The organism is Microbacterium murale (assembly GCF_030815955.1).
In the GTDB taxonomy this organism is placed as follows: Bacteria; Actinomycetota; Actinomycetes; order Actinomycetales; family Microbacteriaceae; genus Microbacterium; species Microbacterium murale_A.
Genome location: NZ_JAUSXK010000001.1, coordinates 506,161 through 964,544, shown reverse-complemented (window position 1 = coordinate 964,544; position 458,384 = coordinate 506,161). Strand labels below are relative to the sequence as shown.

Genomic DNA, 458,384 nt, shown 5'->3' with positions numbered 1-458,384 from the left:
TCGCGGTCTCCGTGAGCACCCGCTCTGCCGCTGGAGTGACGCTGAGCGGGGTGCGCGGGGCGGTGACCCGCGTCGGGATCCCGGCATCGTTCAGTAGCGCCCCGAGGGACGAGATCGCCTCCACGACGTTCCCGTCATATCGCGTCGGGTGGGACTCAGGCCCTTCGGTCGCAGTGTCCCGCATCAATGAGAGTAGAGATTGGATGCTCTGGAGAGCCTGCTCGGCGGAGTCCTCGATCGTGGTGAGGGAGAGTTGACGCGCCGCATCATCCGGCTGCTTCGGCAGCGCGCGGGCGTGGAAGAGGATGAGCGTGAGGTCATGAGCGATCCCATCGTGGAGCTCGTCTGCGATCCGCTCCTGCTCCTCGCGGGCGATCGCCTCGAGATCCTGCTCCACCCGCTCGCGTTCAGCGAGAAGGATCGTCTCTCGCGCAGCGACGAGACGGAACGCGAGGCCGGCCAGGAACGCGATCACCGCGATGCCCGCTATGGCGTAGATACCGCCCTGAGTCAGCGTCGAACTGCTGGTGGCGACGTAAGCGCTGAGCGCACCCAGCAGAACCACATGCGCGATGATGACCCACGCAACGCAGGTCGCGGTGACCAGGCTGAGCGCGATCGCGAGTTCAAGGAGGTCTCCGCCGCTGCCGGTGAACACGACCCCGATGCTGCTGATGAGCATGACGATGTATGCCGCAGTCGACGGACGCCAGGCGAAAGCGGCCAGACCCGCGTAGAAGGCGATCGCAAGAAGATCGAGTCGCGTGAATTCACCGCTGGCGACGATGAACCCGACGGCGACGCCGACGAGCACGACGACCGCCGCGATCAGCAACAGCCTGGCGACGGGATGGAGCGTGCGCTGCTCCCAGAACCTGCGACTGCGGATCATCCGTCCGACGGACAGTCGCGTGCTGTCCCCAGCGTTCAGCCGCCGACGGTGCTCGGGGGTCAACGACTCAGGCACAGATGCCGAAAACTTGGCACAGCCACTGCCCGAGATCGGCGTTCGCACCGGTGATCATCCCAAGGAGGGTCTGCGTGCCGAGCAGGTTCAGTCCCACGCTCTTCTCCTTCAGTCGGAATGCTGATCCGACCACCCTACGTCTCGTGGACTCCTAGTCGCGAGAACGTGGCCCCAGGGCCAGGGCTTCGCCGGCAACCTCGCGATACCGTAAAGAGGTGAGTGAAGTCGTCCGCGTTCTCGTCGTCGACGACGAAGCGCTGGTGAGGCACGCTCTGCGCGCGTTCATCGCGGACGACGACCGGGTCGTGCTCGTCGGCGAAGCGACCGACGGCTCCGAAGTCGTCGAAGCGTGCAAGGCGGCGAGTCCTGATGTCGTCCTGATGGACATCAAGATGCGCGAGGTCGGCGGAGTCGAGGCGACCAAGCGTGTGCTGGATTGGAACCCGCATTGCCGCGTCGTGGCGCTCACGACTTTCACCACGGAGTGGCGTGCGCTCGAGGTACTGCGGGCCGGGGCGTGCGGGTATCTCGTGAAGAACTCCACCCCGGAACAGATCATCGATGCCATCGTGGCTGCTCACGCCGGCGACCGTGTCGTCTCCCCCGAGGTGCAGGAGCGATTCGTGCGGGCGGCGATCGAGGCGGGCGAGAATCAGGTCGCTGAAGCGCCTGCGCTGAGCGATCGCGAACGGGAGATCATCGAGCTGATCGCCAGAGGTCTCTCCAACGCCGAGATCGCCGACGCGCTCCACTATGCCGAAGGCACTGTGAAGGCCGACATCCGTCATATCAACCACCTGTGGGACGTCGAGAACCGCCTGCAGATCGTCCTCCGGGCCACCGCGCTCGGCATCATCAGCCTCTGAATCAGCGCCCGCAGAATCTAGCCCCAGGGCCACGAAGCGGTCGGCCGTCTTGATGAGCCCGCGGGCAACGGTCACGATGGATGCGGGTAACGCCGTCGGTGAAGCCCGTCCGCGATCACTGCGGTCCGAGCAGAGAGACGACGATGACCCAGACAATCACCCAGCGCCTGACCATCGCGCTCCCACTCGTCGGCGTCGCGTTCCTGCTCGCATCGTTGTTCCTGCCGGTGCAGTTCGCAGCGATCGCTTGGGGCCTCGCGATGATCAGCTTTCTCGTCGCTCTGACATGCGCGCTTCTCGAACAGCGCCGTCGCAAAGCGGAACGATCCGCAGCTCGATAGGAAGTCAGTGCGCTGAGCGCGGCTCCCGCTCAGGCGAGCAATTGCTCCCGCACTTGGCGACGGAGCACCTTGCCGATGAGTGAGCGGGGGAGGTCGTCGACGACGGTGATGCGCCGGGGCACCTTGTACGGGGTGAGCCGGGTGCGGCAGAAGTCCCGCAGTGCATCCGCGTTGAGCTCGGCGCCCTCTCGGAGCACGACGGCAGCGGCGACTTCCTCGCTTCCGCTGGATCTCGGGAGGCCCACGACGGCGGCAGCGACGACGTCGGGATGCGCCTCCAATGCACTCTCCACCTCGCTGGGCGACACGTTGAAGCCGCCGGTGATGATGAGCTCCTTGAGTCGGTCGACGATCGTCACGAACCCGTCGGCGGAGACCTCGGCGATGTCCCCGGTGCGAAGCCAGCCGTCTGCAAGCAGGGCGTCGGCGGTGTCTCCCGGACGCCTCCAGTACCCCTGGAAGATCTGCGGACCGCGGACGAGGAGTTCGCCGCGCTCGCCGGCCGGCATGTCGACGGCAGGGTCCGCGGGGTCGACGACACGGATCTCGGTACTCGGAAACGGCACGCCGACAGTTCCGGGACGGCGGGTGGTTCCCATCGGGTTGCCGAGCGCGACGGGTGAACTCTCGGTCATGCCATAGCCTTCGACGAGAAGACCCCCGGTCGCCTCCTCCCAGCGCTGCACCGTTGCGACGGGAAGGCTCATCGCGCCGGATATCGCGAACCTGACCGTCGAGAGATCGATGGTCCCACGGGACGCCGCGCGGGCCAGCGCGTCATAGATCGGCGGTACGGCCGGAAGGAAGGTCGGCGGGCTGGAGCGCGCCGCCTCCGTGACCAGACCCAGATCGAATGCCGGGAAGAGGACGAGTCTCGCTCCGATGCTCATCGCGAAGGTCAGGCACAGCGTCATGCCGTAGGCATGGAACAACGGCAGTACGGCGTAGAACGTCTCCTCGCCATCGACGAGTCCCGGCACCCATGCGCGCCCCTGCATCGCATTGGCGCGGAGGTTCGAATGGGTGAGGATCGCTCCTTTCGGAGTGCCCGTGGTCCCGCTCGTGTACTGCAGCAGCGCGGTGTCACCCAGCCTCGGCCCTGCTACGCGCCGCGAGAGCCGCTTGTGACTGACCAACTGCTTCCAAGCGACGAGGTGTCGTGCTTTCGGAGTGCCGGTCAACTTCGCTCTGGCCGCACGCGCCTTCGGCACCGGCAGGCGGAGTGCCAGGCGCTTTGAGATGGGCATCGCCGCCGTGATGTCGACGCTCACGATGTGCTCGATCTTGAGGTCTGCGGGAAAGTCGGCCACATTGTCGACGGCCTTGTCCCAGACGATCGCGACGCGCGCACCGTGATCCTCGAACTGGTGCCTCAGCTCTCGCGGCGTGTAGAGCGGGTTGTGCTCGACCACGATCGCACCGAGACGGAGCGCTGCGTAGAAGGCGACGACGTGCTGCGGACAGTTGGGCAACACCAGGGCGACTCGGTCACCTTTACCGACTCCGATTCGCCGTAACCCCTCCGCCGCGCGTTCGATCTGCTCTCCGAGATCGCGGTACGTCGTGACGGCACCGAAGAATTCGAGCGCCGGACGTCTCCCGAACGCCTTCACGCTCGCCGACATCATCTCCGACAAGGTCTGCGTCGGCTCTGGGATCTCCGCCGGCACGTCTTCCGCATAGGAATCGAGCCATGGCCGTGATTCGAGTGGATGGGCGGTCATGATTCCATCCTGCCTCGAACCCTGCTGTCTGTCAGCCGTCTGCGATCCCGTCAGTCCTGTTCGCTGATCGTCCCCTGCCCCCAGAAGGCGTCCTCGCTCGCGGCATCCTCGGAGAACAGATGCACCTCGACGATCTTTCCGTCGCGGACCGTGAGCAGATCGATGCCGGCCATGTCCATCGCGGCATCCGCTCGGTGTCCGGAGAAACGAACGGGCACGGCGACGAGCTCGCCATTGACCATCGCCGGGCCGGTGACGAAGAGCGCGAAGGTTCCTTCGCTGGTCTCGGTCATACCGCCGAGAAGCGCGCCGACCCCCTCCAGCCCGGTGTGCGTGCCGGAGAACCGGTTCGATCCGGGCTGGTGCCATACGACGCTGTCGCTGAACTGCGCCATGACAGTGGGAAAGTCGCCGCGTCCGAGGGCGTCGAAATATGTGTTGGCAACGGTTTCGGGGGTCGCATCGGTCATCTTTGTCTCCTTCGTCGGGGGGATGCTGCAATGATTACATTTGGTAACCTGTTACCTCAACGTAACCATGGAGAGAAGTTCTGATGTCCGATCCGGTGTGGAACGTCATGTTGGCCAGTTGCCCCTCGCGCACCTCGCTGGCGAGGGTCGCGAACAAGTGGACGGCCATGATCGTGATCGCACTGAGCGACGGGCCGGCCCGGTTCGGCGCCATCCGTGACAGAGTGGGCGGCATCAGCGGCAAAGTGCTCGCAGATACCCTTCGGGACCTCGAGCGCGACGGCCTGCTGACGCGAACCGCGTATGACGAGATGCCTCCTCGGGTGGAGTACGAGCTCACGCTCCTCGGCCTGACTCTTCGCGAGCCGCTCACCGCGCTGGGTCGGTGGGCCGAGCACCATATCGAGGAAGTGCTCGTCGCCCGCGATGCCTACGATCAGCGCTCTGCGGACCCCGTCACGAGCTGAGCGCGCACGCAACGGGGTGGGCGTCAGGCATGAGCGGAGGCGCCCCGGGCAGCCGACTCGGGCAGGTTCCCCTTGCGAAGGGGCGTGCCCGTCTCGAGCGCCTCGACCCAGGTCGCGGCCGGAGCGACGGCGGCCCAGTTCGAGTTCAGCAGAGCCATCAGGGTCGTGTGCACGGTCTCGGCGTCGACCGATCCTGCGTCGTTGGCGATGTCGATGGCCCCGGTAGCATCGGCGATCACCTCTACCGTGATGCCGCGGGTTTCGGCGTCCGCCGCCGTGGCGAGCACGCAGTTGTTCGTCATGTAGCCGACCAGGGTGATCGTGTCGATATGAGCCTCGACGAGCCATTCGTGCAGGCCGGTGCCGGGAAAGACCGAGCTGTGATTCTTGACGATCTTCTTCCACGCATTCGAATCGCGATCCTCCAGCGACGCGTGCAGCCGGAATTGCGGCGTCGTCGGATTGAACACCGGCGCGTCGTCTCCCGCGGTGTGCTGCACCATGACCACCGGGATCCCGGCCTGTTCTGCGGCGTTGATGGCATAGGCGATCCGCTGGATCGATTCCTCCCGCGGCGGATACTGGATGCGCAGGAGGCCGGTGAAGTATTCCTGCTGAGGGTCGATGACGACGAGGGCGCGACGGGGAGCGGGCATGAGTTCTCCTGGTGGACGTGAGCGGATCTTGCCATCCAGCCTCCGCCACGCGAACCCGTGCCACAATTGGCACGTATGCACAATAACGATGAGTCCGTGCCAAAGCGCGGGATGAGGATCGCCGTCTACGCGTTCGAAGGCGCGACGATGTTCCATCTCTCCGTCCCGCCCATGGTCTTCGGCGAGGTGACTCGCCAGCATCTCGCGGAGTGGGAGACCATCCTGTTCAACGAACAGGGCGCGGACATCACCACTGCCGAGGGGTATCGGATCGGTGGGATCCACGACCTCGAAGATGCGTCCGGCGCAGATCTGATCGTGATCGCCTCTTGGTACAGCGACCTCCGGGCTCCGTCCGCGCCGCTGGTCGAGATGTTGCGGCACGCGCACAGGAGCGGCGCAGCGGTTGCCGGTCTCTGTCTCGGTGCATTCCCGGTCGCAGACAGTGGTCTGCTCGGATCCCGCCCGGCCGTCACCCATTGGCATTCCCTCGACGAGTTCAGCTCTCGTCACCCAGGAACAGAGATCGACCGTACTGTGCTGTACATCGATCACGGCGACGTGATGACGTCGGCTGGCACTGCCGCAGCCATCGATGCCTGTCTTCATTTCGTTCGTTCCCATCTCGGGTCGGATGCGGCGAATCAGGTGGCGCGCAGCCTCGTCGTCGCGCCGCATCGCAGCGGGGGGCAGGCGCAGTACATCCACCGACCCGTCCCGGAGCTGAACTCCCTGAGTCCGATCTCCGAGGCCCTCGACTGGGCGACCCGGCATCTTGAGGAGCGGATAGGTGTTGCTGACATGGCGCGCGCTGCGCGGATGAGCCTTCGCAGTTTCATCCGCGCGTTCAAAGAGAGCACCGGAAACACGCCGGCGGCCTGGTTGCGCGAACGTCGCCTGGATGAAGCTAGACGGCTGCTTGAACTCACGGATCTCGGCATCGACGGCATCGCGTCGAGGTGCGGTTTCGCCAGCCCCGTGACGTTGAGGCAGAACTTCGGGGTCGCGTACGCCACGACGCCCTCCGAGTACCGACGCCGCTTCAACGCCCAACGGAGAATCGGCTCCGCAGCCTGATCTTCCCGTTCACGCGGGGTTCACCGCGCATCCCTAACGTGAGCGAGTGAATCACGACCGCTGGCGCGCAATAGGCTTCGGCCTCGGTGTGCATTTCCTACGATTCGGCGTGATCATGGGAGCTCTCGCGCTGGCTCCCTTGCTGGGCATCTCGGGCTGGTACCTGGGCCTCGCGGCAAATGTCGCCTGTGTGGTCTTCGCCGTCGTGCTCGTGAGCGTACGAGGGCTCTGGCGTCGCGCCGGCTTGTTCGCACTGTGGCGTGGGCGCACCGCTCTGCTCCTTCTTCTGCCGTTCGTGATCGAGGTGCTGCTGTGGGCGGTGCCAGGTGGTCTCGTCGAACGCCCGCCCGGGTTCGGGCTGTGGGCACTCACCCTGCTCATGGTCGGCCTCAATGAAGAGCTCATCAGCCGCGTCGTGGTGCTGGAGAGGATGCGAGAGTCGTGCGGACCCGTCGGTGCTGTGGCACTCACCGGCGCTCTCTTCGGTCTGCAGCACCTCTCCGCGTTCGCCACCTCGAACCGCACGGTCGATGATGTACTCCTCAACGTCGTCGTCTCGGCGTGTTACGGGATCGGGCTGGCCGCGTTCCAGTATCGATTCCGCTGGGTGCTCCCGCTCGTGCTCGTGCACGGCGGTGCTGACTTCACGACGATCCTCTCGGCGAATCCGCTTCCGGATGCCGTCGTCGTGATCACCTGCGTCGCCTTCGTCGCGACCGCAGCGCTGACCCTGCGTCCGCTGCTGGGGTCGAGAAGAAATTCTTCGGACGATGTCGATCCGCGCGTCATCCATTCGACGTACTAGTGAGAGGGCCGACATCCCGTGGCCCAGAACCGAGAGGATCAATCATGACTCAGTACTTCTTGACCGTGCCGCACGACTCGGCGACCGAACCGACGATGGAGTCGATGCAGGAGTTCGACCCGGCGGAGCTCGCCGCTGTCATGGCGGCAGTCGATGAGTTCAACACCGTGCTGAAAGACTCCGGTGCTCTGGTCTTTGCCGGCGGCCTGTACCCGCCTTCGACCGCGAAGACCGTCGATGTCTCCTCTGGTCAGACGCAGGTGCTGGACGAGCCGTTCGTGGAAGCGGCGTCTTACGTGGGTGGCTTCTGGGTGATCGAAGCCGCTGATGCCGACGCCGCCGTCGAATGGGCGATCAAGGCATCGAACGCGCTGCAGTGCCGCATCGAGGTGCGTGCGTTGCAGGAGGAACCGGAGGCGTAGGCGACCGCGGGATCAGCTGGTCTGCTGACGTCGTGATTCGCGCAGCATCGACACGATCTCGCGGGGGCGATAGCGCAGATACCGCCCCTGCGGTCGTGATCCGCGCGTGAGCGCGTCTGTTCCGCCGTCGCAGTAGATGATCTGTCCCGTCATGAACCGGTTCTCGGGCGAGGCCAGGTGCACGAGCAGATCGGCGACGGGCCCGACCGGGCCCGGAATGCCGAGGGGTTGCGGCAGCGCGATTTCCAGCAGAGCGCGGTCGCGCTCCCAGGTGCGCATGACGATGTCGGTGGCGATGATGCCCGGTGCCACTGCATTGAGGACGACTCCTCGGCCGGCCCACTCAGGGGCCACGGATGCGGCTCGGACCCAGTGATTGAGAGCGATCTTGCTCGAGCGATAGATCTGACTGCCGCGTCCGGTGCGCACGAGACGGTGCGCCGTGGCGAGAGCTTTCGCCTCATCCCCGCGAATGCAGGCGCGCAGGAGAGCGCGGCTGCCGCGGTTGAGTGTCGAGGACGATGACACGACGACCGCGGAAGGGGCCTCCGAGGCGGCGAGTGACTCGCGAAGCCCTTCCAGAACTGCAATCGTCCCGAAGTAGTTGAGCGCGATCGTCTCCGCTCGGGCGGATCCCATTCCCGCAGCGGCGACCAGACCATCCAATCTGCCGTCGCCGCGCGCACGGACCTCATCGAGCAGATGAGCCCGCCCGGAGGGTGCGGTCAGGTCGGCCTGCACATCGACCGAGCCGCCCATCCCGCAGGTGATCACCTCGCCTCGAGCGGCGAGCCGCTCGGCCACCGCCTTGCCGAGACCGGAGTCTGCACCGGTGACGACGTAAATCCGCGCTCTGGATCCCATGCTCCAATCCTGAGCTAATAATTGCATATCTGCAATCTTCTGCCGAAGACCCGTAGATTTGACGCATGTCACCGAACATCGCGAACGGGCATGAGGCGCGTCGTCGGCGCACACGCCGGGCGCTTCTGGACAGCGCACTGCACCTGTTCGAATCCCAGGGCTACTCCGAGACGACGGTTGCCGAGATCGTGCATCGCGCGGGAGTATCGGAGCGCACCTTCTACGTGCATTTCCCCGCGAAGGAAGATCTGCTCTTCTCTCACGTGCAGGATTTTGCGGAGCTGGCATGGCGCGTAGCCCACGAGGCTGACTCACCGCGACCCGTCGACAGGGTCCACGCTGCTGTCCAGGCCATGATCGACGCAGCGTGCCGTGGTGACGTCGCGCGGCTCGCTCGCATTCGTGTGAATGCGGCGCTGGGTGGAGAGATTCCACGATCGCTCGCTGCGCAGCTGATGAACCTCGCGCGGGGACTCGCCACACGAATCGCTGCGGAGACTGATACTCCCGTTGAGACGGTCGCGCCGATGGTCGGCGCCGCGATCGGCGCCGTCGAAGGCGCAGGGTTGATGAGATTCAGCGATGTGGAGACTGGCGGGAGCAGGCACGAAGAGATGAGTCGAGCACTGAATGCTGCGCTGCACGGCTTCCGTCCGCAGAGCACCGTGGATCCTTGAGACGCCGCTAGCGGGCCAGCGCGAGCGCTGTCAGCTCGGCTCTCGTGCTGGCGCCGACTTTCCGCAGCAGGTTCGACACGTGGAACTTGACGGTGTTCGCGCTGATCCCGAGTTGGACGGCGATCGCCTGGTTGCGCTCCCCAGCGGTGACGAGGCGCAGCACATCGTGCTCGCGCGTCGTGAGGGATGCACCGTCGGCGAGCGGCTTGGTGTCAGAACGGGGATCCAGCGGGAGACGCACATCGACGGAGGACCCCCACCCCGGGGTGGCGTCGACGCGCAGAACGCCATCCAACGATGTGACTCGCTCGGCGATCGGCCGAAGCGTCTCATCGTGCACGGTCAGATCGCCAGGCCCGTCGTCCCGGATGCTGACCAGAAGGTTCAGCCCGTCGCAGTCCCACTGCACCCGAACACGGTGCACATCGCCCCCGTCGACCAGCCCGAGGATGGTGTTGCGGACGATCGCCCGCGCGGCGTGGGCGACCTCGCTGGGCAATGCGCGTCCTGTGGCCGGCGGCTCGACGAACTGGATCTCGAGTGAACCGAAACGCTCCAGGGGTCGCAGGTCGCTTCGCAATCGAGCGAACGCTCCGACGACCGGTTCGAGTATCGAGCTTCGCTGTTCGTCGGCCTCGGTCCGCAACCGCACCAGCGCTGACGCCGCGGTGTCTATCGCGGATGACCGCGCTGACTTGTCATCAAGCCGCGGCGAGCGCAGGATCGCCAGTAGCGACTCGAGCTCCAGCGCGTGGCGATCCGCCTGATCCGCGACGGTCCGATCGAGATCCACCAGCAGCCGACGTGAGCCGGGGGAAGCCTCTTCGCTGTCCATGGCACCAACCTACCCGGAAGGCCCCCACCCGTCTGGGCGGGAGCCGACCTCGATAGTCCAGCCGGAGCTCAGAGCGCCGCCGCTCCCGCTTCTGCGACCGAATGATCCTGCTCGCCGGAGCCGCCGCTGACGCCCACTGCGCCAACGACCGCGCCGTCACGCACCAGCGGGATGCCGCCGGCGAAGATCGCGACCTTGCCGCCGTTCGTGTTCTGGATGCCGAAGAACTGCTGGGTCGGCTGGGAGTTGTCGCCGAGGTCTTTCGTCGAGATGTCGAAGGCCTTCGAGGTCCAGGCCTTGTTGATGGAGATGTTGACGCTGCCGATCCATGCGCCGTCCTGTCGCACGTGCGCGACGAGGTTGCCGCCGGAATCGACGACGGCGATGTTCATGGGCTGGCCGAGCTCCGTGGCCTTCTTCTCGGCTGCGGCGATGACGCGACGTGCGTCTTCGAGGTTGACACTGGTCATGATCTACTCCTTGATGTATCCGTTGGGGTTCAGGACGTACTTCGTTGCGGCGCCCGCATCGAACTCTGCGTAGCCCTGAGGCGCCTCATCCAGCGTGATCGCCTTGGCATTGACCGCAGCGGCGATCGGCGCCTTGTCGTGCAGGATCGCCATCATGAGCTGCCGGTTGTACTTCATGACCGGGCACTGTCCGGTGGTGAACGACAGCGACTTCGCCCAGCCGGTGCCAAGACTGATCGAGAGCGATCCGACCTTGGCTGCATCGTCGACCGCGCCGGGATCTCCCGTCACGTAAAGACCGGGGATGCCGATGGCGCCACCCGCTCCGGTCACATCCATGAGCGAGTTGAGCACGGTTGCCGGGGCCTCCTTCGCCTTCGCGCCGTGGCCCTCGCTGCGCGCTTCGAAGCCGACGGCATCGACCGCAGCATCCACCTCCGGCACGCCCAGAAGCTGATCGAGTTGGTCGGGCACCGAACCCTCTCCGACATTGATGGTTTCGCAGCCGAAGCTGCGCGCCTGTGCGAGGCGATCCTCGTTCATGTCGCCGACGACGACGACGGCAGCCCCGAGCAGCTGCGCGCCGACCGCTGCCGCGAGGCCGACTGGCCCGGCGCCGGCGATATAGACCGTGGAACCCACGCCCACTCCGGCCGTGACGGCACCGTGGAATCCGGTCGGGAAGATGTCGGACAGCATCGTCAGGTCGAGGATCTTCTCGAGCGCCTGATCACGGTCGGGGAACCTCAGCAGGTTCCAATCGGCGTAAGGCACGAGCACGTACTCCGCCTGACCTCCGACCCACCCGCCCATGTCGACGTAGCCGTAGGCGCTGCCCGGCCGATCGGGATTCACGTTCAGGCAGATCCCGGTCTTGCCCTCCTTGCAGTTGCGGCAGCGGCCGCACGAGATGTTGAAGGGCACAGAGACGATGTCGCCGACTTTGATGAACTCGACATCCGGGCCCGCCTCGACGACTTCGCCGGTGATCTCATGGCCGAGCACGAGCCCTTCGGGGGCGGTCGTGCGTCCGCGCACCATGTGCTGATCAGACCCGCAGATGTTGGTCGCGACAGTACGGAGGATGACGCCGTGCGGGATCTTACGGCCGACGTTCGCGGGATTCACCCCCGGTCCGTCGTGAAGCTCGAAGTCGGGGTAATCGGTGTCGATCACCTTCACGACGCCGGGCCCCTCGTAGGCGACCGCTCTGTTTCCAGACATCTTCGTCCCTCCTGTCGTGCGGAGGATCTCCGCACATCCAGACTGTCCCAGACGTGCCGAGGGCGATACCTACTCTCGAACCGTTTGCACCTACCCGTTCAGGCAGGTTCCGGCTCGCTCAGGCAGGTTCCGACGGCTCGGTCTTCCACTCGGCGATCGTTGCGCGGGTGCGGGCGGCGGCATCCTCGACCGTCATGCCCTGCGCGACGGCGAGCCCCACGAGATACGTCGTCAGCGGGCCCGCCGGTCGCGTGACGCCGTGGGCCGCATCGCGCGTCAGGTCCAGCAGGAGGCCGATCGGATGCTCGTCGGCGCCGAGTCCGAGAGTATCGGCGAGAGTGACGACCCAGGCATCGAGGTCTTCGGGGGCATCAGACATGATTGTCCTTTCGCGTGCTTCGATACTCCTCGATGGCAGCCCAGGTATCAAGATCAAGGGCAGTGCCGCCGTCATCGACGGTGTGGAGGCGGACACCGGCGAGGAACTCGCGCATCGAGGATCCCGTCGCGTGCGGATGCTGCGCAACGGCGCGCTGCAGAGCGGATACCCGATAACGCCCGGCGAGCCACTGCACCCGACCCTCCGCGTCCGCGGAGACGACCGCATCGGCGTCGTCGGGAATCGGCACTTCGGACAGGCGCTCCACGAGCTCGCGCGCGCGGGGGAGATCGCATGCGAGCAGCCACGCCTCCATCGCTCCTGACCCCTCGAGCGCCACGATGGCGGCGGCGGTGGCTGCCGCCGGCCCTCCGAAAGGAGGCTGTTCGCGCACGACGCGAACACCAGGACGGCCGATATGGCCCGGGCCGACGGCGATGATCGGCGCGCACCCTCGAACTGCTGCGTAGACGTGATCGATCAGCGGGATGCCGTCGATCTCGACCGACGCCTTCTCGACCGACGCCTTCTCGACCCGGTTCAGTCGAGCAGACCGCCCGCCAGCCAGAACGAGCGCTGCCGCAGCGGGCTCGTTCATGCCAGGACCATCACCGTCACCGGCTCGCCTTCTTCCACCCGCACGGTCTCTGCGGGAATGACGGCGAACGCGGTGGCGGCGGCGAGGGACGTCACCAGATGCGAGCCGCTCCCGCCACTCGTGGCCGGCCGGACGATCTCGTCGTCGAACACCGCGGGCAGGATCTGCACTCTCCCCTTCGGGCTGGTCCACGCCGCGCCGGCTGTGCGGATCACCCGAGGGCGGTCGATCACGGCGAAGCCGGCCATCTGCCGGAGCGCCGGCCGTACGAAGACTTCGAAGGATGCGGCGACGCTCACGGGGTTTCCTGGAAGACAGAACGCGAGCATTCCCTCGTCGAGCACGCCGAAGCCCTGAGGCTTCCCCGGCTGCATCGCGACCTGACTGAAGCGCACCCCGCGCTCTTCGCCGAGTACCGCCTTGACCACATCGAATGCGCCGACGCTCGCCCCACCCGACAGGATCACGACATCGGCGTCCGTCGCATCCAGCGCACGCCGGAGGGCAGGCGGATCATCCGCGACGGTTGCGGCACTCGTGATGATCGCGCCGGCCTCGCGCACGGCTGCGCTCAGCAGAACGGAATTCGATTCCGGGATCTGCCCTCTTCGCGGCGTGCCGGAGGGGGCGATGAGCTCGCTCCCCGTCGAGATGATCGCGACCCGAGGCGCGCGATGCACCGTGACCTGCTCGATTCCGGCCGAGGCGATGGCGGACAGCTGCCACGGACCCAGGCGTGCTCCGGATGCGACGGACACCGCACCGGCAGAGGCGTCCTGGCCGCGGCGGCGAATATGCGCGCCGGGCGCTGGTGCGACGAGCACGGTGATCCGCTCGGGCGCCTCGGCACGGATTGCTGTGCCGAGATCCGTCTGCTCCAATGGCACGACGGCATCCGCATCCGAGGGAATGGCGGCACCCGTCATGATGCGCACCGCCTCTCCGGGGCCGATGGCGGGATCTTCGTCGGACCCCGCTGCCACGTCGGCGACGACCGTGAGGATGGCGCCGGCGGTGGCATCCTCACTGCGAACGGCGTAGCCGTCCATCGCGGAGTTGTCGAAGAGGGGGACGGGCCAGCGACTGGTCACATTCGCGGCGAGCACCAGGCCCTGCGCGTCAGCCAGGCCGCAGGGCACCGACGGCAGGCGATGGGTTGCCTGGAGGATGCCCGCGAGATGCTCTTCGATAGTGATCATCGGACCCACGCTAGTCGAGGCGATCGGCTGGTCACTCCCCGCCCTCGTTCTCGCCGCGGATGAGCTTCTGGATCTGTTCTTCGGGTAGCGGCTGAATCGAGCCCGACGACATGTCGATGTCCGGATCCGTCGGCGATCCGCCGATCGTGCACACGGATTCCCCGTCATAGCCGTTGGTCTGAGCGGGTACGAGCACGAGCCACTCCGGTGTCACTGTGCGCTTCTCGATCCGGGCCCCGGAGGCATCGAACACGACACCGGGGTCGTACACGGATGTCGTCACGTCGATGCAGATCTGCACCAGCTCGCTCTCGGTGAACGTCGGCGGAGTCTCGGGTGGCTCCGGCGAATCGGTCGTCGGGGCAGGCGACGGCGAGGGCGAGGAAGGGGTGGGTGACGTCGAGGTCTGCTCCGCGGTAGGGCTCGGCTCGGAGATGGACGCTTCCGGCGCGCAACCCACGAGAGCCGCGCCGGCGAAGAGCACGAGAGCGACGACGAGGGCCGGTGCCAACCGATGCGAGGTCATGGTCTCATCGTAGAGAGCGCGCGCAGATATCGATCTCCCATTCTCGCTTCGGGCGCGTCACTCGATCTGGAGATACCCGCCCCACCCCGAGCCGATGAGGATCCGGGTCTTGACCCGGCCCGTCCCATCACCCGGATACAGGTAGAGCTCACCCGACGAGGTGCGCGCGATCAGGTCTGGGATCTTGTCCCCGTTGTAGTCGACGCCCCCGGTGAAAGCCGTCATCGCGCCCCAACCACTGCTGACCGCGACTCTGGTGTCGAATCGACTGCCGAGCCCGGCGTAGAAGTAGAGAGTGCCATCGTTCGCGACGGCCATGATGTCACCGAGGCGATCGCCGTTGAAGTCGCCGCCGGCCATGAACTTGACGGTGTTCCACCCGTTCCCGACGACCGTGTACGGTCCGGGGAGTGCGCCGGCGCCGTTTCCGCGATAGATCGTGAGAGCGCCGGCCGCTGAGGTGCCGAGTACGTCCTGGTGGCCGTCGCCCGTGTAATCAGCACCTGAAGTCACATGCAGCATCCCGTACCATCCGGTGCCGGGCGTGCTGTATGCACCGAAACCACCTGTGGCGTTCCCCGCGTAGTACTCGAGCACTCCGTCGCTGCGGGCGACCAGCATGTCGGCTCTGCCGTCGCCGTTGAGGTCTGTGTGGGTCAGGTGCCGGTGGATTCCCCATGCACTCGTGATGACCGACCCCTTGGAGAACCCGCCGGCGCCGTTGCCCGCGAGGAACTGAAGATCGCTGTCCGCGGCGATCGCCAGGAGGTCGGCCTTCCCGTCGCCGTTGTAATCGCCAGTCAGCGCCGGCGCGGGCGGGGCCGTGCTGAGCCCGGGGAAGACCAGCGGAATCGTTCCGCCTCGTGTGACGGTCGACAGGCAGACGAAGCCCTGGTTGATCTCGGAGAACACGGATCCGTTCCGCCACACCTCGAAGTGCAGATGCGCGCCCGTCGAGTTGCCGGTGCTGCCGACGATGCCGATCTGCTGGCCGCGGACGACCTGCGTTCCCGGCGCGACGGTGCCGGGTGCGATCATGTGGGCGTACCGCGTCATATATCCGCCGGCGTGTTCCACATCTACGTAATTGCCGTATCCGTTGCTCCACGCGCGGGTCCTGACGACGCCGTCATATGCGGCGAGGATGGGGGTGCCGCCCTGGCCGGAGATATCGATGCCGTCATGCTTACGGTAGTCCGATCGGCATCCGTCGCCCACTTTGGACTGGATGGTGCCCGATGCCGGGTAGACCATCTGGCCGTCCGTCGCTGCCGATACCGGGGTCACGGGCGCGAGCGCGGGCACGATCGTTCCGACGAGCACTGCCACCGCGGCCAGCATGGCGACACGCGCCAGACGCCAACGTGACGTTCGCTTCATCTTGAGTTCTCCCCGGTTCGCCCGGCCCTAGGGACGCCGTGTCCACCGCCGTCACATTATCAGCGGGTGTGCCCTCGACCGTGCTTCCAACAAGCTCTCGCGCGTCGGCACTGCGCTGCGGCGTGAGCAGTATCGAGACGGCGTCGATATGGACGACGGATGATGGCTGACGACTCAGTGGGTGCGACTGCGGATGCGGTGCACCGGCTGCGCGTCCGACCGATACGTTAAGTCCATGCCTCAGCCCCTCCGCACGTTCGGGCGCATCCTCGCGCGGCACTGGCCCGCGCTGATCGCGTGGTACCTCGGGGGAGAGGCACTGCACCAGCTGCTCGTGCAGCTCGCCGGATTCGTGGGCGGATATACGACGCTCGGCGGCCTGCTCCTGCTTCCACTCGCCGTCGCGGCCAAGCTCATCGCGTATGTCGCGATGTATCTCACCGTCCGGCGATCGCTTCCGCACGTGGTGCGTCCTGAGGGCGAGGGATACCGGGAGTTCGCGGTGGCGATCCTGGTGTCGATCCTGCCCTTCTTCGCCTTCTACTCCGCATGGGGGATGCTGAACGCCGACCTGATCGAGTTCTTCAACATCGCGAGTTCCGTCGCCTTCTTCGACACCAAATTCGATGCCGAGCAGCTCGCGGATCGTGGCGGTCGCGTCTCGGTCGGGGCGCTCCCGATCGCCGTGCTGGTGATCGCGCTCGCGTTGCGGCTCGCGTTGTCGAAGTACAGCAGTCGTCTCCCTTCTTGGACGCTGGCGCTCGCCGCTTATGCGGAGGTGCTGTGGACCTTCATGCTCTTCACGCTCGTGGTCCAGTGGTGGGCGGGCGTCGAGGAATGGCTCGGAGGGACCGTCGGAATGGGGTGGCTGCAGGGCATCGGCGATTGGTTCGCGATCAACATCGCGCCGGTCGCCGCCCTCTGGGAGGGTGTGCAGTGGCTCATCGGCGTCCTCGCCGCCGTGCTGCTCGTTCCCGCCGCATGGCTCGCGGTCGCCGGGGTCATATATGGAACGACGTTCGATTCCGCACCTGCAGTCGTCCAGCGCGGTCTCGCCGCGCTGCGCGGGACAGCCGCAACGCTGTCGCGGACCCTGCTCCAGCGCTTCGAAAGCCTGTGGGCGGCGGTCGCCGTCGTCTGGCGAGGAGGGCCGGTGATCTTCGGCGGTGCTGTGCTCGCCTACGCGCTCTGGGCTCTCGCAGAGCGGCTCGGCACGCGTGGACTCCTGCAGCTCATCGGAGGGCACGAGACGTGGTTCTGGTCGGCCTTCCTCCCTCTCATCACGATCGCCGTCGCCGTGATCGCTGAGCCGTTGCGCGTCGCGATCGTGGCCACCGTCTACGACGCGGTCATCGCGCGCCCCGAAGCGGGCCTGGAAGCTCGCGAGATGGAGGCCGGCGCTGGGGTTCACACGCTCCCGTCACGGCTCGACGGTGAAGCGGGTCACCTCGCCGAGTTCGCCGGGAATGTCGAAGTGGAAAGGGCCGACGGCATCGTCCGGGATGAGGAAGACAGCAAGGATCGTGTAGGAGAATGATTCCTCGCGGCAGGAGGATTCGCCGGCGTCGTACGGCACATCGAGCTCGGATCGGGCATCCAGCCAGACTCGTTCTCCTTGCGTCTCGGAGAGTGTGAACGCCTGGCACCAGGTCGATTCCGCGCCTCCACCGGCGTTCAGGCGAACGCTGACGGTGTGCATTCCGCTGGGGGCCTTGAACTCGTCGAAGCGTGCCGATTGCAACGACATCGTCTGGCCGGCGATCTCGACGTTCTCGCCCTCCGCGACGTCCGTGACCGTCTTGGTCTGGGTCTGGATCGACGGCAGCACGTCCAGCCAGAGATGCACCCCGACCGTGGCGACTGCCGCGACAGCGAGCGCTGTCAACGCGATGCGCTGTCTTCGCCACCAGCTCACGATTCCCCCAACGTCGGCGCTTCGAGGTCGACGTCATTCGCCGTTGGCAGGTCCTCGAGCGAGATCGGCAGCACGACGACATCGTCGAGCACCGGGGTGGAATAGGACGTGGTCAGGCGTACCTCGGCCCTGCCGTTTCGCACGTCCGGCGGGAGCTCGAACGCCAACGTCCCCACGGTGTCGATGCCGACACGAAGATCGGCCTCGGTCATCGAGTTCCCTGGACGCTCGCTCGACTGGAAGACCCGATCGCCGATCACGAGGGTCGCGAGCTGGATGCGGGCATCGACCTCGGTCCGGGGTGCGGATGCCGCGACGGTGACCACGAGCCAGTTGCCGTCCGCATGCCACTCCGCGTCGGCGACCGTCACTCGCTCGCTGAACGACGCGTCGAGCACGGAGGCGATCAGAGTGCGCGAGGTCGCCGGATCCCCGTCGCCTGCGCTGCGGATCAAGAACGGCGCGCGATACACCTCGTCGCCAGGCGTATTGACGGTGATGACTCCGGCCGCGAGCGCAAGCGCTGCGCCGATGAGCCACGGAAGGGCGCGCTTCACCTTCCCTCCTCGGCATCCACTGTGATTCTGGCGGCGAGGTCGCCGCGCACCCAGTTGATGTGATCCGCTGACAGGATGACCCGCCCGCGCGTCTCGACGGCGTCGTACACATCGAGGTTGACGACGCCATCTGCGAAAGCATCCTTCGACGCGATCCAGGCGATCGTCACTTCGCTCGGCACTCCTGGCTGCAGGACGACAGAGCCGGCGGACCCGTCACCGCGCCACACCCCGACGGTCTTCGCCGATTCCACGCCGGGCAGGCTGAGAAGTGATTCGTCCACGCCTACGAGGCGCGATACGACCATGTCTGCACCCCTGCCGACGCCGATCGGCAGGTTCGTGAGATTCTCCAGCTGCAGGCTGATGACGACCAGCGTCTCGCCAGGGTCGGCGCTCAGCGATTGTTCTTCGACCTCGTCGGTGAGTTCTGCCCCGAGCACGGTGACGGCGTAGAGCGGCATCCGTACTTCGTCGCCCGCAGAGAGGGGAGTCGGAGTGGTGTCGCTCCGATCGAGGCCGCCGAATGCGATGACCGTCACGACAAGGACAGCGATGGCGCCTCCGGTGATCCACACCGGGATCAACCGCCTGCTGACCGCGGTGCGAGCGGCACGGGAGACGATGCTGCGCGCTCTGCCGGTCACATCCGCCACCCTGGTCACGGAGTCAGCCTATCCAGTGGGGCGGTCCGGGCGAGATCCGCCCTGTTTAGTTGACATCGCGCTACAGTTGACATTCTGCAACTAAGGTCGTATCGTTGATGCAGATCAACTTTCAGGAGCTTTCACTTTGACATCCCACACTCCACCCACCTCGGAGACCGCACGCTCCGCGCGCGAGGTCTTCACCGCGATCTCCGGCCTCATCGTCGGCATGTTCGTGGCCGTGCTCTCCGGCACCATCGTGTCGACGTCCTTGCCGGTCATCATCGCCGACCTCGGCGGAACACAGTCCCAGTACACCTGGGTCATCACTGCGAGCCTGCTGGCGACCGCGGTCTCCACTCCCATCTGGGGCAAGCTCGCCGACCTGATGGATCGCAAGATCCTCGTCCAGCTCTCGCTCATCCTCTTCACCGTCGGCACGGTGATCGCCGGGTTCTCGACCGACACCAACATGCTCATCGCGGTGCGTGTCATCCAGGGCATCGGCGTAGGCGGCCTGATGTCGCTCGTGATGATCGCCGTCGCCCTCATCATCTCGCCGCGTGAGCGAGGCAAGTACATGGGCGTCGTGGGCGGCATCATGGCGCTCGGCACGATCGGTGGTCCGCTCCTGGGCGGTCTCATCACCGACACGCTGGGTTGGCGAGCCAACTTCTTCGTCGGCGTCCCCTTCGCGATCGTGGCGCTGATCCTTCTGCAGTTCACGCTGCACCTGCCCAAACCTCAGCGCGGCGTCAAGGTGTCGATCGACTACTTCGGCATCGTCCTGCTCGCCGTCGGTGTCTCGACGCTACTCATCTGGGTGTCGATGGGTGGCAGCCAGTTCGAATGGGATTCGTCGACGAGCGTGATGCTCGCCGTCATCGCCGGCGTCACCATCCTCGGCTTCATCGCTGTCGAGTTCTTCGTGAAAGAACCGATCGTGCCGATGTCGCTGTTCCGCAACCGCACGTTCACGCTGTCGGTCATCGCTTCGATCGCCATCGGGGTCTCGATGTTCGCGACATCCGTCTTCCTGGCGCAGTACTTCCAGTTGGCACGTGGCGCGACGCCGACCGAGTCGGGCCTCATGACGATCCCGATGATCATCGGCCAGATGGGCGCTTCGATCATCATCGGTCAGCTCGTGAGCCGGTTCGGCAAGTGGAAGGGCTGGATGATCACGGGTTCCGTGCTCGCGACCATCGGCGTCACCTTCATGGCGACCCTGCGCTACGACACGCCGTTCCCGCTCGTCGCGATCTACATGTTCGTGCTCGGCGCAGGTCTCGGCATGGTCATGCAGAACCTCACGTTGATCGTGCAGAACGACACGCCTCCCACGCAGCTGGGTGCCGCCTCGTCGAACGTCAACTTCTTCCGCACGATCGCCGGCACCATCGGCGTCACGATCATGGGCTCCGTACTGTCGACCAGCGTCGGCACGTACATCTCCGGCGGTCTGAAGGGCTTCACCCCGACGACGCCTGACGAGATCGATGCTCTGAAGCACCTCGCGTCGGGCGACGTCCCGAACATGTCCGAGATGCCGGAGGCGATCCGCACCATCGTCGAGTCCGCATACGGTCACGGCATCGCAGAAGCCTTCATCCTCGCGATCCCGCTCGCCGTGCTGTCGATCATCGCGATCGCGTTCATCAAGAACAAGCCGCTGTCGACGAAGAACGCCGCCGAGCTGCTGCGCGATCAGGCTGAGGAATCGGCGATCGAGGTCGCCGAGGCCGAAGTGGGCGCGACGACGTCGACCGGCACCATCCGTATCAGCGGCGCGGAATCCGCCTCTCCATCGACGGGGTCCGTCACCGTGCTGGAGCGCGAAGATCGCGAGAACGGGCGCTGACATGGCTGCCGGCGACACTGCGGTGCTGACTGACGTCGACGACGCGCTCGCGGAGTTTCAGGGGCACCTGAACCTGATATTCGCTAGGGCTCGATCGCTCTGGAAGGAATCAGCAGCGCGGATAAACCCCGAGCTGCAACCATCCGGATACAAGTTGCTGGCGTTCATCGCACGTGCGGGCAGCGCCAACGCGCATCAACTGGCCGAGAGCTTCGAGATGGACAAGTCGGTCGTCAGCCGTCAGGTGCGGATGCTGGAGGACCTCGGCCTTCTGGAATCGCGTCCTGACGACACCGACGGGCGGCAGCGAGTGCTCACGGCCACCCCGACGGCGTGCGACATGCTCGCAGAGTTGAGGGGCGACCACGCGAACCGGCTGCGGGAGACGCTCGCCACGCTGACGCCGGAGGAGATCCAGGCGGCGTCGAAGGTGTTCCGCCTTCTCGCCGAGGTCTGAGCGGCGGCGTGCACAAGCCCCACCACGGATTCACGTGGTGGGGCTTCGCCGTACACTGGCGAGCATGAGTGCGTCGCCCCCTGAACCCGTGTCCTCCGGCGCCGCGGCATCTGTTCCTGAGGCTGCGGGGGGAGCGATCGAGGGCAGCGAACTCGACCAGGCCGTCTCGAGGGTCGAGCATGAGCTCGGCCGGCTGTTCGCACGTATCAGGGTGAGTTGGCGCGAGGCGGCCGTGACGGTGCATCCTGACCTGCAGCCGCTCGGTTACCAGGTGCTGACCTCGATCGCGACGGGGAAGGCGACGTCTGCCGGTGCGATCATCGAGAGGTTGCAGACCGACAAGTCCGCCGTGAGTCGCCAGGTGCGCCAACTGGAGGAGTTGGGACTCGTGGAGAGCGTCCCCGACCCTGACGACCGGCGTGCGCGCCTGCTGGTCGCGACGGAGCTCGCGCAGGAGCGCGTCTCCATCGCTCGTGCTCGCTACGAGGGGCGCATCGGGGAACGCCTGCGCACCTGGTCGGCTGCTGATCTCGAACACTTCGTGGAGCTGCTCGGCGCGCTGGGTCGGTGACTCGCGCTGCAGATCAGGTGTCGCGTCACGGCCAATAGTTTGTAATATGGTGGAATTAAGTAACACAGTTCCACTGTGAGACGAACGAGGCGAAGGAGCCGCATGACTGTCATCCAGCTGTCCGAATCGTGGGTCGTCACGGCGATCGGAGGACCCGCGCCGGCGGAGATCATCAACAGGCCGATACCTGCCGATGTGCCGGGCAGCGTGCACCTCGATCTCCTTCGCGCGGGGCTCATCGCGCCGCCATTCGATGGCGCGAACGAGAGCGACCAGCAGTGGATCGGCGACGTCGATTGGCGATTCGAGACCACCTTCCGATGGCACGACGACGGAACCGAACGACAGGAACTCGTCGCAGAGGGTCTCGACACTCTCGCCACGATCACGCTCAACGGCGTCGAGGTCGGGCGTACGGAGAACCAGCATCGGTCCTACCGTTTCGATATCGGCAGGGCCCTGATCGCAGGGGAGAATGCTCTGCGCATCGATTTCGCCGCCCCAGTGCCGGCAGCGCACGCACGCTCCGAAGAACACGGGGCGCGTCCGCACGTGAATCATCACCCTTACAACGCCTTGCGCAAGACGGCGAGCAGCTTCGGCTGGGACTGGGGGATCGATGTCGCGACGAGCGGCATCTGGAAGCCGATTCGCATCGAGACCTGGTCGGTCGCGCGGATCGCATCGGTGAGACCCCTCGTCGACGTCGACGGAACCACCGGAATCCTCAACGCTCATGTGGTGATCGATCGCGCCGATGCTCTGAGCGCCGGACCACTGCGCCTCGAGGTCGAGATCGCGGGGCGCATCGCGACCGCAGATGTCGCGGCGGGCGAGGCTTCAGCGCACGTGCGCGTGGAGGTGCCGGACGCCGAACTGTGGTGGCCGCGCAGCCATGGCGCGCAGCCGCTCTACGACGTGGCCGTGCGCCTGGTGGGGACAGGGCTGCGGGACGAAGCGTGGAACGGACGCGTCGGGTTCCGGACGGTTCGTGTCGACGTCGCACCGGATGAGCAGGGCAGTCCTTTCGCGGTGTACGTGAATGAGCGGATCGTCCAGATCCGCGGCGCGAACTGGATTCCGGACCACGCCTTCCTCACCGAGGTTGATCGAGACCGCTACGCGCGCCGCATCGGTGACGCGGTCGATGCGAACATGAACCTGCTGCGCGTCTGGGGCGGCGGCATCTACGAGAGCGACGACTTCTACGATCTCTGCGACGAGCAGGGAGTACTCGTCTGGCAGGACTTCCTCTTCGCGTGTGCCGGATACGCCGAGGAGTCGTGGCTCGCTGGCGAAGTGGAGGCAGAGGCCAGGGAAGCGGTCACCCGTCTGTCGCCGCATCCGTCGCTCGTCATCTGGAACGGCAACAACGAGAACATCGTCGCCTATGCCGAGTGGCCGGGATGGCGGCAGAAGGTCGAGGGCCTGACCTGGGGAGAGGGCTATTACCGACGCCTGCTGCCCGGAATCCTGGCTGAGCTCGATCCGACACGCTTCTATGCGCCGGGAAGTCCGTACTCGTTCTCGTCCTACGTCAGCCCGAACCTCGACACCCACGGCACCGTGCACATCTGGGATGTCTGGAACACGAAGGACTATGCCGCCTACCGTGACTGGACGCCGCGCTTCGTCGCCGAATTCGGCTTCCAGGGGCCGCCGGCGTGGACGACCCTCACCGACGCCGTCCATGACTCACCGCTCGACGCCTACGGCACTCAGATGCTCGTGCATCAGAAGGCGCACGACGGAAATCTCAAGCTTGAACGCGGCTACCTTCCGCATCTGCCGAAGCCGGCGACGATCGACGACTGGCACTGGGCCACGCAGCTGAACCAAGCGGCGGCGGTGCGGTTCGGCATCTCCCATTTCCGCTCGCTCGCGCCCTATAACACGGGGTCGATCGTCTGGCAGCTCAACGATGACTGGCCCGTCATCTCCTGGGCAGCCGTCGACTTCGAAGGGCGACGGAAGCCGCTCTGGTATGCACTGCGAGCCGTCTACGAACCGAGGCTGGTCACGATCCAACCCCGCGACGGCGAGCTCGCGGCGATCCTGCTGAACGATACGGACGAGGCGTGGTCGGGGGAGGTCATCGCCCGCCGCGTCGACTTCGACGGGACCGTACGCGCCGAAGTGCGTGTGCCGGCGACGGTCGAGGGGCGAGGGGCGGTCACCATCCCGATCGCGGCGCAGTTGCAGACCCCGGATGACGCGAAGCGCGAGGTCCTCGTCGTCGAAGCGGGTGGTATCGGCAGGGCGGTGCACGACTTCGTCGAAGTCGTCGAGCAAAGCCTCGATCCGGCGCCGTTCGGCATCGAGGCGGCGCGTGTGGCCGATTCCGTCCGTGTGCGCGTCACGGCACGGAGCTACGCACGCGACACGTTCGTGCTCGCCGATCGTGGACATGTCGATGCCATCGTCGACAGCGGTCTGATCACTCTTCTCCCCGGGGAGGCTCACGATTTTCTCGTGACGGGCGTCCCCGCGGATGTCGATCCCACCGTCTTCGCCGGTCCGCTGGTGCTTCGCCACGCGGGTGATCTGCGCACTGCAGGGGACTGATTTCCCGGTTCCCCGAGGCACTTTTGTTTCGTCATGAACAGAACCCGCTTGACGGAGTTCGTTTCAGTGCGTAACAATGGCGTCCTCGGGGACTCGTTCTCCCACCCCCTGCACCCGCACCGGGTTCGTCAATGCTGACGGTCTACGCCTCGGCGTAAGGAAAGGACCAAAGATGATTCTTCGCACAACTCGCAGACGACGCGCATCGCTCGCGCTCGTCGCGGGCGTCGCCGCTCTCGGCCTCGCCCTCACCGGCTGCAGCTCTTCCGGTGCGTCCGGCAGCGGTAGCTCGACGGAGGCGGACACCCTCATCGCGTACACGGGTCAATCCGGCGACTACCAGCTCAACTTCAACCCGTACTCGCCGACGAAGATCGGCGGCCTCGGCACGATCTACGAATCGCTCTTCTTCGTGACGAACGTCAACACGGAAGACTACGTTCCGCTGCTCGCGACCGAGTACACGTGGAACGAGGACGGCACGCAACTCGATGTCACGCTGCGGGACGGCGTCACCTGGAGCGATGGCGAGGCATTCGACGCCGACGATGTCGTCTTCACCTTCCAGCTGCTCCTCGACACTCCGGCGCTGAACACCAGTGGCTTCAATGGCGCCGTCACCAAGGTCGACGCGACGCACGTCACCCTGACATTCCCCGAGCCGGCCTTCGTCACGGGCCCCGAGCTCCTCGGCAAGACGTTCATCGTGCCGGAGCACATCTGGAAGGACATCGACCCGGCCGCCGATGTCAACGCGGAGCCGGTCGGAACCGGCCCGTACGTGCTGAGCAACTTCAAGCCGCAGGCCTTCACGCTCACGGCGAACGAGGACTACTGGGACGGCGCGCCCGCGGTCACCAACATCCGTTACCTGTCGCTGTCGGGCAACACTGCGGGTGCCGACGCGCTGGCAGCGGGCAACATCGACTGGCAGACCGGCCCGGTTCCCGATATCGCCAATGTGTCGAAGAACTATCCGGGCTACGAGGCCATCACCATCCCGCAGAATCAGATGGCGCTGCTCACCTGCTCCAACGCTGAGCTGGGTTGCGAAGGTCCGCAGACCGACCCGGCCGTGCGCGAGGCGATCTACTACGCGCTGAACCGCGATCAGCTGAATTCTCTCGCATTCCAGAACACGGCGAGTGAGATGTCACCGACGTTCGCGCTGCTGCCGGCACAGGAGCAGTTCATCTCGGATGCCATCGAAGAGAAGGTCGTGCCGACGGCGCCCGACCTCGACAAGGTCGATGAGATCCTGACCGGCGCCGGGTACGAGAAGGGGGCGGACGGGCTCTACGCGAAGGACGGCGTCGAGTTGAAGCTCACGGTCGAAGTGGTGACGGGATGGACCGATTACATCACCGCGATCGACACGATGGCGCAGCAGCTCAAGGCGGCGGGCATCGGCGTCACCGCAGCGCAGTCTTCCTGGAACGAGTGGACGGAGAAGAAGGGCAAGGGCACGTACCAGCTCGCGATCGACTCCCTCGGGCAAGGCGCGGCGAGCGACCCGTACTACCTGTACAACAACTTCTTCTCCTCGGCCAACACGGCCCCGGTGGGGGAGACGGCTCCCGTCAACGTCGCGCGCTTCAGCGATCCCGCCGTCGATGCTGCGCTGGCTGTGCTGAAGCAGACCAGTCCGGACGACATCGAGGCGCGTCAGGCTCAGTTCGACATCATCCAGGCCGCGATCGTCGCGAACCTGCCGTACATCCCGATCCTCACCGGCGGCACGACGAGCGAGTACAACGCGGAGAAGTTCACCGGCTGGCCGACCGCCGACGACCTGTACGCCTTCCCGGCGGTCTGGGCGTCACCGGATAATGCGCAGATCTTCAAGGCGCTGAAGCCGGCGGGCGAGTGAGCATGGCCGAGGAGGAGTTCACCGGGACGGAAGGCGCAGCCGAATGAACTACTACGTGCGCAAGCTGGGCTTCTACATCGTCGCCCTCTGGGCGGCCCTGACGCTCAACTTCCTCATCCCGAGGCTGCTGCCGGGAAATCCGGTCGACATCCTGCTCGCCAAGCTCCAGCAGCGCGGCGGCACGGTGACGGCCGAGACCAGGGCGGCCTACGAACTCCTCCTCGGCGGCAACACCACAGAGCCGCTCATCGTCCAGTACGGCAACTATCTGGTCAACGTCTTCCGTGGTGAGCTCGGTGTCTCGGTCACCTACTTCCCGGCACCGGTGACCGAGGTCATCGGGCAGTCCCTGCCCTGGACGATCGCCCTCATCGGCATCGCGACCGTGCTGTCGTTCATCCTCGGGGTCGGCCTCGGCGCACTCGTCGGATGGAAGCCGGGAACCTGGCTCGACTCACTGGTTCCGGCGACCACGCTGCTGGCGGCGGTGCCGTACTTCTGGCTCGCACTCATCCTGGTGTACTTCCTGTCGTCCGGTCTCGGCCTCTTCCCCTCCCAGGGCGGCTACGACGTCATACTCGACCCCGGCTGGAACGCGGAGTTCATCGGATCGGCGATCTTCTACGGCTTCCTCCCCGCGCTCACGATCGTGATCGCATCGCTCGGTGGATGGCTGCTCGGGATGCGGAACATGATGGTCTCGACGCTGTCAGAGGATTACATCCTCACCGCCCACGCCAAGGGACTCTCGAACGGTCGGATCCTGCGCGGATATGCCGCGCGCAACGCGGTGCTGCCATCGATCGCCGGATTCGCGATGTCGCTCGGGTTCGTCGTGTCGGGGTCGATCGTCACCGAGCAGGTGTTCTCCTACCCCGGCATCGGCTCGAAGCTGCTCTCCGCAGTGACGAACAACGACTACGCGCTCATGCAGGGGGTATTCCTCTTCATCACCGTCGCGGTCCTGGGGGCGAACCTCATCGTCGACCTCTTCTACGGAATCATCGACCCGCGTACGCGCGCTCGGAGCTGATCGTCATGACCAACATCGCACCTCCACAGGGGAACTCGCTCGCAGACGCGACCGAGACCATCGTCACACGCGCGGCGCGGGAGCGGAGCGGGCGTGCTCGCCGATCTCGTTCGGCGCTCCGGCAGATGCTCCCCACCTTGACACCGTGGCTCGCGTTCGGACTCTTCCTCGTCGTCGGGATCGCCCTCTTCGGTCTCGTCGCCCCGTTCTTCACCACGGATCCGACCGTCATCCGCGACATCGGGCTGACCGGGCCGTCCGCCGAACATCTCCTCGGCACCACGCAGACCGGGCAGGACGTCTTCGCCCAGCTGGCGATCGCGACGCGCGGCTCTCTCGAGATCGGACTCATCGTCGGGGTGCTCGCGACCGTGCTCTCGGCGTTCTTCGGAATCCTGGGCGCGTACATCGGCGGATTCGCAGATGAAGCATTCTCCCTCCTCTCGAACGTCTTCCTGGTCATTCCAGGACTCCCGCTCGTCATCGTCATCTCCGGTTTCGTCCCTGCAGAGGCTCGCGGGCTCTGGACCATCGCCGTCGTCCTGGCGATCACGAGCTGGGCGGGGTCCGCACGCGTACTTCGCGCGCAGACCCTGTCGATCCGGAGCCGCGATTACGTCGACGCATCGAAGGTCGCCGGTGAGCGTGCCTGGCGCGTCATCGTGGTCGAGATCCTTCCGAACCTGCTGCCAGTGCTGGCCTCGCAATTCGTGTTCGCCGTGATCGCCGCCATCCTCGGAGAGGCGGGTCTCTCGTTCCTCGGGCTCGGCGCCTCCAACTCGTCGACGCTCGGCACCATGCTCTTCTACGCGCAGAACGGGTTCGCGCTCTCGCTCGGAGCGTGGTGGTGGTTCGTCCCACCAGGGCTCGTGATCGCCCTGTTCGGCATGGGCCTGTCTCTCGTGAACTTCTCGATCGACGAGATCATCAACCCCAAGCTCAAGACTGTGCGACTGCACGCGCGCCGAGCCCGTCGTGCGCGGCGTTCGGCGCGCGGGATGGAGAAGAAATCCCGATGAACGCTTCGACCGCCCTCGCAGAAGAGGGACGACAGAACTCAGAGCGTCGCACTGTGCTCACCGTCGAGGACCTGTCGGTCGTCTACGAGGTCGATCCGCCGGTGACGGCGGTGTCCGGTGCGACGTTCCAGCTCGCGGCCGGGGAGATACTCGGCCTCGCAGGTGAATCAGGTTGCGGCAAGACGACGCTCGCCTACGCGATCAACCGGCTGCACCGGCCACCGGCGCGCATCGCCAGTGGCAGTGTCACCTTCCACGACCGCGACGGTCTCGATGTCGACCTGCTCGCGCTCGCCGACGACGAGCTGCGCGCCTTCCGCTGGTCGAAGCTGTCGATGGTGTTCCAGGGAGCGATGAACGCGCTCAACCCGGTCATCAGTGTTCGCGCGCAGCTCGAGGATGTGCTTCGAGCACATCGCCCTGGCATGACCAGGACGGAGCGGCGAGAGCGCGCGGCCGATGCACTGCGCCGCGTCGGCGTCGACCCGTCGCGGCTGACATCGTTCCCGCATGAACTGTCCGGCGGCATGCGGCAGCGTGTGATGATCGCCATGGCGATGATCCTCGAACCGCATGTCATGATCATGGACGAGCCGACGACCGCGCTCGATGTCGTCGTGCAGCGCGACATCCTGCGGGAGATCGTTCGGCTGCGCGACGAGCTCGGCTTCGCCGTCGTCTTCATCACTCACGACCTTCCGCTGCTGTTGGAGATCAGTGACCGGATCGCCGTGATGCTGCGTGGTGAGATCGTCGAGCTTCGCGACGCGGACGACATCTACCAGGATCCGCACCACGAGTACACCCGCAAGCTGTTGGGCTCGTTCCCGAGCCTCAGCGGATCACGCGGCTCGTTCATCCGCACCGGTATCGACAACGAGGAGGCGAGCGCATGACTCGTGTGGAAGTCAGAGATCTCGTCAAGGAGTTCAGCATTCGCGAGGGCCTGCGCCGCAAGCGCTTCCGTGCGGTCGACCGTGTCTCCTTCGATCTTCTCCCCGGACGAACAATCGCGCTGGTCGGGGAATCGGGGTCGGGGAAATCGACGATCGCGCGGATCCTGTCGAAGCTGGAGACTCCGACGTCAGGGGGCATCGACGCGAGACGGGAGGACGGTTCGCCCGTGCCCTCCCGTCACTACCGTCGGCACGTGCAGATGGTCTTCCAGGATCCGTTCGCCTCGCTCAACCCCTTCCACTCGATCGAGCACCACATATCCCGGCCTCTGCAGATCCACAGGGTCACGCGCGGTGCCGATGAGACGCACGAGCGAGTGCTCGAGATGCTCGCGCGAGTTGGCCTCGACGAGTCGTTCACCTCTCGTCGACCGCACGAGCTCTCGGGCGGGCAGCGGCAGCGCGTGGCGATCGCCAGAGCTCTCGCTCCCGGAGCGCAGGTGGTCCTCGCCGACGAACCCGTCTCCATGCTCGACGTCTCGATCCGGTTGGATGTGCTCAATCTGCTCGGCCGCCTGCAGCGCGAAGACGACCTCGCCGTGCTGTACATCACGCATGACCTGGCCACCGCCAGGCACTTCTCCGACGAGATCCTCGTGCTCTACAAGGGACGTGTCGTCGAGCGCGGCCCCGCGGATGCCGTCATCCTCGACCCGCACCACGAATACACGCGACTGCTGGCGACCGCGGCTCCGGATCCGGAGCGCATCGGCAAGATCGTGAGTGGTGAGGGTGCACCGGACCGGTCCCTGCTCGACAACTCGGTGTGCTTCAACCACTTCACCGGGGAATGGGAAGGAGCGCGCGAGCCGGCGAAGGCCTGACCTCGCGGCCGGCTCTTCTCCACCTACTCGACACGAACGCGCAGCACCCTGGCCGAGGGCTCGTCCGTCGTTGTCGTCACGTGCAGTGCACCGGCCGAGCGATCCCAGCTCCACGACCACGTGCCGACCTCGGTCGGGAAGAACGCTTCCACCGCGATGTCGCGCCCGAGCGCCCAGGGCAGCGACAGCGTCGCAGAATCGGCGCCCGAGCGACGCCACACGGACACGTACGCGTCGTCCTGTCGCTGCAATCCCAGTGCGAGCCATTCATCGGACCAGCCGGGCAGGCCGAGGGGCCATATCGGCTGCCGTTCGCGGATGTCGGTGAGCACGGTCCTGTGCGCAGTGACCGCTTCGCGGACGCTGGTGCGCTCGAGTGCGGACATCCGGTTGAGGTAGCCGGACAGGTACATGCGCCCCAGCACACCGTTCACGAGTGCGAATGTGCGCGCTTCGTCGCTCATCCCGGCCTGCGGGTACGCCCAGTTCCCGGCCTGCTCAGGGAGGATGGCGGCGGGGGCGGCGGCCGCGATCGACGCGTATGCGACCGGATCCTGCTGATCGGATGTCGATTGCAGGTGCAGTCGCGAGAGCATCGCGTAGTCCATGCGCATGGCCCCCGAGGCGCAGTTCTCGATGAGAAGTGCAGGATGTCTGGCCTGCACTCCGTCGAGCCAGTCGAGCAATGCTCGGGCATGCTCGAGCAGGCCTTGCCCCGGCGCGAGGCCGCCGAGGTCGGTGCCAGGACCCGTCATCGTGTTCTCGTCCATCTTGATGAAGCCGACGCCGTACTCCTCGACGAGCCTGTCGATGACGCCGTCGAGGTGTGCACGGGTGGCGGGATGGCGGAGATCGAGGAGGTGCCGCCCGTGTTCGCGGATGCGCACACCGCCGCGACTGAAGAACGCATCGTCGGGGAGCGTCGTGGCGAGCGGTGAGCGCACGCCGATGACCTCCGGTTCGAGCCAGAGCCCAGGGACCATGCCGCGGGTGCGGATGTACGCCGTCGCCTCGGCGATGCCACCGGGGAAGCGGCGCAGCGACGGCTCCCAGGCGCCGACGCCGTCCCACCAATGGCCGTCGGCATACCACCCGGCATCGATGCAGAAGTACTCGGCTCCGGCGTCGGCCGCTGCGTCGATGAGGGGGAGGAGCTTCTCCGTCGTGGGGTCGCCCATGAGCGTGTTCATGTAGTCGTTGAAGATGACGGGAAGGGCATTATCGGCTGGGCGCCGGTGGCGGATCGCGCGACGCTGCTGGGTGAGGGCTCGCAGGGCGTCCTCTGCCGAGCCGAGGGCGACGGCGACGGACGCGGGTGCCGAGACGAACGTCTCGCCGTCCCGCAGACGCACGCTCCACTGATGCTCCTGATCGGTGGGACCTGTGAGCAGCAGATACGCACCGTGGCCGTTCTCGCCGATCTCGGAGAGCCAGGGGCCGTTGTGCTCGATCTGCCAGGCGAGCGAGTAGCCGGAATCGTCTGCCGCGATGGCGGCAGTCGGCACCTTCTCGCCGCTCGACCACGATCCGCGATTGCCGAGCGAGATCCGTGTGCGCGGCGCTTGATGATGGTGCGCCGCGCGTCCGACATCGGCGAGTCCAGCCGTGCGCAGCGGCTCGACGCGCCACCGACTCTCGGCGATCCAGTCGTTGTCCGCATGAGCGAGCAGAAGACGGTCGACGGATGCCACTCCGGCGTCGGCGAGGAATGATCCCGTCGCGAAACTCGACACCGCATCGAGAGTGAGATCCGAGTCGACCGTGACCTCGGTCCAGGTGCGAACAGCGGTCGCCGATTCGTGCGCTTCGAACACACTGCTCGTTCGGACGCCCAGGGCGGGATCCTCCTGAAGTATGCGCAGTTCATGCCATCCCGCGCGCGCTGATTCCTGATGCGAGACGTACCGCAGAGTGCGGCCGATGATCGTATCGACGTGGCGGAAACTGCCGGGGAAGCGCCCATGCCCGAACGCCGTGAGCTCCACGAGCGGTTGCTCGCCGTGGCCCGGCGCCAGCACGGGTGCGGGAGCCGGCGAGTCGGCCGGTCGGAGGGACAGCACCGAGACAGGCCCGTCGGTCGGTGCGGCGAAGCTGAGGGTGATGCGCGGGGCGCGCCAGATGATCTCGGTTGGGCGTGTAGCGGGCACGGCGGATCCTCGGTGATCTCGGATGGAAGATGGCGGGCGGCGCCCGATGTGTAGTGTGATTCTTCCAGCGCGCTAGACCGAGCACAAGACAGTATGTTTAGCAGTGTGACAAAGGTGAGCCGGGAAGAGTGGCGAAGATGACTGACGATGGCGACGATCTCATCGACAGCGTGGACGAAATCGACAGCGTGGACGAAGACGTCGAGATCGACAACATGACGCCGGCCATGCGTGCCGCGCTCCTCGAAGTGCTCATTCATGGTGCCCTGCCTCGTGCGGAGCTGGCCAGGCGCTTGCATCTGTCCCGTGCGAGTCTGACGCGCATCACGCGCGTCCTCGTCGACGGCGGGCTGCTCGCCGAGGGTGAGACGAGGCTCATGGCGTCGACCGGGCGCCCGTCCGAGATGCTCACACTCAGAGCGAATGCGCGGCACTTCCTCGGCGTCAAGCTCACGGGGGATCGCCTCTACGCCGTGGTCACTGACCTCTCCGCCTCGATCGTCGCGTCGGCGGAGCGCCCTCTGTCATCGAAGGAAGTCGTGGACGTCGTCGCCGAGATCGCGGATGTCGCCCGCGGGTTCGCGGCGGAGTTCCCGCGGCTCACGTCGATCGGAATCGCGATCGCCGGTCGCGTGAGTCAGGGATCGGAGGGCGCTGTGGTGGAGCAGTCGGCGTTCCTGGAATGGTCGGAGGTGCCGTTGGGGGCGCTCGTCACCGAGGCGACCGGATTGGCCTGCGCCGTCGAGAATGACGTCCAGGCACTGACCGCGACCGAGCATTGGTTCGGAGCGGGAGCAGGGCTCGACGACATGGCGCTCCTCACGGTCGGGGTCGGAATCGGATGCGGGCTGGTGGTCAACGGGAAGCTGGTTGAAGGCGCCCACAGCCGTTCGGGCCAGATCAGTCACACCATCGTCGATGAGGCAGGCCCGCACTGCGGTCTCGGGCACCGTGGGTGCGCATCCAGTGTGCTCGTGAACGACGCCATCGTGGGCGCATATCGCCAGCCGGGCGTGGACTATCCCGGCGTCGTGGCGGCGGCACGCGGCGGTGACCCGATCGCCCTCGCGGTCTTCGCTGATGCGGGGCGCGCGTTGGGCGTTCTCGCCGCAGGCGTGGTGAATCTCGTCGATCCGCAGAAGGTCGTCGTCACCGGTGACGGCATAGCGGTGGTCGAGCTCGCCGGCGACGCCGTGCGAGCGGCGCTCGAGGAGCGGTTGGACAGGGAGGCCGCACCCGTCGACCTCGATGTGCGCACCTGGGACTTCTCGGAGTGGGCGCGCGCGGGTGGTGGGCTTGCCATTCGGGCGATGCTCACATGACCCAACTTTGTTTCAGCATTTGACAAACACTCGCTTTGGCGACAATCTGTCTCTGACGACGATGCCGTCGAGACGGAGGCCCTGTTCATGTTCCGATGCTGGAATTCGCCGAGCGCACACCAGGCGGATCTCCTGTGACTGTTTCGCGGTTCCACAGCGCGGGTTCTGCGCTCATCGTCGCCTTCCGAGAAGAGGGACTGCCGGAAGTACTGCACTGGGGTGCAGACCCGGGTGCGGTCTCCGCGGATGCGCTCGCCTCACTGGACGTGGCAATGGCGAGACAGGTCTCCGCAAGCGCGCTCGACGTGCCGTGGCCGCTCACGATCCTCCCGACCGAACGTGACGGCTGGTCGGGAAGGCCCGGACTCGCAGGAACATCCGATGGGGCGCCGTTGCTGCCCGGATGGCGCGTCGTCGCCAGCGAGATGGACGAGCACGGCTTCACGCTTCGCGCCGAGGCGGACGGGCTCGTGCTGAACAGCGGTTTTCGTCTCGATGGGGCCGGTGTGCTGCGCATCGATCATCGCATCGAGAACAGCGGCACATCCACCGTCGGTCTCGCCGCACTCGAGGCCACGCTGCCCCTCGCCGAGCGCGCGACGGAGCTGCTCGATTTCGGCGGCCGCTGGACCCGTGAACGCACGCCGCAGCGCCGTGGGATCGTGATGGGGAGCCATGCTCGCGAGTCGCGTCGTGGCCGCACGGGGCACGACGCTCCGTTGATCGCCATCGCGGGAACGCCCGGGTTCGGCGACCGCAACGGTGAAGTGTGGGGCGTGCATCTCGCGTGGAGCGGGGACGCCGTCTATCGCACGGACCGTCTTCCTGAGGGGCGCAGCGTTCTCGGGGCGGGTGAACTTCTACGGCCGGGCGAGATCGTGCTGGCGCCCGGTGCGTCCTTTGCCTCACCGACAGCCTGGTTCGCATGGAGCGATGCCGGTCTGGATGGTATCTCCTCGCGTTTCCACAGCTCGCTGCGCGCGCGTGCAGGCCACCCGCAGACGGATCGTCCGGTTGTGCTCAACACCTGGGAGGCGGTGTACTTCGCGCATGACCTCGGTCCGCTCGTCGCGCTGGCCGATGCGGCTGCAGACATCGGCGTTGAGCGGTTCGTTCTCGATGACGGGTGGTTCCTCGGGCGACGCAGCGACAGGGCCGGGCTGGGGGACTGGCTGGTGGATCCTGCCGTGTGGCCGGATGGGCTGGATGCGATCGTCGATCATGTGCGCGCACGGGGAATGGGTTTCGGACTGTGGGTCGAGCCGGAGATGGTGAACCTCGACTCCGACCTCGCCAGGGCGCATCCCGACTGGCTGCTCGCACCCAGCGGGCACCGTACCCGCTCCTGGCGCAACCAGTACGTGCTCGACGTCGCACGACCCGAAGTCGCCACGTGGCTGCTGGAACGGCTCGACGCGCTGCTGAGCGGCTATCCGATCGAGTATCTGAAATGGGATCACAATCGAGATCTTCTCGAAGCGGTCCACGTCGGATCGGCGGGCGTGGATGCTCAGACGAGGGCGGTCTATGCGCTTCTCGACGAGTTGCGTCGTCGGCACCCGTCGGTCGAGATCGAATCATGCTCCTCTGGTGGTGCACGCGTGGATCTGGGCATCCTCGAACGCACGGACAGAGTGTGGGCATCCGACACGAATGATCCGGTCGAGCGCTCGCGGATTCAACGGTGGACGGAACTGCTGCTTCCGCCCGAGCTCATCGGCAGCCATGTGGGCCCCGCCAGAGCGCACACGACAGACCGGGTGACCGACCTGCGATTCCGGATGGCGACGACGCTGTTCGCCTCGGCCGGCATCGAGACCGACATCACGCGCTTCTCCGCGGAGGAACGCGACCAGCTCAGCGCCTGGATCGTGGAGTACAAGCGGCTGCGTGAACTCATGCACACGGGGGAGCTCGTGCACGGTGAGACGTCGGACGAGGGAGCTGTGCTCACGGGTGTGGTCTCCGCAGACCGAGCGCGCGCACTCTACCGGCTCACCAGAGAGTCATCGGGGGAGTGGGCGGTGCCGCCGGCGCTGCGGCTGCCCGGTCTGGATCAGACCGCGACGTATCGCGTACGTGTGCTTCCCGCACTCACCGCCGCGCGCTTCCTCGACGTGGAACCAGTGCCGTGGACAGCGGCGGGCGAGGTCGTGCTCCCCGGTTCGCTCCTGTCTCAGGTCGGAGTGCGCACCCCGCTGCTCGCTCCGGCATCCGCACTGGTCATCGAGGTGGAGGCGGTCGACTGATCGTCGCCACCACGTTTCGGCCCTCGCGATACCCTTCGGACTGTCGGCCTCTGGAAGAATCGAGACGTGCCGACGCAATCTTCACAGCCTCCCGAAATTCGTATCGCAGTCTTGGACGGGCCGGATGGCGAAGTCGTCGGCGACCTGGTGCGCACGTATCTCTTGCACACGGAGCATGAGAAGGTCGAGCGCGGTCTTGCGCAGCCGACCGAGCACGGTGCGCTCCCGTCTGCCTACCGCGGTGAAGCCGACGACCCCGCCCTCGCGTACGCAGGATCACACGTGCTGGTCGCCGAGCTCGACAGTCGAGTCGTCGGCGTCGTCGTGGTGAAACCCGGCGACGAAGCAACCGAACTCAAGCGCTTGTGGACAGACCCCGGCGTTCGGGGGCGCGGCGTGGGTTCGGCGCTTCTCGAAGCCGCGATCGCGATCACCCCCGGCACGATCCGGCTCTCCGTCTGGGACTGGAGGCCGGATCCGATCCGGCTCTACGAATCACGTGGGTTCACTCGGGTGCCGTCATGGGAGGCGCGGGAGCGCTTGGTCTGCATGGAGCGCAGCTAGACGACTCAGCTCACCCGCCTGGGCGTCCACGGGCTACCCTGATCTGCGGCCGTTCATGGCCTGAGCGGGGCTTCGGCGTCCACGGGCTGCGCCGGCACGCGCCTGATCCCGATCCACGAGATGACTCCGCCGAGCGCCATCAGGGCCGCCGTCACCCATGCGGCGTTGTGGAAGCCGTCGAGGTCGAGGGCGCCGCCGACGATCGTCGACAGCATGGCGACGACGATGAGGCCCGCGACGCGGGAGATGGCGTTGTTGACGGCGGATGCGATGCCGGAGCGGTTCTCGTCGATCGCCCCGAGGACGGCGGAGGTGAGCGGTGCGACCGTGAGGGACAGGCCGAGCCCGAGGACGATCATCGAGGGGAGTACCTGCCACCAGTAACTGAAGTCGTCTGCGACCGTGAGCAGGAGCAGAGCGCCGGCCGCCATCAGCAATGGCCCGACGGTCATGAACAGACGCGGTCCGAGCCTGCCCGCCCAAGATCCGGCCTGCGAGCTGAGCAGGATCATCAGGATCGTGATCGGCAAGCTCGCGAGGCCTGCCGCAGTCGCCGAGAGCCCTGCGCCCTCCTGCAGATAGACGCCGATCACGAACCCGTTGAGGGAGAGGGCGGCGTAGATGAACAGCGTGGCGAGGTTGCCCCAGGCGAAGTTGCGGGCGCTGAAGAGGGAGAGCGGCATCAGCGGTGCGGGCGAGCGCGGCTGGCGCACCAGGAAGGCGATGAAAAGCGCGACGCCGATCGCACCGGGCAGCCAGATCGCGGGTGAGGACCAGCCGAGGTTGGGCTGCTCGATGAGGGCGAACACCACCGCGCCGAGACCGACCGCGCACAGCATCCCGCTCCACCAGTCCACGCGCGCACCGCGCGGCTGATCGGGCAGTTGCAGTCGTGCGAGCAGGAACAGCGTGATCCCGATCGGGATGACGTTGATGAGGAACACGAACCGCCAGGACAGCAGGTCGACGAACAGGCCGCCGAGGAGAGGCCCGGCGATCTGCGCGCCTGTCGTGAAAGCGGTCCACACGCCGATCGCCCGCGACTGCAGCTCGCCACGCATGGTCGCCATGATGAGCGCGAGCGAACTCGGCACGAGCAGCGCGCCGGCCGCCCCCTGGAGGGCGCGGGCGATGATGAGCGTGAGCGGCTCTGGTGCGGCGGCCACTGCGACCGACGCGAGGCCGAAGGCGATGAGTCCGATGCGCATGATGCGCACGCGACCATACGCATCGGACAGGGAGCCGGCCAGCAGGATGAGGGCACTGAGCGTGATGAGATATGCGTCGACGACCCACTGCTGGGTCGTGATGCCGCCGCCGAGTTCGTCCTTGATCGCAGGAAGAGCGACGGTGACGACGGTGCCGTCCAGGAAGGTGACGAAAGACGCGAGGACGGCGATGGTGATGACGAGCCGCTGGATCGACGAGAAGGCTGGCACGGTGACGAGACTACGCCCTGGCGGAGTGGCCGGGGCGGATCCGTGAGCGATCAGCGTTCAGCCATCGACGCCTGCGCCGAACAGGATTACGCTGGCCGCAGGCGGGCCCCCTGCCCGCTCTCGACGGCGAAAGCCCTGATGAAAGCGGTGCGCGATGGATTCGATGATGATGGGTGCCATGTCGGCGGACATGAAGGCGATGCCGGGAATGGCGGCCATGGACATGGCGGTCATGCAGGCGTGCATGGATGCCTGCGCAGCATGCGAGCAGGCCTGCACGGTCTGCTCCACGCAGATGATGGACTGCGCGCCGGCGTGCATGAACTGCGCCGATATGTGCAACACCATGATGCGGTCGATGATGCGGATGCAGGGGATGACGCCGGCGGTGACGATGGCGATGCTGGACGCCTGCATCGCGATGTGTCAGATGTGCATGGAGGAGTGCATGGAGCACGCGGCGCACAGCGAGGTCTGCAAGATGTGCGCGCAGTCCTGCAAGGCGTGCATGGATGCCTGCATGGACGTGAAGAACATGATGATGGCGACCGCCTGAGCTGACCGTCTGACGCGGCCGCTGGGCTGTTCAGCCGACGGCGACGTTGAACTGCGCGCGCCCGACGGAGAGCACGTTGTACCGCGAGTGCAGAGCCACTGGCGTGCCCTCCGGCGCCTCGAGCGCGGCACCCGATGCATTCCAGATCGACCGCGTATCGCCGTCGAGCGAGCGAACTCGCAGCTCGCCGGTGACGGCATCCGCATGGTCGACGATGCCGTCGATCCAATCGCTCGGCGTCGCCGACGCGAGGCGCGCCTGAATCAGATGCAGGGCATGCCCCGGCGCGAATGAGGAGCACACATCACCGTGGTCGCACATGCACGCCGCACGCTCCGTCACCTCGAGGGGTGAGCGGCGGTGCAGCGGGGTGGACACGATGATCTCCTGATTCTCTGGACTGTTCACGCAAGGTTAGGTCGACTGCGTGCTGCGGAGAAGTGAGAGCGACACCTGGGGAAACATTGCGGCGCGGAGATCGCAGGTCGTGAGGGCGCATCTGCGATGCATGGGCGCGGGACATATGTAGTACGGGTCAGATGTGTCACTACGAACATATCTGAGCGTGCAACGCCGATGCGAGTATCGACCGAGCAGTCGTCACCGTCGACGACGCGGAACGGATCGAGATGAGCACCTCAGCGGAACACGACATGGCGGCGGAGAAGCCGGCCCCTGGCATTCGCACGATCGTCGCGTCGAGCGTCATCGGCACCACAGTCGAGTGGTTCGACTTCTTCGCCTACTCGACGGCCGCCGCACTCATCCTCAACGCGCTCTTCTTCCCCGACTTCGATCCGCTCGTCGGCACGATCCTCGCCTTCGGCGGCATCGCCGTGGGGTACTTCGGCAGGCCCCTCGGGTCGATCGTGTTCGGCCATTTCGGTGACCGGATCGGACGCAAACGGATGCTGGTCGTCTCGCTCGTCACGATGGGAGCCGCGACGTTCGCCATCGGGCTCCTGCCGACGTATGCCGTGCTCGGCGTCGCGGCGCCGTTGCTGCTGATGCTGCTGCGCTTCATCCAGGGCTTCGCGCTCGGCGGCGAATGGGGCGGTGCGGTGCTCCTGGTCGTCGAGCACGCATCGCCGCGCAGGCGGGCCTTCCTCGGCAGCTTCCCGCAGGTCGGTCTTGCGCTCGGGCTGACGCTGTCGACGCTGATCTTCATACCGCTGGTGGCGCTGCCCGGCGACGCGTTCCAGAGCTGGGGCTGGCGAGTGCCGTTCCTGATCAGCGCGGTGCTCGTGCTGGTCGGCCTCTTCATCCGCCTGCGCATCACCGAGACTCCCGAGTTCGAGGCTGTGCGCCGTTCAGGGCGCGAGGTGCGGGTGCCGCTGTGGGAGACGCTGAAGACGCACCTGGCGCAGGTCGTACTCGCCGCCCTCAGCTTCGCCGTGATCGGTGCCGTGTTCTACATGCTGTTCACGTTCAGCCTCACTTACGGCACGCAGTTCATCGGACACGAGCAGTCCGAGATGCTCGCGATCGCCACGGTGTGCTCCGTCCTCGCTCTCATCGGCCTCCCCCTCGCGGGCTGGCTGGCGGATCGGCACGGCGTCTGGCGCGTCTTCGCGATCGGTACCGTGATCTCGATCGTGCTCGCCTTCCCCGCGTTCTGGCTGATCGACACCGGCAGCCTCGTCGCCGCGTACGTCGCGTACATCGCCACGACGGTCGGTTTCTGCGCCACCTACGGCACGATGGGCGTGCTCTACGCCCAGGCCTTCGATGTGCGCATCCGCTACACCGGAATGTCGCTGGCGCTGGGGATCGGCACGATCGTCGGCAGCGCATTCGTCCCGATGATCTACCTCGAGCTGCTCGATGTGTTCGACGGAGGCTCATGGGCGATCGCCCTCTACATGGTGGTCGCCGGTGTCGTGACCCTCATCGCCTCCACGCTCCTGCAGATGTTGAACCGGCGTCGCGGCGACACGGACGCGGGCTACCCCGCCGGGCAGAACACGGACGAGACCGAAGAAGTCGAAGAAACCGCAGGAACCGCAGGAGGAGACGCTCGATGATCGACGATGAGACACGCACATGGCTGAACAGCCTCGGCCGATTCGATGCGGCGCCAGGGTCGCTCGCCGGCATCGTCGTCGTCGACGTCACACGCGTCGTGGCAGGGCCGTACTGCTCGATGATCCTCGCCGACCTCGGCGCCACCGTCATAAAGGTCGAGCATCCAGACGACCCCGACTACACCCGCACCTTCCCGCCGATGCTGGAGCGCGAGGACGCCGATCCTTTCAGCGGCTTCTTCGCGCAGTACAACCGCAACAAGCTCGGTCTCACCGTCAACATGCGTCATCCTGAGGGCAAGAGCGTTCTGGAGCGTCTGGTCGCGAAGGCCGACGTGCTCGTGGAGAACTTCCGCCCTGGCACCATGGACCGGCTCGGTCTCGGCTACGAACGCCTGCGCGAGGTGAATCCCCGACTCGTGTACGCCGCGCTCAGCGGGTACGGACAGTACGGGCCGTACCGGACCAGGCCCGCGTACGACAACAGTGCGCAGGCGACAGGGGGGCTCTGGTCCATGAACGGTCCGGCCGGTGGCGCGCCGACCCGCATCGGGACGATCATCGGCGACCTGGGAGCGAGCCTGTACGGGGTGATCGGAGTGCTCGCGGCGCTCCGCCATGCCGAGCACACCGGGGAAGGTCAGCTGGTGGACATCTCGCAGCAGGATTCCGTGCTCACCCTGACCGAGAACGCCGTCGTCTCGTACACGACGGAGGGCATCATTCCGGAGCCGCTGGGCAATCAGCATCCGTTCGTCCGCCCCTATGAGCTGTTCGCGTGCAAGGACGGGTTCGTCTTCTTCGGCGGCTACACGGACAAGTTCTGGAAGATCTCGTGCGACATCTTCGGTGAGCCGGGGGAGTACGACGAGCATCCCGACCTGCAGAGCATGGGCGCGCGGTTCAGGGAGGACGTGTACCAGGAGCAGGTAAAACCCATGGTCCAGCGCTGGTTCGCGGGCCGGACGAAGGCGGAGCTGGAAGGCATCGCGGGAGACCTGGTGCCGTTGAGCGCAGTCAAGGACATCAGCGAGGTAGTGGGGGATCCGCAGATCGCGGCCCGCGACATGGTCGTGGATGTGGAGTACGACGGCTACGGGATGCTGCGCACGTTCGGCTCGCCGGTCAAACTCGATCGGACACCGCCACGCGCCCGCGGTCTCGCGCCGGACAAGGGCGAGCACAGCACCGACATCCTGCGTGACTTCGTGGGGCTGACGCAGACGGAGATCGACGCACTGCGCGAGGCGGGAACGATCTGATGGGCCGGATCGCACTGGAGCGGGACGGCGCTGTCGCGGTCATCACGATCGATCGCCCTGAGAAGCTCAACGCGTTGACTCTCGCGATGTACGAACAGCTCGGAGAGGCCTTCGCGGAGGTGCGTGACGATCCACGGATCGGCGTCGCGATCCTCACCGGCGCGGGGGAGCGCGCCTTCTGCGTCGGCGCGGACCTCGGCGAGTCGATCCCCGCGCTCACCGACGGGCGTTTCGATATCAGCGAATGGGATGCCGCGCATCAGAAGCACTCCCGCCTGGACAAGCCGGTGATCGCTGCGATCAACGGCCTCTGCCTGGGCGGGGGGTTCGAGATCATGCTCTCCACAGACATCCGCATCGCCTCGGTCGACGCATCCTTCGCTCTCCCGGAGACGGGGGTCGGCGTGGTGCCGGCCGGCGGCACGCTCGTACGGCTCACCCGGCAGATCCCGTACGCCTTCGCGATGGATCTGATGCTGCGCGGCGAGCCGATCGACGCGGCTACGGCGGAACGCTACGGTCTCATCAACCGCGTCGTCGCTCCCGCGTCGCTCACCAGCGCCGCCCACGCGGTCGCCGAGGATCTGCTCGGCAGGAGCCGTGCGGCGATGGCCACCGTGAAGCGCGCGGTGCGCGAACTCGCCGATCTGCCGTACCCCGACGCGTTCCGGCGCGAGGCGGTGCTCGGCCAGCAGGCGTTCGACAGCGATGATGCGCGTGAGGGTCTGGCCGCGTTCGCGCAGCGGCGGGCGCCCGCATTCCCCTCGGCCACGCTCTAGAATCCGAACAGCGCGCCCGTATCGCTGCGGTCGCCGAGTGCGGAGAGGATGAGTCCGTGGACGCGCAGATCACCGGCGACTCGATCGAGGTCGCCTCGGCGGTGCTGACCGCGGCAACGGCGGAGCCGGGACAGATCCCCGAAGATCTGCGACGGATGCTCGCGGATGCCGACGGCCGTGCGCTGCTCGGTCAGCTGCGCAACGCGCAGCTGACCCAGGCGCGGCTTCGGCGTCGCGCCGCAGAACTCGAGGCGCTGTTCTCCACCGCACGGGAGCTGGTGCGGCTGCAGGATGTCGACGAGGTTCTGCAGCGACTGGTCGAGCGCGCGCACGAACTCATGGGCACCGACGTCACGTACCTGTCCGAATTCGAGACCGGATCCGGGCAGCTTCGCGTGCGGCATTCCAAGGGCACGGCGACGCCGGAGTTCCGAGACCTGCTCGTTCCTGCCGGCTACGGACTCGCGAGCCTTGTCGCCCGAACCAGGGAGCCGGTCTGGGTCGCGCAGTACGAGCAGATGAGCGACGCTCCCCATGACGAGCGGATCGATGCGGCAGTGCGCGCCGAGGGCCTCGTGTCCTTCCTCGGTGTTCCGCTCGCGGTCGGCGATGAAGTGCTGGGTGCCCTGTTCGCGTGCAACCGTTTCCCGCACGATTTCTCGCCGGAGCAGGTGCTGCTGCTCTCGGCGTTCGCCGACCACGCCGCATCCGTCCTGCACAGCGCGCGGGTGCTCGCCGACGCCGAGAGCGCCAAGGAGCGCACCGAGCAGGCCAATCGCGAACTCGAGCGGAACCTCGCCGCAACGGAGCTCGCCGGCGTCGTCCATGAGGAGCTGACCGGTGCGGTGATCTCGGGTGGAACGGTCATCGACATCGTCGCCACGCTCGCGCGGCGTCTGGGCGGGAGAGTGCTCGCGCTGGATGCGCAGGGGCGACCGCTGGACACCGGCATGGCGTCGGGGCTCGACGATCTGCCACCGCTGTCCGCGTTGACGGCGGCGATCGGACGGAGCCACGAGAACGGCCATGCGTCCGAGGTGAGCACGGCGCGCAGCGAATGGCTGGTCACCGCGATCATCGGCGCCGACCGCGTGCTCGGAGCCATCATCGCCGAGGATCCGCACGGCCTGCCGGAGGACGTGGCGCGGCGCACGCTCGAACGCGCGGCCCACGTGGCGGCTCTGGTGTCGTTCAAACAGGATGCGGTCGCCGCGATACGTGCCGAGCACAGGGCTCGGTGGCTGCTGTCTGTGCTCAGCGGCGACGTGCGCGCATCCGCCGACGATGTGCTGATCGCGCCGCCGGCGCACCTGACCGGGTGCACGCTCATCGAGCTCGCAGGTCTCGGCGGGGGCTCAGCGGTCGCGGTCGCTGAGCGCGCGGTCGGCGACGATGGACTGGTCGCTCAACTCGACCGCAGGATCGTCGTGTCGTGGACCTCGCCGGATGTGATGGCGGCCACCGAGCGCGCGCGTCGTGTCGTGGCGGATGCAGTGCGGGAACCGAGCATCTTCGCGGTCGCCGTCGTCCGCGACCTCGTCCCGGGAGAGCTCCCGTCGATCGTGAGGCGATTGACTGCAGACGTCGACTTCCTCCCTGCACTCGGAGTGACGGGCACGACCGTGTCATCCGATGCGTTCGCCCCGTATCACGCGCTCGTCCCGCACGACCCGCAGACCGTCTCCCGATTCATCTCGGATGTCGTCGGCCCTGTGATCGCCTGGGACGAGCGTCGCGGCACCGTGCTGTTCGACACGCTCGCGTCGTACTTCGACAGCGGTGAGAACAGGGCTGTCGTGGCCGATCAGATGCACATCCACGCGAACACGGTGCAGCAGCGGCTGGAGCGCGTCCGCGCACTGCTGCACGGCGACATGGGCGATCCCGAGTTCCGATTCCGGCTGCAGTCCGCCGTGCGTCTCGAGCGGCTCAGGCGCAGCATCCGAGAAGCAGCCGGCAGCTGAACTGCGGGATGCCGATACGGCGTCCCGCAGGCATCGCAGAGTATGTGATCGCGGACATTGAAGCGATGGCGACTGTGGTCGGCCAGACATGTCTGCAGTCGATTCCTCGCGGCTAACCTCGCAGAGAACCAGGGGCCAGGCAGAGTCGCCGCCCCGCCAAGGAGATCGCGATGAAACGTCACCTGCGCCTGCCCATGCTCGGCATCGTCGCCGCCCTGACCCTCGTGCTGGCGGCCTGTGGCAGTTCCTCCGGCACCGCCGAGGACGGACCCGGCGAGGGCGGCGAGCCCATCGCCGGCGGCACGGCGACATATGCGATCGACATCCAGCCGCTCGGCGGTGGTGTCGATCCGATGGTCGCCACAGCTCTCGCGGCCCAGACCATCATGGACCAGGCCTACGAGACGCTCCTGACGCGCGACGCATCAGGTGAGATCCGACCCGGACTCGCGCTCGAGTACGACCAGCCGGATGAGCTGACGTACGTGTTCACGCTCAGGGATGATGTGAAGTTCGCCGACGGATCGGAGTTCACCGCCGATGACGTCGTCTACTCCTTCGAGACGTACCAGGCGGCGACGACCAGCAAGAAGACCTACCTGCTCGGCCTGTCGTCGGTGACCGCGAACGATGAGCACACCGTGACCTTCGCCTTCAGTCAGCCGAACGGCACCTTCCTCAACGCTGTGGCGCACCGCGAGACGTTCATGATCGTCGGACGCGAGGGCTACGGCGGCGCCACCGAGGAGGAGCGCCAGACCCGGACGTTCGGCACCGGCCCGTTCCAGCTGACCGCGTGGGAGGACGGCGTCTCGATGACGCTGTCCAAGAACGACCACTACTGGGAAGAGGGCAAGCCGTATCTCGACGCGATCGAGATGCCGATCATCGCCGACGAGGCGACCCGTCTGGCGGCGTTGCAGCAGGGCACTGCGGATGCCGCATGGTTCGGTGACGGCAGCATCGCCGACCAGGCCGTGAGCGCCGGCTTCACGCTGGGCGATCCCGCCTTCACGCAGACGCTGCCGATCTTCATCAACCCGGAATCGGGACCGCTCTCGGACGTGCGCGTCCGCCAGGCCGTATCGCTCGCGCTCGACCGGCAGGCCCTCGTGGATGTCGCCATGCTCGGCCACGGCGAGGTGTCGCTCGTCGTCCCGGCCGGTGACCCTGCGACTCCAGGCGTAGATGAGGACACGCCGAACCACACCAGGGATGTGGATGCGGCGAAGGAGCTGCTCGACGAGGCCGGCCAGCCGAACCCCACGATCGTGCTGTCGTACTTCTCGGATGCCGTGCAGTCGCAGCATCCGATCTACGAGCAGATGCAGCAGCAGCTCGCGGAGGCCGGCATCACGCTCGACCTGAAGGCCACGCCCGCCTCTGAGCTCTCACCGATCTTCACGGCGGGCGAGACCTTCACCGATCTCGTCTCGCTGCCGTGGAGCTACCGCGCCGACCCGACGTTCTACTTCGACCCGTTCCTCTCAGACGCAGGTGCGATGAACCACTGGGACGGCAACGCGGATGCCGACGCCGCGAAGGCTCTGCTCGCCGAGGCGAAGGCCACTTCCGACGCCGAGGAGAAGGCCGATCTGATCGAGCAACTGACGACCGAGGTCGCCGACCAGATGCTCATCCTCATCCCGATGGCCGTTCCGCAGAAGTTCGAGATCTGGAACCCCGACACGTTCCAGGGGTACACGACCGACCCGTACGGATCGCGCTACAACCTGAAGGACGCCTGGGTCATCCACTGAGGGACGGCTGAGGGAGGTCGGCTCGCTGGAAGAGGGCGATCGGAAACCTCGTCGAAACGGGGCGGATCCATGTGCGTCATCTTCGCGCTCCCACCGTGCGTCCTCCCTATCGAGACCGACTCAACATGGGTCTTCGATCCATATACGAGCGGCCGTGCGCTCCCACACACTGGCGTGAATCGAACAGCAGAAGGAGCAATGAAGCGTCATGGAATCATTCGAGGTCGCCGTCGTCGGGATGGGCGCGCTCGGCAGCGCCGCCGCGTATCAGCTCGCCCGTCGCGGGGCGAAGGTCGTCGCCTTCGAGCAGTACGACCTCGGACACGTCCGTGGCGCATCGCACGACACCTCGCGGATCGTCCGGACCTCGTACGGTGCACCGCAGTACGTGCGACTCGCGCAGTCCGCCTACCGTGACTGGGCCGACCTGGAAGCGGAGTCCGGTGAGCGGCTGCTGACCATCACCGGCGGAGTGATCTTCCTCCCGACCGCCGGCCCGTACTCGGCATCCGATTTCACGGCGGCACTCGAGGAATGCGAAGTGCCGCACGAACTGCTCAGTCCTGCCGAGGTTCAGGCGCGCTGGCCGCAGTTCCGGGTGCCGGAAGGCGTGGAGACGGTCTACACCGCCGACACCGGAATCGCGCACGCCGCTCGCACCGTCGCCACCCTGCAGATGCGCGCTCGTGTGCACGGTGCCGACATCCGGGACCGTACGCGCGTCGAAGGACTCGTCCCGGACGGCGGTGGCGTGATCGTGCGCACGGCGAACGGCGACTTCCGCGCGGGCAAGGTCGTCGTCGCGGCGGATGCCTGGACCAATGCGCTCCTCGAGCCGCTCGGCGCGGCCATCCCGCTGGATGTCATGCAGGAGCAGGTCACCTACTTCCAATCGTCGCGGCCCGAGGAGCATGGCGGTGACCGATTCCCCGTCTGGATCTGGGAGGACGAGGAATGCTACTACGGGTTCCCGACCTATGGCGAGCCGACGATCAAGGCGGCACGCGATGTCTCGTTCAACCGGATGACGCCGCAAGAGCGCACGTACGTGCCGTCTCCCGAACTCACCGCGCAGCTCGCTGATTTCGTGCACGGCCTGATTCCGGATGCCGGAGGGGAGATGCGCACCGTCACCTGCCAGTACGCGCTGACACCCGACAGGCGTTTCATCCTGAGTCCTCTGCAGGATCATCCAGACGTCATCGTCGCGCTCGCCGCGGGGCACGGGTTCAAATTCACCCCGGCCATCGGAAGAATCCTCGCCGAGCTCGCTCTCGACGGAGAGTCCACCGACGACATCTCGATGTTCGCCGCCCCGGCGACGGCGCGTTGACGCCGATGGAGGTTTCGCCCATGAAGGGCTCGGCTCCGTGGGCTGAAGCACCGTTATCCTCCCCTGGTTGCGGCAGTACGGTGACGGCTATGTCACCGGAGACAGAGAAGAGCTGCTGAATGGCGCGCTATATCCTCACGCGAATCCTCTCTTCGCTGTTCGTGCTGTTCGTGCTCTCGGTGCTCGTCTTCTCGATGGTGCGCATCATTCCCGGCGATCCGCTGGCGGCGTTCGCGGATCCGGCGAATCCCGATCCGGCTGCTCTGGATGCGCTCCGCACCAAGCTGGGCCTTGACCGCCCGTGGATCACGCAGTACTTCGTCTGGCTGTTCGGTGTGCTGCGCGGTGACTTCGGCGCCGCCATCACCGTCCCCGGATCCGTGTCGAGCCTGCTCGCCGCACGGTTGCCCATCAGCCTCATGCTCGCCGTCATGGCGACAGTGTTCGGGGTGATCATGGGCATCCCCGCTGGAATCCTCGCCGCGACCCGGTGGCGGAGGCCGAGCGACAACATCGTCCGCGGCACCTCATTCGTCCTCCTGGCCACGCCCCCCTTCGTCCTTGGCACCGTCCTGATCCTCGTCAACTCGTTGACGCTGAAGCTCCCACTGGTCGGGTTCTCAGGTGCGGCGAACGATCCGCTTCGCGCGATCGGTGTGCTGATCCTGCCGGCGCTGCTCATCGGGCTCGTGCTCGCCGCGATCATCGCCCGGTACACGCGAGGGACGCTGCTGGACACTCTGGGTCAGGACTTCGTGCGTACTGCTCGCGCGAAGGGCGCCTCCCCTGGTCGGCTGGTCGGCCGTCATGCCCTGCGCAACGCGCTGATCCCGGTGACGACAGTGGTCGGCATCGAGCTCGCGGCACTCGTCGGCGGCACGGTCGTGATCGAGGCGGTGTTCGCGATCCCCGGTGTCGGCTCGCTGCTGCTCACCGGCATCCGCTCATCCGATTACCCCATAATCCAGGCCACTGTCCTCCTGATCGGAGCCGTCTACGTGCTCATCAACTTCATCGTCGATCTGATCTATCCGCTGATCGACCCACGAGTGAGGGTGCACGCACGATGACTGTCACCCGTGAACTCGCCATGGTCAAAGCCGCAGGCACCCGCCGTCGCCGGGTCAAGCTCGGCCCCTCGTTCTGGAGCGGTGCCGGCATCCTCATGATGATCCTCGTCCTCGCAGGGTGGATGAGCTTCTGGCCGCCGCACGATCCGTTCGTCGCAGCAGGAACACCGCTGTCGGGACCGAGCGGATCGAACCTCCTCGGCACCGACAATCTCGCCAGGGACACCTTCACGCGTCTCGCACTCGCCGCGCGAACGAGCCTGTTCATCTCCGGCGCCGGTGCGCTCCTCGGCGCGGTGGTAGGCACGACCTTCGGCCTCATCGCCGGCTACGTCGGTGGATGGGTGGATGCCGTCATCATGCGCATCGTGGACGCCATGCTCGCATTGCCGGCGATCCTCGTGGCCCTCGTGGTCGGCGTCGTCATCGGCAACGGTCCGATCCCCCTGATCTTCGCGCTCGGTCTCGTGTTCGCGCCGGGCTTCGCCCGGGTGATGAGGGCGCCGGTCATCGCGATGCGCGAGCGCGACTTCGTGCTGGCCGCAAGGCTGAGCGGTGTCCGCGGCTCTCGCGTCATCGTGGAGCACCTGCTGCCGAACGTGCTCACCCCGCTGTTCGTGCAGTTCGCCTCCGTCGCCTCGCAGATCGTGCTCATCGAGGCGGCGCTGAGCTACCTCGGCCAGGGCGTTCAGGCGCCAGAGCCGTCGGCCGGCCGCATGATCAGCGAGTTCACCCGGTTCATGCAGTTGCAGCCGCTGCTGATCATCCTGCCGTCGCTGGTCATCATCCTGCTCTCCGCCGCCTGGAATCTGCTCGCCGACGGACTGCAGGACTGGCTCGCCCCGCGTCGCGAGCCGGCGTTCTCCCTCACCGGCGTGAAGAAGCGCCGCGCACCGCGCAAGACGTCTGTCCGCACCGATGAGACAGCACCAACCCGAAACACCGACACAGAAGAGAGTCAGCAATGAACAAGAGATTCCTGACGGGAGCGGCGGCCGCCGCCGTGGCCGTCCTGGTACTCACCGGCTGCACCTCCGGCGGTGGCGACGCTGCCGGCCCTGCAGAACCGGCCGGCGACCCCGTCGCCGGAGGCACCCTCACGTGGGGTGTGCCAGCTGAACCGTCAGCAGGCGGAATCGACCCGATGGTCGCCTCTGCCATCGCGGCCGAGGTCATCGACTCGATCGCCTACGACACCCTCCTCACCCGCGACGACGACGGCACCATCCAGCCGGCACTCGCGACGGAGTGGGAGCAGGTCGACGAGCTGACCTGGGTCTTCCAGCTCCGTGACGACGTGACGTTCGCCGACGGCACCCCGTTCGACGCGGGTGACGTGGTCTACTCCTTCGAGACTCTCAAGGCCGGCAGCCGCAACGCCACCTACCTCAGCAGCATGGAGAGCGTGGAGGCGACCGGCGACCACGAGGTCACTTTCCACTTCAGCCAACCGGACGGCACCTTCCTCGATGCGGTCTCTGCTCGACAGACGTTCCTCATCGTCGGTGAAGAGGCGTACGGCGGGGCCACGGAGGAGGAGCGCCAGACCCTCAGCTCAGGCACCGGCGCCTATCAGGTGACGGAGTGGAAGCAGGGCGTGTCCATCACGATGGAGAAGAACGAGGACTACTGGGGCGAGGAGTCGTATCTTGACACCATCGTCTTCGAGTTCTATCCCGACGAGAACACGCTGCTCGCCGCCGTACAGCAGGGCAGCGTGCAGGCCGCGTCGTTCATCGACGGAAGCCTCGCGCAGCAGGCGGAGTCGGCCGGATTCACGCTGGGGGATGCCGCGTTCCGGCAGAACCTCGCGATCTACATCAATCCGGAGGCCGGTCCGCTCGCTGACATCAATGTGCGTCGTGCCTTCGCGCTCGCCCTCGATCGTCAGGCGCTCGTCGACACGGCGATGCTCGGCAACGCCGGGGTCTCGTTCGTTCCGCCTGCGGGCGACCCCGGCGCTCCCGATGCCGCGGATCTGCCGTACTACACGCGGGATGTCGATGAGGCCAAGAAGCTGCTGAAGGAGGCCGGCCAGCCGAACCCCGAGATCACGCTGAGCTACATGGGCGATGTTGCCGCCGCGCACCACCCCGTCTACGAGATGATGCAGCAGCAGCTCGAAGAAGCAGGCATCACCTTGAACCTCGAGTCGACCCCGCTGTCGGAGATCGCACCGATCTTCACGTCGGGGGAGACCTGGACCGATCTCGTCGCGATTCCCGGCAGCCCCCGTGCATCCGCGGTGTTCTACCTCGAGCCCGTGCTGCTCCCAGGAGGCGTGTACAACCACTGGGATGGCAATCCGGATGCGGAGAAGGCGCGACAGCTGCTGATCGAGGCGAAGGCCGCGGCCACTCCCGAGGAGTACGCCGACCTCGTCGACCAGCTCGCGACGGAAGCCGCCGAGCAGGTGCTCGAGATCGTGCCGGCAGCGGTCCCGGTGTACTTCGAGGTCTGGGACAGCAGGAAGCTGCAGGGCTACGAGAACGACGCGTTCTATTCGCGCTCGGGGCTCGACACCGCCTGGTTGGTGCAATGAGCACCGAGACCGACGCTCTCCGGGTGGAGGGTCTGACCATCGCCTACGGTGGCGCACCGCCCTCGGTGACCGACGTCTCGCTGCGTGTGCGCAAGGGCGAGATCGTCGGCGTCATCGGCGAGTCCGGCAGCGGCAAATCCAGCGTCGCCCTGGCGATGATGGGTCTGCTGCCGGACTCCGCGACGGTCACCGCTGACACCATGTCGGTCGCAGGATCGGAGATGAACGACGTCACCGAACGCGATTGGGGACGGGTGCGCGGGGTGCGGGCCTCGATGGTGTTCCAGGAGCCGATGGCCGCGCTGAACCCTTGCATGCGGATCGGTGCGCAGATCGCCGAGGTTCTGCTCATCCACGGCGTAGCCGACAAGCAGACGGCACGCGCCAAAGCGCTCGACATCCTCAAGCTCGTGCAGATGCCGGATGCCGAGCACCGCATGAGCTACTACCCTCATCAGCTCTCCGGCGGGCAGCGTCAGCGGGTCGTCATCGCTATCGCCGTCGCGGCTGATCCCACCCTGCTCGTCGCGGACGAGCCGACCACGGCGCTGGATGTCACGGTGCAGGCGCAGATACTCGATCTCATCCGCAACCTCCGTGACGAGACCGGCATGGGCGTGCTGTTCATCAGCCACGACCTCGGCGTCATCGGTCAGCTCTGCGAACGCATCGCGGTGATGTATCGCGGACGCATCGTCGAGTACGGATCGACGGAGCGGATACTGGATGATCCGCAACATCCGTACACCAGGGCATTGCTGGAGAGCATCCCGCGCCCTTCGGTGCCGGTGCGCTCTTCGCTGGCGGTCATCCTGGCCGACAACGACTTCGATCAGGTTCCGGCCGTTCTGGAGGAGGTCCAGTGAGCGATGACGTCCTGCGGGTGAAGAACATCACCCAGCGCTTCGGTCACGGTGAGCACGCCATGACCGCGCTGGACGACGTGAGCCTCGACGTGCGCAGAGGAGAGACGCTGGGCCTGGTGGGTGAGTCGGGATCGGGTAAGAGCACGCTCGCCCGCGCGATCCTGCTCATGCGCCGGCCCACGGCGGGCAGCCTGGAGTTCGACGGCGAGGACGTCACCGGATTGCGGGGGCGCGCGCTGCGCCGCCATCGCCGCCGGATCCAGATGGTCTTCCAGGATCCCAACGACTCGCTCGACCCGCGCTTCACGATCGGCCGCTCGGTCGCCGAACCGCTCGTCGCGGCGGGCATGGCGACGTCGGAGCGACGGATGCGAGTGTACGAGGCGCTGGAACAGGTCGGCATCCCCATGGATGCAGTGACCCGCTATCCGCATGAGTTCTCCGGTGGACAGCGGCAGCGCATCGCCATCGCCAGGGCGATGGCGGCTGAGCCGGAATTCATCGTGCTGGATGAGCCCACGTCCGCGCTCGATGTCTCGGTGCAGGCCCAGGTGTTGAATCTGCTCGTGCGTCTGCAGGAGCAGACGGGCGTCACCTACCTCTTCATCACGCACAACCTCGCGGTCGTGCACCACATCGCACACCGGGTCGCCGTGATGCACAACGGCCGCGTGGTCGAAGAGGGCACGGGTGAACAGGTGATGAGCGATCCGCAGCATCCGTACACACAGGGGCTGCTGGAGTCGATGCCGGTGCTGTACAGGACCTGAGGAATCACATGTTCGTGCAAAGGCGAGGCGACAATGCCCACGAATGGGAGCTGTACCGCGGCGCAGGGCGCATCGGCATCGAGTGGTACTTCAAGGAGACCACGAGTCTGCCGATCTCCGTGATGCAGTATCACCTCGAGCCCGGCGCAGAGGAGGGACAGCACTTCCACCTCGAGGGCGCGGGGGACAGCTGCTCGCCGGGCAGCTCGGACGAGATGTACGTCGTCACCGCGGGGGAGGTCGTGATCAGCTCCGATGAGCAGCGGCGCGTCCTGCGTGCCGGCGACGCCTTCTATGCTCCCCAGGGCGCACGCCACGGAGTGCGCAACGAATCCGATGCTCCGGCGGAGCTCATCCTCGTCTTCGGTCCGCGCGGTCCGCACCCCTTCACACAGACCGGTCGGGAGGCGTTCGACGCCGAAGCGGACCGGTGAGCGCTGCTATCCGCGTCGGGACTGCAGCCGCTCGCGCAGCTCATCCAGACGCACGGCGATGCCGAGTCGGAACATCCGCTCGTCATCCCGCCACGATGAGCCGAGGATGTGATCGAGTCGGTCGAGGCGCTGCAGGATCGTGTTCGTGTGGAAGTTCAATGCTCTGGCGGTGCGCGTCGGGCTGGCGTTGTTGCGCATGAACGCACGCAGCGTGCCGAGCAGGTCTGCGCCTCGCTCCGCGTCATAGTCCCGCACGGCGCCGATGGTGTCGCGCAGGAACGCGCTGAGCGCCAGCGAGTCGGTGTCGAGGATCGCCGAGTAGGGAAGGAAGTCGTCCACATCGGCGGTGATGCCGGTGATCTCCAGCGCGGTCAGCAGGCGTGCAGTGCGCATCGCCGATTCGAACGCCGCTGTGAGGGCGTCGGGTGATCTGCGGGGTACGACCGCTGCGACGGGATGCTCGATAGCCGAGGCCACCTGCGCCCGGAGGCGCTCCGGGTCGAACGCGTCATCGCGCGCGGAGGAGTGCGCGGCCACGACGAAACCGCGGTACTCGCCGACCAGTGCCCGATCATCGAGCTGGCGGCCCAGAGCCCGCGCGGCGGCAGTCTGCTGATCTCCGGGGACGGAGAGCAGCAACAGCGAGTCCAGGTCGCGCAGATCGACGCCCAGTCTTCGGGCGCGGCGCTCGACGTCAGGACGCCGCTCCGGCACGTCGTCGAGGATGTCCGCGATGAGCTCGCTGCGCACCCGATGATCTGCACCCGATGCCGCCTCCTGCTGCAACTCGAGCAGAGCACCGACCTGAGCTGCGCGTTCGACGGTGCGGAAGTCGACGGCGCCGAGTTCGAAGTCTCCGTCGCCGAGCAGCAGCGCCCCGAAATGCCGGGTTCCCGCGGTGAGCGCGGCCACTGCCCTGACGCCGGGTCCGGCGACTGCGACGCAGTGCCCTGAACGCCGGCTCTCCGCGATCGCCTCACGTGTCGCGTCATCGGGAGCCAGCATCCTCGGGGCGAGCGGGAGTCCGGCAGCCGCGATCACGTGCTCCTGCGCGTCGAGGATCGCGACGGCTCGCCCGAGAGCAGACGCCAGGGTCTCGGCGACGGGCGCGAACCCGCCGCCCGCGAGCACCGCCTGGACGAGTTCCTGGTGCACGGTGTTGGCCCGGTCGCGTTCGACGAGGTGCGCAGTGAGGCTCTCCAGGGTGCGGCGGCTGGCGTCCTCAGACTCCTGCAGGCTGCGGAGGGTCTGGGTGGTCTGCAGGATGATCGAGGCGTGGTCCGCGACTGCGGACAGCAGAGCGACTTCCTCCTGGCTGAAGTGCGTGGCGGCGCGGTTCGCGACGAAGAGGACGCCGAGCACGTCGTCGCTCGTGAGCATGGGCACTCCGAGCAGCGCCACGAGCCCTTCGGAGGACACAGCGTCGTCGATGCCGGAATCGTGCCGTTCCGCGGCGTATGCCGAGTAGTCGGACACCCACTGCGCCGTGCGCGATTCGACCACGACGCTCGCGAGTCCCCGTCCGGGCGGGACCCGCAGGGACTGGAACGAGGCACTCACGGATCCGCTCGTCTCCCTGACCCGCAGTTCGCGCGTCTCGGGGTCGAACTCGGACAGGTACGCGAGATCGACGCCCATCATCTCGTGCGCCCGTTGCACGAGACGGGCGAGCACGGCGTCGCTGTCGCGCAGCTCGGCGAGCTCGCGGGCACTGGAGAAGAGCGCCGACAGTTCGTGCTCCCTGCGACGCAGGCGCGAAAGCTCGCGCTGCGACCGGCCGACGCGCTCCGCCAGGTCGGATGCATCGGCGCCGGTTGCCCCGATCACGTGCAGCGCGTCGCTGACGGCGGTGGGGCCGACCAGATCGGGGTCGAACGCGGCATCGAGCAGAGCGGCGATCGCGTTGGAATCCTCACTCATCCGGACTCCTTCCTCGCTGGGCGGCGCCGCTCGGCGCACCACTTCAGTGTCGAGCATCCCAGGTCTGCCGAGCAACGTGGGCATCCTGGCTCAGCGGCGTTCTTCGGCGCGGCGTTCTTCCGCTCGATGGGCCGTGCGCAGCAGGGCGTGCGCAAGATCCGGCCACAGCTCGTGGGGGATGAGGTGGCCCATGTCGGGCTGCACCTGCAACTCGGAGCCTGCGATCGCCTCGGCGATGTCGACCGCCGAGAGCCAGCTCAGCACATCGTCCTCCCGACCATGGAACACCAGAGTCGGCGCGGTCACTCCTCGCAGGTCCTCGAGTCGCTCCGGCGCGCGGCGCAGCGCAGCCCATTGCCTCGAGAAACCCTCCGGCGCATAGCCGCGGTCGTAGGCCTCGCCCGCCTTCGCGATGTGCCACGCCACCTGGGGGTCGTAGCGCGAGGGCGGCGCGGACGACACCGCTTGTTCGGCGAAGGCCACCGCCTGCTCTCTTGTCACGCGCACGGGCGGCTGCAGCAGCTCCGGACGTTCGCCGTGAAGGACGTATCGCGGGCTCCGGCCGGGGATCGTGGAGAGCAGGCCGAGGCTTCGGACGCGCTCCGGATGCTGGATCGCCACCATCTGCGCCATCATCCCGCCCATCGAGTGACCGGCGATGTGCGCCGAGTCCACGTCGAGGTGATCGAGGATGCGCACGATGTCGTCGCCCATGTCGGCCAGCTCGTAACCGCCGTCGACGTCGTCCTCGCCGCCGAAGCGCTCGGAGAATCCGATGTCGCGGTTGTCGAAGCGCACGACCCGCAGTCCTCCAGCCGTCAGATGCGCGATGAACTCCTCATCCCAGCTCAGCAGTTGCGCTCCGCCGCCCGAGACCAGCACGAGCAGTGGGTCCGTCTCGGCTCCGAACACCTCGTAGTACAGTCGGACTCCGGTGGCATCGGTGTAGGGCATCGGGTCTCCTCGGTGGGGTCACATCGTCGGGTCCTGTGACTCTAGGTCCGCATGCCTCGCGCGGAGAATGGGTCAGGCGCACACATAAGCGCCAGGTCGATGAACTATTCACCCATAGTCAGCCCGTGCGGTGCTCACGCCACGATCTCGGGATGCCGCCCATGGTGACCGGTCAGCTCCTCGAATCCCTGCGCGGCGAGCAGAAGATCGACGTCCTTGCCCGGCGCCGCGACGAGCTGGATGCCGACGGGCAGTCCTTCCGGCGTGAAGCCGCCCGGCACCGAGATGGCGGGGCAACCCGTCGCGGAGATGATCGTCGCGGCACGCATCCAGTCGAGGTAGTCACGCATAGGTGTGTCATCGATGTCTCGCGGGTACTCGATGCGCGCATCGAACGGCGCCACTTGGCTCGCCGTCAGCACGAGCAGATCGTGATGAGCGAAGAACGACTCGATCGCGCCTTGCAGGCGGACGCGCGCCGCTTCAGCGGATACGATCTCGTCCACAGTGAGGGCCAGGCCCAGCTCCGTGTTCCAGACGACGGTGTCCTTCACCTGCGCGCGGTGGCTGCGGACGATGGCGCGGTAGTCGCTCACGAAATCGAGAGCGCGGACGACGCGGAAGACCTCATCCGCGTCGCGCAGATCCGGGAGTGCGTCGTCGATCTCGGACCCGGCGGCGGCGAACACATCCGCGGCAGCGCCGACGACATCGGCGACCACGGACTCGACGGGGATCAGCCCGTTCAGGTCCGTGGAGAAGCCGATGCGCAGCGAGGCGAGCGCGGAACCGGGTTCATGGTCGTCCGGTGCGGAGAACTCCGAGCGGATGAAGACCGATCCGGGCTCACTGATGGACTGGGGTGCGCCGGAAGCCGGCCCGGAGGCCGCCGCCATGAGGAGCGCGACGTCGCTCGCCGTGCGTGCCATGAAGCCCGGTTGCGCAAGCCACTTCCACGGGTCGGCGGGCAGGGCATGCGGGATGCGGCCATTCGAAGGACGCATCCCGACGATGTTGTTGAACGAGCCGGGAGTACGCAGCGATCCGCCCATGTCGGATCCGTCTCCTGACGCCTGGATGCCTGCGGCGATCGCGGCCGCGGCGCCGCCCGACGAGCCGGCTGCGGACTTCGTCGTGTCGTAGGGATTCACCGTCGTGCCGAACAGGGGATTGAACGTGTGCGATCCGGCGGTGAACTCGGGGACATTCGACTTGCCGCTCATGATGACCCCCGCCGCGTGCAGGCGCGCGATGATCAGCGCATCCTGCGTCGGCACGTTGTCCGCGAGAAGCGGTGAACCGCGAGTCGTCCGCAGCCCTGCCGTGTCGGTCGACTCCTTGTGCGTCAGCGGTACACCGTGAAGCAGTCCCAGCGGCTCGCCGCGCGCGTATCCCTCGTCGGCGAGCTTCGCGCGGTCGTATGCGCGCTCGTCATCTCTCGTGACGATCGCATTCAGCGCCGGGTTGACGGAATCGATGCGCGCCAGCTGGTCTGTCAACGCCTCTCGCGCGGAAAGTTCACCGGTCGCGATGCGCGCGGCAAGCTCGCGGGTGCTCAGCCAAGTGAGCTCGGATTCGTGCACGGTCATCGGCTCCTCCTTCAGTGATCGATCCTGGCCGGACTTCGTTACGAACGCATTACAGTTTTTAGAATTTATTAAAAGTTAAGCAACCATAGCTCAACCGCACTCCCACCCACACGCTCGAGGAGGACTTCATGCGAGGTCTGTTGAAAGGCGCACTTGCTGCATCCGTGCTGGTCACGCTCGTCCTTACCGGATGCAGCAGCCCAGAACCTGAGGAAGGCGGGGGAGCGCCGGCCGAGCTCGTGGTCGGATCCACCGATCCGGTTCCGAACCTCACACCAGGGCGTCAGAGCAACGCGTTCGGTCTGACCCTGTCGATCTTCAGCCCGCTCACTTTCTTGGATGGCGACGGCGAACTCAGCTACTTGGCCGCCGAATCGGTCGAGAGCGACGATCAGATCGATTGGACGATCACGCTTCGTGATGGTTGGACCTTCCACGACGGCACGCCCGTGACGGCTCAGGACTACGTGGACACCTGGAACACGGTCGCGTACGGGCCGAATGCGTTCGAGAACTCCGGACAGCTCTCCGTGATCGAGGGATACGCCGATCTGAATCCCACCGAGGGCGAGCCGACGACAGACGAGCTCTCCGGTCTGGCAGTCGTCGACGATCTCACTTTCACGGTCACTCTCGAACGAGCCGACAGCCAGTTCCCGATCGAGCTCTCGCAGGCGCAGACCGCTTTCTACCCGATGCCGCAGAGCGCCTTCGACGACCTGGAGGCATATGGCGAACAGCCGATCGGCAACGGCCCGCTCATGCTGAGCGCGGCGTGGACGGAGGGCGAGCCCATCGTCGCCGAGCGCTACGCGGACTATGCGGGCGACGAGCCGACGGTCGACAAGATCACGTGGGTTCCCTACACGGATCGACTCACCGCGTACACGGATGCACTCGCCGGGAACGTCGACATCACGTGGCTGCCGGCCACGCGCATGAGACAGGTGACCGACGATTTCGACGAGGAGAACATCTACAGTTTCGCGGCGCCGGGCATCAGCTACCTGGGCATCCCGTACTGGGATGCGCGATTCGACGACATCCGCGTCCGTCAGGCGATCTCGATGGCCATAGATCGGGAGGCGATCAACGACGCTCTCTTCGGCGATCTGAACGCGCCGGCCACGGCGTGGACGCCGTCGATCATGCCAGGTAACCCCGATGGCATCTGCGGGGAGTTCTGCGAGTACGACCCCGAGGCCGCCGCGGCGCTGCTTGAAGAGGCAGGCGGATTCGAGGGCCAGCTCACGCTGCACTTCCCCGGCGGGGCAGGACACGACGACCTCTACAACGCCATGGCGAACTCACTGCGCCAGAACCTGGGCATCGACGCCATCGCCAAGCCGTCGGTCGGGTGGGCGGAGTTCGGTCAGGATCGCAACAACCAGGTGCTCGACGGCCCGTTCTTCTCCCGCTGGGGCGCTCTTTACCCCAGCCAGCAGTCGACGTTGAGAGCGATGTTCTCCGCGGCGCCGAACTGCAACAACTGCGGTGGCGAGCCGAATCCAGACGTCGATGCGGCGCTGAACGAGGCCGATGCCACCGGCACCGAGGACGGGACGGCGTATGCGAAGGCACAGGAGTTGATCGCGGAGCAGTTCCCGATCATCCCTCTGTTCGAGGAGTCGTACAGCTACGTCACATCCGACCGGATCGCAGGGCTGACGGCTTCCGCCGTGGGCGAGCCGATACTCACCCAAGTCGTCCTCGCCGAGGACTGAGCGGTACCGACTGCACACCATGATCAGATTCATCTCTCGCCGACTCCTCGAACTCGTCATCGTCTTCTTCGGTGTCACGTTCGTCATCTACTGCGCGGTGTTCGTGCTCCCCGGAGACCCGATCGCCGCGTTGGGCGGGGAGAGGCCGCTGCCCGAATCGGTGCAGCAGCAACTGCGATCGCAGTACGGATTGGATCTGCCGCTCTGGCAGCAGTACCTCAACTACCTCGGCGGGCTCGCTCGCGGCGACCTCGGAACGACGTTCACCGGTCAGTCCGTGAGCGAGCAGATGGCCAGCCGCTGGCCCACGACGATCACGCTGGCACTCACGGCGTGGTCGTTGACGGTGCTCATCAGCATCGTGCTGGGGCTGGCGGCAGGTCTTCGACAGGGGTCGGCGGTCGACAGGACGGTGCTGCTCGGGACGATCGTCGCGGAGTCGGTGCCCATCTTCGTGATGGGCATCACAGCGCAGTACATCTTCGGGATCAAACTCGGGTGGACACCGATCGCCGGCGTCGCGGACGGATGGCCTCGCGCCTACATCCTCCCCGCGCTGATCATCGCGATATACGGCCTGGCCGGGGTGTCCAGGCTCATGCGCGGAAGCGTGGTCGACACCATGCAGTCGGATTTCGTCCGCACGCTGAAGGCGAAGGGCATGTCCCGCCGCAACATCGTCGGAGTCCACGTGATGCGCAATGCTGCGGCGCCCGTCGTGAACGTCCTTGCCATTCAGCTCGGCGGACTGCTCGGCGGGACGGTGGTGATCGAGGCGATCTTCAACATCAACGGCGTGGGGCAGCTGCTGTACAAGGCCATCCAGGATCAGCAGGGGACGCTGGTCGTCGGCGTGGCCACCACGCTGGTGTTCATCTTCCTCGTCACCAACGTGCTCGTTGACGTGCTCTCCTCCGTTCTCGACCCGAGGATCCGAAATGACTGAGCCCGCCACGGTCGCCATCGACGGCAATCTCGATCGAGCGACCACGCAAGGCCTCTGGGCGACGCTGCGCGGCCGCATCCAGTTCTGGGTGAGCGTCGTCTTGCTGGCCATCCTGACGCTCATCGCCGCCGTTCCCGGTGTGATCTCCGGCTTCTTCGGCGAGAGCGACCCTCGCGCGTGCGATCTGCTGGATTCGAACCGCCCGCCGGGACCAGGCCATCCCTTCGGCACCGATGTGCAGGGATGCGATGTGCTGGCGAACGTCCTGTTCGGGACGCGCACTTCGCTGTTCATCGGGCTGGCGACGACCGCGATGTGCCTGGTCATCGCCATCGCACTGGGAACACTGGCCGGATACCTCGGGAGATGGGTCGATGCCGTGATCGCGCGCAGTGCGGACATCGTGCTCGGATTCCCCTTCCTGCTCGGGGCCATCATCGTGCTCAACACCGCCCCCGACCGGTCGCCGCTGCTGCTGTCCGCGGTGCTGGCGTTCTTCTCGTGGCCCACCTTCGCCCGGCTCATCCGGAGCTCCGTCAAGGAGGTGCGCGAGCGCGAGTTCGTGCAGGCCGCGCACGCCATGGGCTTCTCGCAGATCAGGGTGGTGCTCAGTCATGTACTGCCCAACTCGCTGGCGCCGACGCTGGCGATCGCCGCCACGATGGTGGGCGGCGTGATCGGAGCGGAGGCCACACTGACCTTCCTCGGTGTCGGCCTCGTCCCTCCCACGATCTCCTGGGGCGTCCAGCTCTCGACGGCGCAGTCGTACTTCCAACTCGCCCCGAACACGGTCGTGTTCCCCAGCATCTTCCTCACGATCACCGTGATCAGCCTCATCATGCTCGGCGACGCGCTTCGCGACGCACTCGATCCCCGGGGGCGCTCATGAGTGTCGACGTCCCCGCCGGGTACGAGCATCTAGCCTTTGAGGACGCGGACGGCGTCCGCATCCGACGACGATCCACGGTTCCCGTGGAAGAACGCATGAGGAGTGCAGCCCCATGGAGATGAATGAACTGAGCGACGAGATCCGCACCTTCATCGATCGGTTCACCGACGCATGGGAGCTGATGCGGGGCAAGCGGATGACAGGACGAGTCCTGGCACTGCTCATCATCACGGATGAGCCGTATCTGTCGTCGGTGGATCTCGGGCGCCTGCTGGACACGAGTCCGGGGACGATCTCGACAGCGACGCGCGCGCTCCTCGGCTCCGGCTACATCACCAAGGTCTCCAAACCCAACAGCCGGGTCATCCACTTCCGCGCAGAGGACGACGTCTGGGGTGCGTTCCTCAGTCGCGAGAAGCTCGGTCTGCAACGCATGGAGGAGGTTCTGCGCGCGGCCCGCTCGACTCCGGCGGGCTCCGAACCGGCGCCGGCTCGGCGTCTTCGCAACGGCAATCGCTACATGGCGTGGGTCGATCAGCATCACCGCAACGTGCTGAAGCAATGGCACATGTACCGCGATCAGGAGGAGGATGCGCCACCGCCGCAGGATCTCCCCGAGGAGATGCAGGCCGCGATCAGACGCGCCGACCCGGAGGAGAACCCATGAGCGCCGTGCCTCTGCTCGCCGTCGATGAACTGTCGGTCGACTTCCGCTCTCGGCGGGGAGAGACACGGTCCGCGCTGTCAACGGCATCTCGTTCGAGATCTTCGAGAGCGAGATCGTCGCCGTCGTCGGCGAGTCCGGTTCGGGCAAGTCCGTCACCGCGATGAGCGTTCTGGGCCTGCTGCCGGGCAACGCGCACGTCACCGGCAGCATCCGGCTCGCCGGCGACGAACTGCTGACGCCGGACGGGAAGGGGCTGGAAGGCATCAGGGGCAGACGCATCGCGATGATCTTCCAGGATCCGTTCGGTGCGCTCGACCCGGTGTTCACGATCGGATTCCAGATCAGAGAAGTCCTGCGCAGGCACTTCCCGGAGCTGAATGCCCAGGAGCGCAGGCGAAGGACGATCGAGCTGCTCACCGCTGTCGAGCTGCGTGAACCGCACAAGCGCGTCCGCTCGTATCCGCATCAGCTGTCCGGCGGCCAGGCGCAGCGCGTCGTGATCGCCATGGCGCTCGCCTGCGACCCGGAGATACTCATCGCCGACGAGCCGACGACCGCCCTCGACGTGACGGTGCAAAGGGAGATCCTCGATCTTCTGACGCGTGTGCGTCAGAAGGCGGGCACAGCCGTACTCGTCATCACGCACGATATGGGCGTCGTCGCCGACGTGGCCGATCGTGTCGTGGTGATGAGGAACGGTCAGATAGAGGAGACTCAGCGAGTCGAGCGCCTGTTCGCCGAACCGGAGGCCGCCTACACCAGGAAGCTGCTGCAGTCCGTGCCCAGACTCGACGTGGCCGACCGTGCATCAGCGGCCGGAACGGACGCCGTCCTCGCCCTCGATGACCTCACGGTCGAGTACAGGCAGCGGTTCCAGTCCGTGACGGCGGTGTCCGGTGCGAGCCTCACCGTCGCCCGAGGCGAGGTCGTGGCCCTCGTCGGTGAATCCGGTTCGGGCAAGTCGACCATCGGCAAGGCCATCACCGGGCTCGCACCGGTGAAGAGCGGGACGATCGTCGTCGACGGAGTCGACGCGGTGAACGCCGGCCGGAGGCAGCGGATCGACCTGAAGAAGAGGATCGGTGTCGTCTTCCAGAATCCGATGGGCGCCCTGGATCCGAGGTGGACGATGGGCGAGTCGATCGGCGAGCCCCTCCGCGTCCATCGCGGCATGAGGGGGAATGCGCTCAAGAAGCGGACCGATGATCTGCTGGATGCTGTCGGCCTCTCCCGTTCGTGGGCGACGCGGTACGCTCACGAGCTCTCCGGCGGGCAGCGGCAACGGGTGGCGATCGCTCGAGCTCTCGCCCTCGATCCCGTCCTGCTGATCGCGGACGAGCCGACGTCCGCGCTGGACGTCTCGGTTCAGGCCACAGTGCTCGACCTCTTCCGGACGCTGCAGAAGGAACTGCAGTTCGCGTGTCTGTTCATCAGCCACGACCTCGCGGTGGTCGACAGCCTCGCGGACCGGATCGTGGTCATGAGCAATGCGCGCATCGTCGAGCAGGGCACGCGCCATCAGATCCTTCTGCATCCGCAGGAGGACTACACCAGGCGCCTCCTGGACGCCGCTCCGGTGCCGGACCCCGATCAGCAGCGCAAGCGAAGGGAAGAACGAGTAAGGGTATGACCAGAATCAAGAGCCTGCAGCTCGTGACGGACGACGAGATCGTGGAAAGGGCGGCGGCACTTCCGGACTTCGCGGGCTACCCCGGCGTGGACGAGCTTCTCGAGCAGATCGAGGAGATCGCGCGAGAGTTCCCCGGGCTGGTATCGGCGGAGCGGATCGGGACGTCACGCCTTGGGGAACCGATCACGATGTACACGGTCGCTCTGCGCAGCGCCGACGAAGCCGGACCCCTGGATGCGCCTTCGAAGCGCTGCCTCGTGGTGGGCGGAGTGCATCCGAATGAGCCGATCGGCTCTCACACGATCATCCTGCTGCTGCGCGATCTGCTCGGCGACGCCTCGTTGCGAGAGCGACTGGACACCGTCTGGCACTTCATCCCGTGCGTGGATCCTGACGGCATGCGGCTCAACGAGGGGTGGTTCGACAACCCCTCCGACAGTGAGACGTACTTCCGGCACTTCTACCGTCCGCCCGGTGACGAGCAGGTGGAATGGACATTCCCGATCAACTACAAGTCGAAGTACTTCGACGCGATGCTCCCTGAGACCCAGGCGCTGCAGCGCGTGATCGACGAGATCCGCCCCGACTTCTACGTACCGCTCCACAACTCAGAGAGCGGCGGCGCATACTTCTATGTCTCGGAGCCGATCAGCGAACTCGTGCCCCTGCTGCATCGTCTGCCCGCTGAACTCGGCATCCCGCTGCACAGGGGCGAGCCGGAAGCCGCGCACTTCACTGAGCTGGCTCCGGCGATCTTCGAGTCGGGCACGTCTCAGGACGTGTACGAGTGGCGTGAGGCGAACGGACTGGATCCGGTCCCCACCGGCGCCGCAGGTCAGTCGTCCACGAGTTACGCCCGAAAGCACGGCACCGTCTCCCTGATCGCCGAACTGCCGATCTGGCGCACCTTCGGAGCCGACGACACGAGCCCGTCGACGTCGAGCTATGCCGCGCTGCTCCAGGAGGCGGGAGAGGCACTGAGGGAGACGGGAACACGGTTGAGCGCACTTCTGGCCGAAGTCGAGCCGCACCTGACGTTGAACTCGCCGTTCCTGCGCAGCGCCAGGGTCTTCGTCCCCGGCATGACGAGGGCGGGCGAGCTGATGATCGCGCGATCCGCCATGAAGGAGAATCAGCGCACCGCCTCGGTCGCGGAGCGTCCCATGTCGGTCGTCTGGATGTACCGGTTGCGGTTCGGGGGTGCTCTGCGCCGCGCATTGAAGGCGGAGGTCACGGCAGGATCCGCCGGACTGCTCGTGAGGCACGCCGCGCGGGAACTCGAGCGCGAATGGAGCGGGTGGCTGGAGCAGCGGCTGATAGACGAGCAGGCACAGGGGATTCCCGTCAAAGACGTCGTCGGCGTGCAGTACGGCGCGATTCTCGGACTGGTCGCTCACGCGCCGTACCTCGACGCATCCGACGCATCATGACCACGACGCTGCCTCGAATCCTTCTCGAACCCGGGGATCCCGCAGAACTCGTGGTCGATGTCCTCGTCGTCGCGCTCGAGAATCGTGCGGACTCGATCGAGGTGCGCGCGCCGTTGCTCGCGGAGGCCGCGCAACGCTCGCTGCGGGAGGCTGCGCTGGCGGTCGGGCACAGGGCGAAGCGGGAGGCCACCGCCCGCATCCCCGCTCCACCCGGAGTCTCGGCGACCTCAGTGCTCTTCGTCGGACTCGGCGACACCGGTGGGGCGAGTCAGGGTGCTGACTTCCGCAATCTTCTGCGCCGTGCAGCCGGATCGGCGCTTCGCTCCCTCAACGCTGTCGACTCCGTGGCTCTCGCCTTTCCGGTTGGTGACGCCGAGGACGCCGAGACGGTGGCGACCGGAGCCCTGCTCGGTGCCTATCGGTACACCGCCTATCAATCCGATGCGTCAGGCAGGACGATTCCGGCCACGCTCGCCATCTCCGCTGCCGAAGCCGTCCGACCGGCTCTCGAGAGGGCCGCAGTCATCGCCGCGGCGGTCGCCGCCACGCGCGACCTCGTCAATCGACCGCCGTCGGACCTCTTCCCGGAGTCCTTCGCAGATGCCGTCGTCAGTCAGGCGCTCGTCGATGACCTGAAGGACAGGGTCAACGTCGAGGTCATCGATGAAGCGGAACTGGAGGAGCGCGGCTTCGGCGGACTGCTCGGCGTCGGACGAGGATCGGCGCGCGGCCCGCGCCTCGTCAAGGTCTCGTACGGGCCGGCCGCGTCCGCGCCTCTCCTCTCCCTGGTCGGCAAGGGCATCACCTTCGATTCCGGCGGGATCTCGCTCAAGCCCGCCGCGAGGATGGAGAACATGAAGTCGGACATGGCCGGCGCAGCGGCCGCGGTCCAGTCCCTGTTCGCGATCGCTCGGCTCAGGCTTCCACTCCGCGTCACGGCGTGGCTCGCGCTCGCCGAGAACATGCCATCGGGATCGGCCGTCCGCCCCGCGGATGTACTGCGCATCCACGGTGGCAAGACCGTCGAAGTGACGAACACGGACGCCGAGGGCCGTCTCGTGCTCGCGGACGCGCTCGTCGCAGCCCAGGAAGAAGACCCTGACCTCCTCGTGGACATCGCCACGCTCACCGGTGCGCAGGTCGCGGCTCTCGGGCGCCGCACGTCCGGTGTCATGGGCACGCAGTCGGCAAGGGAGCGGGTCACGACAGCGGCCGAATCCGCCGGAGAACCGATGTGGGCGATGCCGATCCCCGAAGAGATGATCGGGTACTTCGATTCGCACACGGCTGATCTCAAGAACGCCGGTGCTCCGGCGGGAGGGATGCTGGCCGCCGCGGCATTCCTGCGCGAATTCGTGAGGGATGGCGTCGAATGGGCACACCTCGACATCGCCGGGCCCGCTTACAACTCCGATTCCCCGTACGGCCATACCGTCGTCGGCGGTACAGGGGTGCCGGTGCGGACGATCGTGGAACTCGCCCTCTCGATGACGAGATGATCTGGTCGACTCCGGAGCCGGACAGAAGCGAGTGGGCCGACCATACAGAGATCTCCGTCAGTGGTGGACGACGTGCACATACAACCCCGGTGGCGGCGTTCGTAGTCTGACATCGATGCGACCGGCGAATCTGCGGGCCCGCAGAGACTGACCGAGGAGAACCACGTGCCGATCAACAGCCGCATCGCAGGACTGCGAGATCACGCCCCCGCTGAGCGACTCGTCCTCGTCGCCGAGGGGGCGGGCATCGAACCGTCCGATCTCGATGCGCTCCGCCCCGAGGACGGACTGACTGTCGCCCAGGCCGACCACATGATCGAGAACGTCGTGGGACTGCTCTCGATCCCGGTCGGCGTCGCGACGAACTTCACCATCGACGGCCAGGACCGGCTCATCCCGATGGCCACGGAGGAACCCAGCGTTGTCGCGGCCGCCTCGAACGCGGCACGCATCGCGCGAGGGCACGGCGGCTTCACCACTTCGTACATGGGCGACGTCATGATCGCGCAGATCCAGGTGCTCGACTCCGTCGATCCGCACGGCGCACGCTTCGCCCTGCTCGAGGCGAAGGATGAGCTGCTCGCGCTCGCCAACGAGCAGGACCCGGTGCTCGTCTCCCTCGGCGGGGGAGCGTTCGACATCTCCGTCCGCGTGCTGCCCACCCGTGTCGGCATCCAGGTCATCCTGCACCTGCACGTCGATGTCCGCGACGCGATGGGGGCCAACGCCGTCAACACCATGGCCGAGGCGATCGCTCCTCGCATCGCGGAGATCGCCGGCAGCCGCACCCTGCTGCGCATCCTCACGAACAAGGCCGAGCTGCGCGTCACGCGCGCGCGTGCCGTGTTCGACGCCGAGCTTCTGGGTGGCCCGCAGGTCGTCGATGACATCGTCGCGGCGAGCGCGTTCGCCGAGGCAGACCCGTATCGTGCGGCGACCCACAACAAGGGCATCATGAACGGCATCACCGCCGTCGTACTGGCCACTGGCAACGACACCAGAGCCGTCGAATCCGGATGCCACTCGCATGCGGCGCGGTCCGGGCAGTACTCGGCGCTGTCGCAGTTCGAGAAGGACGCCGACGGCAACCTCGTCGGCACCCTCGAGGTGCCGCTCGCGGTCGGCCTCGTCGGTGGCGCCACGCGCGCGCACCCGACCGCGCAGGCCGCGGTGAAGATGCTCGGCGTGGGAACCGCCAGGGAGCTGGCGAGCGTGATCGCCGCGGTCGGCCTCGCCCAGAACCTCGCGGCGTGCCGTGCTCTCGCCGCGGAGGGCATCCAACGAGGGCACATGACGCTGCACGCGCGCACGATCGCCGCGAGCGCCGGCGCCGAGGTCGATGAGATCGGCGCCGTCGCCGCGCGCATCGTGGCCGATCGCCGCATCCGGGTCGAGTATGCACGCGAGGTGCTGACCGAACTGCGAGCCGCACGATGACCGTCACCGGGGCACCGCGTGTGCAATCGGAGCCCGGCTTGCCCCAGCGCGTCACCGTGTACGAGGTGGGGCCCCGCGACGGTCTGCAGGCCGAGGCCGACATCATCCCCGCAGCGGTCAAGGCTGAACTGTGCCGTCGCCTGTTCGCGGCGGGAACCCGCAACCTCGAGATCACGAGCTTCGTGCCGCCGGCCTGGATTCCGCAGCTCGCCGATGCGGCAGAGGTCGTGGCGTCCGTCGACATTCCGTCCGGAGCCCGCGCGGTCGCTCTCGTGCCGAATCTGAAGGGCCTGCAGCGGGCGATCGACTCCGGCATCCGCGAAGTGGCCGTCGTCGTCAGCGCCACCGAGTCGTTCGCCAAGGCCAATCTCAACAACACTCGCGCAGGTGCGATCGATCGGGCGATCGAAGTGATCGCGGCTGCGACCGCCGACGGCATCCCCGTGCGCGGGTATGTGTCGATGGCGTTCGGCGACCCGTGGGAGGGACAGGTCGACACGTCCGTCGTCGTCGAAACCGCATCGGCGCTGCATCAGGCCGGATCCCGCACGGTCGCTCTCGGCGACACGATCGGCGTCGCGACTCCAGGTCTCACGACCCGCGTCGTGGAGGAGACCCTGGCTGCCGGCGTGCCGGTCGGAAACGTCGCGCTGCACCTGCACGACACCTACGGGCAGTCGCTGGCGAACGTGCTCGCGGCTCTTCGCCTCGGCATCGCCGAGTTCGACTCATCGGTGGGGGGTCTCGGCCGATGCCCATATGCGAAGGGCGCGACCGGTAACCTCGCGACAGAGGATCTCGTGTGGATGCTGCATGGCCTCGGCATCGACACCGGCCTCGACCTCGCGGCTCTCGCCGCGACGACGCTCTGGCTGTCTCGCTTGCGCGGCGTCAAGGCGCCGTCGAACGTCGCCGCCGCACTCGTCGCCGCCGGAGCAGGCAACGACAATCGCACTCAGGAGGCGACGCACGCATGATCGACACCACACTCCCCGCTCCCGGTTCGCTCAACGGCGTCACGGTGCTGGATCTCTCGCGTGTGCTGGCAGGTCCCTATGCCGCACAGATGCTCGCAGACCTCGGTGCCACGGTCATCAAGATCGAGAATCCGCGCGATCCCGATGTGTCGCGCGGATTCCCGCCGTACCTGACCGACGGCGATGAGGAGTTCAGCGCGTACTACGCCCAGTACAACCGCGGCAAGCTCGGCGTCGGCCTCGACCTCGCGAGCGACGAGGGCAAGGAGGTCCTGAAGGACCTGGTGCGAAACGCCGACGTGCTCGTCGAGAACTTCCGCCCAGGCACCATGGCCAAGCTCGGTGTCGGCTACGACGTGCTGCACGAGATCAACCCGAAGCTCGTCTACACCGCGATCTCCGGCTACGGCCAGACGGGCTCGCGCAGTCGCCGTCCTGCCTTCGACAACACCGCGCAGGCGGCCGGCGGGCTCTGGTCGATGAGCGGGTATCCAGGGCAGCCGCCGGTGCGCGTCGGCGTGACGATAGGCGATCTCTCCGCAACACTGTTCGCCGTCATCGGCACGCTTGCCGCGCTTCGCCATGCCGAGGCGACGGGGGAGGGGCAGCTCGTCGACGTCGCCCAGGTCGACAGCATCATGGCGCTCACCGAGACCGCGGTGGTCGACTACACGGTCGACGGCAAGGTGGCGCAGCCTGCCGGCAACCAGCATTCCTGGGTCAAGCCGTACGAGCTGTTCGACTGCGCGGACGGACAGGTGTTCTTCGGTGCGTACACCGACAAACTCTGGAACGCGGCCTGCGATCTGTTCGGCACCCCGGAGGTCAAGTCCGACCCGGAGATCGACACGATGCGCAAACGTCTGGATCCCGAGGTCTACGAGCGCAAGGTCAAGCCGATCGTGGTCGACTGGCTCGCCGGGCACACGAAGTCCGAGCTGGAGGAGATGGCAGGCGATGTCGTGCCGCTGACGGCGATCAAGACGATCGGCGAGGTCGTCGACGATCCGGGCACCGCAGAGCGGGACATGATCGTCGAGGCCGACTACGGCGGCCTCGGGACGCTGCGGATGTTCGGCCAGCCCATCAAACTCTCCGCGACTCCGGCGACTCCGGCGCGAACCGCCAATCGCTTCGCCGAGCACGCCGATCAGGTGCTGTCGGATCTCGCCGGATACGACGCGGCGCGCATCGCCGAGCTTCGGGCGGCGGGAGTGCTGCCGTGAGTGTCGTCCGCGCCGAGTGCATCTCGGTCGAGAAGGCCGAGGCGTATCGCGGCACGTTCGCCGCGGACGAAGGACAGCGGGAAGCCGGTTCCGCACTTCCGCCCGCATGGGAGGGCGTGTACTTCCCGTTCGCCGCTGCACTCGCCGATCTGCGCCCGGACGGGACGCCGGCGCGTGACGGAGTGGTGCCCGAGATCGATCTGCCGCGTCGCATGTACGCGGGGGAGACGACCGAGTTCCTCCGGCCCATCGCCCTCGGCGACGACGTGACGCAGTTCACGAGCCTGGGCAGCGTGGTGGAGAAGACCGGATCGAGCGGACGACTCTCGTTCGTCGACATCGAACGCGAGTACCGGGTCGACGACGAGGTCGCGATCCGCAGCGTGTGGCACGACGTCTTCCTCGAGAACGCCGACCCTGATGCACCGGTGAGGCCGCCGAAGAACGATCCGGATGCCGCGGCATCCGCCGAGTGGATCGACGAGGTCGCGCTCGACGCGCGACAGCTCTTCCGCTTCTCCGCGTTGACGTTCAACACGCACCTCATCCACTACGACCGCGCATGGGCGCGTGATGTGGAGGGCCTGGAGGGCTTGCTCGTGCACGGTCCGCTCACGCGCATCCTGCTGATGGATGCCGCACGGCGGCATTCGCCCGGCCGTCTCGCCCGTGCGCTGGACGTGCGAGCGATAGCGCCCGTGCTGGTCGACCGTCCCCTTCGTTTCGCCGGGCGCACCGAGGGCGCTGTCACGAAGGTCACCGCGCTGGACGGCGAGGACATCGTCCTCGCCGTCGCCGAGGTCACTTGGGCGTGATGTCCTCGACGCGGCCGGCTTCAGCGGGGCCGATGCGCGGTGAGCGCATCGGCCAGGGCGTCCCGCACTGCGGCGACGGCCGCACTGTCGCGCGACGAGGATCGCGTCGCCGCGAAGATCTCGCGAACGGGCGAGCCGGGCAGTTCCACGAGGCGCACCGACCCGCGCTCGCCCGTCCACACCAGGTCGGGCAGTACGGCGACGGCGTGCCCGGCAGCCGCCAGACGCGCGTGGGCGATGAGGTCGGTCGCTTCGAAGCGGACGTCGGGTTCGAACCCCGCACTGCGACACTGCTGCACGGCCCATTGCCGCACAGCCGTCCCCTCGGGCTCCATGACCCAGGCGCTGTCGCGCAGCTCGGACAGCGCGGTCGCGGAGGACGACGGCGGCACGGCGAGGCGCACCGGATCGCTGCCGAGCAGCGTGCGGTCGATTCCGTCACGCAGTTCGCGTGTGTGGCCGGAGTACTGTTCGGCGACGACGAGGTCGAACGCCCTCGCCTGCAACTCGAAGAGGCCCTCCTCGGGGGCCATCTGCACCATCTCGACGCGAAGCCCCGGCATGCGATCCGCGAGCAGGGTGAGCGCGGGAGGAACCAGCGCTTCTGCAGCGGTCGGCATGACAGCGATACGCACGCTCTCCTCGCGATGCGAGCTGGACGACAGCTCCGCGCGGGCGGCCTCGTCGAGCTCCAGCGCTCGCGCCGCGTGCGCCGCGAGCAGACGCCCTTGCGTCGTGAGGCGCACGCGCCTGCCGTCTGGTTCGAGCAGCGGCACCCCCGCCTCGCGCTCGAGTTGGGCGAGCTGCTGGGACACGGTCGACGGGCTGTAGGCGAGCGCGGCGGCGACGCCGGAGATCGTGCCGCGCAGCGCCAGCTCGTGCAGCAGTCGCAGTCGTCGGAGCTCGAACACGGGTCGCCTCACATTCATCGGGATTATCGAACATTATCAATCGTAAACGCTCGCTTTTCACGAACGATACTGCGACTCCACACTGAGACGAGCAGGTGCGCCGCGATCGCTGAGACGGCCGCCGCACGCAGGAGTGAGGAGACCCGATGACCGACGTGACATCCGCCCCGACAGAGCAGGCCCCGACCGGGCAGACAGAGATCGCAGAACTCGCGGATGACGCGATCGCGCTCGTGCAGCGCTGGCTCATCGAGAGCCGGGACGTGCCGACCGACACGTCCGCTGCACGCCTCGCGGGCGTGCTCAGCGATCCGAACGGCCTCGACTTCACCGTCGGGTTCGTCGACGGCGTCGTGCGCCCCGAAGACCTGAAGGTCGCCGCGCACAATCTGCGTGATCTGGTGCCGCTCACCCCCAAGTTCCTCCCTGCCGCGCTGCGCGGGCTCATCGGTCTCGGTGGCGCTCTCGCTCCCGCGTTCCCGGGCATCGTGGTGCCGATCAGCCGCCGCGTGCTGCGCGGCATGGTGCGGCACCTGATCGTGGACGCGACCGACGCAAAGCTCGGCAAGGCGATCCGCCGGATCCGCTCGGACGACGGCGTGCATCTGAACATCAACCTCCTCGGCGAGGCCATCCTCGGCGAGGAGGAGGCGGCGCGTCGCCTGGCCGGAACCCGACGACTCCTCGAGCGCGACGACGTCGACTACGTATCGATCAAGGTGTCGTCGACCGTCGCCCCGCACAGCCCGTGGGCGTTCGACGAAGCGGTCCAGCACGCGGCCGAAGCGCTCATGCCCCTCTTCCGGATCGCGGTCAAGGGACGCAAGTTCATCAACCTCGACATGGAGGAGTTCAAGGATCTCGATCTGACGATCGCGGTCTTCACCTCGATCCTCGACCGTGACGAGTTCAGCGGTCTCGAGGCCGGCATCGTGCTGCAGGCGTACCTGCCGGATGCGCTCGGAGCCATGATCCGGCTGCAGGAGTGGTCTGCCGCGCGGGTGGCGGCCGGCGGAGCACCGATCAAGGTGCGCGTCGTGAAGGGCGCCAACCTGCCCATGGAACGGGTGGATGCCGAGACTCACGACTGGCCGCTCGCCACCTGGGAGAGCAAGCAGGCCTCTGACGCCTCGTACAAGGCCGTGCTCGACTACGCGCTGCGTCCGGAGCACGTGAAGAACGTGCGCATCGGCATCGCCGGTCACAACCTGTTCGACATCGCGCTCGCCTGGTTGCTCGCGAATCGGCGCGGGATCGTCTCGGCGGGCGCTGCGACGAAGAGCATCGAGTTCGAGATGCTGCTGGGCATGGCCACCGCACAGGCGAGCGTCGTGCGCCGCACCGTCGGCTCTCTGCTGCTGTACACGCCCGTCGTGCACCCTGCCGAGTTCGACGTCGCCATCGCCTACCTGATCCGCCGGCTGGAAGAAGGCGCGTCGACCGACAACTTCATGTCGGCTGTGTTCGAACTCGACGACGAACCAGCGCTGTTCGCTCGTGAGCGCGATCGGTTCCTGGCGTCTATCCGGTCGATGCCCACCGACGTCCCCGCGTCCAACCGCACCCAGGACCGCACCGCCGAGCAGCCCGCTGCTTCCCGCGATTCGTTCACGAACACTCCTGACACCGACCCGAGTCTCGCGGCAAACCGTGAGTGGGGCGACAGCATCCGCTCACGCATGCAGTCGTCGACGCTGGGTGACGAGACGGTCCGGGCGAACACGCTGTCGGATGCCGCAGCCCTCGACGAGGTCATCGCCACGGCCACCGCGGCCGGGGAGACCTGGCGGGCACTGGGCGCCACGGGGCGGGCAGAGATCCTGCACCGCGCCGGCGACATCCTCCAGGCGCGCCGCGCCGAACTGCTCGAGGTCATGGGCTCCGAGTGCGGCAAGGTGCTCGAGCAGGGCGACCCCGAGGTCTCCGAAGCGATCGATTTCGCGCACTACTACGCCGAGAGCGCGAAGCGCATCGAGACCATCGACGGTGCGATCCATAAGCCGGTCGGACTCACCGTCGTGACCCCGCCGTGGAACTTCCCGGTCGCCATCCCCGCGGGATCGACACTGTCCGCGCTCGCCGCCGGTTCGCCGGTGATCATCAAGCCCGCGCGTCAGGCCCGCCGCTCCGGCGCCGTCATGATCGAGGCCCTGTGGGAAGCCGGTGTGCCGCGCGAAGTGCTGCAGTACGTGCAGCTCGACGGCCGAGAGCTCGGCACGCAGCTCATCAGCAGCCCAGCGGTGGAGCGCGTGATCCTCACGGGCGGGTACGAGACGGCGGAGCTGTTCCGCAGTTTCCGTCCCGACCTCCCGCTGCTGGCCGAGACGAGCGGCAAGAACGCGATCATCGTCACCCCGAGCGCGGATCTCGACCTCGCCGCGAAGGACGTCGCCTACTCCGCGTTCGGCCACGCGGGTCAGAAGTGCTCCGCCGCTTCCCTCGTGATCCTCGTCGGATCCGTCGCGCACAGCGAACGGTTCCGCCGCCAGCTCATCGACGCGGTCGGCTCATACCGCGTCGGGCGGCCATGGGAGGGGGCCACGCGCATCGGGCCCCTGATCGGTCCGGCTGAAGGCAAGCTGCTGCACGCGCTCACCGCATTGGAGCCGGGCGAGAAGTGGGTCATCGAGCCCGAGAAGCTCGACGATGAGGGCAAGATGTGGCGCCCCGGCATCCGCGAAGGCGTCGCCGCAGGCAGCCCGTTCCACCTCACCGAGTACTTCGGCCCGGTGCTCGGCGTCATGACCGCGAACTCGCTGGACGAGGCGACCGCGATGGTCAACGCGATCGACTACGGGCTCACCAGTGGATTGCACTCCCTCGACGAGGACGAGATCGCCGCCTGGCTGGCCGCAGTGCAGGCCGGCAACCTCTATGTCAACCGCGGCACCACGGGTGCGATCGTGCAGCGTCAGCCGTTCGGCGGCTGGAAGAAGGCTGCCGTCGGCGCAGGTACCAAGGCAGGTGGCCCGAGCTACCTCATCGGCCTGTCCGACTGGGTGGACGCTCCGGTCACGGCGAACGCGCCGAACGATGCCGTCTCCCGCGCCGCGCTCAAGGCGCTCGGAGACCATGAGGACGCCGCCTGGCTGCAGGGCGCACTCTCGACCGATGTCGCCGCCTGGCGTGATGAGTTCGGCGCCGTGCGCGATGTCACCGCCCTCACGACCGAGCAGAACGCGCTGCGCTACGACGTCGTCCCCGTCACGATCCGTCTGGAGCGGGCGAGCGTCGCCGAGGCGGTCCGTGTGATCGCGGCGGGTGTTCGCGCGGGCGGTCGCATCAACGTCAGCGCGCCATCCGCACTTCCCACCGAGGTCACGCGTTGGGCCGAGAACGCCGGCATCGTCGTCGCCGTGGAGAACGCATCGCGGTGGGCCGCACGTGCGGCACGCCTCGCCGAGACCGGTGGCGGTCGCATCCGTCTCGTCGGCGGGGATCTCCGAGCCACAGCAGCTGCCACCGGCGGTTCGCCCGCCGTGGCCGTATACGCCGGGCCGGTGCTCTCCGCCGGTCGGATCGAGCTGCTTCCGTTCCTCCGCGAGCAGGCCGTGTCCATCTCGTCGCACCGCTTCGGCACCCCGCACCGTCACGACATCGCTGCGCTGGTCGCGCACCCCGCCTGAGGAGAACAACGATGAGATCCAACCCCGACTATCTGCTCGACGACGTCGACACGATTCGCGCGCTCGTGCGCGAGAACCCGTGGGCGAGCATTGTCAGCTTCGTCCCGGGCAAGGGTCTCATCGCCTCCCACTATCCGATCCTGCTGGACGACGAGGCCGAAGGCATCGTGCTGCTCAGCCACGTCGGCCGTCCGGACGAGCGGCTGCACGAGCTCGGCGGACATGAGGCGATGGTGATCATCTACGGGCCGCAGGGGTACGTCTCCCCGAGCTGGTACGGCGCCTCTCCCGCCGTGCCGACGTGGAACTTCGCGGTCGCGCACCTGTACGGCACGCCGGAGATCCTCTCCGATGAGGAGAACCTGCAGGTGCTGGAGCGGCTCGTGGAGCATTTCGAGAGCCCGCTGCCCGAGCCGTATCTGATGAATCGGACTCTGGAGAACGCCGACTACGCGGCGCGCATCGTGCACGGCACCGTCGGATTCCGCATGAGGATCACCCGTTTCGAAGCGAAGGACAAGATGAGCCAGGACAAACCCGCCGAGGTCGTCAGCCGCGTGATCGATGCGCTGGGCGAACCAGGTCCGTACCGCAACCCGGCGCTCGCAGCCCGGATGGCAGCGATGCACGAGAGCGAGGTGTCGGCATGACCGCGTTCGTCGGAGTCGCCGACATGGTGCGGTGGATCGCTCAGCACGGTGCAGCCGAGATCATGGCGGGCATGGCGGATGCCGTAGAGGAGGACTTCCGTCGGTGGGAGTCGTTCGACAAGTCGGCCAGGGTGGCCAGTCACACACCGTTCGGTGTGATCGAGCTGATGCCGGTCAGCGACCCCGATCTCTACGCGTTCAAGTACGTCAACGGGCATCCGTTCAACCCCGCTCGCGGGTACCAGACGGTCACCGCGTTCGGCGTGCTCGCCGACGTGCACAACGGCTACCCGGTGTTCCTCGCCGAGATGACGGTCCTCACGGCACTGCGCACCGCCGCGACGTCGGCGATGGTCGCCCGGCGCCTGGCGAGAGCGGACTCGCAGGTCATGGCGATGATCGGCGCCGGCAGCCAAGCAGAGTTCCAGGCACTGGCGTTCCGCGCGGTGCTGGGCATCGACCGGCTCCGCATCTTCGACGTCGATCCTGCTGCGACGGCGAAGTTCGTCCGCAACCTGGGCGCGCGTGGTTTCGACATCACCGTGTGCTCTTCTGCATCCGAGGCCGCAGCCGGTGCCGACATCGTCACCACCTGCACCGCCGACAAGGCGGTGGCGCAGGTGCTGACGGATGCCGACGTCGCGCCCGGCATGCACATCAACACGATCGGCGGCGACTGCCCCGGCAAGACAGAGCTCGACCCGCGCATCCTCGAGCGCGGCCCCGTGTTCGTCGAGTATCCGCCGCAGACGAGGGTCGAGGGCGAGATCCAGAATGTGGCGGCCGACTTCCCCGTGACCGAGTTCTGGAAGGTGCTCGCCGGGACCGCCCAGGGGCGCACCTCGGCCGACCAGGTCACCATCTTCGACTCCGTCGGTTTCGCGATCGAGGATTTCTCCGCGCTGCGGTATCTGCGCGAGAGTGTTGCCGGGACGTCGCTCGCTCACGAGATCGATCTCGTGGCCGCGCCTGAGGATCCGAAGGACCTGTTCGGGTTCACCACCGCGCCCGTCCCCGTCGCCTGACCGAACGCCGCCCGACCGAATCAGTATCGGAGAATCATGTCCCTCACGCTCCTCGGCGCGCGTCCTTTCGGTGAAGAGCCGGTCGACATCGTCATCCGCGACGGTCTGATCGCTGAGATCGTCCCTGCGGGCACGCTGTCCGCAGAGGACGGGGCCGCCGACGGTGAGATCGTCGACGTGTCCGGCCGCTGGATCGGGCCCGGGATGTGGGACTCGCACGTCCACTTCACGCAGCACGTGATCCGGCGCAGCCGCATCGACCTCACCCAGACCCGCAGTGCGCAGGACGTGCTCGACGTCACCGTGCGTGCACGAGCCGACGGGGCGGTGCTGACCGGCGGGATTCTGATGGGGTACGGGTTCCGCGACGGGCTATGGGCCGAGCCTGCGACGCTCGCGGCGATCGACGAGGCGATCGGTGACATCCCGGTCGTGCTCGTCAGCGGCGACCTGCATTGCGGGTGGATGAACTCTGCCGCAGCCTCGCGGCTGGGCGTGCAGCTCGACGCGTCAGGGCTGCTCAGAGAAGTTCCGTGGATCGAGGTGCTGCACTCGTTCGACCAGTCCGATGCCCTGCCGCTTTCGGCGTATCGCGCTGCGGCGGATGCAGCGGCATCGCGCGGAGTAGTCGGGATCGTGGAGTTCGAGAAGACTGACAACGTCGTCGAATGGCGCTCGCGCGTGCAGAACGGGATCACGAGTCTGCGGGTGGAGGCTGCGGTCTGGCCCGACCGGCTCGAACGGGTCATCGCTGACGGCTGGCGCACCGGCGACCCGATCGACGATCAGGGCCTGGTGAGCTTCGGCCGGCTCAAGGTCGTCGTGGACGGTTCGCTCAACACCCGCACCGCCTGGTGCTGGGATCCGTACCCGGGCATGGACCCGTCGCACCCCCTCGCCTGCGGTATGGAGAGCGTGCCGATCTCCGAGCTGAGCGCGCTGCTGGAACGCGCGCGAGACGCGGGGATCGACGCCGCCGTCCACGCGATCGGCGACCGCGCGAACAGCGAGGTGCTGGACACATTCGCCGCGCTCGGCATGCCGGGGGTGATCGAGCACGCTCAGCTGGTGCGCGAGGACGATTTCGCGCGCTTCGCCGAACTGGGCCTGGTCGCCAGCGTGCAGCCCGAGCACGCCATGGACGACCGCGACGTCGCCGATCACCATTGGGCGGGTCGCACCGACCGCGCGTTCGCATTCGGCTCGCTCCACCGTGCCGGTGCCGAACTGCGTCTGGGCTCTGATGCCCCCGTCGCGCCGCTCGATCAGTGGATCTCGATCAGCGCTGCCACCGCACGCAGCCGGGGGGAGCGCGAAGCCTGGCACCCGGAGCAACAGGTTCCGATGGACGTCGCGCTCGCGGCATCCACTCGTTCCACGCTCGCCGTCGGGCAGCCCGCTGATCTCGTGATCACAGGTCGCGACCCGTATGCGTGCGATCGGGACGAGCTGCGCGACATGCCGGTGGCCGCCACGCTGCTCGGCGGGCGTTTCACCTGGCGCACGATCTGAAGGACGGATGATGATGCAGCAGCTCTTCACGAACGCGAAGGTCTTCACCGGGACAGGTGAGGACGACTTCGTCTCGGCGTTCCGCATCCGTGACGGCGTCTTCGACTGGGTCGGCGACGCCGCCGACATCGACGGACAGGATGCCGTCGACCTGGGTGGCCGCACCGTGCTGCCCGGGCTGATCGACAGTCACACCCACCCGGCGCTGATGGCCGGCACCGCCGCTGCGGCGGAGTGCTTCCCGCCGGCTGTGACCTCCGTCGACGAACTCGTCGACGTCATGCGTGCACACGCGGCGACCGTCACGGCCGAGGACGCCTGGATACTGGGGCGCGGGTTCGATGACACGAAGTTCCCGGAGCGCCGGATGCCGACCGCCGCCGACCTCGACCGGGTGTCGACCGACCGGCCCGTGCTCGTCTGGCGCTGCGATGCGCACTCCGCCGTGTGCAACTCGAAAGCGCTCGAGGTCGCCGGCATCACCGCAGCTACTCCCGACCCGGTCGGGGCGCGCTTCGAGCGTCACTCGGATGGGTCTCCCAACGGGGTGCTCACCGAGATCGCAGCCGTCGGCGACGTGGCGGCCTTCATCCCCGCGCCGAGCCGCGACGAGCAGATCGATGCACTGATCGCGCTCGGCGACGAGCTCGCATCCCGCGGCATCGTGGCCGTGTGCGATCTGCTCTCCAGCCGCCTCGCCGATCCGCTCACCACGTTCCGCGCCGCGGCGGAGCGCGGCCTGCGCCTCAGGGTCGCGCTGTACCCGGGCTGGGATCCGGAGCAGCCCCTGGCCGATCTCGACGACGACGACCGCGAGGGACGGATCCGCATCGCCGGAGTGAAGGTCGTGCTCGACGGAGCGTACTCGAACCGCACGGCCTGGGTGCACGAGCCGTACCCGGACTCCTGCGATCACGGCCTGCGCCTGGTCGCAGACGAGGACGTCCGCGCAGCGGCGGACTGGGCGCGCCGCAACGGCGTGCAACTGGCCGTGCACGCGATGGGGGACCAGGCGCTCGACCGCGTCGTCGAACTGTTCGCCGACGAAGAGCCCTGGCTCACCGGCATCCCGTCGGTGCGCATCGAGCACGCGACGATCGTGAGCGACGAGTACGTGCGTCGGTTGCGAGATGCGCGCATGAGCTTCGGCATCGCGACGCACACCGTGTTCTTCTTCGCCGAGTACGACGGTTACGAGAAGGCGCTGCGCGCCGAGCAGGTGCCGGACGCATACCCCATCGCCCGGCTGTACGCGGGTGTCGAGGCGCTCGCGCTGTCGTCCGACCGCCCGGCGACGGCGTGGAGCGGAGCAGACGACGTCATGCTCTCCGTGGAGGCCGCAGTGCGCCGGCGCACCTACAACGGCATCGACTTCGGGCCGGCGGCGGCGATCACGGCCGCGCAGGCGTTGATGCTCTACACCGGCAGGGCACGGATGCTGTCGCCGCTGGAGAATGTCGGCGAGATCACGGCCGGCTTCGATGCCAGCTTCGCCGTGCTCGAGCGCGATGTCTTCACGGTGCCCGCCGAGGAGATCTCAGAGGTGCGCGTGGCGGAGACCTGGATCCGCGGGGAACGGGTGTTCGCGCGCTGAACGCGACCGTGTGCGGGCGCCGGGTCAGCCGAGCAGCTCCGCGTTGTGCTCGCCGAGCCGAGGTGCACGGCCCAGGGCCGCCGTGCCGTTCGTACCGAGGGCGGAGCGGGCGATGAGGACGCCGTCGTCCTCGAACACCATCCCCATCGCAGCTGCCTGAGCGCCGTGCGCCGCCTCATCGGCTCGGCGCACGCGGGCGATCAGTACGCGATGCCGCTGCAGTCGCTCGGCGATCTCGTCGACGCTGAGCTGTGCGAGGCGAGCCGCGAGCAGCGCCTCGAGCGTCTCCCGGTCCCGCACTCGTCCCTCGTTGCGTCGCCATTGTTCGCGGCCGAGTTCGTCCTCCATGTCGAGCGCAGTGGCGAGGCGGGCGAACATCGGGTCGTTGGTCGCACCGAGGACGGCGTGGCCATCGGCGGCGGCGAAGGCGCGGTAGGGCACGATCGACGGATGCCCGCTGCCCCACGGTCGCGGTGCAGGGCCGCCCGCGGAGGCGCTCGCGATCACGGTGCCGAGCGACGAGAGCGCGGTGGCGAACAGCGAGACCTCGATGCGGCGCCCTCGGCCGGTGCGGGTGCGCTCCAGGAGCGCGGCGAGCACGCCGTTGATCATCGACATGCCGGTGGCGATGTCGATCATCGCGACTCCGGAGCGCACCGGATCGCTGTCCTCGTAGCCGGTCAGCTGCATGAGCCCGGACTCCGCCTCCACCGTCACTGCTGTTCCGGGCTCTGCCGACATGGGGCCGACCGGGGAGAACCCGCTGATCGAGGCGTAGACGAGGTGGGGGAAGCGCTCTGTCAGCGTTTCGGGCCCGATGCCGAGCCGCTCGGCGACGCCTGGACGGAAGCTCTCGACGACGACATCGGACCCGGCTATCAACGACAGGGCCTGCTGCCTTTCGGCTTCGCGGGTGAGGTCGAGGGCAACGCTCCGCTTGCCGCGGTTGATCGCGTGGAAGTAGGCGCTGTCGCCGCCCACGAAGGGCGGACCCCAGGCGCGCGTGTCGTCCCCGGCATCCGGCTTCTCGATCTTGATGACGTCGGCGCCGAGCTCGGCGAGGGTCATGGTCGCATACGGTCCGGCGAGGAGTCGGGTGAAGTCGATGACGCGGATGCCGCGCAGCGGCTGGAACAGTGCGGGGTCGATCGGCTCATCGGACATGCGGTCACGCTACCGACTCCGAGGCGGCCGTCTCATGGGCGATCGGCACACGTCCGTCAGATCTGACTGGTTCGTGCGTCCATCGAGCGAGTCGGTCAGACAGCTCCGAGCAGGCGCACACGGCAGGCCAGCTCGACCGCGAAACGCACATCGGGATCGTCGAGATCGACATCGAGCCGCTCGCGGATCTGCCGCATCCGGTAGCCCACGCCGTTCGGATGCAGCATCAACTCGTGGCCGGCGTGCACGAGCGAGCTGCCGTGAGCGAGATACGACTGCAGCGTACGCACGGCGGTGAGAGCGCGCTCACTGCCGAGGGCATCCAGGGGATGGAGGATGTCGTGCAGCAGGTCCCTGCTGATCGGGGAGGCGTAGACGTCCAGCAGCACCCGGCGGAGCCCCGTCACGTCGGTGAGCTCCACCCCGCCCAGTCGTCCTGCCGCGATGGCCGATTCCGCCGCGATCCGAGCCTCGGCGGCGGACTGTCGGACGCCGATCGCCCCGAGCTGCGGTGTTCCCAACCCCAGGGTGTAGGCCCACCCGGGCCCGCCGAGCACGTGCGCCTGCTCCTGGATCCGCACCGCGACCTCGCGCACACGTCGCTGATGGTCGGCGGCGCCGTGCTCCTCGGTGCACACGAGCATGAGGTCGTCCTGAAGGAATGCGAGGTGCCACATCTCCTCGCGCTCCTCGACGAGCTGCAGGGCGAAGAGCTCGAGCGCCGGCTGCACGGTGCGCGGTGCACGGGCTTGTGGATCGGCAGCGCTCGTCGGCGCCAGCCATGCGGCGACATGCGACTGCTGCAGCGGCAGACCCAGCCGTGCGGCCTGCCCGACGAACCCCTCCACGCGCGAGGACTCCGCCAGGACCAACTCGATCAGGAGGTCGGCCCTCGACTGGGTGGAGGCGTAGCGGTCGCGGGTGCTGCGCTGCACCGCACGCGAGAGCAGCGAGGCGATCACCGGCAGCGCGACGCCGGTGGCGGCATCCGGCGCTGAGGCGACGACCCGTCCGATCGGCACCTCTCCGATGCACACGGCGTCGCTCTGGGACCATGTGGCGGACGCATCCTCGACGAGTTCCACGCGAATGCCGAGGGCCGCCGACGCCGCCGCGAGGATCGTCTCGATCGTGCCGTCATCGGATGCCGCGGCTGCGGTGGCGCGCTCCACGGCCAGCGCGCCACGCATCATGGCCTCGGAGGCGCCGCCGGCGATCGCCCTGTCGATCGCCTTGGCGAGGTCGGCGGCCTTCGTCCCACGAGCGGCGAACACCGGGACGCCGGCTCGACCGGCGAGCACCGCTGCCGTCTCCGGCAGGACGAGATCGGAGGCGAAGACGACTCCGGCGAGGCGCCTCGCGCTCGCCTGGCGCAGCGCGACATCGATGCGGAACGGAGGGGGCTGCTCGTCGCCCGCGACGATGACGAGCGTTCCGGCCGTGGCGGTGCCCAATGCGTCTACGGCGATGAGGTCGACGCGTTCGATCGCACGATCGTCGACGGGCCCAGCCTGGTGGCTGAGCCCCAGGCGCTCGGCGTCCGTCTGAAGATCCTCGATCGAGTACTGTGCCATGGGCATAGTCTGACAGGAATCACTGGATGCTCAAGACATTGTCGCTACGCGGCGCCCTCCGTACGGTGGGGACATGGCTCAGACATCTCCCGCTTCGCATGCCGCGGAACGCATCAGCGAGGTCACTGCAGACGACATCGCAGCACTCGGCATCGGCACCGCGATCTTCGGTACCGGCGGCGGAGGCGAGGTGTACGGCGCGCAGACCATGGTCGAACGCGAGCTGCGCACTCACGGGCCCGTCCGTCTGGTGAGCGTGGACGATCTCGGACCAGACGACGTCGTGATCCTCATGTCCGGCATCGGCGCGCCGACCGTCGGCATCGAGATGCTCTCTTCCAAGGGCCAGATCCATGCCCTCCTGGAAGAGGCAGAGCGTCTCCTCGGGCGTCCTGTCACGACACTCATGGCTGCCGAGATCGGCGGCAGCAACGGCGTGCGGCCGATCGGATGGGCCGCCCAGCTCGGACTGCAGGTGCTCGATGCCGATGGCATGGGACGCGCCTTTCCCGATGCCGCGATGGTGGCGATGAACGCCGCCGGCGTGCACTGCGACTGGGCGGTGCAGAGCGACGTCGTCGGCAACATCACGGTCATGAAGACCGTCGACCTGCACTGGCTCGAGCGGCACGCACGCGCGCTCACCGTCGCAAGCGGATCGATCTGCATCGGGGCTCACTATCCGATGACCGCGGAGACCGTGCGCGGTGCCGTGATCGAAGGCACGGTGAGTGCCGCGATCCGAGTGGGCCATGCACTCCTGGGTGCGTCGGATCCGGTGGCGGCGATCGCCGCCGAGCTCGACGCCAAGGTGCTGATGAGCGGAAAGATCACGGATCTCGACCGCCGTACCGTCGGAGGGTTCGTTCGCGGATCGGTGACGATCACCGGCATCGGAGACGACCGCGGCCGGCTGCAGCGCCTGGAGCTGCAGAACGAGAACCTGCTCGTCCTCGAGGACGGGGAAGTGCTCGTGAGCGTGCCGGATCTCATCACCATCATCGACACCGAGACCGGACATGCGATCACGACGGAGATGCTGCGCTTCGGGCAGCGGGTCTCGGTGCTCGCATGGCCGTGCGATCCGGTCTGGCGCACGCCCCGAGGTCTCGAGCTCGCCGGCCCTGCCGCCTTCGGCTACGACCTCCCCTACATTCCTTTCGAAGGAGCAGCCCGATGAGCGCCCGTGACCTCGCACTCGGCGTCGATGTCGGCGGAACGAACACGGATGCCGTCATCCTCGACGGTTTCGGCACCGTACTCGCTCACACGAAGCGACCGACGACGGACGACGTCACTGGCGGCATCCGCGCCAGCATCGCAGAGGTGCTGACCGCAGTCGGGCCCGAGCGCCACCGTGTCTCGCGTGTCATGCTCGGCACCACGCATGCGACGAACGCCATCGTGCAGCGCCGTGCGCTGGACCGAGTGGCGATGATCCGGCTCGGGGCGCCGGCGGCGACAGAGTTCCCGCCGCTCACCGGTTGGCCCCAGGATCTCGCCGAGATCGTGCTCTCAGGCTCCGCGATGGTCGGCGGCGGTCACATGGTCGATGGCACGCCGATCGCTCCGCTGGACCGGGACGGCATCCTCCGGTTCGTCGACGGGCTCGACAGTTTCGACGCGATCGCCGTGGCCGGCATATTCAGTCCCTCCTCGCCCGAGCAGGAACTCGAGGTCGCGGAGATGCTGCGAGATCACCTCGGCCAGGACACCCGCGTCTTCCTGAGTCAGGACATCGGCCCCACGGGTCTGCTCGAACGCGAGAACGCCACGGTGCTCAACGCCGCGCTCTACAGCGTCGCGCTCGCCGTCACGGACGCCCTGGTCACCGTGGTGGCGGAGCAAGGTCTGGACGCGCAGACCTTCTTCGCCCAGAACGACGGCACACTCATGTCGCTCGACTACGCCGCCCAGTACCCCGTGCTCACGATCGGCTCCGGTCCGGCGAACTCCATCCGTGGAGCCGCATACCTCTCCGGTCACGACAACGCCATCGTCGTGGACGTGGGCGGCACGACCAGCGATCTCGGAGTCGTCGTCGGCGGATTCCCCCGCGAATCGACGCTGCCCCGCGAGATCGGTGGTGTGCGGACGAACTTCCGGATGCCGGATGTGCTCTCGGTCGGAATCGGTGGCGGCACGATCGTCGACGTCGTCACCGGCAGGGTCGGGCCGGAGTCGGTGGGCTACCGGATCGACCGCGAAGGTCTGCTGTTCGGCGGTTCGACGCCGACGCTGACGGATGCCGCCGCGATCGCCGGCAGCCCCGTGGCGGGCCGTCGGCTTCCGGCTCTGTCGCCCGTGACCGCCGCGGCACTCGAACAGGCTCTCGCGTTCGTGACAGACCGACTGGATGCCGCGGTCGAGCGACTCTCGCTCGGAAAGGCCGACATCCCACTCGTCGTCGTCGGCGGCGGCGGGTTCCTCGTGCCGGATCGCCTGCCCAGCGCCGGTGAGATCCTGCGTCCGGATCACGGCGGCGTCGCGAACGCCGTCGGTGCGGCGATCTCGCTCGCCGGTGGGCGCGCCGACCAGATGGCGCCGATGGGCGACCGCGAATCCGCCATCGAGCAGGCATCCGAGGCCGCGATCGCCAAAGCCATCCAGGCCGGAGCCGATCCGCTCGAGGTCTCGATCGTCGAGATCCTCGAGACCCACGTGCCGTACACGGCGCAGCCGACCGTGAACGTGTCCGTGAAGGCTGCCGGACCGCTCGCTCGGCTCGGTGCCGCGACGCCGACCACCGCATAGGACCACCCCGACGCACCACCCGATGCACCACCCCCCGACGCACCACCCGAAAGAGGAGAATGTAATGAAACGCAGCATTGCGATCCCGGCAGCCGCCGGCGCCATCGTCCTCGCGATGACACTGACGTCATGCTCGGGTTCCGCCGAGAACGCAGCGCCAAGTGAGGGCGACTATGTCTCGGGAGGGACATTCGTCATGGCGACGAGAAACGACCCGGGAGATCTGAACCCGTTCAAGGCCGTGCAGCTCGACACCTGGGCCATGGTCAGCCTCTCGTACGAATCCCTCATCTACGTCACGCCAGAAGGAGACTTCGAGCCTTGGCTGGCGGAGGACTGGGAGGACACCGGAACGGAGGCGACCTTCACCATCAAGGAAGGCATCACCTGCGAGGACGGCACGGAGTTCACCGCGCAGACAGCCGCCGACAACGTCAACTTCAACGCGGATCCGGCCAACGCGACCTTCTCCTATCCTTCGGTCATCGACGAGAACGTGTCGGCGACGGCGGAGGGCAACACCCTGACGGTCACCAGTGCCGAGAACGACCCGTTCCTCGCGATCAGCGTCGGCACGCTGCGCATGGTGTGCGACGCGGGCATCGCCGATCCGACCATCCTCTCGGACGGAACGAACAGCACCGGTCTGTTCGCGCTCACCGACGCCACTCCCGGTGACACTTACACGCTCACCAAACGAGACGACTACGCCTGGGGTCCTGACGGCGTCACGAGCGACACGGAGGGGCTCCCCGACGAGATCGAGCTCCGAGTCGTCGCTGATGAGAGCACCGCGGCCAATCTGCTGCTGTCCGGCGAGCTGAACTCCGCATCAGTCTCCGGGGCCGATCGCTCGCGCCTCGACGGAGCGGGCCTGGAGTTCGTCGGTGTGCCCAACCCTGTCGGCGAGATGCTCTTCAACGAACGCGAGGGCCGGCCCTTCAGCGACCCGCTCGTGCGCGAGGCGCTGGCCACGGCGATCGACCGTGACGAGGTCGGTCCGGTCATCGCGGACGGCGACGGGATGCCGTCGAAGTCCCTGGTGGTTCGCAGCCCCTTCCTCTGCGTCGAGGACGAGCCCGAATGGTCGCTGCCCGAAACGGATCTGGACCGCGCGGGCGAGCTGCTCGATGAGGCCGGTTGGACGCTGAACGACGACGGCAAGCGCGAGAAGGACGGCGAGCCCCTGACGATCAAGTTCATCTACAACGCGTCGACGTCCACACATGCTCCCGCGGCGGAGCTCGTGCAGGAGATGTGGAATGAACTCGGTGTGACCACTGAACTCTTCGCCAACGATGCCGCTGCGTGGGCGGATCAGCTGTACACCACCTACGACTGGGACACCGGATGGGTGCAGATGGTGCCAGGCAGCCCCGGAGTCCTCTCCACCTTCTTCGGCCCGACGCCGGCAGAGGGCGGACTGAACTTCATGTTCGTCGACAACCCGGAGTACAACGCCCTCGCCGCGCAGGCGGCCAGCGCCAGCCCCGATGAGACGTGCGGACTCTGGCAGGACGCGGAGAAGGAACTCATCGAACGCTTCGATGTGTTCCCGGTGATCGACAACGTGCTCCCGACCTACCAGTCCGGCGCGGTCTTCGATCTGCCGAACTACGTGCAGCCGACGACGATCCGGATGCTGCCCTGATCATGGCCGACCCTTCGCTCATCACCGCCGAGGTCCAGGGCACCGCGACCGCCGCCCTGGCGGTGCGGGCGGAGGGCCGGCGACAAAGTCGGGGACTGTCGCTGCGGTCCGCGTTCCTGCTTCGACGGCTCGGGCGGCTGGCTGTCTCGCTCGCCGTCGTCGTGCTGGCCTCCTTCTTCCTCGTCCATCTCGTGCCGGGGGATCCGGTGCGTGCAGTGCTCGGACCAGAGGCCAGCGCAGAGCTCGTGGCAGCCACCCGAGCCAATCTCGGTCTGGACAAGCCGATCCTGCAGCAGTTCCTCGACTACGTCGCCGGGCTTCTGCGGGGAGACTTCGGAGTGTCGATCCGCACCCAGCGACCCGTCGCCGAGATCGTCGCCCAGCGATTTCCTGCCACGATCACGCTGGGGATCTGGGCATTCGTCGTCGCCGTCGTCGGCGCCCTGCCGATCGGCATCGCGGCGGCGGTGTCCTCGCGCACGGGTCGCCACCGCACCAGGGACATCGGTCTCTCCTCGTTCCTCGGAATCCTGATCGCCATCCCGAACTTCCTGCTCGCCGTCGGACTGATCGCGCTGTTCGCCGTACAGCTGGGGTGGCTTCCCGCTGCGGGGTGGGGCAGCTTCGACCAGGCGATCCTTCCGGTGCTGACGCTCTCGCTGGGTCCGATGGCGTACCTCGCACGCATCGTCCAGGTGGAGATGATCGCGGTGCTGGAGATGACGTACATGACGACTGCGCGCAGCAAGCGACTGCCTGCGCACCTGTTCTATCTGCGCCACGCACTCCCGAACATCGTCACGGCGTCACTCACCGTCGGCGGACTCGTGCTCAGCGGGTTGACAGCCGGCACAGTGCTCATCGAGACGGTGTTCGCGATTCCCGGGATGGGGACGACGATGGTCTCGGCAGTGAGCGCGAAGGACTTCCCCGTCGTGCAGGCGGCGGTGATCGTCTACGCCCTGATCGTGCTGGGCGTGAATCTCATCGTGGATCTGATCCTCGTCACCATCGATCCGCGCTCGTCGATCACGGAGGGCTGAGATGAAGACTCATCGCCGCCGCATCACCGTCCCTGCCGTCGTCGGCATCGCAGGCACAGTCCTGCTCGTCACGATCGCCGTGATCGGACCGATCGTCTGGGGGGATGCGGCGTCGACGACCTCAGTCCCCGACCGGTTGAGCCCGGCGAGCTTGGCTCATCCCTTCGGCACCGACGAGCTCGGGCGTGACATCTTCGCCCGTGTGATGACGGCTGCGCGGCTGTCGCTCGTGCTCGCGATGGGGGCGACAGTGATCGCCATCGTCGGCGGTATCGCCTTCGGGCTGATCGGGGCCATCCTGCCGCGATATCCGCGGCGCTGGCTGATGGGTCTGCTCGACATCCTGCTCGCCTTCCCGAGCCTGCTGCTCGTCCTCTTCATCACCGTGATCTGGAGCGCGAGCGCCACAGGCGCGATGCTCGCGATCGGTCTGGCCGGCATCCCCTCGCATGCCCGGCTCGTCTACAACCTGGCATCCTCGATCTCCGGCCGCGACTTCGTGCGCGCGGCGAAGGTCGTCGGAGTCGGGCCGTTCGGCATCCTCAGGCGGCATGTGCTGCCGAATATCGCCAACCCGTTGCTCGTGAACGCCGCGGCCACGGCGAGCGTGACTCTGTTGTCGTTCGCGGGACTATCGTTCCTCGGGCTCGGCGTGCAGGCGCCGGAGTACGACTGGGGACGGATGCTGCAGGAGGGCAACCTTCGCATCTACATCAATCCGCTCGCCGCGCTCGGACCAGGGCTCGCGATCGTGCTCGCCGGCATCGTGTTCACGATGCTCAGCGAGGCGGTGGCGAAGACGCCAGGCAGCGGCCTGCGCGCAGTGACCGCCCAGGCAGTAGGGGCAGTGGCCGGCGCGCACACACGGCGCCGCTTCACCCGCAGGCTTCCTTCGACGAGCGCCGCGCTGAGCCCGAAGCCGTCCGAGATCGCCGAGATCACCGATCTGCACATCGCGTTCCCCACACCGGACGGAGGAACCGTCGAGCGAGTGAGCGGCGTCGACCTGCGTATCGCACCGGGAGAGGTGGTCGGAATCGTCGGTGAGTCAGGGTCGGGCAAATCCCTCACCGCGATGGCGCTGGCCGGTCTGCTCGAGTCTCCGGCGATGATCACGTCGTCGACGCACCGCTTCGATGACCTGGATCTCACCGTGCCGGATGTCGACCGGGCCCGTCTGGGCGTCGAGCTGGGCATGGTCTTCCAGGACCCGCTCACGTCGTTGAATCCGGCTCTGACCATCGGCCGGCAGATGTCCGAGGTGCCAGAAGTGCATATGGGGATGGGCCGGGCTGAGGCCCGCACCCGTGCGGTATCGGCGCTGCAGGCCGTCCAGATCGACGACGCGGCCCGCAGGCTCAAGCAGTACCCGCACGAGTTCTCCGGAGGCATGCGGCAGAGGGCGATGATCGGCATGGCGCTCACCGGCACGCCGAAGCTCATCATCGCCGACGAGCCGACCACCGCGTTGGATGTCACCGTGCAGCACCAGGTCATGGGAGTGCTGCGCCGAGTGCAGGAGGAGACCGGGGCTGCGATCATCTTCATCTCTCACGACATCGCGCTCGTCTCGGCATTCTGCGACCGGGTGATCGTGATGAAGGACGGTCTCGCCGTCGAGATGCTCGATGCGGCCCGCATCCGCGAAGATGCGACCCACCCGTACACGAAGGCGCTCATCGCGTGCCTCCCCGACATGACGTCCGACCGCACCAAGCCGTTGCCGGTGATTCCGGCCGATCTCGCAGCGGGCGCGGTGGCGGAGGACGCCGTCGCGGCCGACTATCAGGCACGCGCCGTGAACTCAGAGGAGGTGACGGCATGAACGCGCTCGAGATCGAGAACCTCAGCGTCCGCTACGGCCGCACGACGGTGGTCGACCGGGTGAGCCTGACCGTGCCGAAGGGCCGAACGGTCGGCCTGGTCGGCGAGTCCGGCTCCGGCAAGAGCACGATCGCTGCTGCTGCCGTAGGCCTGGTGCGACCTGAAGCCGGAACGATCCGGGTCGATGGTGATCTCGCCGTCGGTGGCGGGGCACTCGCGCGGCGCGCCCGGCGGCGTATGCAGCTCGTTTTCCAGGACCCGTTCTCGGCCCTGGATCCGCTCATGCCGGTCGGTGACTCGATCGCCGAGGCGCTGCGGGCCACGGGGCGCCGTTGGAGTCGGGCTGAGCGTGTCGCCCGCGTGCGCGAACTCCTCACGCAGGTCCACCTCGACCCCGACCGGGCCGCAGATCGGCCGGGCGCCTTCTCGGGAGGCCAGCGTCAACGGATCACGATCGCCCGTGCGCTCGCCGGAGAGCCATCTGTGCTGCTCGCCGACGAGGTGACGAGTGCATTGGACGTCTCGGTGCAGGGGGCGATCCTGAATCTGCTGCGAGAGCTCCAGGAGGAACTCGGAATCTCGATGCTGTTCATCTCGCACAACCTCGCGGTGGTCCGATACATCAGCGACGAGGTCTACGTCATGAGGCACGGCCGACTCGTGGAATCGGGGCCGACAGAGGCGCTCTTGGCAGAACCGGACGACCCGTACACGCGGGACCTCCTGGACGCGGTCCCCGTGCTGGGCGAGCGGATGCAGTTCGCCGCCGGTCCTGGGGGATTCGCACAGCGGGATCAGTCATCCATATGATCGGTGCACATTCTCAGGTTCGTTCCCGCTGAATACGCTCGGACCACCTGGACGCCGTGCCAGTGCTCGGCGAGAGGATGCTGTTCCGATGACGCGATTCGAGGCGGATGCCGCAGCACTACAGGACAACCTGGTCGCGGTCAGACGCGAGCTGCATCAGGTGGTCGAGCTTGGACTCGACCTGCCGCGCACGCAAGAGGTGCTCCTGCGTGAACTCGCCGGGCTCGGGCTGGAGATCACGACCGGCACTGCTCTCACCTCGGTGACCGCGGTGCTCCGCGGCGGCAGGGCCGGACCGGTCGTGCTGCTGCGCGCCGACATGGACGGCCTTCCCGTCCACGAAGCCACCGGGCTGGAGTTCGCCTCGACCTCCGGGCGCATGCACGCGTGCGGACACGATCTGCACATGGCCGGCCTCCTCGGCGCGGTCCGCCTGCTCGTCGCGCGCCGCGAAGAGCTCCCCGGTACCGTCGTCTTCATGTTCCAACCAGGGGAGGAGGGGCAGGCCGGCGGCCGGATCATGCTCGAGGAGCGTGTGCTGGATGCCGCGGGTGAGCGCCCGGTCGCGGCCTACGCGATCCACGTCGAATGCACACTCGAGCGCGGGCAGCTCGTCACCCGACAAGGCTCGATGATGGCCAGCGCGTCCGCGCTGCGCATGACGCTGCGCGGAACCGGCGGGCACGCCGCGTTCCCGCAGAACGGCATCGATCCCGTCCCTGTCGCCGCCCAGCTCATCCTCGCCGTCCAGACCTTCGCTGCTCGTCGCCTTCCCGCCACCGATCAGGCGGTGATCTCGATCACCCGATTGAGCAGCGACTCGGCCGCGAGCAATGTGCTGGCGGCCGAGGTGCAGTTGGAGGCGAACATCAGAACCCTCTCGAAGCCGACGCTGGAAACGGTCCGCGAGCAGCTCCCGCTCATGCTCGAGGGCATCGCCGTCGCGAACGGCTGCACCCTGGAGAGCGAGTTCATCGCCTCGTACCCGGTGACGTACAACGATCCAGCCGAGACGGCCTTCGTGCTCGACGTGCTCGATGAACTGGTCGGCTCAGAGCGCGTCACCCGCCTCGAGACGCCGTCGATGGCCTCGGAGGATTTCGCGTACGTGCTCGACGAGGTGCCGGGAACTCTGGTGTTCCTCGGCGCTGCACCCGACGCCGGCTCCGGGCCCCTGCACTCCGAACGCGCGGTGTTCGACGACTCGGTGCTCGGAGAGCAGGCATCCGTGCTCGCCGAACTCGCATGGCGACGACTGGAGCGCGCCTGATGCGGCCCTGGTCGGATGCGCCGCCGATCGCGGTGCGCGCCCGGATCGCCGCACGGTCCGCGTACCAGCAGGGTGCCCAGGCGGGACGGGATGCGTTCAAGCTCTCCAGCAACGAGAATCCGTTCGGCCCGTTGCCCGGCGTCGTGGATGCCGCGCACCGGACCGTCTCCTTCAACCGCTACCCGGACGCATCGGCGCCGCGGTTGCGCGCGCGGATCGCCGAGCGCTTCGGCGTCGCCGGAGATGCCGTGCATGTCGCCGCAGGCTCCACTTCGCTGCTGCTGCAGTTCGCGCTGGCGCTGTGCGAACCGGGCGACGAGATACTCTTCGCCTGGCGCTCATTCGACGGATATCCCTGGATGGCTGACATCTCCGGGGCTGTGCCGGTCGCGGTGCCCTTGGACGCGGATGAGCGTCACGACCTCCACGCCATGGCAGACGCCGTCACGGAGCGCACGCGGATCATCGTCGTCTGCAGCCCCAACAACCCGTCGGGGACGGCTGTGACGCAGACTGCGTTCGATGCGTTCCTCGCGAGGGTGCCGCCGGGCGTGCTCGTGCTGCTCGACGAGGCCTATATCGAGTTCGTGACGGATGCCGGCGTCGTCGATGGACGGCGCGTCATTGCCTCCGGTCACGAGAACGTGGTCGTGCTGCGCACGTTCTCCAAGGCGTACGGACTGGCGGGGCTGCGCGTGGGCTACGCGGTGGGGCATCCTCGCGTGCTCGAGGCTGCGCGCATCGCGGGCATCCCGCTCTCCGTAACCGCGCAGGGCGAGGAGGCGGCGCTGGCCAGTCTCGACGCCGAGCAGTCCCTGCTCGAGCGGGTGAAGGTGATCGCCGAGCGGCGCGATCGGCTCGCGCAGATGCTCCGTGAGTCGGGCTGGACGATTCCCCGATCGCAGGCGAACTTCGTGTGGCTGCCCACCGGCCCCGGCACGGCACGAGCGCGTGCGGAATTCGCGGACGCGGGCCTCATCGTCCGCGCGTACGGTGAGGATGGCATCCGCATCACGGTCGGCGAGGAGGAGTCCCTCGAGCCCGTCGTCCGGGTCGCGGCTTCCCTCGCCGCCATCGTCGAGCGGGTGTAAACTCGCCGGGTGCTGTTCTCGATGTGCGCCCTGAGGGCGCGGAAGGCGGTTGCAGGCGCGTCGAGCGCCGGCGGCAGAGGCTGAGTGCGAGCCGGAGGCGGAACCCCCGTCGCCGGTGACTCGTCATACCGGGCATCCCTCTGACGGATGCCGTGACCTTCTCACCTCACATCAGAAAGCAGTTCTTCCCATGCGTCCCATCGACGAGCGCGCCATCCGCGCCTCCTTCATCAACGCCTCTCGCAAAGAGGTCTCCTCCGTGTCTCTCCCGCAGGGCTTCACCGAGATCGACTTCGACCGGATCGACTACCTCGGCTGGTCCGACGCCAAGTTCCCCCGGCGCGCGTACGTCGTCACCGAGGTCGACGACACACTCGTCGGGGTGCTCCTGCAGCGTGCCGAGCAGCGCGTGCTCATGCGCGCGCAGTGCTCGTGGTGCGAGGATGTCACCCTGCGCAACGACGTGCAGCTGTATTCGGCACGCAAAGCAGGCGCCGCCGGACGCAAGGGCGACACGATCGGCACACTGGTCTGCGCGGAGTTCGGCTGCTCGCACAATGTGCGCCGGCTGCCGCCGCTCGCCTACGAGGGGTTCGATCGGGAGACGGCGCGCGAACTGCGCATCCTGAGGCTGCAGGAGAACGTGGCCGGTTTCCTCAGGGCGGTCGCCGGCTGAGTCTCGCGCTTCAGCCGCCAGGGCTGGCTGGGACTACTTCTTCCAGCCGGCCCGCAGTCCTTCGAGGAACTCCAGCGAACGGGGGTCGTTGATGCGGTGCACTTCGCGGCCGAGCTCCTCGAGCCAGGCGGCACCACCGGTTCCGGTGCCGGCGCCGATCACGACGCGAGAGATGCCGAACTGTCGGATGAGGCCCGAGCAGTACCAGCACGGCTCCGCGGTGGTGACCATCGTCGTTCCCTCGTAGGACTCTTGATACGGTGCATCGGAGAAAGCCTCGGTCTCTGCATGTGCCGAAACATCGCCGCGCTGCGCGAAGCGGTTGCGGCCGAGACCAAGGACTTCGCCGTCGGCTCCGATAAGCACCGATCCGATCGGCTGCCCGCCCTCCGCGGCACCAGCGTCTGCCTCGGCCAGGGCGATATTCATCCACTTTCGAGCGAGTTCCGGCGTGATCGTGACAGCGGAGGTTGTGATTTCGGTCATGGTGTTGCGTCCTTTCTTCGGGGTTGATGACCGACGGCGCTGTCGGGGATGACTCAGGGGTTCAGGTCGCCCAGGTAGTTCGGATCGTTGATCTCTCGCACGCGATGCAGATGCTCGAGAGTGAGACGCGCAGCCTCTTCAGCATCGCGACGCCTGACCGCATCGAGGATGCGGGCATGATCGTCGTTCGCAGCATCCCAGGTACCGGGTTTCGGTTGCAGCATGTTCGGGCGAGAGATCGACAAGACCGGAGCCAGCATCAACTCGAGGACGGTGTTGCCTGTCGCGCGGAGCAGGCGCAGGTGGAACTCATGGCTGTGCTCGCCTCGGCTCCAGCCGGTGCGGTCGTCCCGCTCGGCGTCGACGAGCGTCTGCAACTCGTCGAGGTCTTCTTCGGAGCGCCGGAGAGCGGCTTGTCTCGCACACGGCACTTCGAGCATGATGCGTGCTTCGGTGAGTTCCGCGGGGGAGATGCTGTCGCTTCCGACAAGAAGCCCGAGCCGGGATTCGAGAAACTCACTGACGTCGTCCAGTTCGATCTGCGCGACGAACGTTCCTCCGGTGACCCCGCGCTCGGTCCGAACGAGACCTGCCGAGCTCAGCATCCGCAGTGCTTCACGAACGGTGTTTCGCGAAACTCCGAATGCCGCTGCAAGCGACGATTCCGCGGGCAAGCGCTCGCCGGGAGCGAGCGATCCGTTCAGGATCAGTAGCTTCAGCTGGCTGGCGACCTGATCATAGGCAGGCCGGATGCGGGCTACCTCCAGGTCTGTCTCGGCTGGCATCCGTGCTCCTTGTGATCGTTTTCCTGAACGATAACCGTTGCAATCCGAATATGTCCAATGTTTTCTGCGAGGACTTGCTGGAGGCCCATCGACGACCTCAAGAAACATATTTGAGCGCCGAAGTTTACATTTCGGAAACCCATTCACCTTGTGATGTGCCCCAAGATCGGCATTACCCGAATATGTCCGATGTTTATCAATCCGCTCGATGAAGAGCTTCATCACAGAGAGGAGAGACATGCCGAGATATGTCGTTCGGAAGCTGGCTCAAGCGCTGATCACCGTGTTCGTCGTGCTGACCATCGGCTTCTTCCTTGGCCGGCTCAGCGGAAAGCCGGGCGCGCTCATCCTTCCCGAAGGTGCAACCGAAGCCGAGATCAACGCGTTCAACGCGAACCTGGGATTCGATCGTCCGCTCCTCATGCAGTACGGAGACTTCCTCGCCGGAGTCTTCCGCGGTACGGTCGGCGACTCATACCGACAGAACGTTCCCGCACTGGACCTGCTGATCGACCGCGTCCCCGCGACTTTTCAGCTTGCGATCACATCGTTCGTGATCGGGCTCGGGGCTGCGCTCTTGGTTGCTCTCCTGATCTTCATCACCCGCTGGAACTGGTTGAGGCTGAGCCTTCTGTGGATCGGGTCGCTGCGGCAAGCGGTCCCGGACTTCCTCTTCGGGGTCCTCCTCGCCTTCGTGTTCTCGGTGCTGTTGAGGATGCTCCCGTCTCTCGGCAACCAGGGTCCGCAGAGCCTGATCCTGCCCGTCGCGTGCCTTGCGACAGCGCAGTTCGCGCTCTACCTCCGGCTCATCGGTTCGGCGCTGGGAGAACAGCAGGGACTCGACTACGTCCGCGCCAGTTACGCCAGAGGCCAGGCCCATTCGGCAGTCGTCATCCGCCAGATGACTCCGAACGCGCTCGTGCCCGTCCTGACCATCGCCGGTCTCAACCTCGGCGGGTTGCTCGGCGGAACCGTCATCGTCGAATCCGTGTTCGCCTGGCCTGGCATGGGGCAGGTCCTCCTGCAAGCCGTGAACGGTCGTGACTTCCCAGTCGTTCTCGGCGGTCTCGCCGTCGTCGCCGTGTTCTTCGTCGCTGTGAACCTCGTCGTCGATCTCATCACCGCATCCATCGACCCGAGAGTGAGGCTGTCATGACCGTCGCTGCCCCTCGCGTGCTGCTGCCGGGCCGCCTGCGTCGTCGCCCGAAGGCGCGCACGCGCCGCCCACAGGGGACCGTGCCGATGCGCGTCGGCATCTCCCTTCTCGCTGTGATCGTCCTGCTCGTCACCGTCGTGCCGTTCTTGCCGAACTATGATCCATTCGCGCAGAGTCTCTCTGACGCGATGCTGCCGCCGTTCGCCTCTGCCGCGCATCCGCTGGGCACGGACTCGCTCGGCCGAGATGTGCTCTCCCGGCTGGCTCTCGCGGGACTCGTCTCGGTCGGCATCGCTGCGATCGTCGTTGCGCTCAACTTCGTCATCGGCATCACCGTCGGACTCATAGCCGGATACCGCGGTGGCTGGCTCGACACCGTCCTGGGTTCCATCTCCGACGTGCAGCTGGCGATGCCGGTGGTGATCCTCCTGATCGCGCTCTCCGCGGTATTCGGGCCCAGCACGCAGCTCATGGTGATCACGCTCGGGCTCACATACTGGGTCGGCTACGCTCGGGTGGCCAGGGCGCTGGCCATGGGCCTGCGTGATCGGGACTTCGTCGTCGCCCCTCTCACCCAGGGCGGCTCGCACGGCCGCACCGTGTTCACGCATGTTCTCCCTCAGGTGATCTCGCAGATGGTGGTCATCGCGTCCTTCGACATTGCCGTCATCGTCTGCATCGAGTCGTCTCTCGACTACCTCGGACTCGGGGTGCAGCCGCCGGTTCCGAGCTGGGGAGCGATGATCACCGAGGGGCAGAAGTACCTGCAGATCAACCCGATGCTGGTGATTCTTCCCGGCATCGCCCTGTTCCTCCTTGTCGCCGGCATGCAGTTCCTCAGCCAACGTTTCACCACCGAATCCGTCGCCTCTGTGAGAAAGGCGGGCCGTCGATGAGCACCGAACCGGTTCTGCGCATCACCGACCTGGTCGTCAAGGCCGAAACCCCCACCGGCGAACTCACCCTCGTCGACGGCGTCAGCCTCGAGATCGCACCGGGCGAAGTCCTCAGCCTTGTGGGCGAGTCCGGATCGGGAAAGTCGATCACGATGCTCGCCGTGATGGGACTGCTCCCGCCGGGCACCTGGGTGGACTCCGGCTCCATCCGCTTCCGCGGTACAGAGCTCACCGAACTATCCGAGCGGCAGCTCAACGGCATCCGCGGCGGGGAACTGGCCATGGTGTTCCAGGACCCGATGACGACGCTCAATCCGGTCAGGCGGGTCGGCACTCAGCTGGCCGAGGGCATCCGTCTGCACGATCGGGGTCTCTCACGTGCGCAGGCACGTGAGAGGGTTCTGGAACTGCTGGACAGCGTCGGGATCCCCGATCCTGCCGGAAAGTCCCGCGACTACCCACACCAATGGTCGGGCGGAATGCGTCAGCGAGCCCTGATCGCCGGTGCCATGGCGCACGACCCTGCACTGCTCATCGCAGACGAGCCGACGACCGCCCTCGATGTCACGATCCAGGCCCAGGTGATGAAGGTTCTGGCACGGTCCAGGGCCGAGTCGGACTCAGCGATGATCCTCATCACGCACGACCTCGGCCTGGTCGCGCAGGTCGCTGATCGGGTCGCCGTGATGTACAGCGGCCGGATCGTCGAGATGCAGGACGTGTTCGGGATCTTCGAATCGCCGCGCCATCCGTACACCGCCGGCCTCCTCGCGAGCGTTCTCAGTCTCGAGGGCGACGACGGGGGGCTTGCCTATGCGATTCCCGGTCAGCCGCCGACGCCGGCTACGCGCGGAGAAGGATGCCCGTTCCAGCCGCGCTGCATCGTCGGCAGAGATCGCACCGAATGCGGTACCGCTCCGCGCCTCGCGCAGGACGCTCGCGGTTCTGTCTCGTGCTTCCTGCCGCTCGAGGACGGACGGCTTCCCGTCGCTCGGGACTTCGCAGCAGCGGCACCTATCCAGGAGGCGAAGGCATCATGACCACCCTCAGCGAACGACGCAGACTTCGCAGGCTCCCGGATGAACCTCAGCGCAATGACGATGGTGCGCTTGCCCTGGAAGTCATGGACGTGCGAAAGCACTTCGCCAAGCGGGTCGGCTTGCGCACCGAGAGCTTCCGCGCGGTCGACGGTGTCTCACTTCACGTCGCGGCGGGTGAGACCGTCGGACTGGTCGGCGAGTCCGGTTGCGGGAAGTCGACCCTCGTACGCACGATCCTCGGCCTGCACCAGCCGACGTCCGGTTCGGTCCGTGTCATGGGCGCAGATGTCAACGCCTGGGCGAGCAAAGAACGTGCTCGGGCCAGGGCCAACGCGCAGGTCGTGTTCCAGGATCCGTACTCTTCGTTGGATCCTCGGATGACTGCGAAGCGCATCGTCGGCGAGCCGCTCTGGCTGAACCGCCAGTATTCCGAGAGTCGCGTACGCGAGCTCTTCGACTGGGTGGGGCTTCCCTGGGAGTACGCATCGCGAAGGGCCTCGGCATTCTCCGGGGGCCAACGCCAGCGCATCGGCATCGCCAGGGCGCTCGCTCTGCATCCGCGCCTGGTGATCCTCGACGAGCCGGTTTCCGCTCTCGACGTCTCCATCCAGGCGCAGATCATCAACCTGCTCGCGCAACTGCAGCGCGAACTGGGCGTCGCCTACCTGTTCGTCGCGCACGACCTCTCCGTCGTCCGCCATGTTTCCCACCGCGTCGCCGTGATGCGCCGCGGCGTCATCGTCGAGCAGGGCCCGACGCGGGCGATCTTCAACGACCCGCAGGAGGAATACACCCGCACGCTTCTCGACGCGATTCCGGTTCCCGACCCCAGACGTCGGTCCGGCTGAGCATTCTCTCGCATCCTCGCACTGCAACTTCCCCCGATTGGAGCCTCATGTCCCGCACCCGCAACAGATGGGCGTTGGCCGCACTTGCCTCGGCCGTCGCCATCGCCACCCTCACCTCCTGTGCCTCGAACGGCGGCGCACCCTCGAGCAGCGGAGGGGACAAGACCGTCACAGTGGCGATCGCTCAAGATCCGGAGAACCTCAACCCCGTCATCGGAGGCTCTTTCGGAGCACTGAGCCTGGAGTACAACCTCTTCGACCAGCTGGCCGAGATCGACGTCGACGGCAGTGTCATCGAGCGCGCCGCGACTGAATGGTCATCCAACGCGGACTTCACCGTCTGGGACTTCACTCTGCGCGACGACATCCTGTTCCACGATGGCTCTTCGATGACGGCTGCCGACGTCGTGTTCTCCTTCGAGGAGGTCCTCGCCGAACCCGACAGCAATCGCCAGCTGTGGTTGACCGACATGGTGTCGGTGGAAGCGGTTGACGACACGCACGTCCGCTTCACCCTCTCCACTCCCTTCTCTGAATGGCCGCGGCAGACGACGCTCATCTCGATCGTCCCGCAGGCGGTCTATGAGGAGGTCGGCGCCGCCGCATTCAACGAGGCGCCAGTGGGTTCAGGGCCGTTCCGGTTCGAGAGCTGGAAGCGCGGGCAGTCTGTCGTCGTCACGAAGTTCGATGACTACTTCGGCGGAGCCCCGCTGCTCGATTCCGTCGATTTCGTCCCCGTTCCGGCCGACGATGCGCGAGTCACCGGTGTGCAATCCGGCACCGTCGACATCGCAGCCATCCCGACTGCGCAGATCGACGCGGTGAAGAACACGGGCAGCGCGGACGTGGTCAGCGTCCCCAGCCACCAGGTCGTCTATCTCGGCTTCAATACCGAGACCGGCCCTCTTGCCGATGCTGCACTGCGGCGCGCCGTCTCCTACGCCATCGACCGGGACGCGATCGTCGAGACGATCCTCAGCGGCAATGCGCAGGCCAACAGCCAGCTCGTCGCCCCTACCGTCATCGGGTTCTCCGACTCGCTGGAACCACTGGAGTTCGACCAGGAAGCGGCGAAGGCCGCACTCGTCGAGTCCGGCTATGCCGGCGAGGAGATCCCCTTCCAGTACGCCCTGGACGGCGTCATCCCGATGGGCGCCGAGATCGCGCAGGCGATCGCGGGCCAGCTCGACGAAGTGGGCATCAACGTCACATTGGAGGGGACGGACAACGCCAGCTACGACATCGTCAACCGTGAGCACGGGCTTTCCGGGCTCTTCCTCGGTCAGTTCTCCCCATCGATCCTCGATGCCGGACTCCCGCTGAGGTTCCTCTTCTCGGCGGAGGCGACGAACTACTTCGACGACGCGACGATCGAGCAACTCGTCGTGGACCAGAAGGCAGTCGCGGACGATGCGCGGCTCGACGTCATTTCCCAGATCTGGGCGGTGAACCAGGACAACGCGTACGTTGCTCCGCTTTACTCGCCGGATGCCGCATATGGGCTGAACCCCGAGGTGTCATGGGAGCCGCGTCCTGACGGCCTCTTCATCATGAAGGACGCCGACGTCGATCAATGATCTTCGATGGCGACCTCGGTCGCCATCGAACTCCGGAACAACGAACAGAAAGGAGCCAGCATGGCTCGCAAGACCTTCGAAGGATGGCTGGGCGGGGAGTATTCGTCGCCCGTCGACGTCCCGGCATCCGATGTCGCCTTGAGCGTCATCGATATGCAGAACGCGTTCCTCCGTGAGGAGTACTCGCTCGGCATCGCAGAGACCCAAGAACCGTTCGCGGCGGCGCTTCCCGGATCCGTGAAGCTCGTCGAGGCCGCTCGCGCCGCCGGCGTTCCGGTGATCTACACGCGGTACGCCTATCTGCCCGGCAACGAGGATCAGCTTGACCCTGCAGGCCGAGCGGAGGGCACCGCGCTGTCTCCGCGTCTGGTGGCCGGCACCGTGGATATCGAGATCGTCGACGAACTCGCACCGATCGACGGCGAGATCGTGCTCGACAAGTCGCGACCCAGTGCGTTCTACGGCACGAGATTGGAGCCGTATCTGACAGCGCGCGGCATCCGGTCCGTCGTGATCTGCGGGGTGACGACGAACATCTGTGTGGAGACGACGGCACGCGACGCAAGCCAGCGCGGGTACAAGACGTACGTGATCGAGGATGCGGTCGGAGAGGCCGAGCTCAGCAGGCACTGGCATGCGCTCTACACGATCGAGTTCATCTTCGGAACGGTCGCCACCGTCGAAGACGTGCAGCGCTCCTGGGATGTCCCGGTCACCGGAGTGCCCGGATACCCGCTGAAGCGCGGTGCGAACGTCGAGATGCTCGCCTGGCTCGAGGCAGCGGCCTCATGATCAGCATCACCCCCGAAGACAGCACGCCCCTGAGTGAGAGGAAGAGACCTTTGAAGACCTTCGACAGCTGGATGAACGGTGCAGACGGCGAACCGGTGGACGTCGCAGCGAGTGACGTCGCCCTCATCGTGATCGACATGCAGAACGGGTTCATCCGCGAGGAGTACTCGCTCGGTATCGCTCCGACACAGGATCCGTTCGCGATGGCGGTCCCCGGATGCGTCGCGCTGGTCGAGTCGGCACGTGCGGCTGGAGTGCCGGTGATCTATACGCGCGCCACGAACCTCTATGACCACGCCGATGCGCTGCCTCGCCGCGGTCGCGCATTGAAGAAGCCGGCGCCGGCCCGTCGAATGCACGAGAACAGCATGGATGTCCAGATCATCGATGAGCTCGCGCCGCTCGACACCGAGTACATCGTCGACAAGTCCAGGCCCGGCGCGATCTACGGCACGCGGCTTGAGCCGCTGCTGGTGGGCCTCGGTACCCGCAGCGTCGTGATCTGCGGGGTGACGACGAACATCTGCGTCGAGACCACCGCCCGAGAGGCGCACGCCCGCGGTTACGACACGTACGTGGTTGCCGATGCGACAGGCGAGGCAGAGCCCAGCCGCTACTGGCATGCGCTGTACTCGATCGAGTTCCTCTTCGGCACGGTGGCGATGGTCGAAGATGTGCAGCGCTCGTGGGGCACCGAAGTCACCGGAGTACCTGAGTTCCCGCTCCAGCGCGCGAATGTGGGGGCGGCGGCGCTCGCTGCGGCCGTCTGACGTGAGTCTCTTCTCCAAGGGGCCGGGCCGGATATCGGCTCGGCCCCCGACTTCGCCCGCGCTCACGGCGTTGCACAGCCGTCGATTGTGGACCCAGCTCGGCGTGCTGATGCTGGTCCAATTCGTCGGCATGATGAGCGGCACCATCATCGCTACCGCGCTGCCGGCGATCACGAAGGAGATCGACGGCACGACGCTGCACTACACCTGGATGTTCGTCACCACCGCGCTCGCCGCGGCCGTCACGACTCCATTGTGGGGGAGACTCGGCGACATCTTCGATGCCAAGACCGTGCTGCAGTGGTCCCTCGGCTTCTATACGGTGGGCGCACTGCTGTGCGGACTGGCACCGTCCGCCGACCTGCTCATCGCTGCGCGTGTGATCCAGGGGATTGGAATCGGTGGCCACATCGCTCTCACTCAGGCGCTTGCCGCCCGCCTCGTCGTGCCGAGGCTGCGCGCTCAGGTCAACGGGGTGATGGCCGTATCTCAGATCGGCGCAACGGTTTCCGGCCCTCTGGTCGGAGCGCTTCTCGTCGGTGTGCCAGGGATCGGCTGGAGACTGTGCTTCCTCCTTGGTGTCCCGGTGGCAATCATCGCTGCGATCATCGTTCACGCTGTGCTGCCCAATGCGGTGGCGCCGTCCGAAGGCCGAGTAGATCTTCTCGGTGCTGTACTCCTGGTTCTGGGACTGACTGGTCTGCTCGGCTGGATATCGTTCGTCGGCAAGGGCCTGCCGTTTCTGTCTTCGGCGTCGCTTCTCTGGCTCGGCGTCAGCGTCATCGTCCTCGCAGTGGCCGGATGGTGGGAATGGCGGGCGAAGGATGCGATCGTGCCGCTGCGCGCTCTTGCCGGACGAGTGCCGGCCCTCGCCGCTGTCGCAAGCTTGTCGGTCGGCGCATCGATGTTCGGTGGCACGATCTTCGTGACGCAGTATCTTCAACTCGGTCGAGGTCTGGACGCGCTGATCGCTGGAGTTCTTCTCATGCCCATGGCTCTCGCGACCTTCGTCGCGGCTCTCCTCGTCGGTCGACTCAGCACTCGTTCCGGATTGATCCGTCGCTATCTTCTGGCGGGCGTGATCCTCGTGCTCCTTGGCAACGCCGCCCTCGTCCCGCTGACTCCGTCCACGCCATTGTGGTGGGTGGTCGTCGCATCTTCTCTTGTCGGTGCCGGCCTCGGAATGACGGTGACCAACCTCATCCTGATTGCGCAGAATGCCACGAGCGTCCGGGACGTCGGCGCCGTCAGCGGCACGATCATCTTCTGCCGAACGCTCGGGTCCACCGTGGGGCTTGCGCTTTTCGGGGCCATCGTGGCCGGGTATGTTCCGGCCGTCGACAGTGTCGCGACCTCGGCACTGTCCGAGCTCTATTCGCAGGGTGCTTCTCTGGTCTTCCTCGTCGCCACTGGAATCTCGAGCATCGGGTTGGTGGCGGTGGCGCTGCTGCCACCGATCGCTCTGCGCTCAACTGTCGATCTCGCGGAGGCGTCGACCGTCGCGGCATGAACCCTCAGCCCGGCCGGCTGAGTCTCGCGCTTCAGCCGCGCAGCGCGTCGCGCACTGCCAGCACGCCGCTGAGCACTTCCTCGTGCGAGGTGCTCAGCGGCGACAGGCCGAGGCGGATGCCGTCGGGGAAACGGAAGTCCGGGATCACGCCGTCAGCCCAGAGAGCCTTGGTCACCTCGGCGAAGTCGGGATGCCCGATCGTCACGTGCCCGCCGCGCTTCTCGGCGTCCCGCGGACTCAGCAGCCGCACGTCGAGTGGCGCGAGCACCTCATCGAGCGCCTGCACTGCGAAGTCCGTGAGGGTCTTCGACTTCGCACGCACACCGTCGATCGTCGCAGTCTCGATCAGATCGAGCATGCCCTGCATCGCCAGCATTCCGAGCACCGGTGGCGTGCCGCTGATGAACTGCCGGATGCCGTCGGCCGGTGCATACGCGGACGACATGGCGAATACGTCACCCGCCCCCATCCATCCCTGGATCGGCTGGCGCAGCACGCCGTGATGACGTTCATTCACATACGCGAAAGCGGGGGAGCCCGGCCCGCCATTCAGGTACTTGTACGTGCATCCGACCGCGAGGTCGACGCCGCAGGCATCGAGTTCGATCGGGATCACGCCGGCCGAGTGGCACAGGTCCCAGAGCATTAGCGCGCCTGCCTCGTGCACGGCATCCGTGATCGACTTCATGTCCGCAAGCGCTCCCGAGCGGTAGTCGACATGACTGAGCACGACGAGGGCTGTCTGATCCGATACTGCCGCTGCCACATCCTCGACCTGCGCACCGTGGACAGGATCGACGGCGAGCCAGCGCACCGTCAGCCCGCGTTCGGCGGCGATGCCCTCGGCCACGAACCGATCGGTGGGGAAGTTCCCCTCCTCGATGAGGATCTCCGATCGGCTCGGAACGGCTGCGACGGCCGCCCGCATGAGCTTGTACAGCAGCACGGTCGTCGAATCGGCGACGACCGTCTGGCCCGCTGCAGCGCCGATCGCGACCCGTCCGATGCGGTCGCCCAGCTGGGTCGGCAGATCCATCCACTGCTCGTCCCACGACCGGATGAGGCGGGTGCCCCAGTCGTCGCGCACGAACTGCGCAAGCCGGTCGGGGAGCGAGCGCAACGGGCGGCCGAGGGAGTTGCCGTCGAGATATGCGCTGACTCCGGGGGCGTCGACGAACGCCGAGAGGTGCCCAGCGAGCGGGTCAGCGGCGTCGAGGCCCTGGGCTTCGGCGATGAGATCGGTCATGTCAGGCCTCCAGATCGGCGGGAGTGATGCGGCGGGCGCCGGCCGGATCTCCTCGGGGGAGAAGGAGCAGGTCGGCACCGGCGCGCAGCGGGTCGAGCGGCGCGAGCGCTCGTAGAAGCGAGAGCCCCTCGACGCCTGCCTCACGCAGCGCTTCGAGCTCGCTGTCTCGCAGATCGACCGGCGTGGGGCCGTTGCCCATGTCGCTGCCGTAGACCAGGTCGCCGCCGAACGCGACGAACCGCCGCACGTTGTCGACGACGTTCTCGTAGGCCTCGTCCTCGTGGACGGCCATGGTCGAGACCCACGAGACGGATGCCGCCTGCTCCTCGACCTCGTCATCGCTCAGCCGTTCCGTGAAGGGCGAGTGCGCCAGACGCGCGACGCCCAATCGTGCCACTCGCTGCGCCTGCCCGGCGCCCTCGGCGTGCGCGACGACCGGCAGGCCGTGTTCAGCGGCTTCGAGCACGATCGTACGAAGCAGCGCATCGTCGAGCACCGGACCGGCGTCGCTGTTCCCGACGACTTTGATCCAACTGACCCCGGCATCGGCCAGTGACCCGATCACGGCAGCGGCGTCGACGGCATCCCGCACCTCTCGCACCGCGCCCTCCGGTGCCCATTCTCGGTCGGACGGATACCCGCCGACGGCGGTGAGGAACGGGCCGGCGTACTCGACCTCGACTGCTCCTGAGAGCGCGATCTTCCTGATGGCGTCGACGTTCGCGCCGAGGTCGATGACCCGCCCCAGCCGGCTTGCGACGAGGCCGCGCGCATCGACCAGTTGCAGGTGCACGTGATGGTCGGTGAACGCACCCGTGACGATGCCGTCCAGGCGCGCAGCGTCATCGGAAGCCGATCCACGCACGAGCCGGACTCCCGCGGCATCCGCGGTCAGCGTGCCCTCCCGCAGGCGGCCTTCGGCGAAGAACGTGACCGCCCGCATCACGCCCCGATCTCGGTGCGCACCGTATAGAGCTCGGGGAAGAAGGTCAGCTCCAGCGCCCGCTGCAGGAATCCGACGCCGCTGGATCCGCCAGTGCCCGGCTTCATCCCGATCGTGCGCGTGACGGTCTTCAGGTGCCGGAAACGCCAGAACTGGAAGTTGTCCTCGAGATCGACGAGGTCCTCGCACGCCTCGTAGAGATCCCAGTGCGTCTGCGGATTCTCGTAGATCTCGCGGATCGCCGGCACGAGCGAAGGATGCGGACGGTACGGTTCGCGCACATCGCGCTCGAGGATCTCGGTCGGGATCGGCAGTCCGCGCCGGGAGGCGAAACGCAGGAACTCGTCGTACAGCGTCGGTCGCTCGAACTCGGTCTTCAGCAGTGCGAGGTTCGTCGGGTGATCGCGGAAGACCTGCAGCATCCGCTCGTTCTTGTTGCCGAGCGCGAACTCCACCGCTCGGTACTGCACCGACTGGAACCCGGACGAGTTGCCCAGAGCGCCACGGAACTGCGCGTACTCGGTCGGGGTGAGGGTCGCCAGCACCGACCACTGTTGCGTCATGACGTCCTGGATGCGCTTGACGCGCGCCACCCGCTTCAGTGCCTCGCGCAAGTCGTCGCTGGCCAGCAGGGTACGGGCAGAGCTGAGCTCGTGCAGCAGCTGCTTCAGCCAGAGCTCTGTGGTCTGGTGCTGGATGATGAACAGCATCTCGTCGTGGTGCTCAGGGCTGCTGACGGGATGCTGCGCGTTCAGCAGCTCGTCCAGTCCGAGGTACGACCCGTACGTCATCCGCCCGGTCAGGTCGGTGACGATCGTGTCCTCCAGGGGACGCTCGTTCCCGGTGGGATCGGTGGTGCCGGCCGTGTCCGTCGAGTCTGTGCCCATGATCCCTGAGGATATCCCGAACGATCGTTCAGGCGTCAGGGCTGGGTAGTGTGCGCGTCGAGGAAGTCGATCGTCTTCTGCAGGGCCGTCTGCGCATCCGGCATGTCGAGGTGGAACTGATACTCATGCGGAAGCTGCGGTTCGTGCGGTGCCGGCCAGAACTGCGTCGTCACGTCGACCCCGAGTTCGGTCAGCCGGTCGGCCATCGGGATCGACTGCAGCCAGGTGAGTCCGTCGCCGTTGCCGCCGGAGATGTACGTGGTCGGGAAGTCCTCGGTCACCCAGTTCACGGTCGACATCGTCGCGCCCGACGAGTCCTCCGCCCAGGTCTTGGTGCCGGCATACGCCCACATCGACGACTTCAGACCCCAGCCGACGATGCCGTCGAGCGCGGCGAGTGCCGCGAGGTCGTAGACGCCGCAGTTCAACACGGTGGCGACGACCTGATCTGCATCGAGCGCCGGTTTGATGTCCATGATCTCGGCGTAGTCGGTGCTGGTGATGAGTGTCGCCATCTGGCTGGCCAGCTGTCCACCCGCCGAGTCACCCGCGAGCACGATCTGCGTGGGGTCGACGCCCAGATCGGCTGCGTGCTCGTCGATGTAGCCGAGTGCGTCGTTGATCTGGTGCACGGCCTTCGGGTAGAAGCCCTCCGGCCCCAGCGTGTAGTTCAGGGCGATGGTCGTGTATCCCTCGGCGGCGAGGATCCGCATGTAGGGGTCGACGTTCTCCTTCGACCCTGAGACCCAGGCTCCGCCGTGGATCCACACGATCGTGGGCAGGGGGCCGGTGGCGGATGCCGGTGTGAAGACGTCCATCGTCGTGTCGACGCCCTCATCGGCGTATGCGACGTCGAGCGTCTCGGTGAGCTTCGTGTCGGGGACGTGCTTGTCCATCTCGGCGGCGGTCGCGTCCCCGCCCTGCGTGAAGACGGCGCGGATCACCATGGCCGAGGGCCACGGCGTGATCGCTCCCACTATCGCCACCACGATCGCTATCGCGATGATGATGAGGAGCGTGACTCGAGTCTTGAACCAGCGACGATGCGCCTTCTTCGGGCGGTCGTCGCTGTCGTCCTCGTGCGTGATCGTGGTCATGGATTCCCCTCCACGGATCAGTGTGGCAGAACGTCGGACGCCAGGCTTCGCACGATGCGGTTCAATCCGTAGTCGAATGCCCGGTCGACGTCCCCGCCGAGGCGGAACGCTCCGGCCAACTCCATCTGCAGGAAGCCGGTCATCCATGCTGTGACGAGGCGCGCGGCATCCAGTGCGTCGTCGTCACCGACCATCGCACCGCTCGCGCGGATGACGGGACCGGCCGCGCGGTCGAGAGACGCCAGAGGAGCGGATGCCGTGAACATGAGGCGGAACCCTTCGGGATGAGCATGAGCGAAGGTTCGGTATGTCGTGGCCAGGCCGGTCAGCGGATCGCCGATCCGTTCGCCTTCAGCCGTCTCGCGCTCCACTTCTTCCAGCTCGACCGCCAGGTCGTGGACGATCGACTCGGTGACGGCGGCGAGCAGCGCATCCCTGTCCCGCACCCGCTTGTACAGCGAGGGCGCGCGCACTCCGACGCGATCGGCGACGGCCTGCATCGTCAGGCCGGATGCTCCAGTCGACTCGAGGATCTCGCGCCCCGCGTCGATGATGGCGGCAGTCGACGTACGGTCTGGTGTGGGCATGGCGCTCTCTCCGGTTGTGAATCGCTGAGTCGCGAGTTTGAGGCTATTGACATTAGCCATGATAGCTACGTAACATAGCCATCGCAACATCAGCCCACACCGATCGGTAGGACATCATGAAGCTCGCACCGCACCTGCACCGCCTCGGCAACGACATCGTCGCCTCATATCTCGTCGATGCGCCGGAGGGCGTCACGCTGATCGACGCGGGGATGCCTGGGCACTGGCGTGACCTGCAGGAGGAGATGACGAGCCTTGGCCGACCGCTCTCCGACATCAAGGGGCTGATCCTCACGCACGGTGACAGCGACCACATCGGCTTCGCCGAGCGTCTGCGCAGTGAGTACGGCGTCCCCGTCTACGTGCATGCCGCTGACGCCGAGCGTGCCCGCACGGGGTGAAGCCGAAGACGCCGATGGGGCCGTCGAGATTCGGACCGATGCTGGGCTTCTTCGCCTACGGCATCCGCAAGAAGGCGCTGCGCCCGATCTACGTCAAGGAGGTGCAGGAGATTACCGACGGCGACGTGCTCGATCTGCCGGGCGCCCCGGTGATCATCGGAATGCCGGGGCACTCGCCCGGCAGCATCGCGGTGCACATTCCTCTCGTGGATGCCGTGTTCGTGGGTGACGCACTCACGACCCGGCATGTGCTGACCGGACGCGACGGTGCCCAGCCGGCTCCGTTCACGGACGATCCCGAGGGCGCAGACGGCTCCCTCGACCGGCTCGCCGGCGTATCGGCATCCTGGGTTCTGCCCGGTCACGGCGCCCCGTGGCACGGCTCGCCGTCCGACATCGCCGCCGCCGTCCGTGCCACATGACGTGAGGCTCGACCGCGACAGCTCGGGGCCCGATTCACGGATGTCGGCCGGATCGGGCGGATCTGTCCGACATCCGTGCAGACGGCCCCCGAAGTGTCGTGCCGCCGGACGCGAACTCGCGCCCCGGCGAGCACCCTCACAACCCGGCGAGCACCTCGGCCGTCGTCGACAGCGTGATCTGCGGGGGATACAGGCCCATCACCTGGAAGGCCGCGGCGTGATTCTCGGCTGTCGACCCCGCGCAGGCGTCGGCGGCGACGGTGAGGCGGGCGCCGGCATCAGCTGCGGCCAAGGCCGTCGAGATGACGCAGCAGTCGGTCGAGACGCCGGCGAGCACGATGGATGCACCGCGGCCGATGATCTGCTCGATCTCAGGTCCCCACTTCCCGAAAGTGGGCAGGTCGAGCGTGGGCAGCGACGAGAGGGAGGCCGCCTCGGGAACCAGGTCGAAGAGCGGATCGGTCGGCGATCGATCGGCGAACGGCCATGCGGCGAAGTAGTCGCCCCATGATGTGGAGCGGTCGGCCGTCGGCATCCATCTCGTGACGAGCACTCGGTCGCCGAAAGCAGCCGCCAGTGCGCGGATGCGCGGCATCGCCTCTGCGAAGAACGGCGAGCCCCAGGCGGAATCGGGTGACGCGAAGATGTTCTGCGGATCGATGACGACGAGCCAGGGGTTTGTCCCCGAGCCGGCGGAGGGGCTCACACCTGCTCCTGCCGACGGATCTTCTCCGCCCGCGCGAAGTACGTGACCAGGAACGACAGCACCAGGGCGAAGAACACGCCGAGGTTCGCATACGCCCAGTCGCCTTCGCGACCGCCGATGAGGAACAGCAGGTAGCCCTGCCAGTTGTTCCATGGAGCGTCGGCCGCGAAGTTGTTGACGACCAGACCCCATCCGATCACGCTGGTGACGACCATGGTGATGATCGACGTCCAGTCCCAGGCGCCGTAGCGGCCCTTCGAATCGAACAGTGCCTCTTCGTCGTAGTCCTTCTTGCGCCGCAGGATGTCGGCGATGAGGATGCCGGCCCACGAGGCGAGGGGCACGCCGAGCGTGATGAGGAAGCTCTGGAACGGCCCGAGGAAGTCGGTCGCGAAGAAGACGACGTAGATCGTGCCGATCGTGAGGATGACACCGTCGATCGCCGCCGCTGATGGGCGGGGGATGCGGATGCCGAGGCTCAGCAGCGTGAGTCCGGACGAGTAGATGCCGAGCACGGCGCCCGAGACCAGTGCGAGCACCGCGGTGAGCAGGAACGGAACGAGCACCCAGATCGGCAGGATCGTCGCGAGGGCCCCCACCGGGTCGGCGGCGATCGCGTTCAGCAGATCCTCGTTCGAGGCGCCGAGCAGCAGACCGAAGATCACGAGGATCACCGGTGCGACCGAGCCGCCGATCGTGTTCCAGAAGACGATCGCGCCGTCGGACGCGGTGCGCTTCTGATAGCGCGACCAGTCGGCGGCGATGTTGATCCACCCGAGGCCGAACCCTGTCATGACCATGACCAGCGCACCGATGAGCTGGCCGAGGCTGCCGTCGGGGCGGGCGAGCACAGCGCCGAAGTCGATGTGCGAGAACGCGAGGATCACGTAGAGCACTGTCACGACGCCGGTGATCCAGGTGAGCACGGACTGCATCTTCATGATCGTGTGATAGCCGAGAACGGATGCCGCGACGATGAGCGCGGCGACGATCACCGTCGCGATGACCCGCAGGGCGACGCTCTCGCCGTCACCTCCCAGCTGCGTGATCACAGTGGCTGTCGCGAGCACCGCCAAGATCGCCAGGAAGGTCTCCCACCCGATCGAGGTCAGCCACGAGATGATGCCCGGTACCTTCTGGCCCTGCACGCCGAAGGCTGCGCGCGAGAGCACCATCGTCGGTGCGGAGCCGCGTTTACCGGCGATCGCGATCAGGCCGCACAGCAGGAACGACACCACGATGCCGATGACCGACACGATCGTCGCCTGCCAGAACGAGATTCCGAAGCCGAGCACGAACGACCCGTACGACATCCCGAACACCGACACGTTCGCCGCGAACCACGGCCAGAACAGGTCGCGCGGCTTCGCGGTGCGCTCGGATTCGGGGATGATCTCGATGCCGGCGCGCTCGATCAGTCCCGGCGACGCTGCGATCTTCTCTGACATGCCCCCATATTGGCACCGCGCCGGTGCCAGTGGGGTCAGGCGGCGAAGAACGTCTCGGCCACGCGCGCGAGCGAGTGGAGGTCGGCGACGCCGGCGAGCTCTCGGGCCGAGTGCATCGACAGGATCGGGATGCCGACATCGACCGTGCGGATGCCGAGGCGAGTGGCCGTGATCGGTCCGATCGTCGAGCCGCACGGCACCGCGTTGTTGGAGACGAACTCCTGCGAAGCGATCCCTGCGCTCTCGCACCAGCCTGCCCAGGCGGCCGCGCCGATGGCATCCGTCGCATAGCGCTGGTTGGCGTTGATCTTCAGGATCGGTCCCGACCCGAGCAGCGGCTGCACGACGGGATCGTGCTTGTGCGCGTAGTTCGGGTGCACAGAGTGCCCGACATCGCTGGAGAGGTGCCAGGATGCCGCGAACGCACGACGCTGGTCGGTGTCGTCGGCGCCGAGCCCGGTGTACACCCGCGCCAGGACGTCTTCCAGGAAGGGACCGGCGGCGCCCGAGCGCGAGGCTGAGCCGAGCTCCTCATGATCGAAAGCGGCGAGAACGGCGATGCCGCGTTGCCCGGATGCGCCCTCAGCAGCGAGTGCCGAGAGTGCCACGACACCGGCGTGCACCGACGCCAGGTCATCCAGCCGTCCGCTCGCGAAGAACGCGTCGTCCTTGCCGAAGACCGCGCCGCGCGCCGAGTCGGCGACGACCGCGTCGAATCCGCGGATGTCGGCGGCGTTCACACCTGCCGATGCGGCGAGCTCGCCCAGCAGATCCTCCTCGGTCGGGTCGCCGAGGCCCCACACCGGCTGCGTCTCGCTCTGTTTGTCCAGTGCCAGGCCGTTGTTGACGCCGCGGTCGAGGTGCACGGCGAGCTGCGGCAGCCGGAGCAGAGGTCCGGTGTCGGCCAGCACGACGCGGCCGTCGGCGAGGGCGAGGCGTCCGGCGAGTCGGAGCTCGCGGTCGAGCCAGGAGTTCAGCAGCGGTCCGCCGTACACCTCGACGCCGGCCTGCAGCCATCCGCGGGATCCGGTGGTCGGCCGCGGCTTGAGCTTGAAGCCGGGGGAGTCGGTGTGCGCACCGAAGATCTGCGCCGGCGTCGTGGGCGCGGCATCCGCCGGCACGATCCAGCCGATCGCCGCGCCGTCACGCACCACGACGAAGCGGCCGCCGGCCTGCGTCGGCCACGCCTCGGTCTCGTCCAGTCGCTCGAACCCGACCGCTTCCAGGCGCCGTGCGACCTCTTCGGCGGCGTGGTAGCTCGAGGGAGAGGCGGCGACGAAGTCGGCGAGATCCTCGGCATGGTTCAGAGCGTGCGAGGTGACGGGCATGGGGGCCTTTCTGCTTGCGTGGCCATTCGATCGTAGACGGGCGAGATCGATCATGGACGCGGGAGAACGTTCCCCGAGGCATGCCTGGAGAGCTTCAGCGGAAGTCGACCAGCCCGGCGCGCGCGGCCGCGACGATGATCTGCACGCGGTCGCGGATCTGCCATTTGGACATGATGCTGCCCAGATGCGCCTTCACCGTGCCCTCGGAGACGATGAGCGCACGCGCGATCTCGGCGTTCGACATGCCCTCGGCGAGACGGTGCATAACCTCCGTCTCACGCTCGGTGAGAGCCGCGAGCGGGCCTGTCCTCCCGGCTCCCGTGGATTCGGTTGCGCGAACGTGCGCGATGAGCATCGATGCGATCCTCGGTGAGAGTGAGCTGGCGCCCTTGTGAACTTCTCGCACGCCGGCGACGATGCTCTCGGCGCTGGAGTCCTTGAGCATGTACCCAGAGGCGCCGGCGCTCAGCATCGGAAGCACCGTGTCGCTGCCTTCGAGCGTCGTCACAGCGAGGACACGGACATCCGGCCAGCGCTCGGCGATGGCCGCGGTCGCTTCGATCCCGTTCATCTCCGGCATCTGCACGTCCATCATGATGACGTCCGGAATGTCCCGCTCCACGAAGGCAATCGCCTCGAGCCCGGATTCGGCTTCACCGATGACCTGGATCTCTGCGTCACGCGACACGAAGTGCGACAGCGCTGAGCGGACCAGGGGATCGTCATCGACGATGAGAACGCGGATTTCCGGCATGGGAGAAGCTTAACGGGCGAGTGGTCCGCCGTGACGAGCCTAGACCTTTGGCCAAAAAAGGCTGTCCGCGAGTCAGATGCGGAGCGGCGCGTTCATCGAGAAGCTGAAGTCATACACCCGACATAAGACGCTGATTAGGTGGTGAACACTATGACTTTCTGGCAAATGATGGCAAAGGCGTTCGGTCTCTAAGGCTAACGCATCTGGCAAATAGGAGATACTGACACTATGGCTTTCGGTCGGTGGCTCCCGAGCGGCCGAAGCTTTGCTCGGCTGACACGAGGCGGGGCGCTGAGCACTCTCGAGCGTGTCGTCATGCTCGTGGTAATCGGCGGCGTCATTGCGGTCGACGTCGCCGGCATTGTCTTCTCCTATGGTCCGGGCCTCTTCCAGTCTCTCCTCAGCATCGCGACCACGATCGTGTTCGCGCTGTACCTCTGGTCACCCTGGGTGGCCACAGCCTCGCTCGGAATCGTGTTCGCGCTGTCGTTCATCGCGGGAACGGAATCCGAGTCGATCTTCGCCGCTGCTGTGGCGGTCGGACTCGTCATGCGGTTGGGCCGAACCGCGCTCATCTTCTCCTACATCGGCGCCTTCCTGGTGGCCACAGCGATCGTCGCATACGGCGATAGCGACGTCCCGGTCAACGTCGGCGCTTACCTGATCATCGCGGCAGCGGCGGGAGCAGTCGGCTTCGCTCTCCGTATCGCCCTGGACAAGGGCCGCCGGCTGGAGCAGGAACTCGCGGAGCAAGCCGAACACGAGCGTGAAGCCGTGCTCGCCGAACGGCGGTGGATCGCCGGTGAACTGCATGACAGCATCGCGCATCACCTCACGATCGTCGCGCTGCATGTGCAGATGCTGGATGACGCCGAGCGTAGCCGTGGCGCGCAGGAGGCGATCCGGATCGCTGCGAAAAGAGCGATGACCGATCTGCGGTTCGTCATCGATCTCGCCGACGACGGGCCGCGCTCGTCCGCTGTGCACTCGGGCGACCTTGCGGCCGCCATCGATGAGGCGCGAGGCGAGATCGAGGCGGCAGGTCATCGGGTGCGCTCTGAAGGCGATCCGTACGACGAGCGCATTCACCGCGCGGGTGAGATCATTCTTGCCCGCATCATGCGCGAGTCGGCGACGAACATCTTGAAGCATGCGGGTCCAGGAGAGGTGAGCATTCGTCTGGATGTCGATGATGAATCGCTGACGCTGGGCATCCACAGCCCGCTCCCCGAGACAGCCCGCAGGGATCTCCCATCCAGCCGCACCGGCGTGAACAGGATGGCTGAGCGCGTCCTCGGTGCGAGCGGTCAGTTCAGCGCCGGCGCCGTGGACGGCCAATGGCGAGTATCGGCGTCGTTGCCGATCAATTGACTACCGACAACGGGCGTTATCGTTCCTGACTCTGGACGAACGTCCAATACACACTCGACGTATGGCTGTTCTGGTCAGCGGAGGGTGGAGGTAAATTGTTGGTCACAACCCATTATTGGCGTCCCCAGCGCCAGGGTTGAAGAGCGTCCCCAGCGCTCGACCGCGAGCGCGACCTGGTGTTAGAACGTGTCGCGCTCGCGGTCGGAGGACTCACTGGTGCTCCCGGGAAGCGGCGAGATCAGTTCTTGATCTCCAGCACCCTGTACTTGCCCCTGCCGTCCGGTGCGGGGGGAACGACGACCGCGAACTCGCTCGAGCCCCGCACCGTGGCGACCGTGATCGCCGCCGGAAGCTCAGGAGACAGCGTCGCCGCACTGAGGCCGGTCAGTGCGCCGGCTCTCGTCACAGCCGCGATCGCCTTCTTCAGGGACTTCTTGTCGAGCGAGGCCACCCACGCCGAATACTGCTGGACCGTCGCGTCGAACGTCTCATCCGGCATGCTCGGGTGCGAGATGAACACGACCTCGACCTGCGCCCGGCCGTTCTGCGCCTTCATTCCGGTGAAGCGCTGGCGGCCCACCCATCCGCGGGACTGGAAGTCGGCGAACAACGACGCGCCGTTCTTGCTGCGGGTGCTGAAGTGCACGATGAGCAGGATGATGCCGAGCGGGATCAGGATGATCGGCGCGTACACGTAGAGGAAACGCCAGATCTCGGCACGTCCGGAGCTGCTGCCGGTGAACTCGATCACGTCGGCAGTGAGGAAGTAGCGCTCGATCAGCCGCCAGTTCCAGTCGCTGGCCGAGCCCAACTGGAACGTGTTCATTACGAGGCAGAACGCGCTGGCCACCAGGCTGATGATGCCGAGCACGAGCGTCGAACTGGTGGATTTCACGGCCTTGGCGAATCCGGGCGGTGTGGACAGCTGCTGCTGGATGGTCGCGATACTCATAGCGGGATCATAGCGAGCGCCGAGCGCGGTCCCTGACCTGTCTGCAGTGCTCTGCCGCAGAGCGGGCGCCGAGGAGCGCGTTCCGCTCGCGTTCATGCGGGCGAAGAGCCGGTAAACGAGAGGCAAACACTTCCGGGTACGGCGGGGGACGCGCCCTGCCGGATGACACAGTTGAGTACGCTCCCCACATTTTGAAAGGCCATCATGACGCGTCATTCCGTGGCCTCGAAGGCCGTCGACCTCGTCGTCGTCGGCTCGGGCATCATCGGTCTCGGTGCCGCGTACGCCGGAATCCGCCGGGGTCTGAGTGTGATCGTCGTGGATCGCACGGACGCGCCGGTCGGCGCGACGATCCGCAACTTCGGACACCTCTGCATCGGAGCGCAGGCTGGACCTGCTCGCGAGTTCGCGGACGCCTCGCGCGACATCTGGCTGCGCCTCGCCAGGGATGCCGGGTTCTGGCTGCGAGAATCCGGCACGCTGATCGCCGCAGGCCAGGCGGACGAACTCGCGGTGCTGGAACGGGCGGTGCTGGAGCAGGACTCCGGGAGTGCCGACACCGACATCCGGATGCTGGATGCCGATGAGCTGTTGAGCCGAGCGCCACTTCGTCGCGACGCAGTGCTCGGTGGCGCGCTCATCACGCCCGACCTGCAGACGAACCCTCGTGAGGCCGCCGGGGCGATCGTCCGTCACCTCGTGTCCCTCGGCGTCGAGTTCCGGTTCCGCACGGCGGTGACCGCCGTGGCACCCGGTCGTGTGCAGACCACACGCGGCGTGCTGGATGCGGGTCTCGTCGTCGTCGCGACCGGACACGACATCGACCAGCTGCTGCCAGACCTCGCCGAGAGAGTCGGTGTCGTCCGCTGTGCGCTGGACATGATGCGCGTGACGGCTCCTCTGCCGCGCACACTCGACGCCCCACTGCTCACCAGCTGGTCACTGCTGCGGTACGGCCGGTTCGACACCTTCGCCGAGACCACGGCATTGCGCGAACGGATGCACGCCGAGCGGCCGGATCTCGCCGCGCTCGACCTGAACCAGATGTACACGCAGCTGCCCGACGGCTCGCTGATCATGGGCGATTCGCACGTCAAGGCGATTCAGCCAGGACCGTTCCAACCGGAGGCGGCCTTCGACGCTTTCCTCGATGAGGCATCGAGGCTGTTCGAGGCCGATCGATTCCGAGTTCTGGAGCGCTGGCAGGGCGTCTACGCGTCCGGGCCATCCGAGTTCCTCATCGAGGAGCCGGAACCCGGACTGCACGTGCTCGCCGCGACGACGGGGATCGGCATGACGACGGGGCTGGGGCTCGCAGAGCGCACTCTTCACAACGCATTCGATCGGGCATCGCTGCCCGTACAGGGAGGAACCCCATGACCGCCATCGAACTCGTCGTCCTCGACATGGCAGGAACGACAGTCCTAGACGACGGCGTCGTCGAACAGGCCTTCCAGCGCGCCGCTGAGCGGACCGGTGTCGCCGAGCGGATGCCGTGGGACGAGGCGCTGCAGTACGTCCGCGACACCATGGGAATGTCGAAGATCGATGTCTTCACCCACCTGTCCGGCGGCGACGTCGTCGCGGCTGCGGCCGCGACCGCCGCATTCGAAGGCGCCTGCTCGGAGATCGTCTCCGAGCAGGGCGTGGCGGAGATCCCCGGTGCGGCCGAGGCGATCGCGCATATGCGCGACGCCGGTCTGAAGGTCGCCCTGACGACGGGTTTCGCGCCGGTCACGCGCGATGCGCTGCTCGACGGACTCGGCTGGCGCGGTCTCGTCGACGTCGCCCTGTCGCCGGTGGATGCCGGCCGCGGGCGTCCGGCGCCGGACCTGGTGCTCACTGCACTGCTGCGCACCGGAACCACCGCTGTCTCAGCCGTGGCCGTCGTCGGTGACACCAGCAGCGATGTGCAGTCCGGACGACGTGCCGGCGCGGGTTTCGTGGCCGGTGTGCTCAGCGGGGCGCACGACCGAGCGACCCTGGTGGATGCCGGCGCGGATGCGGTGCTCGATGACGTCACCGGGCTGATGCCGACTCTCCACGAGCGAGCCCTTCTCGGCACCGCTCTCGCACGGAGCTCCTGACATGCGCACCCTTCTGCCGCACGACGAACGGCAGGACGTGACGTTGAGACCCGCCGCGACCGCGAAGGTCTGGCTCGGCGTCGGGCAGGAGCATGAAACGGTCGCTGTGCCGGGAGTGGGGCTCGGCCACGGCGACGTGCTGATCGCGATCGAACTGTCGACCATATGCGGCTCCGACGTGCACACGGTGCAGGGACACCGGCAGGTGCCGACGCCCCTCGTGCTCGGTCACGAGAGCGTCGGTCGGGTGATCGCGATCGGGGAGGGCGGCACGACTGCGGCTGATGGCGCTCCGCTGCGCATCGGTGACCGGGTCGTGTGGTCGGTGACGGTGTCGTGCGGCACGTGCGATCGCTGTACAGCGGGACTGACCCAGAAATGCCGCACGCTCGCGAAGTACGGTCACGAGCGGATCGGCCCTCGGTGGGAGCTGACCGGTGGCTTCGCGAGCCACGTGCACCTGCGCGCGGGAACCACGATCGTTCGGGTGCCGGAGGCTCTTCCGGCAGCGGTGCTGGCGCCGGCATCGTGCGCCACCGCCACAGCGTGGGCGGCAGTGGTCCGTGGGGTGGGCGGACGCAGCCTCGAGGGCAAGCGAGTGCTCGTGTACGGTGCGGGACTCGTCGGGATCTCGGCGGTGGCGATCGCCGCGGACGAAGGAGCAGAGGTCACCGTCGTCGACCCCTCGCCGTCTCGACGGGCGTTCGCCGAGAGGTTCGGGGGAACCGCGGCGGCTGCGGCGTCCGGTCCGTCGGATCTGGTGATCGAAGCGTCAGGTCATGCTGTCGCCGACGCGATCGCAGCGGCAGACATCGGAGGCACCGTCGTGCTGGTGGGCAGTGTCTTTCCGGCGGAGCCGGTGCCGTTCGACGCGGAGAGCGCGGTGCGGCGGATGCTCACTGTGACCGGCGTGCACAACTACACCGGCGCCGATCTCGCGGCCGCGGTCGGCTTCCTCGCGGGGCGCGGGCGCGCCTATCCGTTCGCTGACGTGGTCGGCGCCGTGCATCCGTTGGATGAGGTGGATGCGGCGCTCGCTGCGGCGGAGGCACCGGGTGCACCGCTGCGCGTCGCCCTCAGCCCGCGGTGACAGGCAGCGGATATCGTCGGCGCAGGATCACGCGCTGCGCGAGCGTCCACGCCACCGTGACTGTGAGGTAGAGGCCGGCCGCCAGCGGTACGAACACTGCGAAGACCGCGGTCAGATAGTGCAGCGCGTTCATCATGCGCAGCATCCCAGGCGAAGAGAGCGGGGAGTCGTCGACGGCAACGGGCCGGAACACTCGGCGGGTGATCTCGGCGACGACGATCATGATGACGATCAGTCCGACGTACACGGCGAGCGTGGGCAGCGAGAACGGCCCCGTGGTGAGCATGCTCACCAGGCTCGTACCGAGTGAGGCACCGAACAGGTCGTGCGTCAGCAGGTCGTTCTCGTGTCCCGCGATGTCGGTGCGCAGGAACAGTGTGTAGAGGATGCCGATCACAGGTGCCTGGATCAGCACGGGAAGACAACCGGCGAAGGGCGAGGTGTTCTCGTCCTTGTAGAGCTGCATGGTCTCGCGCTGCAGGCGCTCCGGGTTCTTCTTGTGCCGCTTCTGGAGCGCGCGCAGTTTCGGCGCGAGCCGGGCGCGGGTCTGCTCTGCCTTCGCCTGGGAGACGCCGACGGGGATGAGCAATGCGCGGATGACGAGTGTGACGAGGATGATGGCCGCCGCGGCGGCCGCGCTGCCGGTGAGTGGCGCGAGAAGATCGGCGAGGCCGGTGAGGACGCCGTAGGCGGCGTCGAGGATCGCCGCGATGGGCGGAAAGGCATAGATGTCCAAAAGAGGTCCGTTCAGAGTGTGCGGGAAGGTCGGCGATGTGCCGCGCTCCCGTCACGAACTGACGGTCACACGGCGCGCACGACTCCAGGTGCCCTGGAACGGGTGTGGCCTGCGGCATCCGGATCGCTCTGCGAGAGCAGAACGGATCGGCCGATGGCGCGCAGCGGGTGCGGAGATGACCCTTGACCTGCGTGGAGCACGCCGAGAGTGATCGCGACGACGAGCGTCGCGACGGCGAGCAGGGCGACGGCGAGGCTCAGTGCCGCGAGATCCAGCGACGCGAGGTCGGGCATGGCTGAGAGCCCGAGCACGGACAGCACGAGCTGCACGAGCTGCTCGATCCGGTCCGCCATGTCATCGAGGGTATCAGCGGGCCGTTGAGGCGTAGCCTCGAAAGCATGAGCGACCTGCGTGAACTCCTCGGCATCCGGCAGCCGATCCTTCTCGGGCCTTTCGGCGGGCTGTCATCGATTGCACTGACCGCCGCGGTGAGTGACGCGGGCGGTCTCGGCGGCTACGGACTCTACGGATACGGCGGCGAGCGGATCCGGTCCACCGCGGCGGCGCTTCGCGCGACGACGGATCAGCCGTTCGCGCTCAATATCTGGCTGCCCACCGGTGACGAGGTCGAACCCGGTCCGCAGCACACCGTGTTCGCGCAGGCTCTGGAGCCGTTCTACGAGGCTGTCGGCGTCGACGTTCCTGCACGGCCGGAGCAGTATCTGCCGTCGCTCGATGATCAGCTCGACGCGATCTGGGATGCTGCGCCCGCAGTGCTCAGCGTCGTCTTCGGGGTGCCATCGTCCGAAGTCGTCGAGGAGGCGCATCGCCGTGGCATCCACGTCGTCGGCACTGCGACGACCGTCGAGGAAGCCGTCGCGCTGGAAGCCGGCGGAGTCGATGCGATCATCGCGTCCGGTTCGGAAGCCGCCGGCCACCGCGTCTCGTTCCTCCGGTCGGCCGAGCAGTCGCTGGTCGGCACATTCGCACTCGTGCCGCAGGTGGTGGATACGGTCTCGGTGCCGGTGATCGCTGCCGGCGGCATCGCCGATCGACGGGGGGTCGCGGCGGCCTTCGCCCTTGGTGCATCAGGGGTGCAGGTCGGCACGGCGTTCCTCGCGACGAGGCAGTCAGCGGCGACCGATGCGCATCGGACGGCGATCCACGAAACAGCGGCCGATGAGAGCGTGCTGACGCGAGCGATGAGCGGGCGGCTCGCCCGCGGTGCTCGCAACCGCGCTGTGCGGGCGATCGAGGCGAGCGGCACGATCGCGCCGTTCCCGATGCAGAACTGGCTCACCGGAAAGTTCCGAGCCGCGGCGGGGGAGCAGAACCTCGGCGAGTTGCAGTCCCTGTGGCTGGGCCAGGCGGCCCCTCTCGCACGGTTCGATGATGCAGTCGAGGTGTTCGAAGAGTTGAGTGCAGGGCTGCCTGACACGCTCGTCTAGGCTGGATGACCGCGGCTGTCCGGTCGTACCATCCGATCCGAGGAGCATCCGTCGTGATCCGAAATCCATTCCCAGCGACCGCGCGACTGCGCACGTTCGCGCGCACGGCGGGGGCGATGGCGCTGACCGCGTTCGTCGCGGCCGGAGTGCTGCTCGCCGGTGCACCAGCCGCCGTCGCCGCTGACGAGGCCGACTCGTACGTCATCGGCACCGACACGACGTTCGCGCCGTTCGAGTTCACCGATGCCAAGGGCGATCTCGTCGGCATCGACATGGATCTGCTCCGTGCGATCGCCGAGGACCAGGGCTTCGAAGTCGAGATCCGTCAGCTCGGGTTCGACGCCGCCGTGCAGGCGCTGCAGTCGAACCAGGTCGACGCCGTCATGGCAGGCATGTCGATCACCGACGAGCGCAAGGCGACATTCGACTTCAGTGATCCCTACTTCACCAGCGGCATCCAGCTCGGCGTGCTCGAGGCCAGCGACATCCAGTCCCTGGACGACCTCGACGGCAAGACCGTCGCGGTCAAGACCGGCACGCAGGGACAGACGTTCGCAGATGACAACAAGGACGAGTACGGCTTCCGCGTCGCGCCGTATCAGGACACGACCGACATGGTGGACGCAGTCAAGGCGGGCCAGGCCGTCGGCTATTTCGAGGACTTCCCGGTGCTCGCGTACGGCATCCAGCAGGGTTCCGGCTTCCGCCTGATCGGCGAACCGGAGCTCGGCGGCGAGTACGGCGTCGCGGTCAACAAGGGCCAGAACCCCGAACTTCTCGAGAAGATCAACGCGGGGCTCGCCAACCTCAAGGAATCGGGCGAGTACGACAAGATCGTCGACACCTACCTCGGCGGCGGCGAGAAGTCGACGCAGCCCACGGACATCATCTCGGTTGCCGTGCAGTACTGGCCCGCGCTGATGGAGGGCCTATGGCTCACGATCCTCGCGACGATCATCGCGATCGTGGCCGCGTTCATCCTCGGTCTCGTGTTCGGGTTCGGGCGGCTCTCCGGCTTCTTCCTGTATCGCTGGCTCGCGACCGCCTACGTCTACGTGTTCCGCGGCACGCCTATCCTCGTGCAGGCGTTCTTCGTGTTCTTCGCCATCCCGCAGCTGTTCCCCGGGCTGACGTTCAATCCGTTCGTGGCGGGCGCGATCACACTGTCGCTCAACACCGGCGCGTACATGACCGAGATCATCCGCAGCGGCATCCAGGCCGTCGACCCCGGCCAGACCGAAGCGTCGCGCTCGCTCGGGCTCGGGCAGTGGAAGACGATGCAGAAGGTGGTGCTGCCGCAGGCGTTCCGCATCATGATCCCGTCGTTCGTGAACCAGGGCATCATCACCCTGAAGGACACGTCGCTTCTCAGCGTGATCGGTCTCGCGGAGCTGACGTTCCAGTCGCGCCAGATCATCGCGTCCACCTATCTGTCGGCGCAGGTGCTGACCATCGTCGCCGTCATCTACTTCGTCGTGATCACTCTGCTGACACTGCTCGCTGATCGCATGGAGAGGAAGTTCAACGCATGAGCAAGATCGAAGTCCGGGATCTGCACAAGTCATTCGGTGACAACGAGGTGCTCAAGGGCATCGATCTGGCTGTCGAGGACGGCGAGGTCGTCGCGGTCATCGGCCCCTCGGGGTCTGGCAAGTCGACGCTGCTGCGGTGCCTGAACAAGCTCGAGGAGCCGACATCGGGACACGTCATCATCGACGGTGTCGACCTCACCCACAAGAGCGTCAAGCTCGATGAGGTGCGCCAGCGCATCGGCATGGTGTTCCAGCACTTCAACCTCTTCCCGCACATGACCGTGCTGGAGAACATCACGCTCGCACCCACCGAGCTCGGCCGTCTTTCGAAGACCGAGGCGCGTGATCGTGCGCTCACTCTGTTGGAGCGCGTGGGGCTGTCGGAGAAGGCGGATGCGAAGCCGGCCTCGCTCTCGGGTGGGCAGAAGCAGCGTGTGGCGATCGCCCGCGCGTTGGCGATGGACCCGGAGATCATGCTGTTCGACGAGGCCACCAGCGCCCTCGACCCGGAGATGGTCGGCGAGGTGCTGCAGGTCATCCGGGACCTGGCAGAGGGCGGCATGACCATGGTGCTCGTCACGCACGAGATGGGCTTCGCGCGCGAGGTGTCCGGTCGGACCGTATTCATGGATGCCGGCGTGGTCGTCGAAGAGGCCACTCCAGCAGAACTCTTCGGCTCTCCCAAGAGCGATCGCCTGAAGGACTTCCTCTCGAAGGTGCTCTGAGCCCTCTGCCCCTGCGGGGCGGTCGACCTACAGGATGACGGTCGAGCGCCCGTGCACGATCACGCGATCCTCGGCGTGCCACTGCACGGCGCGCGAGAGAACCTGACGCTCGACGTCGGCGCCGCGGCTCTGCAGATCTGCGGCGGAATCCGAGTGCGTGGCACGCGTGACATCCTGCTCGATGATCGGTCCCTCGTCGAGGTCGGCCGTCGCATAGTGCGCTGTCGCACCGATGAGCTTCACGCCGCGCTCCTTGGCCCGCGCGTACGGGTTGGCGCCGATGAATGCGGGCAGGAACGAGTGGTGGATGTTGATGACGGGAGCGCCGACCTTCACGATGAAGTCGTCGGTGAGGATCTGCATGTAACGTGCGAGCACGACCAGATCGACGTTGCCCTGCAGCAGCTCGAGCTGACGCTGCTCCATCGCGACCTTGTCCGTGGACGGTATGTGCATGAACGGCACGCCGAACGTGCGCACCGACTCGGCGAGGTCGGGATGGTTCGAGATGACCATGCTGATGTCGATGTCGAGCTGGCCGCGCTGGGTGCGCCACAGCAGCTCCATCAGGCAGTGGTCGTACTTCGAGACGAAGATCGCCACGCGCTTGCGCTTGGCGACATCGTGCAGCGACCACTCCATCCCGAACTTCTCGGCGACCTTGCTGATCGATGCCTCGAGTGCAGGACGGGCGGCCGCGAGGCCGGCGAGCTGGATCACGGTGCGCTGGAAGAAACGTCCGTCCGAGGCATCCGTCGAGTGCTGATCGAGCGAGATGATGTTCGCGCCGTGCTCGGCGAGGACGCCGGCGACTGCGGCGACGATCCCGGGCTGGTCGTCACAGGCGATGAGCAGGCGTGCGGTGTCGGGCTGGGACATGGATGCTCCTTGCAAGATGTTCGTCGATTCTCTCGCGACAGCGCCCGCAGTGACGAATCGACACCGCGGCGGCCCGTGGTGTCGGTACTCTGAGCGGGTGACCGCGAGCGACATCGGACTTGTGCTGATACCGCTCCTCGCTGTGGCCGCGCCGTTGTTGGCTCGCGGCATCCGACCGGTGCTGCGTGTGCCGATCATCGTGTTCGAGCTTGTACTCGGCATCATCGTCGGGCCGGCCGTGCTCGGCTGGGTGGCACCGGGGGAAGTACTCGACAAGCTCAGCGATCTCGGGCTGGCGATGCTGTTCTTCATGGCAGGCAACGAGATCGATTTCCGGGCGATCGCCGGTCGGCCGCTCGTCCGGGCTTCAGTCGGGTGGCTGTTCAGCCTGTTGCTGGGACTCGGCGTCGGATTCCTGATCGCACCGGACGCGGGCATGATCGTGATCGCGATCGCCCTGAGCTCGACCGCGCTCGGGACCCTCATGCCGATCCTGCGCGATGCCCGCGAACTGGACACCCCGTTCGGGAAGATCGTCACCGCGATCGGCGCGGTGGGGGAGTTCCTGCCGCTGATCGCGATCTCGATCTTCCTCAGTACGCGCCGCGCACCGGTGGCGGCGCTCATCCTCCTCACGTTCGTCGTACTCGCCGCGCTCGTGATCCTGATCGCGCGTCGCACACCGCATGGTCGCCTGCACGCGTTCGTCAGAGCCACGCTGCACACCTCCGATCAATTCGCGGTGCGGTTCGTATTGATGCTCATCGCAGCGCTGGTCGGGCTCAGCGTGCTGCTCGACCTCGACATGTTGCTGGGCGCCTTCGTCGCCGGTGCCGTGTGGCACATCATCATGGCGCGTGCACCGGAGGCCGGATGCCGCCGCCGTGGAGAGCAAGCTCGAGGCGATCGCGTTCGGATTCCTGGTGCCGATCTTCTTCTTGTACACCGGCGTCACGTTCGACCTCGACGTGCTCGCAGCCTCGCCGCTCGCCCTTTCACTGGTGCCGCTGTTCCTGATCGCGCTGCTCGTGATCCGCGGTGCCGCGGCCCAACTGTCGGCTTCACGAGGCGCGAGTCTGCGCGAACGCACGGCGCTCGGGATGCTCGCGGCGACCGGCCTGCCGATCATCGTCGCCGTCACGGCGATCGGCGTGGATGAGGGCGTCCTCGACTCCGCGATCGCGGCGGCGCTGGTCGGAGCGGGCATGCTGTCGGTGCTGATCTATCCGCTCGTCGCGATGATCCTGCGCGGTGATCGTGAGCGATTGGATACCGTGGAGCGGACTCGGCCGCAGGGGGAGCTGTGACCACGACGTCCGAGATCCTGGACGCCGCGCGGACGTCGCTGCTCGGCGTGCCCAAAGAGGGCCTCGGCGAGGAGCGTTCATCACGCTGGCGCGGCGAGCGGATCGTGCGGGTGGGCGATGCCTGGCACGTCGGAGTGCTGCTGCTCACCGATGATCGAGTGCTCGCGACCGCCGAGATCCTGCGTGCGGCCGATCCGGGGCGCCGCGGGTACACCGCTGATTCCGCGCGAGCGAGGGCAGCGCGCAGACAGCTGGCGTTGCGGGGCGGCTTCGGCGAGGGCGACGTCGTCCATGTCGGTTGGTCGGTACTCGATGCGGATGCTGTGGATGCCGGTGGATCGTCCGGCCCGCTCGCGCTGATCGACCGGGTGCCGTCGGTGCGATGGTCTCCCACCGGCGGATACGTGCCATTGAGCGACTATCTGCGCGAGCGGATCGCACTCATCGCCGATATCTGAGTGGATTCCTGGGCGTTCTGAGCGCGCTTCTGACATTTCCGAGTCGCTGGGGAATATCAGGGCATTGCAGGCGTTTAAGTTGAGCGAAGCACACTCAACTTTCAGGAGGACATAGTGCCCAACGACTTCAGCGACAGCGGCGCGAGCTCGTTCGATGAGTTCCTCGCCCGCTATCTTGCAGGCGAGCAGTCTCGTCAGACGCGGTCGATCGACCTCAGCCGGTTCCTCACCGCGCGTACGCAGCGGATTCTGCAGCGCGCCGGTCGGTTCGCGCTGGAGCGTGGACAGACCGAACTCGATGCTCTGCACGTTCTTCGAGAGATCGTCGAGGACGACTCCGTCACGCAGGCGATCGAGCGGATCGGTGTGACCCCGCAGCAGATCATCGACGCCGCGGAGGCCAGGCTGCCGTTGCCGGATGTGCGCGCCGAGGCGGATGCCGCCACGATCACCCCTGGCGCAAGCCGCGCGCTGTTCCACGCCTACCAGGTGGCGCGCTCGTCCGGTGCCACGTACATCGAACCCGCGCACCTCTTCTTCGCACTGGTGCTGGGGCAGGACATGCCGGCAGGTCAGATTCTCGCAAGCGTCGGGGTCACGGCTGAGGCTCTCACCGAAGGCAGTCGCGGGCACGTGGCCGCGCCCTCCGGCAGCGACGCGAACGGGGAGTCGGACGCATCGGACTCCCCGATGCTCGACAAGTACGGCATCGATCTGACAGCGCGTGCACGCGCCGGCGAGCTCGACCCGGTGATCGGTCGCAGCGATGAGATCGAGCAGACCATCGAGATCCTCAGCCGCCGCACCAAGAACAACCCCGTGCTGATCGGTGAGGCGGGTGTCGGAAAGACGGCGATCGTCGACGGCATCGCCCAGGCGATCGTCGATGGCACGGTCCCGGTGCAGCTCGAGGGCCGCCGAGTGATCGCGCTCGATCTGCCCGGCATGCTCGCAGGCACACGCTACCGCGGCGACTTCGAAGAGCGCCTGACCAAGACGATGGACGAGATCGCCGCGCACAAGGATGCGGTGATCGTGTTCATCGACGAGGTGCACACGGTCGTCGGCGCCGGCGGATCCGGCGACGGCGGGATGGACGCGGGCAACATCCTGAAGCCGCGTCTCGCGCGCGGAGACCTGCACATGGTCGGCGCGACGACGCTCAAGGAGTACCGCCAGATCGAGAAGGACCCCGCACTGGAGCGCCGCTTCCAGCCGGTGAAGGTGGATGAGCCGAGCATCGAGGACGCCGTGCGCATTCTCGAGGGGCTGACCGATGCGTACCAGGATCACCACCGTGTGACGTACACGGATGCCGCGCTGCGCGCCGCCGTGACCATGAGCGCCCGCTACCTGCCGGACCGCGTGCTGCCCGACAAGGCGATCGACCTGATCGATCAGGCCGGTGCGCGACTGCGTCTGAAGCTGGGCCTGCCCGCAGACACGTCTGCGCTGATGGCGGAGCTCGCAGACCTCGAGGCACGCAAGAACGCGGCCGTCAGCGCCGAGCACTACGAGGAGGCGTCGGGTCTGCGCGATGAGATGGTGCAGACCCAGGCGCGCATCGACGCGGTGGTCTCCGGCGAATCGGCTGCGATGGCGGCGATCGTCGACGAGCGAGAGATCGCAGAGGTGATCGCGCGGGCCACCGGCATCCCGGCGAGCCGCCTCACCGAAGATGAGCGCGAGCGACTCGGCGACCTGGAAGCCGACCTGCACGCGCGGGTGATCGGTCAGGAAGACGCCGTGACCGCAGTGGCGCGCGCCGTCCGGCGCAGCCGCACCGGAATGGGCGACGCGCGCCGTCCGGTCGGTTCGTTCCTGTTCCTCGGCCCCACGGGCGTCGGCAAGACCGAGCTGGCGAAGGCCCTCGCCGACCGCCTGTTCGACGATGAGAACGCCGTGATCCGTTTCGACATGAGCGAGTTCGGTGAACGGCACACGGTGTCGCGGCTCGTCGGTGCCCCTCCCGGATACGTCGGCTACGACGAGGCCGGACAGCTCACCGAGCGCGTGCGGCGCAACCCGTACTCGATCGTGCTGTTCGACGAGATCGAGAAGGCGCACCCCGACGTGTTCAACCTGCTGCTGCAGGTGCTCGACGACGGACGCCTCACCGACGGCCAGGGCCGCACGGTCGACTTCCGCAACACGGTGATCGTGATGACCTCGAATGTCGGCAGCGAGTTCCTCGCCTCGCGCTCGGGTGCGCTCGGGTTCGTGTCGTCGCAGGATGCTTCGGCGAACGGCTTCTCGTCGATGAAGGATCTGCGTGACCGGGTGATGGGCAAGCTGCGTGAGGCGATGCGGCCGGAGTTCCTCAACCGCATCGACGAGATCGTGCTGTTCCAGAAGCTCTCTCGGGACGAGCTGGCACGTATCGTGCGTCTCATGCTCACGGCGAGCTCGGCACGTCTCGCGGAGCGCGACATGCGCCTCGACGTGTCGGATGCCGCGGTGGCGTGGCTCGGCGAGCACGGCTACGAGCCCGAGTTCGGCGCCCGCCCGCTGCGACGCCTGATCCAGCGCGAGGTCGATGATCGCATCGCCGACCTGCTGGTAGCGGGAACGCTCGAAGACGGCGGCGTCGTGCGAGTGGACGCCGACGATGACGGCCTCGTCGTCGAGGCAGTGGTGCACGCGCTCGCTTAGGCGAGAGTCCCCGCGAATCGACGCAGCAGATCCTCGCCGCCCAGGCCCTGGGCGGCGAGGATCTCTGCTTCCACGATGTCGAACGCCTCGGGGTCGAAGTATCCGTTCCCCCGGTAGAACGTCATCCGATCGGCGAAGTCCCGTGGGCTCGGCTCAGGATGGAACTGCGTCGCATACAGGTGGGTGCCCACACGGTAGGCCTGTACTGGGCAGTCGTCGTTCGTCGCGAGCAGCACGGCGTCCGGGGGCACCGCAGTCGCGCTCTCCTTGTGGGCGGTGAACACGTTCAGCGCAGGCGCGCTGGGGCCGAAGATACGGTCGGTCGCCGCAGCATCCGTCGTTCTGATCTCGGTCGCCCGGGTCGCTTCGGGATGCGCGAGAGTCAGCGTGCCACCGAGCATGCGCGTCACGACCCCGATTCCGAAGCACGTGAAGAGCGCGGCGGCATCGCACGCGAGCGCTCGTGCGGCGACGCGTTCGAGGTCGGCCTCGACTCGTTGCTGCAACGGCGACTTCACGGCATCCGTCACATTGAACGGCGAGCCGCCGATGACGAATCCCTCGTGACGGGAGAGCACTTCTTCGGTGAGCGGAGCTGCGAGGAGGTCGAACTGGTCGAGGTCGTCGACGGCGAGGCCTCGCAGGAACGAGACATGCTCCGCCTCTGCCGCACCGCGCTCCGGGCGCACGCAGATGTAGAGAAGCGAAGCCATGCAGATAACCTATCGTCGCTCAGCGCGAGGAATTATCGGTGCGTCCGCGCACGATGCCGACGAAGGTCTCGACGTCCGGCGTCGTGCGCTCCCGCGGCCATGCGAGTGCGACCGTGGAGATCGGACCACCGCGCAGTGGCCTGTGGCCGGCGTCCTTGCGCTGGTGCAGTCGCGCCAGCGACATCGGTACGATCACGATCCCCACGCCGCTGGCTGCCGTGGCGATGGCCTCTTCGGTCGTGTCGAGCGGTGCGAAGTCGGGATGGAGGATGCCGGGGATGTCGAGTGGCCCGAGCACGTCGTCGCGCGGCGTGATCAGCACCTCACCCGCGAGGTCTGACCGGTCGAGCTCGTCGACGACGAGCAGGTGCGAATCTGCAGACGCCACGATCACGCTCGCCTCGTCGTAGAGCGGGATCAGATGGAGGGTGTCATCGATCAGTGGAAGTCGAATGAGCGCCGCATCCAGCTCATCGATCGAGGCTCGCTGCGTCTCCGCATCGATCGGGACGAGGTCGAGAGTCACGTGCGGCATGCGTCGTTTCCACGTGTCGATCCACTTGCCTGGGGTGGCGCCGGGCACAGCGCCGAGGCGGAAGGTTCGCGGCTCCACCGCGGCGAGGGCCGCGTCGAACACGACTTTCCGGTCGGGTGCGCTTGCCTGCTTCCTCGACTTTTGAGGTGTGCGGGAGGACGCGTTCACTCTCGCAGGACGCTTCGCCGATCCTCGGCGTTCGCTCCCGTGCCCGCGCTGTTTCGCCATGGGTTCAGGCTACCCGTGCATCTCTTGACCTCATGCCGCCGGGAATTCATGTCTCGTTTACGCGAACGTTGGGTTCTCGATCCGCAGGCGTCTCCTCCCGCCCCTTGACTGTCGCAGTCGGCCGTCCCGCCGATCCTCACCCTGCACTGTCACCGAAAGGTCTTCCCCATGCAGTCCACCCTCAAGCGCGGCCTCGCCGTCGCCGCTGGTCTCACGCTCGCCTTCGGCCTCGCCGCCTGTGCCTCCTCGCCGGCCTCGTCCGACACCGAGGGCGACGCTTCCGCCGCGGAGGGCACGTTCGCCTCCGGCAACTCGGACACCCTCGTCTTCGCCGTGCTGCCCGACCATGAGGGCGCCGACCAGGACGCCCAGCCGATCGCCGACTGGATCGCGGAGATCACCGGCAAGAAGGTCGAGCTCTTCCAGGCCACCGACTACACCGCGGTCGTGCAGGGTCTCGCCGCCGACCAGATCGACATCGCTCAGATCTCGGCCTTCACCTACTTCCAGTCGCAGAACGCCGGCGCGGACATCATCCCGATCGGTGCGCAGATCACCCAGGAAGGCGCCGAGCCCGGCTACTTCTCGGTCGCTGTCAAGAACCCGGCCGCCACGGACGTGACCTCGCTCGAGGACTTCGCAGACCAGCCCGTCTGCTTCGTCAACCCCACCTCGACGTCCGGCTTCGCCGTGCCCATGGGCGGATTGCTCGAGGCCGGTGTGACGGTCTCCGATGAGAACCGCCTCTTCGGCGAGGAGCACGACCTGAACGCCAAGAAGGTCGCCGAGGGCACCGACTGCCAGGTCGGCTTCGCGCAGGACATCGACGCCGACCCGCTGATCGAATCGGGTGAGCTCGAGGAGGTCACTCGCGTGCTGGTTCCCGCTGCACCGATCGTGATGCAGGCCGCCCTGCCGCAGGACGTCCAGGACCAGCTCGTCGAGGCGCTCGCCGACAGCACGCAGTCAGACCTGACCGACGCAGGTGTCGAGCTCAACGAGTTCCTCACCGAGGGCTGGTTCGGCTTCGGTGCCGTGGACGACGCATACTACGACCTCATCCGCACCCTGTGCACCGAGATCGCCGACGAGGTCGAGGCCTGCCAGGCCTGATCCGGTCAGCCCGCTCGCACGCACCATAGGAGAGATGACATGACGAACAGCGACACCCCCGCAGTCCGGATCACCGATCTGGGGAAGACGTATCCCGGGGCCGCGCAACCGGCTCTGGAGGGGGTGTCGCTGTCCGTCGTACCGGGCGAGATCGTCGTCCTGCTCGGCCTCTCCGGCTCTGGCAAGTCGACGCTGCTCCGCCACGTCAACGGACTGGAGACGCCGTCGACCGGCTCCGTGATCTCGCTCGGCCAGGTGGTTCCCGAGCTGCGGGGGCAGGCGCTGCGTGCCCTCCGAGGGCGGATCGGGTTCATCTTCCAGCAGTTCGAGCTCGTCGGCGCTCTGACGGTCATCGAGAACGTGTTGACGGGCGGCCTCGCCACTCTCCGAGGCCCGCGCGTCGGCAGCCTGAGCTACCCGCGACGGATGCGCGAGAAGGCGTTGGGTCACCTCGACCGCGTGGGACTGCTCGATTTCGCCTACCAGCGCGCCGACAATCTCTCCGGTGGTCAGCAGCAGCGTGTCGCGATCGCCCGCGCCCTCATGCAGGACCCGGAGATCCTTCTCGCCGACGAGCCCGTCGCGTCACTCGACCCCGAGTCGAGCGGCCAGGTCATGTCGCTCATCCGGGAGATCGCCGCTGAGCGCTCGCTCACGGTCATCTGCTCGCTTCATCAGGTCGATCTCGCACTGAGCTGGGGCGACCGCATCATCGGGCTCCGCGCCGGCAGCATCGTGCTCGACACGCGCACCGATGATCTGACCCGCGAAGAGGTCATGGAGATCTACGGCCGTGTGGCCACCAGCACGAGCGAGATCGCCGCGCTGGAGACCGAGCTCGCCGAGGCGCGCGAGCAGGTGCTCACTCAGGAGATGCAGCGCTCCGCGGCGCGCGAGCGGCTGTCAGAGGAATTCGCGAACGAGGAGCCGGCGTGACCACCCTCGCCGAGCGCCCGGCGGCCCTCGCCGACCGCATATCACGGCTTCCGCGACCCGCCCCCCGGCTGTCTTCCGTCGTCTCGTACGGCGTCATCATCGCCATTCTCGGCCTCGGTGTCTGGTCATTCATCGGGCTCGACTACAGCCTGAAGAGTCTCGAGACGACAGGCGCCAATCTCACCCGGTTCCTCAGCATGGCGACGCCGATGCAATGGCCGGGGTGGGACGTCACGGCCGAGGTCCAGGCCGGCGGCGAGAAGGTCTTCGTGACGACCTGGGTCGGCTTCGAGCCGATCTGGGAGATGTTCCTCACGATCGTCATCACTCTCGCGCTGGTCATCGCCGGTACGGCGCTCGCAGCGGTGCTGTCGATACCCGTGGCCTACGGCGCAGCGCGCAACACGACGCCGAACACGGCTGTCATGGCGGTGTGCCGTGGGATCGGAGTCGTCGCCAGGGCGATTCCCGACGTCGTTTTCGTCGTCGTGCTCGCCTTCCTCTGGTTCAACTCCGGAACGCTCCCCGCGATCGTCGCGATCGGAATCCACTCGGTCGGGATGATCTCGAAGATGTTCGCCGATGCGATCGAGCAGATCGATGAGGGCCCGCGGCTCGCCATCCGTTCCGCTGGCGGCACGAAGGCGCAGCAGTTCTGGTCAGGCGTCGTTCCGCAGGTCCTCCCGGCATGGGTCGCCGTGACACTGCACCGTGCCGACATCAACCTCCGAGGCACGGTGATCCTTGGTGTCGTTGGCGTCGTCGGCATCGGCTACGAGCTGGACGACGCGCTGCACGGCGGGCCGGCAGGCATGCGCCGCGTCATCCCGCTCGTCGTGATCATCATCGTGCTCTGCGTGCTGTTCGAGATCGTCTCCTCACTGCTGCGCACCCGTCTGCTGAATGTCAGGCCGACCGGACGAAGCGTGGGCGACACAGTGGCTCGTGCAATCGCGCGCCGGAGCACGCGCGCAGCGGAAGCCGCCGCCGCATCGCCGGTGGCGACGCAGGAGCGTCATGCGCGGATCGAAGCGGCCCTGCATCGTCCATGGGATCGGGCCCGGATCGGCAACACTCTGTGGATCTGGCTCGGCGTGGCCGCGGTGGTGGGAGCCTTCCTCTACACGGCTCCCGACGTCACCAAGATGTTCGCCCCCGCATGGAACGAGATCGTGGATCCCACCCGCGACCGTGCGATCTGGCCGCCGCACTTCGGCAGCAGGGACTGGTCGGATGTGCTCGCGGCGGTCGTGACGACCATCCAGATCGCATTCGCGGCGACGCTCATGGCGACGATCATCTCCGCGGTCGTCGGACCGTTGTCGGCGCGGAACGTGGCACCCAACAGCGGGGTGCGCAATCTCTTCCGCGGCATCGCACTCGTCATCCGCGCGATCCCCGACCTCGTCGTCGCGATCCTGTTCATCATCGCCGCGGGCATCGGACCTCAGGCCGGTGCCTTGGCGCTCGGGATCGGCGGTGTCGGCCTGCTCGCGAAACTCATCGGCGACTCCATGGAAGAGGTGCCGAACGGACCGGAGCGGGCGCTCGCCGCAGCCGGCGGCACCCGCGCGCAGGTCTTCTTCTCCTCGACCGTGCCGATGTCGGTGCCGGCGCTCGTCAGCCACCTGATGTATCTGCTGGAGCAGAACATCCGATCGGCCACCCTGCTCGGCATCGTCGGTGCAGGCGGTATCGGCTTCCTGCTGCTGAACGCGTTGCAGGGGCGTCACTTCGACGAGGTTCTCGCCTACGTGCTCGTCATCATCGGCATGGTGGTGATCGTCGAAGCGGCGTCGATCCTCATCCGTCGCGCGCTGAAGTAGCGCTCACGCCGTCAGGCCGCCAGCCAGAGGCCTTTCGGGTCGGTGGCGATCCGCAGACCTGCGGCGACGATCTCATCAGCGCCGATACGAGCACCGCGAGCGATGCGTGCTCCGGCACCGATCTCGGTGCGGACGCCGATGTGCGCCCCGTCACCGACCGCTGCACCCTGACCGATGTGCGCGTGCGCGTCGATGTAGGCGTTGTCGCCGATCACGGCGTCCGGTTCCACCCACGCACCGCGGGCGACCTTGGTTCCCGCGCCCACGCGCGCTCCCGGTTCGACATAGGCGCCGGCTTCGACAACAGCCTTCGGGTGCACCTTCGCGCCATGCGCGACGAGACCGCGGCCATTGACGTGCTTGCGATAACGCAGCGTCGAGCCCTGGTCGTCTTCGATATCGATGTAGTTCTTACCCAAGATTCCTCCCGTGTCCGGACATCTCCGGATATATGAACAACCATGGAAGTCGCGGATTCATTCCCGAAACGGGATGTCGGGTCCCTGAGGTCGTCGAAGCTCAGCGCTGGCAGGTCGGGCACCAGAAGGTGATGCGCTCGCGGGTGGGGTCGGCGCCCTGTTCGCCGCGGCGGATGAGGGTTCCGCAGCGCCGGCACGGGCGGTTCGCACGGCCGTACACCCACGTGCTCCGGCCTGGTCGATCGACGCCGGTGAAGGTGCGGTTCGGGCGCAATCGGTTCGCACGAATCGTGCGCGCCCCGAGGTCGAGGAGGGCTCGGGCATCGACCTGGCGCGCCGGCGTGGTCGGCAGGATGCCGCGGAGGAACAGCAGTTCTGCCGCATACTCGTTGCCGAAGCCCGCGACGTTGCGCTGGTCTAGGAGGGCGACATGGATGCTGCGCGTATCTGCGCCGAGTCGGCGCGCGGCCTCGGCGGGATCCCAGTCGTCCGCGAGCGGGTCAGGGCCGAGATGCGCGAGCAGCTGTCCTTCCTCGCTGGTGGGGATGAGCTTCACTTCGGCGATGTCGACCCCGACGGCTTCGTGCTCCGTCGTGCCGACGATCGCGCGGACTTTGAAGTCGGGATGCCGCCACTTCTCACCCGGTGCGTAGAGGAACCATGCGCCATCCATGCGCAGATGGGAATGCAATGTCCGGTCGCCGATGCGGATCAGCAGATGCTTGCCGCGCGGAGCGCACCCGTGGATGGTGGCGCCGGTCAGATCAGCGGTGGCGAAGGCAGGAACGCGCAGGTCGAAGCGCGTCACCTCCTCGCCCGCGAGTGCTGCATCGAGTCGCAGGGCCGTGCGGAAGATCGTGTCGCCCTCAGGCACGGGGAGGGGGCGGCGGATCGGCCGTCTGCAGGGAGGCGGGAGCGCGTTCGGTGAGCGAGCGCGCGAGGATGGTGGACCCGGCCACAGCGGCCGGCATCGTGACGATGGCGCCGAGCGGGACGAGGAAGCACAGCTGCGTCGCGACGCCGAACCCGATGACTCGGGCCCGGCCGGAGCCCAGCAGCTCGGAACGCGAGTACGTCGTCAGCCCGCGAGCATCGAAAGCGCGGCCGGTGAGCTCACGCGCGACCAGGCGCCCGGAAAGGACCACGCCGACGACGGAGGCGAGGACTCCGCCGACGAGGGGGAGGAAGCCGATGACGAGGGTGAGCAGCGCCACCAGGACGCCGAGGACGATCAGGCGGATGCCCTCGCCGATCGTGGTCATCAGCCCCGTGTCTCCGGTGGGCTCAGGGCCGCCGAGTGAGCGTTCGATGCCGCGCCAGATGCGCTGGTAGAACGGGTCGCCGATCGTCAGGGTGAGGGCCGTGAAGACAGCGCCGGCGAGAGCCAGCGCAGCGATCAGGAGCACGGCGCCGAGTCCGGCCCGCAGCAGCTCTCGCCAGGGGGTGACCCAGCCATCGGCGAAGGGCGTGATCCAGTCGGTGATCGATCCGAGAGCAAGCCCGAACGGAGTCAGGGCCGCGGCGAGAAGCACGAAGGCGATGAGTGCGGGGACGAGTCCGAGCGCCAGCAGTTTCGGATGCGTACGCCACATGCCGAACCCCCGACCGAGGATCCGAACGCCGGCGAAGAACTCTCGGATCACCGGGCGCGCCGCTCTTGCATCATGGTGCCAGTCAACCAGAAGCCTCAGACGCGGCGAGTGATGCCCACCTGTTGACACGGTCGAATCCTTGTGAATATGCTCACCTGAAAGGTTTCAATATCAATGATGATGGAGATTGCGAATGAAGATCAGCGAGTTCAAGACGACGCGGCGCCGATTTCTCCAAGGCACGGGTGGCGGGCTGATGCTCGCCGCGGCGAGCTCATTCGCAGGCTCGCAGGCCGCCCTCGCGGCGGAAGAGGACACCTACCGACTCGAGAACGGATTCTTCAGTCTGACCGGGTCATACGGCAAGCTCACGGACGTGGCGTGCGATCCGACGGGCGCGGGAGCCTACGAGCCCGCCGCCTTCCGCGGAGTGTTCCTCGGGGCCACTGACTTCTTCGACAGGGGCTTCAACAGCGACGTGGCGTTCCAGAGCGCGGACGGCACCCTGAGCCTGACGGGCATCCAGCTCCCTTCGACAGCATCGCTCAAGCAGAGCCAGCTGAATTCACCCGTCCCGCTTCCGGTCGGCAGCACTCTCGGCCAGACGTTCACCACGGCGATGTACCGCTTCACGCGGGTCGGTGGGCAGTTCCCCACATGGAGCAGCTCGAGTTCGAACGTGACGATGACGCTCTATTCGGGGAGCCCGGAGACCGGCCTCACCGAGATCGCCGCGCGGGACATCTCGCCGGTGCAGGACAACGGCTGGGCATACCTGGACGTCCCGGCGCAGCCCGCCGGCGTGTACTACCTGGAGATCTCCGCGGCCGTCGGCACGCCTGGCTGGTGGAGCCGTCTTGACGGCACCACGGTCGATCTCGGCGGAGCGGCGTACAACAACAGGCAGCGACAGCAGAATCGAACGATGACGCTCGATGTGAGCGGCTTTAACGTCGACGGCGTCGCTTCCTGGGACCTGCGGCTCGACGGACCCAAGATGGCGATGGCGTACGAGGTCCAGTGGAAGGGCGCAGCCCGCAAGGACCCAGGGATGACGCTGATCACGTCCTGGGTGAAGGACGGCTACTCGGTCGACTATGCGGATGGGATCCTGTTCAGTCGCTTCCACGGAGACGAGGGAGCGTACCTGCCGGCTCAGCAGATGAAGAGGCGCGATGCGTGGACGAACCCGGTGACGGGAACGGCGACGGTGACCGCGACCGGCACCGGACCGTACGACCTCCAGTTCAGCGGCGCTCAGCCGGGTCTTGACGGAAAGATGGCCGACGACGCATTGACGTTGACGCTCTCGTCGGGAAGTGCTGATGCGGAAGCGACGATCTCGCGTGTGCTCGACGTCGGTCTCATTGCACACACCGAGGACCTTCCGGAGATCTTCCCCGTGTTCGTCGCATCCGATCAGGGGAGAGCCGCGCAGATCTCCACGTTCTACTGGGAACGGGCGTTCAGCTACCGATTCGACGGGCATGCGATGGATTGGGCGGACTGGAACGGCCGCATCCTCGACTGGACAGGAACTGCCGGCTCGCGGGCGCAAGCGGATTCCATCCTGAACACGAAGCAGGACGACGACGGCTACGTCTGGTCGTGGGGAGACTCACGGGGATGGCCGTTCCCCGACCCGAAGCTTTTCGACGCCAGACACTTCACGTCGAACGCGATGTACATCCTCGGCACCTGGCGCTACTACTCGTGGACGGGCGACGAGGAGTTCCTCGCCACGATGATGCCCCGCGTGAGGCGGGCGATGGACTTCTACCTCGACTCTCTCGACGGCAAGAGCGGAATCGTCACGATCACGTCGCCGGACCACGACGGCACCGACGGATCCCTCCCTTCCAACTACTGGGACGTCACCTCCTTCGGATACAAGGATGCGTTCCTGAACGCCTACTTCTACGGGGCGCTCGAGGCACTCGCGCAGCTCGAGAAGCACAGCGGCGACTCCGCGAGGGCGGCGCAGTTGAGGAAGGTGCGAAAACTCACGAAGAAGCGGTACGGCGACGAGTTCTGGAACAAGGACGCGGGCAGGTACGTGCAGACGGTCGACGTGGACGGGATCGCTCACGACTACGGTTCGACGTACGTCAACCTCGAGGCCGCGTCATTCGGACTGCCCTCCACCGAACAAGCTGCGCAGATCTTCGACTGGCTCGACAACGGCCATACCGAGGTGCAGGATTCCGTGGTCCTCATCGAGAGCGGTGGGCTCGCGCCGAAGATCGAGGCCGGTCACACCATGGCGCAGAGCTTCACCGCCAACGCCGGGTTCGTGAGCGTGGCCGCGCGCTTCCCGACGTATGGCGCGCGAGGAGCAGCATTCACGATGACCCTGTTCGCAGGGACGCCGTACAGCGCGAGCGCCGTCAAGATCGCCGAGAAGCAGTTCAGCGACTGGTCCGACGGGCGGGTCGCGCACATCGATGTTCCCAAGCAGTCGCCCGGCGTGTACTACCTGGAGGTGTCGAACGTCAGCGGCGACCTGGCCTGGTGGTCATCGGGGACGGCCGCTCCCGGCGGTGCGGCATACTTCGACGGCGCGATCGACCCGAAGGCCTCATCTCGGTTCCTCGTAGCCCTGGGCGAGTACTTCGAGGGCCCGGCCGACATCTATTCGAAGTGGGTGTTCGCGCCCCGTTCGACGACCCGTCGCAACAGCTACTGGTTCTTCCTGACCCACCTGACGACGCCGTGGGGTGACGAGGTGCAGGATGGCGGGGCCATCCTCTACACGTCCGGGTTCGATGTCATGGCTCGTGCGCGCTACCGGGGTGCGGACGACGCCTGGGCGCGGATGACGGCGATGCTCGACCGCTGGAGCGAACCCGACCACATCAGCGGCGGGTCCCCGTTGTTCCGGGGTGAAGGCACGGTCAACAGCCCGGGCGCCACCTCCGTCGGAACCGACATCCCGTTCCCCGAGAGCGGGCTCGCCCCCGCGAGCTTCCTGTACGCGTTCATCGGGGCGGAGGCGGAGCCGGACGCCCTGGTGATCACCCCGAACCTGCCTTCGGCTCTGACGGATGCCGGTGTGCGTCACCTCGTCTGGCGAGGAAAGCAGCTCGAGATCCTGGTCACTGCCGACACGGTGTCGCTCGCGGGCGAGGGCGTGGCGATCTCCGAGCCGTACGTGCGCGGAGAGTCGGTGCGGATCACGTCCTCGCGGCTGTAGCCGGCGATGAGGCGATGCTCAGGTTCGCCGCGAGCTCGATCGCACGATGAGCTCGGGTTGGATCACGATGCTGCGTACCGGCAATGCCTCTGAAGACTCCGCCTGGTCCTTCACGAGGTCCACCGCGCTGCGGCCGAACACCTCCCGTGGTCTTCGAACGGTCGACAGCGGCACTGCCGCCGTCGAAGCGAAGTCGATATCGTCGTAGCCGACGAGGGCGATGTCTTCGGGGATGCGCATGTCCGAGCCGGAGGAGATGGCCTGCATGGCTCCCATCGCCAGGGAGTCGTTCGCCGCGAAGATGCCGTCCGGCCAGAGCTTTCTCGGCCTGCTCAGCAGCTGTTCGCCGACGGCCAGCCCGGCCTGGACCGAGCGTTCGGAGGTGGGGAGGACTTCGAGTGCGACACCGGAGTGCGCAGCGACGGCCGAGCGAGCGCCACGCAGCCGCTCAGCGATCTGGTGGATCTGGATCTCGCCGCCGACGAAGGCGATCGACCTGCAGCCCTGTTCGATCAGGTGGGTGACCGCTCGCTCCGCGCCGAGGAAGTCGTTCACCGATGTCGATGAGAAACGATCCGATGGACCATATGCATCGACCAGCACGGTCGGGATGCGGCGTGAGGAGAGTGTGTCGAGTTCGCGCTCGCGAGTCATTCCGGATGCGAGGATCACGCCGTAGACGCGCTGCTGCACGAACATCTCGATGTAGCGGCCTTCGCGCTCGGGATCGCCGTTGCTGCTCACGATGAAGAGGTACAGCCCGTTCTCGGCTGCTCGTCGCTCCATCGCTTCGGCGACGTCGCCGAAGAACGGATTGTTCAGCTCGAGTGCCACGAAGGCCAGGGTCTTGCTCGCTCCCGCACGCAATTGGCGGGCGGCCTCATTGCGCACATACCCCAGGTCGCGGATCGCCTTGGCGATGCGCTTCTTCGTGTCGGGTGCGACGCGAAGCGGCGTGTTCAGGTACTTGGAGACCGTGCCGATCGACACATCCGCGCGATGTGCCACATCTCGAATACTGACCAAATCAATCGCTCCCGCTGTTGCGGATCGTCCCGGATCCGAAGATTGTCGCTGACTGACGATCATAGCGATTGCCGATTTTAAACAAAATGAATCGATTTCCTGTGGGAGGACTTGACGTACCTGTCAATTTACCGCGATCATAGTGAAACGTTTTATTCTGATCCGGACGTTGCTTCAGTCGCTTCCGGTTCGAACTCGATGATGAGGGGCTGAACTTGGTCGTGACACTTGATGCCGCTGCGCTCAGTCCGTCCGTGCCGTCGGATTCGCGGAAGACGGTGCGTGCCCCTCGCAGGCGAGCAGTCCGCTGGTGGATCTATATCGCGCTCCTGCCGCTCGCATTGCTCATCGGGTACTTCGCGTACTACCCCCGCCATCTCCGCCATCTTCTGGTCGTTCTTCCACTGGCAGCCGGCTGCGGATTCGACGTTCCTGGGCATCGACAACTACGTCACGATGTTCAGCGACCAGATCTGGTGGTCGTCGTTCCGGAATCTCGGCATCATCTTCCTGTTCTCCGTGGTCGCATGGGTGTTCCCGCTGCTCGCGGCCGAGCTCCTGATCTCCCTGAGAAGCCCGCGTTGGCAGTTCACGATGCGTACGATCCTCATCGTTCCGATGGCCTTCCCCGGCGTGGTGACGGCGCTCGTCTGGGGCTTCTTCTACAGCCCGAACGATGGCGTGATCAATCAGGCGCTCAAGGCACTCGGGCTTGAAGCACTGGCGCAGAACTGGACCGGGCAGGCGAGTACTGCCCTCCTCTCCCTGCTCTTCGTCGGCTTCCCCTTCATCGCCGGACTGCCGTTCCTGATCTTCTACTCGAGCCTGCAGAACATCCCCACCGAAGTCCTCGAAGCAGCGCAGCTCGACGGCGTCGGGCGATTCGCACGTTTCTGGCAGATCGACCTGCCGCTGATGGCGAGCCAGGTGCGCATTCTCGTGTTCCTCGCCATCGTCGGCACCCTGCAATACGGATTCGTCGCCTACGTGCTCACCTCCGGGGGACCGGACAACGCGACCATGGTGCCCATCCTGCGGATGATCAACGTCGCCTTCCAGGGTGGCGACTGGGGCTACTCCGCGGCGCTGTCCACGACCTTGTTCGTCATCACGATGATCATCAGTGCGGTTGTCATCGTGGCGCGCAGACGTGATTCCTCAACAGCCGACGGAGGTGCAATGTGACTGTCGTCCAGTCCAGCAGTGTCAACACGGATGCGACGAGAAGGCGTGCTCAGCCGGGGTCGCGACAGATCGGCATCAAGACCGTGCTGATCCTCATCGCGACAGTCGCCCTTGCGCCCTACCTGTTCATGGTGGTGACGTCGTTCAAGACGAATCAGCAGTTCGCGGACAGCTTCTGGGCAGTCTCCTTCCCCCTGCACTTCGAGAACTACACGGTCGCCTGGGAGCAGATCCAGCCGTACCTGTTCAACACGGCCGTCGTCGCGGTGATCTCGATCGTGCTGATCCTGCTGATCGCGTCGATCTCCGGGTTCGTGCTCGCTCGCTATCGATTCGCCGGCCGGGGGCTCATCTTCGGAGCCGTGCTGGTACTCATGATGGTCCCGGGGCTGGCGAACCTGATCCCGCTCTTCATCATCATGAAAGACCTGGGGCTGCTGAACACCTACATCGTGCTCGTGGTCCCGTACACCGTCGGCGGAAGTGTGCTCGGCACCATCCTCATCCGCAATTTCGTCGAGGGGATACCTCAAGCGCTGTTCGATGCGGCTCGCCTCGACGGCGCCAGCGGCGCGCGGATGTACTGGTCCGTGATGCTTCCGCTCTCGCTCCCGGTGCTCGGGACGATCTCACTGCTCACCGTCAGCGAGGTGTGGAACGACTTCTTCTGGCCACTGCTCGTGATCTCCGACGACAGTCTGCGCACGGTGTCGGTCGGGCTGCAGTTCTTCCAGGGGCAGAATGCGACGGACTACGGGCCTCTGATGGCCGGCTACCTGATCGCCAGCCTGCCCCTCGTGCTGCTCTTCACCTTCCTGTCGAAGTACTTCCTCGCCGGAGTGCAGGGCGGTGTGCCCGGCGCTCACTGAGCCGCCCCGCTCGCTCCTCCGGCGTGAACGGGTGGGCCGCACGCGGCCTCCGGCGGTCAGCAAATGAAACGATTTACTCTCCCGACACGGCAGTTCCCGAACATCGATTAGCGAGAAAGAGGAAGCATGCTCAATACAACGAAGACGTTGTCTCCGCGGCGGAGCGGCCTGGCCGTGATCGCGTCGTTGGCGACGCTGGGCACCATCGCAGCGCTCGCCGGATGCGCGCCCGCCGGTGGCGATTCGGACACGGTGACCATCACCCTTTCCGGGCCCAACCAGTTCACGAGCGACACGAAGACCTTCGGTCCGGCGTGGGACGACCTCATCAGCAACTTCGAGAAGGACAACCCCGACATCGAAGTGAAGACCAACGTGCTGCCGCTCAGCTCGTGGTCGCAGACGTCCGCTGCCCAATTGACTGCCGGCACCGCACCGGAGTTGATCTTCAACCAGACGACGCATTCGCCTGACCAAGTCGTCTCCCTCGACGAGGCACTGGCGGAGCCGAACGAGTTCTCCGACACCGGCAAGCCTTGGATCGAGGACTTCAATTCGAAGTACTTCGGCGGTGATGACCGTCTGGGCCAGAACACGGCCGGACACTACGAGTCGATCCCCTTCAATCTCGTGTCTGTCGGCATCTATTTCAACAAGGACATCCTCGACGACGCCGGCGTCGATGTCGAAGATCTCGCGACCTTCGACGGGTTCCTCGATGCGTGCCGTGAGATCAAGGACGCCGGCCATATCCCGCTCGCGACGGACAACGGCAACCTCCCTGTCGGTTGGGCGTCGACGGCGCTGTCCTCGATGCTGCTCGTGCCGGAGACCGAGGCAGTGAACCAGTTCGGTGCGGATGGCGAAGCGGGCACAAGCTCGCCCGTGACCGTCAAGAGCGTCGCACACGGCTATCTCACCGACGAGATCAACATGTCGAAGGACCCCGGTTTCGCCGCCGTCCTCGAGTCGCTCAAGAAGCTCTACGACGAGTGTGCGACGCCGAACTGGTCCGGCATCAACTCGGAGGGGGCGTTCACCGGAGGGACGGACTTCCCCGGCAACAAGGCCGCGATGGCGTGGGGTACCAACTTCGCCTCCACGCAACTCGACACGGTGGACTTCGAATACGGCACGATCCCGTTCCCGACGCTCGCGAAGAGCGATTCGGACCAGGCGACCGGTGAGCCGGCGCAGTTCGGCGTGAACAACGGAGGAACGGCTTACATGATCCCGGCGTACATCAAGGGCAAGCAGTTGGATGCGGCGATCACGTTCCTGCAGTACGTCTCGAGCCCCAAGGTGCAGACCTGGCTCGACGAGACGGGAGGCATTCCCGCGGTCTCGGCTCTGACCGCCCCTCCTGGCCTCGAGGCCATGAACGCCGGCGCCTGGGCGACGCTCTCCCTCGGCGGCCAGAACGGCGGACTGTGGCGGGGGCCGAAGGCCGTCGCGGCCGAGAACACGCGCACCGGCTACCTCCTCGGCACGACGTCGCTCGAGGATGAGCTGATCAAGCTCAATGACAACGCCGTGGCCTGGGCCAAGGAACAGGCCGTGGAAGCGAAGTGGACGGAGGAGTGGGCGCAGTAGTCCACACCACACCACCTGCGCGCGGGCGGGCCCCGACGGGGCCCGCCCTTCTCATCACGCTGTCCGCACCTGCAACACCGACTTCAATGAGGAAGAGGATCTTGACATGAGGCGAAGAATGATCGCGGCCATGACTGCCATCACGCTTGCCACGCTGGCCCTGACCGGGATCAGCCAGCCGGCGTGGGCCGTCGGTACTGCTTACTACGTCAACAATCAGACTGGCTCCAATTGCAGTGACTCAGGAGCTGCAACCCAGGCGCAGCCCTGGTGCACGTTCGATCCGATCAATTCGCACGGCGCGTTCGGCCCCGGTGACTCGATCCTCCTCGCCAAGGGCGCCACCTGGAATCAGCAGATGAACCTCACGGGTTCTGGGACCGCGACCAACGGGATATCCGTCAGCGCATACGGCAGTGGCGCCAATCCCGTGATCACCCGTAACGGATCGGTGAACGACCGAGTGATCAAGCTCGTCAACGGCGACTACTGGAGCTTCAGCCATCTCGAAGTCTCCAACGCGGCGTCCGGCATACTCGCTTACTACGACACCCTCGGACACAAGGGCTTGAGCTTCACCGATATCTACGCGCACGACATCAAAGGCCTGATCTTCTACACCGACGGCGTCGTCGACACCCCGGTACCCAGCGCGCTTGTCGACAACGTACGCAACTCTTCCGGCATCCAGATCACGGGCAAATACACCACGTTCTCGTCGACCGACTACTTCCTCAAAGGCGTGCGTATGGTCGACATCACAGGCCAGCACAACTTGAACACCATCGGTATCGACATGCTCGGACAGATGCAGCAGGTGGAGTCCAACGTCGGCGGCAGCGGCGGCGCGGGAGCCAACATGGTGCAGGACGTCGTGATCAATCGCCTTGCCAGTCACGACAACGACTGGGGGTGCGACGAAGCGCTCCGTCTCTTCACCGTCACGCACGCGGTGATCATGAACTCCACTCTGAACAATGAAGCGCCGTGCCACCACGTCGGTGGCACGACGGCCGTGATCCTCGGCCATCTGGAAGACGTCACATTCGTCAACTCAATGGTCACCAATGTCACGAACACCGGTTCGAATGATGAGAACGCGCTCGACTTCGAGATTCTCAACAACAACGTGCGGGCCCGCAACTCCCTGTTCGCGAACACGCCTGGATCTGCCATGTCATTCCTGAAGCTCGGAGGTCGTCCCGGCGACTATTCGACGAACAACGAGTCGTCGTCCAATGTGATGGTCAACAACGGCGTCGCGAAGGGGTACGGTCCGATCCTGGTCCTCAACCAGGTCGGCGCAGCGTCACCGATCACTGGCACGATCAAAGACAACATCAACGTCAACTCGAACTTCCTGTATGACCAGGGCAACGGTTTCGCCGGCTTCACGACGACGAACAACCAGACCCTTTCCAACGGCTCGGGAAATGTGTTCTTCTCCGCGGCCGATTTCAGCGGCACTCAGGGCCTGAACGGATGGTCTTATCAGGCATTCGACGGGGCGGCATATTCCGACCTGATCTATAACGCGGGAGCGGAGAAGTGGACCCCGGCAGGGCAGAATGTGCCGGAGATCACTCAATTCGACCAGCATCCTGGCACGACGACCACGGGCTGGGTCGCCAGAGCGTGGACGGCTCCCTCCACCGGGACGGTCAGTCTTCGCGGGCGCATTCTCAAGTCGGACAACACCGGGCTCGGCAATGGGATCCTGGCCCGGATCACGATGAACGGTACGCCGATCTGGCCGGCCAGCGGCGCACAGATGGTCGCTGCCGGAGACGAGTACACGGGCGTCGGATATGTGCTCGACAACTTGGAGGTGGATGCAGGCGACGTTCTCCGTTTCGAGACGAACGAGAACGGGGCGTCGGCGAATGACAAGGCGAGCTGGACCCCGAGCGTCGCGTACACGTCGACTCCCGACGAGGCATACGACTGGGGCTTCAACAGCGGCCAGGAGAGCCGGTGGAAGGTGTGGGGTGCGACGTCGACGACCGCAGAGGGTGCGGACCTGAGCTCGCTGAACCTCACCTCGACCGGGACCGATCCGCGAATCGAATCTCCTGACCAGCTACATCTTGACGCCGCCTCTGCCACGACAGTGACGGTCAGGATGAGCAATGACACTGCCAGCACGACAGGGAGAATCTATTTCACGACCCCGTCTTCGCCGGGGGCGAGCGAATCGAAGTCCGTGGCCTTCGCCGTGGCGCCGAACAGCGGCTACACGACGTACGCCGTCGACATGGCGTCCAATCCGCAGTGGACCGGCGAGATCAGGCAGTTGCGTGTCGATCCGATCGACGTGGCAGGGGATGTGAAGGTCGACAGCGTCGTGGTCTCGGGAAGCGGCCCGCTGTACGTGAACCGGCTGTTGAACGGGAGCTTTGAAAGCCCTTCGACGACCTTCTACACGTACGAGCCCGGTGGAGTGTGGCACTTCGCCGGCTCGGCAGGGGTGCAGCGCAACACCAGTCCGTTCAGCGGCACTCAGGGTGCGAAAGACGGTCAGCAGACCGCATTCATCCAGGGAACGAGCTCGGCATCGCAAACGCTGAATCTCTCTGCCGGCTCCCACTCGGTGACGTTCTCGTTGGCCCAACGCAAGAACAACGGTGGCGCGCAGGCGCTCGACCTCTACGTGGACGGCGTGAGAGTGAACAGCCCTGCATTCGTTCCGCCGTCGAGCGGCGCGTTCCAGACGTTCACGTCAGCGGCGTTCACGACCACGTCGGGAACTCACACCATCGAGTTCAGGGGAACGAACACCGGAGACAACACAGCATTCGTGGATCAGGTCACTGTTCAGTAGCAGACCTGACGAAGCCGAAGCAGGGTGCGGCGAGTGCGCCGCACCCTGCTTCTGTCTCAGGACCTGTGAGACGCGTGATGAGCCGCGATCACATCGCGGTACCAGTGCGCCGAGTCCTTCGGGGTGCGCACCAGCGTCTCGGGATCCACCCGGATGATGCCGTACTTCTTGGAGAAGCCCATACCCCATTCGTAGTTGTCCATCAGGCTCCACAGGTAGTAGCCGCGCACATCCGATCCCTCCGCGACAGCACGATCGATCCATTCCAGGAAGCCGCCGACGTAGCGGATCCGCTCCTGATCATGAAGCGGATCCGCACCGGGATCAGCCGGCCCGTCGGGAAGGCCGTTCTCGGTGATGTAGATCGGCCCGTTCCAGCCGTAGTCGTCGCGGACCATCTGCAGCGCCTCGTACACGGCGCGCGGGTAGAACTCCGATCCGTCGTCGAGGAAGTTGCCGCCCCGGGGAGGATCGCTCTCCGCCCAGCCGTTCGAGTCCTGGTTCTCGGAGTTGACCACCACCCGGGAGTAGACGTTCAGGCCGAGGTAGTCCACGGGCGACGCGATGATCTCCTGGTCGCTGTCGTGGACATCCGGAAACGTCCCCTCCGCCTGGAGCCGCTCTCGAAGCCGATCGCTGTAGCCGCCACCGCGAAGCGTGTCGAGGAAGAACCGGAAGCCGTCGTCCTCGCCCTGAGCCGCCAATGCCCGATCGTCAGCAGAGTCGGTGGCGGGCTGGCGTTTCCAGATGTCGAGCACGACACCGATGTCTCCAGGGGACCCCGCCGCGCGGAACGCCTGCACGGCCTTGCCGTGGGCGAGCATCTGATTGTGCATGGCCTGGCGACCGGCGCGCTCGTCGCGCAGACCGGGTGCGAAAGCCCCCAGGGCGTAGCCCACCCACGTCGAGATGGGCTCGTTGACGGTCGCCCAGCGGCCGATGCGATCGCCGAGGGCATCGAAGGCGACCGCGGCGTACTCCGCGAACCAATCGGCGACGTCACGATCGGGCCATCCGCCGCGATCTTGCAGCGCCTGCGGCAGATCCCAGTGATACAGCGTGGCGTTCGGCGTGATGCCGGCATCCAACAGCGAGTCGGTGAGCCTGCGGTAGAAGTCCAGGCCCTTCTGATTTATCCGGCCGACGCCATCGGGCATGATCCTCGACCAGCTCAGTGAGAATCGGTAGCTGTCGAGCCCGAGCCATTTCATGATCTCGATGTCTTCGGGGTAGCGATGGTAATGATCGCAGGCGACGTCACCGGGAATGTCGTCGAGCACCTTGCCAGGGGTATGACCGAAGGTGTCCCAGATCGACGGACCCTTGCCGTCTGCGTCCCACGCCCCCTCGATCTGGAAGGCGCTGGTGGCGACCCCGAACTCGAAGGAGCGGGGAAGGTTCAGGAGGCTCATGGAGCATGCCCTTCTTGAGGTGCGGAGGATGGCGGATGCTCGAACACGATCCTCACCGGACCGAGAAGACCATGCGCGCGGAGGGGTTCTTCATCGAAGATGTCGATCCCGTTCTCGACCACGGCATTGCGCAGCGACGTCCTGACTTCGATCTCGATCTCCGTCCCGTTCACGACGGAACCGCCGAGGCCGATGACGGTGTCGTCGAGATAGGTGACTCCGACGGCATGGCCGCCCACTCGGATCACCGCCGATCCCGCCAGGGCGCCGAGGTGGATCCTCGCCTGCGTGCCGACGAGCGGCTCGTCCGGCAGCACGACTCGCGCCGCGTAGCGTCCGATGCCGGAAACGCCCTTGAGGGCATCGATCGTCCGCCAGTCGCCAGGCCCGACGCCATCCAGCACGATGGTGCGCGAGCCGCCGGGCTCTTCGCTGATCACTTCCAGGCGCCACCATTCGAGAGTCGCCGACACCTCGTGGGTGACGGCCTGCGGAACATCAGCGGTGCGGCTCGGCTCCATTCCGGTGTCGAGCTCGAACACTCGCACTCCGAGCGCGGGGATGCGTGCTGCGATCGTGGTGCGGTCGCCTTGGGCGGCGTGGGGAACCGGGATGATGCGCCCGCTCCAGAGGTCGAGCTCCCGTACCCGGCCCACTCCCTCGAGCGACAGTCGAGTCTCGGTCGGCTCTGACAACGTGTTGTACACGAGCAGATAGCGGCTGCCTCCCGCTTCGCGCCACTGGGTGAGCACCGCGCCGCCGTCGATACTCGCCCTAGGCACCAGTCCGAGCCGGGTGAAGGCAGCGGATGCATCGGCCATCGTTCGTGCACGCACGGTCGTCGGCATCGACAGAGTGCGGGCGATCGCGGCACGCACGCGCTCGTCACCGTCGGGGCCGTTCGCGAACCCGGAGTCGGTGGTCGGCGGCTCGCCGACCACGACGAGCCGTACACCCCGCTCCGCGGCGTCGGCGATCGCCTCGGCGGCCTCCGGCGGCAGCATCCGCTCGTCGATGACGAGTCCGCGGTAGCTCGGTCCTTCCGCGAAGAGGACGGGCCCCTCGCCCACGCCTTCAATGACACCGAGCGGATCGACGAACTGCACGCTGAAACCGGCCAGCTCGAGGGCCTCGGTGTCTGCGAGTCGGGCGGGTGCGGTCGCATCTGCCGTGGGGTCGCGTACGCCGCGCGCAGCGATCGTCAGGAACCCGTCCCGGTAGATGGCGACGTCTGTGCGGGGTACCCCGGTCTCGAGCACGACGGTTCCGCGTGCCCAGTAGTCGGTGAGCGGTCGCCAGTTCGGCCATTCAGGGAAGTGGATGCTGTTCCAACTGTCCGACACGATCTGCTGGAAGCGGGTCTGGGCCGGCCACTCCGCATCGCGCGCCTGGGAGGCCACGCCATGCAGGAAGGGCTTCGTGATGCCCGCCGCCCACTCCTTCGCCAGCATCCGTTGCAGGTCGCCGAGAGTGACCGCATAGGCCGCACGGAACTGCGCGCCCAGTTCGGTGCTGATGCGCACGGCTCCGCCCTGGTGCGCTCCGCCCACGACGCAGCGCTGCCAGTCCAGGGCGAACTTCCAGGTGGGATCCGCACGGGTTATGGGGAACCTGTCGCCGGAGTTCAGCGATTCTCCCTCGGCGCGGCCGCCGGCGCGCACGAACTCCCGATTGCTGCGAATCGCTTCGAGATTCTGTCCATAGGCCGCCTGTGCCTTGTGCTGGAGCCCGTGAGTGGTCGACCATTCCTGCAGCGGCAGCAGCCGACGGGAGATGTAGAGGTCGGTCAGCAGGCGGTAGTAGTCCCGCCGTACGCGACGCCCGATCCCGGGGCCGTTGTCATCGTCGAGTTCGAAGTCCGCGACGGTCTCCTCGTTCGGCAGCCAGAAGTGCGACATCCCGTGTGCGAACAGCAGCGGAAGGTACGGCGTCGGATCATAGCCATGCCGCTCGGCGAAGCGCTCGAGCAGGTCGGACGTCCAGAACAGCGAGTCGGCGTTGAGTTCCAACGAGTCCTCGAAGAAGTCTGTCCCGACCCGGCGCAGCAGCTCCATGTTCTCGGCGCCCAGTTGATGCTCGTCGATGTACGCGGTGGCGGCAGCCGTCGCATCCTGATCCAGGAAGTTCGTCACCCCCTGCTCGCACTCGCGCATCCAGAAGGCGAAGAGAACCCAGTCGCCGTCACGGGGCTGCTGCCAACGGATCGTCGAGTCGACGACCTCGGACGTCAGATCGATCAACGACGTCGCGTCGAGGATGGTCGAGGAGGCCGGTGGGCGAATCGGCCCACGCGGTGACGACTTCTCGTCCTCGACGCCGACGACAGACGGGGGATTATTGCGTTCGAGCACGCGAGCTGCGGTGACGCGCACCAGCGTCGCGGTGCGCTTCGCCTCGGGGTCGTCGAACGCTGCCGGGAGGGGTACGAGCGATGGGGCTTCGCCGCAGAGCTGCGTCGACCCGTACTGCAGTTCGCGGGAGGAGAAGGGCGTCCCCGTCGTGGTGTTCGGCGTCTGGATCGGCCACGCCGCTCCCAACGTCATCGCCACGCCGACGCCCAGTCGCTCCGACTCGCGCAGAACGGCGGTGAGCGCGGTGCGCTGCACCTCGTCTCCCCAGAACTCCCGGCTGAACGCGATCTCCACCTCACGGAAGCCGGCATCGGCGATGACTCGAAGCTGGCCGAGGAGATCGTCGACCGGCACAGCGCTCTGCCACCACCAGCGAACCCCGGGGCGGTCATCGGCGCGCGGCTCGGCGAATCGATCGGAGTCAAGCGGTGCCGTCATGGTGTCGACGATGTGGAACCGAACTCGTGGTGTCCGTGGTCGACGGTCGTCGGGGCAGAAGCCCCCGGCATCCAGACCTCGGCCGTCACCCCGTAGGGGACGGAGAGCGACAGCTTCGTGCTGCCGTTCTCGAGGCGCCAGGAGACTGCGATCTCGCCGTACGGTGAGAGATGCCTTGCGGAGGCGGAGGACAGATCGCCGGTCACCAGAGGACGTACCTCGATCGTGCGATAGCCGGGGGATGTGGGTGCGAGCCCTGCCACGCAGCGGTGCATCCAATCCGCCACGGCGCCGTACGCATAGTGATTGAACGACGTCATCGTGCCCGGATTGATCGACCCGTCAGGCAACATCGAATCCCAGCGCTCCCAGACCGTCGTGGCACCCATCGACACCGCATACAGCCACGATGGACAGGCTTCGGTGAGCAGCATCCGATGGGCGAGATCTTCGCGACCCGCTTTCGACAGTGCATCGAGGATGAGCGGAGTGCCCACGAAGCCTGTGCTGACCCGGTACTCCGCGTCCGAGACCAGCTCTGCCAGGCGTCGGCCGGCACCGTCGCGCTGATGGTCTGTCTCGAACAGGTCGCCGGTGATCGCGAGCGCGTACACGGTTTGGCAGTCGCTGTGCACCACGCCGGTGTCGCTGACATACGCAGACACGAACGCCGCACGCACGCGCAGCGCAAGATCGGCGTAGTCCTCCGCGTCCGCGTGTCGTCCGAGAAGCGCGGCCGCCCTCGCGAGGATTCCGCTCGAACGCGCGAAGTAGGCCGTGGCGACGACATCCGGGTCGGCCTGCGCCTGCGCCGCGTCCTCCGGAGGCGCCGTCGGGTCGAGCCAGTCGCCGAACGGTCCGCCGCTCGTCCACAGCAGATCGTCGCCGACCATGCTGCGCACCTTCTCGACCCACGCACGCATGGATGCGTATTGACGCTCGAGCACACCGACATCCCCGTAGGCGAGATGCAGCGCCTCGGGGACGATGGTCGCCGCATCGCTCCAGGCTGCCGCGGCCGGATCAGGGTCGCGCAGGACGTCAGGGACCACGAAGGGCACGCCGCCGTCGCTCTTCTGCTCCGCCGCCAGATCCTCCAGCCATTCCGACAGGAATCCCGCCGTGTCGAAGAGGGTCGTCGCGGTGGGGGCGAACACCTGGATGTCGCCCGTCCAGCCGAGCCGCTCATCGCGTTGCGGGCAGTCGGTCGGCACGGCGAGGAAGTTCCCTCTGGTGCTCCACAGCACGTTCTCGTGGAGCCGGTTGAGCCGAGCATCGGAAGACTCGAACCAGCCGGTCCGCTCCAGATCGGTTCCGAGCACAAGGGCTTCGACGTCTGCGAGAGACAGCTCAGGCACGCCCACGATCTCGGCATAGCGGAAGCCGTTGAAGGTCAATGTGGGTTGAAGGACCTCGTCCGGCCGACCGGAGAGGATGTATGCGCTCGTCGCCAACGCGCTGCGCAGCGGTCTGACGCCGAGCTCACCGTGTTCCAGCACTTCGGCGTGCCTCACCGTGACTTCGTCGCCGGCGGCACCGCTGACGCGCAGGCGCACCCAGCCGACGAGGTTCTGTCCGAAGTCGACGATCGTCCTGCCGGAGGGAGAGGTGATCAGCTCGACAGCGGGGAGCGTCTCGGTGACGCGCACCGGCGGGCCCGATGGTGCGACGAGTCGGTGGAAAGCGCCGCGCTGCACATCGACCGTGTCGATCGCCTTTCCCTCGGGGGAGTCGGCGATCCGCATGTCGCGGCGTTGGCCGTCGTAGAAGTCGTCGAACAGGATGCTGCTGCTGACGGCACCCCAACTGGCATCCGTGCCGAAGGTCTCGAGTGAGCCGTCGGCGTACGTCACCTCGATCTGCGCGAGCAATGCCAGACGATCGCCGTAACTCGAGCGGTTCTCCGGCCACACGAGCTGTCCGCGGTACCAGCCGTTGCCCAGGAGCGCCTGCAGTCGGTTCGGGCCCGCCTGCAGGTGCTCTGTGATGTCGTACGTGCGGTAGCGCAGCCGCTTCTCGTAGGCGGTCCAACCGGGCGCGAAGATATCGTCTCCGACTCTTCGCCCGTTGATGGTGAACTCCACGATGCCGTGGGCGGTGAGATAGAGGCGCGCGGTTACGGGCGTGGCGGCGAGATCGGCCTCGCCGAAGAGCAGCGGGGCGCCGTCAGTCAGGCCGCCGATGGTCGACGGACTGATGAGATCTCGCACCCAGTCGTTCTGCTCGAGCAGGCCTGCCTCGATGATCAGCGGCGCACTCGGTGCCGACCAGTCGAACCCGCTTCCCGACCGCACGCGCAGTCGAACCCGCTCGCGCGATTCCAGCGGGGCGAACGGCCAAGGCACGAAGAGCTGCTCGGGGGAGTGGACGATCACCGAATCGACACCGCTGGAGCGTTCGAGCGTCAGCTCATATCGATCCGAATGCCATTCGGTGCCGGCACCCTCGATGCGCCACGACAGGCGAGGGGTCGCGGTTGCGATGCCGAACGCGTCATCCTGGTACTCGGCACGGAGCCTCGTGACGGCGACGCTCTGCCCCACAGGGGACTCCCGGGCCTGCGGAGAAGCGTCGGCCGATTCTTCAAGCCACTGGCTCACTCGAGTCCCGTCCCTGCGATTCCCTTGAGGTACCACTTCTGGAACACGATGAACACGATGAGCACGGGCAGCATGGAGATCACAGCGCCGGCGAGGCCGACCGCAGGCGAGATCAGAGAGTTCTCACCACCCGCGAGCGGAGCGAGGGCGACGTTGATGACCCGGTTGGCGGGATTCGGTGCGATGACCTGCGGCCAGATGTACATGTTCCATGCGGTCAGGAAGCTGATCGAGCAGAACGTGGCGAGTGCGGGCTTCGCCAGAGGGAGGGCGATGGAGGTGAGCACGCGCCCCCAACTCGCCCCGTCGATGCGCGCCGCCTCGATGAGGCCCGCCGGCATCGTCGCGAAGAACTGCCGGAAGAGCAGGATCGCGAAGGCGCACTGGGCCGCCATCGGGATGATCAGTCCCGCGTAGGTGTTCAGCCACCCCAACTGGAACGTGACGATGAACAGTGGGATCAGCGTGAGGTTGCCGGGGATGAACATCGGCACGATCAGCGTCGCCATCACGGCCGCAGACCACTTGAACGGGATCTTGGCGAGCGCGAATGCGGCGGGCAGCGACAGCAGCAGCTGAAGGCCGACGATTCCGAGGCTGAAGATGAAGGTGTTGGCGATGACCTGGGGCGTCAGGAAGTTCCAGGCATCGACGAAGTTCTGCCAGATCGGGGTCTCCGGGAGGAGCGGCTTCGGAAATGCCGAGACCTCCGCCGCGGACTGGAGCGATCCGGAGACCATGTAGAGCAACGGTGCGGCCATGATGAGTCCGCAGAGCACGATCGCCGTGTAGCGGAGCGTGGCGTGCAGGGGAGAGGTACGCATCAGCTGCGCTCCTTTCGGATTCGCACGATCACGCGTACGACCAGGACGATGGCGATCATGAGGACCAGCTGGAAGAGCGAGAGTGCGCTCGCGTAGCCGATGTCGCGCTCGGAGAATGCGACTTTGTAGGAATACAGGGCGATCGACTGCGTCGTGCCGAGCGGGCCGCCGTCAGTCATGATCAGCGCGATCTCGAACGAGCCGCTCACGAAGCTGACGGCCTGAAGGACGGCGATGAGGATCGTGGTGCCCCACACGTTCGGCCAGGTCATCGACCAGATCTGCCGCCACTTGCTCGCCCCGTCGAGTGAGGCTGCCGCGTAGATGTCGTCTGATACTCGTTGGAGTCCGGCCATGTACAGGATGATGACGATCGGAAGGCCACCCCAGATCATCATGATGACGAGGGCCGGCCGCGCCCAGACGAGATCGGAGAGCCAGATCGGCCCGTCGATCCCGACCGACGAGAGCACCTGATTGATGAGGCCCTGCTGGCCGTAGAGGTTGACCCAGATCAGCGATGCGACAGCGGCCGAGGCGATCATCGGCGCGAAGTAGAAGACGCGGATCGCACCGATCCCAGGGAGCTTCGTGTTGACGAGAACGGCCAGGACGAAGCCGATGAGGATCGTCGGAACGACCCCCATCACGACGAACAGGGCGGTGACTCCGAGCGCCTGCCACATGTCCGCGTCTCCGAAGAGACGGATGATGTTGTCGAGCCCGACCCATTGCGGTGTGCCGAAGAGATCCCACTCGAAGAAGGTCAGAACCAGTCCGCCGATCGCCGGGAGGATCACGAACGCCACGAATGCGAGCATGCCGGGCGTCAGGAAGGCGGCAGCCGTCAGCGCGTCGAGGCGCTTGGCTCGCCGGCTTCCTGGTCTTTCAGCCGGGATGGGCCGCTTCTCCTCGTCCTGTCTGGGCAATGGCAAATCAACGATGGGGGTGGACACTGCGATCTCCGATGATCGGTACTCGGGTGGGGCGCCAGGCGCCCCACCCGGATTTCGGACTACTTGCTCTGCTTCTCGATGGCGTCGTTGACGGTCTGCTCGGCCTCAGCGAACGCTTCTTCGATGGACTTGCCGTTCAGCAGCACTTCCTGCGTCGCCTTCTTCGTCGCCTCGGTCAGCGTCGTCGAGGAGGAGCCGGGCATCTGCGTGAGCAGTACAGCGGTGCGCGCCGACTCGCCGAAGATCTCGATGTTGGCGGGCGGCGGGGTGCCGTCCTTCCAGATGCCGTTGTCGATGCCGTCGTCGGTCGGAGGGATGACGCCGCCGACTTCCTGAGCGACCTTCATGCCGGCGTCGGTGTCATAGAACCAGCTCAGGAATGCCCAGGCGGCATCCTGGTTCTCGCTGGTCTGCGCGATGGAGAGTCCGTACGATCCGCCGCCCGCCGTCGAGTTGCCGTCGATCGTGGGAAGGACCTGGACGTCCCAGTTGTCGTCGGGCATCGTCTCCTTGAGACCGGGTGCGGCGCCGCGTGACGCGATCGCCATGGCGACGTTGCCGGAGTCGAACTTGAGCGAAGGATCATCGGTGGTCGTCGTATACTCGCCGGATGCCGTCCCATAGGCGCTCAGGAGCAGCTCCCATGCCTCGAGGGCTTCGGGCTGCCCGATGCTGGACTTGTTGGTCTCCGGGTCGTACACGCTTCCACCGAACGCCTGGATGACGGGGCCGAAGACGATCTGCGCTGTACCGTCCCCGAGCGGAGCAGCGAGGCCGGTGACAGTTCCGCCGCTGTTCGTCTGGATCTCCTCGGCGACCCGATACATGTCGTCCCAGGTCCAATCGGCCTCAGGGTACTCGGTGACGCCGGCCTTCTCGAAGGCGGTCTTGTTGTAGTAGAGCCCCACGGAGTCGGCGCTCACGGGAAGCCCGGTGATCTGCTCGGGGTTGTCGATCGGGCGGTACTGACCGACGAACTGCGGGAGGAACGAATCCGCATCCAGGTCTCCGAGCTTGCCGTCCTTCAGCCCCTGAGTCAGGTCGAGAGTGACGTTGTTCGTCGCCAGCGTGTCCGCGAGGAAGTCCACGTTGAAGAAGACGTCGGGCACTTCCCCGCTGAGCCGGGCCGTGGCCAACCCCTGCGCGTACTCTGCGGCGTCGTCGGTCGTGCTGCGAACCTCGACTTCGCGATCGGGGAAGGCCTCCATATAGGCGTCGGCGTACTCCTGGAACTGCGGCTCGAGCCCGGTGATGGTGTTGAGGATGATCGAGCTTCCCTCGACTTCACCCGCGGCTCCTTCGCCGCCGCTGGCGCCGGCTCCGCCGCCGCAGGCGGCGAACAGCGGAAGCGTCGCGACCAGCGCGAGCGCGAAGAGGGTTTTGCGGGGCTTCCCCGCCTGGTGAGACATCATTGTCATCGTTCCTTTCATGGATGTGATCGCCGTGCACGTTGGTGTTGCAAGTGATTGAAACCTTTCAGATCATGATGTGCGACAGGATTCCGCTTGTCAAGCGAGAGCCGCCGATCCTTGATCACGGTTATGATACGTTTCAAGTCCTTGCGGCGGCCGAGTATGGGCGTAGGCCGTTCGGTTCTTCTCATCCTCGGCGAAGGAGCCCACGTGACCAGTCCTGTGCCCACCGCACTGCGTGTCGATGGGCACGCATCGACCGTGGATGATCCGCGTTCTGATGATCATCGCTTCGTCCGAACCGCTTCGCAGCGCCGCCCGAGGCTGTCCTGGACCGTGCCGCTGGTGCGGTCGGGCCAGGAGCAGACCGCATTCGAGGCGCGGGTCGCACGCAGTGACGCCGATCCCCGCCGCGATGATGTCGACTCGGTTGGTGTCACCGTTGCGGCCGACGACGCTTCAGGTGGTGATCCGTTCGTCGAGCTGGAAGTCCCGCTCGACCCCGACTCGGCATACCTCTGGGCCGTCCGCGTGCGCGATGAGGCAGGGGACTGGTCGGATTGGTCGGACCCGACCCGCATGGAGTCGGGGCCGTGGGACTACTCCGACTGGACGGCGCAGTGGGTGTCGCATCCGCCTCTGTCGATCCTTCGACGTGCGTTTCATCTCAGTGCGCCGATCCGCTACGCGCGTCTCCATCTCACCGCGCAGGGGCTGGTTCGGGCATCCGTCAACGGCGTCGCCGTGAACCCTGCTTCCTCTGACCCGTCCAGGACCGATTTCGTACGCGCGCTGTATCGCACGTACGACGTCACCGATCTTCTTCGCTTCGCTGACGGCGGCGACGGGGAGAACACCCTCGACCTCGCTCTGGCATCGGGGGAGTGGGCGCGAACCGGGCTGGATCCGCGCGTGCTCGCCGAAGTGGTGGTGCATCTGGAGGACGGCACGGTGGTGCGCGCGGGCACGGGCGAGGGCTTGCTCAGTGCTGCCGGCGAGGTGACGGTCGAAGAACCGTTCTATCTCGAACGACACGAGTCCATAGGCGCTCTGCTGGACTTTCGCGCGGCGTCCGCTGCTCGTGTCCTCGTGGCGGAGGACTCGCCGGCGTCGCCGCAGCATCCTCCGCGCGACATCGACCCTGACCCGTCACCGGCAGTCCATCGGGTGGCCGCGCACGGCGTGACGCTCCTCACGCGCGCGAACGATTACCGCGTCTATGACGTCGGGACCAACATCGCGGGGCGAAGCGCACTCACGGTGACGACCGCGCTGCCGGAAGGCAGCGTCATCCGCGTCGTCCACGGCGAGCACCTCGGTGCGGACGGGCGCATCGACACCACCAACCTGACGATGCCGTACGACCGAGGGCGCGTTCGCCAGGCTGTGGAGTACGTCGTCGATGGGCGGAGCGACTCGATCCTGACGCCGTGGTTCTGCTATCACGGGTTCCGCTACATCGAGGTGCTGGGCCTGCCCGCCGACGCCGAAATCGCTCTCGAGGCCTGGAGCCTCCACTCGGATCTCGAGTCGATCAGCGACCTGGAGACGGACGACGCGCAGGTCAACGCGCTGGGTCGCGTCGCCAGGCGCACGCTGCTCAACAACGTGCACGGCATTCCGGAGGATTGCCCGACCCGCGAGCAGTCGGGTTGGACGGGGGACACGGGATCCGCCGCCGATTTCGACTTCTCGGCGTTCGACATGCAGGGCTTCTTCACGAAATGGCTCGGCGACCTGCGCACCAGTCAGCAGGCGGACGGGAGCATTCCGGCGATCTCGCCCGATCTCCGCTCGCCCAGGATCACGCCGGACCCGGTGTGGGGCGCTGCTCTCCAGCGGGTGCTGCTCGGCCACTGGCTGCACTACGGTGATGCGCGCGTCGTGCGCGAGACCCTCCCCGCGCTGCGGCGCTGGGCGGACTATCAACTGACGCTGCGCGCCGATGACGGCGTGATCGGCCGCGCCCCGATCAGCTACGGGTCGGACTGGCTCGCTCTCGTGCAGACGCCCCCGCCGCTGCATCACACCCTGGCGACAATCGACTGCCTCGAATCCCTGGCGACGCTCGAGGAAGCGATCGGTGAGGCGGATGCCGCGGGCGAGCGGCGCGCGACGGCGGACGCGCTTCGCGCGGCTGCGCGGGTCGCGTTCTTCGACGATGAGCATGATGTGTTCGGCAACGGCACTCAGGCCGCGGACGCCATCGGCATCGAAGGGGAGATACTCTTCCCCGCCGAACGCGAGCGCGCGGCCGAACGCATCGCCGCTGGTGTGCGGGCCGGCGGGAACCGGGTGACATCCGGCTTCGCGACCACTCGGACCGTCGTGAACTCGCTGGCACGCAGCGGGCATTCGCAAGTGCTCTTCGACGCGCTTCATCAGCCGGACGAGCCCGGCATCGGCGCGATGCTCGATCACGGGCCGGGCACGTTCTGGGAATGCTGGTGGATCGACCCGCTGAACACGGGCACCGGGTCGCTCGATCACATCGGGCTCGGCGGCCCGTTCGCCGGCTGGGCATGGCAATGGCTCGCCGGCATCCGTCCGACCGGCGCCGGCTGGTCGACCTTCATCGTCGAACCCCAGTTCATCGACGGCGTGGACTCTCTGACCTTGTCGTCGCGCACGGTGCGTGGCGTTGTCGGACTCGGCTACCGCGCTGATGGAGACGCTATGACTGTCACGCTCACCGTGCCCGTCGGCGCTCGTGCGGAGCTGCGTCTTCCGGGGCAAGACGTCGAGACGCTCGGGTCGGGGGTGCATGAACGCACGCTCACGGTCTCGTCGGTTCGCGCTCCGACAGGTCCGTCGGCACCTCAGGGTGGATCCGAGGCGGCGTGGACGCCGCCGTTCCGACCGGCCCCATCGCCCGACATCGATGGTGAGCGCGATTGGCTGTCGCGCAGCATCGCGGCCGGTGCGGACACCGGCATCGGCGCCGAGTCGATTGAGGTGCTGAGCGACGGCATCCGCTGCATGCCGGTGCCGCATGAACAACCCCGAGGGCCTGTCGCCCTGGTGCGATCGAGTCGAGGTGCGCCTTCCGGATCCGACGGGGAGGGAAGCACGCTGACGCTGCGGGTGTCCCCTGGCAGCGACGTCGCATCGGGGTCGGGTCGCGAGCTGCCGCGTGCGCGCTTCGTCTATGGGCTGCTCGACCTGTGCCTTCCGAATCCTCCGCGCGCGCTCGAGAGCATCATCGTCGTGCACGGTGCGGACGGCACGAGTGTGCAGCAGACCGGGATCCTCTGGCCGGCCGGGTGGAGCCGCGTGGCCGTGGACGTCTCCGACCTGGCCGCACGCACGGCGATCACAGCCGTCGACGTCGGCATCCGCATCCGCTCGGCCGGTGCGGACGCATCCAATGCCGGGCCGTACGACTCTGCCGATCGCACCCCTCTCGCGTTCCATCTCGGCGAGGTCGGCTACAGCACGCGGCGTCCGACGTGGTGATCAGAGAGCTGTGATCAGCGGGCTGTGCTCTCCCGCACCACGAGTTGAGGGGGCAGCAGCAGGTGCTCGTGCTCGTGCGCGCCGCCGGTCGCCGCGTGGTCGAGCACGAGCCGCACTGCTTCGGTCGCGAGCTCTTGCCTCGGCTGATGGATCGTGGTGAGCGGCACGATCGCCGACGCCGCGTAGTCGATGTCGTCGTAGCCGACGATGGCGATGTCGCGAGGAACATGCACGTCGTCGGCGAGCACGAGGGACTGCATCGCGCCGAGCGCCAGCAGATCGTTGGCGCCGAAGATCGAGTCCGGGCGCGAGTGCTCCGGAAGCTCGGCGATCAACTCACCCATCGCGCGACCGTCCGCGATCGTCTGATCGGTGGTGTCGAAGTGGGTGAGCGTCGCATCCGCCACCTCTGAGATCGCGCGCTGAGCCCCCTCCCACCTGTCCTCGACCTGATGCAGCGGCCCACCCAGGAAAGCGACCCTGCGGCGGCCGGTGTCGAGAAGGTGCTTCACGGCGAGGTAGCCACCGGCGTTGCCATCGAGGGCGACGGAGCACACATCGCCGCCTGCGGCGTGGATGTCGAAGAGGACGAGCGGCATGCCCCGCCGTGTGAGCCTGTTCATCCGCTCGGTCGCGCCGTCGAGTGGTGCGATCAGCATTCCGCGCACCCGCTGCTCCTCGAAGAGGTCGATGTAGCGGTCCTCGCGTCCATCGAGCTGATCACTGCTGCCGAAGATCACCGTGTGGCCCTGCGTCTCGGCGGCGGCCTCGCAGGCATGGGCGAGTTCCGCCCAGAACGGGTTCGCGACGTTGAGCACGATCATGCCGAGCGTGGTGCCGCCCCCCATCCGCAGCTGCCGCGCGAGGTCGTTCCGCACGAACCCGAGTTCATCCATGGTGGATTGCACGAGCGCCAGGGTGCGGGCCGAGACGAGCTCCGGTTTGTTGAGCACGTTGGAGACGGTGCCGACGGACACGTTCGCACGCTCAGCAACCTCACGAATTCCTACTGGCCCGGTCACATGCACCTCATCTAGCTGGCCGCGCGGCGCGCGGTGAATCCATCATATGGATCACCACCGGCGCCTTGTGCGTCTTGAAACGATTCATGTAGCGTAGCGCGCAGACTGTGGACGCACACGACGACAGGCCAAGGAGGCCAAGAGCATGACAGAGCCATTCGACGCGGCAGACGGATTGGTCCGCGTGTATCCGGCTTCCCCGGGGAAGCCGGGCGTCACTCCGGCGCTGGTGTGGGCGCACGGCGGCGGCTTTCGCGGTGGCGACCTGGACATGCCGGAGGCGCACTGGACATCCGGCGCGCTCGCCATGCGTGGTGTGACGGTGATCTCCGTGGACTATCGCCACCTCGGCGGAGGTTTTCACTATCCGGCGCCCTCCGACGACATCCTCACCGCGTGGGCGTGGACGGTGCAGCACGCCGACGAGCTCGGCATCGATGTCGGACGATCGGCGATCGGAGGTGCGAGTGCCGGTGGCAACCTCGTGACCGGGGCCGTGCTGCGCCTGCTCGCTGATGACGCGAGTCGTCTGCCGCTTCCGGCGGGCGTCTTCCTCGCCTACCCGACGCTCCTCGCCGATCAACCGGCGCCGGATGCCGCGATGCGGGCGCTGCTCGACGCGAACCCGTCGGCGATCCACCCGTACGGCTATGTTCCCGAGATGTACCGGAACTTCTTCGGCGGCCCCGTTGAGGATGCTCCACTGGCCGTCGTCCCTGGTCGCGCCGTGGCGAGCGACCTGGCCGGTTTCCCTCCGGTGCTGATGATCAATTCCGAGATCGATCTCCTGCGCCTGTCGGGCGAAGTGTTCGCCGAGACCCTTGTCTCAGCGGGGATCCCGCTCGAACTCGCGACTGAGCCCGGAGTTCTGCATGGTCATCTGAACAGACCGGAGGAGCGCGCGGCATCCGATTCGATCGATCGTGTCGCACGCTGGATCGAACGAGGCTTCGTGCCGGAGTGATCGCGCGAGACCGAGCTTTCGGCGCGAGACCGAGCGTGCGTCGCTCGGTCTCATGCCGGAGCATCGGTCTCGCCGCTACAGCGCCTTGCGCAGGGCGAAGCCGCGCGGGGTCGCGACGAATCCGGCTTCCTGCAGAGCCATCGCGAAGTCAGTTCCGTAGATCGCCTCGCCGTTGATCTTCTCCACGGTGAGCGTCTCGAGCCGACGCGCGCGGGATATCTTCACCAGATCGGATGCCGCGGCGCGCAGCAGCTCCGGATCATCGTCGAACGCCAGCACCGTGCGGCCGCCTCGCTCGAGGTAGAGCACGAGCGACCCGTCGACGAGGACGACGAGTCCGCCCGCCTTGCGCCCCGGGCGATGCGACACGCCCTCCCGCCGCGGCCACGCGAGTGCCGCGCCGTACGGGTTCGCCGGGTCGGTCGCGGCGAGCGTGACCGCCTTGCGCGGGGGCGGGTCGGCGAGTGCGGCGAAGGTGCGCAGGCGGTCGACCGTCGCGGATGCCGCGAACTGCGCGGCGCCGAGCTTCTCGATGACGTATCCGCGTCGGCAGTGCCCTGCTTCCTCGAATCCGGCCAGCACTCGATAGGCCTGGGCGAAGCCGCCTGGCACGCCCTCGGCCTGCACCGCCCCGCGGGTCACGACGCCGTAGCGGTCCAGCAGCAGTCCGGCGCTCACGGTGGCGCGGCGCGCAGCATCCGTCTCAGCCGGTGGCAGCAACGACCATCGTCCGCCCACCGCTGTCGGGCGAGCAGGTGTACGGGCAAGGGACATGCCCCGGTAGGTGCGCGTTCGAGGGGCCCGGCGGGTCACGCGATGCGCCTGAGAACCGCCGGCGAGCAGCGACCTGATGGGTGCGAAGGTGTCATTGGTGACCCTGCTCGACCAGGTGAGGTTCCAGAGCGCCTCGAGCACAGACTGCTCGTTCTCGGCGCCGGTCATCTCGCGCAGCTGCATGGCGAAATACGCGCCACCGGCGCTCAGCGCACTCAACAACTGCGCTTCGAGGGAGTCCGGCGCGAGTTCGTCCTCGGGCTCCGGCAGCGTGAACGGTGCGAGGTCGGCAGGATGCAGTGACACCCATCCGTCGCGTCCCGGCAGTGTGCCGTGGCCCGACCAGATGACTTCGCCGCTGGCGGTCAGTTCGTCCAGCAGTGCGGGCGTGTAGTCGCGCACACGGGAGGGCAGGATCAGCGACTCCCAGGCGCTCGCGGGAATCGGCACGCCCGCGAACTGCTCGATCACCGACACCACGCCGTCGAGCCCCTCCAGCGGGCGCCCGAGGTGCTGCCACTCGGGCAGGAACCGTGCGTACGCCTCGGGGGAGACCGGCTCGACACTGCCGCGGATGGCTGCGAGTGAGCGCATCCTCAGTCGGCGCAGCACCTCGGTGTCGCACCATTCGATCTCGGACCCGCTTCCTGCCGCCTCCGGCAGGAAGTACCCACTGGTGAGGCGGCCCGCGTTCTCCAGGCGTTGCAGCGTGTGGCGGGCGACGGCAGAGCCGATGCCGAAGCGGAGAGAGATGGCATCCGTCGTGAACGGGCCGTGCGTTCGGGCGAAACGGGCGGCCAGGTCGCCGAGCGGATCGGCGAACGGTTCGAGGAAGGCGACCGGGATGCCGGTGGGCAGGGCGGCACCGAGCGCATCGCGCAGTCGACCCGCGTCCTCTATAGCGGCGACGCGAGGAATGCCGGCGATCGTGACAGGGATCGCACGACGGGCGGCGATCAGGTCGTCGAGGTGCGTCTGAGCCGCGGCGAGGTGCCCCGGTGCCGTGCCGCCGACCTCGCTCTCGAGGCGCTCCGCGACTTCCGCCGCATCCATCGGCCCCAGCATCCGCAGCAGGTCGGCGACGCCCTCCAACCCTCGTACGCGGCGCTCGGGGTCGAGTCGCTGCGCCTCGCGCTCCCACTGGGCGAGCACGTCCGGGTCGAGAAGCTCGCGCAGCTCGACGGTTCCGAGCAACTCGCCGAGCAGCGCCGGATCGACCGAGAGGGCAGCAGCGCGGCGCTCGGCGAGGGGCGAGTCGCCCTCGTACATGAATGCGCCGACGTAGCCGAACAGCAGATCGCGCGCGTACGGCGACGGCTGTGCCGGCTCTGTCTCGACCAGCCGCACCTTGCGTTCGGCGATGGCATTGGTGAGGCGTCTGAGCGACGGCAGGTCGTAGACATCCTGCAGCACTTCGCGCAGCGTCTCGAGGATCACCGGGAACGTGGGGTGGCGCCGCGCGACTTCAAGCAACTGCGCCGAGCGCTGGCGCTGCTGCCACAGCGGGGTGCGCTTGTTCGGGTTCATGCGGGGCATGAGCAGGGCTCGCGCGGCGCACTCGCGGAACCGGGAGGCGAACAGCGCAGAGCCGCCGACCTCTTCCGTGACGACATGCTCGAGTTCGTCCGGGTCGAACACGAACAGTTCGGCGCCTGGGGGTTCGGCGTCGGCATCCGGAATCCGGACGATGATGCCATCGTCGCTCGCGACAGCCGATCCGTCGACGCCGAGACGCTCCCTGACGCGCGCGTTGATGGCGAGCGCCCACGGCGCATGCACCTTCATGCCGTATGGGGAATGCAGGATGACGCGCCAGTCGCCGACCTCGTCCCGGCCGCGCTCGACCGTGAGCGTGCGGTCGGTCGGCAACGTACCGGTGGCCTCCCTCTGCTCACTGAGATGTGCCATCAGGTTGATGCGCGCCTGCTCGTCGAGGCCGGCCTCGATCAGTCGTTGCGCAGCTTTCTCCGGGGCGGCGGCTGACACCTCGCGAGAGAACTTGCCCAGCGCTTCGCCGAGTTCGTATGGCCGCCCGATGCCGTCTCCATGCCAGAACGGCACCTTGCCCGGCTGGCCGTAGGCGGGCAGCACGTTGACGCGGTCGTGCGTGATCTCGGCGATCCGCCAGCTCGTCGTGCCGAGCGTGAAGACATCGCCGACGCGGGACTCGTAGACCATCTCCTCGTCGAGCTCGCCGACGCGGCGGCCCGCGCCTTCGCCGGCGACGAAGACACCGAAGAGGCCGCGGTCGGGGATCGTGCCGCCACTCGTGACAGCGATCCGCTGGGCGCCTGGTCGACCGGTGAGCGTGCCGGCGTCTCGATCCCAGATCAGTCGGGGTCGCAGCTCGGCGAACTCGTCCGAGGGGAATCGGCCGGCCAGCAGATCGAGGGTCGCCTCGTACGCCGACCGGGGGAGCGACTGGAACGGCGCGCTCCGCCTGACGGTCTCGAACCATTCCTCGACGCTGATCGGTGCCAGTGCGCAGGCGGCTACGGTCTGCTGGGCGAGGATGTCGAGCGGGTTGCGCGGCACGGCGATCGCCTCGATCCTGCCGGCCAGCATCCGCTCGGTGACGATCGCGGTGTGCAGCACATCGCCGCGGTGTTTGGGGAAGAGTGCCGCGCGGCTGATCTCGCCGACCTGGTGGCCCGCGCGACCGACGCGCTGCAGCCCGGATGCTGCGGACGGCGGCGCCTCGACCTGGATGACGAGGTCGACCGCGCCCATGTCGATGCCGAGTTCGAGACTGCTCGTCGCGACGACGCAGCGCAGGATGCCCGATTTCAGCTCTTCCTCCACAAGGGCGCGCTGCTCTTTGGATACCGATCCGTGATGTGCCTTGGCGAGCACGGCCTCCGCACCGGCGGTGGAGCCCGCTTGCGCCATCATCGCGGCGGGTGGGCCCGCAGGCTCAGGCAACGGGACGCCGATGCGCTCCGCATAGATCTCGTTGAGCCGGCCGGTGAGGCGCTCGGCGAGCCGCCGCGAGTTGGAGAAGACGATCGTGGAGTTGTTCTCGAGGATGCGGTCGACGATCGCCTCTTCGACGTGGGGCCAGACTGATCCGGTGACCTCGGTGTACTCGGCGGGGTCGTCGCTCGTAGCGGGGGCTCCGGGCGGGGGAGGCGGATTGGTCATGTCGTCCATCGGGACGACGACCGAGAGGTCGAAGGTCTTGGATGCCTTCGGGGCGACGATCTCGACCGGTTCGGAACCGCCGAGGAAGCGGGCGACCTCGTCGATGGGGCGGACGGTGGCGGAGAGGCCGATGCGCTGTGCGGGTGCTGTGTCTTCGCGGCCGGCTCGCCGCAGGGCATCGAGCCGTTCCAGGCTCACCGCGAGATGCGCTCCGCGTTTGGTCGCGGCGACCGCGTGCACCTCGTCGATGATCACGGTGTGCACGTCGCGCAGGGTCTCACCGGCGCGGCTCGTGAGCATGAGGTAGAGCGACTCGGGGGTGGTGATGAGGATGTCGGGTGGGTCAGAGACCAGTTTTCGACGGTCGCTCGAGGTGGTGTCGCCGGAGCGCACTCCGACGCTCACGGTCGGCGCTGCGAGCCCGAGCCTGCGGGCGGACTGTCCGATGCCGACCAGCGGCGAGCGGAGGTTGCGTTCGACGTCGACGCCCAGAGCCTTCAGGGGTGAGATGTAGAGGATGCGGGTGCGCGCGGTGCCCTTCGCAGGGGCGGCGTCTGCACCTGTTGAGGGGGTCGCGGCTTCCGCCCGCTCGCGGAAGACGCGATCGATCGCCCAGAGGAACGCCGAGAGCGTCTTGCCCGACCCTGTCGGCGCGACCACGAGCGCGTGTCTGCCGGCGGAGATCGCATCCCACGCGCCGGCCTGGGCCGGTGTGGGCGCGCTGAACGCGCCCCGGAACCAGTCCTGTGTGGCAGGGGTGAAGCGGTCGAGCACGTCGCTCATCCCTCCATCATCGTCTGTGGGTGGGACATCGGGGTCGTCTCCTCGCCTCGGACCCGGCAGATCCACAATGGTTCTCCAACCGATGAGATCGATAGGTTGGGGTCGTGGAAGCTGAAGGGTCACGCTCATCTGTCCTGATGAAGCTGCTGGAGGAGATTGAGCGCGTTAGACCAGAGAGCCGAATCCTCGTCGCCCTCGACGGTTTCGACGGTGCCGGGAAGACACATCTCTCGGCGGAACTCGCGGACCTCGCTCGCACACGCGACGGCAGGCCAGTCGTGCGCGTCAGCATCGACGGCTTCCATCGGCCGAAAGCAGAGCGCGTAGCCGCGGGCTCGGGCCCAGAGGGGTTCTACTCCGGTTCCTACAGATACGAAGCTTTCCGCAGCCATGTCGTGGACTCTCTGCGCGCGCACGGTTCAATCACGCCAGCTATCTGGGATGTCGCACGGAACGAGCCCGTTGACGCCGCACGGATCGCCGTACCTCCGAGGGGAATCGTCCTCGTGGACGGGATCTTTCTCCAGCGCCCTGAACTCAGCGCGGTCTGGGACGCCGCCGTTTGGGTCCATGCTCCCTTTGAGGTCAGCGTTCCGCGAGGCAATACTCGGTTCCCAGGCACTCATGACCCTGATCCTGCGGCTCTATCCAACCGGAGGTACGTCGGTGGGCAGCGTCTTTATCTAGCCGAAGCTCGACCCGAGGAACGGGCGACATGGGTCTTGGACAATACGCTTCTCGACCAGCCAACCCTGCACCGAACAGCGAGCCCCGGGCTGCCCGTTAGGTAGCGACCTCCGTTGGGACGGGGAGCTTCGGCGCACGCGGTCATGGTGTGGGGCTCATCAGCATGTTCCGGTGGTCCCGTGGAGTTGCACGTGCGTGCGCATGAGAGTTGCAGCACCGACAGGACATCAAAGTCCGACGCGATCGCCGCGAGGCGCAGAAGACCCGTGCTCTTCATCCCATCCGAAGCGCTGGGCGCCCTGGGCGCCCGAGGCGGTTCACGGCGGACCGATTCTAGGCTCGCGGTGCTACGGAGTTCATCGAGGAATTTGAACTGCACGCCTACTCATCTACACGGGCGCAAAGGGGGCTGCAGCGGTGGCTTACCGTGACTTCTCCCAGCTGGTGTCGGATCCGGGCGAGGTCGTTCGTTGAGTAGGTGAGAGGTGTCCAATGGGTGGGCGCCGACAGCATGGAGAACACAAGATGAAGCTCAAGACGATCACGCAGCTCACTCTCGACGGAGTGACCCAGGGGAATGGTGGCTCGACGGAGGAGGACCGCACGGGCGGATTCGAACGAGGCGGATGGGCGAGGGGAGCGGGCGATGACACGACCCGCGATCACATCGCTGCGACGTTCGAACGCGCCGACGCGTTTCTTTTCGGTCGCCGAACATACGACATCCTTTTTGAATTCTGGGGCGCGATGGAGGACCTGAAACGGCACCCGATCGGCGTAGCGCTGAATTCGAAGCCGAAGTACGTGGCATCCAGAACGCTGACCGGACCGGAATGGGAGAACACGCGGGTCCTTGGTGACGACCTCTTCGCCGCCGTCACGGAACTGAAGGCCAGCGGGGACGGCGAGTTGCAGGTACACGGGAGCAGTCGCCTCGTTCAGTGGCTGCTAGATAAGGACCTCGTCGACGAGATGGAACTCATCGTCATCCCCGTGGTCCTCGGGCAGGGGGCCCGGCTTTTCGCAGACTCGGGTCGAGATATTGCGATGAACCTGGTCGACTCGCGTTCCGACTCGAAGGGAGTGATGATTCAGACCTATCGGCCCGCCGGCCGCCCTGACTACGCATCATTCTGATCGACATCGAGATTGTTCCACACGAAGGGCCTGATATGAGTCTTTACACCGCTGTTGCCACTTCGACCGGTCGCGACGGCCGCGCCTTCAGCTCTGACGGCAAGTTGGATGTGGACTTGGCGTTGCAGCAGGAGCTGGGTGGTACGGGCGATGGCACCAACCCCGAGCAGCTGTTCGCGGCAGGCTATGCTGCCTGTTTCGCCACCTCGTTGCAGCTGGTGGCGAGCCAGAGGAGAATCGACGTTTCAAGTGTGTCGGTGAGAGCTGAGGTCAGCCTGCTTCCCAATGGCGGAGGCGGCTTCACGCTCGAAGTCGCGTTGCGGACGACGCTGCCGGAGGGCCTACCGTCGGAGGTCGGTCGCGAACTCATCCGGACCACACACGACGTCTGCCCGTACTCGAATGCTACGCGCGGAAATATTCCTGTCGAGCTTCTGATCGAATGATCTAGGGAAACGGAATCCGGATATGGCCGTCATCGATGACGTTCGAGTGCTGGGCGCGGAGTTGGAGCGTTCCTCCCCTGCTTCGGTGCGCGGGCGGTTAAAGTGCCGGGTCGGGCAGCTGGTCTGCATCGCGTTCTCGCTGAGCGGGAGGGTGATGGGGTTCGCCATTCCGAGGGAGGAGCGGGCGGCGCTGACGATGACGAACGCCCGGCGTTGCCTGGGTCGGAGCCCCTGGCTGGCGGCAGTACACAATGTCCTAAACACAACGTCGTGAAAGCAAAGGAGAAGATCATCCATGCAATACCTCGTTTCCGTGATCGATGACAAGAGCAATTCCGGCAGCACGGACAGACGGCCTGCGATCAGCGTCTTCAACGAACGACTGATCGCCGAGGGTTACTGGGTCTTCGCTGGAGGACTTGCGGACACAACGGCGGCCACTGTCATCGACAACCGGGGTGAGAACCCGATGATCAGCGACGGGCCGTTCCTGGAGTCGAAGGAGTATCTCGCCGGAGTCTGGGTGTGGGAGGCGCCTGATCTGGATGTCGCTCTCGCCCTCGCCGCCGAAGCCTCGAAGGTCTGCGACCGCAAGATCGAGGTGCGACCGTTTACGTGAGCGACGTCAACGGCGCAATCGTCCAGGCGCACCGTGACGAATGGACCCGAATGGTCGCCAGCCTGACCAGACGCTTCGGCAATCTCGACCTCGCAGAGGAGGCTGCGGCCGAGGCGTTCGCAGCTGCGGTCGCGCGGTGGCCGGCTGACGGCGTGCCACCCAATCCTGGCGCCTGGCTCACCACCACCGCCAACCGGAAGGCCATCGACTGGATCCGGCGCGAGAACAAGCGCGACGACAGGCACCAGGAGGCTCAGATGATGTATGACAGCGCTCCACACGAGTCGATCGGTGTCATCGAAGACGACGAGCTCCGGTTGATCTTCGTCTGCTGTCATCCGGCGTTGGCGATGGAGGCCCGGGTGGCGCTGACACTGCGAATGATCGGCGGCCTGACCATGCCGGAGATCGCCCGCGCCTTCCTTGTCCCCGAGAGCACCATGGGGCAGCGGATCACCCGGGCGAAAGCCAAGATCAAGGCGGCTCGCATCCCCTATCGGGTGCCGTCTGCCGCGGATCTCCCGCGCCGCGTCGGTGGTGTCCTCGCCGTGCTATTCCTGATCTTCAACGAGGGCTACCTGGCGACCGGCCCCGACACCGGGCCGGTGCGCGCCGACCTGACGGCCGAGGCGATCCGGCTCACTCGCCTGGTCCGTGCCCTCCTGCCGGAGGATGGTGAGGTCGCAGGGTTACTGGCTTTGATGCTCCTCACTGAAGCGCGCCGCACCGCCAGGATCTCGGTAGACGGCGAACTGGTTCCCCTCGACCAGCAGGACCGCGGGGCCTGGGACGCAGGGCTGATCGCCGAGGGGCATCGGCTGATACGCGAGCGACTGGCCGCTGCGGCTGCCGGGGTGGCACCGGGTCGCTACCAGATCCTCGCAGCGATCAGCGCCGTGCACACCTCCGCCGGCGACATCCGCGACACCGACTGGTCACAGGTTCTCGCTCTCTACGACCAGCTCGCCGACATCGACCCGTCACCGATCATCAGCCTCAACAGGACTATCGCGGTGGCTGAGATCGAGGGGCCGGAAGTGGCACTTGCGACCGTCGACCGGCTCGAACCGGGATTGAACGGCTATCACGCATTCCACGCGACCCGCGCCGACCTTCTGCGCAGGCTGGGTCGCAGCCACGATGCCGTCGCCGCGTATGACAGAGCCATCGAACTGGCGGGCAACACCGCAGAGACCGCCAACCTCACACGCCGCCGCGACCAGCTGCAGTAGTGCAGACGGATCCAATCGAACCGGCACAAGGCAGTGCCCGGTCAGGACGTCGCCAGACTGCAATGGCCGCCATATTCACCGGTGTGTCAAGTACTTCGCCGAAGTCATAGCATCGACAACCGAAAACGATCGTTTCTGGCAGCTCAAAGATCTCCGTTCGAGGCACGTCCGACACGCCGGCGATCTGATTGCCGAAACGGGGTGCGCCGAAATGGCTCGCTCGACGTTTTTGGCGGACGAGATCCTGGGCGACGCGAGTCGCATTCGCTGTCGGCGCAAAAGACATATGAACGAATGTCTGAGGGTAGTAGTTCAATGGAGATATGAACATTTCGACGATGGCTTCAACGGCGCTGAATGCGCTGCTGGAAGACGTCGTCACGACGCTTTCGTCGGTGGACCAGACGATCAACCAGCTGATGGCGACGAAGTCGGCGCTGCTGGCGACCGCTTCGCGCATCGCAGATGATGAGCCGTTCGATTCGGTCGACTCGCGTGAGATGTCGCAGCGGGCGATCGCGACCGAGATCGGCGCCGCACTGCGGCTGAGCGATCGCACGATCGAGTCCCACATGGGCACGGCTGCCCGACTCGCCGAGCGCTTCCCCTCGACGGCCGCGTCGTTCGGCGCCGGCCGTATCTCTCAGGCGCATGTGCGGGTCATCATGGATGCCGGTGAGCAGATCGAGGATGCTGAGAGCAGAGCCCGTTATGAAGCGATCGTGGTCGCACGGGCCGAGGCCGAATCCCCGAATCGTCTGCGCCCTTTCGCGGCGCAGACGGCAGAGCGCTTTCGGGAACGCTCCTTCACCGAGCGGCACCGAGAGGCGCGCGAGAAGCGCTCAGTCTCGCTGCGGGAACGTGAAGACGGCATGGCGGGGCTGCTGGTGTTCGGGCCGAGCGTGCTCGTTCACGCTGAGCGCGACAGGCTCTCGCAGATGGCATTCGCAGTGAAAGCCGACAATGCGAAGGCAGCGAAGCAGGCTCCGGATGCCGCGGCGGATGACTTCGCCGACGAGCGGACGATGAATCAACTGCGGTTCGACCTGCTCGCCGATCTCGTGCTGACCGGAGTCCCCACTGGTCATGAGACTGAAGACGGGCTGCTGGGCGAGATCCGCGCGCATGTCGACATCACGGTCCCTGCGTTGACTCTGACTGATCCCGATGAGATCGCATCTCCCGCGCATCTGGAGGGCGTCGGGCCCGTCGATCCCGCGACGGCCCGGATTCTGACCGGCAACGCACCCGGATTCGACCGGGTCTTCACTCACCCGGCATCAGGAATGGTGCTGGGAGTGGACAGATATCGTCCGTCGGCCGAGATGCGGCGGTATCTGCGGGCCAGAGACCGCCGCTGCAGGTTTCCAGGGTGCAGGCTCCTCGCGAGAATGTGCGACGACGACCACACGATCGATCATGCACTCGGCGGCGCGACCACTCTCGCCAATCTGGCGGACTTCTGCCGTCGACATCATGTGACCAAGCACCAGACGCCATGGAAGGTGCGACAACTCGGCGGTGGCCTGCTGGAATGGACCAGCCCCACCGGCAGGAACTACGTCGATCGCCCTCCGGGCGTCGCCACCTATGTCACCTTCGAAGACGTCGTCGAACGGATGCCGTCCGAGGCTCCGTTCTGACCGCCGCGGCCGCCAGCCCGTTCGAGCATCGCGCCCGATAGCCTTTCACCCATGGGCGATGAGGATGCCGAGTTCGAGAGACTCTACGGGGCGTGGAAGCCCCGCATCCCAGCCGATGCGGAGCATCTGTTCCGCGGCTATCCGGGCACGTGGTGGATCGCCGGCGGCTGGGCGCTGGAGGCTTTCACCGGAGTGCAGCGGCACCACGAAGACATCGACCCGGCCGTGCTCCGCGAAGAGCTTCCGGTGTTGCGTCGCCACCTCGCGGCGCGCCTCGATGCGTGGGCGGCATTCTCCGGAGCACTTCTTCCCCTGAAGCCGGATGACCGCCCCGATGCCCTGGCCGACGACATCCTGCCGGACGGATGCGGGCAGCTCTGGACACGCCCCGGAGCCGCGCACCCCTGGGAGTACGACATCCTGCTGAGCCCGGGAACACCCGATGAATGGGTGTACAAGCGCGACGCGACGGTGCGGATGCCGATGGCCGATGCGCTCTGGGAGTGTGACGGCATCAGGTATCTGCAACCCGAGATCCAACTGCTGTACAAGGCGAAAGGGCAACGGCTCAAGGACGACGCCGACTTCGCCGCGACGCTGCCGTTCCTCGACGCCGCGCGACGGGCATGGCTGCGCGATGCGCTCACACGGACGCTTCCCGGTCACGAGTGGCTCGCCGATCTGACGCGTTGATCTCATGCCGGATGCCGCGGCGGTCACGCTCGGCTGCGGCCGTGGTGCGCATCGGTTGAGCGAGAACCGGATGCAGTGCCCGCCGCACCTCGCTCAGCATCCGCCGCATCCGCGGGGAGGTGAGAGACGTGGGCCGCGTCGTCATCAGGAACAGCTCCGACTCGACGACCTCGACGCCCCAGCGGTGCGGCAGCATCGGCCGGATCGCCGCCGCCGTCGTGTCGGCACTGCCGCCCGCCTGGCGCAGGGTGAACACCGCCCACGTCCAGCGGCGCCTCATCTCCTCATTCTCCGAGCCGCCGACGTCGATCCGTTCGATGTGCTGCGCGACCTCGAAACCGTCCGGGCCGGGCGCGCCGAACCACGCGACGGCATCCTGATACTCCGATCGACCGAAGAAGCTCGCTGCGCGCCGCTCTCCAGAAGGCCCGACAGCGAACTGCATGCCGCGCGCGATCGCGAACCGCTCCAGCCGTCGTATCCGCCATCCGCTCGCCATCACACCCTCCTCCTGGCTCAACCTAGAGTTTCCGTGCGCCCTCCCGATCACGGAATGCGTGCACGAACGACGACATGTGACCGTGAGACGCGATCCACTCACCTGGTTCAGAACGACACAGGCGCAGGCGCCCACGCCGTCGCCAGTGTTCCCCAGATGATCGGGGAGTGCCGCGGATCCCCGGTCCGCGTCCAGAGCCGGCGCTTCTCCCGCTGCCAGCGACCCATCGCAGCGACAGGATCGGGTGTCTCGTGCGCGGCGTTCACGGCGATGATCGTCTCGGCCAGCATCCCCTCGGCTCGATCACCGAGCGCGGGAGCGAAACGGCGCAGCCCCGCCTCGGTGGGCAGCGTCCAGCGGGTCGCCGTCACGTACTCGGCACCGCGCGACGTGAAAGCCGCGACCAGCCCGGTCGGCTCGGCGAAACGCATGTCACTGCCGGAGTCGCACGCGATCAGCGCGACCCGGTTCGGGGCTCGCAGCGGTTCGAGCCCCGGTGCACCCAGCGCGATGTCCGCTGCCGAGTACGGCCGGTGCGGACCGATCGGAGCAGTCAGACCCGGTGCATCCGCCCGATCTGAGAGATGCATTCTGGCATCCAGAGCGTGCGTCGACGAGGTGACATGACCGAGGTACAGGAGCCGCCCCGCATCCTCGACCGCCGCAGCCAACTCACGGCGCCCGATGTCACGCCGCCGGAACACGTCCACAGGCGTGCTCACGGCAGGTCGCACGCGGTCGCCGAGCTCGCGCACCATCCCTGCCAGGCGCGAATCCTCACCGACAGCGCCGAGAACGCTGCCCAGCTCGCTCGCCGCGGCGAAACCGGGGACAGCGGGGTCCAGCACGGTGGCGACGGGCGCGGTGGGGTTCCACGGCGAGACGACCCGCGCCGGATCATTTCGCAGCGAAGCCGGCAGCAGCACCGAAGCGTCGACCATGTCGATGCCGCGTTCGCCCTCCGACGTGCTCATCAGCTCCCATGGAAGCTGGGCCGTCGACGGCGACAGCTGAATACGGAGGTGCGGGCGCCTTCCCGCGATCTCGAGGGCGTTCAGCTCGGCCCCGAGCCACCCGGGGATCAGCGCCGAGGTGAGCAGCTCGGCCAGGCGCTGCTCGCGGGCAAGATCGAGCATGACCCCACCCGTCAGCGCCCGCTTCAGCGCCTGCTCCCCGGTCTCCCCTGGCAACGGCGTCGGCAACGCTCGTGACAGCTCCTCGAGCGCCGGAGCGACCAGGTGCCGTTCGATCGCCGTCATCCGTGGGGAGTCGAGCTGGTGATCCCAGATCCAGTTGACGAACAGATCCTCACCGTCGACGTACCGCAGTCGAGCGACCGGCTGCACGTCGTCGGGCAGATCGATGAGCACCGCGGAGCCGTCGATCTGCACCTTCCTGGCCATGGGGCCGAGGTGCCTCGCTTCACGCCAGTTCTTCGGCGTCAGTCCTCTCACCACGACGCGACGACCGTCTCCGAGCGCACGGTCACGCCGTACTCGGCTTCGGCGATGCGGATCCACTTCTCCAGTGCAGGCTCGGCGCCGGGCATCGCCACGACGCGTGGCGGCGGCGCGAATCGCACCGGTGATGAGGCGGACATGGCGCCGACGAACCCGGATGCCGCGGCAGGAAGCTCGACATCTGCCGCGACATCGTCCTCCGGGGACAGCGTGGTGACAGGCGTCACAGCGGCAGCCTCCGAATCCTCGCTCGGCAGCTGAGCCTCGATCGCCTCGGCCTGCAGAGTCGCCGAAGCCGCGGCGTTCTCGATCAGCTCGAACAACACCTGCCCGTCACCGAGCGTGACAGCGAGCCGGAACGCGAGCTCGCGCGCGGGGGCTGCGACCTGCAGGCTCCAGCGCTCGCGGATCGGACCCGGCCTGAAGCCACCCCGCAGCGCCTCAGTCGCCAGCAGCACGGGGATCGCCATCTCGAGCCCCGTGCGCAGTCGAGCCATGCGCTTGCGCGGCAACGGCGTGAAGCTCGCCCACTCCGCCTGCATCTCGGCGCGCCGCAGATCGACGCGGCAGCGCTCGTGAGCCGAGCGGCTGAGGTCGCGGGCAGTGCGATAGGCCTCGTCCGCAAGCGCGAACTTCCCCCGTTTCGACTCCGCGTCGCCGAGGAAACCGTACGCTTCGCGCCGTTCAGCCGCCGCCCCATCGGTGCCGAGCTCCGCGATCAGCTCCCGCATCACCTTCGCGGAGAGCGCGGGGTTGCCGGACTCCAGATGCACCGCTGCGACGCCCATCCGGCAGGCCGCGAGACGAGTCACCAGGCCCGCCTGTTTCGCGAGCGCCGCGGCCTCGCGGAACAGATCTGCGGCTTCGTCGAGACGCTTCAGCTGCATGGCGTTGCGTGCACGGTTCTCGATCGCCGACTGGCGGGTGATGAGATCGCCGTCGTTCTGCTGAGCTGCCGCGGCGAGCCCGATGAACTCGTGTGCGGCATGCAGGTCGCCGGTGCGCTGCGCGATCGCGCCGAGATTCATGTACGGCCCTGCCGTGAGCGTCGCATCGATGCGCAGAGCCAAATCGAGGGAACGTCGTGCGTCGGCCTCAGCGTCTTCCAGCCGGCCGAGCATGATCAGGATGCCGGCGCGGGCGTCATGCATCGTGAAGTGGAGCAGCTCCGGCTGATGGATGTCATCGTGCGCGGCGAGCTCGGCCGCAGCTTCATCCGCTTGAGCGAGCGCGCCCTCGAGCCGATCGCTCTGCGCGAGCACCTGCGCGCGGCACAGCATCGCGTTCACGAGCACGGTGCGCGACGCGCGCACATCACCGATCTCGTCGAGCACACCGGATGCCGTGCGAATCGACTCCTCGGCGAGCCGGAGAGCCTCGGCGAGGTCGGCCTCGTACGAGCGCGCGGCAGCGAGATTCAGCAGGGCGCGGCTGCGAAGGTCCCGAGCCTCCGGATCGTCGCTGTCGTCAGTGAGCTCGATGGCCTCCTGCAGCAGTCGAGCGGCCTCGGCGTTGTCTCCCGAGTTCAGCAGATCCGCCGCGGTGTTGTTGCGATCCCGCACCGGGATCCACGCCTCACTGGTCGGCACCCGACCGCGCACGGATCGTGGACCATCGCGAAGGTCGTCGTCGGTCATACGCGGGCACCGGCGATGCGCTCGGCGAGACTCGCCGACGGATCATCCAATCTCGCGACCGCGAACTCCCGCACCAGGTCACGATCCGTTTCGGATTCCGCGGGTCCCGGCACTGCGGCGACGAGCGGATCTCGCACCCACAGGGTGCGGTCATCGAGGGGGAGCAGAGCCACGGATGCCGCGACCTCTGCGCTACCGGTGAACGCCGCGCCGGTGAGAGCGAGCGGCACGTCGATATCGAGATCCTCCGGCCCGAACCGCGCACGCAGTGTCGAGTCGCGGCTCGCACCACTCGCGGCGGCAACAGTGAGATGCAGATGCGCAGCGCCGCCGACGCTCCGCAGCGACCATTGCGCGTCGCTGTCGGCTGCCACCGTCTGGGCGGGAACGTCGGCCCAGCGCACCGGACTCGAGCCGTGGCCGACCTCGGTGCCCTCGTGAGACGGCATGTTCGGTCCGCTGGCCGCGAGCGCCCAATCCTCGGGGCGGGCGTCGAGCGTCGCGGGCTGCAGCTCGACCCCGTGGTCGTCGGCGAGGTCGGCGATGGCGTCCGCGAGGGCGCCTGCCTCGACACGCAGCGACGCCGGTGCCGAAGCCAGCGCAGAGGGAGCGTCGATGGCGCCCGTGAGCGCGCGCTCCACGGCATCCGGGTCGTCGAGAACGTGTTCCAGCGCATGCGCGGCGACGGCGATCTCGGCGGCGATGATGGCGGGATCGACAGCAGGAGTGTAGACGCCGGCCGGCCACCAGGCATGTGCCCAGGTGAGGAGCGCGAGCGCACGTGCGGCGTCGACGAGCTCGGCGTCGGCAGGCAGCGCCAGCTCTGCCTGCTTCCCGGCGCGCACCGCCTCCGCGACGCCGTCACCATAAACGTCAGCGAGCCAGCCTTCTGCCTCGATCGGGCTGTGGATCTCAGCATCCGGGAAACGCATCCCGGCGGTGACGTCCCAGGTGAGCAGCGCGCCGTGCGCCTCGACGATCGCCGTCGCGAACGTCGCTCCGCGACGCGGCTCGGCGACGTCGGAGACGGTCGCGGCGTCGCCGTCGATCCGGATCCACACGGTCATGCGGCTCCCTCCACGTCGCGGCCGATCGCGAGCTTCAGGCGGTGCCGCTGGTCCATCACGACCGAGCGGAGGGCGCCATCGAGCGTGTCCCACAGCTCGGCGCCCGTCGTGGACTGGCCGCGCAGTTCACGACCGTGCAGCCGCACCCATAGCCTGCGCAGATAGCCCTGTCGGACGGTGCGGATGTCGTCTCGAACCGGCTCTGGAACGCCGCTCAGCTCTCCTGGCAGACGCAGAACGCGTCGAACGTATGCCTCGCGTTCCCATCTGCTGCTGAGCAGGCGATGCGCATTCGTCGGACGCAGAATCTCGGTGGGCTCCAACGCGTGGCTCGCCTCGGCACCCAGCAGCATGATGATGCGGCTCTGTTCGTCCGCGAGCTCCCAAGCGCTCGCCGTCCGTTCGATCTCGTCCTCCACGACGTCGTCCGCTTCACGTGCGCTGTCGAGAGCGGCGCCACCGGAGAGCGCGGCGAACAGTCGTTCGAAGACGGACCGGTCGAACGGCCGGGGGAGTGTGCGCTTGGATGCCGTGGCACCGAGTCCGGGGGTCGTCGGCTGATCGAGAGCCGTGAGGCCGAGCGTGCGCGCAGCTCCAGCGGATTCCAGCTGCGATGCCGCAGCGGTGCCTGCGCGCGCGTCGATGAGTTCGTCGAGTTCTGGGGTGCGCGCGCTTCCGCAGTCGTCGAGTACCGCGGTGACCTGAGGCGCCGTGTCTGCTCCGGCATGGACCGACGCACGGGTCTTCCACGCCAGGCTTAGCGCCGATTGCAAGCGCTCTGTCTCGACGGGGTCCTGCAGCAGCGCACGGATGCGGGTCATGATCGCGTCGCCGCCGGCATGAGCGATCTCCGACACGACCTCGGATGCCGTCGCCTCCGCCGTTGCGGGTTCGGGGACCCCGAGGGTGCGGGCGAGCTCGAAACAGCGCTGGAAGTACTTCTCCTGAGGGTTGCCCTCGGTGATGCGCAGCGCGCGCCTGGTTCTCTTGAGGATCTGGAACCACGCGGCGGTCGCCACGAGATCGTCACGGGCGGATGCGATGCGGAGGGTCAGTTCTGCCGCAGCATCCGATGCGAGAGAGAACCCGGCGAGCTGCGGGTTCTGCACCGGGCGGATGATGAGCGGGTCGAGGATGAGCTTCACCGTGCTGGGCGAGCGGCCGGCCGGTGCCGTTGCTGAGCGGCGCGACCCCCTCGCCCAAGGTGCGCCAGGCCTCCTCGATCACCAGTGCGCGCGCTCGGCGCGCACCCGGTTCAGAGGGCGCTGCAGTCGCTGGAGTGAGCTTCGTCGACGGGCTCATATCCGTCCACTTTAGCCAGGGGCGGAGACGGGTGGCGCAACCCGTGATCGGGAGGGATGAGGGTGTGCGATCCTGACCGAGAAAGAAGGAGCAGCCCATGAAGATCACGACGAGCGGGAGCGGTGCCTCCCCTTCATCCGGGTACATCCTCAACGGGTCGAGCGTGTCGTTCGGCTCCGAGCCGGAGCGACCGCGGCCGGATCGCCGGTCTGTGAAGAAGGATCGCCGGATCTTCGCACTGATCTTCCTCGCCCCGTTCGTCATCGGAGCGGTGATTCTGTTCGTCGGCCTCTTCGGGTCCCCATCCGTGCGGGACATCGAGGTCTCTGCGACCTCGGCGATCGTTTCCATGGGCGCCGAGGAGGTCGCTGTCGTCACCTACAGCGACAACTCCCGTCCAGGACTCTTCGAATCGGCGTTGCAGATGCGGATCGCCGCAATCCGGATGAACGACGGGGAACAGCTGTGGGACAGAAAGCTCAATGATGATCTCATCGGCGACGCGGTCGTGCTCGCCGGAGACGCCCAGTGGGTGTACGTCGGCACGGATCATGGGCTGGTGATCCTCGACGCAGCGTCTGGCGAGGTGCACGCGGAGGGGACCGGTATCGACGGTCTCGGGCAGGATGTGGTGCTCGCGGCGAGCGCCTACGGGTATGACCCCGACGCGAACACCGTGATGGTGCTGAGCAGCACCGGCGACATCCTGCAGATTCCCGTCGGTCAGACCCGAGCGACGCCTGCAGACAACGCTCTCGCGTCGGTATGGCAGGGCGTATTGAGCGCGTCCCCCTGGGTCGACGACAGCCACCTCACCGAGACGGTCGGCGTCGCGGCAGAACAGGACGGAACGGTCTACTCGATCGTCTCCGTGGCCGAGTCCGTGCAGCGCGACGCCCTGGAGGTCACTCGTCCGGAAGAAACCTCGCGACGGTTGGCGGAGTTCGTGGATGCCACCATCCTCCCCGTGAGCGGCGCAGCGCCGAGACTCGGCGCACTTCTCGACACCGGGAAGTTCTTCGATGAGGAGCAGTTCTTCGAAGAGGAGAGCATCCCGGAACCTGCCGGCATCGGGTACGGGTTCCTGCTCGTGCAGCACCGGGAATCGATCAACGCCGAGCGGGTGCTGCTGAGTGTGGTGGATGCCGCGACCGGCGAGATCATGGCGTCGAGTGAGATGCAGGACGACGCGGTGCGCGCTCTCACCGGCGCCGAGGGCGGGACGGCTGTCATCTCCTCCGCCCCTGAGGCCTGGTCCGCGAACCAGCTCCTCATCCTCGGCGCCGACGGCACGCTCACTGTTGTGCCGATCGGTGCGCTTCCCTGGTGGTTGACGCTCCTCGACTAGAGCGCACGGCGTCAATCGGTGGACTCCTGCATCCGACCCTCCGCATCGATCTCAAGGGTCAGATCCAGATCGAGTCGCTCCAGGAACGCATCATCGTGACTGACGATGAGCACCGCGCCGCGGTAGGCGCGCAGCGCCTCGACGACCTGATCGACCGTGTCGAGGTCGAGGTTGTTCGTCGGCTCGTCCAGTACCACGAGGTGCGGGGCGGGGTCGGCGAGCAGCAGCTTCGCCAGTGCGACGCGGAAGCGCTCGCCGCCGGACAACGTGCCCACCGGACGATCTGTCGTGTCACCGCGGATGAGGAACCGTGCAAGGCGGTTGCGCAGCTCTTTCTCCGGGATCGTGGGCGCGGCCTCCGCGATGTTCTCCAGCACTGAGCGCGATTCATCGAGCCCGTCGATGCGCTGCGGCAGGTAGCCGATGCGATCGGTGTGCGCGGTCGCCGTGATCGTGCCGTCCGTGTCGCCGTCCACCAGCCGCTGCAGCAGTGTCGTCTTGCCGACGCCGTTGCGGCCGATCAGCGCGACGCGCTCCGGCCCCTGGATGACCCAGGACCGCTCCTGGTCGCCGATCGTGGCGATGCGGCGCGAGCTGGAGACCTCCGGATCCGGCAGCTCGATCTTCACCGAGGCGTCGCCGCGTACCCGCCGTCCGGCCTCATCGAGCGCGGCTCGCGCCTCGCGCTCCTTCTCGGCGACCTCGGTGCGCAGCCTGCCGGCAGACACCTGCGCCTCCATCTTCCGGCCGTTGGCGATGATCTTCGGCACGCGCTTCTCGACGTAGGCCTTGTTCGCCATGCGTGCGCGGCCCGCCAGCTTGGTCTCGGCCTCGATGCGCTGTCGCTTCTCCTTCTTGAATGACTGCCTGGCGTCGCGTTCTGCCTGGCGCGCCGCATCCTGCTCGGTATCCAGCCACGCTCGCCACTCCGAGTACGGTCCGCCGAACACGCTCAGCGTGTGGGCGTACAACTCGGCAGTGTCGTCCATCAACTCGAGCAGCGACACGTCGTGGCTCACCACGACGAGCGTGCCCTTCCAGGAGCGCACCATGTCGGCGAGGCGCCCCCTGGCTTCGCGGTCGAGATTGTTGGTCGGCTCGTCGAGGAGCGTGATCGGTGCGCGTCGGAGGCGGATGCCGGCGATCGCGACGAGCACCGCCTCCCCTCCGGACAGTTCGCCGACGCTGCGCTCGAGGAACGACGGATCGAGACCCGCCTCCGCCAGCGACACCTCGGCGCGCGCCTCGATGTCCCAGTCGTCGCCGACGGCGTCGAAATGTGCAGGATCGACGTCGCCCGCTGCGATGGCGCGGACCGCATCCAGCGCCTCTGCGGCCCCGAGCAGCTCGACGACGCGGCGTTCGACGTCGAGCGTCAGTCGCTGGGGAAGGTAGGCGACGTCTCCGGTGGTGTGGATCGTGCCGGACGTCGGCGCGAGTTCTCCGGCGATGAGGCGCAGCAGCGTGGATTTGCCTGAGCCGTTGCGGCCGACCAGGCCGGTGCGGCCGGTGCCGAACGAGCCGGTGACGCCGTCGAGAGCGGTCTGACCGTCCGGCCAGGTGAAGGTGAGGCGGTCGAGGGTGACCGATGCGTGGGTGGTCTGCAATGACATGGGGTGTCTCCCGAGGGTGTGCGGATGCACTGACACGGGTCGCTGCTCGACGCCGAAAGGCGGAGGCGAAACCGGTAGGAAGGATCGTCGTGTCAGCGCGCGGAAAGTAGAGCGCGGAGGCGACAGATCAGATCAATGAACTTCCAAACACGGCGGACAAGACGTCACGACGATACCCGGGCGACTCGTCCGGCGCAACCCCCGGGCGTGTCGCGACAGTCATCCGTTCATCGATCGGTCTTCTGGACGTCATGGTCACGAGCTAGCGTGGCTCGCATGACCACGTATCGTCGCGCCCGCGCAGCCGCTCTCGCAGCCCTCCTGGTCGTCGGCGCCGCCGTCGCGACCGCAGCCCCGGCTGCCGCCGCACCGCCGCGCGAATCGCCCGACGACTCCGACGTGCGCTTCGCCACATTCAACGCCTCACTCAACCGCGGCACCGATGGTGCGCTCGTCGCCGATCTCGCCGCCCCTGGCAACGCGCAGGCAGACGCCGTGGCCGAGATCATCCAGCGCTCGAACCCCGACGTGCTGCTGATCAACGAGTTCGACTACGACACAGGGGGCGAGGCGCTGCGGCTGTTCCAGGAGAACTACCTGTCGGTACCGCACGGCGACGCAGAGCCCGTCGAGTACGCCTATCGATACTCCGCCCCGGTCAACACGGGCGTGCCCAGCGGTTTCGACCTGAACAATGACGGAGTGGTCTCGGGCGGCGACGATGCCTGGGGCTTCGGCTTGTTCTCCGGTCAGTACGGCATGGCCGTCTACTCGAAGTATCCGATCGAGCAGGATGCCATCCGCACGTTCCAGAACCTCCGCTGGTCGGACATGCCAGGCGCGCTTCTTCCGGACGACCCCTCGACGGCGGAGCCCGCCGACTTCTACTCGCCGGAGGAGCTCGCCCAGTTCCCGCTCTCGAGCAAGTCGCATTGGGATGTGCCGATCGAGGTCTCGAAGAACAAGACCGTGCACTTCCTCGTGTCGCATCCGACCCCGCCGACCTTCGACGGGGCAGAAGACCGCAACGGCCGACGCAACCACGACGAGATCCGCCTCTGGGCCGATTACATCGCAGCGGGCAAGACCGGGGCGTACATCGTCGACGACCAGGGCAACGACGGTGGCCTCGGGCGCAACGAGCTCTTCGTGATCGCCGGCGATCAGAACGCCGACCCGAATGACGGTGACTCCACAGAGGGCGCGATCCAGCAGCTTCTCGAGCATCCGCGCATCAACACGGCGTCCGTGCCGACCAGCGAAGGCGCCGTAGAGGCGACCGATCTGCAGGCCGGCATCAACCTCGAGCACGTGGGTGCCCCGGCGCAGGACACCGCCGACTTCTCGGAGCCGCCAGGAAACATCCGTGTCGACTACGTGCTGCCGAGCCGCCAGATCCGAATCCTCGACTCGGGGGTCTTCTGGCCGACCTCCGACGATCCGCTCTCGCACCTGACGGGCGTTTACCCGTTCCCCTCGAGCGATCACCGCCTCGTCTGGGCGGACGTCGACGTTCCGGGTGGCGGCAAGAAGCACTGAGGCGCCCGGCATCCGTCGCGCGGGGGATGCCGCGCGCGTCCGCGCTGATTAGCGTGGAGTCATGGCTGACGACCAGATGAGCGGGCACGAGGCGCGACAGCGGTTGAGCTGGGGCGCAGGCATCGCCCTCGGCATGGGCGTCGGCGTCGCGATGGGGTCCGCGCTCGACAACATGGGGCTCGGCATCACTCTCGGGATCGCCATCGGCGTGGCATTCGCGATCGCACTCGGGGCAGTCGGACGAGGCGCATCAGTCGAGGAGAGCGATGACGACGTCGAGAGCCGTGACGACGTTGAGAACGATGACGACGTCGAGGGCGGAGGCGGCTCAGCCCGCTGAGGCGTCTCGCCACTTCTCGAGGAACACCCGCACGTCTGCGAGTTCGTCCTCGGAGATGCTGTGCGTCAGCCCTGGGTAGACCCGGCCGGTGAGCTCGGAGTGGTCCGGCAGCCACCCCGCCGTGTGGGCGATCAACGGTGCGGGGATCACGTCATCGTTCGTGCCGCGGCCCCAGAACACGCGCGGGCGCATCTCGCGCAGCGCCTCGTCCTCGGGCAGGTCATCGGGTGACGCGTAACCACTGAGTGCGACCACGGCGTCGAAGCGCGCGGGGTCCAGCCGCAGCGACTGCAACGCCACGGCTGCGCCCTGCGAGAACCCGAGCAGCGCCACTGTCGACGCGTCGCCCGCGGCGTCGTCGAGCCAACGCAGAAAGGCGCGCGCGGCCGTTGTCACCGCATCGGGATCTCTTCCGTCGAGACCGTCGATCGCGTACCACGACCTGCCGGGCATCGGCCACGGGGGTGCGAGGGGAGCGGCGACGGAGGCCACCGCGATGCCGTCTGGGAGGAACGGCGCGAGTCCGAACAGGTCGTGTTCATCGGCGCCGTAGCCGTGCAGCAGCACGAGCAGTGGCAGTCCGGTGCGATCTCCGGGCGACCAGCGTGTGGCAGCAGCATCGATCCTGATTTCCTCGCTCACACATCCATCCTGCCAGCCGGCACCGACACCGTGCAGACGCAGGCACCGCGCTCACGAACAAGTGCGCGGACACAGACACTGGTAGAAATGAGACATGTCGGTGCGCACACCTGATCCTGACCCCGAGGGGGGCGACGACGACCTCTCCCGGTTCAATGAGCTGCCCGCAGACTCGAACAATCCTGCGTGGTTGAGTGAGTTCGAGCTCGCAGAGGCACGGCGCAGGCTGCCCATGCTCTACGTCGAGGCGATCCCGGTGCGCGCAGACGGTTCAGGCCAGGTCGCCGAGCTCGGCATCCTGTTGCGATCCACGCCGCTCGGTGAGATGACGCGCACGATCGTGTCGGGTCGGGTGCGGTACGGCGAGACCGTGCGGGATGCGCTGTTCCGCCACATCGAGAACGATCTGGGCCCGATGGCCTTCCCCCTGCTGCCGCTGCAGCCCTTGCCGTTCACGGTGGCCGAGTACTTCCCGCTCCCCGGCGTCAGCGCCTACCACGATGATCGGCAGCATGCCGTCTCTCTCGCGTTCGTCGTGCCGGTCACCGGCACATGCGAACCGCGCCAGGACGCGCTGGAGATCACCTGGTTCTCCCCGGAGGAGGCGGCATCCGACGCGGTGTCGGCCGAGATGGAGGGCGGCCGAGGCACCCTCATCAGGATGGCACTGGCGAGCCTCGGCCTGCTTCGCTGACGGCCGCCGCTCGCACGTTGCGCAAGCCGCCCGGAGGCGGCGATCCAGATTCACTCCACTCTTTGATCCAATTTCCTATAGGATCGAGTGGTGGGTCGCAGGTGTGCCCCCGTTCGTTCAGAGGAGACCGCAATGACGCGCTTGTTCAACGACCCGGATGACTTCGCGACCGAGTCCGCTGCCGGCTTCGCTGCGGCGTCCGCTCGTTGGGTGCGTCCGGTGACCGGCGGGGTCGTCCGTTCCACGCGTGGCGCGGAGCCGACCGTGGCGGTCGTGATCGGCGGCGGGAGCGGCCACTATCCCGCATTCGCGGGCCTGGTGGGTCCGGGGCTGGCGCACGGAGCCGCGATGGGCAACCTCTTCGCCTCTCCTTCGGCGCACCAGGTGCACAGCGTCGCCGCGGCAGCCGATGAAGGGCGCGGTGTGCTGCTCAGCTACGGCAACTACGCGGGCGACGTTCTGCACTTCACCCAGGCGCAGGATCGCATGCGTGCAGCGGGGATCGACTGCCGCACCGTCGTGGTGACCGACGACATCTCCAGCGCGCCGGCCGCCGAACATGAAAAGCGCCGCGGCATCGCCGGTGACCTCGTCGTGTTCAAGGTCGCGGGCGCCGCTGCCGAAGCCGGCCTCGATCTCGGCGAGGTCGAACGGCTGGCCGCACTCGCCAATGCACGAACCCGCACGCTCGGTGTGGCTTTCGGCGGATGCACTCTGCCCGGAGCCGATGAACCGCTGTTCACGGTGCCCGAAGGGCGGATGGCCGTCGGTCTCGGCATCCACGGTGAACCCGGCATCGACGAGGTCGACGTACCGACGGCGGCTGGTCTGGCTGAACTGTTCGTGTCGTCCCTCCTCGCTGAGATCCCGGACGGGATCGAGCGGGAAGGCGCGCGCGTCGTGCCGATCCTGAACGGGCTCGGCAGCGTCAAGTACGAAGAGCTGTACGTCGTGTACGCCGAGATCGATCGACTGCTCGCTGAGGCCGGTCTCGTCGTCGTCTCGCCCGAGGTGGGGGAGTTCTGCACGAGCTTCGACATGGCGGGCGTCTCTCTCACGCTGCTGTGGCTCGACGATGAGCTCGAGCCTCTCTGGCATGCCTCGTGCGACACGGCGGCGTTCCGACGCGGCGCGGTCGAGGGGCGGATCGTCGTCGACGCGGTCGAGATCGCTGAGGAGGAACTCGTCATCGGGCCCGCGAGCGACGGTTCCAGGCGGGCGGCGGCGACGATCGATCGCGCGCTGGCGGCGATGGCCGCGATGCTGGATTCCGAGGCCGACGAGCTCGGTCGGATGGACCGCGTCGCCGGAGACGGCGACCACGGGATCGGGATGCAGCGGGGAAGCCGGGCGGCGTCTGCTGCGGCGTCGGCAGTCGTGGCCGCAGGAGCCGGCGCGCGGACGACTCTCCAGCAGGCCGGTGACGCCTGGGCCGACAAGGGCGGCGGCACCTCCGGTGCGATCTGGGGCGAGATGCTCGTGGCCCTCGGCGCGACCCTGGGTGATGATGGCGACCCGGATGCGCCGCGCATCGCCGCCGGCATCACCGCCATGAAGGACGCGGTGATGTCCTTCGGCAAGGCCAAAGTGGGCGACAAGACCATGATCGACGCCATCGTCCCCTTCGCCGATCGGCTCGCGGAGCTCGTCGGCTCCGGTGCCGGATTGGTCGATGCGTGGACGGACGCCGCCGGCACCGCGGACGACGCGGCGAAAGCCACGGCCGACCTCGCGGCAAAGCTCGGTCGTGCCCGCGCGCACGGCGACAAGAGCCTCGGCACTCCCGACCCCGGCGCGGTCTCGTTCGCACTCATCGCACATACGGTTCTCGACATCCTGAAGGGGAATGATTGACATGGCACTTCGACTGGTCATCGGCTCGGACGACGCGGGTTACGACTACAAGGAACGCATCAAGGCGGATCTGCTCGTGAGTCCGCTCGTCGAATCCGTCGTTGATGTCGGCGTCGATGCCGACGGTCACACCAACTATCCGAGGGTCGCGACGAATGCGGCCGAGAAGGTGGCTGCCGGCGATGCTGATCGCGCGATCCTGATCTGCGGTACCGGCCTCGGCGTCGCGATCGCCGCGAACAAGGTCAGCGGCATCCGTGCCGTCACGGCACACGACTCCTACAGCGTCGAGCGCGCGGTGCTCTCCAACGATGCGCAGGTGCTCTGCATGGGTCAGAGGGTCGTCGGGATCGAGCTGGCCAGGCGTCTTGCAGCCGAATGGCTGACCTACACCTTCGACCCGGCCAGCGCCTCTGCCGAGAAGGTGCAGGAGATCTGCGCCTACGAAGGCTCCTGAAATACGCTGGCGGTTCGTGACATTCTCGACGAAGTCGCGCTGGTGGGCGCCTGAACGGTCGACGGCGAGGGAGAATCAAGCATGACGATGGAATTCGAGAGCGGTCTGTCCGGCCTGGACGCGACGATCGAGCGACGCGGCCTGCGAGATCACGTGTACGACCGGATCCTGCAGCTGCTGCTGAGTGGCGATGCCTCGCCAGGAGCGCGGCTCTCCATCGACACGATCGCCCGTCAGCTGGATGTCTCGCCGACGCCGGTGCGCGAGGCCATGGTGCTGCTCGAGCGCACCGGCCTCGTCACCCGTGAAGCCCTCAAGGGCTACCGCGTTGCCCCGCCGCTCGGTGCCGCTCAACTCGCCGAGCTGTTCGAGGCACGCGTCGTACTCGAATCCAATGCGGCGAGATTGGCGACGCCGGCGGCGCCGCTGATGCTCGAAGAACTGCGCGCGGCGGAGGAGGCCCATCGGGCTGCGGGCGAGCGCGTCATCACCGGGATGCGCGCCGGTTCGCCTGCGGTCGAGCTCACCACCGCCTATTTCGCGACGGATGCCGCTTTCCACCGCGTCGTCTTCCGTCACTGCGGCAACCGCTACCTGGACGAGATGTCCGAATCACTCGGCGCGCAACTGCACCGCATGCGCCAGTCGGTGCTGCACGGCGTCACTGATGTGCGTGAGGCGATCGCTGAGCATGAGGCGATCGTCGATGCCTTCGCGAGCGGCGATCAGGATGCTCCGGAGCGCCAGATGCGCCGCCACATCGAGCAGGTGCGCTCTCGTTCCCTGGATCTCGAACGCAGCTGAATCCGATCCCATGACCCGGCCGTCGGCCGGATCACTGCCTCACGCTTGACGCGTCTCCTATTTCCTATAGGATCTATGAAGATTCGATCAACTCGGATACGAACACGTCAACGGAGTCGTCATGACCGCAACGCCGCACCCCCTCACCAATGAGAACTGGCCCATCGCCGTCTGCATGCACGGGTTCTCTCCCGTGACCGCAGAAGGCACCCGCCTGCACGATGCATCGGCGGAGACCTGGGACGGGGTGTTCCGTCGGGTGTCGCGGCTCGGCTTCACCGCCATAGAGATCGCGGACAGCCACATCCGCCCCTCCGAGCTCGCCCCCGAGCGGCGCGAGGAGCTCAAGTCGATCGCAGCAGCTCACGACGTGCAGCTCGTCTCGGTGCACGTGCAGCGTCAGAGCGTCATCGAGCCGGGCAAGGGCGAGCAGAACCTCGCCTACGCGCACCGGGCCATCGACGCCGCCGCCGAGCTCGGCATGCAAGTGTTCTCCACTGGCCTGCACCAGCCGTTCACTCAGGCGCAGCGCGAGGCGCTGTGGTTCTGGACCGCACAGGGGACGGTCGACCCTGACGATGCGGAGACCCGTGCGCTCGCGGTGAAGCGTCTGCGCGAGCTCGGAGAGCATGCAGCATCCGTCGGTCTGCCCATGGCTCTGGAGATGTACGAGGACACTTACCTCGGCACCGCGGACAGCGCCGTTCGGCTGATCGAGGAGATCGGGCTGGACAACGTGGGCCTCAACCCCGATATCGGCAACCTGGTGCGCCTGCACCGCCCGATCGAGGACTGGCGCGAGATGCACGAGAAGACGCTCCCGTACGCGAACTACTGGCATGTGAAGAACTACATCAGGGACGAGGCGGGCGACGGCAGCTGGCAGACCGCCGTGCCCACCAGCATGGAGCTCGGCCTGATCAACTACCGCGACATGGTGGCTCGGGCCATCGAGCTCGGCTTCAACGGCCCGTTCCTCATGGAGCAGTACGGCGGGGACAGCCTCGGCGTCTGCGCCACCAACCGCGACTACCTGCGCACGCTGCTCCCAGATCCCGCACGCGCCTGATTCGCGCCCTCGACTCGACGCATCCGAAATTCGACCCAGGAGACCACAATGACCGATCAGGAACGCCCCATCTATGCCGTCATCGGCAGCGGCTACATGGGCGGCGGCATCGCACAGTGCCTCGCGATGTCCGGCGCTGACGTGCGCATCGCCGATGTCGACATCGAGATCGCGAAGCAGAACCGCGATCGTCTGATCGCCGAGGCCGAGCAGTTCGTGGCCGACGGGCTCTTCCCCGCCGGTGCAGCGACGATCATCGCGGAGCGTGTCACCGCGGCGACGATCGAGGATGCCGTCGCCGGCGCCTCATTCATCGAAGAGGCCGTGCCAGAGAAGATCGAGATCAAGCACGCGACGCTGCGGCGCATCTCCGAGGCGGCCGCGCCGGATGCGATCATCGGCAGCAACACCTCGACGATCCTGATCGGCAAGCTCGCCGAGGCCGTCGTCAACCCCGAGCGCTTCCTCGGCGTGCACTTCTCCAACCCCGCACCGTTCATCCCCGGCGTCGAGCTGATCCCGCATGCGGCGACGGACGAGGCCATCCTCCCCGTCGTCGAGGAGATCGTGGCAGCCACGGGCAAGGAGACCGCCCGAGTCAAGGATGCGACCGGCTTCGTGCTGAACCGCCTGCAGTACGCGCTGTTCCATGAGGCGACCCAGCTCGTGGAGGAAGGCGTCGCCACGCCTGAGGACATCGACACGATCGTGCGCACGACGTTCGGATTCCGTCTCCCGGTCTTCGGCCCGTTCGCGATCGCGGACATGGCAGGACTCGACGTGTACTCGTTCTGCTATGCCTCGCTGCAGACCGAGTTCCCCGAGCGGTTCGCCACGCCGAAGGCGCTCTCCGACCTGGTCTCCGCAGGAAAGCTCGGCACCAAGTCGGGCGGCGGGTTCCTGGACGTCCCGGCCGAACGGACTCCCGAGCTCATCGCGTACCGCAACAAGGCGTACGTCGCGATCAAGAAGCTCATGGACGAGCTCGGTCCCGCACCCATCCACCCCTCGAACTGAGAAGAACCAACGATGTCCACAACTTTCCCCACCGAACGAACAGTCATCCTCACCGGTGCTGCGAGCCCTCGCGGCATCGGTCGTGCCACGGCATTCCACCTTGCCGAGCTCGGCTGGAACGTCGGAATCATCGACGTCGACGGCGAGGCGGCAGCGCAGACCGCGACTGAGGTCGCAGAGGCTCACGGCGTGCGCGCCGTCGGTGTCGGAGCGAACGTCGCCGACCGCGAGCAGTCGGTCGCGGCGGTCGACGCCCTCGAGGCGCAGCTTCCGCAGATCGTCGCAGTGGTGAACTTCGCAGGGGTGTCCTCGCCGGTGCCGTACCTCGAGGTCACACCGGAGGAATGGCACCGCGTCGAGTCGATCAACCTCGACGGCGTGCACTGGATCACCCAGCGCGTCGCCCGCACCCTCGCCGAGAACGGCGTCGGTCGTATCATCGGGATCTCCTCCGTCTCCGCCCAGCGCGGCGGCGGCACATTCTCGAAGACGCCGTACTCGGCATCGAAGGCCGGCGTCATCGGTCTGATGCGCTCGATCGCCCGCGAGCTCGGGCCGCTGGGTGTGACCGCGAACGTCATCTCACCAGGACCGATCGACACCGACATCATGGGCGGCACCCTCACCGAGGAGCGCAAGACAGCGATGGCGGCCGACGGCGTGCTGCCGCGCATCGGCACACCGACCGATATCGCCGCAGCTGTGGCCTTCCTGATCAGCGAGAACGCCGGCTTCGTGACCGGCCAGACCCTGAACGTCGACGGCGGCCTCTACATGCACTGACGACACGAGCACTGACGACCCCGCAACGCCAACCGATCTCGCACAAAGGAGTGACATGAGTCAGGCAATCGCACCGGTGAAGGAATCCACCACCCGTCGCACCATCAAGAACCTGAGGTGGTGGATCCTCGCCTGGGCGCTGGCCGCCGGCATCCTCAATTACATGGACCGCAGCGCGATCTCGATCGCTGCACCCGCGCTGATGGACGAGCTGGGACTGACCCGCACCGACATCGGCCTGCTGGGCACGGTGTTCAGCTGGACCTACGCGTTCGCGCAGCTTCCGGCAGGTTGGCTCGTGGACAAGCTCGGCGCCAGGCGGATGTACTTCCTGGCGATCGCCGGATGGTCGATAGCGACCGGTCTCATGGCCGTGGGATCGGCGATGTGGCACTTCGTGACGTTCCGCTTCCTGCTGGGAGTCACCGAGGCACCGAACGGGCCGGCCAGCGCACGATTGACGGCGGACTGGTTCCCCCGCTCGGAGCGAGGCCAGGCCACGGCGATCTGGGACTCCGGATCCAAGTGGGGGCCGGCGATCGCACCGCCGATCCTGACCGGCATCATGATCGCTTTCGGCTGGCACGCGATCTTCGTGTTCCTCGGCGTGCTGGGGCTGATCCTCGCGGTGGCGTTCTTCATCTTCTACCGTCGCCCCGATCTGCACCCGAGCATCTCGGACGATGAGCTCGCGCTCATCAGGACCGAGGAGCAGAAGCAGGACACGGGCGCCGCGAAGGTGCCATGGCTGCGCCTGTTCGCGCACCGTCAGATCTGGGGCATGATGGCGGGCTTCTTCTGCGTCATCTGGATCTGGAACATCTTCATCGTCTTCCTCCCGCTGTATCTCCAGGAGGAGCGGGGCGTCACGATCGCCGGTTCCGGATGGCTCGCAGCGGTCCCCTATGTCGGCGCGGCCGTCCTCGGCATCACCGGCGGTTGGGTCATGACTCGCTACACGAAGCGGTCAGGCGTCGACGCGCTGACCGCCAAGCGTCGCGTCATGTCGGTCGCCGCCGTCGTCGCGGGTCTCCTGATCTGCCTCATTCCGCTGGTCGCCGACCTCACGCTCGCGATGATCGTCATGACCGTCGCGCTCGGATTCGTCGCCACCATGCAGGCCGCGGCGTGGGCCATGCCCGGTGACATCGTGAACGCGTCGCAGGTCGCATCCGTCGGTGCGATCCAGAACTTCGGCGGCTACTTCGGCGGAGCATTCGCGCCCCTTCTCACCGGCATCATCGCCGACGCGACCGGCTCGTACGCGCCGTCGTTCTTCATCGGCGGCATCATCGCGGCACTCGCCGCCGTCGCCTACACCGTTCTCGTCCGCCGGCCCATGGCCGCCGAGCTCAAGGAGTCCTGATGACCTATCGCGTCGGCATCACGAATGACGCCATTGATGAGGACGGCACGAGCGTCCACGGCGATCTCGTACTCCCCGAACTGGAAGCGGCGGGCATCGAGTGGTCGGTGATCGATGCGCATCCCGAGACTGATGACGATCTCGCGGACCTCGATGCGGTGTACTCCCTCGGACACCGGGGTTTCGATGCGTCGGTCCTCGCGGCCGCGCCTCGGCTGCGGCACATCGCCCGGTTCGGTGCCGGCTACGACACGATCGATCTCGAGGCGTGCAGTGACGCGGGCGTGATCGTCACGAACACTCCGGATGCCATCAGGCGTCCCCTCGCTCTCGCGGCCCTCACGCTCGTCCTCGCCGTCACGCACAACCTCGTGCAGAAGCACGCGATCGTCGTGCACGACCGGTGGGAGGACCGCGGCCGGTGGCGGGGGACGGCGACCGACGGATCCACCGTGGCGATCGTCGGCTTCGGCAGCGTCGGAGCCGAGCTGGCCGGGATGCTCCTGGGCGCCGGCTTCCGCGTCATCGGGGTCAACCGTCGTGGCTCGAGCGCGGAAGCCGACCGTCTCGGCGTCCCCATCGTCCCTCTGGACGAGGGCCTCACGGCCGACGTCGTCGTGCTGTGCGCATCGCTGAACGCCTCGACCACCGGCATGATCGGCGCCGCGGAACTGGCCAAGATGAAGCCGAGCGCGGCGATCGTCAACGTGGGGCGCGGCGCCCTGATCGATCAGGGCGCACTGACGAGCGCGCTTCAGGACGGCACGATCCGCGCTGCGGGGCTCGACGTGTTCGACCCGGAGCCGCCGGCGCCCGATGATCCGCTGCTGGCTCTCGAGAACGTGACGCTCGCGCCGCATGCCCTGTGCTGGACCGCTGATTACACGCGGGCGGTCGTCGCGAGCGCGAACGAGGCGATCATCACCGCCTCGAGGGGCGGCGTTCCGGCGACGGTCCTGAACCCTCGCGCTCTCGAGCACGAGCGGTGGCGCGAGGGCGCCGCCGTATCGGTGGCAGGGAGGTGAACCCTGTGTCCAGACCTTGGTCCAAAGGCCGCATCGCCTTCCTGGTGCTGGGAGTGATCTGCGTGGCCGTCGGCCTCTTCCTGATCATTCCGGCGCTGGGCGCCTGACGCCCCCATCCACTCGATCCATCCACTCACCACTCGAAGGAGAGTCCGTGTCCGATTCGGCCCACAACGCGAGCGCGCAGAGCCTACTGGCCAGTCCCCATCTGGCCAGCGGTATCAGGAAGGCGACATTCCGCCTGATGCCGATGCTCATCATCCTGTACTTCGTCGCGTTCCTCGACCGCACCAATGTCGGCTTCGCCGAGGCAGCCATGGAGGCCGACCGCGGCCTCTCGGCCGGTGCCTACGCTCTCGGCGCCGGCATCTTCTTCATCGGCTATGCGCTCTTCGAGATCCCCTCGAACCTGCTGCTGAACAAGTTCGGTGCCAGATTCTGGCTCGCGCGCATCGCGATCACCTGGGGCATCGTGGCGGCGGCGTTCGCGTTCGTCAACGGCGAGACGATGTTCATCATCCTGCGCTTCCTGCTCGGTGTCACAGAGGCGGGGCTCTTCCCCGGCGTCATCATGTTCCTGTCGCAGTGGTTCCCCAACAAGCGGCGCGTGCAGATGTTCGCGCTGTTCTATCTGGCTCAGCCGTTCTCGCAGATGCTCGGCGCGCCCCTGTCGGGCGGACTGATCAGCTTCGGCGAGCAGCTCACCCCGTGGGCCGGATGGCAGGTGATGTTCTTCGTGGAGGGCATGCTGGCCGTCGTCGCCGGAATCGCAGCGTTCTACTTCCTGGTCGACTCACCGCAGAAGGCGAAGTTCCTCACCGATGATGAGAAGCACGCGCTGAAGGTCGTGATGGAGCACGAGGACGGCGTCAAGGAGACAGATGGTCCGCGGGGCATCGGGGCGGCGATGGTGAACTGGAAGGTGTGGTACTTCACCATCATCTACTTCTGCCTGCAGATCGCGGTCTACGGCACGACGTTCTACCTGCCGCAGCAGGTCTCCGGACTCATCGGACAGGACGTCGGCTGGCAGGTCGGCCTCGTCTCCGCCATTCCGTGGGCGGTGGGTCTGTTCGCCTGCTACTACGCGGGCAAGCATGCTGACACCGTCAAGCGCCGCCGGGAGTGGGGCGCGTGGTTCTTCGTCATCACCGGCGTCGCGATCCTCGTCTCGGCGTGGGCCGGAGCCAACGGTCAGGGCCTGATCGGCCTGATCGCGATCACGATCGCGGTCTCGGCGTTCCTCGCGGCCGGTCCGATCACCTGGTCGTTCCCGACCTCGTTCCTCACCGGAGCAGCGGCGGCCGCCGGTATCGGACTGATCAACTCGCTCGGCAACCTGGGCGGCTTCGTGGCGCCCATCATGCGCACAGCATTCAACGAGGCGGTTCCGACCGAGAGCGGCGCATGGGGCGTGGTGTCGCTCGGTGTGTTCGCATTCCTCGCCGCCGCCATGATGTGGGCGACCCGCTTCTTCAGCGCGAAGGCGGATGCTCTCCTCGACGAGAAGGCGCTGACACCGGGGCACTGAGCCCCTGCCCCCTGCTGTCGATGCTCCATCGGGAGACGTCGACAGCAGGGGGCATCCGCGAACGGGATCGGGTCAGACCGTGGTCAGACGTCCGAGCTCCGCGACGAACGCGTCCACATCCGACTCCTGGGTGTCGAAGCTGCACATCCAGCGCACCTCGTTGCGTGCAGCATCCCAGTCGTAGAAGCGGAATGACTCGCGCAGCTGATCGGCGACACCGGCGGGAAGCGTCGCGAAGACGCCGTTCGATTGGGTCTCCTGGGTGAACTCCACGCCGCGGATCGATCCGGCATCCAGCCCGGCTTCGATGCCGGAGCGCAGTCGCGCGGCCATCGCATTCGAGTGCTTGGCGTTACGCAGCCACAGGTCGCCCTCGAGCAGGGCGATGAGCTGCGCGGAGACGAAGCGCATCTTCGAAGACAGCTGCATGTTGTACTTGCGGCCGTAGAGCAGCCCTGAGGATGCCTCGGGGTTCAGCACCACGATCGCCTCGCCGAGCATGGCGCCGTTCTTGGTGCCGCCGAAGCTGAGCACATCGACTCCGGCATCGCGAGTGAATGCGCGAAGGGGCAGATCGAGGGCGGCGGCGGCGTTGGAGATGCGCGCGCCGTCCATGTGCAGGTGCATGCCGTGACCGTGCGCGTGGTCGGCGAGAGCGCGGATCTCAGAGGCCGTGTAGAGGGTGCCGAGCTCTGTGGACTGGGTGATCGAGACGACCAGCGGCTGTGCGCGGTGCTCGTCGCCCCAGCCCCACGCCTCTCGATCCACGAGCTCGGGGGTGAGCTTGCCGTCGTCGGTCGGCACGGTGAGCAGTTTCATCCCGCCGATCCGCTCGGGAGCACCGCCCTCGTCGACGTTGATGTGGGCGGTGGATGCCGTGATCACGGCGCCCCAGCGCGGAAGCATCGACTGCAGGCCGACGACGTTCGCTCCGGTGCCGTTGAACACCGGGAACGCCTGGATGCCGTCGCCGAGGTGGCTGCGGAAGACCTCCTGCAGACGCTCGCTGTAGGCGTCTTCGCCGTAGGCGACCTGGTGGCCCTCGTTCGCAGCGGCGATCGCCGCGAGGATCTCGGGGTGGATGCCGGAGTAGTTGTCCGACGCGAATCCCCGGATCGCGGGGTCATGCAGTGTGCTCACCGCACAAGCCTATGTCGAATGTCGGTGGCTGCGAATACGCTGTGTCCCATGAAGCGCACCGCCGCAGGGACGGCCTTCGCGAACGTCCTCATCAACACCCTCATCGCGAACGTGACGACGAGCTTCCTCTGGTTCGCCCTGACGTTCTGGGTGTACATCGAGACGCAGTCGGTGCTGGCCACCGGAATCATCGGCGGGGCGTACATGCTCTTCGTCGCGTTCTTCGCGATGGTGTTCGGCACGATCGTCGACCGCCACCGCAAGCACTCGGTCATGCTGCTGTCCAGTGTGGTCTCGGCCGTCGCGTTCGCAGTGGCGGGTGTGCTGTACCTGTATTTCTCCGAGGAGCAGCTGCTCGATCTCGGCGGACCGTGGTTCTGGCTCTTCTCCGGCATAATCCTGTTCGGCGGAGTGATCGAGCAGTTGCGCAACATCGCGCTATCGACGACCGTGACGCTTCTGGTCGAAGAGGACAAGCGTGCGAACGCGAACGGCCTCGTGGGTACGGTGCAGGGCATCGCGTTCATGGTCACCAGCGTGTTCTCCGGTCTTTCGATCGGATTCCTCGGCATGGGCGGAACGCTGGTGATCGCGATCGTCGCGATGGGCGTCAGCTTCGTGCATCTGCTCTTCGTGCGCATTCCCGAGGGAACACCGGAGCCCGATCCCGATTCCCCGAGCGCACTCGACTTCCGCGGCAGCGTCAAGGCGATCCGTCTCGCGCCAGGGCTGTTCGCGCTCATCATCTTCTCGACGTTCAACAACCTCATCGGCGGCGTGTACATGGCGCTGATGGACCCCTACGGTCTGACTCTGTTCTCGGTCGAGATGTGGGGCATCGTGCTGGGCGTCACCTCCACCGGTTTCCTCATCGGCGGCGCGCTCATCGCGAAGTTCGGCCTCGGCAGGCGGCCGATGCGCACGCTGCTCCTGGCCGTGATCGTGATGGGACTGCTCGGTGCGGTGTTCATGCTCCGTGAATGGTGGCCGCTGTATGCAGCCGGCATCTGGCTGTACATGATGCTGATCCCTCTGGTCGAGGCGTCGGAGCAGACCATCATCCAGAAGGTGGTGCCGTTTCAGCGTCAGGGACGTGTGTTCGGCGTCGCTGCAGCGATGGAGGCGGCAGCCGCCCCGATCACGGCGTTCCTCATCGCTCCGATCGCGGAGTTCGCGATCATCCCGTATATGGATTCTCGTGCCGGTCAGCAGCAGTGGGGCTGGCTGCTGGGTGAGGGCGAGGCGCGTGGTATTGCGCTGATCTGCCTGTTCGCAGGTCTCATCATGGTCGTCGCGGCACTGCTGGCGTTCTTCACCCGTTCGTATCGCACGCTCACCGAGCTCTATGCTCACGCGCCGGCCCAGCCGGTCGGCGGTGTCGATCAATCGCAGGAGGGGCGCGCGGCCGACGCGCCGCCGCCTCTGCGGGGAATGCCACCCGAGGTGCCCGACCGGCGCTCTTAGAGCTCGACCACCCGATCGTTGAGCGTCGCGGCATCCGCATCCCAGAGCCCGATGATGGCGCCCGCGAGCGTTTCTGCATCGAGCACCTTGGCCCGGAAGACGACGGATGCTGCTCGCAGGGGCCCGCCGGAATCGCGGGCGGCTTTCGCGAACCCGTGAGACACGGCGCGCGCCCATGCCTCGCTCGCCGCCTTCACCGCGGCGTAGTTCGCCCCGCCCGCAAGCGGGCGCGCGACCGCTGTGGATGACACGATCGCGAAGCGTCCGGCATCCGATGCCTGCAGCGCCCGGTCGAAGGCGCGGCTGGTCGCACGCACCGCCTGCAGCGCGGGGAGCAACGCGTCGAAGTCCTCGTCCGACTGCCCGGCAAGACCGCCACCGCCCCGCCATCCTCCGACCAGGGGGATGACGCCGTCGATCTGGCCGAACTTCGCGGCCAGGGCCGTCATGTCCGTGAGCGAGGTCGCATCCGCCACGACGGTCTCGGCGCCGGCATCCGTGAGTGCAGCAAGTCGCCCGGGCGAGCGCCCGGTCGCTATCACGCGCGCACCCGCCGCGATCAGTGCCTCGGCAACGGTGAGTCCTGCCGCACTGGTCGCGCCGGCGAGCACGACTGTCCGCCCTGCGATGCTCACGGTCATTTCACCCCGCTCGAATCGTGCGCGAACTTCGCAGATGTGCGCTCTGCTCGCACGAATCGTGTCGAGGCCTGCGAAGATGCCGCACTTCTGCGAGTGACGTGCACGCCGGGCTCACTCATCCGAGGCTCGAATCCCCGCAGTCGACTCGATCACCGGCCGCATCTTCTTCTCCAGCGCCTCGAAGAACATCGACAGCGGGAACTCGTCGTCCAGTACCTGGTCGGTGTATCCCTTCGGCGCTCCGGAGAGCACCTCATCGGGCAGGCCGCGGGCCCAGACAGATGCAGGGTTGGGAGTCAGCACGCTGCGCACCAACTCGTATGCGGCCAGCCAGTGCGCCGTCTTCGGCCGATCGATCGAGCGCCAGTACAACTCATTCACCGCGTCGCTGAGCGCGATCACGGCATCCGGAACCTCGTCCCAGTCGAACGCGAGCTGCGTGTCGGTCCAGTGCAGCACACCGCGCTGGTGCAGCCAGGCGAACAGCAGCTGCCCGCCGAGTCCGTCGTAGTTGCGTACTCGTGAGCCGGTGATCGCGAACCGGAAGATCCGGTCGAAGATCACCGCGTACTGCACGAGTCCGGCGTGCTCGAGCATCTGCTGTTCGGTCGCCGACAGGTCGTCGCGGGCGGAGAGCCGCTTCTCGATCGCCACGCTCTCGCGGAACGCGGTCAGGTCGCAGCGCAGCTCTTCGAGCGAGTACAGGAAATACGGCATCCGCTGCTTGATCATGAACGGGTCGAAGGGCAGGTCGCCGCGCATGTGGGTGCGGTCGTGGATGATGTCCCACATCACGAACGCCTGCTCGGTGAGGTCGTGGTCGTCCAGCATCCGCGCGGCCTCTGCCGGCAGATCGAGCTTGGTGATCTCGGATGCCGCGCGCACGACGCGCCGGTAGCGGGCGGCCTCGCGGTCCTGGAAGATCGCGCCCCACGTGAAGGAGGGGATCTCCCGCATCGCGACGGTCTCGGGAAACAGCACGGCGGAGTTCGTGTCGTAGCCGGGCGTGAAGTCGACCAGGCGCAGGGACACGAACAGCTTGTTGCCGTAGTCGCCCGCTTCCAGCTCGGCGATGAATTCCGGCCAGATCGCCTCGACGATCAGCGCTTCGACAAGCCTGTCGGGCGAGCCGTTCTGCGTGTACATCGGGAAGACGACGAGATGACGGATGCCGTCGATGCGATGCTGCTGCGGTTGGAAGGCCACGAGCGAATCGAGGAAGTCGGGCACGCCGAAGTCGGAGGCAGCCCAGCGCTCGAAGTCGGCGACGGATGCGGCGAGGTATTCCGAGTCGTGCGGGAAGGCCGGGGTGAGCGCGCGGATACCGGCGATGATCGCGGCGACGTGTTCGCGCGCGGTTGCGTGCTGATCGGCGGAGGGGATCGACCCGTCCTTGACCTGCAACTCGCGCAGAGCGATGGCGGCCTCCTTCAGCATCAACCAGGCGTCGCTCGTCTCGGCGCGGGCGGCGTCCTCGACAACCTCGGGCTCGCCGACGATGGCGTTGATCTGGGTGGGTGTGGTGGTCATCGGGACCTCCGATCATGAAGTTGAGAGGAAAGTTTCCGGCATAAGCCGCTGATATCCGATATTCTTCCATCTATGGAGGATGCTGTCGACCGTCAGATCGTTGCTGAGATCTCTCGTGACGCCCGGGCGACGCTGGCTCAGCTCTCGGACGCCGTCGGATTGTCGAGCTCGGCGGTGCAGTCGCGGCTTCGTCGTCTCGAGTCGCGGGGCGTGATCGCCGGGTACCGAACGATCTTCGATGCCGAGGCGCTCGGTAAACCGCTGTCTGCCTTCATCGAGATCACGCCGCTCGATCCCGGTCAGCCGGATAACGCACCTGAGCTGCTGGAACCGTTCGCCGAGATCGAGGCGTGCCACTCGATAGCGGGTGACGCCAGCTACATGCTGTTCGTGCGGGTGGCGTCGCCCCGCGCCCTGGAGCAGCTGGTGAACGAGGTCCGCCTCGCGGCGAACGTTCGCACCCGCACCACCGTCGTGCTGCAGACGTACTACGAGAACCGCCCGATCTCGGTCGAGGAGTAGGGCTCAGAGCACCGCACCGATCGTCGCTTCTCCGAGCGGGGTCCTGGTGTGCAGCATCCGCACCCCATCGCGTTCGCTTGCGATGAGCCCTGCAGTGCGCAGCACCGTCAGATGATGGGATGCCGTCGACACGGCGACCCCGGAATCCCGAGCGACCTGCGACGTGGTGCGCGCGACGCTCGCCCCGAGCAGGATGTCTGCACGCGCAGACCCGAGCAGTGCGCCGAGCGCGTCTGCGATCTCGGTCGCGTCTCGCGCCCAACCCGCAGTGACCCCTCGCGCGGGGTAGAACAGTGTCGGCTGGGCGGGCGGCTCGGTGAGCACCATGCAGCCCCAGGACGACATCACCGAGGGGACGAGCACGAGCCCGCTTCCACGGCAGTCCACCTGCTCGCTGTGCCGCCGCAGTCGCACCCGCACGGCTCCGGCGCCCCAACTGACGTGGGGATGCAGTTCGTCGGCCATCGCCGAGATGCCCGATGTCGCGATGGCGCGCGAGCGCACGGCGATGTCGGCGCGCAGCAAGCGATCGAGCTGCGGCCACACCGGTGCGACCGCGGCGTCCCACACGTCCTGCCAGGCATCGGCGATCATCGTTCGCGCACGCGCCGGCCGCTCCCGCATCTCGCGCAGCGCGCGCCGGCGTGAACCTGTCGACCGCAGCACCATCTTCCCGAAGTCGACCCGCATCGGATCCAGCGGCGCGGTCCGCAGTGCATCGACCTCGGCTTCTGGGCTCATGTCCCAGCTCGGGGTCGTGGTGAGGAAGTCCGGCAGATAGCCGTCGCCGCCGATGACTGCGGCGAGCAGCTCGAAGCTGTCGCGGGGGAGTCGCTCTCGAACCGCGCGCAGCCAACCCCACTGCAGAGGATGCTGCTCGGGCCGCAGCAGAACGCGTACGGCGTGCGCGAGCTCGTGACCCGGCGAGACGCCGAAGCGCACAGCCTGGATATCGCCGGGGCTCAATTCGAACTCGACCCGATGCTCGGGGTGCTCCACGCCCTCGATCGGACGATCGACCGCAATGTTTCGATTCACGTCGAAACTCTATGTCGCAGTCGCGACCCTGTCGAGACTGGACGCATGAACACCACTTCTGCCCCAGAAGGCGTCGTCGTCGCCGGCGACATCCGGATCGGAACCGGTCGCTCGCGCCGGTTCGTCGGTGCTGAGCACGGCGCGGACGTCTCGTACTTCTACGTCGAGAACCAGCCCGGAGAGGGCCCCGGCCTGCATTGGCATCCGTATTCTGAGACGTGGGTCGTGCTGGAGGGCACGGCACGTATCAGGGTCGGTGACGAGAACTTCGTGGCCGAAGCCGGTGACACTGCGACCGGTCCTGCGCGCGTTCCGCATTGCTTCACCAACATCGGCGACGGCGTGCTCCGCATCCTCGGCATCCACGCTTCCCCCACGATCATCCAGACCTTCCTCGACTGATCGCTCACCAAGGAGAACACATGTCATTCCAGGCCTACCTCGACAACATCGAGACCAAGACCGGTCTCACTCCACGCCAGTTCATCGAGCTCGCACGCGAGAAGGGTTTCGACGAATCCACGAAAGCGACGCCGATCGTCGCGTGGTTGAAAGAGGACTACGCACTCGGTCAGGGTCACGCGATGGCGCTCGTGCACGTGATCACGAAGGGGCCGCAGATCAGCAGCAAGCATGTCGGCACTGGCGGCACGCACGCGGATGCGGTCGACACGCTCTGGCTCGACGGCAAGGACAGTAACCCTCAGCAGTAGCGGCATCGGCGCGACGGCTAAGATTCCCTCCGTGGCAGCATCCTCGAAGCGCAAGACGTCGGCACCCAAGCGGAAGCCGGTGCGCACCAGCGGCAACCCGGCCAGACGACCGATCATCGAGGCGCCGCCGATCACGGCGCGCGACTGGATCGGCGCTGCTCGCCTGCGAACGCTGCCGCTCGCCGTCGCCCCCGTCGTGATCGGTACCGGCGCTGCACAGCTCGCCGACCGTGAGCTGCACTGGGTCATCGCGCTCGCCTGCCTCGCGGTCGCCGTCCTCATCCAGATCGGCGTGAACTTCACGAACGACTACAGCGACGGCATCCGCGGCACCGATGACCACCGTGTCGGGCCGGCGCGTCTGACGGCATCCGGTCGGGTGAAGCCGCGCACAGTGCTGATCATCGGGCTGGCCTTCTTCGCGCTCGCCGCGCTCGTCGGGCTCGGCATCGTCATCCGCACCGGCCAGTGGTGGATGCTGGCCGTCGGCGCAGTGTGCATCGTCGCGGCCTGGTTCTACACCGGGGGCAAGCGCCCGTACGGATACTTCGGCCTCGGCGAGGTGTTCGTGTTCGTGTTCTTCGGACTGGTGGCGACGCTCGGCACCACATGGGTGCAGGCGTTCCAGCTGCCGCAGGAGGCATGGCTCGGTGCTGTCGCGGCGGGACTCTTCGCCTGTGCCGTGCTGCTCGCCAACAACCTGCGCGACATCGACCAGGACCGGCAGGTCGGAAAGCGCACGCTCACGGTGCTGATCGGGCGCCGCGCGACGAAGATCGTCTACACGGTGTTCATGGTCGTGCCGTTCCTGATCGCGGGCTTCCTCGCGCTGCTGTACCCGATCGCCTGGCTCTCGCTGATGGCGCTGTTGGCTGGCATCCCCGCGATCATCATCGTGTGGTCGTACCGCCAGTCTCGTGAACTCGTGGTCGCCCTCGGGCTCACTTCGCTCACCGCACTCGCCTATGCGGGCGCGTTGTACTGGGCGTTCGTCGGCTGAGCAGTCATTCCTGCTTCGCGGCGTTGCCCGATGTCGTGCCCGAAGAGCTTTCGGATGCATCGTCGAGCGCCGCATCTTCCGCGTCGGCATCCCGTTCGGCAGCGCTTTGCCGGCCCGGAGTCGTGCGGGCCTCTCGCCGCTCGTAGATCTCGGACGAAGCGCCGGACAGCGGCTTGCGCAGGAAGAGGATCGAGATGCTCATGCCGATCAATGCGGCGAAGATGGCTGTCAGCCACCAGAGCTCTCGCATGATCGGGAAGAAGAACCACATCACCGCGAGCGGCACGAGGAAGGCCAGCAGCCGCAGCACGGAATACACGAGGAGGGGCGGCAACTTCATCCCTCCAGTCTAAGCACGCGCGTGCGGCGCCAGGCTCGCGCCTGACGCCGCAAAGGCAGGTGCTCAGTTGCTGCGGCGCATCGCGCGCACGCCGACGATGAGGCCGACGACGGCCACTGCCAGCGCAGAGATCCACCCCCACACCACCGTGGGGTTCGCGAAGTCGCCGGAGAGCAGCGCGCGTTCGGCCTGAACGACCCAGTTCACCGGGTTCACCGAGGCGACCACCCGCATCCATGCCGGCCCCTCATCGAGCGGGAGCAGCATCCCGGAGAGGATCATCAGCGGGAAGATCAGCGTCTGCTGAACGCCCCAGAACAGCCACTCCCTGTTCTTCGATGCGAGGGCCAACGTATAGGACAGCGCCCCGAGCCCCACGCCGAAGACAGCCAGCAGCGCAAGGCCGATGACGAGGCCGACCGGGTTGATCGCGAAGCCGAAGGGCCAGGCGATGGCGACGATGATCAGTGCCTGGATGACGATCGGCGCGACTTCCTTCAGCGCGCGGCCGATCAGCAGCGATGGCCGTGCGAGCGGTGCGACCAGGGTGCGCTCGTGCGATCCCGTGCCCATCTCGTACTGCAGATTCGACCCGGTCGCGCCAGTGCCGAACAGCACGAGCATGACGAGTATGCCGGGGACGAACCAGCGCAGCGTCTCACCCGCAGGCTCGCCGGAGCCGCCGATGAGCAGTGGTGCGAACAGTCCGAGGAACACCAGCGGCTGCAGCAGGCTGAAGATCAACGAGAACGGGTCGCGCATCGCCGGCTTCAGTTCGCGAGTCAGAACGTTCCAGCTGTCGCGTGCGAGGTTCGAGCGCACAAGGGTGTCGGTGGTCATCAGAGGACTCCAGTCTTCTCGGAAGTGATGGCTGCTGCCGGGTCTGCCTCGGTCTCGGCATCTGCGCCCTCGCCGGCTTCGCGGAGCGTGCGCCCGGTAAGAGCGAGGAAGACGTCGTCCAGCGTCGGGGGTACCCCTGTTGCGCTGTCGACGATGATGCCCGCGGCATCCAGCTCCCGCACGATCACCGGCAGCAGTCGATCGCCGTTCGGTGCGGTGAGGGAGAGCGCTGCGTCTTTCTGATCGATCTCCGTCCGGGCGATGTCGCTCAGGATGGATCGCGCACGCGAAGCCTGCTCGAGATCGGTGAACCCGAGGGTGAGCAGATCGCCGGCGAGAGTCGCCTTGAGAGCTGTGGCGTTGTCGTCGGCGATGACGCGGCCCCTGTCCATGACCATCACCCGTTCGGCGTAGCGGTCGGCCTCTTCGAGGTAGTGCGTGGTGAGGAAGACGGTCGTGCCGTGCTGCCGGCGGAGCTCGAGGATGTGGTCCCAGAGGTTCGCGCGGCTCTGCGGATCGAGCCCGGTGGACGGCTCGTCGAGGAAGAGCAGCGGAGGGGCGTGCATCAGGCCGAGCGCGACGTCGAGACGACGCTTCTGTCCGCCGCTGAGCTGCTGCACGGCGCGGTTCGCGAAGCCGCCGAGATCCAGCGACTCGATCAGCTCGTCGGCGCGACGGATGCTGTCGCGCTTGCTCATGCCGTAGAACTTGCCCTGGCTGAGCAGTTCATCGCGGACGCGTTGCGCGAAGCTGCCGCTGGTGAGCTGGCCGACGTAGCCGATGCGCGCTCGAACGGCGGCGGGGTCACGGCGGATGTCGTGTCCGACGACGCGTGCAGTGCCTGAGGTCGGCGGGATGAGGGTGGTGAGCATCCGCAGGCTCGTCGATTTGCCTGCTCCGTTCGGGCCGAGGAAGGCGACGAGCTCGCCGCGGGCTGCGGTGAAGGTGAGGTCGCTGACTGCTGCGACCTGCGCCTTCTTGACGGTGAAGACCTTGCTGAGGCCTTCGGTTTCGATGATCGGTTCGTGTGCCATGACTGCAGAGTAGAAAACGATGCGGACAGATCCTGTCCGCGATATCTGGCAATCTGGAGGACATGTCCGACACGACCACCCGCGCCCTCGCTCTGCTCAATCTGCTGCAGACGCACCGGCATTGGCCCGGAATCGAACTGGCGATGCGGCTCGGCGTGACCGAGCGCACAGTCCGCCGAGACGTCGACCGGCTGCGAGACCTCGGCTACCGGGTGGAGTCGACCCCAGGGGTGGCCGGCGGCTATCGGCTCGAAGCAGGAAGTGCCGTGCCGCCATTACTGCTCACGGACGACGAGGCGGTCACCATGGCGATCGGGTTGCGGGTGGCCGCGACCCAGCAGCTGGTGGGCGGGCCGGAGGTCACGCTCACGGCCCTCGCGAAACTCGAACAGGTGCTTCCGTCGGTGCTGCGCAGGCGTGTCAACGCGCTCGCGGAATCGATCCATCCCGCGCGCATGGGCGACGGCCCCGCGGTGTCGCCGGTCGTGCTCGGTGAACTCGCCCTCGCATCGCGAGACCGCGAACGGGTGCGACTGCGGTACATCGATCGTGCCGGCGCGGACAGCGTTCGTCGGGTGGAACCGCATGCCCTCGCGCCGGCCGGACGCAATTGGTACCTGCTGTGCTGGGACCTCGAACGCGACGGCTGGCGAACCTTCCGCGTCGATCGGATCGAGTCGGTGGAGCACACCCGCGTGCTGTTCGACCCGCGTGATATCTCCGAGGAGGAGATCGCGGAGCGGGTGCTTCTCGCCTCGTCGTGGTCGCCGCAGAAGCTCGAGGCGGATGTCGTCATGGAACTGGCGCTGGATGAGATGGATCAGTACTTCGGAGTATGGGCGCAGGGGGCGACCGCGGAGGATGAGATGCATACCCGCTGGCCGATCGGTGGCCCGGACTGGCGTGAGGCCCTTTACGGGCTGCTGTGGATTCCGGCCGGCGTCGAATACGCGACCGACTTCCCCGAGCCGCACCGCGCGGAACTGCGCGAGGCGCTCGAGCGGGCGCTCCGCGCACTGGATGCTCCGCCTCCAGCTCCTCGTCGCTGACGCACCCGCGCAAGTGCCCGACGAAAAAAATCGTCATCGCCTGACTCATACGGTTATCTCAGGTTGCAACCCTGGCCGAAAACATCACGGCCAGGTAACGTCGATGTCATCGCGGCGATCCGGGTGGTCCCGGGCTCCAGTTCATACCTGAGTGCGTTGCGGGTTCGACTCCCGCCGTCGCGTCTACTTCTGAAGCGTCCGCCTCCCATGACGGGTAGTGTCTGCGAGGACGATAGTGTGCGCTCGGAGGAAGCATGAAACGCGGATCCAACATGCCCGCCGTCGGCACGTACAACCAGACCCTGGTTCTGGACATGATCCGTCGCTCACCGTCGGGCGTGAGCCGGACAGAACTCGCTGAGCTCACCGGTCTGTCTGCGCAGACGCTCAGCAACGTCGCCCGCAGGCTCACCGACGCAGATCTGATCGTCGAGGGGGAGCGCGTCGTCGCCGGGCCGGGAAAGCCGCGGACCCTGCTCCGCTTGAACCGCAGTGCGCGATTCGCTGTCGGCATCCATCTCGATCCGTCGATCGACACGTTCGTCGTGCTCGATCTCTCGGGGCGCATCGTCGCGCATATGGAGAGGCCACCAGCGGACACCGACTCGACACCGGATCTGATCGCAGCGCTCTCCGAGAATGCGAATGCGCTCCTGAGATCCGCTGCCGTCCCGTCAGACCGTGTTCTCGGCATCGGCGGGGCGGTGCCGGGCCCGATCGACGATGCGACGGGTATGCTGCTGACGCCGCCGTTGCTCCCGAACTGGCACCACACCCGCTTGCGTGATCTCCTGATCGAGGCGACGGGCCTGCCGGTCGTGGTGGAGAAGGATGTCGTCGCGGCCATGGTCGGCGAGCTGTGGGCGGATGCGGACCACGAGCTCAGGGATGCTGCGCTCCTGTACTACGGCGCAGGCGTTGGTCTCGGGGTGGCCATCGACGGCGACGCCGTGCGGGGCCGTACGGGAAATGCCGGCGACATCGCGCATCTCGTCGTCGACCCGAGTGGCCCGCCGTGCCAATGCGGGCAGCATGGCTGCCTCGGGGTCACCGTGGCGCCAGAGCAGCTGCTCCTCGAAGCCGGGGTGACCACCTCGCTCGACATCCCCTGGGGAGCGAGACGTGCGGCCATCGACGACCTCGTTGCCCGCGCACAAGGCGGCGATTCCCGTGCTCTCGAAGTGTGCGCTCATGCCGCCGAAGTGCTGGCGCGAGCGATCGTATTGATGAACAACATGCTCGACGCCGGTACGTTCGTGATCGGAGGCCCGGTCTGGAGCCGGCTCAGCGAGCTGTTGGAGCCGAGGTTGCGCGCTGTCCTCCCCACGATCGCGCAGATCGCGACGACGCGCCCCCTCCGCCTCGTCGAGGCGCGGTTGGGCACGGATCTCGCCGCGGCCGGAGCGGCGTGTCTTGTGCTGGACGGCGCATTCACGGCGCGGACGTCCGGTCTGATGATCAGCGCGACCTGACCACTCTGTGCCTTGCTCAGGACAAAGGTTGACAGAATATCTAAATATGTTTGAATAACAGGGGCGCGACGTCACGCGTCAAGAGTGAGCAAAGGAGCTCCGATGAAGAAATCACTGACCGGACTGAGCATCCTGGTCGTCAGCGGCCTGGCGATCGCCGTGAGCGGCTGCTCTGGTGGCACCTCAAGCGGCGGCGACGACACCCTGCGCATCGCCTATCAGAAGACCTCATCCTTCACGGCTATGGATGACCTCATGAAGACGGTCAAGGCCGAGTACGAGAAGGAGTATCCGGACCGCAAGGTGGAGCTCGTGCCGATCGAGGCCGAGCAGGATCAGTACTTCACCAAGCTCGCTCTCATGAACGGCTCGGCGGACACCGCGCCGGATGTCATTTACGAGGACACATTCCAGATCCGCTCAGACGCGGCCGCTGGCTACCTGCTCCCGATCGACGACTACCTGGCCGACTGGGACGACTGGGAACTGTACGACGACGGTGCCAAGCAGGCCGGTGTGGGCGACGATGGCAAGACGTACGGGGTCTCGCTCGGCACCGATACGCGCGGCATCTACTTCAACAAGGACCTCTTCGAATCCGCCGGCCTGCCCACGGACTGGAAGCCCACATCGTGGGAGGACATCCTCGAAGCGGCACGCGCGATCAAGGAGAGCAACCCGGATGTCACGCCCCTGAACATCTATGCGTCGAAGACCCTCGGCGAGGCCACGTCGATGCAGGGCTTCGAGATGCTGATGTACGGCACGGGTGACGAGCTCATGGATTCCTCGTCGAACAAGTGGGTGACCGAGTCTGCCGGATTCCTCGACGCGCTCGGCTTCTACGAGACCGCCTTCGAAGAGGGTCTCGCCCCTGATCCCGCAGACGCGCTCGACCCAGGGTGGGGATCCAAAGTCCAGAACGAGCTCATCCCGCAGGGCAAGCTGGCGATCGCGATCGACGGCTCCTGGCTCCCGAGCAGCTGGATCGCGGGCGACAACGCGTGGCCGGAGTGGGAGGAGACCATGGGCCTCGCAGCCATGCCGACCCAGGACGGCGGCGGCGACGGCTTCACGTCGATGTCGGGCGGATGGACGCTCGCAGTAGGCGCGAACGCCGACGACCCTGAGGCCGCCTTCGACTTCATCGCCCAGGCCATGACGCCTGAGAACGCGCTCACCTATCATCAGGAGGCGGGACAGATCGCGGTGCGCTCCGACGTCGCCGCCAGCCAGGAGTATCTCGACTACAACCCCTCGTTCGAGTTCTTCTCGTCGCTCGTCGCGTACACGCACTTCCGGCCGGCGACGCCCGACTACTCGCAGATCTCGTCGAACATCCCTGTGGCGACCGAGTCGGTCATCACCGGGCAGTCATCACCGAAGGACGCCCAGCGCGCCTACGACGAGGCGCTGGTCGGAATCGTCGGCGAAGAGAACACCCAGGCGGGCTGATCGTCTGATGACCGCCGTCGCCGTCGGCGGGCTCGGGCGCAGTCCGAGCCGCGCTTTCTTCCGCCTGCTGCCGCTCGTTCCTGCGGTGCTGCTGCTGGCCGCTTTCATGCTCGGTCCGATCGTGTACTCGCTGTACGGATCGCTCACCGACCGGGCCCTCACCGGCCCGCGTGCGGCGAACCCGCAGTTCTTCGGACTCGACAACTACGTCGAGCTGCTGGGTTCCGCCGAGTTCTGGAACTCCCTCGTCCTGACCGTGGTCTTCGTCTTGGCATCCGCTGTCATCGGCCAGAACGTACTCGGAATGCTGCTGGCCGTGCTCATGCGCAGCTCGGCGCGGCCGGTACGATCCTTCGTCAGCGGGATCGTCGTGCTCGCCTGGGTGCTCCCCGAGATCGTGGCGGCCTTCGCGCTCTACGCCTTCTTCGCGAAGGACGGCACGCTCAACTCGGTGCTCGGATGGTTCGGCCTCGAGCAGACCGCGTGGCTCTACTATCTCCCGATGCTGTCGGTCATCGTCGCGAACATCTGGCGCGGGACGGCCTTCTCGATGCTGGTGTACAACGCGGCGCTCGCCGAGGTGCCGCCCGACCTCATCGAGGCGGCGACCATCGACGGCGCGTCGGCCTGGCAGCGGTTCATCCTGGTGACCCTGCCCGTGATCCGGCGTTCGATCTCCACGAATCTGCTCCTGACCACGCTCCAGACGCTCGGCGTGTTCACCCTCATCTGGGTCATGACCGGCGGCGGGCCAGGCACGGCGTCGGCGACGCTGCCAGTGCTCGCCTACCAGGAGGCCTTCAAATTCGCACAGGTCGGGTACGGCACGGCGATCGCCACCGTGACCCTCCTCATCGGTGCGGTGTTCTCCATCATCTACATCCGAGTGCTCAAGCCGGAGGTCGACTGAAATGGCCGCGCAGACCATGACCGAGACGCGCACGCTCGTCGTGCCAGGGCGGAAGTCACTGAGCGTGTCAGCCCCGCGCAAGCGCGCTCACACAGTGACGGCGTCCATCATCCTGAGCATCATCGGCGTGCTCTTCCTCGTGCCGCTCCTGTGGGTCGTGTTCGCGTCGTTCGATGCGAATGCCACCGTCTCGATGCGGATTCCGGAGTCGTGGACGCTCGACAACTACACGGGCGTCATGACCTGGGAACTCACGTGGCTGCCGCTGCTCAACTCGGTGCTGATCTCCCTCGGCACGGCGGTCATCACGGTCATCGTCTCGCTGCTGGCGGCCTACCCGCTTTCGCGATACGCAGCGCGTTACCAGAAGCCGTTCATGTACGCGATCCTTTTCGGTACCGGCCTGCCGATCACGGCCATGATGGTGCCGGTCTACTCCCTCTTCGTGTCGTTCGGGCTCCTCAATTCCACCTGGGGAGTCATCGTGTTCATGTCGGCGACATCGCTGCCGATGGCGATCTGGATGCTGAAGAACTTCATGGACTCCGTGCCGATCTCGCTCGAGGAGGCCGCCTGGGTCGACGGCGCGAGTTCGATGCAGGCTCTGGCGCGCATCGTGGTGCCTCTCATGCGACCGGGCATCGGCGTGGTGTTCATCTTCGTCTTCACTGGCGCGTGGGGGAACTTCTTCGTCCCGTTCGTCCTCCTGTTCACCTCGGATCGTTTTCCCGCGGCAGTGTCGATCTTCAACTTCTTCGGCCAGTACGGCACGATCGCCTACGGTCAGCTCGCGGCGTACTCGGTGCTCTACGCGGCGCCGATGGTCGTCCTGTACGTCATCGTCCAGAAACTCTCCGGCTCGTCCTTCGCGCTCGCCGGTTCCGTCAAGGGCTGACTCAGTCCCCTCATCTCCTGAAAGAGCCTGCTATGCACGACCGTTCCCGACTTGCCCTCCTCCGCGTCGACCGCTTCGTCCGCGAGCGACTGCAATCCCAGATCCACCGCGCGTCCGCGCCGGTCGCAGCCACGCGCTGGGACGCGGCAGGCGAACCCCTTTCGTTCGCGGAAGCGGCGGCCGGCGAGTACTCGCCGATCGCTCCCGGTGATCTGTGGGGGCGCCCGTGGGGGACGACCTGGTTCCGCCTGAATGGAGCCGTCCCCGCATCGTGGCGGGATGCTGACGGCGCGCTGCCCGCGCGCACACGAGCCGAGATCGTCGTCGATCTCGGCTTCACCCAGGGCCAGCCGGGCTTCCAGTGCGAGGCGATGGTGTGGGATGTTGCAGGCAGGCCCGTGCGTGGGATCGCCCCGCTCAACAACGCTGTCGCTGAAGCGGTGGACGAGGCGGGCGAGGTCGACGTCTACATCGAGGCGGCGTCCAACCCTGATGTCGGAAGCCTTTTCACATTCGATCCGACCCCTGTCGGCGATCTCGCGACCGTGGGCGGCGACCCCATCTACACACTGCGCCACCTCGACGTGCGCCTCCGCGACCTCGAGGTCGCGGATCTGCTCGCCGACACGCTCGCGCTGCGCGGCCTCGCGGAGGAACTGGACGATGGATCCCCGCGGCGCGCCGACATCCTCGTCGCGCTGGAGCGGATGATCGACGTCGTCGACCCTGACGACGTCGCCGGGACCGCGGCTGCCGGACGGGAGGTCCTCGCGCCAGTGCTGGCGAAGCCGGCATCCGCTTCCGCTCACACGCTGCACGCCGTCGGCCACGCGCACATCGACTCCGCATGGCTGTGGCCGGTGCGTGAGACTGTTCGCAAGGTGGCGCGTACCTTCTCGAACGTCCTGTCTCTCATGGACGAAGACCCCGACTTCGTCTTCGTCGCCTCCAGCGCGCAGCAGTACGCCTGGGTCAAGGAGTACTATCCCGACCTGTTCGAGCGAATCCGCGCACGTGTTGCCGAGGGCCGATTCATCCCGGTGGGGAGCATGTGGGTCGAATCCGACACGAACATGCCGGGGTCTGAGGCGATGGCGCGGCAGTTCGTCGCGGGCAAGTCGTTCTTCCTGCGTGAATTCGGAATCGACACGCCAGAGGCATGGCTGCCGGATTCCTTCGGGTATTCGGGCGCTCTGCCGCAGATCGCCAAGGCAGCCGGCACTCGCTGGTTCCTGACGCAGAAGATCTCGTGGAACGAGACGAACAAGTTCCCGCACCACACGTTCCAATGGGAGGGCATCGACGGCACGCGGCTGTTCACTCACTTCCCGCCCGTCGATACTTACAACTCGCGCGTGACCGCCGACGAGCTCGCCCATGCCGAGCGCAACTTCGCCGACAAGGGCCGTGCCACGGTCTCGCTCCTTCCCTACGGCTACGGCGACGGAGGCGGCGGGCCTACGCGCGAGATGACGGCAGCAGTCGCCCGTGCAGAATCGCTCGAAGGGTCGCCGCGCGTCGTGCACAGCTCTCCTCGGCAGTTCTTCGAGACCGCTGAGGCCGAGTACCCCCGGCCGGAGGTCTGGTCGGGTGAGCTGTACCTCGAGTTCCACCGGGGCACGTACACGAGTCAGCTCGCCACCAAGCAGGGCAACAGGCGCAGCGAGCATCTGCTGCGCGAGGCGGAACTCTGGGCCGCGACCGCGAGCGTACGCATCGGCACCCCCTATCCGGCAGAGCGGCTGCAGCGGGTCTGGGAGACCGTCCTGTTACAGCAGTTCCACGACATCCTGCCTGGATCCTCGATCGCATGGGTCTATCAGGACGCCGAACGCAACTACGCCTTCGTGGCGCGCGAGCTCGAGGAGCTCATCGGCGACAGTCTGCGGGCGCTCGCCGGTGAAGGCGCACTGGCGCTCGTCGCGAACGCATCCCCGCATGCCAGGGAGGGCCTCGTAGCGCTCGGTGCCGGCGTGGGGGACAGCGCGAGCGACGTCGAGCCTCGGCGCGATGGCGCCACTGGATGGGTGCTCGACAACGGCATCGTCCGCGCGACGGTGGACGATCGCGGCTTGGTCGTCTCGGCCGTCGATCTCCAGACTGGACGCGACGTCGTGGTGCCCGGCCGCCCCGCGGGTCTGCTGCAACTGCATCGGGACACTCCTACGCAGTGGGACGCCTGGGACGTGGATGTGCACTATCGCAACACCGTCACCGATCTGACCGAGGTCGCCTCGATCGGGGTCGACGGGTCGGCCGTCGTGGTCGAGCGCGGGTTCGGTGCGTCGACCGTCATCGAGCGGATCAGTCTCGGCGAGAACTCGCGCGTGCTGTCGTTCGCCCTCGAGCTGGACTGGCACGAGAAGCAGAAGATGCTCAAGCTCGCCTTCCCTCTCGACCTGCACACCGACCGCGCCGCGTCGGAGATCCAGTTCGGCCACATCGAGCGGCCGACGCACACGAACACCTCATGGGATGCCGCGCGGTTCGAGACAGTGGCCCACCGGTGGATTCGCGTCGCCGAGCCCGACTTCGGCGTCGCGATCGTCAACGATTCGACGTATGGTCACGACGTCACGCGAGAACAGCGCGATGAACGCGGCGGAACCATCACGATCGCGCGGCTGTCGCTCATCCGCTCGGCCTTGTTCCCCGACCCCGCGCAGGATCAGGGTCTTCACGAGCTACGGGTCGGCCTCGTGATCGGCGCGGATGTCGCCGAGACCGTCGCCGAGGGGTACCACATCAATCTCCCCGTTCGTCGTGTCGCGAACACCGCTGTCGACGCGATCGAGCCTCTGGTGATCGTCGACCATCCCGGTGTGGTCGTAGAGGCGGTCAAGCTCGCCGAGGACGGCAGCGGCGACGTCGTGGTGCGGCTCTACGAAGCCCTGGGGACCCGGGCTCAGGCAACGCTCGCGACCGGGTTCGCGTTCGCAGACGTGCGCCAGACCGATCTGCTCGAACGCGAGGTCGCCCTCGATGGCGTCACTGTCGACGGCGATGGCGTGCGGCTCGAATTGCGCCCGTTCCAGATCGTCACGATGCGCTTCAGCCGCGCCTGATGCGGCGTCAGGAGAGTCGGGCGAAGGCGAGCGAAACGCCTGCCAGCCCTACGGCGATCAGAGCCATGGCCGAATAGGAGCCGGTGGCGACCGCAAGAAGCGGCCCGAGCGCGGGACCGAAGGCGCCGACGAGAGTGATGGGTGCGGCGAAGACGCCGTTGATGGCCCCGTAGTTGCGCGTGCCCCAGCGGTCTGCGACGGCTGAGCCCTGCACGAGTGTCTGCGCGCCGCGGACGGCCCCGGCGGCGACGCCGACCGAGATGAGCAGCCACGGCGGGCCGGGGATGAGGGCGAGCAGGGCGAGGAAGACGACGCTCAGCCCGGCGGTGGCCGCGAGGGGAATCCAAGGGGCTGCGGTGTGGGGGATCGCGACATAGAGGAGTCGCCCGATCACCTGGCCCGCTCCGAGAAGTCCGAGCGCCCAGGCGGCGAGCTCGTAGCTCATGCCCTTCTCGGTGAAGAGGGGGATGAGGGCGAGGGTGACGCTGAAGAGGGCAGCCGCCAGGGCGAGCATGGAAAGCTCCAGCATCCAGAAGCGTCGGGTGCGGATGACCGTTCTCACGGTGTGCGCGTGCACGCTGTCGTCGTGAGCGACGGGTGTCCAGGCGCGCTCGAGGCTGAACCAGTGCAGCGGCACAGTGGTGATGAGCAGGAAGCCTGCGAGAAGGAAGAACGTCGTGCGCCAATCGGTGACGGTGAGGAGTCCAGCGACGATCGGAGCGAAGACTGTGGAGGCGAGGCCTCCGGCCAGTGTCAGGATCGTCATCGCGCCTCGACGACGGGTGCCGTACCGGCGAGCGATGACCGTGAACGCTGCCTGATAGAGCACGGCCGATTGTGCGATGCCGGCGATCACCCACCCGACCGTGAAGACCGCGAGGTTCGGTGCGAGCGCCACGACGACGAGTCCCGCTGGGCCGACGACGCTACCGAGGGTCATGATGAGGCGAGGACCGCGCGCGTCGAGCCATCGCCCGACGAACACCCCGGCCGCGGCGGAGGCGATCAGCCCGGAGGAGAACGACAACGTGACCAGGGCGACAGACCAACCGGTGTCATCCGCGATCGCGGGGGAGGCGACGATGAGGGCGTAGAACAGGATGCCCCAGCTGATGACCTGGCCCACCGAGAGCGCGGCGAGCCGACCACCCAGTCGAGGTGGCGCTTCCACGCTGGTCACGCCGAGCGGAGTGCGTCGGCGGCCGCGTCCAGCGCACCGTCGTTGAGAGCGAAGTACGCCCACTTGCCCCGTTGCTCCCGCGTGACCAGACCGGCATCGGCGAGGAGCTTCATGTGATGCGAGACGGTCCCCTGGGAGAGGCCCACAGGCTCGGTGAGGTCGCAGATGCAGGCTTCGCCGCCCTCGCCGGCGGCGATGAGCGACATGAGCCGCACTCGTGTCGGATCGCCGAGCGCCTTGAACACTTTGGCGACTCGTTCTGCATCCTCCGCAGTGAGCGAGGATGTGATGCGCGGCACGCAGCAGGCGGTCGCTTCGATGGTCGTCGGGAGGCTCACGTCGATAGTCTGTCACGTATTGACATTCTTCGATAGATGCGTGACAGTCTTCGTATTGAAGATTTTCGATCTGAGGAGACGTGATGTCTGAGCTTCCTGTCGTCGTCATCGGAGCCGGCCCCCAGGGTCTTGCTGCAGCGGCGCATCTATCCGAACGAAACGTGGATGTGCTGGTCGTCGAACGAGGGGATGGACCTGCGGCCGCAGTGTCGGAATGGGGTCATGTGCGCCTCTTCTCGGCATGGCCGGAGTTGACGGATGCGGCGGCCTGCCGCCTTCTCGAGCCGACAGGATGGAGGGCGCCGATCTCGGGCTATCCGACCGGGGCGGAATGGGTCAGCGAGTACCTCGCCCCGCTCGCCGTTGTTCTGGGCGAGAAGATGAGGTACGCCACGATCGTGACCGGCATCTCTCGCCAGGGTCGCGACAAGGTCGTCGATGCTGGGCGGAAGAATCAACCTTTCGTGGTGCACACGGTGGATCTCGCTGGCAACGAAGCCCGCCTGAGTGCAAGGGCGGTGATCGATGCGACCGGCACGTGGAGTCTTCCGAATCCGGCAGGCGCTGATGGGTTCCCGGCACTCGGGGAGACCCACGCATCGGACTCGATCTCGTACCGCATTCCGGATGACGTGTCCGCGCTCGCCGGGTCGCATGTCGTCGTCGTGGGCGCCGGCCACTCCGCAACGCACGCCGTTCTTCGGCTGAGTGAGCTGGCGCGCAGGTCGCCCGAAACGCGAGTGACCTGGATGCTGCGCCGCGGAAGTGCCGCGAACGCCTTCGGCGGAGGCGCGGGAGACGAACTTCCGGAACGCGCTGCGCTCGGATCTCGTGCCCGCAAAGCGATCGATGCCGGACTGGTGGACCTGTTGACCGGCTTCCGCGTGGCAGAGCTGCGTCGAGTAGGCGAGTCGTTGACCGTCGTCGCCGAGGACGGCCGCGAGGTCGCGGGCGTCGCTCACGTGTTCGCGCTCACCGGGTTCCGTCCCGACACCGAGATGCTGCGCGAGTTGCGCATCGACCTGGACCCGGCGCTCGAGGCCGCTGCGGGGATCGCCTCCGAGATCGACCCGAACATCCACTCCTGCGGGTCGGTGGCGGCAACCGGGGCCAGGGAGCTGGTGCAGCCTGAACAGGGTTTCCTTCATCGTCGGGGCCAAGTCCTATGGCCGGGCCCCGACGTTCCTCGCTATGACGGGCTACGAGCAGGTGCGCAGTGTCGCCGCGCACCTCGCCGGAGACCACGAGGCCGCCGCGCGCAACGAGCTCGTCCTCCCCGAGACCGGCGTGTGCGGTGGATCGGGTGAGTTCGACGACAACGCCGCTGGCTGCTGCGCTGCTCCGGCTGTCCTGCAGATCGGCCTGCGTCCGGTCGCCGTCGGCTAGCGGGACGGATTCGACTCGCCCCTTCGGGTTGCGCGTGCCGTTCAGCTGGCTCGTGACGCCGCCGACTGAATCACCTCGGCAAGATCCCCGGCACGGCTCCACATCGGCCAATGGCCCGTCGGCAGGTCGACGACGTCGAGAGTTTCGAGGTTCGCGACTTCGGCGAACATGGGGTGTCCTCCCCGGGCCAGATCCAGCACTTGCGCGCTCGTTATCGAACAGCACACCAGGGTAGTCGGTACCTTGCGGCGGGAGTCGTTCGTGAGTTCGACGGGCTGACGGAGCACGGGCCCTGGTTCAGGGACCGCCCTGGCGCGAAAACGCTCGAGGGTCTCTGCGCTCAGCCCCTCGAGGCTCGCCTGCTGCGCGACGACGTCGAACGGCGGCAGCGGAAGCTCCTCCACCTCCTCCGGAAGATCTGGAGCGAAGATGCTGCCCGTCGATACAGGGCCGGAGTCGACCCACACCACCCGCTGGACGAGTTCGGGATGCCGGTCGAGGAAGAGGCTGACGGGTGCGTTCGCCCCGCTGTGCGCGACGATCATCGCAGGGTGCTCCTCGGAGACCTCGAGTCGCGCGAGGATGTCGCCGATCGCTTCAGCTTGGTCGTCGAGCGTCCTGGTCGAACGCGCAGGGTCGTCGGGGTCGAGGCCCGGCAATGTGATCGCAGTTGCGCGGGAGTGGTCGGTATCCAGATGCTCGCGCACGTCATCCCATGCCCAAGCGCCCAGCCAGTGGCCGGCGATGAGAATGATGGTCGGGCCGCTCGAAGTGGTTGTCATGTCACAACTCTCGCAGCCCCTGCGGACAACGGTGTGTCACTATTTATGACATGAATTCACTCGGGCCTGAGCGGTGAAGCGAGCAGAACGACTCCATGCGCTCTCGGAGATGCTGCGCCGCAGCGGCGCGCGGGGTGTCTCCGCCGAACGGTTGGCGAGAGAGTTCGAGGTGTCCGTGCGCACGGTCAAAAGAGACCTCGATGCGTTGAACCGCAGCGGCGCGGCCGTCTGGTCGCGTCCAGGTCCCGGCGGCGGTTACGGGTTGGCGGCAGGTGCGTCCTTGCCGCCGGTCAGCCTGTCCGCAGCGCAGGCCGTGGCGATCATGGCTGCCGCGTCCGCTGCACCCGATGCCCCGTACTCCGATCTGGCAGCGGCGGGGATCCAGAAGATCATGGACGTCCTCGATCCCAGAACCCGCGCACGAGCCGATGAGCTGGCCCGTCGCGTGTGGGTCGACGCCCCCACCTCCGCGTCGCGCGCCATCAGGTCTGCACTGGAGGAGGCGATGGCCGAGCAGCGGGTGATTCGGATTCGCTACACCTCGAGGGATGGGGTCACGACCACCCGCGACATCGAGCCCGTGCTGTTCGCCTCAACGAACGGCCAGTGGTACCTCGTCGGATGGTGCCGCCTGCGCGACGCGATGCGATGGTTCGCGGTGTCGCGCATCGAACGGGCCAGCGTGACCAGGACGGCGTGCGGAGGCCACACCATTCACGAGGTCGGAAAGCCCCCGGCGAACGCCAGGCCGGTCCACGGCCGGGGCGGGTGAGTCCTGCGAACGTCCTCTCCGGCCGGTCGGCTCGTCGGTGCGATCGGCCACGGGTCAGCGGATGCTCACGAGGAACTCATCGACGTGGGGGAGATGAGAACGTGCGGTACGACGCGCATCGACGCTGATCGCCTCGACCTGAGCGCGGGAAGCTTCGGCCGAAACGGCGATGATGGCGTCGCCTTCCAGTCTGTGGCCGTTCCAGCGGAGACGAATGCGATCGACGTGGGTGATGCCGTCGACATGCTCCAGCACGTGCGTGACCCTGTCGACGAGGTCGGGCTCCACGCCGTCGAGCAGGCGGCGGCCGACGCTGCGGACGGTGCCGATGAGGAGCACGAAGATCGCGGCGGAGATGAGGAGCCCGACGATCGGGTCGGCGAGGGGGAACCCGAGGAGGACTCCGACGCCTCCGGCGACGACGGCGAGCGAAGTGAAACCGTCAGCGCGCGCGTGGACGCCGTCTGCGACCAGAGCCGCCGAGCCGATCCGCTGACCGACGCGAATGCGATAGATCGCCACCGCCTCGTTCCCGATGAACCCGATGACTCCTGCCGCGATCACCCAGGCGATGTTGCCGAGCGGCTGCGGATGCAGCATGCGGTCGATGGCCTGCCATGCCGCGACGATCGCCGAGAGTGCGACGACGAACACGATGAACAATCCCGCGAGGTCTTCGGCGCGACCCAGGCCGTAGGTGTATCTGCGCGAAGCGACCCGCCGCCCGAGCACGAACGCCACCCAGAGGGGAACCGCGGTCAGTGCGTCAGAGAAATTGTGGATGGTGTCGGCGAGGAGTGCGACAGATCCGCTGAAGAAGACGACGAAGGCCTGCAGCACCGTGGTCGCGAGCAGGATGAGAAGGCTGATCTTGAGCGCTCGTATGCCCGATGCGTTCGCTTCCATCGCGTCGTCGATCGAGTCGGCTGCGTCGTGCGAGTGGGGCACGAACAGCCCGTGGAGGAACCCTTTGATTCCGGTCGGATGAGCGTGGTCGTGGTCGTGGTCGTGGTCGTGGTCGTGATGGGCGTGATCCGCGTGGCTGTGCGGATGCTCGTGGTCCAGAGTCATTCGGCCAGGCGATCCGCGTGATGATGCCGGGGGACGCCGCCCAAGGAATGCTCGGCCTGGAAGATCGCGTCGGCGACGAGACGGGACGCGTGCTCATTCTCGAGTCGATAGAACACCTTCTGCCCTTCCTGGCGTGTGGACACGATGCGCGCGAGGCGGAGCTTGGCAAGATGCTGCGACACCGCCGCCGGCGACTTCCCGACCAACTCGGCGAGACTGTTGACGGCCAGTTCTTCGGAGTCTTGGAGTGCGAGGATGATCCGCACTCGCGTCGCATCCGCGAGCATCGCGAACACTTCTACGGCCAGCTCCACATACGAACTGTCCGGGCTGTACCCGCATACCTGCTTATCTGCACTCATACGCAGATACTAGCTCGATGAGTCGACGATCTGTCCTCTTGTGTTCTACATCGATGAATGTCAATATAGACGCATGTCGAATCAAGAGGTTGAGCTGATCATCATCGGTTCCGGACCTGCGGGGTACACCGCTGCGGTCTATGCCGCTCGTGCGGGGCTCGAGCCGGTGGTGCTTGCAGGGTCTGTGACCGCAGGCGGTGCGCTGATGACGACGACCGAGGTGGAGAACTTCCCCGGGTTCGTCGACGGCGTGCAAGGGCCTGAGCTGATGGAGTCGATGCGCGCCCAGGCCGAACGCTTCGGCGCACGCATCCTGCTCGACGATGCCGTCGGCGTAGACCTCGACGGTCCGATCAAGGTCATCGAGACCGGCGCCGGTGAAACGTTCCGCGCTCGCGCCGTCATCCTCACGATGGGGTCCGCGTACCGCAAGCTCGGACTGCCCGAAGAAGAGCGGTTGACCGGCCACGGGCTGTCGTGGTGTGCGACGTGCGATGGATTCTTCTTCCGCGAGCAGGAGATCGTCGTCGTCGGCGGCGGCGACTCCGCGATGGAGGAAGCGCTGTTCCTGACGCGCTTCGCATCGAAGGTCACCGTAGTGCATCGCCGCGACGAGTTCCGCGCCTCGAAGATCATGTCGCAGCGAGTGCTGGATCACCCGAAGATCGACGTCGCCTGGAACAGCGAGGTCGCCGAGGTCCTCGGCTCGGAGAAGGTGCACGCTGTCGCCCTCCGCGACACGGTCACCGGAGCTGAACGGGAGCTGCCGGCGACCGGCGTCTTCGTGGCCATTGGTCACGACCCGCGCTCCGAACTGGTCACCGGGATCGTCGACACGGATGCCGACGGATATGTGCTCGTCGAGCATCCTTCCACTCGCACCAACGTTCCGGGAGTTTTCGCGGCCGGCGACCTCGTCGATCACACCTACCGTCAGGCGATCACCGCTGCCGGTACAGGATGCGCGGCAGCGCAGGATGTTCAGCAGTTCCTCTCCGGCCTCGATGATTCCCACGTCGCGGCGCCCGCAGCGGAAGCTGTATTCGCATGAGCACCACCACTGTTCCCGCCCGATCCGCGACGCGTCGCCTGTCCACGCTGGACCGCTGGCTGCCGCTCTGGATCGGGATCGCCATGGTCGCCGGCATCCTGCTGGGGCGATTTATCCCCGGAGTCTCGTCGGTTCTCGCCCAGCTCGAAGTCGGCGGCATCTCGATCCCGATCGCGCTCGGCCTGCTGGTGATGATGTACCCGGTGCTCGCGAAGGTCCGTTATGACAAGATCGCGGCGGTCACCGGCGACAAGAGGCTGCTCATCTCCTCGCTCGTACTGAACTGGCTGATCGGCCCCGCGCTGATGTTCGCCCTGGCCTGGATGTTCCTGCCCGATCTGCCGGAGTACCGGACGGGTCTCATCATCGTCGGGCTCGCCCGATGCATCGCGATGGTCGTCATCTGGAACGATCTCGCCTGCGGCGACCGGGAAGCGGCGGCCGTGCTCGTCGCGATCAACTCGGTGTTCCAGGTCGTGGCCTTCTCACTGCTCGGCTGGTTCTACCTCAGCGTCCTGCCCGGATGGCTGGGACTGGACACGCAGGGGCTGGACTTCTCCGTCGGGGCGATCGCCCTCAACGTGCTCATCTTCCTCGGCGTTCCGCTGCTCGCAGGATTCGCATCCCGGTTCATCGGTGAACGTCGCAAGGGCCGTGAGTGGTACGAGGAGAAGTTCTTGCCGAAGATCGGCCCGTGGGCGCTCTACGGCCTGCTGTTCACCATCGTCTTGCTGTTCGCTCTGCAGGGTGAGCAGGTCACCTCGCGCCCGCTCGACGTCGCCAGGATCGCGCTGCCTCTGCTGGCGTACTTCGCGGTGATGTGGTTCATCGGGCTCTTCACCGGCAAGGCGCTCGGGCTCGGCTATGCACGCTCCTCGACGTTGGCGTTCACTGCTGCCGGCAACAACTTCGAACTCGCGATCGCGGTGGCCATCGGCACCTTCGGCGCAGCATCCGGCCAGGCACTGGCCGGTGTCGTCGGCCCTCTCATCGAGGTGCCGGTGCTCGTCGGCCTCGTCTACGTCTCGCTCTGGGCGGCCAGGCGCTGGTTCAACACTGATCCGTACGCTGCTGTTTCGCCCGCTGCCGAGAGGATGCCGTCATGAACGTCACGCTTACCGCTGACGAGGCCTGCAGTCCCGTCACCACGCACGCGATCGGACCGGATGCCGCGTCGTCAGTGGCTACGACGTTGAAGGCGCTCTCCGACCCGCTGCGCTTGCGCATGCTCTCCGCGATCGCCTCAGACCCGCGCGGGGAATCCTGCGTCTGCGACCTCGCCGAACTCGCCGAGGTGTCCCAGCCGACGGTGTCGCACCACCTCAAGGTTCTCAAGGACGTCGATGTGCTGACCTCTGAGCGACGCGGCACGTGGGTCTGGTACAAGATCAACCCCCAGCGTCGCCGCGCCGTCACCACGCTGCTGGACTCCTTCGCGCCGGCAACGGTCGCAGCGACTGCGTCGGACGGTGCTTCCGAAGAGTCGCTCCGGCCGGACTTCGACGCCCGTGTGACTCGTCTGGCCGACGAACTGTCCGCCGAGATTCCCGAGGTCGACGAGGCCGTCGTTCTCGGCATCGTCCGGGAGTCGTACACCGCCCTGGCGCGTACCGCCCGCGTGACTTCGGCCCTGATCCCGCTCGCAGAGCGATTCGCTCGGCAGAGGCTGAGCGATCTCACCCGCGACCGCGACACGTCCGTTCCGCAGGTGCTGTTCGTCTGCGTGGCCAATGCCGGACGCTCGCAGCTCGCCGCCGCACTCGTCAATCAGCTCGCCGCAGGCAAGGTCATCGCCCGCTCGGCGGGCTCCAGCCCCGCCGATGTCATCCACCCGCACGTGCGGTCACTGCTCGCCGAGATCGAGGGCGACGAAGCCGCCGAGAGGTTCCCGAAGCCGCTGACGGACGACGCCGTCAGGGCTGCGGATGTCGTCATCACGATGGGCTGCGGCGATGTCTGCCCGATCATCCCAGGAGTCCGCTACGACGACTGGGTAGTGGGCGACCCGGCACTCGCGTCCCGCGAAGGCGTCGAAGCCATCCGTGACGACATCGCCGCCCGCGTACGAATTCTTGTCCAGGAACTACTCGAGGAGACCTCATGACCGACTCTGCTTCAAAGCCATCCGTCCTCTTCGTCTGCGTGCACAACGCCGGCCGTTCCCAGATGGCGGCGGGATTCCTCCGCGACATCGCCGGCGACCGCATCGAGGTCCGCTCTGCCGGTTCCATGCCTGCTGACCAGATCAACCCCATCGCGGTCGACGCGATGGCCGAACTCGGCATCGACATCACGGCAGAGCAGCCCAAGGTGCTCACCACCGAAGCGGTGCAGGCCTCTGACGTCGTCATCACGATGGGCTGCGGCGACGCCTGCCCGTTCTTCCCCGGAAAGCGCTACGAGGACTGGAAGCTCGACGACCCAGCCGGGCAAGGCATCGAGTCGGTGCGCCCGATCCGCGATGACATCCGCGCGCGGATCGAGCAACTGGTGGGCGAACTGGTGTGACGAACGGTTTCCGAACCGTTCTTGTTGCCCCTGTACGATGTGTGCCGCGTGCAGCCCGTCGTCATTCCGCGGCGGAAATGCGGACTTAGGGAGTCATGATGGCGAAGACCACAAAAGCGGTGAAGGCGGCGAACGCCGCCCTGGATGCTGCAGCTGAGGCTGCGAAGGACGCGAAGCATCTGAGCAAGACGCTCCCCAAGAAGGACGCGAAGAAGCTCCGCGCGCTCGCCGACGATGCCAAGGACGTGTCGAAGGCCAAGAAGAAGAAGGTCGCGCGCAGCCCTCGAAAGGTCGAGAAGAAGGCTGTCGCCGCGATCGATCGCATCGAGAAGACTGCGGACAAGATCGAGAGCAAGCTCGCAGCGAAGGCCGAAGCCGCGAAGAAGGCTCAGTCTGAGGCAGTGAAGAAGGCCAAGAAGGTCACGTCCAAGAAGGTCAAGGCCGAGGAGATCAAGAGCGCGGCGAAGCAGGCGGCCAAGAAGGTCGAGAAGGCCTCCGCGCCCGACGCGCCGAAGGTCGCTGAACGGCCGGCCGTGGCGCCGGCCGCGAAGGCAGCAGTCAAGCCGGCCGCGAAGCCCGCGGCGAAGCGGGCCGCGACAACTCCGGCAGCGAAGTCTGCGGCCAAGCCGGCAGCGAAGCCCGCGGCATCCAAGCCCGCGGCCGCCACCGCCAAGCCTGCAGCGACCAAGCCTGCTGCGACCAAGCCTGCTGCGACCAAACCGGTCGCGAAGGCCACAGCTCCCGCAGCATCCGATCTGTCGACGCTCACCGTCGTGCAGCTGCGCGCACGCGCCGTCGCCGAGGGCCGCACAGGCATCTCGCGGCTCAACAAGGCGCAGTTGATCTCTCTGCTGTCGGCTTGACCCGGTCGATGCAGGAGTACCTCGACCGCTCCAGCGCGGCAACCGCTCCGCGCACGCTGATCGACATCCTCCGAGCATCTGCCACGCAGCATCCGCAGGCATCGGCACTCGAAGACGCTGATGGCGCGCTGAGCTATGCCGAACTGCTGGCTCTCGTCTGGCAGACCGCAGCCCGTCTTCGCGAGAACGGCGTGCAGACGGGGGATCGCGTCGGCGTGCGCATGCCGTCAGGCGACCGCGAGCTCTACATCGCGATCCTCGGGATCATGGCCGCTGGTGCCGCCTACGTGCCGGTCGATGCGGACGACCCTCAGGAGCGAGCGGATCTCGTCTTCGGAGAGGCCGGCGTCGCCGGCGTGATCACGGGAGCAGGCGTCTACGAACCGCGCGCAGGCGAATCGCGTTCACCGACGAGGGCGCTGTTCGAGGGAGAATCACCGCACCCGAGCTCGAGCGTGATCGTCACGGTCGAGATGCCCACGGTCGACGACGACGCCTGGATCATCTTCACATCCGGGTCGACGGGGGTGCCCAAAGGCGTAGCGGTCAGTCACCGATCCGCTGCGGCGTTCGTCGACGCCGAGGCGCGTCTCTTCTTGCAGGATGCACCGCTCGGCCCAGGAGACCGGGTTCTGGCCGGTCTGTCGGTCGCCTTCGACGCATCCTGCGAGGAGATGTGGCTCGCATGGCGCTACGGCGCATGTCTGGTTCCCGCACCGCGAGCGCTCGTTCGCTCGGGCGAAGACCTGGGTCCTTGGCTCCTCGGCCACGGGATCACGGTCGTCTCGACAGTGCCCACACTCGCGGCCCTTTGGCCGCAAGACGCCATCGAGAACGTCCGGCTGCTGATCTTCGGCGGCGAGGCGTGCCCTCCAGAGCTTGTCGCACGTCTCGTCTCCGAGGGGCGGGAGGTGTGGAACACCTACGGGCCGACCGAGGCGACGGTGGTGGCGTGTGCGGCATTGCTCGACGGTGAGGGACCCGTGCGCATCGGGCTGCCCTTGGACGGCTGGAATCTGGCCGTCGTGGACGCGGAGGGGAACCAGGTCGCAGACGGCGAAGTGGGCGAGCTGATCATCGGTGGCGTCGGACTGGCCAGGTACCTGGACCCGGCGAAAGACACCGAGAAGTACGCGCCGATGCCCACCCTCGGCTGGGAGCGCGCCTATCGCTCCGGTGACCTCGTGCGCGCCGATTCCGCGGGGCTGCTCTTCCAAGGCCGCGCGGACGATCAGGTGAAGGTGGGTGGGCGCCGCATAGAACTCGGCGAGGTCGAGTCTGCGCTGCAGGCGCTGACCGCGGTCTCGGCGGCGACAGTGGTCGTCCAGCGCTCGGAGGGCGGTGTGCAACTGCTCGTCGGCTACGTCGTACCCACTTCGGGCTTTGACCGGCAGACGGCGCGTGCCGAGCTGGCGGAGACGCTGCCGGCGCCGCTCATCCCGCTGCTCGCCGTGATGGACGAACTGCCGGTGCGTACCTCCGGCAAGGTCGACAAAGCTGCACTGCCCTGGCCGTTGGAAGACACCGATGCGTCGGATTCCTCGCTGTCCGGCACCGCCGCTTGGCTCGCGGAGCAGTGGCTGGCTGTGCTGGGGATCCGCCCTGCCGATGAGAAGGCTGACTTCTTCCAGCTCGGTGGCGGGTCGCTCGCCGCGGCCCAGCTCGTGTCCCGCATCCGTGTCCGTGCACCGGAATTCACGATGGCGGACGTCTACGATCTGCCGAAGCTCCGCCAGATGGCGGATGCCGTGGAAGAGGAATCTGCCGAGAATGTGGTGGCTGAGAGCTTCAGCACCGCTCATCCGACGCCGAAGATCATGCAGTGGGTGCAGAGCATCGCCAGCGTGCCGTTGTTCATCCTCACCGGCATCCGCTGGACGCTGTGGCTGCTCACCGGCAGCTGGATCCTGCAGCTCGTACCCGGATTCGAGTTCCTGCCCGACGCGCCATGGTGGGTGATCGCGATCGGCCTGCTGATCTTCGTGATTCCGTTCGGCCGTATGGCTGTGTCGGCGGGCCTGTCGCGACTTCTGCTCGCGGGGGTGCGACCCGGTGACCACCCACGCGGGGGAGGAGTGCACCTGCGGCTCTGGCTCGCCGAGCAGATCGCCCACCAGATCGACCCGGTGGGGCTCGCCGGTGCACCGTGGGTGAGCTATTACGCACGGGCTCTGGGGGCGAAGATCGGTCCGAACGTCGACCTGCACGCGCTGCCCCCTGTCACCGGAATGCTCGAGATCGCTGACGGTGCAGCGATCGAGCCGGAAGTGGACCTGAGCGGATACTGGATCGACGGCGACACTGTACGGATCGGCGGCATCCGCATCGGAGCGGGGGCCACGATCGGCGCCCGCAGCACACTCGCCCCCGGAACGAGGATCGGCCGCAACGCCGAGATCGCACCGGGCTCAGCCGTGTTCGGCAGAGTGCGCGCGGGCCAGCGATGGGCAGGTTCGCCCGCCGTGCGTGTGGGTGGAACGTCCAGCCCCCTCGCGCCGGAGCGCCCACCCGCCCCGCGGCGCTGGTTGTGGGTCTATGGGCTGTCATCCGCCGGTCTCGCACTGCTTCCGTTCATCGCGTACAGCGTCGGACTGCTCGTGATCGCCCAGGCGATCCGGGGATCGGACTCGATACTCGAAGCCCTTCCCGCCGTTGCTGCCTGGGTGGTGCCAGCGACGCTCGCGGCCGGTGTCACGCTCGCGGCTCTCGTCGTTGCGCTGACACGGCTGCTCGCGATCGGCCTGAGGGAAGGCATCCACCCTGTCCGTGGTCGTGTCGCCTGGCAGGCATGGTCGACCGAGCGACTGCTCGACTCTGCGCGCACGATCCTGTTCCCGATCTATTCGAGCCTGTTCACCCCGATCTGGCTCCGGATGCTGGGCGCCAAGGTCGGACGCGAGGTGGAAGCGTCGACAGTGCTGCTGATCCCGTCGATGACGACGATCGACGACGGTGCATTCCTCGCCGACGACACGATGGTCGCGGCGTACGAGCTCAAGGGCGGATGGATGCGTCTGGATCGCGCCCGCATCGGCAAGCGCGCCTTCCTCGGCAACTCGGGGATGGCCGGCCCCGGCCATCGGGTGCCGCGCGATGGCCTCGTCGCCGTGCTCTCAGTAGCACCGGAGAAGTCCAAGCCGGGATCGTCGTGGCTCGGCTCGCCGGCGATGCGACTTCGCCGTGTGGTGAACGACGCCGATCTCGAGCGCACCTACCGGCCTCGCGTCGGCCTCCGCGTCGCCCGCACACTGTGGGAGCTGTGCCGGTTCATCCCCGTCGTCGTCAGCTGTGCGCTGGGGCTCGCGGTCCTCTTCGCGCTCACCGCGATGATCGAGGCCTGGGGGCCGATCGTTGCCGTCGTGCTCTCCGGCGTCGTCGTCATGCTCGCGGGGCTGTTCGCGGCCCTCATCAGCACCGTCGCGAAATGGGTGATCGTGGGTCGCATCCGCCCCGGCGAGCATCCGCTATGGTCCAGCTTCGTCTGGCGCACCGAGGTCTCCGACACCTTCACCGAGATGGTCGCCGCGCCCTGGTTCGCCAACGCGGCAGCCGGCACGCCTGTCCTCGCGATGTGGCTGCGTTCGCTCGGCGCCAAGATCGGCCGCGGTGTCTGGACCGACAGTTATTGGCTGCCGGAGCCCGATCTAGTGACGCTCGGTGACGGGGCAACCGTGAACCGCGGTTGTGTGGTTCAGACTCATCTGTTCCATGATCGAGTGATGAGCACCGACACAGTGACACTCGAAGCGGGTGCGACCCTCGGCCCGCACAGCGTCATCCTCCCGGCTGCCTCGATCGGGGCGAATGCCACCGTCGGTCCGGCTTCCCTCGTCATGCGTGGTGAGACTGTTCCGGTGGGCAGCCGATGGAGTGGCAACCCGATCGGGCCGTGGCGCGCGGTCAAGGTCCGCGCGTATCAGTCTGCAGACGTATGAGCGGCGACCCGTACGTCGCGCAGAGCGGCGATTCGAACCTGAGCGTCGACCACTACGAGCTCGAGCTCGAGTACAAGGTGACGACGAATCGTCTCAGCGGCACAGCCATCGTGAGCGGGCACGTCCGCGCGGCGACCAGCGCGCTGTCGTTCGACCTCGTCGGGCTCCGCGCCTCACGAGTGCGCCTCGGCGCCGGGAAGTCAGTGCCCTTTCGCCAGAGCGATCGAAAACTCCGCGTCTCTCTCGGCACGCCACTCGCCGCCGGCGACGCGTTCGCGGTGACCATCGCCTATGCCGGCGCCCCGAGGCCCCGTCGATCGCGATGGGGGACGATCGGCTGGGAGGAACTGGAAGACGGCGTCATCACCGCGTCGCAGCCGACCGGTGCGCCGACGTGGTTCCCCTGCAACGATCTCCCGTCGGACAAGGCGACTTATCGGTTGACCTTCACCACCGATTCCGCGTACACGGTCATCGCCGGTGGAACCACGTCACGGTCGACCCGCGGCGGCAGGACGACATGGATCTTCGACCGTGACATCCCCACGGCCACGTATCTCGCGACCGTTCAGATCGGCCGCTATGTCCAGTCGCCGATCGAGTTCACCGGTGTGGTGGGTGAGCTTCACTACCCGCGCTCGCTGGAGGGCCGAGTGTTGGCGGACTTCGCCGACCTGCCCGCGATGATGAGGGTGTTCGAGGAGACGTTCGGGCCCTACCCGCTGCCGGACTACCGGGTCGTCGTCACCGAGGACGAGTTGGAGATTCCCCTGGAGGCGCAGGGCGTCGGCATCTTCGGTGCGAATCATGCCGACGGCGGCAGTGGGTCAGAGCGTCTCATCGCACACGAGCTCGCTCATCAGTGGTTCGGAAACAGCGTCGGGCTGTCGCAGTGGCATGACATCTGGCTGAACGAAGGATTCGCCTGCTACGCGGAATGGATCTGGTCGGAGCGCTCTGGCGGCCCCACAGCGCACGCTGAAGCAGTGGTACATCACCGTCGCCTGGGCGCCCTCGATCAGGACATCCTCCTCGGCGCGCCCGGCCCCGACCTGATGTTCGATGACCGGATCTACAAACGAGGTGCGCTCGCGCTCCACGCTGTGCGTCTGACGGTCGGCGACGAGGCGTTCTTCCGGTTGCTGCGCACCTGGACCGACCGCTTCCGCTGGGCGACGGCGACGACCGCCGACTTCATCGCGTTGGCCGAAGAAGTCACCGGATCTGCGCTCGCCGAGCTCTTCCACGCCTGGCTGGACGCGACGGCGCTCCCTGCGTTGCCTCGTTGACAGCAGCGACGACGGCGACGCTGACGATGTGGGCCGGCGGGCCCGGTACGGCGGCGACCTCGAAGCGATCTCGTCGGTCAGGGACGAGAACCCTCCGTCCCCCAGGAAGCAGCATTGCGGAGTGCTCGCCGAACCTGACAGCTGAGGGCGGGATGCGCAGACCACGGCCGTCCGCCTTGACGGCCGCTTCGATCTCGGTCCATTCGCGCAGTCCAGGCGGAGACCGGGGCGCGAACAGGCGTGTGAGCTCGTGCAGTGGGGCATCGTCGTTGCTCGCGCGGGGTTCGATGTCTATGCCCACCGCGGATGCCGATTCCAGCGCGACCGCGGCAGCGACGACCATGTCACCGGCGTAACTGAGGCTCACGGTGAACGGCGCTCCTTCGATGCGGGGGCAGCCATGGTCGCCCCCGCACTGATCGCAGACACTCGTGAGGCGGACCCCGTCTGCCGAGATCAGCTCGGGAATGAGCTCCGCGAGCAGCAGACGCCCAGCGGCGAACCGCTTGGCGCTGGGCTCATCCAGGCCCTGATGGCGGAGAAGCTGGGAGTCTCCGATTTGGCGCAGAGTTTCCTGCACCGCGAAAGCCGGGGGATCGATCGTGGCCCAGGCGATCCGCACGGGACCCAGCGAGAAGCTGTCGATCATCGTGTGCGCACTCGGCGACCTACCAGGGCTCGTTGCCGCGGGGGACCAGATCGAGCACGCTCGACAGTTCGGTGGGGAAGCAGGCGGCGAACAGCTCGTCGATCTCGGGATCCGTGCCGTAGTCGTCGACGATCCGCAATCCGATCATCGTGCTGATCAGCATCCCCTCTGCCATGAAGTTCCTGGCGCTCTCCGCATCGAACCCGGCTTCCTCACGGAAGAACCGCCAGACCGTTGTGAAACCCCGTCGCGCAGCAGGGCCGATCACGGGATGACTGCCGAGCAGGTAACTGTGCGCGAGCATCTGATGCATCCCTCGCACGTTGAGCAGATCGACATAGGCCCGACCGATGCGCTTCTCCGTCGACAGGCCGCTGTCGTCCGCGACGAGCGCAGCGCGGAAGGAGGACATCATCCGATCGAGTGATTCCTCCATCGCGGCGAGGAAGAGATTCTCCTTCGAACCGAACAGGCGTACGACGTAGGGCTGGCTCACTCCGGCCGCACGGGCAACCTCATCGGTGGTCGTGCCGACATAACCTCGGGCACCGAAGACCGCGACCGCCGCGAGCACGATCTGTTCGCGGCGTTCGCCCGATGACAGGCGGGGAGAGCTCATTCTTGACATGTTATCAGTCGATTACTACAGTAACTCAGGTCAAGTAATCATTCGATTACAACCTCTCCAAAAGGGAAGAACTCATGACCCCTCAGCTGACACCCACGCGACGACGCTCCTTCGGGCTGGTCATCGCCGCGGCAGCGCTCCCCATGTTCATGGCAACCCTGGACAACCTCGTCATGACGAACGCACTGCCTGTTCTCCACGCCGAGCTCGGCGCGAGCGTCGAAGAGCTGCAGTGGTTCGTCAACGCCTACACGCTGGCGTTCGCGAGCACGATCCTCATCGCCGCTGCCCTCGGCGATCGCTTCGGGAGGCGGACGGTGTTCCTGATCGGCATCGCCCTTTTCTCCGTCGGCTCGGTCGCCGCGGCACTCAGCTCGGATCCGACGCAGCTCATCACGGCACGCGCGGTGCAGGGCTTCGGTGGTGCGGGGGTACTGCCGCTGTCCCTCGCGCTCCTCTCCGGCGGTGTCGCTCCGGAGCGTCGGCCACTGGCCATCGGCATCTGGGGTGGGGTATCCGGTCTCGGTGTCGCCGTCGGCCCGCTGGTCGGCGGTGCGGTCATAGAAGGCTGGAACTGGCAGGCGATCTTCTGGCTCAACATCCCTGTGGCGATCGTCGCCATTCCGCTCGCGCTGTTCGTGTTGAACAACGACTTCGGAGCGAAGGCGCGCATCGACCTGGTCGGAGCCGTGTTCGCGGCCGGAAGCGTTCTCGCGCTCGTGCATGGCATCGTGCGCGGCAACGATGACGGATGGTCGTCTCTCGGGGTCGTCATGGAGCTTGCCGCCGGTGCCGTACTGCTCGTGGCCTTCCTGCTGTGGCAACGTCGCGCGGCCGCACCGCTCGTCCCGCTGCGGCTGTTCTCAGATCGTTCGTTCTCAGCCACGAACGTGGTGGGCTTCGCGTTCAGCTTCGGGACGTTCGGTGCCGTGTTCATCCTGATCCAGTACCTGCAGGTGGTGCAGGGGGCCTCACCCCTGGAGGCAGCAGTGCAGACGACGCCGTGGACCCTCGCGCCGATGTTCGTCGCACCTCTCGCCGGCATCTTCGCGCCACGCATCGGGACGCGCGCGCTCATGGTCGCCGGCCTCGTTCTTCAGGGCGCCGGCCTGCTGTGGATCGCGCTCATCATGTCGGAGACGACTGCCTATGCGGCCCTGGTCGCACCGTTCGTCATGGCGGGTGTCGGCATGGGGCTCGTGTTCGCACCCTCAGCGACCGCGCTGCTCGCGACGCTCGGTGTCATCGACCATGCCAAGGCCTCCGGGGTCAACTCCACGGTCAGAGAGATCGGAATCGCGCTCGGCACAGCCGTCATGACGGCGGTCTTCGTCGGGGCCGGCGGTGAGTTGCGGCCGGATATGTACGTGGAGGCGGCCCGGCCGGCGGTTCTCGTGGGCGCTGCAGTGCTCTTCGCGGCATCGATCGTCGGATTGTGGCTGCCGGCCGGTCGCTCCTCGACCACGCCGGCCAGTGACACCGGTGATGCGGAACCGCCGGTCCCGACGTCGGAGCCTGACGCGCTCGTGCGCACCTGAGCGCTGAGCGCGCCGGAGTCAGGGATCCGCGTGCGGATAACCCGCCTAGAATGAATACGTGGCGAGACTACTGATCGTCGGGGGCTTCCTTGCCCTCGTATTCTGGGTGTTCAGCATCGTCGACTGCGCAGTGCAGCCGGCGACGCGGCACCGTGGCGCCTCCAAGGCGGCCTGGATCGCGATCGTCGTCCTCATTCCCGTGCTCGGCGGCATCCTCTGGTTCGCTCTCGGCCGTCGGCGGCGCCGCGACCAGGAGAGCATCCGCAGGGCTGCGCCAGACGATGACCCTGAGTTCCTCCGCAGCCTCGGCAACACCGAACAGGACGACCGCATCCGCCGGCTCGAAGAGGAACTCGCACGCCTGGACGACGAGACAGACCCTCCGGCGGCCGAGCCTCGATCGTGACGGCATCGCCGGCATCGGATGCCGCGGCATCCCTCCTCGCCGACCTCATCGCGCACGGTGTGCGCGACATCGTGATCGCACCGGGTTCGCGCTCGCAGGCGCTCGCGCTCGCCGCCACCCGCTTCGCCCGGCAGGGAGCGGTGCGCGTGCACGTGCGCATCGATGAGCGCGTCGCCGGCTTCACCGCGCTGGGCCTCGCTCGCGAGACACGGGTACCCGCCGCCGTCATCTGCACATCCGGCACCGCGGCGGCGAACCTTCTTCCCGCCGCGATGGAGGCGTTTCATTCGGGCGTTCCCCTGCTGCTGCTCACCGCAGACCGCCCACCGGAGCTGCGCGGCATCGGCGCGAACCAGGCCACCGTCCAGCCCGGGCTCTTCGATCCGTTCGTGCGGCTGTCGGTCGATGCGCCGGTTCCCGGTGACGGCTCATGGCACGGTCTTGCCGAGCGAGCGGTCGGGGCTGCGATGGGAGTGGATGCTGCGCCCGCAGCCGTTCCTGGAGTCGCCGGCCCCGTGCATCTGAATCTGCCATCGCGAGAGCCGCTCTCCGCAGTGCTTCCGGAAGGCGCGACAGCGATTCCGGGGGAAGCTCCCGCAGCAGAATCGCGAGAGCCGCTTGTGCTCACGCGCGGCCTGCGCACCGTGGTGATCGCCGGTGCGGACGCGGGCCCGGAAGCGGAAGAGATCGCACACGCCGGCACCTGGCCACTCATCGCCGAGATCGTGAGCGGCGCTCGGTTCGGACGGTACGTCGTGCACGGCTATCGCGAGATGCTCCGCGACGACATCCTCGGCGGTCGGATTCAACGCGCCGTGGTGCTCGGCCATCCCACACTCAGCCGCGAGGTCACCGCGCTCCTGCGCCGCGACGACGTGCAGGTCATCGCGGTCCGCTCCGGTGGTGAGGCGCTGAATCTCAACGGGCGCACGGTGGCCGCAGCATCCGTCACCGTCGCTCCGGGTGAGGCCGACCGCTCCTGGTTGGGCGCGTGGATGGAGGCATCAGCCGCCTCCATCGTCGACCTCAGCGAAGACGCGCCTGATCAGGCGAGGCTCTGGTCGACCGACTCCGCCGCGAGACGAGACGCGATGCGCACGGAACTCGAGGCCGTGCGACGTCCACTCGATCGCGAACTGCTCGCCGACGCCGTGTGGCGCGCGACCTGGCCGCACGACCGACTGATGTTCGGATCGTCGCGGCTGGTGCGCGTCGCGGATGCTGTGCTCGGCGGCAAGAAGGTGCCGGTGCATGCCAACCGCGGCCTGGCTGGCATCGACGGCACGATCTCCACCGCCATGGGCATCGCCATCGCCAGCCAGGCCGAGGGCGCTGCCGGCGTGACGCGGGTGCTGCTGGGGGATCTTGCGTTCCTGCACGACGTCGGCGGACTGCTGCTGCCGCCCGACGAGCACGAACCGGGCATCCAGGTCATCGTCGGCAACGACGGCGGAGGCACGATCTTCGATGCGCTCGAGGTGGCGTCTTCCGCGCCGCGCGAGGACCTCGATCGCGCTTTCTACACACCGCATACGACACGACTCGAGCCCCTCGCGCTCGCCTACGGGTGGACGTACCAGCGGGTCACGACGCGCTCCGCACTCGACCAGGCGCTCAGCACACCGGTCGGCGGACGACAGCTCATCGAGGTGCCGCTGCCGCGTGAGTGAATCAGAAGCCGGCGCCGCGGAGCGCGATACGACGAGATTCAGTGCGTGGAGTGCGGAGCTGCGCAAGGTGCACGGCACGCTGCGCGACGCTCTGCGAGTGACCAGGCAAGCCGTCGCAGACGGCGACCCGGGGGTGACTGCCGCGCGCGACCTGCTGCTGTACTGCCACGGCTTCTGCGTAGCGCTCGACGGGCATCACCGCAGCGAAGACCATGTGCTCTTCCCCGCGATCGAATCGGCGCACCCCGAACTCGCCCCGGTGCTGCGCAAGCTGGAGCAGGACCACTCGATGATCGCGCATCTGCTGGGCGGACTGCAGTCGGCGGTCGACTCCCACGCCGCACCGGAGGAACTCGACCGGCATCTGGAGGGGGTGGCGGCGATCATGGAGAGCCACTTCCGCTACGAAGAGCGTCAGCTGTTGATCGTGCTGGAAGCGCTGGAGCTGGATGCTGCGCCGATGGAGGCGCTGGGTTCGTTCTGACGAAACCGTGTCGATCCCCGGCAGATCCGGGCAGGATGTACGCATGAGCACACGAGGCTGGTCAGGCGAAGCATCCGAGATCCTGCGAGTGGACAAGGGTTTCCGTCTGGCCGACGTCGACCCGGGCGACCGCCCCGGCTACGACGGCGACAAGAAGAGCGGCCAGAAGGATCTCGCCGTCGGCATCGAGTCGCTCGGACAACTGCAGGAGCGCCTGTTCGCGGAGAGCCGCACAGGTGACACGACGGACTCGGTGCTGCTGGTGCTGCAGGCGATGGACTCCGCAGGCAAGGGCGGCATCGTCAGGCACGTCGTCGGCGGCGTCGATCCGCAGGGGATCGCGCTGACCGCGTTCAAGGCGCCGACCGACGAGGAGCGTGCGCACGACTTCCTGTGGCGCGTCGAGCAACGGCTGCCTGAGCCGGGCTTCATCGGAGTCTTCGACCGCTCTCATTACGAGGACGTGCTGATCGGCAAGGTGCGCACGCTCGCTCCCGAGCAGGAGATCGAGCGGCGGTACGACGCGATCAACGAATTCGAGGCCCAGACCTCGGCATCCGGAATCCGCATCGTGAAGGTGATGCTGCACATCTCACCGGAGGAGCAGAAGGAGCGCTTGATGGAGCGCCTCGAGCGCCCGGACAAGCACTGGAAGTACAACCCCGGCGACGTCGACGAGCGGATGCTGTGGCCGCGGTACATGGATGCGTATCAGACGGTGTTCGACCGCACCTCGACGGAGGTCGCGCCCTGGCACGTCGTGCCGGCGAACAGCAAGTGGTATGCGCGGCTGGCTGTGCAGGAACTGCTGCTGAAGGCGCTGGAGGCCATCGACCCGCAGTGGCCCGCCGCGGATTACGACATCGAGGCGGAGAAGAAGCGCCTCGCGGCGAGCTGACCTACGCCAGCGCGTCGACCAGGGGCCGGAATTTCACCCTGGTCTCCAGCAGCTCGGTCTCGGGGTTGCTCGCGGCGACGATGCCCGCTCCCGCGTATGCCGTGACGCCGAGCGTGTCACCGTCGCCCGTGCCGCGCAGGGATCCGACCTCGAACTGGGCGCAGCGCAGCGCGATCGCCCATTCGCCGTTCCCGTTGCTGTCGACCCATCCGACCGGTCCTGCATAGCGGCCGCGATCGAACGGTTCGAGCTGGCTGATCGCGGCGATCGCCGCCTTCGTCGGGGTGCCGGCGACCGCGGCGGTCGGATGGAGCGCTCCGACCAGGTCGAGTGCGGACGCGCCGTCGGACAACTCGCCCTCCACATCGGTGGCGAGATGGAAGAGGTTCGGCAGCTTCAGCAGGAACGGCTGCTCGCTCGACGCCAGCGCCCTGGTGTGCGGGCGCAGCGAGACGAGCACGCTCTGCACGGCGTACTGGTGCTCGTCTATGTCCTTCACGCTGGACGACAGCGCTGCGGACGCGGTGTTGTCCTCATCGGCATCCGCCCCACGGCCGATCGTGCCCGCCAGCACGCGCGCGGTCACCGCGCCGTCCTGAACGGTGACCAGCGTCTCGGGGCTCGCTCCGATCAACCCGTCGACGGCGAAGGTCCAGGTGTCGGGATATCCGGTCGACAGCTCGCGCACGAGTCGGCGAAGGTCGCTGCCGCCGGGTACGGTCCCTGCAAGATCACGCGCGAGCACGACTTTGCTGATCTCGCCTGCCCCTATGCGGTCGAGGGCAGCACGGATGGATGCCTGGTAGCCCTCGGGACTCTGTCGTCCTGGCCCCAGTGTGCCGGCCCAGTGCGGGCCGTAAGGGCGCAGCTCGAGAGTGGCGTCCGGCTGGTCCTGCGGAAGGTCTTCGCCTGCGAGCGCGATCCGGGTGATCCATCCTCGACCCTTGCGCTTGCCGAGGATGACGGACGGCACGACGAGGATGCTGTCGGAGGAGGAGCCCTCGTCGAAGGTCAGCGCGCCGAAGCCGACCAGCCCGGTTCCGGGGAGGTTCACCGGGTCGTCGATCTCTGCCGCAGCAGCCAGCTCTCGCCAGGCGTCAGCCATCATCTCGGAGCGCACGGCCGCTGTGCCGGCGGGGATGCGGATGAAGGTCGGCATCGAGTCGCCGACCGCGACGAAGCCGTCGCCCCGACGGAGCCAGGCCAGGGGAGCAGAAGGGTGTGCGTACGCCAGAAGGTCTTCGACCGGGTCGATCTCACGGGTCTGCACGATCAGGCTTCTGCTCACCTTCCCAGAATAGTTGTCCGACTCGGTGCATAGAGTGAACCCCATGACTGCGCGACCTGAGCCCGGTTCCGAGATGGTGTTCCAATGGCGCAAGTGGAACGGGTCGCCGCACTGGCGGCACGAGTGCGTGTACCTCGGTGCCGACGAGTGGGGCGATTGGGTCGGGCAGCCGGTCGGCTGGCACAGCATCCGACCCGGAGCGGAGTTCTACGCCGCAGCGCCGAACGTGACGCTGGTGCCGCCGTCCGGTGACTTCGCCCTGACGGTGAATCGCGACCACCCGATCGGCATGCGCATCTACATCGATCTCGGCTGGGATGTGCGCTGGGCGGATGACCCGGTGCTGGCGACCGGCATCGATATGGATCTCGACGTCATCCGCTTCGAGCGGGATCGGGATCCTGCCGACGGCCCGAGCGGTACGTGGGTCGATGACCGCGACGAGTGGGCAGAGCACAGCATCCGATACGGCTACCCGGCAGACGTCATGACTCACCTCGAAGCGCTCACTCTCGACCTCGAGACGCGGGTGCGCGCGCAGAACGCCCCGTTCGACGATGCGACTGCGGACGCATGGCTCGACCGTCTGGATGCGCTGCAGCTGGGCCGACCTAGACTGGACGCGTGACTCAGTCCAAACGCGCCGACCTCGGCAAGGATCCCCAGCGCGTCAGCGGCATGTTCGACCAGGTCGCCGCAGGCTACGACCGAACCAACACCGCGATGACGTTCGGCAACGACGCGCTCTGGCGTGCGGCCACCACTCGCGCGGTCGCGCCCGAACGTGGCGAGCGGATCCTCGATCTCGCGGCAGGCACAGCATCCTCATCAGCATCCATCGCGATGAGCGGCGCTGACGTCGTCGCCGCCGACTTCTCACCTGGCATGCTCGCCGAGGGCAAGCGACGCCACGGCCACCTGAAGAATCTGTCGTTCGTCGAAGCGGACGCCATGAATCTGCCCTTCGCGGACGATGAGTTCGACGCCGTGACGATGTCGTACGGCCTCCGCAACGTGCAGCAGCCGAAGAAGGCGCTCGCCGAGCTGTTCCGCGTCACCAAGCCCGGCGGGCGACTCGTCGTCAACGAGTTCTCCACACCCCCTGGCAAGGCGTTCCGAAGCCTCTACCGCTTCTACAACGCCCAGGTGCTCCCGCGCGTCGCGCGGGTGGCCGGCACGAATGGCGATGCCTACGACTACCTGAACGAATCGATCAAGGACTGGCCGGATCAGCGGACGCTCTCTGCGTGGCTGCGTGAGGCGGGTTGGACGGACGTCGCCTACCGAAACCTCTCGTTCGGTATCGTGGCGCTGCATCGTGCGACCAAGCCGGTGAAGCCGGCCACGCCGAAGAAGCCGGCCACGCCGAAGAAGCCGACCACGCCGAAGAAGCCGACCAAGGCGACAAAGCAGGCATGAGCCCCAGGTAGGGTGGAACCGTGACTTCGAGCCCTGCCGCCCCGGGTTCGCGCCTCGCGAGCCGTCTCGGCTTCAGCGACCGCGTTTTCATCGGACGCGCCGCACGCCGTGTGGCCGACCAGATCGAAGCGGGACTCGATCTCGTCGAGAACGGCCTTGCCGAAGACCTGCGTGTCGCAGACTCCGTCGCGGATGCGGCAAGCCGCTACCTCTACGAGGCGGGTGGCAAACGCATCCGTCCCGTGTTGGCGCTGCTGACCGCGCAGCTCGGTGAAGGCAATATCCCGGCAGTGATCGACATCGCGAAGGCGTTGGAGATGACGCACCTCGGCTCGCTCTATCACGACGACGTCATGGACGGGGCAGACCGCCGACGCGGTGTCCCTGCCGCGCACGCCGTCTGGGGGAACAGCGTTGCGATCCTCACCGGAGACATCTTGTTCTCGCGGGCGAGTCAGCTGATGTCGCGCTACGGAGACCGCGCCATCCGCCTGCAGGCCGACACCTTCGAGCGCCTCGTGATGGGGCAGCTGCATGAGACCGTCGGCGCGCAGCCCGGTGACGATCCGATCGAGTTCTACATCAACGTGCTCGCTGACAAGACCGGTTCGCTGATCGCTGCGGCCACACAGGGCGGTGCGATCTTCTCCAACGCCCCGGCCGAGTATGTGGAGCCGCTTCGCCTCTACGGCGAGAAGGTCGGCGTCGCCTTCCAGCTGCTGGATGACGTGATCGATCTGTCGGCGAAGCCGGAGGAGACCGGCAAGGTGCCGGGCACCGATCTTCGCGCCGGGGTTCCGACCATGCCGTACCTGCTGCTGAAGACCGAGACGGATGCCGCATCTGCAGCTCTCGCCGTGCAGATCGACGAGGGCGTCGCGCGCATCGCTGATGGGGAGGATCCTGCGATCCTCGATCAGCCGCTGGCCGAGCTGCGCGACCACGTCGTGACGCAGAAGACGCTCGAGCTCGCGCGCACCTGGACACGTGACGCCATCGACGCACTGGCGCCGTTGCCCAAGGGCACGGTGCGCGAAGCGCTGACACGTTTCGCAGAATCACTCGCTGACCGCAGCAGCTGATCGAGAATCGATCGCCGCTGCATCCGAAAGGACACTCATGACCAAGCTCCGCCTGGCCATCGTCGGGGCAGGCCCCGCCGGCATCTACGCCGCAGACATCCTGCTCAAGACCGAGCGCTCCTTCGACGTGTCGATCGACCTGTTCGAGCAACTGCCTGCGCCCTACGGTCTCGTCCGTTACGGCGTCGCGCCAGACCACCCGCGCATCAAGGGCGTCATCAATGCCCTCCGCGATGTGCTCGATCGCGGTGACATCCGTATCTTCGGCAACGTGCGCTTCGGCGAGGACATCACGCTCGCCGACCTCAAGAAGCACTACAACGCGGTGATCTTCGCCACCGGCGCCATCCGCGATACGAAGCTCGACATCCCCGGGATCGATGCTGATGGTTCGTTCGGCGCAGCGGACTTCGTGAGCTGGTTCGACGGACACCCGGACGTGCCGCGGGAGTGGACATTGGATGCCGAGTCCGTCGCCGTACTCGGCAACGGCAATGTCGCGCTCGACGTCGCCCGCATCCTCGCCAAGCACGCAGAGGATCTGCTTCCGACCGAGATCTCCGAGAACGTTCACGCCGGCCTGGACGCATCGAAGGTCACTGACGTGCACGTGTTCGGTCGCCGGGGCCCTGCACAGGTGAAGTTCACGCCGCTCGAGCTGCGCGAACTCGGCGAGCTGCGCGACGTCGACCTGGTCGTCTACGACGAGGACTTCGACTACGACGACGCATCGCTGGCGGCGATCGCCAGCAACAAGCAGGTCAAGGTCATCGACCGCGTTCTGCAGCAGTGGCGCACGCGCCCTTCGGCGAACAACGCCGGGGGAGACGCCAGTCGCCGGCTGCACCTGCACTTCTGGGCGAAGCCCGTCGAGATCAAGACGGATGCCGAGGGCAGAGTCGCCGCGATCGTGTACGAGCGCACCGAGTCGGACGGCTCAGGCGGCGTGCGAAGCACCGGCGAGCTGCGCGAGATCGCCATCGGTCAGCTGTACCGCGCTGTCGGCTATTTCGGTTCCCCGCTCAGTGACGTGCCGTTCGACAAGAAGCACGGCGTGATCCCGAACCATGAAGGCCAGGTGCTCGCCAAGGATTCGAACCAGCGCGTGCCGGGCGTCTACGCCACCGGATGGATCAAGCGCGGGCCCGTCGGCCTGATCGGCCACACCAAGTCCGACGCCATGGAGACCGTGCAGCACCTGGTCAACGATCAAGGCTCGTGGTGGCAGCCGGAAGACCCGTCTGAGGCGGCGATTCCGGCGCTGCTCGCGGAGCGCGGCGTGAAGTGGACTGATCTCGAGGGCTGGCACCGCCTCGATCAGCACGAGGTCGCGCTCGGTGCGCCCCACGAGCGCGCACGTGTGAAAGTCGTTCCTCGCGACGAGATGGTGCGTATCTCGCGCGGAGAGTGACCTGGGCGGCGGTGACCTCACCGCCGCGCTCGGGACTCTATTTCGCCGGAGCGGTGACTTCGACGGTGAAGGTGACGGAATCGCCACTGCTCGAGTTGTCGAGCGTGACCTCGGTCTCGCCGACCTCGACAGCATCCAGGCCGGGGTTGAACTGCGCACTTCCATCGTCCTTCCCGGGGACGAACGTGACGACATCGGAGTTCTCGATTTCGGCGGTCCAGTCGAGGTACGTCTCGTCATCACCGGTCAGGTCGATGGTGTTGCCCTCGGCGACTTCGACGGTCGTCCCGTCGATCTCGTTGATGTCGACGATCACCGGCGGCAGCGTCTTGCCGTCCGGTTCGGGGGATGCGCAGCCGCTGACGGCCATGGCTGCGCCGAGTGCCAACAGGGCGGCGGTGGTGCGTAGTGCGCGTGAACGGCTCCGGTGTGACATGCGACCCTCCGAGGTTGTGCGCCCAGCCTAGGGGAGCGCACAGCGATATGGGGAGGCAAGGACGGTGCACTGAGTAGGGTGGCATCCATGACCGATTGGGTTCCGGATGTACTGGGCGATGAGTTCGCGCAGCGCACGCTGCCCCTCGGCGAGGATGACGAGGGCGCGATCGTCGCGACACTGGTACGCGCGTTGCCGGAACCGTACGTCCCTCAGCGAGCAGGCGGCTGGGAGCGGCTCGTCCGCAGGCTGCGCGGACTGTCTGATGATGCGCGGCCCTTGCTCGACGACGTCGACGTGCTCTATGTGCACGGCTGGTCGGACTACTTCTTCCAGAAGCGCCTGGCCCGTTTTTGGTCATCCAGGGGAGCACGTTTCTTCGCGCTCGATCTGCGCAAGTACGGACGCAGCCTCCGCGACGGCCAGACTCCGGGATACATCGCCGATCTCGCGACGTACGACGAAGACATCGCTGCCGCGCTCGAGGTGATGGCAGAGGACGCCGACACATCGCGCGGGCCGCGTCGTCTGGTGCTGCTGGGCCATTCGACCGGAGGCCTGGTGCTGAGCCTGTGGGCGGCACGGCATCAGGACGCCGCGGCCGCCGTCATCCTGAACTCGCCCTGGCTGGAATTCCAGCTCGCACCGCTGCGGGCCGCGATCGCGCCCGTCGTCGAGCTGCAGGCGCGGTTACGTCCTCTGGACGTGGCACCGCAGATCGATCTGGGGTTCTACGCGCGAGCGCAGGCAGAGGCCGCCGACCCGGATGACGTGGTGGAGACGAATCCGGCGTGGCGGCCCGTGCCGTCGATGCCGGTCCATGCCGGATGGCTGCACGCGATCCTGCGTGGGCACCGATCGGTCGACGACGGCCTCTCGATCTCGGTACCGGTGTGCGTGCTGCTCTCAGAGCGTTCCGCGGTGCCGAGCCGCTGGTCGGATGAGCTCACCGCGGCGGACACCGTGCTCGTGGTCGACGACATCGCGCGACGGGCTCTCAAGCTCGGGTCTTCAGTGACCGTCGAACGCATCGACGGCGCGCTTCACGATGTGTTCCTGTCGCGCAAAGCAGCGCGCGATGATGCCTACGCGAGGTTGGAGCGCTGGGTCACAGGCTGGGCGCGATCTAGCGGAAGTTGATGTACTGCAGGTCGACGTCGAGGTCAGAGCCCTTGAGCAGGGCGATGACCGACTGCAGGTCGTCGCGGCTCTTGGACTGCACGCGCAACTCGTCACCCTGGATCTGACTCTTCACGCTCTTCGGGCCCTCATCGCGGATGATCTTGCCGATCTTCTTCGCGTTCTCCGAGGAGATTCCGTCCTTGAGCGTGGAGACGATGCGGTACTCCTTGCCGCTCGCGAACGGGTCGCCCGACTCGAGGCTCTTCAGCGAGATGCCGCGCTTGATGAGTTTCGACTGGAACACATCGAGCACCGCCTTCGCCCGCTCCTCGGTGTTCGCCTTGATCAGGATGGACTCGCCGCTCCACTCGACCGACGAACCAGTGCCCTTGAAGTCGTAGCGCTGCTCGATCTCTTTACGCGCCTGGTTGAGTGCGTTCTCCGCCTCTTGGTGGTCGACCTTGCTGACGATGTCGAAGGATGAGTCTGCCATGGGTCCACTCTATCGATCCCGCTTCCTGAGCGTAGATCTGGAAGCGCTTCCACGTGTCGGGACGTCACCTTCCCAGTGTCACAGCTTGATATCGGCGCCGCTGTGCATTGCGCACTGAGGTGGATTCGTTGCATACTGTAAGCGCTTGCAGGTTTGCAGGCGCGAGCGGCCTGCACCGGTGCATCCACCGGCAGCGCCGGTCGGTCACGCACTGAGAGAGGCACACACCAATGAAGGTGAACATGAGGGGCATCGCCGCGTTCGGCGCGATCGCCGTCGTTTCAACGCTGACGCTGGCCGGTTGCGCCGCAGGCGGCACCGATGAGCCCGCAGACTCCGAAGGCGATGCTGGTTCGCTCGTCGTCTGGGTCGACGCAGAGCGCGTCGACGCTCTCAAGGGCGCGGCGGATGCGTACGAGGAGAAGACCGGTGTCGAGGTCGAGGTCGTCGCGAAGGACGTCGACACGATCAAGGACGACTTCATCCAGCAGGTCCCCACCGGCAAGGGCCCCGACATCACGATGGGTGCGCACGACTGGCTCGGCGAGCTCTCGACCAACGGCGTCGTCGCGCCGCTCGAACTCGGCGACAGTGCAGAGGACTATCTGCCCGTCGCGCTGCAGGCCGCGACCTACGACGGCACCGTCTACATGCTTCCCTACGCCGTCGAGAACATCGCGGTGCTGCGCAACGCAGATCTGATCCCCGCCGCCGCGACCGGCTTCGACGACATGATCGCGAAGGGCCAGGCGGCCGGGCTCGCCCAGCCGTTCGTCGTCGAGCAGGGCGCCGAGGGCAACCCGTACCACCTCTACCCGTTCCAGACTGCGTTCGGTGCACCGGTGTTCGGCACCGATGACAGCGGATCGTATGACGCCGCTGACCTGCAGCTCGGCGGGGAGGGCGGCACCGCGTTCGCCACCTGGCTCGGCGCGCAGGGTGCAGCGGGCACGCTGAACACCGACATCGACGGTGAGATCGCCAAGCAGCAGTTCCTCGACGGTCAGGCCGCGTTCTGGCTGACCGGGCCTTGGAACGTCGGTGCCGCCGTGGAGGCGGGCATCAATGTGGCGATCGACCCGATCCCCAGCCCGACGGCCGAGGTCGCCTCGCCGTTCGCCGGTGTCAAGGGCTTCTTCGTCAGCTCCGAGTCGGACAACAAGGTCGCCGCGAACGACTTCCTGGTGAACTACCTCGGCACCGAGGACGTTCAGCTGGCGCTGTTCGAGTCGGGCAACATCCTCCCGGCCCTCACCGCTGCAGCCGACACCGCAGCATCCGACCCGATCATCGCCGGCTTCCAGGCTGTCGGCGCAGACGCCGTGCCGATGCCCGCCATCCCGGCGATGGGCTCCGTCTGGGAGTTCTGGGGTGTCGCAGAGGCAGCGATCATCAACGGTGCAGACCCCGCGTCGACGTGGCAGAAGCTCGTCGATGACGTGACGGCAGCGATCAAGTAACACTGTTCCTTCTGCCGGGGTGAGGCATCCGCCTCGCCCCGGCAGAACGACGACGGGGCGAGAGATGACGGATACGACCACCACCACCGAGGCGGAGACGCCGCCGACGAGACGGCAGCGTCAGGCTGCGAGCATCGCCGAGGCTGCTTCCGGCCGGATCGGATGGATGCTGCTGAAGATCCTGCTGCTCGCCGTCGTCGATGCCGTCGCGCTGTACGCGGCGTTCGTGCTCTTCACCCACCAGGAGTGGCTCGTTCTCGGCGTGGTCGTCGTGGTCGCCATCCTGGTCAACTACATCTACTTCTCGCGCAAGCGCATCGCGGCGAAGTACCTCACACCCGGCATCATCTTCCTGATCCTGTTCCAGGTGTTCACTCTCCTGTACACCGGGTACATCGGCTTCACCAACTACGGCACCGGCCACAACGGCAGCAAGGACCAGGCCGTCTCCGCCCTGATGGCCTCCGCCCAGGAGCGCGTCGAAGACTCGCCGACCTTCCCCGTCACCGTCGTCGAACAGTTCGGCACACTGGGGCTTCTCGTCACCGATCCCGACGACGGCGATGTCTCGGTCGGCACGAACGAGCAGCCGCTGCAGGAGGTCGACGGCGCGACTATGGACGGCGATCGGGCAACCGCGATCGATGGCTGGGAATCACTGACCTTCGCCCAGGTGCTCGCACGTTCCAGCGAGGTCGAGAAGCTCTCGGTCGACTTCAGCGACGACCCCAACGACGGCGCGATCCGCACTCCAGACGGCCAGAGCGGTTTCCTGTACGTCTCCACGCTCGAGTACGACGAGGCAGCGGGCTCGATGACCGACGTGCGCTCCGGCACCGTCTACAGCGACAACGGGACCGGCGCGTTCACAGCCGATGACGGTGAACAGCTGCTGCCCGGCTGGCAGATCACCGTCGGCTTCGACAACTTCGTGCGGGCGGTCACCGACAGCTCGATCCGCGGACCGCTCATCTCCGTGACGATCTGGACGTTCGCGTTCGCCCTCATCTCGGTCACCACGACCTTCTTCCTCGGCCTGCTGCTCGCCATCGTGTTCAACAACACGAAGATGCGCTTCCGCAACGGCTACCGCATCCTGCTCATCCTTCCGTACGCGTTCCCGGCCTTCCTCTCGGCACTGGTCTGGGCGGGGATGATGAACGAGAGCTTCGGCTTCCTCAACCAGGTCGTCTTCGGCGGAGCGTCCATCCCGTGGCTCACCGACCCCGGGCTGGCGAAGGTCTCCGTGCTGATCGTGAATCTGTGGCTCGGGTTCCCGTACATGTTCCTTGTCTGCATGGGCGCGCTGCAGGGCATCCCGGAGGACGTCAACGAAGCGGCTGTGATGGACGGCGCGAACCCCTGGCAGATCTTCCGGCGCATCAAGCTGCCACTGCTGCTGGTCACAGTGGCGCCGCTGCTGATCTCGTCATTCGCGTTCAACTTCAACAACTTCAATCTGATCTACATGCTCACCAAGGGCGGCCCGCGCTTCGACGACGTGTCGATCCCGGTCGGGCACACCGACATCCTGATCTCGATGGTCTACAAGGTGGCCTTCACCGGGCAGACCCGTGACTACGGGCTCGCCTCCGCGTTCACGATCCTGATCTTCATCGTGGTCGCCGCGATCTCGATCATCAGCTTCCGCAAGACCAAGGCTCTCGAGGAGTTGAACTGAGATGACAATCGCTCCCGCTCCACTCGCCCGCCGTCGTCGCCGCTCGTTCGGTGCATGGTTCGCCGACACCGGCTGGCGCCACGTCGTCGCGATCGCGGTCAGCATCTTCGCGATCTTCCCGCTGCTGTACGTGCTCTCGGCGTCGCTGAATCCGCGCGGCACACTGACCGGCTCCAACCAGCTGTTCTCCGCGATCGGCATCGACAGCTACGTGCGCATCCTCACCGACCCGCAGAATCCCTACGGGCTGTGGTTCCTGAACACTCTCGTGATCGCGCTCGTCACGGGCTTCACGACTGTGTTCATCGGCGCCTGCGCGGCGTATGCCTTCTCGCGCATGCGTTTCGCCGGACGCCGCGTCGGCCTGGTAACGATCGTCGTCGTGCAGATGTTCCCCCAGTTGCTGGCCGTGGTCGCGATCTTCCTGCTGATGACGACGCTGGGGGACTGGTTCCCTGCCATCGGGCTCAACACCCACACGGGGCTGATCCTCGTCTACCTCGGCGGCGCGCTGGGCGTGAACACCTATCTGATGTACGGCTTCTTCAACACCATCCCGAAGGAACTCGACGAGGCTGCGCGCATAGATGGCGCCGGTCATGCCCGCATCTTCTTCACGATCATCCTGCGTCTGGTCGCGCCGATCCTCGCCGTGGTCGGACTGCTGTCGTTCATCGGCACGGTCAACGAGTACGTCGTGGCGAGTGTGATCCTGATCGATCCGGAACAGCAGACTCTGGTCGTGGGACTCACCAAGCTGGTCTCCAACCCGCGCTACGCGGACTGGTCGGCGTTCTCGGCCGGCGCCGTGATGGCCGCGATCCCGGTGATGATCCTGTTCCTGTTCCTGCAGAAGTACATCGTCGGCGGCCTGACCGCCGGCGCCACGAAGGGCTGAGTCCGGCCGCGGGAGCGGGAGCTTCATCTAACTTGCCACGCATGCTACCTTGTGATGCATGACAGTGGATGTCGGTGCGCAGATGCGCAAGGGAGTGGTCGAGTACTGCGTGCTCGGGCTCCTCGGACGCGAGCCGATGTATGGCTGGCAGCTGGCTGAGGCGCTGTCCGAGGCCGGCCTGATCGCCAGCATCGGAACCCTGTATCCGCTGTTGGGACGCCTGCGCGACAACGGCTGGGTCAGCACGTTCGACCTGCCATCGGAGAGCGGTCCGGTGCGCAAGTACTACCGGCTCACTGATGCCGGCACCGCTCAGCTCGCGCGGTTCCGCGCGCAGTGGACACCCTTCGCCCGTGTCGTCACGGGACTCGTGGGAGAGGAAAATGCATGACTGAATCGGATGCCGCCAGTCAGCGAGCCGACTTCCTGGAGCGGCTGGACGTCGCGCTGCGACACGTTCCGCACGGCCTCGCGACCGAGATCCGCAGCGGGATCGCCGAGGAACTCGAAGGGCTGGATGCTGCGACTGTGTCCGAACGAATCAGGCAGCTCGGTGATCCGGACCTGATCGCCAGGGAAGCACAGAGCGAGATCCGGAGGCCGGGAGTCATCGCCGCCGAACGCAAGGTGCCGTTGTCGCACCGTCGTGGATACGCGATCGCTGCGGCGCTCGTCTTCGCGTTCGGGGGATTCGTGGTTCCGGTGGTCGGCTGGATCGTCGGGGCGGTGATGGTCGCAGACGGCAAGCTCTGGCGCCGCTGGGAGAAGATCGTCGCGATCGTTCTGCCGTTCGCCGTCGGGATACTGATCACGGTCGTGTCGTGGATCGTCGCGCTCATCTCGTCGAGGGAGTCGGAAGGTCAGGAGCACAATCCGCTCGTTCCTTCGCCGGGCGGGCTCGGGCTCTGGCACGCCGGCATCCTGCTCGCCCTCATCCTCATCCCCGCCATCGGCGGTTGGCTCCTCTGGCGGCTCCGCCGGCGCTGAAGTCTCGGCGGGGCGGGCGAGCATCCGCGCGTGTCATCGAAGGCGGATGCGCCCCGCGGTCGTACCGTAGAAGCATGGCACCGGTGGGCGGACGCAATCGGGTGATGAGCTGGATCGCCGGTGTCTTCTGCGCCGGCGTCATCGCCGCGCTCCTCTGGTTCGCGTTGCCGATGGGTCCGATGCTGGTCGATTACGTCGGCGACACCCTCCGTGCGATCGATCCTGGCGAGAGCTGAACGGCCGCCTCTGCACGCCGGTCATGCGACACGTCGGCACGCCTCCGCGGCGGCCGGCCCGCGCGGCGATAACCTCGCACTGCACATATCCGACGAGAGGCGCACCCATGAGTGACCCCGAGGTTCCCCAGCCCGAGCGGCCGAAAGACGTGAACGACGTCGTCGACAGCGCGAACGAGGGACTTGCCGACGCCGCAGCGGCGGGCGCCGAGGTTCGTGGCGAGCATGACTCCGCCGCCGAGAACGCCGTCGACCAGAACGCCGTCGATCCCGACCTCGCCGCATTCCAAGAGGCCGAGAAGTCCCACCCGGGAACGTTCGCGACTCCTGAGCTCAACGAGCAGTCCGAATCCTTCGACGGCGGAGCCGATGACCGCTTCGGCGACCGCGTCAGCAGCAACGACCGGGCCGACGGATCCGCCGCTCCGACCGGCCTCTTCGCAGCCGACCGCACCTCGACGTCGGACACGGATGTCGCACGGGAAGACTCCATCGCAGATACCGCGTACCTGCCACCGGTGGCGGATGACGCTGAGACCAGGGTCGTCCCCTCCGAGCCGGCAGTCGTCGTCGCTCCGGTCGCTCAGCAGCAGCAGCCGATCTTCGTGCAGGCACCTGAGCCCCCGCGTGACCGTGGCAACCGTGGCACCGCTGCGGGAATCGGACTGCTTGCGACGATCGTGTTCGCGGTCCTTTACCTCGGTACCGCGCTCGGTCTCGGTGCCCTCGCCGGCGACGTCACCGGTGAGAACATCGGCGAGGCCGCGCTCACGCCGCTCACGACATGGGGCTTCTGGGTTCCGGTCGTCTTCTTCTTCATCGGGTTCTGGCTGCTCGGCGCCGTCATCAACCGCGGACGTTGGGGACTCTGGGTCGTATTCGGCATCATCGTCGGGCTGTTCGCCTATGCCGGCCACATCCTCGGCCAGCTCTTCGAGGCGCCGTTCTGGCTGATCTCGACGTCGGAGGGCAACGAGCTGGTAGGCAGTCAGCTGCTCGCCCCCCTCGCGATCGCCGCGTTCGTCTTCGGCCGCGAGCTCACCATCTGGTTCGGCGCATGGGTCGCTCGCAGCGGCGCACGCAAGACCGAGCTCAACATCGAGGCTCAGCGTGAGTACGAGCGCACGCTCGAGGCCGGCCCGACCCTTCCGAGGTAATCACGGACACTTCTTCGCCTGACCCCCGCGGCCCTGAGCCTGCGGGGGTTTCGGCTGTCCTGGCGACGGCTATGACGACGATCGGATTCTTCGCGATCGCGGTGTTCGGTCTGGGTGCGTTGAGCGTGGTGACGGATGCCGACATCATCACCGTGCCCGCAACGGGACAGGCACCGGGCATCGTCGGCATGATCGTCGCCGTCGCGGTGTTCGCGGGCCTCCTGTGGCTCGCGCTGCGCTTGGCACATCCGCGTTTCCGATCGGTGTGGGCGATCTCGATCGCGACCGCGCTCGCGCACCTTCTCGCTGCGGGAACCGGCGCGATCTTCGTCTCCGGCGAGTTCATCAACGCTCTTGCGGTCATGGGCGAGCTGGTCACGGGTGGCGCGAGCATCGTGATTCTCGTGACCGCGGCGATCGCCGCCTGGGCGGGTGTAGCGCTGCGGCGCACGCACGCGAAGCGTCCTCGATGGCCCTGGGAACGCGACGATCTCGACGAGAACTGATCGTCCAGTGCGGAAATCTCCAGTGCTGACGCGTATCGCCCTATTCTGGGGAATGTGGAGCGGTCGCTAGAGACGCAGGTCGACCAGGCCGTCGAGGCCTGGCTGCGCTGGGTGCCGCGCTGGGAGCCGGCCACTCATCGCGGGCGAGTCGCCCCGTGTCGGCGTTGCCTGGGCTCGCCCATCCTCTCCGCCGCCGGAATCGGCGGGAATGTTCCGCACGGCGTACAGCACGGTCTTTCGACACGCATCAAGACGATCGTGGATCATGCCGTCGCCGAGTACACCGCTCGCAACCTGCCGATGCTGCAGTCGGAGCTCGATCAGCAGGCGGCGCGCAATCGTGCGCGCAGCTATCGTCCGTCCGAGGACCTCGAGCCGGAGTTCGAAGGGCTCCCGCTCGATCCTGATCCAGTGCCGGGCGCGCCCTTCCTCTTCACGATCGCGGGGCTCGCGGATGACGAGATCGTCGAGCTGCCCCCGCTGCCCCCGCTGACGGACGAGGCCAAAGCCGCACTCCGGCAGGAGGTCGCTCTCGCCGACGAGTACGCGAACATGGTCGGCCGCGAGATCTGCGGCATCCTGCTGCGGCACCGGCTCAACGTGCAAGCTGCCATCTCGCAGCATGTCGAGCCTCAGATCGAGGCGCTGCTCGAGGAACTGACGTCCTCCCTGGATTCGCCCTTCGACCCCGAGGCCCCGTAAGTCACGTCAGCCGCCGACGAGACCGCGTTTGCAGCACGAGACAGTGCCGCGCGCACTCGGGCTCGTGCAGCGGAGTCGGTCTCGCGCGCCGCCGCCGCCGCGGGTCGTCGCCCTGCAGCCGTGGGTTTGCTGTGAGCGCGGGCACTGGCTTGAGTGGCGGACTCTCACGAGCTATCGTTTTTCGATAGATACCGGCCGCTTATCGATAGGCAGACTGATGCAATCCCGTGTGACCGCTGTGCTGAAGACCTTGATCGCCGTGATGATCGTGCTGCTGCTGGCGAGTCAGATCCTGGTGATCCCCGAAGTGGCGCGAATCACCGCGATCCGCAATCCCGACGTCGCGCAGCTCGAGATTCCCGGCATCATCGCCGCGATCCTCTTCCTCGCGCTCGTGCAGGTCACGCTCCTGTGCGTATGGCGGTTGCTGTCGCTGGTGCGCGCCGAGCGCATCTTCAGCAACGACGCCTTCCGCTACGTCGACATCATCCTCTGGGCGCTGGCCGCGGCGGGCGCGCTCATCGCCGTCTCGTACGTCGTGATCATCGCGAGCCGGGCAGTGTCGCTCTCGCTCACCCTGCTGGCGATCCTCGGCATCGTCGTCAGCGCGGCCCTCGCGCTCCTCGTCGTCGTGCTGCGCGGACTGCTGCGCAAGGCACTCGAGCTCGAGCAGGACATGTCCGAGGTCGTCTGATGCCCATCGTCATCGATCTCGACGTGCAATTGGCGCGAAGGAAGATGAGCGTCCAGGAATTCGCGGATGCCATCGGCATCACCCCGGCGAACGTCGCGGTGCTCAAGAACGGACGAGCCAAGGCGGTGCGCTTCACCACCCTCGATGCCATCTGCCAGGTGCTCGAATGCCAGCCCGGGGACATCCTCAGGTGGATACCTGACACGGACGCCCAGTCGGAACAGGGGGAGCGATGAGCACTGCGAACGAAACGATCAGCTGGGGCGAGAGCGCCGCCAGGCATCTGCTCGACACCACGGCCTGCCCGGTCTGCGGATCCGAACATCTGACCGACGGATGCTGCCCTCGCTGCGGCGCGGATCTTCGCGGTGCCATCGGTGCCGAGCTCTGGGATGCGTCAACGGCTGCGGCCGCCGCGCTGCGGGTCCGCGAGACGTTGCTGAACCAGGTGCCGCAGTTCGTGCACGTCCCGGCGACCGCCGGTGTCGTGCTCGCAGCCGGCACCGCACCGGCACTCTCGACTCCAGGTGCTCCGCCTCCAGGCACGCCGGCGTTCCCGCAGCCCCAGTCCGTGCCGCAGCCACCGCGCAGCAGCGCCACGGTGCAGTCCGTGCTCGCGATCGCCGGGGCCGGGCTCTTCGCCATCGCGGCGCTCATCTTCACCTTCCTGAATCCCGATCTCTCCGACCGTGCCCTTCGCAGCATGGTCGTCGGGCTCGTGACCCTCGTGTTCCTCGGCGGTGCATGGCTGCTGGCCCGTCGCGGACTGCAGTTCTCCGCGGAAGCAGTCGGAGCACTCGCGCTCGTGTTCGCGGGGCTCGACGTGTACGCCTTCGCGCAACTCGGCAGCACCGACTCCGCCGTCTGGTTGCTCGCTGCTCTCGCAACGGCCGCAGCAGGTGCCGTGATGCTCGCCGCAGGTCGCTTCTCGCAGATCCGCGTATGGCAGTGGGCCGCGCTGCTCGGCATCGCCATCGTGCCGGCGATGCTCGGTTACGCCGCCGGTTCGAGCTATGCATCCGCGCTCGGACACCTCGGCTCCGCCTTCATCGCTGCCGCCCTCCTCGAGGCATCGCCTCGGGTCGCGAAGCGCTCGCTCGTCGCGCTCCAGGCGATCGCGGTGCTGAGCGCCGTACCGTTGGCCGTATTCGGTGCCTCCTCCTTCAACGGCACGGTCGTGATGATGCTCGGCATCAGCCTGGTGTTCGCGCTCATCGCCGCGCATGCCGCCCTGGCGACGAGGCACCTGCTGCGGCACTGGTGGAGTTTCGTCGCCGGAGGTGCTGCGACGGCGGCGCTCGTGCTAGCGACCACCTCTCCGGTGGCGCAGTCGGCCGGTGAGTGGCTTCCCGCGGCGCTGCCGAGTGCCGCGGCGTTCGCATTCGCCCTGGTCGCGATGGCGCCAGGGGTTCGCACGATCGTGCGCACAACGCGTGCGGCGGGCGGCATCGTGGTGGTCGCGTTGATCGGAATGCTGTCACTGCTGCACGCCGCGATGACCGTCATCGATGCGCTCTCGGATGTCGTACGCGGCACCGGGGCCACGGTGCTCGCGCAGCCATCGGACTGGGCGCCGCTGCTCGGCATGGGAGGGCTCGCCGCAGGTCTCGCATTGTTCGGCGGTCTCGCCCGCGATCGCGACGCCCGCAGCACCGCCGATGCAGGCCACGTCGCCGATGCCCCCGGGACTGCGGATGCGAGTGGGGGACGTCAGTCCCTGCGCGCATTCGGCGCAGGCACTGACGTCGTCGCGATCGGCGCTGCGGCGCTCGCCATGCTCACTCTCGCGTGCAGTTCGCTCCTGCCGCTCGCGGCGCGCCTCATCATCGTGCTCGGCGTGGCCGCCGCCACGGCGATCGCGTTGAGCCGCGCACGGCGTAAGAGCGGCAGGCCCACGCCCCACCGCATCGTCTTGATCGTCGCAGTCCACGGCGCAGTCGCGGTCGGCATCCTCATCTCGTGGCTCGATCCTCTGACTGCGCCCCTCGCCGGTCTCGGCGTGATCGCGGTGCTGGCTCTTGCGAGCAGGACGCTGCCCCGCGGGATACGTTTTCTGCACGTCGGGGTGGGATTCGCCTACGCACTCGTGTGCCTCGGCCAGGCTCTCGCGCAGACGGATCTCGGGAGCATCGCAGTGCTGTGCCTGGTGACGTCGGCCGGACTGATCGGCGCGATCGTCGTCACGTTCGTGCCGCGTGTCATGGCACGGGACTGGTATGCCGTGCTGGCCGTCACGACGGTGCCGTTCGCGGCCGGCATCGTGCAGGTGATCTTCGAGCGCAGCGGCTGGACCGCGCTCTCGACCGCGCTCATGTTCGCTCTCGCCCTGTCGCTGGTGCTGACCAGACGCCCTGGTCTCAACATCGTGCTTCGGACGCTCGCGAGCGGGATGCTGGTACCCACCGTCGCGGTCGTCGTCGTGTGCCTCGGGGCTCAGCTCCTCGCGATCAGTGCCTCGCCTGTCACGCTGCCGGTGATCGCTGCGATCGTGGCTCTCGTGCTGCCGAGCACGACGTCTATCAGAGGCGCGTTGCGCCGCAATGGCCTGCCGGCGGATGCCGCGGCTGCCGCCCGCATCGCGATCGAGGCATCGGCGCTGCTGACCGGAGCGATCGCCACGGTCCTCGCCCTGGCCAGAGAGGCCGCGGGACTCGGCACCACGTTCCTCGTGCTCGTGATTCTCGGCGTCGGCGCTGCCGCCAGTGCGGTGTTCACGCGCCGCCGGTACGGGTGGTGGGTTGCCGGCGCCGCCTTCACCGGTGCCCTGTGGTGCGTGTGGACCATGAACGGCGTCGACCTGCTCGAGGCGTATCTGCTCCCGCCCGCGTTCGCCGCGGCGGCTGTCGCCGCGGTTCTCAGCGCGCGGGGGATGGACATGCGCGGGCTCTACGCGGCCGGACTCGGTGTCGCCGTGCTGCCCAGTCTTGCGCTGCTCGTCCTCGTCGAATCGGATGCGCGCACTGCCGTGGGAGTGCCGTGGCGAGCACTCGCGCTGCTCGCGGGCGGCGCGGCGTTGCTGGGCATCGCCGCGTGGTTCGCTCGCATCGGTCGGCGTGCGAACAGGGCGCGGATGCGCACGCTCGTGCAGCCGACCCTGATCGCCGGGGGAGTCGCGGCGATCGCCGGCCCCGTGCAGGGCGTGAGGATGGGCCTCGGCGCCGATCTCGCTTTCCTGAGTGGAGCAGCGCTGTTCATCGCCTGCATCTCGGTCTCCGCGGTGGCGGCGATCATCCTGGTGTGCGCTGGACGAGGCATCCGCGCGGCAGCGCGTGCGGACTCGCCATTGCGCGCGTCCCGCTGGATGTTCGCGCCCGCCGTGCTCGCGCTCGCCGTGGGCACCTGGTTCTCGATCGAGCGTGACTGGGCGTCGATCTGGATGATGTGGACGCTGATGATCGGCATCCTCACCGTCATGCTCACCGCCGCAGTACGCGCGGAGCGCACAGCGCTGCCTCCGGTGTGGTTCCTGTTCGCCGTCGCCTTCGTGACGGCTGTGGTCGCGTGGAGTCCACGTGACCTTCGGGTGGAGTGGTTCTCGTTGCCGCTCGGCGCCGTTCTGCTGCTCGCCGGCATCCATGCGCTGCGGCGCGGACCGACACGCACCGCGGGTGGGCTGAACGCCTGGCCGGCCGGACGCCTCGGCTCCTGGCCGCTGCTCGCGCCGGGCATCGTCACGATGATGAGCGCGTCGATCGCCGCGACGTTCACCGATCCGCTGACCTGGCGCGCGATCCTCGTCATGGTGCTCGCACTCGCTGCGATCATGGTCGGAGCGGGCAGACGGCTCGCTGCACCGTTCATCCTGGGTATGATCGTGCTGCCGATCGAGAACGTGCTCGTCTTCTCGGTGCAGATCGGTCGGGGGATCGAATCGATGCCGTGGTGGATCACACTTGCCGTGATCGGAGCCGTACTGCTCATCATCGCGGTCACGTACGAGCGGCGCAGCGGGGATGCTGACACCGTGGTCGCTCGCATCCGGGACCTGCGGTGAATCGCCTCGCTTCGGGTCTCTGCGCTCCGGAGGACTGCAGCATCCGCCGTCATTTGACCGCGAACGTTACGCGGCATTACACTTGATCAGGTGTGTGCACGTCTCGGCGTGCCTGCACACGGGCTCCGATCCATATCGGTCTGCCCCCACGGCATACCCATCACACCAAAAAGCACGTCGGTTCCGGCGTGCCGGTGGGTCATGATGTGAAACCCATCACGCTGTCACCGTGCAGCATTATGAGGAGAGAACGTGCCAACCATTCAGCAGTTGGTTCGCAAGGGTCGCTCGCCCAAGGTCACCAAGACCAAGGCGCCGGCGCTCAAGTCGAACCCGCAGCAGGCCGGGGTATGCACCCGCGTCTACACCACCACCCCGAAGAAGCCGAACTCGGCGATGCGCAAGGTCGCTCGCGTGAAGCTCCGCAACGGGGCCGAGGTCACCGCCTACATCCCCGGCGAGGGCCACAACCTGCAGGAGCACTCCCTGGTGCTCGTCCGCGGCGGTCGTGTCAAGGACCTCCCCGGTGTGCGTTACAAGATCGTCCGTGGCGCCCTGGACACCCAGGCAGTCAAGAACCGTAAGCAGGCTCGTTCCCGCTACGGTGCGAAGAAGGGTTGAGTTAGATGCCTCGTAAGGGTCCCGCCCCCAAGCGCCCCGTCGTCAACGACCCGGTATACGGCGCTCCGATCGTCACCTCGCTGGTGAACAAGATCCTCGTCGACGGCAAGAAGTCGCTGGCCGAGTCGATCGTCTACGGCGCCCTCCGCGGCGTCGAGGCGAAGAACAGCCAGGATGCCGTCGCCACCCTGAAGAAGGCGCTCGACAACGTGCGCCCCACCCTCGAGGTCCGCAGCCGCCGCGTCGGTGGCTCGACCTACCAGGTCCCGGTCGAGGTCAAGCCTCACCGTGCGAACACCCTCGCGCTGCGCTGGCTCGTCAGCTACGCCAAGGGTCGTCGTGAGAAGACCATGACCGAGCGCCTCCAGAACGAGATTCTGGATGCCTCGAACGGCCTGGGCGCTGCGGTCAAGCGCCGTGAGGACACTCACAAGATGGCCGAGTCGAACCGCGCGTTCGCTCACTACCGCTGGTAAACAGCTTCGCTCGGTCAGGGGCGGCCTCCGCCCCTGACCGAGCACCCTTCACCTCGTCGCTCAGCGACATCTCGAAGATAAGGACACTCCTGTGGCACAAGACGTGCTCACCGACCTGAGCAAGGTCCGCAACATCGGCATCATGGCGCACATCGATGCCGGCAAGACCACCACCACCGAGCGCATCCTGTTCTACACGGGCGTCAACCACAAGCTCGGCGAGACGCACGATGGCGCCTCGACCACCGACTGGATGGAGCAGGAGAAGGAACGCGGCATCACGATCACGTCTGCCGCCGTGACCTGCTACTGGGACAAGAACCAGATCAACATCATCGACACCCCCGGTCACGTGGACTTCACCGTCGAGGTGGAGCGCTCGCTCCGCGTTCTCGATGGCGCGGTTGCCGTCTTCGACGGCAAGGAGGGCGTCGAGCCCCAGTCCGAGACCGTGTGGCGTCAGGCTGACAAGTACAACGTTCCGCGCATCTGCTTCGTCAACAAGATGGACAAGCTCGGCGCTGACTTCTACTTCACCGTCGACACGATCATCAACCGCCTCGGTGCGAAGCCGCTGGTCATCCAGCTGCCCATCGGTGCGGAGAACGACTTCGTCGGCGTCGTCGACCTCGTCGAGATGCGTGCACTCGTCTGGGAGGGTGACTCCAAGGGCGACGTGACCATGGGCGCCAAGTACGAGATCCAGGAGATTCCTGCTGACCTCAAGGAGAAGGCTGCCGAGTACCGTCAGCTGCTCCTCGAGACCGTCGCCGAAACGGATGACGCGCTGCTCGAGAAGTTCTTCGGAGGCGAAGAGCTCTCCGTCGCCGAGATCAAGGGCGCGATCCGCAAGCTGACCGTTGCCTCGGAGATCTACCCGGTCCTGTGCGGCTCTGCGTTCAAGAACCGCGGCGTGCAGCCGATGCTGGACGCGGTCATCGATTACCTGCCGAACCCCCTCGACGTCGGTGCCATTCAGGCGCACGACCCGAAGGACTACGACACGATCATCGAGCGCCACCCCGATGCGAACGACCCGTTCGCGGCTCTTGCATTCAAGGTCGCAGTGCACCCGTTCTTCGGTCGCCTCACCTACGTGCGCGTCTACTCGGGTCACCTCGACTCCGGCTCCGCGGTCATCAACTCGACCAAGGGCAAGAAGGAGCGCATCGGGAAGATCTTCCAGATGCACGCCAACAAGGAGATCCCTGTTCCGTCGGTCACCGCCGGAAACATCTACGCGGTCATCGGTCTGAAGGACACCACCACCGGTGACACCCTGACCGACCCGACATCTCCGGTGGTCCTCGAGTCGATGACGTTCCCTGAGCCCGTCATCGAGGTCGCTATCGAGCCGAAGACCAAGGCCGACCAGGAGAAGCTGGGTGTCGCCATCCAGAAGCTCGCTGAAGAGGACCCGACCTTCCGCACGGAGCTCAACCCCGAGACCGGTCAGACGACCATCAAGGGCATGGGCGAGCTGCACCTCGACATCCTCGTCGATCGCATGAAGCGCGAGTTCAACGTCGAGGCGAACGTCGGCAAGCCGCAGGTTGCGTACCGCGAGACGATCAAGAAGGCCGTCGAGAAGTACGACTACACGCACAAGAAGCAGACCGGTGGATCGGGTCAGTTCGCAAAGATCCAGTTCAACATCGAGCCGCTGGATCTGGATGCCGAGAAGACTTACGAGTTCGTGAACGCCGTCACCGGTGGTCGCATCCCGCGTGAGTACATCGGTTCGATCGATGCCGGTTTCCAGGACGCCATGAACGTCGGTGTTCTCGCCGGCTTCCCGATCGTGGGCGTCAAGGCGACCATCGTCGATGGTGCAGCTCACGACGTCGACTCCTCGGAGATGGCGTTCAAGATCGCTGGATCCATGGGCTTCAAGGAAGCTCTCCGTCGTGCCAACCCCGTTCTTCTCGAACCGCTCATGGCCGTTGAGGTTCGTACTCCTGAGGAGTACATGGGTGACGTCATCGGTGACCTGAACTCGCGTCGTGGTCAGATCCAGTCGATGGAAGACGCCGCGGGCGTCAAGGTCGTTCGCGCACAGGTTCCGCTGTCCGAGATGTTCGGATACATCGGCGACCTGCGCTCGAAGACCTCTGGTCGCGCGGTTTACTCGATGGAGTTCCACTCCTACGCTGAGGTCCCCAGGGCCGTGGCCGACGAGATCGTCCAGAAGACCAAGGGCGAGTAAGCCCTTTCGTCCGGGCGGTCCATGGCCGCCCGGACAACACACAACTTCACAAAGCTCTCTCTACTAAACTGAGAATCAAACCCCGTAGGGAACCGGTCACAATCCAGTGCTCGGCAATCTCTACACGAACGTCCTGAGGAGGACCAAGTGGCCAAGGCCAAGTTCGAGCGCACCAAGCCGCACGTGAACATCGGAACGATCGGTCACGTCGACCACGGCAAGACGACGCTGTCGGCAGCCATCTCGAAGGTGCTCGCAGACAAGTACCCGTCCGACACCAACGTGCAGCGTGACTTCGCTTCCATCGACTCGGCGCCGGAAGAGCGCCAGCGTGGTATCACGATCAACATCTCGCACATCGAGTACGAGACCCCCAAGCGCCACTACGCGCACGTTGACGCCCCCGGCCACGCCGACTACGTCAAGAACATGATCACCGGTGCAGCCCAGATGGACGGTGCCATCCTCGTGGTCGCCGCCACTGACGGCCCGATGGCTCAGACCCGTGAGCACGTTCTGCTCGCCAAGCAGGTCGGCGTGCCGTACCTGCTCGTCGCGCTGAACAAGAGCGACATGGTCGACGACGAGGAGATCCTGGAGCTCGTCGAGCTCGAGGTCCGCGAGCTGCTCGCAGCTCAGGGCTTCGACGAGGACGCTCCGGTCGTTCAGGTCTCGGCGCTCAAGGCGCTCGAGGGCGACGAGAAGTGGGTCAACAAGATCGTCGAGCTCATGGAAGCCGTAGACAACAGCGTTCCGGACCCGGAGCGCGACCGTGACAAGCCCTTCCTCATGCCGATCGAGGACGTCTTCACGATCACCGGTCGTGGAACGGTCGTCACCGGCCGCGCCGAGCGTGGCACTCTCGCGATCAACTCCGAGGTCGAGATCGTCGGCATCCGCGCGACGCAGAAGACCACGGTCACCGGTATCGAGATGTTCCACAAGCAGCTCGACGAGGCATGGGCCGGCGAGAACTGTGGTCTGCTGCTTCGCGGCCTCAAGCGTGAGGACGTCGAGCGCGGCCAGGTCGTCGTGAAGCCGGGCTCGGTCACCCCTCACACGAACTTCGAGGGCACCGCGTACATCCTGTCGAAGGAAGAGGGCGGCCGTCACAACCCCTTCTACACGAACTACCGCCCGCAGTTCTACTTCCGCACCACCGACGTCACCGGCGTCATCTCGCTGCCCGAGGGCACCGAGATGGTCATGCCCGGCGACACCACCGACATGACGGTCGAGCTGATCCAGCCGATCGCTATGGAAGAGGGCCTCGGCTTCGCCATCCGTGAGGGTGGACGCACCGTGGGCGCTGGTACGGTCACGAGCATCATCAAGTAAGCATCTGCTTCCTCACAGAGGGGTCGGGCCTTCGGGCTCGGCCCCTCTGTCGTTGTTCCGTGGCGAAGCGGAGGGTTTCCTTTGTCGCGGTTGCCGTGCAGAATGAGAGTGTTCGGCAGACTCGGCCGACGTCACAACCTCAAGGGGGACCCGTAATGGGCATCGACGACATCGTCAACAAGAGCAAAGATCTGTACGAGCAGAACAAGGACAAGATCGCCGAGGCGGTCAAGAGCGAGCAGGCCGAGGACGTGAGCGACAAGGTTCTCGACGGCGTCGCCGACTTCGCCAAGAAGGTGGCACCGGGTGCTGCCGACAAGATCGACGAGATCCGCGATGGCGCAGACAAGGCCGTCGGCAACGAGTAGTAGACAGTCTTCTGGAAGGGACGGCGCACCTGGGTGCGTCGTCCCTTCCCGTGTAATATGAACACAGCCGCCTGGGGATCTTGCGGCTGAGTTCGTCGAAGGGGTTCGGCGAACTGTGAATGCGCAGCCAAGCTGCGCGTGAATCTGGGGAATGATTTTGGGGATCATCACGAGTCGTGCGCCGTCTGTGCGCCGATGCCCCGCCTCGCATCCGCGGCGGTCGAGCCGCCGCGCCCTTGACGAGGATTCCGGCGTCCCTCCGCGTCAGGATCCTCGTGTTCGGTGTGCCCCCTCGCACTGAACACTCCCCAAGGCGGGGTGGGGCATGGGGATGCCTCACCCCGTTCCCGGCTGTTCTGAAGGTGTGCAGAGCACTCGATCCGGTGCGCGACACGCCCGGGTTTGCGTAAGTGAAATCCGGCTGGCAGAATAGACAGGTTCCACATTCCGGCGGTGCACTTTGTGTGCCCATCGGATCACCACCAGGGCAGTGCATAGGCGGCGTCATCTCCCAGGAGATCGCGCGCAGGGACCTAGGCCGCGGGTGGCAGAACAGCAACCACCTCCTCACGGAGGTTCTGCCGTGCGTCGGGAGATGCGCGGGATGACAGAAGAACAGTGGTGCAGCAGATCGGCTCGCAAGAGTCTTTCGAGTGCCGAGGCGCGAACAGCGTCGACGTGCGTCCAATGCCCCTGGGTCACCCGGCCCAGGACGGTAAGACGCCTTATAGAGAGTGAACAGACAATGGCGGGACAGAAAATCCGCATACGCCTGAAGTCGTATGACCACGAGGTCATCGACTCGTCGGCGCGCAAGATCGTAGACACCGTGACCCGTGCGGGCGCGACTGTCGTCGGCCCGGTGCCGCTTCCGACCGAGAAGAACGTCGTGTGCGTCATCCGGTCGCCCCACAAGTACAAGGACAGCCGCGAGCACTTCGAGATGCGCACCCACAAGCGTCTGATCGACATCGTCGACCCGACGCCCAAGGCTGTCGACTCGCTGATGCGTCTCGACCTCCCGGCCGATGTCAACATCGAGATCAAGCTCTGAGGCTCGGCATGGTTGACATCAATTCAAAGATTTCCAAGGGAATGCTGGGCACGAAGCTCGGCATGACTCAGGTGTGGAACGCGGACGGCAAGCTCGTCCCCGTCACCGTCATCGAGCTGGCACCGAACGTGGTCACCCAGATCCGCACGCCCGAGAAGGACGGCTACAACGCTGTTCAGATCGCGGCCGGACAGATCGACCCGCGCAAGGTCAACCAGCCCCCCTTACGGCCCACTTCGAGGCTGCCGGCGTCACGCCGCGCCGCCACGTCACCGAGATCCGCACTGCGGATGCTGCTGACTATTCGCTTGGTCAGGAGCTCACGGTCGACGGTCTCTTCGAGGCAGGCCAGCTGGTCGACGTCGTCGGCACCAGCAAGGGCAAGGGCACCGCGGGTGTCATGAAGCGCCACAACTTCAAGGGCGTTTCGGCATCCCACGGTTCGCACCGCAACCACCGCAAGCCCGGCTCGATCGGCGCGTCCTCGACCCCGAGCCGCGTCTTCAAGGGAATGCGCATGGCCGGCCGTATGGGTGGCGAGCGCGTGACCGTTCTCAATCTGACGGTGCACGGCATCGACACCGACAAGGGACTGATGCTCGTCAAGGGCGCTGTTCCCGGTGCTCGTGGCCGCGTCGTCTACGTCCGCAACGCAGTGAAGGGGGCCTAGTCCATGGCTGACTCGTCTCTCGCGCTCGACGTCCTCAAGGCCGACGGCAAGAAGGCAGGCTCGATCGAGCTGCCCGCCTCGCTCTTCGACGTCAAGACGAACATTCCGCTCATCCACCAGGTCGTCGTCGCGCAGCTCGCGGCAGCTCGCCAGGGCACTCACTCGACCAAGCGTCGCGGTGAGGTCTCCGGTGCAGGCCGCAAGCCCTTCAAGCAGAAGGGCACGGGTAACGCCCGTCAGGGCTCGATCCGCGCGCCGCACATGACCGGTGGTGGCATCGTCCACGGCCCCAAGCCGCGTGACTACTCGCAGCGCACACCCAAGAAGATGATCGCCGCGGCCCTCCTGGGCTCGCTCAGCGACCGCTTCCGCGGTGACCGTCTGCACGCCATCGAGTCCTTCGGCATCGACGGTGCGCCCTCGACGAAGGCTGCCGTGAGCTTCCTCACGACGGTCGTCACGTCGAAGAACGTTCTCCTCGTGATCGAACGAGGCGACGACATCACCACGAAGAGCATTCGCAACCTTGCGAACATCCACGTGCTGACGTTCGACCAGCTCAACGCGTACGACGTACTCGTCTCTGACGACATCGTCTTCACCAAGGCCGCGCTCGAGGGCTTCATCGCCTCGAAGACCGGCACAACCGAGGAGGTCTCGGCATGACCGAGCAGGTAGGCGCCCTCCAGTCGGCGTTCAACAAGGACCCCCGCGACATCATCCTGAAGCCGGTCGTCTCTGAGAAGAGCTACTCGCTGATCGACGAAGGCAAGTACACCTTCCTCGTCGACCCGCGTGCTACGAAGACTGAGATCAAGCTCGCCATCGAGAAGATCTTCGGCGTCAAGGTTGCTTCGGTCAACACGATCAACCGCGTCGGCAAGGCCCGTCGCACCCGCTTCGGCACGGGAAAGCGCAAGGACACCAAGCGCGCCATCGTGAGCCTGAAGTCGGGCACCATCGACATCTTCACGGCAATCGGCTGATCCGGGGGATAAAGGACAATCATGGCTATTCGCAAGTACAAGCCCACGACCCCGGGTCGCCGCGGCTCGTCGGTGGCTGACTTCGCCGAGATCACACGATCGACGCCGGAGAAGTCGCTGCTGCGCCCGCTCTCGAAGACCGGTGGTCGCAACAACCAGGGCCGCATCACGACCCGTCACATCGGTGGTGGCCACAAGCGCCAGTACCGCGTCATCGACTTCCGTCGCAATGACAAGGACGGCGTCAACGCCAAGGTCGCTCACATCGAGTACGACCCCAACCGCACCGCGCGCATCGCGCTGCTGCACTACTTCGACGGCGAGAAGCGCTACATCATCGCGCCGAACAAGCTGAAGCAGGGCGACGTCGTCGAGTCGGGTGCATCGGCTGACATCAAGCCGGGCAACAACCTCCCGCTGAAGAACATCCCCACCGGTACCGTGATCCACGCGATCGAACTCCGCCCCGGCGGCGGTGCCAAGATGGCTCGTTCTGCCGGTGCATCGGTTCGTCTCGTCGCCAAGGAAGGCATCTACGCGCAGCTCCGTCTGCCGTCGGGTGAGATCCGCAACGTCGACGCACGCTGCCGCGCAACGATCGGCGAGGTCGGCAACGCCGAGCAGTCGAACATCAACTGGGGCAAGGCCGGCCGTAACCGCTGGAAGGGCATCCGCCCGACCGTGCGTGGTGTCGCCATGAACCCTGTCGATCACCCGCACGGTGGTGGTGAGGGTAAGACCTCCGGTGGACGTCACCCTGTCACCCCCTGGGGCCAGGCAGAGGGTCGTACCCGTCACGCCAACAAGGAAAGCGACAAGTACATCGTTCGTCGTCGCACCGCGTCTAAGAAGCGTAAGTAGGAGTAGAGAAGATGCCACGGAGTCTCAAGAAGGGCCCCTTCGTCGACGAGCACCTGCTTCGCAAGGTCGTCGTGCAGAACGAAGCCGGTTCCAAGAACGTCATCAAGACCTGGTCTCGCCGGTCCATGATCATCCCGGCCATGCTGGGTCACACGATCGCGGTCCACGATGGTCGCAAGCACATTCCTGTGTTTGTCACCGAGAGCATGGTCGGCCACAAGCTGGGCGAGTTCGCGCCCACCCGCACCTTCCGCGGCCACGAGAAGGACGACAAGAAGGGCCGTCGCCGCTGACGCGGGGACGATAGAGGAGAGAGAAATGGTGGAGTCCATCGCACGCGTGCGACACATCCGCGTGACCCCTCAGAAGGCTCGTCGTGTCGTCGCGCTCATCAAGGGCAAGCAGGCCCAGGAGGCTCTTGCGATCCTGAAGTTCGCAGCACAGAGCGCCAGTGAGCCGATCTACAAGCTTGTCGCGTCGGCCATGGCCAACGCGCAGGTGAAGGCGGATCGCGACGGCGAGTACCTCGACGAGCAGGACCTGTACGTGGTCAACGCGTACGTCGACGAGGGCACGACGCTCAAGCGTTTCCGCCCCCGCGCACAGGGTCGCGCTTTCCAGATCAAGAAGCGCACGAGCCACATCACGGTCGTGCTCTCGACGCCGGAGGCTGCTGTCGCAGCCGATGGCGAAAGCAAGAAGAAGGCGAGCAAGTAATGGGACAGAAGGTAAACCCGTACGGCTTCCGCCTCGGAATCACGACGGATCACGTCTCGCGTTGGTTCTCTGACTCGACGAAGCCTGGTCAGCGTTACGCCGACTACGTGGCTGAGGACATCAAGATCCGCAACCTGCTGAAGAAGCAGCTCGACCGCGCCGGTGTCTCGAACATCGAGATCGAGCGCACCCGTGACCGCGTCCGCGTCGACATCCACACCGCCCGTCCGGGCATCGTGATCGGTCGTCGTGGTGCTGAGGCCGAGCGGATCCGTGGCGACCTCGAGAAGCTCTCGGGCAAGCAGATCCAGCTGAACATCCTCGAGGTCAAGAACCCCGAGGCTGACGCTCAGCTCGTCGCGCAGGGCATTGCCGAGCAGCTCTCTGCTCGCGTGGCGTTCCGTCGTGCGATGCGCAAGGGTCTCCAGGGCGCGCAGCGCGCTGGTGCCAAGGGCATCCGCATCCAGGTCTCCGGCCGCCTCGGCGGCGCCGAGATGAGCCGGTCGGAGTTCTACCGCGAGGGTCGTGTGCCGCTGCACACGCTGCGCGCGAACATCGACTACGGCTTCTACGAGGCACGCACCACCTTCGGCCGTATCGGCGTGAAGGTCTGGATCTACAAGGGTGATCTCACCGCCAAGGAGCTTGCCCGCGAGCAGGCCAACCAGAAGCCTTCGCGCGACCGTGGCGGCGACCGTCGTCGTGGCCCGCGCAACGAGGCACCTGTTGCAGAAGGAGCGTCGGCATAATGCTCATCCCCCGTAAGGTCAAGTTCCGCAAGCAGCACCACCCGGGTCGTACCGGGCACGCTACCGGCGGCACGAAGGTCTCCTTCGGCGAGTACGGCATCCAGGCCCTCACGCCCGCTTACGTGACCAACCGTCAGATCGAGGCAGCTCGTATCGCGATGACGCGTCACATCAAGCGTGGCGGAAAGGTGTGGATCAACATCTACCCGGACCGTCCGCTCACGAAGAAGCCTGCTGAGACCCGCATGGGTTCCGGTAAGGGTTCGCCTGAGTGGTGGGTCTCGAACGTCAAGCCGGGTCGCGTCCTCTTCGAGGTCGCAGGCGTCAGCGAGGAACTCGCTCGCGAAGCTCTGACCCGAGCAATTCACAAGCTGCCTCTCAAGGCACGCATCATCAAGCGCGAGGAGGGCGACGCGTAATGGCGATCGGCACCAAGGAGCTCGCTCCGGCAGAGCTCGACACGTTCGAAGACCAGCGCCTCGTCGAGGAGCTGCGTAAGGCCAAGGAGGAGCTGTTCAACCTCCGTTTCCAGTCGGCCACCGGTCAGCTGGAGAGCCACGGCCGCATCCGCGCCGTCAAGCGCGACATCGCGCGCCTGTACACCGTGATCCGCGAACGCGAGCTGGGCATCCGTGCGACGCCTGCTCCCGTCGAGGCTCCGGCCAAGAAGGCGTCCAAGTCGAAGGCGAAGAAGTCCGAGGATGCCTCGGCTGACGCCGAAGGGAAGGCTGAGTAATGGCCACCAAGAAGGAAGCGGAAGTGGAAGCTCCCGTCTCGCACGATGTGCGTGACGAGAACGCCCGCGGCTACCGCAAGACGCAGCGCGGCTACGTCGTCAGCGACAAGATGGACAAGACCATCGTCGTCGAGGTCGAAGACCGCGTGAAGCACCCGCTCTACGGCAAGGTCATCCGCCGTACCGAGAAGCGCAAGGTGCACGACGAGACCAACTCGGCGGGCATCGGCGACCTCGTTGTCATCAGTGAGACCCGTCCGCTCAGCGCCACCAAGCGCTGGCGCCTGGTCGAGATCGTCGAAAAGGCCAAGTAAGCCTCCGGCTTGCTTAAGGAGTAATAGTGATTCAGCAGGAATCCCGCCTCAAGGTCGCCGACAACACCGGTGCGAAGGAGCTTCTCACGATCCGCGTTCTCGGTGGCTCACGCCGCCGTTACGCAGGTCTGGGTGACACCATCGTCGCCACTGTCAAGGACGCGATCCCGGGCGGCAACGTCAAGAAGGGCGACGTCGTCAAGGCGGTCATCGTCCGTACCAAGAAGGAAGTCCGTCGTCCGGACGGCTCCTACATCAAGTTCGACGAGAACGCCGCCGTCATCCTGAAGACTGACGGGGAGCCCCGTGGCACCCGCATCTTCGGACCGGTCGGTCGTGAGCTTCGCGACAAGAAGTTCATGAAGATCGTCTCGCTCGCGCCGGAGGTTATCTGATCATGGCGAAAATCAAGAAGGGTGACCTGGTTCAGGTCATCTCGGGTGCGAAGCCCGAGCGTGGCGGCGACCGCGGCAAGCAGGGCAAGGTCCTCGAGATCTTCGCCGAGCGCAACCGCGTCGTCGTCGAAGGCGTGAACTACGTCACCAAGCACACCCGCGTCGGCCAGACGCAGCGTGGCACCAAGACGGGTGGCATCGAGACAATCGAGGCCCCCATCCACATCTCGAACGTCGCGATCGTCGACCCCGAGACCAAGAAGCCGACTCGCGTCGGCCACCGGGTCGAGGAGCGGACAAAGGACGGCGTCAAGCGCACCGTCCGCGTGCGTTACGCGAAGAAGAGCGGTAAGGACCTCTGATGAGCACCGACACTGCCGCGCCGGCTGGCAAGATCCAGCCGCGCCTGAAGCAGAAGTACAAGGCCGAGATCCAGCAGAAGCTGCAGGACGAGTTCGGCTACAAGAACGTGATGCAGATTCCTGGTCTCGTCAAGGTCGTCGTCAACACCGGTGTCGGTGAGGCGGCTCGCGACAGCAAGGTGATCGATGGTGCGGTCGAGGACCTCACCAAGATCACCGGCCAGAAGCCGATCGTCACGAAGGCTCGCAAGTCCATCGCGCAGTTCAAGCTGCGTGAAGGTCAGGCCATCGGCGCGCACGTCACCCTCCGTGGCGACCGTGCGTGGGAGTTCGTCGACCGTCTGGTCTCGCTGGCGCTTCCCCGCATCCGCGACTTCCGCGGTCTGTCGGGCAAGCAGTTCGACGGCAACGGCAACTACACCTTCGGTCTCCAGGAGCAGAGCGTGTTCCACGAGATCGATCAGGACAAGATCGACCGTGTTCGTGGATTCGACATCACTGTCGTGACCACGGCGAAGACGGACGACGAGGGTCGTGCGCTGCTGCGTCACCTCGGCTTCCCGTTCGCGGCCGACGACGCCAAGGCGTGATGCTCAGGACCCCCGCCCCCTGTCGGGCGGGGGTCCCGCATGCGCTTACAATTGAAGATTGCGAATCATAGAAGGTCGTCTGTCGTGTAACGGCAGCCGAAACCTCATGAACAAAGGAACACACCCATGACAATGACAGACCCGGTCGCAGACTTGCTGACCCGTCTGCGCAACGCGAACTCGGCACACCACGACTCCGTGTCCCTGCCGTCGAGCAAGCTCAAGACGCACATCGCTGACATCCTCCAGCAGGAGGGCTACATCGCAGGCTACGAGGTCACCGACGCGCGCGTCGGCCAGAACCTCACGCTCACGCTGAAGTACGGCCCGAACCGCGAGCGTTCGATCGCGGGCATCAAGCGCGTGTCGAAGCCCGGCCTTCGTGTCTACGCGAAGTCGACCGAGCTCCCCACCGTTCTCGGCGGCCTCGGCGTGGCCATCCTGTCCACTTCCTCCGGTCTTCTCACTGACCGTCAGGCTGAGCAGAAGGGCGTGGGCGGAGAAGTTCTCGCCTACGTGTGGTAATTCGACATGTCGCGTATTGGACGACTTCCCATCTCGATCCCCTCGGACGTCACCATTTCGGTTGACGGCCGTGCGGTCGCGGTGAAGGGCCCCAAGGGTGAGCTCACCCTGAAGGTGGCCAGCCCCATCGAGGTCGCGATCGAGGACAACCAGGTGGTTGTCTCCCGTCCCGACGACGAGCGCGAGTCGCGGTCGCTTCACGGCCTGACCCGCACGCTCATCAACAACAACATCATCGGCGTGACCCAGGGCTACACCAAGGGTCTTGAGGTCGTCGGCACCGGTTACCGCGTGCAGCAGAAGGGCAGCTCGGTCGAGTTCGCTCTCGGCTTCTCGCACCCCGTGCTGGTCGACCCGCCCGCCGGCATCACTTTCACGGTCGAAGGCAACAACAAGGTCACCGTGAGTGGTATCGACAAGCAGGCTGTCGGTGAGGCAGCTGCCAACATCCGCAAGATCCGCAAGCCCGAGCCGTACAAGGGCAAGGGCGTGCGCTACGCCGGCGAGATCGTGCGTCGCAAGGCCGGAAAGAGTGGTAAGTAACCATGGCTCTCAAGTCAAAGTCTGACGCCCGCGCGCGTCGTCACGCCCGCCTTCGCAAGAAGGTCGTCGGCACAGAGGCGCGTCCGCGTCTGGTCGTCAACCGTTCGGCTCGCCACGTCTTCGTCCAGCTGGTCGACGACAGCAAGGGCCACACGGTCGCCTCGGCGTCCACGCTCGAGACCGAGCTGCGCTCGTTCGAGGGCGACAAGACCGCCAAGGCACGCAAGGTCGGCGAGCTCGTCGCTGAGCGTGCAAAGGCTGCCGGCTACACCGAGGTCGTCTTCGACCGTGGTGGCAACCGCTACGCGGGCCGCGTCGCGGCCATCGCCGACGGCGCCCGTGAAGGGGGGCTGGCACTGTGAGTGACAACAAGGAGAACGAAGTGACCGAAACGGCTGCTGCCGCTCCCGAGACGGCCCCTGCCGTCTCCGAGACGGCTGCCGGCACGACACAGGCAGAGCCCGCGCGCGAAGGTCGCCGCGGCGGCCGTGACCGCAACCAGGGTGGTCGTGACCGCAATTCGCGCGATCGCGGCGACAACCAGTTCCTGGAGCGCGTCGTCACCATCAACCGCGTCTCGAAGGTCGTGAAGGGTGGACGTCGGTTCAGCTTCACCGCTCTCGTGGTCGTCGGCGACGGCAACGGACTGGTCGGTGTCGGCTACGGCAAGGCCCGTGAGGTGCCCCTGGCCATCTCCAAGGGTGTCGAAGAGGCCAAGCGCAACTTCTTCCGCGTGCCCCGCGTCGGAACCACGGTTCCGCACCCGGTGCAGGGCGAAGCCGCTGCCGGCGTCGTACTGCTGCGTCCGGCTGCTGCCGGTACCGGTGTCATCGCCGGTGGTCCCGTCCGCGCCGTCCTCGAGTGCGCAGGCATCCATGATGTCCTCTCCAAGTCGCTCGGCTCGTCGAACACGATCAACATCGTGCACGCGACGGTCGCGGCCCTGAAGAGCCTCGAAGAGCCTCGTGCAGTCGCGGCTCGCCGCGGCCTCGAGTACGACGCCGTCGTTCCGGACATCATCATCCGTAACGAGGCCAAGGCCGCAGCTGCGGCTGCAGCGAAGGTAGGTGCCTGATGGCTCAGCGTCTCAAGGTGACCCAGATCAAGTCCAAGGTGAGCGAGAAGCAGTACCAGCGTGACACGCTGCGCAGCCTCGGTCTGAAGCGGATCGGCGACAGCACCGTCCGCCCCGACGACGCGCAGACGCGCGGTTACGTCAAGACCGTCGCACACCTCGTCAAGGTTGAGGAGATCGACTAATGGCTGAGAAGAACGACGCCGTCGAGGCCGAGAAGGCCCCGAAGAAGGCTGCAGCAGCCAAGGCTGCTCCGAAGAAGGCTGCTGCTCCCAAGGCCGCCGCCAAGGATGCTGCCGAGAAGAAGCCCGCCGCGAAGAAGGCACCGGCCAAGGCCGCAGCCTCCGACGCCAAGGCTGACTCTGCTGCGAAGAAGCCTGCTCCCAAGAGCAAGAAGGCTGCACCGAAGGCGGATGCCCCGGCATCCCGTCCCGGTGTGCTCAAGGTGCACCACCTGCGTCCGGTCCCCGGCGCCAACACTGCGAAGACCCGTGTCGGTCGTGGTGAGGGCTCCAAGGGCAAGACCGCTGGTCGTGGCACCAAGGGCACCAAGGCCCGCAATACCGTTCGCGTCGGCTTCGAGGGTGGGCAGATGCCTCTGCACATGCGCACCCCGAAGCTGCGCGGGTTCAAGAACCCGTTCCGCGTCGAGTACCAGGTCGTGAACCTGGAGAAGCTCGCGGAGCTGTACCCCAAGGGTGGCGACGTCACCGTGGGCGACCTGGTCGCCAAGGGTGCTGTTCGCAAGAACGAGAAGGTCAAGGTTCTCGGAAACGGCGACATCGCCGTGAAGCTCACTGTCTCGGTCGACAAGGTCTCGGGTTCTGCCGAGGAGAAGATCGTGGCCGCGGGCGGATCCGTCAAGTAACCACTGCGCAAGAGGGGTCGGAGATTCTCCGGCCCCTCTCGTGCGTTACCCTGGTCTTTCAGCCTTTCCTCCGCGGAACGGCAACCTTTCAGGAGGAACGCCTTTGTTTAGCGCTATCGCGCGGATCTTCCGCACGCCCGACCTGCGTCGGAAGATCGGTTTCACTCTGGCGATCATCGCCATCTACCGGCTCGGATCGCACGTGCCCGCCCCGTTCGTTCATTTCCCGAACGTCGAGGAGTGCCTGCGTCTGAACGCCGGTACCGAGGGCCTGCTCAGCCTGGTCAACCTGTTCTCCGGCGGCGCTCTGCTGCAGCTGTCGATCTTCGCGCTCGGCGTCATGCCGTACATCACCGCGACGATCATCACGCAGCTGCTGCGCGTGGTCATCCCGCACTTCGAGGCGCTGCACAAAGAGGGCCAGGCCGGCCAGGCCCGTCTGACCCAGTACACGCGCTACCTCACCATCGCTCTCGCACTCCTGCAGTCGACGACCCTCGTCACCGTGGCGCGCAGCGGACAGCTGTTCGGCACGACCGACATCGCCGCATGTCAGCAGCTTCTGACGAACGACGTCTGGTGGGCGCAGCTGCTCATCATCATCGCGATGACCGCCGGCACCGGTCTGATCATGTGGTTCGCAGAACTCGTCACCGAGCGTGGCATCGGCAACGGCATGTCGCTGCTGATCTTCACCTCGATCGCTGCGACCTTCCCGGCAGCGATGTGGGCGATCTTCGAGTCGAACGGCCTCGAAGTGTTCCTGCTTGTGCTCGCCGTCGGCATCGTCGTCACGGGCCTCGTCGTCTTCGTCGAGCAGTCGCAACGACGAATCCCTGTGCAGTACGCCAAGCGGATGGTCGGACGCCGCACGTACGGCGGCACGAACACCTACATCCCGATCAAGGTGAACATGGCGGGTGTGATCCCGATCATCTTCGCCTCGTCGCTGCTGTACATCCCAATGCTCATCGCGCAGTTCAACACTCCGCAGGACGGCTCTGAGCCGGCCGCATGGGTCGTGTGGATCTCGCAGAACTTCACCACAGGCGACCAGCCGCTCTACATGGCGGCGTACTTCCTGCTGATCATCGGCTTCACCTACTTCTACGTCGCGATCACGTTCAACCCCGTCGAGGTCGCCGACAACATGAAGAAGTACGGCGGGTTCATCCCCGGCATCCGTGCCGGTCGTCCCACCGCCGAGTACCTGGACTTCGTGCTCACCCGTATCACGTTCCCAGGTTCGATCTACCTCGGCCTGATCGCGCTCATCCCGCTGATCGCTCTGGCCACCGTCGGTGCCAATCAGAACTTCCCGTTCGGTGGTGCCTCGATCCTCATCATCGTGGGTGTGGGGCTGGAGACCGTCAAGCAGATCGACGCACAGCTCCAGCAGCGCCATTACGAAGGGCTTCTCCGTTGACAGCATCCGCTCGACTTCTCATCGTCGGCCCGCAGGGCTCCGGCAAGGGCACGCAAGGCGTGCGCATCGCCTCGGCGTTCGGCATCCCGGTGGTCTCCACCGGCGACATCTTCCGTGCGAACATCAAGGGCGGTACCGCCCTCGGTGCGCAGGTGAGCGAGATCACCGCTCGCGGTGACCTCGTACCGGACGAGCTGACGAGTGAGATCGTGCGCGACAGGCTTTCGCAGGACGACGCCTCTTCCGGCTTCCTGCTGGACGGCTACCCTCGCAACGCCGTGCAGGTCGGGCACCTCGACGAGTTCCTCGGCGCACGCGGCGATGCTCTCGACGCAGTGATCCTTCTCGATGTCCCTCGCGAGGAGAGCATCAAGCGCCTGAGCGTTCGCGCGAAGGAGGAGGGCCGTGGCGGATGACACCGAAGCGGGCATCTCGCATCGTCTGGACATCTACGAGAACGAGACGGCTCCGATCCTCGACGTCTACGGAGAGCGTGGCATCGTGGATCGGATCGACGGTGTCGGTTCGCTCAACGAGATCACGGAGCGCATCTTCGCTGCGCTGACCGCTCGCGGGCTCGTCGTCGCCGTCTGATCGTCGCCTTCGACATGTTCCGCCGTTCCATCTACAAGACACCGGCTCAGCTGCAGGCGATGGTCGAGCCGGGTCTCATCACGGCCGCCGCGCTCGATGCGGTGCGGCCGCTGATCCGCGCCGGCGTCACGACTCTTGAGCTCGACACGATCGCGAACCGTACGATCCGTGCCCATGGTGCCGATTCGAACTTTCAGCTCGTGCGCGGCTACCACCACACGATCTGCGTGTCGGTGAACCAAGAGGTCGTGCACGGCATCCCGGGCGATCGTGTGCTGCAGCCCGGCGATATCGTCTCGGTCGACTGCGGAGCACAGTTCCAGGGATGGAACGGTGACAGCGCGATCACCGTGGTCGTGCCCGATGAGACTCGTCCTTCTCTGGTCGCTGCGCGTGACGAGCTCTCGCGCGTGACCGAGGGGTCTATGTGGGCAGGTATCGCCGCGATGGCGACCGCCGGGAACATCGGCGAGATCGGCGCAGCCATTCAGGGGTACATCGAGGCGCAGGGCGTCTCCGAGGTGTCGGGGGAGACCTACGGCATCCTTCGCGAATACGTCGGCCACGGCATCGGCCGCAAGATGCACGAGGCCCCAAGCGTCTTCAACTACCGCACTCCGGACCCCGGTCCTGACGTCAAGTCCGGGCTGGTGCTGGCGATCGAGCCGATGGTCACGGCCGGTGGCGAGGAGACATACATCGAGGACGACGACTGGACCGTCTCGACAGTCGACGGCTCTGACGGCTCCCACTGGGAGCACAGCGTGGCACGGCATGCGGACGGCATCTGGGTCCTGACGGCCCCCGACGGCGGTGCCGCCGGCCTCGCCCCCTTCGGCGTGGTTCCCACGCCCGTCGCCTAGCCCGCGCGTCCCCCCGGGGGATTTCACCGAGACCGAGTTGGCGGCGTGAAGCCGAGTCGAGTGAACTCGGTCTCACGCCAGAGACTCGGTTTCGAAGACGAACTCGGCGCGGGCCACTCCGCCTGCACGCAATCGCCGGCGGGGGAGTTGTGCACAGGAGGTGGGTTTCCCGCCGGAGGCCGGGATGCTGCGCATTCAAAGTGTGCGTATGGCATACACCCTGTCCGGTCGTGCACAACTGCTCTCCCCGCTGCCGCTCTACACCCGTGAAGACGCGCGGGTGCTTGGTCTTCGACTGGAGGCTCCGCGATGGCTTCGCGTACGCAAGGGCGTGTACGTCGACAAGAAGCAGTACCTGGCGCTGCATGACTGGCAGAGGTACGCGGTCTGCGTGCATGCGTACCTTCGCCTCAACCCGCATGCCATCCTCTGCCTGGAATCGGCGGGAGTACTCCACGGTCTTCCGCAGTTCGGCGAGTGCAGGTTCATCCATGTCTACGACCCGCGCGCCAAGGCATCCCAGCGCTACGGCGACATCAGAGTGCACACCAGCCGAGACCCGCGCCGGGTGGTTCGGGTCGGTGCTGCCCTCGTCACATCGCTGCTCGACACCGTGGTCGACCTGGCGCGGGTGATGAACCCCTCGGATGCTCTAGCCGTCGCCGATGCGTCTATCTCGGCGGTGCAGGGCGGATCACTGCGGCTGGATGCCCTGATCGCACGCGGCCGGGAGCTTGACAATCCGCGGGGCCGCGCGAGGATGCGCTGGGTCTGGGACCACGCGAACGCCTTGTCGGAGTCACCCGCGGAGAGCATCAGCCGCGCCGTCATCATGTGGAGCGGGTATGAGATGCCCGAACTGCAGCGCGAGTTCCGCTACGAAGGCCACGTCGACCGCTGCGACTTCTACTTCCGATCGAACGGTGCGATCGGCGAAGCTGACGGGTGGGGCAAGTACGAGCTTGACGAGCCGGCCGAGGCTGCCCGGCGTCTCAGGGATGAGAAGCGGCGGGAAGATCGGCTGCGTCGCCATCAGCATCCATTCGGCCGCTGGGATCTCGGTGACGCGTGGAAGGTGAGACCTCTCTGTGCCGCGCTGGACGGCGCAGGCGTGCGCATGGTTCGGCCGCCCGTGCCAGCGATGCTGGCCACGCTCAGAACCCGCTCGCGGGCAAAGCCATGGCGGCCGCCGACGCGCGAGACCGACGCAACGGCATGAGACCGATGTGGCCTGGCTCGGTCTCATGCCGCGAACTCGGTCTCGTCGCTGGTCGGGGAGGCGGGGCGCGGCGGCGCTCACAACGGGTGCATAGACTTTGCAGGGACCATAGACATGTCCCCCCACAGCATTTTCCGCGCCCCAGGCGTCCAGCACCAGGAGAACGAACAGCAATGGCAGCAGCAAAGAGCAACACCAACTGGTTCGCGATCGGAATCTCGATCGCGGTCGGTCGTCGTTCTCGTCGTGCTCGGTGGCGTCGTGGTCTTCCTCAACAATCAGGCCACCGATCCAGGGACCGCACCGCAGAGCGCGATCATCAACGATGAGACCGGTGCGATCACCTTCGGCGACGGCGAGGACACCGTCGACACGTTCGTCGACTTCATGTGCCCGCTGTGCGGCGATTTCGAGAAGTCCTACGGCGAGCAACTGCAGGCCGCAGCCGCGAACGGCGACATCACGCTGAACATCCACCCGGTGTCGATCCTGAACCGTCTGTCGCAGAACACCGAATTCTCCACACGCGCCGGCAGCGCGATGTACTGCGTCGCAGCCGAGGCTCCGGACGCGGCACTGGATTACTTCAACGCGCTCTTCGCCAACCAGCCGGAGGAGAACTCCACAGGTCTCTCGGACGACGAGCTCGCCGCGCTGGCCGAGGAATCGGGAGCAGGCGCCGCCGCAGAGTGCATCGCCGACGGTACGTACATGGACTTCGTCGACTCTCAGACCGATGCGCACGAGATCGCAGGCACCCCGACCGTCGAGGTCAACGGCAAGCGCCTCGACCTGCAGAAGGGCGAGATCACCGAGATGGAGAAGCTGCTCGGCTGATCCTGCAGCACCCGAACCCGTCTCAAGTTGCCGGATGGCATCCGGACCGATAAGATAGACCGTTGGTGCGTTGCGCCGTGTTTCGGCATGTCCGTCCGGTGCGTCACCACATCACCCATCCACCGCAGATCGACCGATCTGCAGAAGCGTCAGCGAGGCTATGGCTAAGAAAGACGGTGTCATCGAGATCGAGGGCGTGATCTCCGAGGCTCTGCCCAACGCGATGTTCCGCGTTGAGCTCAGCAACGGACACAAGGTCCTTGCAACGATCTCCGGAAAGATGCGGCAGAACTACATCCGCATCATCCCCGAGGACCGCGTGGTCGTGGAGCTCAGCCCCTACGACTTGACCCGCGGCCGTATCGTCTACCGCTACCGCTGATCGGTCGAGAAGTAACGGCATGCCCTCACGAGAGGGCGTGCACGAAGACAGCGAACAGGAACAAAATGAAGGTCAAGCCCAGCGTCAAGCCCATGTGCGATCACTGCAAGGTGATTCGTCGTCACGGACGCGTCATGGTCATCTGCAAGAGCAACCCGCGCCACAAGCAGCGCCAGGGCTGATCTTTCGGATCTGACTCACAACTGAACACATAAGGCAGGATCAAGATCCCACGCGAGTGGGTGACACCTCGGGACAGAGGCCCGGGTCCATATCCTGCTCCACACCTCTACACATCCCAGGAGAACCGCATGGCACGTCTTGCCGGCGTTGACATCCCGCGCGACAAGCGCGTGGTGATCGCCCTTACCTACATCTACGGCGTCGGCCGTACCCGCTCCGTCGAGATCCTCAAGGCGACCGAGATCGACGAGTCGATCCGCGTCAAGGACCTCAGCGACGAGCAGCTGATCATCCTTCGCGACTACATCGAAGGCAACTACAAGGTGGAGGGTGACCTGCGCCGCGAGGTCACCGCAGACATCCGCCGCAAGGTCGAGATCGGCTCGTACGAGGGCATCCGCCACCGTCGTGGCCTGCCCGTCCGCGGACAGCGCACCAAGACCAACGCCCGTACCCGCAAGGGCCCGAAGCGCACCGTCGCCGGCAAGAAGAAGGCCCGCTAAGCAGCGGCCAGGGACTAGGAGAAGACTTTCATGGCTGCACCCAAGGCCGCCGCGCGCAAGCCGCGCCGCAAGGAAAAGAAGAACATCGCGCTGGGCCAGGCCCACATCAAGTCGACGTTCAACAACACGATCGTTTCGATCACCGACCCGTCCGGCGCTGTCATCAGCTGGGCATCCTCCGGTGGAGTGGGCTTCAAGGGCTCGCGCAAGTCGACCCCGTACGCCGCAGGTATGGCTGCCGAGTCGGCCGCCCGCCAGGCTCAGGAGCACGGCGTCAAGAAGGTCGACGTCTTCGTGAAGGGTCCGGGCTCCGGCCGCGAGACCGCGATCCGCTCGCTGACGGCCGCAGGCCTCGAGGTCGGATCGATCCAGGACGTCACCCCGCAGGCGCACAACGGATGCCGTCCGCCGAAGCGCCGCCGCGTCTGAACCCGGCTGTCGAGTCGCCCGCCTGAGGGCGGGCGACTCACCGCCCGTTCAGGGCATTGACTTCCACAACTCAAGACCTCACCCCACCACATGTCATATAGCGGGCATGTGATCGAAAGGAACACAGAGTGCTCATTGCACAGCGTCCCACACTGACCGAGGAAAAGATCGCCGAGGATCGCAGCCGATTCATCATCGAGCCGCTCGAGCCCGGCTTCGGCTACACCATCGGCAACGCGCTGCGTCGCAGCCTGCTCTCGTCGATTCCCGGCGCTGCTGTCACCAGCATCCGCCTCGACGGCGTGCTGCACGAGTTCAGCACCATCCCCGGCGTGAAGGAGGATGTCACCGAGATCATCCTCAACATCAAGCAGCTCGTCGTCTCGTCAGAGCGCGACGAGCCGATCACGGCGTACCTGCGCAAGACCGGCGCCGGCGAGGTGACCGCCGCTGACATCTCGGCTCCTGCCGGTGTCGAGGTGCACAACCCCGAGCTCGTCATCGCGACGCTCAACGACACCGCGAAGTTCGAGCTCGAGCTCACGATCGAGCGTGGCCGTGGCTACGTGTCGGCAACGCAGAACCGCAACGAGTACGCCGAGGCCGGTCAGATCCCCGTCGACTCGATCTACTCGCCGGTCCTCAAGGTCAGCTACCGCGTCGAGGCGACTCGTGCCGGTGAGCGCACCGACTTCGACAAGCTCATCCTCGATGTCGAGACCAAGAACAGCATGGTTCCGCGCGATGCTGTCGCATCGGCCGCGAAGACCCTGACCGAGCTGTTCGGTCTGGCCCGCGAGCTGAACGTCGAGGCTGAGGGCATCGAGATCGGCCCGGCACCTGTGGAGCCCGTGCTCTCCAGCGAGCTGTCGATGCCGATCGAGGACCTCGACCTGTCGGTACGCTCGTACAACTGCCTCAAGCGCGAGGGCATCAACACGGTGTCCGAGCTCGTCGCACTGTCTGAGACTCAGCTCATGAACATCCGCAACTTCGGCCAGAAGTCGGTCGACGAGGTGCGCGACAAGCTCATCTCGCTCGGTCTGTCGCTCAAGGATTCGGTGCCCGGTTTCGACGGCGCCCACTTCTACGGCGCAGGCGAAGACGAGTCCTTCTGACCTTCCCGAAATTCTGACCAGGAGTTAGATCAATATGCCTAAGCCCACCAAGGGTCCCCGCCTCGGAGGCGGCCCCGCCCACGAGCGTCTGCTGCTCGCCAACCTTGCAGCGGCCCTCTACACGCACAAGTCGATCAAGACGACCGAGACCAAGGCCAAGCGCCTTCGTCCGCTCGCTGAGCGCCTGATCACGTTCGCCAAGCGCGGCGATCTGCACGCACGCCGCCGCGTGCTGTCGATCATCGGTGACAAGCAGGTCGTGCACACGCTCTTCACCGAGATCGCGCCGCTGGTCGCCGACCGTGAGGGCGGCTACACCCGCATCACGAAGGTCGGAAACCGCAAGGGCGACAACGCCCCGATGGCAGTGATCGAGCTCGTTCTCGAGCCCGTCACGCCGAAGAAGAAGGCCGCAGCCAAGGCTGCGCCGAAGGCGGAGAAGGCGCCGGTGGCCGAGAAGGCCGCCGACGACGCTGCTGACGCCGGTGCTGAGTCGCAGGAGGAGGGCGCAGCCGCTGAGACTGCTGCCGCTGCTGCACTCGTCGACGGCGGCTTCGGCGCAGACTCCGCTGCTCCTCTCGAGGACGGCTCTGCACCCGAGGGCTTCGACATCAAGGGCAACAAGGACTCGATGAAGTTCCACCGCCCCGATGGCCAGTGGTACGACGCGACTGTCGCCGAGGTCTGGTTCCGCACCGCCGAGGCCGCTGAGGCCGCAGGATTCGTCGAGGCCGGCAAGTAACACGCCGCCACGGAGAACTTCCGCCAAGAAGGCCCGCCATCCCGTTCAGGGACGGCGGGCCTTCTTGCGTCTGTGATGTCGGCGTGGCGGATGCCGCGTATGCATTTGACGGCAGCCGGACGGTCTTCTAGAGTTGAGCCGTAAATGGGACACTGTCCCAAATTACGGGACATCTATTCATTCCCACAACTCAGGAGTCCAACGGTGAACTCAACCTCCGCGACGGTGAAGTCGCAACAGCGCAACACGATCCTTGCAAGCGTGCTCGGCTCGGTCATCGAGTGGTACGACTTCTTCCTGTACGCGACCATGGCCGCGCTCGTCTTCAACAGCGAGTTCTTCCCCGAGTTCGATCCGCTGATCGGCACGCTCGTCGCCTTCGGCACTTTCGCCGCCGGGTTCATCACCCGTCCCATCGGCGGACTGATCTTCGGCCACTTCGGAGATCGAATAGGGCGTAAGAAGATCCTCGTCATCACGATGCTCATCATGGGCATCTCGACCTTCTTGATGGGGTGCCTGCCGACGTACGCTCAGATCGGCGTCGCAGCGCCCGTGTTGCTGCTTCTGCTGCGCATGCTGCAGGGCATCGGGTTGGGCGGTGAGTGGGGCGGCGCAGCCATCCTCACCTTCGAGCACGCGCCCCGCGGCAAGCGCGGAATGTTCTCCGCCTGGCCGCAGACCGGTGTACCGCTCGGCCTGCTGCTCTCCACTCTCGCCGTCAATCTCGTGTCGATCCCCGGCGACGAGGCTCTGATCGGGTGGACCTGGCGCATCCCATTCCTGGCCAGCATCGTGCTCGTGGTCGTCGGTCTCGTCGTGCGCCTTCAGGTGTCCGAGCCGCAGGCATTCAAAGACATGGTCAAGACCGGCGACCGCGTCAAGGTGCCGGTGTTCGAAGTGCTCCGCCACTACCCGAAGCAGGTTCTGGTGGGCATCGGCGCCCGCTTCAGCGAGAGCATCACCTTCAACGTGTACAACGCGTTCATCCTGACCTACACGACCACGGTGCTCGGTCTCCCGAACAGCTACGCCCTCAATGGCCTGCTGATCGCCAGCGTCATCGGCTTCATCGTCATCCCGCTGGCCGGTCGGCTGTCCGATGCTCACGGGCGCCGACCGGTGTTCGCAGCCGGTGCTGCGATCGCGTTCGTCACGGCCTTCCCGGTGTTCTGGTTGATCGACAGCGGTGTCGTCACACTCATCTGGCTTGCGATCATCGTCGGCTGGGCATTGGGCGCCTGCACCATGTTCGGCGCAGAAGCCGCCTTCTTCGCCGAGCTGTTCCCTGCACGCGTCCGCTACACCGGTATGTCGCTCGTCTACCAGCTGGGCGTGCTGCCCTCGGGCGCCGTTGCTCCGGTGATCGCGATCTGGTTGGTCTCGATCTCAGGCTCGTCCTGGCCGGTCGCTGTGTACATCATGGTGGCCGCCGCTATCGCGCTCGTGTCCCTGTACTTCGCGAAAGAGACCGCGCACGACGACATCGACGTCGAACTCCACGCGAAGGCCGCTGAACAAGCCGCTCCGATATCCGCAGACACGGCCCGCTGACATCGTCCATCGAGAACGAGAGACATCCATGACCAAGAAGACCGCCACCCCGCCCGACATCGTGCTCATCCTGGTGGATGACATGGGGTTCTCCGACATCGGCTGCTTCGGGGGAGAGGTGCAGACTCCCAACATCGATGCCCTCGCCGCCGGCGGCGCCAGCCTGACGCAGTTCTACAACACGGCGCGGTGCAGCCCATCGCGTGCGTCGCTGCTGACAGGGCTGCATCCGCACCAGACCGGGATCGGCATCCTCAATTACGACGATTCCCCCGAGGGCTACGCCGGCAACCTCAATCGCAACTGCGTGACGATCGCGGAGGCGATCAAGCCGGCAGGCTATCGCAGTTACATCTCCGGCAAGTGGCACATGGCGGGTGACATCCACAACCCTACGGATGCCTGGCCGACTCGTCGTGGATTCGACGAGTTCTTCGGAACTCTCGAGGGCGCCGGCAGCTTCTTCCAGCCGCGCACCCTGACGCGCAACGAGCGCAACGTCGAGGCTGAGACCGAGGCCGATGACTTCTACTACACCGATGCGATCAGCGACAACGCCGTGCGGTTCATGAAAGAGCACGATGCCGATCACGGCGATGACCCCTTCTTCCTATACGTCGCGTACACCGCGCCGCACTGGCCGCTGCACGCACTGGAGGAGGACATCGCAAAGTACGCCGGTCGCTTCGACGCCGGCTGGGATGCGCTGCGCGAGGAGCGTCTGCATCGGCTGATCGCGTCCGGCATCATCGACGAGCAGTGGAAGCTCAGCGAGCGCGACGCGCGGATTCCTGCGTGGGAGGACGTCACCGACAAGGAGTGGGAGGCGATGCGCATGGCCGTGTACGCCGCCCAGATCGATCGGATGGACCAGGGAGTCGGCCGGGTGGTCGACGAGCTGCGCCGTCAGGGCAGGTTCGAGAACTCCGTCGTGCTGTTCCTCTCCGACAACGGCGGGTGTGCAGAGGAGATGCCGCTGGATACCGCGAAGGAGTTCGTCACGACGTACGTGAGCTTCGACGCCGAGACGCGTGACGGCCGCGAGGTGCGCCCCGGCAATGACCCCAGTATCGTCCCAGGCGGCGAGGACACCTATGCGACGTACGGGCGCGCGTGGGCGAATCTCTCCAACGCGCCGTTCCGCGAATACAAGCACTGGATCCACGAGGGCGGCATCTCCACCCCGCTGATCGTCAGCTGGCCGGAACGCATCGATGCAGGTGTCCTGCGCACACAGGCGCACCAACTGCCCGATGTCATGGCGACAGTGCTCGAGGCGGCAGGTGCCGAGTACCCGCTGACATACCCCGAACGCAGCCCGCTGCCGCTCGAGGGTGTGAGCATGCTCGGAACTCTGGTCGAAGGCGACACCGACGACCAGCGCCTGCTCTACTGGGAGCACGAGGGCAACTGCGGCGTGCGACGCGGTGGGTTCAAGCTCGTCAAGAAGCACGCTTGCGAGTGGGAGCTCTATGACATGCTCCGAGACCGAACCGAACTGAACGACATCGCCGCCGCACACCCAGCGCTGGTCGAGGAGCTGTCCGACGCCTACGCCGCCTGGGCGGAGCGGTGCGGCGTCATCCCGCGTGAGCGCGTGCTCGCCCTCTACGAGTCGCGCGGCAGTGGATTGCCGTCGGAGTGACCTGTGCGCCCGCGATAGTCTGACGTGATGGAAAGCATCTCGGACAACGCCGTCTCGAAGGCGATCCAGATTCTCTCCGCACTTCGCTCACATGCCGATGGAGCGAGCGCGCGCGAGCTCGCCCCATCGACGGGCTTCGCGCGCAGCACTGTGCAGCGCATCCTCGCGACCCTCGCTGCGAGCGGGATGGTCATACAGGATGCCGCGACACAGAGGTATCTGATCGGTCCGCAGGCGCTCGTGATCGGACTGGGGTACAACGGCGGTGACGTGCTCGTGAACGAAGCGCGGCCCTACATGTTCGCTCTGCGGGACGAGAGCGGCGAGACCGTCGGGCTGTCTGTTGCGATCGGGCACGCCAGGGTCTTCCTTGAGGAAGTCCAGAGCAACGCGGAGATCCGCTTCGCCTCCGAGATGGGGCGGTTGTACCCGCTCTGGTCCGGAGCCAACGGACGCGTGCTCATGGGCGGACTCTCGGACACCGAGATCGACCGAGTACTGGCGGACCACGAGCACGATGAGACGCTGCATGAATCGCTGTCACCCGACCAGGTCAGGGAGCGCATCGTCGACATGCGGGCCAAGGGGTTCGCGCAGGCGTCGAACGAGACCATTGCGAATGTGAGTTCGGTAGCGGTCGGCGTGCGCGACGGTTCCGGTCAGATCGTCGCAGCGCTCTCCGTGTCGGGCCCCGCCGAGCGGTTCACTCCGCAGAGGATGGATGAGATCGTGCCGCAGCTCAAGTCTGCGGCATCCGCTATCAGCGCGCGCCTCGGCGCGGGACGAGGAACCACGTGACCGACACGCCAACTGCACGGATCCGCGGCCCCCGCGCTTACATCACCTTCGTTCTGATCGGTCTTGTCGCCGGCCTCCTCTCCGGGCTCTTCGGTGTCGGCGGAGGGACGGTCATCGTGCCGCTGCTCGTGCTGTTCCTGAGCTTCGATCAGCGCCTCGCGGCAGGCACCTCGCTCGCCGCGATCGTGCCCACTGCGAGTGTGGGCGTGATCTCATACGCGGCATCCGGATCTGTCGCGTGGATTCCCGCACTCATCCTCGCGGCAGGGGCCGTGATCGGTGCGCAGATCGGTACGCGACTGCTGCCGAAGATCTCGCAGACCGTGCTCCGCTGGTGCTTCGTCGGGTTCCTCGTGTTGGTGATCATCAGCCTGTTCCTCGTCATCCCCTCACGTGCAGCGGAGTTCGAACTCGGCTGGATCAACGGCGCGGGCCTCGCGCTCGTCGGCGTGCTCACCGGGGTCATCGCGGGGCTCATCGGCGTCGGGGGCGGAGTCATCGTCGTCCCCGTGCTCATGCTCGTCTTCGGAACGAGCGACCTCGAAGCGAAGGGGACTTCGCTGCTGATGATGATCCCCACGGCGATCTCGGGAACGATCGGCAATCTCCGTCACCGCAACGTCGACCTGCTCGCTGCCGGCATGATCGGGGTGGCGGCGTGCACCACGACCGCGCTCGGTGCGTGGCTCGCGACGCTGATCGACCCGTTCCTCGGCAACATGCTGTTCGCGGCATACCTCGTGATCATCGCCGTGCAGATGGCGATCAAGGCCCTCCGCTCACGCGGAAGCCGGGCGTAGACGCCGAGCGAGGACTCCGGACGCCGGCGCCGCGCGTCTGCGCGGCGAAGATGAGGGAATCTTCATCCCTGCCTCATGTCTGCATCACAAAGTGACGGCACGATGGAACCATGACGTTCTCACGCCGCATCCTCCTCCCCGGTGCCCTCATCGCGTTGCCGGTGATCTTCGCCGTCGGCAGCGTCGCCGTGGCTCAGTCACCGGGGGCCCCGCAGATGCCGCAGGAGACGGTGATCGTCGAGATCGGAACGCCGAGTCCTGCGCCTGCGCCGTCTGCAGAGCCCGTGACTCCGCCGGCACCCGCACCGCCGGCCCCGGCTCCACCAGCACCGGCCCCGCCGGCGCCACCATCCGACGATGACGATGACGGCGACGACGACGGGGATGATGATGGCGACGATGACTGACGCCATCACCGCTCCGATCGGAATCGTCCAGGAAGACCCGCCGCGCCGTCGATCACTGCGCCCACGCGCCATGCCTGCGCGGTGGAGGATCACTGCGTGGATCATCGTCAGCACGGTGTTCACGCTCCTGGCCGTCGGACTGATGGGGCGCAGCATCTTCCTCTCCAGCGTCGATCAGGACGCGAACGTCGACATCGAACAGGAGGCGCAGGAGTTCCTGCGGTTCCTGGAGGATTCCTCCACGGAGTTCACCTCTGCGGAGGGGCTGCTCCAGGAGTATCTCGACCGTCAATCGGTGCACTCGAACGAGATCATCCTCGGTGCTGTCGATGGCGCCCCTGTCGCCACGGCGAACGGGCTGGTGGAAGGCAGTGACGCATCGCTCGGTTTCGCCGGCGGACAGACGCTCGTGCTTCAGATGCTGGATCTCGAGGAGAACGCAGGTGTCGTCGAATCGACCGCGGCCGGTCCGCTTCGATGGGGACGCGTCGACTTCACCGCCGGCGACGCCCAGGGCGCGCTCCTGGTGCTGCAGTTCACCGAGGCACCACGTGCGGCCGTGGATCAATCGGTCGTGACGATCGCATGGGTCGCACTCGCCGGCATCCTGCTCAGCTCCGGTGTCGCATGGCTGGTCGCAGGCCAGATCCTCGCCCCGATCCGTGCAGTGCACCGCGTCGCGCGCGAGATCAACGAGCATGACCTCACCGCACGGGTGCCGGTGAACGGAACAGACGACATCGCAGCGGTCGCGATCACCTTCAACCAGATGCTCGACCGGCTGGAAGACGTCTACGCCACCCAGCAGCGTTTCGTCGACGACGCCGGGCACGAGCTGCGCACGCCGATCACGATCGTCCGTGGCCACCTCGAGTTGCTCAGCGAAGACCAGGACGAGCGCCGAGAGACGCTGCGCCTGGTCAGCGGAGAACTCGACCGGATGACGCGTATCGTCACCGATCTGCTCGTGCTGGCTCGCGCCCAGCAACCTGACTTCGTCCGGATCGCCGGATGCGACGCCGCGACCCTCACCCTCGATATCGAGGCCAAGGCGCAGGCGCTGGGAGACCGGCGCTGGCAGCTGATGGAGGTCGCAGAAGGACACGCGAGCTGCGACCCGCAGCGCATCACGCAGGCCGTGCTGCAGCTGTCGGCCAATGCCGTCCAGGTCACCGAACCCGGCGACCGCATCCGCATCGGTTCCCGCTTCGACGGCGAGGGCGCGCAGCGCAGGCTGCGGTTGTGGGTGCAGGATGAGGGCCCCGGCGTCGCGTCGGCGGATGCCGCCCGCATCTTCGAACGCTTCGTCCGGGGAGGCGCACCCGGAGACACCGCCGGCCCCCGCCGCGGCTCCGGCCTGGGCCTCGCGATCGTTCGCGCGATCGCCGATGCCCATGGCGGTTCGGCCTGGGTCGACAGCGTTCTCGGAGAGGGCGCGACCTTCGGGATCGACATCCCCGCGCCGGACTCGACGGACGCCGGAGAAGCCAACGTCATCATCGAATCTCTGTCTGGAAAGGACGCCTGACGTGCGACACATCCTGATCGCGGAAGACGATCCTCACATCACATCCTTCATCCGCAGAGGCCTGCACGCCGCCGGATACGAGACCTCTGAGGCATCCGACGGCGAGACCGCCCTCATCCTCGCCCGCGGCGGCCTGTTCGACCTGGTGCTGCTGGACATCGGCCTGCAGGGCATGGACGGATTCTCCGTGCTCTCGCACCTGCGCGGGGAAGGCATGACCACCCCGGTGATCATCCTCACCGCCCGTGACTCCGTCATCGACACGGTGCGAGGCCTCGAGGGCGGGGCGAACGACTACGTCACCAAGCCGTTCCAGTTCGCTGAACTCCTCGCGCGGGTGAAGCTGCGTATCGGCGACGGCGATCAACGGGCCACCGGCCCCGTGCTCGCGCACGGCGAGGTCACCATCGACATCCGATCGCGCCGAGTCACGATCGGGGACGGCATCGCCGACCTCACGTCTCGTGAGTTCGCGCTGCTGGAGGTGTTCGTGCAGAACGCGGGCCAAGTACTGTCTCGCGATCAGCTCATCGGCCACGTGTGGGGGATGGACTTCGATCCGGCATCCAACGTCGTCGATGTGTACGTGCGCGCGCTCCGGAACAAGATCGGTGCGGCCCACATCGAGACCGTCCGCGGCGCAGGATACCGATTCCAATGAACACCGCACCGATACGCGTCATCTACGCCACCAATCCACCGGAGCGAACCGCCCCGGTGCGACCGTCGGGCCGACGATCGCGACGCCCGCACACGCCGCGCGAGCCCTGGAACCGCGCCCGCGTGCTGCGCCTCTCAAGCCTCATCGCCGTCATCGTCATCGCGGTCGCCGTCACCATCTCGGCGCTCATGCGCCCATCTGTCGGTGATTCCGCGCCGACGCTTCCCGCCGCCGTGACGATCTCCGTGTTCCTCCTCGCCGTCTGGGCATGGACGAGTACGACGCTCGATGACACACTGGTGGCTTTTCTCGCCGCCGTCGCCCTCATCGTCACCGGCGTGCTCCCGTCGCAGACCTTCTTCGCCTCGCTCGGCGATGAGACGATCTGGCTGTTGATCTGCGCGTTCATCATCGCGACCGGTGTCAGCTCGTCCGGCCTGGCGCTTCGCGGCGCAGCTCAGCTGCTGCGCCTGGCGCGCTCACCGCGTGCGCTGTTCCACCTCACCACTCTGGCTCTCACGATCACGACGTTCGCTGTGCCCGCCACCTCCGGCCGCGCGGCGCTGGCCATCCCGGTGTTCACCGCGCTCGCCGCGTCCTTGGCGGGAGGAGTCGCCCTCACCCGCGCACTCTCATTGCTCTTCCCGACCGTCATCCTGCTGTCCGCAGTCGGCTCGCTGCTCGGTGCAGGGGCGCACGTGATCACTGCGCAGCTGGTCGAGTCGGCGACGGGCCATGGCTTCGGCTTCCTCTCCTGGCTGTGGTTCGGCCTGCCGCTGGCCATCGTCTCCTCGCATGTCGCCTGCGAGATCGTGCTGTTGCGCTTCACAGCGAGTGCCGACCGCCGAGTCGGCATACGGATCACCCTCGCGGATCTGGCGCGAACGGCGCCGACGCCGGTCTCCGGTCCGCTCAGTCCGCTCGAACGCCGCGCGGCAGTGCTGCTCGCCGGTGTCGTCGTGATGTGGTGCACAGAGTCGCTGCATCACGTACCCCCTGCTGTCGTGGCGCTCCTCGGCGCGGTGGTCGCGGTATCGCCGTCGATCGGATGCACCAGCCTCCCCGTCGCCGTCAAGAAGGTGCCGTGGACGCTGCTGCTCTTCCTCGCGGCGACCCTCGCGCTGGCATCCGCCCTCACCGCCACCGGTGCCGCCGCCTGGCTCGGACGATTGGCTCTCGCCCCGATGGCTTCTCTCGGCCCGGCCGCCGGAATCGCCTTCGCCCTGGTCGTCATCGCGCTGTCTCTGCTCGCGCACCTGATGATCCCGTCGCGATCTGCCCGATCCGCCGCGATCATCCCGCTGGTCATCGTGCTCGCACCGGGGCTCGGCGTCGATCCGGCAGCCGCGGCGTTCGCATCCACCGCCGCCGCAGGCTTCTGCCACACGCTGCCGAGCTCCGCGAAGCCCGTCGCGATGTTCGCCGACCCTGATGTCGTGTCCGACGGGTTCCGCTCCGGAGACCTGCGCTCGCTCTCCGTGATCCTGGGGCCCGCGATGTTCCTTCTCGTCGCGGGCTTCTCATTCTGGATCTGGCCCGCGATGGGGATGCCACTGCTGATCTGAGCATCCGAGCGTCCGCATCCGATCAACTTTTTCGCCACCACCGACGTTCGTCGTACCCGAAACGGGTGCACATCTCGAGGAGAAACCATGTCCATTCACATTCCGCAGCGCATTCTCGTCGCCCCCAGTGGTTTCAAGGAGAGCCTGGATGCCGAGACCGTCGCCCGCGCGATCGCGGCCGGCGTGCGCCGCATCATCCCCGGCGTCCAGGTCGATGAGTTCCCCATCCCGGACGGTGGTGAGGGAACCGCAGCCGCGTTGGCAGCCGCAACCGGTGGCGAGCTCGTTCCCGTCGTCGTGTCCGGCCCGGTCGGCGATCCCGTCGCCGCGCACTACGCACTCCTCGGCGGCTCCTCGCGAGGGACGGCAGTCGTCGAGATGGCTGCGGCCGGCGGGCTGCGCCTCGTGCCGAGGGATCGGCGTGACCCGGGCGCGACCAGCACCTACGGTGTCGGCGAGTTGATCGTCGCGGCGCTGGACGGCGGCGCCGAGCGGATCATCGTCGGTTGCGGCGACTCCGGCACCAGCGACGGCGGCGCCGGAGCGCTCGAGGCACTGGGCGTTCGGATCCTCGACCGCGACGGCACTGCGCTGCCGCGCGGTGGGCGGCACCTCATCGACGCGGCATCCCTGGATCTCGGCGGGCTGCACCCGAGGGCAGCAGACGTCGAGATCGTCCTCGCGTGCAACATCCACAATGTGCTGTGCGGGCCGCGCGGCGTCGCGCGCGTGTTCGGGCCGCAGAAGGGCGCGTCTCCCGAGGGTGTCGAACGACTCTCCACTGCGCTGGATGCGTGGGCGGACGTGCTGGAGCGACACAGTCCGCACGGCGGCCGGATGGATGTGCGCACAGGGCCCGGCTCAGGTGCCTCCGGCGGGCTGGGTGCCGGACTGGCGGCAGTCCTCGGGGCTCGTCTCGCACCACGATTCGAGGTGCTGCTGGACGGCGATCTGCTGCCGCAGTCATTGGATGACCTGATGTCGAGGGCCGACCTGGTCATCACTGCGGAAGGCGCGATCGACTTCCAGACACCGCGGGGCAAGGTGCCGGCCGAGGTCGCGATGCGCGCGCGGATCGCCGGGGTGCCTGTGCTCGGGATCGCGGGTTCGTTGGGGGAGGGTGCGCCGGCCGTGCACGACATCGGGATCGGCGCGATCGCTTCGATCCTGACCGTGCCGATGCGGCTGGAGCAGGCGGTGGAGCAGGGGGAGCAGCTGCTGCGCGATGCCGCAGAACGCAGCATGCGTCTCGTGCTTCTCGGCTCTGCGCTCGCGGCCAGGGCCGCCTGACCCGCGGCCGGTAGGATCGAGGGGTGGCCGTGAACAATGAACTGCTGGGACGCGAGTTCCCTGAAACCCCGCCCTACCTGGTCGGTCGTGAGAAGGTGCGCGAGTTCGCGCGCGCCGTCTTCGCCGATGCTCCGCTGCACACCGATGTCGCCGCCGCGCGCGCGCTCGGCTACGCCGATGTGGTGGCTCCGCCGACCTTCGCGATGGTGATCCAGGACCAGACCCTGCAGCAGCTGCTGAGCGAACCCGATTCCGGCATCGTGCTCGCGCGCACCATCCACGCCGAGCAGCGCTTCGCTTACTCCCGACCGATCGTCGCGGGCGACGAGCTTTCCGGACGGCTCACCGTGACCGGCATCCGCATGATGGCCGGCAACGCGATGATCACGAGTGAAGCAGAGATCACGGATGCCGCAGGCTCCCACGTCGTCACGGCGACGAGCGTGCTGCTGGTCGGCTCTGACGACAACGACCGGAAGGCGGAGGCATGAGCGGCACCACCTACACCGTCGGAGATGTGATCGCCGAACGCACGATTCACCTCACTCGTGAATCGCTGGTGCGTTACGCGGGAGCATCCGGAGATTTCAACCCCATCCACTACCGCGACGACATCGCCGAGTCGGTAGGACTCCCCGGAGTGCTCGCCCATGGGATGCTGACGATGGGGCTCGCTTCGTCGGTCGTCGTCGCCGCACTCGAACCCGGCGTCCGCATTCTCGACTACGGGGTGCGCTTCACCAAGCCTGTGATCGTCGATCCGGTTGATGGTGCTGACGTGCACGTGCGCGCAACGGTCGCCGCAACGGACGAGTCCTCAGCGCGAATCGATCTCAAGGTCACGTTCGCCGAGGCGACCGTCCTGGTCAAAGCGCAGCTGCGCGTCGCGCTCTGAGTCGCCGGACATGACCGAGATCACCCCGATCCCCCTTGCGCAGTTGACGACGTTGCGCACCGGCGCCGCCCCGGAGCGCATGCTGGATGCGACGACCACCCCTGACCTCGTCGACGCGCTGCGCGACACCTGGGCTCGCGGCGATGAATGGTTCGTGCTGGGCGGGGGATCGAACCTGTTCGCCGGAGATGAGTCCTTCTACGGCACCGTCATCCGTGTGCTGACCTCTGGTGTCGAACGACTTCCGTCCCCGCATGAAGGTCGCGTGCGCGTGCGCGCCCAGGCCGGGCACGATTGGGACGCCCTGGTCGCCTACACCGTGGAGCAGGGGCTCGCCGGCATCGAGGCGATGAGCGGCATCCCCGGCACGGTCGGGGCAGCACCGGTGCAGAACGTCGGTGCGTACGGGCAGGAGATCCAATCGACGCTCGTCGAGGTCGAGCTGATCGACGAGTCCACCGGCGAAGTCTCGACGGTGCCGGCATCCGAGCTCGGGCTCGGCTTCCGCACCTCCGTGCTCAAGCACCACTACGGCGGAGTGCCGCTGAGGCGTGCCGTGATCCTCTCGGTGACGTTGGATCTCGCAGAGGTCGGCGATGCCGGTCGCATCGTTCGCGGTGACCAGTTGCGACGTGCGCTCGGGTTAGCGGGCGACGCTGCAGAAGGGGCAGTGCCCCTTGGCTGGGTGCGAGAGCAGATTCTGCGGATTCGCGCGGAGAAGGGGATGCTGCTGAATCCGGAGGATCCGGACACCTGGAGTGCCGGTTCGTTCTTCCAGAACGCGATCGTGCCCGAGTCGGTCGCGCTGCAGCTGCCACCGGAATGTCCGAGGTGGCCGGTCGCGCCCGATCTGGATGCGGTGACCGTCATTCCGCTCGGCGCATACGACGGCTACATCGCCCCGACGCAGACCGTGCGCAGCGACGTGAAGGTGAGTGCGGGCTGGCTCATCGAGCACGCCGGTATATCGAAGGGGTTCAGGCTGCCGCGCTCGCGCGCAGGGGTATCGACCAAGCACGCGCTCGCGCTGACGAACCGGGGAGGGGCGACGGCTGACGAGTTGGCAGAGCTCGCCCGGTTCATCCAGGCACGGGTGCAGGCGGAGTTCGGACTGCTGCTGCAGCCGGAGCCGGTGCTGATCGACGTCGAACTGTAGCCGAGTCGGGCTGTAGGACGTTCGCGCTACACTCGCCCGCATGAGTGGACTCGTCCCATACCTGTTCTTCCCCGGCAACGCCCGTGAGGCGCTGACCTTCTACCACGAGGTGTTCGGTGGCGAGCTGTCGCTGTTCACGTACGAGCAGTTCAGCCGTACAGATGGGCCCAGTGATGCGATCGCGCACGGCGGGATCTCCGGCAACGTCGAGCTGTCCGGCTCGGATGCCGGTCCTGACCAGGACTCCGTGCACATCGTCGGTGCGAGCTTCTCGCTGCTCGGCACTGCTGAGCCCGAGGTGCTGCAGGAGTGGTTCGCGCAGTTGTCCGTCGGAGGCACGGCGATCGACCCATTGCAGAAGCGTCCCTGGGGCGACTTCGACGGTCAGGTGACCGATCGCTACGGCATCCGCTGGCTCATCGGGTATCAGGAGTAGCGACTGCCGAGGTCGGCGAAATCACGCGAAGAGGCGCTGCAGGCGCTGGATGCCCTCCAACAGTTGTTCGTCGCCCAACGCGTACGACAGGCGCAGATACCCTGACGGGCCGAAAGCTTCGCCGGGAACGACCGCGACCTCGGCCTGATCCAGGATCAGGTCTGCAAGCTCCAGCGACGTCGTCGGGGTCACGCCGCCCCACGTGCGGTTCAGCAGGCCTTGCACGTCGGGGTAGACGTAGAACGCACCCAGCGGGTTCGGAACACGAACGCCGTCGATCTTCGAGAGTTCGGCGACGATCAGTCGTCGGCGGCGGTCGAACGCCTCACGGAACTTCTCCGACTCGGTCTGCGGTCCGTTCAGCGCGGCGATCGCGCCGCGTTGCGCGACGTTGTTCACGTTGCTGGTGAGGTGGGACTGCAGGTTGCCGGCGACCTTGATCGCATCGGCGGGGCCGACCATCCAGCCCACGCGCCATCCGGTCATCGCGTAGGTCTTGGCGACGCCGTTGACGAGGATCGTCTGTGCTGCGGCCTCCGGAACCGCCTCCACGATCGAGGTGGCCTTGGTGCCTTCGTACGTGAGGTTCTGGTAGATCTCGTCGGAGACGATCCAGATGCCGTGCTCGACGGCCCACTCGCCGATCGCCTTCGTCTCCTCGGCGGTGTACACGGAGCCGGTGGGGTTCGAAGGCGACACGAACACGAGCGCGGTGGTCCGGTCGGTACGGGCGGCCTCGAGCTGCTCGACCGTGACCTTGTAGTCCTGGTCGGCGCCGGCGAACACCTCGACAGGGATGCCGTCGGCCAGTGCGATCGCTTCAGGGTAAGTCGTCCAATAGGGGGCGGGCAGCAGAACTTCGTCGCCGGGGTTGAGGACGGTCTGGAAGGCCTGGTAGACGGACTGCTTGCCGCCGTTCGTGACGATCACCTGGCTGGGCGAGACCTCGAGGCCGGAGTCGCGCAGCGTCTTGGCTGCGATCGCCTCGCGGAGCGCGGGAAGGCCGGGCGCGGGTGTGTAGCGGTAGTTCGCCGGGTCGGCGAGCGCCTCCGCTGCAGCATCGACGATGAACTGCGGGGTGGCGAAGTCGGGTTCGCCGGCCGCGTAGGAGATGACGGGCTTGCCCTCGGCCTTCAGTGCCTTGGCTTTGGCGTCGACCTTGAGGGTCGCGGACTCGGCGATGGCGGACAGTTTGCGGGAGAGAGGTGCGCGTTCGGTCACACCTCAGATGCTACTCGGATGCGTCAGCCGGTGTCGGACGAGACTCCTGCCCGACGAGGGGAGCGGTGCATCTCAGAGGATCGGCACGAGCACGACCGCCATGATCGACGCGATGAGTATCACGCTGGGCACGGCGAGGAATGCGACGGAGACGCAGAGCACGACCACTGCGGCAATCATGGGAAGCCGCCCGGGTAGCGGGTCGACAGGTGGCGACCCTTTCGCCGCTTCGGGCATCGTGCCGACGATGAGTACTGCCGCGGCTGCGGCGACGGGCGTCCATCGCAGCGCGTGCACGAGCAGGGTGGGTATCGGTGTCAGTCCGAATGCCCCATCGGTGAAGAACGTCGAGGGGCGCTCCACGAACAGCACGGTGTTCGCTACCAGGATCACACCGCAGAATGCGCTGACCGCGAGGGAGACGATGCGCCGGATGCGTGCCTCGATGCGGCGGCGCGGCGTGAGGGTCGACATGACGGCGAGCGTAACGAGCATCCCCACGGTGCTGCGCACGTTATCCACAGCCTTCGACCGCGTGCATCTAGGCGTGGAACTCAGTCTCAGTTAGTATGATTCGGAGTCTCTCACTGTCAGGAGTCGTCGATGACCGTCAACACCCCCTATGTCCCGCCCGTCGCGGACTACGCCTTCCTCTACGGAGAGGCGTTCGGCCGCGATATCGTCGCCACGGCTTCGAACGGCGCGCTCACTGCCGAAGACGCCGTCGAGATCATCTCCGGCGCCGGAGAGCTCGCCGCAGAGGTGCTCGCTCCGCTCGATGCGCAGGGCGACAAGACCGGTGCCCAGCTGCGGGAGGGCGAAGTGCATCTGCCGGATGGTTTCGCACAGGCGTACCAGTCCCTCGTCGAGGCGGGCTGGGTGACGGCGACCGCCCCTGAATCCGCGGGGGGCGACGGTTTGCCGGCGTCCGTCGGCGCAGGACTCGGCGAGATCTGGAACGCGTCGAATGCGGCGTTCGCACTGTGCTGGATGCTGAGCTCCGGCGCCATCCACGCGCTCGATGCCGCGGCATCCGAAGAGCTCCGCGAGATCTATCTGACCAAGCTCGTCAGCGGTGAGTGGACCGGCACGATGAATCTCACCGAACCGGATGCCGGCACCGATCTCGGCGCGATCCGCACGACGGCCACGCCGCGCGATGACGGATCGTGGTCGATCAGCGGGCAGAAGATCTTCATCACCTGGGGCGACCACGACGTCGCCGAGAACATCGTGCACCTCGTGCTCGCCCGGACTCCCGGTGCGCCGGACGGTGCCAAGGGTTTGTCCCTGTTCGTCGCTCCGCGCCTCCTGGTGAATGCCGACGGATCGCTGGGGGAGCGCAACCGGATCGAGACCGTGGCGATCGAGCACAAGCTCGGCATCCACGCCAGCCCCACCTGCGTGCTCGCATACGAGGACGCCACCGGCTACCTCGTCGGAGAGCTGCACGGCGGCCTCGCCGGCATGTTCGTGATGATGAACTCCGCCCGCGTGGGTATGGGCCACCAGGCGACCGGCATCTCGGACCGCTCCTACCAGGGGGCTGCAGCGTACGCCGCGGGCCGACTGCAGGGGCGCGTCATGGATCGTCCGGCCGGTGCCCCGATCGCCGAGCATCCTGATGTGCGCCGCATCCTCGGCTCGATGTCGAGCCAGGTGTTCGCCATGCGTGCGCTGTCGGTGTTCGTCGGCGATCTGTTCGACCGCGCTGAGAACGATCAGGACGTCCTTCGCATGGCTGAGCTGTTCGTCCCCATCCTCAAGGGATGGACGAGCGAAGAGGCGCTTCGGGTGACCTCCGACGGCATCCAGGTCTACGGCGGCATGGGCTTCATCGAAGAGACCGGCGCGGCACAGCACTACCGCGATGCCCGTATCGTGCCGATCTACGAGGGCACCACGGCCATCCAGGCCAACGATCTCATCGGACGCAAGGTGCTGCGCGATCAGGGCGCGACCGCCGCCCAGCTGTTCGCCGAGATCGAGCGGACCGTGGCCGATCTGAACGGTGCGCCGCTCGCCGGTCGCCTCACCCGTGCGCTCGATGCCGCACGCCGCGCGACCGACGCGGTTCTCGGCTTCGCCGATGCTCCGCGCGATGCCTACGCCGTCAGCGTTCCGTACCTCATGCTGCTCGGAACGCTCGCCGGCGGCTGGATGCACGCGCTCGCCGTGGTCGCCGTGGCTGCGCACGAGGCGCCGATCGACACGGACGCCGCGCGCCTCACGGATGCGGACTTCTACAGCACGCAGCATCTGCCGCGAGTGCACGCGCTCGCAGAGACGGTGCTCGCCGGCGAGATCGGCTGAACACGGCGATGGGCCGGATGCCTCAGCATCCGGCCCATCTTCATATCGGCAGTCAGTCCGTCTCGACCAAGAACTTCGAGTAGGCCGACAACGTCAGGAACGCCGGGAACTCCGTGCCCAGCGACACCTCGCGGAACACTTCGGCGGCGTCGTCGAACCGGTCGCCCGCGGAGCGGGTCGCCTCGGCCAGCACCTGGGCGATCAGACCCTCGATGTACTCCGGCGTGATGCGGGTGCCGTCCTCGGTGGAGCGATCCTGGTGGATCCACTGCCACACCTGCGAACGTGAGATCTCCGCGGTCGCGGCATCCTCCATCAGGTTGTCGATGGCGACCGCGCCGAGGCCGCGCAGCCACGCCTCGATGTAGCGGATCGCCACCGAGACGTTGTCGCGCACGCCCTTGCTCGTGATGGGACGTCCGATTCGCAGATCGAGCAGGTCCTCGGCGCGGACGTTCACATCGTCGCGCTGACGGTCGAGCTGGTTCGGGCGGCCGGCCAGCACGGCGTCGAATTCGGCCTGCGCGGTCGGGATCAGATCGGGATGCGCGACCCACGTGCCGTCGAAGCCATCTGCGGCCTCGCGCTTCTTATCGGCGGCGACCTTCTCGAGCGCCTTTGCCGTAGCCTCGGGGTCGCGACGATTCGGGATCGATGCGCTCATGCCGCCGATCGCGAAGGCGCCGCGCGAGTGGCACGTCTTCACGAGCAGCTCGGTGTAGGCGCGCATGAACGGCACCGTCATCGTGACCTCGCTGCGGTCCGGCAGCACGAAGCGCGCGCCGCGACCGCGGTAGTTCTTGATGATGGAGAAGATGTAGTCCCAGCGTCCGGCGTTGAGTCCCGCGCAGTGATCGCGCAGCTCGAACAGGATCTCCTCCATCTCGAACGCGGCGGGCAGCGTCTCGATGAGCACGGTCGCGCGGATCGTGCCGTGCGGGATGCCGATGTAGTCCTCGCTGAAGGTGAACACGTCATCCCACAGCTTGGCTTCTTCGCTCGACTCCAACTTGGCGATGTAGAAGTACGGGCCGCGGCCGGAATCGATCAGCGACTTCGCGTTGTGCAGGAAGTACAGTCCGAAGTCGACGAGAGACGCGGATGCCGCCATGCTGCGACCAGTGCGATCGATGAAGGTCAGGTGCTTCTCGAGGAGATGCCACCCGCGTGGGCGCATCACGATCGTCGGAGTCTGCTCTGCCGTGACCTCGTAGGTCTTGCCCTCGGGGGAGGTGAAGCTCAGCTCACCGCGGATGGCGTCGCGCAGTGACAACTGACCGCCGATCACGTTCGCCCAGGTGGGGCTCGTGGCATCCTCCTGGTCGGCGAGCCAGACCTTGGCCCCGGAGTTCAGCGCGTTGATCGTCATCTTCGGGTCGGTCGGCCCGGTGATCTCCACGCGGCGATCCTCGAGCCCGGGTCCGGCTCCGGCGACGCGCCAGTCCGCGTCGTCACGGATGTGACGAGTGTCATCGCGGAAGCGGGGGTCGTGCCCGTTGCCGATCTCGAAGCGGCGGCGCATGCGGTCTGCGAGCCGGTCATGGCGACGCGCGGCGAAGCGGTGGTGCAGCTCGCTGAGGAAGGCGATCGCCTCCGGCGTCAGGATCTCGTCGAAGCGGTCGCGCAGCGGCCCGGTGATGTGCAGGGCCGGACCCTGCTGGATGGTCGGCGTGGCCGGGGGAGCGGTGGGAGTGGTCATGATGAAGTCCTTTGCAAGTCAGTGGAACTGCAGAAGTCAGTGGAACTGGGCGGCTTCGGTGGAGCCGGCGAGGGCGAGGGTGGCGCTGTCGGGGTTGAGCGCCGTGGAGATGACGTCGAAGTAGCCGGTGCCCGCCTCGCGCTGGTGCTTGGTGGCGGTGTAGCCGTCTGCCTCTGCGGCGAACTCTGCTTCCTGCAGCTCGACGTACGCGCTCATGGCGCGATCGGCGTAGCCGCGGGCGAGGTCGAACATCGAGTAGTTCAGGGCGTGGAAGCCGGCCAGGGTGATGAACTGGAACTTGTAGCCCAGGTCGGCCAGCTCCTGCTGGAACGTGGCGATCTCGGCATCCGACAGCTTGCTCTTCCAGTTGAAGCTCGGGGAGCAGTTGTACGCGAGCAGCTTGCCGGGGAACTCGGCGTGCACGGCCTTCGCGAACTCCCGGGCGAGCTCGATGTCGGGCTCACCGGTCTCCACCCAGATCAGGTCGGCGTACGGCGCGAACGCGAGGCCGCGGCTGATCACCGACTCGATCCCGGGGCGGATCCGGTAGAAGCCCTCGCTGGTGCGCTCGCCGGTGGTGAACGCCTGGTCGCGCTCGTCGACGTCGCTGGTGAGCAGGTCGGCGGCGAGGGCATCCGTGCGAGCGATGATCACCGTCGGAACACCTGCGACGTCTGCCGCGAGTCGTGCCGCGTTCAGGGTGCGGATGTGCTGCTGGGTGGGAACGAGCACCTTGCCGCCGAGGTGGCCGCACTTCTTCTCGCTGGCCAGCTGGTCCTCCCAGTGGATGCCGGCTGCGCCGGACTGGATGAGCGACGACGCCAGTTCGTACGCGTTCAGCGGGCCGCCGAATCCGGCCTCGGCGTCCGCGACGATCGGGGCCAACCAGTCCTGCGTCGTGTTGCCCTCGGCGTGCTCGAGCTGGTCCTGGCGGATCAGGGCGTTGTTGATGCGGCGGACGACGGCGGGCACGGAGTTCGCCGGGTACAGCGACTGGTCGGGATAGGTCTGACCTGCGAGGTTGCCGTCGGCGGCGACCTGCCAGCCGGAGAGGTAGATCGCCTTGAGTCCCGCGCGCACCTGCTGCACAGCCTGGCCACCGGTGTAGGCGCCGAGCGCGCGGACGTAGTCCTCGGTGTGCAGGAGGTTCCAGAGGTTCTCCGCCCCGCGGTGCGCGAGCGTTGACTCTTCGCGGACCGAGCCGCGGATCCGGATGACGTCCTCCGCGGTGTACGTGCGCTCGACGCCATCCCAGCGGGGGTCGGTGTCCCAAATCTCCTGGAGCTGCGCTGCGGTCTGCGTCTGGTCTCCGGCTCGCAGGCCGGCGGGGCGAGGTGCGATGTTCGTCATGGCGTCTCCTTCTTCGGATGGTCCCGGTAGCGAAACCGAGTGGCTTGACACCACTCTGAGTGAAGTTCCACCCCTCGACTGAACAATTCAGGTGTGAAGATTGGTTGAATTTCTGCTTTCGTGACAGAATCGCCCGCATGAGCACCGTTGACGCTGCAGAAGACACTGACGCCCTCACAATCGGCCGCCGCATCCGACAGCTCCGCACAGCACGCGGTATGACGCTGGAAGATCTCGCCACCGCGGTCGATCGGGCGCCCAGCCAGCTGTCGATGATCGAGACCGGCAAGCGCGAGCCGAAACTCACCCTGCTGCAGTCGATCGCCCGTGCGCTCGGCACCGGCATCGACGCGCTGCTCGAGGGCGAGCCGCTCGATGAGCGCAGCGCGGTCGAGATCGCGCTCGAACGCGCCATGAAAGGACAGACGTTCCAGGCGCTCGGCATCGATCCGTTCCGCATCGCCAAGAGTGTGCCGACGGATGCGCTGAAGGCCATGCTCGCGCTGCACGGCGAGATCGATCGGTTGAAGGATGAGCGCGCCGCGACCCCGGAGGAGGCCCGCCGCGCAAACGTCGAGCTGCGACACCTCATGCGGCGACAGGACAACCATTTTCTCGATCTCGAGGCGAAGGCGGCCGAGATCCTGCAGGCGGTCGGCCACCCCGGCGGTCCGCTGACTCAGCGCACAGCATCCGAGATCGCCGCCTATCTCGGCTTCACGCTGCACTACGCCCCGGACCTGCCGCAGACCACACGCAGCGTCGCCGATCTCGCTAATGGACGCCTGTACCTCTCGAGCAGTGTGCCGGCCAAGGGCGACGCGCGCACCGCAGTGCTGCAGGCGCTGTCGAGCCGGATGCTGGGGCACTCAGAGCCGCGCAGCTACGCGGAGTTCCTGCGCCAGCGGGTGGAGACGAACTATCTCACCGGGGCGCTCCTCATCCCCGAAGCGCACGTCGTGCCTGCGTTGCAGGCCGCGAAGCAACGCAAGGCCATCTCGATCGAAGACCTGCGCGATGCGTATTCAGTGTCATACGAGACCGCGGCGCACCGCTTCACGAACCTCGCCACGCGGCATCTCGACATCCCGGTGCACTTCCTCAAGGTGCACGAATCGGGCACGATCACGAAGGCGTATGAGAACGACGATGTGAACTTCCCCACCGACCGGCTCGGCTCCATCGAAGGGCAGATGTGCTGCCGCCGGTGGACGAGCCGCGTCGTGTTCGACGAGGACGACCGCTTCAACCCCTACTACCAGTACACCGACACCGGCAACGGCACCTACTGGTGCACTGCGCGGGTCGAGGCCTCCAGCGAGGGGCTGCACTCGGTGAGCGTCGGGGTGCGCTTCGACGACACGAAGTGGTTCGTCGGGAGGGACACTCCCAACCGCGGCGTCTCCAAGCATTCGGTCGAAGTGTGCTGCCGGAGGGCGCCCGCCGACCTGGAGGAGCGCTGGCGCGAGCAGTCCTGGCCGAACGTCAAGACCCCGCGCACGTTGCTCGCTACTCTGCCGACCGGGGCGTTCCCCGGAGTCGACACGACGGACGTGTACGAGTTCTTGGAGGCGCACTCGCCGCGGTAATCTGGCGTGGACCTGACACCGGGGAGAGGGCGCCATGTCTGACACAGCTGCCGTTTCGGAGGATTCGCGCCTCTGGAGGGACGAGTTCCGGTCGCTCCTCAGCGGCATGAATCTCGTCGTACTGATCGCCGCGATCGCAGCCGGCGTGTGGGGCGTCTTCGAGTCCATGACCGATGCCGGTGGCGATCGTCTCTGGGGAAATCTCACCGTCGCGGCTCCTGGCATCTATGCCGGTTGGTGCATGCTCGAGATCGCGTGGAAGCGGCTGGCGAGCATCGGCACTGTCCTCATCCGACTCGTGTCGTCGTGCATCATCGCCCCTGCATTCGTCGCGCTGCCGGTGGCGGTCGTCCAGGCGATCGCTGTCATCTTCCCCGGTGTCCGGCAGACGATCGCCGATGCCGAGGCGGCCAACGGCGGCTTTCACTACTGGTGGAGCGAGGGGATGGCGAGCCAGCTCTTCCTCGTGCCGTTGGGAGGGTATGTCATCGGCATGTGCGTTCCGCTCGGCGTGGCGCTGATCATCACCATGCCCGTGATCTCGATCAGAGCACCGCACATCGCCGGGGCAGGCTCGCATCTCGAGAAGGTCGGGGCGGAGCAGCGGGATTCCACGACTGCTTTCGTGTTCTGCGGCCTCGGCGCCACGGTTCTCGGCATCGGCCTGTGGGTGTTCGGCGACGGCGGCAGCATCGCGGAGTTCCCCGAGGATCTAGACCGCTTCCTGCAGGCGACGTCATACGGCTACTTCTACTGGGACGACGCCGTGTGGCTGTTCGGCGTCGTCTTCGTCGTGGTCGGTGTGGCGCTGATGGGGTGGGGATGCGCCCGGGTGCTGTTCGCGCGCGGGCGTGCTGCGCGCGGGTGAGCGATTCGCGCTTCCTGATCACCCGGGGCGGTGCATGAAGACGTCGACCTCATCCTCGTAGTCGAGTTCGAATCCGTGTCGTTCGTACAGGTGCCTGGCGCGGCTGCCTTGCAGCACGTTCAGGCGGAAATGGCTCTGCTCCGCCAATACGGATCCGAGAACGCCGCTTCCGATCCCTTGCCCTTGCAGCGCGGCATCCAGATAGAAGTGCTCGATCCAAGTGCCGTCTTCGGCCGGGCGGACGGCGATCGAGCCGACATCTGCACCGCCGACGACGATGATCCGCGTCAGTGTCACGTTGAACGCCGTCAGGAAGCGCTCACGGACTCGCACCGGGTCGAAGCGGCCGAGTCGTTCGAGATCATCCCGCAGGACGACGGCCCGCAACTCGGCGATCCATTCCGCGTCGTCGACACGGCTCGGGCGCAGCGAGAGATTCACCTGTCAAGACTAGGCATGCTGCGCCACTCACTGCGTGGGACCCGCCCGGATTCAGGCGGCGTTCCAGCGCAGTCGTGGCTCGGAATCGAAGTCCTCGATGATCGCGGCGACGTCCGTGATCGGGAAAGTCGTGATGAGCAGTGGCCCCGCGCCGGCTTCGGGCGCGACGACGTAGGCGAGCGCGCCGCGTCCGGCACCCGCACTGAAAGCCACTTGGGTCTCGCGGCCGTCGACGAGAAGTGTGCGTGAGAGCGCGGGTGCGGAGAGCAGCGCGGATGCCGCCTCCGTCGCCCGCGCCAGCAGGGTCTGCCCACTCGACCACGGTACGAAGCCGTCGTCGGGTTGTCCGTACGCGCGGGCGAGATCCGCTCCCAGCCAACGCTCCCGCTTCAGTCCGTAGGGCGTCTTCATGCGCGAGAGCAGGTACCCGTAGCAGTGCACGAGTCCGGCGTTGCCGATCGGCCAGGACGCTTCGACGCCGGCGAGTTCATGAAGGTGCTCGAAGACAGCGCGCGCGAGCACAGGCTTCCCGACGTTCTCGTCGATCAAGGTGGATCGCCCCCACGCCTCGAACCGGCCCGCTGCCCGGTCCTGCTCGATGCTCGTCGTCAGCCACTCGAGCACGCCGACGGCGGCCGCGGCATCTGCCGGAGTGTCACGCGCGGCGCGTGCGGACGCGGCGTCGAGGAAGTGCACGGCGAGTTCTGTCACGGCGACAACCCTAGGCGAGGCCCGGGTGGAACAGTTCACGCGGTGTTCACAAGAAGTGGTCGCTTCGTCCATCAAGTTTGCTCATACTGGACGAAGCGTCCACACCATCGGAAAGCACTCTGTGAAAAACCGCACCACCATCATCTTCGATTTCGACGGCACCATCGCACTCGGTGACGGCCCGGTACTCGCTTACGCGCAGCAGGCGGCCGCAGAAATCGGGGCGCCGGAATCGTTCGTCGAGGGCATCCGCCAAACTCTCGCCGCAGGCGGTGACGATGCGCTCGACGGGTACGACGCGGTGCGCCGTGCGGCCGATGTCGCCGGAGCGGATGCCGGCCATCTCAGCCGTGCGTACCTCGCCAGCCGCGGTCAGCTCGGCACCGCTGACGCGCCGATCACCGCACCAGAGGGTCTTGCACAGTTCTTGGCGGAGGCCGACGCTCACCGCATCCTCGTCACGAACGCCCCCGACGTCCGACTGAACGAGGCACTGGCGTCGCTGGGACTCGACGGACTTTTCGACCGCATCGTGACGAGCGCCAGAAAGCCCGCCGGCATCGACCGGATCCTCGATGAGCTGCCCGCCGGCAGTCGCGTGCTCAGCATCGGCGACATCTGGCACAACGACCTCGCCCCGGTGCACAGACGCGGGCATGCCACCGCGCTCGTCGGCGACTTCTTCGACCCTGACGCTGACCCCACCTTCCGTGCTGCCACCCTCACCACGCTGCTGCCGCAGTTGCGCGAGTGGCTCGCGGGATCCGCCGACTCCACCTCCGACCGCACCGCCCTCACCACACTCAACGAAGGATGATCATGCGCACCTCCACCCTGCGTCACTCCGCGACAGCCCTTGTCGCGGTCGGCGCTCTGCTCGCCCTCGCCGGATGCTCCACTCCGACCGCCGAAGGGGATTCCGGCGCCCCGGCCGCCGATCCGGAGTCGCTCGTGCTGGCACTGGTCCCTTCACAGGACCAGGACGGCCTCGTCGACACCGCGGCCCCGCTGACCGACTACCTCAGTGAGGAGCTCGGCATAGAGGTCACCGGTGTCGTCTCGAAGGACTATCAGGCGGCTGTAGAGGCGATGGGCGCAGGCCAGGCGCAGATCGGCTTCCTGCCATCACTGCAGCTGTGGCAGGCCAATGACATGTACGACGCATCCGTCGTGCTGCAGACCGAGCGCAACGGCAACATCACCTACCCCGCGCAGTTCATGACGAACAACCCCGACAAGTACTGCGACGACGCCCCGGTCGAGCGCGACGGGATGCTGTTCTGCAACGGTGCCGATGCGATGGCCGGGCCTGCGGGCCTCGACAGCATCGACAAGGTCAAGGGTGCGAACGTCGCACTGCTCGGACCCGGATCGCCGGCCGGCTACATCTACCCGGTCCTCGCTCTGCAGGAGGCAGGCCTGGACACCGACACCGACATCAACCAGATCCCCGTCACGGCGAACGACGCCTCAGTGCTCGCTGTCTACAGCGGTGATGCAGAGGTCGGGTTCAGCTTCTGGGATGCCCGCTCCATCGTCGTCAAGGACACTCCTGACGTCGGTCAGAAGGTCGTCGTGTTCGCGCTGACCGAAGAGATCCCGAACGACGGCGTCGCATTGTCGTCCGACCTCTCCCCGGAGCTGCAGGAGCGCATCACCACAGCCCTGGCCGACTTCAGCGATACGGAAGAGGGCTCGAAGATCCTCGAGAGCGTGTACTCGATCACGAAGCTCGCACCCGCGAACCCTGAGTCGCTCGACGTGGTCGCGCGCGCCGCCGAAACGCTGGGACTGCAGTAAGTGCCCGACCAGCTCGAGAACGTGGACGTCGCAGCCTCGGCTGCGGCGTCCACGCCGTGGTCCATCAGCCTCGACGACGTCACGGTCCGATACCCCAACGGCACGGTCGCCCTGAAGGACGTCTCGCTCGATATCCCCGCGGGCTCGATGATCGCTGTCGTCGGGCTCTCCGGTTCGGGGAAATCCACGCTGATCCGCACGATCAACGGACTCGTCCCTGTCACGAGCGGCACGTTGGACGTGGGGGAGCACCGGGTCAGCGGTGCGACCCCGCGCGCGCTGCGCCGGCTGCGCGGTGACATCGGCATGGTCTTCCAGGGGTTCAATCTGGCCGGCCGTGCCAGCGTGCTGAACAACGTCCTGGTCGGCCGCCTCGCGCACACACCGCTCTGGCGCACCCTGCTCGGGCTCTATTCGGAGAGCGACAAGCAGCTCGCCTACCGCGCACTCGACAGTGTCGGCATCCTGTCCAAGCTGTACCAGCGGGCCTCGAACCTCTCCGGCGGCCAGCAGCAGCGCGTGGCGATCGCCCGCGCTCTCGCACAGGAACCGCGCATCGTGCTCGCCGATGAGCCGGTGGCCAGCCTCGACCCGCCGACAGCCCACGGCGTGATGGCTGATCTTCGTCGGATCAACCGCGACCTCGGCATCACGGTGATCGTCAACCTGCATCTGCTGGATCTCGCCCGCGAGTACGGCGTGCGCATGATCGGCATGCGCGCAGGCGAAGTCGTGTACGACGGGGATGCGGCAGGCGCGACGGATTCCGACTTCGAGGCGATCTACGGTCGTTCGATCAGTCCGGAGGATCGGCTTTCATGAGCCTCGCAACCTCGGCCGGTCCGAAGTCGGGCGAACGACCGCCGCTCGAGCTCCCGGACAAACCGCGGGGTGCGTGGAAGGCGCCGGCCATCGCGCTCGTGATCGTCGTGATCACTGTCGTGATGTGCCTGCCTGGATTCGGCATCGACGTCGACTTCGGCGCAATCGCGCGCAACTGGCAGAACGGTGCAGGCAAAGTCCTCCAGCTTCTCGTGCCGGACTGGGAGCTTCTTCCCTCGGACGGTCGCGCCGCTCACCGAGACCCTGCAGATGGCGGTCATCGCCACCGCGGTCGGCGCGCTCATCTCGCTTCCGCTGAGCTTCTGGGCTGCCCGTAGCACCAACCCGAACGCGTTCTGGCGCGTCCTCGTCCGCGGCATCCTGAACGTGATCCGCAGTGTTCCCGATCTTCTCTACGCTGCGGTGCTCGTCGCGATGGTCGGTGTCGGAGCTCTCCCCGGCATCCTTGCTCTGCTGCTCTTCAACGTGGGCATCATCGTCAAGCTCGTCTCCGAGGCGATCGACACGAACGAGGACGGCCCTCTCGAAGCAGGCCGCGCCGTCGGGGCCACCCAGGCGAAGATCAACCGCACGCTCGCGCTGCCGGACGCATGGCCCGCCTTCGCGAATCAGACGCTGTACGTCTTCGAGCTCAACGTGCGCGCGTCGAGCGTGCTCGGCCTCGTCGGTGCAGGCGGGATGGGGCTTCTCATCGACTCGGTGCGCACCTTCTACCGCTACGACCAGCTGTCGCTGATCATCCTGGAGATCCTCATCGTCGTGGTCGTCATCGACGTCGCCAGCTCCGCCATCCGACGGAGGCTGGTATGAGCGTCATCGTCGTCCCCGCGCGGCCGCGCAGGCCGTGGCTCGTCGCCGGCTGGATCGCCGTCACGGCGGTCGTCGTACTCGCCTTCTGGTCGATCGACATCAACTGGGTCCGGCTCGTCGACCTGCCATCGGAGATCGTGCGCTACCTCTTCCTGATGTTCGGATCCCCGAATTGGGAGAAGCTGCCGGAGGCGCTGTGGCAGACCTGGCGCAGCGTCGAGATGGCGTGGGTCGGCACAGTGCTCGGCATCCTCCTCGCCACTCCCTTGAGCCTGTTCGCTGCACGCGGCTTCGGCCCCGCGTGGCTGCGTTCGCTCCTTCGCGGCCTCTTCTCGCTGATTCGTGCAGTGCCGGAGATCATCATCGCGGTCGTGATCCTCTCCGTCACCGGACTCACGCCGTTCACCGGTGCTCTCGCTCTTGCCATCAACGGCATCGGCACACTCGGCAAATGGGGATATGAAGCTGTCGAGGGCGTCTCGCCAGGGCCGATCGAAGCGGCCCGTGCGGCCGGCGCAGGCACGTCGCAGGTGCTGCGGTGGGGGGTCTGGCCGCAGGCCGCGCCCACGTTCTGGTCGTTCTGGCTGTACCGTTTCGAGATCAATGTCCGCTCGTCCGCGGTGCTCGGGCTGATCGGCGTCGGCGGTATCGGTGACATGCTCACCTCGTACACGCAGTACCGTGAGTGGTCGACGGTGGGCGTGCTGCTCATCGTGGTCGTCATCGTCACGATGCTCATCGACTGGGCGTCCGGAGTGATCCGCCGCCGGATCATGGAGGGAGCCCGTGCCCGTGTTCTCGTCTAGCACCCCGCCCACCGTGCGCATCGCGAGCGTAGGCAACACGCTCGGCCCGAGCGAACGGCGCGTCGCCGAACTGATCTCCGAGCAGCCCGAAGCGGTCGTCGAGTGGACGGCGCAGGAACTCGCCGATCAGGCGGGCGTGGGCCGCGCGACGGTCGTGCGCGCCTGCCAGAGCTTCGGCTATCGGGGATACCCGCAGCTGCGCGTCGCCCTCGCCGCGGAGCTCGGGCAGGCGACGGATGCTGTCGCTGACCACGGACCGGGTGTGCTCGGGCGCATGCGCAGCGAGATCGACCGGGTCGCGGCCTCGCTGCCCGCGCTCGCCAGCCTGCTGGATGCCGATGTCGTCACGGAGGCGGTGCGCCTCGCCTCATCCGCCTCGCGGTTGCTCGTTCTCGCGAACGGACTCTCCTCGCCCATCGCGAGCGATCTGGCCATGCGGCTGACCGCGTCGGGGCGGCCGGCGGAGTTCATCGCCGATGCGATCGCCCAGCAGATAGCGGCCCGCCACCTCACCGACGACGACGTGTGCCTCATCGTGAGCGGATCGGGGGCGAACGAAGCGACGTTGCGGGTCGCCGCTGCCGCCTCCAGGGGAGGGGCGAAGGTCATCGCGCTGACATCGTTCGCGGCGTCGGCCCTGACCCAGCTCGCGACGCTGTCGCTCGTGATCACCCCGAGTGGGGTGAGCTTCCGTGACGAACTGGAGCACACCTCCAGGGTCGCGTACCTCGTGTTCGCCGAGGTCTTCGCCGCTGCAGTGGCCGCAGAACGGGGTGTCGATGCGCGCGAGGCACGTGCGCACGCCATGGAGATCGTGTCGGACAACCTCGGCGAGGGCGCATAGCGCGGGGCGGCGGGCCTGCTCAGTCGCGGGCGGTCTGCAGCGCCGCCCACAGCTCGGCGCGGGCGGGGAATGAACTCAGATCGAGGTTCAGCAGTCCGGCCGCCTGGGTGATCCGAGACCTGAGGGTGTGCCGATGGATGCCCAGAGCGGCAGCCGCGGACTCGTAGCGCGCGTCGTGCTCGAGCCAGATCCGCAGCGAATGCTCCAGTTCGGCGTGCGCGCGGATCGGCGCGAGCCGCGATTCGGCGACCAGTCGAGCCTCATCCGTCGCGAAGGCCGTGAGGATGCTGGACGCCACGGTGTCGACGTAGCGCACGGCCCCTGGTTCGCTGTGCCTGAGCGCGACCACGGCCTGAGCATGGGCTCTGGAGAAAGCTCCGTACCCCTCCGGCTCCGAGACGCCGAGGCGGATACCGAAACGCGTCGCCACCTCGTCGAAAAGGGCCTCGTCCTCGGCCGACACGCACATCGTCAGCCCCTCGTCCGATAAGGCCGCGAACACCGCCGTGCCGTGCTCGGCCTGGCGGCGGTCCCACCACTCGGTGATCGCATCGGCCGGCGCATCGGCATCCGCCACGGCGACGACCATGGGAGAAGCAGGCAAAGAGCCGAGCACGTGACGTGCGAGCGTCGGATCGTCGAGAAGCAGTGCGGCGAGCACCTGGGAGCGCAGTCGCCTGCGGCCGCGCTCGAGCTGGTCGTTCTGCTCCAGAGCGAGTCCCGCCATCGCGATCACCGACGTGACCACCGCACGCGCCTCTGGGTCGAGCGACGCTGTGCCGACCGCGATCACGCCACGCAGATGACCGCTGCGGCCCAGGGTGAAGAGCGTGAACGACTCCGCCCCGAGCGTCAGCGACTGCCCGGCCTGCCCGCCCCTCGTGATCAGCTCGGTGGCGCGGACGGAGAGATCGGCGAGATCGTGGGCAGGCAACCGGCCGTGCGGATGCTCGTGCACGAGCGCCCCCGTCGCATCGAACATTCCCACCCACTGCTCGAGCCGGCGCGCCAGCTCGGACAGCGTGGATTCGAGTCCTCGAGGTCTGAGCGCCGCGCGCGCGAGCGCTCGCTGAGTCTCCAGTGCCCATGTGCGCCGGGCGTACGCCTGCGCGGCGATCGCCTCGGAGTGCGCTCGGGCGACAGCGATGAAGGGCGTGTCGTACGGCACCTCGAACAGAGGGATACCCGCGGCTGCGCACGCGCTCACCAGCCGGTCGGGAATGCCGGAGAGCGCTCCGTCGGCGCCGAGGCCGATGCCGGTGCCGAACCCCAGCCCGACCACGCCGCGGGCGGCGAGTCGATCGACGTACGCGCCGATACCGCCGTCGTCCTGGTCATCGAGCTGCGATCCGGTGGTCAGGAGCGCGAGGTCGTCAGCCAGGAACGGCGTGGGGTCGGCGAGATCTGAGGAGTGCACCCAGCGCATCGGCCGATCGAGCGCGCCTTTGCGCAGCGCGTCCTCGGCGGAGACGAGTCGCAGCCCGAGATCTCGACGTCGAAGCAGTGCGCGCAATGTCGGCTGGTCCATGGCGACTCCGTTTGTACAAGCGGGTGAACGGCTACTGAAGATTGTACAGACGGGCGAATGCATCAAGGCGTCGAGGCGGAATACGCTCACGAACATGGCACTTCTCGACACCGCAGCACCCGCTCTCCCGCTCGGCGGACTCGACCTCCCTCAGGAGCGTCGCCTCGTCACAGACCTGCCGGGCCCGCGCTCGACGGCGATCCTCGCCCGCAAGGCGGACGCTGTGCCTGCAGGCGTCGGGCACACCGTGCCGGTGGCCGCCGTCGCCGCCGGTGGTGGCGTCGTCGTGGATGCCGACGGCAACTCACTCATCGATCTCGGCAGCGGCATCGCTGTGACGACGGTCGGCAATGCGCATCCGAAGATCGCCGCCGCTGTCGCCGCTCAGGCTGCGCAGTTCACCCACACCTGCTTCATGATCTCTCCGTACGAGTCGTACATCGAAGTCGCAGAAGCGCTCAACCGGCTCACCCCTGGCGACTTCGCCAAGAAGAGCGCACTGTTCAACTCCGGTGCAGAGGCCGTCGAGAACGCGATCAAGATCGCACGCAAGCACACCGGCCGCTCTGCTGTCGTCGCCTTCGATCACGGCTACCACGGCCGCACCAACCTCACGATGGCGCTCACCGCCAAGTCGATGCCGTACAAGAGCGGCTTCGGTCCGTTCGCGCCGGAGGTGTACCGCGCGCCGATGTCGTACCCGTTCCGCGACGGGCTCACCGGGCCCGATGCCGCAGCGAGAGCGATCTCACAGATGGAGAAGCAGATCGGCGCAGAGAATCTCGCCGCGATCATCATCGAGCCCATTCAGGGCGAGGGCGGCTTCATCGTGCCCGCCGACGGGTTCCTTCCCGCGCTCGCCGACTGGTGCCGCGCGAACGGAGTCGTCTTCATCGCAGATGAGGTGCAGACCGGGTTCGCCCGCACGGGGCACATGTTCGCCAGCGAGATCTTCGACATCGTGCCCGACCTCATCACGACCGCCAAGGGCATCGCCGGCGGACTGCCGCTCGCAGCCGTCACCGGCCGTGCCGAGATCATGGATGCCTCGCATGCAGGCGGTCTCGGCGGAACCTACGGTGGCAATCCGATCGCGTGCGCTGCGGCGCTCGCCGCGATCGACGTCTTCGAGAACGACGGCGTGATCGAACGCGCTCGTGAGATCGGATCGATTCTGAACGCCCGTCTCGCCGCGATCCAGTCTCAGGACCTGCGCATCGGCGACATCCGGGGCCACGGCGCGATGATCGCGGCCGAGTTCGTGAACCCGGAGACGAACGCTCCGGATGCCGCGCTCACCGCGGCTGTCGCAAAGGCCGCCATCGCACAGGGAGTGATCGTGCTCACCTGCGGAACGTACGGCAACGTCATCCGCTTCCTCCCGCCCCTCTCGATCGGCGACGATCTGCTGAACGAAGGCCTCGACGTGGTCGCGGAGGCACTCGCCGCCGCATAGAACGTCCGGTCGCGATCTGTATCGGGGGATTTCGGATCGCGACCGGCGCTTGTCACACAGTCCGCACGAACGACGAAGGAGTTGCTGATGACTGAGATCACACGGGACGTGCTCATCGTGGGCGCAGGAGCGGCGGGGCTCACTGCTGCGAATGATCTGCGGAAGGCCGGTCTCTCGGTCGCCGTGCTCGAGGCACGTGATCGCGTCGGTGGGCGGCTGTGGACCGACATCATCGACGGCGCGATGCTCGAGATCGGCGGCCAGTGGGTCTCGCCGGATCAAGATGCCCTGAAGGAGGCGCTCGAGGACCTCGGCCTCTCCACCTACAGCCGCTATCGCGACGGGGACAGCGTCTACATCGGTCCGTCAGGCGAACTCACCCGCTTCACCGGCGACATCTTCCCCGTCGCGCCTGAGACCGAGAAGGTCATGGTCGATCTCATCGAGAAGCTCGACGCCATGGTTGCCGAGATCGACCCGGACCGCCCGTGGGCGCATCCGGACGCCGAAGCGCTCGACGAGGTCTCGTTCGAGGCGTGGCTCGCACACGAGACGGATGATCAGGAGGCGCGCGACAACATCGCGCTCTTCATCGCCGGGGCCATGCTCACCAAACCCGCACACGCCTTCTCCACGCTGCAGGCGCTGTTGATGGCGGCCTCTGCCGGTAGCTTCTCGAACCTCGTCGACGCGGACTTCATCCTCGATGAGCGCGTCGTCGGCGGCCTTCAGCAGGTGCCGCTGCTGCTCGCAGAACGACTCGGCGATGATGTGCTGCTCGACCAGCCGGTGCGTTCGCTGGAGTGGGGCGACTCCGGGGTTACCGCCACCACGGATGACCTGACCGTGCGGGCGCGCTTCGCGATCCTCGCGCACGCACCCGTGCTGTACAACCGCATCTCTTTCGTTCCGCCGATGCCGCGCAGACAGCACCAGCTGCACCAGCACCTCTCGATGGGTTTCGTCATCAAGGTCCACGCGGTGTACGACCGTCCGTTCTGGCGTGAGCAGGGACTCAGCGGCACCGCATTCAGCCCGTACGAGCTTTCGCACGAGGCATACGACAACACGAATCATGCCGATGAGCGGGGAACTCTCGTCGGCTTCGTCTCCGACAAGAACGCTGATGGGGTGTTCGAGCTCAGTGCCGAGGAGCGCAAGGAGCGCATTCTCGAGTCCCTCTCGCACTACTACGGCCCAGAGGCGAAGAATCCTGTCGTCTACTACGAGAGCGACTGGGGCAGTGAGGAATGGACGCGCGGTGCGTACGCCGCGAGCTTCGACCTCGGCGGGCTCCACCGCTACGGCAAAGACCTGCGCACACCCGTGGGGCCGATCCACTTCGCGTGCAGCGACCTCGCCGGAGCCGGCTACCAGCACGTCGACGGTGCCATCCGCATGGGGCATCTGGTCGCGTCCGACATCGTGGAAGCGAGCCGCTCATGAGCGGAGCGATCGTCGTCGGGTACACCGCGACGGATGCCGGAGCCGATGCCGCAGCTCTCGGCGCGCGCCTGGCGCGCAGTCTCGATGCCCGCCTGCACCTGGTGATCGTGCTGCCATCGGAGGGCACGCGCAGCGCGGCCGTTCCGCCGGAGCGCGCCTACGAGGATGTCATCCGCGCGCAGGGTAAGAAATGGCTCGCCGAGGCCATGAGGCATCTCCCGCAGGAGATCACCCGCAGCGGGCACGTCCGTCTCGGAGAGTCGTTCGCCGAGGGACTGATCGCCGCGGGTGAGGAGTTCGGCGCCCGCCTGATCGTCGTCGGCGCCGCAGAGGGGGCCGGCTTCGGGCGTCACCGTCTGGGAGGCGTGGCATCCGCACTCGTGCATTCCTCGCCCATCCCGGTCGCACTCGCACCGGCGGGAACCGCTCAGCAGTCCGCGGATGTCATCCCGCGGATCACCGCAGCGCTGGGCACCCGCGCCGGGGCCGATGTTCTGCTCGACGAGGCCGTGGCGATGACGACCGACAGCGGCACGCCGTTGCGACTCGTGTCGCTGGTGCCGTTCGACGTTCCGCCAGGGCTCGACACCGGAGCGATCCGTGTCGTCGCGGGAGGCCACGCCGACGAGGTGCTGGCCGCGGCGAAGACCGCTCTGCCGAAGAACATCGAGGTATCGGCCGAACAGGCGCCGGGAGACAGCGTCGAGGATGCCGTCACCCACCTGTCCTGGCTGCCGGGCGAGGTCATCCTCGTCGGCTCGAGTCGACTCGCCCAGCCGCGCCGACTCTTCCTGGGATCCACCGCAGCGAAGATGCTGCGCGTGCTTCCCGTTCCCATGATCGTCGTGCCACGCACCCGCACAGGTGCCCAGGTCGAAGGAGACCTCGCATGAGCACCACACCTCCCACCACGGATTCAGCACCAGAACCGGCACCAGTCACCGGAGGGCTCTCGCAGAAGGGGCTGAGCGCCGGGACCGTCGGTCTGATCGGCGCTGTCGTCATCGGCATCTCCTGCATCGCGCCGGCCTACACGCTCACCGCGGCGTTGGGCCCGACGGTGTCCGAGGTCGGGTTCCAGGTCCCGGCGATCATCCTGATCGGCTTCATCCCGATGCTCCTCGTGGCCTTCGGCTACCGCGAGCTCAACCGTTCGATGCCCGACTCGGGCACGTCGTTCACCTGGGCAGCGCGCGCCTTCGGTCCCTGGGTGGGTTGGATGGCGGGCTGGGGACTGATCGCCGCGACCATCCTCGTCCTCTCCAATCTCGCCGGCATCGCGGTGGAATTCCTGTTCTTGCTGATCGATCAGATCGCGGGCAATCCCGGCACCATCGCCGAACTCGCCTTCAACCCGTTCATCAACGTCGCCGTCTGCCTGCTGTTCATGCTCGGCGCGACGCTCGTGTCGTACCGCGACATGCAGACGACGCAGAAGCTGCAGTACTACCTCGTCGGCTTCCAGCTGCTCGTGCTGCTGATCTTCTCGATCACGGCGTTCGTGCAGGTCGCGCAGGGCAACGCCTTCGACGCGAGCCCGATCGAGCTGAGCTGGTTCAACCCGTTCGCGGTCGGATCGGTCGGCGCGGTCGTCGCAGGTCTCTCCCTGTCGATCTTCATCTTCTGGGGGTGGGATGTCACTCTGACGATGAATGAGGAGACGAAGAACCCCGAGAAGACGCCTGGGCGCGCGGCGACCCTCACGGTCATCACGATCGTCGTCCTCTACCTGCTGCTCTCGCTTTCCCTGCTGTCCTTCGCCGGCATCGGCACCGGCGCGCTCGGACTCGGCAACGAAGACATCCAGAGCAATGTCTTCTTCTATCTGTCCGGGCCCATACTCGGGCCGCTCGCGTTCCTCGTCTCGCTCGCCGTGCTCACCAGCTCGGCGTCGTCTCTGCAGTCGACCTTCGTCTCGCCTGCACGTACGCTGCTCGCGATGGGGCACTATGGGGCGCTGCCCTCGCAGTTCGCCCGCGTCAGCCCGCGGTTCTTCACACCGGGATACGCGACGATCATCGCCGCGGTCGTGGCATCCGCCTTCTACGCCGTCATGCGATTCATCAGTGAAGACGTCCTGTGGGACACCATCACCGCGCTCGGCATGATGATCTGCTTCTACTACGGCATCACCGCGTTCGCCTGCGTCTGGTACTTCCGCAAGCAGTGGTTCGATTCGGCACGCACGTTCTTCTTCACGCTGCTCTTCCCCCTCGTCGGAGGGGTCATCCTGGCCGCGCTGTTCGTCATGACACTCGTCGACAGCATGAACCCCGATTACGGGAGCGGATCCAACATCGCCGGCGTCGGACTGGTGTTCATCCTCGGCGTGACCGTCATCGTCCTCGGCATCCTCATCATGATCTGGCAGGCGATCAAACGCCCGGCCTTCTTCCGCGGTGAGACGCTGGCGATGGACGCCCCGCCCAGTCTGCGCCGCCGCTGACATCCTCCCCGTCCCACAGAAAGAGAACACGATGACGACTGCACCCAACGAAGCCGCCCTGCTCGACAGCGTTCCGACCGGCCTGTTCATCGGCGGGCAATGGGAGGACGCCGAAGGCGGACGCACTTTCGATGTGCGTGACCCCGCGACCAATGCCGTGATCCGCTCCATTGCCGACGCGACGCCTGCCGACGGCATCCGCGCCCTCGATGCGGCCGCCGATGCCCAGGAGTCCTGGGCTGCGACCCCGGCGCGCACGCGCAGCGACATCCTGCGCAGAGCGTTCGACCTCGTGCAGGAGCACAAGGAGGACTTGGCGCTGCTGATGACCCTCGAGATGGGCAAGCCGCTCGCCGAAGCGCGTGGCGAGGTCGTCTACGGCGGCGAGTTCCTGCGCTGGTTCAGCGAGGAGGCGGTGCGCATCTCCGGGCGGTACGGATCGAACCCCGAGGGCACGGGGCGGATGGTCGTCTCGCAGCGGCCGGTGGGTCCGTCGTTCTTCATCACGCCGTGGAACTTCCCGTTCGCGATGGCGACCCGCAAGATCGCGCCCGCCCTCGCTGCCGGATGCACGGTGGTGATCAAGCCGCCGGCATTGACTCCGCTGACCACGATGTTCTTCGTCTCGCTGCTGGAGAAGGCGGGTCTCCCGGCCGGCGTGGTCAACGTCGTGCAGACCTCGTCGTCGTCCAAGCTCTCGGCGCCGATCATCGCCGACCCTCGACTGCGCAAGCTGTCCTTCACCGGATCGACCGAGGTGGGGCGGAAGCTCATCGCACAGGCTGCAGAGGGCGTCCTGCGTGTGTCGATGGAACTCGGCGGCAATGCCCCGTTCGTCGTCTTCGACGACGCCGACCTGGACAAGGCGGTCGACGGCGCGATGCTGGCGAAGTTCCGCAACATCGGCCAGGCGTGCACGGCGGCGAACCGCTTCATCGTGCATGCGGACGTCGCGGAGGAGTTCGCACGTCGCGTGACCGAGCGTGTTCAGGCGATGAAGATCGGGCGCGGCACCGAAGACGGCGTCACGATCGGTCCGCTCATCGACGCGGATGCCGTGGCGAAGGCCGGCGAGCTCGTGGACGATGCAGTGGGCCGCGGGGCAAAACTGCTCGCCGGCGGACATGCGATAGACGGTGAAGGCACGTTCTTCGAGCCGACCGTGATCACGGAGGTGGCTGCGGGGAGCGACATCCTCCGGGAGGAGATCTTCGGGCCCGTACTGGCGATAGCCACCTTCACGGATGAAGCCGAGGGCGTGCGACTCGCGAACGACACCGAGTACGGTCTGGTGTCGTACGTCTTCACTGAGGATCTCGCCCGCGGACACCGGATGATCGATGCGCTCGAGACGGGCATGATGGGCCTCAACGTGGGCGTCGTCTCGAATGCCGCTGCCCCGTTCGGCGGTGTCAAGCAGTCCGGCATCGGTCGCGAGGGCGGACTCGAGGGCATCCACGAGTACCTGTCGACCAAGTACACGCTGATTCCCAACTGAACACTCCGAAGACGACCGAGAGGACTGTGACCATGACCGATTACGCCGTCATCAACCCGGCGACAGGGGAGACCTTGTCCGCGTACGACACTTTCACCGACGCGCAGATCGACGAGGCGGTCGCCGCTGCGGACGCCGCCCACCGCGGCTGGTCGCGGGCCTCGACCGTCGCAGAGCGGGCGGCGCTGATCCGGCGCGCCGCCGAGCTTCATCGCGAGCGCCGCGAGGAACTCGCAGACATCTTCGTGCGCGAGATGGGCAAGCCGCGTGAGGCCGCGCTCGGCGAAGTCGACTTCGCCGCCGACATCGCCGAGTACTACGCCGATCAGGCGGAGGCGATCATGGCCGATCAGCCGATCGCGATCCTCGGGGAGGGGTCGGCGATCATCCGTCGTGACTCGCTGGGGCCGTTGCTGGGCATCATGCCGTGGAACTTCCCCGCCTATCAGATCGTGCGATTCGCAGCGCCGAACCTCATCGTGGGCAACACGATCCTGCTGAAGCCCGCGCCGCAGTGCCCCGAGTCGTCGACGGCGATCGAGGAGATCTACCGGGACGCCGGGTTCCCAGAGGGTGCCTACGTCAACGTGCTCGCGACGAATGACCAGATCGCCGACATCATCGCCGACCCGCGTGTGCAAGGCGTGTCCTTGACCGGTTCGGAGCGTGCAGGTTCCGCCGTCGCCGAGATCGCCGGTCGGAATCTGAAGAAGGTCGCGCTCGAGCTCGGCGGATCCGACCCCTTCATCGTGTTGTCGACCGATGACATGGATGCCACGGTCCAGGCCGGTGTCGACGCGCGCCTGGACAACAACGGCCAGGCCTGCAACGGAGCGAAGCGCTTCATCATCGTCGACGGACTGTACGAGGAGTTCACGACGAAGTTCACGGCGGCGATGGCCGCGGTCGAGGCGACGGACCCGACGCAGGATGACACCGTGCTCGGGCCGGTCGCATCGGCGGCTGCGGCGGAGCACCTGCAGCAGCAGATCGACGGTGCGGTGGCGCAGGGTGCGACGCTGCTCACGGGTGGCACCCGTGATGGCGCGTTCTTCGCCCCGACGGTGCTCTCGGACGTGACACCGGAGATGGATGTCTACCGCGAGGAGCTCTTCGGCCCCGCGGCCGTCGTCTACCGCGTGGCGGACGAGGACGCCGCAGTGAAACTGGCCAACGACACCACCTTCGGTCTCGGCTCTTATCTGTTCACCACCGACCCCGAGCAGGCGGAGCGCGTCGCAGATCGGATCGAGGCGGGCATGGTCTACGTGAACCTCGTGCTCGCGGACAGTCCAGAGCTGCCGTTCGGCGGTGTGAAGCGCAGCGGCACGTCCCGCGAGCTCGGGCACCTGGCTGCAGAGGAGTTCGTGAACAAGAAGCTCATCCGCACGGCCTGACCTGCTGAATCCGCCGAGGCGCCCGCCGCGCTACCGTTGACGCATGAAGGTCGAACGAGTCTCCCGCACGCAATCTGTCGTGGACGGGCTGCTCGATGAGATCATCGCCGGGAGGCTCGTCGCGGGAGAGACGCTTCCGGCCGAGGCCGATCTCGCCACGTTGCTCGGCGTGTCTCGACTCACGCTGCGCGAGGGGGTGCGGCTGCTGCAGGCGCAGGGCGTCATCGTCCCTGTGCCAGGCAGCAGGCACCGTATCGCGCCGGTCGATGAATGGACCGGGTTGGAGGCCGTAGTGCGTCTCGCGCGCAGCGGGGGAGCGCGACGGCGTTCATCGCTCGATCTGATCGACATGCGCGTGATGTTCGAGACCGGCGCCGCCGAACTCGCGGCCCCGCGTTGCACCGACGAGCACATCGTGCAGCTCGAGGCGATGCTCGACCTGATGCGGACGGCGCACCGCAACGGCGATGTTCCCGGATTCGTGGACGCGGATCTCGCATTCCACGATGTGATCTTCGCAGCGGCGGACAACCGCATCCTCGTCGCATCGGTGCGCCCGCTCACCGCGATGCTGCAGGATTCACGCACCGAGACCAGCGCGGTGCTCGACATCCGCGAGCATGCGATCGCCGAGCATGCCGCAGTGCTCGAGGCGATGCGCACGCGTTCCGCGGATGCGGCGCGCGAGGCGATGGCGAGCCATATGCGCCAGACCCGCGACGACCTGCTGCACTACGTGCTGGGCGAGTAGACGCGACGATTTTGCCGCGCAACGATAAGGGCGTACCCTCGTTATCTGATATCGGATAGCGATTCCGAATGTCACATCCGCTCTCCACGACACCCCTCTGAACGAAGGAGTTCCAGTGCACGTCGATGCGCTTCTCGCCTCGCTGCCGGCATCCGTCGAGATCGACGCCGCCGAGGTGCGTGCCGCCCTCGACCCGCAGGGAGTGCTCGTCGTGCTCGACGACGATCCGACCGGTACTCAGTCGGTCGCTGGCCTTCCCGTACTCACGCGGTGGGAGCGTGAGGACCTCGCCGGTGCGTTCGCCACCGGAGCTCCGGCCGTCTACGTGCTGACGAACACCCGATCGCTCGACGAGGACACCGCCGCCGCGCGCAATCGCGAGGTGGTCGCGGTCGCGCTGGCCGCGGCATCCGAGTCCGGCCGGCGCGTCACCTTCGTCTCCCGGAGCGACTCGACGCTCCGCGGTCACTTCCCGCTCGAGACCGACGTGCTCGCAGGAGAGATCGTCGCGCACGGCGGCACGGCGCCTGATCTCGTCCTGATCATCCCGGCCTTCCCGGATGCCGGTCGTATCACCGTCGATGCCGTGCACTTCTGGGTCACGGACGGTGAGGCGACGCCGGTCGGAGAGACCCCGTTCGCAGACGACGCCACGTTCGGATTCGCCTCGTCGGACCTGCGCGACTGGGTCTCGGAGAAGACCGAAGGACGGGTGCCGGCCGATCAGGTGGCCGCGCTCACGATCGACATCATCCGATCGGGCGTCGATGCCGTGGCATCGTTCCTCCGCGACGTCCCCGCTGGGTCCGTCGTCGTGGTCGACGTCGTGGACGAGGCCGACATGCGCGTCGTCGCGCTCGCGCTGCACCGCATGCGCGATCGCGACGTGCTGCTGCGTGTCGGCCCGCCGTACGTGCGCGCGCACATCGGTCAGGACATCGCCGAGCCCGTCGCAGCGGCAGACATCCCGTTCGCCTACGACCGGGGCGGACTCGTCGTGGTCGGCAGCCACGTGCCGCTCACGACGATGCAGCTCGCCGAGCTCCGTCGCCAACGACCGGACACCGTCACGATCGAACTCGACGTGCGTCAGCTGATCGACGATCGTCGCGAGGCGCACCTCGACGCCCAGGCGCGTGCCGTGGCTGAAGCGCTTGACTCCGGGTCAGTCATCGTGCACACCACCCGCGAGCTCGTCACCGGCGCTGACGGCGCCGAGAGCCTCGACATCGCCCGCAAGGTCTCCAGCGGCGTCGTCGACCTGGTGCGCCGCGTGCTCGAGATCGCCCCGCCCCGTTTCGTCATCGCGAAGGGCGGCATCACCTCGAGCGACGTCGCGAGCGAGGCTCTCGAGATCCGCCGTGCCACCGTGCTCGGACCGATGCTCCCCGGCATCGTCTCGCTGTGGCAGCCCGAGACCGGCCCCGCCGTCGGCATCCCCTACATCGTCTTCGCCGGCAACGTCGGCGATACGGATTCGCTGGCCCGCGTCGTCTCGACGTTGGCCGACGCCAACTGAAAGGAACAGAGATGACCTCCACCGTCGCCGTCATCGGCCTGGGAGCAATGGGTCTTCCGATGGCCACCCGCCTCGCCGAGCGCTTCGAGGTGCGCGGCTTCGACATCGCCGCCGCACGCGTCGCGCTCGCTGCGGAGAAGGGCGTCACTCCTGCGGAATCGGCGGCGGATGCCGTCGCCGATGCTCAGGCTGTGCTCGTGGCGGTGCGAACCGGGGCACAGCTGAACGAGCTGCTCTTCGGCGAGACCGGTCTCGCATCGCATCTGGCCGAAGGCGCCGTGGTCATCCTCACCAGCACGGTCGGCACCGACGGCATCGCCGACATCGCCGCGCGTCTCGCCGAGCACGGTGCTCAGCTCGTGGACGCCCCGCTCTCCGGCGGACCAGTGCGCGCCGGCGAAGGCGATCTGCTGATCGTCGTCGGAGCGAGTCAGGCCGCTCTGGAGATCGCACGCCCCGTGCTCGACCAGCTCGCCTCCACGCTCTCGATCGTGGGCGACAAGCCCGGTGACGGCCAGGCGCTGAAGACGGTCAACCAGCTGCTGTGCGGCGTGCACATCGCCGCAGCCGCTGAGGCATTGGCACTCGCCGATGCCCTCGGCCTCGATCGAGAGAAGACTCTCGAAGCGCTCACCGCTGGTGCGGCGAACTCCTTCATGCTGGGCAACCGTGGTCCGCGCTCGCTGCAGGCCTACGACGAAGAAGGCGCCGAAGTGCTCAGCCGCCTCGACATCTTCGTCAAGGACATGGGCATCGTCGGCGATGCCGCACGCGCCGCGCACCTCTCGACTCCGGTCGCGAACGCCGCCGAGCAATTGTTCCTGCTCGGCGAGGCCCAGGGCCTCGGCGCACACGACGACTCCGCCGTGATCCGCGTGATCGCCCCCGAACGACTCTCCTGACCAACTCCACCCGAACCCACCTCCGACCTCAGGCGCACATGCGCGCCGGAGAACTGAAAGAAGAGATCCAGTGACGCTCCCTCTTCCCGCGTTGATCGCGATCGGAATCGCAGGACTCGCTCTGCTGCTCCTGCTGATCATCCGATTCAAGATGCAGGCCTTCTACGCCCTGATCCTCGTCTCGATCGTCGTCGGCCTCGCCGCCGGCCTCCCCATGACGAACATCACAGCCGATGACGGCACCGTCGAACAGCTCGGCATCATCCAGGCGATCATCGCCGGAGTCGGCGGAACCCTCGGCTCCGTCGCCGTGCTCGTCGCGCTCGGCTCGATGCTCGGCAAGATCATCGAGCTGTCCGGTGGCGCGGAGTCGCTGGCCGGGAAGTTCACCAAGTGGCTCGGTCCGAAGCGGGTCGGGGTCGCACTGGTGATCGCCGCGGGCATCCTCGCGATCCCGGTGTTCTTCGATGCGGGATTCATCATCCTCGTACCGATCATCTTCGCCTTCTCGAAGGTCGCAGGCCTCAACCCCATCAAGTTCGGTCTCCCCGTCGCCGGCATCATGCTCGCCGTGCACGTCGCCGTCCCGCCGCATCCCGGCATCGTCGGCGGTGCGACGATCCTCGGTGCCGATATCGGCTGGGTGACGATCTTCGCGCTGCTCGTGTCGATCCCGCTGGCGGCGTTGTCGTTCTGGGTCGGCAAGCTGATCAACCGCCGCGAGTTCGCGATGATCGAGGCGACGAAGCAGATGTTCGACAGCTTCGGGAACGAGCAGCCCTCCGCGAACGCAGGGCTCCGCGACGGCGAGAAGGCACCCAGCGCCTTCACCGTTCTCGGCCTGATCCTGCTGCCCCTCGTGCTCATCATGCTCGGCACCGCTGTCGCCCCCGCATTCGAGACCGGCAGCTTCTGGAACGCGTTCCTGTCGATGATCGGCCAGCCCATCTTCGCGCTCATGGTCGCGATCGCCGCCGCCATGTTCTTCCTCGGAGTACGTCGTGGATGGTCGGCAGCGAAGCTCGGCGAGGTCATGGAGTCGGCCCTGCCCGCCGCCGCGGTCATCATCCTCGTCACCGGTGCCGGTGGTGCGTTCGGAAAGGTCCTGACCGAGACCGGCATCGGCGGCGCCGTCGCCGAGGTGCTCGCCGGATCGGGCATGCCGCTGCTGCTCGCAGCCTTCCTCATCTCGCTGATCATGCGCGCCGCGCAGGGCTCGGCCACGGTCGCCATCACGACCACGGCGGGCCTGCTGCTGCCTTCGGTCGCCGTGCTCGGCCTCGACACGATCCACATCGCGCTCGTCGCGGTCGCGATCGGCTACGGCGCACTGGGTCTCAGCCACGTGAACGACTCCGGGTTCTGGGTGGTCACGCGCTACCTCGGGCTGTCGGTCAAGGACGGCCTCCGTACCTGGACGCCGCTGACCACCGTTCTGGGTGTCGCCGGATTCCTCCTCACCTGGATCCTCTACGCGGCGATCCCGATCAGCTGACGGACGTCGCGTGCCAAGACCCTCGGGATCCGGAGACGGATGCCGAGGGTCTTGCCCTGCAGGCGGGTGGCTGGCGTAGCCTCGAATCATGGTCACTGTCGCCGAGAACATCGTCCACACGCTCCGCGCCAATCACATCGACCGGGTCTACGGCATCCCCGGTGACTCTCTCAACGGATTCACCGACGCGCTGCGCAGAGACGGCACGATCCGCTGGCTGCATGTGCGCCATGAGGAGTCCGCGGCGTTCGCCGCTGCGGCCGATGCCGCGATCACCGGTGACCTCGCGGTCGTCGCCGGTTCCTGCGGTCCTGGCAACCTGCACCTGATCAACGGACTGTTCGACGCCAACCGCTCTCGCGTGCCGGTGCTCGCGATCGCCGCGCACATCCCGACGAGCGAGATCGGCACCGGATACTTCCAGGAGACGCACCCTCAGGAGCTGTTCCGCGAGTGCAGCGTGTACGTCGAGTACGTGGCAGACCCCGTGCAGATGCCGCGAGTCCTCGAGATCGCGATGCGCGCCGCGATCGAGCAGCGCGGGGTCGCGGTGATCGTGATCCCGGGTGAGGTGGCACTCGCCGAGGTGCCGGTGGACCGCACCAGCGTCATCGAGCGCGCGCATCCCGTGATCGTCCCGAGCCCGAGCGAACTCGAGAAGGCGGCGCAGCTGTTGAACGCGGCCACGAAGGTCACGATCCTCGCCGGTGCCGGAGTCGAGGGCGCGCATGACGAGGTCGTCGCCCTCGCCGATCGCCTCGGCGCTCCTATCGTGCACGCATTGCGCGGTAAGGAGTTCATCGAGTACGACAACCCGTTCGATGTGGGCATGACAGGGCTGCTCGGCTTCGCTTCCGGCTATCGGGCTATGGAGTCGGCGGACGCACTGCTGGTGCTGGGCTCGGACTTCCCGTACCCGCAGTTCTATCCGGACGACGCGACCACGATCCAGGTCGATATCCGAGGATCGCAGCTCGGCAAGCGGCATCCACTCGATCTGGGCCTCGTCGGCGACGTCAAGGCGACCACCGAGGCGCTTCTGCCACGGATCGCCGAGAAGTCGGATCGTTCGCATCTCGACGACGCCGTCGCGCACTACCGCAAGACGCGGAAGAAACTCGACGAGCTCGCGGTGCCTGCGAAGGGCAGGAACCCGATCCATCCGCAGTACCTCGCACGCCTGGTCGACGAGTACGCGACCGACGATGCGATCTTCACCGCGGATGTGGGCTCACCCACGGTGTGGGCGGCGCGCTATCTCACGATGAACGGACGACGTCGCCTGGTCGGCTCGTTCACCCACGGTTCGATGGCGAACGCACTCATGCACGGCATCGGCGCGCAGACCGCGCAACCGGAGCGGCAGGTCGTGGCGTTGGCCGGTGACGGTGGACTGGCCATGATGCTGGGCGAGCTCATCACGCTCACGCAGAATCGGCTCCCGGTCAAGACGATCGTGGTCAACAACTCTTCACTCAACTTCGTCGAGCTCGAGATGAAGGCCGCCGGCTTCGTCACGTACGCCACCGACCTCGAGAATCCGAACTTCGCGTCAGTGGCCGAGGCGTTGGGCATCTTCGCTCGACGCGTGGAGCGCAGTGAAGACCTTCCGGATGCTGTGCGCGAGGTGCTCGCTCACGACGGTCCGGCGCTGCTCGACGTCGTGACCGAGCGACAGGAGCTGTCCATGCCGCCGGCGGTCACCGCCGAGCAGGTCAAGGGCTTCGCGCTCTACGCCATCCGTACGGTCATGTCCGGCCGCGGCGATGAACTGCTGGATCTCGCCAGAGCCAACTGGCGACAGCTGTTCTGAGGCCGAGCCGGCGTCGCCTCGTCGGTCCATCCGCCCCGGCGAGGCGCCCGCGGTTCGCCGGGGCGGACAGCATGCCCTACACTGGAGGAGCAGTTGTCTGCATTCTTTTTCCATGCCCACGGGTACGGATGAGAAGCAGATCCAGAGGCCTCACGGTCTCTAGGGCGGTAGCTCAATTGGCAGAGCAGCGGTCTCCAAAACCGCAGGTTGCAGGTTCGATTCCTGTCCGCCCTGCGCGTCAGCGCCACGCTGGCACACGAAAGGTACATTCAGGATGGATCAGGACGAACCGCGCGGCGATGTCGTCGCGGCAGGCGGCGCCGCCGGCGTGAAGAAGCTCGGCTTCTTCGGCAGGATCGCGCTGTTCTTCCGTCAGGTCATCGGCGAGCTGCGCAAGGTCGTCACGCCCACGCGCAAGGAACTGTTCAAGTTCACCGGCGTCGTGCTGGTCTTCGTGGCGATCATGATGGCTCTGGTCTACGGTCTGGACACCGCCTTCTCGTGGCTGACGGCCCAGGTCTTCGGGGTTCCGCAGTAAGCGTCACCCTCGCGGTCCCGGCCGCAATGATTGGAAAGAAACAACGTGTCTGAACGATATTCCGACGACGCCGACTGGGCGACCGCCGCGGAGCAGTCCAGCGAGGACGACGAGGCGCAGGAGGGCAACGTGCTCTCCGCCGAAGAGGAGTCGGTTTCCGCTGCGGAGCATGTCGCGGTGCACATCGAAGGCGACCCGGAAGACGTGAATGAAGAAGGCACCGAAGACATCGACATCGACGACCCGGAGGCGGACGCGATCGTGAACGACGCTCTCAACCTGGACGAAGCGGCAGAATCCGAAGCTGCCGCTGAGGTCCTCACAGACGGAGCGGCCGAAGAGGCCGCAGATCTCGAGGCGGCATCCGCTGACGAGGTCGCACCCTACGACGGCCCCGACGTGAACGGCGACGAGGATGCCGCGACCGACGAGGCGGCTGAAGACGCAGACGAGAACGCGGAAGAAGATCCTTACGAGGCCTTCCGCATGGACCTGCGCATGATGCCGGGCAAGTGGTACGTCATCCACTCCTACGCCGGTTTCGAGCGCAAGGTGAAGGCCAACATCGAGCAGCGCAAGTCGACGCTCGAGGTCGAGGACGACATCTACCAGATCGAGGTCCCGATGGAGGACGTCGTCGAGATCAAGAACGGTCAGCGCAAGATGGTCACGCGCGTCCGGATCCCCGGCTACGTGCTCGTGCGCATGGAGCTCAACGAAGACACCTGGTCGGTCGTCCGCCACACGCCTGGCGTGACGGGCTTCGTGGGCAACGCTCACAACCCCACCCCGCTGCGCTTCGAGGAGGCCTTCAACATGCTGAAGGCGCTCGTCGAGGTCAAGGACATTCCGACCGCGAAGAACGTCCAGTCGAAGGGCGGCGTCGCTGTCGCCCGCTCGATCCCGGCTGAGGTCGACTTCGAGGTCGGCGAGACCATCACCATCAAGGAAGGCTCGTTCGCAGGCCTTCCGGGTTCGATCAGCGAGATCAAGCCCGAGAGCGGCAAGCTCACGGTGCTCGTCTCCCTCTTCGAGCGTGAGACCCCGGTCGAGCTGTCGTTCGACCAGGTCACCAAGATGAACTGACTTCGATCTCTGCGAAACGGCCGTCCCACGGGGCGGCCGTTTCGTCGTTCCCGGCATCTGCTTGCATCGGGTAGACTTACGTGGTTTGTGTGTGCGCTTCGGCGTGCGCGCAGGACAGCACCGCGATCCGGAGATGCCGGATCGTGGGAGATCGGATGCCGTGGCATCCGCTCGAGGAAAGGAAAAGAGAATGGCACCAAAGAAGAAGGTGACCGGCCTGATCAAGCTCCAGATCAACGCAGGCGCCGCCAACCCGGCGCCGCCGATCGGCCCCGCGCTCGGTCAGCACGGCGTGAACATCATGGAGTTCTGCAAGGCCTACAACGCAGCGACCGAGTCGCAGCGTGGCAACGTCATCCCGGTGGAGATCACCGTGTACGAGGACCGCAGCTTCACGTTCGTCCTGAAGACGCCGCCGGCCGCGGAGCTCATCAAGAAGGCCGCCGGAGTGCAGAAGGCTTCGGCCACGCCGCACACGGTCAAGGTCGGCAAGATCACCAAGGACCAGGTCCGTCAGATCGCTGAGACCAAGCAGGCCGATCTGAACGCGAACGACATCGAGGCCGCCTCGAAGATCATCGCCGGCACCGCCCGTTCCATGGGCATCACGGTCGAGGGCTGAGGAGAATAATCATGGCAAAGTCCAAGGCTTACAACGCTGCCGTCGCGAAGATCGAGGCAGACCGTTTCTACACCCCCACCGAGGCTGTCGCTCTCGCCAAGGAGACCGGCTCGGCGAAGTTCGACTCGACCGTCGAGGTCGCGCTGAAGCTCGCTGTCGACCCGCGCAAGGCGGACCAGATGGTGCGTGGCACCGTCATCCTTCCGCACGGTACCGGTAAGACCGCCCGCGTCATCGTGTTCGCCACCGGCCCCGCGGCCGAGGCTGCGATCGCTGCAGGTGCAGATGAGGTCGGCGGCGCCGAGCTCATCGAGAAGGTCGCTGCAGGCTGGACCGATTTCGACTCGGCTGTTGCGACACCCGAGCTCATGGGACAGGTAGGACGACTGGGTAAGGTGCTCGGCCCCCGTGGCCTCATGCCGAACCCGAAGACCGGCACTGTGACCCCCAACACGGCGAAGGCCGTCGAGGAGATCAAGGGCGGAAAGATCGAGTTCCGCGTCGACAAGCACGCCAACGTGCATTTCGTCGTGGGCAAGGCGTCGTTCACCGCAGAGCAGCTCGATGAGAACATCGGCGCTGCGCTTGAGGAGATCGTTCGTCTGAAGCCGTCGAGCGCAAAGGGCCGCTACATCCAGAAGGGTGCGGTGTCGACGACGTTCGGCCCCGGCATCCCGCTGGATGTCAACGTCATCTGAGTGCGACTCTGAAAGGCCCCTGTCCGTCGGGACAGGGGCCTTTCTGCGTCCAGGCGGAGCGTCCTGGCCGGCCGATGGGACGTCGCGGCGGGCGAGACACGCCCGGGGGACGGGCAGGATTTGCCGCGTCCAGGGATCCCGCGTAAGTTATTACTTGTTCGCCCCACAGGGAAGCGGAAAGGCCGGAAGGCCTCACCCCCCTCAAGCGGAAGAACAACTCCCCGAACTCCTTCTCTCACTTGAGAGTGTGGGCGCTTGCGTCTAGGATAGGGAGTCCCACCTCGTGGATCGCGGTCATCGGCTGCTCCTCGGATCTGAGATCCGAAAGCGTCGATTTGACAGACTCCCTGAGGCGGGTAAGATTGAGAAGTTGCCCTTCGGGCCTGGTTGTGATGACTGGGTCGGGGGAGCGTCCGATCCTTGAGAACTCAACAGCGTGCACTTGTCAAATGCCAAATTATCCTCGTCGCTCTTCGGAGTGGTGAGAATTCCTTTGGATCAAAGACCAGCCCTTCCGGGGGTTGGCATTTTAAATGAAGTCAGTTTGATTCATTTCTTTGGTCAGTTCAAACTCGCTGCTCACACCTTTTTCCGGTGTGTTCAGTTTTTTTCTTTTACGGAGAGTTTGATCCTGGCTCAGGATGAACGCTGGCGGCGTGCTTAACACATGCAAGTCGAACGATGAAGCCCAGCTTGCTGGGTGGATTAGTGGCGAACGGGTGAGTAACACGTGAGCAACCTGCCCCTGACTCTGGGATAAGCGCTGGAAACGGCGTCTAATACTGGATACGAACCATGAAGGCATCTTCAGTGGTTGGAAAGATTTATTGGTTGGGGATGGGCTCGCGGCCTATCAGCTTGTTGGTGAGGTAATGGCTCACCAAGGCGTCGACGGGTAGCCGGCCTGAGAGGGTGACCGGCCACACTGGGACTGAGACACGGCCCAGACTCCTACGGGAGGCAGCAGTGGGGAATATTGCACAATGGGCGCAAGCCTGATGCAGCAACGCCGCGTGAGGGATGACGGCCTTCGGGTTGTAAACCTCTTTTAGCAGGGAAGAAGCGAAAGTGACGGTACCTGCAGAAAAAGCACCGGCTAACTACGTGCCAGCAGCCGCGGTAATACGTAGGGTGCAAGCGTTATCCGGAATTATTGGGCGTAAAGAGCTCGTAGGCGGTTTGTCGCGTCTGCTGTGAAATCTGGGGGCTCAACCCCCAGCCTGCAGTGGGTACGGGCAGACTAGAGTGCGGTAGGGGAGATTGGAATTCCTGGTGTAGCGGTGGAATGCGCAGATATCAGGAGGAACACCGATGGCGAAGGCAGATCTCTGGGCCGTAACTGACGCTGAGGAGCGAAAGGGTGGGGAGCAAACAGGCTTAGATACCCTGGTAGTCCACCCCGTAAACGTTGGGAACTAGTTGTGGGGTCCATTCCACGGATTCCGTGACGCAGCTAACGCATTAAGTTCCCCGCCTGGGGAGTACGGCCGCAAGGCTAAAACTCAAAGGAATTGACGGGGACCCGCACAAGCGGCGGAGCATGCGGATTAATTCGATGCAACGCGAAGAACCTTACCAAGGCTTGACATATACGAGAACGGGCCAGAAATGGTCAACTCTTTGGACACTCGTAAACAGGTGGTGCATGGTTGTCGTCAGCTCGTGTCGTGAGATGTTGGGTTAAGTCCCGCAACGAGCGCAACCCTCGTTCTATGTTGCCAGCACGTAATGGTGGGAACTCATGGGATACTGCCGGGGTCAACTCGGAGGAAGGTGGGGATGACGTCAAATCATCATGCCCCTTATGTCTTGGGCTTCACGCATGCTACAATGGCCGGTACAATGGGCTGCAATACCGTGAGGTGGAGCGAATCCCAAAAAGCCGGTCCCAGTTCGGATTGAGGTCTGCAACTCGACCTCATGAAGTCGGAGTCGCTAGTAATCGCAGATCAGCAACGCTGCGGTGAATACGTTCCCGGGTCTTGTACACACCGCCCGTCAAGTCATGAAAGTCGGTAACACCTGAAGCCGGTGGCCTAACCCCTTGTGGGAGGGAGCTGTCGAAGGTGGGATCGGTAATTAGGACTAAGTCGTAACAAGGTAGCCGTACCGGAAGGTGCGGCTGGATCACCTCCTTTCTAAGGAGCAACTGGCAGCCTCTTGGTTGTCCAGACCCCAGATCGAAGGCGTATGTTCTTCGCTGGGAGCTCATGGGTGGAACATTTGACATGGCATTCGGACCGAGAGTGGTTCTTAGTACGTGGCTTCGGCTACTGGAACGGGATGCTTGAGGGAAGGGTGTCTGCACGCTGTTGGGTCCTGAGGGACCGGAACCGGTCTGATCTCCTTTGGGGGTTGGGTTTGGGACTGGGTCTTCTGGACCTTTTGCTGTTTCTGGCTTTGGCTGGTTTCGGTGATGGGTACCGCCCGTACTTTGAGAACTACACAGTGGACGCGAGCATCTTGCAGCTGATCTTCGGATCGGTTGCACAAGATGATCTTAAAGATCATTAGTCAATTTCAGACACAGTCTTCGGACTGGGTCGAGTTTTTGATTCAAACTCATGTATCAAGTCTTTAAGAGCAAACGGTGGATGCCTTGGCATCTGGAGCCGAAGAAGGACGTAGCAATCTGCGATAAGCCTCGGGGAACTGATAAGCAAGTTTTGATCCGAGGGTGTCCGAATGGGGAAACCCCGCTGGGCGGCGTGCCGACCTAGTGACTCCCGCCTGAATATATAGGGCGGGTAGAGGGAACGTGGGGAAGTGAAACATCTCAGTACCCACAGGAAGAGAAAGCAACCGCGATTCCGTTAGTAGTGGCGAGCGAAACCGGATCAGGCTAAACCGAGTATGTGTGATATCCGGCAGGAGTTGCATATTCGGGGTTGTGGGACTCACCTGTCATCTCTGCCGAGGTGGCGACGTTACAGAAGCGTATAGACGAACGGTCTTGAAAGGCCGGTCATAGAGGGTGCCAACCCCGTAGTCGAAATGCGTGTTCTGGCGTGGAGAGTATCCCAAGTAGCACGGGGCCCGAGAAATCCCGTGTGAATCTGTCAGGACCACCTGATAAGCCTAAATACTTCCAGATGACCGATAGCGGACAAGTACCGTGAGGGAAAGGTGAAAAGTACCCCGGGAGGGGAGTGAAATAGTACCTGAAACCGTTTGCTTACAAACCGTTGGAGCCTCCTTAGTAGGGGTGACAGCGTGCCTTTTGAAGAATGAGCCTGCGAGTTAGCGATATGTGGCGAGGTTAACCCGTGTGGGGTAGCCGTAGCGAAAGCGAGTCTGAATAGGGCGATTCAGTCGCATGTCCTAGACCCGAAGCGAAGTGATCTATCCATGGCCAGGTTGAAGCGTGTGTAAGAGCACGTGGAGGACCGAACCCACTTAGGTTGAAAACTGAGGGGATGAGCTGTGGATAGGGGTGAAAGGCCAATCAAACTTCGTGATAGCTGGTTCTCTCCGAAATGCATTTAGGTGCAGCGTTGCGTGTTTCTTGCCGGAGGTAGAGCTACTGGATGGCCGATGGGCCCTACAAGGTTACTGACGTCAGCCAAACTCCGAATGCCGGTAAGTGAGAGCGCAGCAGTGAGACTGTGGGGGATAAGCTTCATAGTCGAGAGGGAAACAACCCAGACCACCAACTAAGGTCCCTAAGCGCGTGCTAAGTGGGAAAGGATGTGGAGTTGCTGTGACAACCAGGAGGTTGGCTTAGAAGCAGCCACCCTTGAAAGAGTGCGTAATAGCTCACTGGTCAAGTGATTCCGCGCCGACAATGTAACGGGGCTCAAGCACGCCACCGAAGTTGTGGCATTGACATTATTGGTAGGCCTTCGTGGTCCAGCCGTGTTGATGGGTAGGAGAGCGTCGTGTGGCCAGCGAAGCGGCGGTGTGAACCAGCCGTGGAGGCTACACGAGTGAGAATGCAGGCATGAGTAGCGAAAGACGTGTGAGAAACACGTCCTCCGAAAGACCAAGGGTTCCAGGGTCAAGCTAATCTTCCCTGGGTAAGTCGGGACCTAAGGCGAGGCCGACAGGCGTAGTCGATGGACAACGGGTTGATATTCCCGTACCGGCGAAGAACCGCCCAAGCTAATCCAGTGGTGCTAAGTATCTGAATCCTCATGACCGGATCCCTTCGGGGTGATGGGGTGAGGCCTAGCGTACGACCCCATGCTGGTGCGGTTAGCGTATTAACAGGTGTGACGCAGGAAGGTAGTCCAAGCCAGGCGATGGTAGTCCTGGTGCAAGTGTGTAGGCCGAGTCGTAGGCAAATCCGCGACTCACATAGGCTGAGACATGATGCGGATAAAAAGTGGATGATCCTATGCTGCCAAGAAAAGCATCGACGCGAGGTTCTAGCCGCCCGTACCCCAAACCGACTCAGGTGGTCAGGTAGAGAATACCAAGGAGATCGAGAGAATCGTGGTTAAGGAACTCGGCAAAATGCCCCCGTAACTTCGGGAGAAGGGGGGCCATCCACTTATACGGATTTACTCCGAAAAGGGTGTGGTGGCCGCAGAGACTAGTGGGTAGCGACTGTTTACTAAAAACACAGGTCCGTGCCAAGTCGCAAGACGATGTATACGGACTGACGCCTGCCCGGTGCTGGAAGGTTAAGAGGACCGGTTAGCCGTAAGGCGAAGCTGAGAATTTAAGCCCCAGTAAACGGCGGTGGTAACTATAACCATCCTAAGGTAGCGAAATTCCTTGTCGGGTAAGTTCCGACCTGCACGAATGGCGTAACGACTTCCCAACTGTCTCAACCGCGAACTCGGCGAAATTGCATTACGAGTAAAGATGCTCGTTACGCGCAGCAGGACGGAAAGACCCCGTGACCTTTACTACAGCTTTGTATTGGTGTTCGGTGTGGCTTGTGTAGGATAGGTGGGAGACTTTGAAGCCATGACGCCAGTTATGGTGGAGTCATTGTTGAAATACCACTCTGGTCACTCTGGATATCTAACTTCGAACCGTGATCCGGTTCAGGGACAGTGCATGGTGGGTAGTTTAACTGGGGCGGTTGCCTCCCAAAAAGTAACGGAGGCGCCCAAAGGTTCCCTCAACCTGGTTGGTAATCAGGTGGCGAGTGTAAGTGCACAAGGGAGCTTGACTGTGAGACTGACAGGTCGAGCAGGGACGAAAGTCGGGACTAGTGATCCGGCAGTGGCTTGTGGAAGCGCTGTCGCTCAACGGATAAAAGGTACCTCGGGGATAACAGGCTGATCTTGCCCAAGAGTCCATATCGACGGCATGGTTTGGCACCTCGATGTCGGCTCGTCGCATCCTGGGGCTGGAGTAGGTCCCAAGGGTTGGGCTGTTCGCCCATTAAAGCGGTACGCGAGCTGGGTTTAGAACGTCGTGAGACAGTTCGGTCCCTATCCGCTGCGCGCGTAGGAAATTTGAGAGGATCTGACCCTAGTACGAGAGGACCGGGTTGGACGAACCTCTGGTGTGTCAGTTGTTCCGCCAGGAGCACCGCTGATTAGCTACGTTCGGGATGGATAACCGCTGAAAGCATCTAAGCGGGAAGCCGGCCTCAAGATGAGATTTCCATACCTTCGGGTGAGAGGCTCCCAGCCAGACTACTGGGTTGATAGGCCAGATGTGGAAGTGCAGCAATGCATGCAGCTGACTGGTACTAATAAGCCGATGACTTGATAACACACCGTTTGTTGGTGCTACGCGTCCACTGAGTGGTTCTCGATGTACGGTCGAGAACCCTAACAGGCACCACGCGTGCCTTTAGGTTTTTGTTGAAACATCAATAGTGTTTCGGCGGCCATAGCGTGAGGGAAACGCCCGGTTACATTCCGAACCCGGAAGCTAAGCCTCACAGCGCCGATGGTACTGCAGGGGGGACCCTGTGGGAGAGTAGGACACCGCCGAACTTCTTCTAAACAAAATGGCCACCCAACGCTGGGTGGCCATTTTGCGTTTAACGTCGATCTCCGTTTCTGGGCACTTCAGCTGCCGGGAGGCCCGTCCACCACGGTCGGGACGTACTCGAGCAGCTGGGTGCGGTGATCGAAGGTGCGCACCTCGACGAGCTCGAGGGTCACATCCGGATACCCGTCGAATATGCGGTCGCGGCCGCTCGCCCCGGTGATCACGGGGAAGATGACGACGCGATAGCGGTCGACGAGTCCCGCGTTCAGCAATGAGCGGCACAGAGCGATGCTGCCGATCGTCCGCAGCGGGCGGTCTGACACCTCTTTCAGCCTGCGCACGTATTCGACAGCATCCGTGTCGACGAGCGTCGAGTTGGCCCACACGAGTGGTGGTTCGAGCGACGACGAGAACACGTACTTCTTGATGTCGTTGAGCACGTCGGTTCCCGGCTCGCCGCCCGCGGTCAGCTCGGACATCACGCGGTACGTCGTCGCCCCCATCAGCAGCGGATCGTTCTTCGCCGGCGCTTCTTCGAGCCAGTCGAGGTACTCAGGACTCTCCATCCCCCACCAACCAGGCCAGCCCACTGCTGAGCCGAAGCCATCGAGGGAGCAGATGAAGTCGATCGTCAGAGTCTGCATGTCATCTCCTTCGCTTCGCGCAGGAGTTTAGATCGTCTATCGACTGTGCGGAACCCTCATCCGAACAGCGGCACCACGAGACTGATGGCGATTGTGATCATGACTGCCGCTATGACCGCATCGAGGATCCGCCAGGCCCGCGGTGTGTTCAGCCATCGGGCGAGTCCGCGCGCTCCGTAGCCGAGTGCGGTGAACCAGAGGATGCTGGCGAGGATCGCACCCGCGGCGAAGAGCCAACGCGCGTCGCCGTGTGTCGCAGCGATCGACCCGAGCATCAACACGGTGTCGAGGTAGACGTGCGGGTTCAGCCATGTCAGCGCGAGGGCGACCGCGATCACGGCGGCGAGTCGTCCTGGACGCTTCTCGTCACCGGAGGGACGCAGCGTCTGGTCTCCGCCGCGCCATGCCCGTCGCGCTGCGAGCAGACCGTACGCGATCAGGACCACCGCACCGAGGATGCGCGCGGCGTCCACCAGCCAGGGCACGCTCTCAAGCAGAAAGCCGAGCCCCGCGACTCCAGTTGCAATGAGGATCGCATCCGACAATGCGCAGATCATGACGACCGCCAGCACGTGCTCGCGGCGAATGCCCTGCCGCAGGACGAAGACATTCTGGGCGCCTATGGCGATGATGAGGGACAAGCCGAGGCCGAGGCCCGCGAAGAACGAGATCACCCTCTGACGCTAAGCGGAGCCGGGCATAAGCACCAGCTACGCGTTCTTACGTGCCATTAGCATGGCTAACATGACAGCTATCTCACCGGAGTTGGCATCCACTCTCGCGGCGATCGTGGACGGCGGGAGTCTCGACGCTGCGGCGCGCACTCTGCACATCACGCCCTCCGCGGTCAGCCAGCGGCTGAAGAGCCTCGAGCAGCAGCTCGGGCAGGTGCTCGTCGTTCGCGGCAGGCCGGCGAAAGCGACGGCTGCAGGTGAGTCCGTCGTGCGCATGGCGCGTCAGATCGCACTGCTCGAGCACGATGCGCTGTCTGCGCTGGGACTCGACCCGGCGGGCGGGCGCTTCAGCGTTCCGCTCGCCGTCAATGCCGACTCGATGGCCACCTGGTTCCTGGCGCCTCTCGCGAGAGTCGCAGACGCACACGACATCGACTTCGATCTGCATCGGGACGACCAGACTTTCACGGCACGCCTTCTGGAATCCGGTGAAGTCATGGCTGCGGTGACTTCGGAGCATTCTCCAGTGGCGGGATGCACGGTCGTGCCGCTCGGCGTGCTTCGCTACGAGGCGATGGCGACGCCTGCATTCATGAAGCGCTGGTTCGCCGACGGGGTCACCACAGCGTCGCTGCGGCGCGCGCCGTTCGTCGACTTCGACCGGCGCGATACGCTTCAGCACGCTTGGCTGGCGTCCAGAGGGCAGGATGAACAGGGCATTCCTCGCCACTACGTCCCCGCATCCTACGATTATGCGCAGGCGGTCCTGCTCGGACTCGGGTGGGGCATGCTGCCCGGCTCGCAGGCGACGGATGCCGCGGCATCCGGAGCAGCGATCCCGCTGGGCGGCGATTCGATCCACGTGCCGCTGTACTGGCAGCAGTGGAACCTCAGATCGTCGCTGCTCGATGCGATCGCGGCGGAGATCACCGCAGAGGCCAGGCGCGTTCTGGGCTGAACGCCGTCCGGACTCCCCGTCTCAGTCGGCGAGAGCGAGGGCGCGGAACGCGTCGCGCTCCCGGAGGGAGTCGCGACGGCTGGCTGCTTCGGCGACGTCGGCACTCGGAGCACGGCGCCCGGTGGTGCGGTGGTAGAGCTCGTCGATCAGGCGTGTCGCGAGCGAGACGAGCTGGCCGATCTCGCGGTCGTCTCGATCTATCCAGACGCAACGCGGCTCGTCGTGGATCGGGCGGAAGCTGTCGTGCTCCTCCCAGACGAACAGCGTCCGCTCCGCGCCGAGCACATGCTGCTGCCACCAGACCTGCCGGAGATACGTTCGGGGGATCGTGCGCCAATTCTTGTTCGTGGTCTTGATCTCGGCGAGCAGGATGCGGCCTTCGGCGTCTTGGACGATGCCGTCAGGCGTGGCGAGGTGGCGATGCTCCGCCTCGGCGCGGAACAGCGCTGAAGACGGATGGATGCCATGAGTCCCGGCGACCCACGTGGCGATCTCCGGCTCTCGACGGCGACCGTGATCGGTATAGGCATTGCCTCCGAAGTGCGCACCGCCCCCGAGCTTCGCATCGGCGGCGCGGATGATCGACTTGTCTCCGGAGAGGCCGGCGACGTCGGTGGCGGTGATCCCGCGGGTACGAGCCCGGAGCCAGGCGACGCGATCACGGGAGTCCGCGACGATACGAGCCTGAAGTTCCGGAGTCACCATTCGAGATTACCCGCGGGTACGGACGCGCGGGACCAGCCGCGCCGGGGTGCCGCAGGCTGGTCTTTCCGGCATCCGGATCTCAGCCGGCTGCAGGCCAGTCCTCGGGGCCGTCGGAGCCCACGACGTACTCCTCGAGCGGCACCTTGCCGGCTTTCCAGGCGTCGAGAACGGGCTGCACGATGCGCCAGCATTCCTCGGCGGCATCCCCGCGCACAGCGAGCACAGGGTCGGCATCGAGAATGCAGGAGAGGACCTCGGCGTAGGCCCGGAGCGCGCCAGGGCCGAGCTCTGCCGACATCGTCGTCCGCTCCAACTCGAACGGGTCTGCTTCCCCGTTGACGTTGAGTTCCAGGGAGATCTCGGCCGTGCCGAGCGAGAAGCGCAGCACCGCTCCCTCCGCGTCGCCGTGGAGACCGCGGGGGACGTGGCGCACAGGACGGAACCGTACGACGATCTCACGTGAAGGGTTGCCGATGGCTTTGCCCGAACGCAACATGATCGGCACACCGGCCCAGCGCGCGTTGCGCACCTCGAAGGTCGCCGCCCCCAGCGTCTCGGTGTTCCGTGCGGGGTCGACATCCGGTTCATCCACATACGACGGGAACTCGCGCCCTTCCACGCTGCCGGCCGTGTACCTCGCACGATGCGAGTTGCTCACCGGATCGTCGTCCCACACCGAGGTCGCCCGCAGCACTGCTGTCGTCGCTGCGCGGAAGTCCACCTCATCCAGAGTCGCTGGCTCCTCCATCGCGAAGACGGCGAGCACCTGCAGAAGGTGGCTCTGGATCATGTCGACGAAGGCTCCCGCGTGATCGTAGTATCCGGCACGACCCTCGAGCCCCAAGGACTCGTCGTACGTGATCGTCACGGACTCGATGTCCGTCGCCGACCAGAGCGGCTCGAGCACACGGTTCGCGAAGCGCACCCCGAGCAGGTTCAGCGTGGTCGAGCGTCCGAGGAAATGATCGATGCGGAAGACCTGGCTCTCGGGCACGAGCAGGGCGAGGCGTTCGTTGAGCGCCCGAGCACTGCCCTCGTCGACCCCGAAAGGCTTCTCCAGCGCCAGCACGACGCCCTTGGGCAGATCGATCGTCGCCATGGCGTCGCACGCGGCGGCGGCGACCGATGGCGGCACCGCGAAGTACAGCGCCAGCGGCGCCTCTCGTCCCGCGAGAAGCGTCTTCAGATCGTCTGCAGCGGTGATGTCGGCGCGGTGATACTCGGTCTCGACACGTGACATCGCGTCCTCGGCATCCGCTGACGCGAACGCGGTCTGCACGACGTCACGCCACTTGTCGTCCGCCCACTCGTCCATTCCCGCTCCGATCAGGTGGACGGTGCGCTTCGGTTCTGTGATCAGCAACTGACCCAGTGCCGGCAGCAGGAGCCTGGATGTCAGGTCACCGGATGCTCCGAAGATCATGAGTGTCGTGTGCTCGGCCATGCGGCCCACCGTAGTCGGCACGACGAGATCGCAACAGGCCTGGATCGCCGAGGCTGTCACTGCCACAATCGGACGGATGCCATCTCCGATCGAAGACTATGCGCTGATCAGCGACTGCCGCACGGCAGCTCTCGTCTCCCGCGATGGCAGTATCGATTGGCTGTGCCTGCCGCGCTTCGACTCTCCGTCGATCTTCGGCGCGCTGCTGGGAGATCCCGCGCACGGATGCTGGGCGCTGAGGCCGCTCGACGAAGACGCGAGCATGAGTCGTCAGTACTTGCCGGACACCTTCATCCTCGTCACACGATGGGAGACCGCCGGCGGCGTCGCGGAGGTGCACGAGTTCATGCCGATGAGCCGGCACCGCACCGATCTCGTGCGACGAGTGATCGGCATCTCCGGGACCGTCGCATTCCGCACCGAACTGCGGATGCGTTTCGATTACGCACGTGCACTCCCGTGGGTGCGGCAGGTGGGAACCGATTCCGAGCCGGCGCTGCGGGCGACTGCAGGACCGGACGCCGTGATCGTGCGTGGCGTCGCACTGTCCGCATCCGATCACGTCCACACCGGAAGGATCACAGTCGCCGAGGGCGAGACGCGCGATCTCACTCTGACCTGGTTCCTCTCCCACGAATCCGTGCCTCACCCGCTGGACATCGAGGACGCCATCGCGAGGACCCGATCCTGGTGGGAGGGCTGGGCGAGCGGAATCGAACACGACGGACCGCATCGTGACATGGTGGCGCGCTCGCTGCTCGTGCTGCGGGCACTCACCAACCGGGACACCGGTGGCATCGTCGCGGCTGCGACGACATCGCTGCCGGAGGATTTCGGCGGATCGCGCAACTGGGACTACCGATACGTCTGGCTGCGGGACGCCGCGCTGACTCTTGAGGTGCTCATCTCGCACGGGTTCCTGCACGAGGCGCAGCACTGGCGCCTGTGGCTGCTGCGTGCGGTCGCCGGTGACCCGTCCGAGGTGCAGATCATGTACGGGATCGCGGGGGAGCGCGACCTCGCCGAGCGAGAGCTCACCGGGCTGCCTGGATACGAGGGCGCTTCTCCCGTGCGAATCGGCAACGGCGCCGTCGATCAATACCAGGGCGACGTGATCGGCGAGGTGCTCGTCGCGCTCGAGGCTGCGCGGATCGCCGGACTCGAGGAGTCCTCGTTCTCGTGGCCGCTGCAGCGGGCGCTGCTCGAACGCGTCATCACCGGGATGGATCGACCGGACAACGGCATCTGGGAGATCCGCGGCGAACCTCAGCGGTTCACTCATTCCCGCGTCATGATGTGGGCCGCGCTCGATCGTGGAGTACGCGCTGTTCGTGAGCACTCCCTGTCGGGTGATGCCGACCGGTGGGTGGAGATACGAGACCGACTGCGCTCCGAGATCGACGAGCGGGGCGTGCATGCCGACGGCTACTTCGTGCAGCACTACGGATCCGATGAGGTGGACGCTTCGCTGCTCGTCCTCCCGCAGGTCGGGTACTGCGCAGCGGACGATCCGCGGATGACTCGCACGGTCGCGCAGATCGAGCACACGCTTCTTCGCGACGGATTGCTGATGCGCTATCGCACGACGAGCGGTGTGGATGGTCTCGCCGGAGGTGAGCATCCGTTCCTCGCCTGCAGCTTCTGGCTCGTCGAGCAGTATGCCGCGAGCGGTCGGGAACGGGATGCCGAGGCTCTGATGGCGCGTCTGGTCGGCCTGTCGAACGATCTCGGCCTGCTCTCCGAGGAGTATGACGTCGACGGAGCACGGCATGCCGGGAACACGCCGCAGGCGCTGTCGCATCTCGCGCTGGTCCGTGCGGCGGACGCACTTGCCGGGCACTCCGGCCGCGCCGCCGACCGTCGCTGAGCAGACGACGCCACCTCGATTTGGGGGACGGCGTCGGATGCCGTATTCTTGGATCAACCGAAGACCGCCGGTCATCGTGATGTGCGCAAGCGCAGCATGATCGAAGCACTGCTCTGCAGAGGCCCGCGCAGGTGTCACGAACTGATTCAAAGCTCCGTGCGCTTGCGCCGGAGCTTTTTTGTTTGGCTTGTGGGGTGGTCGAGGTCGATGCCCCACCACCGTGCGGCATCTCGTACCCACCAAGGAGTGACCATGGCGCAGAAGGATGCATCGGTTGCCGAGCTCACGAAGTCATTCGAGAACTCGAACGCCGTCCTGCTGACCGAGTACCGCGGTCTGACGGTTGCCCAGCTCAAGGAGCTGCGTAACAGCATCCGTCAGGACGCTGAGTACGCCGTGGTGAAGAACACGCTGACCAAGATCGCCGCCAACAAGGCTGGGATCTCTGCGCTGGATGACGACCTCAAGGGTCCGTCGGCAGTCGCATTCGTGCACGGTGACTTCGTCGCCACTGCGAAGGCTCTTCGTGATTTCGCCAAGGCCAACCCGCTTCTCGTGATCAAGGGCGGCGTTTTCGAGGGCAATGCCCTCAGCGCCGACGAGGTCAACAAGTACGCCTCGCTCGAGAGCCGTGAGGTTCTGCTTGCGAAGGCTGCGGGCATGATGAAGGCGACGATGGGCAAGGCTGCCGCGACCATCGACGCGCTTCGCGAAAAGCTGGAGACCGCTCAGGCCGCGTGAGCGACCGGCGATCTCGTTCCACAAACCCCATCAATCTAGGAGATACATCATGGCTAAGCTCACCACCGAGCAGCTGCTCGAGCAGTTCGCCGACCTGACCCTCGTCGAGCTCAGCGAGTTCGTCAAGGCGTTCGAGGAGAAGTTCGACGTCACCGCTGCTGCTCCCGTCGCCGTTGCCGGCGCCGGCGGCGCAGGCGCTGCTGAAGAGGTTGAGGAGAAGGATTCCTTCGACGTCATCCTCGAGGCCGCTGGCGACAAGAAGATCCAGGTCATCAAGGCTGTCCGCGAGCTCACCTCGCTCGGCCTCGGCGAGGCGAAGGCTGTCGTCGACGGCGCTCCGAAGGCTGTCCTTGAGGGCGCCAACAAGGAGACTGCCGAGAAGGCCAAGGAGACCCTCGAGGCTGCCGGCGCGACCGTCACCCTCAAGTAATAGCGTCTCAACGCTTTTATGAAGGCCCCGGGTTGATCCCGGGGCCTTCGTGCGTCCTGGGTCAGCGCGGCGCAGCGGACGAGTTGCGTACGACGAGAGCGGATGCTGCGACGATGTGCTCTACGTCGGCGTCGGGATGTTCCAGCTGGCGCAGCAGGAGGTCGACCGCCTGCGTTCCCTGCTCGCGCGGCTGCTGCCGGATCGTCGTGAGGGCGAACATCTCGGCGTGCTGATGGTCGTCGATGCCGACGACGCTCAGTTCGGTCGGCACGGCGATGCCCAGACGGCGCGCGGCGATGATCGCGCTGATCGCCGTCTCATCGCACACGCCCACCACAGCAGTGGGGCGGGTGCGCCGATTGCCCAGCAGGTCGACCGCGCTCTGGTACCCGCTGGGCATGTCGCTCGCCGCCGGACTCACGCTGATGTGATCGCTGAGCCCCGCGGCATCCATCGCCTCGCGATAGCCGTGCAGACGGCGCACATCTCCGAAGCCCGCACGCGCGTCGTCGTCCGCCGCACCGATGAACGCGATCGCGGTATGGCCGAGATCGATCAGATGCTCAGTCGCGATGCGCGCGGCGGCGGCGTCGTCGATCGACACCGAGCTCGTGCCGGGATGGTAGGCGCCGACACTCACCAGCGGACGCTCGAGCCGGGACAACCGATCCAGCTCGTGACTGTGCGGCTGGATCCCCGCGGCGATGATGCCGTCGAACCGCCGTCGCGGGAGCACCACATCGAAGACGCGATCTCTGGCGGATGAGCCGTCGGGGATGCAGTAGAGCGCGAGGTCGTAGTCGTGTGCCAGCAGGGCGTCCTGCACGCCGGTGAGCAATTCCGAGAAGTACCAGCGCCCGATCGTCGGCACGACCGCGCCGATCGTGAGCGTGCGGCCCGTCGCCAGGCTCGTCGCCGAGGAATGAGCGACGTACGAGAGATCGCGCGCGGCCAGCGACACCAGCGCCCTTGTTTCGTCGGAGACGTATCCGCGTCCGCTCAGCGCGCGGCTGGCGGTGGCCTTGGAGACGCCGGCTCGAGCCGCGACATCCGCGATCGTGCTCATGCATCCTCCTCGATGTGCGAGCGCGAACCGGCAGGCGCCCGTGCACATCGTAGTCCGAGTCGACCGCGAAGGGAACCGGTTCCAGGTCTGGCCGAAGGGAGCGCTCCCATCCGTCGTGGCCGTCTGCGCCCAAAGGTTGTCAGCTTGTGATCTCCGCCCATTGTGCCGGGCGGGTCTGGCCAGTAGGTTTGGCCTGGAATCGGTTCCCGATCCGCTCGCCCCTGGGCAGCGGCACGCATGGGGACGTGGACTCGAAGAGGAGAAATCACATGGGACTGTCACAGCGTAATCGGCGTCTCGCGCCGCTCGCCCTGATCGGGGCCGCGGGCATCGCGTTAGCCGGATGTGGGGCTCCCGGCGCGCCGGAAGGTGGGGGCGACGGAGGCGACGGCGGGGGCAACACGGTCACGATCTACGGCACCATCGTCGACGCCGAAGCAGAACTCCTGCAGGAGTCATGGGCGGACTGGGCCGAAGAGAACGACATCGAGATCAAGTACGAGGGCAGCCAGGACTTCGAGACGCAGCTCGGCACCCGTGCACAGGGCGGCAACCCTCCGGACATCGCGATCTTCCCGCAGCCGGGTCTGTTCGCCGACTTCGCGTCGCGCGACTTCCTGAAGCCGGCACCGGAAGAGGTGAAGAACAACGCGAACGAGTACTGGACCGAGGACTGGGTGAACTACGGCACGTATGAGGACACGTTCTACGGCGCGCCGCTGATGGCCAATGTCAAGGGCTGGATCTGGTACTCCCCGGCGAAGTTCGCCGAGTGGGGAGTCGAGGTTCCGGAGACGCTCGGAGACATGGCGGCGTTGACCGAAAAGATCCAGGCAGCGACCGGTACGCCGGCATGGTGCGCCGGCTTCGAATCCGGCACGGCGACCGGCTGGCCCGGCACGGACTGGATCGAGGACTACGTGCTGCGACAGGCCGGTCCCGACGTCTACGACCAGTGGGTCACCAACGAGGTGCCCTTCACCGACCCGCAGATCAAGGCAGCGTTCGACTCGGTGGGCCAGGTCCTCCTCAACCCGGCCAACGTCAACGCGGGTTTCGGTGACGTCCGCTCGATCAACTCGACCGCTTTCGGCGATGTCGCGCCCAAGGTCGCCGACGGCTCGTGCGCACTCACGCACCAGGCATCGTTCCTCTCCGGCTTCTTCCCGGAGGGTACGAACATCGCCGAGGACGGCGACGTCTGGGCCTTCATGCTCCCGGGGGAGAGCACGGACGAGAAGGCTGTGACCGGTGCAGGTGAGATCGTCGGTGCCTTCAGCGACAGCGAGGCCACGCAGAAGGTGCTGGCGTACCTCTCCAGCCCTGAGTGGGCGAACAGCCGAGTGAGCCTCGGCGGTGTCACATCGGCGAACAACGGGCTGGAGCCCGACGCGGCGCAGGACCCGATCCTTCAGGAGACCATCAAGATCCTGCAGGACCCTGACACCACGTTCCGCTTCGACGCCAGCGACCTGATGCCGGGTGCTGTCGGTGCCGGTACGTTCTGGAAGGGCATGGTCGCGTGGGTCAACGGCGATTCGACAGATGCCGTCCTCGAGCAGATCGAGACGGGCTGGCCGGCAGGCTGATCCGACTCAAGGCGGGTCGCCCTCGGGCGGCCCGCCTCTCAGATCCATGCAACGGTGCATGGACCGCTGGTGATCTGCATTCTGTCGTAAAGGGGACTCCGTGACCGCGATCGATTTCTTCCAATGGATCGGCGCGCTGCCGCCGGTTCTGCAGGCGGTGACCGTCGTCATCGCCTTCGGGGTGGTGGTGGCCCTCATCCTTCTTCTCGTCGACATCGCTCCTCGGACTGGGACGAAGTACACCTTCATCCGACTCGCGATGTGTCTGCTCATCCCGCTCGCCGTGATGTGGTTCTTCCGCTCGTACTACTGGGCGATGGGTGTCGCAGTGGTGGTCGGCGCGGTGTTCTTCCTGCTCGACTACCGGTCGAAGTCCGGCAAGGGGTACCTGATCCAGCTCGTCGCTTTCATGGCGCCGGCGTTCCTGCTGCTGCTGGTGGGACTGGTCCTGCCGTCCCTGCAGACGATGGTGGCCTCGTTCATGAACTCCTCGGGGAAGACGTTCGTCGGGCTCGCGAACTACACCTGGATCTTCGGCCAGCCCGACGGCATCCGGGTCGTGGTCAACACGATCGTCTGGGTGCTGATCGTGCCGACGGTGTCGACCATCGTCGGACTCGCGTACGCCGTGTTCATCGACCGCACCCGGGGAGAGAAGATCTACAAGGTCCTCGTCTTCATGCCGATGGCGATCTCGTTCGTCGGCGCCGGCATCATCTGGCGGTTCATGTACGAATACCGCGGCCCGCAGTACGAGCAGATCGGTCTGCTCAATCAGATCCTGGTCTGGTTCGGGGGAGAGCCGCAGCAGTTCCTGCTCAACCCGCCGTGGAACACGCTGTTCCTCATCGTCGTGCTGATCTGGGTGCAGACCGGATTCGCGATGGTCATCCTGTCCGCCTCGATCAAGGGCGTGCCGATGGAACTGCTGGAGGCGGCCGAGCTCGATGGCGCGAACGCCTGGCAGCGATTCATCTCGGTCACCGTCCCGGCCATCCGCCCCGCTCTCATCGTGGTGCTGACGACGATCTCGATCGCCTCGCTGAAGGTCTTCGACATCGTCCGCACCATGACAGCCGGTAACTACGAGACGTCGGTGCTCGCCAACGAGATGTACACGCAGTTCTCGAAGTTCGAGGCCGGGCGCAGTGCGGCGCTCGCCGTGATCCTGTTCATCCTGGTGCTGCCGATCGTCATCTACAACGCACGCCAGATCCAGAAGCAGCGGGAGATCCGATGAGCGACACGATGAAGTCCAACGCCATGAAGACCTCCACACCCACCAGTACGCGCGCGATCACCACCGGCGGCAGACTGGATGCCTCGGCCGGGCGTACACGCAAGAAGCTGTCGCGGCCCTGGGCGTCCGTCGCATCCATCGTCATCGCGGTGCTGTGGACGGTACCGACGCTGGGACTGTTCATCTCGTCGTTCCGCCCGCGAGATCAGATCCTCACCAGCGGCTGGTGGGAGTTCTTCCTGAATCCTCAGGTCACCGGTGAGAACTATGTCGACGTGCTGCAGTCGGGCACGACGCAGCTGACGATGATCGAATCGTTCGTCAACTCGATCGCGATCACGATCCCGGCCACGATCGTCCCGCTCATGATCGCCTCCATGGCTGCGTACGCATTCGCATGGATCGACTTCAAGGGGCGCAACTTCCTCTTCATCTTCATCTTCGCGCTGCAGATCGTGCCCATCCAGATGGCGCTCGTCCCGTTGTTGAGCACGTTCTCGCGTGGACTGAGTCTGTTCGGCCTGCAGATCACCCTGCCGCTCGGGGCCTCGGGCGGTTACGCCCAGGTCTGGTTCGCGCACTCGATGTTCGCATTGCCGCTGGCGATCTACCTGCTGCACAACTTCATGTCGGAGATCCCCGGCGAGATCATCGAGGCTGCGCGCGTCGATGGCGCATCGCGCGGACAGATCTTCTTCCGGATCGTGCTGCCGCTGACCATGCCCGCGATCGCTTCGGTGGCGATCTTCCAGTTCCTATGGGTGTGGAACGACCTGCTCGTGGCGTTGGTGTTCGCCGACGGGGGAGCAGCTCCGATCACGAAGCTGCTGGCTGAGATCACCGGAACGCGCGGGAACGACTGGCATCTGCTGACCGCCGGCGCGTTCGTGTCGATCATCGTGCCGCTGATCGTGTTCTTCGCTCTGCAACGCTACTTCGTGCGAGGCCTGCTGGCAGGTTCCACGAAGGGGTAACACAACCGTCCGCGCGTGATCCTGGCCGTACCCTGGGATCATGAACTATGCCGAGCACATCGCCGACCTCGTCGGTGACACCCCTCTCGTGAAGCTTCAGCATGTCACCGAGGGCGTGGAGTGCACGGTGCTGGTGAAGCTCGAGTACCTGAATCCCGGTGGCTCGGCCAAGGACCGCATCGCCAAACGCATCATCGACGCGGCCGAGGCTTCAGGTGAGTTGCGCCCCGGCGGCACGATCATCGAGCCGACGAGCGGCAACACCGGCGTCGGCCTCGCCCTGGTCGCGCAGCAGCGGGGATACAAGTGCATATTCGTGCTGCCGGACAAGGTCGGCGAGGACAAGATCGACGTGCTGCGCGCATACGGCGCCGAGATCGTGATGACGCCGACGTCGGTGGCGCCCGACAGCCCGGAGTCGTACTACAGCGTCAGCGACAGGCTCGTGCAGGAGATCGACGGAGCTTTCAAACCGAACCAGTACGAGAACCCGAACGGTCCGCGCAGCCACTACGAGACCACGGGTCCCGAGATCTGGCGCGACACCGACGGCACGATCACGCACTTCGTCGCCGGCGTCGGCACCGGTGGCACGATCAGCGGCACAGGCCGGTTCCTGCGAGAGGTGTCAGAGGACCGCGTGCGCATCATCGGTGTGGACCCCGAGGGCAGTGTGTATTCGGGCGGCACCGGTCGCCCGTATCTCGTGGAGGGTGTGGGCGAGGACATCTGGCCCGGCTCCTACGACCCCGCCGTTCCCCATGCGATCGTCGCGGTCGACGATGCGGAGTCGTTCGCGATGACCCGCCGCCTTGCTCGAGAAGAGGCGATCCTCGTCGGCGGATCGAGCGGCATGGCTGTCGTCGGCGCACTGCGTGTGGCGAGGACTCTGCCGGCGGATGCCGTGATGGTGGTGCTGCTGCCCGATGGTGGACGCGGCTATCTGTCGAAGATCTTCAACGACTCCTGGATGCGCTCATACGGTTTCAGCGATGTCGAGCTGGGGGAGACGGTTGCAGACGTGCTCGACGCGCGCACCGCGCTTCGAAAGGGACAGCACGCTGTCCCCGATCTCGTGCACGCCCACCCGAGCGACACCGTGCTCGACGCCATCCGCATGATGACCGAGTTCGACGTGTCTCAGCTCGTCGTGCTCAGCGCGGAGCCGCCCGTCATGATGGGCGAGGTCGTCGGCACTGTCGACGAACGCGGACTGCTGGATCTGCTCTTCCGCGGCGAGGCGAAGCCGACCGATGCCGTCGCCGCTCATGTCGGTGCGCGGATGCCGCTCGTGGGCATCCATGCACCGGTCGAGCAGGCGCGCGCTGCGCTCGCCGACGCCGACGCGCTTCTGGTGACGATCGACGGCAAACCGCACACCTTGCTCACCCGCCAGGACCTGCTCGCCTATCTAGCGCGCTGATCCTGGGCTGCCGGGGTCACCCGGCGTAACAGGAGCGGATGCCACGGCAGGGGCGGACGTAGGCTGAGACCATGTCAGATCATGCCTTCGCCACCCGTGCCATCCACGCAGGCCAAGCGCCTGACCCGCTGACCGGGGCGATCATCCCGCCGATCTACCAGGCGTCCACGCACGTGCAGGACGGTATCGGCGGCTTCCGCGAGGGCTATGAGTACAACCGGGCGGGCAACCCCACCCGCAGCGCGCTCGAGACACAGCTCGCCGCACTCGAGGGCGGCGCGAGCGCCCTGTCGTTCGCATCGGGTCTCGCCGCCGAGGACGCACTGCTGCGCGGCATCGTGAAGCCGGGTGATCATGTGCTGCTCGGCAACGACGTCTACGGCGGCACGTACCGGCTGCTCACCAAGGTGCTCGCGCCATGGGGCGTCGAGACCACGACCGTCGAGCTCGGTGACGCCGATGAGATCCGCCAGGCGCTGCGTCCTGAGACCAAGATCGTCTGGCTCGAGACGCCCAGCAACCCTCTGCTCAAGATCGTCGACATCGCGGCGACCGCCGAGATCGCGCATGCGGCCGGAGCCGTCGTCGTGGTCGACAACACCTTCGCCTCGCCGGCGTTGCAGCGACCGCTCGCGCTCGGCGCCGACCTCGTCGTGCACTCCACCACGAAGTACCTCGGCGGGCACTCCGACGTGCTCGGGGGTGCTGTCGTGTTCGGCGATGATCGCTTCTACGACCAGGTGAAGTTCCAGCAGTTCGCGGTCGGTGCGGTCTCCGCACCTCTGGATGCCTGGCTCACGACCCGCGGCATCAAGACGCTCGCGGTGCGGGTGCGCCAGCACAGCGAGAACGCACAGGCCATCGCCGAGTGGGCCGCTGCGCGCCCGGAGTTCGAGACGGTGTTCTATCCCGGGCTGGCCTCGCACCCCGGTCACGAGATCGCCGCACGCCAGATGAGCGGATTCGGCGGGATGCTGTCGCTCGCGCTCGCCGCGGGTCCGGATGCCGCCCGCGCATTCGCCGAGTCGACCGAGCTGTTCCAGCTCGCGGAATCGCTGGGCGGCGTCGAATCGCTGATCGGTTACCCGCCGGACATGACGCACGCCTCGGTGCGCGGCACCGCCCTCGCCGTGCCGGAGAATGTCGTGCGGCTGTCGGTCGGCATCGAAGACGTGGCGGACCTCATCGCCGATCTCGAACAGGGGCTGGCCCGCGTCAGCGTCTGAGCGGCTCTCCTGTCCGGAGACGGACGCGAGTAGCATTGAGGGATCTTGAACGATTCATCGCCGTCTGACATCCCCACTCCCGATTCCGAACGCACGCCGACCGGCAGCATCCGCGCGATCACCGGTACGATCCGCACGAGCACGCCCACTGGCGCGATCCGCGTGCTCGGACCGAACCCGGCGACAGCGCCGATCATGCTGCATCCAGGGGATGCGATCTCGCATCGTCGTCGGGTGCTGTACATCATCCTGCTCGGCGCTCTCACGGCCCTCGGGCCGTTTACGATCGACCTGTATCTGCCCGCGTTCCCCGTGCTGGAATCCGACTTCCAGACGACTTCGGCGGCGATCCAGCTCACGCTCACCGGCACGATGATCGGCTTCGCCGTCGGTCAGCTCGTCGTCGGCCCGCTTTCGGACAAGGTCGGTCGGCGCATCCCGCTGATCGCGGTGACGGCACTGCACGTGCTCGCCAGCGTGGCCGCGGCAGTCGCTCCTGACCTGCTGCTGCTCGGGGGCGCACGTGTCGTCATGGGCATCGGCGCGGCGGCAGGAGGCGTGGTCGCGATGGCGGTGGTGCGCGACCTGTTCGGCGGTCGTCGACTAGTGGTGATGCTGTCCAGGCTCGCGTTGGTCTCCGGCGTCGCACCGGTGGTGGCACCGCTGATCGGATCGTGGCTGCTCGGAGTGATGCCGTGGCGCGGCATCTTCATCGTCCTCGCCGCATACGGCACGGTCATGTTCCTGGCCGCTCTGATGTTCATCCCCGAGACCCTGCCCAGGGAGCGACGGCAGGAACGCGGAAGCACCACGATCTGGCAGCGCTACCGCAGCGTCCTCAGCGATCGGGTCTTCCTCGGCGTGCTCGTGATCGGCGGCATGACCTTCTCCGGCCTGTTCTCGTACCTCTCGGCCTCGCCCTTCCTCTTCCAGGAGACGCATGGTCTGAATGCCCAGGAGTACGGCTGGCTGTTCGCCGTCAATTCGGTCGGTGTGGTGCTCGGCGTGCAGGCCGCGTCGCGGCTCGCCGCACGATTCGGCCCGCAGTGGGTTCTTGCGTTCTCGACGGCTGTGCTGATGCTCAGCGGCACCGCGATCATCGTCTGCGACCAGCTTGGACTGGGCTTCTGGGGCACCGTCATCCCGCTGTTCGTGTTCATGACCGCGTGCGGCTTCTCGTTCCCGTGCGTGCAGGTGCTCGCGCTCGATCGTCATGGCAAGGCGGCAGGAACTGCGGCGTCGATCCTCGGCGCGAGCAACAACGGGATCGCCGCGATCATCTCGCCGGTCGTCGGACTCGTCTCCGCGGGCGCCATCACGGCGACCACGATGGCCTCGGTCATGGTCGGCTGCGCCGTGGTCGGCACGCTTGCGCTCTGGCTGATCGTGCGTCCCCGCACGGTCGGCATGCTCACGCCGTAGCAGTCTCTGCGTCGCATGAGTGAGAATGGTCGGATGACTCGACGACCCGTGCTGCTCTGGTGGGGCATCGGCGCTCTGCTCGCTGCAATGGCGTTGGGAGCATCGATGACGGCGCCCGGCCCTGACCTTCCCTCGGCGATCGACCGCGGCTGGAACCAGCTGATGATCGACATCCAGAGCCCGGCGATGGTGCAATTCGGGCAGATCATGAACGTCGTCGGAGGCGGGTGGATCGCGACATATCTGGTTCCACTAGTGGTTCTGGCCGCCCTTGTTCTCACGCGGCGGTGGCGGGCTGCGGTGTTCGTGGCGGTGTCGTTGCTGGCGAGCGTCGCGGTGGTGCAACTGCTCAAGCTCCTCTTCGGCCGCTCCCGCCCTGAAGAGATGCTCGTGCTCTCCGACTACGGTTCATTCCCCTCGGGGCATACAGCGAATGCCGCGACTATCGCGGTGATCGCCGTGCTGCTGATTCCGCGCGTGTGGGTGCTGCTGCTCGGCGTGCTCTGGGCTCTCACGATGGCCTTCTCCCGTACTCTGCTCTCGGTGCACTGGCTGACCGACACCATCGGCGGGATGCTCGTGGGCGCCGGCACAGTGCTGATCGTCGGAGCGATCATGTTGCCATGGGTGCGAGCGCGGAGCGGCGCAGCGCCCTCGACATCCGGGTCAGAAGACACCCCGACATCATGAGGAGCCTGTTGTGACCAGCATCCGTTCGTATCGACCCGAAGACCGCTCGGCGATGTTCGACATCTGCCTGAAGACCGCGAAGGCCGGCACGGACGCCACCGGCGTCTTCAGCGACGACGACCTCTGGGGGCTGCTGTTCGCAGTGCCGTACGTCGAACGGCATCCGGATCTCGCGTGGATCGTCGAGGCTGACGACGGCCGAGCGATCGGCTACATCGTCGCGACGGATGACACCGACGAATTCGAGCGGTGGTTCCGCGATGAGTGGTGGCCCCAGTTCGCAGCACGCTTCCCTCGACCGGAGAATCCGGAGAGTCCGGAAGAGAAGATGATCGAGTACGGGTATCGGCGGGGGCCGGGACAGAATCCGAACACAGGCCACTACCCGGCACATCTGCACATCGATCTGCTGCCGGAGACGCAGGGGCAGGGCCTCGGGCGCCGGCTGATCGAAACGCTGTTCGCAGAGCTCCGCCGGCGCGGTGTGAAAGGTCTGCACCTCGGCATGGACCCTGCGAACAAAGGCGCGGCAGCGTTCTATGAGCGACTCGGAATGGAGCGTCTGCCCGCTGAGGCCGGCGGGCAGAGCTATGGGGAACGCTTCACCACGGGGGAGTAGAAGCCGGAGTGGCTCTGAATCCCCAGCTCACGATAAACACCTGAGGGGCTCCGCTGATGCGGAGCCCCTCAGGTGTTTGGCGGTGACGGCGGGATTCGAACCCGCGGTTGCTTGCACAACACACGCTTTCCAAGCGTGCTCCTTCGGCCGCTCGGACACGTCACCAAGGAACAACCTCAACAGTCTATCCGATCGCTGAAGCCGCCTGCGCCAGCCGCTGTCAGCGCCATAGGGTGAGGGAGACACCGTGATCGACTCGCACAGGGAGAACGCGTGAACGAGCTTCCGCACCGCAGGCGCTGGATGCTGCAGATGCAGCAGCCGCTGCCGCCGGCGACGGTGTTCGATCGGACGACATTCCTCGTCGGAACGGCGGCCGCGGTCTGGATGGCTGTCATCATCGCGATCCAAGGGGTGCGCACCCCCTGGGCGCTGGTCTGGTTCATCCCGATCTGGGCGATCACTGCGTATCTCGTGCTTCCGCGGCTGCATCGGATGCTCTCCGACCTCTACGTGCCGGACTACTTCTTCGGGCGTACCCGCACCGCCGACGGGTTGCTCGGCGACCCGGTGAACCTCGGTGTGGACGGCTCGGGTGCTCAGCTCGACCATGTCATGACCACTGCCGGATGGCATCGTGCTGACGAGATCACGGCGGTGTCGACGTGGCGCATCATCGCATCGACCCTCACCCGGCGCAGTTACGCCACTGCGCCGGTGTCGCCGCTCATGCTGTTCGGCCGGCGGCACGACGTCGCGTATCAGCAGGAGGTGGAGGGCAATCCGAAGCAGCGCCACCACGTGCGCTTCTGGCACAGCCCGCCCGGCTGGCTGCTGCCCGGCGGCGCGCATGCCGATTGGCTGGGAGCGGCGACCTACGACACGGATGTGGGTCTGTCGCTGTTCACCCTGCAGGTCACGCATCGCATCGATCAGAACACCGATGTCGAACGCGACCATGTGGTCACGACAGCGCAGAGTGCGGACAGTGAGGTCACTGTGCGCCTTCTTCGAGATTTCACGACCGGATACCATTCGCGCAACGGCGGTGGCGACCGGTTCGTGACCGATGGCAACCTCCCCATCGTCGACGTCTCCCGCACCGTGCCGCCTGAGCCCGTGGCCGTGGTGCAGCCCGAATCGGGGACCGCGCGTCAGATCGCTCGAGCTCCGCTGTCGGTGATCACCGCTGTGATGCTCATCGCTCTCGTCACCGTCATCCAATTGGTCGACGTGCTGACCGACGGAACCTTCTGGCAGCTGCTCGCCGACTCGGAACCGGACGAGCTGGTGCTGATCATCGTCGTCGCCGGGGTGTTCGGATCGTTCATGATCTGGCAGCTCATAATGGCCTGGCTCGTACTGCGTCGCGGCCGCAGATCTCGCGCGGTGCTGATAGTGCTCGTCGCGTTGCAGATCCTCTTCATGGCGATCGACTATCTGGACGGCAGTGCCACGCTCGGCCTGGACTGGACTCTGCTCACGGCATCCGTCCAGGCCATCACGCTGCTGTGCCTGTCGAGCGAGTCCGCCGGCGCATGGGCGCGCAGACGCCGCTAGATCGCAGCCCGCGTAAAATCGCAGGGTGGCCACACCCAAGATCGTCCTCTTCTATGCGTTCGCGCCGCTCGCCGACCCCGAGGCGATCCGCCTGTGGCAGCGCGACCTCGGCGCGGCGCTGGGACTGCGCGGTCGGTTGCTCATCTCGAAAGACGGCGTCAACGGCACGCTCGGCGGCGATCTTCCTGCGCTCAAGAAGTGGGCGCGTTCATTCCGTTCCTACCCGGCGTTCAAAGACGTCGACATCAAGTGGAGCGAGGGCACCGGACTCGATGACGCAGGGCTCAGCGTGGACTTCCCCAAACTCAGTGTCAAAGTGCGCGATGAGATCGTGTCCTTCGGCGCGCCGGGGGAGCTGCAGGTCGATGAGCACGGAGTCGTCGGCGGTGGCACGAGGCTGAGCCCGGATGAACTGCACGACCTCGTGCAGTCACGTGATGACGTCGTGTTCTTCGATGGCCGCAACGCGCTCGAGGCGGAGATCGGCCGCTTCCGCGGTGCGGTCGTTCCCGACACCGAGACGACCCGTGATTTCGTTCAGCTGCTGGACTCGGGGGCCTACGACGATCTCAAGGGCAAGCCCGTCGTCACGTACTGCACCGGCGGGATCCGCTGCGAGGTGCTGTCGAGTCTCATGACCGCACGGGGCTTCGGCGAGGTGTACCAACTCGAGGGCGGCATCGTCCGGTACGGGGAACGCTTCGGCGACGACGGACTGTGGGACGGGTCGCTCTACGTCTTCGACAAGCGCGGCTCGGTCGATTTCAGCGATCACACCACTGTGATCGGCACGTGCGTCGGATGCGGCGCCCCGACCAAGCGCACGGCGAACTGCCCGGATGCCGCTTGCCGCAGCCAGTTCGTCGTATGCGACGGCTGCGACGCCGTGGCGTGCGATGAGCACGCGACGGCGCCGGCGTGATTCATGAGCAGACCGGCATGCAATCAGGAGTGGACCGCGACGCGCGATGTGTCGACGGTGAGCAGCGAGAGCGGCAGCAATAGTGCCGCAGCGCGGGAGCGCGCATCGACGTGGCGACGCAGATCGACGCTGACCCTGGCGAGCGCAGGTGTCAGGTCGACGGCATCGTCGGTGCCCGCAGCGTAGCTCGCGCGCTCCACGGCGTCGACCAGCGAACGCACCGCCTCCGGATCCGCACCGCGTTCGATGAGTCCGGTGCCCCGCGCGCGCGGTGAGTCCGCATCCGACACCGGCAGGCGCAGATCGATCAGCGTGGCACGAAGCTCGCGCCACACGGTCACGGCGTCGCCGGCGCGCGCACGTGAGCGGCGCCACCCCCGGACGATCATCCTGATCAACGCCGGAAGCGCCAGCACGAGCAGCACCCCCGCGGTGCCGAGCATCACCGGTACCGGGTTCAGCCGTTGCAGTGAGCCGCCGCCGGAGGCGGACGAGTCATCCAGCTCGTCGTCGAGCTCAGGTCCGCTCGAGGAGGCCGTCGACGGTGCCGCACTCGGCGCCGGAGTCGCCGGTCCGGAGGTCGAACCGCCCTCGTCGGCCGCTGGCTCGAACCCCGTCGGCACCCCGAGTGAGGCCGTCGGCTCGAACGGCACCCAGCCGATGCCCTCGAAGCGCACCTCCGGCCACGCATGCAGCTGGTCGCTGCTGACGACGTAGACGAACTCATCGCCGCGTTTCTCGTCGGCGAGCCGTCCCGGAAGATAGCCGACCACGATTCGCACGGGGAGATCGAGTGACTGCGCCATCAACGCGAAGGCCCCGGCGAAGTGGATGCAGTAGCCAGACCGCACCTCGAGGAAGTCTGCGATCGCGTCTGCGCCGGTTCCGTCGAAGCCCCCATCCACCGGAGCGTCCAGCGAGTAGGAGAACTCCGAGCGGAACCACGCCTGCAGCGCGATCATACGGTCGTAGTCGTTCTCGGCGCCGGCCGTCACCTCGCGCGCCGTCTCGGCGATCACCTCCGGAAGATCCTCCTGGCCGGACGCGTCATCGGGATCGAGAGAGGCTGCGGAGGCGCGGATCTGCTCGAGCGTCGGCTGCACTGTGGCGGCCGTCACCGTGTAGTCCTCGCCCGCCGCGTCGCGGGACTCAGAGACCACGGTGCGATTGGTCGGCATGATCTCCCATCCTGACGACACTCCGGCGACTTTCGTCGCCGGATACGGCACAGGCAGCCAGGAGCTCGAGACGCCGACGACGCGAATCGACGTGCGCTGCTCGGCGGTGGCGACATCGCCTGACCATTCGCCTTCACCGAAGCCGTCCGAGAGGGACTGGGTCTCTCCTTCGTCCGCGTGCCACACTCGCCCGTCGAACCCCGACAGCGTTGCGATTCGCAGATAAGGAGCTGTCGCAGCGGTGGTGGCCAGCGTGATGGCGTCAGTGGGCACCGGGCGACGCAGATCGTCACCGAGCCGCAGCGACGGATTGAGCTCCACCGCAGTACCCGAGCCGACCCAGCTGGCAGAGACGGGCAGGGTCGGCGTGATGACGAGGGCGGTGACGATCGCGGCGGAGCCGACGCCGAGCGCGACGCCGACCGAAGCGCGGCGTGGACCTCGGCGGTCGTGACGCGTGCTGTGCCGCAGCAGGAACAGCGTGAGGATCGCCAGCATCACGAACCAGGGGATGTTGGCATCGCCGAATGAGATGATCATCGGCAGCGCGCCCACCGCCGTGACCAGGATCGTGGCGAGCAGCGCGATCCGCTGGGCGATCAGGTGATCCAGAAGGATCATGATCACCGCGAACCCGGTCGCGATCATCGTGCGGATCGCAGGGGTGTCGTCCAGCGGCGCCGTGCCGAACTGCACCTGTTCGAACGCCTGAGCGGCGAGCGGGGGCAGCGCGCGCAGCGTCGAGCCGGTCGGGATGACGCCGAGCACTGCTCCCTGCGGCAACAGGAGCAGGGTGAGGGCGAAGATCGCGACGATCACCTGGGCGAGCAGAGTCCAGGCCTCCTTTCCGCGGCGGCGGGCGCACAGGTAGCGCGTCGCGGCGCCGGTGGCCGCGACGACGATGATGATGACGACGCTCACGATCGACCAGGTTCCCGCCGCGATGACGGAGGTGTACGGCCACAGCGCGACGAAACCCGCGCAGGCAGTGAGCACGGCGATCGCCAGCGTGCGTTCTCGGCTCTCGGCAGCAGCGACAGCATCGGCCCAGGGTGCGCGACGCTGCTCAGCGCTGGACATGACCGCCTCCCGTCGCCATGCGAGCGGGGAGGGCGTCTTCCCACGCTGCACCGATGTCATCCCTCAGCGGTGCGGACGACCAGCCGAGTCGCGCAGCCGCCTCGGCTGCGCCGGGGAGGGGGTCTGTCATGAGCAGGATGGGGGCGGAGGCGCCGCCGTGGCGCAGCAGTGCAGCGTCCTCTTCGTCGAGGTGTCCGGTGATCAGTACCAACGGGCCGGGAGGCGTGCCGTCGAACAGCGAGACGATGTCACGGGCTTCGCCCTGCGGCCTGACCATCGCCAGCGCCACGAGCAGTCCGTCACGATCGTCCTCATGCCCGCGCAGCCGACCGAGCACCGTTCCCGCCGAGTCGAGGACATCGACGCCGTAGCCCTCCTGCACCAGGTGGAGCGCGACCGAGGCGCACGCCGAGACGGCGGTCTCGAAGGCGACGTCGGCGGTGGGGCCCTGGCGTTCCCATCGTCTGGCGGTGCGGTCGAGCACCACCAGCGCATCGGGGCTGGACTCCTCCTCCTCCTGGCGCACCATGAGATCACCGCGGTGCGCTGTCGCCCGCCAGTGGATGCGGCGCATCGAATCGCCGGAGACATAGAACCGCGGCGACAGATTGTCGCTGCCCTGCCCGAGCCTGGTGGATGACGTGTGCGCGGTGCCGCCGGCCGCACCGATGTTCGAACTGAGCGGAGCGAGCGGCACGACTTCCGGGACGACGGTGACCGTGCGGGTCTCGCCGAACTCCTGCTGGCGCTGCGCGAACCCGAACGGGTCGATCGTGTGCAGCGTCAGTGGGCCCACCGCCCACACGCCGCGGCGCACGCCGGTGATCGCGTAGCGGATGCTGGTGCCGTTGTCGGTAGGGAACTCTCCGGTGGCGTCACCGGAGACCGCCGGAGGCAGTTGGTCGTGCCAGATGCCGTGCGGAATGCGCAGGGCGCGCAGATCGAAGCGCACGGCCACTTGGGACTCCTCGCCGACAGTGAGGAGGTCGGTCGAGATGCGCCGTGTGACCGGCCCGCTGCGTCGAGGGATGTGGACGACGAGGACTGCGAAGAGGACGAGCAGGAAGAGCAGCAGTGCGACATAGAGCAGGATGGGCGCTGCCAGCAGGTTGGCAGCGATCACCAACAGCAGACCGGCCAGCAGCGCGCCCGCACCCCGGCCGGTGAGAGCTCGGCGTCGACGCACGGCCGTGCTCATGTCAGAGTCTGGCGGCCAAGGGAACGCGTACGCGTTCCACGATCTGAGCGAGCGCCGCCTCCACGGGCTGGGCACCCGCACGGTGCACCCCGCGGGCGGGGAGCAGACGATGGGCGAAGACGGGCACCAGCAGCGCGGTGAGATCGTCGGGGATCACGAACTCCCGTCCGTCAAGGGCCGCCCACACCTTGGCGGCGCGCACCAGCTGGAGCGTTGCTCGCGGGCTGGCGCCCAGATGCAGGCTCGGATCGGTGCGGGTGGCCTGCGAGAGCGCGACGGCGTACTCCTCGACGGCCGGAGAGACATGTACCGCACGCGCGAAGCCGATCAGCCGACGGATCGAGCGCGCGTCCGCGACAGGGGTGATCGCGGAGAGCGGATTGACGCTGTCGCGCTGGCGGAGCATGAGGGCCTCAGCCGCGGCATCCGGGTAGCCCATCGAGATGCGCATCATGAAGCGGTCGCGTTGAGCCTCCGGAAGCGCGTAAGTGCCTTCCATCTCGAGCGGGTTCTGAGCGGCGACCACGAGGAACGGGTCGGGCAGCCGGTGCGTGCGACCGTCGACCGTGACCTGTCCCTCCTCCATGGCCTCGAGCAGAGCGGACTGGGTCTTGGGGGAAGAGCGGTTGATCTCGTCGGCGATCACGATCTGCGCGAACACCGCACCCGGCTTGAATTCGAACTCGCGGTCGACAGGGTTGTACACCGAGACGCCGGTGACATCGCCGGGCAGCAGGTCCGGGGTGAACTGGATACGGCGCACTGTGGCGTCGACGCTCGCCGCGATAGCCCTGGCGAGCATCGTCTTGCCGACGCCGGGGACATCCTCGATGAGCAGATGCCCCTCGGCCAGCATGCAGGCCAGGGCGCTGCGCACGGCGTCCGGCTTTCCGTCGATCACTTCACCGACGGAGGTCAGGATGGCGGACGTCTGCGCGCGGAAATCTGCGGCCGTGATCCCGGGTTCGGTGTCGTGCATGCGTTCCCTCTCGCCCCGGCGCTTCTGTGCGCGTGAATTGATCGTAACCCGCATGGGTGCGGTCTGCTCCGGGGATGTCTCCATTCCCTGTTCGGCGTGGTTCGTGACTCCGCCGAAGGCCGGGTAGACTGTTCGAGGCTCTCCGCGTGGCAGCATCCAGGCCAATTCCCCCAGGACGGAAACGTAGCAAGGGTAACCGGGCTCTGCTGGGTGCGCGGAGGGTCATTTCTTTTCCCCGGCTCTTTCGCACAGCGACCTTCTGTTCAGCTTCTCCTGCGAGGATCGTGGTGTGAGCACTCCCGCCAGTTCTGCGCGTTCGGGCGCACTCGTGCGCTTCGCATCGCCGGTCGCACTCGTGGCGGTGATGTGGGTGATCCAGCTCCTCGACGTCATCCTTCCCGGATCCTTCACCGGATTCGGCCTGCGGTCCTGGGACCTCGGCAGCCTTCAAGGCCTCCTGCTCGGACCACTGCTGCACTCGGGCTGGCCGCATCTGATCGCCAACACGCTTCCATTGCTCGTGCTGGGCTGCCTGATCGCCGTCGAAGGCGCGGGGCGGTTCTGGATGGTCACTGCCATCACGGCCTTCGTCGGCGGCGTCGGCACCTGGCTGCTCAACGCGCCCGGCACTCTCACCGTCGGCGCGTCTGTGCTGGTCTTCGGCTACTTCGCCTACGTCGTCGTGCGGGTCTTCTCGCCACGACCGATCGCGCACCGCATCGCGCACGCCCTCATCGCCGTGATAGTGCTCGTGCTGTACGGCGGGTCGATGCTCACCGGCATAGTGGGCGTGGGCCCAGGGGTGTCTTGGCAGGCGCACCTGTTCGGTGCGATCGGCGGTGGCGTCGCCGCGCTCGCAGGAGCGCGGGGTCCGCGCGGTCAGGGAGGGCGCAGCGCGTGACCCCGCGTTCGCGCGGTACCGCGGTCGGGAAGGCGCGTCATGTCAGCTCGAACGCGCGGGCCCGGCAGCGCACGAAGAAGCGGAAGACGAGACGCCGGCTGCCCAGCAGAAGCGCGGCGGCCGGTTCACGGCTTCGGCGCAGTGCGCGGCCCCTCATCCTGACGCTCGGCGCGCTCACCCTCGCTGCCATCCTCATCGTGCTCCTGCCGATGGCGACCTCACGCGACCCTGTTGCGGTGTGCGTGGACACTCCGCAGGCGCTTCCTGCCGACGGCGTGGAGGGCTGGCAGGGGGAGCAGCTGGAGAACGCGGCGATCATCATGCGCACCGCGACGGAGCAGGGGTTCGCCCGCGACGGCCAGATCCTCGGCATCATGGCGGCCATGGGCGAGAGCAGCCTGCACAACATCGACTACGGCGACTGGGAGACATCCGGATTCACCAATCCGGATGGCACCCGCACCACCAGCATCGGTCTGTTCCAGCAGCAGGAGTGGTGGGGCAGCGTCGAGGCCAGGATGGATCCGGCGGCGTCGGCCGCGCTCTTCTACGGACGTCTCGTCGGGCTCGCCGGGTGGCAGGACATGGAGCCCTCGTACGCGATCCATCGCGTGCAGGTCAACTCCGATCCGAACCACTACGCCCGATTCGGGGACGACGCCGCAGCGATCGTCGACGCGCTTTCAGGGCCCTGCCCGGCGTAGGGTGGCAGCGTGGCGCGGAGCATCTACATAACCTCGGCCGAGGGGCACACTGGCAAGTCGACCATCGCACTGGGCGTGCTCGACGCGCTCATGCGCGTGACGCCGAGGGTCGGTGTCTTCCGTCCCATCGCGCGATCCTCCGCCGAACCCGACTACGTGCTCGAACTTCTGCTCGCCCACGACGGCGTTCATCTGGACTACGACGCCAGCATCGGCGTCACCTACGACGACGTGCGCGAGGATCCCGACCGCGCGCTGGCGACGATCGTCTCGAAGTTCAAGGCCGTCGAGGCGCAGTGCGATGCGGTCGTGGTCATCGGCAGCGACTACACCGATGTCGCCAGTCCTGCCGAACTCGGCTTCAACGCCCGCATCGCCGCGAATCTGGGTGCCCCCGTTCTGCTCGTGCTCAGCGGTCGCGACCAGCAGGGAGGCGGCGAACAGCTCGGCACCTCGACCCCGCGCACCGCTGCCGCAGTGGGACAGATCGCGGCCCTCGCGCTCGCCGAGCTGAACGACGAGCGCGCAGAGCTCTTCGCCGTCATCGTGAATCGCGCCGACCCGGACGCGCTGCAGCAGAGCATCGACGCGGTACGCAACGCGCAGGCGGAGCACACACCGGTGTGGGCGATCCCGGAGGACCGCACGCTCGTGGCACCGTCCATCCGCGGCATCCTCGCCGCCGTCGACGGACGACTCATCAAGGGCGACCCCGACCTGCTCACCCGCGAGGCTCTGAGCGTCGTGGTCGCCGGCATGTCGATGGTGAACGTGCTGCCGCGTCTCACGCAGGACGCCGTCGTGGTCATTCCTGCGGATCGCACAGAGGTGCTGCTGGCGACGCTGATGGCAGATGCGGCAGGAACGTTCCCATCGATCGCGGGGATCATCCTGAACGGGCCGTTCCCGTTGCCGGAGTCGATCGAGCGGCTGCTCGACGGGCTGGCATCCACCGTTCCGATCATCGCGACCGATCACGGCACCTACGACACCGCCGTGCGGGTGATGGGTGCTCGCGGCAGATTGGCCGCCGATTCCCGTCACCGATACGACCGCGCGCTCGGGCTGTTCCAGACCCACGTGGACATCACCGAGCTCGCGACGCAGCTCGGGCTCGCCGAGGCGCACGTGGTGACACCACTGATGTTCGAGTACGGGCTCATCGAGCGGGCGAGCGCGGACCGCAAGCGGATCGTGCTGCCCGAGGGCGATGATGATCGCATCCTGCGTGCAGCGTCGAGCCTGATCGCGCGCGACGTCGCCGATCTGACGATTCTCGGAGATGAGAGCGAGATCCGTGCCCGCGCGACTGAGCTCGGCATCGACATCGGCGCCGCGCAGATCATCAGTCCGACCGACCCGTCCTACGTCGAGCGGTTCGCGCAGGAGTATGCGCGCCTGCGCGCCCACAAGGGAGTGACGCTGTCGCAGGCTGCGGACACCGTCACGGACGTGTCGTACTTCGGGACGCTCATGGTGCACCTCGGTCTTGCAGACGGCATGGTCTCCGGTGCGACTCACACCACGGCGCACACGATCCGGCCCTCGTTCGAGATCATCAAGACCCGTCCGGGCGTCGCAGTGGTCTCCAGCGTCTTCCTGATGGCGCTCGCCGACCGCGTGCTCGTCTACGGCGACTGCGCGGTGATCCCGGATCCGACCAGCATCCAGCTCGCCGACATCGCGATATCCTCGGCGGCGACGGCCCAGCAGTTCGGGATCGAGCCGCGCGTCGCCATGCTGTCGTATTCGACGGGGGAGTCGGGTTCGGGCGCCGACGTCGACAAGGTGCGCGAGGCCACAGCGCTCGTGCGCGAGCGTGCACCGGAGCTGCCCGTCGATGGGCCGATCCAGTACGACGCGGCGGCGGATGCCGCTGTCGCCAAGGCGAAGATGCCTGACTCAGCTGTCGCAGGGCGCGCGACGGTGTTCGTCTTCCCCGACCTGAACACCGGCAACAACACGTACAAGGCCGTGCAGCGCTCGGCCGGTGCGGTCGCGATCGGTCCTGTGCTGCAGGGCCTGAACAAGCCGATCAACGACCTCTCGCGCGGCGCACTGGTCGACGACATCGTCAACACGGTCGCCATCACGGCGATCCAGGCTCAAGGGAGCGAGGTGACGGTATGAGCGTCGTCCTCGTCATCAACAGCGGCTCATCGTCGCTGAAGTACAGCCTGATCGACATGGACCGCGAAGTGCCGCTCGGCGAGGGACTCATCGAGCGCATAGGTCAGGACGTCAGCGCGATCTCGCACACCGCCCGGCGTGTGAACGACGACGGCGCCGCCGCGCCCGCAGTGCTCGACGTCACCAAGAAGAGCGAGCGAACGATCGCCGATCATGATCAGGCATTCGCGGTCATGCTCGAGCAGTTCGAGACGCATGGCCCCGTGCTCTCCGAGCATCCGCCGGTGGCCGTCGGGCACCGAGTCGTGCACGGCGGAGCGCGGTTCTTCGCGCCGACACTGGTGACGGATGCCGTGGAGCAGTCGATCGGCGAACTCGAGGTGCTGGCGCCGCTGCACAATCCGGCGAATCTCGCGGGCATCCGTGCCGCGCGCGCCGCATTCCACGATGTGCCGCATGTCGCCGTGTTCGACACCGCGTTCCATCAGACGCTGAAGCCGGCGGCATACACGTACGCGATCGATGCGGCGTTCGCCGAGAAGCATCGCATCCGCCGCTACGGATTCCACGGCACCAGCCACAAGTACGTCAGCGAAGAGGCCGCGGGGTTCCTCGGCCGCGATCTCGCGTCGCTGCGCCAGCTCGTCTTCCACCTGGGCAACGGCGCCTCGGTCACGGCGATCGAGGGCGGCCGTTCGGTGGAGACCTCGATGGGGTTCACCCCACTCGAGGGCCTTGTGATGGGCACGCGCTCCGGCGACCTCGACCCGGCGGTGCTGGTGCACATCGCCCGCGTGGCCGGCTACTCGACCGACGAGATCGACACACTGCTGAACACGCGCAGCGGCCTGAAAGGCCTCGCAGGGCGTAGTGACATGCGAGACATCCTCGCCGGCGTCGAAGCGGATGACGAAGCCGCGACTCTCGCCTTCGATGTCTACATCCATCGCCTCCGCGCATATGCCGGTGCCTATATCGCACAGCTCGGCGGTGTCGATGTGATCTCGTTCACCGCCGGAGTCGGCGAGAACTCGGCCCGAGTGCGCGCAGAATCGCTCGCGACGTTCGGGTTCCTCGGGATCGAGATCGACCAGGCCCGCAACGAGGCGCGCAGTCATGGCATTCGCCGCATCTCCACCGACGCCTCGTCGGTAGCTGTGCTCGTCGTGCCCACGGATGAAGAGCTCGAGATCGCGCGGCAGACGCTGAGCCTGGTCTGAGTCAGGGCGTCTCCTCTGGGGTTATGCCGGTGAAGCCTGCGCCATTACGCTGGCAGGGTGGCACGGTGAGGTGCCGGTCCCTTCGCGCGAAACTCTGGAGGCCCGCATGCCCGAATCTCTGCCCGATCTCAGCCTCGCCGAAGGCGTACTGTTCGATCTGGACGGTGTTCTGACGCCGACTGCCGAGGTGCACATGCGCGCCTGGCAGGCGGTATTCGACGAGGTGTTCGCCAGTTGGGGGATCACCCCTGCATACAGCGACGCCGACTACTACGAGTACGTCGACGGCAAGAGGAGATACGACGGCGTCGCGAGCCTGCTGCACAGCCGCAACGTCGAGATCCCCTGGGGGACGCCGAATGATCCATCGGACGCGCAGACCGTCTGCGGCATCGGAAATCGCAAGAACGCAGCCTTCGCCGCCGCGCTCCGCAGCGGCGGAGTGGCGCCGTTCCCCGGCTCGCTCGCGCTCCTCAGGGCGCTGCGCGCTGCCGGTTCTCCCATGGGGGTCGTGTCGAGTTCTTCCAACGCGGAAGAGGTGCTCGCGACGGCCGGCATCAGCGAATTCTTCACCGTCATAGTGGACGGCAACGTCGCCGCACGGGAGAGCCTCACGTCCAAGCCCGCCGCCGACATGTTCCGTGCCGGTGCTGAGCGGCTCGGCGTCGACCCTGCGTCGAGCGTCGCCGTGGAGGATGCCGTGTCCGGCGTCGCCTCGGCGGTCGCCGCAGGCTTCGCCACCGTTGTCGGGGTCGATCGCGGGGCGGGCGCCGAGGCCCTGCGCGCGGCCGGCGCGACTTGTATCGTCGATGACCTTGCCCGTCTGCTCCCAGACCTGCCCGCAACCCACACTCCGGAGACCGCATGATCGATCGCGACCGCTTCCCCGTCGACCCGTGGCGTCTGACCGAGACGCGTTATGCAGAGGACGGCGTCTCTGAGACGCTCTTCGCCGTCGGAAACGGCTATCTCGGCCTGCGCGGGAATCACATCGAGGGCCGCGGCGCGCACGAGCACGGCACGTTCCTGAACGGGTTGCATGAGACCTGGCGCATCCGTCACGCCGAGCAGGCCTACGGCTTCGCAGAGGTCGGTCAGACCATCGTCAACGCACCGGATGCCAAGATCATGCGCGTGTACGTCGACGACGAGCCGATCTCGTTCGAGGAGTCGGAGGTCAGGGACTACACCCGTTCGCTCGACATGCGCACCGGAGTGCTGGAGCGGAGCTTCGTCTGGGAGACGCCGTCCGGAAAGCGCATCCGCATGCGTGACGAGCGCATGGTCAGCTTCGAGGAACGCCACCTCGCGATCCTTCGTCTCGAGATCACCGTCGAGAACTCGGATGCGCCCGTCACGATCAGCTGCCAGCTGCTGAACCGTCAAGACGGTGGAAGCGTCTACGGCGGCACTCCGCCGGCCGCGAAGAAGGCCGGTTTCGACCCGCGCAAGACCGAGAAGATCACCGAGCGCGTGCTGCAGCCGGTGGAGTACTGGCAGGACGGCCTCCGTTCCGCGCTGTCGTATCAGACCACCGAATCCGGGATGACGGTGGCCGTCGTCGCCGACCATGTCATCGAGACCGACAACGAGTACAGCGCGCGCATGCTCGTCGAGCAGGACGTCGCGAAGAACGTCTTCCGCGTGCAGGCGAAGGGCGGGGTGCCGATCCGCATCACCAAGCTGGTGAGTTACCACACGTCGCGCGGCGTACCGGCCCGCGAGCTCGTGGACCGCTGCCGGCGTTCGCTCGACAGGGCGGGCATCGAAGGCGTCGACGAGCAGTTCCGTCGTCAGAGGGAGTGGCTCGACGCGTTCTGGGAGCGCTCCGACGTCGTGATCGAAGGTCATGACGATCTGCAGCAGGCCAGCAGATGGTGCCTGTTCCAGCTCGCCCAGGCGTCGGCTCGCGCCGACGGCTCCGGCGTGCCGGCGAAGGGCCTCTCCGGGTCGGGCTACAGCGGTCACTATTTCTGGGACACCGAGATCTATGTACTCCCGTTCCTCACTTACACGACCCCGCAATGGGCGCGCAACGCCCTGCGCGCGCGTGCGCTCATGCTTCCGGCCGCGCGTCGCAGAGCAGCCCAGCTGAACGAGGCCGGCGCGCTCTTCCCCTGGCGCACCATCAACGGTGAAGAAGCCTCGGCCTATTACGCCGCGGGCACCGCCCAGTACCACATCAACGCCGACATCAGCTTCGCGCTGGGCAAATATGTGCGCGCGACCGGCGACGTGGACTTCCTCTGCCGCGAGGGCGTCGACATCGCGGTGGAGACGGCGCGGCTGTGGGCGACGCTCGGCTTCTGGCGAGGTGTGAACGGCGATGCGACCTTCCACATCCACGGCGTGACCGGACCGGACGAGTACACGACGGTCGTGAACGACAACCTCTTCACCAACGTCATGGCGCGGTACAACCTGCGCTACGCCGCACGGGTGGTGCGGGAGATCGCCGCCGGCGATCCGCGGGCGTACGACGCTCTCGTGGAGCGCACCGGACTGGATGCCGGCGAGCCGGACGCCTGGGATCACGCCGCCGAGGCGATGTTCATCCCCTTCAGCGACAGCCTCGGCATCCATCCGCAGGACGCGATGTTCCTGGAGCGCGAGGTGTGGGATCTCGATCACACCCCGGACGACCAGCGTCCGCTGCTGCTGCACTTCCATCCGCTCGTGATCTACCGGTTCCAGGTGCTCAAACAAGCCGACGTCGTGCTCGCGCTGTTCCTGCAGGGCAACCACTTCACACCGGAGGAGAAGCTCGCGGACTTCCAGTACTACGACCCGCTGACGACGGGCGATTCGACGCTGTCCGCTGTCGTCCAGTCGATCCTCGCGGCAGAAGTCGGATATCAGGACCTCGCACGGGAGTACTTCGAGCAGTCGCTGTTCGTCGACCTCGGTGATCTGCACCACAACGCATCCGACGGCGTGCACGTGGCATCGGCGGGCGGCGTGTGGACCGCGCTGGTGTGCGGTTTCGGCGGGATGCGAGATCATGCCGGAGAACTCAGCTTCGACCCTCGGCTGCCCGCCGACTGGCCGTCGCTGTCGTACTCGCTGCAGTGGCAGGGCACCGCATTGCAGGTGACGGTCGCTCGTGATCAGCTTCGCGTCGCCGCACGGACGGGTGAGCCTGTGACCTTCACGGTGCGCGGCGTCGAGTACACGGTGTCGGAGGAGGAAGATGTCGTCGCCCCGCTGGCCGATCAGGGACCGGTGCTGAAGGGACGCCCGACCCTCGGGCAGTTCGAGGACGCGCGCAGGGATGACGGAACCCGCATCTCCGCATCCGTACCGGTGGTGACCAGCGCGATCCCGGTGATCAGCGTGTTCGAGGACTGAGCAGCTCGGTCCTCTGACCTGACCGACCTGGGGCAGGATGGACGGATGTCGGCCCTGGCTCTGAGTGTGATCGTGATCGTGCTCGTTCCCGCGGCGATCCTGCTCACCCTCGCCATCGTGGCGCGTGTGCAATCGCACCGTTTCCCGAAGTCGCCGGGTCCCCGCTTCGCGCCGACTGAAGATGGCGTGGTGCTGCGCGACGCACTGCTGCTGAACCAGGACCGCAGAGCCGTCGCGGCGGGCCTCGTCGACCTCGCGGTGCGACGCAAGATCCGCCTGCTGCGTCCGAACGCCCCGGCCGGTGCACGGAAGCCGATCGCGGTGGAGACGGTCGAGGGGGCCTCGTTCCACGCTTCCGAGATCGCGATTCTCGAGGCACTGTTCGGACGCGAGAGCTCGTCCACTCGCGTACGACGGCTCAGCGCAGACTCCCGCAGTCTCGCGCGCCGCGTGCGCACCGTTCTGGATGCCGAGGAGCAGAAGGGCGTCGCGGCGCGGCTGTTCGGTGCGCGACGGTGCACATGGCCGGTCGTGCTGCTGCGGATCTTCGCCGTCGGCGGCGTCGCCTCATCCCTGTTCTTCATGCCCGCCGCGGGCGGTGCGGATCTCGGCGTGGACTGGGGCGCATTCGCCATGGCGGCTGCGGCGCTCGCGATGGTGATCGCGGTGTTCTTCTCGTGACCCCGGCTCCGTGGCGTCGATTCACCGAAGCTTCCGAACCGTGGCGTGCTCATCTTTCGGGTATGCGCGAGTACATCGACCTCGCCGAGAAGGAGCCGTTGCGGTTCCTCCAGTCAGTAGAGGGCGCGCAGCCGAGCGCCGATGTCTCCGCACATGCGCGGCAGGAAGGGCTCGAGCGCTTCCTGCTGAACGAACGGCTGCTGCCGTACGCGGTGCTGTTCGGAATGGAGAAGTCATGGTTGAAGGCGCTGGGCGAACATGCCGGAGAACTGCGTTCAGTCGATGGTGTCGGCGAGGTGATCGAGGCGGCATTCGAGGTGCTGACCGTGATCGAGCTGGTCGGCGGCACGCTCGAGCTGGTGCGCGCAGTGGGCGATCTGGCGGATGCGACCGGCGCGGCGGCGGAGTTCGTCGGCGGCGTGTTCGACGCGCTGTCGTGAGTCGGGTCGTCTTCCACGCGACTGAGGAGCACAGTGTCGGCAGCACGCCGTAGGCTGGACGAGTGACCACAGCCCTGTACCGCCGTTACCGGCCCGAGAACTTCGGCGAGATGATAGGGCAGTCGCAGGTGACCGAGCCGCTGATGACGGCACTGCGCAGCGACCGCGTCGGACACGCGTATCTCTTCTCCGGTCCACGAGGCTGCGGAAAGACGACCTCGGCACGCATCCTCGCGCGCTGCCTGAACTGCGCTGAGGGTCCGACAGACACCCCGTGCGGCACCTGCCCCAGTTGTGTGGAGCTGTCGCGCGCCGGCGGCGGGTCACTCGATGTCGTCGAGATCGATGCGGCCAGCCACAATGGCGTCGACGACGCGCGTGATCTGCGCGAGCGGGCGACGTTCGCGCCCAGCCGCGATCGATTCAAGATCTTCATCCTCGACGAGGCGCACATGGTCACGCCGCAGGGCTTCAACGCGCTGCTGAAGCTCGTCGAAGAGCCTCCGGCGCACGTCAAATTCATCTTCGCGACCACCGAGCCCGACAAGGTTCTCGGCACCATCCGCTCGCGCACGCACCACTATCCGTTCCGGCTCGTGCCGCCGGCGGCGATGCTCGAGTACGTCGAGAAGCTCTGCACGGAAGAGGGCGTCAAGGTCGAGCAGGGCGTGCTGCCGCTGGTCGTGCGCGCAGGTGGTGGGTCTCCTCGTGACACGCTGTCGCTGCTCGACCAGCTCATCGCCGGCTCCGACGGCGACTCGGTCGCATACGAACGGGCGGTGTCGCTGCTCGGCTACACCCACGGTGCTCTGCTGGACGAGATCGTCGACGCGCTCTCCGCGGGAGACGCCGCGGCTGCATTCCCCGCGATCGATCGCGTCGTCCAGACGGGACAGGACCCGCGGCGATTCGTCGACGATCTGCTCGAGCGTCTGCGCGATCTCATCGTGATCGCCGCAGTGGGCGCCGGTGCAGGAGCGGTGCTGCGCGGTCTCGCCGAAGACGAGCTCACGCGCATGCGCGCTCAGGCCACTGCATTCGGTGCCGCGCGGCTCTCTCGCACGGCCGATGTCGTCAGCGCCGCTCTTGACGACATGACGGGGGCCACGTCGCCGCGTCTGCACCTTGAGCTCATGATCGCGCGAGTGCTGAGCGCCGCGGGAGAAAGCGCTTCAGTGCTCGCCCCTGCCCCCGCTGGTGCTCCTGCCGCGGTCGCGCCCACACCAGCGGCTGCTCCCGCTCATGCGCCTGCTCCCGCTCAGCCGGTCGTGTCCGCCCGCCCGGACGAGGAGCCTGTCGAAGCGCCCACCTCCGCTCAGCCGGTGGCATCGGCTCCGCCGGTCGACTCCGCTGCGCCGGTCGTTGAGGTTGTAGACGCGCCCGTAACCGCCGAGCCAGTGGCATCCGCTCCGCCGATCGAGGAGCCTGTGGAGGCGTCCGCACCCGGCCCATCCGGTCCGGTCGACTTCGCTCGTATCCGCTCGTCGTGGCCGACCATACTCAAGCGACTCGAAGACGTCAGCCGCGCAGCATGGCTCACGGTCACGACCGTGCAGCCGCTCGATTACGTCACCGAATCCGAGGTGCTGACGCTCGGATTCGCGAGTCCGCAGGATGTCAAGTCGTTCAAGGGCTCCACGCCGGGCCCCGGCCCGTCCGACCACCTGCGCGCTGTGATCGAGCAGGAGCTCGGCGTCCGCGTGAAGTACCTTCCGAAGCCGCTGCCGCCGGTGTCGCTCGCTGAGTCGCCCCCTGCCGACCGCGGGCGCACGGCATCCAGCGCATCGCAGAATTCCGAACCCGCAGCGAAGAGCGGGCCCGTCGCATCCGACGCTTCGACTCCGGTGACCGAATGGGCGGTCGCGTCGATCCCCAGCGCAGAGCCGCAGTCGATCGCACGTCCGCTTCCGGTCGACGAGGAGCCCGCAGAGGTCGAGTCCGCGGCATCCGCGCCGCTGCCGCCGCAGGACGGCGCGGTCGACCAGGACATGCCGCCACTGCCCGACGATGCCGATGCGCCTGATGACGCAGACGCTCCGGACGAGGAACCGCCTTACGAACCGCCCACGCGGCCGGGCCCACCCGCTGCCGCTGTACCGCAGCGCTCCGCGCCCGTCACCACGGAGCGCGCCGCCGGCGGCGGCGTGCAGCGCTACGGTGAGGCGGTCATCCGCCAGGTGCTCGGAGCGACGTTCGTGCGCGAAGAGCCTTATGAACCGCCGACGAGGTTCGCCTGATGTACGACGGCATCGTTCAAGAGCTCATCGATGAATTCGGCCGACTGCCCGGCATCGGTCCGAAGTCAGCGCAGCGCATCACTTTCCATATCCTTCAGACGCCGACGTTCGACGTCGCCCGTCTCGCCGAGCTCCTCACCGACGTGCGCGAACGCGTGCGGTTCTGCGAGATCTGCGGCAACGTCTCAGAACAGGACCGCTGTGCGATCTGCCGCGACCCGCGGCGCAATCCTGCACTGATCTGCGTCGTCGAGGATGCGAAGGACGTCTCCGCCATCGAACGCACCCGTGAGTTCCGCGGCCTGTACCACGTGCTGGGCGGGGCGATCAGTCCGATCGCGGGCGTCGGGCCGGACGACTTGCGGATCACCCAGCTGATGTCGCGTCTCGCCGACGGGACCGTGCAGGAGGTCATCCTCGCAACGAACCCGAACCTCGAGGGCGAGGCGACGGCGAGCTACCTCAGCAGGCTGCTGACCACGATGCAGATCACGGTGTCACGCCTCGCATCCGGTCTCCCGGTGGGCGGCGATCTGGAGTACGCCGACGAGGTCACGCTCGGTCGTGCCTTCGAAGGACGACGGACGCTGTGAGAACCCTCGCGGTCTTCGTGATCGCCGCGGCAGTGGCCGGATGAACGCCAACGGGGGCTTCACCCGCAGAGGGTGGATCCTCTTCGCGGTCATGGCCTTCGTATGGGGCATCACCTACCTGTTCATCAAAGAGGCGGTGCACTCGTTCACCCCGCCGGCCGTCGTCGCCGGGCGCACGTTGCTGGGCGGACTCCTGCTGCTTCCCTTCGCGATCCGCAGCGGTGCCCTGAAGGCTGCGTGGCGGCACTGGCCATGGGTGCTCGCGTTCGGTCTGGTCGAGATGGCCGGGCCGTTCCTGTTGCTCAGCCACGCCGAGACGCAATTGCCCTCCGGGCTCACGGGGCTGCTCGTCGCGACGGTGCCGCTGTTCGCGGTCATGATCGCCCTGTTGCGCGGCGACCGCACGGTCCTCGCCCCGGTGCGCCTCGGCGGTCTTCTGCTCGGTTTCGTCGGCGTCGGGATCGTGGTCGCAGGTCCGGGGCTCTTCCCCCACAGCGAGGCGAGTGTCTTCGCGATCGGCGAGATCCTGCTGACGGCGCTCCTGTACGCCATCGCTCCGTTCATCATCGCTCACAAACTGGTGGACGTCCCTTCGATCGGCACCATCACGCTCGCGCTGTTCGCGATCGGCCTCGGATACCTGCCGGCCGCACTGCTCACGCAGCATGAGGTTCCGACGATCCGTTCGACGGTGTCGCTGGTGCTGCTCGGCGTCATCTGCACCGCGGTCGCATTCATCGCCTTCTTCGCGCTCATCCGAGAAGTCGGACCGGTACGTGCGCCCCTGTTCACCTACATCAACCCTGTCGTCGCGATCGTGCTCGGGGCGATCGTCCTCGCCGAGCCGGTCACACCGGGGCTGCTGATCGGTTTCCCGGTGATCCTCGCCGGATGCTGGTTCGCCGCGACGGGCGGGCGCCTGCGCACCCGCCCCACCATTGCGGCCGCGGTGTCCGCTGCGTCCGCTACCGGCCTCTCGGCCGTCACGGATCCGCCCGTCACGAGTCCGCCCGTCACTGATCCTGACCGACAGGCTCCGAAGAGATCGGCTCCCGACGGACCGCCGTCCGCAGGCTGAGCAGCAGAGCCTGATCGCCGCTTCCGTGCACGGGAACCATCGAATGATCGATCTTGCCGTCCGGCACCGCGCCACCGTCGCCTGCTCGGAACCCGCGGGGCGTCACATGCGCGGAAGGGAATACGCGTCGAAAGTACAATGGCCGGTGGGCGGATCTGCCCGACATCTCAGGGAGTGACTGTTGGCCCTCATTGTGCAGAAGTACGGCGGCTCGTCCGTGGCAGATGCCGAGAGCATCAAGCGCGTCGCCAAACGCATCGTCGACACGCGACGCGCGGGACACGACGTCGTCGTCGCTGTGAGCGCGATGGGCGACACGACTGACGAGCTGCTCGATCTCGCCAACGAGGTCGCACCGATTCCCGCACCGCGAGAGCTCGACATGCTGCTCTCCAGCGGGGAGCGCATCTCGATGGCGCTGCTCGCGATGGCGATCCACTCGATGGGCTTCGAAGCGCGCTCCTTCACCGGGAGCCAGGCCGGCATGATCACGGACGACCACCACGGGTCCGCGCGCATCGTCGACGTCACCCCCGTGCGGCTGCGCGAAGCGCTCGACGAGGGGGCGATCGTGATCGTCGCCGGGTTCCAGGGATTCAACCGCGACACTCGCGACATCACCACACTGGGACGTGGCGGCTCAGACACCACCGCCGTCGCGCTCGCGTCAGCGCTGAACGCCGACGTGTGCGAGATCTACAGCGACGTCGACGGCATCTACACGGCAGATCCGCGAGTCATCCCGCGTGCACAGAAGCTCGATCACGTCTCCAGCGAGGAGATGCTCGAGCTCGCAGCCAACGGCGCGAAGGTGCTCTACATCCGCGCCGTCGAATTCGCACGCCGCCACGGCGTGCTCATCCACGCACGCTCGACTTTCTCGTCGAGCGAAGGCACATACGTTCTGGGCGAGGGCATGAAGAACCCTCGCGAAGCCGAGGGAGCAGCCATGGAAGAACCGATCGTCGCAGGTGTCGCCACCGAGATGGGACAGGCGAAGATCACCGTCGTCGGCGTGCCGGACGTTCCAGGCAAGGCGGCAGAGATCTTCAAGATCGTCGCGAAGTCCGGTGCGAACGTCGACATGATCGTGCAGAACGTGTCGGTGGCTGCCACAGGTCGTGCCGACATCTCGTTCACGCTCCCGAAGGGCGATGCCTCGAGCGCTCTGAAGGCACTCGCCGCCGAGCAGTCGGACGTGGGCTTCGACAGCCTGATCCATGACGACCAGATCGGCAAGCTCTCCGTCGTCGGTGCCGGCATGCGCGTGCACTCCGGGGTCTCGGCGACGCTGTTCGAAGCGCTGTCGACCGCCGGCATCAACATCGAGATGATCTCGACCTCCGAGATCCGCATCTCGGTTGTGCTGCGCGGCTCCGACCTCGCTGACGCCGCCCGCATCGTGCACACCGCTTACGGCCTCGACGGTGAAGACGACGCCGTCGTGCACGCCGGCACCGGTCGCTGACCGGGTAGACTCGCGAGAACCCTGACATCGGCGCCAGGCGCGGCATCCGCACCCAGACGCCGTGCCTCACGCCTTGCTCGCAGAACTGCACGACGCCAAGGACTCTTCATGACCCGCATCTCCGACTCAGGACACTCCGTCGCCATCGTCGGCGCCACCGGCCAGGTGGGCACCGTGATGCGCGACATTCTCGCGGAGCGGTCGTTCCCGATCCGTGAGCTGCGTCTGTTCTCTTCGGCGCGTTCAGCCGGCACGTCTATCGAGTTCGCCGGTGTGGACGTGGTCGTGGAGGATGTCGAGACCGCTGACCCCGCCGGCATCGAGATCGCACTGTTCTCCGCCGGTGCAACGGCCAGCCGTGCGTACGCCGAACGCTTCGCTGCCGCCGGTGCCGTCGTGATCGACAACTCGAGCGCCTGGCGCAACGACCCCGACGTACCGCTCGTGGTCAGCGAAGTCAACCCGCACGCGATCGATGAGCGCCCGCGGGGCATCATCGCCAACCCGAACTGCACCACCATGGCCGTGATGCCCGTGCTCAAGCCGCTGGCCACCGAGGCCGGGCTCGAGCGGCTCATCGTCAGCACGTACCAGGCGGTCTCCGGTTCCGGTCTCGCCGGTGCGCAGGAGCTGCTCGGACAGGTCGAGGCCGCAGTCGAGCAGGGCGACGTGCTGCGACTCGTGCACGACGGATCGGCCATCGACTTCCCGGCGCCGGAGAAGTACGTCGCGCCCATCGCGTTCGACGTCATCCCGCTGGCCGGATCCATCGTCGACGACGGATTCAACGAGACCGATGAAGAGAAGAAGCTCCGCAACGAGAGCCGCAAGATCCTCGAGCTTCCCGACCTTCGTGTCGCGGGAACCTGCGTGCGCGTTCCGGTGTTCACCGGACACTCCCTCTCGATCCACGCGGAGTTCACGCGCGACATCACACCGGAGCGCGCGGCCGAGGTGCTCGCCGCAGCACCTGGCGTCGTGCTCGAGGAGGTTCCTACGCCGCTGAAGGCCGCCGGCAACGACCCGAGCTACGTCGGTCGCATCCGCGCCGACCAGTCCGCGCCGGAGAACAAGGGGCTCGTGCTCTTCGTCAGCAACGACAATCTCCGGAAGGGTGCGGCACTGAACGCCGTGCAGATCGCCGAACTGGTCGCGGCGCGACTGGCCGTCGCCGCCTGACACCGACCGGCCAGGCTCGCCGGCGACCGAGTCGCGTGGTACACATGCAGGGCGCATGCACGGACGCAGGGGCATCCGTCGGTGTTTCGCCCTGCATCCGTACGATCTCCCTGCATCTGTGCCGACGAGTGGTGCCGCCGACCGTGGTTCGCGTCATCCGGCGCGCGAACTAGACTGGTTCGGTGACTGAATCCGTCGACGTCGTCCTCATCGGTGGTGGCATCATGAGCGCCACACTGGGCACCCTTCTGCACGAACTGCAGCCTGATTGGAAGATCGTCGCGTTCGAGCGACTCTCCGATGTGGCACAGGAGAGCTCCAACCCGTGGAACAACGCGGGCACCGGCCATGCCGCGCTCTGCGAGCTGAACTACATGCCGAAGAACGACGGCGGACCGCTGGACCCCGCCAAGGCGGTCTCCATCAACGAGCAGTTCCAGCAGAGCCGTCAGTTCTGGTCGTCGCTGGTCGCCAAGGGCGTGCTCGACGAGCCCTCGACGTTCATCAACGCCACCCCGCACATGACGTTCGTACGCGGCGAGAAGGATGTCGCGTACCTCAAGGCGCGCTACGAGGTGCTCAAGAAGCAGCCGCTGTTCGAGGGCATCGAGTACAGCGAAGACTCCCGCGTCATCAACCAGTGGGCGCCGTTGCTCATGCAGAAGCGCCGCAAGGGCGAGCCGTTCGCCGCGACCAGGGTTCCGGCCGGCACCGACGTCGACTTCGGCGCGCTGACGCACCAGCTCTTCGACCACCTCGCAGGCAGCGGGGTCGAACTGCGCACGAACCACGAGGTGCGAAAGCTCAAGAAGCAGAAGGACGGCAGCTGGCAGGTCTCGTACCGCAATGCTCTGGGGCACACGCCCGGCGAGCTCAACGCGAAGTTCGTCTTCGTCGGTGCCGGCGGCTGGGCTTTGAAGCTGCTGCAGCGATCCGGCATCCCCGAGATCAAGGGCTACGGCGTCTTCCCGATCGGCGGGCAGTTTCTCAAGACCACGAACCCCGCCATCGTCTCCCAGCACAAGGCCAAGGTCTACTCGCAGGCATCCGTCGGCGCACCGCCGATGTCGGTGCCGCACCTGGACACCCGCGTCGTCGACGGCGAGGCGTCGCTGCTGTTCGGCCCGTTCGCGACGTTCAGCCCCAAGTTCCTCAAGAACGGCTCGATGCTCGACATCGTCAGCCAGGTGCGCACGCACAATCTGTGGCCGATGCTGCGCGTGGCGTTCGCGAACCCCGACCTGATCACGTACCTGGTCGGTGAGCTGCTCAAGAACCATCGCAAGAAGGTCGACGGCCTTCGTGTCTTCATGCCGACGGCGAAGGACGAGGACTGGTCGCTCATCGACGCCGGTCAGCGCGCTCAGGTCATGAAGAAGGACGCGGAGAAGGGCGGCGTGCTGCAGTTCGGCACCGAGGTCGTCTCGGCCGCTGACGGTTCGATCGCCGGGCTCCTCGGTGCATCGCCTGGCGCCTCGACTGCCGTGCCGATCATGCTCAGCCTGCTGCAGAAGTGCTTCCCCGGCCAGTACGCCGGCTGGGAGCCCGCGTTGCGCGAGCTGATCCCGACGTACGGCGAGAAGCTGAACGAGAACGAAGCGGCAGCAGACGCGTCCATGACGGCGACGGCGGCCGCGCTCGGCATCTCGAGGTAGCAGCGCACCGTGGCGAAGCTGTACTTCCGCTACGGGGCGATGAACTCCGGCAAGTCGACGGCCCTGCTGCAGGCGGCTTACAACTACGAAGAGCGCGGCCAGCACGTGCTGCTCGCGAAGCCGGCGATAGACACCAAGGGCGCGAGCCAGGTGGAGAGCCGTCTCGGTATGACCCGCGAGGTCGACTTCCTGATCCCGCCGGATGGTGACGCACGTGCGTTGTTCCAGCGCGAGCGCGGGCGGATGCAGAAGCACAACGATGAGAGCCTGCTCCCCGGCGAACCGGTCGACGTCGCCTGTCTGCTCGTCGACGAGGCGCAGTTCCTCACTGCGGAGCAGATCGATGATCTGTTCCGGATCGCGGTGGTGGACGGCATCCCTGTGATGGCCTACGGCATCCGCAATGACTTCCTGACCCACGCCTTTCCCGGCTCCGCCAGGCTGCTCGCGATCGCTCATTCGCTGGAGGAGCTCAAGACGATCTGCCGTTGCGGTCGCAAAGCGGTCTTCAACGGCCGCATCATCAACGGTCGCTTCGTGTTCGACGGCGACCAGGTCGCGATCGACGAGGGCGCCGCGAGTGGGGCGCCGGCCGACGTGGTCACCTATGAGTCGCTCTGCGGCAACTGCTACCTCGAGGAGTCCGGCGCGGGCGTCTGGGCTGAGTCTGCCCGGGGGCAGCGCGATCTCTCCCGCATGACCCCGGCGGATTCCGTGCGCGGCGTCGCGCATGTTTGTGTGGTCCGACCACACGAGGTACGCTGTGGTCAGACCACAGGAGGTGCAATGACGGAGCGAGCATGGAAGGTCGTGCTCGAGCGGATCGAACGCGATCTGCTCGACGGGCGCCTCGGCCCCGGCGACCGGCTTCCTTCGGAACGAGACCTGGCGTCCGACCTCGGCGTCGGCCGCTCCAGCGTCCGCGAGGCCTTGCGTGTTCTCGAGGTCATGGGGCTGATCCGCACGGCGACCGGCTCAGGGCCTCAGTCCGGTGCGATCGTCATCGCCACGCCCTCTGGGGGCCTCTCGGCACTGCTGCGCCTTCAGGTGGCCGCACAGGGCTTCGCGCTGCGTGATGTCGTGCGCACTCGCCTCGTCCTCGAGGACGCCGTCGTGACCGCCCTCGCATCGGACGAAATGCGCGACACGAGCGCGGCGCACAGAATGCTCGATGCGATGGATGCCGACGGACTCGCCACCAGCGAGTTCCTCGCGCTGGACGCGCAGCTGCACCTGGCGCTCGCCGAATCCAGCGGCAACACCGTGATCGCCGCGATGATGGCGGGCCTGCGAACCTCCATCGAATCGTACGTGCTCGCCGGATCGGCGGCGATCGATGACTGGGATGCCATGGCGTCCCGGTTGCGGCACGAGCATCGCGCGCTGATCGCCGCGATCGATTCGGGAGATGCGGATGCCGCGCGCACCCTCGTCCACGACCACATCACCGGCTACTACACCGCGGCCGGTCTGACTCCCACTCATCCGACACACTGAAAGGAACGCCATGGTCACCCGCCAGGTTCCCAAGCCTTCAGAGCTGCTCGAGCTCATGAAGTTCAAGAAGCCCGAGCTCGACGGACGCAAGCGCCGCCTCGACGCGGCCCTCACGATCGACGATCTGCGCACGATCGCGAAGCGTCGCACGCCCAAGGCCGCGTTCGACTACACCGACGGCGCCGCCGAAGGAGAGCTGTCGCTGACGCGCGCCCGTCAGGCGTTCCGGGATGTGGAGTTCCACCCCGGCATCCTGAAGCCCGCTCCCGACGTCGACACGTCGGTCGACATCCTCGGCGGACCCAGCGCGCTGCCATTCGGCATCGCACCGACCGGCTTCACCCGCCTGATGCAGACCGAAGGCGAGGAGGCAGGTGCCGGTGCGGCAGCAGCCGCCGGCATCCCGTTCACGCTCTCCACCCTGGGCACCACTTCGATCGAGGGAGTGAAGGCTGCGAACCCGGACGGACGCAATTGGTTCCAGCTGTACGTCATGCGCGACAGGGAGATCTCCTACGAACTCACCCGCCGTGCGGCCGCCGCTGGCTTCGACACGTTGCAGTTCACCGTCGACACCCCGGTCGCCGGCGCCCGCCTGCGCGACAAGCGCAACGGGTTCTCTATCCCGCCGCAGCTGACACTCGGAACGATCATCAACGCGATCCCCCGCCCGTGGTGGTGGTGGGACTTCCTGACCACGCCGAAGCTCGAGTTCGCATCGCTCAGCACGACCGGCGGCACCGTCGGCGAACTGCTGGACGCCGCGATGGACCCGACGATCAGCTACGACGATCTCGCGGTCATCAGAGACCTCTGGCCGGGCAAGCTCGTCATCAAGGGCGTGCAGAACGTCGAGGACTCTGTGAAGCTGCGTGACGCCGGCGTCGACGGCATCGTGCTGTCGAACCACGGCGGGCGTCAGCTCGACAGGGCACCGATCCCGTTCCATCTGCTGCCGAAGGTGCGCAAGGAGGTCGGCGACGATTTCACCGTCATGGTCGACACCGGCATCATGAACGGCGCTGACATCGTCGCGGCCGTCGCCCTCGGCGCGGACTTCACACTCATCGGGCGCGCCTATCTGTACGGGCTGATGGCCGGCGGGAGGCAAGGCGTCGACCGCACGATAGCGATCCTGCGCACCGAGATCGAGCGCACCATGCGTCTGCTCGGCGTCGCATCACTCGCCGAGCTCGAGCCCGGTCATGTGACCCAGCTCACCCGTCTCGTGCCAGTGGGCGGCGCGGCGACGCAGGCGGCGGTCTCAGCCCGCTGAGCGCCGTTCGCGTTGCCGTGCGGCACGGGGTGGAAGGGGCACGAGCATCGATGTCGTGCGCCGGTACTCGGTGTATTCGGGGTATCTGGATGCCGAGATCGACTCGGTGAAGATCGTGGAGCCGATGAAGAGCGCGGTCAGAAGCAGCGGGCCGATGATCGTCCAGTTCAGCGCTCCTCCGAGGATGCCGATACCGGATGCGACCGCCGCTGTCGCTCCGATCGCATAGAACACCCACCACTGGGCCTGTTCGAAGAAGAAGTTCGGATGACGGCTGTAGCGGAACAGGCCGGCGGTGAGGAATCCGGATGCCTCGCCGGCCGCCTTCCGACGATGGAAGTTCCACTGCTGCTGATCAGCGATCGTCTCGCCGATCAGCAGCGCGAGGAAGAGCACGGTGAACACGGCATCCCATGCGGTGAACGGGGCCGGGTGCTGCAGCGCGACATGCGCCGGCAGCGTGATGAGCACGAGCAGCGTCATCTGGAACCCGATGATGAACAGCAGGTTGAAGACCTGGAACTGCCACGGCCGCATCCGCCCGCGGAGGATCGCCCACCGGTAGTCCTCGGTGCCGGTGTAGCCGCCCTTGCGTGCGAAATTGAACGTGAGCCTGGCTCCCCAGGCGGTGGCGAGGAGCGCCATGATCACGAGGCGCGTCGCGTCGATGCCCGAGGCGAGCGCCTCCACGGCGAAGATCCACACGTAGACGACAGGCACGATCGACCAGGCGCGGTCCACCCACGAGGTGTCACGGGTGAACAGCGACAGCAGCCAACAGGCCGCACTGGCGCAAGCGGCGACGAGGATGGTGAGCGTCAGCGGATCCATGCCGCCATGCTACGACCAGGCTGGCTGCCCGCGGCTAAAGCGTCGGAATCAGTTCTTCCAGTTCGGATGCGGTGTCTTCCCATCCGGACACGGCGATCGAGTGGACGCCGAGCGCCTTGACGGGGTAGTCGTTGCCGCCTTCGTCGAGCCGGTCACCGTAGAAGAGCATGTCGCTGAGGGGGATGCCGGTGTGCTCGGCGAGCGCCTTCATGCCGTGGGCCTTGTCGATACCCGCGAGGGTGATGTCGATCGACGTGGATCCGCCGGAACGCACCTCGAGTTCAGGAAGGCGGGCGGCGACGGCATCGCGGAGCCGGCTGCGCTTGGCACCGGAAGGATCCCAGGCCTGTTTCGCGTCGTGCGGAGCCTTCTGCCCGAGCGCCGAGAAGGTGATCTGCGAGCCTCGGTCCTCCAGGATCTCGCCCCAGGGGTTCTGCTCCCACAGACCGAGCCGTTCCGCCTCTTCGCGAAGCGCCTGCAGAGCGGCGGACTTCTCCTCGTCGGACAGGTCGTGCGCGTAGACGGTGTCGAAGCCCTCGCCGTCGTGACGCAGGTAACGAGTGCCGCAGGTCGGCAGCAGATGCAGGCGGCCGAGATCGGTGGCATCCGCGTCGCCGAGCTGAGCGATCACCTGCGTGCGGAACTGCTGCTCGTTGCCGCCGGAGATGATCGCCACGTCGACGTGCTGCAGCAGGGTGAGCAGCTGGGCGGCGATTCGCGGATCGATCGGGCTCTTCGATGGGGCGAGAGTGTCGTCGAGGTCGAAGGCGACGAGGCGGGGCGTGGTCATGGTGTCTCCAGCCTAAGTGAGCGGAGCTGAGCGGTCCGTCCCGCCGGTTCTCGGATGTGAAGAAGGCCGCCCCGGAGGGCGGCCTTCTTGCAACAGTGGTCGGGGTGACAGGATTTGAACCTGCGGCCTCTTCGTCCCGAACGAAGCGCGCTACCAAGCTGCGCCACACCCCGTTGCAACCGTTTGAGTCTACAGTGAAACGTCCGCTGCGCCGAATCGATGCTCTCCCGCGTTATGCGGGCGTGTCCCGCGCGGTGAGCGTCAGCAGTGTCGCCTCCGGGCGGCAGGCGAAACGCACCGGTGCGTAGATCGAGTGCCCGCAGCCGGCGCTGACGTTCAGCGGGATGCTGCGACCGTCGTGGCTCCAAGTGCTGAGCCCCTTCGCCTGCTTCAGCGGGATGTCGCAGTTCGCCACGAGCGTGCCGAAGCCGGGGAGGCAGACCTGCCCGCCGTGCGTATGCCCACCGAAGACGGCCTGCGCACCGAGGTCCGTGAAGGCATTGAGCACACGCTGGTAGGGCGCGTGCGTGACGCCCAGCAGGGGAGTGCCGGCATCCCGAGCGCCGAGAGACGCGATCGCGCCGGGAAGCGCGTCGAGCTCATCCCAGTCGCGATGCGCGTCATCGACGCCGAACAGATCGACATCGGTGCCCGCCACACTCACGCGCGCAGCCGTGTTGTTCAGTGCCGTCCAGCCGAGCTCGTCGGTGAAGTACGCGTCGAGCGCAGCGGTGTCGAGATGCTCCGGCTCCTGGTGGCGCTTCGAGGGGCCGGAGAAGTAGCGCAGCGGGTTGCGCGGCGAGGGGCCGTACACATCGTTCGAGCCGTGCACGAAGACGCCGGGGATCCCCTCGAACGCATCGAAGGCGCGCCGGATGCCGTGGAGTCCGTCGCGGTGCCCGAGATTGTCGCCCGTGTTGATGACGAGATCGGGTTCGAGTGCGGCGAGCGACGACAGCCAGTCCTGCTTGCGCCGCTGCCACGGAGCCATGTGCGCGTCGGAGATGTGCAGAATCCGGATGGGCCGCGCGCCGGGAGTGAGAGCTTCGGCCGTGACGTGGCGCACCGTGAACAGGTAGCGCTCGATACCGATGCCCCACACCGCGCAGGCCGCGCCGACGGCCCCCACCGCGCCGAGCGCGAGGAGGGCCGGATGGGCGGAGCGCGCGCCGGCTACGAGCACTTGACGGTCACAGCGGTCGTCTTCTTCGTCGCCGTCCCTGCGGCAGGGCTGGTGCTCTTCACCGCCTTGGCATCATCACCGGTACATGACGCGTGCGGGGTCACGCTGACGAAGCCGGCGGCCTTCAGCGCTTCGACGGCCTCGGCGAGCTTCTTTCCGGTCACGTCGGGCACTGTCGCACCCTGCCCGTTGCTCGGCGAGATCGTGACCGTCGTGCCACTGGACACCTGCCCTGCCCCTGGATCCTGCGTGGCGACTATGCCCGCGGCGGCATCGCTGTCGACGGGGTCTGCGACTCTCACTGAGAATCCGGCGTTCTCCAGCGTCGCTGTCGCGTCCGCCACCGTCTGGCCGAGGACGTTCGGCAGGTCGACCCACACCTCCTTCGTGAGGTTCCGATCGGGACCGGGGAACTCGTCGCCGCCGCCGAGCACGCGGTCGGCCTCGGTCTGCATGTCACGCGCCACTTCGTAGCGGATGTCCTGCAGGAGGTTGTCGTTGTACCACTGTCCCCAGATGTCGGCGTCGCCCTTCCAGCGGCCGATGTAGACGGCGGTGGCGGCCTTGGTGCTGGACTCGATCATCATCGTCCCGTACTCGTTGTGCGAGCCCGTCTTGCCGATCAGAGGTGTGCCGTCAAAAGGGTTCGCACGGTCACCGGTTCCGCCGGGATCCATGACGCCCTGGAGGGCATATGCGGCCGTGGCCGCGACCTCGGGGGAGATCACCTGGTCGCAGGACGTCTCCGGCACGGGGAGCTCTTCGCCCTTCTGGTTGACGACCCTGTCGATCGCCTTCGGCGCGCAGTACACGCCCTTGTTCGCAACAGTGGCGTATGCGCTGGCCATGTCCAGGGGGGCGATGTACTGCGAACCCAGCACGTTGTACGGCACGTTCGCGTCCGCCCCTTCGGTGACGGGTGTGCCGTCGCCGCGCGTCACGCCCATGCGGTCTGCGACCTTGTTGATGTCGCAGATGTCGAGCCGGGATGCCATGGCGAAATAGCCGGAGTTCAGCGAGTCGCGGGTGAAGCGCATGGGCGTTCCCGTGTATCCCGAGACCCCGTTGAAGTTGCCGACGTCGCTGGTGTCGAAGTCCCAGGTCGAGCCGGTGCAGGACGCCGTCATCTTCATCGTCTGATTGCGTCCGTTGATCGACTCGTTGACCGAGTGGCCGGTCTCGAGCCAGTCGATCAGGGTGAAGATCTTGTACGCCGAGCCGACGGGGACGCCGCCGTGTGCGGTGTCCGAGGCGAACACGAGGCTGGTGTACGCCTGATCGTCGGTCGCCGTCTCCTGGAAGATCGTGTTCTGCGTCATCGCGAGGATCCGACCGGTGGCCGGCTCGACCGTGACGCCTGTGCCGCCGAAGTACTGACTGTCGAGGTTCGGCGGCACGCGGCTCTGCATCGCGGCGACCGCTGGGTCTTGAATCCGCAGGTCGAGCGACGTGTAGATCTCCAGGCCGTCGCGCTGCAGAGCCTTCGTGCGCTCCTGCAGCGTCTCGCCGAAGGCGGGGTCGTTGAGCACGAGGGTCTTCACGTACTGGCAGAAGTAGGCGTTGTTCTGGGCAGCCGCACAACCCTGAGCAGGCTGCGTGAGCACCGGGGTGATGGGTGACTCGATCGCCTCGGCGTGCTGCGCTTCGGTGATCTTGCCGTCTGCGTACATGCGGTTGATGACGTAGTCGCGGCGCACCTTCGTCAAGCTGTAGCCGTCTTCCGCGCTGTTGACCGCATTGCCCGCGTCATCGGTGGCGGAGCCCTCCGGCCTGTCGATGCGGTATCGGTTCGGATTCTGCACGATGCCGGCGAGTGTCGCGGCTTGGGCGACGGTGAGGTCTGTCGCGGGGACGCTGAAGTAATGGTTCGCTGCGGCCTCGATGCCGTACACGGTGCCGCCGAAGCTGGCGATGTTCAGGTAGCCGAGCAGGATCTCGTTCTTCGAGTAGTCCTTCTCGATCTGGATGGCGTAGCGCATCTCCTGCAGCTTGCGCTCGATGCCGTCTGTTCCCACCGCGTTGGTCGCATCCAACCAGCACTGCGCGGTCTTGTCCGAGTAGTCCTCGTCACCGGGGAGCACTTTCTGCTCGCACTGCTGCACGAGGACGTTCTTCACGTACTGCTGGCTGATCGTCGATGCGCCGCGCGACGAGGTGCCGCGCACATTGTCGATCAGTGCCTTCGCCGTCGCACCGAGGTTCACTCCGCCATGCTCGTAGAAGCCCTTGTCCTCACTGGAGAGGATCGCGTCGTACACGACAGGGGAGACCTGATCGAAGTTCACCTGGGTGCGGTTCTGGTCGAAGAACGTCGCCATCTGCACCGGCTGGCCGTCGTGACCGATGGCGTAGAACGTGCTCGGCTCCATCGGGGCATCCGGCTTCAGATACGAAGGCAGGTTCTCGAACAGGTCGAGTGCTTGGGATCCGGCGGCTCCGGCGACGGCGAGTGCGGGTGTGACCGTCGCGGTGACCAGGACCCCGGCGACAGCGCTGAGCCCGATCAGGCCGAGGAGGCCGCCGAGCACGCCTTTCGCCGTGCGATTCTTCTGAGGCATACGCTAGATCGTAGGGGAGTTCCCTGAATACCGCCTTTGACGCTCGGGTGTGCCGATCGTCTCTGACCGCAGGAGTGACATGACCACGTGGGAGTATCTGACCACCCCGCTGCTGATCCACAACACCGCCGCGATCCTCAACAACTGGGGAAAGCAGGGCTGGGAGCTCGTGCAGGTCGTCCAGGGGCCGGAAGGCGGCCTGGTGGCGTACTTCAAGCGACCCGTGTCTCAGGACGGATCGAACAGTGCGGGGTTGGCGGCCGCAGCTGAAGCGTCTCGCCAGTTCGAAAGCGGTGCCGCGTGAGCGTCGCAGCCCGTCTCTCCGAACTCGGCATCCAGCTGCCGGATGTCGCTGCACCTGTCGCGGCATACGTTCCCGCTGTGGTGCACGGGGGGCTCATCTATACTTCCGGCCAGCTGCCGTTCGCGGCGGGTGCTCTGCCCGCCACGGGCAAGGTCGGCGTCGAGGTCACGGCGGAGGGTGCCAAGGCCTACGCCCGCACATGCGCGTTGAACGCGCTCGCTGCCGCGGCCGCCGCCGCGGGTGGACTGGAGAAGATCGGCGGCGTGCTGCGCGTCGGCGGTTTCGTGGCATCCGATCCGGCCTTCACCGGCCAGCCCGGCGTCATCAACGGCGCGAGCGACGTGCTCGGCGAGATCTTCGGTGACGCGGGTGTGCACGCCCGCGCGGCCGTGGGCGTCGCCGTGCTCCCGCTGGACAGCCCGGTCGAGGTCGAGGTCACCTTCATCCTCGCCTGACCGCAATGGAGAAGGTCCCCGCATCCGATGGATGAGGGGACCTTCTCCATTGAGCCGGCTACTTGACCTGTGCCGAGATGATGCTCATCACCGCTGTGTCGGCCAACGTCGTCGTGTCGCCGACCTCGCGGCCCTCAGCGACATCGCGCAGCAATCGGCGCATGATCTTGCCGGAGCGCGTCTTGGGCAGCTCATCGACGATGTAGACGTCGCGAGGCCGGGCGATCGCACCGATCTGCTCGCCGACCCATTGACGCAGGTGAGTCGCCAGCCCGGCGGGATCGTGCTCGGAGAGGTAGCTCTGCTTGATGATCACGAACGCGACGACCGCTTGGCCGGTGGTCTCGTCGGATGCGCCGACCACGGCGGCCTCCGCCGTCGCCTCGTGCGCCACGAGCGACGACTCGATCTCAGCGGTCGACAGGCGGTGACCGGAGACGTTCATCACATCATCCACACGTCCGAGCAGCCAGAGGTCGCCGTCCTCATCCAGTCGCGCACCGTCACCGGCGAGGTAGTAGCCCTGCTTCTCGAACTTCTCCCAGTACGTCTCCTTGTAGCGCTCCGGGTCGCCCCAGATGCCGCGCAGCATGCTGGGCCACGGCTCGGTGATCACGAGCAGACCGCCGTTGCCGTTGCCGACCTCTTCGCCTGTCTCATCGACCACGTCGATGGTGATTCCCGGCAGCGGCACCTGCGCGGAGCCAGGCTTGGTCGCCGTCACGCCCGGCAGCGGCGACACCATGATCGCTCCGGTCTCGGTCTGCCACCAGGTGTCGACGATGGGGGCCTTGTTCGCGCCGATCACCTCGCGGTACCACATCCACGCTTCGGGATTGATGGGCTCTCCCACTGATCCGAGCAGGCGGATGGACGACAGGTCGAACTTGCGCGGCACGCTGCGGCCGATCTTCATGAACGATCGGATCGCGGTCGGCGCGGTGTAGAAGATCGTCACGCCGTGCTTCTCGATGATCTCCCACCAGCGTCCCGGATGCGGGGCGTCCGGCGTGCCTTCGTACAGCACCTGCGTCGCACCGTTCGCGAGCGGGCCGTATGCGACATAGGTGTGGCCGGTGATCCAGCCGACATCCGCCGTGCACCAGAACACATCCGTCTCCGGCTTCAGATCGAAGACGTTCCTGTGGGTGTACGCCGCCTGAGTGAGGTAGCCGCCTGATGTGTGCAGAATGCCCTTCGGCTTTCCGGTGGTGCCGGAGGTGTAGAGGATGAACAGCGGATTCTCCGCAGGGAACGCCTTCGCCTCGTGGCCGGCGGATGCCGCGGGAACGGCCTCGTGCCACCACACATCGCGCCCCTCCACCCAGTCGACCTCGTTCTCGCCGCGCTTGACGACGAGAACGTGCTCGACGGTCTGCTGCACGCCGTCGCCTCTGTCGCTGAGCGCCTGATCGACGGCGGGCTTGAGCGCGGAGACGCGGCCCTTGCGGTAGCCGCCGTCTGCGGTGATGACGACCTTCGCACCGGCATCGTCGATGCGTGAACGCAGGCTGTCGGCGCTGAACCCGCCGAAGACGACGGAGTGGACGGCGCCGACACGTACGACGGCAAGCATCGCTGCGATCGCCTCGGGGATCATCGGCAGGTAGATGGCGACGCGGTCCCCGGCGCCGACGCCGAACCCGGTCAGCACGTTCGCGACGCGCTTGACCTCCTCGGTGAGCTCGGCGTAGGTGATGCGGCGTGAATCGCCAGGCTCGCCCTCCCACAGGATGGCGACACGATCGCCATCGCCCGCCTCGACATGACGATCGAGGCAGTTGTAGGCGACGTTGAGCTCGCCGTCGTCGAACCACTTCGCGAACGGCGGCGTCGACCAGTCGAGGACGCGTGTGAACGGCTTGTGCCAGTGCAGCAGCTCGCGGGCCTGCTCGCCCCAGAAGGCTTCGCGGTCGGCCCCCGCGCGCTCATAGATCTCCGGCTGAGCGACGGCGGATGCGGCGAACTCGTCCGAAGGCGGGAACCTGCGGGTCTCGTCGAGGAGATGGTCGATCTGGCTGCTCACGGCGTGCGCTCCTTTGCGGCGGGACGGGATCGTGCAGAGCGCACGACCATGACACGGTGAATCTAGTCTGCGCCTGATTCCGTCAATACCGCCGAAAGTCGGTAGCAGGATCGGTTTTGTGAGGACGGCTGCCATGCGTACACTCGACGACAGCCGCAATTTCATTCGGCCTCGGCGTGCCCGTTCTCCCCGGACCCGGCACGCCTCTGGGCGGCATCCCATTCCCCCCGTGGGGTGCCGCCCTTCTCTCTGCCCGCAGTCGTTCTGCACCACTCCGCGATCATGGCGGGTTGCGCACAGCACGGGGGATTGCGCCGTGTGCGGGTTCTCGCAGGCGCTTAGCGTCAGGGCATGCCACAGCCCTTCATCATCCAGCCGCGCGATACGGCGCCTGCATCAGCCAGCGCCCACCTGCTCCCGGCAGACCTGGATGCCGCGTTCGGCCCGCTTGCAGAGCACTGCGCCGACCCACGGGTGACAGACGTCTTCGTGAACGGCGCTGACGGGCTCTTCGTCGATCGTGGCGACGGCGCGGAGCGAGTGGCGGAATGGGCTGCGTCTGAGCGCGAGGTGCGCGACCTCGCGGTAGCGCTCATCGGAGCCGGAGGCCGTCACCTGGACGATCAGTCGCCCTGCGTCGATGTGCGGCTCGCATCCGGCATCAGAGTGCACGCCGTACTCGCACCGGTGTCGACGTCCGGCACCGCGGTGTCGGTGCGCATCCCTCGTGTGCGCGCCGCTGACCTCGACGCGCTCGCAGCTCTCGGAGCTTTCGATGCGTTGCAACAGGCGTGGCTGGAACAGCTGGTCGCAGATCGGGCGAACATCCTCATCACCGGCGGTACCGGAACCGGCAAGACGACACTGCTCGCAGCGCTCCTGCACGGGGTTCCCGCGGTCGAGCGCATAGTCACGATCGAGGACGTCGCCGAGCTGCGGCCTGCGCACCCGCACCACGTCGCCCTGGAGGCTCGACAGGCGAATCTGGAAGGAGCCGGGTCGATCACTCTCGCCAGACTCGTCCGCGAATCCTTGCGCATGCGACCGGATCGGCTCGTCGTCGGCGAGTGCCGCGGCGAAGAGGTGCGTGAACTTCTCTCAGCGCTGAACACCGGTCATGACGGCGGCGCTGGCACCCTTCACGCCAGCGGGCTCGTCGATGTGCCTGCCCGTCTGGAGGCGCTCGGCGCGCTCGCCGGCATGGACGCGACGGCTCTTGCCCGACAGGCCGTGAGCGCGTTCACCGTCGTGGTGCATCTCGCCCGTGGTGGCGATGGAGTGCGTCGCATCGCCAAGGTGGGGCGACTTCTGCTGCGCGCCGATCGACTCGACATCGAGGAGGTGAGACCGTGGTGAAGCACGCGGTGACGGATACACGTTCGTCGAAGCTTGGGCGGCCGGCGAAGACACCTGATGCCGGTGCCGACGAAGCTGCTGTCTCGGTGCGCACACTCGCCGTGCTGCTGCAGGCGGGGGCCGTTCCCCTCAACGCGTGGCGTCACCTGGCCGACTCCGGTGACACGCATGCAGAGAGCGTGGTCAAACGGTGCGATGACGGTGCCGCTCTCGTCGACGCGATCGAGGCGGAAGGAGGGGCATGGGCGGACGTCGCCGCCGCATGGGATGTCGCGACGACGGTCGGCGCTCCTCTCTCGGAGGTGCTGAGGTCGCTCGCCGAGACGATGCGGGACGCGGCTGCCGCAGCTGACGATGTGCGGATCGCACTCGCAGAGCCGGCCGGTACTGCCCGGCTGCTGCTCTGGATGCCCCTCGCTGGACTCCTGCTCGGATTCGCACTCGGCTTCGACACGGTGAGCGTGCTGTTCAGCAATCCGATCGGTGCTGCGTGCCTGATCGTCGGCCTGCTGCTCGTACTGAGCGCCCGCGCGTGGACGCGCCGGCTGCTTCGGCGGGCCCAGCCGGATCAGGGAACGCCCGGAATGCATGCCGAGCTCATGGCCGTCGCGTTGTCGGGCGGCGCGTCCATCGAACGCTCGCTGCGGCTCGTGGACGACAGCCCGGCCCGCGACCGCATCAGCGGCGCGCATACCACGGGAGTGCTCGAGCTGTCGCGCGCAGCCGGCGTACCTGCGGGCGAACTCCTGCGGGCGGCCGCGGCGCAGGAGCGTCATGATGCCCGGATCCGCGGACGCCTGCGTGCAGCGAAGCTCTCCTCGCAGCTGCTCATCCCACTCGGCGTCTGCACGCTCCCCGCCTTCCTGCTGCTCGGCGTCGCGCCGCTGATGCTCTCTGTCATGTCCTCGACCCCGCTGCCGATCTGAACCCGTTGCCGACCTGAACCCATTGCCGGATTGAACCCCGCTGTCGATCCGACCGCGGCCCGAAAGAAAGAAGGAAACTCATGAACACCGTCCCCCTCCTCACCCGGCGCCGCGCGGCGTCATTGTTCACCGACGAGTCCGGTGCCGCAACAGCCGAGTACGCCATCACGACCATGGCGGCCGTGGCGTTCGCGGGGCTCCTGGTCGTCATCATGCGCTCGGACGAAGTGCGCGGCATCCTGACGGATCTCGTGCGTCGGGCGCTCACGGTCTCCTAGCCGGTGCGCGTGTTGTGATGAGCGACGAGCACCTTGGGAAGAAGAAGACCGACGCTGAGCGCGGATCCGTCGCCGCGGAGCTCGCGATCGCGCTCCCGGCGGTGGTGCTCACCCTGTTGCTGGGCGCGGGCGCGCTCGGCGCCGCCGCCAGGCAGGTGTCGTTGCAGGATGGAGTCGCCGACGCCGCCCGTCTGCTGGGACGGGGCGAGAGCACTGCGACCGCACACGCGGCAGTCACGACAGCAGTGAGCGGCGCGCAGGTGTCGAGCGAGACGCGTGGAGACCTCAGCTGCGTCAGCGCACGGATGGATGCCGTGATCGGCAGGGTGATCCACATTCCGTTGACCGCGTCGAGTTGCGCACTCAGCGGAGGGCTCTGATGGCCGGCAGTGCGCTCGCCGCCGGAGTGCTGGCGGTCGCGGCCTCCCTCTCCTTCGGCCTCGCGGCCGTCGGAGGGGCGGCCGTCACGGCGCAGCGCGCCGCCGGCGCGGCGGACGCGGCGGCGCTTGCTGCAGCCGATGCCGCCTCCGGCGCGATCGTCACCGGTGAGGAGCCCTGCGCACTCGCGGCGCGGGTCGCCGCGGCATCCGGAGCGGCACTCGTGTCGTGTGCGTTCGACGGTCCGGTGGCGACCGTGCAGGTCCAGGCGGCGTACGCTGGTCTTGCTGCCGTCTCCCGAGCCCGCGCCGGGCCACCCGAGGGATTCTGACGGCTCCACCCACGGCTCCGCTGTGAATGCACCACGACAGTGGTGTGTATGGTGTGCTTCGAAGAAAGGACGCACCCTTGGCTGAAGGCAAGAAGCTCGTCATCGTCGAGTCTCCGACGAAGATGAGGTCGATTCAGGGGTACCTCGGTGATGACTACGAGGTGCTCAGCTCTGTCGGCCATATTCGCGACCTCGCTGACAAGAAGGACATCCCCGCGGCTGACAAGGCCGCATACGGGAAGTACTCGATCGACGTCGACAACGGCTTCGATCCGTACTACGTCGTCTCGGATCGGAAGACGAAGACGGTCGCCGAACTCAAGCGTGCGCTGAAGAACGCCGGCGAACTCCTGCTGGCCACTGATGAGGATCGCGAAGGCGAGGCGATCGCCTGGCATCTGCTGGAGACGCTGAAGCCGAAGGTCCCCGTCAAGCGCATGGTGTTCCATGAGATCACCAAGGACGCGATCCAGGCGGCCATCGGCAACACGCGTGAGCTCGATCTCGCTCTCGTCGACGCGCAGGAGACCCGCCGTATCCTCGACCGGCTCTATGGCTGGGATGTCTCGCCGGTGCTCTGGTACAAGGTCAAGACCGGCCTCTCGGCCGGGCGGGTCCAGTCCGCCGCCACTCGGATGATCGTCGAGCGCGAGCGCGAGCGCATGGCGTTCGTCTCGGCCGACTACTGGGACGTCGAAGCATCCGCCTCCGCGACCGGCACCGCCTTCAAGGTGCGCCTGGTTCGCGTCGACGGCGGCCAGCTCGCTCGGGGCACCGACTTCGATGACACCGGCTCGCTGAAGAAGGCCGTCGTCGTCCTCGATGAGAAGAAGGCTCTTGCCCTGGCGCACGCCGTCGACGCCACAGGCGCCGGCACCGTCACGAAGGTCGAGGCGAAGCCGGGCACCCGCAGCCCCTATGCGCCGTTCACCACGTCGACGCTGCAGCAGGAGGCAGGCCGCAAGCTCTCGATGAGTGCGAAGCAGGCGATGAGCGTCGCCCAGCGCCTGTACGAAAAGGGCTTCATCACCTATATGCGTACCGACTCCGTGGCTCTGAGCACCCAGGCGGTGCAGGCCGCACGGAGCCAGGCGGTCGCGCTCTACGGCGACAAGGCCGTGCCGCTGAAGCCCCGCGTGTACAAGTCCAAGAGCAAGAACGCTCAGGAGGCGCACGAGGCGATCCGCCCATCGGGGGAGAACTTCCGCAAGCCCGCCTCTGTCTCGGGCGAGCTCGACCGCGAAGAACTGCGCGTCTACGACCTCATCTGGAAGCGCACCGTCGCCAGCCAGATGGCCGATGCGAAGTACGAGACGACCACGGTCACAGTGTCGGTCGACGCCGCCGGCCAGGTCGCCGAGTTCACGGCATCCGGCACCGTCTACACCTTCAAGGGCTTCCTCGAGGCTTACGAAGAGGGCCGTGATGAGAAGCGCGGCGACGCCGACGCGGACTCGAATCAGTCGTTGCCCGCCGTCGCTGTCGGCGACGAGCTCGCGATGTCGGATGCTGAGGCGAAAGGTCACAAGACGACCCCGAAGCCGCGCTTCACCGAGGCTTCGCTGGTCAAGGCGCTGGAAGAGCACGGCATCGGCCGCCCCTCGACGTTCGCCAGCATCATCGGCACCGTGATCGATCGCGGTTATGCCACCAAGCGCGGTCAGGCGCTCGTGCCGACGTGGATGGCGTTCAGCGTCGTCCGGCTGCTCGAAGAGCACTTCGCCGACCTGATCGACTACGACTTCACCGCCGCTCTCGAGGATGACCTCGATGCCATCGCGCGCGGTGAGCAGAAGCGCGTCGAATGGCTGAAGTCGTTCTACTTCGGCTCCGATGCGCAGGTAGGTCTGCGTCAGGTCGTCGACAATCTCGGCGAGATCGACGCACGTGCGCTCAACTCGACGCCCATCACCGACACCGCGACGCTTCGCTTCGGCAAGTACGGCCCATACCTCGAGGTGGCTGACACTGCGAACCCCGAGGCGAAGCCGCGCATCGTCAACGTTCCGGAAGAGCTGGCACCCGACGAGCTGACTGCAGCGAAAGCGCAGGAGCTCATCGACGCACCCGTCGCCGGTGATCGTGTTCTCGGCGAGAACCCGGAGAACGGTCGGATTATCGTCGTGAAGGACGGCCGGTACGGCCCCTACGTGCAGGAGAACCTCCCGGAGGAGGACGTCGCGGTCGATGAGGCCACCGGCGAGGTCGTGGACAAGCCGAAGAAGAAGACGGCCAAGAAGGATGCGCCCAAACCGCGTACGGCCTCCCTCTTCCGTTCGATGTCCGTGGACGACATCGAGCTCGACACCGCACTGACACTGCTGAGCCTGCCACGCGTCGTCGGCGCGGATCCCGAGACAGGCGACGAGATCACCGCTCAGAACGGCCGCTACGGGCCGTACCTGAAGAAGGGCACGGACTCGCGCTCGCTCGAGAGCGAGCAGCAGATCTTCGATGTGACCCTGGAACAGGCTCTCGCCATCTACGCGCAGCCCAAGTACGGAGCCGGCTCCCGCCGTGCGTCCAGCGCACTCGCGGAGTTCGACGCCGATCCGGTCAGCGGCAAGCCGATCCGCATCCGGGATGGACGCTTCGGCGCCTACGTCACGGACGGTGAGACGAATGTCACGATCCCGCGTGGTCAGAAGCCCGAGGAGATCACCTTCGAGATCGCGGTGCAGATGCTCGCGGACAAGCGCGCCAAGGGCCCGGCTCCGAAACGGGGCGCAGCGAAGAAGGCTCCTGCCAAGAAGGCGCCTGCCAAGAAGACCGCGGCGAAGAAGGCACCCGCCAAGAAATCCGCTGTGAAGAAGCCGGCCGCGAAGACCGACGAGGAGAAGGCCGCCGCACGTTCGGCCGCGGCGAAGAAGGCTGCAGCGACCCGCGCCGCGAACGCGGCGAAGAAGTAGGCGCGCCCGTGACTGCGCGCTCAGGAGTGTGGATCACGCTCGAGGGCGGCGACGGCTCGGGGAAGACGACTCAAGCTGAACTGCTGGAGAAGTGGCTGACGGATGCTGGGCACACTGTGCTGCGCACAAGAGAGCCGGGTGGCAGCGAGGTCGGTCACCTGATCCGCGACATCGTGCTGCACCACAGGGGCGATATCGCCCCGCGTGCCGAGGCGCTGCTGTACGCGGCCGACCGCGCGCACCACGTCGCCACGGTTGTGAGGCCGGCGCTCGAGCGTGGAGAGATCGTGCTGCAGGATCGCTACCTCGATTCCTCCGTCGCCTACCAGGGTGCCGGACGCGTGCTCGATGCCACCGAAGTGCGCGAGCTGTCGCTGTGGGCGGCCGAGGGAGCATTGCCTGATTTGACGCTGCTGCTCGATCTTGACGCGGCGACCGCCAGGACCCGTCTTGATTCTGCAGACAAGCCGTTCGATCGGCTGGAGTCCGAGAAGGCCGAGTTCCACACCCGCGTGCGGGAGTCGTTCCTCGCGCTCGCCGCTGCGGAGCCCGAGCGCTTCCTGGTGCTGGATGCCGCGCAGGCCCCCGAGGTCATCGCCGCCGGCATCCGTGCCCGAGTCGCGGCTCTCGTCTGAGTGCGTCCTCACCATCAGAGCGAAGCGCTCGACGGCGCGCGGGCGCGTCGGATGCCCCGGTTAGGCTGAGTCCATGCCATCTGCCGCCTCGCTCGCCCCGTTCCCGTGGACGGACGTCTGGGGGCAGGATGACGCGGTCGACGCCCTGCGCACCGCAGCATCCGATCCCGCCGCGCTCTCTCATGCCTGGCTGATCACCGGCCCTCCCGGATCCGGGCGGTCCACCCTCGCGTACGCGTTCGCGGCGGCACTCATCGCCGACAGCCCCGACGACGAGCACACGATGCGGCAGGTTCTCGCGGGCACGCATCCAGACGTCACTGCGCTGCGAACCGACAAGGTCATCATCACCATCAAAGAGGCGAGATCGCTGGTCGAGCGCTCGTACTTCGCTCCGTCAGCCGGCCGCTACCGCGTCATCGTCGTGGAAGACGCCGACCGCATGGTCGAGCGCACCTCGAACGTGCTGCTGAAGGCCCTCGAGGAGCCGCCGGAGAACACCGTCTGGATCCTCTGCGCCCCGAGCGAGGCCGATCTGCTGCCCACGATCCGCTCGCGGGTGCGGCCCCTGCGGCTGCGGGAACCCGACGTCGACGATGTCGCGCGCCTGATCGTGCAGCGCACGGGCGCCGACGAAGTCACGGCAGAGCAGGCCGCCCGGCATTCTCAGCGTCACATCGGCATGGCGCAGCGCCTGGCCACCGACGACGCCGCACGGCGCAGACGCGACACCACGCTGCGCTCCGTACTCGGAGTGCGCGGTGTCGGCAGCGCCGTGGAGGTGGCAGGACACATCATCCAGGCTGCGACCGACGACGCCAAGGCCCTGACGGCCGAGCGCGATGCGGCCGAACGCTCGAGCCTGCTGCGCACCGTCGGCATCGCAGAAGGGCAGGCGGTCCCACCGGCACTCCGCTCACAGATATCAGCGTTGGAAGACGACCAGAAGAAGCGCGCGACCCGAAGTCTGCGCGACGGTATCGATCGGGTGCTCACCGACCTGCAGTCGATGTTCCGCGATGTCGTGATGCTGCAGTACGGCCGCGGCGACGACCTCATAAACCGGGAATTGCGTGACGATCTGAGTGCCATGGCTCAGGCATGGCCGGTGACACGTACGCTGGTGGTTCTTGATCATCTTGCCGAGACCAGGGAAGCCCTGGAGCGCAACGTCGCTCCGACGCTCGCCCTCGAGAGTTTGCTCGTGACTGTCGCGAGCGGGAGGAAACCGTGACCACTCGACAGACTTCTCGTGTGCGACGCATCGTCGCGATCACAGCGGGTATCGCCGCGGCATCCATGATGCTCAGCGGATGCCTGTACTCGTTGATCCCGGAAGGCGCCGAGCCGAGGCCGTCCACGACGAACGAGCCGGACACCGAGGGCGTCTCGGCAGAGTTGCTGCCCTTCTACGAGCAGACGTTGGAGTGGGCCGAGTGCGACGGCGGAGCCGCAGGATTCGACTGTGCATACGTGACCGCTCCGCTGGACTGGGAGAACCCATCGGACGGGGCGACGATAGAGCTCTCGGTCGTCCGGCACCAGGCGACCGGTTCGCCGATGGGGTCGCTGCTGACCAACCCCGGCGGCCCCGGTGGCAGTGGGCGTGACTTCATCCTCGACAGCCTCGACTACGGGGTCGGCGCCGATCTGATCAAGAACTACGACGTGATCGGCTTCGACCCGCGCGGGGTCGGCGACTCCACCGCCGTGCAGTGCTTCGACGCCGCGAACATGGACAAGTACCTCTACGACATCCCGACGGCAGCGCGGGGAACCGACGCGTGGGAGGCCGAGCTCACCACGGCCGATCAGGCGTTCGCGGATGCCTGTGAGGCGAACAGCGCAGGCATTCTGCCGTTCGTCACCACGGTGAACTCGGCGCGTGACATGGATCTGATCCGCGCGGTGCTCGGCGACAAGCAGCTGAACTACCTCGGCTACTCCTACGGCACCTTCCTCGGCGCGACGTACGCTGAGCTGTACCCGGAGAAGGCCGGTCGTCTCGTGCTGGACGGCGCGATCGACCCGGCTGTTCCCGGCCTCGACGTCGGCGCCACCCAGGCCATCGGATTCGAGGCAGCGCTGCGCGCCTACATGCAGGACTGCCTGGACTCGGGCTCCTGCCCTTTCAACGGCACGGTCGACGAAGCCATGGCAGACCTCGGCGCGCTGCTCGCGAGCGTGGACCGCACGCCGCTCAAGAACGACGACGGACGCATGCTCGGCGCCGATTCGCTGATGACCGCCATCATCGCCGCGCTCTATTCCGAGGACAGCTGGGAGTTCCTCACACAGGCGCTCGACGAGGCGCTGCAGGGTGACCCGTACAGCGCGTTCTACCTCGCGGACTTCTACAACGGTCGCGAGGATGGCACCTACCTGGACAACTCCAGCGAGGCTTTCACCGCGTACAACTGCATGGACTACCCGCTGGAAGACGATCAGGCCGCTGAGGATGCCATGATGGCGAAGGTCGAGGCCGGAGCGCCGACGATCGCCCCGTACTGGAGCGGCCCTGACACCTGTGCCGTCTGGCCGTACCCTCCGACCGGCACGCGTGGCGAGATCCATGCCGAAGGCGCAGGTCCGATCCTCGTGGTCGGCACGACGAACGACCCGGCAACTCCGTACGAGTGGTCGGTCTCGCTCGCCGAGCAGCTCGAGGAGGGCGTACTCATCACCCGTGTCGGAGAGGGCCACACCGGGTACAACAAGGGGAACACCTGCGTGGATGAGGCTGTCGAGGCGTACTTCCTCGACGACGTCGTTCCTGAAGCTGACCTCGAATGCAGCTGATCCGACCGTGCCGAGGCGTCGGTTCGCGGTGGCGGCTTCAACAGGGTAATATCGTTGATCGTGCCGCTCTCGCAGCGCACGCCGCCTTAGCTCAGTCGGCAGAGCATTTCACTCGTAATGAAAAGGTCGTCAGTTCGATTCTGACAGGCGGCTCCACTGGCCCCGTGATGTGAAGAACATCACGGGGCTTCGTCGTTGGCGTACCCTCGGATCATGACCAGGGCACTCCTCATCGTCGACGTGCAGAACGATTTCACCGAAGGCGGCGCGCTTGCTGTCGAGGGCGGGGATGCCGTGGCATCCGGAATTTCGGCGTATCTGACCACCCGGGCGAGCGATTACGACGTGATCGCGGCATCGCGCGACTGGCACGACGCCGACAGCGACAACGGCGGACACTTCGCCGATGACCCTGACTTCGTGGGCACCTGGCCCGTGCATTGCGTCGCAGGGACACCAGGGGCCGACTACGACGAGCTCTTCGCCACAGATGCCGTGACTCATCACGTCCGAAAAGGGCAGGGCAAGCCCGCGTACTCGATGTTCGAAGGCGTCGCGGACGACGACGCCACCGTGGCCGCTGTGCTCAGCGCACGCGGGGTGCTCTCGGCCGACATCGTAGGGCTGGCGACCGATCACTGCGTGCGGGCCACCGCGCTCGACGCGATCGCGCATGGTGTGCACGTTCGTGTGCTGACGGATCTGGTCGCAGGCGTCGGTGCGGACTCGAGTGCGGCAGCTCTCGCGGAGCTCGCCCACGCCGGCGCGGAGCTGATCGAGAGCGCGCAGGTGGAAGGCACTGGTCCTGACAGTGCCGACGCGTGAGCCGTAGCGTCCTGCTCCTGCGTGCCGTGAACGTCAGCGGGCGCAATCTCGTACCGATGGCGCGTCTGCGCGAGGTGCTCGCGTCCGAGACCGATCTCGTCGGCGTTTCCACTTACATCGCCAGCGGCAACATCGTCTGCGACCAACCGGCTGATGCCGTGGCATCCTGCGCGCGCGTCCGTGAGGTGATCACGACGGAGTTCGGCGTCGACACCCCGGTGATCGCACGCACGCACGACGAGCTCACGGGATCGCTCGCCGCCCAGCCTTTCGACGACGGGGTCGAGAGGCTGGTGCACGCGATGTTCCTTGAGGGCGAGCCTGCGAGAGAAGGCGTCGTCGCGCTCGAGGAGCGCCTTGTGCCGGGGGAGCGGATCGCGCTCGTGGCAAGCGATCTCTGGATCTCCTACAGCGAACTCGGGGTGCAGGCCACCAAGCTCACGAAAGCGGCTCTGGACAAGGCGCTCGGAGTCGCAGGCACGGCGCGCAACCTGCGCACCGTGCGGAAGCTCGTCGAACTCACCGCGTGATCTGCAGTGCCCCGTCGATATCCCTCCACGATCGCAGCGGCGGTCGACAACGAACTGGTGATCAAGAAATCCCGATTCATCGCGCACGCGGAGCCGGTCGCGTCTGCGGAGGACGCGGATCGGGTCATCGCGGCGGTGAAGCACGAGGCGTGGGGTGCACGTCACAACTGCTCGGCCCAGGTCACGGGAGCCCTCGGCGATCAGGCGCGCTCCTCGGATGACGGCGAACCGTCCGGCACGGCGGGGGTGCCGATGCTGGAGGTGCTGCTGCGCCGCGAGCTCACCGATGTCGTCGTGGTGGTCACGCGGTATTTCGGTGGTGTCAAGCTCGGCGCCGGGGGCCTGGTTCGCGCTTACTCCTCTGCCGTCTCGGAAGCGCTCGAGCTCGCGACGATCGTCGATCGACGGATGCTCTCGTCCGTCGCGGTCACGGTCGAGCATGCGGATGCCGGACGCTACGACAACCTGCTGCGCGAGTGGGTGCGCACGCGTGGTGCCCTCCTCGGCGACCCGGTGTACCGCGCGAAGGCGGAGTTCGTGGTGTGGGCCCCGCCGTCGGAGCTGCCGGCGCTGTCCGCCGAACTGGCGGCGGCCTCCAGCGGTTCCGTGCGGCCGGTGCTCACCGGCGCGGAGAAGCTGGTCGGCATCCCGAGGCACTCGTCGCGCGACTGACCGCTTCCGGTGGCAGCTGAGGTGTCAGCTGCACATCGACTCGGCGAACGCCGCACAGGCCGCAACGCACGTAGAGCACCAGGCCCTCGCTCGTCGGATGCCGCGATTCGACGGTCCAGCCGTGCTCGTGCGCCGCGGAAGCGGCCGGCTGGACGGGGAGGGAAGCAGTGTGCTGGCGGGTCATGGCTCCAGCATGATGTAATGCTCTTATGCATCTCAACCCTTACGGCGAGTACGCAGTGCTTCTTGCGGCATCCCTTGCGAATGACTGGCCGACCCATCGCGAAGGCATCGTCGAACGCACGCGCGAGGCCGGGATGACGATGGATTTCGCCCATGGGGTGGACGACCACACCGCCTGCCGCGACGTGATCGATGACTGGCTGCTGATCGTCGACAGCGATCGCGACGAGGACCGAGCGGCCATGCTCAACGACCAGATGGCGTCAGCGGCGGCTTATCCGCGACTGGTGGACCACAACGGCGAGGGATGGCACCTGCACTATCGCGACAGCAACGACGCGCTGCCGTTTGTGCTGCGGGCCGTGATCAGCGTCGGCACCTCCCTGCATCTCGTCACCCGGGGGATGAGTAGGCTGTGCCGTTGCGCCGCCGCGCCCTGCACGAATGTCGTGGTCGATGTGACCCGCAACGGACGTCAGCGCTATTGCTCGGTGCGGTGTGCGAACCGTGCCGCGGTCAGGCGCCATCGCTCGCGTACGGCATCCTGAGCGCGGTCACGCCGTCATGCCGTCACGCGGTCACGCCGTCTGGCCGGAGTGCCTTCCCTCGGCGATCTCCTCGATCACCTTGGAATTGAACGCCGGGAGGTCGTCCGGTGTGCGGCTCGAGACCAGACCCTGATCGACGACGACCTCCTCATCGACCCAGGCTGCTCCGGCATTGCGAAGATCAGTGGCGAGACTGGGGTAGCTGGTCAATGTACGACCGCTGACGACGTCGGCCTCGATGAGGATCCAGGATCCGTGGCAGATCACCCCGACGGGCTTGTGCTGTTCGAAGAAGGCGCGTGAGAACGCGATCGAGGGCTTGTCCAATCGCAGATGATCGGCGTTCACGACGCCGCCCGGGAGCACGAGGGCGTCGAAGTCGTCTGCGGAAGCGTCTGCGGAGGAGAGATCGACGGTCTGGACGTGTCCGTTCTTGCCGGTGATCTCCGACCCTTCCGGCGCGATCATCAGGGCGGACGCGCCGCCGCCGGTGACGGCATCCCAGGGGCCGGTGAGTTCGCTGTCCTCGAATCCGTTCGTCGCCAGGAACGCGACGCGCTTGTCGGTGAGCTCGGCCATCATTGATTCCTTTCGCGGTGAGTGGAATGTCCCGGACGGGACGCTTCGACTCTCCCGTCGAGGGCGGATGGCGTGAAGGGGGTGGTCGCTGAACGCGAGCCGTGCTAGAGGCCAGGGGCGTCGGCCGGGCTTGTCGATCTCGTCTTGGACTGTCGGCACTCCGAAGCAGTCGCGCAGGAGTTGCCGATGTCTGACGTCGAACACGGTGGGCCCCATGGGGCTCGAACCCATGACCCGCGGATTAAAAGTCCGATGCTCTGCCAACTGAGCTAGAGGCCCTCAGATACATTCTAGAACGACAGAACGCGGCCGCCGGCGACACAGCTTCGCCGGCGACCGCGTCGCCCCCCATTCCAGCCTCCCCAAAGGCCGGAATTCTTCTTACTCAGCCGGGGGCATGAGGACCGAGTCGATCAGGTACACGGTCGCGTTCGCGGTCTGGACTCCACCGCAGATCACGTTCGCGTCGTTGACCATCCACTCGTCGCCGCTGCCGGTGACCTCGAGGTCGGCGCCCTGCACTGTGGTGTGCATGCCGGCGATGTCCTCGGGAGCGATCTGGCCGGGAACCACGTGGTAGGTGAGGATCGACGACAGCGTGGCCGAGTCGGTCTTCAGAGCCTCGATGGTGGCCGGGTCGATCTTGGCGAATGCTTCGTCGACCGGTGCGAATACAGTGAACTCGTCACCGTTCAGAGTGTCGACGAGATTCACATCAGGGTTGAGCTGGCCGCTCACGGCAGCGACAAGGGTCGTCAGCAGCGGATTGTTGGATGCTGCGACGGCAACCGGGTCCTTCGACATCCCCTCGATCGATCCGCCGCCGTCCGGGACTGCCTCGGCATACGCCTCGCAACCAGGACCGACGAGGTTGCCCGCCGGATCCATCGTCTCGGGCGCCTCAGACGTCTCAGGGGCGGTCGGCTCAGTCGGCTCTTCAGCCGTGTCTGAACCCATCGAACAACCCGACAGCACGAGAACGCTGGCGAAGCCGAGCGAGAGAGCTGCGGTGATCTTCTTCTTGGTGCTGAACATGTCTACCTCCGGAAATCGGAACCACGGCATTCCCGCGGTGTCGATGAGTCTTCGGAGCCCGTTCGAGATCGGATGGGAACGGATCAGAGATTCTTTCGTCGGCATCGGATGATGCGCGCATGCGCGGCGGATCAAGACGAGACGAGGAGGATGCGGCATGCTTATGGGTGATGGTCATAGACGGCGTGGATATGCCGGAGGACGGTTCGGCGGGAGACCTCGCCGCCGACCTCCTCGTCCGCGTCGCCTCCGGAGACCAGAGAGCGTTCGCCGATCTGTACGATCTGCTCTCCTCGCGTGTCTTCGGGCTCATCCTGCGTGTGCTGGTCAACCGCTCGCAGAGCGAGGAAGTGCTCCAAGAGGTCTTTCTGGAAGTGTGGCAATCCGCAGGCCGGTTCGCTCCGAACAAGGGACAGGGGAGGACGTGGGTTCTCACGATCGCTCACCGCAGGGCGGTCGATCGGGTACGCGCGTCCCAGTCCAGCGCTGACCGCGACGTGCGGGTGGGTATGCGTGATCTCGGCGTCGCACATGACAGTGTCGCCGAGCAGGTCGAGTTGAGCATCGAGGGGGGCAAGGTCATCGCAGCTCTTGCGACGCTCCCGGATCCGCAACGGGAGGCATTGGTCCTGTCCTACTACGGCGGATACAGCCAGAGCGAGATCGCTGTGCTGATCGGTGCGCCATTGGGAACGATCAAGACGAGGATGAGAGATGGACTCTCACGTCTGCGAAGCGAGATGGGGGTGAATGCATGAACGAGAAGGAATTCGACGAGCTGTCGGCAGGGCATGCCCTCCACGCGCTGTCGGACGCCGATGAGCAGCGCTATGCGCAAGCCCTCGCCGATCACCCGCAATGGCAGGCGATCGCCGAAGACGACGTCCAGACTGCGCACTTGCTCGCCGCCGCCTCATCGTCGACACCGCCACCTTCGAACATCCGTGCCGCCCTGCTCGCACAGATCGCCGCAACTCCGCAGGAGAGCGACGGGCCAGCAGAAGAGACGCAGACCGCGACCGCGGAGGGCCTCCTGAGGCCGCCTCGTAGATGGGTTCGCGCCGTCTTCGCGCTGGCCGCATGCCTGGTGCTGCTCGTGGGGCTCGGCTTCGGAATCGCCACCCTGACGTCGCAGCTGGCCACTCCGGCATCCGTCGTCGCGCTCGAGGAGATCCAATCGGCTTCCGATGCGCAGCAGGCGTCTGTGGAGCTGGAATCCGGCGCTGTGGCCACCGCGCACTGGTCGGCGTCGGTGGGCAGCGCAGTGCTCGTCGCAGACGGACTCGAACCGCTCACCGATGATCAGACGTACGAGCTCTGGTTCGTGCGCGGCGATGAACCAGTTCCGGCCGGGCTTTTCGAGGCGGATGCCGGGAACGCGACCGCTCTGCTCGACGGTGACATGCACGAAGGCGACGTGATCGCCGTGACAGTGGAGCCGGCCGGCGGATCACCGACCGGGCAGCCGACGAGCGATCCGATCATCGCGATCCCCACTGCCTGAGCGCGAGTAGCCTGGATGGATGCCCGAGCAATTCCATCGTCCTGTACGGCGCCCGTCGGCATCGTTCGACAACCTCATCGGATCGTCTGATTCCGCAGAGGCGACGAGGGTCGCGCACGCGACGGCTTCCGCACTGCTGACCCGGGCTCGTGAGGACGAGAGCGGGGAGAGCGCGGAGCGCCTGATCGCGTTCACCGCCGAGCACGGCATCGACGACATCGCCGAGTTGTGGGCCACGGCCCCCAGCGGTCTCGCTCCCCGGAGCGCTCTGGCGTCTGTACCTGCTCCAGTTGGCGATTCACAGCGACCCGCAGACTTCTGCGCTGCTGTATGAGCGCGGTCGTGTCGAACTCAAGTCGGTGGATGCTGTCGTGGCCGGCGCGCCCGTTCCAGCGAACCCTGAGGAGATCGTGGCGCTGATCGACACGATTCTTCGCGGCGTCTTCCGCGGCGACTTCTCGGTCGCGCTCGAACGCGCCGCCGCCTTCTGCCGTGTGCAGGTCTCCGGTGCGACGCATACCGCAGACGATTACGAAGTGACCGAGCCCGCTCGCGCAACGGAACTGACCACGCGGGCGCGCCGGTTGAGCACGTACGCGAACGATCTCAGCGCTGCGGCCGGTCTCTGGCGTGTCGGCGGCCTGACCTGACCGAGTGCCGGCGGGCCGCAGTCGATCCGGACATGGAAAGACCGGGCCGCAAGAACGCCTCTCGGCGGAAGGCCGCTCGTAGCGGCAATATTTGGAGCCCGGGGTTATGCGGCCCGGCCTGTCCATTGTAACGTCCGGACGCCGAAGGTATTCCCGCCGCCTCCGTGGTCGTAGAGTCGTTGCATGACCCGGCGCTTCGCTCTGATCATCGATCCCGTCGACGCCTCCGAGGAGCGCGCCGACTTCGCGGAGACGTTCACAGTCGTGGATGCTGCTGCTCCGGCGCTCAGCGTGGGGGAGCTCAGCACCCAACGAGGCGACGGCGTATTCGAGTCGATCGGCGTGGTCGACGGTCACGCCCAGGAGGTGATCCCGCACCTGGAGCGCCTGGCGAACTCGGCGCGGCTGTGCGATCTTCCCGTACCTCACCAGGAGCAGTGGCGCCAGGCCGTCGCTGTCGCCGCGTCGGAGTGTCCGGCGGGGGAGTCCGTGATCAAACTGATCCTCAGCCGCGGCGTCGAGCACGGCCCAACCCCGACCGCCTGGGTGACGGCGGCACCGGCATCCGATTTCACGAAAGTCCGGCAGGTCGGCATCAAGGTCGTCACCCTCGACCGGGGGTACGGCCTCGACGTGGCCGAGCGGGCTCCCTGGCTGCTGCTCGGGGCGAAGACGCTGTCGTATGCCGTCAACATGGCGGCGCTGCGGGAGGCTCATCGCCGGGGAGCGGACGACGCGATCTTCCTCTCCAGCGACGGGTTCGTGCTCGAAGCGCCGACCGCATCGCTCATCCTCCGATTCGGCGACCGCTTCACGACTCCGGCGCCGACCGGCGGGATCCTGCACGGTACGACCCAACTGAGCGTGTACGAGCACCTCGCCGAAAATGGCCTTGATGCCGGGTACGACCGCATTCCGGCATCCGATCTTCCCCGCGCCGATGCCGCCTGGCTGGTGTCCAGCGTCCGCCTCGCGGCGCCCATCACGACCATCGACGATGTCGACGTGCCCGTCGACCACGCCCTGACCTCGGAATTGAACCACTACCTCCTGTCGCCCCGCGACTGAGTTGCGCATAGCTTCGGACGTGGCGGTCCGGGTGCACGTCCTCCCCGATCCCATCGGAAAACGGGGACGACTTGGCGTGTCGTCGGTGTGGCTTAGACCGGCACGCCGACGGCGCGCCACGTGGACTGGGATTTCCGACGTCACGGGTGGATTCTCCGGGCGGAAGGATGTGGCACTGGCTCTGGGGATCAGTGCACGGGGCGCAGGTGCGCGCGATCGGCGATCTTGGCGAGGATCGCGGCCTCGGCGCTCTTCCAATGGTGGACGATCATCGCGTACGTGAACCGCAGAGTTTCGTAACCCAGAGTTGCCGCGGCGGCGTCGCGGGCGAGGTCCTTGGCTCTTTCCTTCTCGCGCTCGTGATTCGCCCGCCCATCCACTTCGATGATCAGGCGGTCGCCGATGACGAAATCGACTTCGCCGACGGTGCGGATGCTGACCTGGCAGCGCATCGTGACGCCGAGCCGGTGCATCCGCAGCCTGAAAAGCGATTCGAGCCCGCTGTCGGCATCGGATCGTGCGAAGTCGATGAGCCAGCGTCGTCGTCGGGGCAGGCGGCTCCACAACCAGGTGATGCCGCCTGGCGAGATCTTGTGATGCCGAAGGGCCGACTCGAACGCTGCGAAGAAGGTGTCTTCGTCAGCACAGATCGCCATCTGCAGAAGCACGTTGTGCACCGGCGGGAGGATACCGACCTCGACCGTGCCATCGTCCCAGTGCACGCGGCATCCGGTGCAGTCGGATCGTGGAGTGCCTGCGCGGCCGAGCCAGATGTGATGCTGCTCCGGGACGTCCAGGACCCACAGCCCGAGCATCCTTGCTGCGGCGCAGCATCCGACGGTTCCGCCGTGGGAAGCCGCATGCAGCAGCTCGTCCCCGCAATCGGGGAGCGCATACACTCCCTGGCGCGGACGGACGACGGTGCCTGTGCGGACCGCGCGGGTGAGCTCGGCTTCTGTCACCCCGAGCCGAGCGAGCTCTGCGGTGCGTGCCATGCGCCCGAGGGCGCGCAGCGCGGCGGATGCCGTTGTGAAGGACATGACCGAGATCCTGGCCGGTCACCAGCACCGCCCATACGCGCAAAGTCGCTCTCCGTGCACAAGCCGCTCGCCCTGCATCCCGTGCCGGACGAGTCATCAACGGGAAAACCCAGACCGACTTGGTCTCGTGCGGTGTGTTGTAGTGCAACACACCGCAGACACGCCAGATGGTCTGGGTTTTCCGGGAGGGAGCGAGGGGAGCGAGGGGACGGAGCGCCGGGAGGGAGCGCCGGGATTACCCGAAGCGACCCGAGACGTAGTCCTCAGTCGCCTGCACGGACGGCGTCGTGAAGATCGTGGCCGTCTCGTCGTACTCGATGAGCTTGCCCGGCTTGCCGGTGCCTGCGATGTTGAAGAACGCGGTCTTGTCGGAGACGCGAGACGCCTGCTGCATGTTGTGCGTCACGATCACGACCGTGTACTGGGTCTTGATCTCGGCGATGAGCTCTTCGATGGCGAAGGTCGAGATGGGGTCAAGGGCCGAGCACGGCTCATCCATGAGGATGACGTCGGGTGAGACCGCGATGGCACGAGCGATGCACAGACGCTGCTGCTGCCCACCAGAGAGGCCGGATCCCGGCTTGTCGAGACGGTCCTTGACCTCGTTCCAGAGGTTGGCGCCGCGCAGCGACTGCTCGACGAGTGCATCCTGGTCGCTCTTCGCCATGCGTGTGTTGTTGAGCTTGACGCCCGCGAGCACGTTCTCCTTGATGGACATCGTCGGGAACGGGTTCGGGCGCTGGAACACCATGCCCACCTGGCGGCGCACGAGCACCGGGTCGACGTTCGCGCCGTAGAGGTTCTTGCCGTCGATGAGCACTTCGCCCTCGACGCGGGCACGGGGGATGACCTCGTGCATGCGGTTGAGAGTGCGAAGGAAGGTCGACTTGCCGCAGCCGGACGGGCCGATGAAAGCCGTCACCGTGTTGGGCTTGATGTCGATGCTGACGCCCTCGACGGCGAGGAAGTCGCCGTAGTAGACGTTGAGGTCGTTTACTTCGATGCTCTTGGACATCTGAGAGATCCTTCGGTCGGGAAACTTCAGTCGGGAAAGGGAATCGGCTCAGCGGCCGGATATCTTGGGCGCGAACACCTTGGCGATCAGGCGGCCGGCGAGGTTGAGGACCATCACGATCAGGATGAGCGTGAGCGCGGCGGCCCACGCACGGTCGATGTAGGCATCCGCCGGAAGACCGGGGTACTTCGCCTGCATGTACGAGAACACCGGAAGCGTCGACATCTGTCCGCTGAACATGTTGAGGTTCATGCCCTGCACGATGCCGACCGTGAGCAGCAGCGGTGCGGTCTCGCCGATGACGCGCGCGATGGCGAGCATGATGCTGGTGACGATGCCGGCGATCGCGGTCGGCATGACGACCTTGATGATCGTCAGCCACTTCGGCACGCCGAGCGCGTATGCGGCTTCACGCAGTTCGTTCGGCACGATGCGCAGAAGCTCTTCCGAACCGCGGACGACGACGGGGATCATGAGCACGGAGAGCGCCAGTGAACCCATGATGCCGATGCGCGTGCCAGGGCCCATGATGAGTGCGAACACCGAGTAGATGAACAGACCGGCGACGATCGAGGGGATGCCGGTCATCACATCGACCAGGAACGTGATGCCGCGGGCCAGCTTCTTGCCCTCGCCGTACTCGACGAGGTAGATCGATGTCATCAGGCCGATCGGCACCGAGATGATCGTCGCTCCCAGGGTGATGAGCAGCGTGCCCCAGACGGCGTGGATGGCACCACCGCCCTCGCCGACGATGTTGCGCATGGAGAAGCTGAAGAACTCGCCGTCGAAGCGGGCGAGGCCGTTGATGACGACCGTGTAGAGCAGCGAGATGAGGGGAAGCAGCGCGACCACGAACGCCGCCGACACGAGAGCCGTCATCAGACGGTCGGTCGCGTGACGTCGGCTCTCGGCCACCGTGGAGATCACGAAGATGAGCGCCATGTAGAAGATCATCCCGACGACCAGCGTCAGTGCGATGTTGAAGTCGGCGGGGTCGCCACCGGCGTTGGCGAAGGCGAAGATCGTGCCTGCGATCACGAAGCAGACCGCGAGGAGGGCCCACGGAGCCCACTTGGGCAGGTGGCCCGCACTCGTGGTGTGGGTGGTGGGGGCGACGGCGATGGCGGTCATGTCAGTTTGCTCCCGAGAACTCGGCACGACGCGACACGATCCAGCGTGCGACGAAGTTGACCGCGAAGGTCACGATGAAGAGGATCAGACCGGCCGCGATGAGCGTGTTGACGCCCGAATCGTGGGCCTCGGGGAACCGCAGCGCGATGATCGCGGGGATCGTCGTCGGGTTCTCCGGGTTCAGCAGGTTGAAGGTGACGATGCCGAGCGGCGAGAGCACGAGCGTGACAGCCATCGTCTCGCCAAGTGCGCGGCCGAGGCCGAGCATCGCGCCCGAGACGATGCCGCTGCGGGCGAAGGGGAGCACGGCCATCCGCACCATCTCCCAGCGGGTCGCTCCGAGGGCGAGTGCCGCCTCCTCGTGCAGCTTGGGCGTCTGGAGGAAGATCTCACGGCAGATGGCGGTCATGATGGGCAGGATCATGACGGCGAGGACCAGGGATGCCGTGAGGATGGTCTTACCTGTACCGGAAGGGGTGCCGGAGAAGATCGGGATCCAACCGAGGTTCGTGTTGAGCCACTTGTAGAACGGCACGAGCATCGGAGCGAACGTGAGGGCGCCCCATAGTCCGAACACGACAGACGGTACAGCCGCGAGCAGGTCGATGATGTAGCCCAGCAGGCCCGCGAGCCTGCGCGGCGCGTAGTGCGAGATGAACAGCGCGATGCCGATCGCGATCGGTGCGGCGATGACCAGAGCGATCAGGCTCGACCACAGCGTTCCGAAGACGAACGGCCACACCCAGGTGACGAACGACTGTCCTTCGAGGATGTGGTTGTCGGAGGTGTCAGGCGCGAAGGCCGGGATGGCCTGCACGACCAGGAAGACGGCGACCGCTGCCAGCGTGATGAGGATGATGATGCCGGCGCTGAGGGCGGTGCCGGAGAAGATGCGGTCTCCCGGGCGAAGCACGGCCTTCGGTGACACGGGCGAACGGGTGCTCTCGGTATCCGTCGTGGTGGTGGTCATCTGCGTGGCTCCACGGGTGTTCGGAGGGATGTGCGGGACGTGTTCATGCGTGTGCCCCCGCGGTGCTGGTTCGAGCGATTCGACCAGCGCCGCGGGGGCCTCAGCACGGCTCTCAGCTTAGGACTGAGGGACCGTGTTACTCAGTGACGATCGCGTCGATCGCGGCGTTGACCTTCTCGCGCAGGTCGTCCGAGATCGGGGCGCTGCCGGCAGCCTCTGCGGCGACGTCCTGGCCCTCGGTCGATGCGACGTACTGGAAGTAGCCCTTGACGAGCGCGGCGACTTCGGCGTCTTCGTAGTCCACGCAGCCGATGAGGTACGACACGAGCGCGATCGGGTACGAGCCGGCGGGAGCCGCAGCCGGGTCGACCGCGAATGCGAGGTCGTGAGCCGAACGGCCCTCTTCCAGCGGCGAAGCGGCGACCAGTGCGGAGGCGGCCTCAGCCGAGTAGGGGACGTATTCGCCCTCGACCTCGACCGCGACCTGACCGAGGTCGGCGGTCTGAGAAGCGTCGGCGAAGCCGATGTAGCCGACGCCGTTCGTGATGGCGCTCACGACACCGGAGGTGCCGTCTGCGGCCTCACCGGTCGACAGCGGCCACTCGTCGCTGGCCTCGTTCGTCCACACATCGGGCGCGACGGCCTCGAGGTAGCTGGTGAAGGTCTCCTGGGTGCCGGATGCGTCGGCACGGTGGACCGGTACGATCGCCTGGTCGGGAAGCGTGGCGTCCGGGTTCTGGTCGGCGATGGCCGCATCGTTCCAGTTGGTGATGGTGCCGGCGAAGATTCCGGCGATCGTCGCGCCGTCGAGGTTCAGGGTGTCCACGCCCTCGAGGTTGAACGCGACGGCGACCGGGGAGATGTAGACCGGGATCTCGACGATCTCGTCGGAAGTGCACGAGCCGAAGCCGCCGGCGGTGATCTCCTCAGCGTTGAATGCACGGTCGGAGCCGATGAAGTTCGACGATCCGGCGAGGAAGTTCTCGCGGCCGGTGCCGGAGCCGGTGGCGGTGTAGTTCACCGTCGTGTCGGGGTTTGCAGTCTGGAAGGCGGCGACCCAGGCCTGCTGGGCGGCTTCCTGCGAGGAGGCGCCGGTCGCTTCGACGGAGCCGGTGAGGGTCGAGGTGGAGGGCTCGCCCGAGCCCTCGGGCGTTCCGCCTTCGTTCGCGGCACAGCCGGCGAGAGCGAGAACTGCTGCGGCGCCGACGGCGCCGATGCGAGCGATTCGGGAGATCTTCACTGTGGATCCTTCGATCGTTGAATGGTTGAGGCCCGGTGCAGGGCACACAGTGACGCTATGCGCGGCGGTTAACGAGACTCTCCCGCGCTGGTAAACAGCAGGTGAACGACTGGTGGCGAACAAGAACTCGGCCCGGGGCCGCAGAACTGGGCGTCTGCGCCGTGAGGTCACACCTTGGGGACGTGCGTCTCGATCGAGATGATCCCGGAACCGGGGTTGGTCGCCGACAGATGCGCGACGGAGAACGCAGCGACCTCGAGCGATGAGGCGCTGCCCAGGTACGAACCCTGTATCGTGCCGGTCGCGAGGGCCAGTTCGCTGAGGAGGTCGGGCAGTACCGGACCATGGCTGCAGATGACGGCCGGCTTGCGCGCGCGCACGCGCTTGCCGATCACCGCTCGCACGTCGGATGCGCCCTCTTCCCAGGCATCCTGACTGATCAGCTCGGTCTCGACGGACTTGCGGTCCAAGGCTTTCGCGAGTGGCGCCACAGTCTGCACGCAGCGCACAGCATCGCTGGTGATGATCTTGCGGACACCGAATGCGCGCAGCGGGGCGACGATCGCCCTCGCCTGCCTCCGGCCCCGATCAGTGAGGATGCGCGATGCGTCGGGTCCGTCCCACTCCGCGCGTGAGACTGCCTTCGCGTGCCGGAGCGCGATGATCGGGAAGGTGTGCAGGACACCGTCGTCGACGAGACGCTCGAACTCGTCCAGAATCTCCAGATCGACCGGATAGCTGAGGTGCTTGCGTGCCTTCTTCGTACTCACCCACTCAAGAGCTGCGATCTCGTTGTTGGGAACGAAAGTCGAATCTCGGATGGCGTCTTCGGTGGCCTCAGCCGCCCAATAATGCACGACCTTCTGCCGCTTGGGGCGCATGAAGTAGCGGCTGACCCCCACAGGGACTCCGAGGTCCACCCGGATGCCGGTCTCCTCATGCACTTCGCGAACTGCGGTCTGCGCGAGCATCTCGCCCGGATCGACCTTGCCCTTCGGCAGCGTCACATCGCGGTACTTGGTGCGATGGATCAGCAGGATGCAGAGCTTGCCCTCTACGAGACGCCACACCACGGCGCCGGCCGCATACACGGCCTTGTCCGATGTGACCACATGACTCGCTTCCTGCGTCATCGTGGTCATCGCACCGTGCGCGTACGACGACGACGTCGGATCTGGCTCATGGTCTTATCCTGCAGGTCGATGAGCGGTTTCCCGTCGGCGTCTGCGGAGTGGCGCGTCCAGACGCCGTCATCGCCGAGGTGCCACGACACCGTGCCGTCATCCATCGCGAGGTCGAAGAAGGACAGCAGTTCTTTGACATGTGTGGGATCGGTGACCCGCACCAGCGCCTCGACGCGGCGGTCGAGGTTGCGATGCATCATGTCGGCACTGCCGATATGCACCTGCGGATCGCCGTCGTTGTCGAACGCGAAGATCCTGGAATGCTCCAGGTATCGTCCCAGGATGCTGCGCACGGTGATGTTGTCGCTGATTCCTGGCAGATCGACCTTGATGCTGCAGATGCCTCGCACCCAGACGTCGACTTTCACTCCGGCCTGACTCGCGCGGTAGAGCTGGTCGATGATCTCCTCATCGACCAAGGAGTTGATCTTGATGCGGATGTGCGCAGGCTTTCCGGCCTCGGCGTTCTTCCGCTCGTTGTCGATCTGCCGCAGCAGCCCCTTGCGCAGGTGCAGCGGTGCGACGAGCAGGCGTTTGAATTTCTTCTCGATCGCGTACCCGCTGAGTTCATTGAACAGGCGAGTGAGGTCCTTGCCGACCTGAGCGTCGGCCGTGAACAGGCCGAAGTCCTCGTAGACACGGCTCGTCTTCGGGTTGTAATTGCCGGTTCCGACGTGCGAGTAGTGCCGCAGCATCCCGTCTTCCTCGCGGATGACGAGCGCGAGCTTGCAGTGCGTCTTGAGGCCGACAAGCCCGTAGACGACGTGCACGCCGGCCTTCTCGAGTTTGCGCGCCCAGACGATGTTGTTGGCCTCGTCGAAGCGCGCCTTCACCTCGACCAGTGCGAGCACCTGCTTGCCGGCCTCTGCCGCGTCGATCAGCGCCTGCACGACCGGGCTGTCGCCAGAGGTGCGGTACAGCGTCTGCTTGATGGCGAGCACGTGCGGATCACGGGCGGCCTGCTCGAGGAACGCCTGCACGCTGGTCGCGAAGGACTCGTACGGGTGGTGCACCAGCACGTCGCCCTTGCGGATGGCGGCGAAGATGTCAGCACGGGTGCTCGTTCCCGTCGGCTGGAACGCCACGGCCGTGGTCGGAAGGTGCGGCGGGTAACGCAGGTCGGGACGGTTGACGCGCGACAGCGAGAACAGGCCGCGCAGATCGAGCGGGCTCGGCAGACGGTAGACCTCCTGGTCGGTGATGTCGAGCTCCTTGATCAGGAGATCGAGGGTCACCTCATCCATGTCGTCGGCGATCTCGAGGCGGATCGGTGGCCCGAAACGACGGCGCAGCAGCTCGGCCTCGAGCGCCTGGATCAGATTCTCGCTCTCGTCCTCCTCGATCTCCACATCTTCATTGCGAGTGAGGCGGAATGCGTGGTGGTCGAGCACCTCCATGCCCGGAAAGAGATCGCCGAGATGATTCGAGATCAGATCTTCCAGCGGCAGATACCGTGCGATCTCGCTGTCGCCGGGTACTTCGACGAGCCGCGGGAGCATCGGCGGCACCTTGAGTCGCGCGAACTCCTGTCGTCCGGTGCGCGCATTGCGGATGCGGATCGCGAGATTGAGCGACAGCCCGGAGATATAGGGAAAGGGGTGCGCGGGGTCGACCGCGAGCGGCATTAGCACCGGGAAGACGTGCAGCTGGAAGTACTCGGTGAGTGCCGCGCGCTCAGCCTCTGTGAGGGTGTGCCACTCGGTGATCTCTATTCCGGCATCCGCGAGAGCAGGACGCACCTGGTCCGTCCACGCGGCCGCATGGCGCAGCTGCAGGGCGTGCGCTTCGCGGGAGATGTCGGCGAGCACGTCCGCAGGGGAGCGGCCGACATTCGTCGGCACGGCGAGACCCGTCACGATGCGGCGTTTGAGCCCCGCGACACGGACCATGAAGAACTCGTCGAGGTTGCTCGCGAAGATCGCCAGGAAGTTCGCTCGTTCCAACTCCGGAAGCGTCGCATCCTCCGCGAGTTCCAGGACGCGCTGGTTGAAGGCGAGCCAGCTGATCTCGCGATCATGGTAGCGATGGTCGGGCAGTAGCGAGTCCGGGGATTCGATGGCGTCGAAGTCATCGTCTTCGGCATCACCGAGCCCGGCGTCAGCGAGCGCGGAATCGATCATGGAGTACATCTTGGCACCGCCAGATGACACGCGCGTGAACGAGTCGGCTCCGTGTCACCGCGAGACGGTCGCGTCACCGCATACGACGGCGTCACCGTGAAGCGGCGAGCTGATCCTCGTCGTACACGTTGAAGCGGTAACCGACATTGCGCACTGTGCCGATGATCTGCTCGGCGTCGCCGAGCTTGGCGCGCAGGCGTCGCACGTGCACGTCGACAGTTCGCGTACCGCCGAAGTAGTCGTATCCCCATACTTCGCTGAGCAGCTGCTCGCGGGTGAAGACGCGAGAGGGATGCGTGGCGAGGAAGTGCAGCAGCTGGAACTCCTTGTACGTGAGATCCAGAGCCTTCCCGTGCAGTTTTGCCGAGTACGACTGCTCATCGATGGTGACGCCGGATGCCTGCACCCGGGCGGGTTCTGCTGTGGCTTCACCGCGCGCGATCGCGAGGCGGATCCTGGCATCCGTCTCGGCCGGCCCCGCGTTCGTCAGCAGGACGTCGTCGATACCCCAGTCGCCGGAGACCGCGCTCATCCCGCCCTCGGTGACCACCAGCAGAAGCGGTGCGTCCTGGCCTGTCGTGCGCAGCAGCTTGCACAGCGACTTGGCTGCGGAGAGATCATGCCGTCCATCGACGATGACGATGTCGCTCTCCGGGGCGCTGACGAGCTGAGCGGGCTCCGCCGGGATCTGACGTACGCGGTGGCTCAAGAGTTCCAGGGCGGGCAGAACCTGCTCCGAAGCGGGAGCTGACGTCAGAACCAGGAGCAGGGCCACGCGTTTTCCTTCCGGGCTGCGGAAACCGTCGCCCTGAACGGCGATCGGGTACGACGCCGTGCGCCCTATAGTACCCAGCGACGCAGATGGTCATGACGCGCAGCGGCGGATCCGCCGTCGAATGGGTAACAATGGAGGCATGTCCGAACCTGCTCTCGCGCCACGCAGTCCCCTCGGGAGTGTCGTCATCGTGTGGGGTGCGGCGCTGATCGCCGCGATCGTCATCGGCATCTTCGTGCCGATGGAATGGCGCGTGCAGTGGCTGATCGTCGGCTTCGGCGGTGCGGTGCTGCTCTCCTTTGCTCTGCAGCTCTGGTACGGGCAGACGAAGGGCTTCATCTTCCGCACCGCCGCGAGCGTGACCGGCGCACTGCTGCTTCTCGGGGTGGTGTCGGCCGGCTTCGCGCTGGCGGCCCTGGTCCCCGCGTGACGCCCGCTCGCCGCGTGCATCGACCCCAGGGGTAGAGTGGGAGTCATGGATCTCGTCGCACTCGAACTCTTCTTCATCGGTCTGCTGGGCCTTGCGAGTCTCGCGATCGCCTTCGTTGCCGGGACCGTTCTCTGGAACCTGTTCCGCGGTCAGCGCTGATCCGAGTATCGATGCTCGAGCTCCCCACTGATCTTCCGGCCGATCTCGCGCCGCTGAGCTGGCTCATCGGCGTATGGGAAGGCACGGGTGTGATCGAGTACACCGCCGATGACCACCGCTTCCAGGGCGAGTTCTCCCATCGCGTGAGCTTCAGCCATGACGGTGCCGGCTACCTGAACTACTCGGCCACCGGCTGGATCCCCGGCGCCGAGGGCGAGCCCTCCGTCGCGCTGGTCGCCGAGACCGGATTCTGGCGCCTCTCCCGACCGGCCACGGGTTCCGACGCTGGTCCGGCGTTGCTTCCACCCGTCGAGAGCGGACCTGCGCGCACGGTGGACGACGTCGAGCAGCTGCGGGCCGCGTCCGGAGGCTTCCCGCTCGAGGTCTCCCTTGCGCACTCGGACGGCACGCTCGAGCTGTATCTGGGAGAGATCAACGGACCCCGCATCGACATCGCGACGGATGCGATCGTGCGCGGTGCCGGTGGCAAGGAGTACGGGGCGGCGAGCCGCATGTACGGTCTCGTGGACGGTCATCTGCTCTGGGCGTGGGATATCGCGGCGCTCGGCGCCGAACTCGCCTCGCACGCGTCGGCCCGTCTGGCAAAGGTCTGACGATGAGTGCATTCTCCGCTCTGCCGGGTGCAGTCTCCGAAGGCGACGCCGTCCTTCATCTCGGAGATCCGATCCGCGAGCAGCGGCGCCTCATCGCCGGCTCCGCGGTGGCTCCGCTCGGCGACCGCGCAGTCATCGAGGTAGCCGGAGAAGACCGTCTGAGCTGGCTGGACTCGATCACGTCGCAGTCGGTGGCCCGTCTCGCCGCAGGTGACAGCACCGAATTGCTGATCCTTGACCCGCAGGGCCGTGTCGAGCACGCCGCCGGCGTCTTCGAGGACGGCTCCTCGGTCTGGTTGATCGCGGATGCCGCGGATGCCGATTCGCTCGCCGCCTGGTTGCAGCGCATGGTGTTCCGCTCCCGCGCGACCGTCACGGTGCGCCCCGAACTCGATCTGGTCGGGTTCTTCTCCGGAGGAGACGCTGAGACGACGGTACGCGGGCTCGCCCTGTCGCCGAACGGGACTCCACTCGTATGGGCCGACCCCTGGGAGACGGTGCAGCTGGGAGGACACCAGTACGCGAACGTCGAGCGGCATCCGTCAGCCGAGTACGCCTGGCGGGTGGCGATCGTCGATGCTGACGCAGTGACATCGGTCGTCGGCCTCATCGAAGGCGCAGGCTTGGAAGCCGCCGGCCTTCTCGCGACCGAGGCGCTGCGCATCGCGGCCTGGCGGCCCCGTTGGGCGGGAGAGGTCGATGAGCGCTCTCTGCCGCACGAATCCGACTGGATCCGCAGTGCCGTGCATCTGAGCAAGGGATGCTATCGCGGCCAGGAGACCGTGGCGAAGGTGCACAATCTGGGCCATCCGCCGCGCCGGCTCGCAGCGCTGCACCTCGACGGCAGCGATGACGTGCTTCCGTCGCCGGGAGATGCGGTGTTCGCCGGTGACGACGAGGTCGGGCACATAACCTCGGTGGCTCGACACCACGAGGACGGCCCGATCGCGCTCGCGATACTCTCGCGCCGTGCGCCGATCGGCGATCTGATCGTCAAGGCCGGCGGTGTCGACGTCGCGGCGGCGCAGCAGGTTATCGTCCCAGCGGATGCCGGTGCGACAGCCGACGTGCCGCGACTGACGCGGCTCTCCCGACGTCCTACTGGTCAGGACCCGCGCTACGCCTGAACCGGTGCGACAGCATCCCACGGCACAGTGAGCTCGCCGAGCCTCCAGCGCCGCCGGCCGCCGAGAACCGGCCAGCCGTGCTCTTTGAGGCGTGCGACGGCCGCGAGGAATCGCTGCGTGGCGCCGAACGTCGACAGCGGCGCCGCCCGCTCCCACTCGCGGTCGAGGTCGACGAGCAGATCGTGGATGCGCTCGCCGGGCACATTGCGATGGATCAGGGCCTTGGGCAGCCGCTCGGCGACGATGCCGGGGCGTTCGAGCTCGGCCAGCCGCAGCGAGATCGTGAACTGCAGCGGGCGTCCGGATGCTGATACGTCGATCCAGCTCGCAATGCGGCCGATCTCGTCGCAGGTGCCCTCGACGAGCAGACCGTCGGGTGCGAGTCGTGCGGCCATGGATGCCCAGGCGGCGGGCACTTCGTCCTCGTCGTACTGGCGCAGCACGTTCATCGCTCTGATCACGGCGGGCCTGCGCGCTCCGTTCAGTGGCACCTCGAATCCACCGCGGGCGAAGGAGACCGGCAGATCGGGGGAGAAGGGGGTGCGCCCGGCGCGCACCTCTTCGAGTTGAGCACCGGCGGTGGCGACACGCTCCGGGTCGAGTTCGAAGCCGATCACCTCGGCATCCGGACGCACCCTCTTGAGCCGCGCCGCCAGCTCGAAAGCCGTCACACCGCTCGCTCCGTAACCGAGATCGATGACCAGAGGATCGGCGGCTGCCCGCAGTGCGCTGCTCGCTGCGATCCACCGGTCGATGCGGCGCAGACGGTTCGTCCCCGTGGTGCCCCTGGTGGGGTGACCGAGGGGAGATGGCGCCATGCATCCATTGTCCCAGACCTCATAGACTGGAGGCATGACTGCGACGCGCACCCTCATCCTGCTCCGCCACGGCCAGAGCGAGTGGAACGAACTGAATCTCTTCACAGGCTGGGTGGATGTCCGCCTCACCGAGCAGGGCAAGAACGAGGCACGTCGTGGCGGCGAGTTGCTCGCCGAGTCCGGTCTGCTTCCCGACGTGCTCCACACCTCACTGCTCAGCCGCGCCATTCAGACGGCCGACATCGCGCTGGACGCTGCCGATCGTCTCTGGATCCCGGTGACCCGCTCCTGGCGTCTCAACGAGCGCCACTACGGCGCGCTGCAGGGCAAGGACAAGGCGCAGACGCTGGAGGAGTTCGGCCCCGAGCAGTTCCAGCTGTGGCGCCGTTCGTTCGATGTGCCGCCGCCGCTGCTCGATGACGCGAGCGAATTCAGCCAGGTGAACGATCCTCGTTACGCCGGCATCGATGGAGAAGTTCCTCGCACCGAGTCGCTCAAGATCGTCATCGACCGGATGCTGCCGTACTGGGAGAGCGCGATCGTACCGGACCTGGAAGCGGGCAAGACGGTCCTCGTCGCCGCGCACGGCAACTCTTTGCGCGGAATGGTCAAGCACCTCGACGGCATCAGCGACGACGCCATCGCCGAACTGAACATTCCCACCGGCATTCCGCTGGTGTACGAGCTGGACGAGAACAATGCGCCCACCGGCCCCGGTCGCTACCTCGATCCCGAGGCCGCAGCCGCAGGCGCCGCCGCCGTAGCCTCGCAGGGAAAGAAGTAACCCTGCCGAGACCCCGTTCTATTGCCGAGACCCCAGGCTGCAAACGTCTGCAGCCTGGGGTCTCGGCGTGAAGTGGGGGTCTCGGCGAGGTGGATCAGGCCAGGCCCTGGCCTTCGGCCTCCTGGGCCTCCGCTGCGGCAAGTGCGATGTCTTCCTCATCCACGGCCCAGTCGCCGGTGGCGAGGTAGACGACCTTCTTGGCGATGGCGACGGCGTGATCGGCGAAGCGCTCGTGGTAACGGCTGGCGAGCGTGGCATCGACCGTGGCGCCCGCTTCGCCCTTCCAGTTGTCGCTGAGCACCTTCTCGAAGACCTTGGCGTGGAGCTCGTCCACGTCATCGTCCGAGTTGCGGATCGTGTCGGCGAAGCGCAGGTCCTGTGTACGCAGCAGCTCGCTGAGCGTTCGTGCGATCTCGACGTCGAGTTCACCCATCTGAGTGAACGTGCTCTTCAGCCCTTTCGGGATGGCGCGCTCCGGGAAGCGCAGACGCGCGAGCTGGGCGATGTGCTCCGACATGTCGCCCATGCGCTCCAAGGAGGCGCTCACGCGGAGTGCGAAAACGACGATGCGCAGGTCGCGGGCGACCGGCTGCTGGCGGGCGAGGATCTCGATCGCCTGCTCGTCGAGCTTCACCGCGAGCTCATCGATCTTCGCGTCGTCGGCGATGACCTCCTCCGCGAGCGCGACGTCGCCGGTGGCGAAGGCGCGGGTGGCCTTGTCGATGGAGACCGTGACGAGGTCGGCGATCTCCACGAGACGGGACTGCACATCCTCGAGGGACTGGTGGAAGAGTTCGCGCATGAGCGGCGCAACCTTTCGTTCGGAGCTCGGGCGGTCTGGCCGGCTGGTGGCGGGCGCTGCAGTGTGCGCACGCCCTAGGTGATTGTGTTCGTCGAAGGTTAACGAACGGTGCCCAGCACGTGAATACTAGTTCGCCAGGGTCCGAGATGGTGCGGAAACTCGCCGGACGCGAGGTGAACGCACTCTACGCTGGTCACATGACCTCGCCGCAGATCGCGCTGCTCGCCCTCGCCATCGGGCTGGCGATCGGCATCGGCCTGGCGATGCTCGTGTTCTGGGCGTATCGTGCTCGCGCCAAGGTGGCGGAGGAATCATCAGCAGTGGTTCCGCAAGGAGCAGTCGACGTGCTCGACAGCATGGACGACGCCGCATGCGTGGTCGATCCGTCCGGTCTGGTGCTCGCGATCTCCCATGCCGCGGCGCGCTTCGGCATCGAGGTCGGTGCGACGCTCGACGTCCCTGAGCTGCGCGAGCTGGTACGCGCGGTCCGCTCGAGCGGTGCGTCCACCACCGAGACGATGCGCATCACGCGCCCCGGCGTCAGCCTCGATCCGCGTCTGGTGTCGGCGCGCGCGAGCGCGCTGGGCGCGCGGCTCACTCTGCTCATCGTCCGCGACGTCACGGAGCAGGAGCGTCTGGACCAGGTGCGCCGCGACTTCGTCGCCAACACCAGCCATGAGTTGAAGACCCCGGTGGGGGCGGTGAGCCTGCTCGCAGAGGCCATCGAATCCGCCGCGGACGATCCGGCGCAGGTGCGGATCTTCGCCGCGCGCATCTCTGCGGAGGCGGCCAGGCTCGGGCAGCTCACCGGACGCATCATGAGCTTGTCGCGGCTGCAGGCCGCCGACGGGATCACCGACTTCGGTCCGGTCGCGATGGACGAGGTCGTCACCGCGTCCATCGAAGCGCATGCCGTACAGGCGGATTCCGCCGGCGTCGAGCTCATCCGCGGTGGCGACAGAGGCGCGTTCGTCCGCGGTGACGCACAGATACTCATCGAGGCGGTCGGCAATCTCATCGCCAACGCCATCGTCTACTCGCCGCGCGGCTCGCGCGTCGGCGTGGGGGTGAAGATCGAGGGCGAGACGCTCGAGGTCGCGGTGTCCGACCAGGGCATCGGCATCTCGGAGTCTGACCGCGAGCGCATCTTCGAGCGCTTCTACCGAGCGGACGAGGCGCGTTCACGCCGCACTGGCGGCACCGGCCTCGGACTCTCGATCGTGAAGCACGCCACGCAGCGGCACGGCGGTGAGGTGCGGGTGTGGTCCAGGCCGAGCCGCGGATCGACCTTCACGATCGTCCTGCCTCGCATCGAAGCTCCGGCGCCGGAGACGACTGATCGCAAGAACAAGAAGAAGCGCGCGAGGAAGACGGCCAAGGCCGCGGCCGCGCGCGCTCGAAACGGAGAGACCGTATGACCCGCATCCTTCTCGTCGAGGACGAGCCAGACCTTGCTGATCCGCTTGCCTACCTGTTGCGCCGCGAAGGCTATGAGGTGGAGATCGCGGAGGACGGCCCCGGCGCATTGACGGCTTTCAGGGAACGCGGCGCGGACATCGTCCTGCTGGACCTCATGCTGCCGGGGATGCCGGGTACCGAGGTGTGCCGGCAGATCCGCTCGACCTCGGCTGTGCCGATCATCATGCTCACGGCGAAGGACTCCGAGGTGGACATCGTCGTGGGGCTCGAACTCGGCGCTGATGACTACATCACCAAGCCGTACTCGTCTCGCGAGCTGCTCGCGCGCATGCGCGCCGTGCTTCGCCGCGTGGTGCAGGCCGACAGCGACCTCGATGAGCGTGTGCTCGACGGCGGACGCGTCACGCTCGACATCGATCGGCACACGGTGACGGTTGCCGGCGCCGAGATAAACATGCCGCTGAAGGAGTTCGAACTGCTCGAGGTGCTGATGCGCAACTCGGGACGAGTGCTCACCCGTGGCCAGCTCATCGACAGGGTGTGGGGCAGCGACTACTTCGGGGACACGAAGACGCTCGACGTGCACATCAAGCGCATCCGCTCCCGCATCGAGGAGAACCCCGGGGAGCCGGTCATGCTCGTCACCGTCCGCGGACTCGGGTATCGCTTCGAAGGCTGACGCCTGCTGATGACGAGAGGCCGGTCACCCTTCCGGGTGCCGGCCTCTCGTCGTAGCGGAGTTCAGCCGCTCAGGCGTCGTCTTCCTGCGGGACGAGATCGGCGTAATACGAGAGTTTGCCGTCGAGCACTGGCACGTCGGCGGCCGTGCCAGTGGCATCGCCGGACTGGAAATAGATCTTGATCGTCGCGCCCGGCATCGTGTCGAGGTCGTCGATGCGCAGAGGCTCGGCATTCGCGCCGAGGCTCAACGAGTCGCCGGCGCCCACCCTGACGGTGAGGGGGTCAAGACCATCGATCTCGACCGTGAGGGTCGCGGCCTTGTCGGTGGGGTTCACGATCGCGGCGACGAGGTTTCCGGTGGATCCGTCTTCGGTGGCGATGATCATCGCGTTGCGGATCTCGAGAGGTCCGTCGGAATCGGCGATGTTCACTCCGTCGGATGCCGAGAACTTGATCTCGGTCGACTGCGGGGTGATGAACGTGCATCCCGTGGCGCCGAGCAGAACGAGGGCGCTGAGGGCAGCAGACGCTACAAGGCGCGATTTCACGAATCCTCCTGGGAGTTTTGGGATATCCGCATCCATTCTATGGGTACAGGAGGGGTGGCCAGAGGACCATGCGGGGCAAACCTTAGTGCATGTCGCCTGTGGTATCCTGGAGGTTGCCGAAAGGACACGATTTTATGCTTTTTGAAGTTGGCGAGACGGTCGTCTATCCGCACCATGGGGCCGCGACGATCATCGAGGTCAAGGATCGCGTCATCAAGGGCGAGACGAAGAAGTACCTGAAGTTGAACGTCACACAGGGTGACCTCATCATCGAGGTTCCCGCAGAGAACGTCGACCTCGTCGGCGTTCGTGACGTCATCGGTCAGGAGGGCCTCGATCACGTGTTCGAGGTGCTGCGCGCTCCGTTCACCGAGGAGCCCACGAACTGGTCACGTCGCTACAAGGCGAACCTTGAGAAGCTCGCCTCCGGTGATGTGATCAAGGTCAGCGAGGTCGTGCGCGATCTGTGGCGCCGCGATCAGGATCGCGGCCTGTCCGCTGGTGAGAAGCGCATGCTCGCAAAGGCTCGTCAGATCCTCATCTCCGAGCTCGCGCTCGCCGAGAAGTGCGACGAGGACAAGGCCGGAGCCCTGCTCGACGAGGTCCTCGCTTCCTGATGGCAGGGGTCTGCGGGCCTCGCTAGTGTGAGGGTGTGACTCTCATTCCTGTGCCCACGACGGCGATCATCGTCGTCGCGGGCGGCTCCGGGACGCGTCTGGGCGCTGCGGCGCCGAAGGCGTTCGTCGGCATCGATGAGCACTCCGTGCTTCGGCATGCTCTCGACGGCGTGTTCGCTGCCGAGGCTGCGCAGGTGATCGTCGTCGCGCCCGCGGGACATGAGGGCGATGCGGAGACCGAGTTGCTCGCCGCAGCGGGAGATCGACACGAACTTGCTCGTGTCGTGACAGGCGGCGAGACCAGACAGCAGTCCGTTGCAGCAGGGCTTGCGGCGCTGTGGGGCGACGTCACCACCGTGCTCGTCCACGACGCCGCGCGCGCCCTGACTCCTGCAGTGCAGATCGACGCCGTCGCCAGAGCGGTGACGGCCGACGTGGGTGTGATTCCCGCGTTGCCGGTCATCGACACGATCAAGCGAGTGGATGCTGGTGACGTCGTCGCTGCCGTCGATCGCTCGGAACTCGCCGCTGCCCAGACTCCGCAGGGATTTCCTCGCGCGCTCCTTCAAGCGGCATACGACGCGGCGAGCGAATCGGGTGCGGAGTACACCGACGACGCCGCTCTGTTCGCCGCGGCGGGACATGCTGTACGGCATATCCCCGGCTCTGAGCGTGCGTTCAAGATCACCACGCCAGGGGATCTGGCGCGCGCCCGACAGATCCTCGATATGACGGGCCCTCCCGCGGCCGCGCTCGTCGCCCCGCGTGTCGGCATCGGCACCGATGTGCACGCGTTCGGCGGCGAAGGCGTGCTCTGGCTGGCCGGACTCGAATGGCCCGGCGAGCCGCCGCTGTCCGGGCATTCCGACGGCGACGCCGTCGCGCACGCCATGGTCGATGCTCTGCTGGGGGCCGCTGGACTCGGAGACATCGGTGAGCACTTCGGCACCTCGCATCCTGAGTACGCCGGAGCGCATGCCGATGTGTTCCTCGCGCGAACCGCCCAGATCCTGGCCGAGGCCGGCTTCACGATCGGAAATGTGTCGGTGCAGTTCCAGGGCAACAGGCCGCGATTCAGCGCTCGCCGCGAGGATGCGGAGCGTTCGCTGTCGTCGGCGCTCGGCGGGGCACCGGTCGCCGTGACGGCGACGACGACGGACGGCCTCGGTTTCACCGGCCGGGGCGAGGGTATCGCCGTCACAGCGGTGGCGCTCATATACCCCAGGTAGTCTGGTGCAGTGACACTCCGCCTCTACGACACCCGCGCACAGCAGCTGCGCGACTTCGTGCCGCTCGACCCCGAGAACGTCACGATGTACGTATGCGGACCGACTGTGCAGTCCGGCCCTCATATCGGGCACGTCCGCGCGGCCCTGAGCTTCGACATCCTCCGTCGCTGGCTCACTCGGCGCTTCGGTCGTGTGACCTTCGTGCGCAACGTCACGGACATCGACGACAAGGTTCTCGTCAACGCCACGGAGGCCGAGCCATGGTGGGCATTGGCCTACCGGATGGAGCGGGAGTTCACGGCGGCATATGCGGCTGTGGGCATCCTGCCTCCGACGTATGAGCCTCGTGCGACGGCATCCATCCCTCAGATGCAGGAGATCATCCAGACGCTGATCGAGCGCGGTCACGCGTATCCGGCGCCCGACGGTTCGGGCGACGTCTACTTCGACGTGCGATCCTGGCCGCAATACGGCGCTCTGACGCATCAGTCCGTCGACGCGATGGAGGCGGCCGAAGACGCGGACCCTCGAGGCAAGCGCAATCCGCAGGACTTCGCCCTCTGGAAGGGTTCCAAGCCCGATGAGCCGACCGACGCGATCTGGGCGTCGCCGTGGGGCGCGGGACGACCCGGTTGGCATATCGAGTGCTCGGCCATGGCGAAGCGCTACCTCGGTTCAGAGTTCGACATCCACGGCGGCGGGCTGGATCTGCGCTTTCCGCACCACGAGAACGAGCTCGCGCAGTCGACCGCTGCTGGTGAGGCTTTCGCGCGGTACTGGGTGCACAACGGCCTCGTGACTGTGGACGGACAGAAGATGTCGAAGTCGCTCGGCAACTTCACGCTCGCCTCCGAAGTGATTTCGGAGCACGATCCGCTCGTGGTCCGCTACGCACTGGCCGCCGCCCACTATCGCTCGAGCCTCGATCTCACCGAGTCGTCATGGCTCGAGGCGGAAGCCGCGCTAGGGCGCATCCGTGCCTTCCTCGAGCGGGGAGAACGAATGGCGAAGCCGGGCTGGGGTGAGGGCAAAGAAGGGCTTCCCACGGAGTTCTGGGATGCCATGAACGACGACCTCGGGGTACCGCGGGCGCTCGCCGTCATCCACGACAGCATCCGTTCGGGAAACGCGCTTCTGGATGCGGGGAACCACGATGCGGCCAAGCAGATGGTCTCGGATGTGAGTCAGATGACTCTCGTCCTCGGCCTCAACCCGTTGTCGCCTGAGTGGAGATCGACGGACGGCGGAGCCGCAGCATCCGCTCTCGATGCGCTCGTGCAGACGATGATCGCACAGCGCGCGCAGGCGCGCACGGACAAAGACTGGGCGGCCGCCGACCGCATCCGCGACGCGATCGCGGCGGCAGGTATCGCTCTTGAAGACACAGCAGACGGAACTCATTGGAGTATTGATGGTTAAGCCACAGCGCCCCGGCGCAAGCAACGGCAAGAAGAAGGGCCCTCTCAAGGGCACCGGCGGGCTCGGGCGCAAGTCGCTCGAGGGTCGCGGGCCGACCCCGAAGGCGGAGGACCGCGCCTGGCATCCGGCAGGCAAGCGCAAGGCCGCGGCGGAACGCTTTGCGGCATCCGGGGGCAAGGGCAGGCCTGGCGGGCGTCCCAACAGCGCGAGCAGCCAGAACCGCTCCTCGAAGGCGAAAGCCGGAGACGAGACGGAGAACGTCACCGGCCGCAATTCGGTGCTGGAGGCCTTGCGGGCCAAGATCCCCGCGACAGCGTTCTACATCGCGCAGCGCGTCGAGATGGACGATCGCGTCAAGGAGATGCTGTCGATCGCCACCCATCGCGGCATCCCCGTGATGGAGGTCACGCGTCAGGAACTCGACCGCATGGCCGGTTTCGACGGCGTGCACCAGGGCGTCGCGCTCAAAGTGCCTCCCTACGAGTACGCGCACCCGCAGGACCTGCTCGAGCAGGTCATCGATCGCGGCGATGTGCCGCTGTTCGTCGCCCTCGACGGCATCACCGACCCGCGCAACCTCGGTGCGATCATCCGCTCGACGGCCGCCTTCGGCGGACACGGCATCATCCTGCCGCAGCGTCGTTCGGCGGGCGTGAACTCGGCTGCCTGGAAGACGAGTGCAGGCGCTGCGGCCCGGATCCCCGTCGCAATGGCGACGAACCTGACCACGCAGCTGAAGGAGTTCAAGAAGCAGGGCGTGTTCGTGATCGGACTCGACGGCGGCGGCGACGTGTCGTTGCCCGCGCTCGAGCTGGCAGATCGACCGGTGGTCATCGTCGTGGGGTCGGAGGGCAAGGGACTCTCGCGTCTGGTCACCGAGAACTGCGACCAGATCGTGTCGATCCCGATCTCGACGGCCGCCGAATCGTTGAACGCCGGAATCGCGGCATCCGTCGCGCTGTATCAGGTGTCGACGGTGCGGGCGAAGCTCGCCGGGAACGAGTAGGAAGAGCTCATGGTTCGCATCGCCGTCATCGGAGGAACCGGATACGCCGGCTCGAACATCGTCGCTGAGGCCGTGTCGCGCGGACATTCAGTGGTTTCAGTGGCACGCTCCGTGCCGACTGAGAGGGTGGAAGGCGCCATCTACCTTGAGGGAACGATCCTCGACGTGCCCGGACTTCTGTCGCAGATCGACGAGGTCGACGTCGTGATCCAGGCGCTCTCGCCACGCGGGGACATGGCGGGGAAGGTTCGTCAGGCGACTGCCGAGCTCTTCGCGGCGCTCCCGGATGACGTGCGCCTCGGCGTCGTCGGGGGAGCGGGCGGGAGCCTGGTCGCACCGGACGGTCCGCGGCTTGTGGATGTCGACTTCCCGGATGAGTTCAAGGCAGAGGCGATGGAAGCCGTCGGCGTGCTGGAGGACCTTCGCAAGTCGCCGGAGACGAAGGACTGGTTCTTCGTGCATCCGGCAGCGGGTTTCGGCAACTGGGCGCCGGGGGAGCGCACGGGGACGTATCGCGACGGCGGCCAGGTGATGGTCACGGATGCCGCGGGTGAGTCGTTCATCTCCGGACGCGACCTCGGCGTCGCGTTCGTGGATGAGATAGAGAACCCGAAGCACCACCGCGAGAACTTCGCCGTCGGCTACTGATCCTCAGACGAGGTCGCGCCAGTCGACCTCACCGGTGTCTTCGGCGACCGCCACAGCGCCGGTCATCACCGGCAGCGACATGGTTTCCGTCGGTGGGCCCATGATGGTGGCCTCATCGCGGCGATGCCGCAGCACATCGTTGATGTACGACGTCAGCACCTCAGCGAGCGGGACGGATCTTCCATTCGCCTGCGAGAGGTACCAGCGGTGCTCCAGAACCTGGTGGAACACCTCTGCCGGCTCCAACTTGGCACGCAGGTCATAGGGGATCGCACGGACGACGGGCTCGAAGACTCGGGTGAGCCACTCGTGCGCGTACATCTCCTCATCGGCCCACTCCTTCTTCGAGCGCGCGCGGAACTCGTCGAGGTCGTTCAGCAGGCGCCTGGCCTGGTTCTCCTCGACATCGAGCCCGGTGAGACGGATGAGCCGGCGCTGGTGGTGACCAGCGTCCACCACCTTGGGCTGGATCTCGACGACGGTTCCATCACCGGTGGTCGTCATCGACATCTCGTCGATGTCGAAGCCGAGGGCGTTCAGCCGCTCGACCCGTTCTGTGATGCGCCACGTCTCGTTCGCCGAGAACGACTCCTCAGCGGTCAGGGCCGCCCACAGTGCGTGATACGACGAGACGATGCCGTCAGCGATCGCGACAGCATCCACGCCGTGCTCGAGGCGGCCGCCGGCGGCGAGGTCCATGATCTCGCCGGCGATGTTCGTGCGGGCGAGATCCAGGTCGTAGAGGCGCTGTCCTTCGGTGAGACCTTCTTCGTGCAGCTCGCCGGTCTCGGCATCCACCAGATAGGCGGCGAATGCGCCGGCATCCCGGCGGAAGAGGGTGTTCGACAGTGAGACATCGCCCCAGTAGAAACCGACGTTGTGCACCCGGACGAGCAGCAGCGCCAGAGCATCGACGAGCCGAGTGGCGGTGTCGGGGCGCAGCACGCGGGTGAACAGCGCCCGGTAGGGCATCGAGAAGCGCAGATGCGATGTCACCAGGACAGCCGGAAGCGGAGTGCCCGCGTCATCCGAGCGCCCGGCGATCACCGCGACGCGATCCACGCACGGCACGTCGAGCCGGGCGAGGTTGCCGAGCATGTCGTACTCGCGCTGCGCCATCTCGGCGGTCGTCTCCTTCACGGCGACGACACGGCCGGACAGATCGGCGAAGCGCACCAGGTGCCTGGAGAGTCCCTTGGGCAGCGAGACGATGCGCTCGGACGGCCATTTCGCGAGCGGCGTCGACCAGGGCAGAGAGAGCAGCTCGGGGTTGACCTTGCTGGCGGTGATGCGCAATGCGTCCTGCATGAGTCTCCCGGGGAAACGACACAGCGCGGGCGACCCGAAGGTCAGCCCGCGCCGTGTGCGATGGAACTTACGAAGCCGAGATGACCGGCTTGTCGTTCAGACGCAGACCGGACTCGATGTCGAACGCGTGGACGTGTCCGACCGATGCGGCGAGCGTGACCGTCTCGCCGGCGTTCGGGTGGCTGCGGCCGTCGACGCGAGCGACCAGGTCGGCGCGCTTGCCGTTGATCTCGGTGTGACCGTAGAGGTAGCCGTCAGCACCCAGCTCCTCGACGAGGTCGACCGTGACCGAGAGACCCTTGCCGTCGGCGGGGCCGACGACGATGTCCTCCGGGCGGACGCCGACCGTGACCTGGCTGCCGTTGGCGCGGCCGACGGTGTCGCGGTCGAGACCAACGACCTCGGTGCCGAACCGGACGCCACCCTCGGCGAGGTCTGCCGAGAAGAGGTTCATGGCGGGCGAGCCGATGAAGCCGGCGACGAACACGTTCTCCGGCTTCTCGTACAGGTCGCGGGGCGTGCCGACCTGCTGCAGGAGACCGTCCTTGAGGACGGCGATCCGGTCACCCATGGTGAGCGCCTCGGTCTGGTCGTGCGTGACGTAGACCGTGGTGACGCCGAGGCGACGCTGCAGAGAAGCGATCTGCGTGCGGGTCTGCACACGGAGCTTCGCATCGAGGTTCGACAGCGGCTCGTCCATGAGGAACACCTGCGGCTGGCGGACGATCGCGCGGCCCATGGCGACACGCTGACGCTGACCACCCGAGAGCGCCTTCGGCTTGCGGGTCAGGTACTCCTCGAGGTCGAGGAGCTTGGCAGCCTCGAGAACACGAGCGGCGCGCTCTTCCTTGTTGATGCCGGCGATCTTCAGAGCGAAGCCCATGTTCTCGGCGACGGTCATGTGCGGGTACAGCGCGTAGTTCTGGAAGACCATGGCGATGTCACGGTCCTTCGGCGGCACGTCGGTGACGTCGCGATCTCCGATGAGGATGCGGCCGTCGTTGACCTCTTCGAGGCCGGCGAGCATACGAAGCGAGGTGGACTTACCGCAACCGGAAGGGCCGACGAGGACGAGGAATTCGCCGTCTGCGACCTCAAGGTCGAGCTTGTCGACTGCGGGGCGGGTGCCGCCCGGGTACAGACGCGTGGCCGCGTCGAAAGTGACAGATGCCATTGTTTTCTCCTTCACCGGCAGGTACGTGCCGGACGATCCGTTGTGATGGATGCGGTGGGTATGAGCCACCGTGGCCCGCCATCGGGCCGAGTCAAGTATGGCACGGAGCGGCGGCACCTGGGTATTTCCCAGCCTGACTGGTTAACATCGAATGCGGTCCTGCTTGTGAAGAGGACATCGGGGAGCCCGTCCCCGCAAAGACTTTCAAGAGGAACGATGTCGAGCGACGAAACGCCGAACGTCCCCACCCCTCGCAATTCCCGTGAGGCGGTTCGGGAGAAGGCCCAGCAGGTGCACGCCAAGCAGTCCAGGGCGCGCATCATGCGACGGATCATCGTCGGCGCTGTCGCCGTCGTCGCTGTCGGCGCGGTCGGAACCGCCGTCGCGATGGCGGTGAGCTCGTCGGTCTCGAAGCCGACGATGAGCCCGAGCGGCATGGATGCTGACGGCATCGTCGTGAACACGGCGCCGAACGTCGGCGCAGAAGAGGTGCCGGAGACGCCTGCCCCGGAAGAGACCGGGACCGGCGCGACCGAGACGCCTGAGCCGACACCGGAGCCGACGGCATCGGCAGCGGCCGTCGATGTGCACATCTATGTCGACTACCTCTCGCCGGGTGCCGGAGAGTTCGAGCGTGCGAATGCTCGTCAGTTGGCAGGTTGGATCAATGAAGAAGCCGTCACCGTGACGTATCACCCGGTGTCGATGCTCACGGCCAGCTCGAACGGCACGAAGTACTCACTGCGTTCGGCAGCGGCGGCGGCCTGCGTCTCGACGTACTCTCCCGCGCAGTTCTACTCCTTCAACCACGAGCTGCTCGTCGACCAGCCCGAGGTCGACAGCAACGGACGCACCGATGTCGAACTCGCCGACCTGGCGATCGCAGTCGGCGTGGACGATGCCAAGGTGGTTCGAAACTGCATCGAGGATGGAGACTTCGCCTCCTGGGCGAAGGAGGCGACTTCGCGTGCGCTCGAGGGTCCGCTTGCAGGCTCCGACGACCTCGTGCTCACCAGCGCACCGATGATCGTCGTGAACGGCGAAGCCTATGTGGGGTCGCTGAAGGACCCTGTCGAGTTCGCGCAGTTCGTGCTCACCGTGGCCAATGACACCGAGTCCACCCCGACCCCCGCACCCACAACCACGCCTACGGCGACCGAGACCCCGGCCGCGTAGCCCGACGGATCGGAGCGGCCGCCGCCGTGTCATAGAATCGGTGGTGCGGCTTCGCTTCGGTGCGGCTTCGCCGACTTAGCTCAGCTGGTAGAGCACCTGTCTTGTAAACAGGATGTCACGGGTTCGAATCCCGTAGTCGGCTCCATCTTACGACCTGATCAACCGACCTTTTCCGGCAACGCTAGGCTCACGATCATGGCCGACGAGTACTGGTCCGTAACCTGGCCCGGGGTGCTGACGCGTGACGCCTTCGGTGCTCGTGCGGGTCGAGAGTCGGCCGTCGTCGATCCACCGGTAGATCTGGGGCACGTGGCGGTCGACGAGCACGGCGGCCTCGGCGACGGTGATCCACTCGTTCGCGATCTGTGGAACAGCGGGCATCGTTTGGTCGGTCATCGGGTCCTCCCCTGGTACTAGTTGGAAATAGTTCTTGCGGTGGATGTTTGCCGTGGTTCTGGCCCGTAGCGTTGTTGTTGTCGCCGTGAGCCAAGGGGCACGGCAGGGCCAGGCATTCGGGTAAGACCGGGCCCTGGGCGGGGTCAGCGATCGGGTTTGCGGCCCCGCCCCTTCTTCCCGCGTGACGGCGACTGAACGATGTCCGTCTCACGGGTGATGCGACGGCTCTTGCGCTTGCGTACCGTTGTGCACATGACCGAATCAGACGAGAGCTCGAAGAAGAAGCCAGGCCTTGGCGTCGCCCTCGGGATCGCAATCGGTCTCCCGATTGGTGCGGGGGCTGGGATGTTGCTCTTCGACAACGTCGGCGTGGGCGCCGCGTTAGGCCTCGCATTGGGCGTCGCGTTGGGTGCAGCGTGGGAATCCTCCGGACGGGGCGAGAAGTCCGAGTAGTTCACCGCCGCGCCCCTTCCTCGCCGACGACACCAGCAGCACTCAGAGCGGCAACGGCGCCGGGGTCCAAGCCAACGGGGCGTGTTCCCTGCGATAGTGATCCAGATCCCGCCATCGTCTCGTTCGAGCGTCACGCCTTCGTGCGTGAACAGGAACTCGGCCTGCGGCTCGGGTACTCGGAACGCCGGGAGCCCGAAGCGGTGGCCCTCTTGCCGTCGGACGGTGCCTGCGCCATGCTTTTGGCATGACTTCCAGCGACGCCAAGCCTTCCCGTCGCGGCGAGATCATCGGTCTGCTGTTCTTCGTGATCGGCACCCCGATCGCCGTGATGTTGCTCTTCCTGATGTTCTGACTCTGCGCCTTATTTGGCGCATTCCGTGCGGATGTCACGGGTTCGAATCCCGTAGTCGGCTCCACATTCTCACTCGCCAAGGGCCTAAGGGCGCCACTCCCCGCCGTCTGGCGACGATTCGGTCAGCCGGCCGAGCAGAGGATCAGGGTAGAGCTGACGTTGGCGCCCGTCTTCGCACCGGAGCCGCTGTAGCCGGGGGGAAGCGTCGCGACCGCGTTGAGCTGGAACGCGACTGTGATCGACAGCGTCGTGCGGAAGGCGATCGTCGCACCGGCCGGCAGCGGCGAAGTGAGGGTCACTTGACGGCTCGTGTTCGAGAGAACGGCAACGTTGGCGGTGCCGCCGCTGACGTCGAAGAAGCCGATGTCCGCGATTCCTGAACCGACGATCGTGATCGTAGTGCCGACGGGCAGCGGCGTGGTGGGCCCGGCCTGCAGCGTGAATCCAGGGCCGAGAAGGCCCAGGACACCGCAGGAACCGCGGAGCGCGAAGGCGCCCGCATCGACGACCGAGGCCGCGGCGAGCGGGGTTGCGACGGCCGCAGCCACGATCGGAACCGACCACGCTGCACCCTTGACGACAGTGCGACGCGAGGGGCCGGAAAGGGGCAGGTCGTCGTGCATGCTCATCGTGTCCAATCTGAGTCTTCGGAGAATCGGGGCCGTCTGACCAGGTCTGCCGGCACAGAAAGGCTAGCGGGATACCCCGCACGTGGGTAGCACGTGGCGCATCGCCGTCGAACACCGAAACGGCCCCCGCCCTAACCGAGGGCTGAGCGGGGGCCGTCTCGTTTGTCGTGCGTCGGCTTAGCGGAGGGTGACGTCGATCGTCTCCGTGAACGGCTCGATGTCCACGTTCGTGGTGATCGCGTAGCCGGATCCGGACGGTCCGGTGGGACGGATCTGGATGCGGACGTTTGTCACGTCAGCGGGGGTGACCGCGGTGATCGAGCCATCCGGGTTCAGGGTCGCCACGATGCCCGTGGCGCTCACGATTGCCAGAGTCACGCCGGCGTCCGGAACGATCGTCACGCTGCTGCCAGCCGGCAGAAGGGCAAGCTCGCCGTTTGCATCGCTGCCCTCGACCGTGAAGTTCGTGACGTTACCGCTCACAACGCTGACGGTCGCGCCGGTGGCCCAGAACGTGGCCTCCGGAGGTGCCGTCGATGCCGCTGCCAGCGGGGTTGCGACGGCCGCAGCCACGACCGGCACGGACCACGCCGCGCCTTTGATGACTGTGCGACGGGAGGGGCCGGAGGGCGGCGAGTCGTTATGCATGCTCATTGTGTCCAATCTGAGTCTTCGGAGGAGAGGTTCTCACCAGGCGCTAGGTGCAGAGAAAGAGTATCGGCATCGGCTCCACCGATGGACACTTTTCTTGCGAAACCCAATGTCGCGCGTCCGAATCCCGTAATCGGCTCTATGACATCCTTCGCACGGGTCCCGGAATGATCTCCGGCGAAGAAGTCAGACCGCCGGAGTCTCACCTTGCGCAGAAGACCTCTCGGCCCATGCACCTGGCGTTCGCTGAGGCAGCTGGAGCACAGCGCCGCGCGCGAACTGAGCGAGAAGGCGGCGGAAGATCTCGATGTCCTTGTCGTTCCAGGTAGAGAGGTTCTCTTCGAGACTCCTGGTCGATTCGGCGACGATGCGCATGCCGATGCTCCGCCCCGCAGGGGTGAGAGCGACGAGGATGCTGCGCTCGTCGTACGGCGAGTCGACGCGCCCGACGAGCCCGTGGGTTTCGAGTCTTCGGACGATCTTGCTGATGTTCGCCTTGGTCGTGCCGAGAACTGACGAGAGATCCGTCGGGCGCAACGCTCCGCGATACGCGAGTTGGTTGACGATGAGGAACATCGGGATGTCATCGAACGGGAAGTCGACCGCCTGCATCACGCGGAGTCGTACCTCTCGGCTGTCGGCCCAGTGCACGATCGATGTCAGCGAGAGGCGCATGTCGAGCGGGTCCGGTGGGAGGAGCGACGAAAGCTCCAGCGTGCTCGTGTCCGTGGTCTTGCTCATGGGTACCTCCTCATCGCCATCTTCGCAGGTTGCTCCTCGTGGCCCGGTGAACGCCGGGCCACGAGGACCTCGCCATCAATGCCGGGGAACAGCGACGAGCCGCACTGGACCGACCAGGCCGTGCTCTCGCACTCTGGTCACGTGGGTGCCCTCCTTGCCGACGAGGCCCAGTGCGATGTCCGGCAGTTCGTCGTAGTACCCGCGTGCGATCAGGCGATTGTTGAGCGAGCTGGACACCCGGATGACGACCTCGTTGTCTCCGGCACTCAGGTCGCGGGATGCATCGACGACAGGCTTCGACGTATCGAAACCACGTGCGGCGGCACCGTTGATCCTCACCGACCCCAGACCGCCGTTCGTGGAACCGAGCTCGAGCAGGTAGCGGTTCGAGATCGGATCGAACTCATCGACCCGCACGTGCGTCGTGTACTCGGCGACACCGGAGACCTTGGGGCCGATACCTCCCAGCTCGGCCCAGGGGAGAAGCCCGGAGCTCGAGACGGTGAGGCGCGTGACCGCAGTGTGGGGGAGGACCTCGCGCGTCTCGTACCCCAGACCGCGGTCCTCGACGATCAGCTCGTTCTCTCCGGCATCCCAGCTCTCGACGACGATGGACCAGTCGCTGAGGTCAGCCACGAGTGCCGGTGCGACGGCAGAACTCGGCGATCCGTCGAGTGATCGGTCGACGGTGAAGAGCGCCGTCTCGCCCGGGCTGAGCGCGAGTTCGATGTTCGTACGCCCGTCGTGACGGCTCGCACCCGAGTGGGGGTGGATTTCGCCCGACCACGCATCAGTTCGGAACACCGCACCATTGCCCGGCACCGAGAGCTGTACTTCGGTCGTTTCTCCGGTCTCGTACAGGAAGTGGTAGACGTACACGTGGAGCAGATCACCGTCTTCGCGAAGGTACGTGAGGATGTTCCGGTTCTCCTCGACGAATTCGGCGCGTCCTGTGACGCCGAGCCCGCGCAGTGCAGCCACCGTGTCCGCCGGCTCATGGGCCTCGGCGACGTTGGGGAGGTCGCGGAGTGCAGCGAGCGTCGCAGCCAACTCGGAATCCCTGCCGTCGAGTCCCGGCGTGCGTGACGCCACCCGCTCGTTGAACGTGAAAGTGCCCTCGAACTGAACCTTCACCTCTCGTGCACCGTTGACAAGCAGGATCTTCAGTCCGTCTCCTGCCCACTCGAGCAGCAGCAGGGCGACGTCGGGATCGAGCGCCTCTTGATAGACGATGAGCGCTTGGTACCCCGGGCCATCAGGTTGAACGACCTCTCCGTCGAAGCTGACGTCGGGGTGAGCGAGGAGGGAGCCGTCGAAGAACTCATAGCTCCAACCCGCGTCCTGCATTCCGAGATCCTGCCACCACTGGTTCTCGCGATTGCGCATCCAGAGTCTTCCGTACGCATCCTCATCTGCGACCCGGTTCCCCTCGCTGTCGAAGGCGGAAACGCCGATCATGTTGTCGATGAAGTGATCGGTGCGCAGGATGCCGATGTCGATGCGCGGGCGCCCCTGACGCAGCAGGTACTGGTAGCGGCCGATCGCCTCGTTCCACAACGGGTAGAACTCGCTGCCCGGCTGGCGGGTGTCGAATCGCTCCGAGAACAGTGGCCACATGCCCTCATGCCCTGGCCACGTGGTGACGCCCTCCGCTCCGGCGCGGCTGGCCCAGCCGTGCAGCACTGTCTTCGTGATTCCGGCGGCCAACTGCGTGGCGATGATCTGGTCGTAGAAACGGTGATCGAGCATGTGGTTCCGCGTCGTGGCACCGGTCTCCGACGAATACTGCCTGCCGAACAGATGGGCCGGGCCGGCAAGCATCCGATACGCGTCGATCTGCGAGGCGAACTCCAGAGACTCCGTCTCGATGCCGTCCACCTCGATGGCGGGCCGTGTGAGTTCGAACGGCAGACCATAGCTGACCTCGGCCCGCAGCAGCAGGCCGTTCTCGTGCAAGAACTCCGAGAACGGCCGGAGCATGTTCTCGATATACAGGTCTGTCAGCGTGCGCACATAGTCGAACCTGACCTTGTCGACTTCTGGCTGGTGCATCGCGTCGGGTTCGTAGCTGTAGGCCGTGGTCGCCGCGAACATGCCGGTGCGGCGGATGAGGAAGGGGAGCCAGGGGGCGATGTCGTACCCGCGTCGAGTGCGGAACTCCTCCTCGACGGTGCGCCCCCAGAACATCCCGCCGGCACCCCAGGTCGACAACTCCAGCGAGTCCATGTACATCTGCGCGCGAGGGTTGCGAGCGATCTCTCGCTTCAGTTGCGGTGTGAGGACCACATCGCGCCAGTACTCCATGACGGCGTCGATGCCATCGCGGTCGAGGTAGTTCACGGTGTAATTGACGCTCGCCGACGGCGATGCCGTCTGTCCGGTGCCGTGGGACCAGAAGACGAAGAGCCGCCAGCTCCGCGCATCCGGTGCCGTCCAGTCAAGTTCCTCCCCCTCGACCTCCGAGGTGAGGTCGACGACGTCGGCGACCGCCAAGGTGTCGTCCGTCCCAGCGATGAGCGGCGCGGCGATGACAGCCGTCAGGCGTTGTTCTCGAGGCGGCACCCGATGCCCTGGTACGGCTGAAGCCCCGCGCTCGGCCTGGAGATCTACTCGGGGGAGAGCACCGTGGCGGCGCGCTCCCGATGTGAGGTCCTCCACCTCGACGTTGAGCTCTTTCGCCGCTGCGGGGTGGTCGGGGTCGATCGTCGGCAGGTTGGCGTTCGACCAGTTCGTTCCGGACGTGAAGCTCACCGACATGCCCCTGGCCGTGGTCTCCGTCACGACGATCGCCGAGTCATGGACCCATTCCTCGGATCCCCATCCGTAGCGCGCATGGTCGATGTCTCCCTCATCCATCGCGAGGAACTCCATCCCGCCGAAGCCAAGGCGGTGTGCGGTCTCGATCTCGCTCCGAAGCGTCGCGTCGGTGTGCAGACCTTCGGCGAGCCACCATCGGAGCTCCGGCCGGAACTCGATCGGGGGATGAGCGAGTGCGTCACGATGATCGTCGAGCGAGGGCATGGTTCTCCTTCGAACTGGGGGATCTGGTGCTATTGGCACCCGAGTACCGGAACTCTATCTCGAAAGTGATTAACTCACGACACTAAAATGTTGACTGGATTGCCTCGACGTCGGACGCTTAAAACGATTCAGTTCCGCCTTCATCTGTGTGAGGATGTTTGGCATGGACTACACACACCTCGGTCGTACGGGCACATCTGTTTCACGAATCGTCTTGGGCACCATGAACTTCGGCGACCGCACCTCGGAAGAGGATTCGTTCGCGATCATGGATCGCGCGATCGAGCTGGGTGTGAACTTCTTCGACACGGCGAACGCCTACGGGGGCTCGGCCGGTCGTGGCGCAACCGAGGAGATCATCGGCCGGTGGTTCGCGGCTCGTCCCGGCGTGCGCGACGACATCGTGCTCGCGACGAAAGTGCATTCACCGATGGTCGCCCCCACTGTCGACGGCGATGTCGTCAATGCGCGCGGCGCGTCGGCATGGCAGGTCCGCCGAGAGGCAGCCGCATCGCTGCGCCGGCTGCAGACAGACCGGATCGACCTCTACCAGTTCCACCACATCGACCGCCACATCTCCTGGCAGGAGATGTGGCAGGCCATGGAGGTGCTGGTCGCTCAGGGCGAGGTCGTCTACACAGGCAGCTCGAACTTCGCGGCGTGGAACATCGCTCAGGCGAACGAGATCGCCCAGCAGCGCCATTTCCTCGGCCTGGTGAGCGAGCAGTCGCTGTACAACCTGGCGCAGCGGTCGATCGAGCTCGAAGTCATCCCCGCCGCCCAGAACTACGGTCTCGGCATCCTGCCGTGGTCGCCGCTGTCGGGCGGGCTGCTCAGCGGCGGGTCTTCGGATGCCAACGCGCGGTCGAACACGGGGCGGGCAGCCGCCATGCGTGCCGAGCACGGCGAGCAGGTCGACGCATACGAGCTCTTCGCTCAGGAGCGCGGATGGACTCCGTCGGCGCTGGGCCTCGCCTGGTTGCTGCACCAGCCCGCTGTCACCGGTCCGATCATCGGGCCGCGAACGGTCGCGCAGCTCGAGTCTGCGGTGTCGGCGTTGGAGATCACGCTCAGCGCAGAAGACCTCCGCGCACTCGACGAGCTCTTCCCCGGTCCGGGCGGACAGGCGCCGGAGGCATACGCCTGGTGACGACGGAACGCACTGGATGGCGCTCGGCGGCGTCGGCCGCTACTGCGCGCTGTTCGGCTTGCGTCCGCGACGCGGACGGTTGTGCCACGCCTCGATCGCCTCTGGAGTGAGGTCGTCTCGATCCCACAGGTAGCCGGAGACGTTTCCGATCGGGTCGATGAACGCGTCGCTCGCAGCCGATGCCTCACCGGAGTCGCGGCGGCGCATCGTCTGGCGAAGCGATACCGGCGTCACACCGAGCAGCTCCGCGACTTCGTCGATCGTCGCATAACGTGCGGCGAAGCGCGGTTCTGCCGTTCCGTCGCGCAGAGCGCGAGGACGGGCGCCGCTCACTTCAGATCCCATGCAAACTCCTCCGTGGGTGATGCCTCACGATAGCCGACACCGGTGCCGCCGTGGATAGCATGACCACATGGACGACCCCGTCACCCGCCTCGACGTACCGGGCACGCACAATTTCCGCGAGGTGGCTCCTGGCGTGTTGGCGCCCGGCGTGCTGTACCGCTCGGATGCGCTGCACCGGCTCACCCGTGAGGGGCGCGGAAGGCTGGAGCAGCTCGGCATTCGCCAGGTGATAGACCTGCGCTCGGCTTTCGATCGACGCATCGGGGGACGCGATCGACTTCGGGGAACCGGCGCGTCGCGGTTGTCCGTGCCGATCGATGGTGCCCCGCGCACGTTCGACCCCAGCACTCTCACGCTGCAGGACGTCTACGAGACGGTACTGACCCGTCATCAGCGCGACCTCGGACGCGTCATCCGCACAGTCGCGTCGGCGGACGGAGCCGTCGTCGTGCACTGCACCGCGGGCAAGGACCGCACGGGCCTGGTCGTCGCGCTCATACTCACGGCGCTCGACATCGACCGGGACATCATCCTGGCCGACTACTCGGCCACGGCGGCGAACCTGTCGGGGGAGTGGACAGAGCGGATGCTGCGCAAGATGCGGCGCTTCCGCGTTCCGGTCACGGACGCGCTCGTCGAGGTGCTGGCCGGATCCCCGGTCGAGGCGTTGAGCAGCGCCTTCGAATGGCTCGATCGTGAGCACGGAGGCGCCCTGGCCTATCTGGAGAAGGCGGGCGTCGACGAGGCGGTGCGCGATGCGCTGCGAACTCGGTTGATCCCTGGAGCTGAATGACGCGCAGCAGCGTCAGGCGGTCTCTTCCTCGAGCCGTCGCCGGTTCAGGAGCAACGGCGCGGCCAAGCCGTGCAACAGGATGCTGCCGACGACAGTGGCGACCATGATGGTCAGCACTATGACGCCGTCATCCTCGGGGAGAGCGTTGTAGGCGAGCAGCCCGAAGACGATCGACGCGGTGCCGCGGGGGCCGAGCGCGCCGATGAGGAGGCGATCACCTCTGCCCACCGAGCTGCGCACGAGCGACAGGTACACCGGGACGATGCGCAGCAGAGTCAGCGCCAGCACGGCGAGCAGCAGCATCCACCAGTCGATTCCCGAGGTGACCACGACGAGCATCGCTCCGCCGAGCACGAACCATATGAAGTTCGCGGCGAGCACCCCCACCTCCTCCACGAGAAGCAGTTCACTGTGGTCGATGCCGTCGGATCGATGACCCCTCGTGCGCGTCAGCCTGTACCCGATTCCGGCGACGAACGCCGCGACGAAACCGTTCGCGCTGAACACCGGGATACTCGCGACACCATAGGCGATGAGGGGCAGGATCAGCATCACGTAACGGGCCCCGAGGGCATCGGCGATCGAACGCGCACGAACGATGCGCACGAGATGCCCGATCCCTGCACCCAGGACGATGCCGATCACCACTGCGATCACGGTCGCCGGCACCGCATTGACGAACGCGGCGAAGAACTGGGCCATCGGGCCATCGAGCTTGTCTTCAGTGAGATCGGATGCCGGTGTGTTCACGATCGTCGACCAGATGACTGCCAGCGCCAGTGACATGCCGAACACCGGAGAGACCAGACCGTCGTTGTATCCGCTCTCCACATTCAGGATCTGACGCAATCGCGCGGGAACACGCCGATTGCGAAGAAGCGATGCGGCCGGTGCGAAATCGATCGGCAGGATGACACATGCGACGACGAGAAGCACGAGCACGCTCGCGTCAGGGATCAGCAGTACGCCCGCCAAGACGGTGAGCACGATCGACAGCGGGAGCGCGATGAGGACGAGGCGCGCGATCACCTTGCCTTCGCGACCGAAGATGCCGCCCTTGACCTCGGTGGCATCGGCGAAGAGCAGAATCGCGAGGATGACCTCGACGATCTTCTCGGAGATCGGGGAGTCGATCGCGGTGCTGAAAGCGTCGACGTCCCAGACGACCGTCACTGCCCCGAGCAGCAACAGGCCTATCGGCCCTGCGACTCCCCACCGCTCGAAGCGGTGGGACACCAGCGCCCACAGCAGGATCGCGATGAGGCCGACGAGAACCAGGTTGGGCACGGCGCGGGCCTAGGGGCGTGCCGAGACGGTGATGCGCTCGGCGAGCTCGCCGGAGGCGAGAATCGCCTCGTCCATCAGATCTCTGCTCGGAGGAGCGGTAAGCCACTCGTGCGTCAGGTGGGGAGGGATGAGTACTGGCATCCGGTCATGGAACTCTTTGAGATGATCCGCAGCCGGAGCCATCACGACCGAATAGCACGTGATCCATTCCCCCTCCGGAGTGCGGCCTCTCTGCGTGACGGCGGCCATTCCGAACAGCGCCTGGTTCTCGAGGGCGAACTCATGCCACACGCGGGCAGGCTTCTGCATCTCGAACCATCCGGTCGACGGCACGATCGCGCGAGTCTTCAGGCCGGCCGGACGCTCCTGCAGGCGTTCGGAGCGAGTGTTGATCGACGGGAACTTCGCCGGCTCGCCGTTCACGAGGTAACCCCACCACGACGGCTCGAGGGCCATCTTCTCGTCGTGCGCCAGGAGCAGCGGATTCAGGTTCCGCAGGTTCTTTCCGGTGGGGCGCAGGGTCTCGCCCGCGTTCTGCTCCGCCCAGATGCGGAGTCCTTCGATGACCTCGGCGTCGGCCTCGGCAAGCAGCTCGTCATCGGTGAAGCGGGGATCCAATCCGTAGCTCGCGCACATGCCGCAAGAATAGTCCCGACCGGCGACTTCGAGTGCGCCCGTCTGCTCGGGTAGTGTGCTCGAGTGACCGCGACCCGAAGTATTCCCGCGCCCGTGGCACTGGGCGGCGCTGTCGCGATCGGTGCCATGACCGCGATCCAGGCGCGCATCAACGGAGTGCTCGGCGTAAGCATCGACGACGGCATAGTGGCAGGACTCGTGTCGTTCGGCGTCGGTCTCGTGATCCTCATCATCGTCACGCTCGCCCTGCCGTCGGCGCGTGCCGGTGCCGGTCGCCTCTGGCGCGGCATCCGTGCGCGCACGATCCCGAACTGGATGCTGCTGGGCGGCGCCTGCGGTGCACTCACCGTGTCGACGCAGGGTGTGACCGCCGGCGTGCTCGGCGTCTCGCTGTTCACTGTCGGCGTCGTCGCAGGACAGACGGTGCACGGACTCGTTCTGGACCGGATCGGTTTCGGGCCGGCCGGCGTCGTCGCCGTGACGCCTGGGCGCGTACTCGGCGGCGTGTTCGCGCTCGCCGCCGTCGGCGTCTCGCTCAGTGGAGATGTGATCGCGAGCACGCCGCTGTGGTTGCTGCTGCTGCCGTTCGCAGCAGGCGTCGGCATCGCCTGGCAGACCGCTGCGAACGGCCGCCTCGCCCAGCGTGTGAGCTCTCCCATGACCGCGACGCTCATGAGCTTCATCACCGGGACAGCGGTGCTCGTCGTCGCGGCATCCGTCAGCGTCGCGGTGCGAGGCCTGCCCGAGGCTCTGCCCGTCGAACCGTGGCTGTATCTCGGTGGCCTGCTCGGCTTCGCCTACATCCTGCTGGGAGCGGCGATCGTCGCGCACACCGGGGTCCTGCTGCTCGGACTCGGCTCCGTGCTCGGGCAGTTGACGACCTCAGTGGTGATCGACCTGCTCTGGCCGCCGGCATCCGGTCCCGCGCATTGGCAGCTCATCGTGATGATCTCCGTCGCCGTGGCATCCGTCGCCGTGGCGCTGCCTTGGCGCCGACGGCGGCGCTGACTACTTGGTCTTCTTCTTCTTCGCCTTCGCAGGCATCTTCGTCAGCTGCGCGCGGGCATCGACGCTCCTGCGGCGTCCTGGCTTCTTGCCGGCCGGTTTGCCTCCGACGTAGAGCCAGCCGAGCAACTCCTCGTCCTTCTTCAGCCCGTGTGCCTTTGCGACTGATTTCGACCGTGTGTACTCGCCGGTGCGCCAGAGGACACCCCAGCCGGCCTCGTCGAGCAGCAGGCTCAGTGTGTGCGCGACGCCGGAGGCGACAGCCTCCTGCTCCCACCGGGGCACCTTGTCGCTTTTCCGGAAACTCGCGACCACCGCGATCAGCAGAGGCGCGCGCATCGGCTTGGACGAAGGCTCTTTGTCGCCCTGGGCTTTGGCGATCGCCTTCCCGAGGGCCAGTCGATCATCGCCCCGCAATTCGATCAGACGCCACGGCCGCAGCGAAGAGTGATCGGCGACGCGACCAGCGGCGGCGACCAGCGTCAGCAGCTCTTCACGAGTAGGCGCCGCCTCGGTGACCTTCGACCAGGAATGCCGCGCCCGCACGGCATCGAGAGCGCTCACGCCTCGGCGTCGCCGGGAGTGAAGTTCAGCGCCAGGGAGTTCATGCAGTAGCGGTCGCCGGTCGGAGTGCCGAACCCGTCGGGGAACACATGGCCGAGGTGCGAGCCGCAGTTCGCGCAGCGGACCTCTGTGCGCGACATACCCAGGGTGTTGTCCTCGATGAGCTGCACCGCCTCGGGCCGGATCGACTCGTAGAAGCTCGGCCACCCGCATCCGGAGTCGAACTTGGTGCCGCTCTTGAACAGCTCCACGCCGCACGCGCCGCAGGTGTAGAGACCGGCTCGTGTCTCGTCGAGCAGTTCACCGGTCCAGGCACGCTCCGTGGCCGCCTGGCGCAGCACTGCGTACTGCTCATCGCCGAGTTCCGCGCGCCACTCGTCTTCGGTCTTCTTCACGCTGTAGTCCATGAGGCCTCCTGAGTCCCTTCCATTCTGCCCCTCCCACGGCGTCGTGGCGTCGCAGTGAGGCAATGCCGCGCGCGAGAATGAAGAGATGACGGATTCTGTACGCGAACGCTACGGACGATTCGGTAGAGAAGAGGCGCCGGGACGCTCGGCTATCTACGAGGAGTGGGCGATCGGTGTCGAGCGCGACACGGCCGTGCAAGCAGTGCTGGCGCGCATCCCTGCGACGCATCGGCAGCCCCCGCTCGTCTTCGCGGTGACGCGGATGCTGGGCGCACCTCTCGCAGGTTTCGATCAGTGGCGGGCCTTCCTGCTCGCACACGCGGATGAGATCGTCGCAGAGTGCGCAGTTCGCCGAGTGCAGACCAATGAACCGCTGCGGCTCGCGCCGCTGCTGCCGGTGCTCTCCGAGATCGACGGTCCCATCGCGCTGCTGGAGATCGGAGCATCCGCCGGTCTCTGCCTGTACCCCGACCGGTACTCGTACCGTTTCGTCGACGCGCATGGCGACCTGCGCACGACGCTCGACCCGGTCGATGGTGTCTCCGGCGTCGTACTGACGAGCGAGGTGCGCGGCGACATGCCGTCGGTTCGGATCCCGCAGGTCGTGTGGCGCGCGGGCATCGACCTCGATCCGATCGATGCGCGCGAGCCACGCGATCGTGCGTGGCTGCAGGGTCTGGTCTGGCCGGGGGAGGCGGGGCGGGCTGAACGCATCACAGCCGCTCTCGACATCGCCGCCGCAGACCCGCCCGAGCTCGTGAGGGGCGATGCCGGCGTGCAGCTCGAGGAGCTCGCAGCGTCAGCGCCGCACGACGCGACTCTCGTGATCACGACACCGGGAGTGCTCGCGCACATTCCGTGGGCAGCGCGCCAGGCGCTCATCGCTCAGGTGCAGGACATGCCTGCCCGGTGGATCACGATCGATTCCCCGTCACTGCACCACGCGTGGCGTCCGCCGGTGGATGCCGACACGTGGCCGGGTTTCGTCGTCGCGCTCGACGGCATCGTGCACGCGGCTGCCGATCCATTGGGGCGCTGGTGGGAGTGGCGCGCGGGTGCGAGCGATCTTCGCCCTTAGCCTGGATGCATGCTCGGAGACCTCACCGATCGCGACCGCGCGATCCTCGCGCTCGAGGCGCGCTGGCCGCGGCACGGCGGGTCGAAGGAAGAAGCGATCCGCAGCACCCTCGGAATGAGCCCCGCCCGCTACTACCAGCTGCTCGGCCGACTCATCGACACCGAGCAGGCGCTCGAGCACGACCCGCTTCTGATCCGCCGTCTGCGCCGTCTTCGCGAGAGCAGGGCCGATCAGCGGGCGTCGCGGATGCGCGGATTCGCCGGCTGACGCACCGGAGCGCACCTGCTGTGAGTGGATTCTCGGCGAGGGGCAGATAGCATCGACGGGTGTCCAAGTCCGTGAGAGATCGATTCGATGATGTTGCCCATGCCTCCGGACGAGTGGGAGCGCATCGCGCCGAAGCCCCGGGGATGAACGGCTGGGTCGTGCTGCTGTGGTCGTTCGTCGCTGCGCTCGTCCTCATCGTCGTCGGGATCTTCGTCGCCCTCGTGCTGATGGGACGCATCAATCTGTTCCCGTCGGCCGAGCCGTCCATCGCTCCGACGCCCGAGGTCACCGGCGTCATCGACCCGACGTACTCGGTGCTCGTGCTGAACGCCACCGGCGAAGAAGGCCTGGATGTCGACCTGCGCGACACGATCATCAACAGCGGCTGGGCTGCGGAATCGGTGAGCTACGGTGCTGCCGGCTCGCAGGACTTCGCCGACACGACGGTGTACTACGTCTCCGAAGCCGATGAGCTGGCCGCGATCGGTCTCGCGGACGTGATCGGCGGAGCGGAGATCGTGCAGGACGATTTCTACGCGGACCCGAACGATCCCGAGCAGAAGCAGCTCGTGGTCGTCATCGGTACCGATCGTTCGACTGCGGCGCCCGATCCCGCAGAGACTCCTGCCGAATAGACGTCGCCCGCGGCTTGCACTCGATGGGGTCGAGTGCCAGAATGGGCGTTAGCACTCGCATACCCTGAGTGCTAATCAGAACGTCTACGTCCAGGAGGGACGACAAAACTCATGGCAAAGATCATCGCTTTCGATGAAGAGGCCCGCCGCGGCCTCGAGCGTGGCCTGAACATCCTCGCCGACGCAGTCAAGGTGACCCTCGGCCCGCGCGGTCGCAACGTCGTGCTCGAGAAGAAGTGGGGCGCCCCCACGATCACGAACGACGGCGTCTCGATCGCCAAGGAGATCGAGCTGGACGACCCGTACGAGAAGATCGGCGCGGAGCTCGTCAAGGAGGTCGCCAAGAAGACCGACGACGTCGCAGGTGACGGAACCACCACCGCGACCGTCCTCGCTCAGGCGCTCGTCCGCGAAGGCCTGCGCAACGTCGCAGCCGGCGCCGACCCGATCTCGCTCAAGCGCGGCATCGAGAAGGCCGTTGCGGCGATCACCGCGGAGCTGCTGGCCAGCGCCAAGGAGATCGACTCGAAGGAGCAGATCGCCGCCACGGCATCCATCTCCGCCGCTGACGCCGAGATCGGCGAGCTCATCGCCGAAGCTATCGACAAGGTCGGCAAGGAAGGCGTCGTCACCGTCGAGGAGTCGCAGACCTTCGGCACCGAGCTCGAGCTCACCGAGGGCATGCGCTTCGACAAGGGCTACCTGAACCCGTACTTCGTGACGGATGCAGACCGCCAGGAGGCCGTGTTCGAGGAGCCCTACATCCTCATCGCGAACTCGAAGATCTCGAACATCAAGGATCTTCTCCCGGTCGTCGACAAGGTGATCCAGGACGGCAAGGAACTCGTCATCATCGCCGAGGACGTCGAGGGCGAGGCTCTCGCGACTCTCGTGCTCAACAAGATCCGCGGCATCTTCAAGTCGGCTGCCGTCAAGGCTCCCGGCTTCGGCGACCGTCGCAAGGCTCAGCTGCAGGACATCGCGATCCTCACCGGTGGTCAGGTCATCACTGAAGAGGTCGGTCTCAAGCTCGAGAACACGACGCTCGACCTTCTGGGCCGTGCACGCAAGGTCATCATCACCAAGGACGAGACCACCATCGTCGAGGGTGCTGGCGAGACCGAGCAGATCGAGGGTCGCGTTACCCAGATCCGCCGCGAGATCGAGAACACGGACAGCGACTACGACCGCGAGAAGCTCCAGGAGCGTCTCGCCAAGCTCGCCGGTGGCGTTGCGGTCATCAAGGCCGGAGCAGCGACCGAGGTCGAGCTCAAGGAGCGCAAGCACCGCATCGAGGACGCCGTTCGCAACGCGAAGGCAGCCGTCGAAGAGGGCATCGTCCCCGGCGGTGGCGTCGCACTCATCCAGGCCGGCACGAAGGCGCTCGACGCGCTGACGCTGTCGGGTGACGAGGCGACCGGTGCGAACATCGTTCGCGTCGCCATCTCGGCTCCGCTCAAGCAGATCGCGCTCAACGCCGGACTCGAGCCGGGTGTCGTCGCACACAAGGTCTCCGAACTGCCCAGCGGTCACGGCCTCAACGCCGCTACCGGTGAGTACGTGGAGATGTTCGCGGCAGGCATCATCGACCCCGCCAAGGTGACGCGCTCAGCGCTGCAGAACGCAGCTTCGATCGCCGGCCTCTTCCTCACCACTGAGGTCGTCGTCGCCGACAAGCCCGAGAAGGCCGCCGCTCCGGCAGGCGACCCGACGGGTGGCATGGACTTCTGAGTCCACGACGCTGACAGAAACGCCCCGGCCTCGGCCGGGGCGTTTCTGCGTTCCGGGGGGGTAACGGAACAGGCTCGCGTCAGCGGAACAGACTCGCGGAATACTGGTCGGCGTCCGAGTACTGCGTCGCGGCGGAGCCGAGGGCACCGCTGATCGACTCCAGCACCTGTTCGACGTGCAGCTGTGCGGCACTCCACTGCTCACTGCAGCCCTGGAACGCCACCGATGCTGTGCCGGTCCAGGACGACTGCAGCTGTGTGAGCTGCGCCTTCAGCGCGAGCGACTCGCTGCGCAGCCTCTCCATGGTGGCTCGGGTGGCACCGGTGGCAGCGAAGACTGCTTCGGTGTCGACGGTGTAGACGGACATGGGAACTCCTCTCGTCGGAATTCTGACGATACGAGCGCGGCTGCGTACGCAGTCGCCGATATCCGGCATCCGTGGACGAGACTCCTGGTATTGCGGCCGTGCAGAGAGAGTCAGAGCCTGTCGAGGTCGAGGCGCTCCAGCGGCTGGGTGTCTTCCAACAGGTGCTCGGGAGTCGCGTGTGCGGGCGCGAGCGGGAACGTCACTGTGAAGGTCGCTCCACCGCCAGGCGTCTCATCGACTCGCACGCTGCCATGCAGAGCAGACACGATCGATGCGACGATCGCCAGGCCGAGTCCTGATCCTCCGGTCTCCCGTGCACGAGAGGTGTCAGCGCGCCAGAAGCGTTCGAAGATCTGCTCGCGGATCTGCGGGGGGATGCCGTCGCCGTGATCGACGATCGCGATGCTGCCGGTGCCGGCGGCGCGATCGGAGTCGACGATGAGTTCGATCGGACTGTCCTCAGTGGAGAACCGGCGAGCGTTGCCGAGCAGGTTCGCCACGACCTGACGCACCTTGTTCTCTTCGCCGAGGACTATCGGTGGCGTGCGCACCGGGGTGTCCTGAGCTTCGGTGAAGTCGATCTCAGGCCGCTCCGGCTCGACATTGCGTGGTCGGCGACGCAACCGGGCGAGAGCACCCGTGCGATTCCTCCCTGTCGCCGGTGTGCTCGATGTCGGGGTGCCCGATGCGGTCGTGCTCGTATGCGGCGCCTGCGGGCGTTGCGGTTCGCTGGTGACGGCATGCGCCGTTCTGTCGACGACGGTGATGGTGCGACCGGGGGCAGCGGCGCGCACATCGAGCGCGGCGTCTCTCGCGACCGGTCGCAGATCGAGCGGCGCGATCTCCGGTTCGCGCTCCTCATCGAGGCGGGCGAGCGCGAGCAGGTCCTCGACGAGAACACCCATCCGGATCGCTTCCTTCTCGATGCGCTCCATCGCCCTGGCGGTATCCTCCTCGCCGCGGATGGCGCCCATCCGGTAGAGCTCGGCGTAGCCGCGGACGCTCACCAGCGGAGTGCGCAGCTCGTGGCTCGCATCGCCGATGAAGCGGCGCATGTGCTGCACGGTGCGGTCGCGTTCGGCGATGGAGTGATCGATGCGTTCGAGCATCGTGTTGATCGCGAAATTGAGACGACCCACTTCGGTGCTGGGCTCGAGGTCGGTGAGGCGCTGGCTGAAGTCGCCGGAGGCGATCAGCATCGCTGTGGACTCGACCTGACTGAGCCGGCGGAACGTGAGCGTGACCAGCCCGCGGATCAGCAGAGCCGCGATCAGGATCGTCACCAGGGCGACTGTGGTATACACGCCGAAGTAGGTGGCGATGATGTGATCGGCCTCCTCCAGGGGAAGCGCGACGTACTGCACGTACAGCGTTCCTCCGGGGCCGTCGCTGACCACTACCGCGCCGTGGAAGGCACTGCCGTCAGCGCCTTGCAGTGGGATCGGCTCCTGCTCTTCCTGGGCGTGCGCCTGCGCGATCGTCATCGTCTCCGGGAACACCGGACCTGTTGCTCCTACGGCACCGCCGGCCTCTGCGAGCAACGTGCCGTCAGCGGCGTAGATCGCGAAGAAGTAGTCCGACGAGCGGGGGGCGTTCTCCGATTCGGAGAGCTGTACGGCGCCGTCGACCAGCTCCATGTCGAACCAGCGACTGGCGAGGTCGCTCGTGACGAGAGAGGGGAGTTGCGCGTCGATGTTGCTGATCAGGGAGTTGCGCAGCAGCGGCACCGTACCGATCCCTGCGACCACCAGGCCCAGCGCGAGCACTGCGACCGTGACGCCGGTGACCTTCGCGCGGAGGCTGATCCGCCGCCACCAGCCGGTGACCGCGTCAGGCTTGTGCCCCATGCGGCTCCCTTTCGAGGGTTACTTCCCCACCTTCAGCATGTAGCCGAAGCCGCGCTTGGTCTGGATGACGGATTCCTCCGTGTGAGGGTCGATCTTGCGGCGCAGGTACGAGATGTAGCTCTCGACGATGCCCGCATCGCCGTTGAAGTCGTACTCCCACACATGATCGAGGATCTGCGCCTTCGAGAGCACTCGATTCGGATTGAGCATGAGGTAGCGCAACAGCTTGAACTCGGTCGGGCTGAGTTCGATCGGCTCCTTGCCGACGAACACGTCGTGAGTGTCCTGGTCCATCGACAGCTCGCCGGCGCGGATGATCGACTCCTCATCGGCCTGCATGGTGCGGCGGAGGATGGCCTGAGCTCGGGCCACGATCTCGTCGAGCGCGAACGGCTTGGTGACGTAGTCGTCGCCGCCCGCGTTGAGGCCCTCGATCTTGTCCTGCGTGTCGTCCTTCGCTGTGAGGAACAGGATGGGTGCGGTGAATCCCGCGCCGCGGAGGCGCTTGGTCACACTGAACCCGTTCATGTCGGGCAGCATCACATCGAGGATGATGAGATCGGGTTCTTCCTCGAGTACTGCAGAGATCGTAGCGGCGCCGTTGGCGACCGTCTTCACCTGAAATCCGGCGAAGCTGAGACCTGTGGAAAGCAGGTCGCGGATGTTCGGCTCGTCGTCGACGACCAGGATGCGCGCATCAGTCATGTCCCCATTATGGTGACTTCGCTGATGCAGTGGCTGATCATTTGCCGGAGCGGCGCTCAGACGACCCGCGGTCTCAGGCCGCGGCCAGGGCGTCAGCGTCGAGAATCGTGTAGCTGTAACCCTGCTCCGCGAGGAAGCGCTGGCGGTTCTGCGCGTAGTCCTGATCGACCGTGTCGCGGGCGATGAGCGTGTAGAAGCTGGCCGTGTGGCCGGACTCCTTCGGGCGCAGCAACCGGCCGAGGCGCTGAGCCTCCTCCTGGCGGGAGCCGAACGAACCGGACACCTGGATCGCGACGGATGCCTCCGGCAGATCGATCGAGAAGTTCGCGACCTTCGACACCACGAGCAGCTCGATCTCGCCTTCACGGAACTGCTGGTACAGCTCTTCGCGTTCGTCCACGGGAGTCGCGCCGGTGATCTGCGGGGCGTTCAGGGCTTCTGAAAGCGTCTCGAGCTGATCCAGGTACTGACCGATCACGAGGATGCGCTCGCCAGGATGCTTCGCGATCAGCTCGCGGACCGCGTCGATCTTCGCCGGCGCGGATGCCGCGAGACGATACCGCTCATCATCCGTCGCCGCCGCGTACTCGAGGCGGTCGTATGCGGGCAGGTCGACGCGCACTTCGTAGCAGGCGGCGGGGGAGATGAAGCCCTGCGCTTCGATCTGCTTCCAGGGTGCATCGAATCGCTTCGGTCCGATCAGGCTGAACACATCGCCCTCGCGACCGTCCTCGCGGACGAGCGTCGCCGTGAGCCCGATGCGGCGGCGCGCCTGGAGATCTGCGGTCAGCTTGAACACGGGGGCGGGGAGCAGATGAACCTCGTCGTAGATGATGAGGCCCCAGTCCAGTGCATCCAGCAGCGCCAGATGGGCGTACTCGCCCTTCCGCTTGGCGGTGAGGATCTGATAGGTCGCGATGGTGACCGGTTTGACCTCCTTGACCTGACCGGAGTATTCGCCGATCTCCTCGGCGGTCAGGCTGGTCCGCTTGAGCAGTTCGTCGCGCCACTGCCGAGCCGAGACCGTGTTGGTGACCAGGATGAGGGTCGTCGTCTTGGTCGCGGCCATGGCACCCGCGCCGACGATCGTCTTACCTGCTCCACACGGCAGCACGACCACGCCCGAACCGTCCTTCGAGAATGCGTCCACGGCATCCTGCTGGTACGGGCGCACATGCCAGCCATCCTCGGCGAGCTCGATCTCATGCGGGGTACCCGGCGTATAGCCGGCGAGGTCCTCGGCCGGCCAGCCGATCTTCAGCAGCTCCTGCTTGATCTGGCCGCGTGCCCAGGCGTCGACCGCATAGCGGTCGGGGGCAGGATGCCCGATCAGCAACGGTTGGATGCGCTTGTTGTTCGCCACCTGGGCGAGAACAGCCGGGTCCGTCGAACTCAGCAGCAGCACGCCCTCGTCGTCGCGCTCGATGACCAGTCGGCCGTAGCGGCCCACAGTCTCACGCAGATCGACCGACACCGAAGGGGGCACCGGGAAGCGCGACCAGCGGTCGAGGGTCTCCAGCATGTCCTCGGCGGTGTGCCCCGCTGCGCGGGCGTTCCACAGTCCCAGCCGGGTGATCCGATACGTATGGATGTGCTCCGGCGCGCGCTCCAGCTCGGCGAAGATCGCGAGTTCGTGGCGGGCGCTCTCCGCATCCGCGTGCGCGACTTCGAGCAGGACGGTGCGGTCGCTCTGGACGATCAGTGGGCCATCAGACATAGCTGACCAGTCTACCGCGCTCGGGTGTCATGGGCTCGACGTCGTCGGTGGGATCAGTGACGGATCGAACACCCGCGCTGAGCGGATGCTCTTGACCGGCAGCGTGCGCTCCACATCGGCTGCGCGATCGCGCCCGCGCAACCGGCCGCCTCCGAGACCGCTGGCCTCCAGCAGCAGTTCGCGCGTTGATCCATCAGGCATGGCGACCTCGACGACGAGCACGGCTTTGGTCCGCACCGCGGCTTCGAGTTCACGGTCGAGCCACGCGGCATCCGCGTCCGGTCCCTGCTGGCGGCGCAGCCGCGCGATGAGTGCGTCGTAGGAAACCGCCTTCGATGCATCGGGCGAGGGCGGAGGGTTTCGATCCACGACCTGCGGCCGCCCGTCGGCACCGACGATCGTTGCGGGGTAGCGTGCATCCGTCAGCGCCCAATAGACGGTGTCGCGGCCGACCCGCGAGGTGAGTCCGGCTGCATCCCGCGACAACCCGAGCGGTCGCAGCGACTGGTCGACGCCCATCGCGTCGAGCAGCGTGGCGTCGTCGCTGGCGACGCGCGTGCGCTCCGTCACGTCATCGGTGAACACCCGCACGAGCCCGTGTCGCTGAGCTGTCTGAGCCACCAGATACTCCAGCGGCTGCGGAATGCCCGTCAGCGAGAGCTGCTCGAGGAAATCGAGGATAGAGGATGCTGTCTCCCCGGACGCGAGGCCGTGCGAGACCGATTCGACCGTGAACCTGTATGACGAGGCCTGGGCCGCGGACTCCCGCGCGGCGATCCCCCGCAATCGCACGTCCAGTGCGGGCGCAAGGGGGCCAGGAGCGATGGCGGAGAGGTCGTTCTGCAGGAATATCCGATCCACCTCGGCCGGAAGCAACTGCCGCAGGGCGGCAGGCTCGGCTCGGCGCCCCCCACGGATCGGCACGGCCCAAGCCGGCTCGCTGCTGTCATCGGCGATCAGTCCGAGAAGACGTGCGCTTTCGCGGAGCGCGGCGGATCGTTCGGGCCATGACGGGTCCCAGGGATGCTGGTGCTCCCACAGCGGCACCGGCACCCAGCCACCATCGGCGCTGCGCAGGCCTCGTGGCAGCGCCGCACGGTAGGCCTCACTGAGCTGGGCCCACCGTTCAAGGGCCGTGAGTCGCAGCCAGCTCTCTCCGAGAGGCGTGAGGCGGAGCTGTCGGTTGGTTGTCGTGACGAGCGCAGCATCCGCTGCGAGCACGACGAGCGCATCCACGATGTCGACCGGGAGGCCGGCGTCCGCCATGCGCCGCTTCTCCCCGGCAGCAACGTTCCCGCTGGTCAGGACCGTCAGCGGCGTGTCTCTCGCCATCATGAGCACATCGGCGAGGGCCGCAACGCTGGTGAAGGCGCGCTCCGCAGCGTGTGCCTCGGCGATCTGAGTTGCGGGCGCCGCGGCCGAGAGCGCGAGGGGCGGAGGCGGGGCATCCCGAGCTGCCACGGCTTCGACGACTGGAGGGTACGCGGTGCCATCAGGGCGCAGCAGCGCGAGTGCGATCAGCGCCGCCGATTCGTCGGTCGGATCACCAACATCAGCGGTATCGCTGCCGTCGGCCTCGAGCGCGCCCGCGACTGCGCGGTGCAGTGCGGTCGCCTCCGGAAGGGTCAGGCGCGGCAGCATCCGGTCTATGGATGCCGGATCGAGCAGCTCTTCCGCCGCGTCGAAGAAGTCGGACCACGATGAATCGGGGCGCACGCTGCGCGCCCCGAAGAGGTCGGACAACTGCGAATCGCTCGCAGCAGCCAACCACACAGCGAGCGGGCGGGCATGCGTGCTCATCGTCAGGAGCGCTTGGCGGCGCGACCCTTCCTCACGAAGTTCATCACGAGCAGCGCGATGATCATCGCGAACGCGATCGGCAGACCGTACGGCGGGATCGCGACGACGAACGGCCAGAGGCCCTCGGAGAAGGATTCCTGCGTCATGCCGGCCGCGCTGCCGATGATGATCGCGAAGAAGCAGATGACAGAGAGTGCGGCGAGCGTCAATGCCGTTAGGGCGAGGATGCGATCCAGGCGTCGGACGGGAACGTCCGGTCCGGAATTCTGCGTGCTCATCCGTCTCAGCTTAGTCCCTTGAACACCGGTAGGCTGGGGGTGGCCGCGTACGCGCGCGCCTTCTTTCCGGCACCATCACACAACGCGAGGTTCTCCATGCCCACCGGCAAGGTCAGGTTCTACGACGACGAGAAGGGCTTCGGCTTCATCGCCAGCGATGACGGCCAGGATGTCTTCCTCCACGCCTCCGCTCTGCCTGCGGGCGCGACGGTCAAGCAGGGAGCACGCGTCGAGTTCGGCGTAGCCGACGGCAAACGCGGACTTCAGGCACTCTCGGTGCGCGTGCTCGACGCCCCGGTCAGCCTCGCGAAGGCGAAGCGCAAACCCGCAGACGATATGGCGATCATCATCGAGGATCTCGTGAAGGTCCTCGACGGCATCGGTGGCGATCTGCGCCGCGGCCGCTATCCGGCATCGAGCCACGGACGCAAGATCGCGGCGATGCTGCGCAAGGTTGCCGAGGACCTAGATGCCTGATGCCGACGCACGCCTGATCGGCGCGCACGATCTCGCGCTCGCTGCGCTGCACGAGATCACTCCCGCCTCGACGGTCGGTCCCGCAGCGGGCTACGTCGTCGAGGATGACGGATCGGTTTCGTTGCGCTTCGAGAATCGGCTGCCCGGGTATCCGGGATGGTACTGGACGGTCACGGTCGCTCGTGTCGACGACGCCGAGCCGACCGTGCTCGAGGTGGAACTGATGCCGACGGACGGCGCACTTCTCGCGCCGGAGTGGGTGCCGTGGGCCGAGCGCCTCGCCGAATATCGTGCGCACCAGGTCGAACTCGCTGAGCAGGCGGCGGCTGATGCGGCCGACGCCGGGGGATCGGCCGCGGCCGAAACCGCTTCCGACGGGGACGATGAAGACGATGAAGAAGACGGCGACGACTTCGACGACGAGGACGATGACGACGATGACACGTCCGAGTCGCGTACGCTGCACGCCGGCGACCTGGACGGAGTCGACATCGATGAGCTCGATGACTCCGCCGAACTCGATGACTCTGACGAGGACGACGAGTCTGCCGAGGACGACGAGTCTGCAGACGACGACTCTGCAGACGACGACTCTGCAGACGACGACTCTGCAGACGACGACTCTGCAGACGACGACTCCGACGAGGAGTAGTCCTCGAGCCGGGCTCAGGCCCCGGTGTTCGCCAGCACGTAATCGATCGAGCGGATGAGCTGGCGCACGTCGTCGGGTTCGATCGAGACGAAGGTCGCGACGCGCAGCTGATTGCGGCCCAGCTTGCGGTAGGGCTCGGTGTCGACGATGCCGTTGGCGCGCAGCGTCTTCGCAATACCTGCCGCATCGATGCTGTCGTCGAAGTCGATCGTGACGACTACGGGTGAGCGGTGCGCTGGGTCTGTGACGAACGGAGTCGCCACTGCTGAGGCCTCTGCCCAGTCGTAGAGCGCCTGCGAAGACTCGGCGGTGCGGGCGCCTGCCCAGGCGAGTCCACCGCTCTCGTTGATCCACTTCAGCTGGCTGTCGAGCAGGTGCAGAGTTGCGATCGCCGGTGTGTTCAGCGTTTGATTCAGCCGCGAGTTGTCGACGGCGTTCTTCAGGCTCAGGAACTCGGGGATGTAACGGTCGGATGCCGCGATCCGCTCGATCCGTTCGATGGCGGCCGGCGACACCGCAGCGAACCAGAGTCCGCCGTCGGAGCCGAGGTTCTTCTGCGGCGCGAAGTAGTACACATCCGCCTGACTCACGTCGATGTCGATGCCGCCGGCGGCGCTGGTCGCGTCGATCACAGTGAGTGCACCATCTGCGGCGATGCGCTCGACGGGAGCAGCGACACCCGTCGATGTCTCGTTGTGCGGCCAGGCGTACACGTCGATGCCCTCGACGATCTCCGCGGCCACGCGGGATCCGGGCACCGCCGTGCGCACATCGGGAGCCTGCAGCCACGGGGCTCCAGCGGCCTTGGCGAATTTGCCGCCGAACTCGCCGAACGTGAGGTTCTGACTGCGACGTTCGATGAGGCCGAACGCTGCAGCATCCCAGAATGCGGTCGACCCGCCGTTGCCGAGCAGGATCTCGTACCCCTCGGGAAGGCGGAACAGGCTCGCGAACTGCTCGCGGACGCTGCCGACGAGATTCTTCACCGGCGCCTGACGATGCGAGGTGCCGAAGATGCTCGCACCGGAGGTGACCAGCGCCTCGAGCTGCGCTGGGCGCACCTTCGAGGGACCGCAGCCGAAGCGGCCGTCGACGGGCAGGAGGTCACGGGGAATCTCGATCGCCATGCGTCGATTCTAGGGCCGTGGCCGTGCAGTGATTTCTCCCTATGACCGGCTCTGATGCTCACGTGAGAATGTAGGCTTACCTAAGAAGACCCGGAGGGCCTAATGACGGACTTGATCGACACCACGGAGATGTACCTCCGTACCATCCTCGAGCTGGAGGAGGAGAACATCGTCCCGCTGCGCGCGCGGATCTCCGAGCGGCTCGGCCACTCCGGCCCCACCGTCTCGCAGACGGTCGGGCGGATGGAGCGCGACGGACTCGTCGTCGTCTCCGAGGATCGGACGCTCGAGCTCACCGACGCCGGACGCCGGAAGGCCGTCGACGTGATGCGCAAGCATCGGCTGGCCGAGCGGCTGCTCTCGGATGTGATCGGGCTGGACTGGGCGTTCGTGCACGAGGAGGCGTGCCGCTGGGAGCACGTGATGAGCGAGCAGGTGGAACGCCGGCTCGTCGAACTGCTGGGGCACCCCACGGAGTCGCCGTACGGCAACCCCATCCCCGGCCTCGACCAGTTGGGCGATATTCCTGCCCGCACGTTCGACGAGGGCGTGATCGGCCTCGTGAAGAAGCTGAACGCCGCGAATGAGCCGATCGAGGGCACGGTTCGACGCCTCGCAGAACCCGCACAGGTCGACCCTGAGCTGCTCGAGCAGCTGCGTGACGCGGGTGTCGTGCCCGGCGCGCGCGGCAACTACCGCTTCAACGAGGGCTATGTGCTGATCCAGATGGACGGCGTCGACGAGGGACTCGAGCTGCCAGTGGAACTCGCTTCGCATATCTTCCTGGTGGGCGAGCCTGCCTGACGTCTGATCACGCCGGAATGGTCCGATACGACCCGTTCGGGAGATTGCCAGTGTCTCAGGGTGACAGAATCGTTATCTTCCGGTAGCCTCGGACAGGTCGTCAGTGAAGAAGCCCGCTGGCGGCATTTCCGCGAAGATCGCCTCACCGGCTCGTCCTCTCCGCGGACAATCCGCACAAAATGTCACCGAACAGGTGGCACGAGTAGCAGAGTGAAGACGAGCCAGCGCACCCGAGCGTCGAGGCACTGGAGGATTCCCTTTTGGCCGCAGATATCGAACCGACCGCGAACACATCTGAAAAGTCTCTGAAGCGAAGTCGCACTGCCGCCCCTCGCGACGTCGCGCGCAAGATGATCAAACCGATGCGGTCGATCGCCATCTTCGGCGCAGTCGGCGCACTGGTCGCAGCCGTGGCGCTGCCCGCATACGCGGCATCTTCGACGCCGGTCGACGCGACCGCCACACTTCAGCAGGTCGCAGCCGACGACTCTCAATCCCTCGTCGTGGCATCCGCCGCGACAGCCGCTCCGCTTGACCGGTCGACGTACAGCGCGACCACGCAGGAGGAGATCGACAAGAAGAAGGCTGAGGAGGCTGCCGCAGCTGCAGCCGCCGAAGCAGCTTCCAGGGCCGCCGCATCGGCGTCGTCCGGTGCATCAGGGGGAAGCATCGACATCGGGAGCTACGCGCTCGTTTCTCCCGGATCCGGCGAGGTCCGCTATCCCCTTCCGCGGGGCTCGTATACCGAGGGACGCACGACGGTCGGCCCGGACAGCGGTGGTCACGACGGTGCAGACATGCTCGCGCCGGCGGGTACACCGATCTACGCGGCAGCAGCCGGAGTCGTCCGGGTGTCGTCGGAGAGTTATTACGGGTACGGCGTCGCCGTCGTGATCGACCACGTCATCGGCGGTCAGGCCGTTTCGACGACGTACGCTCACATGACGAATGGCACGCGCCAGGTCTCGGCAGGGCAGACGGTGGCGGCCGGTCAGCTCATCGGCGGGGTCGGCAGCACAGGCAGCTCCACCGCGAATCACCTCCATTTCGAGGTGCACGTTAACGGCAATATCCTTGAGCCGTACTCCTGGCTCGCTGCGAACGCCGGCTGACCGTCCGGTCTTGTTCTCGGTGCGACACGCGCCTGAGTGTTCACCAGTCGTTTCGTCATCCGTCGGTGCGATGGGCTAATCTGATCCCGTCGTCGCACGAACGGGAGAAGCCGATGGAACGAATACCGAGCATCCGCACCATGGATGCGCTCGGTCGTTATGTCCTTCGGCATTGCCCGCAGGGATGCACCGATGTTGTCGTGTGCGAAAGGCGCTGTCTCTGAGACGGCGCCTTTTTTCGTCCCTGCGTAAGTTCTGTCGTTTGAACGGCGTCGTGTGATTCGAGAGTGCCGGGAAGCCGTCCCGGCGGATCGAGAGGATGACGATGCGCACACTTGTTCTGAACGCCGGGTATGAGCCGCTTGCCGTGGTCTCGTTCAAGCGAGCCCTGGTGCTCGTGATGAATCAGAAGGCCACTGTGATCGAACGCGTGGAAGACGATCCGGTCTGGGGTGCACGAGGGCCCTACGATCGTCCGGCCGTGATCATCCTCCGCAGATACGTGCGGCTGCCGATGAGCAGACGTGTCCCGGTCACGCGGCGCGGAGTGCTGCGCCGCGACAATCACCGTTGCGGGTACTGCGGAAAGTCGGCGTCCACGATCGATCATGTGCTGCCGCGTTCGCGCGGGGGAGCGGACTCGTGGGAGAACCTCGTCGCCTGCTGTCTGCGCTGCAACAATGTCAAGAGCGACCGCACACCGCAGGAGATGCGTTGGGAGCTGAGATTCGCTCCGCGACCCCCGCATGGTGCGGGTTGGACCGTACGAGGAACGGAGCGCAGCGACCCGTGCTGGGAGCCGTATCTCGCGCTGGCGGCGTGACAACGACAGTACGTCTGAGTGGATAGACTTGTCTGGCCAGCCTCTGTAGCTCAATGGAAGAGCAGTTGCGTCCTAAGCAAACGGTTGGGGGTTCGAGTCCCTCCAGGGGCACCGATCCTACCTAGAGGGGTCAGGTGTTCTCCTCGTCCATCTCGGTTTGAGGTCGGCCGATGATTCCGATACCAACCGCTTCATGGCTCGGCTCCGGCTCTGTCCTGTCGGGAGCCTTGGGCTCCTCACCGGGCGCTTTCTCGGTGCTCGGCTCCTGGAGGTCTTCCGTCGTGGGCTCTTCGGCATCGTCCGGCGGATTCGGCTCCCCGGCCTTGTTCGCCGTCGTCGCCTCTTCGCCCGACGTCTCCTCGTGCTCCGCCGATGATCGCGGATCAACCGGAACAGTCATCGCGCGTCCCCGTCCTGTTGGTCTTCCCCTTCGGCCTGTGACGGGTGACCGGGTAGAACAGGATCCGGATGCGTGTCGGTGCGGGGAGGATCCTCTCCCTCTGCCTGAGAAGTGTGGCCGAGGCGTGACGGATCGGGATGCGTCCCTGCGCGAGAGCCGTCCTCGCTCTCTGATTCCGCTGATGCCGACTCGCCCTGAGCGCGCCGTCCCTGTTCTTCGGAATCGTCGGCGGGCGCCGGTTCGACGTTCTCCGGGCGCAGGCCCTGATCTTCGATGCCGCTCATGAGCTGTCCATCCTCTCGATCGACGTGGTGCTGCCACGGTAGATCCGCGAGACGCACGACACGACCCGGTTGACCGGAGCCTGGCAACGCGTTATACGCAATACGATGATCACGTGCAGATCATCGACACCCTCGCCGCGGTCGGCGAGGCGATGTCGTGGATCGGGCTCGGCGTCGGCATCCCCCTGCTCATCGTCGCCGGTATGGTCGCGCTCACCGAGGGTACCTGGGAGCGCGTCGACATCGCCGTCATCCAGCGCGACGACGTTCCGATCGCACGCTGGTTCGCCCGCGGAGATTTCCATGAGCGGCCGCTGCGCGGGTCGGAGTTGACCGCGGAAGACTGGCACAGCGGGTATGTCAGCGCCAGGAATCCAGATAATGCGCGGATTCATCCGCCGATGGGTAGACGCGTGCTGCTCACGCTGGGCGTCATCTTCACTTCCGCCGGGGTCATCGGGTTCGTCGTCTCGTTCCTGCCCGCCTTCGTCTGACGGGAACGTGCTCAGACCCGGCTGGCAGCGAGTTGCCGCTCCAGCCGCAGCAGCAGCGCGCGCAGCTGTCGACCTGCGGTCCTCGGATGCTCCGGATGCCACTGCACGCCGGTGATCGGCGCGGACTCGTGCAGGATCGCCTCGACCACACCGTCCACCGAGCGTCCCGCGACCACGAGGCCGTTGCCGAGAATCTCGACAGCCTGGTGGTGGGTGCACATGACCGGATCCGCGGCATCCACATCGCGATCGAGATCGGATTCCGGCTCGAGGGTGACGAGATTCGTGACGAAGCCTTCGCCGGAACTCGGAATGCCCCTATGGCCGGCGACCGTCGGCAGATGCTGCACGAGAGTTCCGCCGAGGGCGACATTGATCAGCTGGACACCG

427 protein-coding genes, 8 tRNA genes, 3 rRNA genes, 1 other RNA gene and 6 pseudogenes (2 of these 445 only partly in view) are annotated in these 458,384 nt (G+C 66.4%); 309 read left to right on the top strand and 136 right to left on the bottom strand.

Annotated elements, in window-relative coordinates:
- Positions 1-892 carry the 5' portion of a sensor histidine kinase gene (locus QFZ46_RS04750; protein WP_307358844.1) on the bottom strand. It extends 269 nt beyond the left edge of the window, so only the first 892 of its 1,161 coding nucleotides appear in the window; the start codon lies at positions 890-892; its stop codon lies beyond the left edge, outside the window.
- 290 nt (positions 893-1,182) lie between these two features.
- Between QFZ46_RS04750 and QFZ46_RS04745 the strand changes: the two genes are divergently transcribed.
- Positions 1,183-1,833: a response regulator gene (locus QFZ46_RS04745; protein ID WP_307358842.1), complete on the top strand. Its 651-nt coding sequence runs from the start codon at positions 1,183-1,185 to the stop codon at positions 1,831-1,833.
- A 143-nt stretch (positions 1,834-1,976) separates the two neighbouring features.
- Positions 1,977-2,174 (top strand): hypothetical protein, encoded by a 198-nt coding sequence (locus tag QFZ46_RS04740; protein WP_307358839.1) that lies wholly within the window; start codon positions 1,977-1,979, stop codon positions 2,172-2,174.
- A gap of 29 nt (positions 2,175-2,203) precedes the next feature.
- Here QFZ46_RS04740 and QFZ46_RS04735 read toward each other — a convergent pair whose 3' ends face one another.
- Together QFZ46_RS04735 and QFZ46_RS04730 are read right to left on the bottom strand one after the other, a co-directional pair.
- Entirely contained in the window at positions 2,204-3,898 is a 1,695-nt protein-coding gene (locus tag QFZ46_RS04735) for a long-chain-fatty-acid--CoA ligase (protein ID WP_307358836.1), read from the bottom strand.
- A 50-nt stretch (positions 3,899-3,948) separates the two neighbouring features.
- Positions 3,949-4,368: a nuclear transport factor 2 family protein gene (locus tag QFZ46_RS04730; protein WP_307358834.1), complete on the bottom strand. Its 420-nt coding sequence runs from the start codon at positions 4,366-4,368 to the stop codon at positions 3,949-3,951.
- Positions 4,369-4,451: 83 nt separating this feature from the next.
- Here QFZ46_RS04730 and QFZ46_RS04725 point away from each other — a divergent pair, with 83 nt between their 5' ends.
- Entirely contained in the window at positions 4,452-4,835 is a 384-nt protein-coding gene (locus tag QFZ46_RS04725) for a winged helix-turn-helix transcriptional regulator (protein WP_307358832.1), read from the top strand.
- A gap of 23 nt (positions 4,836-4,858) precedes the next feature.
- Here the strand turns inward: QFZ46_RS04725 and QFZ46_RS04720 are convergent, their stop codons facing one another.
- Positions 4,859-5,491 carry an isochorismatase family protein gene (locus QFZ46_RS04720; RefSeq protein ID WP_307358828.1) on the bottom strand — a complete coding sequence of 211 codons (633 nt, stop codon included), beginning with the start codon at positions 5,489-5,491 and terminating at the stop codon, positions 4,859-4,861.
- A 96-nt stretch (positions 5,492-5,587) separates the two neighbouring features.
- Here QFZ46_RS04720 and QFZ46_RS04715 point away from each other — a divergent pair, with 96 nt between their 5' ends.
- Genes QFZ46_RS04715 through QFZ46_RS04705 form a run of 3 tightly spaced genes read left to right on the top strand, consistent with a single transcriptional unit; the run spans position 5,588 to position 7,795 of the window.
- Positions 5,588-6,568 (top strand): GlxA family transcriptional regulator, encoded by a 981-nt coding sequence (locus QFZ46_RS04715; protein ID WP_307358826.1) that lies wholly within the window; start codon positions 5,588-5,590, stop codon positions 6,566-6,568.
- A gap of 46 nt (positions 6,569-6,614) precedes the next feature.
- Positions 6,615-7,373 carry a CPBP family intramembrane glutamic endopeptidase gene (locus QFZ46_RS04710; RefSeq protein ID WP_307358824.1) on the top strand — a complete coding sequence of 253 codons (759 nt, stop codon included), beginning with the start codon at positions 6,615-6,617 and terminating at the stop codon, positions 7,371-7,373.
- Positions 7,374-7,417: 44 nt separating this feature from the next.
- Entirely contained in the window at positions 7,418-7,795 is a 378-nt protein-coding gene (locus QFZ46_RS04705) for a YciI family protein (RefSeq protein ID WP_307358822.1), read from the top strand.
- 12 nt (positions 7,796-7,807) lie between these two features.
- Here the strand turns inward: QFZ46_RS04705 and QFZ46_RS04700 are convergent, their stop codons facing one another.
- Positions 7,808-8,659 (bottom strand): SDR family oxidoreductase, encoded by an 852-nt coding sequence (locus tag QFZ46_RS04700; protein ID WP_307358821.1) that lies wholly within the window; start codon positions 8,657-8,659, stop codon positions 7,808-7,810.
- A 65-nt stretch (positions 8,660-8,724) separates the two neighbouring features.
- Between QFZ46_RS04700 and QFZ46_RS04695 the strand changes: the two genes are divergently transcribed.
- A complete protein-coding gene (locus tag QFZ46_RS04695) occupies positions 8,725-9,336 on the top strand; it encodes a TetR/AcrR family transcriptional regulator (RefSeq protein WP_307358819.1) in 612 nt (203 codons plus the stop codon).
- A 7-nt stretch (positions 9,337-9,343) separates the two neighbouring features.
- On the opposite strand, the gene QFZ46_RS04690 is transcribed toward QFZ46_RS04695, so the two are convergent.
- The 8 genes from QFZ46_RS04690 to QFZ46_RS04655 form a co-directional block, all read right to left on the bottom strand.
- Positions 9,344-10,171, bottom strand: a complete 828-nt coding sequence (locus QFZ46_RS04690; RefSeq protein WP_307358815.1) for a helix-turn-helix transcriptional regulator — start codon at positions 10,169-10,171, stop codon at positions 9,344-9,346.
- Between the two features lie 68 nt (positions 10,172-10,239).
- Positions 10,240-10,641: a GlcG/HbpS family heme-binding protein gene (locus tag QFZ46_RS04685; protein ID WP_307358811.1), complete on the bottom strand. Its 402-nt coding sequence runs from the start codon at positions 10,639-10,641 to the stop codon at positions 10,240-10,242.
- Positions 10,642-10,644: 3 nt separating this feature from the next.
- Entirely contained in the window at positions 10,645-11,865 is a 1,221-nt protein-coding gene (gene fdhA / locus QFZ46_RS04680; protein ID WP_307358809.1) for a formaldehyde dehydrogenase, glutathione-independent, read from the bottom strand.
- 118 nt (positions 11,866-11,983) lie between these two features.
- Positions 11,984-12,244: a DUF6457 domain-containing protein gene (locus QFZ46_RS04675; protein WP_307358807.1), complete on the bottom strand. Its 261-nt coding sequence runs from the start codon at positions 12,242-12,244 to the stop codon at positions 11,984-11,986.
- Positions 12,237-12,842 carry a molybdenum cofactor guanylyltransferase gene (gene mobA, locus QFZ46_RS04670; protein ID WP_307358805.1) on the bottom strand — a complete coding sequence of 202 codons (606 nt, stop codon included), beginning with the start codon at positions 12,840-12,842 and terminating at the stop codon, positions 12,237-12,239. The genes QFZ46_RS04675 and mobA overlap by 8 nt, the downstream gene beginning before the upstream one ends.
- Complete coding sequence (locus QFZ46_RS04665; protein WP_307358803.1) at positions 12,839-14,041, bottom strand: molybdopterin molybdotransferase MoeA; 1,203 nt, start codon at positions 14,039-14,041, stop codon at positions 12,839-12,841. The genes mobA and QFZ46_RS04665 overlap by 4 nt, the downstream gene beginning before the upstream one ends.
- A 31-nt stretch (positions 14,042-14,072) precedes the next feature.
- Positions 14,073-14,567: a hypothetical protein gene (locus tag QFZ46_RS04660; RefSeq protein ID WP_307358800.1), complete on the bottom strand. Its 495-nt coding sequence runs from the start codon at positions 14,565-14,567 to the stop codon at positions 14,073-14,075.
- Between the two features lie 57 nt (positions 14,568-14,624).
- Positions 14,625-15,947 (bottom strand): VCBS repeat domain-containing M23 family metallopeptidase, encoded by a 1,323-nt coding sequence (locus QFZ46_RS04655; protein WP_307358798.1) that lies wholly within the window; start codon positions 15,945-15,947, stop codon positions 14,625-14,627.
- Positions 15,948-16,182: 235 nt separating this feature from the next.
- Here QFZ46_RS04655 and QFZ46_RS04650 point away from each other — a divergent pair, with 235 nt between their 5' ends.
- A complete protein-coding gene (locus tag QFZ46_RS04650; protein ID WP_307358795.1) occupies positions 16,183-17,484 on the top strand; it encodes a hypothetical protein in 1,302 nt (433 codons plus the stop codon).
- Here QFZ46_RS04650 and QFZ46_RS04645 read toward each other — a convergent pair.
- Genes QFZ46_RS04645 through QFZ46_RS04635 form a run of 3 tightly spaced genes read right to left on the bottom strand, consistent with a single transcriptional unit; the run spans position 17,368 to position 19,084 of the window.
- Entirely contained in the window at positions 17,368-17,862 is a 495-nt protein-coding gene (locus QFZ46_RS04645) for a hypothetical protein (RefSeq protein WP_307358792.1), read from the bottom strand. The genes QFZ46_RS04650 and QFZ46_RS04645 overlap by 117 nt on opposite strands.
- A complete protein-coding gene (locus QFZ46_RS04640; protein WP_307358791.1) occupies positions 17,859-18,419 on the bottom strand; it encodes a hypothetical protein in 561 nt (186 codons plus the stop codon). The genes QFZ46_RS04645 and QFZ46_RS04640 overlap by 4 nt, the downstream gene beginning before the upstream one ends.
- Positions 18,416-19,084, bottom strand: a complete 669-nt coding sequence (locus QFZ46_RS04635) for a hypothetical protein (RefSeq protein ID WP_307358788.1) — start codon at positions 19,082-19,084, stop codon at positions 18,416-18,418. The genes QFZ46_RS04640 and QFZ46_RS04635 overlap by 4 nt, the downstream gene beginning before the upstream one ends.
- Positions 19,085-19,211: 127 nt before the next feature.
- On the opposite strand from QFZ46_RS04635, the gene QFZ46_RS04630 reads away from it, so the two are divergent.
- From QFZ46_RS04630 to QFZ46_RS04590, 9 genes are all read left to right on the top strand, one after another.
- Complete coding sequence (locus tag QFZ46_RS04630) at positions 19,212-20,927, top strand: MFS transporter (protein WP_307358786.1); 1,716 nt, start codon at positions 19,212-19,214, stop codon at positions 20,925-20,927.
- Position 20,928: 1 nt separating this feature from the next.
- Positions 20,929-21,384 (top strand): MarR family winged helix-turn-helix transcriptional regulator, encoded by a 456-nt coding sequence (locus tag QFZ46_RS04625; protein ID WP_307358784.1) that lies wholly within the window; start codon positions 20,929-20,931, stop codon positions 21,382-21,384.
- Between the two features lie 64 nt (positions 21,385-21,448).
- Positions 21,449-21,955: a MarR family winged helix-turn-helix transcriptional regulator gene (locus tag QFZ46_RS04620; protein ID WP_307358782.1), complete on the top strand. Its 507-nt coding sequence runs from the start codon at positions 21,449-21,451 to the stop codon at positions 21,953-21,955.
- A gap of 102 nt (positions 21,956-22,057) precedes the next feature.
- A complete protein-coding gene (locus tag QFZ46_RS04615) occupies positions 22,058-24,520 on the top strand; it encodes a glycoside hydrolase family 2 protein (RefSeq protein ID WP_307358779.1) in 2,463 nt (820 codons plus the stop codon).
- A 172-nt stretch (positions 24,521-24,692) separates the two neighbouring features.
- Positions 24,693-26,390, top strand: a complete 1,698-nt coding sequence (locus QFZ46_RS04610; RefSeq protein WP_307358776.1) for an ABC transporter substrate-binding protein — start codon at positions 24,693-24,695, stop codon at positions 26,388-26,390.
- Between the two features lie 43 nt (positions 26,391-26,433).
- Complete coding sequence (locus QFZ46_RS04605) at positions 26,434-27,423, top strand: ABC transporter permease (RefSeq protein WP_307358773.1); 990 nt, start codon at positions 26,434-26,436, stop codon at positions 27,421-27,423.
- A gap of 5 nt (positions 27,424-27,428) precedes the next feature.
- Positions 27,429-28,442 (top strand): ABC transporter permease, encoded by a 1,014-nt coding sequence (locus QFZ46_RS04600; protein ID WP_307358772.1) that lies wholly within the window; start codon positions 27,429-27,431, stop codon positions 28,440-28,442.
- On the top strand, positions 28,439-29,338 hold the full coding sequence (locus QFZ46_RS04595; RefSeq protein WP_307358771.1) for an ABC transporter ATP-binding protein: 900 nt from the start codon (positions 28,439-28,441) through the stop codon (positions 29,336-29,338). The genes QFZ46_RS04600 and QFZ46_RS04595 overlap by 4 nt, the downstream gene beginning before the upstream one ends.
- Positions 29,335-30,222, top strand: a complete 888-nt coding sequence (locus QFZ46_RS04590) for an ABC transporter ATP-binding protein (protein WP_307358770.1) — start codon at positions 29,335-29,337, stop codon at positions 30,220-30,222. The genes QFZ46_RS04595 and QFZ46_RS04590 overlap by 4 nt, the downstream gene beginning before the upstream one ends.
- Positions 30,223-30,245: 23 nt before the next feature.
- On the opposite strand, the gene QFZ46_RS04585 is transcribed toward QFZ46_RS04590, so the two are convergent.
- Entirely contained in the window at positions 30,246-32,369 is a 2,124-nt protein-coding gene (locus tag QFZ46_RS04585) for a glycoside hydrolase family 36 protein (RefSeq protein ID WP_307358768.1), read from the bottom strand.
- Between the two features lie 137 nt (positions 32,370-32,506).
- Between QFZ46_RS04585 and QFZ46_RS04580 the strand changes: the two genes are divergently transcribed.
- From QFZ46_RS04580 to QFZ46_RS04570, 3 genes are all read left to right on the top strand, one after another.
- On the top strand, positions 32,507-33,691 hold the full coding sequence (locus QFZ46_RS04580; RefSeq protein ID WP_307358766.1) for an ROK family transcriptional regulator: 1,185 nt from the start codon (positions 32,507-32,509) through the stop codon (positions 33,689-33,691).
- Between the two features lie 134 nt (positions 33,692-33,825).
- Positions 33,826-35,940 (top strand): alpha-galactosidase, encoded by a 2,115-nt coding sequence (locus QFZ46_RS04575; RefSeq protein WP_307358763.1) that lies wholly within the window; start codon positions 33,826-33,828, stop codon positions 35,938-35,940.
- Positions 35,941-36,051: 111 nt separating this feature from the next.
- Positions 36,052-36,504 (top strand): GNAT family N-acetyltransferase, encoded by a 453-nt coding sequence (locus QFZ46_RS04570; RefSeq protein WP_307358761.1) that lies wholly within the window; start codon positions 36,052-36,054, stop codon positions 36,502-36,504.
- A gap of 53 nt (positions 36,505-36,557) precedes the next feature.
- Here the strand turns inward: QFZ46_RS04570 and QFZ46_RS04565 are convergent, their stop codons facing one another.
- Positions 36,558-37,943, bottom strand: coding sequence for an MFS transporter (locus tag QFZ46_RS04565; RefSeq protein ID WP_307358759.1), 1,386 nt, complete (start codon positions 37,941-37,943; stop codon positions 36,558-36,560).
- 154 nt (positions 37,944-38,097) lie between these two features.
- Here QFZ46_RS04565 and QFZ46_RS04560 point away from each other — a divergent pair, with 154 nt between their 5' ends.
- Positions 38,098-38,499, top strand: a complete 402-nt coding sequence (locus QFZ46_RS04560; protein ID WP_307358756.1) for a hypothetical protein — start codon at positions 38,098-38,100, stop codon at positions 38,497-38,499.
- Between the two features lie 30 nt (positions 38,500-38,529).
- On the opposite strand, the gene QFZ46_RS04555 is transcribed toward QFZ46_RS04560, so the two are convergent.
- Positions 38,530-38,907 carry a hypothetical protein gene (locus QFZ46_RS04555; protein ID WP_307358754.1) on the bottom strand — a complete coding sequence of 126 codons (378 nt, stop codon included), beginning with the start codon at positions 38,905-38,907 and terminating at the stop codon, positions 38,530-38,532.
- Positions 38,908-39,128: 221 nt separating this feature from the next.
- Here QFZ46_RS04555 and QFZ46_RS04550 point away from each other — a divergent pair, with 221 nt between their 5' ends.
- The 12 genes from QFZ46_RS04550 to QFZ46_RS04495 all read left to right on the top strand — a co-directional run bounded on the left by QFZ46_RS04550 (position 39,129) and on the right by QFZ46_RS04495 (position 53,303).
- Positions 39,129-40,523, top strand: a complete 1,395-nt coding sequence (locus QFZ46_RS04550) for an MFS transporter (protein ID WP_307358753.1) — start codon at positions 39,129-39,131, stop codon at positions 40,521-40,523.
- Positions 40,520-41,785 (top strand): CaiB/BaiF CoA transferase family protein, encoded by a 1,266-nt coding sequence (locus QFZ46_RS04545; protein WP_307358750.1) that lies wholly within the window; start codon positions 40,520-40,522, stop codon positions 41,783-41,785. Before QFZ46_RS04550 ends, QFZ46_RS04545 begins: the two co-directional genes overlap by 4 nt.
- Complete coding sequence (locus tag QFZ46_RS04540) at positions 41,785-42,564, top strand: enoyl-CoA hydratase/isomerase family protein (protein WP_307358748.1); 780 nt, start codon at positions 41,785-41,787, stop codon at positions 42,562-42,564. Before QFZ46_RS04545 ends, QFZ46_RS04540 begins: the two co-directional genes overlap by 1 nt.
- Positions 42,565-42,620: 56 nt before the next feature.
- Positions 42,621-44,528, top strand: a complete 1,908-nt coding sequence (locus QFZ46_RS04535; RefSeq protein ID WP_307358745.1) for a helix-turn-helix domain-containing protein — start codon at positions 42,621-42,623, stop codon at positions 44,526-44,528.
- Between the two features lie 170 nt (positions 44,529-44,698).
- The gene (locus tag QFZ46_RS04530) at positions 44,699-46,288 is read left to right on the top strand and encodes an ABC transporter substrate-binding protein (protein WP_307358742.1); all 1,590 of its coding nucleotides are present in this window, start codon (positions 44,699-44,701) and stop codon (positions 46,286-46,288) included.
- 208 nt (positions 46,289-46,496) lie between these two features.
- Complete coding sequence (gene solA / locus QFZ46_RS04525) at positions 46,497-47,621, top strand: N-methyl-L-tryptophan oxidase (RefSeq protein WP_307358740.1); 1,125 nt, start codon at positions 46,497-46,499, stop codon at positions 47,619-47,621.
- 119 nt (positions 47,622-47,740) lie between these two features.
- Positions 47,741-48,691 (top strand): ABC transporter permease, encoded by a 951-nt coding sequence (locus QFZ46_RS04520; protein WP_307358738.1) that lies wholly within the window; start codon positions 47,741-47,743, stop codon positions 48,689-48,691.
- Positions 48,688-49,659 (top strand): ABC transporter permease, encoded by a 972-nt coding sequence (locus QFZ46_RS04515; RefSeq protein WP_307358736.1) that lies wholly within the window; start codon positions 48,688-48,690, stop codon positions 49,657-49,659. Before QFZ46_RS04520 ends, QFZ46_RS04515 begins: the two co-directional genes overlap by 4 nt.
- The gene (locus QFZ46_RS04510; protein WP_307358733.1) at positions 49,656-51,233 is read left to right on the top strand and encodes an ABC transporter substrate-binding protein; all 1,578 of its coding nucleotides are present in this window, start codon (positions 49,656-49,658) and stop codon (positions 51,231-51,233) included. The genes QFZ46_RS04515 and QFZ46_RS04510 overlap by 4 nt, the downstream gene beginning before the upstream one ends.
- Positions 51,230-52,099: an ABC transporter ATP-binding protein gene (locus QFZ46_RS04505; RefSeq protein WP_307358730.1), complete on the top strand. Its 870-nt coding sequence runs from the start codon at positions 51,230-51,232 to the stop codon at positions 52,097-52,099. Before QFZ46_RS04510 ends, QFZ46_RS04505 begins: the two co-directional genes overlap by 4 nt.
- Positions 52,096-52,869, top strand: a complete 774-nt coding sequence (locus QFZ46_RS04500) for an ATP-binding cassette domain-containing protein (protein ID WP_307358729.1) — start codon at positions 52,096-52,098, stop codon at positions 52,867-52,869. The genes QFZ46_RS04505 and QFZ46_RS04500 overlap by 4 nt, the downstream gene beginning before the upstream one ends.
- Positions 52,870-52,877: 8 nt before the next feature.
- Positions 52,878-53,303 (top strand): cupin domain-containing protein, encoded by a 426-nt coding sequence (locus QFZ46_RS04495; protein ID WP_307358727.1) that lies wholly within the window; start codon positions 52,878-52,880, stop codon positions 53,301-53,303.
- 6 nt (positions 53,304-53,309) lie between these two features.
- Here the strand turns inward: QFZ46_RS04495 and QFZ46_RS04490 are convergent, their stop codons facing one another.
- The 3 genes from QFZ46_RS04490 to QFZ46_RS04480 all read right to left on the bottom strand — a co-directional run bounded on the left by QFZ46_RS04490 (position 53,310) and on the right by QFZ46_RS04480 (position 57,766).
- A complete protein-coding gene (locus QFZ46_RS04490; RefSeq protein ID WP_307358725.1) occupies positions 53,310-55,223 on the bottom strand; it encodes a GAF domain-containing protein in 1,914 nt (637 codons plus the stop codon).
- A 90-nt stretch (positions 55,224-55,313) separates the two neighbouring features.
- Positions 55,314-56,177, bottom strand: a complete 864-nt coding sequence (locus QFZ46_RS04485; RefSeq protein WP_307358723.1) for an alpha/beta fold hydrolase — start codon at positions 56,175-56,177, stop codon at positions 55,314-55,316.
- 134 nt (positions 56,178-56,311) lie between these two features.
- Complete coding sequence (locus QFZ46_RS04480) at positions 56,312-57,766, bottom strand: amidase (protein ID WP_307358721.1); 1,455 nt, start codon at positions 57,764-57,766, stop codon at positions 56,312-56,314.
- A 128-nt stretch (positions 57,767-57,894) separates the two neighbouring features.
- Between QFZ46_RS04480 and QFZ46_RS04475 the strand changes: the two genes are divergently transcribed.
- From QFZ46_RS04475 to QFZ46_RS04425, 11 genes are all read left to right on the top strand, one after another.
- Complete coding sequence (locus QFZ46_RS04475) at positions 57,895-59,490, top strand: peptide ABC transporter substrate-binding protein (RefSeq protein ID WP_307358718.1); 1,596 nt, start codon at positions 57,895-57,897, stop codon at positions 59,488-59,490.
- 19 nt (positions 59,491-59,509) lie between these two features.
- Complete coding sequence (locus QFZ46_RS04470) at positions 59,510-60,436, top strand: ABC transporter permease (RefSeq protein ID WP_307358716.1); 927 nt, start codon at positions 59,510-59,512, stop codon at positions 60,434-60,436.
- Positions 60,429-61,325, top strand: coding sequence for an ABC transporter permease (locus QFZ46_RS04465; RefSeq protein WP_307358714.1), 897 nt, complete (start codon positions 60,429-60,431; stop codon positions 61,323-61,325). Before QFZ46_RS04470 ends, QFZ46_RS04465 begins: the two co-directional genes overlap by 8 nt.
- Positions 61,326-61,437: 112 nt before the next feature.
- Positions 61,438-61,992, top strand: a complete 555-nt coding sequence (locus QFZ46_RS04460; protein ID WP_307358712.1) for a GbsR/MarR family transcriptional regulator — start codon at positions 61,438-61,440, stop codon at positions 61,990-61,992.
- 85 nt (positions 61,993-62,077) lie between these two features.
- Complete coding sequence (locus QFZ46_RS04455; RefSeq protein ID WP_307364496.1) at positions 62,078-63,622, top strand: dipeptide ABC transporter ATP-binding protein; 1,545 nt, start codon at positions 62,078-62,080, stop codon at positions 63,620-63,622.
- Complete coding sequence (locus tag QFZ46_RS04450; protein ID WP_307358708.1) at positions 63,619-65,052, top strand: M14 family zinc carboxypeptidase; 1,434 nt, start codon at positions 63,619-63,621, stop codon at positions 65,050-65,052. Before QFZ46_RS04455 ends, QFZ46_RS04450 begins: the two co-directional genes overlap by 4 nt.
- The gene (locus QFZ46_RS04445) at positions 65,049-66,551 is read left to right on the top strand and encodes a leucyl aminopeptidase (protein WP_307358706.1); all 1,503 of its coding nucleotides are present in this window, start codon (positions 65,049-65,051) and stop codon (positions 66,549-66,551) included. Before QFZ46_RS04450 ends, QFZ46_RS04445 begins: the two co-directional genes overlap by 4 nt.
- A gap of 165 nt (positions 66,552-66,716) precedes the next feature.
- Complete coding sequence (locus QFZ46_RS04440; RefSeq protein WP_307358705.1) at positions 66,717-67,988, top strand: hydroxymethylglutaryl-CoA reductase, degradative; 1,272 nt, start codon at positions 66,717-66,719, stop codon at positions 67,986-67,988.
- A complete protein-coding gene (locus tag QFZ46_RS04435) occupies positions 67,985-68,965 on the top strand; it encodes a hydroxymethylglutaryl-CoA lyase (RefSeq protein WP_307358703.1) in 981 nt (326 codons plus the stop codon). The genes QFZ46_RS04440 and QFZ46_RS04435 overlap by 4 nt, the downstream gene beginning before the upstream one ends.
- Positions 68,962-70,191 (top strand): CaiB/BaiF CoA transferase family protein, encoded by a 1,230-nt coding sequence (locus tag QFZ46_RS04430; protein WP_307358699.1) that lies wholly within the window; start codon positions 68,962-68,964, stop codon positions 70,189-70,191. The genes QFZ46_RS04435 and QFZ46_RS04430 overlap by 4 nt, the downstream gene beginning before the upstream one ends.
- The gene (locus QFZ46_RS04425) at positions 70,188-71,006 is read left to right on the top strand and encodes an FAS1-like dehydratase domain-containing protein (protein WP_307358697.1); all 819 of its coding nucleotides are present in this window, start codon (positions 70,188-70,190) and stop codon (positions 71,004-71,006) included. Before QFZ46_RS04430 ends, QFZ46_RS04425 begins: the two co-directional genes overlap by 4 nt.
- 20 nt (positions 71,007-71,026) lie before the next feature.
- Here the strand turns inward: QFZ46_RS04425 and QFZ46_RS04420 are convergent, their stop codons facing one another.
- Positions 71,027-71,917, bottom strand: a complete 891-nt coding sequence (locus QFZ46_RS04420) for a LysR family transcriptional regulator (RefSeq protein WP_307358695.1) — start codon at positions 71,915-71,917, stop codon at positions 71,027-71,029.
- A gap of 146 nt (positions 71,918-72,063) precedes the next feature.
- On the opposite strand from QFZ46_RS04420, the gene QFZ46_RS04415 reads away from it, so the two are divergent.
- From QFZ46_RS04415 to QFZ46_RS04395, 5 genes are read left to right on the top strand one after another with little or no spacing between them, the layout of a single operon-like run.
- Complete coding sequence (locus tag QFZ46_RS04415; RefSeq protein ID WP_307358692.1) at positions 72,064-75,543, top strand: bifunctional proline dehydrogenase/L-glutamate gamma-semialdehyde dehydrogenase; 3,480 nt, start codon at positions 72,064-72,066, stop codon at positions 75,541-75,543.
- Between the two features lie 11 nt (positions 75,544-75,554).
- On the top strand, positions 75,555-76,193 hold the full coding sequence (locus QFZ46_RS04410; protein ID WP_307358691.1) for an FMN-binding negative transcriptional regulator: 639 nt from the start codon (positions 75,555-75,557) through the stop codon (positions 76,191-76,193).
- On the top strand, positions 76,190-77,218 hold the full coding sequence (locus tag QFZ46_RS04405) for an ornithine cyclodeaminase (protein WP_307358689.1): 1,029 nt from the start codon (positions 76,190-76,192) through the stop codon (positions 77,216-77,218). Before QFZ46_RS04410 ends, QFZ46_RS04405 begins: the two co-directional genes overlap by 4 nt.
- 36 nt (positions 77,219-77,254) lie before the next feature.
- Positions 77,255-78,730 (top strand): amidohydrolase, encoded by a 1,476-nt coding sequence (locus QFZ46_RS04400; RefSeq protein WP_307358688.1) that lies wholly within the window; start codon positions 77,255-77,257, stop codon positions 78,728-78,730.
- A 10-nt stretch (positions 78,731-78,740) separates the two neighbouring features.
- A complete protein-coding gene (locus QFZ46_RS04395) occupies positions 78,741-80,324 on the top strand; it encodes an amidohydrolase (RefSeq protein ID WP_307358686.1) in 1,584 nt (527 codons plus the stop codon).
- Between the two features lie 24 nt (positions 80,325-80,348).
- Here the strand turns inward: QFZ46_RS04395 and QFZ46_RS04390 are convergent, their stop codons facing one another.
- Positions 80,349-81,488, bottom strand: coding sequence for a CaiB/BaiF CoA transferase family protein (locus QFZ46_RS04390; protein WP_307358684.1), 1,140 nt, complete (start codon positions 81,486-81,488; stop codon positions 80,349-80,351).
- 95 nt (positions 81,489-81,583) lie between these two features.
- Positions 81,584-83,062 (bottom strand): PucR family transcriptional regulator, encoded by a 1,479-nt coding sequence (locus tag QFZ46_RS04385; protein WP_307358682.1) that lies wholly within the window; start codon positions 83,060-83,062, stop codon positions 81,584-81,586.
- Positions 83,063-83,135: 73 nt separating this feature from the next.
- On the opposite strand from QFZ46_RS04385, the gene QFZ46_RS04380 reads away from it, so the two are divergent.
- From QFZ46_RS04380 to QFZ46_RS04340, 9 genes are all read left to right on the top strand, one after another.
- Positions 83,136-84,242: a DUF917 domain-containing protein gene (locus tag QFZ46_RS04380; protein WP_307358680.1), complete on the top strand. Its 1,107-nt coding sequence runs from the start codon at positions 83,136-83,138 to the stop codon at positions 84,240-84,242.
- Positions 84,239-85,816, top strand: a complete 1,578-nt coding sequence (locus QFZ46_RS04375) for a hydantoinase/oxoprolinase family protein (RefSeq protein WP_307358677.1) — start codon at positions 84,239-84,241, stop codon at positions 85,814-85,816. The genes QFZ46_RS04380 and QFZ46_RS04375 overlap by 4 nt, the downstream gene beginning before the upstream one ends.
- 64 nt (positions 85,817-85,880) lie before the next feature.
- A complete protein-coding gene (locus QFZ46_RS04370) occupies positions 85,881-87,467 on the top strand; it encodes an ABC transporter substrate-binding protein (RefSeq protein ID WP_307358675.1) in 1,587 nt (528 codons plus the stop codon).
- Between the two features lie 2 nt (positions 87,468-87,469).
- Positions 87,470-88,510 carry an ABC transporter permease gene (locus QFZ46_RS04365; protein ID WP_307358673.1) on the top strand — a complete coding sequence of 347 codons (1,041 nt, stop codon included), beginning with the start codon at positions 87,470-87,472 and terminating at the stop codon, positions 88,508-88,510.
- Between the two features lies 1 nt (position 88,511).
- On the top strand, positions 88,512-90,335 hold the full coding sequence (locus QFZ46_RS04360; protein ID WP_307358670.1) for a dipeptide/oligopeptide/nickel ABC transporter permease/ATP-binding protein: 1,824 nt from the start codon (positions 88,512-88,514) through the stop codon (positions 90,333-90,335).
- On the top strand, positions 90,332-91,144 hold the full coding sequence (locus QFZ46_RS04355; RefSeq protein WP_307358668.1) for an ABC transporter ATP-binding protein: 813 nt from the start codon (positions 90,332-90,334) through the stop codon (positions 91,142-91,144). The genes QFZ46_RS04360 and QFZ46_RS04355 overlap by 4 nt, the downstream gene beginning before the upstream one ends.
- An 88-nt stretch (positions 91,145-91,232) precedes the next feature.
- The gene (locus QFZ46_RS04350; RefSeq protein ID WP_307358665.1) at positions 91,233-92,414 is read left to right on the top strand and encodes a M20 metallopeptidase family protein; all 1,182 of its coding nucleotides are present in this window, start codon (positions 91,233-91,235) and stop codon (positions 92,412-92,414) included.
- Positions 92,390-93,505 (top strand): histidinol-phosphate transaminase, encoded by a 1,116-nt coding sequence (locus tag QFZ46_RS04345; protein WP_307358662.1) that lies wholly within the window; start codon positions 92,390-92,392, stop codon positions 93,503-93,505. Before QFZ46_RS04350 ends, QFZ46_RS04345 begins: the two co-directional genes overlap by 25 nt.
- 190 nt (positions 93,506-93,695) lie before the next feature.
- On the top strand, positions 93,696-94,181 hold the full coding sequence (locus QFZ46_RS04340; RefSeq protein WP_307358659.1) for an FBP domain-containing protein: 486 nt from the start codon (positions 93,696-93,698) through the stop codon (positions 94,179-94,181).
- Positions 94,182-94,214: 33 nt separating this feature from the next.
- Here the strand turns inward: QFZ46_RS04340 and QFZ46_RS04335 are convergent, their stop codons facing one another.
- Together QFZ46_RS04335 and QFZ46_RS04330 are read right to left on the bottom strand one after the other, a co-directional pair.
- Positions 94,215-94,667 carry a nucleoside deaminase gene (locus QFZ46_RS04335; RefSeq protein WP_307358655.1) on the bottom strand — a complete coding sequence of 151 codons (453 nt, stop codon included), beginning with the start codon at positions 94,665-94,667 and terminating at the stop codon, positions 94,215-94,217.
- 53 nt (positions 94,668-94,720) lie between these two features.
- A complete protein-coding gene (locus QFZ46_RS04330; RefSeq protein ID WP_307358652.1) occupies positions 94,721-95,674 on the bottom strand; it encodes a FadR/GntR family transcriptional regulator in 954 nt (317 codons plus the stop codon).
- A gap of 16 nt (positions 95,675-95,690) precedes the next feature.
- Between QFZ46_RS04330 and QFZ46_RS04325 the strand changes: the two genes are divergently transcribed.
- The 8 genes from QFZ46_RS04325 (at position 95,691) to QFZ46_RS04290 (ending at position 104,041) form a co-directional block, all read left to right on the top strand.
- A complete protein-coding gene (locus QFZ46_RS04325) occupies positions 95,691-96,608 on the top strand; it encodes an ABC transporter permease (RefSeq protein WP_307358649.1) in 918 nt (305 codons plus the stop codon).
- On the top strand, positions 96,605-97,504 hold the full coding sequence (locus QFZ46_RS04320) for an ABC transporter permease (RefSeq protein WP_307358646.1): 900 nt from the start codon (positions 96,605-96,607) through the stop codon (positions 97,502-97,504). The genes QFZ46_RS04325 and QFZ46_RS04320 overlap by 4 nt, the downstream gene beginning before the upstream one ends.
- A complete protein-coding gene (locus QFZ46_RS04315) occupies positions 97,501-98,544 on the top strand; it encodes an ABC transporter ATP-binding protein (RefSeq protein ID WP_307358644.1) in 1,044 nt (347 codons plus the stop codon). Before QFZ46_RS04320 ends, QFZ46_RS04315 begins: the two co-directional genes overlap by 4 nt.
- On the top strand, positions 98,541-99,392 hold the full coding sequence (locus QFZ46_RS04310; RefSeq protein ID WP_307358641.1) for an ATP-binding cassette domain-containing protein: 852 nt from the start codon (positions 98,541-98,543) through the stop codon (positions 99,390-99,392). Before QFZ46_RS04315 ends, QFZ46_RS04310 begins: the two co-directional genes overlap by 4 nt.
- A 47-nt stretch (positions 99,393-99,439) precedes the next feature.
- A complete protein-coding gene (locus QFZ46_RS04305; RefSeq protein WP_307358639.1) occupies positions 99,440-100,969 on the top strand; it encodes an ABC transporter substrate-binding protein in 1,530 nt (509 codons plus the stop codon).
- A 60-nt stretch (positions 100,970-101,029) separates the two neighbouring features.
- Positions 101,030-101,761 carry a cysteine hydrolase family protein gene (locus QFZ46_RS04300; RefSeq protein ID WP_307358638.1) on the top strand — a complete coding sequence of 244 codons (732 nt, stop codon included), beginning with the start codon at positions 101,030-101,032 and terminating at the stop codon, positions 101,759-101,761.
- 50 nt (positions 101,762-101,811) lie between these two features.
- Entirely contained in the window at positions 101,812-102,531 is a 720-nt protein-coding gene (locus QFZ46_RS04295; RefSeq protein ID WP_307358636.1) for a cysteine hydrolase family protein, read from the top strand.
- A gap of 85 nt (positions 102,532-102,616) precedes the next feature.
- On the top strand, positions 102,617-104,041 hold the full coding sequence (locus tag QFZ46_RS04290) for an MFS transporter (RefSeq protein WP_307358635.1): 1,425 nt from the start codon (positions 102,617-102,619) through the stop codon (positions 104,039-104,041).
- 31 nt (positions 104,042-104,072) lie between these two features.
- On the opposite strand, the gene QFZ46_RS04285 is transcribed toward QFZ46_RS04290, so the two are convergent.
- Genes QFZ46_RS04285 through QFZ46_RS04265 form a run of 5 tightly spaced genes read right to left on the bottom strand, consistent with a single transcriptional unit; the run spans position 104,073 to position 108,801 of the window.
- Positions 104,073-105,287, bottom strand: a complete 1,215-nt coding sequence (locus tag QFZ46_RS04285; protein WP_307358632.1) for a kynureninase — start codon at positions 105,285-105,287, stop codon at positions 104,073-104,075.
- 1 nt (position 105,288) lies between these two features.
- Positions 105,289-106,233 (bottom strand): hydrolase, encoded by a 945-nt coding sequence (locus tag QFZ46_RS04280; protein WP_307358629.1) that lies wholly within the window; start codon positions 106,231-106,233, stop codon positions 105,289-105,291.
- On the bottom strand, positions 106,230-107,117 hold the full coding sequence (locus QFZ46_RS04275) for a tryptophan 2,3-dioxygenase (RefSeq protein ID WP_307358627.1): 888 nt from the start codon (positions 107,115-107,117) through the stop codon (positions 106,230-106,232). The genes QFZ46_RS04280 and QFZ46_RS04275 overlap by 4 nt, the downstream gene beginning before the upstream one ends.
- 35 nt (positions 107,118-107,152) lie before the next feature.
- Positions 107,153-108,214: an alpha/beta hydrolase gene (locus QFZ46_RS04270; protein WP_307358626.1), complete on the bottom strand. Its 1,062-nt coding sequence runs from the start codon at positions 108,212-108,214 to the stop codon at positions 107,153-107,155.
- A gap of 17 nt (positions 108,215-108,231) precedes the next feature.
- Complete coding sequence (locus tag QFZ46_RS04265; protein ID WP_307358624.1) at positions 108,232-108,801, bottom strand: TetR/AcrR family transcriptional regulator; 570 nt, start codon at positions 108,799-108,801, stop codon at positions 108,232-108,234.
- A 116-nt stretch (positions 108,802-108,917) separates the two neighbouring features.
- On the opposite strand from QFZ46_RS04265, the gene QFZ46_RS04260 reads away from it, so the two are divergent.
- Both QFZ46_RS04260 and QFZ46_RS04255 read left to right on the top strand, forming a co-directional pair.
- The gene (locus QFZ46_RS04260; protein WP_307358621.1) at positions 108,918-109,202 is read left to right on the top strand and encodes an MBL fold metallo-hydrolase; all 285 of its coding nucleotides are present in this window, start codon (positions 108,918-108,920) and stop codon (positions 109,200-109,202) included.
- Positions 109,199-109,624: an MBL fold metallo-hydrolase gene (locus tag QFZ46_RS04255; protein WP_307358619.1), complete on the top strand. Its 426-nt coding sequence runs from the start codon at positions 109,199-109,201 to the stop codon at positions 109,622-109,624. Before QFZ46_RS04260 ends, QFZ46_RS04255 begins: the two co-directional genes overlap by 4 nt.
- Positions 109,625-109,760: 136 nt before the next feature.
- On the opposite strand, the gene QFZ46_RS04250 is transcribed toward QFZ46_RS04255, so the two are convergent.
- The 4 genes from QFZ46_RS04250 to QFZ46_RS04235 form a co-directional block, all read right to left on the bottom strand.
- Positions 109,761-110,330: a cysteine hydrolase family protein gene (locus QFZ46_RS04250; protein WP_307358617.1), complete on the bottom strand. Its 570-nt coding sequence runs from the start codon at positions 110,328-110,330 to the stop codon at positions 109,761-109,763.
- Complete coding sequence (locus QFZ46_RS04245) at positions 110,327-111,778, bottom strand: purine-cytosine permease family protein (RefSeq protein WP_307358615.1); 1,452 nt, start codon at positions 111,776-111,778, stop codon at positions 110,327-110,329. The genes QFZ46_RS04250 and QFZ46_RS04245 overlap by 4 nt, the downstream gene beginning before the upstream one ends.
- Before the next feature lie 35 nt (positions 111,779-111,813).
- The gene (locus QFZ46_RS04240) at positions 111,814-113,106 is read right to left on the bottom strand and encodes a M18 family aminopeptidase (RefSeq protein WP_307358613.1); all 1,293 of its coding nucleotides are present in this window, start codon (positions 113,104-113,106) and stop codon (positions 111,814-111,816) included.
- 94 nt (positions 113,107-113,200) lie between these two features.
- A complete protein-coding gene (locus tag QFZ46_RS04235) occupies positions 113,201-113,860 on the bottom strand; it encodes a response regulator (protein WP_307358611.1) in 660 nt (219 codons plus the stop codon).
- Positions 113,861-114,175: 315 nt separating this feature from the next.
- Here QFZ46_RS04235 and QFZ46_RS04230 point away from each other — a divergent pair, with 315 nt between their 5' ends.
- Positions 114,176-115,231 carry a sensor histidine kinase gene (locus tag QFZ46_RS04230; RefSeq protein WP_307358610.1) on the top strand — a complete coding sequence of 352 codons (1,056 nt, stop codon included), beginning with the start codon at positions 114,176-114,178 and terminating at the stop codon, positions 115,229-115,231.
- Positions 115,232-115,469: 238 nt separating this feature from the next.
- Here QFZ46_RS04230 and QFZ46_RS04225 read toward each other — a convergent pair whose 3' ends face one another.
- Positions 115,470-116,183: a hypothetical protein gene (locus QFZ46_RS04225; protein ID WP_307358608.1), complete on the bottom strand. Its 714-nt coding sequence runs from the start codon at positions 116,181-116,183 to the stop codon at positions 115,470-115,472.
- 204 nt (positions 116,184-116,387) lie between these two features.
- Between QFZ46_RS04225 and QFZ46_RS04220 the strand changes: the two genes are divergently transcribed.
- The 3 genes from QFZ46_RS04220 to QFZ46_RS04210 are packed head-to-tail and all read left to right on the top strand — an operon-like array spanning position 116,388 to position 119,360.
- Positions 116,388-117,563: a TIGR03364 family FAD-dependent oxidoreductase gene (locus tag QFZ46_RS04220; RefSeq protein WP_307358606.1), complete on the top strand. Its 1,176-nt coding sequence runs from the start codon at positions 116,388-116,390 to the stop codon at positions 117,561-117,563.
- Positions 117,560-118,270 carry an HAD family hydrolase gene (locus QFZ46_RS04215; protein ID WP_307358603.1) on the top strand — a complete coding sequence of 237 codons (711 nt, stop codon included), beginning with the start codon at positions 117,560-117,562 and terminating at the stop codon, positions 118,268-118,270. Before QFZ46_RS04220 ends, QFZ46_RS04215 begins: the two co-directional genes overlap by 4 nt.
- A gap of 1 nt (position 118,271) precedes the next feature.
- Entirely contained in the window at positions 118,272-119,360 is a 1,089-nt protein-coding gene (locus QFZ46_RS04210) for an alcohol dehydrogenase catalytic domain-containing protein (RefSeq protein ID WP_307358601.1), read from the top strand.
- Here the strand turns inward: QFZ46_RS04210 and QFZ46_RS04205 are convergent.
- A complete protein-coding gene (locus QFZ46_RS04205; protein WP_307358599.1) occupies positions 119,347-120,096 on the bottom strand; it encodes a YidC/Oxa1 family membrane protein insertase in 750 nt (249 codons plus the stop codon). The two genes, QFZ46_RS04210 and QFZ46_RS04205, sit on opposite strands and share 14 nt — an antisense overlap.
- A gap of 65 nt (positions 120,097-120,161) precedes the next feature.
- A complete protein-coding gene (locus QFZ46_RS04200) occupies positions 120,162-120,449 on the bottom strand; it encodes a DUF6412 domain-containing protein (RefSeq protein ID WP_307358596.1) in 288 nt (95 codons plus the stop codon).
- 45 nt (positions 120,450-120,494) lie between these two features.
- On the opposite strand from QFZ46_RS04200, the gene QFZ46_RS04195 reads away from it, so the two are divergent.
- Genes QFZ46_RS04195 through QFZ46_RS04185 form a run of 3 tightly spaced genes read left to right on the top strand, consistent with a single transcriptional unit; the run spans position 120,495 to position 123,801 of the window.
- The gene (locus QFZ46_RS04195; RefSeq protein ID WP_307358592.1) at positions 120,495-121,544 is read left to right on the top strand and encodes an NAD(P)H-dependent flavin oxidoreductase; all 1,050 of its coding nucleotides are present in this window, start codon (positions 120,495-120,497) and stop codon (positions 121,542-121,544) included.
- Between the two features lie 53 nt (positions 121,545-121,597).
- On the top strand, positions 121,598-123,076 hold the full coding sequence (locus tag QFZ46_RS04190) for an amino acid ABC transporter substrate-binding protein/permease (protein ID WP_307358589.1): 1,479 nt from the start codon (positions 121,598-121,600) through the stop codon (positions 123,074-123,076).
- A complete protein-coding gene (locus QFZ46_RS04185; RefSeq protein WP_307358587.1) occupies positions 123,073-123,801 on the top strand; it encodes an amino acid ABC transporter ATP-binding protein in 729 nt (242 codons plus the stop codon). The genes QFZ46_RS04190 and QFZ46_RS04185 overlap by 4 nt, the downstream gene beginning before the upstream one ends.
- A gap of 27 nt (positions 123,802-123,828) precedes the next feature.
- Here QFZ46_RS04185 and purU read toward each other — a convergent pair whose 3' ends face one another.
- A complete protein-coding gene (gene purU, locus QFZ46_RS04180; protein ID WP_307358585.1) occupies positions 123,829-124,680 on the bottom strand; it encodes a formyltetrahydrofolate deformylase in 852 nt (283 codons plus the stop codon).
- Here purU and QFZ46_RS04175 point away from each other — a divergent pair.
- The 4 genes and pseudogenes from QFZ46_RS04175 to QFZ46_RS04160 form a co-directional block, all read left to right on the top strand.
- Positions 124,577-125,458, top strand: a pseudogene (locus QFZ46_RS04175) (cation:proton antiporter); the annotation flags it as partial. The gene purU and the pseudogene QFZ46_RS04175 sit on opposite strands and share 104 nt — an antisense overlap.
- A gap of 52 nt (positions 125,459-125,510) precedes the next feature.
- A complete protein-coding gene (locus tag QFZ46_RS04170; RefSeq protein WP_307358582.1) occupies positions 125,511-125,987 on the top strand; it encodes a cation:proton antiporter domain-containing protein in 477 nt (158 codons plus the stop codon).
- The gene (locus QFZ46_RS04165) at positions 125,984-126,445 is read left to right on the top strand and encodes a glutaminase (RefSeq protein WP_307358580.1); all 462 of its coding nucleotides are present in this window, start codon (positions 125,984-125,986) and stop codon (positions 126,443-126,445) included. The genes QFZ46_RS04170 and QFZ46_RS04165 overlap by 4 nt, the downstream gene beginning before the upstream one ends.
- A 114-nt stretch (positions 126,446-126,559) precedes the next feature.
- Positions 126,560-129,097, top strand: coding sequence for an ATP-dependent Clp protease ATP-binding subunit (locus tag QFZ46_RS04160; protein WP_307358578.1), 2,538 nt, complete (start codon positions 126,560-126,562; stop codon positions 129,095-129,097).
- Here QFZ46_RS04160 and QFZ46_RS04155 read toward each other — a convergent pair.
- Entirely contained in the window at positions 129,094-129,810 is a 717-nt protein-coding gene (locus tag QFZ46_RS04155) for a glutamine amidotransferase-related protein (RefSeq protein ID WP_307358576.1), read from the bottom strand. The two genes, QFZ46_RS04160 and QFZ46_RS04155, sit on opposite strands and share 4 nt — an antisense overlap.
- Positions 129,811-129,829: 19 nt before the next feature.
- On the bottom strand, positions 129,830-130,573 hold the full coding sequence (locus QFZ46_RS04150) for a LysR substrate-binding domain-containing protein (protein ID WP_307358574.1): 744 nt from the start codon (positions 130,571-130,573) through the stop codon (positions 129,830-129,832).
- A 168-nt stretch (positions 130,574-130,741) separates the two neighbouring features.
- Here QFZ46_RS04150 and QFZ46_RS04145 point away from each other — a divergent pair, with 168 nt between their 5' ends.
- The 3 genes from QFZ46_RS04145 to QFZ46_RS04135 are packed head-to-tail and all read left to right on the top strand — an operon-like array spanning position 130,742 to position 134,448.
- Positions 130,742-131,686 (top strand): PhnD/SsuA/transferrin family substrate-binding protein, encoded by a 945-nt coding sequence (locus tag QFZ46_RS04145; RefSeq protein WP_307358572.1) that lies wholly within the window; start codon positions 130,742-130,744, stop codon positions 131,684-131,686.
- Positions 131,687-131,725: 39 nt separating this feature from the next.
- Positions 131,726-132,622, top strand: coding sequence for a phosphonate ABC transporter ATP-binding protein (gene phnC, locus QFZ46_RS04140; RefSeq protein ID WP_307358570.1), 897 nt, complete (start codon positions 131,726-131,728; stop codon positions 132,620-132,622).
- Positions 132,619-134,448 (top strand): PhnE/PtxC family ABC transporter permease, encoded by a 1,830-nt coding sequence (locus QFZ46_RS04135; protein WP_307358567.1) that lies wholly within the window; start codon positions 132,619-132,621, stop codon positions 134,446-134,448. The genes phnC (QFZ46_RS04140) and QFZ46_RS04135 overlap by 4 nt, the downstream gene beginning before the upstream one ends.
- An 11-nt stretch (positions 134,449-134,459) precedes the next feature.
- Here the strand turns inward: QFZ46_RS04135 and QFZ46_RS04130 are convergent, their stop codons facing one another.
- The 3 genes from QFZ46_RS04130 to QFZ46_RS04120 form a co-directional block, all read right to left on the bottom strand.
- Positions 134,460-134,867, bottom strand: a complete 408-nt coding sequence (locus QFZ46_RS04130; protein ID WP_307358565.1) for a transferase — start codon at positions 134,865-134,867, stop codon at positions 134,460-134,462.
- A 100-nt stretch (positions 134,868-134,967) separates the two neighbouring features.
- Positions 134,968-135,741, bottom strand: a complete 774-nt coding sequence (locus QFZ46_RS04125; protein ID WP_307358563.1) for a DNA-formamidopyrimidine glycosylase family protein — start codon at positions 135,739-135,741, stop codon at positions 134,968-134,970.
- The gene (locus tag QFZ46_RS04120) at positions 135,734-136,510 is read right to left on the bottom strand and encodes an EI24 domain-containing protein (protein WP_307358561.1); all 777 of its coding nucleotides are present in this window, start codon (positions 136,508-136,510) and stop codon (positions 135,734-135,736) included. Before QFZ46_RS04120 ends, QFZ46_RS04125 begins: the two co-directional genes overlap by 8 nt.
- Before the next feature lie 142 nt (positions 136,511-136,652).
- On the opposite strand from QFZ46_RS04120, the gene QFZ46_RS04115 reads away from it, so the two are divergent.
- Positions 136,653-139,652 carry an MGH1-like glycoside hydrolase domain-containing protein gene (locus tag QFZ46_RS04115; RefSeq protein ID WP_307358559.1) on the top strand — a complete coding sequence of 1,000 codons (3,000 nt, stop codon included), beginning with the start codon at positions 136,653-136,655 and terminating at the stop codon, positions 139,650-139,652.
- A 90-nt stretch (positions 139,653-139,742) separates the two neighbouring features.
- Here QFZ46_RS04115 and QFZ46_RS04110 read toward each other — a convergent pair.
- A pseudogene (locus QFZ46_RS04110) lies at positions 139,743-140,741 on the bottom strand (LacI family DNA-binding transcriptional regulator); the annotation flags it as partial.
- 219 nt (positions 140,742-140,960) lie between these two features.
- Between QFZ46_RS04110 and QFZ46_RS04105 the strand changes: the two are divergent.
- The 4 genes from QFZ46_RS04105 (at position 140,961) to QFZ46_RS04090 (ending at position 147,146) form a co-directional block, all read left to right on the top strand.
- Positions 140,961-141,863 (top strand): carbohydrate ABC transporter permease, encoded by a 903-nt coding sequence (locus tag QFZ46_RS04105; RefSeq protein ID WP_307358555.1) that lies wholly within the window; start codon positions 140,961-140,963, stop codon positions 141,861-141,863.
- The gene (locus QFZ46_RS04100; RefSeq protein WP_307358552.1) at positions 141,860-142,732 is read left to right on the top strand and encodes a carbohydrate ABC transporter permease; all 873 of its coding nucleotides are present in this window, start codon (positions 141,860-141,862) and stop codon (positions 142,730-142,732) included. The genes QFZ46_RS04105 and QFZ46_RS04100 overlap by 4 nt, the downstream gene beginning before the upstream one ends.
- 126 nt (positions 142,733-142,858) lie before the next feature.
- Positions 142,859-144,325: an ABC transporter substrate-binding protein gene (locus QFZ46_RS04095; protein WP_307358550.1), complete on the top strand. Its 1,467-nt coding sequence runs from the start codon at positions 142,859-142,861 to the stop codon at positions 144,323-144,325.
- A 130-nt stretch (positions 144,326-144,455) separates the two neighbouring features.
- The gene (locus QFZ46_RS04090; RefSeq protein WP_307358548.1) at positions 144,456-147,146 is read left to right on the top strand and encodes a hypothetical protein; all 2,691 of its coding nucleotides are present in this window, start codon (positions 144,456-144,458) and stop codon (positions 147,144-147,146) included.
- A gap of 56 nt (positions 147,147-147,202) precedes the next feature.
- Here the strand turns inward: QFZ46_RS04090 and QFZ46_RS04085 are convergent, their stop codons facing one another.
- Genes QFZ46_RS04085 through QFZ46_RS04060 form a run of 6 tightly spaced genes read right to left on the bottom strand, consistent with a single transcriptional unit; the run spans position 147,203 to position 157,145 of the window.
- Positions 147,203-148,558 (bottom strand): GH1 family beta-glucosidase, encoded by a 1,356-nt coding sequence (locus QFZ46_RS04085; protein WP_307358547.1) that lies wholly within the window; start codon positions 148,556-148,558, stop codon positions 147,203-147,205.
- Positions 148,555-151,347: a glycosyl hydrolase gene (locus QFZ46_RS04080; protein WP_307358544.1), complete on the bottom strand. Its 2,793-nt coding sequence runs from the start codon at positions 151,345-151,347 to the stop codon at positions 148,555-148,557. Before QFZ46_RS04080 ends, QFZ46_RS04085 begins: the two co-directional genes overlap by 4 nt.
- On the bottom strand, positions 151,344-153,947 hold the full coding sequence (locus tag QFZ46_RS04075) for a family 78 glycoside hydrolase catalytic domain (RefSeq protein ID WP_307358542.1): 2,604 nt from the start codon (positions 153,945-153,947) through the stop codon (positions 151,344-151,346). The genes QFZ46_RS04080 and QFZ46_RS04075 overlap by 4 nt, the downstream gene beginning before the upstream one ends.
- Complete coding sequence (locus QFZ46_RS04070) at positions 153,944-154,771, bottom strand: carbohydrate ABC transporter permease (protein ID WP_307358540.1); 828 nt, start codon at positions 154,769-154,771, stop codon at positions 153,944-153,946. The genes QFZ46_RS04075 and QFZ46_RS04070 overlap by 4 nt, the downstream gene beginning before the upstream one ends.
- Positions 154,771-155,727 carry a carbohydrate ABC transporter permease gene (locus QFZ46_RS04065; protein ID WP_307358538.1) on the bottom strand — a complete coding sequence of 319 codons (957 nt, stop codon included), beginning with the start codon at positions 155,725-155,727 and terminating at the stop codon, positions 154,771-154,773. Before QFZ46_RS04065 ends, QFZ46_RS04070 begins: the two co-directional genes overlap by 1 nt.
- 59 nt (positions 155,728-155,786) lie before the next feature.
- Positions 155,787-157,145 carry an ABC transporter substrate-binding protein gene (locus QFZ46_RS04060; RefSeq protein WP_307358537.1) on the bottom strand — a complete coding sequence of 453 codons (1,359 nt, stop codon included), beginning with the start codon at positions 157,143-157,145 and terminating at the stop codon, positions 155,787-155,789.
- A gap of 204 nt (positions 157,146-157,349) precedes the next feature.
- Between QFZ46_RS04060 and QFZ46_RS04055 the strand changes: the two genes are divergently transcribed.
- A complete protein-coding gene (locus QFZ46_RS04055; protein ID WP_307358536.1) occupies positions 157,350-160,595 on the top strand; it encodes a family 78 glycoside hydrolase catalytic domain in 3,246 nt (1,081 codons plus the stop codon).
- Positions 160,596-160,609: 14 nt separating this feature from the next.
- Here the strand turns inward: QFZ46_RS04055 and QFZ46_RS04050 are convergent, their stop codons facing one another.
- Positions 160,610-161,617 (bottom strand): LacI family DNA-binding transcriptional regulator, encoded by a 1,008-nt coding sequence (locus QFZ46_RS04050; RefSeq protein WP_307358535.1) that lies wholly within the window; start codon positions 161,615-161,617, stop codon positions 160,610-160,612.
- 145 nt (positions 161,618-161,762) lie between these two features.
- On the opposite strand from QFZ46_RS04050, the gene QFZ46_RS04045 reads away from it, so the two are divergent.
- Complete coding sequence (locus QFZ46_RS04045; protein WP_307358534.1) at positions 161,763-162,581, top strand: alpha/beta hydrolase; 819 nt, start codon at positions 161,763-161,765, stop codon at positions 162,579-162,581.
- Positions 162,582-162,656: 75 nt separating this feature from the next.
- Here QFZ46_RS04045 and QFZ46_RS04040 read toward each other — a convergent pair whose 3' ends face one another.
- Positions 162,657-167,279, bottom strand: coding sequence for an ATP-dependent helicase (locus QFZ46_RS04040; RefSeq protein ID WP_307358533.1), 4,623 nt, complete (start codon positions 167,277-167,279; stop codon positions 162,657-162,659).
- A gap of 1,212 nt (positions 167,280-168,491) precedes the next feature.
- Between QFZ46_RS04040 and QFZ46_RS04035 the strand changes: the two genes are divergently transcribed.
- From QFZ46_RS04035 to QFZ46_RS04010, 6 genes are all read left to right on the top strand, one after another.
- Entirely contained in the window at positions 168,492-169,103 is a 612-nt protein-coding gene (locus QFZ46_RS04035) for a dihydrofolate reductase family protein (RefSeq protein ID WP_307358532.1), read from the top strand.
- Between the two features lie 35 nt (positions 169,104-169,138).
- A complete protein-coding gene (locus tag QFZ46_RS04030) occupies positions 169,139-169,549 on the top strand; it encodes an organic hydroperoxide resistance protein (protein ID WP_307358530.1) in 411 nt (136 codons plus the stop codon).
- 295 nt (positions 169,550-169,844) lie between these two features.
- Positions 169,845-170,168 carry a YciI family protein gene (locus tag QFZ46_RS04025; RefSeq protein WP_307358528.1) on the top strand — a complete coding sequence of 108 codons (324 nt, stop codon included), beginning with the start codon at positions 169,845-169,847 and terminating at the stop codon, positions 170,166-170,168.
- Positions 170,165-171,400, top strand: coding sequence for an RNA polymerase sigma factor (locus QFZ46_RS04020; protein WP_307358526.1), 1,236 nt, complete (start codon positions 170,165-170,167; stop codon positions 171,398-171,400). The genes QFZ46_RS04025 and QFZ46_RS04020 overlap by 4 nt, the downstream gene beginning before the upstream one ends.
- A gap of 323 nt (positions 171,401-171,723) precedes the next feature.
- Positions 171,724-173,043: an HNH endonuclease signature motif containing protein gene (locus QFZ46_RS04015; RefSeq protein ID WP_307358524.1), complete on the top strand. Its 1,320-nt coding sequence runs from the start codon at positions 171,724-171,726 to the stop codon at positions 173,041-173,043.
- Between the two features lie 51 nt (positions 173,044-173,094).
- Positions 173,095-173,736 (top strand): nucleotidyltransferase domain-containing protein, encoded by a 642-nt coding sequence (locus QFZ46_RS04010; protein WP_307358522.1) that lies wholly within the window; start codon positions 173,095-173,097, stop codon positions 173,734-173,736.
- Here the strand turns inward: QFZ46_RS04010 and QFZ46_RS04005 are convergent.
- The 5 genes from QFZ46_RS04005 to QFZ46_RS03985 all read right to left on the bottom strand — a co-directional run bounded on the left by QFZ46_RS04005 (position 173,687) and on the right by QFZ46_RS03985 (position 179,544).
- Positions 173,687-174,235 (bottom strand): hypothetical protein, encoded by a 549-nt coding sequence (locus tag QFZ46_RS04005; protein ID WP_307358519.1) that lies wholly within the window; start codon positions 174,233-174,235, stop codon positions 173,687-173,689. The genes QFZ46_RS04010 and QFZ46_RS04005 overlap by 50 nt on opposite strands.
- Positions 174,236-174,342: 107 nt before the next feature.
- Positions 174,343-175,638, bottom strand: coding sequence for a CHAT domain-containing protein (locus QFZ46_RS04000; protein ID WP_307358517.1), 1,296 nt, complete (start codon positions 175,636-175,638; stop codon positions 174,343-174,345).
- A 47-nt stretch (positions 175,639-175,685) separates the two neighbouring features.
- Positions 175,686-177,332 (bottom strand): hypothetical protein, encoded by a 1,647-nt coding sequence (locus QFZ46_RS03995; protein WP_307358514.1) that lies wholly within the window; start codon positions 177,330-177,332, stop codon positions 175,686-175,688.
- Positions 177,329-178,399, bottom strand: a complete 1,071-nt coding sequence (locus tag QFZ46_RS03990; protein WP_307358511.1) for a hypothetical protein — start codon at positions 178,397-178,399, stop codon at positions 177,329-177,331. The genes QFZ46_RS03995 and QFZ46_RS03990 overlap by 4 nt, the downstream gene beginning before the upstream one ends.
- On the bottom strand, positions 178,396-179,544 hold the full coding sequence (locus QFZ46_RS03985; protein ID WP_307358509.1) for a hypothetical protein: 1,149 nt from the start codon (positions 179,542-179,544) through the stop codon (positions 178,396-178,398). Before QFZ46_RS03985 ends, QFZ46_RS03990 begins: the two co-directional genes overlap by 4 nt.
- A 254-nt stretch (positions 179,545-179,798) precedes the next feature.
- Here QFZ46_RS03985 and QFZ46_RS03980 point away from each other — a divergent pair, with 254 nt between their 5' ends.
- Positions 179,799-181,049: a PA2928 family protein gene (locus tag QFZ46_RS03980; RefSeq protein ID WP_307358506.1), complete on the top strand. Its 1,251-nt coding sequence runs from the start codon at positions 179,799-179,801 to the stop codon at positions 181,047-181,049.
- Positions 181,050-181,060: 11 nt separating this feature from the next.
- Here the strand turns inward: QFZ46_RS03980 and QFZ46_RS03975 are convergent, their stop codons facing one another.
- Positions 181,061-182,662, bottom strand: a complete 1,602-nt coding sequence (locus QFZ46_RS03975; protein ID WP_307358502.1) for an ABC-F family ATP-binding cassette domain-containing protein — start codon at positions 182,660-182,662, stop codon at positions 181,061-181,063.
- Between the two features lie 276 nt (positions 182,663-182,938).
- Here QFZ46_RS03975 and QFZ46_RS03970 point away from each other — a divergent pair, with 276 nt between their 5' ends.
- Together QFZ46_RS03970 and QFZ46_RS03965 are read left to right on the top strand one after the other, a co-directional pair.
- Complete coding sequence (locus QFZ46_RS03970; RefSeq protein ID WP_307358499.1) at positions 182,939-184,201, top strand: endonuclease/exonuclease/phosphatase family protein; 1,263 nt, start codon at positions 182,939-182,941, stop codon at positions 184,199-184,201.
- Positions 184,202-184,262: 61 nt separating this feature from the next.
- Entirely contained in the window at positions 184,263-184,541 is a 279-nt protein-coding gene (locus QFZ46_RS03965) for a hypothetical protein (RefSeq protein WP_307358497.1), read from the top strand.
- Here the strand turns inward: QFZ46_RS03965 and QFZ46_RS03960 are convergent.
- Complete coding sequence (locus QFZ46_RS03960; protein WP_307358494.1) at positions 184,530-185,183, bottom strand: alpha/beta hydrolase; 654 nt, start codon at positions 185,181-185,183, stop codon at positions 184,530-184,532. The genes QFZ46_RS03965 and QFZ46_RS03960 overlap by 12 nt on opposite strands.
- Before the next feature lie 94 nt (positions 185,184-185,277).
- Between QFZ46_RS03960 and QFZ46_RS03955 the strand changes: the two genes are divergently transcribed.
- From QFZ46_RS03955 to QFZ46_RS03910, 10 genes are all read left to right on the top strand, one after another.
- On the top strand, positions 185,278-185,877 hold the full coding sequence (locus QFZ46_RS03955; protein WP_307358492.1) for an NUDIX hydrolase family protein: 600 nt from the start codon (positions 185,278-185,280) through the stop codon (positions 185,875-185,877).
- A gap of 132 nt (positions 185,878-186,009) precedes the next feature.
- Complete coding sequence (locus tag QFZ46_RS03950) at positions 186,010-187,731, top strand: dihydroxyacetone kinase family protein (RefSeq protein WP_307358490.1); 1,722 nt, start codon at positions 186,010-186,012, stop codon at positions 187,729-187,731.
- Position 187,732: 1 nt separating this feature from the next.
- Positions 187,733-188,188 carry a ribose-5-phosphate isomerase gene (locus QFZ46_RS03945; protein WP_307358488.1) on the top strand — a complete coding sequence of 152 codons (456 nt, stop codon included), beginning with the start codon at positions 187,733-187,735 and terminating at the stop codon, positions 188,186-188,188.
- An 81-nt stretch (positions 188,189-188,269) separates the two neighbouring features.
- Positions 188,270-188,992, top strand: a complete 723-nt coding sequence (locus QFZ46_RS03940; protein ID WP_307358486.1) for a GntR family transcriptional regulator — start codon at positions 188,270-188,272, stop codon at positions 188,990-188,992.
- A 121-nt stretch (positions 188,993-189,113) separates the two neighbouring features.
- A complete protein-coding gene (locus tag QFZ46_RS03935) occupies positions 189,114-190,061 on the top strand; it encodes a sugar phosphate isomerase/epimerase family protein (RefSeq protein WP_307358484.1) in 948 nt (315 codons plus the stop codon).
- Between the two features lie 48 nt (positions 190,062-190,109).
- Positions 190,110-191,078: a 3-hydroxyacyl-CoA dehydrogenase family protein gene (locus QFZ46_RS03930; RefSeq protein ID WP_307358482.1), complete on the top strand. Its 969-nt coding sequence runs from the start codon at positions 190,110-190,112 to the stop codon at positions 191,076-191,078.
- A gap of 12 nt (positions 191,079-191,090) precedes the next feature.
- A complete protein-coding gene (locus QFZ46_RS03925) occupies positions 191,091-191,861 on the top strand; it encodes an SDR family NAD(P)-dependent oxidoreductase (protein ID WP_307358479.1) in 771 nt (256 codons plus the stop codon).
- A 55-nt stretch (positions 191,862-191,916) separates the two neighbouring features.
- Entirely contained in the window at positions 191,917-193,227 is a 1,311-nt protein-coding gene (locus QFZ46_RS03920) for an MFS transporter (RefSeq protein WP_307358476.1), read from the top strand.
- Positions 193,227-194,252, top strand: coding sequence for an NAD(P)-dependent oxidoreductase (locus tag QFZ46_RS03915; RefSeq protein ID WP_307358474.1), 1,026 nt, complete (start codon positions 193,227-193,229; stop codon positions 194,250-194,252). The genes QFZ46_RS03920 and QFZ46_RS03915 overlap by 1 nt, the downstream gene beginning before the upstream one ends.
- Positions 194,253-194,406: 154 nt before the next feature.
- On the top strand, positions 194,407-195,783 hold the full coding sequence (locus tag QFZ46_RS03910; RefSeq protein ID WP_307358473.1) for an MFS transporter: 1,377 nt from the start codon (positions 194,407-194,409) through the stop codon (positions 195,781-195,783).
- A 72-nt stretch (positions 195,784-195,855) separates the two neighbouring features.
- Here the strand turns inward: QFZ46_RS03910 and QFZ46_RS03905 are convergent, their stop codons facing one another.
- The gene (locus QFZ46_RS03905; RefSeq protein ID WP_307358472.1) at positions 195,856-196,923 is read right to left on the bottom strand and encodes a threonine aldolase family protein; all 1,068 of its coding nucleotides are present in this window, start codon (positions 196,921-196,923) and stop codon (positions 195,856-195,858) included.
- A gap of 48 nt (positions 196,924-196,971) precedes the next feature.
- On the opposite strand from QFZ46_RS03905, the gene QFZ46_RS03900 reads away from it, so the two are divergent.
- Entirely contained in the window at positions 196,972-198,387 is a 1,416-nt protein-coding gene (locus QFZ46_RS03900; RefSeq protein WP_307358471.1) for an MFS transporter, read from the top strand.
- On the opposite strand, the gene QFZ46_RS03895 is transcribed toward QFZ46_RS03900, so the two are convergent.
- Together QFZ46_RS03895 and QFZ46_RS03890 are read right to left on the bottom strand one after the other, a co-directional pair.
- Positions 198,384-199,028: an SDR family oxidoreductase gene (locus QFZ46_RS03895; protein ID WP_307358470.1), complete on the bottom strand. Its 645-nt coding sequence runs from the start codon at positions 199,026-199,028 to the stop codon at positions 198,384-198,386. The genes QFZ46_RS03900 and QFZ46_RS03895 overlap by 4 nt on opposite strands.
- Before the next feature lie 111 nt (positions 199,029-199,139).
- A complete protein-coding gene (locus QFZ46_RS03890; RefSeq protein ID WP_307358469.1) occupies positions 199,140-200,558 on the bottom strand; it encodes a DUF6421 family protein in 1,419 nt (472 codons plus the stop codon).
- A gap of 72 nt (positions 200,559-200,630) precedes the next feature.
- Between QFZ46_RS03890 and QFZ46_RS03885 the strand changes: the two genes are divergently transcribed.
- Positions 200,631-201,080 carry an Lrp/AsnC family transcriptional regulator gene (locus QFZ46_RS03885; RefSeq protein ID WP_307358467.1) on the top strand — a complete coding sequence of 150 codons (450 nt, stop codon included), beginning with the start codon at positions 200,631-200,633 and terminating at the stop codon, positions 201,078-201,080.
- A gap of 3 nt (positions 201,081-201,083) precedes the next feature.
- Here QFZ46_RS03885 and QFZ46_RS03880 read toward each other — a convergent pair whose 3' ends face one another.
- Positions 201,084-202,118 carry an ArsR/SmtB family transcription factor gene (locus QFZ46_RS03880; RefSeq protein ID WP_307358465.1) on the bottom strand — a complete coding sequence of 345 codons (1,035 nt, stop codon included), beginning with the start codon at positions 202,116-202,118 and terminating at the stop codon, positions 201,084-201,086.
- A 45-nt stretch (positions 202,119-202,163) separates the two neighbouring features.
- Between QFZ46_RS03880 and QFZ46_RS03875 the strand changes: the two genes are divergently transcribed.
- The 3 genes from QFZ46_RS03875 to QFZ46_RS03865 are packed head-to-tail and all read left to right on the top strand — an operon-like array spanning position 202,164 to position 203,831.
- On the top strand, positions 202,164-202,520 hold the full coding sequence (locus QFZ46_RS03875) for a cupin domain-containing protein (RefSeq protein ID WP_307358464.1): 357 nt from the start codon (positions 202,164-202,166) through the stop codon (positions 202,518-202,520).
- Positions 202,521-202,540: 20 nt separating this feature from the next.
- The gene (locus QFZ46_RS03870; RefSeq protein WP_307358463.1) at positions 202,541-202,831 is read left to right on the top strand and encodes a DUF4287 domain-containing protein; all 291 of its coding nucleotides are present in this window, start codon (positions 202,541-202,543) and stop codon (positions 202,829-202,831) included.
- A gap of 31 nt (positions 202,832-202,862) precedes the next feature.
- Positions 202,863-203,831, top strand: coding sequence for a 1,4-dihydroxy-2-naphthoate polyprenyltransferase (locus QFZ46_RS03865; RefSeq protein ID WP_307358462.1), 969 nt, complete (start codon positions 202,863-202,865; stop codon positions 203,829-203,831).
- A 4-nt stretch (positions 203,832-203,835) separates the two neighbouring features.
- Here QFZ46_RS03865 and QFZ46_RS03860 read toward each other — a convergent pair whose 3' ends face one another.
- The 3 genes from QFZ46_RS03860 to QFZ46_RS03850 all read right to left on the bottom strand — a co-directional run bounded on the left by QFZ46_RS03860 (position 203,836) and on the right by QFZ46_RS03850 (position 206,045).
- A complete protein-coding gene (locus QFZ46_RS03860) occupies positions 203,836-204,171 on the bottom strand; it encodes a DUF4229 domain-containing protein (RefSeq protein WP_307358460.1) in 336 nt (111 codons plus the stop codon).
- Positions 204,172-204,234: 63 nt separating this feature from the next.
- The gene (locus QFZ46_RS03855; protein WP_307358458.1) at positions 204,235-205,011 is read right to left on the bottom strand and encodes an ABC transporter permease; all 777 of its coding nucleotides are present in this window, start codon (positions 205,009-205,011) and stop codon (positions 204,235-204,237) included.
- Positions 205,011-206,045, bottom strand: coding sequence for an ABC transporter ATP-binding protein (locus QFZ46_RS03850; protein WP_307358456.1), 1,035 nt, complete (start codon positions 206,043-206,045; stop codon positions 205,011-205,013). The genes QFZ46_RS03855 and QFZ46_RS03850 overlap by 1 nt, the downstream gene beginning before the upstream one ends.
- 62 nt (positions 206,046-206,107) lie before the next feature.
- Between QFZ46_RS03850 and QFZ46_RS03845 the strand changes: the two genes are divergently transcribed.
- The 7 genes from QFZ46_RS03845 to QFZ46_RS03815 all read left to right on the top strand — a co-directional run bounded on the left by QFZ46_RS03845 (position 206,108) and on the right by QFZ46_RS03815 (position 214,891).
- A complete protein-coding gene (locus QFZ46_RS03845) occupies positions 206,108-207,094 on the top strand; it encodes a helix-turn-helix transcriptional regulator (RefSeq protein ID WP_307358453.1) in 987 nt (328 codons plus the stop codon).
- A gap of 110 nt (positions 207,095-207,204) precedes the next feature.
- A tRNA-Met gene (locus QFZ46_RS03840) sits at positions 207,205-207,277 on the top strand.
- Between the two features lie 71 nt (positions 207,278-207,348).
- The gene (locus QFZ46_RS03835; protein ID WP_307358451.1) at positions 207,349-208,566 is read left to right on the top strand and encodes an ROK family transcriptional regulator; all 1,218 of its coding nucleotides are present in this window, start codon (positions 207,349-207,351) and stop codon (positions 208,564-208,566) included.
- 102 nt (positions 208,567-208,668) lie between these two features.
- Positions 208,669-210,021 (top strand): extracellular solute-binding protein, encoded by a 1,353-nt coding sequence (locus QFZ46_RS03830; protein ID WP_307358450.1) that lies wholly within the window; start codon positions 208,669-208,671, stop codon positions 210,019-210,021.
- Positions 210,022-210,028: 7 nt separating this feature from the next.
- The gene (locus QFZ46_RS03825; protein WP_307358449.1) at positions 210,029-210,931 is read left to right on the top strand and encodes a carbohydrate ABC transporter permease; all 903 of its coding nucleotides are present in this window, start codon (positions 210,029-210,031) and stop codon (positions 210,929-210,931) included.
- Between the two features lies 1 nt (position 210,932).
- Complete coding sequence (locus tag QFZ46_RS03820) at positions 210,933-211,826, top strand: carbohydrate ABC transporter permease (protein WP_307358448.1); 894 nt, start codon at positions 210,933-210,935, stop codon at positions 211,824-211,826.
- A 32-nt stretch (positions 211,827-211,858) separates the two neighbouring features.
- Positions 211,859-214,891: an alpha-mannosidase gene (locus QFZ46_RS03815; protein ID WP_307358447.1), complete on the top strand. Its 3,033-nt coding sequence runs from the start codon at positions 211,859-211,861 to the stop codon at positions 214,889-214,891.
- Between the two features lie 7 nt (positions 214,892-214,898).
- Here QFZ46_RS03815 and QFZ46_RS03810 read toward each other — a convergent pair whose 3' ends face one another.
- Entirely contained in the window at positions 214,899-216,062 is a 1,164-nt protein-coding gene (locus QFZ46_RS03810; protein ID WP_307358446.1) for an MFS transporter, read from the bottom strand.
- Between the two features lie 5 nt (positions 216,063-216,067).
- A complete protein-coding gene (locus QFZ46_RS03805) occupies positions 216,068-216,409 on the bottom strand; it encodes an ArsR/SmtB family transcription factor (protein WP_307358445.1) in 342 nt (113 codons plus the stop codon).
- A gap of 83 nt (positions 216,410-216,492) precedes the next feature.
- Here QFZ46_RS03805 and QFZ46_RS03800 point away from each other — a divergent pair.
- A pseudogene (locus QFZ46_RS03800) lies at positions 216,493-217,795 on the top strand (FAD-dependent oxidoreductase).
- Positions 217,796-217,836: 41 nt separating this feature from the next.
- On the opposite strand, the gene QFZ46_RS03795 reads toward QFZ46_RS03800, so the two are convergent.
- Entirely contained in the window at positions 217,837-218,577 is a 741-nt protein-coding gene (locus QFZ46_RS03795; protein WP_307358444.1) for an alpha/beta fold hydrolase, read from the bottom strand.
- A 73-nt stretch (positions 218,578-218,650) separates the two neighbouring features.
- On the opposite strand from QFZ46_RS03795, the gene QFZ46_RS03790 reads away from it, so the two are divergent.
- On the top strand, positions 218,651-219,349 hold the full coding sequence (locus QFZ46_RS03790) for a helix-turn-helix transcriptional regulator (RefSeq protein ID WP_307358443.1): 699 nt from the start codon (positions 218,651-218,653) through the stop codon (positions 219,347-219,349).
- Between the two features lie 54 nt (positions 219,350-219,403).
- Here QFZ46_RS03790 and QFZ46_RS03785 read toward each other — a convergent pair whose 3' ends face one another.
- Together QFZ46_RS03785 and QFZ46_RS03780 are read right to left on the bottom strand one after the other, a co-directional pair.
- Positions 219,404-220,420, bottom strand: a complete 1,017-nt coding sequence (locus tag QFZ46_RS03785) for a cation diffusion facilitator family transporter (RefSeq protein WP_307358441.1) — start codon at positions 220,418-220,420, stop codon at positions 219,404-219,406.
- Entirely contained in the window at positions 220,417-220,782 is a 366-nt protein-coding gene (locus QFZ46_RS03780) for an ArsR/SmtB family transcription factor (protein ID WP_307358439.1), read from the bottom strand. The genes QFZ46_RS03785 and QFZ46_RS03780 overlap by 4 nt, the downstream gene beginning before the upstream one ends.
- A gap of 73 nt (positions 220,783-220,855) precedes the next feature.
- Between QFZ46_RS03780 and trxB the strand changes: the two genes are divergently transcribed.
- From trxB to QFZ46_RS03745, 7 genes are all read left to right on the top strand, one after another.
- Positions 220,856-221,833, top strand: a complete 978-nt coding sequence (gene trxB, locus QFZ46_RS03775; protein ID WP_307358438.1) for a thioredoxin-disulfide reductase — start codon at positions 220,856-220,858, stop codon at positions 221,831-221,833.
- Positions 221,830-222,939 carry an ACR3 family arsenite efflux transporter gene (gene arsB / locus QFZ46_RS03770; protein WP_307358436.1) on the top strand — a complete coding sequence of 370 codons (1,110 nt, stop codon included), beginning with the start codon at positions 221,830-221,832 and terminating at the stop codon, positions 222,937-222,939. The genes trxB and arsB overlap by 4 nt, the downstream gene beginning before the upstream one ends.
- Positions 222,936-223,937 carry a metalloregulator ArsR/SmtB family transcription factor gene (locus tag QFZ46_RS03765; protein WP_307358435.1) on the top strand — a complete coding sequence of 334 codons (1,002 nt, stop codon included), beginning with the start codon at positions 222,936-222,938 and terminating at the stop codon, positions 223,935-223,937. The genes arsB and QFZ46_RS03765 overlap by 4 nt, the downstream gene beginning before the upstream one ends.
- Positions 223,934-224,341 carry an arsenate reductase ArsC gene (locus QFZ46_RS03760; protein ID WP_307358433.1) on the top strand — a complete coding sequence of 136 codons (408 nt, stop codon included), beginning with the start codon at positions 223,934-223,936 and terminating at the stop codon, positions 224,339-224,341. The genes QFZ46_RS03765 and QFZ46_RS03760 overlap by 4 nt, the downstream gene beginning before the upstream one ends.
- A gap of 98 nt (positions 224,342-224,439) precedes the next feature.
- Positions 224,440-225,204, top strand: coding sequence for a hypothetical protein (locus QFZ46_RS03755; RefSeq protein WP_307358431.1), 765 nt, complete (start codon positions 224,440-224,442; stop codon positions 225,202-225,204).
- Positions 225,205-225,212: 8 nt separating this feature from the next.
- Entirely contained in the window at positions 225,213-229,139 is a 3,927-nt protein-coding gene (locus QFZ46_RS03750) for a Pls/PosA family non-ribosomal peptide synthetase (RefSeq protein ID WP_307364494.1), read from the top strand.
- Positions 229,136-230,428, top strand: coding sequence for a M1 family metallopeptidase (locus QFZ46_RS03745; RefSeq protein ID WP_307358429.1), 1,293 nt, complete (start codon positions 229,136-229,138; stop codon positions 230,426-230,428). Before QFZ46_RS03750 ends, QFZ46_RS03745 begins: the two co-directional genes overlap by 4 nt.
- On the opposite strand, the gene QFZ46_RS03740 is transcribed toward QFZ46_RS03745, so the two are convergent.
- A complete protein-coding gene (locus QFZ46_RS03740; RefSeq protein ID WP_307358428.1) occupies positions 230,355-231,077 on the bottom strand; it encodes a 4'-phosphopantetheinyl transferase family protein in 723 nt (240 codons plus the stop codon). The genes QFZ46_RS03745 and QFZ46_RS03740 overlap by 74 nt on opposite strands.
- Positions 231,078-231,096: 19 nt before the next feature.
- Positions 231,097-231,696, bottom strand: coding sequence for a TetR/AcrR family transcriptional regulator (locus QFZ46_RS03735; protein ID WP_307358426.1), 600 nt, complete (start codon positions 231,694-231,696; stop codon positions 231,097-231,099).
- Positions 231,697-231,779: 83 nt separating this feature from the next.
- Here QFZ46_RS03735 and QFZ46_RS03730 point away from each other — a divergent pair, with 83 nt between their 5' ends.
- The 5 genes from QFZ46_RS03730 to QFZ46_RS03710 are packed head-to-tail and all read left to right on the top strand — an operon-like array spanning position 231,780 to position 236,701.
- Positions 231,780-233,243: a DHA2 family efflux MFS transporter permease subunit gene (locus QFZ46_RS03730; protein ID WP_307358424.1), complete on the top strand. Its 1,464-nt coding sequence runs from the start codon at positions 231,780-231,782 to the stop codon at positions 233,241-233,243.
- A 58-nt stretch (positions 233,244-233,301) separates the two neighbouring features.
- Entirely contained in the window at positions 233,302-233,649 is a 348-nt protein-coding gene (locus QFZ46_RS03725; protein WP_307358422.1) for a PLD nuclease N-terminal domain-containing protein, read from the top strand.
- Positions 233,646-235,319 (top strand): 2-succinyl-5-enolpyruvyl-6-hydroxy-3-cyclohexene-1-carboxylic-acid synthase, encoded by a 1,674-nt coding sequence (menD, locus tag QFZ46_RS03720; RefSeq protein ID WP_307358421.1) that lies wholly within the window; start codon positions 233,646-233,648, stop codon positions 235,317-235,319. Before QFZ46_RS03725 ends, menD begins: the two co-directional genes overlap by 4 nt.
- Positions 235,312-235,803, top strand: a complete 492-nt coding sequence (locus QFZ46_RS03715; RefSeq protein WP_307358419.1) for a hemerythrin domain-containing protein — start codon at positions 235,312-235,314, stop codon at positions 235,801-235,803. The genes menD and QFZ46_RS03715 overlap by 8 nt, the downstream gene beginning before the upstream one ends.
- Positions 235,804-235,846: 43 nt before the next feature.
- A complete protein-coding gene (locus tag QFZ46_RS03710; RefSeq protein ID WP_307358418.1) occupies positions 235,847-236,701 on the top strand; it encodes a PPK2 family polyphosphate kinase in 855 nt (284 codons plus the stop codon).
- A 1-nt stretch (position 236,702) separates the two neighbouring features.
- Here QFZ46_RS03710 and QFZ46_RS03705 read toward each other — a convergent pair whose 3' ends face one another.
- Positions 236,703-237,989 carry an isochorismate synthase gene (locus QFZ46_RS03705; protein WP_307358415.1) on the bottom strand — a complete coding sequence of 429 codons (1,287 nt, stop codon included), beginning with the start codon at positions 237,987-237,989 and terminating at the stop codon, positions 236,703-236,705.
- A 43-nt stretch (positions 237,990-238,032) separates the two neighbouring features.
- On the opposite strand from QFZ46_RS03705, the gene QFZ46_RS03700 reads away from it, so the two are divergent.
- From QFZ46_RS03700 to QFZ46_RS03685, 4 genes are read left to right on the top strand one after another with little or no spacing between them, the layout of a single operon-like run.
- Positions 238,033-238,617: a hypothetical protein gene (locus tag QFZ46_RS03700; RefSeq protein ID WP_307358413.1), complete on the top strand. Its 585-nt coding sequence runs from the start codon at positions 238,033-238,035 to the stop codon at positions 238,615-238,617.
- Entirely contained in the window at positions 238,614-239,408 is a 795-nt protein-coding gene (locus tag QFZ46_RS03695) for a class I SAM-dependent methyltransferase (RefSeq protein ID WP_307358411.1), read from the top strand. Before QFZ46_RS03700 ends, QFZ46_RS03695 begins: the two co-directional genes overlap by 4 nt.
- Before the next feature lie 20 nt (positions 239,409-239,428).
- Positions 239,429-240,490 (top strand): polyprenyl synthetase family protein, encoded by a 1,062-nt coding sequence (locus QFZ46_RS03690; protein WP_307358410.1) that lies wholly within the window; start codon positions 239,429-239,431, stop codon positions 240,488-240,490.
- A gap of 37 nt (positions 240,491-240,527) precedes the next feature.
- On the top strand, positions 240,528-241,901 hold the full coding sequence (locus tag QFZ46_RS03685; protein ID WP_307358409.1) for an FAD-dependent oxidoreductase: 1,374 nt from the start codon (positions 240,528-240,530) through the stop codon (positions 241,899-241,901).
- A 37-nt stretch (positions 241,902-241,938) separates the two neighbouring features.
- On the opposite strand, the gene QFZ46_RS03680 is transcribed toward QFZ46_RS03685, so the two are convergent.
- The gene (locus QFZ46_RS03680) at positions 241,939-242,337 is read right to left on the bottom strand and encodes a hypothetical protein (protein ID WP_307358407.1); all 399 of its coding nucleotides are present in this window, start codon (positions 242,335-242,337) and stop codon (positions 241,939-241,941) included.
- Positions 242,338-242,424: 87 nt separating this feature from the next.
- Here QFZ46_RS03680 and QFZ46_RS03675 point away from each other — a divergent pair, with 87 nt between their 5' ends.
- Positions 242,425-243,477, top strand: a complete 1,053-nt coding sequence (locus QFZ46_RS03675; protein ID WP_307358406.1) for an alpha/beta hydrolase — start codon at positions 242,425-242,427, stop codon at positions 243,475-243,477.
- On the opposite strand, the gene QFZ46_RS03670 is transcribed toward QFZ46_RS03675, so the two are convergent.
- Positions 243,464-243,952, bottom strand: coding sequence for a YajQ family cyclic di-GMP-binding protein (locus tag QFZ46_RS03670; protein ID WP_307358405.1), 489 nt, complete (start codon positions 243,950-243,952; stop codon positions 243,464-243,466). The two genes, QFZ46_RS03675 and QFZ46_RS03670, sit on opposite strands and share 14 nt — an antisense overlap.
- Positions 243,953-244,182: 230 nt before the next feature.
- On the opposite strand from QFZ46_RS03670, the gene QFZ46_RS03665 reads away from it, so the two are divergent.
- The 61 genes and pseudogenes from QFZ46_RS03665 to QFZ46_RS03365 all read left to right on the top strand — a co-directional run bounded on the left by QFZ46_RS03665 (position 244,183) and on the right by QFZ46_RS03365 (position 292,752).
- On the top strand, positions 244,183-245,412 hold the full coding sequence (locus QFZ46_RS03665) for a sugar ABC transporter substrate-binding protein (RefSeq protein WP_307358404.1): 1,230 nt from the start codon (positions 244,183-244,185) through the stop codon (positions 245,410-245,412).
- A 64-nt stretch (positions 245,413-245,476) separates the two neighbouring features.
- A complete protein-coding gene (locus tag QFZ46_RS03660) occupies positions 245,477-247,093 on the top strand; it encodes an ABC transporter permease subunit (RefSeq protein WP_307358403.1) in 1,617 nt (538 codons plus the stop codon).
- A 1-nt stretch (position 247,094) separates the two neighbouring features.
- Complete coding sequence (locus tag QFZ46_RS03655; RefSeq protein WP_307358400.1) at positions 247,095-247,991, top strand: sugar ABC transporter permease; 897 nt, start codon at positions 247,095-247,097, stop codon at positions 247,989-247,991.
- Positions 247,992-248,049: 58 nt separating this feature from the next.
- Positions 248,050-248,382, top strand: coding sequence for a PadR family transcriptional regulator (locus QFZ46_RS03650; protein ID WP_307358398.1), 333 nt, complete (start codon positions 248,050-248,052; stop codon positions 248,380-248,382).
- Positions 248,379-248,978, top strand: a complete 600-nt coding sequence (locus QFZ46_RS03645; protein WP_307358396.1) for an HAAS signaling domain-containing protein — start codon at positions 248,379-248,381, stop codon at positions 248,976-248,978. Before QFZ46_RS03650 ends, QFZ46_RS03645 begins: the two co-directional genes overlap by 4 nt.
- Before the next feature lie 74 nt (positions 248,979-249,052).
- Positions 249,053-249,214: a hypothetical protein gene (locus QFZ46_RS03640; protein WP_307358394.1), complete on the top strand. Its 162-nt coding sequence runs from the start codon at positions 249,053-249,055 to the stop codon at positions 249,212-249,214.
- Between the two features lie 107 nt (positions 249,215-249,321).
- On the top strand, positions 249,322-250,371 hold the full coding sequence (locus tag QFZ46_RS03635) for an ABC transporter (protein WP_307358393.1): 1,050 nt from the start codon (positions 249,322-249,324) through the stop codon (positions 250,369-250,371).
- 71 nt (positions 250,372-250,442) lie between these two features.
- A complete protein-coding gene (locus tag QFZ46_RS03630; protein WP_307358391.1) occupies positions 250,443-250,877 on the top strand; it encodes a hypothetical protein in 435 nt (144 codons plus the stop codon).
- 54 nt (positions 250,878-250,931) lie between these two features.
- Positions 250,932-251,579, top strand: coding sequence for a spermidine/putrescine ABC transporter substrate-binding protein (locus QFZ46_RS03625; protein WP_307358389.1), 648 nt, complete (start codon positions 250,932-250,934; stop codon positions 251,577-251,579).
- Between the two features lie 217 nt (positions 251,580-251,796).
- On the top strand, positions 251,797-252,273 hold the full coding sequence (locus QFZ46_RS03620; RefSeq protein WP_307358388.1) for a DUF2975 domain-containing protein: 477 nt from the start codon (positions 251,797-251,799) through the stop codon (positions 252,271-252,273).
- Positions 252,273-252,509 (top strand): helix-turn-helix domain-containing protein, encoded by a 237-nt coding sequence (locus QFZ46_RS03615; protein WP_307358387.1) that lies wholly within the window; start codon positions 252,273-252,275, stop codon positions 252,507-252,509. The genes QFZ46_RS03620 and QFZ46_RS03615 overlap by 1 nt, the downstream gene beginning before the upstream one ends.
- Complete coding sequence (locus QFZ46_RS03610; protein WP_307358385.1) at positions 252,506-256,267, top strand: SCO7613 C-terminal domain-containing membrane protein; 3,762 nt, start codon at positions 252,506-252,508, stop codon at positions 256,265-256,267. The genes QFZ46_RS03615 and QFZ46_RS03610 overlap by 4 nt, the downstream gene beginning before the upstream one ends.
- A 252-nt stretch (positions 256,268-256,519) precedes the next feature.
- Positions 256,520-256,888, top strand: coding sequence for a 30S ribosomal protein S12 (gene rpsL / locus QFZ46_RS03605; protein WP_033106047.1), 369 nt, complete (start codon positions 256,520-256,522; stop codon positions 256,886-256,888).
- A gap of 5 nt (positions 256,889-256,893) precedes the next feature.
- Positions 256,894-257,364, top strand: coding sequence for a 30S ribosomal protein S7 (rpsG, locus tag QFZ46_RS03600; RefSeq protein ID WP_033106048.1), 471 nt, complete (start codon positions 256,894-256,896; stop codon positions 257,362-257,364).
- A gap of 91 nt (positions 257,365-257,455) precedes the next feature.
- A complete protein-coding gene (fusA, locus tag QFZ46_RS03595; RefSeq protein ID WP_307358381.1) occupies positions 257,456-259,570 on the top strand; it encodes an elongation factor G in 2,115 nt (704 codons plus the stop codon).
- Between the two features lie 147 nt (positions 259,571-259,717).
- Complete coding sequence (tuf, locus tag QFZ46_RS03590; RefSeq protein ID WP_307358379.1) at positions 259,718-260,908, top strand: elongation factor Tu; 1,191 nt, start codon at positions 259,718-259,720, stop codon at positions 260,906-260,908.
- A 155-nt stretch (positions 260,909-261,063) separates the two neighbouring features.
- Positions 261,064-261,276 carry a hypothetical protein gene (locus tag QFZ46_RS03585; RefSeq protein ID WP_307358377.1) on the top strand — a complete coding sequence of 71 codons (213 nt, stop codon included), beginning with the start codon at positions 261,064-261,066 and terminating at the stop codon, positions 261,274-261,276.
- 745 nt (positions 261,277-262,021) lie between these two features.
- The gene (gene rpsJ, locus QFZ46_RS03580; RefSeq protein WP_030147986.1) at positions 262,022-262,330 is read left to right on the top strand and encodes a 30S ribosomal protein S10; all 309 of its coding nucleotides are present in this window, start codon (positions 262,022-262,024) and stop codon (positions 262,328-262,330) included.
- An 8-nt stretch (positions 262,331-262,338) separates the two neighbouring features.
- Positions 262,339-263,000: pseudogene (rplC, locus tag QFZ46_RS03575) on the top strand (50S ribosomal protein L3).
- Positions 263,001-263,003: 3 nt separating this feature from the next.
- Positions 263,004-263,666 (top strand): 50S ribosomal protein L4, encoded by a 663-nt coding sequence (gene rplD, locus QFZ46_RS03570; protein ID WP_307358370.1) that lies wholly within the window; start codon positions 263,004-263,006, stop codon positions 263,664-263,666.
- Complete coding sequence (gene rplW, locus QFZ46_RS03565; RefSeq protein ID WP_033106054.1) at positions 263,663-263,986, top strand: 50S ribosomal protein L23; 324 nt, start codon at positions 263,663-263,665, stop codon at positions 263,984-263,986. Before rplD ends, rplW begins: the two co-directional genes overlap by 4 nt.
- 21 nt (positions 263,987-264,007) lie before the next feature.
- Positions 264,008-264,847, top strand: coding sequence for a 50S ribosomal protein L2 (gene rplB, locus QFZ46_RS03560; RefSeq protein ID WP_188434543.1), 840 nt, complete (start codon positions 264,008-264,010; stop codon positions 264,845-264,847).
- 11 nt (positions 264,848-264,858) lie between these two features.
- Positions 264,859-265,140, top strand: a complete 282-nt coding sequence (gene rpsS, locus QFZ46_RS03555; protein ID WP_234001509.1) for a 30S ribosomal protein S19 — start codon at positions 264,859-264,861, stop codon at positions 265,138-265,140.
- Between the two features lie 25 nt (positions 265,141-265,165).
- Positions 265,166-265,564: a 50S ribosomal protein L22 gene (gene rplV, locus QFZ46_RS03550; RefSeq protein WP_234001510.1), complete on the top strand. Its 399-nt coding sequence runs from the start codon at positions 265,166-265,168 to the stop codon at positions 265,562-265,564.
- On the top strand, positions 265,564-266,313 hold the full coding sequence (gene rpsC / locus QFZ46_RS03545; protein WP_307358367.1) for a 30S ribosomal protein S3: 750 nt from the start codon (positions 265,564-265,566) through the stop codon (positions 266,311-266,313). Before rplV ends, rpsC begins: the two co-directional genes overlap by 1 nt.
- Positions 266,313-266,732 carry a 50S ribosomal protein L16 gene (gene rplP / locus QFZ46_RS03540; protein WP_033106059.1) on the top strand — a complete coding sequence of 140 codons (420 nt, stop codon included), beginning with the start codon at positions 266,313-266,315 and terminating at the stop codon, positions 266,730-266,732. Before rpsC ends, rplP begins: the two co-directional genes overlap by 1 nt.
- The gene (gene rpmC / locus QFZ46_RS03535) at positions 266,732-267,049 is read left to right on the top strand and encodes a 50S ribosomal protein L29 (protein ID WP_033106060.1); all 318 of its coding nucleotides are present in this window, start codon (positions 266,732-266,734) and stop codon (positions 267,047-267,049) included. Before rplP ends, rpmC begins: the two co-directional genes overlap by 1 nt.
- The gene (rpsQ, locus tag QFZ46_RS03530) at positions 267,049-267,363 is read left to right on the top strand and encodes a 30S ribosomal protein S17 (protein ID WP_307358365.1); all 315 of its coding nucleotides are present in this window, start codon (positions 267,049-267,051) and stop codon (positions 267,361-267,363) included. The genes rpmC and rpsQ overlap by 1 nt, the downstream gene beginning before the upstream one ends.
- Before the next feature lie 26 nt (positions 267,364-267,389).
- A complete protein-coding gene (rplN, locus tag QFZ46_RS03525) occupies positions 267,390-267,758 on the top strand; it encodes a 50S ribosomal protein L14 (protein WP_033106061.1) in 369 nt (122 codons plus the stop codon).
- A gap of 2 nt (positions 267,759-267,760) precedes the next feature.
- The gene (gene rplX / locus QFZ46_RS03520; RefSeq protein WP_307358362.1) at positions 267,761-268,120 is read left to right on the top strand and encodes a 50S ribosomal protein L24; all 360 of its coding nucleotides are present in this window, start codon (positions 267,761-267,763) and stop codon (positions 268,118-268,120) included.
- Positions 268,120-268,710: a 50S ribosomal protein L5 gene (rplE, locus tag QFZ46_RS03515; protein ID WP_188434538.1), complete on the top strand. Its 591-nt coding sequence runs from the start codon at positions 268,120-268,122 to the stop codon at positions 268,708-268,710. The genes rplX and rplE overlap by 1 nt, the downstream gene beginning before the upstream one ends.
- 126 nt (positions 268,711-268,836) lie before the next feature.
- Positions 268,837-269,235: a 30S ribosomal protein S8 gene (rpsH, locus tag QFZ46_RS03510; RefSeq protein ID WP_188434537.1), complete on the top strand. Its 399-nt coding sequence runs from the start codon at positions 268,837-268,839 to the stop codon at positions 269,233-269,235.
- Positions 269,236-269,241: 6 nt separating this feature from the next.
- Positions 269,242-269,778: a 50S ribosomal protein L6 gene (gene rplF, locus QFZ46_RS03505; protein WP_307358360.1), complete on the top strand. Its 537-nt coding sequence runs from the start codon at positions 269,242-269,244 to the stop codon at positions 269,776-269,778.
- A gap of 2 nt (positions 269,779-269,780) precedes the next feature.
- A complete protein-coding gene (rplR, locus tag QFZ46_RS03500) occupies positions 269,781-270,140 on the top strand; it encodes a 50S ribosomal protein L18 (RefSeq protein ID WP_307358357.1) in 360 nt (119 codons plus the stop codon).
- A 20-nt stretch (positions 270,141-270,160) separates the two neighbouring features.
- Complete coding sequence (rpsE, locus tag QFZ46_RS03495; RefSeq protein ID WP_373457634.1) at positions 270,161-270,853, top strand: 30S ribosomal protein S5; 693 nt, start codon at positions 270,161-270,163, stop codon at positions 270,851-270,853.
- A complete protein-coding gene (gene rpmD / locus QFZ46_RS03490; protein WP_307358352.1) occupies positions 270,853-271,038 on the top strand; it encodes a 50S ribosomal protein L30 in 186 nt (61 codons plus the stop codon). The genes rpsE and rpmD overlap by 1 nt, the downstream gene beginning before the upstream one ends.
- Positions 271,038-271,721: a 50S ribosomal protein L15 gene (gene rplO / locus QFZ46_RS03485; protein ID WP_307358349.1), complete on the top strand. Its 684-nt coding sequence runs from the start codon at positions 271,038-271,040 to the stop codon at positions 271,719-271,721. Before rpmD ends, rplO begins: the two co-directional genes overlap by 1 nt.
- 103 nt (positions 271,722-271,824) lie before the next feature.
- Positions 271,825-273,147, top strand: a complete 1,323-nt coding sequence (gene secY / locus QFZ46_RS03480) for a preprotein translocase subunit SecY (RefSeq protein ID WP_307358347.1) — start codon at positions 271,825-271,827, stop codon at positions 273,145-273,147.
- Positions 273,144-273,741, top strand: a pseudogene (locus tag QFZ46_RS03475) (adenylate kinase). The gene secY and the pseudogene QFZ46_RS03475 overlap by 4 nt, the downstream one beginning before the upstream one ends.
- 14 nt (positions 273,742-273,755) lie before the next feature.
- The gene (gene map / locus QFZ46_RS03470; protein WP_307358345.1) at positions 273,756-274,604 is read left to right on the top strand and encodes a type I methionyl aminopeptidase; all 849 of its coding nucleotides are present in this window, start codon (positions 273,756-273,758) and stop codon (positions 274,602-274,604) included.
- Positions 274,605-274,812: 208 nt separating this feature from the next.
- The gene (locus QFZ46_RS03465; RefSeq protein ID WP_307358342.1) at positions 274,813-275,823 is read left to right on the top strand and encodes a hypothetical protein; all 1,011 of its coding nucleotides are present in this window, start codon (positions 274,813-274,815) and stop codon (positions 275,821-275,823) included.
- 114 nt (positions 275,824-275,937) lie between these two features.
- The gene (locus QFZ46_RS03460) at positions 275,938-276,660 is read left to right on the top strand and encodes a DsbA family protein (RefSeq protein ID WP_307358339.1); all 723 of its coding nucleotides are present in this window, start codon (positions 275,938-275,940) and stop codon (positions 276,658-276,660) included.
- Between the two features lie 160 nt (positions 276,661-276,820).
- Positions 276,821-277,042, top strand: coding sequence for a translation initiation factor IF-1 (infA, locus tag QFZ46_RS03455; protein ID WP_017201569.1), 222 nt, complete (start codon positions 276,821-276,823; stop codon positions 277,040-277,042).
- A 65-nt stretch (positions 277,043-277,107) separates the two neighbouring features.
- A complete protein-coding gene (gene rpmJ / locus QFZ46_RS03450) occupies positions 277,108-277,224 on the top strand; it encodes a 50S ribosomal protein L36 (RefSeq protein ID WP_188434530.1) in 117 nt (38 codons plus the stop codon).
- A gap of 129 nt (positions 277,225-277,353) precedes the next feature.
- Positions 277,354-277,728 (top strand): 30S ribosomal protein S13, encoded by a 375-nt coding sequence (gene rpsM, locus QFZ46_RS03445; protein WP_307358335.1) that lies wholly within the window; start codon positions 277,354-277,356, stop codon positions 277,726-277,728.
- Between the two features lie 30 nt (positions 277,729-277,758).
- Positions 277,759-278,157 carry a 30S ribosomal protein S11 gene (gene rpsK, locus QFZ46_RS03440; protein WP_033106075.1) on the top strand — a complete coding sequence of 133 codons (399 nt, stop codon included), beginning with the start codon at positions 277,759-277,761 and terminating at the stop codon, positions 278,155-278,157.
- 128 nt (positions 278,158-278,285) lie between these two features.
- Positions 278,286-279,275: a DNA-directed RNA polymerase subunit alpha gene (locus QFZ46_RS03435; RefSeq protein ID WP_307358333.1), complete on the top strand. Its 990-nt coding sequence runs from the start codon at positions 278,286-278,288 to the stop codon at positions 279,273-279,275.
- 34 nt (positions 279,276-279,309) lie between these two features.
- Positions 279,310-280,017, top strand: coding sequence for a 50S ribosomal protein L17, sunset domain variant (rplQ, locus tag QFZ46_RS03430; protein ID WP_307358331.1), 708 nt, complete (start codon positions 279,310-279,312; stop codon positions 280,015-280,017).
- Positions 280,018-280,221: 204 nt separating this feature from the next.
- Positions 280,222-281,571, top strand: coding sequence for an MFS transporter (locus tag QFZ46_RS03425; protein ID WP_307358329.1), 1,350 nt, complete (start codon positions 280,222-280,224; stop codon positions 281,569-281,571).
- Between the two features lie 28 nt (positions 281,572-281,599).
- Positions 281,600-283,216 carry an arylsulfatase gene (locus QFZ46_RS03420; protein ID WP_307358327.1) on the top strand — a complete coding sequence of 539 codons (1,617 nt, stop codon included), beginning with the start codon at positions 281,600-281,602 and terminating at the stop codon, positions 283,214-283,216.
- Positions 283,217-283,243: 27 nt separating this feature from the next.
- On the top strand, positions 283,244-284,014 hold the full coding sequence (locus tag QFZ46_RS03415) for an IclR family transcriptional regulator (protein WP_307358325.1): 771 nt from the start codon (positions 283,244-283,246) through the stop codon (positions 284,012-284,014).
- Entirely contained in the window at positions 284,011-284,814 is an 804-nt protein-coding gene (locus QFZ46_RS03410; RefSeq protein WP_307358322.1) for a sulfite exporter TauE/SafE family protein, read from the top strand. Before QFZ46_RS03415 ends, QFZ46_RS03410 begins: the two co-directional genes overlap by 4 nt.
- 110 nt (positions 284,815-284,924) lie before the next feature.
- Positions 284,925-285,221 (top strand): hypothetical protein, encoded by a 297-nt coding sequence (locus tag QFZ46_RS03405; protein ID WP_307358319.1) that lies wholly within the window; start codon positions 284,925-284,927, stop codon positions 285,219-285,221.
- Positions 285,214-286,749, top strand: coding sequence for a sensor histidine kinase (locus QFZ46_RS03400; protein ID WP_307358318.1), 1,536 nt, complete (start codon positions 285,214-285,216; stop codon positions 286,747-286,749). Before QFZ46_RS03405 ends, QFZ46_RS03400 begins: the two co-directional genes overlap by 8 nt.
- A 1-nt stretch (position 286,750) precedes the next feature.
- The gene (locus QFZ46_RS03395) at positions 286,751-287,410 is read left to right on the top strand and encodes a response regulator transcription factor (RefSeq protein WP_307358315.1); all 660 of its coding nucleotides are present in this window, start codon (positions 286,751-286,753) and stop codon (positions 287,408-287,410) included.
- On the top strand, positions 287,407-288,975 hold the full coding sequence (locus QFZ46_RS03390; RefSeq protein ID WP_307358312.1) for an SLC13 family permease: 1,569 nt from the start codon (positions 287,407-287,409) through the stop codon (positions 288,973-288,975). Before QFZ46_RS03395 ends, QFZ46_RS03390 begins: the two co-directional genes overlap by 4 nt.
- A gap of 87 nt (positions 288,976-289,062) precedes the next feature.
- The gene (locus QFZ46_RS03385; protein ID WP_307358310.1) at positions 289,063-290,265 is read left to right on the top strand and encodes a glycerate kinase family protein; all 1,203 of its coding nucleotides are present in this window, start codon (positions 289,063-289,065) and stop codon (positions 290,263-290,265) included.
- A gap of 23 nt (positions 290,266-290,288) precedes the next feature.
- The gene (locus QFZ46_RS03380) at positions 290,289-290,756 is read left to right on the top strand and encodes an FAS1-like dehydratase domain-containing protein (RefSeq protein ID WP_307358307.1); all 468 of its coding nucleotides are present in this window, start codon (positions 290,289-290,291) and stop codon (positions 290,754-290,756) included.
- Entirely contained in the window at positions 290,753-291,160 is a 408-nt protein-coding gene (locus QFZ46_RS03375) for a MaoC/PaaZ C-terminal domain-containing protein (RefSeq protein ID WP_307358304.1), read from the top strand. The genes QFZ46_RS03380 and QFZ46_RS03375 overlap by 4 nt, the downstream gene beginning before the upstream one ends.
- A 10-nt stretch (positions 291,161-291,170) precedes the next feature.
- Entirely contained in the window at positions 291,171-292,316 is a 1,146-nt protein-coding gene (locus QFZ46_RS03370; protein ID WP_307358303.1) for a UDP-N-acetylmuramate dehydrogenase, read from the top strand.
- A gap of 40 nt (positions 292,317-292,356) precedes the next feature.
- On the top strand, positions 292,357-292,752 hold the full coding sequence (locus QFZ46_RS03365; protein WP_307358300.1) for a VOC family protein: 396 nt from the start codon (positions 292,357-292,359) through the stop codon (positions 292,750-292,752).
- A 21-nt stretch (positions 292,753-292,773) separates the two neighbouring features.
- Here QFZ46_RS03365 and QFZ46_RS03360 read toward each other — a convergent pair whose 3' ends face one another.
- Together QFZ46_RS03360 and QFZ46_RS03355 are read right to left on the bottom strand one after the other, a co-directional pair.
- Positions 292,774-293,973, bottom strand: coding sequence for a pyridoxal phosphate-dependent aminotransferase (locus QFZ46_RS03360; RefSeq protein WP_307358298.1), 1,200 nt, complete (start codon positions 293,971-293,973; stop codon positions 292,774-292,776).
- 72 nt (positions 293,974-294,045) lie between these two features.
- On the bottom strand, positions 294,046-294,447 hold the full coding sequence (locus QFZ46_RS03355) for a hypothetical protein (protein ID WP_307358297.1): 402 nt from the start codon (positions 294,445-294,447) through the stop codon (positions 294,046-294,048).
- Between the two features lie 129 nt (positions 294,448-294,576).
- On the opposite strand from QFZ46_RS03355, the gene QFZ46_RS03350 reads away from it, so the two are divergent.
- Positions 294,577-296,286 (top strand): acyl-CoA dehydrogenase, encoded by a 1,710-nt coding sequence (locus QFZ46_RS03350; protein WP_307358294.1) that lies wholly within the window; start codon positions 294,577-294,579, stop codon positions 296,284-296,286.
- Between the two features lie 52 nt (positions 296,287-296,338).
- Here the strand turns inward: QFZ46_RS03350 and aceB are convergent, their stop codons facing one another.
- Positions 296,339-297,985: a malate synthase A gene (gene aceB, locus QFZ46_RS03345; RefSeq protein ID WP_307358291.1), complete on the bottom strand. Its 1,647-nt coding sequence runs from the start codon at positions 297,983-297,985 to the stop codon at positions 296,339-296,341.
- Between the two features lie 36 nt (positions 297,986-298,021).
- Positions 298,022-299,335: an isocitrate lyase gene (gene aceA / locus QFZ46_RS03340; protein WP_307358288.1), complete on the bottom strand. Its 1,314-nt coding sequence runs from the start codon at positions 299,333-299,335 to the stop codon at positions 298,022-298,024.
- A 137-nt stretch (positions 299,336-299,472) separates the two neighbouring features.
- On the opposite strand from aceA, the gene QFZ46_RS03335 reads away from it, so the two are divergent.
- Positions 299,473-300,924 carry a helix-turn-helix domain-containing protein gene (locus QFZ46_RS03335; RefSeq protein ID WP_307358285.1) on the top strand — a complete coding sequence of 484 codons (1,452 nt, stop codon included), beginning with the start codon at positions 299,473-299,475 and terminating at the stop codon, positions 300,922-300,924.
- Between the two features lie 34 nt (positions 300,925-300,958).
- Positions 300,959-301,792: a hypothetical protein gene (locus QFZ46_RS03330; protein ID WP_307358283.1), complete on the top strand. Its 834-nt coding sequence runs from the start codon at positions 300,959-300,961 to the stop codon at positions 301,790-301,792.
- Positions 301,793-301,810: 18 nt separating this feature from the next.
- Here QFZ46_RS03330 and QFZ46_RS03325 read toward each other — a convergent pair whose 3' ends face one another.
- Together QFZ46_RS03325 and QFZ46_RS03320 are read right to left on the bottom strand one after the other, a co-directional pair.
- Positions 301,811-302,233, bottom strand: coding sequence for a GNAT family N-acetyltransferase (locus QFZ46_RS03325; RefSeq protein ID WP_307358281.1), 423 nt, complete (start codon positions 302,231-302,233; stop codon positions 301,811-301,813).
- Positions 302,234-302,284: 51 nt separating this feature from the next.
- The gene (locus QFZ46_RS03320; RefSeq protein ID WP_307358279.1) at positions 302,285-302,944 is read right to left on the bottom strand and encodes an amino acid deaminase; all 660 of its coding nucleotides are present in this window, start codon (positions 302,942-302,944) and stop codon (positions 302,285-302,287) included.
- 121 nt (positions 302,945-303,065) lie between these two features.
- On the opposite strand from QFZ46_RS03320, the gene QFZ46_RS03315 reads away from it, so the two are divergent.
- The 6 genes from QFZ46_RS03315 to QFZ46_RS03290 all read left to right on the top strand — a co-directional run bounded on the left by QFZ46_RS03315 (position 303,066) and on the right by QFZ46_RS03290 (position 308,047).
- Positions 303,066-303,761 carry an HAD family hydrolase gene (locus tag QFZ46_RS03315; RefSeq protein WP_307358277.1) on the top strand — a complete coding sequence of 232 codons (696 nt, stop codon included), beginning with the start codon at positions 303,066-303,068 and terminating at the stop codon, positions 303,759-303,761.
- Positions 303,762-303,763: 2 nt separating this feature from the next.
- Positions 303,764-304,744, top strand: coding sequence for a phosphate/phosphite/phosphonate ABC transporter substrate-binding protein (locus QFZ46_RS03310; protein ID WP_307358274.1), 981 nt, complete (start codon positions 303,764-303,766; stop codon positions 304,742-304,744).
- Complete coding sequence (gene phnC, locus QFZ46_RS03305; protein ID WP_307358271.1) at positions 304,745-305,566, top strand: phosphonate ABC transporter ATP-binding protein; 822 nt, start codon at positions 304,745-304,747, stop codon at positions 305,564-305,566.
- Between the two features lie 186 nt (positions 305,567-305,752).
- Positions 305,753-306,397: a phosphonate ABC transporter, permease protein PhnE gene (gene phnE / locus QFZ46_RS03300; RefSeq protein WP_307358268.1), complete on the top strand. Its 645-nt coding sequence runs from the start codon at positions 305,753-305,755 to the stop codon at positions 306,395-306,397.
- On the top strand, positions 306,394-307,203 hold the full coding sequence (gene phnE, locus QFZ46_RS03295) for a phosphonate ABC transporter, permease protein PhnE (RefSeq protein ID WP_307358267.1): 810 nt from the start codon (positions 306,394-306,396) through the stop codon (positions 307,201-307,203). The genes phnE (QFZ46_RS03300) and phnE (QFZ46_RS03295) overlap by 4 nt, the downstream gene beginning before the upstream one ends.
- Positions 307,184-308,047 carry a MurR/RpiR family transcriptional regulator gene (locus QFZ46_RS03290; RefSeq protein WP_307358265.1) on the top strand — a complete coding sequence of 288 codons (864 nt, stop codon included), beginning with the start codon at positions 307,184-307,186 and terminating at the stop codon, positions 308,045-308,047. Before phnE (QFZ46_RS03295) ends, QFZ46_RS03290 begins: the two co-directional genes overlap by 20 nt.
- Before the next feature lie 19 nt (positions 308,048-308,066).
- On the opposite strand, the gene QFZ46_RS03285 is transcribed toward QFZ46_RS03290, so the two are convergent.
- Positions 308,067-309,575 (bottom strand): PucR family transcriptional regulator, encoded by a 1,509-nt coding sequence (locus QFZ46_RS03285; RefSeq protein WP_307358263.1) that lies wholly within the window; start codon positions 309,573-309,575, stop codon positions 308,067-308,069.
- A gap of 94 nt (positions 309,576-309,669) precedes the next feature.
- Here QFZ46_RS03285 and gabT point away from each other — a divergent pair, with 94 nt between their 5' ends.
- From gabT to rrf, 19 genes are all read left to right on the top strand, one after another.
- Positions 309,670-311,031 (top strand): 4-aminobutyrate--2-oxoglutarate transaminase, encoded by a 1,362-nt coding sequence (gene gabT / locus QFZ46_RS03280; RefSeq protein WP_307358261.1) that lies wholly within the window; start codon positions 309,670-309,672, stop codon positions 311,029-311,031.
- 87 nt (positions 311,032-311,118) lie between these two features.
- On the top strand, positions 311,119-312,477 hold the full coding sequence (locus tag QFZ46_RS03275) for a flavin monoamine oxidase family protein (RefSeq protein WP_307358259.1): 1,359 nt from the start codon (positions 311,119-311,121) through the stop codon (positions 312,475-312,477).
- Positions 312,474-313,370, top strand: coding sequence for a universal stress protein (locus tag QFZ46_RS03270; protein ID WP_307358256.1), 897 nt, complete (start codon positions 312,474-312,476; stop codon positions 313,368-313,370). The genes QFZ46_RS03275 and QFZ46_RS03270 overlap by 4 nt, the downstream gene beginning before the upstream one ends.
- Positions 313,367-314,923 (top strand): APC family permease, encoded by a 1,557-nt coding sequence (locus tag QFZ46_RS03265; protein WP_307358253.1) that lies wholly within the window; start codon positions 313,367-313,369, stop codon positions 314,921-314,923. Before QFZ46_RS03270 ends, QFZ46_RS03265 begins: the two co-directional genes overlap by 4 nt.
- A 31-nt stretch (positions 314,924-314,954) precedes the next feature.
- Positions 314,955-316,421 (top strand): NAD-dependent succinate-semialdehyde dehydrogenase, encoded by a 1,467-nt coding sequence (locus tag QFZ46_RS03260; protein WP_307358251.1) that lies wholly within the window; start codon positions 314,955-314,957, stop codon positions 316,419-316,421.
- 32 nt (positions 316,422-316,453) lie between these two features.
- Entirely contained in the window at positions 316,454-317,818 is a 1,365-nt protein-coding gene (locus tag QFZ46_RS03255; protein ID WP_307358249.1) for an NAD-dependent succinate-semialdehyde dehydrogenase, read from the top strand.
- Between the two features lie 43 nt (positions 317,819-317,861).
- Entirely contained in the window at positions 317,862-318,569 is a 708-nt protein-coding gene (locus tag QFZ46_RS03250) for a FadR/GntR family transcriptional regulator (RefSeq protein WP_307358248.1), read from the top strand.
- A 115-nt stretch (positions 318,570-318,684) separates the two neighbouring features.
- Positions 318,685-320,088: a four-carbon acid sugar kinase family protein gene (locus tag QFZ46_RS03245; RefSeq protein ID WP_307358246.1), complete on the top strand. Its 1,404-nt coding sequence runs from the start codon at positions 318,685-318,687 to the stop codon at positions 320,086-320,088.
- An 11-nt stretch (positions 320,089-320,099) separates the two neighbouring features.
- On the top strand, positions 320,100-320,990 hold the full coding sequence (locus tag QFZ46_RS03240; protein ID WP_307358242.1) for an NAD(P)-dependent oxidoreductase: 891 nt from the start codon (positions 320,100-320,102) through the stop codon (positions 320,988-320,990).
- Between the two features lie 70 nt (positions 320,991-321,060).
- Positions 321,061-322,485: a GntP family transporter gene (locus QFZ46_RS03235; protein WP_307358240.1), complete on the top strand. Its 1,425-nt coding sequence runs from the start codon at positions 321,061-321,063 to the stop codon at positions 322,483-322,485.
- Positions 322,486-322,573: 88 nt separating this feature from the next.
- Entirely contained in the window at positions 322,574-324,298 is a 1,725-nt protein-coding gene (poxB, locus tag QFZ46_RS03230; protein ID WP_307358237.1) for a ubiquinone-dependent pyruvate dehydrogenase, read from the top strand.
- A gap of 161 nt (positions 324,299-324,459) precedes the next feature.
- A tRNA-Trp gene (locus QFZ46_RS03225) sits at positions 324,460-324,532 on the top strand.
- Positions 324,533-324,572: 40 nt separating this feature from the next.
- Complete coding sequence (gene secE / locus QFZ46_RS03220; RefSeq protein ID WP_307358235.1) at positions 324,573-324,836, top strand: preprotein translocase subunit SecE; 264 nt, start codon at positions 324,573-324,575, stop codon at positions 324,834-324,836.
- Positions 324,837-324,881: 45 nt separating this feature from the next.
- A complete protein-coding gene (gene nusG / locus QFZ46_RS03215; RefSeq protein ID WP_307358234.1) occupies positions 324,882-325,922 on the top strand; it encodes a transcription termination/antitermination protein NusG in 1,041 nt (346 codons plus the stop codon).
- Positions 325,923-326,112: 190 nt separating this feature from the next.
- On the top strand, positions 326,113-326,544 hold the full coding sequence (gene rplK / locus QFZ46_RS03210) for a 50S ribosomal protein L11 (protein ID WP_144792427.1): 432 nt from the start codon (positions 326,113-326,115) through the stop codon (positions 326,542-326,544).
- 8 nt (positions 326,545-326,552) lie between these two features.
- Positions 326,553-327,242, top strand: coding sequence for a 50S ribosomal protein L1 (gene rplA, locus QFZ46_RS03205; RefSeq protein WP_307364492.1), 690 nt, complete (start codon positions 326,553-326,555; stop codon positions 327,240-327,242).
- 613 nt (positions 327,243-327,855) lie between these two features.
- Positions 327,856-329,380: ribosomal RNA gene (locus tag QFZ46_RS03200) — 16S ribosomal RNA — on the top strand.
- Between the two features lie 429 nt (positions 329,381-329,809).
- Positions 329,810-332,916, top strand: a 23S ribosomal RNA gene (locus QFZ46_RS03195).
- A gap of 109 nt (positions 332,917-333,025) precedes the next feature.
- Positions 333,026-333,142 (top strand): 5S ribosomal RNA (gene rrf / locus QFZ46_RS03190).
- Together the 16S, 23S and 5S rRNA genes form the textbook arrangement of a ribosomal RNA operon.
- Positions 333,143-333,217: 75 nt before the next feature.
- Here the strand turns inward: rrf and QFZ46_RS03185 are convergent.
- Positions 333,218-333,784, bottom strand: coding sequence for a dihydrofolate reductase family protein (locus tag QFZ46_RS03185; protein ID WP_307358232.1), 567 nt, complete (start codon positions 333,782-333,784; stop codon positions 333,218-333,220).
- A gap of 56 nt (positions 333,785-333,840) precedes the next feature.
- On the bottom strand, positions 333,841-334,458 hold the full coding sequence (locus QFZ46_RS03180; RefSeq protein WP_307358228.1) for a LysE/ArgO family amino acid transporter: 618 nt from the start codon (positions 334,456-334,458) through the stop codon (positions 333,841-333,843).
- Between the two features lie 70 nt (positions 334,459-334,528).
- Between QFZ46_RS03180 and QFZ46_RS03175 the strand changes: the two genes are divergently transcribed.
- Positions 334,529-335,416 carry a LysR family transcriptional regulator ArgP gene (locus tag QFZ46_RS03175; protein ID WP_307358225.1) on the top strand — a complete coding sequence of 296 codons (888 nt, stop codon included), beginning with the start codon at positions 334,529-334,531 and terminating at the stop codon, positions 335,414-335,416.
- 21 nt (positions 335,417-335,437) lie between these two features.
- Here QFZ46_RS03175 and QFZ46_RS03170 read toward each other — a convergent pair whose 3' ends face one another.
- Complete coding sequence (locus QFZ46_RS03170) at positions 335,438-336,118, bottom strand: YqaJ viral recombinase family protein (protein ID WP_307358222.1); 681 nt, start codon at positions 336,116-336,118, stop codon at positions 335,438-335,440.
- Between the two features lie 82 nt (positions 336,119-336,200).
- A complete protein-coding gene (locus QFZ46_RS03165; RefSeq protein ID WP_307358220.1) occupies positions 336,201-337,565 on the bottom strand; it encodes a glucose-6-phosphate dehydrogenase in 1,365 nt (454 codons plus the stop codon).
- A 76-nt stretch (positions 337,566-337,641) separates the two neighbouring features.
- On the opposite strand from QFZ46_RS03165, the gene QFZ46_RS03160 reads away from it, so the two are divergent.
- The 3 genes from QFZ46_RS03160 (at position 337,642) to rplL (ending at position 340,603) form a co-directional block, all read left to right on the top strand.
- Positions 337,642-339,432: a glycoside hydrolase family 15 protein gene (locus tag QFZ46_RS03160; RefSeq protein ID WP_307358218.1), complete on the top strand. Its 1,791-nt coding sequence runs from the start codon at positions 337,642-337,644 to the stop codon at positions 339,430-339,432.
- Positions 339,433-339,684: 252 nt separating this feature from the next.
- A complete protein-coding gene (gene rplJ, locus QFZ46_RS03155; RefSeq protein WP_307358214.1) occupies positions 339,685-340,173 on the top strand; it encodes a 50S ribosomal protein L10 in 489 nt (162 codons plus the stop codon).
- 49 nt (positions 340,174-340,222) lie between these two features.
- On the top strand, positions 340,223-340,603 hold the full coding sequence (rplL, locus tag QFZ46_RS03150; protein ID WP_259063947.1) for a 50S ribosomal protein L7/L12: 381 nt from the start codon (positions 340,223-340,225) through the stop codon (positions 340,601-340,603).
- Positions 340,604-340,664: 61 nt separating this feature from the next.
- On the opposite strand, the gene QFZ46_RS03145 is transcribed toward rplL, so the two are convergent.
- Entirely contained in the window at positions 340,665-341,669 is a 1,005-nt protein-coding gene (locus QFZ46_RS03145; RefSeq protein WP_307358209.1) for a LacI family DNA-binding transcriptional regulator, read from the bottom strand.
- A gap of 269 nt (positions 341,670-341,938) precedes the next feature.
- Here QFZ46_RS03145 and QFZ46_RS03140 point away from each other — a divergent pair, with 269 nt between their 5' ends.
- From QFZ46_RS03140 to QFZ46_RS03105, 8 genes are all read left to right on the top strand, one after another.
- Positions 341,939-343,258, top strand: coding sequence for an ABC transporter substrate-binding protein (locus QFZ46_RS03140; protein WP_307358206.1), 1,320 nt, complete (start codon positions 341,939-341,941; stop codon positions 343,256-343,258).
- A gap of 100 nt (positions 343,259-343,358) precedes the next feature.
- Entirely contained in the window at positions 343,359-344,498 is a 1,140-nt protein-coding gene (locus QFZ46_RS03135; RefSeq protein WP_307358204.1) for a carbohydrate ABC transporter permease, read from the top strand.
- On the top strand, positions 344,495-345,472 hold the full coding sequence (locus QFZ46_RS03130) for a carbohydrate ABC transporter permease (protein WP_307358199.1): 978 nt from the start codon (positions 344,495-344,497) through the stop codon (positions 345,470-345,472). Before QFZ46_RS03135 ends, QFZ46_RS03130 begins: the two co-directional genes overlap by 4 nt.
- A 40-nt stretch (positions 345,473-345,512) precedes the next feature.
- On the top strand, positions 345,513-346,895 hold the full coding sequence (locus QFZ46_RS03125; RefSeq protein ID WP_307358196.1) for a cystathionine beta-synthase: 1,383 nt from the start codon (positions 345,513-345,515) through the stop codon (positions 346,893-346,895).
- Positions 346,896-346,966: 71 nt separating this feature from the next.
- Positions 346,967-348,121: a cystathionine gamma-synthase gene (locus QFZ46_RS03120; RefSeq protein ID WP_307358193.1), complete on the top strand. Its 1,155-nt coding sequence runs from the start codon at positions 346,967-346,969 to the stop codon at positions 348,119-348,121.
- Positions 348,122-348,316: 195 nt separating this feature from the next.
- Complete coding sequence (locus tag QFZ46_RS03115; protein ID WP_307364490.1) at positions 348,317-349,543, top strand: multidrug effflux MFS transporter; 1,227 nt, start codon at positions 348,317-348,319, stop codon at positions 349,541-349,543.
- Positions 349,544-349,576: 33 nt separating this feature from the next.
- On the top strand, positions 349,577-350,233 hold the full coding sequence (locus QFZ46_RS03110) for a phosphatase PAP2 family protein (RefSeq protein WP_307358190.1): 657 nt from the start codon (positions 349,577-349,579) through the stop codon (positions 350,231-350,233).
- A 10-nt stretch (positions 350,234-350,243) separates the two neighbouring features.
- On the top strand, positions 350,244-350,852 hold the full coding sequence (locus QFZ46_RS03105; protein ID WP_307358188.1) for a GNAT family N-acetyltransferase: 609 nt from the start codon (positions 350,244-350,246) through the stop codon (positions 350,850-350,852).
- A gap of 77 nt (positions 350,853-350,929) precedes the next feature.
- Here the strand turns inward: QFZ46_RS03105 and QFZ46_RS03100 are convergent.
- Positions 350,930-351,017: transfer RNA gene (locus tag QFZ46_RS03100), tRNA-Ser, on the bottom strand.
- A 108-nt stretch (positions 351,018-351,125) separates the two neighbouring features.
- On the opposite strand from QFZ46_RS03100, the gene QFZ46_RS03095 reads away from it, so the two are divergent.
- Both QFZ46_RS03095 and trhO read left to right on the top strand, forming a co-directional pair.
- Positions 351,126-352,412: an LssY C-terminal domain-containing protein gene (locus tag QFZ46_RS03095; protein WP_307358185.1), complete on the top strand. Its 1,287-nt coding sequence runs from the start codon at positions 351,126-351,128 to the stop codon at positions 352,410-352,412.
- Between the two features lie 25 nt (positions 352,413-352,437).
- Complete coding sequence (gene trhO, locus QFZ46_RS03090; protein WP_307358182.1) at positions 352,438-353,334, top strand: oxygen-dependent tRNA uridine(34) hydroxylase TrhO; 897 nt, start codon at positions 352,438-352,440, stop codon at positions 353,332-353,334.
- A 23-nt stretch (positions 353,335-353,357) separates the two neighbouring features.
- On the opposite strand, the gene QFZ46_RS03085 is transcribed toward trhO, so the two are convergent.
- Genes QFZ46_RS03085 through QFZ46_RS03075 form a run of 3 tightly spaced genes read right to left on the bottom strand, consistent with a single transcriptional unit; the run spans position 353,358 to position 357,769 of the window.
- Positions 353,358-355,592 carry a transglutaminase family protein gene (locus QFZ46_RS03085; protein ID WP_307358180.1) on the bottom strand — a complete coding sequence of 745 codons (2,235 nt, stop codon included), beginning with the start codon at positions 355,590-355,592 and terminating at the stop codon, positions 353,358-353,360.
- A complete protein-coding gene (locus QFZ46_RS03080; protein WP_307358177.1) occupies positions 355,579-356,790 on the bottom strand; it encodes a DUF58 domain-containing protein in 1,212 nt (403 codons plus the stop codon). The genes QFZ46_RS03085 and QFZ46_RS03080 overlap by 14 nt, the downstream gene beginning before the upstream one ends.
- Position 356,791: 1 nt before the next feature.
- Positions 356,792-357,769 (bottom strand): AAA family ATPase, encoded by a 978-nt coding sequence (locus tag QFZ46_RS03075; protein WP_307358174.1) that lies wholly within the window; start codon positions 357,767-357,769, stop codon positions 356,792-356,794.
- A gap of 133 nt (positions 357,770-357,902) precedes the next feature.
- On the opposite strand from QFZ46_RS03075, the gene ffs reads away from it, so the two are divergent.
- From ffs to QFZ46_RS02985, 18 genes and pseudogenes are all read left to right on the top strand, one after another.
- Positions 357,903-357,999: signal recognition particle sRNA small type (gene ffs / locus QFZ46_RS03070), an RNA gene on the top strand.
- Positions 358,000-358,058: 59 nt separating this feature from the next.
- Positions 358,059-358,670, top strand: coding sequence for a rhomboid family intramembrane serine protease (locus QFZ46_RS03065; RefSeq protein ID WP_307358170.1), 612 nt, complete (start codon positions 358,059-358,061; stop codon positions 358,668-358,670).
- Positions 358,667-359,374: a hypothetical protein gene (locus tag QFZ46_RS03060; protein ID WP_307358167.1), complete on the top strand. Its 708-nt coding sequence runs from the start codon at positions 358,667-358,669 to the stop codon at positions 359,372-359,374. Before QFZ46_RS03065 ends, QFZ46_RS03060 begins: the two co-directional genes overlap by 4 nt.
- Positions 359,375-359,383: 9 nt before the next feature.
- Positions 359,384-361,504 carry a phosphate acetyltransferase gene (gene pta / locus QFZ46_RS03055; protein ID WP_307358165.1) on the top strand — a complete coding sequence of 707 codons (2,121 nt, stop codon included), beginning with the start codon at positions 359,384-359,386 and terminating at the stop codon, positions 361,502-361,504.
- Positions 361,501-362,724 carry an acetate/propionate family kinase gene (locus tag QFZ46_RS03050; protein WP_307358164.1) on the top strand — a complete coding sequence of 408 codons (1,224 nt, stop codon included), beginning with the start codon at positions 361,501-361,503 and terminating at the stop codon, positions 362,722-362,724. Before pta ends, QFZ46_RS03050 begins: the two co-directional genes overlap by 4 nt.
- 106 nt (positions 362,725-362,830) lie before the next feature.
- Positions 362,831-363,592 (top strand): HAD family hydrolase, encoded by a 762-nt coding sequence (locus QFZ46_RS03045; protein WP_307358162.1) that lies wholly within the window; start codon positions 362,831-362,833, stop codon positions 363,590-363,592.
- Positions 363,589-366,072 (top strand): glycoside hydrolase family 65 protein, encoded by a 2,484-nt coding sequence (locus QFZ46_RS03040; RefSeq protein ID WP_307358158.1) that lies wholly within the window; start codon positions 363,589-363,591, stop codon positions 366,070-366,072. Before QFZ46_RS03045 ends, QFZ46_RS03040 begins: the two co-directional genes overlap by 4 nt.
- A 45-nt stretch (positions 366,073-366,117) precedes the next feature.
- The gene (locus QFZ46_RS03035) at positions 366,118-366,753 is read left to right on the top strand and encodes a DUF2207 domain-containing protein (RefSeq protein ID WP_307358156.1); all 636 of its coding nucleotides are present in this window, start codon (positions 366,118-366,120) and stop codon (positions 366,751-366,753) included.
- Positions 366,754-366,815: 62 nt separating this feature from the next.
- Positions 366,816-367,193: a hypothetical protein gene (locus QFZ46_RS03030; RefSeq protein ID WP_307358153.1), complete on the top strand. Its 378-nt coding sequence runs from the start codon at positions 366,816-366,818 to the stop codon at positions 367,191-367,193.
- Positions 367,194-367,255: 62 nt separating this feature from the next.
- Complete coding sequence (locus QFZ46_RS03025) at positions 367,256-369,430, top strand: DNA polymerase III subunit gamma and tau (protein WP_307358151.1); 2,175 nt, start codon at positions 367,256-367,258, stop codon at positions 369,428-369,430.
- A complete protein-coding gene (recR, locus tag QFZ46_RS03020) occupies positions 369,430-370,023 on the top strand; it encodes a recombination mediator RecR (protein ID WP_307358149.1) in 594 nt (197 codons plus the stop codon). The genes QFZ46_RS03025 and recR overlap by 1 nt, the downstream gene beginning before the upstream one ends.
- Before the next feature lie 40 nt (positions 370,024-370,063).
- Positions 370,064-371,101 carry a DMT family transporter gene (locus QFZ46_RS03015; protein ID WP_307358147.1) on the top strand — a complete coding sequence of 346 codons (1,038 nt, stop codon included), beginning with the start codon at positions 370,064-370,066 and terminating at the stop codon, positions 371,099-371,101.
- Positions 371,102-371,282: 181 nt separating this feature from the next.
- Positions 371,283-372,569, top strand: coding sequence for an aspartate kinase (locus tag QFZ46_RS03010; RefSeq protein WP_307358144.1), 1,287 nt, complete (start codon positions 371,283-371,285; stop codon positions 372,567-372,569).
- Positions 372,570-372,677: 108 nt separating this feature from the next.
- Complete coding sequence (locus QFZ46_RS03005) at positions 372,678-373,748, top strand: aspartate-semialdehyde dehydrogenase (RefSeq protein ID WP_307358142.1); 1,071 nt, start codon at positions 372,678-372,680, stop codon at positions 373,746-373,748.
- 182 nt (positions 373,749-373,930) lie between these two features.
- Positions 373,931-375,403 (top strand): malate:quinone oxidoreductase, encoded by a 1,473-nt coding sequence (locus QFZ46_RS03000; protein ID WP_307358140.1) that lies wholly within the window; start codon positions 373,931-373,933, stop codon positions 375,401-375,403.
- Between the two features lie 9 nt (positions 375,404-375,412).
- Positions 375,413-376,051, top strand: a pseudogene (locus QFZ46_RS02995) (thymidine kinase); the annotation flags it as partial.
- A gap of 48 nt (positions 376,052-376,099) precedes the next feature.
- The gene (locus tag QFZ46_RS02990) at positions 376,100-376,900 is read left to right on the top strand and encodes a FadR/GntR family transcriptional regulator (protein ID WP_307364488.1); all 801 of its coding nucleotides are present in this window, start codon (positions 376,100-376,102) and stop codon (positions 376,898-376,900) included.
- Positions 376,901-376,910: 10 nt separating this feature from the next.
- On the top strand, positions 376,911-378,176 hold the full coding sequence (locus QFZ46_RS02985; RefSeq protein ID WP_307358137.1) for an alpha-hydroxy acid oxidase: 1,266 nt from the start codon (positions 376,911-376,913) through the stop codon (positions 378,174-378,176).
- Here QFZ46_RS02985 and QFZ46_RS02980 read toward each other — a convergent pair.
- From QFZ46_RS02980 to QFZ46_RS02960, 5 genes are all read right to left on the bottom strand, one after another.
- Positions 378,165-379,007, bottom strand: coding sequence for a DUF1295 domain-containing protein (locus tag QFZ46_RS02980; RefSeq protein ID WP_307358134.1), 843 nt, complete (start codon positions 379,005-379,007; stop codon positions 378,165-378,167). The genes QFZ46_RS02985 and QFZ46_RS02980 overlap by 12 nt on opposite strands.
- Positions 379,008-379,041: 34 nt before the next feature.
- Positions 379,042-379,797 (bottom strand): HAD-IIB family hydrolase, encoded by a 756-nt coding sequence (locus QFZ46_RS02975; RefSeq protein ID WP_307358132.1) that lies wholly within the window; start codon positions 379,795-379,797, stop codon positions 379,042-379,044.
- 96 nt (positions 379,798-379,893) lie between these two features.
- A tRNA-Pro gene (locus QFZ46_RS02970) sits at positions 379,894-379,970 on the bottom strand.
- A gap of 59 nt (positions 379,971-380,029) precedes the next feature.
- On the bottom strand, positions 380,030-380,980 hold the full coding sequence (locus QFZ46_RS02965) for a metallophosphoesterase (RefSeq protein ID WP_307358129.1): 951 nt from the start codon (positions 380,978-380,980) through the stop codon (positions 380,030-380,032).
- On the bottom strand, positions 380,971-383,538 hold the full coding sequence (locus QFZ46_RS02960) for a transglycosylase domain-containing protein (protein WP_307358127.1): 2,568 nt from the start codon (positions 383,536-383,538) through the stop codon (positions 380,971-380,973). The genes QFZ46_RS02965 and QFZ46_RS02960 overlap by 10 nt, the downstream gene beginning before the upstream one ends.
- 79 nt (positions 383,539-383,617) lie before the next feature.
- Between QFZ46_RS02960 and QFZ46_RS02955 the strand changes: the two genes are divergently transcribed.
- Positions 383,618-383,842, top strand: a complete 225-nt coding sequence (locus tag QFZ46_RS02955; RefSeq protein ID WP_307358125.1) for a hypothetical protein — start codon at positions 383,618-383,620, stop codon at positions 383,840-383,842.
- Positions 383,839-384,297 (top strand): RidA family protein, encoded by a 459-nt coding sequence (locus QFZ46_RS02950; protein WP_307358124.1) that lies wholly within the window; start codon positions 383,839-383,841, stop codon positions 384,295-384,297. The genes QFZ46_RS02955 and QFZ46_RS02950 overlap by 4 nt, the downstream gene beginning before the upstream one ends.
- Before the next feature lie 58 nt (positions 384,298-384,355).
- On the opposite strand, the gene acs is transcribed toward QFZ46_RS02950, so the two are convergent.
- Positions 384,356-386,323, bottom strand: coding sequence for an acetate--CoA ligase (gene acs, locus QFZ46_RS02945; protein ID WP_307358123.1), 1,968 nt, complete (start codon positions 386,321-386,323; stop codon positions 384,356-384,358).
- A 351-nt stretch (positions 386,324-386,674) separates the two neighbouring features.
- On the opposite strand from acs, the gene QFZ46_RS02940 reads away from it, so the two are divergent.
- The 14 genes from QFZ46_RS02940 (at position 386,675) to QFZ46_RS02875 (ending at position 398,693) form a co-directional block, all read left to right on the top strand.
- Entirely contained in the window at positions 386,675-387,679 is a 1,005-nt protein-coding gene (locus tag QFZ46_RS02940; RefSeq protein ID WP_307358121.1) for a TadA family conjugal transfer-associated ATPase, read from the top strand.
- Between the two features lie 8 nt (positions 387,680-387,687).
- A complete protein-coding gene (locus tag QFZ46_RS02935; protein ID WP_307358119.1) occupies positions 387,688-388,605 on the top strand; it encodes a type II secretion system F family protein in 918 nt (305 codons plus the stop codon).
- Positions 388,606-388,685: 80 nt separating this feature from the next.
- The gene (locus QFZ46_RS02930; RefSeq protein ID WP_307358118.1) at positions 388,686-388,883 is read left to right on the top strand and encodes a DUF4244 domain-containing protein; all 198 of its coding nucleotides are present in this window, start codon (positions 388,686-388,688) and stop codon (positions 388,881-388,883) included.
- A 17-nt stretch (positions 388,884-388,900) separates the two neighbouring features.
- Positions 388,901-389,263 carry a TadE family type IV pilus minor pilin gene (locus tag QFZ46_RS02925; RefSeq protein ID WP_307358117.1) on the top strand — a complete coding sequence of 121 codons (363 nt, stop codon included), beginning with the start codon at positions 388,901-388,903 and terminating at the stop codon, positions 389,261-389,263.
- Positions 389,263-389,592 carry a helicase gene (locus QFZ46_RS02920; RefSeq protein ID WP_307358115.1) on the top strand — a complete coding sequence of 110 codons (330 nt, stop codon included), beginning with the start codon at positions 389,263-389,265 and terminating at the stop codon, positions 389,590-389,592. The genes QFZ46_RS02925 and QFZ46_RS02920 overlap by 1 nt, the downstream gene beginning before the upstream one ends.
- Before the next feature lie 77 nt (positions 389,593-389,669).
- Positions 389,670-392,501: a type I DNA topoisomerase gene (topA, locus tag QFZ46_RS02915; RefSeq protein ID WP_307358113.1), complete on the top strand. Its 2,832-nt coding sequence runs from the start codon at positions 389,670-389,672 to the stop codon at positions 392,499-392,501.
- An 8-nt stretch (positions 392,502-392,509) separates the two neighbouring features.
- Positions 392,510-393,136: a dTMP kinase gene (gene tmk, locus QFZ46_RS02910; protein WP_307358112.1), complete on the top strand. Its 627-nt coding sequence runs from the start codon at positions 392,510-392,512 to the stop codon at positions 393,134-393,136.
- Positions 393,137-393,209: 73 nt separating this feature from the next.
- Complete coding sequence (locus QFZ46_RS02905; protein ID WP_307358110.1) at positions 393,210-394,370, top strand: DNA polymerase III subunit delta'; 1,161 nt, start codon at positions 393,210-393,212, stop codon at positions 394,368-394,370.
- 65 nt (positions 394,371-394,435) lie between these two features.
- Entirely contained in the window at positions 394,436-395,935 is a 1,500-nt protein-coding gene (locus QFZ46_RS02900) for an alpha/beta hydrolase (protein ID WP_307364486.1), read from the top strand.
- 80 nt (positions 395,936-396,015) lie between these two features.
- Positions 396,016-396,091, top strand: a tRNA-Thr gene (locus QFZ46_RS02895).
- Between the two features lie 57 nt (positions 396,092-396,148).
- On the top strand, positions 396,149-396,760 hold the full coding sequence (locus QFZ46_RS02890) for an isochorismatase family protein (protein WP_307358108.1): 612 nt from the start codon (positions 396,149-396,151) through the stop codon (positions 396,758-396,760).
- Entirely contained in the window at positions 396,757-397,290 is a 534-nt protein-coding gene (locus tag QFZ46_RS02885; RefSeq protein ID WP_307358106.1) for a DUF1697 domain-containing protein, read from the top strand. Before QFZ46_RS02890 ends, QFZ46_RS02885 begins: the two co-directional genes overlap by 4 nt.
- A 57-nt stretch (positions 397,291-397,347) precedes the next feature.
- Positions 397,348-397,962, top strand: coding sequence for an IMPACT family protein (locus QFZ46_RS02880; RefSeq protein WP_307358105.1), 615 nt, complete (start codon positions 397,348-397,350; stop codon positions 397,960-397,962).
- A 209-nt stretch (positions 397,963-398,171) separates the two neighbouring features.
- Positions 398,172-398,693 carry a CGNR zinc finger domain-containing protein gene (locus tag QFZ46_RS02875; RefSeq protein WP_307358103.1) on the top strand — a complete coding sequence of 174 codons (522 nt, stop codon included), beginning with the start codon at positions 398,172-398,174 and terminating at the stop codon, positions 398,691-398,693.
- A gap of 30 nt (positions 398,694-398,723) precedes the next feature.
- Here the strand turns inward: QFZ46_RS02875 and QFZ46_RS02870 are convergent, their stop codons facing one another.
- The 3 genes from QFZ46_RS02870 to QFZ46_RS02860 all read right to left on the bottom strand — a co-directional run bounded on the left by QFZ46_RS02870 (position 398,724) and on the right by QFZ46_RS02860 (position 400,307).
- Positions 398,724-399,272 (bottom strand): type 1 glutamine amidotransferase domain-containing protein, encoded by a 549-nt coding sequence (locus QFZ46_RS02870; protein WP_307358101.1) that lies wholly within the window; start codon positions 399,270-399,272, stop codon positions 398,724-398,726.
- Between the two features lie 206 nt (positions 399,273-399,478).
- Positions 399,479-399,551 (bottom strand) — tRNA-Lys (locus tag QFZ46_RS02865).
- A gap of 102 nt (positions 399,552-399,653) precedes the next feature.
- Complete coding sequence (locus tag QFZ46_RS02860) at positions 399,654-400,307, bottom strand: fasciclin domain-containing protein (RefSeq protein WP_307358100.1); 654 nt, start codon at positions 400,305-400,307, stop codon at positions 399,654-399,656.
- A 170-nt stretch (positions 400,308-400,477) separates the two neighbouring features.
- Here QFZ46_RS02860 and sigK point away from each other — a divergent pair, with 170 nt between their 5' ends.
- The 5 genes from sigK (at position 400,478) to QFZ46_RS02835 (ending at position 403,529) form a co-directional block, all read left to right on the top strand.
- A complete protein-coding gene (sigK, locus tag QFZ46_RS02855) occupies positions 400,478-401,065 on the top strand; it encodes an ECF RNA polymerase sigma factor SigK (RefSeq protein WP_307364484.1) in 588 nt (195 codons plus the stop codon).
- The gene (locus tag QFZ46_RS02850) at positions 401,062-401,811 is read left to right on the top strand and encodes an anti-sigma factor (protein WP_307358097.1); all 750 of its coding nucleotides are present in this window, start codon (positions 401,062-401,064) and stop codon (positions 401,809-401,811) included. The genes sigK and QFZ46_RS02850 overlap by 4 nt, the downstream gene beginning before the upstream one ends.
- A gap of 19 nt (positions 401,812-401,830) precedes the next feature.
- Positions 401,831-402,145 (top strand): hypothetical protein, encoded by a 315-nt coding sequence (locus tag QFZ46_RS02845; protein ID WP_307358096.1) that lies wholly within the window; start codon positions 401,831-401,833, stop codon positions 402,143-402,145.
- A complete protein-coding gene (locus tag QFZ46_RS02840; protein ID WP_307358094.1) occupies positions 402,102-402,461 on the top strand; it encodes a hypothetical protein in 360 nt (119 codons plus the stop codon). Before QFZ46_RS02845 ends, QFZ46_RS02840 begins: the two co-directional genes overlap by 44 nt.
- Before the next feature lie 183 nt (positions 402,462-402,644).
- Complete coding sequence (locus tag QFZ46_RS02835; RefSeq protein WP_307358091.1) at positions 402,645-403,529, top strand: aminodeoxychorismate lyase; 885 nt, start codon at positions 402,645-402,647, stop codon at positions 403,527-403,529.
- A 188-nt stretch (positions 403,530-403,717) separates the two neighbouring features.
- Here QFZ46_RS02835 and QFZ46_RS02830 read toward each other — a convergent pair whose 3' ends face one another.
- The 8 genes from QFZ46_RS02830 to QFZ46_RS02795 all read right to left on the bottom strand — a co-directional run bounded on the left by QFZ46_RS02830 (position 403,718) and on the right by QFZ46_RS02795 (position 413,007).
- Positions 403,718-404,569 carry a type IV toxin-antitoxin system AbiEi family antitoxin domain-containing protein gene (locus tag QFZ46_RS02830; protein WP_307358089.1) on the bottom strand — a complete coding sequence of 284 codons (852 nt, stop codon included), beginning with the start codon at positions 404,567-404,569 and terminating at the stop codon, positions 403,718-403,720.
- A 235-nt stretch (positions 404,570-404,804) separates the two neighbouring features.
- Positions 404,805-405,584 (bottom strand): phosphate ABC transporter ATP-binding protein PstB, encoded by a 780-nt coding sequence (pstB, locus tag QFZ46_RS02825; RefSeq protein WP_307358087.1) that lies wholly within the window; start codon positions 405,582-405,584, stop codon positions 404,805-404,807.
- Between the two features lie 48 nt (positions 405,585-405,632).
- A complete protein-coding gene (gene pstA, locus QFZ46_RS02820) occupies positions 405,633-406,718 on the bottom strand; it encodes a phosphate ABC transporter permease PstA (protein ID WP_307358085.1) in 1,086 nt (361 codons plus the stop codon).
- 1 nt (position 406,719) lies between these two features.
- A complete protein-coding gene (gene pstC, locus QFZ46_RS02815) occupies positions 406,720-407,688 on the bottom strand; it encodes a phosphate ABC transporter permease subunit PstC (RefSeq protein WP_307358083.1) in 969 nt (322 codons plus the stop codon).
- 136 nt (positions 407,689-407,824) lie between these two features.
- Positions 407,825-408,928 carry a phosphate ABC transporter substrate-binding protein PstS gene (pstS, locus tag QFZ46_RS02810; protein ID WP_307358082.1) on the bottom strand — a complete coding sequence of 368 codons (1,104 nt, stop codon included), beginning with the start codon at positions 408,926-408,928 and terminating at the stop codon, positions 407,825-407,827.
- A 167-nt stretch (positions 408,929-409,095) separates the two neighbouring features.
- Complete coding sequence (locus QFZ46_RS02805; RefSeq protein WP_307358080.1) at positions 409,096-410,070, bottom strand: NUDIX hydrolase; 975 nt, start codon at positions 410,068-410,070, stop codon at positions 409,096-409,098.
- Positions 410,067-412,232 (bottom strand): RNA degradosome polyphosphate kinase, encoded by a 2,166-nt coding sequence (locus tag QFZ46_RS02800; RefSeq protein ID WP_307358078.1) that lies wholly within the window; start codon positions 412,230-412,232, stop codon positions 410,067-410,069. Before QFZ46_RS02800 ends, QFZ46_RS02805 begins: the two co-directional genes overlap by 4 nt.
- A 91-nt stretch (positions 412,233-412,323) precedes the next feature.
- On the bottom strand, positions 412,324-413,007 hold the full coding sequence (locus QFZ46_RS02795; RefSeq protein WP_307358077.1) for a winged helix-turn-helix transcriptional regulator: 684 nt from the start codon (positions 413,005-413,007) through the stop codon (positions 412,324-412,326).
- 139 nt (positions 413,008-413,146) lie between these two features.
- On the opposite strand from QFZ46_RS02795, the gene QFZ46_RS02790 reads away from it, so the two are divergent.
- The 3 genes from QFZ46_RS02790 to ygfZ all read left to right on the top strand — a co-directional run bounded on the left by QFZ46_RS02790 (position 413,147) and on the right by ygfZ (position 415,337).
- Positions 413,147-413,437 carry a hypothetical protein gene (locus QFZ46_RS02790; RefSeq protein ID WP_307358075.1) on the top strand — a complete coding sequence of 97 codons (291 nt, stop codon included), beginning with the start codon at positions 413,147-413,149 and terminating at the stop codon, positions 413,435-413,437.
- 170 nt (positions 413,438-413,607) lie between these two features.
- Positions 413,608-414,210: an FABP family protein gene (locus QFZ46_RS02785; RefSeq protein WP_307358074.1), complete on the top strand. Its 603-nt coding sequence runs from the start codon at positions 413,608-413,610 to the stop codon at positions 414,208-414,210.
- 2 nt (positions 414,211-414,212) lie between these two features.
- Positions 414,213-415,337 carry a CAF17-like 4Fe-4S cluster assembly/insertion protein YgfZ gene (ygfZ, locus tag QFZ46_RS02780; protein WP_307358072.1) on the top strand — a complete coding sequence of 375 codons (1,125 nt, stop codon included), beginning with the start codon at positions 414,213-414,215 and terminating at the stop codon, positions 415,335-415,337.
- Here ygfZ and QFZ46_RS02775 read toward each other — a convergent pair.
- Positions 415,328-416,155, bottom strand: a complete 828-nt coding sequence (locus QFZ46_RS02775) for a class I SAM-dependent methyltransferase (protein WP_307358070.1) — start codon at positions 416,153-416,155, stop codon at positions 415,328-415,330. The two genes, ygfZ and QFZ46_RS02775, sit on opposite strands and share 10 nt — an antisense overlap.
- Before the next feature lie 34 nt (positions 416,156-416,189).
- On the opposite strand from QFZ46_RS02775, the gene QFZ46_RS02770 reads away from it, so the two are divergent.
- A complete protein-coding gene (locus tag QFZ46_RS02770; protein ID WP_307358067.1) occupies positions 416,190-416,939 on the top strand; it encodes a phosphoglyceromutase in 750 nt (249 codons plus the stop codon).
- Positions 416,940-417,033: 94 nt separating this feature from the next.
- Here QFZ46_RS02770 and phoU read toward each other — a convergent pair whose 3' ends face one another.
- Complete coding sequence (phoU, locus tag QFZ46_RS02765; protein WP_307358065.1) at positions 417,034-417,741, bottom strand: phosphate signaling complex protein PhoU; 708 nt, start codon at positions 417,739-417,741, stop codon at positions 417,034-417,036.
- Positions 417,742-417,938: 197 nt separating this feature from the next.
- Between phoU and QFZ46_RS02760 the strand changes: the two genes are divergently transcribed.
- Positions 417,939-419,159 carry a sensor histidine kinase gene (locus tag QFZ46_RS02760; protein ID WP_307358062.1) on the top strand — a complete coding sequence of 407 codons (1,221 nt, stop codon included), beginning with the start codon at positions 417,939-417,941 and terminating at the stop codon, positions 419,157-419,159.
- Entirely contained in the window at positions 419,156-419,839 is a 684-nt protein-coding gene (locus QFZ46_RS02755; RefSeq protein ID WP_307358060.1) for a response regulator transcription factor, read from the top strand. The genes QFZ46_RS02760 and QFZ46_RS02755 overlap by 4 nt, the downstream gene beginning before the upstream one ends.
- Before the next feature lie 70 nt (positions 419,840-419,909).
- On the opposite strand, the gene QFZ46_RS02750 is transcribed toward QFZ46_RS02755, so the two are convergent.
- Positions 419,910-420,389 (bottom strand): DNA modification methylase, encoded by a 480-nt coding sequence (locus QFZ46_RS02750; RefSeq protein WP_307358058.1) that lies wholly within the window; start codon positions 420,387-420,389, stop codon positions 419,910-419,912.
- Positions 420,390-420,523: 134 nt separating this feature from the next.
- Here QFZ46_RS02750 and QFZ46_RS02745 point away from each other — a divergent pair, with 134 nt between their 5' ends.
- Genes QFZ46_RS02745 through QFZ46_RS02725 form a run of 5 tightly spaced genes read left to right on the top strand, consistent with a single transcriptional unit; the run spans position 420,524 to position 425,308 of the window.
- Positions 420,524-421,006: a CarD family transcriptional regulator gene (locus QFZ46_RS02745; RefSeq protein WP_033106646.1), complete on the top strand. Its 483-nt coding sequence runs from the start codon at positions 420,524-420,526 to the stop codon at positions 421,004-421,006.
- A 35-nt stretch (positions 421,007-421,041) separates the two neighbouring features.
- Positions 421,042-422,235, top strand: coding sequence for a 2-C-methyl-D-erythritol 4-phosphate cytidylyltransferase (gene ispD / locus QFZ46_RS02740; protein ID WP_307358056.1), 1,194 nt, complete (start codon positions 421,042-421,044; stop codon positions 422,233-422,235).
- A gap of 9 nt (positions 422,236-422,244) precedes the next feature.
- Positions 422,245-423,654 (top strand): cysteine--tRNA ligase, encoded by a 1,410-nt coding sequence (gene cysS / locus QFZ46_RS02735; RefSeq protein ID WP_307358054.1) that lies wholly within the window; start codon positions 422,245-422,247, stop codon positions 423,652-423,654.
- The gene (gene rlmB / locus QFZ46_RS02730; RefSeq protein ID WP_307358051.1) at positions 423,647-424,660 is read left to right on the top strand and encodes a 23S rRNA (guanosine(2251)-2'-O)-methyltransferase RlmB; all 1,014 of its coding nucleotides are present in this window, start codon (positions 423,647-423,649) and stop codon (positions 424,658-424,660) included. Before cysS ends, rlmB begins: the two co-directional genes overlap by 8 nt.
- Positions 424,661-424,669: 9 nt before the next feature.
- Positions 424,670-425,308, top strand: coding sequence for an NAD(P)-dependent oxidoreductase (locus QFZ46_RS02725; RefSeq protein ID WP_307358048.1), 639 nt, complete (start codon positions 424,670-424,672; stop codon positions 425,306-425,308).
- A 3-nt stretch (positions 425,309-425,311) separates the two neighbouring features.
- Here QFZ46_RS02725 and QFZ46_RS02720 read toward each other — a convergent pair whose 3' ends face one another.
- A complete protein-coding gene (locus QFZ46_RS02720) occupies positions 425,312-426,616 on the bottom strand; it encodes a DUF4032 domain-containing protein (RefSeq protein ID WP_307358046.1) in 1,305 nt (434 codons plus the stop codon).
- 67 nt (positions 426,617-426,683) lie between these two features.
- The gene (locus QFZ46_RS02715) at positions 426,684-427,790 is read right to left on the bottom strand and encodes an ABC transporter ATP-binding protein (protein WP_307358044.1); all 1,107 of its coding nucleotides are present in this window, start codon (positions 427,788-427,790) and stop codon (positions 426,684-426,686) included.
- Between the two features lie 216 nt (positions 427,791-428,006).
- On the opposite strand from QFZ46_RS02715, the gene QFZ46_RS02710 reads away from it, so the two are divergent.
- On the top strand, positions 428,007-428,966 hold the full coding sequence (locus tag QFZ46_RS02710; RefSeq protein WP_307358041.1) for a DsbA family protein: 960 nt from the start codon (positions 428,007-428,009) through the stop codon (positions 428,964-428,966).
- Between the two features lie 69 nt (positions 428,967-429,035).
- Positions 429,036-429,111: transfer RNA gene (locus QFZ46_RS02705), tRNA-Thr, on the top strand.
- Positions 429,112-429,113: 2 nt separating this feature from the next.
- Here the strand turns inward: QFZ46_RS02705 and QFZ46_RS02700 are convergent.
- On the bottom strand, positions 429,114-429,362 hold the full coding sequence (locus tag QFZ46_RS02700; protein WP_307358038.1) for a hypothetical protein: 249 nt from the start codon (positions 429,360-429,362) through the stop codon (positions 429,114-429,116).
- Positions 429,363-429,614: 252 nt separating this feature from the next.
- Between QFZ46_RS02700 and QFZ46_RS02695 the strand changes: the two genes are divergently transcribed.
- Positions 429,615-429,815: a hypothetical protein gene (locus QFZ46_RS02695; protein WP_307358036.1), complete on the top strand. Its 201-nt coding sequence runs from the start codon at positions 429,615-429,617 to the stop codon at positions 429,813-429,815.
- A gap of 474 nt (positions 429,816-430,289) precedes the next feature.
- On the opposite strand, the gene QFZ46_RS02690 is transcribed toward QFZ46_RS02695, so the two are convergent.
- From QFZ46_RS02690 to QFZ46_RS02675, 4 genes are all read right to left on the bottom strand, one after another.
- Positions 430,290-430,796, bottom strand: coding sequence for a hypothetical protein (locus QFZ46_RS02690; RefSeq protein WP_307358034.1), 507 nt, complete (start codon positions 430,794-430,796; stop codon positions 430,290-430,292).
- A gap of 177 nt (positions 430,797-430,973) precedes the next feature.
- Positions 430,974-431,450 carry a hypothetical protein gene (locus QFZ46_RS02685; protein ID WP_307358032.1) on the bottom strand — a complete coding sequence of 159 codons (477 nt, stop codon included), beginning with the start codon at positions 431,448-431,450 and terminating at the stop codon, positions 430,974-430,976.
- Between the two features lie 183 nt (positions 431,451-431,633).
- Positions 431,634-432,188, bottom strand: coding sequence for a MarR family winged helix-turn-helix transcriptional regulator (locus tag QFZ46_RS02680; protein WP_307358030.1), 555 nt, complete (start codon positions 432,186-432,188; stop codon positions 431,634-431,636).
- Positions 432,189-432,263: 75 nt separating this feature from the next.
- Complete coding sequence (locus QFZ46_RS02675; RefSeq protein ID WP_307358029.1) at positions 432,264-435,209, bottom strand: glycosyl hydrolase; 2,946 nt, start codon at positions 435,207-435,209, stop codon at positions 432,264-432,266.
- Positions 435,210-435,372: 163 nt separating this feature from the next.
- Here QFZ46_RS02675 and QFZ46_RS02670 point away from each other — a divergent pair, with 163 nt between their 5' ends.
- Positions 435,373-436,359, top strand: a complete 987-nt coding sequence (locus QFZ46_RS02670; protein WP_307358026.1) for an aldo/keto reductase — start codon at positions 435,373-435,375, stop codon at positions 436,357-436,359.
- A 39-nt stretch (positions 436,360-436,398) separates the two neighbouring features.
- Here QFZ46_RS02670 and QFZ46_RS02665 read toward each other — a convergent pair whose 3' ends face one another.
- Positions 436,399-436,704: a hypothetical protein gene (locus QFZ46_RS02665; RefSeq protein WP_307358024.1), complete on the bottom strand. Its 306-nt coding sequence runs from the start codon at positions 436,702-436,704 to the stop codon at positions 436,399-436,401.
- A 67-nt stretch (positions 436,705-436,771) separates the two neighbouring features.
- On the opposite strand from QFZ46_RS02665, the gene QFZ46_RS02660 reads away from it, so the two are divergent.
- Positions 436,772-437,497: a tyrosine-protein phosphatase gene (locus tag QFZ46_RS02660; protein WP_307358022.1), complete on the top strand. Its 726-nt coding sequence runs from the start codon at positions 436,772-436,774 to the stop codon at positions 437,495-437,497.
- A 12-nt stretch (positions 437,498-437,509) separates the two neighbouring features.
- Here the strand turns inward: QFZ46_RS02660 and QFZ46_RS02655 are convergent, their stop codons facing one another.
- Together QFZ46_RS02655 and QFZ46_RS02650 are read right to left on the bottom strand one after the other, a co-directional pair.
- Entirely contained in the window at positions 437,510-438,784 is a 1,275-nt protein-coding gene (locus QFZ46_RS02655) for a cation:proton antiporter domain-containing protein (protein ID WP_307358019.1), read from the bottom strand.
- A 9-nt stretch (positions 438,785-438,793) separates the two neighbouring features.
- Positions 438,794-439,420 (bottom strand): SOS response-associated peptidase family protein, encoded by a 627-nt coding sequence (locus tag QFZ46_RS02650; RefSeq protein ID WP_307358017.1) that lies wholly within the window; start codon positions 439,418-439,420, stop codon positions 438,794-438,796.
- Positions 439,421-439,513: 93 nt separating this feature from the next.
- On the opposite strand from QFZ46_RS02650, the gene QFZ46_RS02645 reads away from it, so the two are divergent.
- Entirely contained in the window at positions 439,514-440,428 is a 915-nt protein-coding gene (locus tag QFZ46_RS02645) for a DMT family transporter (RefSeq protein ID WP_373457664.1), read from the top strand.
- Here QFZ46_RS02645 and QFZ46_RS02640 read toward each other — a convergent pair whose 3' ends face one another.
- Both QFZ46_RS02640 and msrB read right to left on the bottom strand, forming a co-directional pair.
- Positions 440,429-440,989: a nitroreductase family protein gene (locus QFZ46_RS02640; RefSeq protein WP_307358011.1), complete on the bottom strand. Its 561-nt coding sequence runs from the start codon at positions 440,987-440,989 to the stop codon at positions 440,429-440,431. It lies immediately after the preceding gene.
- Positions 440,986-441,396 carry a peptide-methionine (R)-S-oxide reductase MsrB gene (gene msrB / locus QFZ46_RS02635; protein WP_307358007.1) on the bottom strand — a complete coding sequence of 137 codons (411 nt, stop codon included), beginning with the start codon at positions 441,394-441,396 and terminating at the stop codon, positions 440,986-440,988. Before msrB ends, QFZ46_RS02640 begins: the two co-directional genes overlap by 4 nt.
- A gap of 85 nt (positions 441,397-441,481) precedes the next feature.
- On the opposite strand from msrB, the gene QFZ46_RS02630 reads away from it, so the two are divergent.
- The 4 genes from QFZ46_RS02630 (at position 441,482) to groL (ending at position 445,107) form a co-directional block, all read left to right on the top strand.
- The gene (locus QFZ46_RS02630) at positions 441,482-442,474 is read left to right on the top strand and encodes a DUF2332 domain-containing protein (RefSeq protein WP_307358006.1); all 993 of its coding nucleotides are present in this window, start codon (positions 441,482-441,484) and stop codon (positions 442,472-442,474) included.
- A gap of 9 nt (positions 442,475-442,483) precedes the next feature.
- Positions 442,484-442,741, top strand: coding sequence for a DUF3263 domain-containing protein (locus tag QFZ46_RS02625; protein ID WP_307358004.1), 258 nt, complete (start codon positions 442,484-442,486; stop codon positions 442,739-442,741).
- 59 nt (positions 442,742-442,800) lie between these two features.
- Positions 442,801-443,376 (top strand): LytR C-terminal domain-containing protein, encoded by a 576-nt coding sequence (locus tag QFZ46_RS02620; RefSeq protein ID WP_307358001.1) that lies wholly within the window; start codon positions 442,801-442,803, stop codon positions 443,374-443,376.
- 111 nt (positions 443,377-443,487) lie between these two features.
- Complete coding sequence (groL, locus tag QFZ46_RS02615; RefSeq protein ID WP_307357998.1) at positions 443,488-445,107, top strand: chaperonin GroEL; 1,620 nt, start codon at positions 443,488-443,490, stop codon at positions 445,105-445,107.
- A 79-nt stretch (positions 445,108-445,186) separates the two neighbouring features.
- Here the strand turns inward: groL and QFZ46_RS02610 are convergent, their stop codons facing one another.
- From QFZ46_RS02610 to QFZ46_RS02585, 6 genes are all read right to left on the bottom strand, one after another.
- Positions 445,187-445,474, bottom strand: a complete 288-nt coding sequence (locus tag QFZ46_RS02610; protein ID WP_307357996.1) for a WXG100 family type VII secretion target — start codon at positions 445,472-445,474, stop codon at positions 445,187-445,189.
- A gap of 110 nt (positions 445,475-445,584) precedes the next feature.
- Positions 445,585-447,321 carry a sensor histidine kinase gene (locus QFZ46_RS02605; RefSeq protein WP_307357994.1) on the bottom strand — a complete coding sequence of 579 codons (1,737 nt, stop codon included), beginning with the start codon at positions 447,319-447,321 and terminating at the stop codon, positions 445,585-445,587.
- A gap of 18 nt (positions 447,322-447,339) precedes the next feature.
- The gene (locus QFZ46_RS02600) at positions 447,340-448,026 is read right to left on the bottom strand and encodes a response regulator transcription factor (protein ID WP_033106665.1); all 687 of its coding nucleotides are present in this window, start codon (positions 448,024-448,026) and stop codon (positions 447,340-447,342) included.
- 73 nt (positions 448,027-448,099) lie between these two features.
- A complete protein-coding gene (locus QFZ46_RS02595) occupies positions 448,100-449,743 on the bottom strand; it encodes a DNA repair helicase XPB (protein ID WP_307357990.1) in 1,644 nt (547 codons plus the stop codon).
- Between the two features lie 27 nt (positions 449,744-449,770).
- The gene (locus QFZ46_RS02590) at positions 449,771-451,543 is read right to left on the bottom strand and encodes a helicase-associated domain-containing protein (RefSeq protein ID WP_307357988.1); all 1,773 of its coding nucleotides are present in this window, start codon (positions 451,541-451,543) and stop codon (positions 449,771-449,773) included.
- Between the two features lie 2 nt (positions 451,544-451,545).
- Positions 451,546-451,821, bottom strand: a complete 276-nt coding sequence (locus QFZ46_RS02585; RefSeq protein WP_307357987.1) for a multidrug ABC transporter ATPase — start codon at positions 451,819-451,821, stop codon at positions 451,546-451,548.
- Positions 451,822-451,917: 96 nt separating this feature from the next.
- Between QFZ46_RS02585 and QFZ46_RS02580 the strand changes: the two genes are divergently transcribed.
- A complete protein-coding gene (locus QFZ46_RS02580; RefSeq protein ID WP_307357984.1) occupies positions 451,918-452,298 on the top strand; it encodes a cold-shock protein in 381 nt (126 codons plus the stop codon).
- Positions 452,291-452,950, top strand: a complete 660-nt coding sequence (locus tag QFZ46_RS02575; RefSeq protein ID WP_307357982.1) for a DUF3027 domain-containing protein — start codon at positions 452,291-452,293, stop codon at positions 452,948-452,950. The genes QFZ46_RS02580 and QFZ46_RS02575 overlap by 8 nt, the downstream gene beginning before the upstream one ends.
- A gap of 14 nt (positions 452,951-452,964) precedes the next feature.
- Here QFZ46_RS02575 and serC read toward each other — a convergent pair whose 3' ends face one another.
- A complete protein-coding gene (gene serC, locus QFZ46_RS02570; RefSeq protein ID WP_307357979.1) occupies positions 452,965-454,077 on the bottom strand; it encodes a phosphoserine transaminase in 1,113 nt (370 codons plus the stop codon).
- Positions 454,078-454,179: 102 nt separating this feature from the next.
- On the opposite strand from serC, the gene QFZ46_RS02565 reads away from it, so the two are divergent.
- The 4 genes from QFZ46_RS02565 to QFZ46_RS02550 all read left to right on the top strand — a co-directional run bounded on the left by QFZ46_RS02565 (position 454,180) and on the right by QFZ46_RS02550 (position 456,927).
- Positions 454,180-454,881 (top strand): metal-dependent transcriptional regulator, encoded by a 702-nt coding sequence (locus QFZ46_RS02565; RefSeq protein WP_307357976.1) that lies wholly within the window; start codon positions 454,180-454,182, stop codon positions 454,879-454,881.
- A gap of 362 nt (positions 454,882-455,243) precedes the next feature.
- Positions 455,244-455,993: a M23 family metallopeptidase gene (locus QFZ46_RS02560; protein ID WP_307357974.1), complete on the top strand. Its 750-nt coding sequence runs from the start codon at positions 455,244-455,246 to the stop codon at positions 455,991-455,993.
- A 325-nt stretch (positions 455,994-456,318) separates the two neighbouring features.
- A complete protein-coding gene (locus QFZ46_RS02555) occupies positions 456,319-456,816 on the top strand; it encodes an HNH endonuclease (RefSeq protein WP_307357971.1) in 498 nt (165 codons plus the stop codon).
- 39 nt (positions 456,817-456,855) lie between these two features.
- Positions 456,856-456,927 (top strand) — tRNA-Arg (locus QFZ46_RS02550).
- 19 nt (positions 456,928-456,946) lie between these two features.
- Here QFZ46_RS02550 and QFZ46_RS02545 read toward each other — a convergent pair.
- A complete protein-coding gene (locus QFZ46_RS02545; RefSeq protein WP_307357969.1) occupies positions 456,947-457,216 on the bottom strand; it encodes a hypothetical protein in 270 nt (89 codons plus the stop codon).
- Positions 457,213-457,500 carry a hypothetical protein gene (locus QFZ46_RS02540; RefSeq protein ID WP_307357967.1) on the bottom strand — a complete coding sequence of 96 codons (288 nt, stop codon included), beginning with the start codon at positions 457,498-457,500 and terminating at the stop codon, positions 457,213-457,215. The genes QFZ46_RS02545 and QFZ46_RS02540 overlap by 4 nt, the downstream gene beginning before the upstream one ends.
- Before the next feature lie 113 nt (positions 457,501-457,613).
- Between QFZ46_RS02540 and QFZ46_RS02535 the strand changes: the two genes are divergently transcribed.
- Positions 457,614-457,994: a hypothetical protein gene (locus QFZ46_RS02535; protein WP_307357965.1), complete on the top strand. Its 381-nt coding sequence runs from the start codon at positions 457,614-457,616 to the stop codon at positions 457,992-457,994.
- A gap of 11 nt (positions 457,995-458,005) precedes the next feature.
- Here the strand turns inward: QFZ46_RS02535 and QFZ46_RS02530 are convergent, their stop codons facing one another.
- Positions 458,006-458,384, bottom strand: partial view of a gamma-glutamyl-gamma-aminobutyrate hydrolase family protein gene (locus QFZ46_RS02530; protein WP_307357964.1) — the 3' portion only. The gene runs 359 nt beyond the window's last position; the window shows 379 of its 738 coding nt (coding positions 360-738); its start codon lies off the right edge, out of view; it ends in the stop codon at positions 458,006-458,008.

Excerpts from the sequence above, each read along its gene's own strand:
- QFZ46_RS04740 (WP_307358839.1), top strand. The coding sequence starts at position 1,977 with ATGACCCAGACAATCACCCAGCGCCTGACCATCGCGCTCCCACTCGTC.
- QFZ46_RS04735 (WP_307358836.1), bottom strand. The coding sequence starts at position 3,898 with ATGACCGCCCATCCACTCGAATCACGGCCATGGCTCGATTCCTATGCG.
- QFZ46_RS04730 (WP_307358834.1), bottom strand. The coding sequence starts at position 4,368 with ATGACCGATGCGACCCCCGAAACCGTTGCCAACACATATTTCGACGCC.
- QFZ46_RS04725 (WP_307358832.1), top strand. The coding sequence starts at position 4,452 with ATGTCCGATCCGGTGTGGAACGTCATGTTGGCCAGTTGCCCCTCGCGC.
- QFZ46_RS04720 (WP_307358828.1), bottom strand. The coding sequence starts at position 5,491 with ATGCCCGCTCCCCGTCGCGCCCTCGTCGTCATCGACCCTCAGCAGGAA.
- QFZ46_RS04705 (WP_307358822.1), top strand. The coding sequence starts at position 7,418 with ATGACTCAGTACTTCTTGACCGTGCCGCACGACTCGGCGACCGAACCG.
- QFZ46_RS04700 (WP_307358821.1), bottom strand. The coding sequence starts at position 8,659 with ATGGGATCCAGAGCGCGGATTTACGTCGTCACCGGTGCAGACTCCGGT.
- QFZ46_RS04695 (WP_307358819.1), top strand. The coding sequence starts at position 8,725 with ATGTCACCGAACATCGCGAACGGGCATGAGGCGCGTCGTCGGCGCACA.
- QFZ46_RS04690 (WP_307358815.1), bottom strand. The coding sequence starts at position 10,171 with ATGGACAGCGAAGAGGCTTCCCCCGGCTCACGTCGGCTGCTGGTGGAT.
- QFZ46_RS04685 (WP_307358811.1), bottom strand. The coding sequence starts at position 10,641 with ATGACCAGTGTCAACCTCGAAGACGCACGTCGCGTCATCGCCGCAGCC.
- fdhA (WP_307358809.1), bottom strand. The coding sequence starts at position 11,865 with ATGTCTGGAAACAGAGCGGTCGCCTACGAGGGGCCCGGCGTCGTGAAG.
- QFZ46_RS04675 (WP_307358807.1), bottom strand. The coding sequence starts at position 12,244 with ATGTCTGATGCCCCCGAAGACCTCGATGCCTGGGTCGTCACTCTCGCC.
- mobA (WP_307358805.1), bottom strand. The coding sequence starts at position 12,842 with ATGAACGAGCCCGCTGCGGCAGCGCTCGTTCTGGCTGGCGGGCGGTCT.
- QFZ46_RS04665 (WP_307358803.1), bottom strand. The coding sequence starts at position 14,041 with ATGATCACTATCGAAGAGCATCTCGCGGGCATCCTCCAGGCAACCCAT.
- QFZ46_RS04660 (WP_307358800.1), bottom strand. The coding sequence starts at position 14,567 with ATGACCTCGCATCGGTTGGCACCGGCCCTCGTCGTCGCTCTCGTGCTC.
- QFZ46_RS04655 (WP_307358798.1), bottom strand. The coding sequence starts at position 15,947 with ATGAAGCGAACGTCACGTTGGCGTCTGGCGCGTGTCGCCATGCTGGCC.
- QFZ46_RS04650 (WP_307358795.1), top strand. The coding sequence starts at position 16,183 with ATGCCTCAGCCCCTCCGCACGTTCGGGCGCATCCTCGCGCGGCACTGG.
- QFZ46_RS04625 (WP_307358784.1), top strand. The coding sequence starts at position 20,929 with ATGGCTGCCGGCGACACTGCGGTGCTGACTGACGTCGACGACGCGCTC.
- QFZ46_RS04620 (WP_307358782.1), top strand. The coding sequence starts at position 21,449 with ATGAGTGCGTCGCCCCCTGAACCCGTGTCCTCCGGCGCCGCGGCATCT.
- QFZ46_RS04615 (WP_307358779.1), top strand. The coding sequence starts at position 22,058 with ATGACTGTCATCCAGCTGTCCGAATCGTGGGTCGTCACGGCGATCGGA.
- QFZ46_RS04610 (WP_307358776.1), top strand. The coding sequence starts at position 24,693 with ATGATTCTTCGCACAACTCGCAGACGACGCGCATCGCTCGCGCTCGTC.
- QFZ46_RS04605 (WP_307358773.1), top strand. The coding sequence starts at position 26,434 with ATGAACTACTACGTGCGCAAGCTGGGCTTCTACATCGTCGCCCTCTGG.
- QFZ46_RS04600 (WP_307358772.1), top strand. The coding sequence starts at position 27,429 with ATGACCAACATCGCACCTCCACAGGGGAACTCGCTCGCAGACGCGACC.
- QFZ46_RS04595 (WP_307358771.1), top strand. The coding sequence starts at position 28,439 with ATGAACGCTTCGACCGCCCTCGCAGAAGAGGGACGACAGAACTCAGAG.
- QFZ46_RS04590 (WP_307358770.1), top strand. The coding sequence starts at position 29,335 with ATGACTCGTGTGGAAGTCAGAGATCTCGTCAAGGAGTTCAGCATTCGC.
- QFZ46_RS04580 (WP_307358766.1), top strand. The coding sequence starts at position 32,507 with ATGACTGACGATGGCGACGATCTCATCGACAGCGTGGACGAAATCGAC.
- QFZ46_RS04560 (WP_307358756.1), top strand. The coding sequence starts at position 38,098 with ATGGATTCGATGATGATGGGTGCCATGTCGGCGGACATGAAGGCGATG.
- QFZ46_RS04550 (WP_307358753.1), top strand. The coding sequence starts at position 39,129 with ATGAGCACCTCAGCGGAACACGACATGGCGGCGGAGAAGCCGGCCCCT.
- QFZ46_RS04545 (WP_307358750.1), top strand. The coding sequence starts at position 40,520 with ATGATCGACGATGAGACACGCACATGGCTGAACAGCCTCGGCCGATTC.
- QFZ46_RS04540 (WP_307358748.1), top strand. The coding sequence starts at position 41,785 with ATGGGCCGGATCGCACTGGAGCGGGACGGCGCTGTCGCGGTCATCACG.
- QFZ46_RS04530 (WP_307358742.1), top strand. The coding sequence starts at position 44,699 with ATGAAACGTCACCTGCGCCTGCCCATGCTCGGCATCGTCGCCGCCCTG.
- solA (WP_307358740.1), top strand. The coding sequence starts at position 46,497 with ATGGAATCATTCGAGGTCGCCGTCGTCGGGATGGGCGCGCTCGGCAGC.
- QFZ46_RS04520 (WP_307358738.1), top strand. The coding sequence starts at position 47,741 with ATGGCGCGCTATATCCTCACGCGAATCCTCTCTTCGCTGTTCGTGCTG.
- QFZ46_RS04515 (WP_307358736.1), top strand. The coding sequence starts at position 48,688 with ATGACTGTCACCCGTGAACTCGCCATGGTCAAAGCCGCAGGCACCCGC.
- QFZ46_RS04510 (WP_307358733.1), top strand. The coding sequence starts at position 49,656 with ATGAACAAGAGATTCCTGACGGGAGCGGCGGCCGCCGCCGTGGCCGTC.
- QFZ46_RS04505 (WP_307358730.1), top strand. The coding sequence starts at position 51,230 with ATGAGCACCGAGACCGACGCTCTCCGGGTGGAGGGTCTGACCATCGCC.
- QFZ46_RS04495 (WP_307358727.1), top strand. The coding sequence starts at position 52,878 with ATGTTCGTGCAAAGGCGAGGCGACAATGCCCACGAATGGGAGCTGTAC.
- QFZ46_RS04490 (WP_307358725.1), bottom strand. The coding sequence starts at position 55,223 with ATGAGTGAGGATTCCAACGCGATCGCCGCTCTGCTCGATGCCGCGTTC.
- QFZ46_RS04485 (WP_307358723.1), bottom strand. The coding sequence starts at position 56,177 with ATGCCCTACACCGATGCCACCGGAGTCCGACTGTACTACGAGGTGTTC.
- QFZ46_RS04480 (WP_307358721.1), bottom strand. The coding sequence starts at position 57,766 with ATGACCGTGCACGAATCCGAGCTCACTTGGCTGAGCACCCGCGAGCTT.
- QFZ46_RS04475 (WP_307358718.1), top strand. The coding sequence starts at position 57,895 with ATGCGAGGTCTGTTGAAAGGCGCACTTGCTGCATCCGTGCTGGTCACG.
- QFZ46_RS04470 (WP_307358716.1), top strand. The coding sequence starts at position 59,510 with ATGATCAGATTCATCTCTCGCCGACTCCTCGAACTCGTCATCGTCTTC.
- QFZ46_RS04465 (WP_307358714.1), top strand. The coding sequence starts at position 60,429 with ATGACTGAGCCCGCCACGGTCGCCATCGACGGCAATCTCGATCGAGCG.
- QFZ46_RS04460 (WP_307358712.1), top strand. The coding sequence starts at position 61,438 with ATGGAGATGAATGAACTGAGCGACGAGATCCGCACCTTCATCGATCGG.
- QFZ46_RS04450 (WP_307358708.1), top strand. The coding sequence starts at position 63,619 with ATGACCAGAATCAAGAGCCTGCAGCTCGTGACGGACGACGAGATCGTG.
- QFZ46_RS04445 (WP_307358706.1), top strand. The coding sequence starts at position 65,049 with ATGACCACGACGCTGCCTCGAATCCTTCTCGAACCCGGGGATCCCGCA.
- QFZ46_RS04435 (WP_307358703.1), top strand. The coding sequence starts at position 67,985 with ATGACCGTCACCGGGGCACCGCGTGTGCAATCGGAGCCCGGCTTGCCC.
- QFZ46_RS04430 (WP_307358699.1), top strand. The coding sequence starts at position 68,962 with ATGATCGACACCACACTCCCCGCTCCCGGTTCGCTCAACGGCGTCACG.
- QFZ46_RS04415 (WP_307358692.1), top strand. The coding sequence starts at position 72,064 with ATGACCGACGTGACATCCGCCCCGACAGAGCAGGCCCCGACCGGGCAG.
- QFZ46_RS04410 (WP_307358691.1), top strand. The coding sequence starts at position 75,555 with ATGAGATCCAACCCCGACTATCTGCTCGACGACGTCGACACGATTCGC.
- QFZ46_RS04405 (WP_307358689.1), top strand. The coding sequence starts at position 76,190 with ATGACCGCGTTCGTCGGAGTCGCCGACATGGTGCGGTGGATCGCTCAG.
- QFZ46_RS04400 (WP_307358688.1), top strand. The coding sequence starts at position 77,255 with ATGTCCCTCACGCTCCTCGGCGCGCGTCCTTTCGGTGAAGAGCCGGTC.
- QFZ46_RS04395 (WP_307358686.1), top strand. The coding sequence starts at position 78,741 with ATGATGCAGCAGCTCTTCACGAACGCGAAGGTCTTCACCGGGACAGGT.
- QFZ46_RS04390 (WP_307358684.1), bottom strand. The coding sequence starts at position 81,488 with ATGTCCGATGAGCCGATCGACCCCGCACTGTTCCAGCCGCTGCGCGGC.
- QFZ46_RS04385 (WP_307358682.1), bottom strand. The coding sequence starts at position 83,062 with ATGGCACAGTACTCGATCGAGGATCTTCAGACGGACGCCGAGCGCCTG.
- QFZ46_RS04380 (WP_307358680.1), top strand. The coding sequence starts at position 83,136 with ATGGCTCAGACATCTCCCGCTTCGCATGCCGCGGAACGCATCAGCGAG.
- QFZ46_RS04375 (WP_307358677.1), top strand. The coding sequence starts at position 84,239 with ATGAGCGCCCGTGACCTCGCACTCGGCGTCGATGTCGGCGGAACGAAC.
- QFZ46_RS04370 (WP_307358675.1), top strand. The coding sequence starts at position 85,881 with ATGAAACGCAGCATTGCGATCCCGGCAGCCGCCGGCGCCATCGTCCTC.
- QFZ46_RS04365 (WP_307358673.1), top strand. The coding sequence starts at position 87,470 with ATGGCCGACCCTTCGCTCATCACCGCCGAGGTCCAGGGCACCGCGACC.
- QFZ46_RS04360 (WP_307358670.1), top strand. The coding sequence starts at position 88,512 with ATGAAGACTCATCGCCGCCGCATCACCGTCCCTGCCGTCGTCGGCATC.
- QFZ46_RS04355 (WP_307358668.1), top strand. The coding sequence starts at position 90,332 with ATGAACGCGCTCGAGATCGAGAACCTCAGCGTCCGCTACGGCCGCACG.
- QFZ46_RS04350 (WP_307358665.1), top strand. The coding sequence starts at position 91,233 with ATGACGCGATTCGAGGCGGATGCCGCAGCACTACAGGACAACCTGGTC.
- QFZ46_RS04345 (WP_307358662.1), top strand. The coding sequence starts at position 92,390 with ATGGCGACGACTGGAGCGCGCCTGATGCGGCCCTGGTCGGATGCGCCG.
- QFZ46_RS04340 (WP_307358659.1), top strand. The coding sequence starts at position 93,696 with ATGCGTCCCATCGACGAGCGCGCCATCCGCGCCTCCTTCATCAACGCC.
- QFZ46_RS04335 (WP_307358655.1), bottom strand. The coding sequence starts at position 94,667 with ATGACCGAAATCACAACCTCCGCTGTCACGATCACGCCGGAACTCGCT.
- QFZ46_RS04330 (WP_307358652.1), bottom strand. The coding sequence starts at position 95,674 with ATGAAGCTCTTCATCGAGCGGATTGATAAACATCGGACATATTCGGGT.
- QFZ46_RS04325 (WP_307358649.1), top strand. The coding sequence starts at position 95,691 with ATGCCGAGATATGTCGTTCGGAAGCTGGCTCAAGCGCTGATCACCGTG.
- QFZ46_RS04320 (WP_307358646.1), top strand. The coding sequence starts at position 96,605 with ATGACCGTCGCTGCCCCTCGCGTGCTGCTGCCGGGCCGCCTGCGTCGT.
- QFZ46_RS04315 (WP_307358644.1), top strand. The coding sequence starts at position 97,501 with ATGAGCACCGAACCGGTTCTGCGCATCACCGACCTGGTCGTCAAGGCC.
- QFZ46_RS04310 (WP_307358641.1), top strand. The coding sequence starts at position 98,541 with ATGACCACCCTCAGCGAACGACGCAGACTTCGCAGGCTCCCGGATGAA.
- QFZ46_RS04305 (WP_307358639.1), top strand. The coding sequence starts at position 99,440 with ATGTCCCGCACCCGCAACAGATGGGCGTTGGCCGCACTTGCCTCGGCC.
- QFZ46_RS04300 (WP_307358638.1), top strand. The coding sequence starts at position 101,030 with ATGGCTCGCAAGACCTTCGAAGGATGGCTGGGCGGGGAGTATTCGTCG.
- QFZ46_RS04285 (WP_307358632.1), bottom strand. The coding sequence starts at position 105,287 with ATGACCGATCTCATCGCCGAAGCCCAGGGCCTCGACGCCGCTGACCCG.
- QFZ46_RS04275 (WP_307358627.1), bottom strand. The coding sequence starts at position 107,117 with ATGGGCACAGACTCGACGGACACGGCCGGCACCACCGATCCCACCGGG.
- QFZ46_RS04270 (WP_307358626.1), bottom strand. The coding sequence starts at position 108,214 with ATGACCACGATCACGCACGAGGACGACAGCGACGACCGCCCGAAGAAG.
- QFZ46_RS04265 (WP_307358624.1), bottom strand. The coding sequence starts at position 108,801 with ATGCCCACACCAGACCGTACGTCGACTGCCGCCATCATCGACGCGGGG.
- QFZ46_RS04260 (WP_307358621.1), top strand. The coding sequence starts at position 108,918 with ATGAAGCTCGCACCGCACCTGCACCGCCTCGGCAACGACATCGTCGCC.
- QFZ46_RS04245 (WP_307358615.1), bottom strand. The coding sequence starts at position 111,778 with ATGTCAGAGAAGATCGCAGCGTCGCCGGGACTGATCGAGCGCGCCGGC.
- QFZ46_RS04240 (WP_307358613.1), bottom strand. The coding sequence starts at position 113,106 with ATGCCCGTCACCTCGCACGCTCTGAACCATGCCGAGGATCTCGCCGAC.
- QFZ46_RS04235 (WP_307358611.1), bottom strand. The coding sequence starts at position 113,860 with ATGCCGGAAATCCGCGTTCTCATCGTCGATGACGATCCCCTGGTCCGC.
- QFZ46_RS04230 (WP_307358610.1), top strand. The coding sequence starts at position 114,176 with ATGCTCGTGGTAATCGGCGGCGTCATTGCGGTCGACGTCGCCGGCATT.
- QFZ46_RS04225 (WP_307358608.1), bottom strand. The coding sequence starts at position 116,183 with ATGAGTATCGCGACCATCCAGCAGCAGCTGTCCACACCGCCCGGATTC.
- QFZ46_RS04220 (WP_307358606.1), top strand. The coding sequence starts at position 116,388 with ATGACGCGTCATTCCGTGGCCTCGAAGGCCGTCGACCTCGTCGTCGTC.
- QFZ46_RS04215 (WP_307358603.1), top strand. The coding sequence starts at position 117,560 with ATGACCGCCATCGAACTCGTCGTCCTCGACATGGCAGGAACGACAGTC.
- QFZ46_RS04210 (WP_307358601.1), top strand. The coding sequence starts at position 118,272 with ATGCGCACCCTTCTGCCGCACGACGAACGGCAGGACGTGACGTTGAGA.
- QFZ46_RS04200 (WP_307358596.1), bottom strand. The coding sequence starts at position 120,449 with ATGGCGGACCGGATCGAGCAGCTCGTGCAGCTCGTGCTGTCCGTGCTC.
- QFZ46_RS04195 (WP_307358592.1), top strand. The coding sequence starts at position 120,495 with ATGAGCGACCTGCGTGAACTCCTCGGCATCCGGCAGCCGATCCTTCTC.
- QFZ46_RS04185 (WP_307358587.1), top strand. The coding sequence starts at position 123,073 with ATGAGCAAGATCGAAGTCCGGGATCTGCACAAGTCATTCGGTGACAAC.
- purU (WP_307358585.1), bottom strand. The coding sequence starts at position 124,680 with ATGTCCCAGCCCGACACCGCACGCCTGCTCATCGCCTGTGACGACCAG.
- QFZ46_RS04155 (WP_307358576.1), bottom strand. The coding sequence starts at position 129,810 with ATGGCTTCGCTTCTCTACATCTGCGTGCGCCCGGAGCGCGGTGCGGCA.
- QFZ46_RS04150 (WP_307358574.1), bottom strand. The coding sequence starts at position 130,573 with ATGGCGAAACAGCGCGGGCACGGGAGCGAACGCCGAGGATCGGCGAAG.
- QFZ46_RS04145 (WP_307358572.1), top strand. The coding sequence starts at position 130,742 with ATGCAGTCCACCCTCAAGCGCGGCCTCGCCGTCGCCGCTGGTCTCACG.
- phnC (WP_307358570.1), top strand. The coding sequence starts at position 131,726 with ATGACGAACAGCGACACCCCCGCAGTCCGGATCACCGATCTGGGGAAG.
- QFZ46_RS04115 (WP_307358559.1), top strand. The coding sequence starts at position 136,653 with ATGAAGATCAGCGAGTTCAAGACGACGCGGCGCCGATTTCTCCAAGGC.
- QFZ46_RS04095 (WP_307358550.1), top strand. The coding sequence starts at position 142,859 with ATGCTCAATACAACGAAGACGTTGTCTCCGCGGCGGAGCGGCCTGGCC.
- QFZ46_RS04090 (WP_307358548.1), top strand. The coding sequence starts at position 144,456 with ATGACTGCCATCACGCTTGCCACGCTGGCCCTGACCGGGATCAGCCAG.
- QFZ46_RS04085 (WP_307358547.1), bottom strand. The coding sequence starts at position 148,558 with ATGAGCCTCCTGAACCTTCCCCGCTCCTTCGAGTTCGGGGTCGCCACC.
- QFZ46_RS04080 (WP_307358544.1), bottom strand. The coding sequence starts at position 151,347 with ATGACGGCACCGCTTGACTCCGATCGATTCGCCGAGCCGCGCGCCGAT.
- QFZ46_RS04070 (WP_307358540.1), bottom strand. The coding sequence starts at position 154,771 with ATGCGTACCTCTCCCCTGCACGCCACGCTCCGCTACACGGCGATCGTG.
- QFZ46_RS04060 (WP_307358537.1), bottom strand. The coding sequence starts at position 157,145 with ATGACAATGATGTCTCACCAGGCGGGGAAGCCCCGCAAAACCCTCTTC.
- QFZ46_RS04045 (WP_307358534.1), top strand. The coding sequence starts at position 161,763 with ATGACAGAGCCATTCGACGCGGCAGACGGATTGGTCCGCGTGTATCCG.
- QFZ46_RS04040 (WP_307358533.1), bottom strand. The coding sequence starts at position 167,279 with ATGAGCGACGTGCTCGACCGCTTCACCCCTGCCACACAGGACTGGTTC.
- QFZ46_RS04035 (WP_307358532.1), top strand. The coding sequence starts at position 168,492 with ATGAAGCTCAAGACGATCACGCAGCTCACTCTCGACGGAGTGACCCAG.
- QFZ46_RS04030 (WP_307358530.1), top strand. The coding sequence starts at position 169,139 with ATGAGTCTTTACACCGCTGTTGCCACTTCGACCGGTCGCGACGGCCGC.
- QFZ46_RS04025 (WP_307358528.1), top strand. The coding sequence starts at position 169,845 with ATGCAATACCTCGTTTCCGTGATCGATGACAAGAGCAATTCCGGCAGC.
- QFZ46_RS04015 (WP_307358524.1), top strand. The coding sequence starts at position 171,724 with ATGAACATTTCGACGATGGCTTCAACGGCGCTGAATGCGCTGCTGGAA.
- QFZ46_RS04010 (WP_307358522.1), top strand. The coding sequence starts at position 173,095 with ATGGGCGATGAGGATGCCGAGTTCGAGAGACTCTACGGGGCGTGGAAG.
- QFZ46_RS04005 (WP_307358519.1), bottom strand. The coding sequence starts at position 174,235 with ATGGCGAGCGGATGGCGGATACGACGGCTGGAGCGGTTCGCGATCGCG.
- QFZ46_RS04000 (WP_307358517.1), bottom strand. The coding sequence starts at position 175,638 with ATGGCCAGGAAGGTGCAGATCGACGGCTCCGCGGTGCTCATCGATCTG.
- QFZ46_RS03995 (WP_307358514.1), bottom strand. The coding sequence starts at position 177,332 with ATGACCGACGACGACCTTCGCGATGGTCCACGATCCGTGCGCGGTCGG.
- QFZ46_RS03990 (WP_307358511.1), bottom strand. The coding sequence starts at position 178,399 with ATGACCGTGTGGATCCGGATCGACGGCGACGCCGCGACCGTCTCCGAC.
- QFZ46_RS03980 (WP_307358506.1), top strand. The coding sequence starts at position 179,799 with ATGAAGATCACGACGAGCGGGAGCGGTGCCTCCCCTTCATCCGGGTAC.
- QFZ46_RS03975 (WP_307358502.1), bottom strand. The coding sequence starts at position 182,662 with ATGTCATTGCAGACCACCCACGCATCGGTCACCCTCGACCGCCTCACC.
- QFZ46_RS03970 (WP_307358499.1), top strand. The coding sequence starts at position 182,939 with ATGACCACGTATCGTCGCGCCCGCGCAGCCGCTCTCGCAGCCCTCCTG.
- QFZ46_RS03965 (WP_307358497.1), top strand. The coding sequence starts at position 184,263 with ATGGCTGACGACCAGATGAGCGGGCACGAGGCGCGACAGCGGTTGAGC.
- QFZ46_RS03955 (WP_307358492.1), top strand. The coding sequence starts at position 185,278 with ATGTCGGTGCGCACACCTGATCCTGACCCCGAGGGGGGCGACGACGAC.
- QFZ46_RS03950 (WP_307358490.1), top strand. The coding sequence starts at position 186,010 with ATGACGCGCTTGTTCAACGACCCGGATGACTTCGCGACCGAGTCCGCT.
- QFZ46_RS03945 (WP_307358488.1), top strand. The coding sequence starts at position 187,733 with ATGGCACTTCGACTGGTCATCGGCTCGGACGACGCGGGTTACGACTAC.
- QFZ46_RS03940 (WP_307358486.1), top strand. The coding sequence starts at position 188,270 with ATGACGATGGAATTCGAGAGCGGTCTGTCCGGCCTGGACGCGACGATC.
- QFZ46_RS03935 (WP_307358484.1), top strand. The coding sequence starts at position 189,114 with ATGACCGCAACGCCGCACCCCCTCACCAATGAGAACTGGCCCATCGCC.
- QFZ46_RS03930 (WP_307358482.1), top strand. The coding sequence starts at position 190,110 with ATGACCGATCAGGAACGCCCCATCTATGCCGTCATCGGCAGCGGCTAC.
- QFZ46_RS03925 (WP_307358479.1), top strand. The coding sequence starts at position 191,091 with ATGTCCACAACTTTCCCCACCGAACGAACAGTCATCCTCACCGGTGCT.
- QFZ46_RS03920 (WP_307358476.1), top strand. The coding sequence starts at position 191,917 with ATGAGTCAGGCAATCGCACCGGTGAAGGAATCCACCACCCGTCGCACC.
- QFZ46_RS03915 (WP_307358474.1), top strand. The coding sequence starts at position 193,227 with ATGACCTATCGCGTCGGCATCACGAATGACGCCATTGATGAGGACGGC.
- QFZ46_RS03900 (WP_307358471.1), top strand. The coding sequence starts at position 196,972 with ATGAAGCGCACCGCCGCAGGGACGGCCTTCGCGAACGTCCTCATCAAC.
- QFZ46_RS03895 (WP_307358470.1), bottom strand. The coding sequence starts at position 199,028 with ATGACCGTGAGCATCGCAGGGCGGACAGTCGTGCTCGCCGGCGCGACC.
- QFZ46_RS03890 (WP_307358469.1), bottom strand. The coding sequence starts at position 200,558 with ATGACCACCACACCCACCCAGATCAACGCCATCGTCGGCGAGCCCGAG.
- QFZ46_RS03885 (WP_307358467.1), top strand. The coding sequence starts at position 200,631 with ATGGAGGATGCTGTCGACCGTCAGATCGTTGCTGAGATCTCTCGTGAC.
- QFZ46_RS03875 (WP_307358464.1), top strand. The coding sequence starts at position 202,164 with ATGAACACCACTTCTGCCCCAGAAGGCGTCGTCGTCGCCGGCGACATC.
- QFZ46_RS03870 (WP_307358463.1), top strand. The coding sequence starts at position 202,541 with ATGTCATTCCAGGCCTACCTCGACAACATCGAGACCAAGACCGGTCTC.
- QFZ46_RS03860 (WP_307358460.1), bottom strand. The coding sequence starts at position 204,171 with ATGAAGTTGCCGCCCCTCCTCGTGTATTCCGTGCTGCGGCTGCTGGCC.
- QFZ46_RS03855 (WP_307358458.1), bottom strand. The coding sequence starts at position 205,011 with ATGACCACCGACACCCTTGTGCGCTCGAACCTCGCACGCGACAGCTGG.
- QFZ46_RS03850 (WP_307358456.1), bottom strand. The coding sequence starts at position 206,045 with ATGGCACACGAACCGATCATCGAAACCGAAGGCCTCAGCAAGGTCTTC.
- QFZ46_RS03845 (WP_307358453.1), top strand. The coding sequence starts at position 206,108 with ATGTCCGACACGACCACCCGCGCCCTCGCTCTGCTCAATCTGCTGCAG.
- QFZ46_RS03835 (WP_307358451.1), top strand. The coding sequence starts at position 207,349 with ATGAAACGCGGATCCAACATGCCCGCCGTCGGCACGTACAACCAGACC.
- QFZ46_RS03830 (WP_307358450.1), top strand. The coding sequence starts at position 208,669 with ATGAAGAAATCACTGACCGGACTGAGCATCCTGGTCGTCAGCGGCCTG.
- QFZ46_RS03825 (WP_307358449.1), top strand. The coding sequence starts at position 210,029 with ATGACCGCCGTCGCCGTCGGCGGGCTCGGGCGCAGTCCGAGCCGCGCT.
- QFZ46_RS03820 (WP_307358448.1), top strand. The coding sequence starts at position 210,933 with ATGGCCGCGCAGACCATGACCGAGACGCGCACGCTCGTCGTGCCAGGG.
- QFZ46_RS03815 (WP_307358447.1), top strand. The coding sequence starts at position 211,859 with ATGCACGACCGTTCCCGACTTGCCCTCCTCCGCGTCGACCGCTTCGTC.
- QFZ46_RS03795 (WP_307358444.1), bottom strand. The coding sequence starts at position 218,577 with ATGACAACCACTTCGAGCGGCCCGACCATCATTCTCATCGCCGGCCAC.
- QFZ46_RS03785 (WP_307358441.1), bottom strand. The coding sequence starts at position 220,420 with ATGACTCTGGACCACGAGCATCCGCACAGCCACGCGGATCACGCCCAT.
- QFZ46_RS03780 (WP_307358439.1), bottom strand. The coding sequence starts at position 220,782 with ATGAGTGCAGATAAGCAGGTATGCGGGTACAGCCCGGACAGTTCGTAT.
- trxB (WP_307358438.1), top strand. The coding sequence starts at position 220,856 with ATGTCGAATCAAGAGGTTGAGCTGATCATCATCGGTTCCGGACCTGCG.
- arsB (WP_307358436.1), top strand. The coding sequence starts at position 221,830 with ATGAGCACCACCACTGTTCCCGCCCGATCCGCGACGCGTCGCCTGTCC.
- QFZ46_RS03765 (WP_307358435.1), top strand. The coding sequence starts at position 222,936 with ATGAACGTCACGCTTACCGCTGACGAGGCCTGCAGTCCCGTCACCACG.
- QFZ46_RS03760 (WP_307358433.1), top strand. The coding sequence starts at position 223,934 with ATGACCGACTCTGCTTCAAAGCCATCCGTCCTCTTCGTCTGCGTGCAC.
- QFZ46_RS03755 (WP_307358431.1), top strand. The coding sequence starts at position 224,440 with ATGGCGAAGACCACAAAAGCGGTGAAGGCGGCGAACGCCGCCCTGGAT.
- QFZ46_RS03750 (WP_307364494.1), top strand. The coding sequence starts at position 225,213 with ATGCAGGAGTACCTCGACCGCTCCAGCGCGGCAACCGCTCCGCGCACG.
- QFZ46_RS03745 (WP_307358429.1), top strand. The coding sequence starts at position 229,136 with ATGAGCGGCGACCCGTACGTCGCGCAGAGCGGCGATTCGAACCTGAGC.
- QFZ46_RS03740 (WP_307358428.1), bottom strand. The coding sequence starts at position 231,077 with ATGATCGACAGCTTCTCGCTGGGTCCCGTGCGGATCGCCTGGGCCACG.
- QFZ46_RS03735 (WP_307358426.1), bottom strand. The coding sequence starts at position 231,696 with ATGAGCTCTCCCCGCCTGTCATCGGGCGAACGCCGCGAACAGATCGTG.
- QFZ46_RS03730 (WP_307358424.1), top strand. The coding sequence starts at position 231,780 with ATGACCCCTCAGCTGACACCCACGCGACGACGCTCCTTCGGGCTGGTC.
- QFZ46_RS03710 (WP_307358418.1), top strand. The coding sequence starts at position 235,847 with ATGAGCACACGAGGCTGGTCAGGCGAAGCATCCGAGATCCTGCGAGTG.
- QFZ46_RS03700 (WP_307358413.1), top strand. The coding sequence starts at position 238,033 with ATGACTGCGCGACCTGAGCCCGGTTCCGAGATGGTGTTCCAATGGCGC.
- QFZ46_RS03685 (WP_307358409.1), top strand. The coding sequence starts at position 240,528 with ATGACCAAGCTCCGCCTGGCCATCGTCGGGGCAGGCCCCGCCGGCATC.
- QFZ46_RS03680 (WP_307358407.1), bottom strand. The coding sequence starts at position 242,337 with ATGTCACACCGGAGCCGTTCACGCGCACTACGCACCACCGCCGCCCTG.
- QFZ46_RS03675 (WP_307358406.1), top strand. The coding sequence starts at position 242,425 with ATGACCGATTGGGTTCCGGATGTACTGGGCGATGAGTTCGCGCAGCGC.
- QFZ46_RS03670 (WP_307358405.1), bottom strand. The coding sequence starts at position 243,952 with ATGGCAGACTCATCCTTCGACATCGTCAGCAAGGTCGACCACCAAGAG.
- QFZ46_RS03665 (WP_307358404.1), top strand. The coding sequence starts at position 244,183 with ATGAAGGTGAACATGAGGGGCATCGCCGCGTTCGGCGCGATCGCCGTC.
- QFZ46_RS03660 (WP_307358403.1), top strand. The coding sequence starts at position 245,477 with ATGACGGATACGACCACCACCACCGAGGCGGAGACGCCGCCGACGAGA.
- QFZ46_RS03655 (WP_307358400.1), top strand. The coding sequence starts at position 247,095 with ATGACAATCGCTCCCGCTCCACTCGCCCGCCGTCGTCGCCGCTCGTTC.
- QFZ46_RS03650 (WP_307358398.1), top strand. The coding sequence starts at position 248,050 with ATGACAGTGGATGTCGGTGCGCAGATGCGCAAGGGAGTGGTCGAGTAC.
- QFZ46_RS03645 (WP_307358396.1), top strand. The coding sequence starts at position 248,379 with ATGACTGAATCGGATGCCGCCAGTCAGCGAGCCGACTTCCTGGAGCGG.
- QFZ46_RS03640 (WP_307358394.1), top strand. The coding sequence starts at position 249,053 with ATGGCACCGGTGGGCGGACGCAATCGGGTGATGAGCTGGATCGCCGGT.
- QFZ46_RS03635 (WP_307358393.1), top strand. The coding sequence starts at position 249,322 with ATGAGTGACCCCGAGGTTCCCCAGCCCGAGCGGCCGAAAGACGTGAAC.
- QFZ46_RS03630 (WP_307358391.1), top strand. The coding sequence starts at position 250,443 with ATGACGACGATCGGATTCTTCGCGATCGCGGTGTTCGGTCTGGGTGCG.
- QFZ46_RS03620 (WP_307358388.1), top strand. The coding sequence starts at position 251,797 with ATGCAATCCCGTGTGACCGCTGTGCTGAAGACCTTGATCGCCGTGATG.
- QFZ46_RS03615 (WP_307358387.1), top strand. The coding sequence starts at position 252,273 with ATGCCCATCGTCATCGATCTCGACGTGCAATTGGCGCGAAGGAAGATG.
- QFZ46_RS03610 (WP_307358385.1), top strand. The coding sequence starts at position 252,506 with ATGAGCACTGCGAACGAAACGATCAGCTGGGGCGAGAGCGCCGCCAGG.
- rpsG (WP_033106048.1), top strand. The coding sequence starts at position 256,894 with ATGCCTCGTAAGGGTCCCGCCCCCAAGCGCCCCGTCGTCAACGACCCG.
- QFZ46_RS03585 (WP_307358377.1), top strand. The coding sequence starts at position 261,064 with ATGGGCATCGACGACATCGTCAACAAGAGCAAAGATCTGTACGAGCAG.
- rpsJ (WP_030147986.1), top strand. The coding sequence starts at position 262,022 with ATGGCGGGACAGAAAATCCGCATACGCCTGAAGTCGTATGACCACGAG.
- rplD (WP_307358370.1), top strand. The coding sequence starts at position 263,004 with ATGGCTGACTCGTCTCTCGCGCTCGACGTCCTCAAGGCCGACGGCAAG.
- rplW (WP_033106054.1), top strand. The coding sequence starts at position 263,663 with ATGACCGAGCAGGTAGGCGCCCTCCAGTCGGCGTTCAACAAGGACCCC.
- rplB (WP_188434543.1), top strand. The coding sequence starts at position 264,008 with ATGGCTATTCGCAAGTACAAGCCCACGACCCCGGGTCGCCGCGGCTCG.
- rpsS (WP_234001509.1), top strand. The coding sequence starts at position 264,859 with ATGCCACGGAGTCTCAAGAAGGGCCCCTTCGTCGACGAGCACCTGCTT.
- rplV (WP_234001510.1), top strand. The coding sequence starts at position 265,166 with ATGGTGGAGTCCATCGCACGCGTGCGACACATCCGCGTGACCCCTCAG.
- rpsC (WP_307358367.1), top strand. The coding sequence starts at position 265,564 with ATGGGACAGAAGGTAAACCCGTACGGCTTCCGCCTCGGAATCACGACG.
- rplP (WP_033106059.1), top strand. The coding sequence starts at position 266,313 with ATGCTCATCCCCCGTAAGGTCAAGTTCCGCAAGCAGCACCACCCGGGT.
- rpmC (WP_033106060.1), top strand. The coding sequence starts at position 266,732 with ATGGCGATCGGCACCAAGGAGCTCGCTCCGGCAGAGCTCGACACGTTC.
- rpsQ (WP_307358365.1), top strand. The coding sequence starts at position 267,049 with ATGGCCACCAAGAAGGAAGCGGAAGTGGAAGCTCCCGTCTCGCACGAT.
- rplX (WP_307358362.1), top strand. The coding sequence starts at position 267,761 with ATGGCGAAAATCAAGAAGGGTGACCTGGTTCAGGTCATCTCGGGTGCG.
- rplE (WP_188434538.1), top strand. The coding sequence starts at position 268,120 with ATGAGCACCGACACTGCCGCGCCGGCTGGCAAGATCCAGCCGCGCCTG.
- rpsH (WP_188434537.1), top strand. The coding sequence starts at position 268,837 with ATGACAATGACAGACCCGGTCGCAGACTTGCTGACCCGTCTGCGCAAC.
- rplF (WP_307358360.1), top strand. The coding sequence starts at position 269,242 with ATGTCGCGTATTGGACGACTTCCCATCTCGATCCCCTCGGACGTCACC.
- rplR (WP_307358357.1), top strand. The coding sequence starts at position 269,781 with ATGGCTCTCAAGTCAAAGTCTGACGCCCGCGCGCGTCGTCACGCCCGC.
- rpmD (WP_307358352.1), top strand. The coding sequence starts at position 270,853 with ATGGCTCAGCGTCTCAAGGTGACCCAGATCAAGTCCAAGGTGAGCGAG.
- rplO (WP_307358349.1), top strand. The coding sequence starts at position 271,038 with ATGGCTGAGAAGAACGACGCCGTCGAGGCCGAGAAGGCCCCGAAGAAG.
- map (WP_307358345.1), top strand. The coding sequence starts at position 273,756 with ATGTTCCGCCGTTCCATCTACAAGACACCGGCTCAGCTGCAGGCGATG.
- QFZ46_RS03465 (WP_307358342.1), top strand. The coding sequence starts at position 274,813 with ATGGCATACACCCTGTCCGGTCGTGCACAACTGCTCTCCCCGCTGCCG.
- QFZ46_RS03460 (WP_307358339.1), top strand. The coding sequence starts at position 275,938 with ATGTCCCCCCACAGCATTTTCCGCGCCCCAGGCGTCCAGCACCAGGAG.
- infA (WP_017201569.1), top strand. The coding sequence starts at position 276,821 with ATGGCTAAGAAAGACGGTGTCATCGAGATCGAGGGCGTGATCTCCGAG.
- rpmJ (WP_188434530.1), top strand. The coding sequence starts at position 277,108 with ATGAAGGTCAAGCCCAGCGTCAAGCCCATGTGCGATCACTGCAAGGTG.
- rpsM (WP_307358335.1), top strand. The coding sequence starts at position 277,354 with ATGGCACGTCTTGCCGGCGTTGACATCCCGCGCGACAAGCGCGTGGTG.
- rpsK (WP_033106075.1), top strand. The coding sequence starts at position 277,759 with ATGGCTGCACCCAAGGCCGCCGCGCGCAAGCCGCGCCGCAAGGAAAAG.
- rplQ (WP_307358331.1), top strand. The coding sequence starts at position 279,310 with ATGCCTAAGCCCACCAAGGGTCCCCGCCTCGGAGGCGGCCCCGCCCAC.
- QFZ46_RS03420 (WP_307358327.1), top strand. The coding sequence starts at position 281,600 with ATGACCAAGAAGACCGCCACCCCGCCCGACATCGTGCTCATCCTGGTG.
- QFZ46_RS03415 (WP_307358325.1), top strand. The coding sequence starts at position 283,244 with ATGGAAAGCATCTCGGACAACGCCGTCTCGAAGGCGATCCAGATTCTC.
- QFZ46_RS03405 (WP_307358319.1), top strand. The coding sequence starts at position 284,925 with ATGACGTTCTCACGCCGCATCCTCCTCCCCGGTGCCCTCATCGCGTTG.
- QFZ46_RS03400 (WP_307358318.1), top strand. The coding sequence starts at position 285,214 with ATGACTGACGCCATCACCGCTCCGATCGGAATCGTCCAGGAAGACCCG.
- QFZ46_RS03390 (WP_307358312.1), top strand. The coding sequence starts at position 287,407 with ATGAACACCGCACCGATACGCGTCATCTACGCCACCAATCCACCGGAG.
- QFZ46_RS03385 (WP_307358310.1), top strand. The coding sequence starts at position 289,063 with ATGTCCATTCACATTCCGCAGCGCATTCTCGTCGCCCCCAGTGGTTTC.
- QFZ46_RS03375 (WP_307358304.1), top strand. The coding sequence starts at position 290,753 with ATGAGCGGCACCACCTACACCGTCGGAGATGTGATCGCCGAACGCACG.
- QFZ46_RS03370 (WP_307358303.1), top strand. The coding sequence starts at position 291,171 with ATGACCGAGATCACCCCGATCCCCCTTGCGCAGTTGACGACGTTGCGC.
- QFZ46_RS03365 (WP_307358300.1), top strand. The coding sequence starts at position 292,357 with ATGAGTGGACTCGTCCCATACCTGTTCTTCCCCGGCAACGCCCGTGAG.
- QFZ46_RS03355 (WP_307358297.1), bottom strand. The coding sequence starts at position 294,447 with ATGTCGACCCTCACGCCGCGCCGCCGCATCGAGGCACGCATCCGGCGC.
- QFZ46_RS03350 (WP_307358294.1), top strand. The coding sequence starts at position 294,577 with ATGACCGTCAACACCCCCTATGTCCCGCCCGTCGCGGACTACGCCTTC.
- aceB (WP_307358291.1), bottom strand. The coding sequence starts at position 297,985 with ATGACCACTCCCACCGCTCCCCCGGCCACGCCGACCATCCAGCAGGGT.
- aceA (WP_307358288.1), bottom strand. The coding sequence starts at position 299,335 with ATGACGAACATCGCACCTCGCCCCGCCGGCCTGCGAGCCGGAGACCAG.
- QFZ46_RS03335 (WP_307358285.1), top strand. The coding sequence starts at position 299,473 with ATGAGCACCGTTGACGCTGCAGAAGACACTGACGCCCTCACAATCGGC.
- QFZ46_RS03330 (WP_307358283.1), top strand. The coding sequence starts at position 300,959 with ATGTCTGACACAGCTGCCGTTTCGGAGGATTCGCGCCTCTGGAGGGAC.
- QFZ46_RS03310 (WP_307358274.1), top strand. The coding sequence starts at position 303,764 with ATGCGCACCTCCACCCTGCGTCACTCCGCGACAGCCCTTGTCGCGGTC.
- phnE (WP_307358267.1), top strand. The coding sequence starts at position 306,394 with ATGAGCGTCATCGTCGTCCCCGCGCGGCCGCGCAGGCCGTGGCTCGTC.
- QFZ46_RS03285 (WP_307358263.1), bottom strand. The coding sequence starts at position 309,575 with ATGGACCAGCCGACATTGCGCGCACTGCTTCGACGTCGAGATCTCGGG.
- gabT (WP_307358261.1), top strand. The coding sequence starts at position 309,670 with ATGGCACTTCTCGACACCGCAGCACCCGCTCTCCCGCTCGGCGGACTC.
- QFZ46_RS03275 (WP_307358259.1), top strand. The coding sequence starts at position 311,119 with ATGACTGAGATCACACGGGACGTGCTCATCGTGGGCGCAGGAGCGGCG.
- QFZ46_RS03270 (WP_307358256.1), top strand. The coding sequence starts at position 312,474 with ATGAGCGGAGCGATCGTCGTCGGGTACACCGCGACGGATGCCGGAGCC.
- QFZ46_RS03265 (WP_307358253.1), top strand. The coding sequence starts at position 313,367 with ATGAGCACCACACCTCCCACCACGGATTCAGCACCAGAACCGGCACCA.
- QFZ46_RS03260 (WP_307358251.1), top strand. The coding sequence starts at position 314,955 with ATGACGACTGCACCCAACGAAGCCGCCCTGCTCGACAGCGTTCCGACC.
- QFZ46_RS03255 (WP_307358249.1), top strand. The coding sequence starts at position 316,454 with ATGACCGATTACGCCGTCATCAACCCGGCGACAGGGGAGACCTTGTCC.
- QFZ46_RS03250 (WP_307358248.1), top strand. The coding sequence starts at position 317,862 with ATGAAGGTCGAACGAGTCTCCCGCACGCAATCTGTCGTGGACGGGCTG.
- QFZ46_RS03240 (WP_307358242.1), top strand. The coding sequence starts at position 320,100 with ATGACCTCCACCGTCGCCGTCATCGGCCTGGGAGCAATGGGTCTTCCG.
- poxB (WP_307358237.1), top strand. The coding sequence starts at position 322,574 with ATGGTCACTGTCGCCGAGAACATCGTCCACACGCTCCGCGCCAATCAC.
- secE (WP_307358235.1), top strand. The coding sequence starts at position 324,573 with ATGGATCAGGACGAACCGCGCGGCGATGTCGTCGCGGCAGGCGGCGCC.
- rplK (WP_144792427.1), top strand. The coding sequence starts at position 326,113 with ATGGCACCAAAGAAGAAGGTGACCGGCCTGATCAAGCTCCAGATCAAC.
- QFZ46_RS03185 (WP_307358232.1), bottom strand. The coding sequence starts at position 333,784 with ATGCAGACTCTGACGATCGACTTCATCTGCTCCCTCGATGGCTTCGGC.
- QFZ46_RS03175 (WP_307358225.1), top strand. The coding sequence starts at position 334,529 with ATGACAGCTATCTCACCGGAGTTGGCATCCACTCTCGCGGCGATCGTG.
- QFZ46_RS03165 (WP_307358220.1), bottom strand. The coding sequence starts at position 337,565 with ATGGCCGAGCACACGACACTCATGATCTTCGGAGCATCCGGTGACCTG.
- QFZ46_RS03160 (WP_307358218.1), top strand. The coding sequence starts at position 337,642 with ATGCCATCTCCGATCGAAGACTATGCGCTGATCAGCGACTGCCGCACG.
- rplJ (WP_307358214.1), top strand. The coding sequence starts at position 339,685 with ATGGCGCAGAAGGATGCATCGGTTGCCGAGCTCACGAAGTCATTCGAG.
- rplL (WP_259063947.1), top strand. The coding sequence starts at position 340,223 with ATGGCTAAGCTCACCACCGAGCAGCTGCTCGAGCAGTTCGCCGACCTG.
- QFZ46_RS03145 (WP_307358209.1), bottom strand. The coding sequence starts at position 341,669 with ATGAGCACGATCGCGGATGTCGCGGCTCGAGCCGGCGTCTCCAAGGCC.
- QFZ46_RS03140 (WP_307358206.1), top strand. The coding sequence starts at position 341,939 with ATGGGACTGTCACAGCGTAATCGGCGTCTCGCGCCGCTCGCCCTGATC.
- QFZ46_RS03130 (WP_307358199.1), top strand. The coding sequence starts at position 344,495 with ATGAGCGACACGATGAAGTCCAACGCCATGAAGACCTCCACACCCACC.
- QFZ46_RS03125 (WP_307358196.1), top strand. The coding sequence starts at position 345,513 with ATGAACTATGCCGAGCACATCGCCGACCTCGTCGGTGACACCCCTCTC.
- QFZ46_RS03120 (WP_307358193.1), top strand. The coding sequence starts at position 346,967 with ATGTCAGATCATGCCTTCGCCACCCGTGCCATCCACGCAGGCCAAGCG.
- QFZ46_RS03115 (WP_307364490.1), top strand. The coding sequence starts at position 348,317 with ATGCTGCATCCAGGGGATGCGATCTCGCATCGTCGTCGGGTGCTGTAC.
- QFZ46_RS03110 (WP_307358190.1), top strand. The coding sequence starts at position 349,577 with ATGACTCGACGACCCGTGCTGCTCTGGTGGGGCATCGGCGCTCTGCTC.
- QFZ46_RS03085 (WP_307358180.1), bottom strand. The coding sequence starts at position 355,592 with ATGTCCAGCGCTGAGCAGCGTCGCGCACCCTGGGCCGATGCTGTCGCT.
- QFZ46_RS03080 (WP_307358177.1), bottom strand. The coding sequence starts at position 356,790 with ATGAGCACGGCCGTGCGTCGACGCCGAGCTCTCACCGGCCGGGGTGCG.
- QFZ46_RS03075 (WP_307358174.1), bottom strand. The coding sequence starts at position 357,769 with ATGCACGACACCGAACCCGGGATCACGGCCGCAGATTTCCGCGCGCAG.
- QFZ46_RS03050 (WP_307358164.1), top strand. The coding sequence starts at position 361,501 with ATGAGCGTCGTCCTCGTCATCAACAGCGGCTCATCGTCGCTGAAGTAC.
- QFZ46_RS03045 (WP_307358162.1), top strand. The coding sequence starts at position 362,831 with ATGCCCGAATCTCTGCCCGATCTCAGCCTCGCCGAAGGCGTACTGTTC.
- QFZ46_RS03040 (WP_307358158.1), top strand. The coding sequence starts at position 363,589 with ATGATCGATCGCGACCGCTTCCCCGTCGACCCGTGGCGTCTGACCGAG.
- QFZ46_RS03035 (WP_307358156.1), top strand. The coding sequence starts at position 366,118 with ATGTCGGCCCTGGCTCTGAGTGTGATCGTGATCGTGCTCGTTCCCGCG.
- QFZ46_RS03030 (WP_307358153.1), top strand. The coding sequence starts at position 366,816 with ATGCGCGAGTACATCGACCTCGCCGAGAAGGAGCCGTTGCGGTTCCTC.
- recR (WP_307358149.1), top strand. The coding sequence starts at position 369,430 with ATGTACGACGGCATCGTTCAAGAGCTCATCGATGAATTCGGCCGACTG.
- QFZ46_RS03015 (WP_307358147.1), top strand. The coding sequence starts at position 370,064 with ATGAACGCCAACGGGGGCTTCACCCGCAGAGGGTGGATCCTCTTCGCG.
- QFZ46_RS03005 (WP_307358142.1), top strand. The coding sequence starts at position 372,678 with ATGACCCGCATCTCCGACTCAGGACACTCCGTCGCCATCGTCGGCGCC.
- QFZ46_RS02990 (WP_307364488.1), top strand. The coding sequence starts at position 376,100 with ATGACCCCGGCGGATTCCGTGCGCGGCGTCGCGCATGTTTGTGTGGTC.
- QFZ46_RS02985 (WP_307358137.1), top strand. The coding sequence starts at position 376,911 with ATGGTCACCCGCCAGGTTCCCAAGCCTTCAGAGCTGCTCGAGCTCATG.
- QFZ46_RS02980 (WP_307358134.1), bottom strand. The coding sequence starts at position 379,007 with ATGGATCCGCTGACGCTCACCATCCTCGTCGCCGCTTGCGCCAGTGCG.
- QFZ46_RS02975 (WP_307358132.1), bottom strand. The coding sequence starts at position 379,797 with ATGACCACGCCCCGCCTCGTCGCCTTCGACCTCGACGACACTCTCGCC.
- QFZ46_RS02960 (WP_307358127.1), bottom strand. The coding sequence starts at position 383,538 with ATGCCTCAGAAGAATCGCACGGCGAAAGGCGTGCTCGGCGGCCTCCTC.
- QFZ46_RS02955 (WP_307358125.1), top strand. The coding sequence starts at position 383,618 with ATGACCACGTGGGAGTATCTGACCACCCCGCTGCTGATCCACAACACC.
- QFZ46_RS02940 (WP_307358121.1), top strand. The coding sequence starts at position 386,675 with ATGCCACAGCCCTTCATCATCCAGCCGCGCGATACGGCGCCTGCATCA.
- QFZ46_RS02930 (WP_307358118.1), top strand. The coding sequence starts at position 388,686 with ATGAACACCGTCCCCCTCCTCACCCGGCGCCGCGCGGCGTCATTGTTC.
- QFZ46_RS02925 (WP_307358117.1), top strand. The coding sequence starts at position 388,901 with ATGAGCGACGAGCACCTTGGGAAGAAGAAGACCGACGCTGAGCGCGGA.
- QFZ46_RS02920 (WP_307358115.1), top strand. The coding sequence starts at position 389,263 with ATGGCCGGCAGTGCGCTCGCCGCCGGAGTGCTGGCGGTCGCGGCCTCC.
- QFZ46_RS02905 (WP_307358110.1), top strand. The coding sequence starts at position 393,210 with ATGCCATCTGCCGCCTCGCTCGCCCCGTTCCCGTGGACGGACGTCTGG.
- QFZ46_RS02900 (WP_307364486.1), top strand. The coding sequence starts at position 394,436 with ATGATGCTCAGCGGATGCCTGTACTCGTTGATCCCGGAAGGCGCCGAG.
- QFZ46_RS02890 (WP_307358108.1), top strand. The coding sequence starts at position 396,149 with ATGACCAGGGCACTCCTCATCGTCGACGTGCAGAACGATTTCACCGAA.
- QFZ46_RS02875 (WP_307358103.1), top strand. The coding sequence starts at position 398,172 with ATGCATCTCAACCCTTACGGCGAGTACGCAGTGCTTCTTGCGGCATCC.
- QFZ46_RS02870 (WP_307358101.1), bottom strand. The coding sequence starts at position 399,272 with ATGGCCGAGCTCACCGACAAGCGCGTCGCGTTCCTGGCGACGAACGGA.
- QFZ46_RS02860 (WP_307358100.1), bottom strand. The coding sequence starts at position 400,307 with ATGTTCAGCACCAAGAAGAAGATCACCGCAGCTCTCTCGCTCGGCTTC.
- sigK (WP_307364484.1), top strand. The coding sequence starts at position 400,478 with ATGGTCATAGACGGCGTGGATATGCCGGAGGACGGTTCGGCGGGAGAC.
- QFZ46_RS02850 (WP_307358097.1), top strand. The coding sequence starts at position 401,062 with ATGAACGAGAAGGAATTCGACGAGCTGTCGGCAGGGCATGCCCTCCAC.
- QFZ46_RS02845 (WP_307358096.1), top strand. The coding sequence starts at position 401,831 with ATGCCCGAGCAATTCCATCGTCCTGTACGGCGCCCGTCGGCATCGTTC.
- QFZ46_RS02835 (WP_307358091.1), top strand. The coding sequence starts at position 402,645 with ATGACCCGGCGCTTCGCTCTGATCATCGATCCCGTCGACGCCTCCGAG.
- QFZ46_RS02830 (WP_307358089.1), bottom strand. The coding sequence starts at position 404,569 with ATGTCCTTCACAACGGCATCCGCCGCGCTGCGCGCCCTCGGGCGCATG.
- pstB (WP_307358087.1), bottom strand. The coding sequence starts at position 405,584 with ATGTCCAAGAGCATCGAAGTAAACGACCTCAACGTCTACTACGGCGAC.
- pstA (WP_307358085.1), bottom strand. The coding sequence starts at position 406,718 with ATGACCGCCATCGCCGTCGCCCCCACCACCCACACCACGAGTGCGGGC.
- pstC (WP_307358083.1), bottom strand. The coding sequence starts at position 407,688 with ATGACCACCACCACGACGGATACCGAGAGCACCCGTTCGCCCGTGTCA.
- QFZ46_RS02805 (WP_307358080.1), bottom strand. The coding sequence starts at position 410,070 with ATGACCACGATGACGCAGGAAGCGAGTCATGTGGTCACATCGGACAAG.
- QFZ46_RS02800 (WP_307358078.1), bottom strand. The coding sequence starts at position 412,232 with ATGATCGATTCCGCGCTCGCTGACGCCGGGCTCGGTGATGCCGAAGAC.
- QFZ46_RS02790 (WP_307358075.1), top strand. The coding sequence starts at position 413,147 with ATGTCCGAACCTGCTCTCGCGCCACGCAGTCCCCTCGGGAGTGTCGTC.
- QFZ46_RS02785 (WP_307358074.1), top strand. The coding sequence starts at position 413,608 with ATGCTCGAGCTCCCCACTGATCTTCCGGCCGATCTCGCGCCGCTGAGC.
- ygfZ (WP_307358072.1), top strand. The coding sequence starts at position 414,213 with ATGAGTGCATTCTCCGCTCTGCCGGGTGCAGTCTCCGAAGGCGACGCC.
- QFZ46_RS02775 (WP_307358070.1), bottom strand. The coding sequence starts at position 416,155 with ATGGCGCCATCTCCCCTCGGTCACCCCACCAGGGGCACCACGGGGACG.
- QFZ46_RS02770 (WP_307358067.1), top strand. The coding sequence starts at position 416,190 with ATGACTGCGACGCGCACCCTCATCCTGCTCCGCCACGGCCAGAGCGAG.
- phoU (WP_307358065.1), bottom strand. The coding sequence starts at position 417,741 with ATGCGCGAACTCTTCCACCAGTCCCTCGAGGATGTGCAGTCCCGTCTC.
- QFZ46_RS02760 (WP_307358062.1), top strand. The coding sequence starts at position 417,939 with ATGACCTCGCCGCAGATCGCGCTGCTCGCCCTCGCCATCGGGCTGGCG.
- QFZ46_RS02755 (WP_307358060.1), top strand. The coding sequence starts at position 419,156 with ATGACCCGCATCCTTCTCGTCGAGGACGAGCCAGACCTTGCTGATCCG.
- QFZ46_RS02745 (WP_033106646.1), top strand. The coding sequence starts at position 420,524 with ATGCTTTTTGAAGTTGGCGAGACGGTCGTCTATCCGCACCATGGGGCC.
- rlmB (WP_307358051.1), top strand. The coding sequence starts at position 423,647 with ATGGTTAAGCCACAGCGCCCCGGCGCAAGCAACGGCAAGAAGAAGGGC.
- QFZ46_RS02725 (WP_307358048.1), top strand. The coding sequence starts at position 424,670 with ATGGTTCGCATCGCCGTCATCGGAGGAACCGGATACGCCGGCTCGAAC.
- QFZ46_RS02720 (WP_307358046.1), bottom strand. The coding sequence starts at position 426,616 with ATGCAGGACGCATTGCGCATCACCGCCAGCAAGGTCAACCCCGAGCTG.
- QFZ46_RS02715 (WP_307358044.1), bottom strand. The coding sequence starts at position 427,790 with ATGGCATCTGTCACTTTCGACGCGGCCACGCGTCTGTACCCGGGCGGC.
- QFZ46_RS02710 (WP_307358041.1), top strand. The coding sequence starts at position 428,007 with ATGTCGAGCGACGAAACGCCGAACGTCCCCACCCCTCGCAATTCCCGT.
- QFZ46_RS02700 (WP_307358038.1), bottom strand. The coding sequence starts at position 429,362 with ATGACCGACCAAACGATGCCCGCTGTTCCACAGATCGCGAACGAGTGG.
- QFZ46_RS02695 (WP_307358036.1), top strand. The coding sequence starts at position 429,615 with ATGACCGAATCAGACGAGAGCTCGAAGAAGAAGCCAGGCCTTGGCGTC.
- QFZ46_RS02690 (WP_307358034.1), bottom strand. The coding sequence starts at position 430,796 with ATGAGCATGCACGACGACCTGCCCCTTTCCGGCCCCTCGCGTCGCACT.
- QFZ46_RS02685 (WP_307358032.1), bottom strand. The coding sequence starts at position 431,450 with ATGAGCATGCATAACGACTCGCCGCCCTCCGGCCCCTCCCGTCGCACA.
- QFZ46_RS02680 (WP_307358030.1), bottom strand. The coding sequence starts at position 432,188 with ATGAGCAAGACCACGGACACGAGCACGCTGGAGCTTTCGTCGCTCCTC.
- QFZ46_RS02675 (WP_307358029.1), bottom strand. The coding sequence starts at position 435,209 with ATGCCCTCGCTCGACGATCATCGTGACGCACTCGCTCATCCCCCGATC.
- QFZ46_RS02670 (WP_307358026.1), top strand. The coding sequence starts at position 435,373 with ATGGACTACACACACCTCGGTCGTACGGGCACATCTGTTTCACGAATC.
- QFZ46_RS02665 (WP_307358024.1), bottom strand. The coding sequence starts at position 436,704 with ATGGGATCTGAAGTGAGCGGCGCCCGTCCTCGCGCTCTGCGCGACGGA.
- QFZ46_RS02660 (WP_307358022.1), top strand. The coding sequence starts at position 436,772 with ATGGACGACCCCGTCACCCGCCTCGACGTACCGGGCACGCACAATTTC.
- QFZ46_RS02650 (WP_307358017.1), bottom strand. The coding sequence starts at position 439,420 with ATGTGCGCGAGCTACGGATTGGATCCCCGCTTCACCGATGACGAGCTG.
- msrB (WP_307358007.1), bottom strand. The coding sequence starts at position 441,396 with ATGGACTACAGCGTGAAGAAGACCGAAGACGAGTGGCGCGCGGAACTC.
- QFZ46_RS02630 (WP_307358006.1), top strand. The coding sequence starts at position 441,482 with ATGACGGATTCTGTACGCGAACGCTACGGACGATTCGGTAGAGAAGAG.
- QFZ46_RS02625 (WP_307358004.1), top strand. The coding sequence starts at position 442,484 with ATGCTCGGAGACCTCACCGATCGCGACCGCGCGATCCTCGCGCTCGAG.
- groL (WP_307357998.1), top strand. The coding sequence starts at position 443,488 with ATGGCAAAGATCATCGCTTTCGATGAAGAGGCCCGCCGCGGCCTCGAG.
- QFZ46_RS02610 (WP_307357996.1), bottom strand. The coding sequence starts at position 445,474 with ATGTCCGTCTACACCGTCGACACCGAAGCAGTCTTCGCTGCCACCGGT.
- QFZ46_RS02605 (WP_307357994.1), bottom strand. The coding sequence starts at position 447,321 with ATGGGGCACAAGCCTGACGCGGTCACCGGCTGGTGGCGGCGGATCAGC.
- QFZ46_RS02600 (WP_033106665.1), bottom strand. The coding sequence starts at position 448,026 with ATGACTGATGCGCGCATCCTGGTCGTCGACGACGAGCCGAACATCCGC.
- QFZ46_RS02595 (WP_307357990.1), bottom strand. The coding sequence starts at position 449,743 with ATGTCTGATGGCCCACTGATCGTCCAGAGCGACCGCACCGTCCTGCTC.
- QFZ46_RS02590 (WP_307357988.1), bottom strand. The coding sequence starts at position 451,543 with ATGAGCACGCATGCCCGCCCGCTCGCTGTGTGGTTGGCTGCTGCGAGC.
- QFZ46_RS02585 (WP_307357987.1), bottom strand. The coding sequence starts at position 451,821 with ATGAGCACGCAGAATTCCGGACCGGACGTTCCCGTCCGACGCCTGGAT.
- QFZ46_RS02580 (WP_307357984.1), top strand. The coding sequence starts at position 451,918 with ATGCCCACCGGCAAGGTCAGGTTCTACGACGACGAGAAGGGCTTCGGC.
- QFZ46_RS02575 (WP_307357982.1), top strand. The coding sequence starts at position 452,291 with ATGCCTGATGCCGACGCACGCCTGATCGGCGCGCACGATCTCGCGCTC.
- serC (WP_307357979.1), bottom strand. The coding sequence starts at position 454,077 with ATGGCGATCGAGATTCCCCGTGACCTCCTGCCCGTCGACGGCCGCTTC.
- QFZ46_RS02565 (WP_307357976.1), top strand. The coding sequence starts at position 454,180 with ATGACGGACTTGATCGACACCACGGAGATGTACCTCCGTACCATCCTC.
- QFZ46_RS02560 (WP_307357974.1), top strand. The coding sequence starts at position 455,244 with ATGCGGTCGATCGCCATCTTCGGCGCAGTCGGCGCACTGGTCGCAGCC.
- QFZ46_RS02555 (WP_307357971.1), top strand. The coding sequence starts at position 456,319 with ATGCGCACACTTGTTCTGAACGCCGGGTATGAGCCGCTTGCCGTGGTC.
- QFZ46_RS02545 (WP_307357969.1), bottom strand. The coding sequence starts at position 457,216 with ATGACTGTTCCGGTTGATCCGCGATCATCGGCGGAGCACGAGGAGACG.
- QFZ46_RS02540 (WP_307357967.1), bottom strand. The coding sequence starts at position 457,500 with ATGAGCGGCATCGAAGATCAGGGCCTGCGCCCGGAGAACGTCGAACCG.